Origin of the sequence: Streptomyces sp. NPDC020422 (assembly GCF_044386705.1) — a bacterium.
GTDB lineage: Bacteria > Actinomycetota > Actinomycetes > Streptomycetales > Streptomycetaceae > Streptomyces.
The window spans coordinates 1-450,739 of sequence record NZ_JBIRVJ010000007.1; the positions used below are offsets into that span (position 1 = coordinate 1).

Genomic DNA, 450,739 nt, shown 5'->3' on the forward strand with positions numbered 1-450,739 from the left:
CGAACGGCGCGATCTTCGCCTCCGCCAGCGCACGGACCGACTCACGGAGCATGTCGTGCTCCTCGGACGGGCGATACAGGTCGAAGTCCTTGGCCATGGTCTGAGGCTCCCCTAGCAATGCTTGTGGCACTTTGGCACTGAGTACCCTCAGCAAAACACACTCAGTGCCATGGGCGCCAGTGGCCGGGGAGCGCGACCGCTCAGGTGTCGGCGCGCGGGTGGGTCGTGAGGACCACCGCCGCGGCGAACAGCACCACGTTCTTCACCACGAACTCGCCCACCATCGTCAGCAGCAGCGGATTGGCGTGGTCGAACGCCAGCCCCGGGGTGACGAGCAGCACGGCGAAGGTGCCCAGCAGATGCCCGCCGAGCAGCGGCAGCAGCAGGGCCTGGGCCCGCCCGGTGACCAGCCACACCCCGAGGGCGATCTCGGCCCAGCCGAGCAGCGGGACGAACCAGCCGCCGGTGTCGAAGGGCATCACGTCCACGACGAGCCGGGCCGCCGGGCTGAGCCCGATCGCCTTCAGCACCCCGAACCAGACGAAGACCCCGCCGAGCCCGCCCCGCAGCAGCACCAGGCCGAAGCGGTGCAGGTGCGGCGCGAGCCGGTCGAAGCGGTCGAGGCGCGGGGCCGGGGGCGTCGGGCGCCCGGACTCCCTGGTGGACGGGGTCAGCTGCGAGGAAACGGTCATGCGCGGCCACTCCAGACGGATCGGTGCGGGATCGGTAGCGGTGAGGTCTTCGCGGGCGCCGGACGCGGGCGGCCTCGGGCGGGCCGGGGCCGCGCGTCCGGGTGGACCGACCGGCGGCCGGCGGCCCGCGGCGCTCACCCGCGCCGAGGGCGACGGGAGCGACCGGGGTGGCCGGGATGACCGGGGTGGACCCGGGAGCCGGGTCGGTGGTGCGGATGCCGGGAGGCAAGGAGCGGGGGATCCGGGGCCGGGGACCGGGTGCGGGGGAGCCGCACGGACCCGGTCCGACCGCGGCGCGGAAAGCGCCCCGGCACCGGCGGGAACCGGCCACTGCGCACTGCCCCGGCCGTCCGCCCCGCTCCAGGGGGCGGGACCGGGTGCCGCCCTCGGGCGGCACGGCGTACCCGCCCCGCTCGGTGGCGCGGCGGGCCGTCCCACCGACTCCGCCGGCGCCCGCCTGGCGACGGGGCGACAGCGTCCGGCGTCGACTCACGCTAGCCACTCGCCGGGGCCACGGCGACGCCCATCGACTCCTTGCATGCCTCCGATGGAAGAAGCCGATAGGCCGTTGCCCCGCCCGAACGGATCTCGCCAGCCTGAGCTCTGTTCGAACTGCGTTTGAACCGCTCGTCCGCTCCTGCCCCGCACGCGAAGGAACCCAGGGATGTCTCAGCGACCCGTCTCCACCGCCCCGACCACCCCCGCGGCCCGCGCGCCGCTGACCCGGCGCCGGGTGCTCACCGCCTCCGCCGCGGCCGCGGGCGCCTTCGCGCTCGCCTCGGGGACCAGCACGGCCTGGGCGGCGGCCCCCGCCACCCGGTTCGAGGCGGAGACCCGCACCGGCCGCCGGGCGCCCGGAGCCGTCGCCGACCCCAGCGTCGTGGTGCGCTGGAACCAGGCCGCCATGGACGCGATCCTCGGCCGCTACCAGGCCGCCGGAAACCGCTTCGGCCCCGCCACCGTCAACGCCCGCGCCCTGGCGATCATCCACAACTGCATCTACGACGCCTGGTCCTGTTACGACCGCGTCGCCACCGGCACCCGCTACGGCGGCTCCCTGCGCCGCCCCCGCGCCGAGCGCACCCTGGACAACAAGAACGAGGCCATCAGCTACGCCGCGCACCTCGCCCTGCTCGACCTCTTCCCCGAGTACAAGGTCGCGATCGACTCGATGCTGCGCAGCCTCGGCTACGACCCGGCACTCACCGACCCGGCGCCCAAGAGCCCCGCGTGGATCGGCCGCCGCACCGCCCAGGCCGTCCTCGACTACCGGCACGCCGACGGCGCCAACCAGCTCGGCACCCCCGCGTACTCCGACACCACCGGCTACGTCGCCAAGAACCCGCCGCAGACCGCCGGCGCCTTCGACCCGTCGATCGTCGTCGAGCCCGCCCACTGGAGCCCGCTGATCGTCGGCGGCAAGACCCAGCGCTACCTCACCCCGCAGTTCGCGGTCATGCAGCCCTTCGCGCTCAGCCGCCCCGACCAGTTCACGGTCGCCGCCCCGCCCGCCTACCCCTCGGTCCGGATGACCGCCGCGATCGAGGAGCTCCTCGACATCAGCGCGAACCTCACGGACGAGCAGAAGTGCATAGCCGAGTTCTGGCTCAACGACGACGTCACCCCGCCCGGCGCCCAGCAGATGTGGGGCCGCTACGTCTCCGCGCGCGACGGGTACGACGTCGACCAGGACGCGAAGCTGTTCTTCGGCCTCAACATGGCCGAGTGCGACGCCGCGATCGGCTCCTGGGCGGTCAAGGCCCAGTACGACTTCGCGCGGCCCTCCACCCTCGTCCCGTACGACCAGCGCGGCCGGCGGATCCGGGCCTGGGGCGGCCCCGGCCAGGGCACCGTCACCCTGGACGGCGTCGACTGGCAGGCGTACGTGGCCGTGCCGCCGTTCCCGGCCACCGTCTCCGGACACAGCACCTTCTCCGGCGCCGCCGCCGAGTTCCTGCGCCGCTTCACCGGCACCGACGCCTTCGGCGACTCGTACCGCTTCAAGGCCGGCGCCTCCACCGTCGAGCCCGGCCTCACCCCCCGTACCGACGTCGTCCTCACCTGGCCCACCTTCAGCGAGGCCGCCCACCAGGCCGGCATCTCCCGGGTGTACGGCGGCATGCACTGGAGCTTCGACAACGAGCCCGGCATCGAGATGGGCCACCGGATCGGCCGGGTCGTCCACCGCCAGGCCCAGTGCTACTTCACCGGCATGCACCGCTGAGGAGAAGAACGATGACCCAGACCCAGAACCCGCCCAAGACGGGGGGCAGCGGCGCACCGCCCTTCCCCGGCGCCAAGGCCGCCGTCCTCGGCACCCTCGCCACCGCCGTCTCGCTCCTCGTCCTCGTCGCGCTCGGCGAGGCCACCGGCCAGCTGCTGATGATCGCGCCGCTCGCCGCCACCGCGATGATCGTCTGCAGCACGCCCGCGCTGCCGCCCGCCCAGCCCCGGGGAGTGCTCCTCGGCCAGGTCGGCTCCGGTGTCCTCGGCCTGGCCGCCACCGCCCTGTTCGGGCACACCCTGTGGGTCGCGGCCGTCGCCGCGGGACTCAGCGTCGGCCTGATGCTGCTGCTGCGCGCCGTCCACGCCCCGGCCGCCGCCACCGCCGTCCTCGCCGTCCTGCAGCACCCGGCGCCGCTGCGCTTCCTCGTGCTCCTCGCGATCGGCAGCGCCCTGCTCGTCCTCATCGGCCTGATCGCCTCCAAGGCGGGCGTGATCGCCAAATACCCGACGTACTGGTGGTGAACCCGATGACCCGAGACGCCCTGCTCGTCAGCACCGAGGCCCTCCAGGCCCACCTCGCGGAGCCCACCGGCCTCGTCCTGGTCGAGATCACCGACGGCGGCAACGACGGCGGCGGCCGTCCCGGCCGCATCCCCGGCGCGATCCGCCTCGACTGGACCGGCGACCTCCAGGATCCGGTACGCCGGGACGTCATCGGCCCCGAGGCCTTCGCCGCCCTGCTCGGCCGGCACGGCATCACCGCCGAGGACACCGTCGTCTTCTACAGCGGCAACAACAACTGGTGGGCCGCGGCCGGCTACTGGCAGTTCCGCCTCTACGGCCACCGCGAACTGCGCCTCCTCGACGGCGGGCGCGCCCGCTGGGAGGCCATCGGCGGCGAGCTCACCCACGAGGCGCCCCAGCGGCCGCGCACCGACTACCCCGTCCCCGCGGCGGCGGACGAGTCGATCCGGGCCCGCCGCGAGGACGTGCTCGACCACATCGGCCGCCGCACCCTCCTCGACGTGCGCTCCCTCGAGGAGTACCTCGGGCAGAGCAACACCCCGCCCGGCGTCCCCGAGGACGTCGGCGTCCGCTGCGGCCACGCCCTCTCCGCCCAGCACCTCCCCTGGCACACCGCCATCCACCCCGACGGCACCTTCCGCGACGACGAGGAGCTGCGGGCGGCCTACGGCGCGCTGCCCGCCGACGGCACCACCGTCGTCTACTGCCGGGTCGGCTGGCGCTCCGCCCACAGCTGGTTCGTCCTGCACGAACTGCTCGGCCTGCCCGACGTACGCAACTACGACGGCGCCTGGCGCGAGTTCGGCTCCCTCATCGGCGCGCCCATCGTCAACGGCCCGCAGCCCTGGGGCCCCGACGGCATCCCGTCGATCGTCGCCCAGCGCACCCCCGCGGAGGTCACCACCCATGCCTGACGTCACCGTCTACCGCGATGTGCTGCGCAACGGCTTCGACCAGACCGAGCTGCCCTGGGTGCCGTGGACCGAACCCGGCCGCGAGGGCGTCGAGTTCGTCGTCCTGTGGGGCCCCGGCCACGCGGGCGAGGAGGACTCCGCATCCCTCCTGCTCCGCTTCCCGCCCGGCGCCCACGGCGACTTCCACGAGCACCTGGGCCACGAGCTGATGCTCGTCCTCGACGGCACCCTCGACCACAGCGACGGGCGCCGCTTCCACCGCGGCGACCTGGTCGTCGAGGAGCCGGGCACCCGGCACCAGATGTCCAGCGCGACCGGCTGCACGGTCCTCGCGGTCCGGGCCCGCCCGGCGTCCCCGCGCACCCCGCTCGCCGGCGAGATCACCACCGGCGTGGGCGCGGGCGCGCCCGGCTCCGCGGCCTGACACCCGGGGGCGTTGTGGGCATGCGTTCCACCCCGGTCGGAACGCATGGGCACAGCGCCCCCGCGCGCACGGCGCCCCTTCGCGCGGACCCGCACACCGGGGTCCCGACCCGCTCCACACCTTCCGCATCCGCACCGCAACGGGAGACACCCATGCCCACCTCGCTCAGTCCGGACAGCCCCCGCCGGGTCCTGCTCACCACCGGATCGTCCGACGCGCACACCTGGAACCTCGTCCACCTCCAGCTGTTCCTGGAGGAGCACGGGCACTCCGTGCTCAACCTCGGACCGTGCGTGCCCGAGCAGCTCCTCGTCGACACCGCCCGGATGACCAGCCCCGACCTCGTCGTGCTGTCCTCCGTCAACGGACACGGGCACCAGGACGGGCTGCGCGCCGCCCGGGCGCTGCGCGCCGACCGGCGGACCCGGGACATCCCCCTGGTCATCGGCGGCCTCCTCGGCATCTCGCCCGAGGGCGCCGAGCAGCGCACCGCCGAACTGCTCGACGCCGGCTACGACGAGGTGTTCCCCGACGGCACCGCACCCACCGCGCTGCTGAGGCGGCTCGGCGAGCCCGCGCGGAGCGGCGCCCGGCCCAGAGGCGCCTGTACCGGGCGGGCCGCGGCGTGACCCCTGCCGCGCAGCCCGATCTCGGCACGTTCGTCCAGGAAGCCGCCCAGGCCGGAGAGCTCGTGGTCCAGCCCCGCATGGGAATGGTCGCCCCCGAGGACATGGCCGCCGGCGTCGCCGCCGTCGCCGACCTCCCGGAGCGGACCGTGGCGACCCTCACCATCGACAGCTACACCCGCGTCGGCGACCACGCCGCCGCCACCGCGGCCCTGCGCACCGGCCGCCCGCTCAACGGCTTCCCCCTGGTCAGCCATGGTCCGAAGACCACCGCCCGGGTCGCCGCGGCCGCCGGCCGCCGCACCCCGGTCCAGGTCCGGCACGGCTCCGCCGATCCGATGGCCATCTTCCGCACGATGACCGCCGCGGGCCTCGCCGCGAGCGAGGGCGGCCCCGTCTCGTACTGCCTGCCCTACGGCCGCACCCCGCTCGCCGACTCCGTCGCCGCCTGGCGGGACTCCGTGCAGTTCCTCACCGAGGAGAGCCGCAACCGCGGCCGGCGCGCCCATCTGGAGTCCTTCGGAGGCTGTCTGCTCGGACAGCTCTGCCCGCCTTCGATGCTCGTCGCCGTCTCCGTCCTGGAGTGCCTCTTCTTCGCGCAGAACGGCGCCACCAGCGTCTCCCTCTCGTACGCCCAGCAGACCCACGCCGCCCAGGACACGGGCGCGCTCGCCGCGCTGCGGCTGCTCGCCGACGAGCTGCTGCCGCCCGCCGTGGACCGGCACCTCGTGCTCTACACGTACATGGGCGTCTACCCGCGGACCGTGCCCGGCGCCCGTCTCCTGCTCCGCCGCAGCGCCGAACTGGCCGTACGCGGCGGGGCGCAGCGGCTCATCGTCAAGACCGAGACCGAGGCGCACCGCATCCCGACCGTGGCGGAGAACCTGACCGCGCTCAGGGTCGCCGCCGACGCGGCCCGCGCGGCCCGCGCCCGACCGGGCGCCGCCGCGGCGGCGGGGGCGGAGACCGAGGAGATCCTGGCCGAGGCCCGCGCCCTGGTCGGCGCCGTCCTGGCGCTCTCCGACGACCTCGGCGTCGCGCTCCTGAAGGCCTTCGACCGGGGGCTGCTCGACGTGCCGTTCTGCCTGCACCCGGACAACCGGGGCGAGGCCCGCTCCGCGATCGCCCCGGACGGCCGGCTCCAGTGGACCGACCTGGGCGCCCTGCCGCTGCTCACCACCAGCCGGAGGACCACCCCGATGACCTCGCGTCAGCTCGCCGGGATGCTCGGCCGGGTCGCCCGCGAGCACGACCTGGCGGCCGAGACCGACCCGCCGCCCGAGCCCGCTCCGCCGCCCGTGCAGCGCTGCCTCGCCGACCCGGTCCGCCCGCCGCTGCGGGTGGCCTTCGCGGGGATGGGGCCGCGCGGCCTCTCCGTGCTGGAACGGCTCGCCGCCCAGTGCGCGGAGCGGCCGCCGGGCCGCAAGATCGAGGTGTACGCGATCGATCCGTACGAGGCGGGGGCCGGACGGATCTGGCGCACGGACCAGTCGCCCTGGTTCCTGATGAACACCCCGGCGCAGGAGGTCACGATGTTCTCCGGCCCGACGGACGCCGGTCCGCACCGGCCGGGCGCCGGGCCCAGCCTGGGCGAGTGGTGGGCGGAGGACGACCCGGCGCACGCGGAACCGGAGGGCTACGCGCCGCGCCGGGTCTACGGCCGCTACCTCGCGTACGTGATGGAGCGCATCGAGGCGACCCTGCCGCCCTGCCTGACCGTGCACCGGGTGCAGGCGCGGGTCATCTGCGCCGACCGCACCGACCGCACCGACCGCGCCGACCGCACGGACGCCACCGACGGCACCGACGGCACCCGGGACGCCGACGGGACGCACCGGCTGCGCCTGGACCGCGGCGACGTCCTCACCGTCGACCGCCTGGTGCTCACCACCGGCCACCCGGTCAACGAGCTCGACGAACAGCAGCGCTCCTGGCAGCGGTTCGCCCGCACCCACTCGACCCCCGCCCGCCCGGTCCGGTACGTGCCCGGCGGCTCCGCGAACGAGATGCCGCTGGCCGACGTCCCGGCCGGCGCCCGGGTCGGCGTCATCGGCATGGGACTCACCTTCTACGACGTGCTCGCCGAGCTCACCCTGGGCCGCGGCGGCACCTTCGCGGAGGGCGGCGACGGTCTCGTCTACCTGCCCAGCGGCAAGGAGCCGCGGATCCTCGCGGGCTCCCGCGGCGGAGTGCCGCTGCTGACCCGGGGCGTCAACCAGAAGGAGCCGGGACACCGCTACCGCCCCGTGCTCTTCACCCCCGAGCGGATGGCGCGGCTGCGCGCCGAGCACGCTCCGCTCGACTTCGAGCGCTCCGTGCTGCCCTGGCTGCTCGCCGAGGTGAACACGGTGCTGCTCGCCACCCGGATCCGGCAGGCCCACGGGCCGGACACCGCCCGGGAGTTCACCGAGCGGGCCGAGGAGGCCCTCTTCTCCGCCCCGGAGCTCACGGTGCTCCAGCGGCTCGCCGCCGGCTACCGGATCGACCCGCTGCCGCTCAGCGGTCTCGCCGCCCTGGCCCGGCCGTTCGGCGACCGTCGCTTCGGCTCGCCCGCCGAGTTCCACAAGGCGCTCACCGAGTGGCTGCGCGCGGACCTCGGCGACGCCCGCCTCGGCAACGCCGAAGGGCCGATGAAGGCGGCGGCGGACGTCCTGCGGGACGTCCGGCAGACCATCCGCGGCGTGGTGGACTTCGGCGGGCTCACCCCCGCCTCGCACCGCTGGTTCCTCGCCGAGTTCGGGCCGGTCGCCGCCCTGGTGTCGACGGGGCCGCCGCAGCTGCGCTCGGAGCAGTTCCTGGCGCTGCTCGCCGCGGGGGTGCTCGAACCGGTCGGCCCGGACGCCCGGTTCGGCACCGACGCCGTCGAGGGGCGTTTCACGGTCGAGTCGGCGCGGGTGGAGAACTCGTGGACGACCCTCGACGTCCTCGTCGACGCGCGGGTGCCCACCACCGACGTGACCACGGACCGCGATCCGCTGATCCGCGGCCTGCTGGCCGACGGGCGGGTGCGGCCCTTCGTGAACACGACCGGAGGCACGGGGGAGTTCGTCACCGGCGGCCTCGACTGCACCGACGCGCCGTTCCACCCGGTGGGCGTGGACGGCGAGCCGGAGACCACCACCCATGTGCTCGGCATCCCCAGCGAGCACACCCGCTGGTTCACCCAGGTCGGCAGCGGACGCCCCGGCCCCTGGGGGTCCTTCACCAAGGACGCCGACGCGATCGCCGGGGCGCTGATGGGAGCGGCGGAATGAGTGTCACCGTGCGGCGCGGCGCCGCGTACGCCGAGCACCGCGGGACGGCGGCGCACGAGGAGTACCGGGCGGCCCGGGACCTGCTGCTGCGGCTGCGCGGCGACCGCGAGGCGGCCTCGGCCGCCTTCCGGTGGCCGCGCGCCCGGCACTTCAACTGGGCCCTGGAGTGGTTCGACGTGGTCGCCGAGGGGAACGAGCGGACCGCCCTGGAGATCCTCGGGCGTCCGGCCCGGGACGGCGCGGTCCCGGTGGTCGACCGTGTCACCTTCGCCGAAATGGCGGCGCGGTCGGACGAGTTGGCGGTGGCGCTGGCCGAGGCCGGGGTGGTGCGGGGCGACCGGGTGCTGATCCTGCTGGGCACCCGGACGGAACTGTGGGAGACCCTGCTCGGCTGCATCAAGCTCGGCGCGGTCGTCGTCCCCGGCTATCAGGACCTCACCCGCGAGGAGGCCGCCGACCGGGTCGCGCGCGGCGCCATCCGGCATGTCGTCTGCGCCCCCGAACTCATCCACCTCGTCGGCGGCCTGCCGGTTCCCGGGCTGCGGATGGCGCCGGGGGCGGCGGGGCTGCCCGGCTGGACCGGGTACCCCGACACCCGCGACCCCGACCGGCGCCGCCCCTTCGTCCCCGACGGGCCGACCCTGGCGGCCGACCCGTCCTTCTGCTACTTCACCTCCGGCACGACCTCCCTGCCGAAGCTCGTCGAGCACTCCCACGCCGGCTACGGCGTCGGCCACCTCTCCAGCCTGTACTGGAGCGGGCTGCGCCCCGGTGACCGGCACCTCAACCTGTCCGCCCCCGGCTGGGCCAAGCACTCCTGGTCCAGCTTCTTCGTCCCCTGGACCGCCGGCGCCACCGTGGTCGCGCCGCCCGACGGCGGCCTCCCGCCGTCCGTGCTGCCGGGGGTCCTCGCCACCCAGCGGATCAGCAGCCTCTGCGCACCGCCGAGCGCCTGGCGGGCGATGCTCCCGTATGTGACGGAGGGCCGGGGCGCACCCCGGCTGCGGGAGGCGACGGCCGCGGGGGAGCCGCTCACGGCGGAGGTGACGGACCGGATCGAGTCGGCCTGGGGGGTGCGGGTCAGGGACGGCTACGGCCAGACGGAGGCCACCGCCCTCATCGGCCGCGCCCCCGACACCCCGCCCTCGATCTCCCCGCTGGGCCACCCGCTGCCCGGCTACCGCATCGTGCTGCGCGACCCGGAGACCGGGCTGACGGGGGACGCGGGTGAGGTGTGCGTGGACCTGACGGAGCGCCCGCCGGGGCTGATGCGCGGGTACGCCGAACGGGGCGCCGGGGCGGCCGCCTTCGTGGACGGGCTCTACCGTACGGGCGACCGAGGCGAGCGCTGCGCCGACGGGTCGATCCGGCTGCTCGGGCGGATGGACGAGGTGTTCAAGTCGTACGGGCACCGGGTCTCCCCGATGGAGATCGAAGCGGTCCTGCGCACCCACCCGGCGGTCGCCGACGCGGCGGTGATCCCCTGCCGCGACGAGTACGGCGGCCTGGCCCCGTACGCCGTGGTCGAGGCGCGCAACGCCTATCAGGCGGAGCTGCTGGAGGCCGAGCTGATCGCCCTCGCGGCGAAGCGCCTGGCCCCGGTCTTCGTCCCGCGCGGCGTGGACCTGGTCCCGGCCCTGCCCCGCACCCGCTCCGGCAAGGTCCGCCGGGGCGCGCTGCGGCCGGGCGGCGTGGTCGTCCCGTAGCGGGGCGCCCGCGCGAACGGCGCCGAAACCCTCGGGGCCGGACGGGCCGTCGCGGCCCGCCCGGCCCCGACGCCGTGCCCGGCCCCGACGCCGTGCCCGGCCCCGACGCCGTGCCGCGCCCGTGGTGCCGCCTACGAGGGGTCCGGCACCGGTTCGCGTTCGGCGGCGCGCAGGAGGAGGGCGGCGACGGCGCGGGCGCGGACCGCGGCCTCGGTCGTGCCCTCGCGCAGGGCGGTGACGATGGCGCCGTCGCCGAGCAGGGCCAGTTGGCGGGCAAGGGTCTCGTGCTCGCGGTAGCCGCCCTCGGCGAGCAGTCCGTCGAGGCGGGCGATGACCTTCTCCTTGTGCTCGGCGGCCACATGGTGCGCCGGGCTCTCGGGGTCGGCCGTCTCGACCATCGTGTTGATGAAGGCGCAGCCGCGGAAGTCGGCCGAGGCGAAGCGCTCGGCGAGTCCGTCGAAGAGGGCGAGCGCCAGCTCCTCCGGGTCGCGTCCGCTCGCCTCGATCCGGCCGTCGAGCCATGCGCGCCACATGCCGTCACGGCGCCGCAGCACCTCGACGACCACGTCGTCCTTGCTGGGGAAGTGGCGGTAGAAGGAGGCGCGGCCCACTCCGGACTCGGACAGGATCCGCTCGATGCCGACGGCCCGGATGCCCTCCTCGTAGAAAAGTCGCTCCGCGGCGCTGAGGAGCCGTTCTTTAGCGTTCGTGGCCATACCAGACGGTACCACTCGGTTCCGTTGTGGCGGGATCCCCGTACCGGATCGAGCGCCTCCCGTTGCGCAAGACGGAACCGATCGGTACCGTCACGATGGTACCGATCAGTTCCGTCTTTGGTTCGGCTCAAGGAGAGCTCCATGCCCCGCCTGCCCCAACTGACCGTCGACACCGCCAACGAGGAGCAGCGCGAGCTGCTCGAAAGCACCCTCAAGCAGCTCGGCAAGCTGCCCAACCTCTATGCCGCCCTCGCCAACGGCCCCGCCGCGCTGCGCGGTTACCTCGCCATGCGCGACGCCCTGGTCGGCGGCAGCTTCAGCGCCCGGCAGCGCGAGCAGCTGGCGCTCTACATCGCCCAGCGCAACGACTGCACCTACTGCGTCTCCGCGCACACCCTGCGCGGCGGCAAGGTCGGTCTGAGCGAGCAGGAGCTGCTCGCCACCCGCCGCGGCGGCGACGCCGGCGACCCGCACATGGACCAGGTGCTGCGGATCACCGGCGCGATCATGGACAGCGGCGGCCGGGTCGACGACGCCGCCCTCGCGGACGCCCGTGCCGCCGGTGTCACCGACGCCGAACTGGCCGAGATCGTCGGACATGTGGCGCTCAACGTGCTGTCCAACTTCTTCAATCACGTTGCGCAACCGGAGTTGGACTTTCCGTTGGTCCCGGCTCAGCTCGCCGAGTAGAGTCCTCCGCGGCCGACCGGGGGTGCCGGGCGCGCGAGCAGGCGTGCCGGCACCCCCGAGGTGTGACAGACCGACTGGGGCGATCGAGCGGGTGGCGTGACCCGTCACCCGAGTGCCGGCTGCCGCCGGGGGGCGGCAAGGGGGATAACCGCATGGACATCGACGCAAGAACCCTTCGTACCTTCCGCGAAGTGACCCTGACCGGGTCCTTCACCCAGGCGGCCCGCCGCCTCGGGTACTCGCAGTCCAGCGTCACGGCGCAGATGCGCGCCCTGGAACGGCAGGTGGGCGAGCCCGTCTTCGAACGGCTCCCCAGCGGCGTACGGCTCACCCGCGCCGGCACCGTCCTGACGGACTACGCGCGCCAGATCCTCACGCTCGTCGGAGAGATGGAGACCGCCCTGCGCCGCCCCGCCGCCAACCCGCCGCGGATGACCGTCGGCATCGTCCCCGCCCTCGCGTACGGACAGCAGCTCGCCCGGGTGACCCACATCGGCCGCCGGCTGCTGTCCGGCGTACAGCTCGCCCTGCGCGTCATGGGCACCGCCGAGATCCACGACGCCTTCCGCGCCGGATCGATCGACGGAGCCCTCGTCCTCACCGTCGTCGAGGCGGACGACCCCACCGCGCTGCCCGCGGGCCTGCCCGACCAGCCGCGCGCCGAGCGCCCCGACGACCTCACCGAAGTGAGGCTCCAGGAAGTCGAGTTCGTGCCCGTCACCGGTGTCTCCCGGGCCCGGGGACGCGGCCCGGCCGCCGGCCGCCAGGTGGTCATCGCGGACCCCGACTGTCCCTCGCAGCGCTGGCTGCCCGAATTCCTCCGGCTCCGCTCCGACGGGCCGCCCGAGATCCACGAGCTCGGCTCCATGGCGGGCGTCCGCGCCGCCGCCCAGTCCGGGCTCGGGTGCGCGATGCTCCCCATGGCGCTCGCCGCCTCTCCGCGCGAGTCCACCGGACTGTGTCCGCTGCCGGGCGTCCCCCGGATGCGCTGGAACGCCTCGCTCGTCTCCGCCCGCGCCGACGACCGCCCCGCGCTCGACTGGGAGAACCTGACGGAGACGCTCCGTCAGGCCACCGCCCTCGCCTGCGCGGTCTACCCCGGGCACCACGAGGAGCCCGCCGTGCTCCCCACCCTCGACCCGGGCGTCGCGGGCCGGCCCACCCCCTGAACCGGTGCCACGGCACACCGCCCCCTCCCCGGACCCACACCCCCGACCGGGCCCCAGAGGGCGGCGGTGCGCCGTGGCACCACTCTCTGCTCCGAGCGCCGGACGCTAGAGGTCGAACTCGTGCGGCGGCAGGTCGAGCGCGAAGCAGGCCTCACGGACCACGGCCTGCTCGGTCTTGTCGAAGTCGCCGTCGGCGCCGCCGATGACGATGCCGATCTGGACCACCGCGCGGGCCTCCGCCGGCTTCTTCTTCGCCTTGGCGATCTCCTGGAGCACGCTGACCTTGCCGAAGTCGAAGTCGGCCGCCAGCTTGTCGAGGTTGGCGTCGAAGCGGCGCTGCAGATCGGTCGCGTCGAAGTTCTGCAGCACCTCGTTGGTGGCGATGAGCTGGGCGACCCGGCGCCGCTCGGACGGGTCCACCGAACCGTCCGCGGCGGCGACCAGCGCGCACATCGCCATGCTCGCGTCGCGGAAGGCGCCGCTCTTGAGGTCGTTCTTCTTCGCCAGCAGCTGGGTCTGCATCGTCGATGCGGACTCCCTGATGCGGTCCCACAGGGCCATGGGCAAGCACTCCAGACGTCGGTTACTTCTACTGCTCTGTAGAACGGACCGGTGGAGCGGAAGGTTCCCGGCGTCCGTCGGCGCCCGCCCGCGGCGCCGTCCGCCGCCCGGAAACGCCGCACGGCGGCGGGGCCGAAGCCCCACCGCCGTGCGTGAACCCGTGGACCCGCCGGATCAGACCGCCGGAGCCGGGAAGGTCGGGTACTCGACGCCCGAGACGTGCTGGACGACCCGGATGACCTGGCAGGAGTAGCCGAACTCGTTGTCGTACCACAGGTACAGGATCGCGTTGTCGCCGTCGACCTTGGTCGCGCCGGCGTCGACGATGGACGCGTGGCGCGAGCCGACGAAGTCCATCGAGACGGCGTCGGGGGCCGTGGTGAAGTCGATCTGGCGCTTCAGCGGCGAGTGCAGCGAGACGTCGCGGAGGTACTCCAGGACCTCCTCGCGGGTGGTCTCGCGGCCCAGACGCAGGCTCAGGATGGCGATCGAGACGTCCGGGACGGGGACGCGGATCGAGCTGCCGGTGATCGGCGCCTTCAGGTCGGGCAGCGCCTTGGCCACGGCGGAGGCGGCACCCGTCTCCGTGATGACCATGTTGAGCGGCGCGGACCGGCCACGACGGTCGGCCTTGTGGTAGTTGTCCAGCAGGTTCTGGTCGTTCGTGAACGAGTGGACGGTCTCCACGTGGCCGCGCAGCACGCCGTACTCGTCGTCCATGGCCTTCAGCGGCGGGACGATGGCGTTGGTGGTGCAGGAGGCGCAGGACAGGATCTGCTCGTCCGGCTTGATCGTGTCGTGGTTGACGCCGTGCACGATGTTCGGGACGTCGCCCTTGCCGGGAGCCGTCAGCACGACCTTGTCGATGCCGGGGCGCAGGTGCTTGGACAGGCCCTCGCGGTCGCGCCACTTGCCGGTGTTGTCGATGAGGATGGCGTTCTCGATGCCGTACGCCGTGTAGTCGACCTCGGAGGGGTCGTTGGCGTAGATCACGCGGATCGAGTTGCCGTTGGCGACGATGGTGCTGTTCGCCTCGTCGACGGTGATGGTGCCCTGGAACTGGCCGTGGATCGAGTCCCGGCGCAGCAGCGAGGCGCGCTTCACGAGGTCCTGGTCGCCGCCGCCGCGGACGACGATGGCGCGCAGCCGCAGACCGTTGCCGGAGCCGGCCTTCTCGATGAGCAGGCGGGCGACCAGACGGCCGATCCGGCCGAAGCCGTACAGGACGACGTCACGGCCGTCGCTGCGCTCGATCTTGTTGGCGCCGATCGCACCGGCGACGGCCTCGGCGGTGAAGTCCGCGACCGAAAGGCCGCGGTCGTCGGCCTTGTACTCCGCGGCCAGCATGCCGATGTCGATCTGGGAGGGGCCCAGGTCGAGGGTGGTCAGCGCCTCCAGGAACGGCATCGTCTCGGTGACCGAGAGCTCCTCGCCGTCGATCTGGCGGGCGAATCGGTGAGTCTTGAGAATGCTCACCACCGACTTGTTCACCAGGGAGCGGCTGTGAAGGAGGACGGTGACGTCCTGCTCCCGGTGCAGCCTCCCGATGATCGGAATCATGGACTCCGCGATCTCTTCGCGGTTCTTCCAGTTTGTGAACGAGTCCTCGTTGACAGTCACAGAAAGCATCTCTCGATCGAGCTAGGCAGTGCTCATATGCTAACCCCACGGTCATCCCCTCCTACAAGGGGTCCCCGGCGAGGCGGTCGTCACGTCCCGGCCGAGTCCGCCCCGGCGCACCGCGGCGCGGATCCCGTGACGCTCCCGGGAACTCCCCGGACGCCCCGGCCGACTCCTGCACGGAACGGAATCGACCGGATACGACCGGAGGCGCCGGGCGCGCGGCCGGAAGGGGGGCACGGTTGAGCGACGAGCGCGCGGGGCGCGGGGCGGCCGCGCCGCCGGACTGGGCCGGAAAGGCCCTCGGGCTGCTCCTGGACCGGGTGGGACGCACCGCCGAACAGGTCGGCACGCGATTCCCGCTGTACGCCGAACCCGGCGACGGACGCTGGACCACGACCGTCTGCGGCACCTGGACCGGCGGCTTCTGGGCCGGACTGCTGTGGCTGCGCGCCCGGCACCGGGCCGGGGCCGGACCGGCGTCCCCCGCGGACGCCCGCGCCGCGTCCGCCTGCACCGCCCGCCTCGCCCGCTGGGTCGGCGCCGACACCGCGACCCGGGGGCTCATCCTCTGGTACGGGACGGCCCTGGCCGTCGACGACCAGGACGCCGCCGCGCTGCGGGCCCGCGCGGCCCGGACGGTGCTCGCCGCCTGGGAGCCGCGGCTCGGCCTGGTCCCCTGGGGCGCGGCCCTCGGCGGGGAGCGGCTGCGGGCCCGCGCGGACGGCGTCCCCGGCCTCGTACCGCTGCTCGCCTGCGCCGGGCCCGAGGGGCACCGGGCGGCCGAGGCCCATCTGCTCCGGCACCTGGAACTGTGCCTGCCCGGCGACCACCGGCGCCCCCGGCCCGCCTGGCGTTACGACGAGGCCGGCGCCGTCTGGACCCCCGAAGCCGAACCGGGCCCCGGCTGGACCCGCGGCGAGGCCTGGCTGCTGCTCGCCGTCGCCGACGGACTGCTGCACGGCGGCGCCGCCCGCGCCGAGCGCCTCGCCGAGGCGGCCGAACAGCTCCTGTGCACCGGGCAGTTCCTCCACGGTCCACTCGTCCCGCCCGCCCACGCCCGGCACCGCGACGGGCCCCTGGACACCTCGGCCGCCGCCATCGCCGCGGTCGCCCTGCGCAAACTGGCCCTCGTCCCCGGCGCGCCCTGGGCCGCCGCCTGCGCGGTCCGCTCGGAGGCGGTCCTGCACCGCCTCGCCCACGCCCACCTCACCCGACCGGGCAGCCGCCGCCCCGGCGGCATGCTCCTGGACGGCTGCTACGACACGGCCGACCGGACGGCCGTGTGGCACGAACTGGTCTGGGGCGACTTCTTCCTGGCCCTCGGCCTCGCCGCCCTGTGCGGCGAGGCCGACCTGAGAAGCGTCTAGGCCGTGTCCGGAAACTCCCGCCTCCCGGACCAGCCCCTACCCGAGCCACTCCCGCAGCAGCTCCTCGCGCTCCGCGCGCCGGGGCGTGCCGCCCTCCCGGCCGCGGCCCCAGTCCGACATCGCCGCCAGCGTGGTCTCCAGGGTCGCCGCGCCCTCGGTGAGCCGGGACAGCAGGGCGCGCGAGAGGTCGGCCTCGGTCGGGGAGTAGCCCCGGGCCGCCGCCACGTACGCCGTCAACTCGTCGACCCCTTCGGCGGATTCCACCCCCACCGTCAGCAACGGCGGGGCCTCGCCCCCCAGGCTGACGCCGCCGGCCAGGGCGAGTTCCATCACCGTGCCGATCGCCAGGTCCTTGACGGCGCCGACCTGCCGCATCAGCGTCTTCGTGGGGACGCCCGAGACCGTCAGGCCCCGGACGTCCTCCCACAGGTGCAGACGGGACTGTCCGTCGCCGAGCCCGACCACCGCCTCGGGGGTCAGCCGTACCCCGGGACCGTGCCCGGAGGGCTTCGCGCCCACGTACACGTCGCCCTCGACGATCCAGAACAGGCCCACCATGGCCATGGCTGCGCTCACTTCTTCCAATGATCAGGTCGCCCTCCGGAACGTGCCGAGGCCCCGGGGAGTTCCCGTCCCCTCCTACAACCCGACGTCCCGGGCCCTGAGGTCCGCGAGTGTCTCCCTCCGCACCAGCAGCCTGCTCGCCCCGTCCGACACGGCGACCACCGGCGGGCGGCCGACCATGTTGTACGAGGACGCCATCGACAGGTGGTACGCGCCGGCCACCGGCACCGCCAGCAGATCGCCCGGGCGCACGTCCGAGGGCAGCCGCACGTCCTCGGCCAGCACGTCGCCCGCCTCGCAGTGCCGCCCCACCACCGTCGCCCGCCGCGGCGCGGCCTCGGACCGACGCCCGATCAGGCGCGGTGCGTAGCGCACCCCGTACAGCGCCGGCCGCGGGTTGTCGCTCATCCCGCCGTCCACGGCGACGAAGAAGCGCTCGGGGGTCGCCTTCACCGTGAGGACCCGGTAGACGGCGACCCCGGCCGGGCCCGTCACGGCCCGCCCCGGTTCCACGATCAGCCGGGGCACGGGCAGCCCGGCGCCCGCACAGCTCTCGACCAGCTCGGCCCGCACCCGGCGGGCGAGCGCGGTCAGGTCGAGGGCCGGATCGCCCGGCCGGTACGCGATGCCGTGTCCGCCGCCGAGGTCGAGCTCCGTCAGCACCACCCCGTGCGCGTCCCGGGTGCGGGCCATCAGTCCGACGAGCCGGCGCACGGCGACCAGATAGGGCCTGATGTCGGTGATCTGCGAACCGAGGTGGCAGTGCAGACCGGTGAGCCGCAGCCGGGGCTGGTCCAGGATGCGGGCGATGGCGTGCTGTGCGTGGCCGTCGCGCAGCGAGAGCCCGAACTTCTGGTCGTCGGAACCGGTGCGGATCTTCGCGTGGCCGCCCGCCCCGATGCCGGGGGTGACCCGCAGCAGCACCCCCTGCCGCTCGCCGGGGCCGACGGCGGCGGCGATCCGGGCGATCTCGACGGGGCTGTCGATGACGATCCGGCCGACGCCCAGGCGCAGCGCGGTCCGCAGGTCCTCGGGGGACTTGGCGTTGCCGTGCAGCAGGATCCGTTCGGCGGGGAAGCCGGTGGTGACGGCGAGTTCGAGCTCCCCGGCGGAGCAGACGTCCAGGCCGAGGCCCTCCTCCTCGACCCAGTGCGCGAGGGCGCGGCACAGGAACGCCTTGGCCGCGTAGTGCACGTCGGCCTCGGGGAAGGCGTCCCGGTAGGTGCGGCAGCGCTCGCGCACCTCGGCCTCGTCGAGGACGTAGACGGGGGTGCCGTGGCTCCCGGCGACCTCGTCGAGCGGCACCCCGCCGACGGACAGGCGCCCGTGGGGGCGTTCGGCGGTGCTCGCGGGCCAGACGGACAGGTCGTCGGAGGCGGTGGCGACCGGGGGGAGCGGCGTGACGGTCATCGCGGGGCCGCCCTTCAGCGCGCGGAGACGACGGTCAGGGGACGGGCGGCGGCCGGCCGGGGCCGGTCGCGGTCCGGGGCGGCCGGGGCCGCGGGGGCCGTCAGCGCCGGGTCGACGATCAGGACGTCGACGCCCAGGGGACGGACGAGCGCCCGCAGCGCGGGCTCGGCCAGCTCCGTCCACTCCTGCCCGGCGCCGAGGACGGCCCGCAGCCGGGCCGGCGTCGTGAAGGCGACCGCCGTGCGGACCCCGACGGGGGTACGGAAGAGACGGGCTGCGGCGCAGCCGTGGGCGGCCGGCCGGACGGGGACGCAGAGCCGTCCGGCCGGCACCCGTTCGGAGGGCTCGGGATCGTCGCCGTACAGGTCTCCGCACTGGACGTGGGTCATGGGTTCCTCCCCGGGAACGGGCGTACGCCCCGGCGCCGTTCGCGCCGGAGCCGTCCCCGAAGGTACGCCCGCGCCCCGCTCGTCCGGTACCGCCCCTGACGCGCCCCTGACGGGGGTTTGACGCGATCCGCTCGCCCGCGGGATTTCTCGGATCGCCTCGATCCGCGTCCGCCGAGCTGGCACGCTTTCCGTCGTGACGTACGTCGTAACCGTGGAAACGTGCATACCCGACGGTGCTCCCGAACTGGACGAGCTGCGCAGGGTCGGGGCCGGAGCACTGCTCGACCGGGGGTTCGACTCCGTGGCCGGGGTCGAGGGGCCGGACGGGGTGGAGATCGACGTCCTCGACGTCGTCGTCGGGGTCCACCCGGGCGGGGCCGTGCTCAAGGTGTTCGTCCAGGCTCCCTCGCTCGAAGTGGCCGAGGACGCGGTCGGCTCCGTGACCCAGGAGGTGCTCGAACGCTCCGAGGTGCTGGCCGAATGGATCGTGGAGAGCAGCGAGGTCAAGCTGCACACCGATCTCGCCCGGGAGAGCCTGGAGGCCGCCGACGGCCCGGACGCCCCGCCGAGCGATCCGCAGGCTCGCCGCGCCCAGCTCGCGCAGAAGGCGGAGGAGCCGTTCGAGACGGTGGGGGAGACGCACGACCCCGAGGCCGAGATCCGGGCCATGGCCGCCCGGCTGCGGTCCTTCGAGCCGTCCGTGTTCGGCGCCGGCGACCCGGCGGACGGCTCCGGCGTCTGTGCCGGCGACGCCGAACTGGCCGCCGGAGCCCTGGTCTACGGCGCCGAGGTCCTGATCGACGAGCTGTACGACGACGTGCAGGCGCTCGCCGAGGAGGACACGAACGTCGCCGGCTGCGAGGGGCACCTCTGGCACCTGGACCAGCTCCCGCCGCGCTACGCCGCCCGCTACGACGAGCTGTTCGCCCGCCGCTTCCTCGTGACCGCCGTCGCCCTCACCACCCGCTTCACCGACGGCGGCTTCGACCGCCTGGGCTGCCTGGCCGAGGAGCTGGTGCTGAAGTTCCTGCTGGAGCAGGCGCACGTCACGCTCGACCTGTACGGCCTCCTGGACGACGGGGTCGCCACGGCGCTCGAGCGCTTCGCCTCGAAGGTGTACGGGGACGACGAGGACGTCGACCGGCTCTTCGACGACACGGCGGACGAGCTGCCGGCGGTCGGCTTCGGCACCTGGTTCACCCCCTTCGGCGAGGACCGCTATGTCCACCCCTACGCGGCCGACGAGCAGGTGCCGGAGCCCGAGGACGCGTAGCGCCCGGGGCCGGGCCCACGCCCGCCCGGCCCCGGGCCTCGGAGTAGGCTCGGCGGGCCGTCCCCGGAGCAAGGAGAAGCAGTGTTCGTCAAGGTGTGCGGGCTCGCCACGACCGCCGACATCGACGTGGCCGCCGAGGCCGGGGCGGACGCCGTCGGCCTGGTGATCAGCGGGACCAGCGTCCGCGGCCTCGACTGGGACCGGGCCGTGCGCCTGGCCGCCCACGTGCCCTCCCACGTGCGGTCCGTCCTCGTCGTCAACGACACCGCCGCCGCCGACGCCGCCCGCGCGGCGCGCGAGCTCGGGGTGGACGCCCTGCAGCTGCACGGCACCTACACCAGGGCCGACTTCGACGAGGCGGCCCGCACCTTCCCCCGGCTGTGGCGGGCCACCTCCCTCGCCGAGAGGCCCGACACCCGCGTCGGCGCCTACGGCGAGGAGGTGCTGCTGCTCGACTCGCCCCGCGCCGGGTCCGGCTCCCGCTGGGACCTCTCCCTGCTCGACACCGCCCGCCCCCAGGGCGACTGGCTGCTCGCCGGCGGCCTCGCCCCCGGCAACGTCGCCGAGGCGATCCGGCAGGCACGTCCCTGGGGCGTCGACGTCTCCAGCGGCGTCGAGTCCACCCCCGGAGTCAAGGACCACGCCCGCATCCGCGCGTTCGTCGCGGCCGCCAGGTCGGCGGCGCCGGACGCCGGCTAGCGCTCGCGCTGCGCCACCCGGCCCCAGAAGTCGACCATCATCCACTCGTAGCGGATGCCGAACTCCAGGACTGTCGGCTGTAGAGGAAGGTGGAGTCAACTCCCGCACGGGTCGATGCCCTTGGACCGCCCGGGCCACGGCTCCCCGGCTCCCTGGGCCCTGGGGTGCGCGGGCATGGGCGTGCCCCGGCGGCGGGGGACGGCGCGCCGGGGCACGGGACCCGGGGAACTCGGGGGAGTGGGACGCGTTACGCGCAGCCGGTGCCGTCGGCGCGACAGACCACCCCTTCGACCGTGACGGACTCGGCGAGCCGGGCCTGCTCGTCGAGGACGGCCTTGCGCAGCTGCGCGGCGCTGGGCACACCCTCCAGGCGGGTGTCGCCGACGAGGATGGTCGGCACGGCCTGCACCCGGTTCGCCTCGGCCTCCCGCAGGGCGTCCTGGTGGCGCGCGACGTATGTGCCGTCCTCCAGGGCCTTGCGGTACGCGGGTCCGTCGAGGCCGATCTCCTCGGCGAGCTCCACGAGGACGTCGAGCTGCCCGAGGTCCAGGTTCTCCTGGAAGAAGGCCCGGAACATGCGCTGGTTGTACGCGTCGCCCAGCCCGTGCTCGACGGCGAACTGCCAGCCCTCGAAGGCGAGTCGGGTGTAGGGCTGCGGCGAGACCGTGGGCAGGGTGATGTCCACGCCCAGCCGGCGGGCCATCGGGTAGACGGCGCGCTTCCAGATCTCGGGCAGGTACGGGTCCTCCGGGCGGAGGGTCGGCTTGGGCTCGGCGCGCAGCTCGAACGGCTTCCATTCGATTTCCACGTCGAGGCCCTCGACGGCCTCCTCCAGCGGCCCCTCGGCCAGCATGCAGAAGGGGCACACGTAGTCGGACCAGATCCGGATCTTCACCGGGGCCGCGTTGTCGGTGCTCACGAGTGGGTGCTCCCTCGGTTGACCAGGTACTCCTGGAACGGCGTCTCGTGTCCCTCGACCGGGAGGTGGGTGGTCCTGATGCCCCACTCGGTCGGGTCGGCGCGGTAGATGCCGTACGAGCCGGAGTAGTCGAAGCCGTACTGGGCGGCGGTCCTGCGGTCGGCGGCGTAGACGATGTGCTCGACGCCGAAGTACAGGGCGACCTGGTAGCACAGGGCGCAGGGCTCGCCGGAGGCGATCAGGGTCGCCCCGTGGACGGCGAACGACCCGTGCTGCCTGGTGGCGTTGCGCAGGGCGACCACCTCCGCGTGGGCGGAGGCGTCGCGATCCTCGCGGACGCGGTTGAAGCCGGTCCCCAGGACCCGGCCGTCGTGGCGGACCACGATGCCCGAGAAGGGGATGCCGCCGGCGGCGACGTGCTCGCGGCTGATCCGGACTGCTTCCTCCACCTGCTTGGTCAGGTGGTCCTTCGCGGCGGTCGTCATGGCCGCGCTCAGACGGAGGTCACGCGCAGGATGATGGCGCCGCCGATGATCGAGGCGAAGGAGAGCAGGCGGGCGAGGGTGATCTTCTCCTTGAAGATGATGGCGCCGAAGACGACGGTGCCGACGCCTCCGATGCCGGTCCAGATCGTGTAGCCGACCGAGACGTCGAGCTCCAGCAGGGCGCGGGAGAGCGTGTAGATGCCGCCGGCCGCGGCGAGCAGGGTCAGCACGCTGGGCCACAGCTTGGTGAAGCCCTGTGTGGCGTTGGTGCCGAGTGCGAAGAGGATCTCGAAGACGATGGCGATACCGAGGAACACCCAGGTCATGGGAAGCGGCTCTCTCTGTGGGAAGGGGAGGGGGCTGTACGGGGGCGGGGGAGCGGGGGATCAGACCGTGACCTCGGCGCGCTCTTCGGCGACGCGCTCCTCGGCGACCTTCTTGTCCGCGGCGATCTTGTCCGTGATGCGCAGTGTGGTGCCGCCGCCGATGATCAGGACGAAGGCGACGACCTTCCAGATGGTCATGGGCTCGTCGTAGATCAGGGTGCCGAAGATGACGGTGCCGACACCGCCGATGCCGGCCCAAACCGTGTAACCGACGCCGACGTCGACGTACTTGAGGGCCTGGGAGAGCGTGTAGATGCCACAGGAGGCGGCCGCGGCCGTGAGGAGCGACGGGCCGAGGCGGGTGAAGGCGTGGGTGGCCTCCGTGGAGAGGGCGAAGGTGATCTCGAACAACGACGAGAACAGCAGCCAGGCCCAGCCGATGTTCTGGTTCTTCTGTGTCTGCTCGGCGGACACAAGACCTCCATAGTTGTTTGTGCGTGCAAGTTCCTTAGGATCATGAAGAGCCTAGGTTCGGCACGTAGTTCGCTAGGATCTTGCATGGTCATATAACCTGTTGTCAAACCCCCTTCAGAGGAGAGGTACATGAACAACGCCACCACGACGTCTCCCGCGCCCACCTCGGACCAGGCCGTCTGGGATCGCGTGCTCACCCTGCACGCCCGGGTGGAGCGGGAGCTCGCCACCGCGCTCCAGCGCCGGCACGGCATCGGCCTCTCGGAGTACCGGGCCCTGGAGAACCTGTCCGCCTCCCCCACCAGTGAGCTGCGGATGCAGGAGCTCGCCGACAAGATCGGGCTCGGGCAGTCCTCGGTCACGCGCCTCGTCGAGCGGCTGAAAGGTGCTGGTTACGCCTTCAAGGACCTCTGTCCCTCCGACAAGCGGGGCGTCTACGCGGTGATCACGGAGGAGGGGCGCAGCCGTTATGTCGCCGCCCGCGCGACCTACGCCGAAGTGCTCTCCAGCGCGCTCAACTCCCAGAGCGCCGACCCCGCGCTCGCGGCCACCGTGGCCTCGCTCCGCAGCGCCCGCCCCGCGTAACCCGCGCCTCCCCAGACGCACCCCCGTCCCCCCGGGGCACCCCCGCCCTGCTCGGCCGTCGCCTCCCACCGTCTCCATCCAGCGGAGACGGAAGGGCGCGGCCTTTTTGCGTTCACGCGGCCGCGACACACCTTTAATGATCTTGACTTAGATTGATTGTTGTATGTGCAAGCGGTGAGCTAGGTCACAACGCGACCGCTCGGTATATGCTTGACCCTGCATGGAAACTCGGTAGTGTCTGGTCCGGCGCAGATCGGTTCGAAGGGGAATCAAGCAGGATTCGATCGAATCGATGGTGCTTGGCCCAGTCTCTGACAGACCATGCGGGGGAAACGTGCCATCGCCCAGCCTTGCCCAGAACATCGCCGCCCACGCCGAGCGGCAGCCGTCCGCGACGGCGCTCGTCCTCAACGACCAGCACACGACCTACGGCGAACTCGCCGGCCTGGTGGCCCTCTGGTCCGAGCGGCTGAGCGCCGCGGACCTCCCGGCCGACCGGCCGGTGTGCATACCGGCCCGCAAGGATCCGGCGACCGTCGCCCTGATGCTCGCCGCCTTCGCCCGGCCGCTGGTCGTCCTGGCCCCCTCGCCCGAACTCGGCGAGGACGCCCTCGACCGGATCTGCCGTCAGGCGCGGGTCTCGGCGAGGCTCTCGGCCTCGCCCGACGGCACCCTGGACGTCCTGGCCCACGCCGAGGACGCGGCCGCCGCCGCAGGCTTCGGCCGGCCCACCGCCGACACGGCCCGGCTGCTCCTGACCACCTCCGGCTCCACCGGCACCCCGAAACTCGTGCCGATCGGCACCGAGGCCTTCGACGCCTTCGCCGCCTGGGCCGCCCGGGAGTTCCGCATCACCTCGGCGGACGCCTCCCTGTCGTACGCACCGCTCAACTTCGACCTGGCCCTGCTCGACGTGTGGACCTTCCTCGGCGCCGGAGCCCGGGTGGTCCTCGTCGACCGGGAGAAGGCCACCGACGCGCCCCATCTGCGCCGCCTGGTCTCGGACGGCGCCGTCACCTTCGTCCAGGGGGTGCCGCTGCTCTACCGCCTGCTCACCGAGGGGGAGGGGGCCTTCGAGGCGGTCCGCGAGGTCGTCCTCACCGGGGACGCCGTACCGCAGGATCTCCTGGCACGTGCGGCAGAATCGTTTCCTCGCGCGCGGTTCCACAACGTCTACGGGTGCACGGAGACCAACGACAGCTTCCTGCACCCCGTCGACCCGCGCACCGCACCGGGGAAGATCCCGATCGGCCGGCCGCTGCCCGGCGTCGAGGCCACCGTCCTCGACGACGAGGGCAACGCGCTCACCGGCCCCGGCACCGGCGAACTCGTCGTCCGCACCCCCTTCCAGACCACCGGATACCTCCAGGAGTCCCTGAACCCGGACGTGTTCGTCCTGCGCGAGGGCCGGGTCTTCTACCGCACGGGCGACATCGTCACCCGTGACGCCGACGGCCTGCACCACCTCGAAGGGCGCTCCGACTGGCAGGTCAAGGTGCGCGGGGTGCGCACCAACCTCCAGGAGGTCGAGTCCGTCCTCGCCCAGCACCCCGACGTCGAGGAGGCGGCCGTCGTCGCCCTTCCCGACCCCGAAGCCGGAGTCAGGCTGCACGCCCGCCTCACCAAGCGGGCCGGAGCCGGCCTGAACTCCCTCGCCATCCGCTCCTACGCGGGGGCGAACCTGCCCCGCCACGCCATTCCGTCCAGCGTCCGCATCAGCGAGATCCCGCTGCCGCGCACCTCGACCGGCAAGCCGGACCGCAACAAGATCAAGGAGGAGATCAGCGCATGAGCGCTCCCACCCGGGACATCGCCGGAGAGATCCGCGCCCACCTGCTCACGCAGTACCTGAAGGGCGAGGACGTCACCGCCGAGGACCTGCCCGGCGACTACGAGCTGATCGAGTCGGGCGTCGTCGACTCGCTGGGCCTCGTGAAGCTCATCCAGTACATCGCCACCACCTACGGCGTCCCCGTCGACGACATCGAGATCGGGCCGGACAACTTCCGCACGATCGACGCCATCACCAGGACGATCACGGACAACACCTCCCTCTGACCGTCCCCCGCACCAGGCGGCGGGCACGACGCCGGTCGCACCACGCACCAGACAACTCCCGCACCACGCACCACGTACAAGGCATCTCGCACCAGGCATCCCGTATCAGGAATCCCGTAGAGGAGTACGCCATGTTCACGCGCACGCTCGAGGACGTCACCCCGGTCGAGTGGGGCAACGGCACCAGCCACCGGCTGCTGACCGAGGCCGACAAGATGGGCTTCACCGTCTGCAAGACCCTGGTCCGCAAGGGCACCAACTCCGCGCTCCAGTACCGCAACCACCTGGAGGCCTGCTACTGCATCGCGGGCTCCGGCGCGGTCGTGCACAAGGACGGCACCGTCTTCAAGATCACCGAGGGCACGATATACGTCCTCGACGAGCACGACCCGCACTACCTCATCGCCTCCGAGCACGAGGACCTGCACCTCATCTCGGTCTTCAACCCCCCGCTGACGGGCGAGGAGAAGCACAGACTCTCCGAGGACGGCTTCTCCCAGTACTAGGCAGCCCCCGTTCCCGGCCGGGACTTCGGCGCGACACGGCCCGGCCGGGAACGCCCGCCCCGCCCGCACCAGGAAGGAAGACCTTGACCGTCGACGCAATGCCGCTCCCGACCGACCGGGACGGCCCGCTCACCGAACTCGTCGCCCCCTACGCCGACATCCTCAACGCCGACCTCGCGGAGCTGGACGCCGGGGCCGTCTTCTCCCGCGCCAAGTGGCAGGCGATCAAGGACAGCGGCATCCTGCGCACCCCCTTCAAGGCGGAGCACGGCGGCGCCGGACGCAGCTTCACCGAGACCATGCAGGTCCTGGAAGGCCTCGGCCGGCACTGCCGGGACGCCGGCATCGCCTTCTCCGCCTCGACGCAGATCGTCTCCCTCGCCACCCCGCTGGAGAAGTTCGGCTCCGCCGAGCTCAAGGCCCGCTATCTGCCCCGCATCCTCTCGGGCGAGGCCGTCACCGCGCACGCCATCACCGAGGAGACCGGCGGCTCCGACGCCATGAACATCACCACCGTCGCCGTCCGCGAGGGCGACCACTACGTCGTCGACGGCGGCAAGATGTTCATCACCAACGCCCCCGTCGCCGACCTCTTCCTGCTGTACGTGCGCACCGGCAAGCCCGGCCCCTTCGGCCTGACCTGCCTCCTCGTCGAGCGCGACACCCCGGGCCTGGAGATCGGCGAGCCCCTCGACAAGCTGGGCCTGCGCACCTCGCCCCTCGGCCGGCTGAGCTTCAAGGGGCTGCGCGTTCCGGTCGCCAACCGGGTCGGCGCCGAGGGCGGCGGCTTCCTCGTCCTGGACTACGTGATGAAGCGCGAGATCCTCTACGCCTTCTCCATCACCCTCGGCGAGATGCGCCACCGGCTCGACACCGTCACCGCGTTCGCCACCGGGCGCACCCAGTTCGGCCAGCCCATCGCGAGCTACCAGGCCGTCGGCCACCGGATCGTCGAGATGCGGATCGCCGTCGAGACCGCCGCCAAGTGGCTCGCCGACACCGGCGCCAAGGCCGAGCGCGGCGAGGACATCTCCCTCGACCTGGCCGCCACGAAGATCGTCGTGTCCGAGGCCAACGTGAAGACCGCCCTCGACGCCGTCCAGATCCACGGCGGGCGCGGCGTCCTCACCTCGCACGGCATCGAACGCGATCTGCGCAACTCCGTCGCCGGAACCATCTACTCGGGCAGCAGCGAGATCCAGCGCAACCGCATGGCCGCCCTCCTCGGACTCTGAGCTAGGAGCTCTCCCGTCATGAGCATCGCCCTCGACGAACTGCCCGCCCTGACCCGGCCCACGGCCTTCCTCGACCACGACTCCGACGCGGTCCAGAACTTCGTGGACTCCGTCGTCACCGACCGCGCCGCCGACCGGCGCGAGAACGCGGTGAAGCTCTACTACGCCGTCCGCGACGGCCTCGACTACGAGGTCTACGACACCGACCTCAGCCCCCAGGGCCTCAAGGCCTCCAGCGTCATCGAGGCCGGCCAGGGCTTCTGCCTGCACAAGTCGGTCGTGTACGCCGCCGCCGTCCGCGCCCTCGGCATCCCCTCCAAGCTGGTCTACGGAGACGTCCGCAACCACCTGGCCAGCCCCCGGCTCATCGCCCACATCGGCGGCGACGTCTTCTTCCACGGCCTCACCCAGGTCTACCTGGACGGCCGGTGGGTCAAGGCCACCCCCGTCTTCAACAAGCTGCTCTGCCGCCTCTACGGCATGGAGGCGCTGGAGTTCGACGGCACCGCCGACTCCCTCTACCACCCGTACGCGGGCCAGGAGGGCAAGGGCGCCATGGAGTTCCTCAAGGACCACGGCTCCTACGACGACGTGCCGTACGACTTCGTGCTGTCCACCATGCGCGCCAAGCACCCCAATTTCCTGAGCAGCGAGGGCAGCGGCACGGTCAAGGGCGGTTCCCTGGCCGCCGAGGCCGACACCGCCGCCACCGCACGCCCCGGCAGATAAGGACACGTGAGCATGAGCGGCACCACCACCCCGCCGGCCGACGGCTGGGACGCCACCACCCGCATCGGCGTCGTCGTCCCCTCCGCCGACATCGGGCCCGAGGCCGAACTCCAGGCCGTCTCCCCGCAGTCGGTGACGATCCACGCCTCCCGCATCGACTTCGGCGGCATGCTCCCCGGCGGGCACATGGTCGCGGAGAAGATCCCCCAGGACCCCATCGCGGCGTTCGTCGAGCCCCCGGCCGTCGACAACGCCGTGGGACTCCTGGCCGACTCGCCGCTGCACGCACTCGTGCTCGGCTTCACCAGCTCCTCGTACGTCCTTGGCGCTGACGGCGAGAAGGCGCTCTACGCCCGCCTCGCCCCCGTCACCCGCGGCATACCGATCACCGGCACCGCCAGGGCCGCCGTCACCGGCTTCCGCGCCCTCGGCGCCGAGCGGATCGCCATCGTGAACCCGCCCTGGTTCGACGACCGGCTCTCCACCCAGGGCCGGGACTACTTCGCCTCCCAGGGCTTCGACGTGGTCCACCACGGCCCCGTCGGCCTGCCCTCCGAACAGACCGCCATCACCCCGCAGAACCTGTCGGAGTGGATCCGCACCACCGTCGCCGACGCCCGCCCCGAGGCCATCCTCGTCGCCGGAAACGGCATCCGCGCCGTCGGCACCGTCCGCGGACTGGAGGAGGAGCTCGGCTTCTCCGTCCTGACCGCCAACCAGGTCGTCCTGTGGCACGCCCTGCACCTGGCCGGCGCCGCCGCGACGGCGGCGGAGGTCACCGCCTACGGGCGCCTGTTCCGCACCGTACCGAAGGAAGCGTGACCCGATGCTGTCCGCCGACGGCTACGTCGCCGTGTTCACCACCCCCGAGGGCGACGTCTACCGCACCCCCCTGGTCTGCTGGCGCGAGGACGGCCCGAACGTCTACGGAGTGACCCTCCACAAGGGCGGCCTGCGCCGGGCCGAGGAACTCCCCGGCTTCACCCGCTACGCCGTCGCACCCGGCTGCGCGTGCGCGCCCGGCGTCCCGGAGCCCGCCGCGGGCGTCGGCGGGCGGCAGCTCGCCACCCGGTAGGACCACGAGCGGCCCCGGAACCGGTGTCCCGGTCCCGGGGCCGCTCGCTTCTTCGCGTCGTTGCCGGCGACGCCCCCTCGCCGCCGCCCCGGCCCGCCTCCGCGGGGCGGCTATCCGAATTCGCCGGCGCGCACCCCCGCGCAGAAGGCCGCCCACTCGGCGGCGGTGAAGCGCAGGTCCGCGCGGTCGGGGTTGCGTGAGTCGCGCAGGGCGACGGCGCCGGCGCCCAGCCGGGTCACCTCGACGCAGCCGTCGTCGGCGCTGTGGCTGCTCTTCCACCAGACGGCCTTGGTCAGGTTCTGCGCGTACAGCGGGTCCTTGTTCATCGTGGGTGTTCTCCTCTCCCACCCAGCGTCACGGCGGCCGTCGGCCCCCGCAAACGCTCGGCGCCCCGCGCGTACACTCCGTAAAGGGGGCAAAGAGGTCTTATCGGCTTCCCGACGCGGGCAGATCGGAGGTCGTCTTGACCGGTTCCGCAGGGCGACCGGGGGCATCCGAGACCCGCCGGGCGCAGGTCGAGCTCGCGCGGAGGCGCCTCGTGGACCTGGCGACCGGTGTGCTCGCGGCCCAGCTCGGCCTGTCGACGGCGGAGGCCGCCGAGCATCTGGCGACGCTCGCGGAGGCCACCGGCCTGCCGGCCGGGGACTTCGCGGCGGACGTCGTGAACGCGGTCGCCGCGCCCGGCGACCCGCTGCTCGCACCCGCCGACGCCCCGCAGGCCCGCCGGCTGCGCCTCACGGCAGCGATCGCCGAGGTGGCGCCGAGCGCCACCGAAGGGGCCCGCACGCTCCTGGAGGAGGGGCTCGCGCCGCTCGGCGCGGACAGCCTGTGGCTGTGGCGGCGCGCCGGTTCCGGGTGCCTGCGGCTCGTCGGATACGCCGGGGTCGGCGCCGCCGAGGCCGCCGCCTGGCGCTGGATCCCCCCGGCCGCCCCCGAACCCTTCCGCCTCGCCCTGTCCGACGGGCCCGTATGGCTGGAGGGAGGCGGGGACGACGGGACGCCGCTGCCGGGCTCCGGGACGGGCGCCTCGCGGGCGGTGCTGCCGCTGAGACGGCGCGGTGCGCCGGCCGGGGTGGCGCTGATCGGGTGGCCGGGTCCCATGGAGCTCGACGGACCGGTACGGCGAGCCGTCTCCGGACTCATGGACGTGGCCGGCGCCGTGCTCGACCTCCCGGAGGCCGAGGAGCCCGCCGCACCCGCCCTGGTCGACCTCCTCGACGCCCTCGCACACCCGGCCGCCCTGCTGCGCACCGGCGGCCCGACGGGGGAGACGCTCCTGGAGCACGCCAACGACGCCGCCACCGAGGTCCTCGGCGGGGCGCTCACCGCCGAGGACCGGTCGCTGCCCAGGACCTTCCCGCTGGTCCACGACGAACTCACGCGCCTCGACCGCCGGGCCCACCACACCCGCCACCCCCAGCGCGCCGCCCGGCTCCCCCTGCACCCGCCACCGGACGCGCCGCCGAGGGGGCCGCTCCTGGACGTGCGGGTGGTGCCGGTCGGCGACGAGCGGTCGGTGCTCCTGTGGCACACCGTCGGCGACCCCGGCCTCGCGAGCAGCCGGGCGGTCGCCCGGCTGCAGAGCGTCGCCACCTTCCAGGACAGCCTCACCGGCGGCGACACGGTCTGGTCCGAGCAGGCGTACGGCATGTTCGGGATGGCCCGCGACGAGCCGCCGCTGCCGCTGCTCGCACTGCGCGGGCGCATCCACCGCGAGGACGACGAGGCCCTGACCGGCCTGCTCACGACGCTCACCGAGCACCACTCGGGCGCCCAGACCGTGCTGCGGGTGGTGCTCCCCGACGGATCCGTGCGGCATGTGCGGGTGGCCGCCGAGCCGCTGCTCGACGGGGACACCGTCACCGGATTCGTCGGCGTCTACCAGGACGTGTCGGACACCCGCCGCACCGAGCTCGCCCTGACCGCCACCTTCGACCACCTCACCGCCGTCCGCGACCAGGCCGAACTGCGCCACCAGCTCGCCCTCCAGCTCCAGCAGGCCATCGTCCCCGAGGCGACGGCGCTGCGGGAGCTGCCGGGCGGTCTCACGGTGGCCGCCCGCTACCGGCCGGCCGCCCAGGAGTACCAGGTGGGCGGCGACTGGTACGACGTGCTGCCGCTGCCCAGCGGCAAGGTCCTGGTGACCGTCGGCGACATCGCCGGGCACGGTATCGACTCCGTCACCGGCATGGTCGCCCTGCGCAACGCCCAGCGGGCGCTCGCCTTCACCGGCCGGAGCCCCAGGGAGCTGATGGGCTGGCTCAACGAGGTCACGCTGCGCACCGGCGGCGGGTCCACCGCCACGGCCGTGTGCGCGCTGTACGACCCCGAGGACGGCGGACTCGTCTGGTCGAGCGCCGGCCATCTGCCGATGCTGCTGATCCGGGACGGCCGGGCCAGGCTGCTCGAACCGCCGCAGGACATCCTGCTCGGCGCGGTCCCCTCGTACACGTACCGGGAACGGCGCACCCGGCTGCGTCCCGGCGACACCCTGTTGCTCTACACCGACGGCCTGGTGGAGCGGCGCCACGACGGCCTGGGGCCGGGGCTCGCCCGGCTGGCGGCGGCCGCGGAGCGGATGGCGGGGCGGCTGGTCCCCGAGCGGCTGGTGGACGGACTGCTCCACATGGCGACGGGGGACACCGACGACGACACCAGCATCGTCGCGGTGCGGGTGCGGGGGCCCGACGAGGACGCCGACGAGGGCTGACCGGACGTCAGGAGGCGAGTGCGCGGCGGACCTTGGCGAGGAGTTCGGCCTCGTCGACCGGTTTGGCGAGGTAGTCGTCCGCGCCGGCCGCGAGAGCGCGGGAGCGGTCGCCCGGCATCGCCTTGGCGGTGACGACGATCACCGGCAGCCCGGCGCGGCCGGGGAGCGCCCGGATCTCCTCGATCGCCTGGTAGCCGTCCATGCCGGCCATCATGATGTCCATCAGGACCAGCCGGACCTCGTCGTGCCCGTCGAGCAGTTGGAGCGCGCGGTGGCCGCCGTCGGCGGTGAGCACCCGCAGTCCGTGCGCCTCCAGGACCTGGGTGAGCGCGAAGACGTTGCGCTTGTCGTCGTCCACCACGAGCACGGTCGCGCCGGACTCCTCGGTCCCGGCCGCGCTCGTGGGCGCCTGGTCCGCGGCGGCGGACGCGCCCGGCGCCCCCGGGGCGGCGGCCGTGCGGGGCGCGGTGCGCTCGGGCAGGTGGAAGGTGAAGCTGCTGCCGCGGCCCGGGGTGCTCTCGACCGCGAGGGTGCCGCCGAGCAGGGTGGCGACCTCGCGGCTGATGGACAGGCCGAGGCCGGTGCCCCCGTACTCGCGGGCGGTGGTGCCGTCGCCCTGCTGGAAGGCGTTGAAGATGTGCTGGAGGCGGTCGGCGGGGATGCCGACGCCGGTGTCGGCGACCCGGAAGGCGAGGACCGGCCGGCCGTCGCGCAGCGCCGCGGGGATCTCGTCGGGCGGGGTGTGCGCGATGGTGAGCGTGACCCCGCCCTCCTCGGTGAACTTCAGCGCGTTGGAGACCAGGTTGCGCAGCACCTGGCGCAGCCGCGCCTCGTCGGTCGTGAGGTGGGCCGGCACGTCCGGGGCGACGGTGACGGTGAAGTCGAGCCCCCGCTCGTCCGCGACGGGGCCGAAGGTCGCCTCCAGGTACTCCAGGAGCTGCGACAGGGCGAACGGTTCGCGCCGCACCTCCATCTTGCCCGCCTCGACCTTGGACAGGTCGAGGATGTCGTTGATCAGCTGGAGCAGGTCGGAGCCGGCCGAGTGGATGACCTCGGCGTAGTCGACCTGCTTCTCCGTCAGGTTCCCGTCGGGGTTCTGGGCGAGCAACCTGGCCAGGATCAGAAGGCTGTTGAGCGGGGTGCGCAGCTCGTGGCTCATGTTGGCGAGGAACTCGGACTTGTACATCGAGGTCCGCGAGAGCTGCTGGGCCCTGGTCTCCAGCTCCTGGCGGGCCTGTTCGATGACCCGGTTCTTCGACTCGATGTCCTCGTTGCGCTCGGCGAGCAGCTCGGCCTGCTCCTGCAGCTCGGCGTTAGAGCGCTGGAGTTCCCGCTGGCGCGCCTGCAACTCCTGGGTGCGCGAGCGCAGTTCGTCGGCGAGGCTACGGGACTGGGCGAGCAGCTCGTCGGTGCGCAGATTGGCCACCAGCGAGCTGAGGACGGCGCCGGCGCTGGTGACGAAACGGCTGAGGAAGTCGTGGTGGAGGGCGGTGAAGGGGTGCAGCGAGGCGAGCTCGACGGCCCCGAGCACCTGGCCCTCGACGACGATCGGCAGGACGACGAGCGCGGCCGGATCGCCGGATCCGACGGCGGAGGAGACCGTGGCGTACCCCGGGGGCACGGGCTCGACGAGCAGGGCGCGCCGGTCGCGGGCGGCCTGCCCCACGAGCCCCTCGCCGACCCGGAACCTGCGCGGCGGCCCGGAGGGCAGCCCGTAGGAGGCGGCGAGCACCAGACGGGCTCCGTCCGGGCCCTCCTCGGCCTCCTCGGGGTTCTCGACCACGAAGAACGCGCCGTACTGGGCGGAGACCAGCGGCGGCACCTCGACCATGATCAGTTCGGCGATCTCCGGCAGCGAACGGGTGCCCTGGAGCAGCCCGGTGATCCGGGCGAGGTTCGTCTGGAGCCAGTCCTGTTCCTCGTTGGCGCGGGTGGTGGCGCGCAGCGACTCGACCATCGCGTTGATGTTGTCGCGCAGTTCGCCGACCTCGCCGGGCGCGTCGACGGTGATGGAACGGGTGAGGTCGCCCTCGGCGACCGCGCTGGTCACCTCGGCGATGGCCCGCACCTGTCGGGTCAGGTTCCCGGCGAGCCCGTTGACGTTCTCGGTCAGCCGCATCCAGGTGCCGGAGACGCCCTCCACCTCCGCCTGGCCGCCGAGCTTGCCCTCGGTGCCGACCTCGCGGGCCACCCGGGTCACCTCGGCGGCGAACGAGGACAGCTGGTCGACCATGGTGTTGATGGTGGTCTTGAGCTCCAGGATCTCGCCCCGGGCGGCCACGTCGATCCGGCTGGTCAGATCGCCCTGGGCGACGGAGGTGGTGACCTGGGCGATGTTGCGGACCTGGTTGGTGAGGTTGTCGGCCATGGAGTTGACGTTGTCGGTGAGGTCCTTCCAGGTGCCGGAGACCCCGCCCACCGTGGCCTGGCCGCCGAGCTTGCCCTCGGTGCCGACCTCGCGGGCCACCCGGGTGACCTCCTCGGCGAAGGAGGAGAGCCGGTCGACCATCGTGTTGATGGTCTCCTTCAGCTCCAGGATCTCGCCGCGCGCGTCCACCCGGATCTTCTGCGTGAGGTCGCCGCGGGCGACGGCGGTGGCGACCTGGGCGATCGAGCGCACCTGTGAGGTGAGGTTGTCCGCCATGGTGTTCACGCCGGTGGTGAGCTCCCGCCACACGCCGCTCGCCCGCGGCTGGCGGACCCGCCCGCCGAGCAGCCCCTGGCCGCCCACCTCGCCGGCGACACGGGTGACCTCCGAGGTGAGCAGGGAGAGCCGGTCGACCATGTCGTTGTAGACCGTCGCGATCTCCCCCAGCGGACCGCCGGAGCCCGGGGAGAGCCGTACGGACAGATCCCCGTCCCGTACGGCGGTCAGCCCGGCGAGCAGCCGCATCAGGCCGCCGTCGGGCGACGTCCCCGGGTCGCGGGGTGTTGCTCCGGGTGCTGCTGCCATGGACGACCTCGTACGCGGAGGGGACGCGGCGTGAGGGGCGGAAGCGGCTGGGCGGGCGTACCCGGGACGCCCCACGCCTCCACTTTAGGCCTGCGGCGCCGTGGGGGCCCGCGGGAGCAGCTCGACCTCGAACCAGACCGTCTTGCCGAGGGGCCCCCGGGGCACCGAGCCCCAGCGGGTCGCGAGCCGCTGGAGGAGGTAGAGGCCGTGCCCCGAGGCGCGGACCGCCCGGTGCGGGCCGTGCGGGCGTGGACGCACCGGGCTGGTGTCGCTGACCTGGACCCACATCGCCGGCCCGCGGCGGTCGAGCCGCAGCTCGTAGGGGACGCCGCCGTGTGTGCAGGCGTTGGTGACCACCTCGGACACCAGCAGCAGGACGTCCTCGGCGCTCTGCGCGCCGGGCGCCCCGGCGGCACCGAACCACTCGTGCAGTGCCCTCCGGGTGAGATCGCGGCAGTGGGCTGCCACGCCGGGCCCCATCGAGAGGTCGTACCGCAGGGAGCGGTCCAGCGCCGAATGCTCCTCTCGGGTGGCCATGTCCTGCGGCTGTCCACGCCTTCTCGTGTCAAACCCACCCAAAGCGGGAATCCTTCTCTCAGGACACTCGTCCCGACGGACCCCCGTCGCAGGCCTCTCCGGCCCGGCGCAGGCCCACTGCCACCGTCGAAGGAGCCTCATGTCCGCGCCTGAGATCCGCACCCCCACAGCACGCCGTCCCTCCGCCGGGGCCGACACGCGCCGCGAGGCGTTGGAAGGACTCCCGGAGGTCGACCGCCCGACCCTGGTCTCCACGGACGACGCGAAGACGCTGTCCGCCGCGCTGCTCGACCGGCTGGCGTCGCTCGAGGAAGGGACGCCGGAGTACGCGTACGTGCGCAACACCCTGGTGGAGCTCAACCTCAGCCTGGTGAAGTTCGCGGCCCGCCGCTTCCGGCACCGGCCGGAGGAGCGCGAGGACATCGTCCAGGTCGGCACGATCGGCCTGATCAAGGCGATCGACCGCTTCGACCCCGGTCGCGGAATCGAGTTCTCGGCCTTCGCGCTGCCGACGGTGGTCGGAGAGATGAAACGTTTCTTCAGGGACACCAGCTGGGCCGTCCGGGTTCCTCGTCGCCTCCAGGAGCTCCGCATCGAGCTGGCCAGGTCGGCCGACCGGCTGGAACAGACGCTCGGCCGCCGCCCCAGCCGCGCCGAACTCGCCGCCCAGCTCCACACCACCGAGGAACAGGTCGCCGAAGGCGAGATCGCGGCCCACGGCTACACCGCCCGCTCCCTGGAGACCACCCTGGCGGACGACGGGGACGCCTCGCTCCTCGGCTCGCGGCACCTCGGCACCGCCGAGCCCTCCTACGAGCTGATCGAGGACCTCGAAGCGCTGAAGCCGCTCATCGCCCGGCTGGACGAGCGGGACCGGCGCATCCTGTCGCTGCGTTTCGGCGAGGAACTCACCCAGACGCAGATCGGCGAGCGGCTCGGCCTCTCCCAGATGCACGTCTCCCGGCTGCTCGCCCGGATCCTCGGCGAGCTCAGGCGGGGTCTGCTGGACGAGGGCGCAGCCACGGCGGCGGCGACGGACGGCTGACCTCCAGCCACACCACCTTGCCCGGCGAGCCGTCGGGCTTGGCCGCCGAGCCCCAGGCCGTCGCGAGCCGGTCGAGCACCATCAGACCGTGCCCGCCGGGCAGCGCGGGCGAGCGGGGCAGGCCCTGCCGCGGGTGCTCCGGGCTCGGGTCCGAGACCTCCACCCGCAGCAGTCCGTCCCCGTGCCGCAGCACCAGTTCCTGCGGGCCGCCCGCGTGCAGGCAGGCGTTGGTGACGACCTCCGACACGAGGAGCAGCACGTCGTCGGCCCGCTCCCGGTCCTCGTCGGTCGCACTCGGCAACCAGCCCCAGTCGGTGAGCGCGGTCGCGGTGAAGTCCCGGCAGCGGGTCACGGCGCCGGTGGCACCGTGCAGGACCAGCCGCCGGATCTGACCCGCGGCCCCGGCCCCGCCCGTGGCCCGGGTGCCTTCCTGACTCGTCATGTCGCCTCCGCCGCCGTCACTCGCCCGGCCGGCGGCCGTCGGCGAGGGCCTCCGCGGCATCCTCGTACACCCGGAAGACCGTGCGCGCGCCGGTGATCTCGAACATCCGGTCCACCGGGGGCCGCAGCCCCGCGAGGTCGAGGCGTCCACCGCCCTCCACCAGCCGCAGCCGCGCCCTGAGCAGCACGTTGAGACCGGTCGAGTCGCAGAAGCGCAGGCCCGAGCAGTCGACGACGATCCGGGAGGACGTCCCGGCGCCGTCGAGGGCCTCCCGGAGGGGGGCCGCCGTGTCGTGGTCCAGTTCCCCCGTCACGGCCAGCACGACCGTGTCGGCCTGCGACCCGGGGCGCGTCAGAACGCCGAGCCGCTGTGTCTCGTCGGCGCGTTCCTCGCGCTTCATCGAGGGCATGAGCGGGGCGCCTCCTTCCCTGCGTGACGGGTTCCTCCATGATCAGGCGAAATCCAGGCTCCGGCGATCCCGGACGATGGTGAAGAGCCGCAGCGTCCCGGTCATCGTGAACAGCTGCCGCAGCTGCCGCGGGACCGGACCCGCCAGGACCAAGGGGTGGCCGGCGAAGTGCGCGGTCACCAGTTCGTGCAGGAACGAGGAGTCGCCGAAGCCGACCTGGGAGATGTCCAGGACCGTGCGGCGCGGCCCCTCGTGGCGGGCCTCGGCGAGCGCCCGGCGCAGACAGCACACGGTGTCCACGTCGAACTCGCCGGTCGCCGAGAGCATCACGGTGTCCGGCGCGGGCGGGGGCTCGCGGACCACCCATGCGTGGCCCGCGGGCGCGCGGTAGGTGCGCGCCTCGCCCCGGACCGGCGGGGGCCCGTCGGTCCCCGGGCCCGGATCGCCCTTCCCGCTCATCACGGCGCCCCCTTCGCGGGCTGCCGAACGGTACGGCCGTACCGTGGAGGCACGAACAGGCGCCTCCACGGAGCGAATGCCCGGAATCGGGGGACGCATACCTCGCCCATATCCGGAATATCCCGCCACGGCCGCGACCACGCGCCGCGGGTGTCAGTCCCGTGCCGTGCCCTCGCGGAACGCGCCCAGGATCCGTTCCGCCGCCAGCGTCGCCGTCAGCTCGCCGTCCCGGACCGCCCGCTCCACCTCGGGGGCGAGCGCCCGGACGGCCGGATCGGCGTGCAGCCGGCCCAGCAGCTCGTCCCGGACCATCGTCCAGGCCCAGTCGACCTGCTGCTCCCGGCGCCTCGCCGCGAGACGGCCGGTGGCGTCGTGGAGCGAGCGGTGCTGTTCCAGCCGCTCCCACACCGTGTCCAGACCGGTCGACTCGCGCGCGCTGCAGCTCAGCACCGGCGGCGTCCACACGGCGTCGTGCCCGTGCATCAGGCGCAGCGCGCCCGACAGCTCGCGGGCCGCCGCGCGGGCGTCCGTGGCGTGCGGGCCGTCCGCCTTGTTCACGGCCACGACGTCCGCGAGCTCCAGGACGCCCTTCTTGATGCCCTGCAGCTGGTCGCCGGTGCGGGCCAGGGTGAGCAGCAGGAAGGAGTCGACCATGTTCGCGACGGCCGTCTCCGACTGCCCGACGCCGACCGTCTCCACCAGGATCACGTCGTACCCGGCGGCCTCCATCACCACGATCGACTCACGGGTCGCCTTGGCGACACCGCCGAGCGTGCCCGCGCTGGGGGAGGGGCGGACGAACGCCGCCGGGTCCACCGCGAGCCGCTCCATCCGCGTCTTGTCGCCGAGGATCGAGCCGCCGGTCCGCGTCGAGGACGGATCGACGGCGAGGACCGCCACCCGGTGCCCGAGGCCGGTGAGCATCGTGCCGAAGGCGTCGATGAAGGTGGACTTGCCCACCCCGGGCACCCCGCTGATCCCGATCCGCCGGGCCCGGCCGCTGTGCGGCAGCAGCCGGGTCAGCAGCTCCTGGGCCAGCGCCCGGTGGGCGGGCCGGGTGGACTCGACGAGGGTGATGGCGCGCGCCACCAGCGCGCGCCGCCCCTCCCGCACACCCTTCTCGTACGTGTCGATGTCGATCGCCATGGGGCTACGAATCGTGCCCCAGGTCGGCCGACAGGCGCCGCACCAGGTCGGCCGCCGCGTCCGGGACGACCGTGCCCGGCGGGAAGACCGCCGCGGCGCCCATCTCCAGGAGGACCGGCACGTCCTGGGGCGGGATGACCCCGCCGACCACGATCATGATGTCCTCGCGGCCCTCCGCGGCCAGCTCCTCCCGCAGGGCGGGAACGAGCGTGAGGTGACCGGCCGCGAGGGACGAGACGCCCACGATGTGGACGTCCGCCTCGACGGCCTGCCGGGCCACCTCGGCCGGGGTCTGGAACAGCGGGCCGACGTCGACGTCGAAGCCCAGGTCGGCGAAGGCGGTCGCGATCACCTTCTGGCCGCGGTCATGGCCGTCCTGGCCCATCTTGGCGACCAGGATGCGCGGCCGGCGGCCCTCGGCCTCCTCGAAGGAGTCGACGAGCGCGCGGGTGCCGTCGACGGACGGGGACTCGCCTGCTTCGTTGCGGTACACGCCGGAGATCGTACGGATCTGGCCCGCGTGCCGCCCGTACACCTTCTCCAGGGCGTCCGAGATCTCCCCGACGGTCGCCTTCGCGCGAGCCGCGCGGACGGCGAGCTCCAGGAGGTTGCCCTCGCCGCCGGCGGCCCGGGTGAGGTCGTCGAGCGCGTCCCGGCAGGTCCGCTCGTCGCGCTCCGCGCGCAGCCGGCGCAGCTTCTCGATCTGCTGGGCGCGCACCGAGGAGTTGTCGACCTTCAGGACCTCGATCTGCTCGTCGCCGTCCACCCGGTACTTGTTCACGCCGATCACCGGCTGCCGGCCCGAGTCGATCCGCGCCTGGGTGCGGGCCGCGGCCTCCTCGACGCGCAGCTTCGGGATGCCCGCGTCGATGGCCTGTGCCATGCCGCCGGCCGCCTCGACCTCCTGGATGTGCTGCCAGGCCCGGCGCGCCAGGTCGTAGGTGAGCCGCTCCACGTAGGCGCTGCCGCCCCACGGGTCGATGACCCGGGTGGTGCCCGATTCCTGCTGGAGCAGCAGCTGGGTGTTGCGGGCGATGCGCGCCGAGAAGTCGGTCGGCAGCGCGAGCGCCTCGTCCAGCGCGTTGGTGTGCAGCGACTGGGTGTGCCCCTGGGTGGCCGCCATCGCCTCCACACAGGTGCGGGTGACGTTGTTGAAGACGTCCTGGGCGGTCAGCGACCAGCCGGAGGTCTGCGAGTGGGTCCGCAGCGAAAGCGACTTGGCGTTCTTCGGGTCGAACTGCTTCACCAGCTTCGCCCACAGCAGACGGGCCGCCCGCAGCTTGGCGATCTCCATGAAGAAGTTCATGCCGATCGCCCAGAAGAACGACAGCCGCGGCGCGAAGGCGTCCACGTCCAGCCCCGCGTCCCGCCCGGCCCGCAGGTACTCGACGCCGTCGGCGAGCGTGTACGCCAGCTCCAGGTCGGCCGTCGCGCCCGCCTCCTGGATGTGGTAGCCGGAGATGGAGATGGAGTTGTAGCGGGGCATGTTCCGCGAGGTGAAGGCGAAGATGTCGGAGATGATCCGCATCGACGGCTTCGGCGGGTAGATGTAGGTGTTGCGGACCATGAACTCCTTGAGGATGTCGTTCTGGATGGTCCCCGCCAGCTTCTCGGCCGGCACGCCCTGCTCCTCGGCCGCCACGATGTACAGCGCGAGCACGGGCAGCACCGCGCCGTTCATCGTCATCGACACCGACATCCGGTCCAGCGGGATGCCGTCGAAGAGCTGCCGCATGTCGTAGATCGAGTCGATGGCCACGCCCGCCATGCCGACGTCGCCGGTGACCCGCGGGTGGTCGCTGTCGTAGCCGCGGTGCGTCGGCAGGTCGAAGGCGACCGACAGGCCCTTCTGGCCGGCGGCCAGGTTGCGCCGGTAGAAGGCGTTGGACTCCTCGGCGGTGGAGAAGCCCGCGTACTGCCGGATGGTCCAGGGCTGGTTGACGTACATCGTCGGGTACGGGCCGCGCAGATACGGCGCGACGCCGGGGTACGTGCCGAGGAAGTCCACGTCCTCCAGGTCGCGCCCGGTGTACAGCGGCTTGACCCCGATGCCCTCGGGGGTCTCCCACAGCAGGTCGTCGCCGCCGGAGGCGCGCTTGAGGGCGGCGCGCCACTCCTCGACGGTGCCCGCGGGTGCGGGGGATCCCAGGCCGATCCCGGTGAAGTCGGGGATTCCCATCAGGACACTCCCATGCGGTCGAGGGTGGCGGAGAGCACGGCGACCGCGTCGCACCCCGCGAAGACGTACGAGTCGACACCGGCGTACGAGGCGGGCCGGCCGGCCAGGGAGACGTGCCCGGCACCGGCCGCGCGCAGCTCGGCGGCGGTGGCCTCGGCCCGCTCCTCGTAGAGGGCGTCGCTGGAGCACAGGCAGGCCTCGGCGGCGCCGCTGTCCTCGAAGGAGCCCTCGGTGACGGGCTCGATGCCGCCCGCCTGGAACAGGTTGGCGGCGAAGGTGAGCCGTGCGGTGTGCGCCGCGGCGGGACCGAGCGCGGCCAGGAAGACCTTCGGCCGGGCACCGGTCGCCGCGAGGTGGGCGTCGGAGCGGGCGCGCAGCGCCTCGAAGGCCTCGTCGCGCCGCACCCGCGGCAGGCCGCCGCCCGGCGCGGCGGGGGCGGGCTCGCGGACCACGGGCTTCTCGCCGAGGTGCGGGAACTCGCTGACGCCGGTGACCGGTTCACGGCGCTTGGCCAGGGCCTCGGAGCGCTCGGCCCAGGTGGCCGCCAGGTCCCCGGCGATCCGGCCCGAGCGCAGCACCGCCGCCTGGCCGCCGTCCCGCTCGATGCCCTGGAAGAACTCCCAGGCCGCCCGGGCCAGTTCCTCGGTGAGCCGCTCCACGTACCAGGAGCCGCCGGCCGGGTCGATCACCCGGGCCAGGTGCGACTCCTCGATGAGGATCGTCGAGGTGTTGCGGGCGATCCGGCGGGCGAAGGCGTCCGGCAGGCCGAGGGCGTGGTCGAAGGGGTGGACGGTGACGGACTCGGCGCCGCCCACGCCCGCGGCCAGCGTCGCCAGCGTGGTCCGCAGCATGTTCACCCACGGATCGCGGGCCGTCATCATCACCGAGGAGGTCACGGCGTGCTGGAGCTGCGCCCCGGCCGCCGGTGCCCCGCAGGCCTCGGCGACCCGGGCCCACAGTCGGCGCGCGGCGCGCAGCTTGGCGATGGTCAGGAACTGGTCCGCGGTGGCGGCGTAGCGGAACTCGAGCTGGCCGAGGGCCTGCTCCACCGTCAGGCCGCCGGCCGTGAGCGCCCGCAGGTAGGCGACACCGGTGGCGAGCGAGGCGCCCAGTTCCTGCGCGGCGGAGCCGCCGGCCTCGTGGTACGGCAGGGCGTCCACCGTCAGGGCACGCAGCCCCGGGTACGACTCGGCGCACAGCCGGGTGAGGGCGACCGTCGCGGGGAAGCCGTCGCCGTCGTACGCGGCGCCGGTCCGGGCCTCGGTGCCGAGCGGGTCGGCGCCCAGGTTGCCGCGGACGGCCTCGGGGGCGATCCCGCGCCGGGCGTGGACGTCGAGCAGCTCGGTCGCGGCCGTCGCGGTCTCCGCGCCGGCGTCCAGGACCACGGGAGCCAGGTCGAGGTACACGTCCTTGAGGACCCGGTCGAGCTCACCGGTCGCGATGCCGTCGGGGCCCACGGCCAGCCACAGCGAAGTGACGCCGTTCTCCAGGTCGGTGAGGACCGCCTCGGGGTCGGCCGCGGTGTGGCGCTGGCGCACGTCCCAGCCGTTCACCGTGTTGCCCTCGGGGCGGCCGGAGCGGACGAAGGGTGCGAACCCGGGCAGACCGGCGTCGGGCGCGGGAGCGTCCGCCGAGCCGTCCGCCGTGTACAGGGGGCGGGCCCGCAGGCCGTCCTCGAGCACGGTGGACAGGACGTCCTCGGCCTCGGTGTCCGGAACGTCCTTGCCCGACCTGCTCAGTACGCCAGCCACGAGGCGCTGCCACTGCGCATGGGTCGCTGCGGGGAATTCGGCGGCCAGCGAAAGGCCGTCGTCAGGCAGCACAGTCATGCTCGGATGCTAGGTCAGCCCCACAAAGGAGCGCAGGGGGAACGGCTGTGACCTTGACCTCCCCTGATCGGCCTTGAACGGCGGGCCGCATCCGTGCTGGCGGCCCCCGCGCACCGGCTCAGTCGGGCGCCCGGTCCAGCTCCTCGTCGAGGGCGATGGCCGCCGTGATGAGCGCCAGGTGCGTGAACGCCTGCGGGAAGTTTCCCAGTTGCTCGCCGGTCGGGCCGATCTCCTCCGCGAAGAGCCCCACGTGGTTGGCGTAGGTGAGCATCTTGTCGAAGGAGTACCGCGCCTCGTCCAGCCGCCCGGCCCGCGCGAGGGCGTCCACGTAGAGGAAGCTGCACAGCGAGAAGGTGCCCTCGCCGCCGCGCAGCCCGTCGGGCGAGGCGGCCGGGTCGTAACGGTAGACGAGGCTGTCCGAGACCAGCTCGGTGCCCATCGCGTCGAGGGTCGACAGCCAGCGCGGGTCCGAGGGCGCGACGAACCCGACGGCCGGCATCAGCAGCAGCGAGGCGTCGAGGACCTCGCTCCCGTAGTGCTGGACGAAGGCCCGGCGGTCCGTGCTCCAGCCGCGCTCCATCACCTGGGTCAGGATCGCGTCACGGGCCGCGGTCCACCCCGCCAGGTCGGCGGGGCGCGCGAAGCGGGTGGCCAGCCGGATGCCCCGGTCGAAGGCGGTCCAGCACATCACCCGGCTGTACGTGAAGTCCTGCTGCCCGCCGCGGGTCTCCCAGATGCCCTCGTCCGGCCGGTCCCAGCGCGTCGCCAGCCAGTCGAGCACGCCCGACACCGCGAGCCAGCCCTCGTGGCCGACCCGGCGCCCGGCGGACCCGCCCTCCCGGGCGAGCCCGAACAGCGCCTCGCCGTAGATGTCGAGCTGGAGCTGCCCGGCGGCGCCGTTGCCCCGGCGCACCGGCGCGGAGCCGCGATAGCCCTCCAGGTGACCGAGGGTCTCCTCGGTGAGGTACGGGTCCCCGTCGACCCGGTACATGATCTGCAGCGGCTCGCCCGTCACCGTCCGCTGCTCCCGCAGCCGCGTCCCCAGCCAGAGCCGGAAGGCGTCCGCCTCCTCCTCGAAGCCGAGCCCCAGCAGGGCGTGGACGGACAGCGAGGCGTCGCGCACCCAGGTGTAGCGGTAGTCCCAGTTGCGCTCGCCGCCGATCTGCTCCGGCAGCCCCATGGTGGCCGCGGCGACCGGTGCGCCGCTGGGCGCGTACGTGAGGAGCTTGAGCGTGATCGCCGACCGGTTCACGGCGTCCTGCCAGCGGCCCCGGTAGCGGCTGCGGTGGATCCAGCGGTGCCAGAAGTCGCGGGTGGCGCGGAACTCCGCCGCCAGCGACTCCCGGTCGGGCGGCGGCGGCACGGCGCCGCCCGCCCCGTCGAGCGTCAGCACGACCGCGGCCGCCTGTCCCTGCCCCAGCTCCACCTCCGCCCGCACGTCCCGCCCGTCCCGCCGCAGCTCCACGGGACCGGCGCCCTGCAGCACCGCCTGCGTCCCCGCGCCCACGAACACGGCCGTGCCGGCGTCCAGGTCCAGCGTGTGCTCGGCCCGCCCGTAGTCGAACCGCGGCCGGCACTCCACGGCGAACCGCACCCGGCCCCGCGGCACCCGCAGCACCCGGACCAGCCGGTGCCGCCCCGTCACCGTCTCCGGCCGCTCCACCGGCATGAAGTCGGCGACCTCGCCGACCCCGTCGGCGGTGAGGAAGCGGGTCACGAGGATCGCGGTGTCGGCGAAGTACAACTGCCGCGTGGTGACGTCCGGAGCGTCGACGGTGACCGAGAAGTGCCCGCCGCGCTCGTGGTCGAGCAGCCCCGCGAAGACGCTCGGCGAGTCGAAGCGCGGCGCGCACATCCAGTCGACCACCCCGTCCGAGGAGACCAGGGCCGCCGTCTGGAGGTCGCCGACCAGACCGTGGTCGGCGATGGGCGGATACCGCCGCATGGGGCACATCGAGCCTCCCCGACCGGAGTACGAACGAGGAGCCGGCCGTGCCCCGAGCCTGGTGGGGCGGGAGGGGGAGGACCAGGCGGGATCGGCCGAACGGGTGAAACGCCAGGGGTGCGTCCTACCGCAGCGGCTCGCTCAGCTCGATCGCGCGCAGGGCCGCGGCCAGGGCCTGCTCGTCCCCCAGGTCGAGGGCCGTGTCCGTCAGCTTGATGACGTGCTCGTCGCCGTGCGCCAGGGCGCGCTCCATGACCTCTCCGGCGGTGAACGTGCCCGGCGGGGTGTACGCGACCGGGGCGTCCGGCGCGTACATCGCGGTCACCGCGGCCGAAGCCGTCCAGGCGGCCCGCAGGCTGGGCACCCAGAGGTCGCGGGGCAGCGCCGGCAGGGTGCGCAGCACGGCGTTGGGAGCCGTCGCCGCGTGGACCAGCATCGTCTCCTCGCCGTGGCCGTGGGTGGCGTACCGGTGGGTGGTCGCCCGGACCAGCTCGGCGAGGAGCCGCCGCGCCTCCTCCGGGTCCGTCACGTCCGCCGCCCAGACCGGCAGGCGCCCGACCCGGGCGAGCCGGTCGGGGAAGCCGCCGTCCCGCTCGGCGATCGGCTCGACCGCGTCGAGGGCGGCCGCGGCCCGCTCGGCGCCGGGCGAGGGGACGAGCCCCTCGACGGGGCGGTGCCGGGCCGCCCAGTAGCCGAGGCCGTGCGCGAGCTCGGCGATCCGCGGCCCGGTGGCCTCGCCCGCGAGGAGGGTGCGCACGGCGTGCCCCACCCGGATCACCGGGTGCGTCGACCCGCCGTACATCCCCGGCAGCAGCCGCGGCCACCACACGGCGAGCACCTCGCGCCACGGCCGCTCGGCGAGCGCGCGCCCGAAGTACCCGATCCAGTCGGCGGCGCGCCGCGGATTCCCCAGGGCGAGCCGCCAGTCGGCGTCCGTGACCGGCGCGACGCCGGCCGGGAACTCCTCCAGCTTCGGCGCGTACCGGTCGAGCCACCGGTGCACCGCCCCCGCCTGCCCCCGCGCGGCGAGCGCCTCCACGGCCATCGGCGCGTGGTTGGTGAGCCGCCCGAGCCGCTCGGGACCGGAGGAGTGCAGCCGCTGAAGCGCCTCGTCGAGCGTGCCTGTCGTATCCATGGGGGGACGCTAGGCGGGCGGGTCGCGGTGGCGTAACGGGCTGGGGGAGTAGGACCGGGCCTAGGACATTCGTCGGGGGGCTACCGGCTGGGCGCCGATGTGCTCACGTCCGCGAAGGTCTTCCAGAGGGTGACGAGTGCGAGCAGTTGTGCCAGGAAGAACGCCAGCGAGGCGAAGCGCATCTGGTAGACGTACGCGACGAGACTGGCGTTGGTCGGCCAGTAGCGCCGCTCGTTCTGGAAGGTCTGAAGGTCCATCATCAGGCCGGTGCAGGTCATCACCGAGCCGAACGCGGCGACCTCGCCAATCAGCCCGGGCAGGCTGCCGCCCAGGGCCCGGACGATGAGGAAGTCGATCGTTGTCGGGACGGCGAACGCGAGCGTGACGAAGAGTGCCTTGGTCGGTCCGTGACGGCCCGGCAGATCACGCCACAGGGCCCCGAGGAAGAATCCCCCGACGATCCAGAAGATCTGCCAGAGGAGGATCACGACCGTGAGCCAGACGAAACCCGTCGCATTCTCCGCGTTCACCGTCCAGGAATCGCCCTTTACGGCGTAAACCCAGTACAGCAGGCCGGTCGCCGGAAGCCCGATGAGGCACGCGTTGACGGCGCCCCGGCGGGCATTCCCCCACCACGTGGACATCGGGCCACAGGCAAAAGGAAGATCAGCGGGACGCACGCCTGACGGCAACGCCTGGTCCAGTCGGTCGATCTCGGCCTCGATCGACTCTCGCTCGGCAGCACGCTCCCCCGGGTTCGACGTGCCCAGTTGACCCAGGCGGGCCTGGAGCTCTCGGAACCGGCGCGCCAGGCGCAGCACGTCGGCCCTGTCGGTCAGCGAGACCGTCTTTCCCAGCGGCGCGTTGTCGGCGAAAGGCTGCTCCAACACGGAGACGGACGAGCCCAGGGCGAGGACTCCCCAGGCTGTGCAGAGGCACAGCAGCAGGGTGAGGGCGTACGCGGAGAAGCCGAAGTAGGTCGCCGGGGGTGCGAAGGTGATGGCGAAGAGGACCACGAGGAGAAACTTCTCCGCAGGCGCGGGCGTGAACGCCCCCTGTTCGTGCTGTTCGACCCTGCAGACCCGCAAGACGCCCAGCACGGGCAGGGGCGCCAACAGGCTGACGAGGGTCATCAGCATGTCCAGAACGTTAGCCGGAAAACCCGTCCACCATGAATCGAGACTCTTCACCCAGAGCCCCTGGAAGTCGGACGAGCTCGGGTCGGCGAGCCAACTGATCCGCTCCCAGTAGCGGTCGAAGGCGAGATAGGCCCACAGCACGGTCGCGATCGCTGCCGCAAGGGCAGCGGCGACCATCACGCGAGCCGGGATCCGTGTCTCGCTGATCAGCAGTATCCGCTGTCCCGCTGTGATCACCCCGATCCAGCACACCGCCGTCAGCGCAGCGCAGGCGACTGCAGCCACGGTCCAGCCCGGTGGGGAAAGCCAACGGTCGGCCGTGGGGAGCACGGTGAAGTCGAACACCTCTGCCGCCACGTACCAGCCGAGTACGGCCACGACGATTGCACTGACGCTGAAGACGAGACGCTTCGACCGACTGCCGAAGAGACATAGAGCGGGTCCGAGAAACGCCAAGACGAAGACAGCGACAGTCGGTTCGTAACCGTGGTACCAGCCCCCCAAGCGCTGAAGCCATCGGTAGAGGTTGTCGCTGAGATAGGCGGCCACACCCAGGAACATCAGGAGCAACGCCCACCACCGCAGGTAGCGCAGCGCGCTCGACTCCTCCGCCGTCATCGGACCGGCCAGACTGCGCCTCAGTCGTCGAGCCGCGATGAGCAACAACGCACCTGAGACGACGTACCAGAGTGCTGACGAGGCGCTGTAGAGGCCCCAGGTCTCCCACACCTGCCAGGGTTCCTCCGTGGTGGTGGTGATGAAATCCCAATGCTGCACCGTGGGCGGGCGGAAGGTGACGGTGGGATTCCCGCCCGGCTCCTTGTGCTGCCAGCTCAGTCTCGTTCCGCCTTCGCCGAAAGCCGGCCGAGGGGTGGCCGCCAGGGCGCCCCGTCCGCCCAGGTCGACCTGCACCCGGTCCCAGTCGGCGCCCTGCAGAGCGACAGAGGGCCGCAGCGCGATCTGCCACTCTTCCTTCCTCACCGTCACGACCCAGGGGCCGATGGCGTCGACGGAGCTGAACTGGATCCAGCTGGAGGCCTCGTAGTGGACCCGGACCCACTGACCGTCGGCCTTCACGGCCACCGGCTTGAACCGCCACTCGTCGTCACGGAAGTCGTTTCTCTCATCCGTGGGCTTGCCCACCAGACACGCCAACGCCGACCGGTAGGCCGCTGAATGGGCGTCCAGGAGCAGGTCGGAGGCGTGCGCCCACCCGGCGGGCACGCTGATGTCCATGGTGCTCGTGACCACGCTGAAGTCGTTGCCGCGGTGTTCGAACTCGGCCAGCGCCGTGACCCTGGCCGTCCTCAGCTGGTCGGCTCGGCAGTCCGTCGGGGTGTTGTCAGCGGCCGCGGCCGCCCCCGTCGCGGGCAGCACGAGGCAGAGGAGCAGTAAGAGCACCTGCAGGCAGCGCGGAGTGGATCGGCCGGGACGGATCACCGCCCCAGGATCCTGCGCCGGGGGGCCGGGGACGGCTCGACGCGCAGGCACCACCACCCCAGCGGCCGTGTCGCGTCAGTACGATGGGCGACCGGTCCCAGGGAGCGGTGAGGCGGAGGTCGGCAGGATGGCGGGTGTGCCGCGGCGGCGTGGGCAGGGCGAGCTGGAGGCCCTGGTGCTGGCCGCGATGCGGGCCGCCGACGGGCCGGTCACCGCGGGCCAGGTGCAGGAGCGCCTCGGCGGCGACCTCGCGTACACCACCGTCATCACCATCCTGACCCGCCTGCACGCGAAGGGCGCCGTCACGAGGAGGCGCGCGGGCCGGTCCTTCGAGTGGACGGCGGTCGCGGACGAGGCCGGGCTCGCCGCGTTGCGGATGCGCCGGGTCCTGGACGGCGAGTCCGACCGCGAGGCGGTCCTCGCGCGTTTCGTCACGGGGCTGTCGTCCCAGGAGGAGCAGCTGGTGCGGGAGCTGTTGGCCCAGGCCGAGGAGGAGGGGGAGGACTGACGCCATGGGGGTCTTCGTCTTCCTTCCGCTCGTCCTTCCGCTGACCGCCTGGCCGGTCGCGAGGCTCGCCGCGCACCATCTGCACCCGCGCACCGCGACCCGGATGCTGACCGCGGTGGCCGCCGTCCTGGCCCTGTGCAGCACGCTGTGCCTGGCGCTCCTCGTGGTCGTCGGCACCGCCCAGCTGCCGGGCAACCCGCTCCCCGACGCCTGGTCCGACCCCGAGGTGCGCGCGGCGCTGCCGTACGACGAGGTGGCCGGCCCACTGGCGATCCCCGCCCTGCTCGCGGTGCTGCTCTCCGGCGCCCGGACGCTCCGGCGGCACCGGCGGGTGCGCCGGCGCGCGGAGCGGGCGCTCGCCCCGCTGCCGTCGCGGTCGGTCGCGGTGACGGCCGACGAGCGGCCCTACGCGTACGCGCTGCCCGGCCGGCGCCGCGACCGGGTGGTCGTCAGCCGCGGCATGCTGGCGCACCTGTCCTCGCGGGAGCGCCGGGCGCTCTTCGCCCACGAACGGGCCCACTTGGAGCGGCGCCACCACCGCTACCTCCTGGTCGTCCGGGTGGCCGCGCGGGCCAATCCGTTCCTGCGGCCCCTGTCCACCGCCGTCGGGTACACGGCCGAGCGCTGGGCCGACGAGGAGGCCGCCGCCCGCGTGGGCAGCCGGCGCCTGGTGGCCCGCGCCATCGGCAGGGCGGCCCTGGTGTCCGCCGGCGCGCCGGCGCCGGCCCTCGCCGGCTTCGCCGCCGCGGGCCCCGTGCCGCGGCGGGTCGCCGCCCTCCTCGCCCCGGCGCCCGCCGCCCGGGCGTGGCCGCGGGCGGGCACGGCGATGGGCATGGCGACCTGGGGCGCGGCCGTGGGCACCGCCGCCTCCGCCGTCTCCTCGGCGAACTCGGCCGTCACGCTGTACGCGGTCCTCCACGCGGCCACGCCGTTGTAGGGCGCCGCCGCCGGCCCCTCACGCCCCCGCGGCGTCCAGGCGGGCGAGCTGCTCGGGGGAGAGCGCGAGGTCCAGCGCCGGGAGGGCCGCCTCGTACTGCTCCAGGGTGCGCGGGCCGATCAGCGGGATCACCCGGGGCGAGCTCTGGTGCAGCAGCCAGGCGAGCACCAGCTGATTGGGCGTCACGCCCACCTCGGCCGCCAGGGTCGCGAGCGCGTCGAGCCTGGCGTCGGCGTCGGGACCGGCGTACCGCTCCATCATCCAGTGGTCCGCGCGCTTGGCCGGGTCGTCGTAGATGCCGCGCAGGATCGGCGAGTACGCGACGAGGCTCAGGTCCTCGTGGGCGCGCAGGTAGTCGAGCTGCTCGTGGTCGACGACCGAGGCGGTGTCGAGGTCGTTGCGGGGCCGCAGATACGAGTGCTGCTGCTGGAGGGCGACCGGCGCGGTCCAGCCGTGCCGCTCGCACAGGCCGCGGATCCGCTCCATGCGCCAGGTGCGCACGTTGGACCAGCCGATGTGGCGCACCTTGCCGGACCGCACGATGCCGTCCAGCGCCTCCAGGGTCTCCTCCAGCGGGGTGGCCCGGTCGTCCACGTGGACGTAGTAGAGGTCGACGTGGTCGGTGCCGAGCCGGCGCAGGCTGTCGTCGATGGAGGCGTTCAGGGTCTTCGCCCCGGCGCCGTCGAACCGGGCCCGGCCCCAGTCCGCGCCGCCCCCTTCGAGCCGTGCCTCGTCCGCGTTGAGGACCAGCCCCGCCGCCTTCGTCGCCAGGAACACCCGGTCGCGGCGCCCGCCGCGGGCCAGCCAGCGCCCCAGCAGCTCCTCGCTCTCGCCGCCGTTGCTGCCGGGGCGGTCCCACCAGCAGTAGCAGTTGGCGGTGTCGAGGAGGGTGCCGCCCGCCTCGGTGAAGCGGTCGAGCATCGCGTACGACGTGGTCTCGTCCGTCGTCGTGCCCATCAGCATGCAGCCGAGTCCGATCCGGCTGACGCGCTCCCCGGTACGGCCCAGTTCGACGTGCTTCATGGAACTCCCCCTCGTGATCGGCCCGTTCGCCGGTGGCACACGCTAGGGCTTGGAGTGCGCGCGAAGGCAAGCCCGGCCGGACGCCGAGCCCCCGGGACGGTTCCCGGTCGCGGGGGCGCGGGCCTTGTCAGGGCCTCTGCGGCGGGTGGAGCCTAGACGCGCCGGACGTCGACGCCCTGCTCGGTGAGCGCTTCGACGACGGGGTCGGGGGCGTCGTGGTCGGTGACGAGGATGTCGATGTCGGGGATGGCGCAGACGCGTGCGAAGGCGCGCCTGCCCAGCTTGCTGGAGTCCGTGACGACGACCAGCGTGGCGGCGCGCTCCGCCATCGCGCGGTTGGCGCTCGCCTCGCCCTCGTCGTGGGTGGAGGCGCCGAAGTCCGGGTCGACGGCGTCGATGCCGAGGATCGCGTAGTCGAGCGAGAGTCCCTGGAGGGTGGCGGCCGCGAGCGGTCCGGTCAGCTCGTACGACTGGGGGCGGGCGACACCGCCGGTCACGACCGTCTTCACGTACGGGCGGACGGCGAGCTCGTTGGCGATGTTCACCGCGTTGGTGACGATGGTCAGCGCCGGGCCGCCGGTGTGCTGGGCGAGGTCGCCGCGGGTGGCCAGCTCGCGGGCCACCTCCGAGGTGGTGGTGCCGCCGTTGAGGCCGACGATCGCGCCCGGCGGGACGAGGGCGGCGGCGGCCCGGGCGATGCGCTGCTTCTCGTCGGCCTTGCGGGCGGTCTTGTAGCGCAGCGGCAGGTCGTAGGTGACCCCGCTGAGCACGGCGCCGCCGCGGGTGCGGGTGAGCAGCTGCTGGCGGCCGAGTTCCTCCAGGTCGCGGCGGATCGTGGCGGGGGAGACGCCGAGCAGTTCGGCGGCCTCGCCGACCTCGATGCTGCCCCGCTCGCCCAGCGCGTCGAGCAGCCGCGTCCAGCGCTCGTGCGTGCTCATCACCGTTCTCCTCGCCTCGTCGCCCGCCGCCCCGGACGCCCTGCGCGGTCTCGGGGAGCAGAGCGTAACGCGCTTCCCCCACCCCTGAGCGGTTTGTGCGCATGCTTGCTCAAAGTTGCGCGCAGACTCTATAAAGGAGCCAACTTTAATCATCATCGTTTCGGGGAGGCGCCATGAGTCATGTCGATACGGAGATCGCCGCACAGCCCGCCTGCTGGCGTCGCGCGATCGAGGCCAAGCCCGAGGGCCTGCCCGTCGACGGCGAGCGCGTGGCCGTCGTCGGCTGCGGCACCTCCCTCTACGTCGCCCAGGCGTACGCGGTGCTGCGCGAGACCGCCGGCCTCGGCGAGACCGACGCCTTCCCCGCCTCCGAGTACCCGGCGAACCGCCGCTACGACCGGGTGGTCGCGATCACCCGGTCCGGCACCACGACCGAGGTCCTCGACGCCCTGGCCCGGGTCCCCGAGGGCACCCCGACCGTGGCGCTCACCGGCGACCTCGCCACCCCCGTCGTCGACGCCGCCGACGCGATCGTGGACCTGTCCTTCGCCGACGAGAAGTCGGTCGTGCAGACCCGCTTCGCCACCACCGCCCTGGTCGCGCTGCGGGCCGCCCTCGGCCTCGTACCGGACGACCTGGTCGCCCAGGCCGAGCGCGCCGTCGCCGAGCCGCTGCCCGAAGCCGCCGTGGAATCCGGGCAGTTCACCTTCCTCGGCACCGGCTGGACCATCGGCCTCGCCCACGAGGCCGCGCTCAAGCTGCGCGAGGCCGCCGGGGCCTGGACCGAGTCGTACGCGGCGATGGAGTACCGCCACGGCCCGATCAGCGTCACCGGCCCGACCAGCACCGTCTGGTTCTTCGGCGCGCCGCCGGCCGGCCTCCTCGACCAGATCGCCCCGACCGGAGCCCATGTCTCCGTCTCCGCCGCCGACCCGCTCGCCGACCTCATCCGCGCCCAGCGCCTGGCCGTCGCCCTGGCCGGCCGCCGCGGCCTCGACCCCGACCGGCCGCAGGGCCTGACCCGCTCCATCGTCCTGGCCGACTCCTGACCCACCGCCACCCCGCCGAGCAAGGAGCAGAACAGCCATGCCCCTCGTAGGAACGGGCGACGTCGTCGGACCGGCCGCGGCGGCCGGCCGCGGTGTCGGCGCCTTCAACGTCATCCAGCTCGAACACGCCCAGGCCATCGTGGCCGGCGCGGAGGACGCCGGGACCCCGGTGATCCTCCAGGTCAGCGAGAACACCGCCCGCTACCACGGCGGCCTCGCCGCGATCGGCACGGCGACCCTCGCGGTCGCCCGGGCCGCGCGCGTCCCCGTCGCCGTCCACCTCGACCACGCGACCTCCGCCGAACTCGTCCTCCAGGCCGTCGGACTGGGCTTCGGCTCCGTCATGTTCGACGCCTCCACCCTCCCGTACGAGGAGAACGTCCGCGCCACGGCCGAGGTGCGGGCCCGCTGCCACGCCTCCGGGGTGTGGGTCGAGGCCGAGCTCGGCGAGGTCGGCGGCAAGGACGGCGTCCACGCCCCGGGCGCCCGCACCGACCCGGACGAGGCGGCCGCGTTCGTCGCCGCCACCGGCGTGGACGCCCTCGCGGTGGCCGTCGGCACCTCGCACGCGATGGCCACCCGCGACGCCTCCCTCGACTTCGCCCTGATCGCCGCCCTGCGCGCCCGGCTCTCCGTGCCGCTGGTGCTGCACGGCTCGTCGGGGGTCTGCGACGAGGACCTGGCCGTCGCCGTCGGACACGGCATGACCAAGGTCAACCTCGCCACCCACCTCAACCGGGTCTTCACCCGCGCCGCGCGCGAGGTCCTCGACGCGGACCGGGACCTGGCCGACACCCGCCGCTATCTGGGCGCCGGGCGGACGGCGATGGCCCACGAGGTCGCCCGCCTGATCCGCGTCCTCGACGCCCCGGCCGCGATCGCCCCGGCGGCCACCGCCTCCTGACGGGGCGTCCCTGCGAGCGGGCCCCGCGCGACCGGCGACGCGCCGGGGCCCGGCCTCGCCCCCCGGGTCCGCGCCGTGCCGATACGGTCGGAACCCCCGTATCCGGCTCAGCGAGGCGGCCCCATGACCCTCTCCCTCCGCAACCAGCTCCGCGGCACCGTCACGGCCGTCACCACCGGCGGGGCCATGGCCTCGGTCCGGGTGCGGCTGGCCGGCGGCCAGGACATCACCGCCGCGATCACCGCCGAGGCGGTCAGGGAGCTCGGCCTGGCCGAGGGCAGCGCCGTCCGGGCCCTGGTGAAGTCCACCGAGGTCGCCCTCGCGACCGGCCCCGTCGACGGCATCTCCCTCCGCAACCAGCTCCCGGGCTCCGTCACCGCGGTGTCCACCGGGGCCGCCATGGGCGCGGTGAAGGTCTCCGTCGAGGGCGGCGAGCTGACCGCCGCGATCACCAGGGAAGCGGTCGACGAACTGGGTCTCGCCGCCGGCAGCCCCGTCGTCGCGCTGATCAAGGCCACCGAGATCGCGCTCGCCTCCGCCTGAGCGCACCCCGCGGGGTCCTACAGGGCCACGACCGTCGCCTCGGTCGCCTTCACACTCGTCCACACGGACACCCCGTCGGCGAGACCGAGTTCGGCGGCGGCCTGGGGCGTGATCTCCGCGACGAGGTCGGGCGCCCGGTCGGAGGTGATCAGGACCCGCAGCCTGCTGCCGCTCGCCGTGATCTCCCGTACGGTCCCCGGCCAGACGTTACGGGGGCTGCCGAGCGGCTTCTCGCGGTGCACGGCCACCGCCTCCGGCGCGACGATCGCCAGCGCTGGCGCCCCGCTCGGCGCGGGCTCGGCCGCCACCAGCGTGCCGCCGCCGTCCAGCGCGAGACCCTCCGGCGTCGCCGTGCCCGGCCAGGCGTTGCGGCCGAGCATCCGGGCGACCCACGGGGAGCGGGGGTGCCGGGTGACGTCCGAGGGGGAGGCGTCCTGGATCGCCCGGCCCTCGTCCAGGACCAGCACACGGTCGGCGAGCGAGACGGCCTCGACGGGATCGTGGGTGACGATCAGGCAGACCCCGCCGAAGCCGGCGAGATGGCCGCGCAGGGTGTGCCGTACGTGCGCCCTCGTCGTCTGGTCGAGCGCGGCCAGCGGTTCGTCGAGGACGAGGAGCCGGGGCCGGGCGGCCAGCGCCCGCGCCAGCGCGACCCGTTGGGCCTGCCCGCCGGAGAGCTGGGCGGGCCGGCGGTGCCCGAGGTGCCCGACACCGAGCCGGTCGAGCCACTCCCCGGCCGCCCGGCGGGCCTCGGCGCGCGGGACGCCCTGGGCGCGCAGCCCGTACGCGGTGTTGGCGAGGGCGGTCAGGTGGGGGAAGAGGGCGCCGTCCTGCGGCACCCACGCCACCCGGCGGCGGTGCGGGGGCAGGGCGGTCACGTCGGTGCCACCGAGGGTGAGCTCGGCGTGGGCGCGCGGGGTGATGCCGAGCAGGGCGCGCAGGAGCGTGGTCTTACCGGCCCCGTTGGGGCCGACGACGGCGATGGTGGTGCCCGGGTCGGCGTCCAGGGTGAGCCGGGTGAAGCCGGTGACCTCGGCGTGCAGGGCCCAGCGCCCGGCCGCGGCGGGGTCCGCGGGCACGGCGCCCGGAGCGGCCGGCACCGGACCCGACCCGGCACCCGGGGCCGACCCGGCACCGGGATCCGACCCGGCACCCGGATCCGACCCGGCACCCGGGGCCGGTCCGGTCCCGTGCGGTGCGGGATCGGTGCCGTCCGGGGCGGTCTCGGTCGTGTCCGTGGGACCTGTGCCGTTCGGGGCGGTCTTCGTCCCGCGCGGTGCGGGCCCGGTGTCGTTCGGGGCGGTCTTCGTCCCGCGTGGTGCGGGCTCGGTCGCGTCCGTGGGACCGGTCCCGTCCGTCCGGCCCCTCCGGCCCGCCCGGTCGGCCGGGGTGCCCGTCCAGCGGCCGCGCAGGGCGATCAGGACGCCCATGGCGATGGCTAGCAGCAGCAGGGAGACCGAGGTGGCGGCCTCCGGCTCGTCCTGGAGCAGCAGGTAGACCTGGAGCGGAAGGGTCTGCGTGGTCCCCGGCAGGTTCCCGGCGAAGGTGATCGTCGCGCCGAACTCGCCGAGTGCCCGCGCCCAGGTGAGGGCCGCCCCCGCGATCACCCCGGGCGCCACCATCGGCAGCGTGACGGTGAAGAAGACCCGCACCGGGGAGGCGCCGAGCGAGGCCGCGGTCTCCTCGTACCGGGGCCGCAGTCCGCCCAGCGCCCCCTCCAGGCTGATGACCAGGAACGGCATGGCCACGAAGGTCGCCGCGAGCACCGCGCCCGAGGTGTGGAAGGGGAGCGTGATCCCGAAGGCGGACTCCAGCCACGGCCCGAGCAGTCCGCGCCGCCCGAAGGCGAGCAGCAGCGCCACACCGCCTACGGTCGGCGGCAGCACCATCGGCAGCAGCACCAGTGAGCGGACGATGGCCTTGCCGGGGAAGGACACCCGGGCCAGCAGCCACGCGAGCGGCACCCCCAGCAGCAGCGAGAGCCCGAGGGCCCAGAAGGAGACGAGGAGCGACAGCTTCAGCGCCTGGACGGTGCCGGGGGAGCCCAGGTGGGCGGCGAGCTCGCTCCACTCGGTCCGCGCGAGGATGCCGACCAGCGGCAGGGCCAGGAACGCCACCGCCGCCAGCGCGGGCAGCGCCAGGGCGAGGGGCGGGCGGCCGCCCGAGGTGCGTACGGCTGCGCCTGATCGTTTCATCGTCGGTCCCGGAGAAGAGCGGAGGAGGAGCTGCCCGTCCCCCCCCGGACCGGGCAGCCCCCCGTGGTCGTGGTGATCCTCGCGGCTACGGCTGCTGGAAGCCGGCGTCGCGGAGGATCTTCTGCGCTTCCGGCGTGCTCAGCCAGGCGACGAACGCGGCGGCGGCCTCGGCGTGCTTCGAGTCCTTCAGGGTGGCGGCCGGGTAGGCGGCGACGGCGTTCTGCGCGTCGGGGATGTCGACGGCGTCGACCTTGTCCTTCGCGCTCGCGGCGTCGGTCCTGTAGACGAGTCCGGCGTCGGCCTCGCCGAGTTCGACCTTGCTGAGCACGGCGCGCACGTTGGGCTCCTGGGAGACGGGCTTCACCGTGATCTTCTGGGCGCCGAGGATCTTCTCGCTGTACTTGCCGGCCGGGACCTCGGGCGCGGCCAGGACGACCTTGAGTTTGGTGTCCGCGAGGTCCTTGAGCTCGTCGACCTTGAAGGGGTTGCCCTTGCCGGTGGCGATGACGAGCCGGTTCCTCGCGATGACCGTCGGGGTGCTCGTGTCGGCCTTCACCTTGTCCATGCTCTTGGTGTCGGCGGTGACCAGGACGTCGGCGGGGGAGCCCTGCGCGACCTGGGAGACCAGCTCCTGGGAGCCGGCGAAGGAGAAGGTGATCTTCGTGCCGGGGTGGGACTTCTCGTACGCGGCGCCGGCCGTCTTGAACACGTCCGTCAGGGACGCGGCGGCGAGCACCGTCAGCTCGGCGCCGCCGGGTGCGGCGCCCGTGGAGCCGTCGGCGCCCGGCTTGCCGTCGCCGGCCCCTTCCGAGCAGGCGGCGAGCGGGACGAGCAGGGCCGCGACCAGTGCGGCGGCGGCCGCACGGCGGCGCGTGAGGGTGAGTCTCAGGGGCTGCATGTGCGTCACGTTAGGCCCGTCTGGCTCTCATCTGCAACAACTGTGGAGGACCCTCCATCGCGAATAAGAGGATGCTCGGAGGAAGTGCCAAGGTCCCGGAAAGGCCTGCTCACTCGATGGGGTGGTATCCCGCCCGGTGGCTCTTCCCGGGGCCGACGGTGATCGCCCCGTGCCTAGACTTCCCGCACATGTCGCTCTGGCTGCTCAATCACCTCAGCACCTTCACCCTGGCCGTCGTCACCGTCGGCGGGACCGTCCTCCTCGCGGTGGCCGGCAGCGTGCTGGCCCGCCGCAGGTACCCGTCGCTGGCCGAGGGCGAGCACAACGACATGGTCGGGGTGACGCTGGGCATGTTCGGCGCGATCTACGGGATCATCCTCGCCTTCGTCATCGTCACGCTCTGGACGCAGCTGGACAGCACCCAGACCATCGTCGCCACCGAGGCCACCGACGTCGCGCTGATCGCCCGGGACGCCGCCGCCTTCCCGCCGCCCGTCCGTGCCGACGTCGACGCCGCGCTCAGCGGCTACGTCCACGCGGTCGTCGAGGACCAGTGGCCCCGGATGCGCGCCGGGCAGCCGAGCCACGGGGTCACCGCGGAGAAGCTCCAGGGCGTCTTCGACGTGCTCCAGGCGTACGAGCCGCGCACCGCCCGCGAGGAGGTCTTCTACGAGGAGGCCGTCGCCCGCCTCAACGACGTCGCCGGCCAGCGGCGGGCCCGCCTGACCATGGCCGAGCAGGAACTGCCCGGGCTGCTCCAGGTCCTGGCCTTCGGCGGCGCGATCGTCCTGATCCCGCTGACCTTCCTGTACGGCATGCGCCGGCTGCGCATCCAGCTCCTGTTCGTCTCCGCGGTCGCCGGTCTGGTCGGCTTCAGCCTGCTCCTGGTCTTCGTCCTCGACCGCCCCTTCGCCGGCGACCTCAGCGTCAGCCCGGCGCCGTACCGCGAGGGCGCGCTCGCCCGGTACTGGAGCGGGGAACAGGTGTGAAGCACCCGGGGGGCCGGGCCGCCGGCCTCCCTATAGTTGGTCATGCGCCTGACAGTCGGGGCGCTGTACTCCCCTGAACGGCACCACCCACCGAAGGGAGCGATCAGCACATGACCAGCCCTGAGAGCGCGGGGGACGACTACGACGTCGTCATCAGCGGAGCCAGTCTCGCCGGATGCGCGGCGGCCGTCCTGCTCGCTCGGCGCGGTGCCCGCGTCGCCCTGCTGGAGCGGCGCTCGGACCCCGGCGCGTACAAGGTGCTCTGCACCCACTCCATCACGGCCAACGCCTATCCGGTCCTGGAGGAGCTCGGTCTCGTGGCCGCGCTGGAGAAGGCGGGCGCCGTCCGCAACGAGGCGCGCTGGTGGACCCGTTGGGGATGGATAGAACCGCACGCCGCCGGGGGCGGACCCGCTCTCCCGTACGCGTACAACGTCCGGCGCAGCACCCTCGATCCGATGATCAGGGCCCGGGCGGCCGAGACCCCCGGCGTCGACCTGCTGCTCGGGCACCGGGTGACCGGCCTCGTGCGGGAGGCGGGGCGGACCGTCGGGGTGCGCGCGTCGACGCCGGAGGGCGAGCGGGAGTTCCGGGCCCGGCTCGTGGTCGGCGCCGACGGCAAGGACTCGGCGGTGGCCGGGTTCGCCGGGGTGCCCGCGAAGGTGCACGGGAACGAACGCTTCGGCTACCTCGCGTACTTCCGCGACCTGCCGCTGCCCGGCGGCATGGGCCAGACCTGGTTCCTCGAACCCGACATGGCGTACGCGTTCCCGAACGACGACGGGGTGACCGTCCTCGCCGTCCTGCCGGACAAGAAGCGCCTGCCGGAGTTCCGGGAGGACCTGGAGGGCAGCTTCCTCGCGTTCGTCCGCGCCCTGCCCGAGGCCCCGCCCGTCGACGCGGCCCGGCGCGTCTCGAAGTTCATCGGGACGGTCGACTACCCCCTGCACACCCGCAAGCCGACGGCTCCCGGTCTCGCGCTCATCGGCGACGCCGCCCTGACCGGCGACCCCCTGTGGGGCGTGGGCTGCGGTTGGGCCCTGCAGTCCGCGAAGTGGCTCGCGGAGGCGGTCGCGCCGGCCGCGGCGGGGCGCGGCGACCTCGACAAGGCGCTCGCGTCCTATGCCCGGCGGCACGGGCGCCGGCTGCGCCCGCACCAGTCCCTGGCCGTCGACTTCGCCTCGTCCCGCCCGTTCAACCCCGCGGAGCGGCTGATCTTCTCGGCGGCGGCGCGCGACACCTCGCTGGCCCGGCACATGTACCTGTTCGCCTCCCGTCTGATCGGCCCGCTGCGCTTCCTGAACCCCGTGGTGGTGGCCAGGGCGTCCGCCGTCAACCTCCGGCACCGCAGGGCGGCCGCGGCGGCGACGGCCGGCTGAGCGAACGGGTCGGACGGCGCCGTGGGGCGGCCGCCGTCCGACCCGGGCGGCACCCTCTATCGGTAATGAAAACCATTCCCATATACTGGCGTCATGGCACGCAACGAGCTCCGTCCTGTCATCAAGCTGCGCTCCACCGCCGGCACCGGCTTCACCTACGTCACGCGCAAGAACCGGCGCAACGACCCCGACCGGCTGGTGCTGCGCAAGTACGACCCGGTGGCCGGCCGGCACGTCGACTTCCGCGAAGAGCGCTGAGCCGCAGCCCCCCGCCACCAGCACCGAAAGGTCCGCCCCATGAAGCACGGAATCCACCCTGCCTACGGTCCCGTCGTCTTCCGCGACACCGCCTCCGGCACCGCGTTCCTCACCCGCTCGACGATGACCTCCGACCGGACGGTCGAGTGGGAGGACGGGAACACCTACCCCGTCGTCGACGTGGAGATCTCCTCCGCCAGCCACCCCTTCTACACCGGCACCCAGCGCGTCCTCGACACCGCCGGCCGCGTCGAACGCTTCCAGCGCCGCTACGGAGCCCGCTGATGGCCCACGTGCACCAACTGCCCGTCGCCCTCGTCGCCGGGCTCCACGCCGAGGCCCGCAAGGAGGTCGTCGAACGGCTCCTGGACGCCGTCCCCGGCAGCGTCGCGCTCCACCACGACCTGACCGACGCACCCCACGGCACCGTGCTGCGCACCGTCCGCGACGCCTCCGGCCCCCTCTCCCACGGGGAGACGCCCCTGGTCGACGGCTGCGCGTGCTGCGCGCTGCGCGAGGACCTCGTACCCGAGCTGTCCCGCCTCGCGAACGACGGCGCGACCCGGCTCGCCGTGGTCGAGCTGTGGGACTCGGTCGAGCCCAAGACCATGGCCGAGGTCATCGCCGCCCACGGCGGTGACGCCTTCGCCCTCACCGCCGTGATCACCGCCCTCGACCCCGCCCTCGTCCTGCCGTACCTCGGCAACGGCGACGACCTGGCCGACGCCGGCCTCGCCGCCGCCCCCACCGACCGGCGCACCGTCGGCGACACCTTCGCCCGTCAGCTGGAGTACGCGCCGGTGCTCGCCCTCGTCGACAACGACGAGGCCGACGAGGAGGACCGGGCGCTGCTCCGGCAGCTCCACCCGACCGCCCGACACGTCCCGGCCGCCTCGCCCGAACTCGCCCGGGCCGCCCTCGCGGGCTTCGACGTCGAGGCCGCCGCGGCCGCCCAGCACCCCGCCTGCGCCCTGCTGCCGCAGGAGGCCGACGAGGCCGGCGTCACCACCCTCGTCTGGCACAGCCGACGCCCCTTCCACCCCGAACGCCTCTACCAGGCGCTCGAGGACCTGTGCTGCGCGGCGGCGCGCAGCCGCGGCAGGTTCTGGCTGGCCGACCGGCCCGACACCCTGCTCGCCTGGGACGCGGCCGGCGGAGCGCTGTGCGTCGAGCAGGCCGGCCCGTGGCTGGCGTCCCTGCCGGACGCCGCCTGGGAGATGGTCCCGCCGGTGCGCCGCGCGGCCGCCGCGCTCGACTGGCACCCCGAGCACGGCGACCGCTGCCAGCACCTCGTCTTCACCTCGCCCGGTCTCGACCGGAGCGGGCTCGAACGGCTCCTCGACTCCTGCCTCCTGACGGACGCGGAGTACAGCTCGGGCCGGGAGGCCTGGAAGCGGCTGCCCGCCTCCTTCGACGGCCTCCTCGACGCCGCCTGACCCGCCCCCCCCGCGACCGCGACACCCCACCAGGAGAGCCGCCATGGCCCGACGCCCCGACCCCCGCAAGCCCCTCAAGCCCCGCCCCAACCCCCTCGACGCGGCCGGCATCACGTACATCGACTACAAGGACACCGACCTGCTGCGGAGGTTCCTCTCCGACCGGGGCAAGATCCGCAGCCGGCGCGTCACCCGCGTGACCGCCCAGCAGCAGCGGGCCCTCGCCACGGCCGTCAAGAACGCCCGGGAGATGGCCCTCCTGCCGTACGCCGCCCGCTGACGGCACCCCCGGCTTCCCCGGCCCCGCCGCCGACGGCGGGGCCGGGGAAGGAGTCGTTTTGCCGTCCGCTGGGGCGCGCCTTACCCGTCCCTTGCCCAGCCGCGGAACTCTTGCCGCAGTCTTGGCGGCCCTTTACCCAGGGGTGCCCCGACCCGCACTAGCGTTCGCGGCATGCCCCCCACCTCCCCGCGCCCCGGCGCGCCCCGAGCCCTGCCCTACCGCAAACCGACGCGCGGCCGGGACTACTGGATCCTCGACGACGTCCTGCCCGACCCCGACGCGGTACGGGCCCGCATGCTCGAACGGGACGACTGGGTCGAGGGCTACCCCCACAAGCCCGAGCCGTGGCCGGGGCTGCGCACCATGCCCGGCCTCGAACCGGACGAGCTGGCCCACGTGGAGAGGCTCGTGCGCAAGACCACCGGGGCCCCGGAGATCTGGGCCGTGAACCCCACCCGCGGCGGCACCTTCAACCACAACTGCGTCCAGGTCGTCGGAGCGGGCGAGTGCGAACCGCGCCCGCACACCGACTCCCGCAGCCTGTGCCGGTACGCGGCGGTGCTCTACCTCAGCCCCGAGCTGCCCAAGGACTGCGGCACCAGCTTCTACCGCCAGCAGCTCCCGGGCGGGGTGCTCGGCGGCAACCAGGTGCTCGCCCCGCACGACAACCTGGTCGACGCGCTCGGCACCCGCTTCGTGCCGGAGGACTCCTTCACCGAGGACCTGCGCGTCCCGCCCCGCTACAACCGCCTGCTGCTGTACTCGGCCAACCTCATCCACACCGCGACGAGTTACACGGGCACCACCCTGGAGGACAAGCGGATGACGGCCGTCTTCTTCTGGATGGCCTAGGGCCTTCAGGCCCAAGGAGCCGTCCCCGGATCCGGTCCGGACGAGCGTCTCGATGATCGCAGTGGGGAAGGGCGCCGAGGAGGCGCCGGAGACCCGCGACCGGCGCAGCACGGCCCATCTGCTGTCCGGTCCCTCGACGTTGCCCGTGTGGCGCCCCGTCCGAGGGCCGGTCCGTGCGCACTCGCACACAAGCGAACCCCTACCCTGGTGCCCGCGCGTGGCGGATTTCGAACAGTGCGACGGATGGGATGTGACAGGTGACGGGGGCGAACGGCTCGGATCCGGTCGGTGCGGTTCTGGGCGGACGGTACCGCGTGACCGCGACGATCGGCCGCGGGGGCATGGGCGTCGTCGCCCGGGCCGTGGACCAGCTGCTGAACCGCGAGGTCGCCGTCAAGGTCCTGCGGGCCCACACCGACGCCTCCCCGGCCGAACTCGCCGATCTGCGGGCCCGGATGCAGCGGGAGGCGCAGGCCGCGGCCCGCATCCGGCACAGCGGCGTGGTCACCGTGCACGACGTGGTCGAGGAGCGCGGCCTGCCCGTCATCGTCATGGAGCTGGTCGACGGCCCGTCCCTCGACGACGTGCTGGCGGAGCGCGGTTCGCTGGACCCGCGCGAAGCGGCGGCGATCGGAGCCGAGTTGACCGACGCGCTCGACGCCGCCCACCGGGCCGGCGTCCTCCACCGCGACGTCAAGCCCGGCAACGTCCTGCTCGAACGCGGAAGCGGCCGGGTCGTGCTCACCGACTTCGGCATCGCCAGCATGGAGACCGCCGGCGACGAGGCCCTCGCCAAACTGACCCAGAGCGGCCAGATCGTCGGCTCCCTCGACTACCTGCCGCCGGAGCGCGCCCAGGGCCAGGTCCCCGGCGCCGCGTCGGACATCTGGGCGCTCGGCATGACGCTGTACGCGGCGGTGGAGGGCGCCGCGCCCTTCCGCCGTACGTCGGTGTGGTCCACGCTCGCGGCGATCGTCGGCGAACCGCTCCCGGAGCCCCGGCGCGCCGGACCGCTGGCCCCGGTGCTGCGGGCGCTGATGGCCAAGGACCCGCGGCAGCGCCCCGACGCCGGCCAGGCGCGCGAGATGCTGGCGGCGGTCGCCGCCGGGGGCGGGGGTGGCGCGATGGCCGGGGGTGGCGTGGGCACCGGCGGCGCGGCGCGTGGGGGCGGCGTGGCACCTGGGGGCGGCGTGGCGGAGCCCGCCCCCGTCCCGGTGCCCGGCTTCGGTCCCCCCGTCGCCACGCCGTTCGCCGCGCCCCCTCAAGTCCAGCCCGTCGCCGTCCCCTCCTCGCCGGCCGGGCCGTACGCGGCGCAGCCGGGCATGGCGCCCGGGGTGTCCGGGGTGCCCGCCGGGCAGCACAGCCGTGCCGAGACCCGTGCCACGGCGCTCCGTGCCCGGCGCGGCCGCACCCGCGCGATCGTCGCGGTGGCGGCCGCCACCGTCCTCGCCTGCGGAGGAGTCGCCTACGCGCTCATGGACATGCGGGGCGCCGAGGGCGGGGCGGGCGCGGATGCGGCGGCTCCCACGGTGAGCGGTCCCGCCGACGACGACATGTCCGGCACCGGCGGCGGCACCGACGGCCCGACCTCCCCGGGGGACCTCACGTCCCTCGGCCCCGGAGCGTCCGCCTCCGACACCCCGCCCACGAGGGACCCGTCTCCCGAGCCGGGCCCCACGTCGGCACCGCCGCCGAAGGCGACGACGCCGAGCGCGACGGTGAAGGAGCCCACCCCGGTGCCGACGGCGTGCACGGGCTGGGCCCACTCGAACCGCAGCGACGGCACCGGCCACGCCTCCCGGAACACCCACCTCTACACCGGGCCGTACGCGGAGTGCACCTATGTGACCGAGATCAGGACCGGCACGAAGGTCTCCTACGAGTGCTACGTGACCAACGCCCACGCCAACAAGTGGATCTATGCCCGGATCTCCGGCACACAGACCGAGGGGTGGATCTTCGGCGACAAGTCCACGGTGGACAGCGGTGGCCTCGCGCGCTGCTGACCGCCGGTCAGGACCCGGCCCGCGCCGCCTCCGAGGCCTCGCGGGCGATCCGGTCGAACTGCGCGCCCATCGCGGCGGACAGCGCCTGGGCGGCGGAGAGCGGGCGGACCATGACCATGAAGTCGTCGATCAGGCCCTCCTCGTCGAAGTGGAGGAAGTCGCACCCGTCGATCCGCCGCCCGTCGACGGTCGCGGTGAAGACGAGGGCGTGGTCGCGGCCGTCGGCGTCCGCGATCTCGCGGACGTAGGAGAAGTCCTCGAACACGCGCATCACCCCGCGCAGGATCGCGGCGGTGATGGCCTTGCCGGCGTACGGCTTGAAGGCGACGGGGCTGGTGAAGACGACGTCCTCGGCGAGGAGCGCCTCGATGGCGGCTCCGTCGCGGTTCTCCACGGCCTGGCGGAACGGATGCACGACGTCACCTTTACTCAAATAGTTGATTAGGTGTGTCGGAGGTTAGGGCGGCGCGGGGCGGGTTGTCCACCCCCGGCGGCGCAGAGCGCGCCGCCGGGGGCCGGTGCGGCCCACGGCCGTGTCAGGAGGCGTCGAGCTCCGCGCGTACGGTACGGGCGGCGGCGACCAGGTTCTCCAGGGAGGCACGGGTCTCCGGCCAGCCGCGGGTCTTCAGGCCGCAGTCGGGGTTGACCCACAGGCGGCCGGGCGGGATGGCCCCCAGACCCGTCCGCAGCAGAACGGCGATCTCCGCCGCGTCCGGGACCCGGGGCGAGTGGATGTCCCACACCCCGGGGCCGGCCTCACGGGGATAGCCGTGGGCGGCGAGTTCGCGGGCGACCTGCATATGGGAGCGCGCGGCCTCCAGGCTGATGACGTCGGCGTCGAGGTCGTCGATGGCCCGTACGATGTCCCCGAACTCGGCGTAGCACATATGGGTGTGGATCTGGGTGTCCGGCCGCACGCCGCTCGTGGTCAGCCGGAACGCCTCCGTCGCCCAGGTCAGATAGGCGGCGTGGTCGGCGGTGCGCAGCGGCAGCGTCTCGCGCAGGGCGGGCTCGTCGACCTGGATGACGCCCGTGCCGGCGGCCTCCAGGTCGTTCACCTCGTCCCGCAGGGCGAGGGCGAGCTGCCGGGCGGTGTCGGCGAGCGGCTGGTCGTCGCGGACGAAGGACCAGGCGAGCATGGTGACGGGCCCGGTGAGCATGCCCTTGACCGGCTTTGCGGCCAGTGACTGGGCGTACGACGTCCAGCGCACGGTCATCGGCTTCGGCCGGGAGATGTCGCCGGCGAGGATCGGCGGGCGCACGTAGCGGGTGCCGTACGACTGGACCCAGCCGTGCCGCGTGGCCAGGTAGCCGCTGAGCTGCTCGGCGAAGTACTGCACCATGTCGCTGCGTTCGGGTTCCCCGTGCACGAGGACGTCGAGCCCGGTCTTCTCCTGGAAGGCGATCACCTCCCGGATCTCCGCCCTGATCCGCTCCTCGTAGCCGTCGGCGTCGATCCGCCCGGCCCGCAGATCGGCGCGGGCGGTGCGCAGCTCGGCGGTCTGCGGGAAGGAGCCGATGGTGGTGGTCGGCAGGAGCGGCAGGCCGAGGTGGGCGCGCTGGCCGGCGGCCCGTTCGGCGTAGGACGGGGAGCGGCGGGCGTCCGCCGCGGTGACGGCGGCGGTGCGGGAGCGCACGGCCGGGTCGTGGGTGAGGGGGGAGCCGGCGCGGGAGGCGAGGGCGGCCCGGTTGGCGGCGAGCTCGCCCGCGATGGCGTCGGTGCCGTGCGACAAGCCCTTGGCCAGGATGCCGAGTTCGACCGTCTTCTGCCGGGCGAAGGCGAGCCAGCGCGCGATCCCGGGGTCGATGTCCTTCTCGGCCGTGGCGTCGAGCGGTACGTGCAGCAGCGAGCAGGAGGCCGAGACGTCCACCCGGTCGGCGAGGCCGAGCAGGGTGCCGAGCGTGGCGAGAGACTTCTCCAGGTCGTTGACCCAGATGTTGCGCCCGTCGACCACTCCGGCGACGAGCCGCTTGCCGGGCAGCCCGCCGACGGCGGCCAGTGCCTCCAGGTTGGCGGCGGCAGGCCCGGTGAAGTCGAGCGCGAGCCCGTCGACCGGGGCCTTGGCGAGAACGGGCAGCGCCTCGCCGAGGCGCTCGAAGTAGGAGGCGACGAGCAGCCTCGGCCGGTCGGCGAGACCACCGAGCGTTCCGTATGCCCGTGCCGCCGCGTCGAGTTCGGCGGGCGTGCGGCCCTGGACGAGCGCGGGCTCGTCGAGCTGCACCCACTCGGCGCCCGCCGCCCGCAGATCGGCGAGGACTTCGGCGTACACGGGCAGCAGCCCGCCGAGCAGGTCCAGCGGCTCGAAGCCGGCCGGTGCGCCCGGTGCGGCCTTGGCGAGCAGGAGGTAGGTGACGGGCCCGACGAGGACGGGCCGGGGTGTCAGCCCCAGGGCGAGGGCTTCCCTGAGCTCGGCGACCTGCTTGCGGGAGTCGGCCCCGAAGACGGTGTCGGGCCCGAGCTCGGGCACCAGGTAGTGGTAGTTGGTGTCGAACCACTTCGTCATCTCCAGCGGAGCGACGTCCTGCGTGCCGCGTGCCATCGCGAAGTAGCCGTCCAGGGCGTCCGCTTCGAACGCGGAACGGTGCCGCTCGGGGACGGCGCCGACCATGACCGTCGTGTCGAGGACATGGTCGTACAACGAGAAGTCACCGGTGGGCACTTCATGGATGCCGGCGTCGGCCAGGCACAGCCAGGTGGCCCGGCGCAGCCCTGCGGCGGTGGCCTGGAGGGCGTCGGCGCTGACGCGGCCCTTCCAGTAGCCCTCGGTCGCCTTCTTGAGCTCGCGGTTCCGTCCCTGGCGGGGGTGGCCGTACACGGTGGCCCGTGCTGCCGCGGTCGCGGACTTGGTGGTCACGGAGATCTCCTTCGCGAGATGAATCCCTGAGATCCCGGAGACGGGAGGAGAGCGCGAAGGATGACGCACCCGACGGCACGCGCCCGTGCCCGCGAAGACACGGCCGTCCGCCTGGTGTGTACGCCGACCCGCCCTCGAGGTCACCGGAATGTCCGCGCACGGAATCGTCCGCGCGCGGGCAACGGGCAGGTCTTCGGACTCGCGGGCACGTCTCGTCGTACGTGTCGTACCCGTCGAACTCGGCGTTCTTCCCGACGCTTTCGACGTTCCCGACGCTTCTCGACGTACGAGACTCCTACTGGCCGTCGCTTCCCAGGCCCGGTGCATCGGACCCAGTGCTGTGTGACGGCGGTCGTTCCCGCTCACCGCTGCGGGGCAGTCCCGGATTCCCACCGGGTTCCCTCTTACGACGCATCCCGCCTGGCGGACGGGGCGAACCAGCTGCCCGATCAGCTTACGGCAGGGAAGTCGGCGGGCGGGCGGACTCGGGTGAAGACCGAGGACGAGGTCCTTCCACCCTCCGCAACCGGGGCCGTCGGGGTCAGGTGGCGAGGGTCCGGTGCAGGGCGTCGAGGCCGTCGGTGTAGATGCCGGTGAACAGCGCGACGACCTCCTGCTCGGTGGCGCCCGTGGGGTTGAAGCGACCGGACCACTGGACCTCGGCGACGTCGTCGCGGCCGGGGACCGCGTGGACGCGGAGGGTGGAGACGTAGCCGTCGACGGGGAACGGCGCTTCGAGGATGGCGTAGCTGTAGTGGCGCTCCGCCTCGTTGAAGCCGAGCAGTCGCTCGATGATGACGTCGCCGTCGGGGTTGGTGAGGCGGCGGACCCGGCCGCCTTCGAGAGCGGTGCTCTCGGGGATGTAGGGGAGCCAGTCCGGAAGGGCGTCGAAGCCGCCGATGAGGTTCCAGACCCGCTGAGGGGGGGCGGGGACGACGCGGGAGACGGACGTGGAAGCCATGGCGGCGCTCCTGGTGCTGTGCGGGGGGCGTGGGAGGTCAGGCGTCGTTCGGGAGCGGGGCGGCCGGGCTGACCAGGCCGGCGGCGCGCAGGTCGGTCCAGAAGGCGGCCGGGATGTTCTCGTTCAGGGCCGCGGTGTCCTCGGCGATCCGGCTGGGCCGGGTGGCGCCGGGGATGACGGCGGCGGTGGCCGGGTGGGCGAGGGAGAACTGCAGGGCGGCGGCCTTGATGCCGACGCCGTGCTTCACGGCCAGCGCCTTGAGTCGCCCGACGCGCTCGACGATCTCGGCCGGGGCCTGCTGGTACTCGAAGTGGGTGCCGCCGGCGAGGATGCCGGAGCTGTAGGGGCCGCCGACGACCATGTCGACGCCCTGCTCCTGGGCCATGGGCAGCAGCCGGGTCAGGGCGTGCTCGTGGTCGAGGAGGGTGTAGCGGCCGGCGAGCAGGAAGCCGTCGGGCCGGGGCTCGTCGAGGGCGAGGGTGAGCTCGATGGGCTCGGTCTTGTTGACGCCCAGGCCCCACGCCTTGATGACGCCCTCGTCGCGCAGCCGGGACAGGACGCGGAAGGCGCCGGTGCGGGCCTCCTCGAACTTCTGCAGCCAGGCGTCGCCGTGGAAGTCCTGCGCGATGTCGTGGACCCAGACGATGTCGAGGCGGTCGGTGCCCAGGCGCTTGAGGCTGCCCTCGATGGAGCGTTCGGTGGCGTCGGCGGTCCACTCGTGGAGGATCTTGTTCGGGTTGCCGTGCTCGAAGAGGCCGCCCTTCTCGCCGAAGTCCGGCACGTCGGTCTCGTGCTCGTCGAGAACCACCCGCCCGACCTTCGTCGAGAGCACGTACGCGTCGCGCGCCTTCCCGGCGAGCACCTCGCCGAGCCGCTCCTCCGCGAGCCCCGCACCGTAGAAGGGCGCGGTGTCGAAGAACCGCACGCCGTGCTCCCAGGCGGCCTCGACGGTGGCGCGGGCCTCGTCGTCGGGGATCGCGCGGAACATGTTGCCGAGCGGTGCGGTGCCGAAGCCGAGACGGCCGGGAAGGATGGTCTTGAGCGACATGGGGAGGTGCCTTTGCGAGAGGTGGGGGGGGATCGGGCGGGAGCCCGTACTGGCCCGGCGCCCACATACAGGCGCGCCGTACGTCTGGCACATTACTTGCAGACGCTGGCTAATGCAAGAGCTGGTTATGCGCGCCAGCCTTACGAACGGGGTCCCCTCGCGGGCTCGCTCCGCTACAGCCAGTCCTTCCGCTTGAAGACCACGTACAGGCTCGTGCGCACCGCCGCCATCAGCACCACCGCGAACGGATACCCGCCCGCCCAGTGCAGCTCCGGCATGTTGTCGAAGTTCATGCCGTAGATCGTGCCGACCAGTGTGGGCGCGAAGAGGATGGCCGCCCACGAGGAGATCTTCTTGATCTCCTCGTTCTGCTCGAAGCCCGCCTCCGCCAACGCGCGCATCTCCGCGTTCTGTTGCTGGGTGACCAGGGTCGCGTTCACCGTCAGGATCTCCGTCAGGGCCTGGCGGAAGCCGTCGACGCGCTCGCTGGTGTGGGTGACGTGGTCGGCGACGTCGCGGAGGTAGCGCTGGAGTTCCTCGTCGGTGCCGTACTTGGCGAAGCCGGCCATCAGGCCGTGGAGCATGCCCACCAGGGGGCGGGTGGCGCGCTGGAACTCGACCATCTCGCGGGAGAGTTCGTAGATGCGGCGGGAGACCGCCGGGTCGCCGCCGAAGACCTCGGTCTCGATCTCGTCGATGTCGTTCTGGACGCCCGCCACCACCGGCGCGTAGCCGTCGACGACCGCGTCCAGGATCGCGTACAGGACCGCCTCCGGGCCGAGGGCGAGGAGGTCGGGGTCCTCCTCCATGCGGCGGCGGACCGCCGAGAGGTCCGGGGCGGCGCCGTGGCGGACGGTGATGACGAAGTCCGGGCCGACGAAGACGTGGAGCTCGCCGAAGTCCACCTCCTCCTGGGCGTCCAGGTAGCGGGCGGCCCGCAGGACCACGAAGAGCGTGTCGCCGTACCGTTCCAGCTTGGGGCGCTGGTGGGCCTCCATCGCGTCCTCCACGGCCAGTTCGTGCAGGTCGAACTCGGCCGCCAGTGAGTGGAGTTCCTCCTCCGTCGGGCGGTGCAGGCCGATCCAGGCCATGCCGTCGGGATGCTCGCGCAACTGGCGGAAGGTCTCCGCCAGCGAGGCGGGGGAGGAGACGTGCCGTCCGTCGCGGTAGAGGACCGCCTGGACCACGCTCCGCCGCTGCTCCGGCGACAGCGGTCCGTGGTCTGCGGTCGGCTGTTCCGGCCGGCGGCGCCAGGCCGGGCGGGCGCGGCGGTCGGACATGTGCGTTCGCCTCCTGCGGGGCCTGCGGGTCGGGGGGAGGGGTGGGCGTGGGGGCGTGGGGGCGTGGGGGCGTGGTGTGGGTGGTGCCGTGTCTGTCTTTTCTCAGCAGGATATATGGGGGAATGTCCGAAGGGGGTGGTGGCTTCCTGGCGTCATGAGGACGGGATCCGTCCTCGTTCGGCGTTAGCGTGCCCTCCATGGCTCCGAAGACGACCCCTCCCGTGCTCGGCCCCCGCGCGCTCAACCGCGCCACCCTCGACCGGCAGCTGCTGCTGCGGCCCTCCGCCCTCGGCGCCGAGGAGGCCGTGGCCCACCTCGTCGGGCTCCAGGCGCAGAACACCAAGCCGCCGTACTACGCGCTCGCGGCCCGGCTCGACGGGTTCCGGCCCGAGGAGCTGTCCGGGCTCATGGAGTCCCGCCGGGTCGCCCGGATCGTCTCCCTCCGCTCCACCGTCCACACCCACACCGCCCGCGACGCCGTCGGACTGCGCCGGCTCGTGCAGGCCGGGGCGATCGACCGGGAGCTGAAGATGTTCCGGAAGGGGCTCGACGGCGTCGACCTCGAACGGCTCACCACCCTCGCGACCGCCTACGTCGAGGAGGAGCCCCGCACCCCGAAGCAGCTCCGAGAGCACCTGCTCCGCGAGTGGCCCGACGCCGACCCCCAGGCGCTCACCATCGCCGCCCGCTGCCTGCTCCTGATGGTGCAGGTGACCCCGCGCGGGCTGTGGCGGCGCAGCGGCCAGGTCGCCCTCACCACCGCCGCCGCCTGGTTCGACGGTGTCGACGGCATCGGGGGAGTGGACGGCGTCGACGGCTACGCCGCCGACCTCGACGACACCGTCCTGCGCTACCTCGGCGCCTTCGGGCCCGCCTCCGTCAAGGACATGCAGACCTGGTGCGGACTCACCCGACTGCGTCCCGCCTTCGAGCGGCTGCGGCCCCGGCTCCTCGTCTTCCGGGACGAGCACGGCACCGAGCTCTTCGACATGCCCGACGCGCCCCGTCCCGACGAGGACACCCCCGCCCCCGCCCGCTTCCTGCCCGAGTTCGACAACCTGCTGCTCTCCCACGCCGACCGCACCCGCGTCGTGCCCGCCGAGCTCCGGGGCCGCACCTGGACCGGCAACCAGGCCCACAGCGTCTTCCTCCTCGACGGGTTCCTGGCCGGGCTCTGGCGCCTTGAGGAGGGCAAGGAGCGGACGACGATGACGATCGAGCCGTTCGGTCGGGTGACCAGGGGCCTGCGCGGCGAGCTCACCGCCGAGGCCGAGCGCACACTGCGGCTCCTCGCGCCGCCGGACGTGCCGTACGACATCGTCCTCCCTCGCTGAGTCCCACGGAGTGTCACGCGGCCCGCTGAGTCCCACCGAGTCTCACGGAGTGCCACGCGGCCCGCTGTGTTTCACCGAGTGCCGCGGAGTCCCACTGCCCCCCCGGCGGGTCCCCACCGTCCCCGCGGGTCCCCACCGAGTCCCACGGGTCCCCACCGTCCCCACGGATCCCCACCGAGTCCCGCGGGTCCCCACCGAGTCCCACGAACCCGACATCGCCGACCCCCGCCCTCCCTACGGCAACGCCCCCGCTCGCCGCGCCGCCACCACCGCCTCCATGCGCGTGTGCGCCCCCAGCTTGCGCATCGCCGAGCGCAGGTAGCCCTTCACCGTCTCCGGGCGCAGCCCGAGGCGTTGCGCCGCCGCCGCGTTCGTCGCGCCCGAGGCCACCGCCGCGAGGACGTCCGTCTCACGCGCGGTCAGGGAGACTCCCGGGGCGGCCGGGGCCGGGCCCGAGGCCGATTCGAGGCGGCCGCAGACGGCGAGGAGCCGGTCGCGCAGGGCCGGGTCGACGACCTTCGGGGCCAGTTCGCGCAGCTCCCCGTAGGCCTGCCGGACCTCCTCCCAGGACGGGCCGGGGGCCGGGGGCGCGAGCAGTTGCCGGACCTCGTCCCGGACCGCCAGGGCCTGCTCCAGGTCGCGGGCCGCCGCCATCGCCGCGTCGAAGACGCGCTCGCCGATCGGCAGGGACTCGCGCAGCGCCCCGTAGAGGACGCCGCGCACCTTGCGCCGTACGACCACGGGGACGGCGATCACCGAGCGCAGGCCCTCCGCCGAGACCGGGCCGTCGTACTCGTGGGTGATGTGCCGCGACGACGCGTAGTCCGTCACCGCGCACGGCCGCGACAGCGCCAGGCACTTCCCGCCCAGGCCCGATCCCGCCGAGATCGCCAGGCCGCGCAGCGCCGGCGTCAGGGAGCCGCTCAGCTCGGCGATCCGCAGCGCCCGGCCCTCCTGGAGCAGCCCGCCGAAGACGACGGGCAGCCCGCTGGCGCGCCTCAGCCGCAGCAGCGCCGTACGCAGCTCCACCGCTTCCACCATCTCCGGCACGGAACCTCTCCTTCACCCCCGAACGGGGGTAGTGAGACCTGGGTCACCGATTACACGATGTCCGGGACCGGTCCCGCAACGAGGAGGGCACATGACGGCAGCGAGCGCGACGGAAGCGACCGGGAGGTTCCGGGCGGCCCGGGACTTCCTGCTCCGGCACCGCGAGGACTACGAGACGGCGTACGAGGGCTTCGTCTGGCCCCGTCCCGACCGTTTCAACTGGGCGCTCGAATGGTTCGACGTCATCGCCGCGGACAACGACCGGACCGCCCTCCACATCGTCGAGGAGGACGGCACCGAGACGAGGCTGAGCTTCGCCGAGATGTCCGCCCGCTCCAACCAGGTCGCCAACTGGCTGCGCGCCCAGGGCGTCCGCCCAGGCGACCGGATCATCGTCATGCTCGGCAACCAGGCCGAGCTGTGGGAGACCATGCTCGCCGCGATGAAGCTGCGCGCCGTCGTCATCCCCGCCACCCCGCTGCTCGGCCCCGCCGACCTGCGCGACCGGGTCGACCGCGGACGCGCCCGGCACGTCCTGGTGCGGGCCGAGGACACCGCCAAGTTCGACGACGTGCCCGGCGACTACACCCGGATCGCGGTCGGCGGCGACGGCGTGAGCTGGCTCGGCTACGAGCACGCCTACCGCGAGTCGGCCGACTTCACCCCGGACGGCGTCACCCTCGCCGACGACACCCTGATGCTGTACTTCACCTCCGGCACCACCGCCCGCCCCAAGCTCGTCGAGCACACCCACACCTCGTACCCCGTCGGGCACCTGGCCACCATGTACTGGATCGGCCTGCAGCCCGGCGACGTCCACCTCAACATCTCCTCGCCCGGCTGGGCCAAGCACGCCTGGTCCAACCTCTTCGCCCCGTGGAACGCCGAGGCGACCGTCTTCATCCACAACTACAGCCGGTTCGACCCGGCCCGCCTGATGGCCGAGATGGACAAGCACGGCGTCACCAGCTTCTGCGCCCCGCCCACCGTGTGGCGCATGCTCATCCAGGCCGACCTCAGGCAGCTGGCCACCCCGCCCCGCGAGGTCGTCGCCGCCGGCGAACCGCTCAACCCCGAGGTCATCGAGACCGTCCGGCGCGCCTGGGGGGTGACCATCCGGGACGGCTTCGGCCAGACCGAGACCGCCGTGCAGGTCTCCAACAGCCCCGGCCAGCGGCTGAAGGAGGGCTCGATGGGGCGGCCGAGCCCCGGCTTCCGGGTCACCCTCGTCGACCCGGTCAGCGGGCTCCCGGACGTCGAGGAGGGCGAGATCTGCCTCGACCTGTCGGCCGAGCCGGTGGGCCTGATGACCGGCTACCACGGAGACCCGGAGCGCACGGACGAGGCGATGGCCGGCGGCTACTACCGCACCGGCGACATCGGCTCCCGCGACGCCGACGGATACATCACGTACGTCGGGCGCGCCGACGACGTCTTCAAGGCGAGCGACTACAAGATCTCCCCGTTCGAGCTGGAGAGCGCCCTGCTCGAACACGAGGCCGTCGCCGAGGCCGCCGTCGTCCCCGCCCCCGATCCGCTGCGGCTCGCCGTCCCCAAGGCGTACGTGGTCCTCGCGGCGGGCTGGGAGCCGGGCGAGGAGACCGCGAAGGCCCTGTTCGCGCACTCGCGCGCGGTCCTCGCCCCGTACAAGCGCGTGCGCCGCATCGAGTTCGCCGAGCTGCCCAAGACCGTCTCCGGGAAGATCCGCCGCGTGGAGCTGCGCCGGCTCACGGCGGAGGGCGGCGGCACGGAGTACGCGGAGGGCGACCTCGCATGAGCACGCACCTCTCCTACGCGCACGGCGCCGACCCCACCCCCCTGCTCGGCGACACCATCGGCGCCAACCTCGACCGGGCGGTCGCCACCTGGCCCGACCGGGAGGCGCTCGTCGACGTGCCGACCGGACGCCGCTGGACGTACGCCGCGTTCGGCGCGGACGTCGACCTGGCGTACGCGCTGCTCGGCAGCGGGGTCCGCAAGGGCGACCGGGTCGGCGTCTGGGCGGTCAACTGCGCCGAGTGGGTGCTCGTGCAGTACGCCACCGCCCGCATCGGCGCCGTCATGGTCAACATCAACCCGGCCTACCGCTCCCACGAGTTGGAGTACGTGCTCAACCAGGCGGGCGTCTCGCTGCTCTTCGCCTCCCGCGCCCACAAGACGAGCGACTACCGGGCGATGGTCGAGGAAGTGCGGGACCGATGCCCGGAGTTGCGGGAGGCCGTCCACTTCGGTGACGCGAGCTGGGACGAACTCCTCGCGCGCACGGCCCCGGAGGGCGTCGAGCCGGCCGCGCTGTCCCCCGACGAGCCGGTCAACATCCAGTACACCTCGGGGACCACCGGCTTCCCGAAGGGAGCCACGCTCTCCCACCACAACATCCTCAACAACGGCTACTTCGTGGGCGAGATGATCGCGTACACGGAGCAGGACCGGATCTGCATCCCCGTGCCCTTCTACCACTGCTTCGGCATGGTGATGGGCAATCTCGCCGCCACCTCGCACGGCGCCTGCATGGTGATCCCGGCCCCGTCCTTCGACCCGGCCGCCACCCTGCGGGCCGTGCAGGACGAGCGCTGTACCTCCCTGTACGGCGTGCCGACCATGTTCATCGCGGAGCTGGGCCTGCCCGACTTCGCCTCGTACGACCTGTCCAGTCTCCGCACCGGGATCATGGCGGGCTCGCCGTGTCCGGTGGAGGTGATGAAGCGGGTGGTCGCCGAGATGAACATGGCCGAGGTGTCCATCTGTTACGGCATGACGGAGACCTCGCCCGTCTCCACCCAGACCCGTCGCGACGACGACCTGGAGCGGCGCACCGGCACCGTCGGGCGGGTCATGCCGCACGTCGAGGTGAAGATCGTCGACCCGGCGACCGGCCTCACCGTCCCGCGCGGGGAGTCCGGCGAGCTGTGCACCCGCGGCTACAGCGTGATGCTCGGCTACTGGGACGAGCCGGAGAAGACCGCGGAGGCGATCGACCCGGGCCGCTGGATGCACACCGGCGACCTCGCCGTGATGCGCGAGGACGGGTACGTCCAGATCGTCGGCCGGATCAAGGACATGATCATCCGTGGCGGCGAGAACGTGTACCCGCGCGAGATCGAGGAGTTCCTCTACACCCACGAGAAGATCGCCGACGTCCAGGTCGTCGGCGTCCCCGACGCGCGCTACGGCGAGGAGATCCTGGCCTGCGTGATCCCGCGCGACCCGGCCGACCCGCCCACCCTGGACGACATCACCGCCTTCTGCCGCGACCGCCTCGCGCACTACAAGATCCCGCGCAGGGTGGAGATCCTGGGCGAGTTCCCGATGACGGTGAGCGGGAAGGTCCGGAAGGTGGAACTGCGGGAGCGGTACGGGGAGGGCTGATCGGCGGGCGCATGGGCGCGGGCGCGGGCGCGCCGGGGCGGGCGGCTTGCGGCCGGTGACCCGGCTGCCCGGTCATGGTGGTGGCGCGACGGGTGTCCGCTCGCCGAGTGGGCGCGCCGGGGCGGGCGGCTTGCGGCCCGTGGGCCGGCTGCCCGGTCATGGTGGTGGCGCGACGGTCGTCTGCTCGCCGAGTGGGCGCGCCGGGGCGGGCGGCCTGCGGCCGGTGACCCGGCTGCCCGGTCACGGTGGGGGCGACGGGCGTCTGCTCACCGAGTGGGCGCGCCGGGGCGGGCGGCTTGCGGCCCGTGGGCCGGCTGCCCCGTCACGGTGGTGGAGCGACGGGCGTCCGCTCACCGAGGGGCGCGACGGTGCGCGGTCGCAGTGGTGGCGCTCCGGCCGTCCGCCTCACCGAGTGGGCGCGCCGGTGCCCGGTCAACGGTGGGCGCGCACCCTGCGCCCGCTCGCGCGGCCGGTTCCGTCCGTCGTGTCACGGTGCGGGCGAGCCGGCCGTCCGCTCGCGCGGCCGGGCCTGGGCCGGTGGTTCCGCCCGTGCCACCTCGCGGCGCATGCAGACCCGGGGCCAGGCGGCCAGTCCGTGCGCCGCCTCCGCCCGGCTGATCGCCCGCAGGCCCTCGCCGAACTCCGGATCGCCCTCGGCCAGGCGCCGGAAGCCGAGGCGGGTGTAGTACGGGGCGTTCCACGGGACCTCGGTGAAGGTCGTCAGGGTCAGTGCCGTCAGGCCCTGCTCCCGGGCGGCCGCCGCCAGGTGCTCGATCAACGCCCGGCCGACGCCCCGGCGGGCGGCGTCCGGGTGGACCGAGACCTGCTCGATGTGGGCGGCGCCGTCGACGGTGTCGCTGAGCAGATACGCGACGGGGCGATCCGCCGCGTCCACCGCCACCCAGGCCCTGCCGGCGCGGCGATAGCCCTCCAGGACGTCCAGCGGAAGGGGCTCGTCGTCGGCGATGTCATCCATGCCCAGGGGGCGGAAGGCCTCGCCCGCGGCGCGTTCGATGTCCTGGAGCAAGGGGAGTTCGGCCGGTGCGGCCACTCGGATGCGCATACGCCAGTATGGCGCGGGCCGCGTGAAGAACGCGTCAGTCGTGCGGCCCCCGGCAGCCCGGAGAGGGGCGCGCTTGACCTTGACACGTTGGCAAGGTCTTCACTGTGCGGCCAGGAGGTGGTCCCCATGACCAGGCCGTACGAGGACACGCACACGCCCCGGATACTGCGGGCGCTGGAGGACGGCAGCTCGTCGGTGCGGCTGCGGGCGGCCCTCGCCGTCGGCACCGCGCCCGACCCGCGGGCCGTCGGCACGCTCGTCGAACGCTGCGCCGTCGAGCCCGAGTTCCAGGTGCGCGAGATGCTGACCTGGGCGCTCACCCGCCACGCGGCGGCGGCGACGGTGCCGCGGCTGCTCGACGAGCTGCGTTCGGAGCGGGCGCAGGCACGGAGCCAGGCCCTGCACACCCTGTCCAAGATCGGGGACCCGACGGCCTGGCCGGCGCTCACCCGGGCGCTGCTGACCGACGCCGACGACGAGGTGGCGCGCAGCGCGTGGCGGGCGGCGGTCGTCCTGGTGCCCGAGGGCGGGAAGCCGGCGCTGGCCGGGGTCCTCGCCAGCCAGCTCGGACGGGGCGGGCGCGAGACGCAGCTGAGCCTCAGCAGGGCGCTGATCGCGCTCGGCGAGGCGATGCTGCCGGTCCTGCACACGGCGATGTCGGACGCCGTCCCGCACGTACGGCGGCACGCGATCGCCACGGAACGGCTGCTGCGTGACCCGGATGCCGGATTCGAGTTTGCGATCGAGGAGGCGAAGCGCATCGTTGCCCTCGGCGCGGACGGCCGGGAGGACGGCCAGGAGGGGTGAGGTGCGGATGCTGATCGGCGAGGTGGCACGGCTGTCGGGGGTCAGTTCCCGGATGCTCAGGCACTACGAGTCGCTGGGCCTGGTGCGGCCGACCGGCCGCTCCGACGTGGGATACCGGGAGTACGCGGAGGCGGACATCCGTCGGATCTTCCACATCGAGAGCCTGCGGTCCCTGGGGCTCTCGCTGCGGGACGTCGGGCGGGCGCTCGACGACCCGGCCTTCACGCCCTCGGAGCTGGTCGAGGACCTGATCCGGCAGACCCGCGAACGGATCGCGGCGGAGACGGAGCTGCTCACGCGGCTGCGCCGGATCGGCGCCGCCGAGCCCGCCGCCTGGGAGGACGTCCTCCGGACCGTCGCCCTGCTCCAGGCCCTGGGGTCCAAGAGCGCCCGGACGCGTCAGCGGGCCGCCCTGTCCTCGGTCGACGAGGGCCCGGCACCGGTGGAGGCGCTGGCCGAGGCGGTGCTGGGCGAGACGGACCCGATCGTGGCCGGGGCCCTGCGGTGGGCGCTCGCGCAGGCGGGCGACGGCGCCCTGCCGTTCCTCGCGGAGGGCCTCGCCTCGCCGGACGCCGAGGTGCGCGGGCGCTCCGTGCAGTGTCTCGCCGAGCTGCCGGAGGCCGCGGCGAGCGCGCTGCTGCACGGCGCCCTCGACGACCCGGAGCTGTCGGTCCGCGGGCACGCGGCGCTCGCGCTGGGCGCCCGGGGGGCACCCGAGGCGGTCCCGACGCTCGTCGACATGGTCGTCGGGGCGGTGAACGACGTCGACGCGGCCGACGCGCTCGGTGTCCTGGCGGCCCGTCACGGACTCGCGGACCGGATCGCCGCCCTGCTGCTCGACCGGCTCGCCCACCCCACGGCCGGCCCGACCGCGCGCCGCCGGCTCACCCAGGCCCTCGCGGACATCCCGGGACCCACGACGACCCGTGCCCTCGCGCAGCTCAGCCAGGACGAGGACCGCGCGGTCGCGCTCACGGCCGGATATCTGCTGGAGCTGCGGAAGGACGGCTGAGGGCCGCCTCCCGGGGTCGGTCAGTCCGGCGTCCCGCCCGGGCAGGTGGTTCCGTGGTCCGGGTTCCAGCCGCGACCGGTCGCAAAGCCGTCCGCGCGGTCGCCGCGGCGGCCGAGGAGGCCGCCGTCGCGGGAGAAGTGGGGCAGGAACAGCGCCAGCGCCGGGTCGCCGTACAGCGCGACGTACAGCAGCACGTCCCTGCCGTCCGTCACCTCGTCCCGGTGCCTCGGCAGCGGGTGCCGTTCGCGCAGGCCCGCGAGCAGGTGGCGGGCGGTGCGGGTGGTCGGCGGTACGCAGAACAGGGCCGCGGCGGCGAGCACCAGCAGCGCGCCCAGGGTCAGGGCCGGAGCCGTGACCTCCGTGGCGAGCAGGCCGGCGCCCACCGTGACCGGCACGCACACCAGCAGGGACCGCGCCGCCAGCAGGCGCCCGGGCGGGCGCAGCAGCCCCGTCCTGCCGAGCTCCGCGCGCAGCGCGTCGAGTGCCTGCCGGGCCTTCGGCCGGGTCGCCAGCACCCGCAGCGCCAGCGCCCGCTGGAGCGAGCGGTGCACTCCGAGCTGGAGCGGGTCGAGGGTGCGCCCGGCCCCGCCGTTGGCGCGAATCGTGCCCCGGCGCCCGGCGGCGACGGCACCGCGCTGGTGCAGGGCGACCAGCGCCACGGTGACGGCTGCCCGCGGGCCGCCGCGCAACAGCGCGAGGGCCTGCGGCGGCAGTTCGGGCCTGTCCTCGCTGCGGGTACGCAACAACGCCACCGCGAAGGCCAGTTGAGCGAGCGTCACTCCGAAGAACCACCACGTCCCCGTCGTCATGGTGTTCACCCCCCGAGTGTGTTGTGCCCGGGGGAGGGATGATCGTCACCCGCGAATGGCCGGAAATGCTAGGGAGCTCCGGTGTCGATGAGGGCGTCGGCGGGGGCGTTCACGGGTTGCGGGGTGCCGGTGAGGTCGAGCACGAAGAGCGGGATGCCGAGGCCCTCGGCCCGCTCGTGCGCCTCCGGCGTGTAGCCCGCGAGGGAGAAGCAGACGCTGGTCGAACCGCTGCTGAGCCCGTTGAGCCAGAGGCACTCCACCGCCCGCAGCCCCGTCGGCCGGGTGCTCGGATCCACCTGTGCGACGAGTCCGGGCCCCCGCAGGTCCACGGCCACCGCGGACCGCTCCTCCGGCTGCACGACGTCCCGGAACCCGAGCCACCGCAGATACCCGGCGGAGGCCGCGACCGCGTCCCGTGCCGTCCGGATGGTCACCGGCCGGAAGGAGGGGCGGGCGGACGTGTGGGCGCGGGAGGAGTGGGGCGGGGCGGGGAGCCGGGGAGGGGGAGGCGAGGGGTGACGCTGGGTGAAGCTGGGGTACCCGTCGGGGTCGAGATCGCGGTCGATGCCGCGGTCGATCCGGGGGAGGCCGTCGGGGGCCGGGGCGGTGTGGAGGCCGGTGGCGAGGCCCCTCTCCAGGTCCGCGCCCCACCCCATCTCCACGCCCGTGCCCCAGCCCGCCTCCCTGTCCCTGTCCCTCTCCGCGTCCCGGTCCGGGTCCCCGCTCGCGCCCCGCTCCGCTTCGGCATCGGGCAGCACCTCCGGCGCGGCACCGGAGCCCGCACCCGCGGCCCCGCCCGCGCCGGCACGCGCGCCCGCCCCGTGCCCCGGCCCCGCCGGCGGCTCGTCGGGTCCCGGCAGTCCCTCGGTCCCGGCGCCCCTCACCGGCACCCGGAGCACCGTCCCGCACGCGCAGCCCAGCTCCGGGTGCGGCCAGTCCGAGGTGCGGGCGCAGACGGGGCAGCGGACGGTGACCCACTCGTCGGCGCCGTTGCGGTGGGTGACGGGCTCGGCGGTCGCGTCCGGGGCGAGTGGGGGCGCGATCGGGACGCCGCACAGGCAGGGGAAGGCGGGCGCCGCGTATCTCTGCGTACGGAGGCATTCCGGGCAGCGCACCTGTACCGACTCACCCACACCGAACCCCCTCTGCTCGCGCACCCATCGTCCACCAATCCGGCCGTCCTGGGGAACGACTTCGGCCACCTCGCGCGCCGGACCTTCAGGTCGTCTCTTGACGCCTCTCCTCCGCCCCACCTACATTGCTTCCGTATAGCAGAACAGTACTTCCGCATTATGGAAACAAGCCGTCGTCGGCCCCGCAAGGACCCGCGGCGCTCTTGTGTCCCCCTGGCCGAAGCAGGAGCACTCCCATGCCTCGTATGACCGCCGCCGCAGCGGCCGTTGAGATCCTCAAGCGCGAAGGCGTCACCAACGCGTTCGGTGTGCCCGGCGCGGCGATCAACCCCTTCTACCGGGAGCTCAAGAACGTGGGCGGGATCGCCCACACCCTCGCCCGGCACGTCGAGGGCGCCTCGCACATGGCGGAGGGCTACACCCGTGCCAAGGCCGGCAACATCGGCGTCTGCATCGGCACGTCCGGCCCCGCCGGCACCGACATGATCACCGGCCTGTACTCGGCCATCGCGGACTCGATCCCGATCCTCTGCATCACCGGCCAGGCCCCGGTCTCGAAGCTCCACAAGGAGGACTTCCAGGCCGTCGACATCGCCACGATCGCCAAGCCCGTCACCAAGGCCGCGACGACCGTCCTGGAGGCCGCGCAGGTCCCCGGCGTCTTCCAGCAGGCCTTCCACCTGATGCGCTCCGGCCGCCCCGGCCCGGTCCTCATCGACCTGCCGATCGACGTCCAGCTGACCGAGATCGAGTTCGACCCGGAGACCTACGAGCCGCTGCCGGTCTACAAGCCGTCCGCGACCCGCGCCCAGGCCGAGAAGGCCCTGAGCTTCCTCCTGGAGTCCGAGCGCCCGCTGATCGTCGCCGGCGGAGGCATCATCAACGCCGACGCCTCCGACCTGCTGGTCGAGTTCGCCGAGCTGACCAACATCCCGGTCATCTCCACCCTCATGGGCTGGGGCACCATCCCGGACGACCACGAGCTGGCGGCCGGCATGGTCGGCGTCCAGACCGCGCACCGCTACGGCAACGCGACCTTCCTGGAGTCGGACTTCGTCCTCGGCATCGGCAACCGCTGGGCCAACCGCCACACGGGCTACAACCTGGAGGCGTACACCAAGGGCCGCACGTTCGTCCACGTCGACATCGAGCCCACCCAGCTCGGCAAGATCTTCGCGCCGGACTACGGCATCGCCTCCGACGCCAAGGTCGCCCTGGAGCTCTTCGTCGAGATCGCCAAGGAGCTGAAGGCCGCCGGGAAGCTGCCCGACTTCTCCGCCTGGGCCGCCTCCGCGCAGGAGCGCAAGGCCACGCTGCAGCGCCGTACGCACTTCGACAACATCCCCATGAAGCCGCAGCGCGTCTACGAGGAGATGAACAAGGCGTTCGGCCCGGAGACCCGCTACGTCACCACCATCGGTCTCTCCCAGATCGCGGCCGCGCAGTTCCTGCACGTCTACAAGCCGCGCCACTGGATCAACTGCGGCCAGGCCGGCCCGCTCGGCTGGACCATCCCGGCCGCGATCGGCGCCGCCACCGCCGACCCGGAGACCCCGGTCGTCGCCCTCTCCGGCGACTACGACTTCCAGTTCATGATCGAGGAGCTGGCGGTCGCCGCCCAGCACAAGGTCCCCTACGTCCACGTCCTCGTGAACAACGCCTACCTGGGTCTCATCCGGCAGGCGCAGGGCGGCCTCGGCATCAACTTCGAGGTCAACCTCGAGTTCGAGAACATCAACACCCCGGAGATCGGCGTCTACGGCGTCGACCACGTCAAGGTCGCCGAGGGCCTCGGCGTCAAGGCGATCCGCGTCGAGGACCCGTCGAAGCTGGGCGAGGCGCTGGAGCAGGCCAAGAAGATGGCCGTGGAGTTCCAGGTCCCCGTCGTCGTCGAGGCGATCCTGGAGCGCATCACCAACATCGCGATGAGCAAGACGGTCGACATGAGCGACGTCACCGAGTTCGAGGACCTGGCCACCGAGCCCGGCCACGCGCCCACCGCGATCAAGGCCCTCAAGGTCTGACCCGCCCGACCCCTTGCGGGTCCGACCGGCCGGCTCCTCAAGGGCCGACCCGGCCGACCCCCTGAGGAGCCGACGGGTCCGACCCTCCGAGGCCCGATCAGGGAGCCCCGCCTGGGCCCCCGTCCCGACGAGCACCGGGGCGGGGGCCCTCCTGTGCCCGTACGAGGACGGCGCCCGCCTCCGTCCAGTCGTACAGCACCGATCGCCCCGCCCTTCTGCGCCGTACGAGCCCGGCCTCCAGGAGCACCTTCAGGTGCCGCCCGACCGAGCCGAGGCCCTGCCCCGTCAGCGCCACCAGCTGGCTGGTCGACTTCGGGGTGTCCAGGCGGACGAGGACGCCGGCCCTGGCCCCGCCGAGCAGGGCGCCCAGGGCCTCGGGCACGGCGGGCCCCGCCGTGTCCGCCAGGGTCCCGGAGCAGGGGTACACGATCGCGTACCGCTCCGTGCCCTCCCAGGACACCCAGCCCGTGCTCGGCGTCACCGGCACGAACAGGAGCCGGCCGCCGTCGACCCATCTCGGCGGATACGCCCGGGGGTTGACCTGGAGGCGGCCGTCGCCCAGCCAGCGCGTCGCGCCGGGGCGCAGCTCGTCGAGCGCCGCCGCCCAGCCGGCCCGGCCCAACCGCGCGGTCCTCGCCACCACATCGGCCTCCAGGACCCGGCGGCGGCGCGGCCAGTCGGGCAGCACCGACTCCCGCCACACCCACGTGAGGACCCCTGCCATCCGCCGGGGCAGATCGCGCGCCGAACGCAGCGGCTCCGGTACGGGGCCGCCCACGGCGACCTCCAACTGCGGCACGACGGCACCCGGTTCGGTGTCGCGGACCGCCGACAGCTCCTCCTCGAAGCCCTGCTCGCCCTCGCCCAACGGCGTCGGCGTCAGGAAGTCCGCGTTCCACGTCGGCCCGAAGGCCGCCCGTACGAGCAGGGCGTCCAGGGGCTCCGCCGCCAGGCGGGCCCGGTACGCCGGCAGGTGGCCGGCCAGCCAGGCCCGCTCGCCCGGGTGCGCGGCGGTCGCCGTGTGCAGGGTCTTGAGCGCGGCGACCGCCTCGGCCAGCGGGGAGATGACGAACCGGCTCCCCGCCAGGGAGTCCGTCCCGATCCGCCACCAGCCCACGCGCCCGCACCCCCGACCTTTCGCCTCCCCGCGAAACGATATCGGCGGCCGCGGGGCTCCCGCAGACTCCGGCGCATGCCCGGATACCGCGCTCTGTTCCGTACCCCCGAATTCACCCCGCTCTTCCTCGGCGGCGCCACCCAGGTCGCCGCCCAGACCGTGTCGGGCCTCGGGCTCGCCACCCTCGTCTACCGGTCGACGGGCTCCCCGCTGCTCTCCTCCCTCGCCATGTTCGGCCCGGCGCTCGCCCAGCTGGTCGGCGCCACCACCCTCCTGTCGGCCGCCGACCGGCTGCCGCCCCGCGCGGCCCTCACGGCCGTCGCCCTGGTCTTCGCGGCCGGAACGGCGGCCCAGTCGCTCCCCGGCCTCCCCCTCGGGGCCGCCTTCGCGATCCTCCTCCTCCAAGGCGTCGTGGGCAGCCTGGGCGGAGGCGTGCGCTACGGCCTGCTGCGCGAGGTCCTGCCCCGCGGGGCGTTCCTGCTCGGCCGCTCCGTCCTCAACATGTCGGTCGGCGTCTGCCAGATCGCCGGATTCGCCACGGGCGGTCTGCTGCTCGCGCTGCTCTCGCCCCGCGGCACGCTCCTCACCGGTGCCCTGCTCTACCTCGCGGCCGCCGCCACCGCCCGCCTCGGCCTGTCCCCGCGCGCCCCGCGCGCCTCCGGGCGGGGCTCGGTCGCCGAGACCCGGCGCACCAACGCCCGGCTGTGGTCCTCGCCGCCCCGCCGGCGCCTCTACCTGGCGCTCTGGGTGCCGAACGGCCTGATCGTGGGCTGTGAGTCGCTCTTCGTGCCGTACGCGCCCGAGCGCGCCGGTCTGCTCTTCGCCTGCGCCGCCGCCGGGATGCTGGCCGGGGACGCCGTGGTGGGACGCCTCCTGCCGGCGGGCCGGAGGGGCCGGGCGGCGGCTCCGCTCCAGGCCCTGCTCGCCGCCCCGTACCTCCTCTTCGCGCTCGACCCGGGCCTCCCGTACGCCGTCGCCGCGATCACGGTCTCGGCCGTCGGCTACAGCGCGAGCCTGCTCTACCAGGAGCGCCTCGTGGCGCTGGTCCCCGAGGAGCTCAGCGGACACGCGCTCGGCCTGCACGCCTCCGGCATGCTCGCCCTCCAGGGCCTCGGCGCCGCCCTCGCCGGCGCCCTCGCCCAACTCGCCTCGCCCGCCGCGGCGATGAGCCTGCTGGCCGTCGGATCGCTGGGCGTCACCCTGGCCCTCGTGCTCGTCGGGAAACCCTCCCGCGCACCCCGCCGGGCCGCGCGCGGGGCCCCTCGGCGAACGCCCTGAACCCGCCCGGCCGGCGCTCACCCCACCGGCCGTCCCCGCTTGCCCGGCCGCAGGCCGCTGTCGACGCTGGGACAAGGACCCGCTCCTCAGCGAAGGCAGGACGTGCTCATGGCGAACAGATCGCGGACGGAAGCCGGAGACCACCAGCAGGCGGAGGCGGAACGGGCCGTCACCCCGGGCGCGGAGCCCGCCGCCGCTGCCGAGGAGTCCTGGCAGACCCCCGGACACACCGTCGTCGAGACCGCGCTCGAAGTGACCGGCTACGCCCAGGCCACCCGCTGACGGCGCCCCCGCCATGCTCCTCGAGGTGCTCGGCACCGCGGCCGGCGGCGGCGTACCGCAGTGGAACTGCGCCTGCCGGAGCTGCGCCGGCGCACGCGCCCACCCCGAGCGGCGCCGCCGGCACGCCTCCCTCGCCGTCGAGGCGGTCCCGGGGCGCTGGTACGTGATCAACGCGACGCCCGACATCGCGGAGCAGATCGAGCAGTGCCCCGAGCTGCGCCCGGCCCCGGGCACCGATCCGCGGCGCACGCCGCTCGCCGGAGTGGTCCTGACCGACGCCGAACTCGACCACACCCTCGGTCTCGCCCGGCTCCGCGAGGCCGACCGGTTCGAGGTGATCGCCACCGATCCCGTACGGGACGCGGTACGCGACGGCCAAGGGCTCGGCGCGCTCCTCGCCCCCTACGCCGATGTGACGTGGCGCCGGCTCCCCGCGCCCGACGGCCCGGACGAGCCACTCGCCCCGGGCTCCACCGTGCACGTCGCCGCCGTACCCGTCTCCGGCAAACGCCCCCGCTACGCCTCCGCCGCCCCGGAACCCGCACCCGGCGGCGCTCCCTGGGTGGCGGCGCTGCGCCTCACCGACCGGGCCACCGGGCGGACCCTCGTCTACGCGCCCGCGCTGGGCGCCTGGCCGGACGCCTTCCAGGACGCCGTCGCCGACGCCGACTGCGTGATCGTCGACGGCACCTTCTGGGACGACGAGGAACCGCGCACGGCGGGCTTCTCCCGGCGTACCGCGACGGCCATGGGACACCTGCCGATCGCCGGACCGAACGGCACCGCCCACCGGCTCGCCGCGCTGCCGGGCCGCCGGCTCTACACCCATCTGAACAACACCAACCCCCTGGTCGACCCCGGTGCGCCGCAGCACAAGGAGCTCGTCCGACTGGGAGTGGAAGTGGCCGCCGACGGAACGGAGATCGCGCTGTGACACTCGTGGAGGCCCCCGGGGACACCGGAGCCGACGCGGCGCCCCCGTGGTCCAGGACCGAGTTCGAACAGCGGCTCCGCGAGGTCGCGGAACGGCGCTACCACGACCGCCATCCCTTCAACGTGCGCATGCACGAGGGCGCGTTGAGCCCCGAGGAGGTGAGGCGGTGGATCGTCAACCGCTTCCACTACCAGCGGCACATCCCCGTCAAGGACGCGCTGATCATGTCCAAGCTCGACACCCCCGAGCTGCGCCGCGGGTGGGCGCGCCGGATCGAGGAGCAGGACGGACGCGCGGCGGACGAGGGCGGCATCGAGCGCTGGCTGCGGCTCGGCGAGGCCGCCGGCCTCGACCGGGACGGCCTGCTCTCCGGTCGGGAGGTGCTGCCGGGGGTGCGGTTCGCGGTGGACGCCTACGTCAACTTCTGCCGCCTGCGCCCGGTCCTGGAGGCCGTCGCCGCCTCGCTCACCGAACTGTCCGCGCCGGACCTCATGCGGCGCCGCACGGAGGTCTTCGAGCGGTACTACCCCTGGGTCGAGAGCGACGGGCTCGCCTACTTCCGCAGCCGGATCCGGCAGGGCCGGCGGGACGGCGGCGAGGCACTGCGCCTGGTCCTGGACCGGGCGCGCGAGCGCGCCGAGCAGGAGCGGGCGGTCGCCGCGCTCACCTTCAAGTGCGAGGTCCTCTGGTCGCTGCTCGACGCCGTCGACCACGCGTCCCGGACGGAGCAGCGATGAGCTGGCGTCCCGTGCTCGCCCCGGCGGTCGTGCTCCGGCCCGACCGGGTGCGCGGTACCGATCTCCTCGTCATGCCCGAACGCGTGGCGGTGCTGCACGGCACGGCCGCCGGCGTCCTCGGGCTGTGCGACGGCCGGCGCACGGTGCCCGGGATCCTCGCCGAGCTCGCGGCCCGCTTCCCCGGCGCCCCGGTGGCCGAGGAGGTCCCGCACTTCCTGGACCGGCTGCGTGCCGAGGGCTGGCTGCGGTGACGGTGCCGGAGGGCGTCCCGCGGCCCTGGGCCCTGCTCGCCGAGCTGACCCACCTGTGCCCGCTGCGCTGCCCGTACTGCTCCAACCCGCTGGAGATGACCCGCCGTTCGGCTGAGCTCGACACGGCCCGGTGGCAGGACGTCATGCGGCAGGCCGGGGAGCTGGGCGTCGTGCAGACCCACCTGTCCGGCGGGGAGCCGCTGCTGCGCGCGGACCTGGCGGAGATCGTCGGGGCGGCCGAGTCGGCGGGCGTGCACACCCAGCTCGTCACCAGCGGCCTCGGCCTGGACGCGGACCGGCTGGCCGGCCTGGTGGCCGCGGGGCTGCGCAGCGTGCAGCTGTCGGTGCAGCACGCCGACGCGCGGGTCTCCGACCGGATCGCCGGGCGCCGCTCGTACGCGGCGAAGGAGCGGGCCGCCGCGCTGGTGCGGGAGGCGGGCCTGCCGCTGGGGCTCAACGTGGTCCTGCACCGGGACAGCATCGACGCCGTGGACGCCCTGGTGGAGCTGGGGACCGGCTGGGGCGCCCAGCGGATCGAGCTGGCCAACGCGCAGTACCACGGCTGGGCGCTGCGCAACCGTGCCGCGCTGCTGCCGAGCGCCGCCCAGCTCGAACGGGCGGCCGAGCGGGTGCGGTGGTGGCGGTCGCGCCTCGCCGGGCGCACCGAACTGGTGTGGGTGGCGGCCGATCACTTCGGGGGAGTGCCGAAGCCCTGCATGGGCGGCTGGGGGGCGGTCTCGCTCACCGTCGCCCCCGACGGCACCGTGCTGCCGTGTCCGGCGGCGGCGATGCTGCCGGGTCTGGACGCGCCCAGCGTGCTGGACCGGTCGCTCGCCTGGATCTGGGAGCACTCGGTGGCCTTCGCGCGCTACCGGGGCACCGACTGGCTCCGCGAGCCGTGCCGCACCTGCAGCCGGCGCGAGGAGGACTTCGGCGGCTGCCGCTGTCAGGCGTACGCGTTCACGGGCGACGCCGCCCGCACCGATCCGGCCTGCCGGCACTCGCCCGACCACGGTCTGGTGCGGGCGGCCGTGGCGGACGCCGAGGGTGACCGGCCCGGTTACGTCTACCGCGGGTAGGACGGAAAAGGGCCGAGGCCCGACCCCTGTGCGTGGGTCAGGCCTCGGCCTGGGAGCGCGCGGTGCGGGACCGTAAACCGCACTGCGCACGTGATGCCCGCCCGACGGTGCGAGGCTGGCGCGACAGGACGTTCGCGCCGCCGGGCGGAGTCCGTGTGTCCTTCCCCGGCCATGGAGTCACGGCCGGGGGAGGGGCGTTGGGACCGCGGCGGTGCCGACGGGCGCACCGGCTGTTCCCCTCCCTTCAGGTCAAGAAGGGGGCCGGGCGTCCTTACCACCGCACTGGCTCGGCGCCGCCGCGGTCCTCACGCTGTCCGGTTCACCGACCACCCCTCATCCGGGCCGGTGTTCCGGACCGCGTACAGTGCTGACCTCCCGTCAGGCACCGTACGCAGTATGGGGGTTCGGAGGATCAGTCCTCGCGCAGGGCGTGGACGGCCTCCTCGACGCGCTTGCCGTACTCGGGGTCGGCGGCGGCGAAGTGGGCGATGTTCTTCTCGATGATGTCCTCGCGGGAGACCTGGGAGAGGCCGCCGGCGATGTTGGCGATCAGGCGGGCCTTCTCGTCCTCGGACATCAGGCGGTAGAGCTCGCCGGCCTGGAAGAAGTCGTCGTCCTTGACGTGCTGCGGGGCCGCGTGGGTGCCGGTCCAGCCGTGGATGGCGAGCGGCGCGGAGAGCGCGGCGTCGGTCTGCGTCGGACCGGAGTACGAGTTGGGCTCGTAGTTCTTGTCGTGGCGCGAGCCGTTGCGGGTGGCCATGAAGCCGTCGCGGCCGTAGTTGTCGGCCGTGGTCGCCTTGGGGGCGTTGACCGGCAGCTGGGTGTGGTTGACGCCGAGGCGGTAGCGGTGGGCGTCCGCGTAGGCGAAGAGACGGCCCTGGAGCATCTTGTCGGGCGAGGGGCCGATGCCCGGAACGAAGTTGTTCGGGGAGAACGCGGCCTGCTCGACCTCGGCGAAGACGTTGTCGGGGTTGCGGTCGAGGACCAGACGGCCCACGCGCTGCAGCGGGTAGTCCGCGTGCGGCCACACCTTGGTGAGGTCGAAGGGGTTGAAGCGGTATTCCGCGGCCTCGGCGGCCGGCATCACCTGGACGTACAGGGTCCAGGAGGGGTTGACGCCGCGCTCGATCGACTGGAGCAGGTCCGTCTGGTGCGAGTTGGCGTCCTTGCCGACGAGCTCGGCGGCCTGCTCGGCGGAGAGGGAGCGGATGCCCTGGTTCGTCTTGAAGTGGTACTTGACGAAGAAGGCCTCGCCCGCCTCGTTGGTCCACTGGTAGGTGTGCGAGCCGTAGCCGTTCATGTGGCGGTACGAGGCGGGGATGCCGCGGTCGCCCATGAGCCAGGTCACCTGGTGGGTCGCCTCGGGGGCGTGGGCCCAGAAGTCCCAGACGTTGTCCGGCTCCTGCTTGCCCGTGAAGGGGTCGCGCTTCTGGGAGTGGATGAAGTCGGGGAACTTGATCGGGTCCTTGATGAAGAACACCGGGGTGTTGTTGCCGACGAGGTCGTAGTTGCCCTCCTCGGTGTAGAACTTCACCGCGAAGCCGCGCGGGTCGCGGACCGCGTCCGCGCCGCCGAGCGAGTCGGCCACGGTGGAGAAGCGGAGGAACAGCTCGGTCTTCTTGCCGACCTCGGAGAGGAAGGCCGCCTTGGTGTAGGCGGTGACGTCGTCGGTCACCTCGAAGTAGCCGTACGCGCCGGAACCACGGGCGTGCACCACGCGCTCCGGGATCCGCTCACGGTTGAAGCGCGCGAGCTTCTCCAGCAGGTGCTGGTCCTGCAGCAGGATGGGGCCACCGACGCCGGCGGTGGCGGAGTTCTGGTTGTCGGCGACAGGGGCGCCGGACTCGGTCGTAAGCACGCGCTTCGACATCGTGGACCTTCCGTACGGGAGCTGCACTGCTGAGATGGGGTGCTCTGGAGCGTAGGTACGCTCCTCGAACAACGTCAACAGTTTGTTGAAACTGAAGTGTGGTGTTCCGGGCGGCGGCGACGCCTGGGCGCGACAGGACAGGTGTCAGCGCCGCCGCCGCCCGGAAATCTGGGCCCCGTCGGAACGGGGGGCGGATCAGACCTGGCTGCCGGAGAGGCGCTCGACGGCGCGCAGCAGGGCCGAGTGGTCCAGGCCGCCGTCGCCCTGGGCGCGCAGGGACGCGACCAGCTGGGCGACCACGGCGCCGACCGGGAGGGCGGCACCGACGTTGCGGGCGGCGTCGGTGACGATGCCCATGTCCTTGTGGTGCAGGTCGATCCGGAAGCCGGGCTTGAAGTCCCGGTTCAGGAAGTTGTCCTTCTTGCGGGTCAGCACCGTGGAGCCGGCCAGACCGCCGTTGAGGACGTCCAGGGCCGCCTGGAGGTTCACGCCGGACTTCTCCAGGAAGACCACGGCCTCGGCGCACGCCTGGATGTTGACCGCCACGATCAGCTGGTTGGCGGCCTTCACCGTCTGGCCGGAGCCGTGCGGACCGCACAGGACGATGACCTTGCCGAGGGCCTCGAGGATCGGGAGGGCCTCGTCGAAGTCGGCCTGCTCGCCACCCACCATGATCGACAGGACGGCCTCGATGGCGCCGGCCTCGCCGCCGGAGACGGGCGCGTCGATGACGCGGATGCCCTTCTCCTTGGCGTTCTTGGCCAGGTCGACGGAGGTCTGCGGGGTGATCGACGACATGTCGATGATCAGCGCGCCCGACTTGGCGTTCTCCAGGATGCCGTCCGGCCCGTAGGAGATCGCCTCGACCTGCGGGGAGGCCGGCACCATCGTGATGACCACGTCGGCGTCCTTGACGGCCTCGGCGATCGAGCCGGCGGCGGTGCCGCCCGCCGCGGCGAGGCGGTCCAGCTTGTCCTGCTCCAGGGTGAAGCCGGTGACCGAGTAGCCGGCCTTGATCAGGTTCTCGGACATGGGGGAGCCCATGATGCCGAGGCCGATCCATGCGATCTTGGGAAGGTTGTTGCTCATGAGGGTGCCCTTCAAGACAAGGTGGTACGGGGAGGGGGCCCGCGTCAGCGGGCGGGGCGGGCCTCGGGGGCGAGCCACTCGAAGGAGGCGGCGGCGTCGGCGGCCTTGTACTCCAGGCCCACCCAGCCGTCGTAACCGGCCTTCCTCAGCTCGTCGAGGAACTGCTCCAGCGGGAGCTCTCCGGTGCCCGGGGCGCCACGGCCCGGCTTGTCGGCGATCTGGACGTGACCGGTCTTGTCCGCGTACTGCGCGATGACCTGGCTGACGTCCTCGCCGTTCATGGCCAGGTGGTAGATGTCCAGGAGGAACTTGGCGTTGCCGAGGCCGGTCGCCGCGTTCACCTTGTCGACGATCTCGATCGCGGAGGGCGCGCTCACCAGCGGGTAGAGCGGCGACTCCGGCTTGTTGAGGGTCTCGATCAGCAGGATCGCGCCGACCCGGTCGGCGGCGCGGGCGGCCACCACCAGGTTCTCCAGGGCGAGCTCGTCCTGGACGGCCGGGTCCACGCCCTCGACGCGGTTGCCGTAGAGCGCGTTGAGCGCCTTGCAGCCCACCGAGGCCGCGAAGTCCGCGGCGACGTCGATGTTGGCCCGGAAGCGGTCCGACTCCTCACCGGGCACCGAGACCGCGCCGCGGTCCGGGCCGGGGAGCTGTCCGGCGTAGAAGTTCAGGCCCACCAGCTGGGTGCCGGCGTCCTCGAGAGCCTTCTTGAGGGCGTCGAGCTCGCTCTGCTCGGGGGTGGCGGTGTCGATCCAGGGCCACCACAGCTCGACCGCCGTGAAGCCCGCCGCGGCGGCGGCCGCGGGGCGCTCCAGGAGCGGGAGTTCCGTGAAGAGGATCGACAGGTTCACATCGAAGCGCTGGTCCGTGTATCCCATGAGGGGTCGGCGCTCCTTCCGTATTGCGGAAGTAACTTTCTGTCTGACGGAATGTTGCAAGCGGACCGGGCGACTTGTCAAGAGGTCCCCGCAGGTCCGGGGCTCCCGTGCGCCGCGAGCGGGCCGTAGCGTGGGGGCATGGTGCGTTTGAGAGTGGAGTTCACGACCGAGCCGTTCGACCTGGACGAGGCGCCGGCACACGCGGTCGTGGCCCGTGAGGTCATCCAGTCGGCCGAGCTGGACGCGGTCGACGTGGGGCCCTTCGGCAATACGGCGGAAGGCGGTGCCGACGCGGTGCTCACCGCGGTGGACGCGCTGCTGCGCAAGTCCCTGGCGGCCGGGGCGACCCGGGTCTCGCTCCAGGTCAACGTGATCGGTGAGGGGGAGAAGTGACCGAGCACCCCCTGGTGGCGGCGGTGAAGCCGCTGGTCGACGCGATGGGCGCCGAGCTGCTCGTACCCGAGCAGGCCGGGGCGGACGACGTCGTGCTCGCCTGGGAGGGCGAGGAGGTGCTCGCGGTGCGGCTGCCGCAGCTGTCCGAATCGCTGGACCACATTCTGGCCGCGATGGAGCGGCGGCACGGGATGCCGCTGGCCGAGCTGGACCGCAAGAGCAAGCAGGAGGTCGTGCGGATCCTGGAGGCACGGGGTGCCTTCTCCGTCCGCCACGGAGTGGAGACGGTGGCCGGCGCGCTGGGAGTCAGCCGCTTCACCGTGTACAACTACCTGAACAGGGAGACCGCCCTGAACAGGGAAAAGGCGCCCAAGAACGGGTAGTTGATCATGAGTGACCACAAGCCGTCGTCCGGATGTCGGGACGACGGCTTTTGTGTGGCCGAGTTTTCAACAAAGTGTTGACGTGGTGTTGCGGAGGGCGTTAGCTATCCGCAGCCCGTCCGACGCACAGCGAAAAACAGCCACGGAGGCTTCCCGTGACTTCAGGTACGACACCGGGCCTCACCCGGTTCAACACCTCGGCGGACGGCGACGCCGTCGCCGCACTCCACGAGGTGTGCTCCAGTTCGGCGTGGGGGAGCAAGATCCTCGCCCAGCGCCCGTACGCCACCGCCGAAGCCCTCTTCCTCGCCAGTGACGCCGCCATGGCCGAACTGACCGCCGAGGACCTGGCCGACGCGATGGCGGGCCACCCGCCGATCGGTCGTCCGAAGGCAGGGGACCCGACCTCCTCCCGCGAGCAGAGCGGGATGGCCGGCGCCTCCGCGGAGCTCAAGGCCGAGATGCTCGAACTCAACCTGGCCTACCAGGACAAGTTCGGCCATGTCTTCCTCATCTGCGCCACCGGCAGGACCGGCGAGCAGATGCGCGACGCGATCCGCGAGCGGATCGGAAACTCGCCCGAACAGGAGCGGGAGATCGTCCGCACCGAACTGGGCAAGATCAACCGCATCCGTCTGACCCGTCTCGTCGAGACCGAGGAAGAGAACGCATGAGCACCGACACCACCGCTTCGGTGTCCACCCACATCCTGGACACCAGCGTCGGCCGGCCGGCCGAGGGCGTGGCCATCACGCTCGCGGCCCGCTCCGGCTCCGACGCCGAGTGGACCGCCCTGGGCGGCTCCGCCACCGACGCGGACGGGCGTTGCAAGGACCTCCCGGCGCTGCCGGAGGGCACGACCCACGTACGGCTCGACTTCCAGACCGAGGCGTACTTCCTGAGCAAGCAGAACAAGCAAGCCGAGGCGCAGCAGGACGCCCCCGCGAATCGGGACAGTGGTACGACCGGAGCGTTCTTCCCGGAGGTGGCGATCACGTTCGCCGTCGTGCCGGGCGAGCACTACCACGTACCGCTGCTGCTCAACCCGTTCGGCTACTCCGTTTACCGAGGGAGCTAGCAGATGCCCACGATTCTCGGCCAGAACCAGTACGGCAAAGCAGAGAACCGCGTCGTCAAGATCACGCGCGACGGCGGAACGCACCACATCAAGGACCTGAACGTCTCCGTCGCCCTCTCCGGCGACCTCGACGACGTCCACCTCACCGGCTCCAACGCCAACTGCCTCCCCACCGACACGACGAAGAACACCGTCTTCGCGTTCGCCAAGGAGTACGGCATCGAGTCCGCCGAGCAGTTCGGCATCCACCTGGCCCGTCACTTCGTGACCAGCCAGGAGCCCATCAAGCGGGCCCGGATCCGGATCGAGGAGTACGCCTGGGAGCGGATCGCCAGCTCCGACGCCAACTCCAAGTTCATCGGCTCGGACGAGGTCAACCACTCCTTCGTCCGCAAGGGCCAGGAGACCCGCGTCTCGCAGATCACCTACGACGGCGAGAAGTGGGAGGTCATCTCCGGCCTCAAGGACCTCGTCGTGATGAACTCCACCAACTCGGAGTTCTGGGGCTACATCAAGGACCAGTACACGACGCTCCAGGAGGCGTACGACCGCATCCTGGCCACGCAGGTGTCCGGCCGGTGGCGCTTCAACTGGACCGACGACGACCAGCGGATGCCCAACTGGGAGCGGTCCTACGAGCAGACCAAGAAGCACATGCTCGAAGCCTTCTCGGAGACGTACTCGTACTCCCTGCAGCAGACGCTGTACCAGATGGCCACGCGGATCATCAACCACCGTTCGGAGATCGACGAGGTCCGCTTCTCGCTCCCGAACAAGCACCACTTCCTCGTCGACCTCGAGCCCTTCGGCCTGAAGAACGACAACGAGGTCTACTACGCGGCCGACCGCATGTACGGCCTCATCGAGGCCACGGTCCTGCGGGACGGCGCCACGGCGCAGATCCCGGTCGACATGACCAACCTCTAAGCGGCACACCGTGGCCGCCCCCGCCCGTCCCGCAGCCGGGCGGGGGCGCCCGCACCGGAGGGAACCCCCATGGCACAGCCTGCAAAGGGGCCGGCAACAGCCGAAGGCCCGTGTTCCACCCCGTCCGCCTGTCACCCGGTGGACGAGAAACTCCCCGCCTCGCGGCTCGTCCCCGCGGCTCTCCAGCACATCGCCGCCATGTACGCGGGCGTGGTCACCCCTCCGCTCATCATCGGCCAGGCGGTCGGCCTGGACACCGCCGCGATGACCCGGCTCATCGCGGCCGGCCTGCTCATCGCCGGCTTCGCCACCATCCTGCAGACCCTCGGTCTCGGCCGCTTCGCCGGCAACCGGCTCCCGTTCGTCAACGCGGCCTCCTCCGCCGGCATCACCCCGATGCTCGCCATCGCCGAGAACACCGCCCCCGGACACCAGCTCCCCGCCATCTACGGCGCGGTGATGGTCGCCGGAGTCTTCTGCCTCGCCGTCGGTCCCTTCTTCGGACGGCTCCTGCGCTTCTTCCCGCCGCTCGTCACCGGCGTCGTCATCACCCTCATCGGGGTCACCCTGATGCCCGTGCCGGTCGGCTGGGCCCAGGGCGGCGACAAGAACGCCGCCGACTTCGGCGCCATGAAGTACCTCGCGCTCGCCGGCTTCACCCTCGTCGTCGTCCTGCTCTTCCAGCGCTTCGGCAAGGGCTTCGTCAAGCAGATCGCCCTGCTGCTCGGCCTGTTCATCGGCACCCTCGCGGCCATCCCCTTCGGCATGGCCGACTTCACCTCCCTGCGACAGGCCCCGGTCGCCGCGCTGCCCGCGCCCTTCGCCTTCGGCGCCCCCGAGTTCCAGCCCGCCGCGATCCTCTCCCTGTGCATCGTGATGCTCGTCCTGATGACCGAGTCCAGCGCCGGCATGCTCGCCCTCGGCGAGATCTGCGAGCGCCGCAGCGACGGCCGGACCATCACCCGGGGACTGCGCACCGACGGCATCGCCACCCTGCTCGGCCCCGTCTTCGGCGGCTTCCCCACCTCGGCCTTCGCCCAGAACGTCGGCGTGGTCTCGCTGACCCGGGTGCGCAGCCGCTATGTGGTCGCCGTCGCCGGCGGCGCCCTGCTGGTCCTCGGCGCCTTCCCCGTCCTCGGCGCGGTCGTCTCCCTCGTGCCGATGCCGGTCCTCGGCGGAGCGGGCATCGTGCTCTTCGGCTCGATCGCCGTCAGCGGCATCCGCACCCTGGCCGAGGCCGGGCTCGACGACAGCTCCAACATCATCCTGGTGGCCGTCGCGCTCGGAGCGGGCATCATCCCGCTCGCCGCCCCCACCTTCTACGCCGGATTCCCCGCCTGGGCGCAGACCGTGCTCGGCTCCGGCATCAGCGCGGGAGCGCTCGTCGCCGTCCTGCTCAATCTGTTCTTCCACCATCTCGGCACCCGGAGCCGTCACGCGGCTCCGGCACTCAAATCCTCCTAGGGTCCTGCCGTGCCCAACCATCCCCCCTGGAATGAAGGAAGCACCGCCATGGCAGCACCTTCGGCAGCCCAGCGCATCGTCATCGAGAACGCGGCGATCGCGACCGTGGACGCGAACGACACCGAGTACGCCACCGGCTACCTCGTCGTCGCCGACAACAAGATCGAGTCCATCGGTGCCGGCAAGGCCCCCGAGGGCCTGGAGAACGTGGTCCGGCGGATCGACGCCACCGGCCATCTGATCACGCCGGGACTCGTCAACACCCACCACCACTTCTACCAGTGGATCACCCGGGGTCTCGCGACCGACCACAACCTCTTCAACTGGCTGGTCGCGCTCTACCCGACCTGGGCCCGCATCGACGAGCAGATGGTGCGCGTCGCCGCCCAGGGATCGCTGGCGATGATGGCCCGCGGCGGTGTCACCACGGCGATGGACCACCACTACGTCTACCCGCAGGGCTCCGGCGACCTGTCCGGCGCCATCATCGACGCCGCCCGTGACATGGGCGTCCGCTTCACCCTCGCCCGCGGCTCCATGGACCGCAGCGAGAAGGACGGCGGTCTGCCGCCGGACTTCGCCGTCGAGACCACCGAGGGCGCGCTCGCCGCGACCGAGGAGACCGTCAAGAAGTTCCACGACGCCTCCTTCGACGCGATGACCCAGGTCGCCGTCGCCCCCTGTTCCCCCTTCTCCATCTCCACCGAACTGCTCCGGGAGGGCGCCGCGCTCGGCCGCCGCCTGGGCGTGCGGATGCACACCCACGGCTCGGAGACCGTGGAGGAGGAGAAGTTCTGCCACGAGCTGTTCGGCATGGGCCCGACGGACTACTTCGAGTCCACCGGCTTCCTCGGCGAGGACGTGTGGATGGCGCACTGCGTCCACATGAACGACTCCGACATCGCCGCCTTCGCCCGCACCAAGACCGGTGTGGCGCACTGCCCCTCCTCCAACGCGCGCCTCGCCGCCGGCATCGCCCGCGTACCGGACATGCTCAAGGCGGGCGTGCCGGTCGGCCTCGGCGTCGACGGCACCGCCTCCAACGAGTCGGGCGAGCTCCACACCGAGCTGCGCAACGCCCTGCTGATCAACCGCCTCGGCGCCCACCGCGAGGCCGCGCTCAACGCCCGCCAGGCCCTGCGCCTCGGCACCTACGGCGGTGCGCAGGTCCTCGGCCGCGCCGACAGCATCGGCTCCCTCGAGGCCGGCAAGCTCGCCGACTTCGTGCTCTGGAAGATCGACGGCCTCGGCCACTCGTCGATCGCCGACCCGGTCACCGCCATCGTCTTCGGTGCGGCCGCCCCGGTCACCGCGTCCTTCGTCAACGGCCGGCAGATCGTCGAGAACAACCGACTGCTGACCGCCGACGAGGACGAGATCGCGCGCGACGCGCGCACGGAGGCGCAGCGCCTGGCCCGCATCGCGGCCCAGGCCTGACCCTCCCCCAGGAGTCCGGTCGAGGGGGACGGCCCTCGACCGGTCGCCGCGGACCCGAGCGGGGTCCGCGGCAGCCCGACCGGGGTGCGCCGTACGCCCAGTCGTACGGCGCGCCCCGGGACGGTGAACGCGTGAACCGTGCCCGGTCCTGCCCCGGACTTCCCCACCGGACACCCCGTCACCGCGCCGCACCCCTCCACCGGCGCGACCGCAACACCCCGCACCGAGCCGCACCTCCGCACTTCGCACCGCATCGCACCACCTCCCTGACACCCGCGTCGCCGCCGACGTGTACCCGACCGGAGGAACCGCCGTGGCCGCCAAGCCCCAGGTTCGCAATGCACACGACGCAGGCTCCGCCGCCGACCCGGACAGACACCCGGTCGACGAGGTCCTGCCCCCACTGAAGATGCTCACCAGCGGTCTGCAGCACGTGGCCGCCATGTACGCCGGGGTCGTCGCCCCGCCCCTGATCGTCGGAGCGGCCGTGGGCCTCTCCGGCACCGAACTGACGTTCCTCACCGGAGCGAGTCTCTTCACCGCCGGACTCGCCACCTTCCTGCAGACCCTCGGTGTCTGGAAGATCGGTGCCCGGCTGCCGTTCGTCAACGGCGTCACCTTCGCCGGCGTCGCCCCGATGCTCGCGATCGTCGACACGACGAAGGACAAGGCCGACGCCCTTCCCGTCATCTTCGGCGCGATCATCGTCGCCGGACTGCTCGGCTTCCTCGCCGCCCCCTTCTTCTCCCGCCTCGTCCGGTTCTTCCCGCCGGTCGTCACCGGCTCCGTGATCACCCTCATCGGAGTCTCCCTCCTGCCCGTCGCCTTCGGCTGGGCCCAGGGGCCCAACCCCAAGGCCGACGACTACGGTTCGACCACCTATCTCTCGCTCGCGGGCATCACCCTCGTCGTGGTCCTGCTGCTGCGCCGCTTCACCCGCGGCTTCCTCAAGCAGGTCGCCGTCCTGGTCGGTCTCGTCATCGGCACCCTGATCGCCATACCGTTCGGCGTCACCGACTTCACGCCGGTCACCGAGGCGGACGTGGTCGGCTTCCCGACGCCGTTCCACTTCGGCGCCCCGCAGTTCGCCCTCGCCGCGATGATCTCCATGTGCGTGGTCATGCTGGTCTCCATGACCGAGTCGACCGCCGACATGCTGGCGCTCGGCGAGATCGTCGAGCGGCCCGCCGACGAGAAGACCATCGCCGCCGGACTGCGCGCCGACACCCTCGGTTCCGCACTCAGCCCGCTCTTCAACGGCTTCATGTGCAGCGCCTTCGCCCAGAACATCGGCCTGGTCGCCATGACCCGGATCCGCAGCCGCTTCGTGGTCGCCTGCGGAGGTGGCTTCCTGGTCCTGATGGGCCTGTCGCCGGTGGCCGCCTCGCTGATCTCGGTCGTGCCCCGGCCGGTCCTCGGCGGTGCCGGCGTCGTCCTCTTCGGCTCGGTCGCCGCGAGCGGCATCCAGACCCTGGCCAAGGCCGGCCTGGAGAAGGACAACAACGTGCTGATCGTCGCCGTCTCGCTGGCGGTCGGCATCATCCCGATCACCAAGCCGGAGTTCTACCACGCCTTCCCGGAGACCGCGAAGATCATCCTGGACTCGGGCATCTCCACCGGCTGTGTCGCGGCCGTCCTGCTCAACGTGGTCTTCAACCACCTCGGGCGGCGCAAGGACGACGACACGGTGACCGCGCCGATGGAGCCCGGCGACGAGATCTCCGGCACCGCCACGGCCAAGGCGGCGCACGTCCACTGAGCCACCGGCCCCCGACCCCGCCCGCCCCGGTCCCCGCGCACGCCGCGGTGACCGGGGCGGTGGTGCTCGTCAACCCCAACACGTCCCCGACGACCACCCGGATGATGACCACCCTCGCCCGCCGCGCCCTGGCGGGCACCGGTCTGCGCGTCCGCGGCGTGACCGCCGCGCGCGGCCCGGCGATGCTGACCGACCCCGAGGCGCTGCGCGCCGCCGCCCCCGAAGTCCTCGCCGCGGCGCTGGCGGCCACGGCCGCGGGGGACTGCGCGGCACTGATCGTCGGCGCCTTCGGCGACCCGGGCATCGAGGAACTGCGGGCCGCCGTCCCGCAGGCCGTCCCCGTCGTCGGTCTCGGCGAGGCCGCGCTCACCGAGGCCGCGGCCGGCGGCCGGCGCTTCGGGATCGCCACCACCACCCCGCTCCTCGCCGGCACGATCGCCGCCCACGTCGAACGGCTCGGTCTGGGCGCGGGGTACACCGGCGCCCGCTTCACGGCGGGCGACCCCGAACGGCTCGCCGCCCGCCCCGCGTCGCTGCTCGCCGCCCTGGAGGCCGCCGTCCGCGCCTGCGCCCTGCGGGACGGCGCCGAGGCCGTCGTCATCGGCGGCGGTCCGCTGGGCGACGCGGCGGACGCCCTGCGCACCCGTACGGCCCTCCCGGTGATCGCCCCGATCCCCGCCGCCTGCCGCCGGGCGGCCCGGCTCCTGGGCGCGGGCCGATCCGGCGCCTGACCCCACGTCCCCGTCACCGCTCCACCTCCATCCGCCGCCGGCACTCGTGCGCGAGCCCCGGGTAGGCCGCCGCGATCGCCTCGTACAGACGGCGGCGCAGCAGGCGTTCGGCGTCGGCGCGGCCGATGTCGCCGTACAGGCCGTCGAGCAGCGTCTCGTACCGCGCGAGCGCCTGGCGCAGATAGCCGACCTGCCACCGCGCCAGCGCGCCCGCGGTGATGCCGCCCGGCCCCCGAGCCCCCAGCAGATGCCGGTGGCGCACGGCGCGGCGCTCCAGCTCGGCGGCGGGCAGCCGGGGCACCACGATGGGCTCGGCCCGGATCGCCGCGAGCACCGCCCTGCGCCGCCGCTCGGCCCCCGCCCCGGAGGCCGCCGAGCCCCGTCCCGCGGCGGCCGCGGCGGGCAGGAACTCCGGGGTGCGCTCCACCGCCTCGACGCGGGCGAGGAGATAGAGCCGCACCGGGGCGGGCGACCAGCGCCTCGGGTCCCGGCCCTGCACATCGGCCTGGCCGAGCAGCTCGCCGATCATCGCGTCGCTCCAGCCGCGCTCGCGCAGCCCGGCGGCGGTCACATAGGTCGTACGGTCCGTCACGATTCCCCCAGACCTTGATTACGGAGAGTGATGGAACCAGTGAAGCGCACCCCACTGACAACGCCCCGGCACACTCCTCCCCGCCCGCCCCTTGCCCGCCCGCCCGCCCCTGTGTCATACAGGTCCAGACCTTTCCCGGATCTCCCGGCCGGACGGAGGCGTCCCGTGCAACGCCCGCTCGCCGCAAGCCTGTCGACCGCCGCCCTCCTCGCGCTCGCCGCCTGCTCGGCCGCCCCGGCCCAGGACACCCGCGCCCCCACGGCCCCCACCGGAGTCACCGCCGCCGCGGGCAGCGCGAGCACGGTCCACGTCATGTGGAGCGCCGCCACCGACGACCGGGCCGTCACCGGCTACACCGTCTACCGCGAGGGCCGCCCGGTGAGGGAACTCCCCGCCGACACCCTGATGACCGACGTCACCGGCCTCGCCCCCGCCACCGCGCAGACCTTCACCGTCCGCGCCCGCGACGCCGCCGGAAACCTCTCCCCGGACAGCGCCACCGTCACCGCCACCACCCTCGCCGCCACCGCCGAGGACCGCACGCCCCCCACCCGCCCCACCGCCCTGCGCGCCGTCCCCGCCGGGCCCGGCGGCGCCACCCTCAGCTGGCGCCCCGCCCGCGACGACACCCGCGTCACCGCGTACGACGTCTACCAGGCCGACGCCCGCATCCACACCGTCGCCGGCACCGAGACCGGCGCCCGGCTCACCGGACTGCGCCCCGGCACCGCCTACGCCTTCACCGTCCGGGCCCGCGACGCCGCCGAGAACTCCTCCCCGGACAGCGAACCCGCCGACCTCACCACCGCCCCCGCCCCCGGCGCCCCGCCCAACACCGCCCCCACCGGCGTGACCGCCCGCGCCACCACCGGCGCCGTCACCCTCACCTGGACCCCGCCCCGCACCAGCGCGCCGGTCAAGGAGCACCAGCTCTACCTGAACGGCCGATTCGCCACCACCATCGTCTGGGGCGCCCAGCCCCCACCCGGACCCGTGACCTACACCCTCACCGACCCCGGCGCCCCCGGCACCCGCCTCACCCTCACCCTCCGCGCCCGGCTCCCCGACGGCACCTGGGGCGACTTCTCCGCACCGCGCACCGTGGTGAGCCGTTGACGGCGCGCGACCCGCGTCGGAACTACGCTGGGAAGCGTGGCCGAGATCGTCCTCACCAACACCGGGCTCGCCGCGTTCCTCGACGAGAGCCCCGAGTTCCGGGACCCTGGATCGCGCAGGGCCGCCGACGCCGTGCTGAGTCTGCTCGCGCTGCGCGGGGCGGACCGGGAGACGGGGGTGCCGGAGCCCACGCCCGTGCTGGTCCGCCGGCTGCTCGTCGAGGACCTGCCCACGTTCGTCTGCGCCGCCCCCGAGGAGCTGGCCGCCTATCCCGCCGTGCTGCGGGCGCTGGCCGGTCGCTTCGACGGCGACCGGCTCGACCGGGTCGAGGGCGTGATCGCCGAGGCCGCCGCCGACTTCGAGCGGGCCATGGGCGACCCCGGCAACCTCACCTGGCCCCGCTGGTACGCCCAGCTCCTGCGGGCCGACGGCACCGACCCCGACGACCCCGCGGCCGTACGGGCCTGGCTCGCCCGGCTCGACGGGCCGCCGGTGCCCGACGGGGCCCGCCGGGCGGACCTGATGGCGCGCACCGCCCTCGCCGACGTGCTGCTGGCCGAGGCGCTGACCCGCGCCTATGTGCGCGACGCCGAGGCACCCCCGGCCGCCGGCCCGGTCCTGACCGACCACGACGTGGCCCAGGGCATCGGGACCGTCGCCGCCGCCCTGCTCGACCGCTGGACCGCGGCCGGCCTCGCCGAGGGCCTCGCGGGGGAGTACGCGCACCTCGCGCCGGGTCCCGACGCCTTCCCCCACCTCGTCCTCGCCGACGCCCTGCTCGACGAACACCTCGACTACTACGGCGACCCCGCCGAGCCGCTGCCCCCGCCCGAGGAGGCGGCCGCGTCGCCCGACCCGGAGGCCGACGCCGACCTGCTCGCCGCCGCCGTCGAGGCGCTCGCGGAGGAGGGGCCCTACGGCGGCGAGGCCGCCCACCTGCTCTACACCCTCTACCAGCGGGGCTGCTCCGCCGAGTCCGTCGCCCGCCGCGCCGCCGAGTTCGAGGACTGGCCGGTCGACCCGTCCCTGGAGGACGCCCCCGTCCGCGTACCCCCGCCGGCCTCGCCCGGGTACACGACCCCGACGGCAGGCGAGCTCGCCCGGCTGCTCGGCGCGCCCGGGATCAACGACACCGACCGGGCCCGGCTCGACCGGCCCGCCCACGAGCTGGCCGCCGTCGTCGACCGGCTGGCCGGCACCGGGCTCGTCTTCCGCCGGGGCGACGCCTTCGGCCTCGCCCCGCGCGGCTGCTCCGCCGTGCGCTATCTGCTCGGCGTCCGCGGTGTCGCCGTGCCCGACGCCGCCGCCACCGCCGCCTGGGACGCGCCCACGCTGGTGGCCGCGGCGGCGGGCTGGCCCCCGGCCGTCGCCGGACGGGTCATCGGGGAGTGGCTGCGCGCCCGGGAGGCGGTCCCCGGCGACGCCGACGAAGGGTCCTGGACCGAGCTGCTCGACGCCGTCGGCCGGGTGAACGCCGGGACCTCCGAGGCCGCCGCCACCCGCGGGCTGCTCGCCGTCCTCGACCTGGCCGCCGCCCCGGTCGGCGCCCTGCGCCACGCGCTCGCCGACCCGGTGAGCGGCGCTCGCGCGGAGGAGGCCCTGCGGGCCCGCGGCGAGGAGGCCGATCCGGGTCGGGTGCCGGCCTCCGCCCGGGCGCTGGCCGTGCTCGACTCGCTGCCCGGCAAGAAGGGCCCGCTGGAGTCGCGCCGTGCCGCCTTCGACGCGGCCGCCGGGAGCTGGCCCGGCGGTTCGGCCGCGCTGGTCGCCGCGATGGCGGCCGCCGACCCGCACGAGACCGCGCGGGTCCTCGGCCCCCTCGGCATCAGCCTGCCGTGAGGTACATCCCGGAGGCGCCCGCGCCGGCCGTGTTGCGGCAGCTGTAGTTGCCGGTCGTCCGGGCGTTGATCAGGGCCAGGCAGCGGCCGAGCGCCAACTGCCCGTAGTAGTTGGGGTGCATGTCCTCCTGGAGCGGCCCCTGGGTCTCGTTCTGGTCGATCCAGCGGGCCCACTCGCTGGTCGCCGCCGAGGCCGGGACGGTGGAGCTGACCTGCTTGCTGGCCTTCGCGCAGACCTCGCGGCCCTGGAGCATGTCGCGCAGATCCATGAACTGGGCGCCCTTGGCCGTCGCGACCGCCTTCAGCCGGTTGGCGATCTGCGGGACGAGGGAGTCGCGGGCCCAGTCGGAGTCGAGGTTCCAGAAGGGACAGCCGCCGGTGTTGGTGCGGGTCCAGCCGCTCTCGCCGTAACGGTTCTCCGAGGAGCGCGGGATGGGGGAGGGATACGACTGGAGGACGACGCGGTAGTCGGCGGAGGAGTAACCGGCGCCGCTCATCACGGCCCTGATCTCGTCGATCGCCTTGCCGACGTCCGCCATCACCCCGTCGATCTTCGCGTCGACGGCGGCCTGCTGGTCGTCGTGGCAGTAGGAGTACCAGACGATGTAGTCGGTCGCGCAGGTCGTGATGACGTCGGCGAAGCCGAGGTCGTTGCCGCCGATCGACAGCGCGATCAGCTTCACGTCACGGGTGGCGGCGACGGCCGCCAGCTGGTCCGCCTGCGGGGCCTCGCCCTTGTAGGCCACACCGCCGTTGGCGGCGCGGAAGACGTTGTCGGTCGTCGCCCCGGAGCAGGCGAGGTTGATCAGCTCGGTGGCGAGGGCCCCCGCGCTCCTGACCTCCGCGGAGTCCGAGCGGTGGCAGCCGTTGGCCTCCGACGTGCCGTAGACCCGGCTCGGGTCGTAGAGGCTTCCGGTCCAGGCCCGGTCGGTGCCGTTGCGGCTGCCGCCGGTGGTCAGGCTGTTGCCCTGCCAGCGGCCGGCCTCGCCGGAGATGTAGCTGTCGCCCATGGAGACCACGGCGGTCGGCCCCGAGCCGGGCGCGGCCGCGGCGGGGGAGGGGGCCAGGGAGACGAGTCCGGCGGCGACGCACAGGGTGAGCAGTCCGCGCAGTACGCGGTGGGGGGACGAAGACATGGCTGTGCTCCTGCGGTATGCGGTGCGCAGTGAGTGGGGGACAGCCGCCGGCCGGTGGCATGCGGAATCTGGCACGCGCCGACTTGTTACCGCTAGGTAGCTGCGTATTGCGGTTGCGTTACGTGACTTGTGAAACGCCATGGATCGAAAAGCCGGGCAAAGGCGCGAACGCGCGAAAAGGGCTCCGCCCCCGATGCCGGGGCATCGGGGGCGGAGCCGGGTCCTGCGAGCTGTTCGGCCGCTGTGCGGTCAGCCGACCAGCTGTTCGTACGCGGGGAGGGTGAGGAAGTCCGCGTAGTCGGCGTCCAGGGAGACGTGCAGCAGGAGGTCGTGCGCCTGCTGCCACTTCCCGGCCGCGAACGCCTCGTCGCCGATCTCCGCGCGGATCGCGGCCAGCTCCTCGGCGGCGACCTTGCGGGCCAGCTCGGGCGTGGCCTGCTCGCCGTTCTCGAAGACCACCTCGGCGTTGATCCACTGCCAGATCTGCGAGCGGGAGATCTCGGCGGTCGCCGCGTCCTCCATCAGGTTGAAGATGGCGACGGCGCCCAGGCCGCGCAGCCAGGCCTCGATGTAGCGGATGCCGACCTGGACCGCGTTGCGCAGGCCCTCGTAGGTCGGGTGGGCGTCCAGGGAGGCGATGTCGATGAGCTCGGGACCCTCGACGTGCACGTCCTCGCGCAGCCGGTCCTTCTGGTTCGGCTTGTCGCCGAGCACCGCGTCGAAGGAGGCCATGGCGATCGGGACCAGGTCGGGGTGGGCGACCCAGGAGCCGTCGAAGCCGTCGCCGGCCTCGCGGTCCTTGTCGGCCTTGACCTTCTCGAAGGCGACCTTGTTGACCTCGGCGTCCTTGCGGGAGGGGATGAACGCGGCCATGCCGCCGATCGCGTGCGCCCCGCGCTTGTGGCAGGTGCGGACGAGGAGTTCGGTGTACGCGCGCATGAACGGGGCCGTCATGGTGACCGCGTTGCGGTCCGGCAGGACGAACTTGGCGCCGCCGTCACGGAAGTTCTTGACGATGGAGAACAGGTAGTCCCAGCGGCCCGCGTTGAGCCCGGCGGCGTGGTCGCGGAGCTCGTAGAGGATCTCCTCCATCTCGTACGCGGCCGTGATGGTCTCGATGAGGACCGTGGCGCGGACGGTGCCCTGCGGGATGCCGACGTAGTCCTGCGCGAAGACGAAGATCTCGTTCCAGAGGCGGGCCTCCAGGTGCGACTCGGTCTTCGGCAGGTAGAAGTACGGGCCCTTGCCGAGGTCGATCAGGCGCTGCGCGTTGTGGAAGAAGTAGAGGCCGAAGTCGACCAGCGCGCCGGGGACCGGGCGCCCGTCGACGGTCAGGTGGCGCTCCTCCAGGTGCCAGCCGCGCGGGCGCATGACGACCGTGGCGAGCTGGTCGGCCGGCTTCAGGGCGTAGGACTTGCCCGAGCGCGGGTCCGTGAAGTCGATGTTCCGGGTGTACGCGTCGATCAGGTTGACCTGGCCGAGGACCACGTTCTCCCAGGTGGGCGCCGAGGCGTCCTCGAAGTCCGCGAGCCAGACCTTCGCGCCCGAGTTCAGCGCGTTGATCGTCATCTTGCGGTCGGTCGGGCCGGTGATCTCCACCCGCCGGTCGTTCAGGGCCGCCGGGGCGGGCGCGACCTTCCAGGAGTCGTCGGCGCGGACCGCCGCGGTCTCGGGAAGGAAGCCCAGCGTGGAGGTGCGGGCGATCTCGGCGCGGCGCTCGGCGCGGCGGGCGAGCAGTTCGTCGCGGCGCGGGGTGAACCGGCGGTGCAGTTCGGCCACGAAGGCGAGCGCCGCGTCGGTGAGCACCTCCTCCTGGCGCGGCAGGGGCTCGGCTTCGACGACGACCAGGGAGGACGGCGCTGGTGCGGACATGAACTGTCACTTCCTTCAGCGGGCTTCACGGGCGGTGCCAGGCGGCCGCCGGGCGTCGCGATACGGCACGGAGTGCCACAGGCGCCGGGATACGGCCGCGAGCGCCGTCTCGGAGATCAGGCGCTTCTGAACAGTGGATACTAGTTTCCTCATAGTGGAAGTTCAATGGTTTGTTGATGTCGAGATTCTTCGGGTCGACACAACGTGGCGCTGGGTGCCACCGCCTTCACTCCAGGTGCACCAGATCCGCCTCCGTGTCGATGTCGTAGGGCTCGGCCACATCCGAACAGTCCACGAGCGTGATCGCATCCCGGTGCGCCTTCAGGTAGTCCCGGGCCCCCTGGTCCCCGACCGCCCCCGCCGCGATCCCCGCCCAGCGGTCCGCGCCGAACAGCACCGGATGCCCCCGCTTCCCGTCGTACGAGGCCGCGGCGAGCGTCCCCGGGGTGCGGTACGCGGCCCGCACCCGGGCCACCGCGGCCGCCCCGATCCCCGGCTGGTCCACCAGCGACACCACCGCCGCGTCCACCGGCAGCGCCGCCGCCCTCAGCGAGGCGAGCCCCACCCGCAGCGAGGACCCCATGCCCTCGGCCCACTCCGGGTTGTCCACCAGCACGCAGCCCGGCAGCACCGCCTCCGCCCGCACCCGGTCCGCCGCCGCGCCGAGCACCACGTGGACCGTCTCGCAGCCGCCCTCGCGCAGCACGCGCACCGCGTTCTCGACGAGCGGGCGCCCCCGGTGGCGCAGCAGGGCCTTCGGCCGGCCGCCCAGCCGCCGGCCGCCGCCGGCGGCCAGCAGCAGGCCCGCCACGAGGGGTTCACGCGTCTCACCAGTCGGTTCCCGAGTCTCACCAGTCATGAGGACTGCATACCGCATCAGGCCCGCACCACACGGAAGCCTGAATCACGTCCGCCCGCTGGCGCGCCGGGCGCGCGAAGGAGTTAACTGACCCGCGGCCCCGGACGCCCGACCACCGCCCGACGGGTCGGCACAAGGACGTGCGCGAGGGGGAGAACCATGTTGCGAAGCGTGGGGCAGAGGCGAGTGACCGGCGAGGGCGTGGACCCCAGGGTGGACGGGCTGCGGGCCGCGGTGTCCCGGCTCAGGCGCGAACTGGCCGCTCTGCGCGCCGACTTCGCCGACCGGGGCATCGCCGAGGACGAACTCGCCGCACTCGACGCCATGGCCGCGGGCGGCGCCCCCGAGGTACGGCGGCTGCGCCGCTCCCTGCTGCTCGTCGCCGGCTCGGTCGGCTCCGTCAGCGCCCTCGCCGAGGGCCTCGCCGCCCTGCGCCGCGCCGTCGACCTCTTCGGGCCGCCCGCCGAGCCCCCGGCCCGCTGAGTCTCCGGCCCCTAGCGCCTGATCAGCCGCCGGGCCGTCGCCGCCGCCACCGCGGCAGTGCGCGAGTCGACGCCCAGCTTGGCGAAGATGTGCACGAGATGGGACTTGACCGTCGCCTGGCTCAGGAACAGCGCCTTGCTGATCTGCTGGTTCGACAGGCCCTCGCCCACCAGCTGGAGCACCTCGAGCTCCCGCTTGGTCAGCGCCTCCGCCGGCGTCCGCATCCGGTCCATCAGCCGGTGCGCCACCGCGGGGGCGAGCGCCGACTGGCCGGCCGCGGCCGTCCGCACCGCCGCCGCGAGTTCCTCCGGCGGGGCGTCCTTCAGGAGATAGCCCGAGGCCCCGGCCTCGACCGCCGCCAGGATGTCCGCGTCCGTGTCGTACGTGGTCAGCACCAGCACCCGCGGCCCGTCCGGCAGCGCCGTGATCGCCGCCGTCGCCTCCGAGCCGTGCATCCCGGCGCCGAACTGCAGGTCCATCAGGACCACGTCCACGCCCCCGGCGGCGGCCAGCTCCACCGCGCGCTCGGCCGTCGCCGCCTCCGCGACCACGGCGAAGTCGGGCTCGGTGTCCAGGACGGCCCGGAGCCCGGCCCGTACCACCGGGTGGTCGTCGGCGAGCAGCAGTCGGATGGTCATGCGTCGGCTCCAGCGGGCAGCGCGGGCAGGGGAAGGGTCACGGCGACGGCGGTGCCCTGGCCGGGCGCGGACTCCACGGTGAAGGCGCCGCCGAGCGATTCCGCCCGCGAGCGCATCGCGGGCAGCCCGAAACCGCCCTCGGAGGAGGGCCGCACGGAGCCGGGGTCGAAGCCCTTGCCGTCGTCGACGACGTCCAGCGCGACCGAGCCGCCCATGAACGACAGCGTGATCTCCGCCCGCGAGGCCGAGGCGTGCCGGACGGTGTTGGCGAGCGCCGACTGCGCGATCCGCAGCAGCGCCACCTCGTACGGGGTGGGCAGCTCGGCGGGCGTGCCGCTGAGCGAGAACCGCACCCGGGGCCCGTCGGGCCCGGCCGTCCCGCACAGGCGCTCCAGGGCCCCGGCGAGCGAGCCGTGCTCCAGGTCGGGCGGGGTGAGCGCGCGGACGAAGCGACGCGCCTCCGCCAGGTTGTCCTGCGCGGCGCGCCGGGCCTCGTCGATGTGCCCGGCAGCGGGTGAGCCCGCCGGCAGCGCCCGCTCGGCGGCCCGCAGCAGCAGCTGGATCGACGACAGCCCCTGGGCCAGCGTGTCGTGGATCTCCCGGGCGAGCCGCTCGCGCTCGGCGAGCGTCCCCGCGTGCCGCTCGGCCGCCGCGAGCTCGGCCCGGGTGGAGATCAGCTCCTCGATCAGGCGCCGTCGCCGCTCGCTCTCCCGGTACAGCGCCTGGTAGCCCAGCACCGTGGCCACGGCCACCGCCGCGCCGAGCAGCGGCCCGATGAAGACGCCCGGGTTCAGCTGGGCGCCGTGCCGCACGTACGACAGGATCGCCGCGCCCGCCGTCAGCGCCACGGCAGGCAGCGACCAGCGCACCGGCAGCAGGTGCAGCTGGAGGAAGTAGAGCGGGAAGGCGATCCACAGCCCCTCGGGCGTCACCCACAGCAGCACCAGCCAGCTCAGGCACAGCAGTCCGAGCCAGACCGCGGCGGCCCGCTGCGAGCGCCGCACGGCCGGCAGGAGCGACCCCGCCGCGTAGACGGCACCCGTGACGCCCGCGGCGGCGACTCCCGCCACCGTGTGCGAGCGCAGCGCGGCGAGCACGAGCAGCCCCGCCATCAGCAGATGAAGGCAGAGGCGCAGCGCGCGCAGGGCGGGGGTGAGCGAACGGGGATCCATGACCCGTCCAGGGTAGGCGGGCCGCGAGACCGGTCGGGACAATCCGGACTCAACCGAAAGTTTGATCGTCCGCGCCGACCGCCCGCACCGACGGTCCGCATAAGGCGGGGGTAACGGGCCGGTTCGGGGTCCGGACGGATCTCCCGTACGGTGAGAAATCATGCGAAATTGGATGTTCGGCGGAATCTACGGCACCGTGCTGGCGAGCGCGCTGCTCGCGGCGCTGCAGAGCGAGGGCGAACGCTTCACACCGGTCTACGACGCGCTGTGGATCCTGGTCACGGCGGTCGCCGCCGGCCTCGTGCACGGGTACGCGCACCACATGACCACGCACCACACCGGCAGCGCCGTCGTGCGCTGGCGACGCCTGGTCACCGCGCTGGGGGAGGAGTGGCCGTTGGTGGTCGCCGTCCTGCCCACCGTGGCGCTGCTGCTCCTGGCCGGGGCCGCGGACTGGAGCGAAGGCCCGGTCACGACGGTCGGTCTGGGCCTCAACACGCTCCTGCTGGGCGCCTGGGGGACCTTCGCCGCGCTGAAGTCCGGCTACCGACGCCGCTCGGCCGTGCTCGTGGGCCTCGCGGACGCGGCGATCGGCCTGGCGATCGCCGTGGCCAACGCGCTGATCAAGTAGCGGGTGGCGGGAAGGCGGGCGTGGCGGCCGCGCGGGTCAACCGAAAGTTTGATTGCGGAGCCATCCGTGGCGCGATGCCCGCGGGCGCCCCCGCCGAGCAGGCTTGGCCCCATGTTCGTGGCATGGAGAGACCTGAGATTCGCCAAGGGGCGATTCACCTTGATGGGCACGGTGATCGTGCTGATCACCTTGCTGGTGGGACTGCTGTCGGGCCTGACGGCCGGGCTTGCGCGGGAGAACATCTCCGCGATCACCGGTCTGCCCGCGGACCGGCTGGCCTTCGCGGCCCCGCCCTCGGGGCAGTCGGTCTCCTTCACCAACTCGACCGTCACCGAGAGCCAGTGGCGCGACTGGGCCGGCCGGCCGGGGGTGGCGAGCGCGGAGCCGCTCGGCATCCGCACCCTCAACGCCACCGCCGGCGACCGCACGGCCGCGCTCTCCGCCTTCGGTACGGAGCCCGGCACGGCCCTCGCGCCGGAGAGCGGCAAGCTCGGCCCGGGCAGGGCGGTGCTCTCGGAGTCGGCGGCCGAGGAGCTGGACGTCACGGTGGGCGACGCCGTGGACCTCGGCCCCGTGAACGCCACGGTGGCCGCGGTCTCCGGCGACGCCTCGTACAGCCACACGCCCGTCGTGTGGACCTCCCTGGACGACTGGCAGAAGCTCGGCCACAGCGGTGCGACGGCGCAGCAGCAGGCCACGGTGATCGCGCTCAGCGGCTCCGGCGTGGACTGGACGGGCGGGGACGCGGCCGCGAGGACCTCGTCGAAGACGCCCGACGAGGCGCTCACCGCCATAGGGTCCTACCAGGCCGAGAACGGCTCGCTGCAGATGATGCGCGGCTTTCTCTTCGCCATCTCCGCGCTGGTCATAGGGGCCTTCTTCACCGTCTGGACGATCCAGCGCAGCGGTGACGTGGCCGTCCTCAAGGCGCTGGGCGCCTCCACCCCGTACCTCCTGCGGGACGCGCTCGGCCAGGCCGTGGTCATGCTCGGCATCGGCACCCTGACCGGCACCGCCCTCGCCTCCGGCATCGGCGCCCTGATCAGCGGCGGGGACGTGCCCTTCGTCCTCCAGCCGATGACCGTGCTGGGCCCGGCCGCCGTGATCATCGTGCTCGGTGTGCTCGGCGCGGCGCTGTCCATCCGGCGGATCACCGCCGTCGACCCCCTGACCGCCCTCGGGAGCGCGCGGTGACCACGAACAACCTCGTCCTCGACGACGTGACCCTGACCTACCCCGACGGCGACGGGCGCCTCACCGCCCTCGACGCGGTCTCCCTGGACGTCCCCGCGGGCTCGCTGACCGCCGTCGTCGGCCCCTCGGGCTCCGGCAAGTCCAGCCTCCTCGCGGTGGCCGCGACGCTGGTGACCCCGGACAGCGGGCGGGTGGTGGTGGCGGGCGTCGACGTCGGCACGCTGACCCGGGCGGCCAAGGCGGAGCTGCGGCGGGAGAAGATCGGCATCGTCTTCCAGCAGCCCAATCTGCTGCCCTCCCTCAACGCGCTGGAGCAGCTGGAGGTGATGGCCCACCTGTCCGGCGGGACGTCCCGGGCGGTGCGGGAGCGGGCCATGGGCCTCCTCGACGCCGTCGGCCTCGCCGACCAGGCCCACAAGCGCCCGCACCAGCTCTCCGGCGGTCAGCGCCAGCGGGTGAACATCGCGCGGGCCCTGATGAACCAGCCCTCGGTCCTCCTGGTGGACGAGCCGACCAGCGCGCTGGACCACGAGCGGGGCGCGGCGGTCATGGAACTGCTCGCCGGCCTCACCCGGGAACGCGGCACGGCGACCGTCCTGGTCACCCACGACCGCACCCATCTGGGGCGGGCGGACCGGACGGTGACCGTGCGGGACGGGCGTCTGACGGAGGACGTGGCGGTCTGACGGCGGTGGGGCGGCCACGGCGAAGGGGCGTCCGGAACCCTCTGGTTCCGGACGCCCCTTCGGCGTGTACGGGGCTCAGCCCTGCCCGTTGCCCGCCGTGTTCGCGAGCGCCGCCGAGAGTTCCTCGGCGACCTGCTGGAGGATCGGGACGATCTTCTCGGTCGCCGCCTCCGTCACCCGTCCCGCCGGCCCGGAGATCGAGATGGCCGCCGCGGTGGGGGAGTCGGGGACGGAGACCGCGAGGCAGCGGACCCCTATCTCCTGCTCGTTGTCGTCGACCGCGTACCCGGTCTCCCGGACCGCCGCGAGCGCGTCGAGGAAGCCCTCGGGCGTGGTGATGGTCTTCTCGGTGGCGGCCGGCATGCCGGTACGGGCGAGCAGCGCGCGCACCTCGTCCGCCGGGGTGTAGGCGAGCAGCGCCTTGCCCACGCCCGTGGAGTGCGGCAGCACCCGGCGTCCGACCTCGGTGAACATGCGCATCGAGTGCTTCGAGGGCACCTGGGCGACGTACACGATCTCGTCGCCGTCGAGCAGCGCCATGTTCGCCGTCTCGCCGGTCTCCTCGACCAGCCGCGCCAGGTAGGGGCGGGCCCAGGTGCCGAGCAGCCGGGAGGCCGACTCGCCGAGGCGGATCAGGCGGGGGCCGAGGGCGTACCGGCGGTTGGGCTGCTGGCGGACGTAACCGCAGGCCACGAGGGTGCGCATGAGGCGGTGGATGGTGGGCAGCGGCAGTCCGCTGCTGGCGGAGAGCTCACTCAGCCCGACTTCGCCGCCGGCGTCTGCCATCCGCTCCAGGAGGTCGAAGGCACGCTCGAGGGACTGGACGCCACCGCTCGCGGCGGCGGGCTTCGCGGCGTCGGTGGTGCTGGCGCTGGACGTCGGCACGGCAACGGTCCTTTCGGGGCAGGCGGGCAAGGCAGCAGCCTACCGGGCGGGCGGCCCGGGCACACGGCCCGGTTCCGGCGTCCGCGCCGGTCAGAGGGGTGTTTGTCCGGTGTCGGGCGCCGCCCGGAGGGGTCCGGGTCCACCCCGCATGTGCGGAGCTACGTTCTACTGTACGAAATTTCCATTCCACTTCATGGAAACGTCCAAGGTGGGTTCGGGGGCGGCCCATGCTGGAAGTGTGCCCTTGACGACATGTCGTCTCGCGTGAAGACTCCTTCAACAGTTCGTTGAATTTCGTGGAAGAAGGGGTACGGGTGGACGTCAACCTGGTCCTGCGCTCGACGCGCGTCATCACTCCCGAGGGGACCCGCGCGGCGTCGATCGCCGTCGCCGGCGGGACGATCGCGGCCGTGCTGCCGTACGACGCCGAGGTACCGGCCGGCGCCCGGCTCGAGGACGTCGGCGACGACGTCGTCCTGCCCGGACTCGTCGACACCCACGTGCACGTGAACGACCCCGGCCGCACCGAGTGGGAGGGCTTCTGGACCGCCACCCGCGCCGCGGCCGCCGGCGGCATCACCACGCTGCTCGACATGCCGCTCAACTCGCTGCCGCCCACCACCACCGTCGAGCACCTGCGCGTCAAGCAGGACGTCGCCCGAAGCAAGGCTCACATCGACGTCGGCTTCTGGGGCGGCGCGCTCCCCGACAACGTCAAGGACCTGCGCCCCCTGCACGACGCGGGCGTCTTCGGCTTCAAGTGCTTCCTCTCGCCCTCCGGCGTCGACGAGTTCCCGCAGCTCGACCAGGACCAGCTGGCCGCCTCGCTCGCCGAGATCGCCGGCTTCGACGGACTGATGATCGTCCACGCCGAGGACCCGCACGAGCTGGCCGCCGCGCCCCAGAAGTCCGGTGAGAAGTACGCCGACTTCCTCGCCTCCCGGCCGCGCGTCGCGGAGAACACCGCGATCGAGAACCTGATCAACCAGGCCCGTCGCCTCGGCGCCCGCGTGCACGTCCTGCACCTGTCCTCCTCCGACGCGCTGCCGCTGATCGCCGCCGCCAAGGCCGAGGGCGTACGCGTCACCGTCGAGTCCTGCCCGCACTTCCTCACCCTCACCGCCGAGGAGGTCCCGGACGGCGCCACCGAGTTCAAGTGCTGCCCGCCGATCCGCGAGGAGGCCAACCAGGACCTGCTCTGGCAGGGCCTCGCCGACGGCACCATCGACTGCATCGTCTCGGACCACTCGCCGTCCACCGCCGACCTCAAGACCCCCGACTTCGCCTCCGCCTGGGGCGGAATCTCCTCCCTCCAGCTCGGCCTGCCGGCCATCTGGACCGAGGCGCGCCGCCGCGGCCACGACCTGACCGACGTCGCCCGCTGGATGTCCGAGGGACCGGCCCGGCTCGCCGGCCTCAGCCGGAAGGGCGCCATCGAGGCCGGCCGCGACGCCGACTTCGCCGTGGTCGACCCGGACGCCACCTTCACCGTCGACCCGGCGGAGCTCCAGCACCGCAACCGGGTCACCGCCTACGCGGGCCGCACCCTGTACGGCGTCGTCACCTCCACCTGGCTGCGCGGAGAGCGGATCGCCGACCGCGGCACCCTCGCCGAGCCCTCCGGCCGCCTCCTCGAAAGGAACAACTGACGTGTCGTCCATACCCAGCTTCACCGGTGACGCGAGCCCCTACGGCGGCGGCGACCCGTACGCCGACTACCGCACGGCGGACTTCCCCTTCACCCAGTACGCCGACCTCGCCGACCGCCGCCTCGGCGCGGGCGTGATCGCGGCCAACGACGAGTTCTTCGCCGAGCGCGAGAACCTGCTCAAGCCCGAGGCCGCCGAGTTCGACCCCGAGCACTTCGGCCACAAGGGCAAGATCATGGACGGCTGGGAGACCCGCCGCCGCCGCGGTGTCTCCGCCGAGGTCCCGCACCCCACCGAGGACGACCACGACTGGGCGCTCGTACGCCTCGGCGCCCCCGGCGTGATCCGCGGCATCGTCGTCGACACCGCCCACTTCCGCGGCAACTACCCGCAGGCCGTCTCCGTCGAGGCCACCTCCGTCGCCGGCTCGCCCTCGCCCGAGGAGCTGCTCGCCGAGGACGTGAAGTGGACGACGCTCGTCCCGCGCACCGCCATCGGCGGCCACGCCGCCAACGGCTTCGCCGTCGACGTCGAGCAGCGCTTCACCCACCTGCGGGTCAACCAGCACCCCGACGGCGGCATCGCCCGCCTGCGCGTGTACGGCGAGGTCGCCCCCGACCCGAAGTGGCTCGGCGTGCTCGGCACCTTCGACCTCGCGGCCCTGGAGAACGGCGGCCAGGTCGAGGACGCCTCCGACCGCTTCTACTCCCCGGCCACCAACACCATCCAGCCCGGCCGCTCGCGCAAGATGGACGACGGCTGGGAGACCCGCCGCCGCCGCGACAAGGGCAACGACTGGATCCGCTACAGCCTCGCCGCCGAGTCCGAGATCCGCGCCGTCGAGATCGACACCGCGTACCTCAAGGGCAACAGCGCCGGCTGGGCCGCGCTCTCCGTCGCCGCCGAGGGCTCCGAGGAGTGGACCGAGATCCTGCCCCGGACCCGCCTCCAGCCCGACACCAACCACCGCTTCGTGCTCGACACGCCGGCGGTCGGCTCCCGGGTGCGGATCGACATCTTCCCGGACGGCGGCATCTCGCGCCTCCGTCTCTTCGGCTCGCTCACCGAGGCGGGCACGGCGCGGCTGACCGCGCGCCACCAGGAACTGGGCGGCTGACGCCACCCGGACACCACGAACTGGGCGGGCACGACACCCCGCCCGGCACCCGAGGGCGCACCGACCGACAGCAACGGTGCGCCCTCGCCCCCTTCTCCCGCTCCGGGACCGTTCGAGCTCTGCGGGGTGCCGCTAGGCCGCGTGCCCCCCGTCCACCGAGAACTCGGCGCCCGTCACGTACGCCGCTTCCGGGCCGGCCAGGAAGGCGACCATCGAGGCGACCTCCTCGACGGTGCCGTAGCGGCCGAGGGCCGTCATCTCGGCCTGGCCCTGCGCGTACGGGCCGTCGGCCGGGTTCATGTCGGTGTCCGTGGGGCCGGGGTGGACGAGGTTCGCGGTGATGCCGCGGCCGCCCAGCTCCCGGGCCAGCGCCTTCGTCAGGCCGATCAGCGCCGTCTTGCTCATCGCGTACAGCGTGCCGCCGGGCCCGGGGACGCGCTGCGTCATGCACGTGCCGATGGTGACGATCCGCCCGCCGGGCGCCAACAGCGCCGCGGCCGCCTGCGAGGCCAGGAAGGCGGCACGGACGTTCACCGCGAGGACCCGGTCCACATCGGCCAGGGTCAGCGACTCCAGCGGACCGACGACCCCGACCCCGGCGTTGTTGACGAGCACGTCGAGCCGCCCGAGGGCGTCCGCCGCCCACTCCACCGCACCCGCCGCGTCCCCCGCGCTCCCGGCGTCCGCCCGCAGCGCGAGCGCCTTGCGTCCCTCGGCCTCGATCCGCGCGGCGACCTCGCGGGCCCGCTCCTCGCTCTGGACGTAGGTGAAGGCCACGTCCGCGCCCTCCCGGGCCAGCCGGACGGCCGTCGCCGCGCCCACGCCCCTGCTGCCGCCGGTGACCAGGACCGCCTTGCCGCTCATGGTGGACATCTCGAACTCCTTCGAAGTAGCCATTTTCCGTTGCGAGTTCAATAAAACGCGAGGCGCGGACCCGGTGCTGGCGGGAATCGGACGGCAAGCCGCGACAGCGGCGACACCCACGGCGGCCCACCCGCCGCCAGCGATGAGTTCCCCCCGGCGGCGGGGTCGACAGGGGAGTTCGACCTCATCGACACCCTCCACCTGGCCGTCTTCCCGGCCGTCCTCGGCAAGGGCCGGCGCCTCTTCGCCGAGGGCGCCACCCCCAGCGCCTTCCGGCTCACCGACTCCCGCACCACGGCCGCCGGGGTCGTCATCCAGACGTACGCGCAGGCGGGGCGCCCCACGTTCGGCAGCTACTGAGCGGCCGGCCGCCGCCGAAAGGTGTAGCCACCACCGGCCCGCCCGGGTACGGTGGGCGTCCCGCGTGTGAGCCGCCGAAGTCTCCACCCCGTGCATCGAGTTGGAGCAGGCTCCGTGTCCTCGTTCGCCGTACCCGTGCCCCTCGGCGCTCCGCGCCGCGCCTGGCTCACCGACCTGCCGGTCCTCCTGGTCGCCGTCGTCTGGGGCGCCAGCTACCTCGCCGCCAAGGGCATCACCACCACCCACACCGTCGTCGCGGTGCTCGTCCTGCGCTTCGCGGTGGTGCTGCCCGTGCTCGTCGCCGCCGGATGGCGCCGCCTGCGGGCCCTGAGCGCCGCCCAGTGGCGCGGGGCGGCGACCCTCGGGCTGATCCTCTCGGGGATCTTCCTCCTGGAGACCTACGGAGTCGTCCACACCTCCGCCACCAACGCGGGCCTGATCATCAGCCTCACCATGATCCTCACCCCGCTGGCCGAAGCGGGCGTCAGCGGCACCAGGCCGCCCCGCGCCTTCCTCGCCGCCGCCGCGCTCTCCGTCGCGGGCGTCGTGCTGCTCACCCAGGGCGGCGGCTTCACCGCGCCCTCCCTCGGCGACCTGCTGATGCTGCTCGCCGCGGTGGCCCGGACCGTGCACGTCCTCGCGATGGCCCGCATCAAGGCCGTGCAGAGCGCCGACTCGCTCTCCCTGACCACGGTCCAGCTCGGCTCCGCCGTCGCCGTCTTCGCCGCCCTGGCCGCGCTCCCCGGCACCGGCGCCGCGCCGTGGACCGTCGCGCTCGGCTTCGGACCCCGCGAGTGGGCCGGACTGCTCTTCCTCTCCGTCCTGTGCACCCTCTTCGCCTTCTTCGTGCAGATGTGGGCGGTGCGCCGCACCTCCCCGTCCCGCGTCAGCCTGCTGCTCGGCACCGAGCCCCTGTGGGCCGCCGCCGCGGGCATCGCCCTGGCCGGTGACCGCCCCGGCGCCCTGGGCCTCGCGGGCGCCGTCCTCGTCCTCGCGGGCACCAGCTGGGGCCGCAAGGCCGCCGACCGGGACGCCGGCTAGCGGAGCCGGCCGCGTCAGGACTTCGGCACCCGGTCCGAGACGATCAGGACCACCAGCCCCAGGGCCGCGATCACGATGTTCGCGAACACCTCACGGCCCTGGAGGAACCCCACGTGGTCCGTCAGGAAGCGGGTCACCCCCATCAGCCGGAACCAGCCCCCCGTCAGCTCGCGGATCACCCCGCAGACACCGAAGACCAGCAACAGAAAACCCGTGACCTCGAGAAATCGCTTCATGGCCCGAGCATGATCCGCGGCCGGCCGGGCCCGCGTCGGCCGCCGGTATCCCCTCCGTACGACCGAAGTATCCGGTGGTGCGACTTTGGTATCCGACCCGCCGCTCGCACCGCGGGTCCCCGCCCCGGCTGCGTACATTTCCGGTATGACACGCACGGCACGCCCGGAGCGGCTCAGCTGGCTGCTCCCGTCCCACCTCGCCGAGGCCGCCGGGACCGAGCCGGCCGGCCGGCCGGGCCGGCCGCGGCGCACCGTACGGGACTGGGTCGTCGACACCACGCTGTTCCTCCTCGCCGCGTTCGTCGGGCTGCTCGCGGCCGAGACCAGCGCCAGGTACAGCAGCGAGGCCGTCGCCCTCACCGACCAGATCGTCGGCGGCCTCGCGGTCTGCTCGGTCTGGCTGCGCCGACGCCGGCCCGTCGCCCTCGCCGTCACCCTCTCCGTGGTCAGCGTCTTCGCCCCGACCGCCGCGGGCGCCGTCCTCGCGAGCCTGTTCAGCGTCGCCGTGCGCCGGCCCTTCCGCGAGATCGCCTGGATCGGCGCGCTCGCCATGGCCGCCTCCGTCGTCCAGGTCTTCGTCCGCCCCGACCCCACCCTCAACGCCGGCCTCAACGCGGCCCTCGGCGTCGCCCTGGTGCTCCTCGTCACCGCCTGGGGCATGCTCGTCCGCTCCCGCCGCCGGCTCGTCGAGGCGCTGCGCGACCGGGCCGAGCGCGCCGAGGCCGAGGCCGAACTCCGCGCCGAACAGGCCCAGCGGCTCGCCCGGGAGGCCATCGCCCGCGAGATGCACGACGTCCTCGCGCACCGGCTCACGCTGCTGAGCGTGCACGCCGGGGCCCTGGAGTTCCGCCCCGACGCCCCGCCCGAGCAGATCGCCCGCGCGGCCGGGGTGATCCGCGACAGCGCCCACGAGGCCCTCCAGGACCTGCGCGAGATCATCGGCGTGCTGCGCGCCCCGGGGGAGGAGGCCGCCGACCGGCCCCAGCCCACCCTCGCGACCCTCGACACCCTGGTCGCCGAGGTCCGCGAGGCCGGGATGGACGTCGTCTTCGACACCACCGTCACCGACCCCGGCTCCGTCCCCGCCTCCACCGGGCGCACGGTCTACCGCATCGCCCAGGAGGCCCTGACCAACGCCCGCAAGCACGCCCCCGGCACTGAGGTCACCCTCACCCTGCGCGGCCGCCCCGGCGAGGGACTGACCGTCGAGGTCCGCAACCCCCCGCCCACCGGGCCCGTCCCGGCCGTGCCCGGCTCCGGGCAGGGCCTCATCGGCCTCACCGAGCGCGCCACCCTCGCCGGTGGCCGGCTGGAGCACGGACCCGCCCCCGACGGCGGGTTCGCCCTGCGCGCATGGCTACCGTGGCCCGCATGACCATCCGGCTGCTCATCGTCGACGACGACCCCCTGGTCCGTGCGGGCCTCGCCCTGATGCTCGGCGGGGCCGAGGACATCGAGATCGTCGGCGAGGGCGCCGACGGAGCCGAGGTGCCCGCGCTCGTCGAGCGCCACGCCCCCGACGTCGTCCTCATGGACATCAGGATGCCGCGGGTGGACGGCCTCACCGCCACCGAGCGGCTGCGCGCCGGGTCCGGTGCCCCCGAGGTCGTCGTCCTCACCACCTTCCACGCCGACGAACAGGTGCTCCGCGCGCTGCGGGCCGGCGCCGCCGGATTCGTCCTCAAGGACACCCCGCCCGCGGAGATCGTCACCGCCGTCCGCCGGGTCGCCGCCGGCGACCCCGTGCTCTCGCCGGCCGTCACCCGCCAGCTGATGAGCCATGTCGCCGGCCGGCCGCAGGAACCGCCCCGCCGCGCCACCGCCACCGAACGCCTGGCCCTGCTCGCCGACCGGGAGAGGGAGGTCGCCGTCGCCGTCGGACAGGGCCGCTCCAACGCCGAGATCGCCACCGCCCTCTATATGAGCGTCCCCACCGTCAAGACCCACGTCTCGCGCATCCTGGCCAAACTCGGCCTCAACAACCGTGTCCAGATCGCGCTGCTCGTCCACGACGCCGGACTCGTCGATCTTCACGAAGGCGGGCACGACGCATAGGCTTGGCCGATGTCCGTCATCGATCTGGGGGAGTACGGCGCGGACTTCACCGCGAACCCGTACCCGTATTACGCCAAGCTCCGCGCGCAGGGCCCCGTCCACGAGGTCCTGACACCGGACGGCATGCCGGCCTGGCTGGTCGTCGGTTACGAGGAGGCCCGCGCCGCCCTCGCCGACCAGCGCCTGTCCAAGTCCTTCTCCGCCTTCGGCATGCCGCTCCCCGAGGAAGAGGTCGTCGGGCCCAATCTGCTCATCGTCGACCCGCCGGACCACACGCGGCTGCGCAAGCTCGTCGCGGGCGAGTTCACCGGCCGCCGCGTCGAGGCGCTGCGGCCGCGCATCCAGCAGCTCACCGACGAACTCCTCGACGCGATGGAGCCGGCCGGACGGGCCGACCTCGTCGACTCCTTCGCCTTCCCGCTGCCCATCACCGTCATCTGCGAGCTCCTCGGCGTCCCGGCGGCCGACCGCGACTCGTTCCGCGCCTGGTCCAACGAACTGGTCGCCCCGACCGGGGCGATGACCGACCGGGAGGCCGTCGAGGGCTTCGGGGGCTACCTCGACGAACTCATCGAGGACAAGCGGGCCGCGGGCCCTTCCGACGACCTGCTCTCCGCCCTCATCACCACCCGCGCCGAGGACGGCGACCGGCTGTCCCTCCCCGAACTGCGGGCCCTCGCCTACCTGCTGCTGATCGCGGGGCACGAGACGACGGTCAACCTCATCTCCAACACGGTCCGCGCCCTGTTGACCCACCCGGACCAACTCGCCGCCCTCCGCGCGGACCCCACCCTGCTCGACGCCACGATCGAGGAGGGCCTGCGCTACGACGGTCCGGTGGAGAACGCCACCCTGCGCTTCGCCCCGGAGGCCGTCACGATCGGCGGCACCGAGATCCCGGCCGGCGCGATCGTCCTCATCAGCCTCGCCGCCGGCGCCCACGACCCGGCCCGCTTCCCCGAGCCGGAACGCTTCGACATCCGCCGCGACCCGCGCGGCCACCTCGCCTTCGGCCACGGCATCCACTTCTGCCTGGGCGCCCCGCTCGCCCGCCTCGAAGGCAAGACGGCGATCCGGACACTCCTCGAACGCTTCCCCCGGCTCGAACTCGACCCCGACGCGGGCTCGCTGGAGTGGCTCCCCGGCATGCTCATCCGCGGCACCCGCCGCCTCCCGGTCGTCTGGTGACGCCCGTGGTCCTCGACCTCGCCACGGCCCGACCGCCCCGCGCCTAGGAGGCCCCCGCCCCCGCCACCTCCGCCAGGCGGACCACCCGCCGTTCCCGCCGTGACAGCGCGCACGCCTCCGCGACGCGGAGGGCGGCGAGGGCCTCGTGGCCGTCGCAGGGGTTGTCGCGTTCGCCGCGGACCAGGTGGACGAAGGCGTCCAGCTCGGCCTCGTACGCCGGCGCGAAGCGCTCCAGGAAGCCGCTCCACGGCTTGGCGGGCGGGCGGGGGCCCAGGGGTTCGACGGACTCGACCGGGGTGCGGTCGTCCCAGCCGACCGCGATCTGGTCGAGTTCGCCCGCCAGTTCCATGCGGACGTCGTATCCGGCACCGTTGCAGCGCGTGGCGGTCGCCGTGACCAGGGTGCCGTCGTCCAGGGTGAGCAGGGCGGCGGCCGTGTCCACGTCACCGGCCTCGCGGAAGACGGGCGGGCCCGCGTCCGAGCCGGTCGCGTACACCTCGACGACCTCGCGGCCGGTCACCCAGCGGACGATGTCGAAGTCGTGCACCAGGCAGTCCCGGAAGAGGCCGCCCGAGAGGGGAAGGTACGCGGCCGGCGGCGGGGCCGGGTCGGAGGTGGTCGCGCGGACGGTGTGCAGACGGCCGAGGCGGCCGTCCGCCACGGCCTCGCGCGCCGCCCGGTAGCCGGCGTCGAAGCGGCGCATGAAGCCCAGTTGGAGTTCCGTGCCCGCCTCCGACACCGCGCGCAGCGCGCTCAGCGTCCCGGGCACGTCCAGCGCGATCGGCTTCTCGCAGAAGGCCGGCAGGCCCGCCGCCGCGGCGCGCCCGATGAGCTCCGCGTGCGCGGCGGTCGCCGAGGCGATCACCACCGCGTCCAGCGCGTGCCCGAACAGCGCCTCGACCGTCGGCGCCGCCTCGGCCCCGAGCGCCCCCGCCACCCGCGCCGCCCGCACCGCGTCGGCGTCCGCGAGGACCAGCGCCTCGACCTCCGGATGCCGGGCCAGCACCCCCGCGTGGAACGCCCCGATCCGACCCGTGCCGACCAGTCCGATACGCATGGCCCCAAGGTGGTGCGGAACGGACCCGCTGTCAAGGAAATGTCAGGACAACAGGACGCCACGCCTTCCCGCGGCCGTGGCCCGGGGCTACGCTCCCGGACGTGCTTCCCCAGCCGCCGCCCTCACCGTCTGCCACGCCAGCCCCGCCCTCCCCGCTCGTCCCGGAGCTCTCCGTGGACCGTTCCAGCCCGGTGCCGCTCTACTTCCAGCTCGCCCAGCGGCTCCAGGCGGCGATCGAGGGCGGCGCGCTGACCCCGGGCACCCTGCTCGGCAACGAGATCGACCTGGCCGGCAGTCTCGGGCTGTCCCGGCCCACCGTCCGCCAGGCCATCCAGTCGCTCGTCGACAAGGGCCTCCTGGTGCGCCGCAGGGGAGTGGGGACCCAGGTGGTGCACTCCACCGTCCGCCGCCCGCTGGAGCTCAGCAGCCTCTACGACGACCTGGAGGCGTCCGGGCAGCAGCCCGCCACCCGCGTCCTGACCGACCGGCTCGAAGCGGCGGGCCCCGAGGTCGCCGCGGCGCTCGGGCTGCCCGAGGGCACGCAGGTGCGCTATCTGGAGCGGCTGCGCACCGCGCACGGCGAGCCCCTCGCGTATCTGCGCAACCACCTCCCCGCGTCCCTGCTCGACCCCGGCGTCCCGCTGGAGGGCACCGGCCTCTACCGGCTGCTGCGCGCCGGCGGGCTCACCCTGCACAGCGCCCGCCAGGCCATCGGGGCGCGGGCCGCGGAGCCCGCCGAGGCGGAGCTGCTCGGCGAGCGCGCGGGCGCCCCGGTGCTCACGATGGAGCGCACCACGTTCGACGCGACGGGGCGTCCGGTGGAGTACGCGGCCCACCTCTACCGGGCCTCGCGTTACTCCTTCGAGTTCCAGTTGTTGACTCGCGGGTAGGCCCCCTGAGATCGGCGCGACCCCCATGACCGATACTGCAATGCACGCAGAAGGACACAAAGGAGGGCACGGCCTCGTGACCAGGGTTCCTAATGGAGGGGTACGCGCGGCCGTCGGCGCCGTGCTCGCGGTGGCGCTGACCGCCGCGCTCGCGGGATGCAGCAGCACCGGCGGCAAGCGCGCGGAGGACGCCCGCAAGGCGGCCGCGGCCCAGGGACGGGCAGCGGTGAACACCCCCCGCTGGACCTTCGCCATGGTCACCCACTCGGGCGACGGCGACACCTTCTGGGACATCGTCCAGAACGGCGCCAAGCAGGCCGCCGTCAAGGACAACATCAACTTCCTGTACGCCCACAGCGACGAGGCGCAGCAGCAGGCGCAGCTGATCGACTCGTACGTCGCCAAGGGCGTCGACGGCCTCATCGTCACCCTCGCCAAGCCGGACGCCATGAAGACGGCCGTGGAGAAGGCGGTGAAGGCCGGCATCCCGGTGATCACGGTGAACTCCGGCGCCGAGGCCTCCAAGGCCTTCGGCGCCCTCACCCACATCGGCCAGGACGAGACCGTCGCCGGCGAGGCCGTCGGCGACGAGCTGGACAAGCGCGGCCGCAAGAAGGCGCTGTGCGTCCTGCACGAGCAGGGCAACGTCGGCCACGAGCAGCGCTGCGCCGGCGCGAAGAAGACCTTCGGCGGCGATCTGCAGAACCTCTACGTCGACGGCACCAACATGCCCGACGTCCAGGCCTCCATCCTCGCCAAGCTCCAGTCCGACCCGTCCATCGACGCCGTCGTCACCCTCGGCGCGCCGTTCGCCGACGCCGCCGTCCAGGCGAAGCGGAGCGCGGGCAGCAAGGCCGAGGTCGACACCTTCGACCTCAACGCCAAGGTCGCCGACGCGCTCACCGCGGGCACCCTGGGCTTCGCCGTCGACCAGCAGCCCTACCTCCAGGGCTACGAGGCCGTCGACCTGCTCTGGCTCTACCGCTACAACGCCGACGTCCTCGGTGGCGGCAAGCCGGTCCTGACCGGCCCGCAGATCATCACCAAGGACCAGGCCGCGGCGCTGAAGGGCTACACCGAGCGGGGTACCCGATGAGTGCCGCCGCCCCGCCCCCGGCGCCCGCCGACGGCCTCGACCACGTCGACGAGCGACTGCTGCGCACCTCCCCTGCGAAGAAGCTGCTCGCCCGCCCCGAGCTCGGCTCGGTCGTCGGCGCGATCGCCGTCTTCGTCTTCTTCTCGATCGTCGCGGACAGCTTCCTGCGCGCCTCCAGCCTCGGCACCGTGCTGTACGCGGCCTCCACCATCGGCATCATGGCCGTGCCGGTGGCGCTGCTGATGATCGGCGGCGAGTTCGACCTCTCCGCCGGTGTGCTGGTGACCAGCTCCGCGCTGATCTCCTCGATGTTCAGCTACCAGATGACCGCGAACGTCTGGGTCGGCGTCGGCGTCTCGCTGCTCGTCACCCTCGCCATCGGCGTGTTCAACGGCTTCATGCTGACCCGCACCAAACTCCCGAGCTTCATCATCACGCTCGGCACCTTCCTCATGCTGACCGGCCTCAACCTCGGCTTCACCAAGCTGATCAGCGGCACGGTCTCCACCAAGTCGATCGCCGACATGGAGGGCTTCCCCTCCGCCAGGAAGCTCTTCGCCTCCACCTGGACCGTCGGCGGCGTCGAGCTCAAGGTCACCATCCTGTGGTGGATCGCCCTGGTCGCCGTCGCCACCTGGATCCTGCTGCGCACCCGCTTCGGCAACTGGATCTTCGCGGTCGGCGGCGGCGCCGACGCGGCCCGCGCGGTCGGCGTCCCGGTCTACAAGACCAAGATCGGCCTCTACATGGGCGTGGCCTTCTGCGCCTGGATCTCCGGCCAGCACCTGCTCTTCTCCTTCGACGTCGTCCAGTCGGGCGAAGGGGTCGGCAACGAGCTGATCTACATCATCGCGGCCGTCATCGGCGGCTGTCTGATCACCGGAGGCTACGGCTCCGCCATCGGCTCGGCGGTCGGCGCCTTCATCTTCGGCATGACCGGCAAGGGCATCGTGTACGCCGAGTGGAACCCCGACTGGTTCAAGTTCTTCCTGGGCGCCATGCTGCTGCTCGCGACCCTCCTGAACGCCTGGATCCGCAAGCGCGTGGAGGCCACCAAGTGACGACCGACTCCGCCGCCCTCGTCGAGCTCGACGACGTCAGCAAGTACTACGGCAACATCCGCGCCCTCGAAGGCGTCTCCCTGGAGGTCCGCGCGGGCGAGATCTCCTGCGTCCTCGGCGACAACGGCGCCGGCAAGTCCACCCTCATCAAGATCGTCGCCGGTCTGCACCGGCACGACGGCGGCACCTTCCGCATCGAGGGCGAGGACGTCGAGCTCGCCAACCCGCGCGACGCCCTGGACCGGGGCATCGCCACCGTCTACCAGGACCTCGCGGTCGTCCCGCTGATGCCGGTCTGGCGCAACTTCTTCCTCGGCTCCGAGCCCACGAAGGGCAAGGGCCCCTTCAAGCGCCTCGACGTCGAGCTGATGCGCGAGACGACCCGCACCGAGCTGCTGCGCATGGGCATCGACCTGCGGGACGTCGACCAGCCCATCGGCACCCTGTCCGGCGGTGAGCGGCAGTGCGTGGCCATCGCCCGCGCCGTCCACTTCGGCGCCAAGGTCCTCGTCCTCGACGAGCCGACCGCGGCGCTCGGCGTCAAGCAGTCCGGGGTGGTCCTGAAATACGTGGCCGCCGCACGTGACCAGGGCCTCGGCGTGGTCCTCATCACCCACAACCCGCACCACGCCTATCTCGTGGGTGATCGTTTCGTGCTCCTGAAGCGCGGTGTCATGGCGGGCAGCCACACCAAGGGCTCCATCACCCTCGACGAGTTGACCCGCCAGATGGCCGGCGGCAGCGAGCTGGAGGACCTGCGCCACGAGCTGGAACGCCCCTCGGGGCCGTCGGGGACGTCCTCCGCTTCGTAACGCGCCCCACACACCACAGCTGGCAGAATCGAGCCGATGAGTACCTACCGCGATCTCACCCACCGCGGCTCCGCCCGGGGCACCGTGCTGCGGACCGTCGGCACCCGGGAGCGGCGCTCGCACCTGACGGCGCCCCGGGTGCCGACCGTCGGCATCGACATCGGCGGTACGAAGGTGATGGCCGGCGTCGTCGACGCGGACGGCAACATCCTGGAGAAGGTCCGCACCGAGACCCCCGACAAGTCCAAGAGCCCCAAGGTCGTCGAGGACACCATCGTCGAGCTCGTCCTGGACCTCTCCGACCGGCACGACGTGCACGCCGTCGGCATCGGCGCGGCCGGCTGGGTCGACGCCGACCGGGCCAGGGTGCTCTTCGCCCCCCACCTCGCCTGGCGCAACGAGCCGCTGCGCGACGCCCTCCAGGACCGGCTCGCCGTCCCCGTCATGGTGGACAACGACGCCAACACCGCCGCCTGGGCCGAATGGCGCTTCGGCGCCGGCCGCGGCGAGGACCACCTCGTCATGATCACCCTCGGCACCGGCATCGGCGGCGCGATCCTGGAGGACGGCCAGGTCAAGCGCGGCAAGTACGGGGTGGCCGGCGAGTTCGGCCATATGCAGGTCGTCCCCGGCGGCCACCGCTGCCCCTGCGGCAACCGCGGCTGCTGGGAGCAGTACAGCTCGGGCAACGCCCTGGTCCGCGAGGCCCGTGAGCTGGCCGCCGCCGACTCCCCGGTCGCGTACAACATCATCGAGCGGGTCAAGGGCAACGTCCCCGACATCACCGGCCCCCTCATCACCGAGCTGGCCCGCGAGGGCGACGCCATGTGCGTCGAGCTGCTCCAGGACATCGGCCAGTGGCTCGGCGTCGGCATCGCCAACCTGGCCGCCGCCCTCGACCCCTCCTGCTTCGTCATCGGCGGAGGCGTCTCCGCCGCCGACGACCTGCTCATCGGCCCCGCCCGGGACGCCTTCCGGCGCCATCTCACCGGCCGCGGCTACCGCCCCGAGGCCCGGATCGCCCGCGCCCAGCTCGGCCCCGAGGCCGGCATGGTCGGCGCCGCCGACCTCGCCCGGCTCGTCGCCCGCCGCTTCCGCCGCGCCAACCGCCGCCGCGTCGAGCGCTACGAGCGCTACGGGCGCTACGCCCAGGCCCTGCGCAAGGTGCCCGCGACGGACCGGGACCCCCGCACCCCCCAGGACCCGCGTTCATGACCCTGCCCCACCCGCCGGCCCCCGGAGAAGGCAAGCTCCCCGAGGACCGGCGGCACATGCTGCGCCGTCGCTGGCTCACCGCCATCACCATCGTGCTGCTGGTCGGCATCCCCGCCGGCTACCTCGTCATCTCCGCCGGCCAGAGCCGCGACAGCGGCCGCGACAAGGAGCGCGAGTCCTCCGCCGTCGGCCTGCAGGACAACTGGCCCTCGCAGATGAAGCGCCGGATCTTCGAGATCCCGATCCCCACCGGCGCCTGGGACGTCAGCTACTACGAGACGAGCAACTGGAAGACCAGCCGTCTGTACGTGCAGTTCACGACCACCGCGAACGGACTCGACGGCTACCTCCGCGACAGCGGAACCAGCCGCGCCGCACTGGCCCCCGGCGTCACCGTGGGCGACCACGACGCCGGCATCGTCGGCTGGGACTTCGTCCCCGGGCAGGACTGGCACGGCACCACCGTCACCCGCGAGAAGCCGCGCCCGACCAGCGACATCACCGTCGATCTGACGGACCCGGCGTTCCCGCGCGTGTACGTGGTGTCGGCGACGTCTCCCTGACCGCGGGCGTGGCACGGCCCGCCGTCGGCGGGACGCCGCCGCCTTACGACAACACCATTGACCTGTGCCGCGGCCCGCCGCTTAGCTGCCCCCATGACCGACACCACCGAGCTCGCCTACCTTCCCGCCACCGAGGCCCTGCGCCGGTTCCGCGACCGCACGCTCTCGCCCGTCGAGCTGATGGGCGCCGTCGTCGCGCGCGCCGAGGCCGCGGAGCCGGTCGTCAACGCGCTGGCCGAGCGGACCTTCGACGAGGCGATGGCCGCCGCGCGGGAGGCCGAGGCGCGCTACGCCGGGAAGGGCGAGGCGCCGCGGCCCCTGGAGGGGCTGGCCGTCGCCACCAAGGAGGAGCAGCCGATAGCGGGACGCCTGGCCACCGACGGCTCCCTCGCCTTCAAGGACGAGGTCGCGGACGAGACCCACCCGGTCGTCGAACGGGTCCTCGCCGCCGGCGGAATCGTCCACTGCCGCACCACCACACCGGAGTTCAGCAGCGCGGCCTTCACCCGGTCGCGCCTGTGGGGCGTCACCCGCAACCCGTGGAACCCGGCCTACTCGCCGGGCGGCTCCTCGGGCGGCGCCGGAGCGGCCCTGGCGGCGGGGGAGACCACCCTCGCGACCGGCTCCGACATCGGCGGCTCGATCCGCCTTCCCGCCTCCTGTACCGGCACCGTCGGCTACAAGCCCCCGTACGGGCGGGTGCCGGCCATGGCCCCGTTCAACCTCGACACCTACTGCCACGACGGCCCGATGGCCCGCACGGTCGCCGACTGCGCGCTGCTGCAGAACGTCATCGCGGGACCGCATCCGCTCGACGCGGTCTCGCTGCGGCCCAAGCTGGTGCTGCCCGAGCGATTCGAGGGCGTCGCCGGGCTGCGGGTCGCGCTCTCGGTCGGACTCGGCGACTGGCCGGTGGACCCCGAGGTCGAGGCGAACACCCGGGCGGTCGCCGACGCGCTGCGCACGGCCGGAGCGCTCGTCGAGGAGGTGGCGGTCCCGATCACCCGGGCCCAGGTGCGCAAGGCCGCGATGATCCACTTCGGTTCGGTCTTCGGCCCCTACGTGGCCTCGGTCGCCGCCGAACACCGCGAGCTGCTCACCCCGTACGCCCTCGCCTTCGCCGAGGACACCGCGCGGTACGTCGCCGAACCGGGCAGCTTCCTGGCGGGCCTGGAGGTCGAGGCCGAGGTGCAGGCCACGCTCGGCGGCCTGCTCGACCGCCACGACGTGCTGCTCTGCCCGACCCTCGCCATCCCGGCCTTCGACGCCGACGACGACTACACCTCGACGGAGGTGGTCGTCGACGGCGTCACCCTCGACCACTACATGGACGCGTCGCTGACCACGGTCTTCAACATCGCGAGCCGCTGCCCGGTGCTCAGCGTGCCCTCCGGCTTCGCCTCCACCGGGGTGCCGACCGGGGTGCAGATCGTGGGACGCACCTACGACGACGTCACGGTGTTCCGCACCGCCGCCGCGATCGAGGCCGTCCGCCCGTGGGGCGCCGTCCCCGCGCTCTGACGGAACGGCGGCCTCCGGAAGGCCTGCGGCAGCTTCCCCGCCATGACCGCACCCGGACCCGCCGTCCGGCCCCCGGCCGCCGCCGCTCGCGCCGGTGCCGCGGGCGTCAGCCGATGAGCCAGGTGAGGAGCGCGGGGGTGGCGTCGAAGTGTCCGCCGTGGCCCGCGCCGGGCTGGCGGACCAGCGTCGCGGTGGGCATGCGGGCGGCGAGCCAGTCGCCGTGGGACGGGGGCACGAGGGTGTCGAGGCCGCCGTGCCACAGCCGGGCCGGGACCTCGACGGCGGCCGGGTCGAAGCCCCAGGGCGTACCGAAGAGCGCGACGACGTCGTCGACCCAGCCGTCGAGTCCCGGCCGGACCGCCTCGGCGAAGGCGGGTCCGAGCATCCCGCTGATCTCCGGACGGGCGAGGACGGCCTGTTCGACCTCGGGGAGGGGCGGCAGCCCGGCGGTGCCGACGTGCCCGAGGTGCTCCAGGACCGCCTCCCGGCCGGTCAGCGCGGCGGCTGCGCTGCGGCGGTTGCCCTCGTCCATCCCGGCGGTCCAGTCGAGCCCCCGGGCGTCCCGCGGGGCCAGGCTCGCCAGCGTCCCGACCCGGGTGGCGCGGTCGGGATGGCGGGCGGCGAAGGCCAGCGCGTGCGGGCCGCCGCCGGACACCCCGAACACGGGAAAGCGGTCGAGGCCGAGTGCGTCGGCGACGGCGGCCACGTCATCGGCCGCGTCGACGACCCGCCGGCCCGGCCGGGGGCTGGAACGGCCGAACCCCGGGCGGTCGTAGGTGATCAGCCGGATGCCGAGCTCGTGGAACAGCCCCTCGTCCGGGTAGCGGGCCAGCCGGCTCATGGGACTGCCGTGCAGAGAGACGACGGGCACCCCCGACGGCACGCCCCACTCCTCCACGGCCAGGGTCCGGCCGTCACCGGTGATCACTTCACGCATGCCGCCCACGCTATCGAACGCGCCTGCGAGGCATGCCTCCTGGAGCACCACGGGGACCGCGGAGGCGCTAGGTTCGACCCGGCGCGGCGCCGCTTCGTGAGAGATGAGAGGGTCAAGCGGGTGAGTGAGACACCGACGAACACCCTGCAATACCGATCCGACGGGCGAGAAGACGCCCCCGTCCTGGTCCTGGGGCCCTCCCTCGGCACCACCTGGCACATGTGGGACCGCCAGATACCCGAACTCACCCGCGAATGGCGGGTCGTCCGCTTCGACCTGCCGGGACACGGCGGCGCGCCCGCCCAGCCCGCCGACTCGGTCGCCGAGCTCGGGGACCGGCTGCTCGCCACCCTCGACGAGCTCGGCATCCAGCGCTTCGGCTACGCCGGCTGTGCGCTCGGCGGGGCCGTCGGGCTCGACCTGGCGCTGCGGGCCCCGCACCGGGTGGCCTCGCTCGCGCTGGTCGCCACCTCGCCCCGCTTCGGCACTCCCGACGAGTTCCGCCAGCGCGGGGTGATCGTGCGGACCAACGGCCTGGAGCCGATCGCCCGCACCGCCCCCGAGCAGTGGTTCACCCCCGCCTTCGCCGCCGCCCAGCCCGCCATCGTCGACTGGGCCGTGCAGATGGTCCGCACCACCGACCCCGGCTGCTACATCGCCGCCTGCGAGGCCCTCGCCGTCTTCGACACCCGCGAGGCGCTGGGCCGCATCGGCATCCCCGTGCTCGTGCTCGTCGGCGCCGAGGACCAGGTCACCGGGCCCGCCGAGGCCCGCACCCTCGTCGCCGGGATCCCCGACGCGCCGCTCGCGGTCGTTCCCGGCGCCTCCCACCTCGCGCCCGTCGAACAGCCGGCCGCCGTCACCGAACTGCTCGTCGGGCACTTCGCCGGCCTCGCCCACGACACCGGCGCCCTGACCGCACCGCCGATGCCGCCGGTGGCCGCCCCCGTCGCGCCCGCGGCGGAGAGCGCCCCCGCCGACGCCGACGAGGCCGAGGAGGCGCCCCGGCCCGACCCGTACGAGAACGGGCTGAAGCTGCGCCGGGAGATCCTCGGCGACGCCCATGTGGACGAGGCCCTGGCCGACGAGTTCGGCACCGACTTCCAGGGCCTGGTCACCCGCTTCGCCTGGGGCGAGGTGTGGGGCCGCGACGGGCTCGACCGGCGCACCCGCAGCGCCGTCACCCTCGCCGCGCTGATCACCGGCGGCCACCACGAGGCCCTCGCCGACCACACCCGGGCCGCGCTGCGCAACGGCCTCACCCCCGACGAGATCCGCGAGGTGCTGCTGCAGACCGCGGTCTACTGCGGGCTTCCGGCCGCCGAGAGCGCCCTGAAGGTCGTCGCGCGGGTCGTGCGGGAGGACACCACGCCGCGGGCCTGACCCGCCTAGGGTGGGGGCGTGAAGCTGACGAAGAACACGCACGCCTGTGTCCGCCTGGAGAAGGACGGGCGGTCGCTCGTCATCGACCCCGGCATGTTCACCGAGCAGGACGCCGCGCTCGGCGCGGACGTCCTGCTCGTCACCCACGAGCACCCCGACCACTTCGACGAGGGGCGGCTGCGGGCCGCCCTGGAGGCGAACCCGGCCGCCGAGCTGTGGACCCTGCGGAGCGTCGCCGAGCAGCTGGCGGCGGCGTTCCCCGGGCGGGTGCACACCGTCGGCGGCGGCGACACCTTCACCGCCGCCGGCTTCGACGTCCAGGTCCACGGCGAGCTGCACGCCGTCATCCACCCCGACATCCCGCGGATCACCAACGTCGGCTATCTGGTCGACGGCTCCGTCTTCCACCCCGGCGACGCGCTCACCGTCCCCGACCACCCGGTGGAGACCCTGCTGCTGCCGGTGATGGCGCCGTGGAACAAGATCTCCGAGGTCATCGACTACGTACGGGAGGTCAAGCCCGTCCGCGCCTACGACGTCCACGACGCCCTGCTCACCGACCTCGCCCGGCCCATCTACGACCGCCAGATCGGGCAGCTCGGCGGCACCGATCACGGGCGGCTCGCCCCGGGGGCCTCGGCCGAGCTGTGAGCCGGATCCCGGTGGGTGTCGGAGGGCGGGGCTAGGCTTGCGCTCATGCGCATCGCCACCTGGAACGTCAATTCGATCACGGCCCGACTGCCCCGGCTCCTGGCCTGGCTGGAGAGCACCGGCACCGACGTGCTGTGCATCCAGGAGACCAAGTGCACCGCCGAGCAGTTCCCCACCGAGGAGCTGCGCGCGCTGGGGTACGAGTCGGTGGTCAACGCCACCGGCCGCTGGAACGGGGTCGCCCTGGTCTCCCGGGTGGGCCTGGAGGACGTGGTCGTCGGCCTGCCCGGCGGCCCCGACTACGAGGGCGTCCAGGAGCCGCGGGCCGTCTCCGCCACCTGCGGCGGCGTCCGTGTCTGGTCGGTGTACGTGCCGAACGGACGCGAGGTCGCCCACGAGCACTACGCGTACAAGCTGCGCTGGCTGGAGGCGCTGAAGGCCGCCGTCGCCGACGACGCGGCGGGCGAGCGGCCCTTCGCGGTGCTCGGCGACTACAACATCGCCCCGACCGACGACGACGTCTGGGACATCACCCTCTTCGAGGGCGCCACCCACGTCACCGAGCCGGAGCGCGCCGCGCTCGCCGGCCTGCGCGAGACCGGGCTCGGCGACATCGTGCCCCGCCCGCTGAAGTACGCCCACCCGTACACGTACTGGGACTACCGCCAGCTGTGCTTCCCCAAGAACAAGGGCATGCGCATCGACCTGGTCTACGGCAACAAGCCCTTCGCCGACGCCGTCAAGGACAGCTACGTGGACCGCGAGGAGCGCAAGGGCAAGGGCGCCTCCGATCACGCTCCGGTGGTCGTCGACCTCGACGTGTGATGATCTCCGCGCGCCGGGTGGTGCCCCGGGAGGGTCCGGTGCGAGGCTGTTCGGATGAACATTCCTTTCCTGGACAACTGGCGCAAGAAGCATGATCCGGGGCGTTCCCCTCTGGTCTCGGCCTTCGACCGGGACCCGGAGGGGGCCGCCGAACTGCTCGCCGAATGCGAGCTGCTGCGCGCCCGTGCCCAGGAGGCGGGCGTGGTGCTCGACGACACCGCCCGGTCCCTCGCGGCGCTCGACCAGCTGCCGCCGCGCTGGCGGGACGACCCCGAGGAGCTGCCCTGGGTCGGCAACGACGCGGGGCTCTACCTCGGCACGGTCATCGTGCGCACCGTGCCCAGGGCGAGCTGGCGGCTGCGCCCGGACGGGCAGCCGGTGGTGCGGCTGCCGTCGGGCCGCGAGGTCAACGTGGTCGAGGCCGGACTCGACTGGGCCGCGACCGGAGCACCCGAGCTCTCCCAGGTGTACGCGGAATCGGCGGAGTACTGATTATCTCGCTTATCCCGCTTTCATGCGTGTCGGCGGGGAAGTCCCTTTTCGAGCTGGATAGTTTGCGCTGACCTCGACACCAGCCGAAAGACACAGGGGCAGGGGAGCGCATGGCCGTCGATGATCCGTTGATCGAACTGCGTGGCGTCAACAAGCACTACGGCACCCTGCACGTCCTGCAGTCCATCGACCTCACCGTCGGCCGCGGCGAGGTGGTCGTCGTCATCGGCCCGTCCGGCTCCGGCAAGTCCACGCTCTGCCGGGCGATGAACCGCCTGGAGACCATCGAGTCCGGCCAGATCCTCATCGAGGGGCAGCCGTTGCCCGAGGAGGGCAAGGCCCTCGCCCGGCTGCGCGCCGAGGTCGGCATGGTCTTCCAGTCCTTCAACCTCTTCGCCCACAAGACCGTCCTCGCCAACGTCTCCCTGGCCCAGGTCAAGGTCCGCAAGCGCAAGCGCGAGGAGGCGGACCGGCGTTCGCGCGAACTCCTCGAACGGGTCGGACTCGCCGCGCACGCGGACAAGTTCCCCGCCCAGCTCTCCGGCGGCCAGCAGCAGCGCGTCGCCATCGCCCGTGCCCTCGCCATGGACCCCAAGGCGCTGCTCTTCGACGAGCCGACCTCGGCCCTCGACCCGGAGATGATCAACGAGGTCCTGGAGGTCATGCAGCAGCTGGCCCGGGACGGCATGACCATGGTCGTGGTCACCCACGAGATGGGCTTCGCCCGCTCGGCGGCCAACCGCGTGGTCTTCATGGCCGACGGCCGGGTCGTCGAGGACCGCGCCCCGGAGGACTTCTTCACCGCCCCGCGCAGCGAGCGCGCCAAGGACTTCCTGTCCAAGATCCTCAAGCACTGACCGGACCGGGAGCCATGCAGCGTACGAAACGAACCCTCGCCGCGCTCGCCCTGCTGCTCGCCGCCGCGCTCGGCGGCACGGCCGGCTGCGGCAAGGAGGGCAGCCCGCCGGTCAAGGGCCCGAAGCCCGGCCAACTCCCCGTCTACCAGGTCCAGTCGGGCTTCAGCCTGCCCGACTCCCCGACCTGGAACCGGGCGAGGAAACGCGGCCACCTGGTGGTCGGCGCCAAGGAGGACCAGCCCTACATGGGCGAGAAGGACCCGGCGACCGGCGCCTACTCGGGCTTCGACATCGAGATCGCCCGCATGATGGCGGCCTCGCTCGGCTTCGACCCGGCCGGCATCCGCTTCCGCACGATCTCCTCCGCCAACCGCGAGACGGCCCTGCAGAACGGCCAGATCGACTACTACGTCGGCACCTACACCATCAACGCCAACCGCAAGAAGCTCGTAGGCTTCGCCGGCCCCTACTACCTGGCCGGCCAGTCCCTGCTCGTCCGCACCGACGAGAACGACATCCACGGGCCGCAGGACCTCGACGGCAAGCGGGTCTGCTCGGCCGCCGGATCCACCCCGTACCAGCGGATCCAGAAGGACTACCCGAAGGCCGAACTCGTCGCGTACGACAGCTACTCGGTCTGCGTCGACAACCTGCTCACCTACCAGGTCGACGCGGTGACCACCGACAACACGATCCTCATGGGCTACGCGGCCAAGGTCCCCGACGAACTCAAGGTCGTCGGGAAGCCGTTCTCGAAGGAGCCGTACGGCATCGGCGTCCCGCACGACGACGACGCGCTGCGCTTCGCCCTCGACGACGCCGTCGCGGCGCACGAGAAGAACGGCGACTGGAAGAAGGCCTACGACGTGACCCTCGGCCTCTCCGGGGTGCCCGCCCCGACGCCGCCCGCCATCGACCGCTACCCGGCCGGCTGAGGAAGGAGCACCGCCGTCCCATGGACGTCCTGACAGAGAACTTCTCGCTCTACGGCGAGGGCTTCCTCGGCACCGTCGAGCTCACCTTCTACGCCTCGATCCTGGCCCTCGCCCTCGGTTTCCTCATGGCCTCCTTCCGGGTCGCGCCCGTGGGATCGTTCCGGGTCTTCGGCACCGTCTGGGTCACGGTCCTGCGCAACACCCCGCTCACCCTGCTGTTCTTCGCGGTGATGCTGGGACTGCCCCGGTTCGGCATCGTGCTGCCCTTCAAGCTGTTCGCGATCCTCGCCCTCGGCTGCTACACCTCGGCCTTCGTCTGCGAGGCGCTGCGCTCCGGCATCAACACCGTGCCCCTCGGGCAGGGCGAGGCCGCCCGCAGCCTCGGCATGACCTTCGGACAGACCCTGGGCAACGTCGTCCTGCCGCAGGCCTTCCGCTCGGTCATCCCGCCGATCGGCTCCACCCTCATCGCCCTCGCCAAGAACTCGGCGATCGCCGGGGCGTTCAGCGTCACCGAACTCCTCGGCACCTACAAGACCCTGAGCGAGCTCGGCTACGACATCGTCTGGACCTTCGTCTGGATCGCCGTCGGCTACCTCATCATCACCCTCGCCATCAGCGCGCTCTTCCACTACCTGGAGAAGCGCTGGGGAGTCGCCCGATGACCACCGCCCCGACAGCCGCCTCCACCGCGCTCTACGACATCCCGGGCCCGCGCACCCGCAGGCGCCACCTGGTCTACGGTCTGCTCTCGACCGTCGTCATCCTGGGCCTCGCCGCCTGGATCCTCTATCTCCTGTTCGACACCGACCAGTTCACCGCCACCAAGTGGTCGCCCTTCGTGTACAAGGGCATCCAGGAGATGCTGCTGCGCGGACTCGGCAACACCCTCAAGGCCTTCGCGTACGCCTCGGTGCTCTCCCTCGCGCTGGGCGCCGTGCTGGCCACCGGCCGGCTCTCCGAGCACCGGGTCCTGCGCTGGACGGCCACGCTCCTGGTGGAGTTCTTCCGGGCCATGCCGGTGCTCGTGATGATCTTCTTCATCTTCGTCGCGCTCAAGGTCCAGCCGCTGCCCGCGCTGGTGGCCGGGCTCACCCTGTACAACGGCTCGGTGCTCGCCGAGGTCTTCCGCACCGGAATCCACGCGGTGGCCCGGGGGCAGGGGGAGGCGGCGTACGCGCTCGGCATGCGCAAGACCCAGGTGATGACCTACGTCCTGGTGCCGCAGGCGGTCCGTGCCATGCTGCCCGCCATCATCAGCCAGCTGGTGGTGGCGCTGAAGGACACCTCGCTCGGCTTCCTCATCACCTACGAGGAGTTCCTGCACGCCGGCAAGCTGATCGCCTCCAACCTCGACTACGACCTGCCGTTCATCCCCGTGGTGATGGTGATCTCCCCGATCTACATCGGGCTCTGCATGCTGCTCTCCTGGTTCGCCGGCTGGGTGGCCAGGCGGGAGCGCCGCAGTCCCCGGACCAAGGCCGTGGACGTCGCCCCCGCCGAGGCCCCCACGCTGCTGCCGGGCCGCGAGTAGCCCGCCCCGCACGGGCACCACCCGCCCGGCAGCAGCCGGTGATCACTCCGCCCGAAGCGGCACCGACACGTAGGACGGGTCGGCCGCGGGGGAGGAGAAGGTCAGCTGCGCGCCGGTCGGGTTGTGCTCGATGTAGAGCGGGTCGACCGTGTCGACGACCAGGGCGAGCCGGTGCCCGGCGGGCACGTCGTACGCCGTGGAGAACAGGTCCAGGTCGACGGCGAACGGCTTGCCCGGGGTCCGCTCGTGGAAGGTGTAGGGGGCGTGGGTCACCAGCTTGCCGAGACCGAGCGGGCCCACGTCGTAGAGGTACGCGACGAAGGTGCCGCTCTCGGCGGTCGGGGTGAGCGTGGTGTGCAGCCGGGCCGTGCCGCGCACCCGCTGCGGGGTGTCGTACCGCTCGGTCTGCCACACGCCGGCGAAGGCGCGGGGGAGCAGCGGGATCGAGGCGACGGGCGGGGCCTGGAAGAACTGGTCCAGCAGGTTGGAGAGCATCACGACGCCGCCGTCGGCACCGGAGTCGACGTTGGCCCACAGGTGCTCGGAGCCGCCGAGGGCGAACTTCCGCCGGTCGGCGTTGACCGACTTCCAGTCCGCGTAGCCCTCGTAGCCGGCGTCGGAGCGCGGCTTGAGCTGGACCGGCTGCTCGCGGTCGACGCCGTTGTCGGCGCCCTTGAGGTAGTGGTCGAACCAGCGGTGGGCGTTGGTCCAGGTGTCGTTGGGCAGTCCGAGCAGACCGGTGGCCTCCGCGGTGGCGTGGTCGCCGGGGCGGAACTCGAGCCGCTTGGGGCCGCTGAGCTTCTCGTAGAAGCTCGCGAACTGGTTGGGCGGGAAGATGGTGTCGCCCCAGGCGTTGCCGAGCATGATCGCCGGGTGGTTGGCGTTGATCGCGTCGAGGTAGGTGGCGGCGGAGCGCTTGCGCCCCCAGGCGATCATCTCGTCCTCCTTGTCCAGCCGGGAGGAGAGGAAGTCGCTCAGGATCCCTCGGAGTTCGGGGCCGGGGCGGCCGGTGAGGTATCCGGCCCCGCCGAGCAGGGCGGCCGCCTGGAGGTGCTGGGTGCGGCCGCTGTAGATGGAGTCGATGAGGTCGGCCCAGCCGCTGAGCGCGGCGACGGCCTTGATCCGCTTGTCGTGCGCGGCGGCCAGCAGACTGATGCCGGCGCCGTAGGAGACGCCGGCCATGCCCACCTTGGCGGGGTCGGACGGGGTGTTGGCGAGCGCCCAGTCGATGACCAGGGAGGCGTCCGCGATGTCCTCGGGGCCCGCGGTCTCGATCTCCCCGCCGGACTGCCAGAAGCCGCGGGAGTTGTAACTCACCACGACGTAGCCGGAGTCGGCGAGCTGCTGGGCCTGGGCGAGGTACTCGATCTGGGGCATGCCCCAGCTGGTGGGCAGCACGATCACCGGGTAGCGGGCCGAGGCGCCGGCGCCGGCCGGGGTGAAGACGTTCGCCTTGAGGACGGTCCCGCCGTCCCCGGCGATGTCGACGAAGCGGACGGAGCCGCCGGTCCCGGCGGCCTGGGCGGCGGGGGCGAGCCCGAGGGCCGTCCCGGCGACGAGGGCGGCCGAGACGGCGAAGGCCAGGGCTGTGCGCACGGGTCACTCCTCACTGGTTCACTGAATGGGGGGCAGTGAAAGTGACCCGACGGTAACCTCGGTGACTTACCTGAGGTAACCAGTCGGTAAGTTACGCGAGGGTAACGATTATTGCCGCGTCCGCGTCCCCGGCAGGGACGCGCGTCAGCGCAGCGCGCTCTTCGCCTGCCACTCGGCCCACGACAGATTCCACTCCCCGTAGCCGTTGTTCAGCGCCTGGGTCCCCTTGGAGCCCGAACCGGTGATCTCGAACGGGTCGCCGACCCGCACCTGGTCGTATACGGCCCCGGCGTCCGCGTCGCTCATCCCGATGCAGCCCGAACTGTGGTTGGTGTTGCCGAAGTACGCCGCGTTCCACGGCGCCGCGTGGGCGTACATCCCCGACCAGGTCAGCCGCATCGAGTAGTCGACCATCTTGTCGTAGGCGTCCCCGAGCCCCACCGTCTCGGAGCGCATGTTGATCGTGCCCTCCTTGGCCATCAGGACCGTCTTCCCGCGCCAGGAGGCCTTCTCGCCGCCCGGCGTGCCGGCCGACATCGGCACGTCCGCCACCTGCCGGCCGTCCCGCAGCAGCCGCAGCCGGTGGGAGTCCAGGTCGACCTTGACGACCTGGCTGCGGCCGATGGTGAACGTGGTGGTGTAGTCGCGCACGAACCAGCCGCCGGCGCCCGAGTCGATCCCGTTCAGCTCCGCGTCCAGGGTGACCTTCGTGCCGGACTTCCAGTACTCCTTGGGGCGCCAGTCGACCCGGTCCTTGCCCGACCAGTCCTGCATCCACCCCCAGGAGCCGAGCGTGCCGTCCGAGGTGGTGACCTTCAGCCGGCGCTCCACCTCGGCCCTGTTCTTCACCGGGTGGTCGAAGACGATCGACAGCGGCTGGGCGATGCCGACCGTGGTGTTCTTCCCGGGCGCCAGGGTCAGCTTGTTCACCTTGTCGGCCTTGGCCGTGGCGAACGAGGACGTCGCGCTGCCGCCGTCCGCGACCCGCGCCGCCACCGAGTACGTCGTCCCCGGCGCGGCCGGGCGCTCGGAGGTCCAGGTCTTCCCGTCGGCGGCCATCTTGCCGGTGAGCGTCCCGCCCCGCGAGTCGGTCACGGTCACCTGCTGCAGTCGCTGCCCCTCCGACGCCCGCACCACCACGGGCTGCCCCGGGGCCGCCTGGGTCCCGGCCGGACGGGTCGTGATCCGGACCGGCGCCGGGTCCTGCGCGCCGTCACCCGCCCCGCCCTTGCCGCCGGATCCGCCGGAACAGGCCCCGAGCGTGAGGGCCAGGGCGGCGGTGACGAGCAGGGCGGGGACGGGTATGCGGCTCACGGGAACGACCTCCGGTGGTGATCTCTTACGGAGGATGAGAGTCCCCGCGGCCGGTGCCGGTTCCGAAAATATGGACTATTCCGGGGATGTCGGATGTGAGATGGGCTATACGGGCCCGTCCGACAGCGCCCCCGCCTCCGCGAGGTCCCGATGGGCCTGCGCGTACCGCCGTGCGGCGAGGAGGAACATCGCGCGGTCGGTGAGCGCCCGCGCCACGGCGGACGGGGCGCCGGGCAGGCGGCGGGCGAGCGCGACGCCGCTGTCGAACTCCGGCAGCAGCGACTCCACGTCCCCGCTGTTGCGTCGCACCGCCCGGCGGGCGGTCAGACGCCGCTGGACCGTGAGCAGTTCCAGGAGCTCGCCGGAGGCGCGCAACGCGGCGGCCCGCTCCTCGAGGGCGGCTGCGCCGGCGAGCCAGGCACCCCTCGTGTCGGGCGACCAGTCGAGCAGGGGACAACTGCCGAAGGGCGGCTGCGGGGCCTCGGGGGTCGCGGCCGGTTCGTCCGACCGCACCGAGAGCGGGAACAGCCTGATCCAGTGCGCCCAGCGCCCGTCCCACGTCGCCGGCTCACCGTCCCGGGCGAGTCGGCCCAGCACGCCGAGCGCCTCCTGGACGGCGGCCGCCGCCGCGGCCCGGGCGCCGGCGGCCCGGAGCATCCCGGCCTGATGCACCAGGAACCCCACCAGTGCCGCCGGCCGGTCGCCGTCCCGCGCCGCCCTCCGCCGCTCGGCGTCCACCAGCCGCCCGAACACCCTCAGGGCCTGCTCCCGCCGCCCGGCGGCGTCGAGCTCGGCCGCCCACTCGACGAGGGTCCCCTCGGCCCCGTCCTTCCCGGCCTGCTCGGCGTGCCGGCCGTACAGCGCGGCCGCCTCCGCGTGCCGCCCCTCTTCCGCCAGCACCACCGCGAGCCTCACGTCCGAACCGGCCTCCGCCAGCTCCTCGCACACCGCGCGCCCCTCGCTGCGCCGCCCGGCGGCGAAGAGCGCCCGCCTCCGGGCGTCCAGGGCGCACAGCAGCGGCCCGTTCCCGTCGGGCAGGCCCGCGCCGAGACGCCGTGCGCCGTCGGCGGCCTCCTCGAACAGCGCGAGTGCCCGCTCCGGGTCCCGCGTGTGACCGGCCTGGGCGAGCAGCGCGTCGACCAGCTTCGGCAGATACGCCCGCGGACTCACCTCGGCGAGCACCCGGTACGCCCCGATCTCCTCCCACGGGCCCAACCGCCCCGACCCCAGCAGCAGCACCCTCGCCCGCAGCACCGCGTCATGATCGATGTTCCCCATGTGCCCCCTGTTCTCCGTCCGATGCGACGACGGAGATTCTGGGAGTCGCGGGACACCTCCGACAAGGCTCCCGAACTGTGCGTTCCGTCCTACGAAAAACGGCCCTGACCTGTCATGATGGTGACGTCTTCACCCCCGGGAGGGCTGTTGAGCGACGCGAGCGAAGTACCCGGTGTGCCCGACGTCTTCGACCCGCGGCTCTACGCGGCGGGCATCCCCCACGACAGGTTCCGCGTCCTGCGCGACCACCACCCCGTGGCGTGGCAGGACGAGTACGAGGTGCTCGGCTGGCCCGCCGGGCCCGGGTTCTGGGCCGTGACCCGCCATGCCGACGTCGTAGCCGTCCTCAAGGACCCCGCCACCTACTCCTCGCACCTCGGCGCCACCCAGATCCGCGACCCCGACCCCGCCGACCTGCCGTTCATCCGGCGCATGATGCTCAATCAGGACCCGCCCCACCACGCCCGGTTGCGGCGCCTGGTCAGCCGGGCCTTCACTCCCGGCAGGATCGAGCGCTTCGCCGATACCGCGCGCCTCCGGGCCCGCCGGCTGCTGCGCGACGCCCGGGAGGCGGGCGGCGAGACCGATCTCGTCCGGACCGTCACGGACGACTACGCGCTGCTCAACCTGACCGACATCCTCGGCGTGCCGGCGGACGACCGCGGCCTCCTGCACACCTGGACCGAGCGGGTGATCGCCTACCAGGACCCCGACGAGCCGCCCGTCCTGGATGCCGAGGGGCGCCCCGTCAACCCCCGCTCACCGGCCATGCTCGCCGAGATGTTCGGCTACGCCCAGGAGCTCGCCGCGCACAAGCGCGCCCACCCCGCCGACGACATCATGACCGTGCTCGCGCACGGTGAACTCCAGGACGCGGAAATGGAGATGTTCTTCTTCCTGCTGACCGTCGCCGGCAACGACACCGTCCGCAGCGCCGCCCCGGGCGGGCTGCTCGCACTCGCCGGAGCCCCCGACGAACGGCGCAAACTGTGGGACGGCAAGGCGGAGATCGAGCCGGCCGTCGACGAACTCCTGCGCGTCCACCCGCCCGTGCTGCACATCCGCCGCACCGCCGCCCGGGACACCGAGCTCGCCGGGGTGCCGATCCGCGCCGGGGACAAGGTCGTCGTCTTCCACGCCTCCGCCAACTTCGACGAGCGGGTCTTCGCCGACCCGTACCGGCTCGACCTCACCCGGACCCGGAACCCCCAGGTCGCCTTCGGCGACGGACCGCACGTGTGCCTCGGGGCCCACTTCGCCCGGCTTCAGCTCCGGCTGCTGCACGAGGAGATACGGGAAGCCTGCGCCGACCTGGAGACCGCCGGGCCGCCCCGGCGCCTGGTCTCCCACTTCATCAACGGCATCAAGTCCCTTCCGGTGCGGGTGGACTGGCGGCGCCAGGCGTCAGCGCCCGCCGGGTCACGTCCGCCACCAGCTCCACCACGTCGGGGCCGTACGCCTGCGAGTTGACCACCTTCAGGAGCAGCACGAAGGAGCCGCCACGGTGGCGGCGGGCCAGCCGCTCGTGGTGCCGGGCCAGATAGCGGGTGGCCGCCTGGTTGGTGATCGCCCGCTGGCCGCAGAAGAGGAAGACCGGACGCCCGCCCTCGCCCGCGGTGACCCGGGCGAGCAGGACGTACTCGCAGACGCCCGGCTCCATCCGGTAGCGGTCCTCGCCGATCCGTATCGCGCCCCGGTCCTCGACGGGCTCCAGGGCCACGCTCATCGACAGGCCCGGGAGGAGAGAGGCGAGGTGAGCCGCCATCCGCCGGTTCGACCCCGGCCCTCCCAGGCAGAACTCGGTGCGGTCGCCGAAGCCCAGCTGGGCCAGATCGTGCTGGACGATCTGCGCGTGCGCCCCGCAGTCCTTGATGAGCGCCGCGAGTTCGAGCAGCGCCGAGACGTCGAAGCGGTGCACGGCGCCTTCGTTGCCGGCCTCCCGGTTGACGACGAGCAGGCACTCCGAGTGGCTCGGCAGCCCGAAGAACGCCTGCTTCCTGCGGAGCCGTCGCCGCCAGAGGTGGGTGCGGGTCAGCCAGCCGAGGGAGCCGCTGACCCCGGTGGCGAGCACGCCCAGCACGATGTTGCGCAGGTCTTCGTTCATGGGCGCGCATGCTAGCGGGCGCCCGGCCGCCTGTTCGAGAGCCGGTGTCCGAGAGGTCGCATGACAGTCCTGTTGCGGCGCGGACGCGCTCCTGACGGGAGGCGCGGGCAGAAGTTACGCTGCCCGGACGGTCGTTGACTGGAGGTACGGATGCAGTCTCGGATGCGGCGTTCCACCGCACGGAGCTTGTCGGTTCTCACCGTCGCCGCGACGGTCCTCTCGGTGGGCGCCGCCGCGCCGCCGACGGAGCCGGCGCCTCCCGCGAAGGTGCCCGTCGCCACCGGCTGGGGCGGGGCGGTGGCCAGCGTCGACGCGGACGCCTCCGCCGCCGGGATCGAGGTGCTCCGCAAGGGCGGCAACGCCGTGGACGCCGCCGTCGCCGTCGCCGCGGCCCTCGGCGTCACCGAGCCGTACTCGGCCGGCATCGGCGGAGGCGGCTACTTCGTCTACTACGACGCCCGGACGCGTACCGTCCACACCGTGGACGGCCGCGAGACCGCACCCCGCTCCGCCGACGCCGGGCTCTTCGTGGAGAACGGCAAGCCCATCCCCTTCGAGGAGGGCCAGACCAGCGGGCGCGGCGTCGGCACCCCCGGCACTCCCGCCACCTGGGAGACCGCGCTCGACGCCTGGGGCAGCAAGCCGCTGGGCCGGCTCCTCGAACCGGCCGAGCGGCTCGCCCGCGACGGGTTCACCGTGGACGCGACCTTCCGCGCCCAGACCGCCGCCAACGAGGCCCGCTTCCGCGACTTCCCCGCCACCAGCGAACTCTTCCTGCCGGGCGGGCAGTTGCCGGTCGTCGGCGCGACCTTCAAGAACCCCGACCTGGCGCGTACGTACGCCAAGCTGGGCCGCGAGGGCGTCGGCGCGCTCTACCGGGGCCCGCTCGCCCGCGACATCGTGAACACCGTCCGGCGTCCCCCGGTCCGCCCGGGCGCCACCCGGGTGGTGCGCTCCGGCGACCTGACGGAGAAGGACCTCGCCGCCTACGAGACGGTCGACCGCCGGCCCACGAAGGTGTCCTACCGGGGCCTGGACGTCTACTCGATGGCGCCCTCCTCCTCCGGCGGCACCACCGTCGGCGAAGCGCTCAACATCCTGGAGGGCACGGACCTCTCCGGCGCCTCCCGGACCCGCTATCTGCACCGTTTCATCGAGGCCAGCCGGATCGCCTTCGCCGACCGGGGCCGCTGGGTCGGCGACCCGGCCTTCGAGGACGTGCCCGTGCGCGGACTGCTCTCCCAGCGGTACGCCGACTCCCGGGCCTGCCTGATCCGCGACGACGCCGCCCTGACCAGCCCGCTCGCCCCCGGCGACCCGAGCTCCCCGGCGCCCTGCGCGAGCGGCGGGACGGCGGCCCCCACCACGTACGAGGGCGAGAACACCACCCATCTGACGGTCGCCGACAAGTGGGGCAACGTCGTCGCCTACACCCTCACCATCGAGTCGACGGGCGGCAGCGGCATCACCGTCCCGGGCCGCGGCTTCCTGCTCAACAACGAGCTGACCGACTTCTCCTTCGCGCCGGCCGACCCGGCCGTGCACGACCCCAACCTGCCCGGCCCCGGCAAGCGGCCGCGCTCCTCCATCTCGCCGACGATCGTGCTCGACAAGACCGGCCGGCCGGTGCTCGCCCTCGGCTCCCCGGGCGGCGCGACCATCATCACCACCGTCCTCCAGACCCTCACCGGCGTCCTCGACCGCGGTCTGCCGCTGGTCGACGCCATCGCCGCGCCCCGGGCGAGCCAGCGCAACCAGGCCACGACCGAGCTCGAACCGGCCCTGTGGAACAGCCCGCTGCGCGCCGAACTCGAAGCGCTGGGGCACGGCTTCCGGCAGAACCCTGAGATCGGCGCCGCGACCGGCGTCCAGCGCCTGCCGGACGGACGCTGGCTGGCCGCCGCGGAGACCGTGCGCCGGGGCGGCGGCTCGGCGATGGTGGTCAGGCCGGCGCCCTGAGGGCCTACCGGTCCTGGGCCGCGTCCGGAGAGTCCCGCCTGGCCCGCGGGCGGACGGCGCTGTCTTCCGGACCCGGCCTAGAGCGCGGTGAGGACGCGGGGACCCTCGTCCGTGATCGCCACGGTGTGCTCGGTGTGGGCCGCGCGTGAGCCGTTGACGGTGCGGATGGTCCAGCCGTCCCGCGCCGTGTAGTGGTGGTCGTGGCCGCCGCCGATCAGCATCGGCTCGATCGCGATCACCATGCCGTGCCGCAGCGGCACGCCCCGGCCCGGGCGGCCCTCGTTGGGGACGCCCGGCTCCTCGTGCATCGTGCGGCCCACGCCGTGGCCGCCGAGCCCGTCCGGGATGCCGTAGCCGGCGCGGCGGCAGACCCGGCCGACGGCGTGCGCGATGTCGCCCACCCGGTTGCCGACCCTCGCCGCGGCGATCCCCGCCTCCAGCGCCTCGTACGCCGTGTCGACGAGCCGGGTGTCCTCGGGCCTGGCCCGGCCGACGGTGAAGCTGACGGCCGCGTCGCCGACCCAGCCGCCGAGGACGGCCCCGCAGTCCGCGCTCAGCAGGTCGCCGTCGGCGAGCCGGGTGCCGTCCGGGACGCCGTGCACGATCGCGTCGTTCACGGAGAGGCAGACCACCGACGGGAAGGGCACCGGAGCCCAGTCCGGGTGGTAGCCGAGGAACGGCGAACCCGCCCCCGCCTCGGCGAGCACCTCGCGTGCCACCCGGTCGAGTTCGGCCAGCTCGACGCCGGGCGCCGCCCTCTCCCGTACGGCCGCCAGCGCCCGGGCGACGACCCGGCCGGCCTCGCGCATCTCCAGCAGCGTCGCGTTCGTCTTGATCTCCATCATGCCAATTACTATACCGGTATTAGAATGGGCCTCATGGTGCGCACCCCTCTCACCCCCGAAGAGCGCGAACGCGGCGAACGCCTCGGCGCGCTGCTGCGCGAAGCCCGCGGCGGGCGCTCGATGGCCGAGATCGCCGCAGCGGCCGGCCTCTCCGCGGAGACCCTCCGCAAGATCGAGACCGGCCGTGCCCCGACCCCCGCCTTCTTCACCGTCGCCGCGCTCGCCGGTGTGCTCGGCCTGTCGATGGACGAGCTCGTGACGCGCTGCGCGCTCGCGGCCGTATAGCCGGCCCGCCGCCGAGTGGACCCGCCGCGACGGAGGGGAGACGCTGGAGACACACGCGTCCGGGTGTCGAGGACGCACCGAACGGAGCCTCCACCCGGTCGGGAAAGGCCGCCGTCATGCGCATGCTGCTCAAGATCGAGATGGACACCGCGGCCTCCAACGAGGCCATCAGGGCGGGAACGCTCCAGAAGACCATGGAGGCCACGCTCGACAGGATCCGGCCCGAGGCCGCCTACTTCACCGTCGAGGACGGCTGTCGGACGGGGTACCTCTTCTTCGACCTGGCCGAGACCTCCGATCTCCCGGTGATCTCGGAGCCCTTCTTCATGGGGCTCAACGCCAGGATCCACTACTCGCCGGTCATGAACCCCGAGGAGCTGCGGAAGGGACTCGGCGCCATCGAGGCCAGGGGCTGACCGCCCCGGCGTCCACCGCCCCCGGCTGCGCGGGCATCGCGAGCCGCACCCCGCTGTGCCGTCGGCGCTCGATCTCCTCCAGCGGGGCGAGCGCGATGTCCGCGCGCGGTGCGGCCCGGGCCGTCGGGCACCGTGCCCGCCGCGGCCCGCCAGGCGGCGGTCGCCTCCGCCCGGGGCTGCCGGGGCGCGCCGGGCCCACGGCCGGGCCAGCCCTGTGGCCTAGCAGCGGATGCGCGCCCGGACCCCCCGGGCCACCGTGGACGCGTGAACCGTCGTCAGAAGCTCCTCACCGCCAGGCGGGCCCGCCTGGCCCGCGCCGTCGCGGGCGCCGCGCTGCTGCTCGCCGCCACGGGCTGCGGCTCGGGCCCCGAGGTGCCGAAGGCCGCCGCGCCGCCCGCCGGCACCGCGCCGGAGCGGTTCAGGCACCCGGGCGTCCTCGTCGGCGGTGCCCAGCTGGCGGCCGTCCGCGCCCATGTCGCCGCCGGGCGGGAGCCGTGGAAGTCGGCGTACGAGGAGATGAGCGAGAGCAAGTACGCCTCGCTCGACTACACCCCGCACCCGGCCAAGGTCGTCGCCTGCGCCTCCAACGCGGGCACCGACGCCTGTGTCGCCGAGCGCGAGGACGCCATCGCCGCGTACACCCAGGCGCTGATGTGGTCCGTCTCGGGCGACCCGGACCACGCCGACAAGGCCGTCGAGATCATGGACGCCTGGTCGAAGACGGTCAAGCGGCACACCCGCGACGACGCCGACCTCCAGACCGCCTGGTCGGGCTCCTCCTGGGCGCGCGCCGCCGAGATCGTGCACTCCGGGTACCCCGCCTGGAAGGGCCCGGAGGTGCAGCGCTTCAAGTGGATGCTGCGCAAGGCGTACCTGCCGGACGTCACCGCCAAGGTCCCCGACTACAACGGGAACTGGGAGCTGGCGATGACCGACGCCGCCATCGGGATGGCGGTGTTCCTGGAGGACCGCACGGTCTTCGAGGACGCGGTACGGCGCTATCGCGCCCGGGTCCCCGCCTACTTCTACCTGGCCTCCGACGGCGCCCTGCCCAAGCGGCCGCCCGGCGGGACCATCGACACGGCCGACGAGCTGGCCACGTACTGGTTCGGGCAGCGCACCTACCGGGACGGCGTCGGCCAGGAGACCTGCCGCAACTTCATGCACATCGGCTACTCGCTCGCGGCCACCGCCCACATCGCCGAGACCGCCTGGCACCAGGGCCTCGACCTCTACCGGGAGCAGGCCGACCGGCTCAGCGCGGCCCTGGAGTTCCACTCCCGCTACCAGCTCGGCGAGACCGCCCCGAGCTGGCTGTGCGGCGGCAAGGTCGTCCGCACCATGGGGCCGGACGTCGAGGTCGCCCTCAACCACCTCCAGGGGCGGATGCACCTCAGGCTCCCGCAGACCGCGAAGCTCGCCCAGAGCCAGCGGCCCGGCGGCACCGACGACCTGTTCGTGGCCTGGGAGACCCTCACCCACGCCGCCAACCCGACCCCTGCGTAGGCTCGGCGGGTATGACGCCCGACACCATCCCCGACGAGCTGCGCCGCGGCCGCTACGTCAGCCTGACCACCTTCCGGAAGAACGGCACCGGAGTCGCCACCCCCGTCTGGTACGCGACGGAGGGCGACGAGCTGTACGCCTGGACCCGCACCGACTCCTGGAAGGTGAAGCGGCTGCGCCGCGACCCCCGGGTCGTGGCCGCCGTCTGCGACGTGCGCGGGAACGTGGCCGAGGGGGCCACCCGGGTGGAAGGGGTCGCCCGGCTGGTGACGGGGGAGGAGCTGCGCCGGGTGCGCCGGCTGCTCTCCCGCAAGTACACCTGGCAGTTCTGGGCGGTCGACTGGCCGGCCACCCTCGCCCGTCTCGGCAAGCGCCCCCACACGGGCATCGTCGTGAGCTTCCCGGGCTCCTGACCGAAAACTCTGTGTAGCCGTCCCGTAACACGACTGCGGTCCAATGCCGGTGGACCGAAAGGCAGTGGTATGACGGTGCATCAACTTCCGGTGGAGCTCGTCGTGTTCGCGGGCTGGCTGAGCGAGCTGGCCGGCCGGCTCGAACCGGGCGGCGGCTGGTACGGGGTCTTCGCCGCCCGTGACCCCGAGGGTCTGCGCGCCTGCTTCGACGGTACGGAGGTCCCGCCCTGGGACGTCGTCGAGTCCCTGCTCCAGGACCTCGGGGAACCGGCCGACGGCCCCCGCGCGGCCCGGGGCAGGGCCCTGCACCGGGCTGCGGCGGCCGTCCACGACCGGGCCCCTGGCGCGGCGGAGGTCCTCGCCGAGCGCCGTCGCCTGATGGAACGCGAGGCCGCCTACGCCGAGACCCGGATCCGGACCCTGGCCGAGACCCCCGGCGCCGCCGCCGAACTGGCCTGGGCGCGGGACGACCTGCAGCGGGCCAGGGCGCGGGTGGCCGAGCTGGGGGCGCGACTCGCGGGGCTCCAGGGGCCGAGGCGACCGGACGCCCCCGCCCCGGCTGTCGCTCCCGCCCCGGTCGCCGCTCCCGCCCCGGCCGTCGCTCCCGCCCCGGTCGCCGCTCCCGCGCGCGCCGCCGCCAGGCGCCGCCCGCGCGGGGCGCGCTACGCCTGGCTGGACACCGAGGCGGCCGACGCGGTCCCCGAAGAGGCGCAGGTCGTGCCCGAGCTGCCCGTGGGCGGCGGCGCGGCCCCGCGCGGCGCCCGGTTCGGCGGCGCCCCCGCCGCCCCCGCCCCCGCCCCCGCCCCCCTCCCGGCCGTCGACCCCGGGCAGGCCGCCCGCGCCGCGGGCAACGCCGTCTACGCCCTGCGGCGGCTGCGCGCCCAGGGTCGTGGCGGCGAGGCGCACGGACTGCTCTGCGAGGCCCTCGCCGGCCCGCCCGGCTGGCTGCCGGTGCTGGCGGCCGAACTCCACCGCGCCGGCCTCGCCGCGGACTGGGCCACCCTCCTGTGGGAGGCCGCCTCGCTGCCCCCGGCCCGGCTGGCCGCCGTCGCGGGCGCCCTCGCGGACGCGGGCCGCCCCCACGACTGCGAGCAGCTCCTCCGCCAGGGCGTCGCCCGCCCCGTGGAGGAACTGGCCGGCGCCTGTGCCGCCCTGCTCGCCGAGGGGCACCAGGCCGAGGCGGGGGCGCTGCTCGCCGCGTTCCTGCGCGTCCGCACCCCGGAGGACGCCGCCCGCCTCGCCGCCCTCGACCCGGCCGGGCTGACCGCCCCGCTGCTCGCGGCCGCCCGTACCGTCTCCCCGGCCCGCGAGCGGGACCTGCTGCACGCCCTGCGGGTGGCCGGTACGGCCTGACCGCACGGGCCCGGCGGACGGCCCGAGGTCTCGTACAGGGGAGCGATCGCGCCGAAAGGGACGTGTCGGTAGGTGTCCGACGTGGACCACTCGGGTATGAAACATGATCGACTCCGCCGGTTCGCGGCAGTGGTCTTGCTCCGGGCTGTGACGGGGCTTACGTTCTCCTCCTACGCATCGCGTCTACGTGCGTAGAGGCTCTCTGACGCCGTGCCGAAGGAGCAGCTCATGACCGACGTCGTACGCGCCGCGCTCGTCCAGGCGACCTGGACCGGCGACACCGAATCCATGATCGCCAAGCACGAGGAACACGCCCGCGAGGCGGCCCGGCAGGGTGCGAAGGTCATCGGGTTCCAGGAGGTGTTCAACGCTCCCTACTTCTGCCAGGTGCAGGAGCCCGAGCACTACCGCTGGGCCGAACCCGTGCCCGACGGGCCCACCGTACGCAGGATGCAGGAGCTCGCCCGGGAGACCGGGATGGTGATCGTCGTCCCCGTCTTCGAGGTCGAGGACGCCGGGTTCTACTACAACACCGCCGCCGTCATCGACGCCGACGGCAGCTACCTCGGCAAGTACCGCAAACACCACATCCCCCAGGTCAAGGGCTTCTGGGAGAAGTACTACTTCCGCCCGGGCAACGCCGGCTGGCCCGTCTTCGACACCGCCGTCGGCAAGGTCGGGGTCTACATCTGCTACGACCGTCACTTCCCCGAGGGCTGGCGCCAACTCGGTCTCAACGGAGCCCAGTTGGTATACAACCCGTCCGCCACCCACCGCGGCCTCTCCTCCTACCTGTGGCAGCTGGAGCAGCCCGCGGCCGCCGTCGCCAACGAGTACTTCGTCGCCGCCATCAACCGCGTCGGCATCGAGGAGTACGGCGACAACGACTTCTACGGCACCAGCTACTTCGTCGACCCCCTCGGCCGGTTCGTCGGCGAGGTCGCCTCCGACAAGACCGAGGAACTCGTCGTCCGCGACCTCGACTTCGGCCTCATCGAGCAGGTCCGGCAGCAGTGGGCCTTCTACCGGGACCGCCGCCCCGACGCCTACGACGGGCTGGTCCGGCCGTGAGCAGCCTCCACGACCGCCACCGCGCCGTCATCCCCGACTGGGTCTCCCTCTACTACCAGGACCCCCTCGAACTCACCCACGGCGAGGGCCGCCACGTCTGGGACGCCGAGGGCAACCGCTACCTCGACTTCTTCGGCGGCATCCTCACCACCATGACCGCCCACGCCCTCCCCGAGGTCACCAAGGCCATCGCCGAACAGGCCGGGCGGATCATCCACTCCTCCACCCTCTACCTCAACCGCCCCATGGTGGAGCTCGCCGAACGAATCGCCACCCTCTCCGGCATCCCCGACGCCCGCGTCTTCTTCACCACCTCGGGCACCGAGGCCAACGACACGGCCCTGCTCCTCGCCACCACGTACCGCCGCTCCAACCAGATCCTGGCGATGCGCAACAGCTACCACGGGCGCTCCTTCTCCACCGTCGGCGTCACCGGCAACCGCGCCTGGTCGCCGACCAGCCTCTCCCCGCTGGGGACCCTCTACGTGCACGGCGGCGTCCGCAACCGCGGCCCCTACGCCCAGTACACCGACGAGCGCTTCGTCGAGGCCTGCGTCGCCGACCTCGAGGACCTCCTCGGCCACACCCGGGACGTCGCCGCCCTCATCGCCGAACCCATCCAGGGCGTCGGCGGCTTCACCTCCCCGCCCGACGGCCTCTACGCAGCCTTCCGCCGCGTCCTCGACCGGCACGGCATCCTCTGGATCGCCGACGAGGTGCAGACCGGCTGGGGCCGCACCGGCGAGCACTTCTGGGGCTGGCAGGCCCACGGGCAGAACGGCCCGCCGGACATCCTCACCTTCGCCAAGGGCATCGGCAACGGCATGTCCATCGGCGGCGTCGTCGCCCGCGCCGAGATCATGAACTGCCTCGACGCCAACTCCATCTCCACCTTCGGCGGCTCGCCCGTCACCATGGCCGCCGGCCTCGCCAACCTCACGTACCTCCTCGAACACGACCTCCAGGGCAACGCCCGCCGCGTCGGCGGACTCCTCATCGAACGGCTCCGCGCCATCGCCGCCGGGGTCGACACCGTACGGGAGGTCCGCGGCCGCGGACTGATGATCGGCATCGAACTCGCCGAACCCGGCACCGACCGCGCCGCCCCCGAAGCGGCCGGCGCCGTCCTGGAGGCCGCCCGCGCCGGCGGCCTGCTCATCGGCAAGGGCGGCGGGCACAACACCAGCGCCCTGCGCGTCGCACCCCCGCTCTCGCTCACCGTCGCCGAGGCGGAGGAGGGCGCGGCGATCCTCGAACAGGCCCTCCAGTCGCTCTAGTTCGCAGTCGTCCGCACTCGTCCGCAGGGGAGAAGCCCGTGAGCACCCGCACCCTCATCCGCGGCGGCCTGGTGATCACCGCCGCCGACGAGCTCCACGCCGACGTGCTGATCGAGGACGGGCGGATCGCCGCCCTCGCGGCACACGGCTCCGACATCGCGGCCGGCTGGACCGCCGCCCGGACCATCGACGCCACCGACCGCTACGTCATCCCGGGCGGCGTCGACGCCCACACCCACATGGAGCTCCCCTTCGGCGGCACCTTCGCCTCCGACACCTTCGAGACCGGCACCCGCGCCGCCGCCTGGGGCGGCACCACCACCATCGTCGACTTCGCCGTCCAGACCGTCGGGCGCCCCCTGCGCGAGGGCCTCGACACCTGGTACGCCAAGGCCGACGGCAAGTGCGCCGTCGACTACGCGTTCCACATGATCCTGTCCGACGTCGACGAGCACTCCCTGAAGGAGATGGACAAGCTCGTCCAGGAGGGCATCACCTCCTTCAAGCTCTTCATGGCCTACCCCGGCGTCTTCTACAGCGACGACGGAAAGATCCTGCGGGCCATGCAGCGCGGCGCCGCCAACGGCGGCCTGATCATGATGCACGCGGAGAACGGCATCGCCATCGACGTCCTCGTCGAACAGGCCCTCGCCCGCGGCGAGACCGACCCCCGCTACCACGGCGAGGTCCGCAAGGCGCTCCTGGAGGCCGAGGCCACCCACCGGGCGATCCAGCTCTCCCGGGTCGCCGGGGCGCCGCTGTACGTCGTCCACGTCTCCGCCGAGGAGGCGGTCGCGGAGCTGGCGGCGGCCCGGGACAAGGGACTGCCGGTCTTCGGCGAGACCTGCCCGCAGTACCTCTTCCTGTCCACCGACAACCTCGCCGAGCCCGGATTCGAGGGCGCCAAGTACGTCTGCTCGACGCCGCTGCGGCCGAAGGAGCACCAGGAGGCGCTCTGGCGCGGTCTGCGCACCAACGACCTCCAAGTGGTCTCCACCGACCACTGCCCCTTCTGCTTCAAGGGCCAGAAGGACCTCGGCGTCGGCGACTTCTCGAAGATCCCGAACGGTCTTCCGGGCGTCGAGAACCGCATGGACCTGCTCCACCAGGCCGTCGTCGACGGGCGCATCTCCCGCCGCCGCTGGATCGAGATCGCCTGCGCGACCCCGGCCCGGATGTTCGGCCTCTACCCGCAGAAGGGCACCATCGCGCCCGGCGCCGACGCCGACGTCGTCATCTACGACCCGCACGCCCGCCAGACCCTCTCCGCGGCGACCCACCACATGAACGTCGACTACTCGGCGTACGAGGGGAAGACCGTCACCGGCCAGGTCGAGACCGTCCTCTCGCGCGGCGAACCCGTCGTCGAGCAGCGGAAGTTCACCGGGCGCGCCGGACACGGCAGCTTCGTCCCCCGCTCCACCTGCCAGTACCTGAACTAGGAGGCCGCCCCTTGGACTTCGGACTCGTCCTGCAGACCGACCCGCCCGCCTCGCAGGTCGTCGGCCTGATGCGCAGGGCGGAACGCAACGGGTTCCGCTACGGCTGGACCTTCGACTCCGCCGTGCTCTGGCAGGAGCCCTTCGTCATCTACAGCCAGATCCTCGCCCACACGACGAAACTGCACGTCGGGCCCATGGTGACGAACCCCGGCACCCGCACCTGGGAGGTCACGGCCTCCACCTTCGCCACCCTCAACGACATGTACGGCAACCGGACCGTCTGCGGCATCGGCCGCGGCGACTCCGCGATGCGCGTGGCCGGCCGCAAGCCCAACACCCTGGCCCGGCTGGGCGAGGCCATCGAGGTCATCCGCGACCTGGCGGAGGGCCGCGAGGCGACCGTGGACGGTAACCCGATCCGGATCCCGTGGGTGAAGAACGGCAGGCTCCCGGTCTGGATGGCCGCCTACGGCCCCAAGGCCCTCGCCCTGGCCGGGCAGAAGGCCGACGGCTTCATCCTCCAGCTCGCCGACCCCTTCCTCACCGAGTGGATGGTCAAGGCCGTACGCCAGGCCGCCACGGACGCCGGCCGCGACCCGAACGCCCTCACCATCTGCGTCGCCGCCCCCGCGTACGTCACGGCCGACGACTCGCCCGAAGCCCTGGCCCACGCCCGGGACCAGTGCCGCTGGTTCGGCGGCATGGTCGGCAACCACGTCGCCGACCTCGTCGCCAAGTACGGCGAGCACTCGGCCATGGTCCCGGACGAGCTCACCGCGTACATCAAGGACCGGCACGGCTACGACTACTCCCACCACGGCCGCGCCGGGAACCCCGACACGGAGTTCGTCCCGGACGAGATCGTCGACCGCTTCTGCCTCCTGGGCCCGGCCCAGGCCCACATCGAGAAGCTGAGGCACCTCCAGGGCCTCGGCGTCGACCAGTTCGCCGTCTACGACATGCACGACAACCGCGAGGGCACCATCGACGCCTACGGCTCGGAGGTCATCCCGGTGCTCGGCCGGCGTCCGAGTCCGCTTGGGAGCCCGGTGGCAGGGCAGTCGCCCTCGTAGGAGGTGCGTCATGACATCCGAAGAGGAGCAGACCGCACACCCGGAATCCGCACGCCGTGGCCCGGAATCCGTCGTCGTGTGGCTGAGCGGCGACCTGGACCTGGACCACTCGGACCGGGTGCGGTCGTCGCTTCTCCACGGCGTGGCCCTGGCGCCGCAGGGCGCCGACATCGTCGTCGACCTGCAGAACTCGTCGTTCTGCGACTCGACCGGTCTCAACCTGCTGCTGGCCGCCAGAGAACTGGCCCTGGAGTCGGGCAGCCGGATCACCCTGGCCGCCCCCAGCCACCAGATGGTGCGGCTCCTGGAGCTCACGGGCGCCCTCGATCTCTTCGCGCTCGGCCCGGCCGAGGCCAGGCCGCCCGGGTGACGGACGAGGCCAGGCCGCCCGGGTGAAGGAGGGGCCGAGACCGGTCAGGAAACCGTCAGGAGCTGCGCCGACAGGTTCTTGATCATGGTCTCGGTCCAGCGGAGCTGCCGTTCCGCGTGCGGTCGGCCGTGCTCGACGAGCTCGGTGAGGCGGGCGTCCCGGCTGGCCGCGGCCGCCTGGGTCAGCATCTGCCAGTACACGAGGTTGCCGGCGACGGCGAGGTGCAGCGCCCGCAGGTCCTCCAGGAGGCTCAGGCGGGCCTGGTCCGCGGGGGCGAAGCGGTCGAGGGCCTCCTCCAGGAGGCGGTCGTGCCCGGCCGACCAGTGCGCGAGGTCCGTGGCGACGTGGTGGATCTCGTGCTCCTGCCGGTGGCGCCGGGCCAGCGCGAGGAGCTCCGCGGTCAGGTGGCGCTCGCCCTCGCGCAGGGCGTCGAGGACCGCCGCGATCCCGTTCTCGGTCATCCCGCCTCCGCTTCGTGGGGTCCCCCGGTGTCCTCGTGGGGTCCCCCGGTGTCGTAGGACTCCTCGACGCGGGCCGCCCGGCCGCCCCTGGTCGCCGGGACCGAGCCCGGCCGGGCCGGGGCGGACGCGGTGGTCGTGGGGGCGGGGGAGGGCCTTCCGCCGCCGCGTTCCACGAGCGTGAGGCGTGCGGCGGCCGTCTTGAACAGCGGTTGCTTGGAGACGGGGTCCCAGTCGGTGACCGTGGTCTCGTTCGCCGCCCGTCCGGGCGCCCCGTCGGCCGGCCCCGAACCGCCGGAGGTGTCCCAGTAGCCGTAGTGGAACGGGACGAAGAGCAGACCGCGCCGGATGTCGGTGACGCGCAGGCGCCCCTGGAGCGAGCCGCGGGGGGTCCCGACCTCGACGAGGTCGCCCTCCTCCAGGCCCTGCTCGGCGGCGTCGGCGACGGAGATCTCCACCCACACCTCCGGCGCCGCGGCGTCCAGCTGGGGCGTGCGGCCCGTCTTGGTGCGGGTGTGGAAGTGGTAGAGGGTGCGGCCGGTGGTCAGCTGGAAGGGCAGGTCCGCCCCGGCGTCCTCGTGCGGCGGCAGGTACTCCGCCGCCCGGATCACCGCCTTGCCGGACGGGTTCAGCTCCCGGTACGCGGCGGCCGGCTCCGGCGCGCCCGTGACGAGGTCCTTGCCGTACGACTCGCAGAGGTCGGGGTGCGCCCAGGTGAAGCCGTCGGCGTACAGGCGCGGCGTCCCGTCCGGGGCCGCCTCGGTGCACGGCCACTGCACGCCGCTGCCGCCGCGCAGCCGGGCGTACGACAGGCCGGTGCAGTCGCACGGCCGGCCGGCGCTGCACCGTTTCCACGCCTCGAAGGCGGACTCCGGGTCGTGCCAGGCGACGAGCGGGCCGCCGTCCTTGTCGCGGAAGTCCATGCGGCGGGCGTAGTCGAGGAAGATGTCGAGGTCCGGCCGGGCCTCCCCGGGCGGCTCGACGGCCTGCTCGGAGAGGTGCACGGTGCGGTCGGCGTTGGTGAACGTGCCGGTCTTCTCCCCCCAGGTGGCGGCCGGCAGCACGACGTCGGCGAGCCCGGCGGTCTCGGTCGGGAACAGGTCCTGGACCACGACGAACAGCCCGTCGCGGGCCAGGATCTCCCGCACGCGGGAGAGTTCCGGGAGGGAGACGGCCGGATTGGTCCCGCTGATCCACAGCATCCGCAGCGATCCCTGCTCGGCGTAACGGAACATCTGCAGGGCGTGCGTGGGCGGCGCGTGGTGGGGGATGGCGGACGTCTCGACGTTCCACACCCGCGCCAGGTCGGCGACGTGCTCCTCGTTGGCCCAGTTGCGGAAGCCCGGCAGGTCGCCGTCGGCGCCGCACTCACGGGTGTTCTGCGCGGTGGGCTGCCCGTTCATCTGCAGCACCCCCGCGCCGGGGCGGCCGATCATGCCGCGGATCAGGTGCAGGTTGTCGACCTGGACGGCCGCGGCGGTGGCCTGGTGCGACTGGTAGACGCCCTGGAGCACCGTGGACATCAGCCGGTCCGCGGTGCCGAGCACCTCGGCCGCCTCCCGGATCAGCGCCGCCGGCACGTCGCAGCGGGCCGCCGCCCACTCGGGGGTGCAGGGCGCGACGGCCCGTTCCAGCTCGTCGTAACCGACGGTGTGCCGCTCGACGAAGGAGCGGTCGACGTGTCCGGCGCGGACGATCTCGTGCAGGAGGGCGTTCAGCAGGGCGAGGTTGGTGCCGATCCGCGGGGCCAGGTGCACGGCCGCCCGGCGGGCCACCGGCGTGGGCCGGGGGTCGACGCACACCAGCCGCGGCGGGTCGGTGCCCGCCAGGCGGTCGAGCAGCCGCATCCACTGCACCGGCTGCGACTCGGCCAGGTTGTGCCCGAACAGGGCCACGACGTCGGCGTGGTCGAAGTCGTCGAAGCTGCCCGGCTGGCCGTCGCTCCCGAACGACTGCTTCAGCGCCTCGGCCGCGGTCGACGTGCACAGCCGGGTGTTGCCGTCGAGGTGCGGGGTGCCGAGCCCGGCCCGGGCCAGGACGGCGAGCGTGTAGTACTCCTCCAGTAACAGCTGCCCCGAGGTGTAGAAGCCGATCGACCCCGGACCGTGGGCGTCGAGCAGGGTGCGCGAGCGGGCCACGACGAGGTCCATCGCGGTGCCCCAGTCCGTCTCGACCAGCTCCCCGCCACGGCGCACCAGCGGCCGGCGGAGCCGGTCGGGGGCGCCGTTCGCCCGCCAGGCGAAGGCGTCCTTGGGACCGAGCCGGCCGCGGTTGACGCGGTCGACGACCCTGCCCCGTACGCCGACCATGGCCCCGTCCTTGACGGCGACGTCCATCGCGTCGCCGTCGGAGTGCAGGAGCGACGCCGTCTGCACCCAGCGTTCGACGTCGGCTTCCCCGACGCCGTCGGCGAGGCACAGGTCGCGGCGGGCGGGCCAGGGACGGTCCCGCCCGTACGGGGTGCGGCTGCCCCAGGGCTGCGCGATGCGGTCGACCGAGCTCCTCACGTCACCTCCCGGCGGGCCGGAAGCGGGGCCGCGTCCTGCCACCGCCCGGTTGCGGGGAAGCGAGGCGGGCGGTGACTTCAAAGGACGCCGACCCGCGTGTGCCCCGACCGGGCGGCTTCATGCGAGGTGCCGTGGATCCCGCAGCGGGGCTCTGCCGCCCGGGACGGCGCTGCCGGTCCCGGGCGACGTCGCCGTACCGCGGCGACGCTCCCGGCCCCGGGGCCGGTGCCGGCGGTGCTCCCGGCCCCGGGCGAGGCGTTCCGGCCGCGTGGCGGCGCCGTCGTCACGAGTCCGCGCTCGGGACCTTCAGCGGGCTGCTGGGCGCGTTCTTCCGTTCCTCGGCCATGCGCTCGCCGAGCGCGACGAGACGGTTGCGGCCCATGGCCTTGCGCACGTCGGGGAACCAGTCGTTCTCCTCCTCCTCGACGTGGTGCCGGACGTTCTCCATGAGCACCGTCATCTTGGCGTCGAAGCGCTCGTCCTCCGGGTCGAGGTCCTCGAGCTCCGAGAGCATCCAGAGCACGGCGTGGTGCTCCTCGACGCTCTCCAGGACGTGGTCGACGGTGTCCGGCGCGGCCTCCCGCGCGGCCGGGTAGAACACCTGCTCCTCGATCCAGGTGTGCGCGGTCAACTCGCGGATCACCTCGTCGGCGATCTCCCGCTTGCGCGACCGGGCGTCGTCGCCCGCGCGCTCGAACTCCTTGAACAACTTCTCCACGGTCTTGTGGTCTTCCCGCAGCAGCACGATGCCGTCCATGAGGTACCTCCTCGTCGAGCGCCTTTCAGGTGGCGGCCCCGGGCAGCCGCTGCCGGCCGCCGAGGGCTTGTCCCGGCTTCTGCCCGTTTTCGCCGGATTAAGCCCTCCGTGTCGTACGACTCCGCGCGGCGGCTTCGCTCCCGGCGGTCCGGGAGCCGGGCGGGTCCGGAACCGGGCCGGCACGGGCCGGCGTCACCCCGGGAGTCCGCACGATCGACTCCGCTGGAGGACCCGCGTATGACCGGCACGGCCGCCCGCTATCTGTACCTCACCCGGCACGGCGAGGCCTCGTCCGACGAGAGCGAGCTGACGGAGGCGGGCCGCCGCCAGGCCGCGCTGCTGGGGGAGCGGCTCCGGGGGGTGCCGCTGGCGGCCGTCCACCACGGGCCGCTCGCCCGCGCCGAGCAGACCGCGCGGCTGATCGGCGAACAGCTCCGGGACGTCCCGCTGCGGCTCACCGCCGCGGCCGGCGACTACCTCCCGTACGTTCCGCGGCGCGAGGAACTGCCCTCGGAGTCGGCCGACGCCCTGCTCGGCTTCCTCGACCGGTTCCCGACCGAGGAGCGCGAGCAGGGCCCCGCCCTCGCGGCGGCGGCGCTCGCGGAGTTCACCGGTCCCGTCCCTGGCGACGAGCCGCGCCACGAACTCCTCGTCACCCACAACTTCCTCACCGGCTGGCTCGTCCGGGCCGCCCTCGACGCCCCCAAGTGGCGCTGGATGGGCATCAACCACGCCAACGCGGCCCTGACCGTCATCCGCTACGCCCCCGGCCGCGCCCCGGCGGTCCTCCTCTTCAACGACACCGGTCACCTCCCCGCCGAACTGCGCTGGACCGGCTTCCCGCCCGAGCTCCACGTCTGAGGTCCGCGCACGGCAGGCGTGCGGTGCCCACGCCTGCCGTGCGCGGGGTGGCCCCAGCCCGCCGAACCGGCGGCTAGGACACCGGCCGCTTCCCCTCCAGCAGTTCGCCGAGCCCCTGCGCCAGCCGCTCGTACTCCTCGGGCCGGTTGTAGAGCTGCCCGCTGATCCGGATGCCGCCGCCGTCCGGCCAGGACCAGACGAGGACCCGGCAGCCCAGACGGGCCGCGATCTCCTCGCGCAGGGCGGCCGCCTCGGCCTGGGTCCTGGCCAGGTGCCGGGGGAGCCGCAGCGAACGGATGGCGAGCGTCTCGTCGTACGGGAGGGGGCTGACCCCCGGGATACCGGCCAGCAATCCGGCCCCGTGGGCGACGAGTCCGCTGTTGTGGGCCCGTACGGCCGTGGCGCCGAGGCGCTCGATCAGGTCGAGGCCCTCGGGTGCCGCGAGCCAGCCGGTGTAGTCGACGGTGGCCCGGAACTCGACCGCGAGCGGAAAGCCGCTGCCGTCCTCCCAGGACGGCACGGGCGCGGGGATCCGGGCCCGGTAGGCGGGGGCGGCCGCCAGGACCGCGCTGCCGGGCGGGGCGTAGGCCCATTTGTGCAGGTTGCCGAACCACAGGTCGGGCCGCCCGGCGAGCGGGTCGGCGAGCATCCCGGGGGCATGGGCGCCGTCGACGACGGTGGTGATCCCGCGCTCGCGGAGCTCCGCGAGGAGCCGGGGCGTGGCGATGGGCCGTGCGGTGGGGGAGCTGATCTGGTCGAGGAGCGCCACCCGGGTGCGGGGGGTGAGGCCCGCGAGCACGGCCGCGCACACCGCCTGCTCGTCCGGCAGCTCGGGGTCGACGGCGACGGTGGTGACGCGGGCGCGCCGGGCGGCGGCCGCGACGACCGTGCCGTAGCCGTGGTCGGTGACGAGGACCTCGTCGTCCCGCTCCAGACGCAGCGCGTCCAGGGCGAGGTTGGCCGCCTCGGTGGCGTTGGCGACGAGGGCGAGGCCCTCCGGGTCGGCGCCCAGGTGCCCGGCGATACGGGCCCGGGCCTCGGCGAGCCGGCCGGGAACGCCGAGGAAGAAGGCGTCGGGGTCGGCCGCCGCCTCCTCGTCAAGGCGCTGCCGGACCCGTGCGACCGGGGTCGGGACGGCGCCGAAGGAGCCGTGGTTGAGGTGGGCCACCGCCGGGTCGAGCCGGAACAGGGCCGTGCCGCCGGGGAAGGCGGCGGCCCGCCGGGGCGTCGGGTCCGGGTCCGGCGCGCTCATCGGACCTCGACCGTGACCGTGCGGCCGGGGGCCACGAGGGTGCGGACCGTCGTGTACGTCACCCCGTCGACCACCTCGGTACGGGCGGGGCGCGCCACCCCGTCGACCAGGGCGCGGGCGTGGGCGCCGGGGAAGCGGGCCACCCAGGTGTAGGCGCCGGTGCCGGTGGTGTGGGTGAGGGTGGAGCGGCGGTCGGCGTCGTGGCGCAGGGTGAACGCGGAGTCGCCGACGCGCAGGTCCTCGACGCTCAGCCACTCCATGCCGGAGGGCAGCCGCGGCTGGGTGGCGAGGGTGCGGGCGGGGGCGTCGGGGGTGACGCCCATGAGGCCCTGGACGGTCTGGGCGACGAGGGTGAACGACACCTCGGGGTAGTCGCCGTTGGTGCCCTGGGCGGCGTTGACGTGCTGGACGTCCTTCTGGGCGTAGATGCGGCGCATCCACTTCCAGGCGGTGTCGGCCCGGTTGTCGGTGAGGAAGGTGTCGGGAAGGTAGGTGAGCGCCTCGATGTTGTCGGGGCGTCCGGCGCCCTCGGCCTGGGCCTCGACGTAGTCGAGGTACGCCTCGCGCCGGGCGCCCGGGTCGATGATCCGCTTCATCGGCATGAACCAGCTGTTCTCCTTGCCCCAGCCGGTCAGTGCCCGCCCGTCGGTGGTGTAGCCGCGCACCATGTCGGCGCCCGAACCGGCGCCGCTCCAGGTGGTGTTGAAGTAGGTCCTGAGCGCGCGGGCGCGGTGTTCGAAGCGGGCCGCGGTCGCGGTGTCGCCCTTGGCGCGGGCGAGGGAGGCCATGGCGCGGTAGGCCTGGTACTGGGAGCCGATGGCGTCGCCGGCCTCGGCGAGCGGTTCGCCGCTCTGCTCGTTGTAGCTGGCCGTGCCCTGGAAGATGCCGTGACCGGTGCCCTCGGCGACCCGGACCCGGCCGTTGTCCCTGAGCCCGTCGTGGAGGGCGACGAACTCCTCGGTGGTGTGCCGGTAGAAGCCCCACAGCACGGGGTCGTCGAGGTAGGCCGGGTCACCGCTCCAGCGGTAGGCCTCCTCGGCCTTCTGGACGAGTTCGAAGGGGGCGGGCACCTCGCGGACGAAGAGGTCGGGGCCCCGGTAGTCGATGGCCAGGGGGCTGCGGTTGTCGAAGTTGAGGGCCCAGACGGGGTAGTAGGCGTGCTCGGCGGTGGCGGTGGCCGCGAAGGCGCGCAGCATCTCCTTGTTCTCGGTGTGCAGGCCGAGGACGCCGGCGCCGGTGAGCTGGTGGGCCGTGTCGCGGGAGTAGTAGCCGCTGCGGTTGGCGTAGCCGGCCCAGTAGGACGGGCCGTAGACGCCGGTGCCGGTGCCGCCGGTCCGGCGTTCGTCGGCGTCGAGCGGGCCCTGGGTGCCGGGGAGGTGCACCCAGCTGTTGGCCTTGTGCTTGGCCCAGTCGAACATCTCGACGACCTCGGGGTCGCTGGAGGTGACCCGGGGGTCGGCGGGTGAGGCGGGGGAGACCATCACGTCGTCGACGTTGACCCAGCCCTGCCCCGACTCGAAGGCGATCTCCAGCCGGTCCCCCGGGGCGAGGGTGATCCTGCCGAGGGTGTGGCGGCGGTAGCCGGCGCCTGCCGGCAGGGTCCGCTCGGCGACGGGAACGCCGTCGATCCGCAGCACGTAGCGGCCGCCGGGGCCGCCGGTGGCGATCCAGGCGGAGACGAGGTAGCTGCCGTGGCCGGTCGCGGTCACGGTCTGGGAGACCTTCCGGCCGCTGCCCGCGTCGAGGTAGGCGAGCCGTTCGCCGGCGTGCGGGTAGTTGCTCGCGACCCCCGTACCGGGGCCGAACTCCCAGCCGGTGCCGCCCTTCTCGAAGCCGGGGTCGGCGACGGTGAGCCCGGCGGGCGCGGTCGGCGCGGCGGGCGCGGCGGGCCGTGCGGGTTCGGCGTGGGCGGGGGCGAGCGGGGCGAGCGTGGTGAGCAGGGCGACGGCGGAGAGCAGTGAGAGGCGGGTGCGCGTCATGCGGGTTCTCTCCCGGATCGGGGCGGGGCCAGGTCGGCGCGCGGCACGCTAGCAATCCCTCCCGGCGGCTTGCAATGGATTCCGCATCATCCGGTGGAGAATCAAACTGAAAGTTTTCATTGATGGATTGCAAGTTCGGTCGGAGCGCTTGTAGTGTCCCGCCCCATGACCGACACAGACGCGACAAGACAGCCGAGCCGGCGACAGCTTCTCCACCTGGGAGGCGGGGGCGCCCTGGCCCTCGCCCTGGCCGGCTGCGCGGGCAGCGGCGCGGCCGGCCAGGGCGGTTCGGGTGCCGCCGGAGACCCCCGCAAGGGCCGGATCACCGTCTGGTCCTGGCAGGGCCCCGCCGCCGAACTCAAGGCGCTGATACCGGAGTTCAACAAGACCTTCCCCAACGTCGAGGTGACCGTCGAGGACATCGGCAACCCCGCGATCTGGGACAAGATCACCGCCGGTCTCGCCGCCGGAGGCCAGGGCCTCGCCGACGTCCTGCACATCGGCGTCGACTACCTGCCCGGCTATGTCGAGCGCTTCCCCGGCGGCCTCGCCGACCTCGGCCCCCTGGGCGCCACCGCCCACCGGAACGCCTTCGCCGCCGGCCTGTGGGAGACCGTCTGCCCCGACGGCAAGCGGGTGAACGCCCTGCCCTGGGAGGCCAACTCGGCGGGCTTCTACTACCGGGCCGACCTCTTCGAGAAGGCCGGGATCGACGTCGGCGCACTGCAGACCTGGGACGAGACGATCGAGGCCGGCAAGCAGCTCAAGGCCCGTACCGGCGCCCATCTGCTCGGCATCGACAAGCCCGCCTCACAGCCCGACGCGGCCAACTTCTTCCAGATGCTCCTCCAGCTCCAGGGCGCCTTCTACTTCGACCTGGAGGGCCGCATCACCCTGGAGTCCCCCGAGGCCGTCCGGGCCATGACGCTCATCAAGACCATGAACGACGCCGGTCTCGTCAGCGACCTGGCCGGCGGCTGGAACGCCCTCATGAGCTCCCTGAAGCGGGGCACCGCCGCCGTCCTGCCCTGGCCCACCTGGTTCGGCGGGATCATCGAGGAACAGGTGCCGGCCGAGGCCGGCAAGTGGAGGGTCCGGCTGCCCCCGGCCGTCCGCCGCGGCGGCCCCACCGCGGCCACCGTGAACTCCACCCACCTCGCCGTCGCCGGCAGCAGCCGGCACCAGGCGGCCGCCTGGTCCTTCGTCGAGTTCGCGCTGACCCGGCCCGCGTCCCAGGTGCGGATCTACCGGGGCAAGGGCATCGCGCCCGCCCTGCTCAAGGCGTACGACGACGCCGCCTTCCACCAGCCGTCGGCGTTCTTCGGCGGACAGCGCAAGGGCGAGATCTTCCTCTCCGCCCTCCAGGCCCCCAGCCCCGCCGTCAACTACACCGCCGACTACGCCCGCGCGCTCAAACTCGTCACCGACGCCCAGTCCCAGGTCCTCCTCAAGGGAGCCGACCCGGCCGAGGTGCTCGCCGGGGCGGCCCGCGAGCTGGCCCGCCAGACGGGGCGGAAGGCAGCCCGGTGAGCCGGCTCACCGCCCCGGCGGCCGGCACCGCGCCGGCCGCCGCCGCACCCCGGGCCACCGCGCCCCGCCACCGCCGGCGCGGCCGGGCCGCCCCGTACCTCTTCGTCCTGCCCGCGCTGCTGCTCTTCGCCGGGTTCAAGCTCTACCCCATCGGCTGGTCCTTCCTGCTCAGCCTGCACCGCACGGTCGGCGGCACCGAGACCTTCGTCGGCGCCGACAACTACCTGCGCCTCGCCGAGGACCCGCTGCTGTGGACCGCGCTGAGCAACACCGCCGTGATCCTCGCCGTCCAGGTGCCGCTGATGCTCGGCCTCGCCACCGCCCTCGCCGTCGCCCTCGACTCCACGCTGCTGCGCGGCCGCCCGGTCTTCCGTCTCGGCTTCTTCCTGCCGATGGTCACCGGCCTCGTCGCGTACGGCATCGTCTTCTCCGTCCTGCTGAACCGGCAGTACGGACTCGTCAACTGGCTCCTCGGGCAGCTCGGCGCCGACCCGCTGCCCTGGCTCACCGACCCGCTGTGGGCGCGGATCTCCCTCGGCCTCGCGCTGACCTGGCACTACACCGGCTACAACGCCGTCATCCTGCTGGCCCGGCTGCAGACCGTGCCCCGCGAGCTCTACGACGCGGTCGCCGTGGACGGCGGCGGGGCCGTCACCGCCTTCCGCCACGTCACCCTGCCGGGACTGCGCCCCGCGCTGCTGCTCACGACCGTCCTGTCCACGATCGGCACGCTCCAGCTCTTCGACGAGCCGTACGTCCTCACCGGCGGCGGTCCGGACAACGCGACCCTGACCATCGGCGTGTACCTCTACCAGAACGCCTTCAAGTACTTCGACTTCGGCTACGCCTCGGCCATCGCGTACGCCCTCACCGTCCTGGTCGGGCTGCTCGGCCTGATCCAGTTCCGCCTCCTCGGGGAGAAGCCGTGACCACCCGCCGCGCCCGCCGCTCCCGTCATCCCGGGCGGAGCGTCCTGCTCACCTCCGCACTCGGCCTCGCGCTCGCCGTCGTCGCCGTCCCCTTCTACTGGCTGGCCGTCGGCGCCACCCACAGCTCGGCGGAGATCTTCGACAGCCCGCCGCCGCTGCTCCCCGGCGGACACCTCGGGGAGAACCTCGCCACCCTCCAGGAGACCGCCGACTTCGGCCGCGTGGTGCTCAACTCCCTGGGCATCGCGCTCGTCTACACCCTGCTCGCCGGCGTGGTCTGCACCCTCGCCGGATACGGCTTCGCCGCCTACCGCTTCCGCGGCCGCGAAGCCCTGTTCGGACTGCTGATGCTGGGACTCGTCGTGCCCGCGCAGATCACCCTCGTACCGCTGTTCGAGATGATGGCCGAGCTCCACTGGCTGAACACCTACCAGGCCGTCGTCGCCCCCAACCTGGCCCTGCCCTTCGGCATCTTCCTCATGCGCCAGTCCATGGCCGGCCTGCCGCGGGAACTCCTCGACTCCGGACGGATGGACGGCTGCGGCGAACTGCGGCTGCTGTGGCGGGTCGCCCTGCCCCCGATGCGCCCGGCGCTCGCCGCCCTCGCCCTGTTCCTCTTCCTGTACCAGTGGAACGACTTCGTCTGGCCGCTGATCGTGCTGCGCGACGAGAACTCCTTCACCATCCCGGTGGCGCTCGCCTCGCTCCAGGGCCTGGACGAGACCGACTACGGCGCCATCCTGGCCGGCACCTCCCTCGCCGCCATCCCCATGGCGGTGGTCTTCCTCGCCCTCCAGCGGCACTTCGTCTCCGGCCTCCTCGCGGGGGCGGTGAAGGAATGAACGGGAACCAGGAGCACCACCAGGCGGTCACCACCGCGCACCTCGCCCCGGCCCCCGCCGCGCCGCTGCTCGACGACGTGTCGATCGCCGTGCTCGCCCCCGGCCACCCCGGCACCCGCCCCCGCTGGGAGCTCGGACCGCTCACGGACGGCGTCCGGATCCTCGAGGTGAGCGCCGACGGCCTGCCCGTGGAGATCCGGCTCTCGGTGCCGCTCGGCGACGCCGCCGGCTACTGGCACCCGCAGGGCGGCTGGCGCCGCACCCTCGTGGCCGACTGGGAGGGCCGCAGCCGCGTCAGCCTCGTCAGCGGGGCCGCCGCCGGCTGCCTGTACGAGCACTCGGGCGCCACCCTGCTCGCCTTCGCCGCCGCCGACCCGGTCCCCGAGACCGACGTCCGCTTCGGAGTGTCGGAGGAGAACGACACCCACGTCGTCCACCTGAACCTGCCCGCCGCCACCGGACCGCACCGGCTGCTGCTCGTGCCGCGGTCTCCCTCGGTCGCCGCCGCCCTGCGCCCGCTGCGCGCCTGGTTCGCCGCCGACCGCCCGCCGATGCCCGTGCCGGACACGGCCCGGCTCCCCGTCTACTCCACCTGGTACGCCTTCAACCAGGACGTCTCCGCCGCCGCCGTCGAGACCCAGGCGGTGATCGCCGCCGACCTCGGCTGCCGGGTGCTGATCCTGGACGACGGCTGGCAGGCGTACGGCAACGGCCGGGGCTACGCCGGCTGCGGGGACTGGCGCCCCGACCCGGCGAAGTTCCCCGACCTGGCCGCCCACGTGGCCCGGGTGCGGGACACCGGACTGCGCTGTCTGCTGTGGGTGGCGCCGCTGCTCCTCGGCCCCGAGGCGGACTGCTTCGGACGGTGGGCCGGGGCGGCGCCCGCCGCCGCCACCGTGCCCGGCGCCCGGGTGCTCGACCCGAGACTCCCCGAGGTGCGCCGGCACGTGGTCGAGCTGTGCGTCGCCCTCGTACGCGAACACGGCCTCGACGGGCTCAAGCTGGACTTCCTCGACGAGGCCGCCGTGTACGCGGGGGACGGCGGCGAGGACGTGGGCCGGGCCATGACCGGGCTGCTCGCCGACGTGCGCGCCGCGCTGGAGGCCGCACGGCCCGACCCGCTGCTCGAACTGCGCCAGCCGTACGCCGGCCCGGGCATGGCCCCGTACGGGAACATGCTGCGCTCCTTCGACTGCCCCGCGGACGCGACCGCCAACCGGGTGCGGACCCTGGACACCGCGCTGCTCGCGGTCGGCGGGGCCGTCCACTCCGACATGCTGATGTGGTCCCGCTCCGCGCCCGTCGAGGCGGTGGCCCGCCAGCTGATCGGCGCGCTGCACGCCGTCCCGCAGATCTCCGTCCGCCTCGACCTGCTGCCGCCCGCCCACCTGGCGGCCGTACGGTTCTGGCTCGGGCGCTGGCTGCGCCACCGCGAACTGCTCCTGGACGGGCGGGTCGAGCCCGGCCGGCCGGACGAGCAGTACCCGCTGGTGAGCGTGGCCCTGGGGGAGGAGTGCCTGGTGAGCGCCCACGGCGACCGGGTCGTGCCGGTCGACCTCACCGCCTACCGCCGCTGGCACCTGGTCAACGGCTCGGACCGGGACCGGCTGATGGTGGAGGTCAGCGGCGGCGGCACCGGGGTGACCGCCCTGGTCCACGGACCGGACGGCCGTATGATGAATGATCCGCTGACGCTCCCGCCGGAGGGACCCCGCTCCCTGGACGTACCGCGCGGCGGCCTGGTTTCGCTCGCACTCACGGAAGGACCGCGATGAAGGTCGGCATCACCGACGTCGCAGCCCTGGCACAGGTCAGCGAGGCGACCGTCAGCCGCGTGATCAACCGGCGGCAGGGGGTGTCGAAGAAGACCCGCGAAGCCGTCGAGCACGCGATGGCCGAGCTCGGCTACGAGCGGCAGACGCAGGGTCAACTGGTGGCCGTGGTCACCGAGTTCGTGTCCAACCCGTTCTTCGCCGACGTCGCCGAGCGAATCGAGTCGGCGCTCGCCCCGCACGGGCTGAAGACGGTGCTCTGCCCGGTCTTCCCCGGCGGAGTGCAGGAGCTGGACTTCCTCAGCTCGCTCGTCGACAAGGGCATCGCGGCCGTCGTCTTCCTCTCCGCCTCCAACACCGTGGAGGGCGCGGACACCGACGGCTACGAGCTGCTGCGCCAGCGCCGCGTCCCGTACGTCGGGATCAACGGCGAGTTCGCCGACGGGGTGCCCGCCCCGGTCTTCTCCACCGACGACGCCCTCGCGGCGGAGCTGGCCGTCGACCACCTGTACCGCCTCGGGCACCGGCGGATCGGCATGGCCTCGGGCCCGTCCGGCAACCGGCCCGCCGACCGGCGGGTACGTGGCTTCGTGGCCGCCATGGCCCGGCGCGGCATCGACGACGCCCCGCGCTGGGTGGTGCGCCAGTCCTACAGTGTGGAGGGCGGGCAGGCGGCGGCCACGTCCCTGATCGGCCTCGGCGCCACCGGCATCGTCGCGGCGAGCGACTTCATGGCCCTCGGAGCCGTCCGGGGGATCCGCCGCCAGGGACTCACCGTGCCGGACGACATCTCCGTGGTGGGCTACGACGGGTCCACGGTCACCGAGTTCACCGACCCGGCCCTCACCACGGTCCGCCAGCCGGCCGACCGCCTCGCCCTGGAGGTGGGCCGCAGCGTCCTCGCCCTGGTGAGCAACCGCGAGGTGCCCACGGGCGAACTCCTCTTCGACCCGGAGCTGGTGATCCGCGCCTCCACCGGACCGGCGGCCTCCTGACCCGGTGCCGCGCACCCCGGCCGGCGGCGGCACGGCCGCCGCCACCCGGCCGGGGCCGGGAACCGGGCGTCCGAGACGCCGACCTCCACTACCGGACTGATAGCCTCCGTAACCCCACCTCCGACGGTGTCGTTTGCTTACACAACGCAACGAAGGCGGTCGTCATGTCCGGCACGGAGTCCTCCGACTACACCCAGCGGCTCGCACGGCTCGAGACCTCGGGGATCAAGCGACTGCTCCCCACCCAGGCGCCCTACCGATGGAACCTGAAACGGCTCGGCCTCGGCCGGGTCCTCGACGTGGGCTGCGGTCTCGGCCGCAACCTCCTGAACTGCGGCCCCGACAGCGTCGGGGTCGACCACAACGCGACCTCGGTCGCCACCTGCCGCGAGCGCGGGCTCACCGCCTACACGCCCGACGAGCTCCCCGGGGCCCCCGGCTGCGGGCCCGGCTCCTTCGACTCGCTGCTCTGCGCGCACGTCCTGGAGCACCTGGACGAGGCCCTGGCGAACTCGGTCCTGGAGCAGTACCTGCCCCTGGTGAAGCGGGGCGGCTCGGTCGTCCTCATCACCCCGCAGGAGGCCGGCTACAAGACCGACGCCACCCATGTGCGCTTCGTCGACTTCGAGGGGCTGCGCGGGCACGCGGAGAAGCTGGGCCTGACCATCGGCCGCACCTACTCCTTCCCGTTCGCCCGGTCGGTCGGACGGGTCTTCCCGTACAACGAGTTCGTCCTGGTCGCCCGGATCTGAGGGCTCTCGTCCTGCCCCGGCTCAGGGCACCCGGGCCGTCCACTCGGGGGTCGCGAACTTCGTCCCGGCCAGCTCCTTCGCCCGGGCCAGCTCCTCCTCGGTGACCGCACCCTCGGTCAGTCCGTAACGGGAGCGGAAGGAGGCGATCATGCGCTCGATGACCGTCTCCCGGGGCAGGCCCGTCTGACGCCGCAGCGGGTCCACGCGCTTCTTGGCGCTCTTGGTGCCCTTGTCGGAGAGCTTCTCCCGGCCGATGCGCAGCACCTCGGTCATCTTGTCGGCGTCGATGTCGTACGCCATGGTCACGTGGTGCAGCACCGCGCCGTCACCCGTGACCACGCGCTTCTGCGCGGCGCCCGCGATCTTGCCCGCCTCCGTGGCGATGTCGTTCAGCGGCTGGTACCACGCCTTGACGCCCATGTCGCCGAGGGCGCCCAGCACCCAGTCGTCCAGATACGCGTAGCTGTCGGCGAAGGACAGGCCCTGGACGAGCGCGTCGGGGACCGAGAGCGAGTACGTGATGGTGTTGCCGGGCTCGATGAACATGGCCCCGCCGCCGCTGATCCGGCGCACCACCTCGATGCCGTGCCGCTCCGCCGCCTCCGGGTCCACCTCGTTGCGCAGCGACTGGAAGCTGCCGATGACCACCGCGGGCGCGCCCCACTCCCACACCCGCAGGGTCGGCGGGCGGCGACCCGCCGCGACCTCGGCGGTCAGCACCTCGTCGAGCGCCATGTGCAGCGCGGGCGACTGCGGCGGCTCGTGGATCAGCTGCCAGTCGTAGTCCGTCCAGTCGGTCGCGTGGGCGAGCGCCCGCCGGACCGCGACCCCGACGCCCTCCGGGGTCAGCCCGTACATCTGCGTCCCCGGCGGCAGCGCGGCGTCGATCCGGGCGGCGAGACCGGCGGCGTCCGTGTCGGCCGGGGCGCCCTCCAGGGCCCGGTCGATCGCCAGGATCGCCTCGTCGGGCTCCAGGAAGAAGTCGCCCGCGACGCGGACCCGGCGCAGCACGCCGTCCGCCACGTCGAGGTCGACGACGACCAGCTTGCCGCCCGGAACCTTGTACTCGCCGTGCACGGGACCCTCCTTGGACGCAAGGGGTGAACTCGATCAAAGCGTACCCGCGGTCCGCAGGTCGTCCGCCGGTTGTCCACAGGTCGCCGGCGGGCCTCCGGAATGTCAGCGGAGTGTGCTTGGCTGGTCACATGACCGGAGAAACCGACTTCCTTGAGCACGTACTCGCCGGTGGCACGACCGAGGTGGAGGAGGCGGTCCGCAAGGCCGCGGCCGCCGAGATCCTGCCGCGCTTCCGCCAGCTGGGCGCGGACGAGATAGTCGAGAAGAACGGGCCGCACGACCTGGTCACCGTGGCCGACCAGGCCGCCGAGGCCCATCTGACCGCCTCCCTCACCGCCCTGCTGCCCGGCTCCGTCGTCGTCGGCGAGGAGGCCGTCCACGCGGACCCCGCGGTGTACGGGGCGCTCCAGGGCGACGCCCCGGTGTGGATCGTCGACCCCGTCGACGGAACCCGCCAGTTCGTGCGCGGCGAGGCCGGGTTCTGCACCCTGGTCGCCCTCGCCCGGGGCGGCGAGCTCCTCGCCTCCTGGACCTACGCCCCCGTCCTGGAGGAGCTGGCGGTCGCGGTGCGCGGCCGCGGCGCCACGGTGAACGGTCAGGTCATCCGGTCGGGCGCGCCGGCCCCCGGAGCGGTGCTCCAGGTCGCCACCTCGCACCCCGACTACACCACCCCGGACCAGAAGCGCGCCCTGCTGGGCCTGCGCACCGAGGGCGTCAGCCCCCGCCCCTGCGGCTCGGCCGGCCTGGAGTACCTGGCGGTGGCCCGGGGCGAGCTCGACGCCGTCGCCTTCTCCTGGGAGTACGCCTGGGACCACGCCGCCGGGCTGCTCCTGGTCGAGGAGGCCGGAGGCACCGATCTGACCCTGATCGGCGAGCGCTTCCGGATCACCGGAGGCAACACCCTGCCGTTCACCGCCGCGCGTGACGCGGCCACCGCCGAGCGGATCCGTTCCCTGCTCGGGGCCGGGTAAGTCCCTTACGGGGCCCCGCCTATGCTGGGATCCCTGGCCGTCGGCTGACGAAGGAGTCCGAAGGTGCCGTCGATGCTCGATGCCGTCGTCGTGGGGGCGGGACCCAACGGACTGACCGCCGCCGTGGAGCTCGCCCGGCGCGGATTCTCCGTCGCGGTCTTCGAAGCGAAGTCCACCATCGGCGGCGGAGCCCGGACCGAGGAGCTCACCCTCCCGGGCTTCCGCCACGACCCCTGCTCGGCGGTGCACCCGCTGGGCGCCGGCTCGCCCGTCTTCAAGACGATGCCGCTGGACCGCCACGGACTGGAGTGGCTGCAGCCGCCGCTGCCCATGGCCCACCCCTGGGACGACGGCACCGCGGCCGTCCTGTCCCGCTCGGTCGCCGAGACCGCCGCCTCCTTCGGCCCGCGCGACGCCGGCACCTACCGGCGGCTCGTCGAGCCCTTCCTCGGCAGGTGGGACACGCTCAGCGCCGACTTCATGCAGCTGCCGCTCACCGCGCTGCCCCGCGACCCGGTGCTGCTCGCCCGCTTCGGGCTCGCCGGACTCCCGCCGTCCACCTGGCTGATGCGCCGCTTCCGCGACGACAAGGCGCGCGCCCTGCTCGCCGGCCTCGTCGGCCATGTCATCGCCCCGCTCGACGGCATCGCCACCGGCGCCGTCGGCCTGGTCTTCGCGCTCGCCGCGCACGCCGGCGGCTGGCCGCTGCCGCGGGGCGGCTCCCAGTCCATCTCCGACGCCCTCGCCGCGTATCTGAAGGAGCTCGGCGGCGCCGTGCACACGGACTACGAGGTCAAGCGCCTGGACGACCTTCCGCCGGCCCGCGCCTACGTCTTCGACACCTCGCCCACCGCGCTCGCCAGGATCGCCGGCCTCGGCGGGCACTACGACGGCTACCGCTACGGCGCCAGCGCCTTCAAGATCGACTACGCGCTCTCCGGACCCGTGCCGTGGACCGCCGAGGCCGCCCGCCGGGCCGGCACCGTCCAGATCGGCCCCAGCGCCGCGGAGATCGACACCGCCCTGCGCCAGGCCGCCTCCGGCACGGCCCCCGACACCCCCTTCCTCATCGCCGCCCAGCCCAGCCTCGTCGACCCCGGCCGCGCCCCCGAGGGCAAGCACGTGTTCTGGGTCTACGGCCATGTCCCCAACGGCTGGCAGGGCGACCTCACCGACGCGATCGAGCGGCAGATCGAGCGCTTCGCCCCCGGCTTCCGCGACCTGGTCCTCGCCCGCGCCACCGCCGGACCGCCCCAACTCGCCGAGCGCAACGCCAACTACGTCGGCGGCGACATCGCCTGCGGTGCGGCCCGCGGCCTCCAGCTGCTGCTGCGCCCCAAGCTCTCCCTCTTCCCGTACTCGACCCCGCACCCTGCGGTGTTCCTCTGCTCCTCCGCCACCCCGCCGGGCCCCGGCGTCCACGGCATGTCGGGCCACAACGCGGCCAAGGCGGTCTGGAGGCGCCTGCGCGCGCCCGTCGGGTAGCCACCGCCGCCCGAGGAGCACCCTGCGCGGAAGCCGCGAGACCCGGAGAAAAAGGCCGTGCCGGGCGGGACCGACCGCGCCAGGATGGAGGTATGAGCAGCACGCCCTCGATCGTCCTCGTCCTCGGCGACATCACCCGGCAGCACGCCGACGTCATCGTGAACGCCGCCAACTCCTCGCTCCTCGGCGGCGGAGGCGTGGACGGCGCGATCCACCGCAAGGGCGGCCCGGCGATCCTCGCCGAGTGCCGTGCCCTGCGCGCCGGACACCACGGCCGCGGACTGCCCACCGGACAGGCGGTCGCCACCACTGCCGGAAACCTCGACGCCCGCTGGGTGGTCCACACCGTCGGGCCCGTCCACAGCGAGGGCGAGGACCGCTCGGAGCTGCTCGCCTCCTGCTACCGGGAGTCCCTGCGGGTGGCCGCCGAGCTCGGCGCCGAGACGGTCGCCTTCCCGGCGATCTCCACCGGGATCTACGGCTGGCCCATGGACGACGGCGCCCGCATCGCGATCCGCACCGTCCGCGAGGCCGCCGTCGCGCCCCTCCGGGAGGTCCGCTTCGTGCTCTTCGACCAGGCCGCCCACGACGTCTTCGCCGCCGCGCTCGCCGAGGACGGGCCCCCCGGACGTTGATGTCGTTTTCTCGCCAGCCCGGCCCACGCCGATCACCGATGCTGGATCCATGCACACCGACACCGAGCGCTGCGTACGGGCCGTCCAGTCGAAGGACGCCCGGTTCGACGGCGTCTTCTTCACCGCCGTCCGCACCACTCGGATCTACTGCCGGCCCAGCTGCCCCGCGGTGCCACCCAAGGTCCGGAACATGGAGTTCCACCCCAGCGCCGCGTCCTGCCAGCGCGCCGGCTTCCGTGCCTGCAAGCGCTGCCGCCCCGACACCAGCCCCGGCTCGCCCCAGTGGGACGCGCGGGCCGACGCCGTAGCCCGGGCCATGCGGCTCATCCAGGACGGGGTCGTGGACCGGGAGGGGGTGCCCGGGCTCGCCGCCCGGCTCGGCTACTCGGCCCGCCAGATCGAGCGGCAGCTGCTCGCCGAACTCGGCGCCGGGCCGCTCGCCCTGGCCCGCGCCCAGCGGGCCCAGACCGCCCGGCTGCTCGTCGAGACCACCGAGCTGCCGATGGCCGAGATCGCCTTCGCGGCGGGCTTCTCCTCCATCCGCACCTTCAACGACACCGTCCGCGAGGTCTTCGCCCTGACACCCGGCGGACTGCGCGCCCGCGCGGGCCGCGCCCGCACCGCGTCCCCCGCCACGCCCGGGACGATCACCCTCCGCCTGCCGTTCCGCGCCCCGCTCAACCCCTCCAACCTCTTCGGCCACCTTGCCGCGACCGCCGTCCCCGGCGTCGAGGAGTGGCGCGACGGCGCCTACCGCCGGACGCTCGCCCTCCCGTACGGGCACGGCATCGTCGCCCTCGGCCCCCGCCCCGACCACATCCTGTGCCGGCTGTCCCTCACCGACCCGCGCGACCTCACCCACGCCATCAGCCGCTGCCGCCGGCTCCTGGACCTCGACGCCGATCCCGTCGCCGTCGACGAGCACCTGCGCACCGATCCGCTGCTCGCGCCGCTGGTCGACGCGGCGCCCGGGCGGCGGGTGCCGCGCACCGTGGACGCCGCGGAGTTCGCCGTACGGGCCGTGCTCGGCCAACAGGTGTCCACGGCCGCCGCCCGCACCCACGCGGCCCGCCTGGTCAGGGCGCACGGCGTCCCCGTGGACGACCCGGAAGGCGGCCTGACCCACCTCTTCCCGGACCCGGAGGCCCTGGCCGGCCTCGATCCGGAGAGCCTGGCCCTCCCCGCGAGCCGCCGCACCACCCTGCTCACCCTCGTCCGGGCGCTCGCCGACGGGGCCCTGACCCTCGGCCCGGAGAGCGACTGGGACGAGGCCCGCGCCCGGCTGCTCGCCCTGCCCGGCTTCGGGCCCTGGACCACCGAGGTGATCGCGATGCGCGCACTCGGCGACCCGGACGCCTTCCTCCCCGGCGACCTCGGCATCCGCCGCGCCGCCGAGGGCCTCGGCCTCCCCGCCACCCCGGCCAAGCTCACCGCCCGCGCCGCCCACTGGCGGCCCTGGCGCGCCTACGCGGTCCAGTACCTCTGGGCCACCGACGCGCACCCGATCAACCACCTCCCCGCGTAAGGAACCCCGCGCATGCCCACCGTCCGGCACACGGTCGTGGACAGCCCCTACGACGCGCTGACCCTGGTCGCCGTCGACGGAGTCCTCAGCCGCATCCACATGACCGACCAGCGCCACCGCCCGCCCGAGGAGACCTTCGGCACCCCCGACCCCCGCCCCTTCGACGAGGCGGTCCGCCAGCTCGACGCCTACTTCGCCGGCCGACTCACCGAGTTCGACCTGCCGTTGCACCTCGTCGGCACCCCGTTCCAGCTGCGCGTCTGGGAGCAGCTGCGCCGCATCCCGTACGGGCGGACCCGGACGTACGGCGAACTCGCCGAGGCCCTCGGCAACCCGGGTGCCGCCCGCGCGGTCGGCCTCGCCAACGGCAGGAACCCGGTCAGCATCATCGTGCCCTGCCACCGCGTCATCGGCTCCGGCGGCTCGCTCACCGGCTACGGCGGCGGCCTGGACCGCAAGAAGCGCCTGCTCGCCTTCGAGTCGGGGCGCGAGGGCCACCGGGGCCGCCAGGGCGGCGAGGACACCCTCTTCTAGCGGAGGCGCTCCAGGAGCGCGGGCAGCGCGGTCCCGATCGGCTCGCGCACGATCTCGTCGGCCAGCGCGTCGTACGGGGTGGGCTCGGCGTTCACGATGATCAGCCGGGCCCCGTGCTCCGCCGCGATCCCCGCGAGCGAGGCCGCCGGCTGCACCTGGAGGCTGGTGCCGACGGCGATGAACACCTGCGCCGCCTTCGCGATGGCCATCGCGTCCCCGAGCACCACCGGGTCGAGCCGCTGCCCGAACATCACCGTCGCCGACTTGAGGATGCCGCCGCACTCCAGGCAGGCCGGGTCCTCCTCGCCGGCCTTCACCCGCTCCAGCGCCTCGCCCATCGGGGAGCGCGCGTGGCACTGCGTGCACACCACGGTCCGCGCCGAGCCGTGCAGTTCGAGCACCTTGCGCTCCGGCACGCCCGCTGCCTGGTGCAGCCCGTCCACGTTCTGCGTGATGACCCGCAGCGCGTTCCCGCTCCGTTCGTACGCGGCGATCGCGCGGTGCGCCGCGTTCGGCTCGGCCCGCAGGACCGGCCCGTCGAGGCGCATCCGCCAGGAGCGGCGGCGGATCTCCGGGTCGGCCATGTACGGCCCGTAGGTGACGAGCCGCTCGGCCTCCGGGTCCCGCCGCCAGAGTCCGTTCGGCCCCCGGTAGTCGGGGATGCCCGAGTCCGTGGAGATACCGGCTCCGCTGAGGATCGCGACCATGGTCATACCGCGAGCGTAGGCGCGGTCCCGCTGCCCGTGCGAGCCGATTTGCCGCCCGGTCAGCGCGCCGCCCGCCCGTTCTCCAGCTCCGCCGGGCCGCGGCCGCTCGCCAGGGCGTCGAGGGCGGCCAGGACGCGGGGGGCGAGGCTGCCGGGGAGGTGGGCGGAGACCTCCGCCGCTTCGACCAGCTTCCAGGAGATCAGCTCCTCCTCCTGGAGCCGGATCGCCGCCAGCTGCGCGTCCGAGAGCACCCCGCCGTCGTACAGGTACGCCACGATCGGCGGTCGGGCCGTGCCGTGCACCCAGTCGATCGCGAGCAGCGCGCCCAGCTCCACGTCCAGGCCGATCTCCTCGGCCGTCTCGCGGCGGGCGGCCTGGCGGGGCGTCTCGCCCGTGTCGGACTCGACCGTGCCGCCCGGCAGCACCCAGCCCTCGCGGTAGTTCGGCTCGACGATCAGGACCCGGCCGTCGGCGTCCCGGAAGAGGGCGGCCGCACCGGCCAGGACACGGGGCAGGCCGGCGATGTAGGTGGCGTAGTCGGCGATGTCAGGGGTCGTCATCCCGTCAGCGTAGCCAGCCGGAGGGTGCGCTCGGCGAGTTCGCTGATGCGTGCCCCGTCGAAGCCCGCGACCGCGCTGCGCACCCGGTCCTGCAGCGGCTCCGACCACTGCGGCGGGATGGCCGCGGCCCCGACCAGCACGCCCGCCACCGAGCCGGCCGTCGCCCCGTTGGAGTCGGTGTCCAGGCCGCCGCGCACGGTGAGGGTGATCGTGCGGGTGAAGTCGCCCTCGCCGTAGAGGAGTCCGGCGGTCAGGACGGCCGCGTTGGGGACCGTGTGGATCCAGTCGAGGCCGCCGGTCTCCCTGCGGATTTCGGCCAGCGTCTCGGACCACTCCAGGCCCGCCTCGTGCAGGGCCATCGTGTGCCGCACCGTCCTGGCCAGCCGGCTGCCGGCGGGGATGCGCTCCAGGGCGGTCTCCAGGGCGACGCGCGGGCCCGGCGCGGTGAACGCGGCGGCGATCAGGGCCGCCGCCCACATCGCCCCGTACACCCCGTTGCCCGTGTGCGACAGGACCGCGTCCCGGCGGGCCAGCGAGGCGGCCCGGCGCGGGTCGCCGGGGGAGGTCCAGCCGTACACGTCCGCCCGGATCAGCGCGCCGATCCACTCCTGGTGCGGATTGTCGTACGTGGCGGTGAGCGGCGGCTTCAGACCGTTGGCGAGGTTCCGGTAGGCGACCCGCTCGGCGGTGAAGGTCTGCAGGTACGGCAGCCGCAGCAGCCAGTGCTCGCCGACCTGCTCGGTGGTGAAGGCGAAGCCGCGGGTCTCCAGGAGGTGCAGGGCCAGGATCGAGTAGTCGATGTCGTCGTCCCGGCAGCTGCCGTGGATCCTGCCGCGCACGCACTGCGGCCACTCGGGCCGCAGCTCGAAGCCGTCCGCTCCGGCGGCCGGCGGCGGGGGCAGGTAGTCGGTCAGCGGCAGGGCGCCGGTCAGCCGCAGATAGGCGTCGATCCGCTCGGGCGTCCAGTGGTCTCCGCGCTCGACCGGCTTGCCGAGCATGTTCCCGGCGATCCGCCCCGTCCAGCCGCCGAGGATCCGGTCGGCGAGTTCGCTGTGCTTGAGGAGGCCCATGACACCGGTGTACCGAATGCGCCGTCGGGCCGCGCGCCGACGCACCCGCGCGGCCCAGCACGAGCGACCCGTCGGTCCTCAGTCCTCGTCTCCGCCCGACCGGGACTTGGCCGCCCGGCGCAGCCGGTGGTGCCGGGAGGAGCCCTGCTCGGAGATGGCCTCGCCGACCGCCGCCCGGACCGCGTCCCGCACCCCGTGCAGCGCGTGGTGCCGGGCGGGACCCGCGCCCGGGTCCTCCCGGAGCTCCTTCAGCAGCGCCCAGCACAGGCCCAGCATCACCAGCACGAAGGGGAGCGCCACCAGGATCGTCGCCGTCTGCAGCGAACTGAGCCCGCCCGCCACGAGCAGCACCGCGGCGACCGCCGCCATCAGCACGCCCCAGGTGACCACGAGCCAGGTCGGCGGGTGCAGCGCCCCACGGCTGGTGAGCGAGCCCATCACCAGGGAGGCCGAGTCGGCGCTGGTCACGAAGTAGGTCATCACCAGGATCATCGCGAGGTACGAGGTGACCGTGCCGATCGGCAGGGCGTCGAGCATCGCGAAGAGCGAGGCCTCCGGGCCGTCCTTGACCGCGCCCGCCAGGTCGGCCGCGCCCGTGGAGTCGAGCCGGATCGCGGTGCCGCCCATGACGCAGAACCAGATGACCGTGGCCCCCGAGGGAACGAGCAGCACCCCGAAGAGGAACTCGCGGACGGTCCTGCCGCGCGAGATGCGGGCGATGAAGGTGCCGACGAACGGGGCCCAGGACAGCCACCACGCCCAGTAGAAGATCGTCCAGGCGCCGAGCCAGGTCCGGTCCGTGAACGCCCCGGTGCGGCTCGCCATCGGCAGCAGCTGGTGGAGATAGCCGCCGACCGAGGCGGGGATGGTGTCGAGGATGTAGACGGTCGGGCCGAGCAGGAAGACGAAGAGCGCCAGACAGGCGGCGAGGACGATGTTCAGCGTGGAGAGCCACTTCACGCCCTTGTGCAGGCCGGAGAAGGCCGAGAGGACGAAGGCCGCCGACAGGGACACGATGATGATCAGCTCGGTGGCCGTGGAGTCCTTGACGCCCATCGTCAGGTTCAGCCCCTCGGCGACCTGGAGCGCGCCGAGCCCCAGACTGGTCGCGGTGCCGAAGACCGTCGCGAAGACCGCGAGCAGGTCGATCGCCTTCCCCGGCCAGGACCGTGCCCTGCGCTCGCCCATGAGCGGCACGAAGGCGGCGCTGAGGGTGTTGCCGCGGCCCTTGCGGAAGCCCGCGTACGCCAGGGCGAGCCCGGCGATGCCGTAGATCGCCCAGGGGGTGAGCGTCCAGTGGAAGAAGGAGTACTCCAGGGCGGTGCGCGCCGCCGCGCCGGACTGCGCGGGCACGCCGCTCGCCGGGGGCGGGCTCAGATAGTGCTGGAGCGGTTCCCCCACCCCGTAGAACATCAGGCCGATGCCCATTCCGGCGCTGAACATCATCGCGATCCAGGCGAGATTGGTGAACTCCGGCTCCGAGTCGTCGGCCCCGAGCCGGATCCGGCCGTAACGGCTCAGCGCGATCACCACGCACAGCACCAGGAAGATGTCGGCCGCGGTCACGAAGAGCCAGGCGAAATTCGACAGGACCCAGTTCAGGGCCGAGGAGGAGGCGTCGGCGAAGGAGTCCTTGCCGATCGCCGCCCAGCCGACCACGGCGACGACGGCCGCCAGCCCGATGGCGATGACCTTCGCATCGGGCCCGGTGGGCCCGTGGGCGTCGGCGGTGCCGGTGCCGCGGGAGCCCGGGGAGGCACCGGGGTTCTCTTTTGATGTTTGATCGATCGGTTCCGTACTCATGATGGCCCACTATGGTGCGGAATATCGCTTTATCAGGGGGTGGCACGCCGTCTTGGGCTCCGGATAGGGTCGGCCTCGGCGCGACTGCACGTTCGAAAGCAAGGGATGCAAGGTGACGGACGGAGCAGCAACTGAGGTCGCACGGGTACTCGTCGCGGCCGACAAGTTCAAGGGTTCGCTCACGGCCGTACAGGTCGCCGAGCGGGTCACGGCCGGCCTGCGACAGGTCGTCCCGGGGATCGAGGTCGAGACGCTCCCCGTCGCGGACGGCGGCGACGGCACCGTCGCGGCCGCGGTCGCGGCCGGGTTCGAGCGGCACGAGGTCACCGTGACCGGGCCGATCGGCGAGCCGGTCACGGCGGCGTTCGCGCTGCGCGGCACCACGGCGGTGGTGGAGATGGCGGAGGCCTCCGGCCTCCAGCTCCTGCCGCCCGGCGTCTTCGCACCGCTCACCGCCACCACCTACGGCTCCGGCGAGCTGCTGCGCGCGGCCCTCGACGCCGGCGCCACCACGATCGTCTTCGGCGTCGGCGGCAGCGCCACCACCGACGGCGGCGCCGGCATGCTCGCCGCGCTCGGCGCGGTCTTCCTGGACGCGGACGGCGCCCCGGTCGGCCCCGGCGGCGGCGCCCTCGCGAGCCTCGCCTCCGCGGACCTCTCGGGCGTCGACCCCCGCTTCGCCGCGGTGGACCTCGTCCTCGCCAGCGATGTCGACAACCCGCTGACCGGCCCCAAGGGCTGCGCCGCGGTGTACGGCCCGCAGAAGGGCGCCACTCCCGAGGACGTGGCCACCCTCGACGCGGCCCTCGCGCACTACGCCCAGGTCCTGGAGAAGGCCATCGGCCCCAAGGCCGCCGAGCTCGCCGCCTCCCCGGGCGCGGGCGGCGCCGGCGGCATCGGCTACGGGGCCCTGCTGCTCGACGCGAGCTTCCGCCCCGGCATCGAGCTGATGCTGGAGGTGCTCGGCTTCGCCCCGGCCCTGGAGCGCGCCACCCTCGTCATCACCGGCGAGGGCTCGCTCGACGAGCAGACCCTGCACGGCAAGGCCCCGGCGGGCGTCGCCGCCGCGGCCCGGGCGGCCGGCAAGGAGGTCGTCGCGGTCTGCGGGCGCCTGGCCCTGACCCCGGCGGCCCTCGGCACGGCCGGCATCCGGCGCGCCTACCCGCTCACCGACCTGGAGCCGGAGCCCGCGAAGTCCATCGCGAACGCGGGGCCGCTCCTGGAGCGGGTCGCGGCGAACATCGCGCGGGACTTCCTCGCGTAGCACCGCGGCAGGCGGGCCGCCCGACATCCGCGCGTAACACCGGCGTGTGAGGCTCGCGCACATGAACGTACGCAGCGACACCATCCGCCTGCTCACCGACGAGGACGTGCGCAGGCGGGCCTCCGACGGCCTCGCGGGCCTCCTCGTGGACGCGGTGGCCGGCGGGGCCTCCATCGGCTTCCTGGCCCCCCTGGACCCCGCAGAGGCGGCCGCCTGGTGGACGGGGGCGGCCGGCACCCGGGAGGTCTGGGCCGCGTACGGCCCCGAGGACGAGCTGCTCGGTGCCGTCACCCTCGTCCGGGACGGCAAGGCCAACGGGCGGCACCGCGGCGAGATCGCCAAGCTCGTCGTGCACAGCGGCGCCCGGGGCCGCGGCCTCGGCGCCCGGCTGCTCGCCACGGCCGAGGCCCACGCGGCGGCCACCGGGCTCACCCTGCTCGTCCTCGACACCGAGACCGGCAGCCCCGCCGAGCGGCTCTACCGCGCGGCGGGCTGGACCGCCGCGGGCGTCATCCCGGACTTCGCCGCCGACCCCGGCGGGACCCTGAAGCCCACGAGCCTGTTCTACAAGCGCCTCTGACCCCTCGGACGGCCTCGGCGTCCGTGACGGTCCGGACGGGACGGCCTCGGCGTCCGTGACGTCCGTGACGGTCCGGGCGCCTCCCACGGCATGCGAAAGGGCCCCGGACGTTCTCACGTCCGGGGCCCTTTCGCCGTCTGCTGTTCCCGCTACGGCAGCTGCGCCGCCTGCGCCTGCCGCGCCTCGCGGCTCTCGCGCCGGTTGTCACGGAAGGTGTTCACTCGCCGGGCCGTCGCGAAGAGGGGGATCACGGCGCCCAGCACCACCTGGAGCGCGCAGCCGGTCTGGAGCAGGAAGGCTCCGCCCGGTGCGTCGAACGCCCACGCCGCCAGCATGGCCATCGCGCCGACGATCCAGCTGAGCATCGCCACCGCGAGAACGCCGCGCGGCTTCGGGTACTCGACCCGGCTCACCATCAGCCAGGCGACCCCGATGATCGCGAGCAGCGTCGGGATGAACGGCAGCTCCAGAAGAATGATCGACACGACGGTCAGCGCGCCGAAGGGGCTCGGCATGCCCTGGAACATGCCGTCCTTCATCGTCACGCAGGAGAACCGCGCGAGTCTCAGCACCACGGCGAGCAGCACCACGATCGCGGCCACCGCCGAGACCTTCTGCTGCGCGTCGTCCGCGACCATGCCGTACACGAGCACGAAGTAGGCCGGAGCCAGACCGAAGCTGATCAGGTCCGACAGGTTGTCGAGTTCGGCGCCCATCGGCGAGCTGCGGAGCTTGCGCGCCACGATGCCGTCGAAGAGGTCGAAGATCGCCGCGGCCAGCATCAGGATCACGGCGGTGGCGGCGCTGTTGCGCGCCATGCCGGTCTCGCTGCTGCCGGTGAGGTGCGGGATGAGGATGCCCGTGGTGGTGAAGTACACCGCCATGAAGCCGCACGTGGCGTTACCGAGCGTGAGGGCGTCCGCTATGGACAGCCTCAGCGACAACGGCATCTCCTCGGCCTCGTCGGCCTCCGCCTCCGCGTCGGCGACCCAGTCGGCCGCCCGTGTGTCGGGATCAATCACGGTCAATGCGAGTCACCCCCGCGGTCGTGGCCTGTCCGACCTCGACGGCGACCTCGACACCCTCCGGAAGGTAGATGTCGACGCGCGACCCGAAGCGGATCAGACCGATGCGGTCACCCTGCTCGACCTTCGTCCCCTGCGGGATGTACGGCACGATGCGCCGGGCGACGGCACCCGCGATCTGGACCATCTCGATGTCGCCGAGCTCGGTGTCGAAGTGCCAGACAACGCGCTCGTTGTTCTCGCTCTCCTTGTTGAACGCCGGGACGAACCCGCCCGGGACGTGCTCCACGGACGTCACGGTGCCGGCCAGTGGCGCGCGGTTGACGTGGACGTTCAGCGGGCTCATGAAGATGGCGACGCGGGTGCGCCCGTCCTTCCACGGCATGATGCTCTGCACCACGCCGTCGGCGGGCGAGATGACCCGGCCCTGAGCGATCTCGCGCTCGGGGTCGCGGAAGAACCACAGCATGCCGGCCGCGAGAGCGGTGGTCGGCACGGCGATGGCCGCGGCGCGCCTCGACTTGCGGGAGCGCGCGAGGCTGAGCGCCGCGGTGGCCACGGTCGGCAGAAGCCACGGCGATGCTCCGCGAGCGATGCGGGCGCCCTTGAGGCTGTCGCGATGTGCAGAGGTTCGACTGTCGGGCATGGATGACCTTCGTAGCGGATGATGCCGCGCTGGCAACAGGGGGACGGCGGCTTTCCGGCGATGCTATCGGTTGCGGGGCGCAACTGGGCAAGCCAGGAACCGAGTCGGCGGCCGGAAGACGAACACGGGGTGTGATCTTCTTCGCGGCCGAACCGGCTCAAAAGCGACAATCAGCCCTGGAATCGGTACTCCTCCAGGAGGCGGCGGCCAATGATCATTTTCTGGATCTCGGCGGTACCTTCACCGATGAGCAGCATCGGAGCCTCGCGGTAGAGGCGCTCGATCTCGTACTCCTTCGAGAAGCCGTATCCGCCGTGAATGCGGAAGGCGTCCTCGACGACCTCCTTGCAGTATTCGGAGGCGAGGTACTTCGCCATCCCTGCTTCGAGGTCGTTTCGTTCCCCGGAGTCCTTTTTGCGTGCTGCGTTCACCATCATGGCATGAGCGGCCTCGACCTTGGTAGCCATCTCGGCCAGCTTGAACTGAATCGCCTGGTGCTGGGCGATCGGCTTACCGAAAGTGTGACGCTGCTGGGCATACTGGACGCCGAGTTCGAAAGCACGCTGAGCGACGCCGCAACCACGGGCGGCCACGTTCACGCGCCCGACCTCCACGCCGTCCATCATTTGGTAAAACCCTCGGCCGGTCTCCCCGCCGAGCACCCGATTGGCCGGAATGCGCAGTCCGTCCATGATGAGTTCCGTCGTGTCGACGCCCTTGTAACCCATCTTCTCGATCTTGCCCGGAATGGTGAGTCCGGGACGGACCTCACCGAAACCGGGCTCCTTCTCGACGAGGAAGGTCGTCATCGACTTGTGCGGCGCGGTCCCCTCGGGGTGTCCTTCGTCACTTCGGACGAGAACGGCGACCAGCGTTGACGTGCCGCCGTTCGTCAGCCACATCTTCTGGCCGTTGAGGACGTACTCGTCGCCGTCCTTCACCGCCTTCGACGTGATCGCCGACACGTCCGAGCCGAGACCCGGCTCGGACATCGAGAACGCGCCGCGCGTCTCGCCGGCCGCCATCCGCGGAAGGAAGTAGTCCTTCTGCTCCTGGGTGCCGTGCTGCTTCAGCATGTACGCCACGATGAAGTGGGTGTTGATGATGCCGGAGACCGACATCCAGCCGCGCGCGATCTCCTCCACGCACAGCGCGTAGGTGAGCAGCGACTCACCCAGGCCCCCGTACTCCTCGGGGATCATGAGACCGAAGACACCGAGCTCCTTGAGCCCGTCGACGATCTGCTGGGGGTACTCGTCACGGTGCTCGAGCTCCGTGGCGACCGGGATGATCTCCTTGTCGACGAAGTCCCGGACAGTGGAGAGGATCTCCTGCTGGACGTCCGTCAGACCGTGGGTCTGGGCGAGTCGCGCCATGACTACTTCCCCTGTTCCTTCGGCTCGGAATCAGCGCTGTCGCCCCGCGGGGGCGTCGTTTGAGGCTGGTGGTGGGAGACGGGCGGGCGGCCGGCCTGCTCGCCGCCGCGCGCCTCGATGTACTCGGCGGTCGGGACCATCACCTTGCGGCGGAAGACGCACACCAGGGTGCCGTCCTGCTTGTAGCCCTTGGTCTCGACGTAGACGACCCCGCGGTCGCTCTTCGACTTCGACGGCGTCTTGTCCAGGACGGTCGTCTCGCCGTAGATGGTGTCGCCGTGGAAGGTCGGCGCCACGTGCCGCAGCGACTCGATCTCCAGGTTGGCGATCGCCTTGCCCGAGACGTCCGGGACGGACATGCCGAGCAGCAGCGAGTAGATGTAGTTGCCGACGACGACGTTCTTATTGAAGTCCGTCGTGTTCTCCGCGTAATTCGCGTCCATGTGCAGCGGATGGTGGTTCATCGTCAGCAGACAGAAGAGATGGTCGTCGTACTCGGTGACCGTCTTTCCGGGCCAGTGCTTGTAGACGGCGCCGATCTCGAACTCTTCGTAGGTGCGGCCGAACTGCATCGGGATCAGGCCTCCGGGATCTCGAACTTCGTGGTGCGCTGCATACCGGCGGCGCGGCCCTTTCCGGAGATGACCAGGGCCATCTTGCGGGAGGCCTCGTCGATCATCTCGTCGCCGAGCATCGCGGAGCCCTTCTTCCCGCCGGCCTCGGAGGTGTAGTAGTCGTACGCGTCGAGGATCAGCTCGGCGTGGTCGAAGTCCTCCTGCGAGGGCGAGAAGATCTCGTTCGCCGCGGCGACCTGGTCCGGGTGCAGCACCCACTTGCCGTCGAAGCCGAGGGCGGCGGCGCGCTGCGCGACCGCGCGGTAGCCCTCCTGGTTGCGGATCTGCAGGTAGGGTCCGTCGATCGCCTGCAGGTTGTTGGCGCGGGCGGCCATCAGGATGCTCATCAGGATGTGGTGGTAGGCGTCCGCCGGGTAGCCGGGCGGCTGCTCGCCGACGACCAGCGACTTCATGTTGATGGAGGCCATGAAGTCGGCCGGGCCGAAGATGATCGTCTCCACGCGCTGCGAGGCCTGGGCGATCGCGTTGACGTTGTTGAGGCCCTGGGCGTTCTCGATCTGCGCCTCGATGCCGATCTTGCCGACCTCGAAGCCCATCGTCTTCTCGATCTGGGTGAGCAGCAGGTCGAGCGCGACGATCTGCTCGGCGTTCTGCACCTTCGGCAGCATGATGCAGTCCAGGTTCTGGCCGGCACCCTCGACGACGGTGACGACGTCACGGTACGTCCAGTGGGTCGTCCAGTCGTTGACGCGGACCACGCGGGTCTTGCCGGTCCAGTCGCCCTCGTTGAGGAACTTCACGATGGTGTGCCGGGCCTCCGGCTTGGCCAGCGGCGCGCAGGCGTCCTCCAGGTCCAGGAAGACCTGGTCGGCGGCGAGACCCTGGGCCTTCTCCAGGAACCGCGGGTTGGAGCCGGGCACCGCGAGGCAGGAGCGGCGCGGGCGCAGACGGTTCACGGGGCTGGTCATGCGGGGACCTCCGTACTTTCAAGGGGGCTGAGCTTGTTCGCTTTGCGGATCTCGTCGACGATACGACCGATGATCCCGGTGATGCCGAAGTCCTTCGGTGTGAAGACGGCCGCAACGCCCGCGGCCCTGAGCTCCGCGGCGTCGGCGTTCGGGATGATCCCGCCCACGACGACCGGGATGTCGGCCGCGCCCGCGTCCTTCAGACGGTCCAGCACGTCGGGCACGAGCTGGGCGTGCGAGCCGGACAGGATCGACAGGCCGACGGCGTGCACGTCCTCCTCGAGCGCCGCGTCCACGATCTGCTCCGGGGTGAGCCGGATGCCCTGGTAGACCACCTCGAACCCGGCGTCACGGGCGCGCACGGCGATCTGCTCGGCGCCGTTGGAGTGCCCGTCGAGGCCCGGCTTGCCGACCAGGAAGCGCAGCTTGCCGACGCCCATGTCCCGGGCGGTGCGGTCCACCTTGCGGCGCACCTCGGCCAGCGGGGAGCCCTCCTCGGCCGGGACGGCCACCGGGGCGGAGGAGACACCGGTCGGGGCACGGAACTCGCCGAAGACCTCGCGCAGCGCGCCGGCCCACTCGCCGGTGGTGACGCCCGCGCGGGCGCACTCCAGGGTGGCCTCCATCAGGTTGCCGGTGCCCTTCGCGGCCTCCTTGAGCTGGTCCAGGGCCTGCTGGGTGGTGGGGAAGACGAAGGGGTCGCCGCCGCCCTGCCGGTCCGTGGACTCCTGGCGCTCGGCGCGCCAGCGGGCGACGGCGGAGACCACCCGGGCCTCGACGGCCGGGTCGACCGTCTGGATCGCGGTGTCCAGGTCGGCGGTGAGCGGGTTGGGCTCGGTGGTCTCGAAGATGTTGACGCCGATGATCTTCTCCTCGCCCGACTCGATGCGGGCGCGCCGCTCGGCGTGCGAGGAGACCAGCTGCGCCTTGAGGTAGCCGGACTCGACGGCGGCCATGGCGCCGCCCATCTCCTGGATCCGCTCGATCTCGGCCGTGCACTCGGCGACCAGGGCCTCCACCTTGGCCTCGATGACGTGCGAGCCGGCGAAGATGTCCTCGTACTCCAGCAGGTCGGACTCGTGGGCGAGGACCTGCTGGATGCGCAGCGACCACTGCTGGTCCCAGGGGCGCGGCAGGCCGAGCGCCTCGTTCCAGGCCGGGAGCTGGACGGCACGCGCGCGGGCGTCCTTGGAGAGGGTGACGGCCAGCATCTCCAGGACGATCCGCTGGACGTTGTTCTCCGGCTGGGCCTCCGTCAGCCCGAGCGAGTTGACCTGAACGCCGTAGCGGAAGCGACGCTGCTTGGCGTCCTCGATGCCGTACCGCTCGCGGGTGATGGTGTCCCAGATGCGGCCGAACGCGCGCATCTTGCACATCTCCTCGATGAAGCGGACGCCCGCGTTCACGAAGAACGAGATGCGGGCGACGACCTCGCCGAACCGCTCCTCGGGGACCTGCCCCGAGTCGCGGACGGCGTCGAGGACGGCGATCGCCGTGGACATCGCGTACGAGATCTCCTGGACCGGAGTGGCCCCCGCCTCCTGCAGGTGGTAGCTGCAGATGTTGATCGGGTTCCACTTCGGCATGTGGTTCACCGTGTAGGCGATCATGTCCGTCGTGAGGCGGAGCGAGGGGCCGGGCGGGAAGACGTGCGTCCCGCGCGACAGGTACTCCTTCACGATGTCGTTCTGGGTGGTGCCCTGGAGCTTGGTGATGTCCGCGCCCTGCTCCTCGGCCACCACCTGGTAGAGCGCCAGCAGCCACATCGCGGTGGCGTTGATGGTCATCGAGGTGTTCATCTGCTCCAGGGGGATGTCCTGGAACAGCCGCCGCATGTCACCGAGGTGCGAGACGGGCACCCCGACCCGGCCGACCTCGCCGCGGGCGAGGATGTGGTCCGGGTCGTAGCCGGTCTGCGTGGGCAGGTCGAACGCGACCGAGAGACCGGTCTGGCCCTTGGCGAGGTTCCGCCGGTAGAGCTCGTTCGACGCCTCGGCGGTCGAGTGGCCGGCGTAGGTCCGCATGAGCCACGGCCGGTCCTTCTGACGCTCTGTCATCTGTGGTCCCGGGGTCAGATGTTACGGAAGCGGTTGATGGCGTCGATGTGCTTGGCGCGCATCTCCGGGTCGCGGACGCCGAGTCCCTCCTGCGGGGCGAGGGCGAGGACGCCGACCTTGCCCTGGTGCAGGTTGCGGTGGACGTCGTAGGCGGCCTGGCCGGTCTCCTCCAGGGAGTAGACCTTGGAGAGCGTGGGGTGGATCTTGCCCTTGGCGATCAGGCGGTTGGCCTCCCACGCCTCGCGGTAGTTGGCGAAGTGCGAGCCGATGATGCGCTTCAGGGACATCCACAGGTAGCGGTTGTCGTACTGGTGCATGTAGCCCGAGGTCGAGGCGCAGGTGGTGATCGTGCCGCCCTTGCGGGTGACGTACACGGAGGCGCCGAAGGTCTCGCGGCCCGGGTGCTCGAAGACGATGTCGATGTCCTCGCCGCCGGTCAGCTCGCGGATCTTTGAGCCGAAGCGCTTCCACTCCCGCGGGTCCTGGGTGTTCTCGTCCTTCCAGAACTTGTAGCCCTCGGCATTGCGGTCGATGACCGCGTCGGCGCCCATGGACCGGCAGATGTCGGCCTTCTCGGGGGAGGAGACGACACAGATCGGGTTGGCGCCGCCGGCCAGGGCGAACTGGGTGGCGTACGAGCCGAGTCCGCCGCTCGCGCCCCAGATGAGGACGTTGTCGCCCTGCTTCATGCCGGCGCCGTTGCGGGAGACCAGCTGGCGGTACGCGGTGGAGTTGACCAGACCGGGCGAGGCGGCCTCCTCCCAGCTGAGGTGGTCGGGCTTCGGCATCAGCTGGTTGGACTTGACCAGGGCGATCTCGGCGAGGCCGCCGAAGTTGGTCTCGAAGCCCCAGATGCGCTGCTCGGGGTCGAGCATCGTGTCGTTGTGGCCGTCCGAGGACTCCAGCTCGACGCTCAGGCAGTGCGCGACGACCTCGTCGCCGGGCTTCCAGGAGTTGACGCCGGGGCCGGTGCGCAGCACGACGCCCGCGAGGTCGGAGCCGATGATGTGGTACGGCAGGTCGTGGCGCTTGGTGAGCTCCGACAGGCGGCCGTAGCGCTCCAGGAAGCCGAAGGTCGAGACGGGCTCGAAGATCGAGGTCCAGACCGAGTTGTAGTTGACGGAGCTGGCCATGACGGCGACCAGGGCCTCGCCCGGGCCGAGCTCGGGCAGGGCGACGTCGTCCAGGTGGAGCGACTTGCGCGGGTCCTTGTCGCGGCTCTCGACTCCGGCGAACATCTCGGCCTCGTCCTTGTGGACGGTGATGGCCCGGTACGACTCGGGGAGCTTGATGTTGGCGAAGTCGGCCGAGGTGGAGTCGGGCGACTGGATCGCGTCCAGGATGTCCTTCACGGGATGCCTCCGGCGGTGCGGCGTCTGAGGGGAACGCGCTGAGGGTTACGTCGGGGTTGCTGCTGTGGAGGTGTGCCGTCGGTTCGGCGCGGTGGTGCGGTGGCGGCGCCGGGTGTGGCGCGAGGGGTGCCTGTGACGCAGGCGTCCGGGCGCACGAGCAGGATCGCTTGTGGGGACAGCCGGCGCGCGAGGAGATTCTCTGCGTGCCGGCCGCCCGGACAACATCAACGTATGGCACGCCGTGTCACCTGACAAGGCACTGCGTGCCAACAATTTCACTCAGATGCAATCTGCTCGTCACGGATGAGCGATGATCGATCGAAAATCACCTCTGAGCTGCGCAAACGCGACATGGGCCGCCCCCGGAAAACCGGGAACGGCCCATGTCTGGGTGCGTCGGAGCGGCCCTCAGCGGGGCGCTCAGCCCTGCTTGAGGGCCTCCTGGATGGTCCGCATGACCTCGTCGAGCGGAGCGTCCGTTCGGGCGACGGCGATGACCACGTCGCCGGTGGCCGAGGCGGTCGCCGCGGGCCCCGGCCCCTCCGCCTGGGACGCCGGGGACAGCTGTCCGGTGCCCGTGGAGGCGGTCGGCCGGCCCGCGCCTATGCCCGTGCCGAAGGTCTCCCGCACGATCGCGAAGGCGTGGTCGAGCTGCGCCTCCACATCGCCCTGACCGCCCGCCCGCAGCCACCGCCGCAGCACGTGGTTGTGGGCGGTGACCACCGCGGAGGCGGCCACCTCGGCGAGCAGCGGGTCGTCGTTGCCGTCGTGGTGGTCGCGCTCGTCGAAGTGCCCGAGCAGATAGCGGGTGAACAGGCGCTCGTAGCGGGCCACCGAGGCGATCTCGCGCTCCCGCAGGGTGGGCACCTCGCGGGTGAGCCGGTAGCGCTCCACGGAGACCGCGGGCGAGCCCGCGTACATCTTCATGACTTCCTTGATGCCCCGGCACACCGTGTCCAGCGGATGCTCGTGCGGCGGGGCGGCGTTCAGGACCGCCTCGGCGCGCACCAGGGTGTCGTCGTGGTCCGGGAAGATCGCCTCTTCCTTGGAGCGGAAGTGGCGGAAGAAGGTCCGCCGGGCCACCCCGGCCGCCGCGGCGATCTCGTCGACCGTCGTGGCCTCGTAGCCCTTGGTGGCGAAGAGCTCCATGGCCGCGGCCGCGAGCTCCCGGCGCATCTTGAGCCGCTGCGCGGCGGCGCGGGTCCCCGCCGCGCTCTCCTGAGCGTCGGGCGTGGACGTGGCACGGGGTGTCTTCGCGGCCTTGGACATGTCCCGAACGTACTGCATCGGAGCGGGAGTGTGCCCAGGTGGGGGAGGGGAGCCCGGCCCGGCGCCCGTGGCACCCGAGGGACTGAGCAACCCTCCCCACTGCCCGTACGCGTCGGTGTGGGCCTCAGCGGCGGGCATATTCGCGGAAGCCGCGCCCGGTCTTGCGGCCCAGGCAGCCCGCGGCCACCAGGTGCTCCAGGAGCGGCGCGGGGGCGAGGCCCGGGTCGCGGAACTCGCGGTGCAGCACCTGCTCGATGGCGAGCGAGACGTCCAGGCCGACCACGTCGAGCAGCTCGAACGGCCCCATCGGGTAGCCGCCGCCCAGCTTCATCGCCGCGTCGATGTCGTCCAGGGTCGCGTAGTGCTCCTGGACCATCTTGATCGCGTTGTTCAGGTACGGGAAGAGCAGCGCGTTCACGATGAAACCGGCCCGGTCGCCGCAGTCCACCGGGTGCTTCCTGATCCTCGTGGTGACCGCGCGGACGGTGGCGTGGACGTCGTCGGCCGTCAGGACCGTACGGACGATCTCCACCAGCTTCATCGCGGGCGCCGGGTTGAAGAAGTGCATCCCGATGACGTCCTGCGGGCGGCTCGTCGCCTTCGCGCAGGCGACGACCGGCAGCGAGGAGGTCGTGGTGGCGAGCACCGCGCCGGGCTTGCAGATCTTGTCCAGGCGGGCGAAGAGCTCCTGCTTGATCCCCAGGTCCTCGGCTACCGCCTCCACTGCCAGGTCGACCTCGGCGAACGCGTCCAGCGAGCCGGCCGGGACGATCCGGGCCAGCGTCTCGTCGCGCGCCTCGCCGGTCATCCGGCCCTTGTCCACGGAACGGGCCAGGGACTTGGCGATCCGGGCCTTGGCGGTGTCGGCCTTCTCCTGCGAGCGGGCCGCCAGGACGACCTCGTAGCCGGCCTTGGCGAAGACCTCGGCGATGCCGGAGGCCATGGTGCCCGAACCGGCGACGCCGACCGAGCGGACCTCGCGGCCCGTGCCGGTCTCCGCGGCCTCCAGCGGGGTCAGCGCGTCGCGGACCACCTCGGTGGAACCGGGGGCCGCGTAGGTGTAGAAGCCGCGGCCCGACTTGCGGCCGGTCAGGCCCGCCTCGCTGAGCTGCTTGAGGATCGGTGCCGGGGCGTGCAGCCGGTCCTGCGAGGAGGCGTACATGGCCTCCAGGACGGTACGGGCGGTGTCGATGCCGATCAGGTCGAGCAGGGCCAGCGGGCCCATCGGCAGACCGCAGCCGAGGCGCATCGCCGCGTCGATGTCCTCCCGGGAGGCGTAGCGAGCCTCGTACATCGCGGCCGCCTGGTTGAGGTAGCCGAAGAGCAGCCCGTCGGCGACGAAACCGGGCCGGTCGCCGACCGCGACGGTCTCCTTGCCGAGCTCCTGCGCCAGGGTGGTGACGGCGTCGACGGCCGCCGGGGCGGTGAGCACCGAGGAGACGACCTCGACCAGCTTCATCGCCTGGACCGGGGTGAAGAAGTGCAGCCCGAGCACCCGCTCCGGGTGGGCGGAGTCGGCGGCGAGCCGGGTCACGGACAGCGCGTTGGTGCCGGTGGCGAGGATCGCGTCGGGCCGGACGATGCCGTCCAGGGCCCGGAACACCTCCTGCTTCGTCTCGTACGACTCGGGCACGACCTCGATGACGAGATCGGCGTCGGCGGCCGCCTGCAGGTCGGAGAAGGTACGGAAGCGGGCCAGGACGTCCTGCCGCTCCTCCTCGGTGATCCGGCCGCGGTCGACCGCGCGGGCGGTGGAGGCCTCCAGGGCGGCGACGGCCTTGGCGGCCGCGTTCTCGCTGATGTCGATGCCGATGACCTCGCGTCCGGCCCGGGTGAGGACATCGGAGATACCGGTGCCCATGGTGCCGAGACCGACGACGGCGATGGTGGAGAGAGGGGTGTCCATCAGGGGACTCCTGGGAGGAAGAGTGACGACTGAAGGCAGTGCGCGAAGAGGGGAGCGCCGAGAAAAAGGGGCGACGGACTCTGTCCCGGAGTCACGTCGAAAACTGCCGAACCGAAAGGCCACGCACAACGGCTGCGTCACCAGGCCGTTGTGTGAAGTGCGGGGGTGACCCGCTCACCTGAGATTAACTGCCCGGTAACGAGCGCGCCAGTCCTGGGCGGTTGAGGAAAATGTGATCTGGGTCGCCGATAGGCTGCGGAATATGAATTTCGCCGAGGACCCCGAATTCTGCTCGATGATCGATCGTTTGCGGGAGGAGATCGAGAATGGCGGAGAGGACGCCTCAGCCGTATTCGAGCAACTCTCCGGTCCCCTCGGTACGGAGGAACTCCACCGGGTCCTGACCGCCCCCGGCCGGCCGCTGTGGGCCCGCGAGATCGCCGCCTTCCGGCTCGGCCTCGCCGGCGATCCACGGGCCTTCGAGGCGCTCGTCCTCCTCCTCAACCACCGCGACCCCGAGCGCTGCGTCTCCGCCGCCTACGCCCTGACGCGGCTCGGCGACCCGCGCACCGCCCGCGCCGCCGCCGCGCTCGCCACCAACGAACTCCGTGTCGCCTACGCCCTCCTGCCCGTCCGACTCCTCGCCGAGCTGCGCGCCCCGGAGAGCGTGCCCGCCCTCGTCACCGTGCTGGAGCGCCGCCTGCCGGCCGACGACCCGCACTGGCGCGTCGGACTCGCCTGCGTCGAGGGCCTCGGCTCCCTCGCCGACGCCCGGGCCCGCGGCGTCCTGGAAGCGGCGCTGCCGCACCCGAGGTTCGGGGGAGCGGCCCGGGAGGCGCTGGCGCGACTCGACGGGTAGAGGGGGCGGCGGCCCAGGGGCGGGCCGGAAAAGGCTCGGGCGGGGGAGACGGCAGGGCGGGGGAAGGGGGTCGGGCGGGGGAGACGGCAGGGCGGGGGAAGGGGGTCGGGCGGGGGAGACGGCAGGGCGGGGGAACGGCAGGGCGGAGAAAAGGGCCGGGCGGCCGACGAAGGTGTTCGTCGGCCGCCCGGTGGTGAGACGGGGGTGCGGTGCCGTGCGGTGCCGCGGCCCCCGGGAAGGTCAGGACGGCGGCAGCTGGATCCCCGCCCAGGGGAACGACGAGCCGTACCAGCCGCGGAACGGCGCGTTGAACCCGCCGTCCTGCCGGCTGCCGAAGACGTGCACCGCCATGGCCTCCGGCGACGTGTACCCGTACAGGGAGGCGATGTCGTCCCGCCCGTCGCCGTCGAAGTCTCCGGTGGTCAGCTTCATCCGGTCGCCGGAGCCCCAGTATTCGGGCTTGTTGGCCACGTACCACGAGCCGAAGGGCTTGTTGAACGCGCCGTTGGCCTGCGAGGTGAAGGTGTGCAGGCCGAGCCCGCCGTCCCCGTAGCTGTACAGGGCTCCGATGTCGTCGCGCCGGTCGCCGTCGAAGTCGCCGCTCACGATCCTGGTCTGGTTGCCCCAGCCCCAGACGTCGGTGCCCTTGTTGGTCACGTACCAGGAGCGGAAGGAGGCGTTGAGGGTGCCGTCCGCCTTGGCCGTGAACGTGTGGAGGCCGAGCCCGCCGTCGGCGTACGTGTACAGGACGGCGATGTCGTCGCGCTGATCGGAGTCGAACTTCCCGCTCACGAGCTGCATCTGGCTCGTCCGGCCCCAGCCGCCCAGGCTCTCGTAGGCGCGCCGCGGTGCGGAGAAGGTGCCGTCCGGGTTGGCGAGGAAGGTGAAGAACGCCCACGAGTCGCCCGTGCCGGCGTACGTGTAGAGGGCGGCGACGTCGTCGCGTCCGTCACCGTTGTAGTCGCCGCTGGTCAGACGCATGCTGCTGAACCAGCCCCAGTCGGAGGCGGCCGTCCAGGACCTGGTGCCGGCGGAGTAGCGGCCGTCGGGCTTGCCGAGGAACGTCTCCAGGGCCATCTTGCCCGCGGTGCTGGTGCCCTCGTCGTTCAGGACGGCGAGGTCGGGCACGCCGTCGCCGTCGAAGTCGCCCTGGACGGTCTTGCGGTGCAGCGCCGTGGCCGGGCTGACGGCCGAGTGCTTGGGGTCGCGGAACGTGCGGTACTCGGTCGTGCCGAACGTGAACGGCTTCGCCGTGCCGTCGCCGTACTCGTACAGGAACGGGAGGTCGGCCAGCGTGTTCGCGGTCAGGTCGTTCTGCGTGCGCAGCCGGTCCCAGTTGGCCTTGAAGGCGTCGTAGATCGCGGGGTCCGTGATCCGCAGGGACGTCTCGTCGGCGGAGACGAGGCCGGCGTCGTTGAAGTTGATCGAGCCGGTGTGCACCACGCGGTGGGGACCGGCGGCGTCGTCCCAGGACAGGAGGACGTACTTGGAGTGCAGTCCGCCCGACGCCCCGTTCAGCTGGTTCATCGAGACGGACCAGACCTCGACGTCCCGGTTCGGGTGCTGCGCGTCCCGCTCGAGGCCCGTGGCCTTCTCGGGGGCGCCGGCCACCACGATCCTGAACGCGCACCGCTTGCCGCCGGCGCCGGGTGCGTCGACCTTGGCCGCGATGGCCTTGTCCACCTCGGTGCGCCCGTCCCACGAGGCCATCGCGATGTGGACCTCCGGGCCGGTGGCGCAGTCCAGGGCCGAGATGCTCCGGGCCACCGGGTCGTTGACCACCTCGCCGCTCCTGGCGGCCCGCGGGTAGCGCCAGCCCGCGACCGTGCCCGCGTGGCCGCTGAAGTCGCCGGTGCCGTCTGCGTCGACCTCGGGCCAGAGGTCGTAGGCGGCGTTGGTGAGCTCCTTCGCCCGCATGGTGGTCCAGGTCTGCTCGTAGCCCTGGTAGATCTGCGCGTCGTCCGAGCTGATGACCATGTTGTCGGCGAGCGCGGCCGTGGTGGCGCCGAGGTTGTGCGAGGACTGGACCGCGACGTTCCTCCGGCCGTCGGTCAGCGCGCTGAACAGCCAGAACTTGTCGTGGTTGATGTCCTTGTTCTGCATGCACCCCTTCTGGCAGAGGATCACACGCGGCTTGCCGTCCGGGGCGTTGCCCAGCGACTGCGCCAGCCGCTCGGCCTCCGGAAGGGGGGCCTTGCAGTCGTGCGCCGGCCAAGGGCAGCCCTCGCTGAGGACCTGGACGTCGACACCCCTGTCGCGGGCGCCGATGAGGGCGTCGACGACCTGGGGGTCCTCGAGCGTGTACAGGGACACCCGGATGCTCGACGCCGGGGCCGCTTTGCCGATCAGCTCGATGAGCCGGTTCTCGATGGTCCGGTCGTAGCCGGCGGTGCCCTTGGGAAGCGGGTTGTTGAACACCGCCTCCAGGGCCGGCGTGCCGCTGGTGGTGCCGTCGGCCGCGGACGCCGGAAGCGGCATCGACACGACGGCGGCCGTCATGGCGCTCAGCGCAAGCGCGGCAAGCGTTTTCCTTCTCAAGATCCCCCCCCTGGGGTGGTGAAAGGTGCGGCCCGCCGCCCCCGGCGGGCCCGATGGTCACAGCGCGGTCCGGTCCCGCTCCTCCGGTATCAGCGCGAAGGCCTCGATCTCGACGAGGAGCTCGGGCCGGACCAGGGCGCTCACCTGCACCGCGGAGCTCGCGGGCAGCGGCGCCGCGCCGAAGGCGGCGTCCCGGGCGGCGCGGACGGCGGGCAGGTGGGCGACGTCGGTCACGAAGTACGTGAGCTTCACGACGTCCTCGAAACCGGCGCCGGCCGCGGCCAGGCAGCGGCGCAGGTTGTCGAAGACCCGGTGGGCCTGCGCCGCCGGGTCACCGGCGCCGACGACCTCGCCCGAGGCGTCGAGGGCGCACTGGCCGGACACGGCCACGAACCGGCCGGTGCCCCACACGACGTGGCTGTACTGCGGGCTCGGCGCGAGGCCCTCGGGTGCGGACACATGGGTCAGGTGCGTGGTCATGCGTCACATCCTGGACCACGCCACTGACAACGCGGCCGGGCGGCCCCGCGCGGCGCCGCCCCCCCCCGGGGCCGGCTCAGTGTTCGCGGCCGAGCAGTCCGTGCAGCGTCGTGCCGGCCGAGGGGACGCCCTCGCGGGTCGCTCCGGCCTTCGCGGGCTCGGGCTCCGGGAGCGCCTCGCAGGCGGCGTCCCACTCCGCGCCGGCCTCGGCGCGCGGGACCTTGCCGGTGGCCAGGTACGCGTCGAGGTGGGCGTCGAGGCACGCGTTGCCGGCCAGCGTCACCCCGTGGTTTCCGCCGCCCTCCTCGACGACGAGGCTGGAGCCGCTCATCATCCGGTGCAGGGCGACGCCGCCCTCGTAGGGGGTGGCCGCGTCCTCGGTGGCCTGGACGATCAGCACCGGCGGCAGCCGGTCGTTGGTGACGTCCGGCGGGGTCAGCGACGCGACCGGCCAGAAGGCGCACGGCGCGTTGTACCAGGCGTTGTTCCAGGTGGAGAACGGCGCCTTGGCGTGCGCGTCCCAGTTGTCCTTGCGCCACACGTTCCAGTCGCGCGGCCAGGCGGCGTCGCGGCACTGGACGCTCGTGTAGACCGAGTAGCCGTTGTCCGCCGCGGCGTCGGCGGCGCCGAACAGCTCGTACGCCCTCACCAGCGGGGCGGGGTCGGCGTCGTTGACGTACGCGGAGAACGCGGCCGCGAGTCGCGGCCAGTAGCCGTCGTAGTAGCCGCCCGGCAGGAAGGTGTCCTCCAGCTCGCCCGGGCCGACCTTGCCGCCGGCGGGCTGCTCGCGCAGCGCCTCGCGCATCCGGTACCAGGCGGCCTCGACCTCCTCCGGGTCGGTGCCGAGCCGGTAGGCGGTGTCGTTGCGGGCGACCCAGGCGGCGAAGTCCTTGTGCCGGGTGTCGAAGGCGTAGTCCTGCGCCAGGTTGTCCTCGTACCAGACGCCGCGCGGGTTGACGACGGAGTCCAGGACCATGCGCCGCACCCGCTGGGGGAACAGCTTGGCGTACACGGCCCCCAGGTAGGTGCCGTAGGAGTAGCCGAGGTAGTTGACCTTGGACGCGCGGAGCGCCGCGCGGATCGCGTCGAGGTCCCGCGCCGTGGAGACGGTGTCCATGTACGGCAGCACGTCGGCGTACTTGTCGCCGCAGGCCTTGGCGAAGGCCTGGGCCCGTTCCAGGCCCGCTCGTTCGCCCCCGGCGTCCCGGGGCACGGAGTCCGCGCGGACCGGGGCGAAGTGGCCGGGGCGGCAGTCGAGGGCGGGCTCGCTCTTGCCGACGCCCCGCGGGTCGAAGCCGATCACGTCGTACTGCGCCGCCACCTCGGGGGCGAGCGAGGCCGCCACGTACCCGGCCATCCCGCGGCCGCTGCCACCGGGGCCGCCCGGGTTGACGAGGAGCGGGCCCTGGTAGGCCTTCGCCGTGTGCGGGACCCGGGTCAGCGCGAGCGTGATCGACCGCCCCGTCGGGCGGTCGTGGTCCAGCGGCACCTTCAGGGTGGCGCACTGGAGCTTGGGATACGCCTTGGTGGCACAGTCGGACCAGAGCAGCGGGGCGGTGGGGCGGGCGGCCGGGGTGTCGCCTTCGGCGGTGGGCGCGGCGGTGGCGGAAGCGGGCAGGACGGTGACCGTCCCGGCGACCAGCGCCCCAGCGGCGATCAGCATTCCTGCGCGTGGGTTCATACGGCGTCCGTGCCCCGAACCCGGCGCGGAAGGACCGCTTCCGGCGAGAGTTGACCCGATCAGAGGACGCCGACGGGGCTTCCGGTACGGCGATTCAGAGCAGGGTGAGCTGTTCGGCCGCGGCGGGCGGGGCGTGGTGGTCGGGCACCGGTATGCGGCGCGGTCCCCGGCGGTGGGCGGGTCCGATGCCGAACTCGGCGGCCAGTTCGTGCACCTGACGGGTGATCCGGCGCTGGTACCAGGTCGGCGCGTAGGCCCCGGCGGCGTACATCCGCTCGTAACGCCCCACCAGTTCCGGGTGGTGGCGGCGCAGCCAGGTGAAGAACCACTCGCGGGCGCCCGGCCGCAGATGGAGCACGAGCGGGGTGACGGAGGCGGCGCCGGCCTCGGCGATGGCGCGGACCGTCGCGCGCAGCTGTTCGGGACGGTCGCCCAGGAAGGGCACGACCGGCGCCATCAGGACCCCGCAGTCGATGCCGTGCCCGGCGAAGGCCCGCACGACGTCCAGGCGGCGCTCGGGGGAGGGGGTGCCGGGCTCGATCGTGCGCCACAGCTCCCGGTCGGTGAAGCCGACGGAGACGGACACGCCCACGTCGGTCACCTCGGCGGCCTGCCGGATGAGCTCCTGGTCGCGCAGGATCAGCGTCCCCTTGGTGAGGATCGAGAACGGGTTGGCGTGGTCGCGGAGCGCCTCGATGATCCCCGGCATCAGCCGGTAGCGGCCCTCGGCCCGCTGGTAGCAGTCCACGTTGGTGCCCATCGCGATGTGCGCGCCCTGCCAGCTCCGGGAGGAGAGCCGGGTGCGCAGCAGCTCGGGGGCGTTGACCTTGACCACGATCTGGGAGTCGAAGCCGATGCCCGTGTCGAGGTCCAGATAGGCGTGGGTCTTGCGGGCGAAGCAGTACACGCACGCGTGCGTGCAGCCCCGGTACGGGTTGACCGTCCACTCGAACGGCATCCGGGAGGCGCCGGGCACCCGGTTGACGATCGACCGGGCCCTCACCTCGTGGAAGGTGATGCCGCGGAACTCGGGGGTGTCGAACGTGCGGGTGGTCACGGCGTCCCTGCCGAACAGGGCGATGTCGGCGGGCGCACCGGGTGCGCCCGCCGGGGCGGACGTGGCGGCGGTGGCCGGACTGTCGGCCAGACGGTCCCAACGCATGGCGCCTCCTCGGTGGCGGGGGTGGAACCAGAATAGAACACATGTTCCCTTGATCGTCGCAACCCGGATTTCGCGCCCCGGCGCGCAGGTGGTTGGCTTGGGTCCCACCCCCCGGGAATCCCCATGAACCAAGCTGGAGGAAGTCCAATGGCGCAGGTCGAGGCCACGACGGAGCGGATCATCGCCGCCGACGCGGAGACGGTGTTCGATGCCCTGGCCGACTACAGCGGCACGCGCGCGAAGCTGCTCCCCGAGCACTTCAGCGAGTACGAGGTGCGCGAGGGCGGCGACGGCGAGGGCACCCTCGTCCACTGGAAGCTCCAGGCCACCAGCAAGCGCGTCCGCGACTGCCTCCTGGAGGTCAGCGAGCCGACCGACGGGCAGCTCGTCGAGAAGGACCGCAACTCCTCCATGGTCACCACCTGGACCGTCACCCCGGCCGGCGAGGGCAGCTCCAAGGCCGTCGTCAGCACCGTCTGGAACGGCGCGGGCGGCATCGGCGGCTTCTTCGAGCGGACCTTCGCCCCCAAGGGCCTCGCCCGCATCTACGACGCCGTGCTCGACAAGCTGGCCGCCGAGGTCGAGAAGAAGTAACGCCCCGATCCCTCACCGATTCGAGTGGTTTCCCCGCGACCCCCACAAGAGCGCCCGGCGCATCCAGGGGTCGCGGGGAGTTCCGTAAACGCCCTGATGAGCGCCCCAAGTGCGCCGCACCGCAGGGGCGTTCGGAGGCCTTGGGTCCGCCCTCCCCCATCCCCCTTCCGTGCCGCCCGACTTGCTCCCGCTTCGCGCCCAATGCGAAGAATGGCGCGCGCAGACGCCGTGACGAGGGGAGCAGCACGTGGGTGCGATCACGCTGGCGAAGCATGCCCGGGGGGCCGAAGGCGCCCAGCCCGCCCAGGACGGTGGTGAAACGGTCCCGCTCCTCGCGGGGGAGCCGCCCACCGCCCAGGAGCCACCGCCCGGCCCTCAGCCGGGCCTCGACCCGCGCCGGGTCCGGCTCGTCTTCTGCGGGCTCATGCTCGCGCTGCTGCTCGCCGCCCTCGAGCAGATGATCGTCGCCACCGCCCTGCCGAAGATCGTCGGCGAACTCCAGGGCCTGGACCGGATGTCCTGGGCGATCACCGCGTACCTGCTCACCGCCACCATCGGACTGCCCGTCTACGGAAAGCTCGGCGACCTACTCGGCCGCAAGGGCGTCTTCCTCTTCGCCATCGTGGTCTTCGTGATCGGCTCGGGACTGGCCGGCTGGTCGCACACCATGGACCAGCTCATCGCCTTCCGCGCCCTCCAAGGCGTCGGCGCGGGCGGGCTGATGATCGGCGTCCAGGCGATCATCGCCGACATCGTCCCCGCGCGGGAACGCGGCCGCTACATGGGCCTCATCGGAGCCGCCTTCGGACTCGCCTCCGTCGCCGGCCCCCTGCTCGGCGGCTTCTTCACCGACCACGTCTCCTGGCGCTGGTGCTTCTACTTCAACGTGCCCTTCGGGCTCGTCACCCTCGCCGTCGTCGCCGCCGTCCTCAAGCTGCCCAAGCCCGCCACCCGGGCCCGCTTCGACGTCCTCGGCGCCCTGCTGCTCGCCGCCGCCTCCACCTGCCTCGTGCTGCTGACCAGTTGGGGCGGCACCCGCTACGCCTGGAACTCGCAGGTCGTCCTCGGCCTCGGCTGGGGCGCCGTCGCCGCCACCGCCCTCTTCCTCCTCGTCGAACGCTTCGCCCCCGAACCGCTCATCCCCCTGCGCCTGTTCCGCGACTCCGTCTTCACCGTCACCAGCCTCGTCGGCATGGTGGTCGGCATCGCGCTCTTCGGCGCCGCCAGCTATCTGCCGACCTTCCTGCAGATGGTCGAGGGCGCCACAGCGACCGAGTCCGGGCTGCTGATGCTGCCCCTGATGGGCGGCATCGTCGCCGCCTCCGTGGTCTCGGGGCAGCTCATCAGCCGCACCGGCCACTACAAGGTCTACCCGGTGGTCGGCGGCGCCGTCGCCACCCTCGGCATGTGGCTGCTCTCGCGGCTGGACACCGACACCCCCCGTCTCCAGTACAGCCTCTGGCAGGCCGTCCTCGGCCTCGGCATCGGCCTGGTCATGCCGGTCCTCGTGCTCGCCGTGCAGAACTCCGTGCGCCCCGGCGACCTCGGCACCGCCACCAGCGCCCACAACTACTTCCGGCAGATCGGCGGCAGCGTCGGCGCCGCGGTCTTCGGCACCCTCTTCGCCTCGCGCCTCGACGACGCCCTCGCCGAACGACTGCCCAGCGACGGCGCGGGCGCGCTGCCCGCCGCCGACTCGATCACCCCGCAGGCGGTCCACGCGCTGCCGCCGGCCCTGCGCGACGCCTTCGTCCAGGCGTACGCCGACGCGATGCCCCGGATCTTCCTCTACCTCGTGCCGGTCCTCGTGCTCGGCCTCGTCCTCGCCTTCTTCCTCAAGGAGAAACCGCTGGTGTCCCACCACACCCCCGCCACCGAGGCCCCCGCCACCGCCGTCCCGCACGCCCGGCCCGGCGTTCCCGCCGGCGCCCCCGCCCCGCTGCCCGCCGGGGTCCCCGTCTGCGGCACGGTCCAGCACCACGACGGCAGCTGCGTGCCGCGCGCGGCCCTCACGCTCATCGACGTCCAGGGCCGCCAGATCGGCCGCGGCGCCAGCGGCGACGACGGCCGGTACGCGCTGAGCGTGCCGGGCTCCGGCGCGTACGTCCTGATCGCGGCGGCCGGCGGGCACCAGCCCCAGGCCGTCTCCGTCACCGTCGGGGAGCGCCCGGTCGAGCTCGACGTCGTCCTGGGCGGCGCGGGCCGGCTCGCCGGCACCGTCGTCACCGCCGACGGCACCCCCGTACGGGACGCGGCCGTCACCCTCACCGACGTGCGCGGCGAGGTCGTCGCCTCCACCCGCAGCGGGCGCGAGGGCGGCTACGTCATCGGGGAGCTGGTCGCCGGCGAGTACACCCTGGCCGCCAGCGCCCCCGCCTTCCGGCCCGCAGCGCTGCCGGTGAGCGTGCAGGCCTCACGGGAGACCCGCCAGGACATCGAGCTGGCCGGCGGCGCGGTGCTGCGCGGCACCGTGCGGGCGGGCGGCGGAAGGCCCGTGGAGGACGCCCGGGTGACCCTGCTCGACGCGGCGGGCAACGTCGTCGACACCCTCACCACCGGCCCCGACGGGACCTTCCGCTTCGTGGACCTCTCCTCCGGCGAGTACACGGTCATCGCCGCCGGGTACCCGCCGGTGGCCACCGTCCTCCAGGTCGCCGGCGGCGGCCGCACCGAGCGCGACCTCCAGCTCGGCCACGAGGACTGAGCGCCCCGAAGGGCCTCAGGAGGCGGCGGTCGCCTTGCGCAGCGCGCTGATGCAGGCTCCGATCGCCTCCTGCAGGGCCTCCAGCCGCTGGAGCATGTCCTCCTCGACGACGTCCTCCTCCAGGACCTCGTCGAGGGTCAGCTCCTCGAAGACCTTCGTCGCCTTCTGCAGGCTGTTGTAGAACTTCGTCCGCCGCTCCTGGACCCGCAGCGCCGGGTCCGCCTCCACGGCCTGGGCGACCAGGGTCCTCACCGTGTCGTACGCCTCACCGGCCCACTCGCCCGCCTCCTCGGAGTCGTCGAGCTCGTCGATGAGCGACAGGTGCCGCTCGGCCTCCGCGCGCAGCTCGGCCGGCGCCTCGACGCTCTGGCCCGCGGGCGTCTTGATCCGGCCGCCCTCGGCGATCTGCCGGACGTACTCGATCCGGTCGGCCGCCTTCGCCTCCTGCGCCACGGCCTTCTTCAGGTCGCCGGTGCGGGCGATGGCCCGGGCCATCTCGGTCTGCAGCGCCGGGTCCTCCTTCATCCGGTCGAGCAGCGCGCCGCGCGCCGCCTCGGCCGTGCCCGGATCGGCGAGGATGGCCGCGCGCAGCGCGGTCGGGTTCTCGGCCACCTCCAGCGCCTTGGTCGCCTTGATCCCCTCGGCCTCGGCCGCCGCGGTGATCGCATGGCCGCGCACGGAGGTCGCGCTGGAGCGGGAGGAGTAGTACGACAGCCAGACGTCGGCCTCCGGCAGTTCGACGTCCTGGCCGGGGACCAGCGCCTCGAACTGCGGCACCAGACCGTCGTCGGCGGCCATGTCCCACGCCTTGTAGTAGCGCATCACGCGCTCGGGGGAGCAGCCCGCGAGCTCGGCGAAGGCCTTGGCCGACACCTTCTCGCTGCCCTCGGCGGCCTGACCGCCGGGGCGCACGCTCCGCGCCACCTTGAGCGCGAACGTCCAGCCGCCCGTCCTGGCGTAGACCCCGAAGTCGCGGGCGTCCCGCACGACGACCTCGGCGACGGCCTCCGCGGCGGGCTCGACCCAGTCGCCGGTGTCGAGGACGATCGGGGCGTCTGCCCCGGTCCCGACCGTGGCCTCGGCGGCGCTCTCCACCGCGCTCTCGACGTCGGTCTCGACGTCGGTCTCGACGGCGGCGGGGGTCTCGGACGGGGCGAGCGAGGTGGTCACCGAGGGGTCTCCTGGGGTACGCGGGACGACGAAAACTGCGCCCGTCAGCCTATACGTACGTGATGAAAGGATTCGCCCGAATCACCGCCACCGGTCCACGCCTCCGACACTTTTCCACAGGGGTGGTCGGGCCGCCGGTCGGCGCGTACGGTGCCAGGCATGAAGATCCTGATCAGCGCCGACATGGAAGGCGCCACAGGTGTGACCTGGCCCGCCGACGTGCTGCCCGGCACCCCGCAGTGGGAGCGGTGCCGGTCGATGTTCACCTCGGACGTGAACGCGGCGGTGCTCGGTTTCTTCGACGCCGGCGCCGACGAGGTGCTGATCAACGAGGCGCACTGGACCATGCGCAACCTCCTGCTCGAACAGCTCGACGAGCGGGCCGAGATGCTCACCGGCCGCCACAAGTCGCTCTCGATGGTCGAGGGCGTCCAGCACGGCGACGTCGACGGCATCGCCTTCGTCGGGTACCACACGGGAGCGGGCGCCGAAGGGGTCCTCGCGCACACCTACCTGGCCAACTCGATCACCGGCGTCTGGCTCAACGGCGTGCGCGCCAGCGAGGGCCTGCTCAACGCGCATGTGGTCGCCGAGTTCGGGGTCCCCGTCGTCCTCGTCACCGGCGACGACCTCACCTGCGAGGACGCCCTGGGCTATGCGCCGGAGGCGCACAAGGTCGCCGTCAAGGACTACGTCTCGCGGTACGCGGCGGTGTGCCGCACCCCCGCCAGGACGGCCGCCGACATCCGCGCGGCGGCGAAGGCGGCGGCCTCGCTCGCCGTGCGGCGCGAGCCGGTCGTCGGCGGCCCCTTCACCGTGGAGCTGGAGTTCGACGCCGAGCACCTGGCCGCCGCCGCGACGGTGGTCCCCGGCGCCGAGCGGAGTGGCGAGCGGCGGGCCGCCTACACCAGCGAGACGATGTACGAGGCGATTCGCACGTTCAAGGCGGTCACGACCATCGTCTCCGCCGCCGTGGAGGAGCAGTATGGCTGAGGAATCCCGCGGGACCGACGAGGTCCGCGGCCCGGACGCGACCGCGCTCGACGAGGTGGTGGCCTTCACCTCCGAGCTGATCAGGATCGACACCACCAACCGCGGCGGGGGCGACTGCCGCGAGCGCCCCGCCGCCGAGTACGTCGCGGAGCGGCTGGCCGGCGCCGGGCTCGAACCGGTCCTGCTGGAGCGGACCCCGGGCCGCGCCAACGTCGTGGCACGCATCCCGGGCACCGACCCCGGGGCCGAGGCCCTGCTGGTCCACGGGCATCTGGACGTCGTCCCGGCCGAGGCCGCCGACTGGAGCGTGCACCCCTTCTCCGGCGAGGTCCGCGACGGCGTCGTCTGGGGCCGCGGCGCCGTCGACATGAAGAACATGGACGCGATGGTCCTCGCCGTCGTCCGCTCCTGGGCCCGGGAGGGCTTCCGGCCCCGCCGGGACATCGTCCTCGCCTACACCGCCGACGAGGAGGCCAGCGCCGAGGACGGCTCCGACTTCCTCGTCGAACGACACCCCGGCCTCTTCGAGGGATGCACGGAGGGCATCAGCGAATCGGGCGCCTTCAGCTTCCACCCGGAGCCCGGGATGACGCTCTACCCGATCGCCGCCGGCGAGCGCGGCACCGCCTGGATCAAGCTCACCGCGAACGGCAAGGCCGGGCACGGCTCCAAGGTCAACACCGCCAACGCGGTCACCCGCCTGGCCACCGCCGTCGCCCGCATCGGCGAGCACACCTGGCCCGTCCGGCTCACCCCGACGGTGCGGGCCGCACTCAAGGAGCTGGCCGCGCTCTACGGCATCGAGGCCGACGTCGACTCCCCGCACTTCGACACCGACCTCCTCCTGGAGAAGCTCGGCCCCGCCGCCGCCCTCGTCGAGCCCACCGTCCGCAACAGCGCCAACCCGACGATGCTGGAGGCGGGATACAAGGTGAACGTGATCCCGGGCCAGGCCGTGGCGTACGTCGACGGGCGGATGCTGCCGGGCGCCGAGGAGGAGTTCATGGCGACCATGGACCGGCTCACCGGCCCGGACGTCGACTGGGAGTTCCACCACCGCGAGGTGCCGCTGCAGGCCCCGGTCGACTCGCCCACCTTCGCCAAGCTGCGCGCCGCGGTCGAGCACGTCGACCCGACCGGGCACGTCGTCCCCTTCTCCATGTCGGGCGGCACCGACGCCAAGCAGTTCTCCCGCCTCGGCATCACCGGCTACGGCTTCTCCCCGCTGAAGCTGCCGCCCGGGCTCGACTACGGGGCGCTCTTCCACGGCGTCGACGAACGCGTCCCCGTCGACGCGCTCCACTTCGGCGTCCGCGTACTCGACCGCTATCTGCGGTCGGCCTGACCGCTCGACCGCAGCACCGCACACACCCGACCGCTCACACGCTCCGCCCAGGGGGGATCGACATGGTTTCCACGGCCGCCTACGGCAGCTGGCCGTCACCCATCGACGCCGCACTCGCCGCCGCACGCGACGGGCGCCCCGATCACGTCGGCTTCGTCGGCGACGACATGTGGTGGACCGCCCCGCGGCCCACCGAGGGCGGCCGGCGCGCCCTGGTGCGCCGCCGCCCCGACGGCACCGAGGAATCCGTGCTGCCCGCCCCGTGGAACGTGCGCACCCGGGTCATCGAGTACGGCGGACAGCCCTGGGCCGGCGCGGTGCGGGCCGACGGCTCGCCGCTCCTCGTCTTCAGCCACTTCCCCGACCAACGGCTCTACGCCTACGAGCCGGACGCCGGGCCCGGCGCCGAGCCCCGGCCGCTCACCCCGGTCTCGGCCACCGGCGGCGGACTGCGCTGGGCCGACCCCGTCGTGCACGCCGGACGCGGCGAGGTCTGGTGCGTCCTGGAGGAGTTCACCGGCCCCGCACCCACCGACGTGCGCCGGGTCATCGCCGCCGTGCCCCTGGACGGCTCCGCCGCCGAGGACCGCGGCCGGGTGCGGGAACTCTCCGACGGGCGGCACCGCTTCGTCACCGCCCCGAGGCTGTCGCCCGACGGCCGGCAGGCCGCCTGGATCGCCTGGGACCATCCCCGGATGCCCTGGGACGGCACCGAGGTCCAGCTCGCCGAGGTCACCGCGGACGGCACCTTCCAGGGCGCCCGCACCGTCGCCGGCGGCCCCGAGGAGTCCGTGCCGCAGGTCGGCTGGACCGCCGACGGGCAGCTGCTCCACCTCAGCGACCGCACCGGCTGGTGGAACCTCTACCGCACCGGCGAGGACGGGCTGCCGGTCGGGCTCTGCCCCCGCCCCGAGGAGTTCGGCGGCCCGCTCTGGACGCTCGGCCAGCGCTGGTTCCAGCCGCTGGAGAACGGCCTGATCGCCGTCCTCCACGGCAAGGGCACCAGCGTCCTCGGAATACTCGACCCCGACAGCGGCGAGCTCGTCGACACCGCCGGCCCCTGGACCCAGTGGTCACCGACCCTCGCCGTCCACGGCACCCGGGTCGTCGGCGTCGCCGCCAGCCCCCGCAGCGGCCCCGAGGTCGTCGAGCTCGACACCTGCACCGGCCGGGCCCGGGTGGTCGGCTCCCCGCACGACGACCCGGTCGACCCGGCGTACTACCCCGAGCCCCAGATCCGCACCTTCACCGGACCCGACGACCGGGAGATCCACGCCCACGTCTACCCGCCGCACAACCCCGACCGGGCCGCCCCCGGCACGGAGCTCCCGCCCTACGTGGTGTGGGCGCACGGCGGCCCCACCGGACACGCCCCGCTCGTCCTCGACCTGGAAATCGCCTACTTCACCTCCCGCGGCATCGGCGTCGCCGAGGTCAACTACGGGGGCTCCACCGGCTACGGCAGGGAGTACCGCGAACGGCTGCGCGAGCAGTGGGGCGTGGTCGACGTCGAGGACTGCGCCGCCGTCGCCCGCGCCCTCGCCGAGGAGGGCACGGCCGACCCGGACCGCCTCGCCATCCGCGGCGGCAGCGCGGGCGGCTGGACCACCGCCGCCTCCCTCGTGCACAGCGACGTCTACGCCTGCGGCACCATCATCTATCCCATCCTCGACCTCACCGGCTGGGCCACCGACGAGACCCACGACTTCGAGTCCCAGTACCTGAACTCGCTGATCGGCCCCCTCGACGAGGTGCCCGCCCGCTACCGGGAACGCTCCCCGATCGAACACGTCGAGAAGATCACCGTGCCCTTCCTGCTGCTCCAGGGACTCGACGACGTCATCTGCCCGCCCGTCCAGGCCGAGCGCTTCCTCGCCAGGATGGCGGGCCGCGGCGTCCCGCACGCGTACCTCCCCTTCGAGGGAGAGGGGCACGGCTTCCGCAAGGCCGCCACGATGATCCGCGCCCTCGAAGCCGAACTCGCCCTCTACGCGCACACCTTCGGCATCGAGCGGACCGATGTGCCCCTCCTGGAGTTCCGGAAGTGACCACCGTGACGTCGACCGCGACCACGACCGCCCCCCTGACCGCGACCGCCCCGGTGCCGGCCCTGGTCCGGCCGCCACGGCTGCGGCCCGGCGACCGGGTGGCCGTGGTCGCGCCCAGCGGCCCCGTCCCCGAGGAGCGCCTCCTGGCCGGCCTCGACATCCTGCGCGGCTGGGAACTCGACCCGGTCGTCGCCCCGCACGTCCTCGACACCCACCCCGAGCTCGGCTACCTCGCCGGGCAGGACGCGGCGCGCGCCCGGGACCTGACCGAGGCCTGGTGCGACCCGGGCGTCTCCGCGGTGCTCTGCGCCCGCGGCGGATACGGCGCCCAGCGGATGGTCGACCTGGTCGACTGGGCGGCGATACGGGCCGCAGGCCCCAAGGTGCTGGTCGGGTACAGCGACGTCACCGCCCTCCACGAGGCCTTCGCCACCCGGGTCGGCCTCGCCACCCTGCACGGCCCGATGGTCGCGGCCGCCGCCTTCCTCCAGGACCCGGGCACCCGCGAGTCCCTGCGGGCCACCCTCTTCGAACCGGAGTCGGTGCGCACGATCGCCACGGCGACGGCCGGCGCCCTGGTGCCGGGCCGGGCCCGCGGGGTCACCCTCGGCGGCTGCGTCAGCCTGCTCGCCGCCGACCTCGGCACCCCGCACGCCCGGCCCTCCGCCGCCGGGGGGCTGCTGCTCCTGGAGGACGTGGGGGAGGACCCGTACCGGCTGGACCGGATCCTCACCCAACTGCTCCGCGCCGGCTGGCTGGACGGGGTCGCCGGGATCGGGCTCGGTTCCTGGGAGGAGTGCGGTCCCTACGAGGCGGTGCGCGCCGTGCTCGCCGACCGGCTCGGCGGGCTCGGTGTCCCGGTCGTCGAGCGGATGGGCTTCGGGCATGACGCGAGCGCGCCGACCGTGCCGTTCGGGATCCCCGGCGTGCTGGACGCCGAGGCCGGGACCCTGACCCTCGACGTGCCGGCCCTCGGGTGACGCAGGGCGGCGAGCCTTCACTGAATCTCCGTCAACAACGCGTGTCCGGCGCGTTGACGGCCCTATGACACGTGTCACACCATGGGCGCGACTCCGTGCCTACCCGTAGGCAGGCCCCTGTTGCGTCCTCGGTGTGGAGGTCCCCGTGTCCCGTGCGCTGCCCCGTTCCCGCGCCCTGCTCGCACTCGCCGCCGGGGCGGCGCTGGCCGCGCCCCTCGCGCTCGCCGCCCCGGCCCAGGGCGCCGAGACCGGCACGTACACCGTCACCCCGCTGCGCTTCACCGTGGAGGCCGGCGGCCGCCGTTGCACCGTGGACGCCGATCTCTACCGCCCGGACGGCGTGGACGCGGCGCACCCCGCCCCCGCCGTGCTCGCCACGAACGGCTTCGGCGGAAGCAAAACCGACGGCAGCACCGACGCCATCGGCAGGACGGTCGCGGCGCGCGGCTATGTCGGCCTCGTCTACTCGGGTCTCGGCTTCGGCCGGTCCGGTTGCCTGATCGCCCTCGACGACCCCGCCATCGACGGACAGGCCGCCGCGCGGCTCGTCGACTTCCTCGCCGGCACCCGCGCCGCCGACGACGGCACCCGCGCCGACTTCGTCACCCGGGACGGCGCGGACGACCCCCGGGTCGGCATGATCGGCGGCTCCTACGGCGGCGCCATCCAGCTCGCCACCGCCTCCGTGGACCCCCGGCTCGACGCGCTCGTCCCCCTCATCACCTGGAACGACCTCGCCTACTCCCTCGCCCCCAACGGCGCCGACCGCGCCACCCCGGGCGTCTTCAAATGGCAATGGGCCAACGGCTTCTACCTCATGGGCGAGGGCCAGCCGCTGCTCGTGCCCTCCCTCGACCCCAGCAGGATCAACTCGCTGGGCTGTCTGCACTTCGTCACCGACGCCTGCGACACGGTCCGTCTGCTCAACTCGGGCTCCTACCCGGCCGGCGACACCACGAAGATGCTCGACTTCGCCCGCAGCGTCTCCCCGGTCTCCTATCTGAGCCGGGTCAAGGCCCCCACCCTGATCGTCCAGGGGCAGTCCGACAGCCTGTTCAACCTCAACGAGGCCCAGGACACCTACGAGCGGCTCCAGCGCCAAGGCGTCGAGACCAAGATGATCTGGCAGTCCTGGGGGCACAGCGGAGGACGGAAGCCCGGCGAACTCGACCTCGGGCAGGGCGATCTGGAGAGCAGCTACGTCGGCCGGCGGATCCTCGCCTGGTTCGACCGGCACCTGCGCGGCGACACCACCGCCGACACCGGCCCCGAGTTCGCCTACTACCGCGACTGGCAGAGCGGCTACGGGACCGCGGCCGCCGTGCCCGCCCTCAGCCAGCGGCTCTATCTCTCCGGGGACGCCAAGCTCGTCGACAACCGCGCCAAGGTCGCCCGCGGCTCCCGCTCGTACACCAACTGGCCCCTGCCGACCAGCCACTCCGAGTCCTCGCTCGCGGGGACGATCGGACTGCCCGACCCCGCGCCGTACGACACGGCGGGCACCTACCTCGGCTGGCGCAGCGCCCCGCTCACCGGACCCGTCGACCTCGTCGGCTCACCGCGGGCGACCCTCGAGGTCGCCTCGCCGTCGACCGCGCGCGTCCAGGACTCCGGCGACGCGGCCGACAAGCTGGTCCTCTTCGCCAAGCTCTACGACGTCGCCCCCGACGGGACCCGCACCCTGGTCAACCGGCTCGTCGCCCCGGTGCGGGTCCCCGACGTCCGGCGCCCCTTCACCGTCGAGCTCCCCGGCATCGTGCACCGGTACGAGACCGGTCACCGCCTGGAGTTCGCGATCGCGGCGAGCGACACCGCGTACTTCGGCAACCGGGGCATCAAGCCCGTGACCGTCACCAGCGCCCCCGAGGACACGGGGACGCTGGAACTGCCCCTCGTCCAGGGGCGCGTGGGCTAGGCCGGCCCGAGGGACTCCCGCCGGCCCGCGGCGCCTAGCGCGCCGCGAGGGCCGCGTAGCCCGGGCGGACCAGCTCGTCGATCAGACGGCGGCGCTCGGGCAGCGGCAGGAACGCGGCCTCCAGGGCGGCGACCGTGAACTCCTCGAAGACCTCGGGGCCGTAACCGAAGGTGTCCGCCATGTGCTGGAACTCCTGGCTCATGGTGGTGCCGGACACCAGGCGGTTGTCCGTGTTCAGGGTGATCCGGAAGCCCAGGCGGCGCAGCGCGTCGATCGGGTGCGTGGCGTAGTCCTCGGCCGCGCCCGTCTGCAGGTTGGAGGTCGGGCACACCTCGAGCGCGATGCGGTTGTCGCGGACGTAGGAGGCGAGGCGGCCCAGCGTGCCGTCCTCGGCTATGTCGTCCGTGATCCGCACGCCGTGGCCGATCCGCTCGGTGCCGCAGACCTGCACGGCCTCGTGGATCGACTCCGCGCCGACGGCCTCGCCCGCGTGGATCGTGAAGTGGCAGTTCTCCCGCTTCAGGTGCTGGAAGGCGGGCAGGTGGCGGGCCGGCGGGTTGCCGATCTCCCCGCCGGCGATGTCGAAGCCGGCGACGCCCTTGTCGCGGTGGGCGACGGTGAGCCGCGCGATCTCCAGCGAACGGTCGGTGTGCCGCATGCCGGTGAGCAGGGCACGGACGGTGATCCGGTCGCCGGCGCGGCGCTCGCCCTCGCGGAAGCCCGCGTTCACGGCCTCGACCACCTCGTCGAGGGTGAGACCGCCCTCCAGGTGCTGCTCGGGCGCGTAGCGGACCTCCGCGTAGACGACCCCGTCCGCCGCCAGGTCCTCGGCGCACTCGGCCGCGATCCGCTGGAGCGCCTCGCGGGTCTGCATGACCGCGCACGTGTGGGCGAAGGTCTCCAGGTACCGCTCCAGCGAGCCGGAGTCGGCGGCGTCCCGGAACCACACCGCGAGCTCGGCCGGGTCCTCGGTGGGCAGGCCGGTGTATCCGCAGGCGCGGGCCAGCTCGACGATCGTGGCCGGGCGCAGGCCGCCGTCGAGGTGGTCGTGCAGGACGGCCTTCGGAGCCTCGCGGATCCAGTCGGCGATGGCGGGGGACGTGGGGGCGGCAGGGTTGTCAGACAAGTGCATGGCCGGGAAGTGTACGCCACCGCGGACGGGCGGTGATGTGACGGTGGCGACACCGCTCAGTTCGACTGGAGCACCGGCAGTGCGGGCGCTCCGGTCGGCAGCATGTGCTTCGCCGCCAGGACGGGCGTCTCCCCGACCCGTACGACCTGAGTGACCAGCACGGCGGGGGTGTCCGCCGAGCGGCCGAGCTGCTCGCCCCGGCGTCGGCCCAGCAGGGTCGCGGTCACGGCGCTGTGCCCGGCGAGCTGCACCCCGCGCGAGGCGCCGGCGAGCACCGCCAGCATCGAGGTGCGCTCGGGCGCGGCCGCCCCGCGCAGGGCCTCGGCGAAGGCCGGATGGACCCGGTCCAGGACCTCGTCCGCCGCCGCCCACTCGTGGCTCAGCGCCGCCGGACCCGCGTCGCCCGCGAGCACGGACTCCCAGAACCGCAGCTCCGCGCCGGCCGGGGCGAGCAGGTGCTGGGTGGTGAAGTCGGTGGGCTCCTCGACGCTCCGCAGCAGTCCCCGCACCCGCAGCGGCGCACCGCCGCCGAGCAGCTCCTCCAGGGACTGCACCTGCTCGAAGCCGCGCCGGGGCGGGTGCGCGTTGACCGTGCGGCCGACCCCGCGGCGCACGGTCAGCAGCCCGTCCTCCTGGAGCAGCAGGAGCGCCTCGCGCAGGGCGGGCCGGCTCACGCCGAGCTCGGTGGCCAGCTTCGGCTCCGAGGGGAGCGTCGAGCCCGGGGGATAGGTGCCCTCGTGGATGGCGTCCGCGATCCGCTCGTAGAGCGCGACGACCGGTCGCCGTTGCTGTCCGCCGGCTGCCACGGAGCCTCCTCGTCCTCGCCGGTGCTCGCCCGAGTGCGCGCCCCTGCGGGCGCGAGCACCTCTGCCTACGCCTACCGTAGCCCTCCGGTGTTGTCTGACAAGTCACTCGGACGGGTGTGTTCACCGCCGTCCGGGCGTGCGAATCGGCCCATCCTTGGGGGACGGACGACGAGGAAGGGGCGGCGATGAGTCCCAAGGAGACAACGAGCACGGGCAGACCGGCCCGGACCGGAGGATTGGTCACCCCGGGCCGGATCGCGATCGCCGTGGTCGTGGTCCTGCTGCTCGTCTTCATCTTCGAGAACACCCGGCAGGTGCGGATCCGGCTGCTGATCCCCGAGGTCTCCATGCCGCTCTACCTGGCCCTGCTGGGGACGACGCTCATCGGTGGCGCCTGCGGATATCTCGCGGCGGCCCGGAGGCGCAGGTGAGGCGCGCGGCCGTCGTCGGGGCGGGCGCCGTCCTGGCCCTCGCGGCCCTGGCCGCCGGTTCGGTGGAGGCGGCGGCCGACAGCGGAGCCCAGCCGATGCCCGACTTCCTGGGCAAGGGCCTGTGGCGGGTGTTCACGTCCCTGAGCCCGCGCACCCGGCTCGACGTCCACGACGTGGGAGGCGACGACCGCCGGGTGCTGTGGCCGCCGAACTGGCGCGTCTGCACCCAGCACCCCGCCCCGGGCGCCGAGCGGGGGCCGGGCGGGCGGGTGGTGGTGGGGGTGGTGAAGAAGGGCGAGGTCTGCCCGGCCCGGGTGACGGCGGCCCGGCGCTGAGACGGGGTGGCCACGGAGCGGCGCGGAGGCCGGGGGTCACGGTGCGGCGCGGAGCCGGGGGGCCACGGTGCGGGGCGGAGGCTGGCCGGGCACGGTGCGGCGCGGAGGCCGGGTGGCCACGGTGCCATGGAGGTCGGGTGGCCGCGCCGCCGCGCGGAGGCCGGGTTGCCACGGAGCGGTGCGGGGGTCTGTGACGCGGAGGCTGGGTGGTGCGGTTCGGCGCGGAGGCCGGCTGGCGACGGTGCGAGGGTCTGTGTCGCGGAGGCCGGGGGCCGCGGCCCGGCGCTGAGACGCTGAGACGGGGTGGCCACGGAGCCGCGCGGAAGCCGGACGGCCGCGGCGTGACGCGGAGGCCGAGTGGTGCCGTCGGCCCTGTGGCCCTGTGGCCCTGTGGCCCTGCGGCCCTGCGGCCCGGCGGCCCTGCGGCCCGGCGGCCCGGCGGCCCGTCGGTCCTGCGGCCCTGCGGCCCTGCGGCTGGAGCCGGGCGGCTGGGCCCGGGGGCCGTGGTTCGGGCGTCGAGGTCCTGCCTCGCGGCGGATCCGTTGTGGGGCGGTTACCGCCGTCGTAGCCTGAGGCCATGTCCGACGATCTTGGTCAGTACCTCGCCGTGGGAGACCGTGTCGGCCTGCGGCCCTTCACCCCGGGCGACGCGGAGGAGTTCACCGCCGCCGCGCGGGAGAGCCGCGCCCTGCACGCGCCCTGGCTGTTCCCGCCGGCGACGCCCGAGGCGTACCACTCCTACGCCCGGCTGCTGATCGACGACCCGGCGCGGGCCGGATTCCTCGTGTGCGAGCAGCGCGACGGGCGGATCGCCGGGTTCGTCAACATCAACAACATCGTCCACGGAGCCTTCCGCTCCGGTGCCCTCGGATACGGCGCCTTCGCGCACGCCGCCGGGCGGGGCCTGCTCGGTGAGGGCCTCGTGCTCGTGCTCGCGCACGCCTTCGGGCCGCTCGGCCTGCACCGCCTGGAGGCGAACATCCAGCCGGGCAACACCGCCTCCCGGGCGCTGGTCATGCGGGCCGGCTTCCGCCTCGAAGGGTTCTCGCCGGCGATGCTGTTCATCGACGGCGACTGGCGGGACCACGAGCGCTGGGCGATCACGGCCCCGCCCACGGCCCCGGCCCCGTCCCCGGCTGCGGCCCCGGCCGTGACTCCGACGGCGACCCCCGCGCGCGGTCAGCGCTTGTAGTTGATCTTCATCGTGTCCATGTCGGTGACCTTGGAGCGCAGGTCGCGGGAGCCGTGTCCGAGCTCCTTCAGGGCGCGCTCCACCCGGTCCTCGGCGATCGCCGCCGCCATCTCCTCGCCGTCCGCCGCGTCCGAGACGACGACCAGGCGGTACGAGAAGGGCTTCAGCGTCCGATCGTAGGCGAGCGAGCCCTCCTCGGTGAACTGCATCGCCGACATCCCGTGCTCCTCGACCTCGGCGAGCAGCCGCGCGCGGCCCTCCTCGGTCAGCCCGTCGAACGTCCCGCGCACGATCACCCGGTAGGTGTGCTGCGTGCCCATGCCCCGCCTCCTCGGTAAAACAACCACCCTACGGCGGCGGGTGTACACCGCAACGGATTTTCCGGGCCCCCGCGAGGTGTGTTGTCCACCCTCTGGCCAGCAGTGGTTCCGACGTGTTCCATGGGCGTCATGACGACCGTACGACGTGCCGTACTCACCCTGCCCGGGGCGCCGTTGGGCCCGGACAACCCCCTGCCCGCCCTCGGTCTCCTCGACGGGACCGCCGCCCCCGCGGTCGACGAGCGCGACCGCGCCGGGCTGCCGCGCGACATGGCCCGGCAGCTCGGCCACGCCCCCCTGCGCACCGTCCTGCCGACGCGGGTGCGGGACGGCTACGGGCGGGCGAGGGCACCCCTGGCCCTCGACACGATCGTGATCGAGAACGAGCGGCTGCGGGTCACCGTGCTGCCCGGTCTCGGCGGGCGCGTCCACTCGCTGTTCCACAAACCGACCGGCCGCGAACTGCTTTACCGCAACCCGGTGTTCCAGCCGGCGGCGTTCGCGCTGAACGGCGCCTGGTTCTCCGGCGGCATCGAGTGGAACATCGGCGCCCGCGGGCACACCACCCTGTCGTGCGCCCCGCTGCACGCCGCCGTCGTCCCCGCGCCCGACGGCGGCGAGCTGCTCCGCCTGTGGGAGTGGGAGCCGCTGCGCGACCTGCCCTTCCAGGTCGACCTGTGGCTGCCGGCCGACGCCGAGCACCTGCGGGTCGGGATACGCATCCGCAACCCGCACGAGCGGCCCGTCCCCACCTACTGGTGGTCCAACACGGCCGTGCCCGAGGACCGGCGGGTCCTCGCCCCCGCCGAGCAGGCCTGGCACTTCGGCTACGAGCGCTCGCTGCGCCGGGTCCCGGTGCCCGGCGGCCCGGACGGCGCCGACCGTACGTACCCCCGGCGCGCCACCCACGCCGCCGACTACTTCTACGAGGTCCCGGACGGGCGGCGGCGGTGGATCGCCGCGCTCGGCGAGGACGGCACGGGCCTCGTGCAGACCTCCACGGACGCGCTGCGCGGCCGCAAGCTCTTCCTGTGGGGTTCGGGGCGCGGCGGGCGCCGGTGGCAGGAGTGGCTGACGGAGCCCGGCACGCCCGGCTACGCCGAGATCCAGGCCGGGCTCGCCCGGACCCAGTTGGAGCACGTCACGCTGGAGGCGCGGACGCAGCTCTCCTGGATGGAGGTGTACGGTCCGCTCTCCGCCGAGGCGGAGACCGTGCACGGCACGGACTGGGCCGCGGCCACGGGAGCGGTCGAGGACGCGCTGGCGCGGGCGCTGCCCCGGGAGCGGGTCGAGGCCGACCACGAGCGGTGGCGGGAGCGGGCCGCCGACACCGAGCCGGGTGCGGTGCTCGCCACCGGTTCGGGCTGGGGGGCGCTGGAAGTGCTGCGCGGGGGTTACGAGTTGCCCGGGACGCCGTTCCCGGCGGAGCACCTCGGCGAGGAGCAGCGGCCGTGGGTGCACCTGCTGCGCACGGGCGCCCTGCCGGCCGCGGAGGCCGCCGCGGACGGGGAGCTCGGGCGCACGCCGGTGTCGGACGCCTGGCGGGACATGCTGGAGACCGCGCCGGCCGATCCCGCCACCGAGTACCACCTGGGCATCGCCCAGTGGGCCGCCGGCGATCTCGCCCAGGCGGTACGGAGCTGGGAGCGCGGCCTGAAGAACGCGTCCGTGCGCTGGCCGTTGTTGTACTGCCTGGCCGCCGCCGACCGGGAGGGCGGCCACCCGGAGCGGGCGGCCGAGCGGTACGAGGAGGCCTTCGACGCCCAGTACGGGGGCGACCCGCTGGTCACGGCGGCCCTCGGGCGCGAGGCGGTGACCGCGCTGTTGTCGGCGGGCCGCACCGGGCGGGCCAGGGCCGTCCTCGACCGGCTCCCGGAGGAGGTCCGCGCCCGTGGGGCCTTCCGGTTCCTGGAGGCGCGGCTGCTGCTCGACGAAGGACGCAGGGGTGAGGCCCGAGCCGTGTTCGACGCGGGCTTCGAGGTGGCGGACCTGCGGGAGGGGGCGGAGGTGCTGGGCGAGGTGTGGGCACGGATCACGGACGAACCACTGCCGGACGCCTACGAGTTCAGGATGCGCCCGCACTGACCCCGACGGTCAGGCGCGGCACAGGATCTCGCCGTGCGGCACCATGAACCAGGCGTCCTCCTGGGCGCCCCAGGCGCGCCACGCCTCGGCGATCCCGGCCAGCTCCTCGGGCGTCGCGTGGCCGCCATCGACGGCCAGCCGGGCGTAGTCGGACTGCGTGGTGCGGTCGGCCCACAGGCCGCTCCACCAGGCCCGCTCGTCGGGCTGGGCGAAACACCAGGTGGCGGCGGTGGCGGTGACCTCGGTGAACCCGGCCTCGCGGGCCCAGGAGAACAGCCTGCGGCCGGCGTCGGGCTCACCGCCGTTGGCCCGGGCCACCTGCCGGTACAGGTCCGACCAGCGGTCCAGGCCCGGGTGGGCGGGGAACCAGGTGAACGCCCCGTAGTCGCTGTCCCGCGCGGCGACCACTCCGCCCGGGCGGCACACCCGCCGCATCTCCCGCAGCGCCTGGACCGGGTCGCCGACGTGCTGCAGCACCTGGTGGGCGTGGACGATGTCGAAGGAGTCGTCGGGGAAGTCCAGCGCGTGGACGTCGGCGACGGCGAACTCCACGTTGTCCACGCCCCGTTCGGCCGCCGCGGCCCGCGCCTTCTCCAGCACGTCCTGCGCCGCGTCCACCGCGGTGACCCGGCCCGGCGCGACCCGCGCGGCCAGATCGGCGGTGATCGTGCCGGGCCCGCACCCCACGTCCAGGACCTCCAGACCGGCCCGCAGCTCCGGGACCAGATAGGCGGCGGAGTTCTCCACGGTGCGCCAACTGTGCGAGCGCAGCACGGACTCGTGGTGCCCATGGGTGTAGACGGCGGTCTCGTGCGGCGTGGCCTGCTCGGCGTCATGCGTCATGGCCCGGACTCCTTCGTGTGAGCTGGTGCGGCAACCGTACGCCGATCATTCGCATGATGAGACCCCGTTCTCGCCATATGGACAGGGTGGGAGAAGTCGGCCCGCCAGTAGAGGAGTTCGGTGAGCTTCCGGCCACCCGTCTCCTCCCGCGCGCTCGTCCCGTCCGGCCGCCACCCGGCCGCCTCGGTCCCGCCACACCCCCGTCCGCGCCCCGACGTCGAGGGAGTCGAGGTACGCGTCGGGCACCAGGCCCCGGTACGCGGCCTGTCAGGAACGGAGGACCGCCTCCCGGGACCCGGCCGCCACCATCGAACCGACCGTCGCGCCGAGCAACTCCCGCCCCACACCGGAAGCACGCGAGGGCCACCACGGCGTCCTCCTCGGCCACCAGCACCGTCGGCGCGTCGGGCACCGCAAGCCCCTACCCCTACCCCTACCCCTGGCCCTAGCCCTGGTCCGGCACGGCCCGCCACTCCCAGCGGCGCTCCCCGTCCTCGAACGCCTCCGTCGGGGCCAGTCCCGCCGCCGCGGCCACCGCCGCCGAGGCGTGGTGGTCCGGGTGCACATGGGCCAGGATCACCGGCGTGCCGAGCGAGCGCAGCCAGGCCGCCAGCGCGGCGGCCGCCTCCTTGGACAGCCCCCGGCCCTGCCAGGCCGTGCCGGTCACCCAGGCGATCTCGGCGCCGGCACGGGTGACGGTGGCCTGCACCGTGCCCACCGCGGCGCCCGTGTCCCGCAGCCGCAGGACCCAGTTGCACCAGGCCGTCCCCGGATCCGCGGGACCTGCCAGCATCCGCGCGTACCGGGCCCGCAGCTCCGGTTCGCCGAGCGGAGCGCCGCCGATGAAGGCGTGCAGCGCCGGGTCGGCGAGGGCCGTCGCCATCTCGGGAGCGTGGTCGAGCCGCAGCGGCTCCAGGTCCAGACGGGCGGTGCGCAGCGGGACGGCGGCGGCGAGGGCGGGGCGATCGGTCATCCGGCAAGTCTCGCCCAGGCGCACCCCGGTCCGCCCCGGCCCCTCCTTCTCGCCCGTCCCTCCGTCCCCGGTCCGCCCGTGCCCCCCTCCCTTCTCATCCGCCCTCCCTGTCCCTCCCTCCCCGTCCCTCCCCGTCCCTCCCTCCCCGTCCCCCCGATCCCCTCTCCCTCCTGCCCCTCCTCGCCAGGGCCCGGCAGATGTTCATATGACAGCTCCGTGAACGGCCCGTCCCCGCCCCCGCTCAACCCCTAGGGTGTGCCCGACCCCGCCCCCGACGCGCCGAGGAGAACCATCCGTGCCCGCCCGCCGCACCCTCCTGAAGGCGCTCGCCGGCGCCCCCTTCCTCCCCCTCCTCGGAGCCCCGGCCGCCGCGGCGGCCCCCGGCATCGTCAAGGCGCTGCCGCCCGAGTACTTCACCCTCCGCGGGACCAACGCCGAGGCGCGCTACGAGACGTTCGCCGGCACCGGTCCGCTCACGGCGATCGACCGCTTCTTCGTCCGCAACCACACCTCCACGCCCGTGCTCGACGCGGCCACCTGGAGCCTGACGGTCTGGGGCGACGGACTGCACGGCCGCAGCCCCGTCCGCTTCACCTACGGGGAGCTGCGCGACCTGCCCGCCGTCACCCGGACGGCCCTGGTGGAGTGCGCCGGAAACGGCCGCAGCCTCTACACCACCCAGCAGGGCGAGACCGTCACCGGCACCCCCTGGACGCTCGGCGCGATCGGCGCCGCCCGCTGGCGCGGCGCCCGCCTCTCCGACGTGCTGCGGCGCGCCGGGATCGCCTCCGACGCCGTCGACGTCCAGCCCCGCGGCCTCGACGACCCGTACGTCACCGGCGGGGTCGACCTCGGCCGGGTCCGCCGCCCGCTGCCCGTCGCCAAGGCCCTGGACGACGTCATCCTCGCGTACGAGATGAACGGCGCGCCCCTCCCGTACGACCACGGGCACCCGGTGCGGCTCATCGTCCCCTCCTGGGTCGGCATCGCCTCCATCAAGTGGCTCGGCGACATCCAGGTGTCCCGCACCCCGCTCGCCTCGCCCTGGTCCACCGACTACTACCGGCTCTTCGGCGCCGCCCACCCGCCCGGTGGCAGCGCCCCGATCACCCGGCAGACCCTCAAGAGCGCCTACGAACTGCCCTTCGGAGCCACCCTGGAGGCCGGCAGGACGCACCGGCTGACCGGCCGCGCCTGGTCCGCCTTCGCGCCCGTGCGCCGCGTGGACGTCTCCACCGACGGCGGCGCCCACTGGCGTCCCGCCCGGCTGCTCGACGCGCCCCGGCGGGACGGCTGGGTGCGCTGGACCACGCCCTGGCACCCGGGCTCCACCGGGCCCGCCACCCTGCTGTCCCGGGTCACCGACGCGGCGGGCAACGTCCAGCCCGAGCGGGCCGTCCACAACACCCAGGGCTATCTCTTCGACGCGATCGTCCGGCACCCCGTCACCCTCGCCTGAGCCGTTCCGCCCGCCTCCCGCCTCCCCTGAGCGGCGAACCGTCCCGAACCTCCGTATAAAGGGCACTGGGGCGCCGTCGGGTGCCGTTCGCGCGCCCCGGCAGGAGTCCAGGAGGGCCGGGAGGTTCGGATCATGCGGCAGACAGCTCCGGAGGGCCGCGGACCGGTGCGCTACGGACCGCCCGCGCCGGAGCCCGGCCTCCCCGTGCTGCCCGGACTCGCCGCCCTCCTCGCCGCGGCGGCCGACCGCGCCGCGCCCGAACCGCCCGGCGGCGGACCGGTCCTGCGCGGGGCCGCCGCCGGCTACTGGTGGCGCCGCGGCCTGCGCACCCACGCCGAGGACGTCGTCGCCGCCCCCGGCGCCCCGCCCCTCCTGCTCGCCCTCATCGCCGCCCACGGCGGCGACCTGCTGCTGCCCCGGCCCTGCCCGGCCTGGTGGACCCCGCAGGCCCGGCTGCTCGGCCGGCCCGCCTACCACGTGCCCACCCCCGCCGAGTGCGGCGGCGTGCCCGACCCGTACGCCCTCCTGGAGACCGTCCGGCGGGTCCGCGCCGAGGGCGGCAGCCCCCGCCTGCTGCTGCTGTCCGTCGCCGACGACCCCACCGCCACCGTCGCCCCGCCCGAACTCGTCCGCGAGGCCTGCGAGGCGGCCGTCGCCGAGGGGCTGCACATCATCAGCGACGAGACCTGGCGCGACACCGTGCACCACCCGCAGGAGACGGTCCTGCTCAGCCCGGCCGAGATGTGCCCCGAGGACGTGACCGTCGTGAGCGACCTGGCCGGCGCCCTCACCCCGGCCGGCTGGCCCTGCGCCGTCGCCCGCTTCCCGCCCACCGACCCCACCCGCGCGGACCGCTACGCCGACCGCAGGGCGCGCACCCTCGACATCCTCACCGCGCTCGGTGCCCTCGTGGCGGGCCCGGTCGCCCCGGCCGCCGCCCACGCCCTCGACGAGCCCGAGGACGTCACCGTACGGATGCGCAGGACGGCCACCCTGCACGGGCGGGTCGCCGCGGCCGCCCACCGCGCCGTCCTCGCCGCCGGCGCCCTCGCCCGGCCCCCGCAGGCGGGCCGCCACCTCTACGCCGACCTCGGCCCGTTGCGCGCGGGGCTCGCCGCCCGCGGGGTCACGGACTCCCTGGAGCTGGAGAACCACCTCACCGAGCGGCTCGGCACCCCCGTCCCCGGCGGGCACCGCTTCGGCGACGAACTCGGCGCGCTGCGCGTCCGGTTCGACACCGCGGCCTTCCTGGGCACCACCGAGGAGGAGCGGAACGAGGCGCTCGGCTCCGCGCGGCCCGAGGAATCACCGCACGTGGCCCGCGCGTTGAGTGCCTTCGGGGCCGCGCTCGACGAACTGGACACGTACGGCAGCAACGCCGGTTGACGGAAAGACGGAGGTCGCAGCGATGACGGAACAGACCGCCCGGCCCGCCCGGGCCCCGCACGCCGCCCGCACCCCCCACGCCCCGCACCCCGCGCCCGCCCTGCAGCCCATCGGCCGGCTGCGCCACGACTGGCCGCGCTCCTTCGCCGACCGGCTCACCACGCCGCTGCCCGGCGTCCGCGCCATGGCCCGGCTCGCCCGCGAGGGCGCCGTGCGCCCCGGGCCCGAGGGCCTGCGCGACATCCCGCTGCTGCCCTTCGCCCCCGGGCCGCTGCCCGAGGCCGGGCCCGACACCCTCGCCGTCACCTGGGCCGGGCACGCCAGCTGGGTGGTGCGGGTGGGCGGTCTGACCGTGCTCACCGACCCCGTCTGGTCCCGCCGCATCCTCGGCACCTCGCCCCGCCTCACCCCCGTCGGCGTCCGGTGGGAGGACCTGCCCCCGGTCGACGCGGTGGTCATCAGCCACAACCACTTCGACCACCTCGACGCCCCGACCCTCAAACGCCTCCCGCGCGACACCCCCGTCTTCGTGCCCGCCGGTCTCGGCCGCTGGTTCACCCGGCGCCGCTTCAGCCGGGTCACCGAGCTCGACTGGTGGGAGGCGGCCGAACTCGGCGGCGTCCGCTTCGACTTCGTCCCGGCCCACCACTGGTCCAAGCGCACCCTCCTGGACACCTGCCGCTCCCTGTGGGGCGGCTGGGTGCTCACCGACCGCGCGGGACGGCGGGTCTACTTCGCGGGGGACACCGGCTACGGACACTGGTTCACGGAGATCGGCCGCCGCCACCCCGGCATCGATCTGGCCCTGCTGCCGATCGGGGCCTACGACCCGCGCTGGTGGCTCAGCGACGTCCACACCGACCCCGAGGAGGCCGTCCGCGCCTTCCGGGACCTCGGCGCGCGCCGGATGGCCCCCATGCACTGGGCGACCTTCGTCCTCTCCTCCGAACCCGTCCTCGAACCCCTCACCCGAGTCCGCGCCGCCTGGGACCGCGCCGGGCTGCCCCGCGAGGACCTCTGGGACCTCCCGGTCGGAGCCTCCCGGACCGTCACCCCTTAGGGCCTCCCCTCAGGCCGTCACCCCGCGGGCCGTCACCCCTTGAGACCTCCCTCGGGACTTCCGTCGGGGCTTCCCCCGGGGTGCGCCGTCGTACGGTGCCCCCGCAGCCGCCGCCACAGCGCGGGCGCCGCGCTGAGCAGCACCGTCAGGCCGACGGCCGCCACCACGCCCTGCCAGGGCTCGGGGAAGAGGGAGCCGCCCAGAATGCCGATGAGCTGGTACGTGGCCGCCCAGGCGAGGCAGGCCGGCAGGTCGCCCCGGGCGAAGCGGCGCAGCGGCATGCCGGCGAGGAGGCAGGCCAGCATCACCGGGATCCGGCCGGCCGGCACCAGGCGGGACAGGACCAGCACCGGGACCTGATGGGTCTCCAGGCGCCCCTGGGCCTGGGCGAGGCGCTCCGGGGTGGCCCGGCCGCGCAGGGCCGCCAGCCAGCGCGAGCCGTTGCGCGAGCGGACCCCGCGCTGCCCCAGCCAATACAGGGCCAGGTCGCCCAGGAAGGCGGCGGCGGCCGCCACCACGAAAACGTAGAGCAGGGCCAGCGGAGCCGTCTGGTGGAAGGCCACCACGGCGGCCGAGCTCACGATCGCCCCGGTCGGCACCACCGGCACCAGCGCGCCGAGCGCCACGAGGAGGAACAGCGAGGGATAGCCGACGGCCTGCTGGGTCGACTCGGGCGGCAGCTCCCGCACCGCCGTCACGATCCGGTCGATCACCGGGCGCCCCCCGTGCGCGCCGTACGGGCCGCGGCGTGCCGTCTCACCGCGCCACCTCCGGCCGCACCCGGTCGCCGTGGCCGAGCAGGTGCACCGCCACCTTGGGGGCGAGCCGGGCCGCGTGGCGGACGAACTCGTCGCCGGGGGAGTGGAACTCGTGCGGGCGGATCGCGTCCATGCCGATCGGCCAGTACGTGCCGTAGTGGACCGGCACCGCCGCGGCGGGGGACAGCGCGGCGAGCGCCTGCGCGGCGCGGCCCGCGTCCAGGTGTCCCTGACCGAGGTACGGGCCCCAGCCGCCGACCGGGAGGAGGGCCACGTCCACCGGGCCGACCGCCTCCGCCATGGCGTCGAACAGGCCGGTGTCGCCGGCGAAGTAGGTCCGCGCCTCGCCCTCCACCACGTACCCGAGCGCCGGGGAGCGGTGCGGGCCGACCGGCAGCCGCCGCCCGTCGTGCCGCGCCGGCACGGCCCGCACGGTCACGCCCTCGACGGTCACCTCGTCGCCCGGCGCCACCTCCGTGAGCCGCAGGCCCCGCCCGTCGAGGCGCCGCAGGCCGGGGACGGAGTGCGGGGCGCCGGCCGGCACGATGACCCGGGTGCCCGGGGCGAGCCGGGCCAGCGAGGGCAGGTGCAGATGGTCGGCGTGCAGGTGCGACACGAGGACCGCCTCGGCGCGGGCCGCCTCGGGCGGTGGCAGCTCCCCGCGCCGGCGGCGCAGATGCGCGAGCCGGCGGGCGAAGAGCGGGTCCGTCAGGAAGCGGACCCCGGAGTCCTCGACCGTGCACGTGGCATGACCCCACCAGGTGACCTCCACCGGCACGCCGCCCTTCCTCGTCCGCCTCGCCGCCGTCGCCTCGGCCCTTCCGTAACGAGGGTAAATGTCCGAAGCCGTCGGTGTGGCCGGTCTTCGACGGAGCGTGCACAGTTGGTATACCGATGATCTCCTCGCGTGACCGGCGACGCAGTAGGGTCGCCCCATGGACGACGTTCGGGTGGCGGCGATCGCCAGCCTCACCCCGCTCGAAGAGCTCGACGAGGACCCCTTTCTGGTCGACACCCGCAGCCAGCACGCCATGTGCGTGCGCTGGGCCCGGGACAAGGGTTACGTGGTGGCCAGGCAGCTGCTGTGCTACGGGATCCGGCCGGACCACGAGGCGCTGTGGGCGGACGTCGACGCGGGGGCCGTGGACCTGTTCGTCGCCCCGAACGAGCGCGTCCTGGCCCGTGCGTTGACCGATGTGACGGAGTTCCGCGCCGAGTGCGAGCGGCGCGGCGTGCGGCTCGAGACCGCGGGGCTCGACGAACCCGCGTACGACGCACCGATGAAGGCCGGGGTGCACCGGCGGATGTCCATGCCCACCGCCGGGTACGACGGCTGCTGAAGCCGTCCCGGACGCGCGCGAGTTCCCCGGCTGACCTGCGCACGGCGGGCGTTGTGCCACGCTTGGAGCAGGAAACGGGTGAAAGGTGAACCAGGCGTGGGCGATCGGCGAGGGCACACCCGGGGCCGCTGGCGGAGCGCGGGCCGCGCCCTGGTGCGGGTGGTCACCGTCTGGGCGGTCTCCACGCTCACCCTGCTCGTGCTCGCCGGTCTCCTCCCCGACTTCCAGCTCCAGTCCGCCGACGGCGACAGCCCCACCACGATCGCGGTCACCGCGGCCCTGGGCGCCGGGGCCTTCGGTCTGCTCGGCGCGCTGGTGTGGCCGCTGATCGTGCGGGCCCTGCTGCTCGTACCGGCCCTGGTGCTCGGCCTGTTGGTGTTCTTCCTCAACGGCTCGCTGCTGCTGGTCGCGCTCTGGCTCATCCCCGACGGGCGCGGCACCGCGGCGCCCGAGACCGCCGTCCTGGTCGCCGCCGTGATGTCCGCGGTCGCCTCCGCCACCGCCACCGCCCTCGCCGTGCGCGACGACGACGCCTACCGCCGCCGGCTCTACCGGCTCGCCGACCGCAAGCGCCCACGGACCTCGGCCGGCCCCGAAGCCGCCCCCGGCACCCTCTTCCTGCAACTCGACGGCGTCGGACACCGGGTCCTCGGCGACGCCGTCGCCGACGGTCTGATGCCCACCCTCGCCGACTGGATCGCCACCACCCACACCCTCACCCCCTGGCGCACCGACTGGTCGAGCCAGACCGGCGCCAGCCAGCTCGGCATCCTGCACGGCTCCAACGAGGACGTGCCGGCCTTCCGCTGGTACGAGAAGGACACCGGCCGGCTCATGGTCTCCAACCGGCCCGGCTCCGCCGTCGAACTCCAGCGCCGGGCCGTCGAGCGCACCGGCGACGGAGGACTGCTCACCCTCGACGGCGCCTCCCGCGGCAACCTCTTCAGCGGCGGCGCCGACCAGCTCGCCCTGGTCCTGTCGATGGCCGCCCGGCGGGGCCGCCGCAACCGCTCGCGGTCCGGCTACTTCGCGTACTTCTCCGACCCCGCCAACGCCGTCCGCACCGCCGGCTCCTTCGCCGCCGAGGCGCTGCGCGAGATGGCGCAGTCGACCCGCGCGCGCCTGCGCCGCGAGACGCCCCGGGTCTCCCGCGGCGGCCTCTACCCCCTCGTACGGGCCTTCGCCACGGTCGTCGAACGGGACGTGGTGGTCGCGGCCGTGATGGGCGACCTGCTCGCCGGGCGGACCGCGGTCTACGCCGACCTGGTCGCCTACGACGAGGTCGCCCACCACTCGGGGCCGCACGGCCGCGACACCGCCCAGGTGCTCCGACGGCTCGACCGGTCCCTCGCCCTGATCGCCAAGGTCGCCGAGCACGCGCCCCGCCCGTACCGGATCGTGCTGCTCTCCGATCACGGGCAGAGCCCGGGGCCGACCTTCGAGGCCGCGTACGGGCTGACCCTGCGCGAGCTGGTCCGGGCCGGCTGCGGGCTGCCGGTGCCGCGTAGGGTCCGCCGTACCCGCTGGGGGCACCCCCGAACGGAGTCCGGGGGCGGTTCGGAGGCCAGGGACGCGGCGCGCGACGCGCTGCGCGGCGCGCTGCACCGGGGCGTCGACGAGAGGGACGAGCTGGGCAGGGAAGGGGCGGAGGCGGCCGCGGTCGCGGCGGCCCGCGCCCCGGAGCCGGTGGTGCTGGCCTCCGGGAACCTCGGCCTGGTCTCCTTCCCGGGCGTGCCGCACCGGATGACCCGCGAGGAGATCGAGCGCCTCCACCCGGGTCTGCTGCGCACCCTCGCCCACCACCCCGGCATCGGCTTCCTGCTCGTGGCGAGCGAGGAGCACGGCTCGGTCGTGCTCGCCCGCGACGGGGTCGAGGTGCCGGTGGCCGAGCTGACCGACGACGGGCCGCTGGCCGTCTTCGGCCCGGGCGCGGCGGACGCGGTGCGCCGCACCGACGGCTTCCCGCACGTCGCCGACATCATGGTCAACTCGATGTACGACCCGGCGACCGGCACCGTGCACGCCTTCGAGGAGCAGATCGGCTCCCACGGCGGCCTGGGCGGCGAGCAGGGGCGTCCGTTCCTGCTCTGGCCGCGCGATCTGACGCCGCCGCCCGACCCCCTGGTCGGCGCCGAGCAGGTGCACCAGGTGCTGCGCGGCTGGCTGCGGGAGACCGAGGGTCCCCAGGTGCCGCTGGAGATTTCCCCGTCGAGCGGCGATGCGGAAGCGTTTCTTCCGGTCAGCGACCCCGCAGTACGGGACAAAAACGGGTGATTTGGAGCGCCGTCTCACCTGCCGGACCATGGGGGCGTTTGTACGACGAGAGGCGCACCACCCCCCATGAGCACGGCCATCGCCGAGACCACGACCGGCACCCCCGACGCGAACCCGCGGTCCGCGAACCCGCAGTCCGAGCAGCCGCAACCCGAGCGGCACCACCCGGCCGGGGAAGCGCCGAGCAAGCACGCCCGTAGCTTCGGACTGCCCGTCGCCACCGCCCTCGTCGTCGGCAACATCATCGGCGGCGGCATCTTCCTCCTCCCCGCCTCCGTCGCCCCCTACGGCACGATCAGCCTGGTCGCCTTCGGCATCCTCACCCTCGGCGCGCTCGCCCTCGCCCTGGTCTTCGGCCGGCTCGCCCGCCGCCACCCGCAGACCGGCGGCCCCTACGTCTACGCCCGCGCCGCCTTCGGCGACTTCGCCGGCTTCCTCGCCGCCTGGTCCTACTGGATCACCACCTGGGTCTCCAACGCCGCCCTCGCCGTCGCCGCCGTCGGCTACCTCGACGTGCTCGTCCCCATCCACGAGTCCAAGGCCGCCACCATCGCCGCCGCCCTGCTGATCCAGTGGCTGCCCGCGCTCGCCAACCTGGCCGGCACCCGCTACGTCGGCGCCGTCCAGCTCGTCGCCACCGTGCTCAAGTTCGTCCCGCTGCTGCTGGTCGCCGTCGGCGGCCTCTTCTTCTTCGACAGCGCCAACCTCGGCCCCTTCCGGGCCGGCGACGCGAGCGCGGTCGGTGCGATCTCCGCCTCCGCGGCGATCCTGCTCTTCAGCTACCTCGGCGTCGAGTCCGCCGCCGTCAGCGCGGGCGAGGTCCGCGACCCGCGCCGCAACGTCGGCCGCGCCACCGTCCTCGGCACCCTCGGCGCCGCCGCGCTCTACCTGCTCGGCACCCTCGCCGTCTTCGGCACCGTCGCCCACGACAAGCTCGTCACCTCCACCGCGCCCTTCTCCGACGCCGTGGACGTCATGTTCGGCGGCTCCTGGGGCGGCGCCGCCGTCGCCTGCATGGCCCTGGTCTCCATGGTCGGCGCGCTCAACGGCTGGACCCTGCTGAGCGCCCAGGCGCCGTACGCCGCCGCCCGCGACGGCCTCTTCCCGAAGGTCTTCACGGTCAAGCGGCGAGGCGTCCCCACGGTCGGCGTCCTCGTGACCGCGGTCCTCGCCTCGCTCCTGACGGTCTACAACTACACGGCCGGCACCCAGGGCGTCTTCGAGATCCTGGTGCTCGTCACCACCTTCACCGCCACCGTCCCCTACCTCCTCTCCACGGCCGCCCAGATCTACTTCCTGCTCTCCGGCCAGGGCGAGAAGGTCTCCCGTGCCCGCCTCACCCGCGACGCCGTCCTCGCCGCCGCCGCGTTCGGCTTCTCCCTCTGGCTCGTCGCGGGCTCCGGCTACGCGGCGGTCTACCAGGGCGTGCTGTTCCTCTTCGCCGGCGTCCTGGTGTACGCGGCGATGGCGGCGCGCAAGACGCGGGCCACGAGCACGGCGCGGGCCGAAGGCTGAGCCCCCCCCCGCGCGAACGCGCCGGGGCGCGCGCCCGCCGGTGCGGTGAATTCCGCGCCCCTCGCGTAGGCCGCCCGGGCGGTTGTGGCCCTTGGGGTGGCTCCGGGCGTCCCGTACGGGGCAGGACGGATCTCCATGAGGTCCCTCCCCGCGCGCCCCGGCGACTGTGCCGTGCGGGCCCGGCGGTTCGCCGTCGCGGTGCTGCTGGTGCTCGCCGCGCTGCTCGGGGCCGGGGCCGGGGGAGCGGCGGCCCAGGCGGCCGGCGCGGAGTCCCGGACCCTCACCGCGGCGGCCGACCCGGCGGCCGAGGTCCACGACCTCACCGAGAGCGAGGCGACCGCCCCCGTACGGAGAGCCCGGCGCCCCGCCCCGCCCCGCGGCGTCCGCACGGCGGCCCCCGCCGCCACACCCGCACCCGCTCCGGCGCCCGTACCGTCCCCGCGCGACGACGCGCCGCGGTCGGCGGTGATGCGGTGCTGAGAGGCCAGGCCTCCTCAGCACCCCTCACCCCACCACCGCAAGGAGCTTCGCCATGCCCGTCGACCCCTTCGCCGTGCTCAACGCGCTGCTGCGCGCCGAGGCGGCCCGCCAGGAACGCTCCCTCCACCGCGCCGAAGCGGAACGCGCACCGGAACGGACACCCCTGCGCGCCGCCCCCGCGAACCCGGCCGAGCCGGAGCCGAAGACGGACTGAACATCCCCGGGAGGACCGGCCTGGCGGACCGGCGAAGGAGAACCGGCCTGGGGCCGCCCGGAGGCCGCCCCCTTGACGGCTCACCTCGGCGGACCGGCCTGCGCAACCCCGCCGGCCGGTCCGCCGGCCGGTCCGCCGCCCGGGGCCGTGCCCTTGGACCGTGCTCCGTGCTGCTGGGCCGTGCTGCTGGGGCGTGCTCTCGCGGTCAGGCCCGGCTCGCCGCTCGTCCCTGGGCCGCCACCAGACCCATCACCACGGCCGCGAGCAGCGCCAGCGCCACCAGTGCCGGTACCAGGGCCACCAGCGCGCCCGCCGCCAGGCAGACCAGACCACCCACGAGCAGGGCCGTCGGACGGCGCCCCGAGGAGCGCAGCACGATCGCGGCGGCGCCGAGCAGGAAGACCCCGACGCCGCCCGTCAGCGACCAGGCCACCGTGCCGTGCAATGGTTCGCCGAGGCCGTAGTGGGCGGTGTCGGCGACCTGGGTGAGCACCTTCTTCATGCCGAGCGCCGTCAGCACCACACCGGCCACCAGCGGCAGGTGCAGAAACGTGTACACGTCCCGGCCGAAGCGGGTGCGGTCATCGCCGTCGAGGGACCCGAGCCGGTGCTCCGCGGGCTCCCCGAAGCGCCGGAAGTACAGCGCCCAAAGGCCTGCCGCGAGCAGCAGCCCCGCCGCGCACGCCCCGATCACCGCCACCGTCAGCGGGAAGCCGGCCATGCCCACCCCCATGGCCACGATGGACTCGCCGAGCGCGATGATGACGATCAGACCGTGCCGCTCGGCGAAGTGCCCGGGCGAATTGATCCGCCACCCCGAGGAACCGGTGACGTAGATCCCGCCGTAGTCCACGGCGACCGCCGCCAGCCACAGCACCAGCCGGAGCGTCCCGTCGTACGCGCAGCCGACGAGCAGCAGCACGAACGGCGGCGCCACCGACAGCAGGGCCGTGCGCCGCAGGGTGGCCCGCAGGGCCGTGTCGCCCGGTGAGGAGACCCAGTACGAGACGAGGTGCAGCACCCGCACAAGGCCGTAGCAGACCACGAACACCAGCGGCGCGGGCAGCCCGCCCGGGGCGTCCGCGAACACCTCCGGCACCGCGAGCGACACCACGAACACCACGGTCATCACGGTGACGAGCACCGCGAACAGGGCGCCGGAGTCCGCCCGTACGACGTTGCCCAGCCAGGCGAAGCAGCACCAGCACCACCACAGCAGCGCGAGGACCGTCATCGCCCCGACCACCCGCACCGGGGTCGGGTGGGCCGCCATCAACGCGGTCACCTGCGTGATCGCGTAGACGAAGACCAGATCGAAGAAGAGCTCGGCGGGCGTCACCTTGTGGTCGCCCCCGGCCGCGACCATCCGCGCCCGTTCCCTGCCGGTCACCGCATCCCCCTTGCGCAGCGCACACTTTCGGCCATCCGGCCGCACCTTACAACGGCCCGGTATGACCTCTGGGGTAATCGACCCCCGTCGAGGCCCCCGGCATGCTCGTGAGCACCGGGTCCCGGGCGGCGCACTCCGCCCGGGACCCGGCCCCCAGCCCGCACGAACGCCTTCCAGGAGGGTGATCCGTCATGTCCCAGGCCCTGCTCACCGGTCTTGCCCGCACCACCCGGCCGCGGTCCATGGTGCGCCGGTTCCTCGCCCTCGACGCCGTCGTCACCGGAGGCAACGGGCTCGCCTACCTCGCCGCCTCCGGCCCGCTGGGCGAACTGCTCGGCGTGAGCCGGGGGCTGTTGATCGAACTCGGTGTCTTCCTCACCGCGTTCGCGGCCGGCGTGGCCTGGCTGGCGAGCCGGCCGCAGCCGCCGGCCCTCGGCGTCAAGGCCGTCGTCGACGCCAACCTGCTGTGGGCGGCGCTCAGCGTCGTCGCGCTCGCCGGCTGGCTGGAGCCCAGCACCGCGGGAGCGGTCTGGACCCTGCTCCAGGCGGGCACCGTCGCCGGGTTCGCCGCCCTCCAGTGGGCCGCGCTGCGGGCGACCGCTACCCCTTGAGGGACTGGAGGTACGCGACCGTCGCCGGGTCGGCCGGGAGGAAGGTCTCGATGGCCAGCTCGGCGACGGTCACGTCCAGCGGCGTGTTGAACGTCGAGATCGACGACACGAAGGACAGCACCTGCCCGTCGTGCTCGATCCGCAGCGGAAGCGCGAAGTACGGGTACGGCCGCGAGTCCTCCCGGTCCGCCGGGTCCCCGGCACCCTCCGGCAGCGGATACGCCGCCACCTCCTCGTACAGCGCCCGCAGCGACTCCGAACGGGCCAGCCCGATCTGACGCTCCATCTGGGCCAGCAGATGCCCCCGCCACTCCCGCAGATTGCGGATCCGCGGCGCGAGGCCCTCCGGGTGCAGGGTGATCCGCATGGCGTTCAGCGGCGGGGTCAGCAGATGCTCCGGCAGCCCCGCCAGCAGCATCCCGATGCCCTGGTTGGCCGCCACCACCGTGTACGAACCGTCCACCACCAGCGCCGGATACGGCTCATAGCCCTGGAGCAGCCGCTCGATGCCCTCGCGCAGCGTCTCCAGGAGCGGTGCGTCCAGGGTCGACTCGGTGAACCGCGGGGCGTAACCGGCGGCCAGCAGAAGGGCGTTGCGCTCGCGCACCGGCACCTCCAGGTGCTCGGCCAGCCTGAGGATCATCTCCTCGCTCGGCCGCGAGCGGCCCGTCTCGACGAAGGAGATGTGCCGCGCGGACGAGTCCGCCCGCAGCGCCAGCTCCAGCTGGCTCAGCCGCCGCTGCTCGCGCCAGCCGCGCAGCAGCGGACCCACACCCGTGTCGGTCGCGACAGTTGTCATGGCCAGACGGTATCCCAGAGGAGGACTCGGGTACCTTTCCCCGGGGACCGCCCGTCCAGCGCAGCACCCCGACCGGAGGGAGCACGACGTGTCGACACAGCCGCTTTCGCAGAAGGAGATCGAGGACCGCCTGCGGGAGCTCCCCGGCTGGTCCCTCGACGGCGACCGCATCACCCGCAGCTACCGCCTCGCCGACCACTTCGCCGCGACGGCGCTCGTCGTCCACGTGGCCCAGATCCAGCAGGAGCTCGACCACCACAGCGATCTGACGCTCGGTTACAACACCGTCGCCCTGTCCGTGAACACCCACACGGTCGGCGGCGTCACCGAGAAGGACTTCGGTCTCGCCGAGCGCGTCGAGGCCGTGGCACCCGGACACGGCGCCCACTGACACCCGTACGGCCTCCCCGTACGATCCCCCCGTGGGGGAGACCGTGCTCGACTACGAGACCGAGGCCGCGCGCTACGACGAGACCCGCGGCGGCGTGCCGCGGGCGGAGGCCGCCGCGGCCGCCGTGCTGCGGCTGCTGCCGCCCGACGCCCGGTCCCTCCTCGACGTCGCCTGCGGCACCGGCCTCGTCACCGAACGCCTCGCCCGGCCCGGCCTCGCCGTGTACGCGGCCGATGCCGCCCACGCCATGCTGCGCACCGCCGCCCGGCGCCTCCCGGGCCGCGCCGTACGCGCCGACGCCCGACGGCTCCCGCTCAAGGACGGCTCCGTCGACGCGGTCAGCGCGGTCTGGCTGCTGCACCTCGTGCCGTTCGCCGGCGAGATCGTCGCCGAGGCGGCCCGGGTGCTGCGACCCGGCGGTGTCCTCGTCACCACCGTCGACAAGGACGCCCGCCACGACGTCGGCAGCGACATCGACGCGCTGCTGCGCCCCCATCGCGCCCCCGGGGCGGGCTCGGACCGCGCCTCCCTGGTCACCGCGTACGCCGCCGCCCACGGCCTGACCCGCGCCCCCGGCACGACCTTCACCGGCCACGGCCAGGGCGCCACCCCCCGCGGCACCGCCGAGAAGCTGCGCCGCGGCTCCTACGCCTCCTGGTTCCACGGCACCCCCGCGACCGTGGACGCCCTCACGGCGGCCCTCGCCGCCCTACCGGACCAGGACCGCCCCCGTGCCGACCCCGTGTACCGGCTGGCCCGCTATGTGAAGCGGGGCGGCGAGGACGTGCCCGGCGGGCTCAGGTGCGGCTGAGGTCGGCAGCCGCCCCCGTCGTGCCGGTGGTCAGCGCGTCCGCGAGGTATCCCGCCAGGTCCGGGGCGTCCGGCACCAGCATGTGCCGCACCCAGGCGTCCCGTTCATGGCCGAGCGGTGCCAACTCCCAGACGCAGCCGACCCAGTTGCGGACGCCGGGGTCGCTGCGGACGAAGTGCGTCGGATCGGTGTCCGGGCAGTCCAGGGCCGGCTGGCCCGCCGCCGCGCCGGCGAAGTGCAGCACGTTGTCCCACACCCAGCTGTACACGTTCAGATACGCGCCGGTGTCGCCGCCGCGGTGCAGCACCACGAAGCTCGCCGGCGGGGTGCCGTCCGGCTCCGGCAGGAGCTCGGGAAGGATCGCGTACGCCGCCTTCTCCACCTCGGGCTCGATGCCCGCCGGGTCGGCGGTGACGTGGTAGCGCTTGACGTGCCGGCCGGCGATCTCGACCGGCTCCGGGACGAAGAGGTTCTTCTCTGCGAAAGCCATGCCTGGACTGTAGGAGCGCTTCACTGACATCTTGTGTCAGTGAAGTCCAGCCGACTCCTCTCCATCCTCATGCTGCTGCACACCCGCGGCCGGATGACCGCCGCTGAGCTCGCCGGGGAGCTGGAGGTCTCGGTGCGCACGGTCTACCGGGACGTCGAGTCGCTGCACGCCGCGGGAGTGCCGCTGTACGGGGACGCCGGGCACCGCGGCGGCTACCGGATGCTCGCCGGCCAGCGCTTCCGCCTGACCGACCTGTGCGAGCGCGAGGCCGAGGCGCTCGTCCTCGCCGGACTGCCCGTCGCCGCCGACGAGCTGGGGCTCGGCGGGGACTTCGCGGACGCCGTGCTGAAACTGCGCGCCGCCCTGCCGACGCCGCTGCGCGAGCACGTCGACCGGCTCCGGGCCCGCTTCCACATCGACGCCGCCGGCTGGTACGCGGAGGAGACCGAGGCGCCCTTCCTCTCCCAGGTCTCCGACGCCGTGCGCACCGGTCGGGTCCTCGCGGTCCGCTACCGGCGCTGGAGGGAGCCGAGCGAGGTCGACCGGCGCCTCGAACCGTACGGCCTGGTCCTCAAGGCCGGACGCTGGTACCTGGTCGCCGGGCCGGGGCCGCGCACCTACCGGGTCGACCAGATCCTCGACGCCACCGTCACCGAGGACGAGGCCCGCATCCCCGAGGGCTTCGACCTGGCCGCCCACTGGCGGGCGAGCCAGGCCGACTTCCACGCCCGGCTGCACCAGGGCGACGCCCTCGTGCGCATCTCCCCGCGCGGCGCCGCCCGACTCACCGGCCCGGCCGCCCGCGCCCTCGCCGAGAACGGCACCCCGGACACCGACGGTTGGACCCGCGCCACCCTGCCCGTGGAGTCCCCCGAGCACGCCCATGACTTCCTCCTCGCCCTCGGCACGGAGGTCGAGGTCCTCGCTCCCGAGGACCTGCGCGAGCGGATCGCGACGACGGTGCGGACCCTGGCGGGCCGCTACGCCTGAGCGCGGGCGGCGGCGGGGGCCGACGGAGCTGTTGCCGGAACGGCAAGTTCGCTCGCGATTCCGGCAGCGGGGTCGCACGCTGGTGCCATGAGCGCACACGACCTCCACGACGGACACCGCCAGGGCCACGGCCACGGCCAGGCTCACGGCCACGCCCACGGGCACCAGCACGACCACACCCACCTCGACTGGGCCGAGCTCGCCCCGCTCCTCACCCGCCAGGCGGAGACGCAGAGCCCCCTCTACACCGAGGCCGCCGACTGGCTCGCCTCCCTCGCCCCGGCCACCCGTGTGCGCCGGATCCTGGACATCGGCAGCGGGCCCGGCGTCGGCACCGCGCTGCTCGCCGAGGCCTTCCCGGAGGCCGAGGTCGTCGCGGTCGACGCGACCCCCGAACTGCTCGACCTCGCCCGCGAGCGCGCCGAGGCCCGCGGGCTCGGCGACCGGGTCGGCACCCTGCGCGCCGAACTCCCGCGGGACTTCGACGCGCTGGGCACCGCCGACCTGATCTGGGCCAGCAACTCCCTGCACCACATCGGCGACCAGCGCGCCGCGCTCACCGCCTTCGCCGGCGTGCTCGCCCCCGGCGGTCTGATCGCCCTCGCCGAAGGCGGCCTGCCGGCCCGGCACCTGCCGTGGAACGCCGGCATCGGGCGTCCCGGCCTCGAGGCCCGCATCGACGCGGCCAACGCCGACTGGTTCGGCGAGATGCGGGCCTCGCTGCCCGACTCCAAGGAGGAGATCGACGACTGGAGCGCCCTGCTCACCGGCGCCGGACTCACCCCGAGCGGCACCCGCAGCTTCCTCAACGACGTCCCGGCGCCGCTGCCGCCCGAGGTGCGCGAGCAGATCGTCGCGCACTACGAGCGGCAGCGGGGCGGCCTGGCCGAGCGCCTCGCGGACGACGACCGCGCCGCCCTCGACCGACTCCTCGACCCGGCCGACCCGCTGTCCCTGCACCGCCGCCCGGACCTGTTCCTGCTCACCGCACGTACGGTCCACACGGGACGCAAGGAGGCCTGAGCGGCAGGCCACCAGGCACCTCTCAGGACACCGGCTCCAGGCGCCACCACTGCGCCGGGGAGTCGGTGTCCTCCCACTGGCGCACATCGGCGCCGTCCTCCGACGAGCCGTCCGCCACCTCCAGGAGCAGCCCGCTGACGAAACTGACCAGCGTGACGGTGCCGGGTGACTGCAGGTCCTGCTCGATGACCCACTCCTGGGCGCCGAAGTTGTTCGGCTTCCACTGCTGGATCCCGGCGCCGTTCTCGGTCGAGGCGCCCTTCACGTCCAGGCGCTTGCCGCCGGCGACGTTCACCAGGTGGTAGAGGCCGCCGCCGTTGGGGACCGGCGCGATGTGCCAGCACTGCCCCGGGGTGCCCCGGTCCACCGCCTGCCGCACCGGCGCCCCGCTGCGCGTCGACCCCTCGTACACCTCCAGGAGGAGCCCACTGGCCACGTTCCGTATCCGGTAGACGCCCTCCGCGACCTGCACGGATCAGGCGCCGACGTGGAACTCGGCCGGGTCCGGGCCCAGACGCCGGCCCTCGTCGAGGGCGGCGAGTCCGGCCATGTCCTCGGCGTCCAGCTCGAAGTCGAACACGGCGATGTTCTCGCGGATGCGGGACGGGGTCACCGACTTGGGGATGACCACGTTGCCGAGCTGGATGTGCCAGCGCAGCACCACCTGCGCGGGGGTGCGGACGTGCTTCTGCGCGATGGCCACGATCGCCGGGACGTCGAGCAGGCCACGGCCCGAGCCGAGCGGCGACCAGGCCTCGGTCGCGATGCCGTACCGCTCGTGCGCCGCGCGCGCGGCGGACTGCTGGAGCTGCGGGTGCAGCTCGATCTGGTTGACCGCGGGGACCACCGAGGTCTCGCCGATCAGCCGCTCCAGGTGCTCCGGGTGGAAGTTCGACACGCCGATGGCCCGGGCGCGCCCGTCGGCCAGGATCTTCTCGAAGGCGCGGTACGTGTCGACGTACGCGTTCTTGTTCGGGACCGGCCAGTGGATGAGGTACAGGTCGACGTACTCCAGGCCCAGCTTGCCGAGCGAGTCGTCGAAGGCGCGCAGGGTGGAGTCGTAGCCCTGGTCGCTGTTCCAGAGCTTCGTCGTGACGAAGAGCTCCTCGCGGGGGAGGCCCGAGGCGGCGACGGCCTTGCCGGTGCCGGTCTCGTTCCCGTAGATGGCGGCGGTGTCGATGGAGCGGTAACCCACCTCCAGGGCCGTGGCGACGGCCTGCTCCGCCTCCGCGTCCGGCACCTGCCAGACACCGAAGCCGAGCTGGGGCATCCGCACGCCGTTGTTGAGGGTGAGGAAGGGGACCTTGCTGTCCGTGCTCACGAGCGGTCGATCCTTACGTCGTCGTCCATTGCTGGTGTCAGCTTCAACGATCAGCGCGCCGATCTCATTCCGCCGTGCCGGGCGGGAAGGACGGGGAATCCCATTCGGCGGGGTCGGATCCCGTCCCGCCGGACCGGGTCCCCCCGTCGCCCTCCTCCGCCGTGCCCAGGTACGCCGCCCGCACCCGCGGATCGGCCTGCACCTCCCGCGCCGGGCCCTCCGCGAGGACCCGGCCCAGGTCGAGCACCACGACCCGGGCGCACAGCTCCATCACGAAGGAGACGTGGTGCTCGACGAGCAGCACCGCGCACCCCTCCTCGGTCGCCATGTACCGCACCACGGCGGCCAGTCGGCCCCGCTCCCCGGCCGACATCCCGGACGCCGGCTCGTCCAGCAGGAGCAGCCGCGGCGGGTCGGCCAGGGCCCTGGCCAGCTCCACCATCCGGGCCTGCCCCACCGGCAGCGCGCCCGCGTACGTCCCCGCGAGCGCGTCGAGACCGCAGGTGCGGAGCACCTCCGCGGCCCGGTCCCGGCGGGCCGCGACCGGGCCGCGGCGCCACTCCTGGGCGACCACCAGGTTGTCCGCCACCGTCAACTGTCCGAAGAGCTGCTGCCGCTGGAAGGTGCGGCGCACCCCGTGCCGGGCCCGCCACACGGGCGAGCGGCGCGAGACGTCCGCACCGTCCAGCAGGACCCGGCCCCGGTCCGGCCTGCGGATGCCGGACAGCACGTCGAAGAGGGTCGTCTTCCCGGCGCCGTTGGGCCCGATGAGGCCGCAGACCTCCCCGGGCCGTACGGCGATGTCGACGTCGTCGAGGGCGCGGACGCCGCCGAAGCGGACCCCGATGCCCCGCGCGTCGAGGAGCGTCCCGCGCGTCATGTCCTGGCCCCCATTCCCAGATAGGCGTCGGCGAGCCGGCCGGCGTCGGCCTCGGCCCGCGGCCCGCACCACACGATCCGCCCCTCGGCCAGACAGGCCACGGTGTCGGCCAGCCCCAGCGCCTCCGCGGCCTTCTCCTCGACCAGCAGCAGCGCGGTGCCCCGTGCCCTGAGCTCCGCGAGCAGCCCGAACACCTCCTCGACCACCCGTGGCGCGAGCCCGAGGGACGGCTCGTCGGCGACGAGGACCTCGGGCGGGCGCTGGAGCAGCGGCGCGAGGGCCAGCAGTTGCTGCTCCCCGCCGGACAGGGAGCCGGCGGGGACCGCGCGACGGGCGGCGAGAGCGGGGAAGCGGGCGTAGACGGCCTCCCGGTCCCCGGCCTCGGGCAGCTGGAGCGCGAGGTTCTCCTCGATGGACAGGCCCGCGAAGATGCCCCGCCCCTCCGGCGCGAGCCGCACCCCGCGCCGGGCGCGGACGACCGGCGAGTCCCCGCGCGCCTCGGCCCCGTCGACCCGTACCGCCCCGCCCCGGACGTCGAGGAGCCCGCCGGCGACCCGGCACAGGGTGGACTTCCCGGCGCCGTTGGCCCCGAGGACGGCGACGATCTCCCCGGGACGCACGAGCAGGTCGACCCCGTGCAGCACGTCCGCGCCCCCCTCGTACCCGGCCCGGACGGCGGTGAGCTCCAGGGCCGCCGGCCGCGGCGGGGGGACGGCGGCGGGGGACCGGTCGGGGGCGTCCGCCCGGGCGGAGGCCCTCGCGCGCCGGGCCGCCCAGCGGGCGGGGACGGCCGCCGCATAGCCGTCCGGGTCGTTGGCGAGGGCCAGGCCCGCGAGCCCGAACAGCACGACCGGCAGGTGCGCGGAGTCGGTCGCGTACATGGCGAGCAGCTGCGGGGCGACCGCGAAGACCAGGCCCGCGAGCACCGCGTACTGCGGCCGCCGGACGCCCGCCGCGACCACCACGGCCAGCCACACCAGGCCCGTCATCGCCGGGAAGTCGGTCGCCGTGATCCGCGTGTTGTACGAGGCGTAGAGCACGCCGCCGAACCCGGCGAGCGCCGCCGACACCGTGAACACCGACAGCTTGGTGCGCACCACCGACACGCCGGAGGCCGCCGCCGCGGCGGGCGCCGAGCGGACCGCCAGCATCGCCCGGCCCCGGCGGGAGCCCCGCAGCCGGGTCAGCGCCGCCACGCCCGCCGCGCTCAGCAGCACGAGGACGACGCCCATCGCCCGGTCGTCGGACAGATCGAGCGGCCCGAGGACCGGGCGGGGGATCTCCCAGCCGGTGTCGCCGTTGCGCAGCGGGCCGAACTGGAAGAGGACCTGGTCGGCGAGGAAGGCCAGGGCGAGTGTCGCCAGGGCCAGCGAACGCCCGCCGAGCCGCAGCGCGGGCAGCGCCACCACCGCGCCGAGCAGCGCCGCCACCGCCGTACCCGCCAGCGCCGCCGCGGCGAACGGCCAGCCGTGGCTCATCAGCAGCCCGGCCACGAGCGCCGCGCTCGTCACGAACGTGGCCTGGGCCAGCGACACCATCGCACCGAGGCCCGTCACCACGGAGAAGGAGAGGAAGACGAGCCCGATGGCCAGGCCCTGGGCGAGGATGCCGCTCCAGAACGGGGTGGTGACGGTGTAGAAGGCCACGCACAGCAGCGCCCCGGCCACCGCCCACGGACCCCAGCGCCGCAGCGGCCCGAGACCGGCGAGCCGGTCGTCCGGCGGCGGGTCGGCTGCGGCCGTGCCCGCGACCCGCTCGCGGCGGGCGAGCAGCACGAGCCCGGCGAACAGGATGAGGAACGGCACCGCCGTGCGGAAGCCGGTCAGGCCCTCGGCGAAGCTCGCGTACCCGGCCACCAGGTTCTGCACCACCCCGAGCGCGAGACCGCCCGCGAAGGCCAGCGGCACGGAGGCGAAGCGCCCGAGGACGGCGGCGGTCGCCGAGACGAAGAGGAACAGGGTGTAGTCGTGCGCGGAGAGACCCAGGAGCGGGGTGGCGAGCACCCCTGCGAGACCGGCGAGCGCGGACGACAGCATCCATGCGACGGAGGAGAGCCGGTCCGCGTCCACGCCCCGCAGCTGGGCGAGGGAGCGGTTGTCCACGGCGGCCCGCAGCCGCAGCCCGAGCCGGGTGTGCCGCAGCAGCAGCCACAGGCCGGCCGCGACCGCCGCCGTCACCACCCAGGTGATCAGCTGGTCGGAGTCGACGCCGACGCCGTCGATCCCGAGGCCCTCGAAGGGCCGCCAGGACACCGCCGGGCTCGGCCCGACGCCCGGCAGGCCGAACTGGTTCTCGGCGGGCCTGACCGGGGCCCCGGCCCGCTCCAGCAGCTCCACCGCCCACAGGCCGGCCGCCGGCAGTGCGACGAGCAGCCCGATCGTCGCCGTGATCTGCGCGGTCTCACCGACCCGGGCCAGCTTCCGGAACATCAGCCGGTCCAGCGCCCAGCCGAGCCCCGGGGCCGCGACGAGGACGAGCAGCAGCGCGGTCGGCACGGCCGGCCAGCCGAAGCCGGAGTGCAGCTCGTAGTAGGCGAGCGCGCACAGGTAGGCGGTCGCGCCGTGCGCGAAGTTGAACAGGCCCGAGGCGGAACAGGAGAGCACGAGACCGGTCGCGAGCAGCGCGTACAGCGCCCCCGAGACCAGCCCGCTCAGCACGAAGCCCAGGAGGTCGCCCATGTGACCGCGCCCCTACCCGAAGGGGATCGGCGGGTAGCAGCGGAACGGCACGGCCACCTCGTACCGTCCGTTCCTCAGCCGGACCAGCGCGCCGCAGCCGAAGCTCTCCTTCTGCCCCTTGGGCTCGGCCCGGTCGCCGACGAGCGTGCCGGTGTCGGAGAAGCCGGCCGCCGCCTTCTGGAAGGACTCGACGCTGAGCTCCTTGCCGGCCTTGGCTGCGATGGAGAGGAAGAGGTCGGCGCTCATGTAGCCGGTCATCGTGTGCATGCTGAGGGGCACGTCCTTGCCGCCCGCCGCGCTCCTGACGTCCGCCTTGAACCGGCGCATCGCCGGGCTGTCCGCCTCGAAGGGCTGGAACTGCAGCAGCACGACCACCCCGTCGAGCGCCTGCCGGGTGGCGTCCTTGGCGAGCAGGCCGGGGTCGTAGTCGGTCGGATCGGTGAGCACGCCCCGGTACCCGGCCCGCTTGAGCGCGGTGAACAGGCCGATGTTGTAGGGGGTCTGCATCACCGACACCACGACGTCGGGGGCCCGCCCGCCGGGCCCGGAGCGCAGGATCTCCTTGGTGTACGCGGACCAGTCGCTCGGCAGCGAGGTGGCGGGCACCGAGGCCTTGGCGTAGGCGAGCCCGAATCCGGCGGCCTTGAAGCCCTGGGTGAAGGTGCGGATGCCGAAGCGGCCCGCGTCGCTGTCGCCCGCGATCAGCGCGACCGAGCGGCCCCGGGCGCCGCCGAGGATGTCGGCGAGGCCCTCGGGCCAGGTCTGGTTGAGGGTGCCGCCGGGGGTGGGGACGAGACAGCCGTTGAAGCCGTAGATGTGCCGGGGGCCGCAGAAGGACGGGAGGGTGCCCCAGCCGACGGTGGGGACGGCCTGGGTGTCGAGGAAGTCGGCTCCGGCGAAGGTCACGGAGCTCATCGGCGCGACCGCGAAGACCTGTTCCTGCTGGACCAGCTTGCGGGCGGCGGCGAGGTTGCGGCCGGGGTCCTGGCCGTCGTCCTCGGCGCCCAGGTACTCGATGCGGCGGCCGTTGACGCCGCCCTCGGCATTGGCCCGGGCGTAGCGGGCCCGGGCGCCGAGGTCGGTGTCCTTCTTGGAGTAGCCGCTGGCGCTGGTCATGGAGACGATGCCGCCGACCTTGATGGAGTCGGCGGTCACTCCGCGTACCGTTCCCCTGGCGTCGCCCGGCCTGGCCGGAGCGCCGCCGGTGGAGGCGGAGTTGCAGGCGGTGGCGAGGAGCAGGGCCGCCGTCGCGGTGGCGAGGGTGCGGATCGTTCGTGACACGGTCGGTCATCCCTCCGTCGGGTGACCGCATTCTGTGAGCGGGCTGATGAACCGTCAATAACTGATGCACCATCAATTGACGATGCGTCAGGTAGGGGTTCTGGCTGCTTGCCGACCGCCTCTCTGCCCCTCCCGTCAGCCGTACAGGGCGTCGACCTCCGCCGCGTACGCCTTCTCGATCGCCTTCCGCTTCAGCTTCAGGGACGGAGTGAGCAGCCCGTGCTCCTCGCTGAACGGGTGGGCCAGGATGCGGAAGGTGCGGATCGACTCCGCCTGCGAGACCGCGGTGTTCGCCGTCACCACCGCCCGGCGGATCTCCGTCTCCAGCGCCGCGTCCCGCACCAGCTCGGCGGCCGGCATGGGCGGCCGGTTCTGCATCGAGAGCCAGTGGTCGACGGCCTCCTGGTCCAGCGTCACCAGCGCCGCCACGTACGGGCGGTCGTTGCCGACGACGATGCACTGCGCCACCAGCGGATGGTTCCGCACCCGCTCCTCCAGGCCGGCCGGGGCGACGCTCTTGCCGCCCGAGGTCACCAGGATCTCCTTCTTCCGACCGGTGATCGTCAGATAGCCGTCCTCGTCGAGCACCCCCAGGTCGCCGGTGGCCAGCCAGCCGTCGTTCAGGACGGCGGCCGTCGCCTGGGGATTGTTGAGGTAACCGGAGAAGACGTGCCCGCCGTGCAGCCACACCTCGCCGTCCTCCGCGATGTGCACGGTCGTGCCCGGGACCGGCTGCCCCACCGTCCCGTACTTGGTGCGCTCCGGCGGGTTGGCCGTCGCCGCCGCGGACGACTCGGTCAGTCCGTACCCCTCGAAGACGGTGATCCCCGCACCCTCGAAGAAGAGGCCGAGGCGCCGGTCCATCCCCGAGCCGCCCGACATCGCGTGCCGCACCCGGCCGCCGAGGGCCTCGCGGACCCTCCCGTACACCGTCTTCTCGAAGAACTGGTGCTGCATCCGCATCGCCGCCGAGGGGCCGGGGCCGATCCCGAAGGCCTTGTGCTCCAGCGCCTCCGCGTAGCGGACCGCCACCTCCACGGCCTTGTCGAACGGGCCCCGCCGCCCCTCCGCCTCGGCCCGGCGCCGGGCGGCGTTGAAGACCTTCTCGAAGATGTACGGCACGGCCAGCACGAAGCTCGGGCGGAACGCCGCCAGGTCGGGCAGCAGCTCGGCGGCGGCCATCACGGGCTGGTGGCCGAGCTTCACCGCGCCGCGGATCGCCGCGACCTCCACCATGCGCCCGAAGACGTGCGCGAGCGGCAGGAAGAGCAGCGTGGAGGCACAGTCGCCCGGGCGGGAGTGGAAGACGGGCTCCCAGCGGCCGATCAGCATGTCCGTCTCGAACATGAAGTTGGCGTGGGTGATCACGCAGCCCTTGGGGCGGCCCGTCGTCCCCGAGGTGTAGATGACCGTCGCCACCGAGTCGGGGGTCACCGCCCTGCGGTGCCGGTGCACCACGTCCTCGTCGATCTCGACGCCCGCCTCGACCAGCTCGGCGACCGCGCCGCGGCCCGCGTCGAGCTGCCACAGGCGCTGCAGCCGGGGCAGCCGGTCGATCACCGAACCGATCGTCATCGCGTGGTCCTCGTGCTCCACCACACAGGCCGTGACCTCGGCGTCGTGGAGCATCCAGAAGACCTGCTCGGCGGAGGAGGTCGGGTAGACCGGGACGGGCTGCGCGCCCAGCGTCCACAGCGCGAAGTCGAAGAGCGTCCACTCGTAGCGGGTCCGCGACATGATGGCGACCCGGTCGCCGAACCGTACGCCGTGCGCGATGAGACCCTTGGCCAGGGCCAGGACCTCGTCGCGGAACCCGGCCGCGGTGACGTCGTGCCACAGCCCGTGGGCGTCCTTGCGGCCCAGCGCGATCCGCTCCGGATCCCGCTCGGCATGATCGAACACGGCGTCCGCCAGACCGCCGACCTGAGGCGCCGCCTCGACGGGCGGCACGGTGAACTCGCGCACTGACCTGCTCCTCGCCCGCTCTATGTCGCGATCCGTACGGCGCCGGTGACGGTACCCCACGTGGCTTACGGGCGGGAGGACCTTCACCAAGCCGCGACATTGGCCGAATCCACAGGTCAGGAACGGGAAAGCGGGCAAGTGGAGCGGGCGCGGGGCCCGTTGCCGACCCGCGGGTAGGCAACCGGGGCCCGAATCTCCACGGAATCTGTACGGGGTGCTCACCGGGGCACCCGTTACGGAGGGGCCGCGGGGGCGCAAGAGGGGCGTCGGCCGTTTTCGACGGCACTCGCTCTCGCTCCCGCGGCGGCGGCATCCGGAGCTCGGTCCGTGCAGTGCCCGGTCGTGCAGTGCTCCGTGGGGCAGTGCTCGGTGGGGGCGGGTGGTCAGCGGGGCCGGTGCAGACGGTCGCCGCCGGCCAGGATCGCGGTGGCCAGGGCGTCCGCCGCGTCCTGGGTCGTCCCGCCCCGCCGCCCCTTGCGCAGCACGAAGTCGACCGCGCCGAGCTCCGGCAGTCCGGCCCGGGCCGGGACCTCGACCAGGCCCGGCGGGACCAGGCCCCGGGTGTGCGCCATCACGCCCAGCCCCGCCCGGGCCGCGGCCACGTTCGCGCTCAGGCTCGTACTGGTGCAGGCGATCCGCCATGGGCGTCCCTGCTCCCGGAGGGCCTCCAGGGCGCGGGCACGGGTGATCCCCGGTGGCGGGAAGACGATCAGCGGCACCGGGCGCTCCGGATCCAGCCGCAGCCTCGGCGAGCCGATCCACACGAGCACGTCCTGCCAGACCAGCTCCCCGCCGCTGTCGTCGCCCCGCCGCTTGGCCAGGATCAGATCGAGCCGCCCCGCCTCCAGGCGGGCCTGAAGGGTGCCGGACAGCTCCACGGTGAGCTCCAGGTCGACCTCCGGGTGCTCGCGGCGGAACGCCTCCAGGATCTCGGGCAGCCGGGTCGTGACGAAGTCCTCGGAGGCCCCGAAGCGCAGCCGCCCGCGCAGCCGGGTCCCGGTGAAGAAGGATGCCGCGCGCTCGTGCGCCTCCAGGATGGTGCGGGCGAAGCCGAGCATCGCCTCGCCGTCCTCGGTCAGCTCGACGCCGTGCGTGTCCCGTACGAAGAGGGGACGGCCGGTGGCCTCCTCCAGCCGGCGCACGTGCTGGCTCACGGTCGACTGGCGCAGGCCGAGCCGCCGGGCGGCCTGGGTGAAGCTCAGGGTCTGCGCGACCGCGAGGAAGGTGCGCAGCTGCGTCGGCTCGTACACGGTCACGCTCACCCGCCGACCGTACCGCGCGCGGGACCGGTCATCACGTTTCGTGATGACAGTCAGTGTGCTGTGCGGGATTCCCGATCGGCGGGCGGTCGACCAGGATGGAGACATGAGTTCCGCCGCGCCCCGTACCTCCCGGGGTCCCCTCCTGCCGTCCTGGCTGCCGGTCGACCCCTATGTCCTGGCGCTGCTCGCCACGGTCGGCCTGGCCGCGCTGCTGCCCGCCTCCGGGACGGCCGCGACGGTGGTGGACGGGACCTCGAAGGCGGCGATCGCGCTGCTGTTCTTCCTCTACGGGGCGCGGCTCTCCACCCGCGAGGCGCTCGACGGACTGAAGCACTGGCGGCTCCACGTCACCGTCCTCGCCTGCACCTTCCTCGCCTTCCCGCTGCTCGGTCTCGCCGCGCGCGGGCTGGTTCCCACGGTGCTCACCCCTTCGCTCTACGGCGGGCTGCTCTTCCTGTGCCTGGTGCCCTCCACCATCCAGTCCTCGATCGCCTTCACCTCGATCGCCCGCGGCAACGTGCCCGCCGCGATCTGCGCGGGCTCGTTCTCCTCGCTCGCCGGCATCGTCCTCACCCCGCTCCTCGCCGCGGCCCTGCTCGGCAACGGCGCGGGCGGCTTCTCCGCGGACTCGCTGGTGAAGATCGTGCTCCAGCTCCTCGTGCCCTTCGTGGCGGGACAGCTGCTGCGCCGCTGGGTGGGCGGCTTCCTCGTCCGGCACAAGAAGGTCCTGGGTTACGTCGACCGGGGCTCGATACTGCTCGTCGTCTACACGGCCTTCAGCGCGGGCATGACCGAGGGAGTCTGGCACCGGGTCACCCCCGGCCGGCTCGCCCTCCTGGTGGCGGTGGAGGCGGTGCTGCTCGCCGTGATGCTCTCGCTGACCTGGTTCGGCGCGAAGCGGCTCGGCTTCGGGCGGGAGGACCGGATCGCGATCCAGTTCGCGGGTTCCAAGAAGAGCCTGGCGGCCGGGCTTCCGATGGCGAGCGTCCTCTTCGGCGCCCAGGCCTCGCTCGCGGTGCTGCCGCTGATGCTCTTCCACCAGATGCAGCTCATGGTCTGCGCGGTGATCGCGAAGCGCCGGTCGAGGGACCCGGAGGAGGTGCCGGGTCGGCTCCAGGATCCGGTCGCGGAGGGGGCCCAGGATCCGGTCGCGGACCGGACCTTGGATCCTGGATCCGATCCCCTCGCGCCCCCCGTCGCCCCGGGCGCCAAGGCCGCCACGGGCGTCACGGCCGCCCCGGCCGCCACAAGCGTCACGGAATCAGAACGACCTTCCCCAGGTTCTCCCGCCGCTCGATGATCGCGTGCGCCCGGCCCGCCTCGGCCAGCGGGACCCGCGCGTGGATCGCGGGCCGCAGCCGCCCCGAGGCGTGCAGCGCCCACAGCTCCTCGCGCCAGGCGGCGTAGACGTCCGGTCGGGTCCGTACGAGGTGGGCCATCTGGAAGCCGACGACCGACTTGGCTCCGGCGATCAGCTCATGCGCCGGGACGGTGCCGCCGCCCGAGCTGAACGCGACGAGCCGGCCGCCCGGCGCGAGCGCGGCGACGGCAGGGGAGAGGAGCTCGCCGCCGACGGCGTCCAGGACGACGTCCACCGGTTCGCCCCACCCCTCCTCGTCGTAGACGACGACCTCGTCGGCGCCCAGCGAGGACAGGAACGCGGCCTTCTCCCGTGTGCTCGTCGCGGCGACCACGCGGCCCGCGCCGAGCAGCCTCGCCAGCGGCACGGCGAGCTGGCCCACGCCGCTCGCCGCCGCCGTGACCAGCACGGACTCGCCGGCGCGCAGCCGCGCAGCGTCCAGGGCGCCGCGGGCCACCAGACCGCTGCGGACCAGGGCGACGGCGTCCTCGGCGCCGGCTCCGGCGGGCACGGCGGAGGCCATCGAGGTGTGCAGCAGGGCGTGTTCGGCGTAGCCGTGGCCGAAGCAGATCCCGGTGACCCGGTCGCCCACGGCGAAGCCGGCCGCTCCGGGGCCCAGGGCCTCGACGGTGCCGGCCAGCTCGCCGCCCAGCGGCTGCGGCCCGCTGCCGCCGCGGACCCGGCGGACCCCGGGCAGGGTCACCCCGATCGCCTCGACCCGTACGAGGAGCTCCCCGGGGCCGGGCACGGGGACGGGGGCGTCCTCGACGAAGAGGACCTCGGGACCGCCGTTGACCTCATGGCGCACGCGTCGCACGGGCACACCTCCAGGGAGTGGATTCGTTGGGAGCCCCAACGGTAGTCAGCTGATCGTTGGGAAGTCCAATGGTTTCCTCTGCGGGGACGTAGACTTCCGGTCATGGCCGCCCGCACCCCGCCCGCCCCCCGCGCCATCGCCGCCCTTCCGAGCTGGCTGCTCGGCCGCGCCGCCGCCCGCGGCCGCGGACTCGTCGCCGCAGCACTCGCCGACGAGGGCATGCGCATGTGGCACCACGCCGTGCTGGCCGCCGTCGCCGAGCGCGGCCCCGTCGCCCAGGCCGAGCTCGGCCGCAGCCTGGCCATCGACCCCAAGGACATGGTCGGGATCCTCAACGACCTCCAGGCCGACGGGCACGTCACCCGCGCCCCGGACCCGTCCGACCGGCGCAAGAACGCCATCACCGTCACCCCCGAGGGCAGCCGCCTCCTCGCGCGCTGCCAGGTCCTCGCCGACCGCGCCAACGAAGAGCTCCTGGCCCCGCTCCCGGCCGGCGAACGGGCGCGGTTCCTCGGCATGCTCCGCCGTATCGCCTTCGACCCCTCCGAGGCCCAGGCCGAGCGGGAAGCCGAACAGCGGGACGCCGAAGGCCGGGACGGCGAAGGCCGAGGCGCGGACGCCTGAGGCGCCGTAACGGCGGCCCCGTTGGCGGGATCACATCGCCGACCGTCCCGCGATGATCATCCGGGCCGCTACGGTGCTCCCATGCCCGCACTCGATCCCGGCCACAGCGCGCTCGTCCTCGTCGACCTGATGGAACGCATCGTCGCGCTGCCCCTCGCCCCCCACTCCGGCACCGACGTCCTCGCCGCCGCCGACCGGCTCGCCCACGCCTTCCGGGCCGCCGGCGCGCCCGTCGTCCACATCCGGGTCGAACGGCCGGGCGTCGACGTCCAGCCGCCCGGCAGCGAGCTGGTGGCCGCGCTCGTCCACGACGGCGACCCCGTCGTCGTCAAGCGCACCATCGGCGGCTTCCAGGGCACCGGCCTGCACGAGCTGCTCGCCGAACGGGACGTGGACACCCTCGTGTTCGGCGGCATCGCCACCAACCTCGGTGTGGAGTCCACCGCCCGCGCCGCCGCCGACCTCGGCTACGAACTCGTCTTCGCCGAGGACGCCATGACCGCGCTCACCGCCGACGAGCACCAGGCCTCCGTCCGGCTCGACTTCCCGCGCCTCGGCACCGTCGCCCCCGTCGACGCCATCAGCCTGGACGGTCCCGAGTGAACCGGGTGCCGATACGTTACGGGGCCCGGCCCTGCTCCCTCGTCGTCTGCCGCGGCTGCTGCTGCGGCGACGCCCGCAAGAACCCCGGGATGGACCACGAAGGCCAGCTGGCCCGCCTCCGCGAGGCCGCCGCGGCCTCCGGCGGCCGCCTGCTCGTCCGTACCAGCGACTGCCTCGGCCCCTGCGCCCAGGCCAACGTGCTCGTCGTCCAGCCCTCCACCGAGGGCCGCCGCCGCGGCGGCCGCGCCGCGTGGATCGGCTGGAGCGCCGACGAGGACTGCCTCGACGAGGTCCTCGCCTGGACGGCCGCCGGCGGCCCGGGCATCGTCCCGCCCCCGGCCGCCCTCGAACTCCAGATGATCGACCCGCCGAAGAACTAGAAGAAGCGGCGGTGTTCCGGAGCGGGAGGCCCGGGACGCGCCGCCCCCGGGCCGAGGCCCAGCCCTACGGCACCCGCTCCAGTGCGATCCGCTGCTCGCCCGCGTACACGTTCATGTCCTGCCCGCGCAGGAACCCGACCAGCGTCAGCCCCGTCTCCGCCGCCAGGTCCACCGCGAGCGAGGACGGCGCCGACACCGCCGCGAGCACCGGCACGCCCGCCATCACCGCCTTCTGGGCCAGCTCGAAGGAGGCCCGGCCGGAGACCAGCAGGACCGCCCGCTGCAGCGGCAGCAGGCCCTCGCGCAGGGCGCGGCCCACCAGCTTGTCCACGGCGTTGTGGCGGCCCACGTCCTCCCGTACGTCGAGCAGCTCGCCGTCCTCCGAGAACAGCGCGGCCGCGTGCAGACCCCCGGTGCGGTCGAAGACGCGCTGGGCCGCCCGCAGCCGGTCGGGGAGGGCGGCGAGGAGCGCCGGGGCGAGCCGCAGCGGGGGAGTGTCGGCTATCGGGAAGCGGGCCGTGGTGCGCACCGCGTCCAGGCTGGCCTTGCCGCACAGGCCGCAGGACGAGGTGGTGTAGACGTTCCGCTCCAGCGTGATGTCGGGGACCGGCACGCCCGGCGCCAGCTGCACGTCGACCACGTTGTACGTGTTGGTGCCGTCGTCCTTCGCCCCGGCGCAGTACACGATGTTCCGCACGTCCGACGCGGCGGCGAGGACGCCCTCGCTGACCAGGAACCCGGCCGCGAGCGCGAAGTCGTCGCCGGGGGTGCGCATGGTGATGGCGATCGGCCGGCCGTTCAGCCTGATCTCCAGCGGCTCCTCCGCCACCAGGGTGTCCGGCCGCTCGTTCACCGCCCCGCCCCGGATGCGCACGACACGCCGTCGCTCGGTGACCCGTCCCATTGGCTGCACCCGATCCCGTCCCTGCGGTAAGCCCCGTGGGGCCTGACCGCCCCATTCTCCTCTTGTCGCGGTCGGACAGGCACTTCGGGTGAATCTTGGTGGTTTACGTCACCTGTTACCCATCAGTCGCTCACAAGACTGGGTCTTCCTGCCGGACGAACGAACCACCGAGGGGGTCCCGGGCATGACGGGCACTCGAATCGCCGCGCTCGGGCACTACCAGCCCGCCAAGGTGCTCACCAACCACGACCTGGCCGCCCTCGTCGACACCAGCGACGAGTGGATCACGAGCCGGGTCGGCATCCGCACCCGGCACGTCGCCGGCCCCGAGGAGCCGGTCGACGAACTCGCCGCACACGCCGGCGGCAAGGCCCTCGCCGCCGCCGGACTGGCCGCCGACGACATCGACCTGGTCCTGGTCGCCACCTCCACCGCCATCGACCGCTCGCCCAACACGGCGGCCCGCGTGGCCGCCCGGCTCGGCATGGCCTCGCCCGCCACCATGGACCTCAACGTGGTCTGCGCCGGCTTCACCCACGCGCTGGCCACCGCCGACCACGCGGTCCGGGCGGGCGCCGCCCGCCGCGCCCTGGTGATCGGCGCCGACAAGATGACCGACGTGACGGACTGGACCGACCGCACCACCTGCGTCCTGGTCGGCGACGGAGCCGGTGCCGCGGTCGTCGAGGCCACCGAGACCGACACCGGTGCCATCGGCCCCGTCCTGTGGGGCTCGGTCCCCGAGATGGGCCACGCCGTCCGCATCGAGGGCACCCCGCCGCGCTTCGCGCAGGAGGGCCAGTCCGTCTACCGCTGGGCCACCCAGCAGCTGCCCGCCCTCGCCCGCAAGGCCTGCGAGCGCTCCGGCGTCACCCCCGAGGAGCTGGCCGGCGTCGTCCTCCACCAGGCCAACCTGCGGATCGTGGAGCCGCTCGCCGCGAAGATCGGCGCGGTCAACGCGGTCGTCGCCCGCGATGTCGTCGACTCCGGCAACACCTCCGCCGCCTCCGTACCGCTCGCCCTCGCCAAGCTGGTCGAGCGCGGCGAACTGCCCTCCGGGGCGCCGGTCCTGCTCTTCGGCTTCGGCGGCAACCTCTCGTACGCGGGGATGGTCGTCCGCCTCCCGTGACGCGGGCGGGGCAGGGGGCGCCGGGCGCACGGAGCGGCGCGTACCCCGTTCGGCGGAGCCCGGTGGCGGCCCCCAGGGGGCGCGCCTAGCTTCGATCGCGGCGAGGGTCTTTCACCGGCCCGCCCGACGAAGCCCTCCGCCCCCGCCCTCGCGTGATCTGGAGGATCGCCATGCGCGCGATACGCGCCGCTTCCGCAGCCCTGCTCGCCCCGCTCGCCACCGCGACCCTCGCCCTCGCCGCGCCGGCGGCCCTGGCCGAGGACGGCGGCGCTCCGAAGGACGGCACGGGGCACGACATCACGTCGTTCGGCTTCTCCGTCACGCCCCGGACCGTCGCGCCCGGCGGCACCGTCACCCTCAAGGCCGACGGCTGCGAGGTGCCGACGGTCACCGTCGAGTCCGGGGTCTTCGACACCGTCACCCTCAACGAGGGTCACCAGGGCACCGCGACCGTCGACGTCGACGCCAAGGTCGGCGCCCAGTACGAGGTCACCTTCGACTGCAAGGGCGAACGCGGCACCACCACGCTCACCGTCCACGGCGGCGGCGGTCACGAGAACGGCGGCGACACCGGCGCCCACAAGGGAGTCAAGGCCGGCTTCGGCACCGCGTCCGGCTCCGACGGCATCGGCGTCACCGAGGCGGCCACCGGCGCGGTGCTCATCGTGGGCGCGCTCGGCGCCGCCGTCGTGCTGATGCGCCGCCGCGACACCTCCGGCAGCTGAGCCGAGCCCGAGGGCGACCCGAAACGGCCCCTCCGGCCCGGTGTGACGAGGTCCGGGACGGAGGGGCGCCACATGCATCGAGAGGGCGAGGCGGGACGTGCAGGGGACGAACGGGCCGGGGCGGCGCGGCGCCTGGGGCGTGGTCGCGGTCGTCCTCCTCGTCGGCGTGCACCTCGTGCGCGGCGGTGCGGACGAGCTGCGGGCCGACGGACCCCCGCAGCCACCGGCCGTCGCCGCCCCGGACGCGGTCGGGCCCGCCGCCTCGGCCGCTCCCGACCCGCTGCCCGCCTCGCCGCCGGTCCGGGTCCGGGTGCCGTCGGTCCGGATCGACGCGCCGCTCGCCGAGGTGGGACTGGACGCCGAGGGGTGGATCGAGGCCCCGCCCCCGAACCGGCGCGAGCTCGCCGGCTGGTTCACCCGCGCCGTCACGCCCGGGGAACGCGGCACGGCCGTCGTCGTCGGGCACGTCGACACCCCGGAGGGCCGCGGGGTCTTCTACGACCTCGGTGCCCTGGCCAAGGGGCGGCTCGTCGAGATCGCCCGTGCGGACGGCCGTACCGCCGTCTTCACCGTGTACGGCATCGAGGTCGTCCCCAAGGACGGCTTTCCCGCCGAGCGGGTCTACGCCTCCACCGGGCTGCCGGAACTGCGCCTGATCACCTGCGGCGGGGCGTACGAACCGGAGGGGGGATACGCGGGCAACGTCGTCGTCTCGGCCCGGCTGACCGAGGTCCGCAGCGCGCGGCCGGCCTGACGACGACCTGACGGACTACCGCAATGGACTGGACCTGGACCGGGTGGGAGTCGGCAGTCTTTGTCCACGGAGCCGGCGTCGGGGGGCGTCGGGCTCCCACGCGACCGCCGGCGCCCACGCGACCGCCGGACGCTCCCACCCGACCGCCGGACCGCGCGGACGAGAACCGCTAGCCGATCCCCTGGCGGTCCGCCTCCAGAGCGAAGGCCCGGTCGGCCGACTCCGGTACCGAACGCTCCACCAGCCGGACCAGCAGCGTGCGGTGCCGCAGCAGCGGCTCCCGGCGCTCCGGGGGCACCAGCGCCAGCAGGTCGTCGAGGCCCGCGAGCATCCGCCGGGACACCTGCGGGCTGTCCGCCGCGCAGCCGCGGATCTCGGCGAACCCGAGGTCCACCAGGTCCGGCCACCGCGGCCCGTCCTGGACCAGCCGCACCGCCCCGCGACCCCGCCCGTCGCGGTACTCCACCGCGCCCAGCGGCCGGTCGGCGAGCGCCGCGAGGAACTGCACGATCCGGTCCAGGCACTGCACGGCCGTCGTCGGGTCGTTGACGGCGGGGGAGAGCGCCCGCAGCGCGATGTCCGAGAGCTGCCGCAGCCCGAAGCCCAGGTCCTGGTGGAAGGTCCGCTCGATCCCCACCGACACCGCCGCGGCCACCCGCTGCGGCACCGTCCCGCCGTACACCGCCAGGATCGGCGTGCCCGGCACCACGAAGTCGCCGATCCGCGGAAGCAGCCGCAGCACCACCCCGTGCCGCCGCGCGGCCGCGACCAGCAGCGCCACGTTCACGTCCCGCAGCACCCCCGCGCGCCCCCGGTGCAGCAGCCGCGCGTCCGGCTCGCCGGGCTCGCCCTCCGCGGCGGCGTGCCACGGCGTCCGGTCGACGACCCGGAACGCCTCCCAGGTGATCCGGTCGACCACGTGCCCGACGCGCATCAGCCGCAGCGTCGAGTTCACGTACGCCACGAAGAGCAGCAGGCTGAGCCCCACCATCAGCAGGGTCAGGACCGACTGCACCAGGGGCACGCTCGTCACGAGCTTCGGATCCGTCTCGCTCTCGTACGAGGTCAGCACGAGCAGCGAGAGCAGGAAGGTGGCGAGGAAGACGGAGAAGGTCGCCTTGGTGATGCGGCTCCTGATGAAGATCCGCACGATCCGCGGGCTGAACTGCCCGCTCGCCATCTGCACCGCGACCAGCGAGATCGAGAAGACGACACCGATGAAGGTCATCATCGCGGAACTGATCGTCGTCACGATCGTCTTCGCGTCCTCGGCGATCCCGACGAGGTCCGCGACCGTCTCGTACTCACCGGCGTCCTGCAGCGCCTCGACGAGCGCAGTGTCGAGCTCGGAGCACAGCCACCACAGCAGGAACACCCCGGCCATCGCCGCGACCGGCGCGAACCAGAAGGTGTCCCGCAGGTGCTCGCGCAGGGGGGAGAGCATCCGGGGCCGGCGATACGGGACAGTGGGAGAAAAGCGGTTCATTCGGAGCAATCTAGGCGCACTCATCCCCTAGGGAGCGGCGACGCCCCGTGCGCCCCGGGTCGTACGCGAAACGGTCCTCCGGGCGTACGCGAGGGGCTCCGGGACGCCTCGACGATGGAGACATGAACCGCACCCGCCTCGCCCTCGCCACCGGCGGCGCCCTCGCCGCCCTCGCCTTCACCGGCGCCGTCGCCGCCCCCGCCGTCTCCGACTGGTGGGACGGCCGCCACGACGAGTTCGACTCGTACGCGACCGGTGCCGCCGCCAAGGCCGACCGGGCCTCGGTCCCGCGCTGGCTCCCGGACGACGCCGCCTCCGTCGAGTACGCCATGAGGACCACAGGCGGCGACCGCGCGCTGAAGGCCGTCCTGCCGTCCACCGCCCCGCCCGCCGGCTGTGCGCCCCTCGCCGCGGACGCCTCCCGCCCCGCCCCGGCCCTGAGCACCGACCTGTTCCCCGCGGACGCCGCCGGCAAGGCCGCCGTCCGCTGCGGGCTCTACTACGCGTACGTGGACGGGCACACCCTGTACGCGTGGCAGGACAACCGGGACTGGATCAAGGACAATAAGGCGGGTTCACCCCACTGACCACGGAAAACGCTGGTGAAAGGCACCTCGAACCCCTGGTAGAGTTATCCATGTCGCCGCGGGGAACACCCCGGAGCGACACATCACCCGGTCCGGGTGGCGGAATGGCAGACGCGCTAGCTTGAGGTGCTAGTGCCCTTTATCGGGCGTGGGGGTTCAAGTCCCCCCTCGGACACCAGACGGAAGGACCCCAGCGGAAGCTGGGGTCCTTCCGCGTTCCGGCTACGCCCCGGCCTTCCGGGCCACCACCAGACGGCAGCGGGGGCTGCCGTCCTCCCGTACGCCCAGGGAGCGCATCGGGAGCAGCTCCACGCCGAACCCGGCCCCCTCCAGCCGGCGGCGGACGTCCGCCAGGCGGAAGGTGCGGTAGTACATGACGAACGGCGGGCGCCACAGCGCGTTGCGGACCCGCATCGCCGTGTCGAAGCCCCACAGCATCCAGTAGGGGGCGGACCCGACGCGGGGCGGGGCCGGCAGCGGGAAGGCGAGGGTGCCGCCGGGGCGCAGGGAGGCGTGGATCCCGCGGAACAGCACGTCCTGCTCGGCGGGGAGGAAATGGCCGAAGGCGCCGAAGCTGACGGCGAGGTCGAAGACCGGCGCGAAGGGCAGGGCGAGCGCGTCCGCCCGCACGAGCGTCGCGTCGGGATGGCCCGCGCGGGCCCCGGCGAGCATTCCGGCGCTGAAGTCGACGCCCGCGATCCGCCCGGCGCACACCGAGCGCAGCACCGAGAGGCCCGCGCCCGTGCCGCAGCAGACGTCGAGACCCGAGTCGAACGGGGCGAGCGGCTCCAGGGCGTCCGCGACCGCGCCGAGGAGGCTGTCCGGGGTGCGGAAGGGGGTGGCGTCGAACTTGGCCGCGAGCAGGTCGTAGCCGTGCTCGACGGACGAGAGTGCCTGCACCGTCAGCTCGCGGAGGGTCGGTCCCTCGGGGGAGAACATGCTCCGACCCTACGAGCTACCGCCCGGCGATCACAGGGTGCTGCGCACCTGCGGCGGGGCGCCCCATGCCGGAGCGGTCCCGGTCAGCTGGCAGACCAGCAGGTAGAGCGGGATGGGCGGAGTGTAAGGGGAGCCGCCGTCCGGGTGATGGATGAGCCGCGGGGCCCGGTCGGGCACCAGGGCGCCGGGGGCGTAGCAGGCGGGCAGCGGCCAGGTCAGGTCGAGGTCGGAGCCGGCCGGGACCAGCCACCACCACCAGTCGCCGTCCGCGTACACACAGCCCTTGGCGGGCAGCCGGGACAGGATGCGGAAGCCGTAGCGGGCGGGGACGCCCACCGCGTCGCAGCCGAGGGTGGCGGGGAGGTCGACCGGGACGGACAGTCTCGTGTCGCCGAGGGAGCGGGGGACGGTGGCGTTCTCCGGGCTCTTGCGGGCGCGTGGGACGAGCAGCGTCGCCATGGACCTCAGCACGGCTCCGCCATGCCGTGCGCGAGCTCGGCCCAGACGATCTGCGCGGTGCCGTGGCCGGTGCGGTCGGCGCCCCAGGCCGCGCACAGCGCGTCGACGAGTATGAGGCCGCGGCCCCGTTCGTCCTCGCCGCAGTCGCGTATGCAGGGACCGGCGGGCCCGCCCTCGTCGCGCACGGCTATCCGCAGGCGCTCCTCGCCCTCGCGCAGTTCGCAGACGACGCGGGCGCTGGCGGTGTGGACGACGGCGTTGGTGACGAGTTCGGAGACGACCAGCAGGACGGTGTCGCGGACCTCGGGGTCGCAGCCCCACAGGACGAGCCGCTCCTCGGAGAGGCGGCGGGCCCGGGCGACGGACTCGGTGCGGGCGGGCAGCTCGAAGGCGAACCGGCGGACGTCGGAGTGGGGCCGTGGGCGCAGCTGGGGCATGACGCGGGGGCTCATGAGACCTGAGGAGTGCGCGTTACCAGAAGCCACGACCGGATCCTCACAACTGTGGGCAGGATGCCGTACGCACGTCCGCGTGGCGGCGCACGGCGGCAGTACGTACTGGTTCACCGGAATACTGTGCTCCCGACTCCGACACTTGGCAAGAGGCACTCTGAAAAATGCAGAGTGCTGTGTTCTCTCTGGCGGTGTTCGTGGCACACTCATCGAAACATCGCGTCGGGGAGGTCTTGAGAGTGAGCGAGCCGCGGTCCGCCCCGACGGTGGGACAGGTGGTACTCGGCAAGCGCCTGCAGGATCTGCGCGAGCGGGCCGGCCTCAAGCGGGAAGAGGCCGCCAAGATCCTCCGGGTCGCTCCGGCCACGATCCGGCGCATGGAGACGGCCGAGGTCGCGCTGAAGATTCCGTACGTACAGCTGCTGCTCAAGGCGTACGGCATCACGGACTCCGAGGCCGAGGGCTTCATCGCCCTCGCGGAGGAGGCCAACCTCCCCGGTTGGTGGCAGCGGTTCCACGACGTGCTGCCCGGCTGGTTCTCCATGTACGTCAGCCTGGAGGGGGCCGCGAGCCTCATCCGGGCCTACGAGCCCCAGTTCGTCCCCGGTCTGCTGCAGACCGAGGACTACGCCCGTGCCATTCTGCGCAGCGGGGCGGTCGGCGGCAGCAATGACGCCGAGGAGATCGACCGCCATGTAGCCCTCCGCATGGAGCGCCAGTCCCTGCTCACCAGGGAGGACGCGCCCAAGTTCTGGGTGATCATGGATGAGACGGTCTTCCGCCGACCGGTCGGCAACGGGCCCGAAGTGATGCGCGACCAGCTCGACCGGCTGCTCGAAGCGTCCGAGCTGCCGAACGTCACCCTGCAGATCGCGGAGTTCGGCTCCGGCCACCACCCCGGTACCTATGGGCCGTTCGTCCTCTTCCGCTTCGCCATGCCCGAACTCCCGGACATGGTCTACAGCGAGTACCTGACCGGCGCCGTCTACCTCGACGCGCGCCCCGAGGTGGCCTCCCACCTCGAGGTCATGGACCGCATGGCGGCTCAGGCCGCGACTGCACAACGCACGAAGGAGGTTCTGCGGAACCTCCGCAAGGAGCTGTGAATGGATCGCATATACAACGGCATGCCCGCCGCCGAGCTCGGTGCCGAAGGCTGGCACAAGCCGTGGAGCGGCGGGAACGGGGGCAACTGCGTCGAGGCCATGAAGCTGGCCGACGGCAGAGTCGCCGTGCGACAGTCCGCAGACCCTGAAGGACCCGCGCTCATCTACACCCATGGGGAGATCGCCGCCTTCATCCAGGGGGCCAAATCCGGTCAGGCTGACTTTCTGCTCACCTGACCCCTTCCGCCCCACCCCGCACGTCGCGTAACTCTTGCTGCAAGCACCACCGTTCGCCCCGCCGAGGAGAGAGCCGATGACCCAGGACCCCGCAGCCCCCCAAGGCGGCGTACGCATCGACACCAGCAAGCCGCACCCCGCGCGCATGTACGACTGGTTCCTGGGCGGCAAGGACAACTACCCCGTCGACGAGGAGATGGCCCGCCAGCTCCTCACCGTCGACGCCCGGGGCCGGGACATGGCACGCGTCAACCGCGCCTTCATGCACCGCGCCATCCGCTGGCTCAGCGCGAACGGCGTACGCCAGTACCTGGACGTCGGCACGGGCATCCCGACCGAGCCCAACCTGCACCAGATCGCGCAGGAGGCCGCTCCGGAGTCCCGGATCGTCTACTGCGACAACGACCCGATCGTGCTCGCCCACGCGGCCGCGCTGCTGCGCTCGACCCCGCAGGGGGCCACCGAGTACATCCAGGCGGACGCCCGGGACCCCGAGACCATCCTCGAAAGGGCCGGAAAGGTCCTTGATTTCGACCAGCCCATCGCCCTGTCGATGCTGGCCCTGCTGCACTTCGTCGGAGACGAGGACGGCGCCTACGAACTGGTCGGCAAGCTGGTCGAGAAGCTCGCCCCGGGGAGCTACCTCGTCCTCTCGCACGTCACCGGGGACTTCGACCCCGAGGGCGCGGCGAAGGCCTCCGCCATGTACAAGGCGCGCGGACTGACCCTGCGGCCGCGCTCGCGCGAGGAGCTGGGCGCCTTCTTCGACGGCCTCGACCTGGTCGAGCCGGGCGTCTCGCTCACCGCCGAGTGGCACCCCGAGCTCGGGGAGCCGGTCCCGGTCCAGGGCGACGACCCCATCCCGGGCTGGGCGGCGGTCGGCCGCAAGCGCTGACCGGCCGGCGGGGGATCCCCCACGGGTTCCTCCGTACGACACGCGACGAACTCCGTACGACACGCGCGAGGCCCGCCGGACCACCGGCGGGCCTCGCGCTCTTCCGCGCCCCTAGCGCTTCACCAGCGTCACCAGGAAGCTCCGCGCCGGGCCGACGTTGCCGGCCGCGTCGACGGTGCGGTACTCCACCGTGTGCGTGCCGTAGTCCGGTGTGGCGTCGTCCCACGGCACCGCCCGGCTGCGGCCCAGCTTGCCGTAGACGAGGTCGTCGATCACCGTGCCCGAGGGCGAGAAGCGGAACGGCGCCGAGGCGTCCGTCGGCCAGCCGTAGTACGTGTACCAGCCGTCGCCGTCCACCCGGAACTGGCTCACCACCGCACCCTCCCGGTCGTCCCGCGCGCTCAGCCGCATGGTGAACTCGGCGTCGTAGACGTACTCGACGGGCCGCCCGGGGCGGTGCACCGTCCGCAGCGGCGGCGACAGCTCGTACCCGACGGAGGCGGGCAGCGCGTCCACCGTCCAGCTCAGCTCCTCGTCCGTGCCCGGCAGGCCGGCCGTCACCGTGTGCGTACCGGGGGAGAGGCGCAGCGCGCCCAGGTCCAGATCGCGGTCGTTGCCCGGGTTCGGCACCGTCCGCCCGTCGAGCGTCCAGCGCACGGCCGGGTTCCGGCGGACCGGGTGGGTGGTGTCCGCGTACACGACGGAACGCGCGCCCACCGGGGCGTCCGTCGCCGTGTGCCCGGTGAACGCCGGCCTGGTGGCGTCCCTCGGCGTGCTCAGCGCCGGGTCCACCGTCCAGCTGACCGTGCGGGTCAGGGCGGCCGAAGCGCGCACCGCGGGGTCCCGGACGAACGGGGTGGGATCCGTGACCGTGGCCGTCAGCGCGTACGTACTCCCCGGGGCGAGGTCCAGACCGCGCAGGTCGACGGTCCTGGCGCCGCCGGTCCGCAGCGGGCGCCCGTCGAGGCGCCACTCTACGGCCAGTTCCCCGCCCAGCGGGTGGAGGGTGTCCACCCACACCGTGCGGTCGGCACCGACCGGAGCGGCGTTCGGGGTGTGCTCCTGGACCAGGTTCACCTTCGCGGCGATCGCCCGCACCATCACCTCGCGCTCCACCTGGTCGAAGGAGTAGCCGAGGGTCTTCATGATCGAGTGCCGGCTGGGCCGCCACACGCCCTTCGTGCTGTAGAGCCCGCCCTCGTGCCGGCCGATGACCCCGCCCGACTCGCTCGCCTCGCCCAGCCAGCGCCACCACTTGGCCCGCTGGTCCCGCATCTGCTGCTCCGTCAGCAGCGTGTGGTGCGCCGAGGAGGGCTCGGCGTCCGTGTAGGTCCCGCCCGGGACCCCGCGCCCGTAGTAGTCGTACTCGTCCTGGAGCCCGCCCAGCGAGTGGCCTATCTCGTGCGGGGTGATGAGCGCCGACAGCGCGTTGCCACCGGAGGCGGTGGCGTAGCTCCCGCCCGCGCCGCCGTACGTGGAGCTGTTGGCGAGCGCCACTATCTGCCGGTTGGAACGGCTCGTCCCCGGGACCAGATCGGCGAGGGCGGCCGCCTTCGCGCTGTCGACGGTGAGCAGCCGCTGCACGCTGCCGGGGTTGCAGCCGCCCCAGAAGCCCATGTCGAGCGCCGTGTCACGGGCCGGCGCGTCGAGCCCCGGGTCGCAGTCCACGCCGGAGTCCTTCGACGGTGCCTCCACCGCCCACACGTTGATGTACGAGCGGTACGAGGCGAACGGCTCGATGCTCCACAGCGTGCTCAGGTGCCGCTCCACGTCCGCCCGGAACTTGGGCAGTTCGGCGGCCGTGTAGCCGTCTCCCATGACCACCAGGTTGAACCTCTTGCCGGCCGGTCCGGTCGTCTGGACGGGTACGACCGTCGCCTCGCCCGCCTCCGCGGCGGCCGGGCTGCCGCCGCCGGCCACGGAGCCCGTGCCCACCAGCCCCGCGGCCAGCAGACAGCCCGCGGCGAGCCGGGCCACTCCTCGTCGAACACCCCTGCGTCGCTGTGAAGTCATGGGGCGCGAGCCTAGGCCGCGCCCCTGACCGCGTAAAGATGTTCGCCGGCCGTCCGACTCAATGACGCAGATACGCAAGGCCGGCGTGCTCGGCCGTGTAGCCCTCGACGAGCCGGCGGGCGACCGTCACCGAGTCGACCAGCGGGTGCAGCGCGAAGGCCTTCACCGCGGTGGCCCGCGAACCGCTCTCGGCCGCCGCGAGCACCTCGCGCTCGACCGCCTTCACCGCCGTCACCAGGCCCACCGCGTGGTAGGGCAGCGGGTCCACGGACACCGGGTGGGCGCCGGCCGCGTCGACGAAGCAGGGCACCTCGATGACCGCGTCCGCGTCGAGCACCGACAGGGTGTGCCGGTTGCGGACGTTGAGGATCAGGGTGGCCCGCTCGTTGCGGGCGATGGCCCGCATCAACGTCAGCGCCACCTTCTCGTAGCCGCCCGACTCCAGGTCCTCCTCGTCGCGCTCGCCGACCCCGGCCGCCTCCCGGTTGTGCGCCATGTAGGTCGCCTCGCGCTCCGCGAGCGTGCGGTGCCAGGCGGCCAGGGCGGACGCGTCCGGGCGGTCCGTCTCGCGGTAGAAACCGGCCTGCTGGTCGAGGAGGTAGGCGCCCCGGGTCCGCTCGGCCTCCCGGTAGGCCCGCACCGCCTCCCGGTTGAAGTAGTAGTAGTGCAGGTACTCGTTGGGCACCGCCCCGAGCGAGCGCAGCCACTCCGTGCCGAAGAGCTTGCCCTCCTCGAACGAGCCGAGCAGCTGGTCGTCCTCGAACAGTCGGGGCAGCAGGTCCTGCCCGCCGACGCGCAGACCCCGCAGCCAGCCCAGGTGGTTGAGGCCCACGTAGTCGATCCACGCCTCGCCCGGCTGCGCGCCGAGCACCCGTGCCACCCGGCGGCCCAGGCCCACCGGCGAGTCGCAGATGCCGATCACCCGGTCACCCAGGATCCGGGACATCGCCTCGGTGACCATGCCCGCCGGGTTGGTGAAGTTGATGACCCAGGCGTCCGGGGCGAGTTCGGCGACCCGGCGCGCGATGTGCGTCACCACCGGCAGGGTCCGCAGGCCGTACGCGATGCCTCCGGCGCCCACCGTCTCCTGCCCGAGCACGCCCTCGGCCAGCGCGATCCGCTCGTCGGCGGCACGCCCCGCGAGGCCGCCCACGCGGATCGCCGAGAAGACGAAGTCCGCTCCGCGCAGCGCCTCGTCGAGATCCGTCGTCGCGCTCACCACCGGCGCGTCCGGCACCCCCTCGCCCTGCTCGGCGAGGACCCGCGCGATCGCCGACAGACGCCCGGCGTCCAGGTCGTACAGGGTGACATGGGTGACCCGGCCCTCGGCATGGTCGCCGAGGAGGGCGCCGTACACGAGCGGCACCCGGAATCCGCCGCCTCCGAGAATCGTCAGTTTCATGGCCGTACGCTACTCGGACGCGTGTCGGGGCAGCCGGATTGCCGGTCGCCTGTCCGTTTCCGTGACCACTCCTCGGACGCCCGGCAGAGCGGCCGGCGGCTCAGCCCACGTCGAGCGCGTTGCGCAGGCCCAGGCGGTAGCGCAGCCGGTCGTGGCGCTTGAGGTCCTCCAGCTCCGGGGGACGGAAGAGCGGCCGGACCGTGCAGCGGGGCGCGGTCGAGCCCGTGCGGTCGAGCAGCGCGTTCACGGCCTGGCGGGCGGAGGCGTTGGCGCCCTCCATGGTCGCCAGGTCGATGTCGACGGCCACGTAGTCGCCGGCGAGATAGAGGTTCGGGATCCGGGTGGCCGCCTGGGGCCGGTTGTGGAAGGTGCCGACCGGGTGGACGAGGAGCTGGTCCTCGTTGGTCGGGTTCGGGGTGCCGAGGCCGTCCACCCCGGGGTCGAGGAACCAGGAGTGCAGCGCGCTGTCCTTCAGCACCGTGCGGCCCGAGTCGTTGAACGCCGCCTTCAGCTGGGCCCACACCTCCCGGGCGACCTCCGCGCGGGTGCACTGTTTGGCGGTCTTCCCGTAGAGGATGCCGGGCCGGTCCCACTCGGAGACGTCCACGGACAGGCAGTCGACGACCGTCCCGTCGCCGTAGTCGGCGGCGAAGTCCCGGGACGGCCAGTGCCGGGCCTGCTGGATGGCGGTCAGCGACCAGGGCGAGTCGATGCAGTTGGCGTGACCGGCGAGCAGCGGGGCGCTCTCGGTCAGATAGAACTGGATGCCGGTCATCCAGTCCGTCTCCAGGGCGTCGCAGCGGGCCAGCTGGGGGTCGGCCGCCCGCAGCGCCGCACCCCAGGTCCGCCGGGCGTGCTCGACCGGCATCGCGGAGACGTAGTGGTCCGCGGTCACCCGCCGGCGGACGCCCTGCGGGTCCTCGGTGACCACCCCGGCGATCCGCCCGGCCCCGGCGTCGTAGTCCAGCTCCCGCACGGTCCAGCCGACCCGGAACTCCACCCCGAGGCCGGTCAGGTGGGTCACCCACGGGTCGATCCAGGCCTCGTTGGTGGGCAGCGAGAGGATCCGGTCCAGGGGCCCGTCGGCGCCGCGTCCCAGGGCGTTGAAGGCGAAGGCCTCCAGCAGGGTGGCGACCGTGCGCGTGCTGGCCTCCTCGGCCTTGGTGGCCACGATGTTCCGGGTGAGGCCCACGGCGAGGATGCGCTGGTAGTCGTAGCTCATCCGCGCGGCGCGCAGGAACTCCCACCAGGGGGTGCGCTCCCAGGTGTCGTTCCGCCGCTCGTCGCAGCTGGTGAGGAAGACGAGGAAGCGGTCCACGAAGTACGCGGCCTCGGCGAACGGGATGGAGCGGGCGGTGTCCAGGAGCGCGAGGAGCGCGCGGCGGATCTCGTCGAGGGTGAGCTCGGCCGGGCGGTGCCCCGGCCAGGGCAGCGGGATGCGCAGGTCCTCGCGTCCGGTCCGGGCGAAGGACATCTCGGCCGGGGCCGCGAGGTTGCCCCACACGCCGTCGGCGTTGCCGGGGAAGGGGATGCGCCGCAGGGTGTCGGGGAGGTTGTGGTAGATGCCGGGGATGAACCGGAAGCCGTGCTCGGCGGGGAGCGGTCGGCGCCCGCCGCGGGCACTCTCGGGCACGTCCATGGAGCGCGCCTTTCCGCCCAGCGCCCGGCGCTCGTAGACGGTGACGCGGTGGCCGCGCTCGGCCAGCTCGTGGGCCGCGGTGAGCCCCGCGACCCCGCCGCCCAGGACGGCCACCCGGAGCGGTGTCGCGCTCCCCGCCGCGGCCGCCGGCCGGGCGTCGACGGCGACCGCCCCGGTGACCGCGGCTCCCGTGACGGCGGCCGCGCCCGCCACGAATCCGCGCCGTGAGGTGCCCGTACGCTCCATGCCCCACCCCTTTACCGCCGGTAACAGTCGGGTCCGGCGCAGGAGCATAGGGGCGGAGCCCCAAGACGGGAAGCACCGTGCGGGACGCCCGCTCCCCATGGCGCGATCCCGCCCCCGCCGGTGCGCGAGACAATGACCGCATGTCCCGACGCAACGCCCGTACCAAGCCCGCCCGTGCCGCCCTCACCGCGGACTCGCCGTGCCCCTGCGGCCTCGACGCCGACTACGGCGCCTGCTGCGGCCGCTTCCACACGGGACCGGCCACCGCACCCACCGCCGAGCTGCTCATGCGCTCCCGCTACAGCGCCTTCGTCGCCCGCGACGAGCCGTATCTGCTCCGCACCTGGGCACCGCAGACCCGGCCCGCGGACGTGGACTTCGACCCGTCACTGCGCTGGACCGGCCTGGAGATCGAGGACACCGCCGACGGCACGGCCTTCCACCAGCACGGCACCGTGACCTTCCGCGCCCGCTACAGCCAGGGCGGCACGGCCGGAGAGCTCCACGAACGCAGCAGGTTCGCCCGGCACGAGGGGGCGTGGGTGTACGTGGACGGGGAGTTCCTGGACTGAGCCGGGCCCCACGTCACCGCGGACTGAGCCGGGTCCCACGTCACCGTGGACTGAGCCGGGCCCCACGTCACCGTGGACTGAGCCGGGTCCCACGTCACCGCGCCCCCACGCCCGCCGTCTCCCGGCCCCCCCGCGGCAGCCCCTGTGCCAGGTCCTCCGCGATGAGCTTCTTCGCGATCGAGTCGGTCGCGGCCCGCAGCTCCGGGCCGCTGGGGCGGCCGCGCTCCTGCTCGACCTGGCCGCTGAGCCAGTCGCCCCAGGCCTTGGTGATGACGTCGGCCTCCCGCTTCCCGGCCCGGGTGTGGGAGAGCAGATTGCCGTCCCGGGTGAGGAAGCCCTCGTCGACCATGCGGTCGAAGACCGGCAGCAGGACCTCGGGCGGCACTCGGCGGCCGGCCGAGATGAGTCCGAGGCTCGCGTGTCCGACGAGCCGGGTGAAGAGTTCGACCTGCATGACCGCCCATGCGCCGGCCATGTCGAGCCGGGTGTCCGAGGCGTTGACGATCCGCCGGGCGGTGTCGAGGTCGGTCTTGCGGATGATCCGGCCCACGGACAGCTCCAGGAGCTTGGCCGAGTCGCCGGTGGCGGTGGGGGAGGCGAAGCCCTCGCCCATGTCGGGGGCCGCGGCGCGGGCGGTGTCCCGCAGGGCCACCTGCTTGAGGAAGAGCGCCACGACGAAGCCGACGCCCGCCACCGGCACGGTCCACAGGAAGACGGTGTGCAGCGTGTCCGCGTACGCCTGGACGATCGGTTCGGCGACCCGCGGCGGCAGCCCGTGGACGCCCGCCGGGCTCTGCGCCGCCCTGGCGACGGCGGCCGGGTTCAGCCCGAGGCGCGCGGCGGTGGCCGCGGCCTCGGCGGTGCCCTCGGTGAGGTTCGGCTTGAGGGAGTTGGCGTAGATGGTGCCGAAGACGGCCGTGCCGAAGGAGCTGCCCAGCGTGCGGAAGAAGGTGACGCCGGAGGTCGCGGTGCCGAGGTCGGCGTAGTCGACGGTGTTCTGCACGGCGATGGTGAGCACCTGCATGCACAGACCGATGCCGACGCCGAGCACGAACATGTACAGCGACTCCAGCCAGGTGCTGGTGTCGGGACCCATCAGGGACAGCAGGTACAGGCCGAGGCCCATCACGAGGCAGCCGACGATGGGGAAGGTCCGGTAGTGGCCGGTCTTGCTGACGACGTTGCCGCTGAAGATGGAGGCGATGAGCAGACCGACGACCATCGGCAGGGTGCGGATGCCGGAGATCGTCGCCGAGTCGCCGTCCACGTACTGCAGATAGGTCGGCAGGAAGGTCATCGCGCCGAGCATCGCGAAGCCGACGACGAAGCTGAGCACCGAGCAGACGGTGAAGACCGGATTGCGGAAGAGCCGCATGGGCAGCATCGGTTCGACGGCGCGGGTCTCCACCCAGCAGAACAGGCCGAGCGCGAGCAGTCCTCCGGCGAAGAGCCCGATGATGACGCCCGAACCCCAGGCGTACTCGTTCCCGCCCCAGCTGGTGGCCAGGATCAGGGCGCTGGATCCGGCCGCGACGAGCGCGATGCCCGCGTAGTCGATGACCGGGCGGCTCGCGGAGCGCACGGAGGGGATGGTGCGGGCGGCGGCGATGACGACCAGGATCGCGATCGGGACGTTGACGTAGAACGCCCAGCGCCAGCTGAGATGGTCGGTGAACAGACCGCCGAGGAGCGGCCCGATGACGGTCGAGACGCCGAACACCGCGCCGATCGCGCCTTGGTACTTGCCGCGTTCGCGCAGCGGGATCACGTCGGCGATCAGCGCCATCGAGGTGACCATGAGGCCGCCGGCGCCGATGCCCTGCAGACCGCGCCAGACGATCAGCAGCGTCATGTTGGTGGCGAGGCCGCACAGGAACGAGCCGGTGATGAAGACGACCGCGGAGATCTGGAAGATCACCTTGCGGCCGAAGAGATCGCCGAACTTGCCGACGAGCACGGTCGCGACCGTCTCGGCCAGCAGGTACGAGGTGACCACCCACGACATGTGGGCGGCTCCGCCGAGGTCCGAGACGATCGTCGGCAGGGCGGTGCCCACGATCGTCTGGTCCAGGGCGGCGAGGAGGACGCCGAGCATGATCGTGCCGAAGACGATGTTGCGGCGACGGCGGTCGAGCACGGGCGGCTCGACGCCCGGGGGCGCGGGGGCGGCTTCGCTGGTGGTCGTCACCCTCGCAGCGTCACATCGGCGGCCGCGTCCCGCATGTGGAGTACGCCCGAACCGGTGCGGCGGCGGGACCGGGCCCCGAACGGCCCAGCGGCGCCCGGGGTCAGAAGCCCGGACGCACCGGCAGCTGCGGGTGGTGCTTGGCCAGCACCTTGTTGGCCCGTGCGAGCGCGGCCAGCGCGTGCTCGCGGTCGGCCCGGTCCTCCGCGCACAGCGGCCCCCGGAAGCGGTACACCTCGCGCGCCGCGCTGTCGGCGTCGACCTCCGCCTGGAGCACGTGGAGCGGCAGGCAGGACCCGATCATCGCGGCGACGCGGTCGGGGATCGGGACGGGGACGAGGGGGGAGGGCGAGGCGATCACGGTCGGTCCTTGTGGGTCTGTCGGGCGAGAGGGGTTTCTCCCCTCCATACGTACCGGATCGCGGTGCCGGTTCGACGACGGGTCCGTCACCGCGCGGCAACACCCCCGTGTCGCCTTGGGCGAGGCCCCCCGACCGCGCGGGCGCGGCGGCCGGAGTTCCCGCAGGTGCGGGCCGGTGCGGCCGTCGAGTCGGCCGTCAGTCCATCGAACGCGCATCCGTGAAACGGGAGTTGCGGCACCCCCGGGTGTGGGGCATCTCACCCCAGGATCTCGCCCAGGTCGTACGAGACCGGCTCCTCCAACTGGTCGTAGCCGCAGGACTCCGGGGCCCGGTCCGGGCGCCAGCGCTTGAACTGCGCGGTGTGCCGGAAGCGGTCGCCCTCCATGTGGTCGTACCCCACCTCGCACACCCGCTCCGGGCGCAAGGCCACCCACGACAGGTCCTTCTTCCCCGACCAGCGGCTCGGGGCGCCCGGGAGCCGGGCCTCCTCGTGCGCCGACTCGTCGGTCCAGGCCGCCCACGGGTGTCCGTCGGGCGGGTCCATGCGGAGCGGCTCGAGCTCCTGCACCAGCTCGGCCCGCCGCTTCGCGGTGAACGCCGCGCACACGCCCACGTGCTGGAGGGAGCCCCCGGCGTCGTACAGGCCGAGCAGCAGCGAACCGACCACCGGGCCGCTCTTGTGGAAGCGGTACCCGGCCACGACCACATCGGCCGTGCGCTCGTGCTTGATCTTGTACATCAGCCGGGCGTCGGGCCGGTAGAGCAGGTCGAGGGGTTTGGCGATGACACCGTCCAGACCGGCGCCCTCGTACTGCTCGAACCAGCGCGCGGCGAGGTCCACGTCCGTGGTAGCGGGGGCCAGATGGACGGGCGCGTCGACCCCGGCGAGCGCGTTCTCGAGTGCGGCGCGGCGCTCGGCCAGCGGGGTGTCGAGGTAGGAGTCGTCGCCCAGGGCGAGCAGGTCGAAGGCGATGAAGCGGGCCGGGGTGGTCTCGGCGAGCATCCGGACCCGGGACGCCGCCGGGTGGATCCGCTCGGTGAGCCGGTCGAAGTCGAGCCGGCCGTCGTGCTCGATGACGATCTCCCCGTCCACCACGCAGCGTTCGGGAAGCCGGGCGAGCAGCGCCTCGGCGAGCTCGGGAAAGTAGCGGCCCAGGGGCTTGCCCGTCCGGCTGCCGATGAAGAGCTCAGGCCCGTCCCGGTGCACCAGGGCGCGGAAGCCGTCCCACTTGGCCTCGTACTGCATCCCCGGCGGGATCTTCTTCACCGCCTTCGCCAGCATCGGTTTCACGGGCGGCATCACCGGCAGGTCCATGGCGCGATTCTAGGGAGGGTACGAGCGGAATGCCCGGGAAAGGGTGGTACGGGTCGATGTGCGGCTTACGGGGCTCCGGCCTAGGCTGGCGGCCATGGCAGGCAAGGCGGCAGCGGTGGAGCTCGAGGTCGGCGACCGGACCGTACGGGTCTCCAACCCGGACAAGATCTACTTTCCGGAGCCGGGCTACACCAAGCTCGACATGGTCCGCTACTACCTCGCGGTCGGCGACGGCATCACCCGCGCACTGCGGAACCGCCCCACCACGCTGGAGCGCTACCCCGACGGCGTGACGGGGGAGTCCTTCTTCCAGAAGCGGGCGCCGAAGTACCTCCCCGAGTGGATCCCGACGGCCCACATCACCTTCCCCAGCGGCCGCTCCGCCGACGAGATGTGCCCGACGGAGCCCGCCGCCGTGCTGTGGGCGGCCAATCTGGGCGCGGTCACCTTCCATCCCTGGCCGGTGCGCAGGGAGGACACCGACCACCCCGACGAGCTCCGCATCGACCTCGACCCCCAGCCCGGCACCGACTACGCCGACGCCGTGCGGGCCGCCCACGAGCTGCGGGACGTCCTCGACCGGTACGGGCTGCGCGGCTGGCCCAAGACCTCCGGCGGGCGCGGGCTCCACGTCTTCGTGCCGATCCTGCCGAACTGGACGTTCACGCAGGTCAGGCGGGCGGCGATCGCCTGCGGCCGGGAGCTGGAGCGGCGGATGCCGGACCAGGTCACGATCAGGTGGTGGAAGGAGGAGCGCGGGGAGCGGATCTTCGTGGACTACAACCAGACCGCCCGCGACCGCACCATCGCCTCCGCCTACTCCGTCCGCCCCCGCCCGCACGCCCCGGTCTCCGCCCCGCTGCGGTGGGACGAGATCGACGACGCCGTGCCGCAGGACTTCGACATCCGCACCATGCCCGAGCGGTACGCCGAACTCGGCGACGTCCACGCGGACATGGACGACGAGCGCTTCGACCTGGAGCCGCTCCTGGAGCTGGCCCGCCGCGACGAGGCGGACCACGGCCTGGGCGACCTGCCGTATCCGCCGGAGTACCCGAAGATGCCGGGCGAACCGAAGCGGGTCCAGCCGAGCCGGGCGAAGAAGGAGTGAAGGCCCGAGGGGCCCGGCAGCTGCCCCGGGTGGCCGGGCCCGGCCGCGCTCGGCCGACGTGGTCACCCGGGGCCGCGGCCATCGCCGGATCCTGACCGACCCTCAGGTGGTCGCGCGGACGGTCGAGTTCGTCACGGCGGACTCGACGGCCCCCGCCGCTCCCGCCGGGGGCCGGCGCCACGTCCCGGGCGCGCTGACCTCGTCCCGTGCCGCCTCCGTCGCCTCGGCGCGCAGACGGCGGGCGATGCCGCGGGCGGCGCGTTCGTACGCGGCGGGGTCGGCGAGCAGGACCGAGTGGGCGTTGGCCGACTCCATCAGGGCGATGATCTCGAAGGCGAGCTGCCCGGCGTCGGCGTCCTCGACGAGGCCGCCGGCCTCCCGGGCCTCCTCGATCGTCCGCTCCACGTAGGCGATCCACTCCCGGCGGGCCGTCGCGACCGCGTCGTGGACCGGACCCGTGCGGGCGTCGAACTCCGCCGAGACCGCGGAGAAGAAGCAGCCGCCGGCGAAGACCCGCTCGGCCGAGTAGTCCAGCCAGTTGCGGCACAGCGCCCACACCTTGCCCGGGCCGGGCGGGAGCTCGGCCGGCGGGGTGACGACCCGGCGGGCGAAGACGGCGGCGGCCGCCCGCACCGTCGCCAGCTGGAGCTCCTCCTTGGAGCCGAACAGGGCGAAGACCCCGCTCTTGCTCAGCTTCAGCTCGGTGGCGATCCGTCCGAGCGACAGGCCCTCCAGGCCCTCGACCGAGGCGATGTCCATCGTGCGGCCCAGGACGAGCCGCCGGGTCTGGTTGCCGCGCTCGACGCGCCCGTCCGTCCTGGTGCTGCCGCTCATGGCCCCACCGTGCTGAACGCACGATCGTGCGGACAGTAGGGGCCGCGGGCGCCGGCGGGCGCTACGCCTCCGGGGCGCGGCGCTCGCCCGGTGCGAGCAGCAGCACCTCCAGGGCGCGGGCGCAGGCCCGGGTCCGGGTGAGGAACCAGTCGAGTCGCTCGTCGGTGAGCGAGGACGGCGTCGCCCGCACCGACAGCGCGAAGCGCGCATGGCCGGAGCGCTCCAGTACCGGCACCGCCAGCGTGCGCAGCCCGGGCGTCGACTCGCCGTCGTCGAGCGCGTAGCCCCGCTCCCGCACCGCGGCCGGCTCGCCGGCCGGCACGCCGCTCTCGCCCGCGCGCGGCCAGGCCAGCAGCACCTTGCCGAGGGCCGTCGAGTGCAGCGGGCGCCGCAGGCCGACCTTCGGCGTGACCGCGCCGCCCGCCACGATGACCGCGTACGGCCCGCTGCGCAGCGCCAGGTCGGCGGTGGCGCCGGTCCGGGCGGCCAGGTCGCTCAGCTCGGGCCCGGCCAGGTGCAGACCCCGCTGGTGGTACGAGAGGCGGCCCAGCTCCGTGACGGCGGGGCCGAGCCGGTAGCGGGCCGTGCGCGCGTCCTGCTCCAGGAAACCGGCGCCGAGCAGCGTCCTGGCCAGCCGGTGCGCCGTCGACGTCGACAGGCCTAGCCGGCGCGCCAGATCGGAGGCGCTGAGGTCGGGCCCGTTGTCGTGGAAGCAGTGCAGGACGTCCAGGGCCCGGCGCACCGCCTGGGCCCCGGCCGGTGCGCGGACCGGCTCGGCCTCCGTGGTCATCAGTGATTCGCTCCCCGTCGACGCGTGCTCTGAACGGCCTCCCACGCTCCCATATGGCGGGAGCCGAAGCAGCATCGTGACGAGGTCGGAAACATGCCGTTCACGCACAATCCCGCACCATGGGAGGAGAGTTGGGCGCAACGGTCGCGGCCGGGCGGAAACGGGTGCCGGTTTCGGGGGTTGCCAGGGGCCGGGACTGGACATGATCGTCCTGTCGATGCCCGGCGCGCCGCGTTGATCGGACGTTGATGGGGCGTTTACGGCGCCGCGTGAGTCTCTTCCCATGCAGACCGACACGATGCCCTTCGCCCCGCAGACCCTCCCGGCCCCGGACCTCTCCTGGCAGGAGGACGCGCTGTGCGCGCAGGCGGGGCCGGAGTTCTTCTTCCCGGCGCCGGGCTCCTCGACCCGCGAGGCCAAGCAGCTGTGCGGGGCGTGCGAGGGCCGCGCCGCGTGCCTGGAGTACGCGCTGACGCACGACGAGCGCTTCGGGGTGTGGGGCGGGCTCTCGGAGAAGGAGCGGATCAACCTCAAGCGGCGCCGGGGCTGACGGCGCCCGGCCCCCGGCCCCCGGCGTCCGTGCGGGAGCGGGCTCAGCCGGCCGCCCGCGCCGCCATCCGCGCCTTGCGCGCCGCGAGCCGCTCGTCGAACTTCGACGCCTCGCTGTCCAGGCCGTTCATGTACAGACCCAGCTCCTCCTGGGCCTTCAGCCCCTCCGGGCCGAGGCCGTCGATCTGGAGGACCTTGAGGAAGCGCAGCACCGGCTCCAGGACGTCGTCGTGGTGGATGCGCAGGTTGTAGATCTCGCCGATCGCCATCTGGGCCGCCGCGCGCTCGAAGCCGGGCATGCCGTGTCCGGGCATCCGGAAGTTGACGACCACGTCCCGCACGGCCTGCATCGTGAGGTCGGGGGCGAGCTCGAAGGCCGAGCCCAGCAGGTTGCGGTAGAAGATCATGTGCAGGTTCTCGTCGAGCGCGATGCGCGCCAGCATCCGGTCGCACACGGGGTCGCCGGACTGGTGGCCGGTGTTGCGGTGCGAGATGCGGGTGGCGAGCTCCTGGAAGGCCACGTACGCGATCGAGTGCAGCATCGAGTGCCGGTTGTCGGACTCGAAGCCCTCGCTCATGTGCGCCATGCGGAAGCGCTCCAGCTCGTCCGGGTCGACCGCCCGGGAGGCGAGCAGGTAGTCGCGCATGACGATGCCGTGCCGGCCCTCCTCCGCGGTCCAGCGGTGCACCCAGGTGCCCCAGGCGCCGTCGCGGCCGAAGAGGCTGGCGATCTCGTGGTGGTAGCTCGGGAGGTTGTCCTCGGTGAGCAGGTTCACCACGAGGGCGATGCGGCCGATGTCGGTGACCTTGGACTGCGAGCGGTCCCAGGCCTCCCCGTCCTCGAAGAAGCCGGGGAAGTTGCGGGCGTCGGACCACGGCACGTACTCGTGCGGCATCCAGTCCTTGGTGACCTTCAGGTGCCGGTTGAGCTCCCTCTCCACGACCTCTTCGAGGGCGTAGAGGAGCCGTGCGTCGGTCCACCCTGCGGAGCTGCCGAGGTGGGGAGAAGTGAGCGTCACGGGGACTCCTGGGGGCGGAGAGGGCATACGGAACTACCTACGGATTCGTAGGTTACGAGACCGTAGGTTAAAGCCCTCGTAAGGGGGTGGCCAAGCCCGCCCCGGAGATGCCCGGTCACATTCCGTCATGCGCCCAGCTCCCGCGGCCGGGGGGAGACCCAGGTCACGGCGGTCACGGCCGGTTCCGGACCCCGGGGCGGCTACGCAGAGCAGATGCCCGGGTGCTCAGAGCAGATGGTCGGCGGCGCCGGCCTTCACGGCCGAGATCAGGGCCCGCAGCGCCTCCACCGAGTCGCTGACGTACGCGTCGGGGGCGAGGGTGGAGCCGATGTAGGCGCGGCCCGAGTCGTCGAGGCCGAAGCGGAAGCAGTTGGCGCCCTCGCTGCAGAACGCCTCGTTCCAGGCGATCTCACGGGAGGCGGCGGTGCGGCCGGTGGGGTTCATGGTGGGGGTCCTTCAGAGGTCCTGAGCGATGGTGCGGATGAAGTCGCGCGACGCGGGCAGCGGCAGGCAGAGCCCCCGCAGCCGCTCCAACAGGCCGCGGTACCGCCGCAGTTGCATGTCGGTGTCGAGAAGCAGGGAACCGTGGGACGAGTCGAGTTGCACGGTGTCGAGCTGGGGCACCGGCGCGGACACATAGGTGAACGACTGTCCCGCCCCGGGGAAACCCCCCGCGGTGAAGGGGATGACGCGCACGCTGATGGTCTCCCGCTCCGAGCGCTCCAGGACGTACTCCAGCTGCGCCCGGGCGACCTTCGGACCGCCGAACTGCATGCGCAGCGCGGCCTCGTGGATCACCGCCTCGTACGACGTCGGGCGGTCCCGGTCGAGCACCTCCTGGCGGCGCAGCCGCAGCGCCACCCGTGCCTCCAGGTCGGGGCCGGGGAGCGGGGGGTCGGCCGTGTCGAAGACGGCCCGCGCATGCTCCTCGGTCTGCAGCAGGCCCGGGATGTGGGTGGTGACGGCGGTGTGCAACCCCGAGGCGTGGAACTCGAGTTCGGCGATGTCGATGAGCGCGGGCGGCAGCAGTCCGCGGTGCTGCTCCCACCAGCCGCGGTCGCGCTCCTGCGCCATGGCGGCGAGCAGGTCGACGAGTCCGGTGTCGGGGCAGCCGTAGTTGAAGGCGAGGGTGCGCACCCGCTCCGGGCTGATGCCGAAGCGCCCCGACTCGATGTGGGGGATCCGGGTGCGGTCGACGCCCAGGAGCGCGGCGGCCTGCTGGGCCGACATGCCGGACTGTTCGCGGAGTTTGCGCAGCTCGTGTCCGAGTCGTTGCTGGCGCGCGGTCGGGGTGCTCCTAGGCGGCACGGTGTCCTCCCCCTTCGGCTCCGGGCTGAGGTCCGGAGAAATGGCCCGGAATGACACAAGTGCGAGCGTCTACTGCCAAGTAGTAGCACTGTGCTCCGGTCGTACGCTACGGTCGGTAGCGCAAGTCTCACACGGGGCAATCGTGTTCGACGTGTGAGCACCCCCACACGCAAGGAAATGTGAGCAAAAACCGATGAAGGGCGCACTGCGTTGCCTCCCGTCCGCCGTAGCGGCCGGCCCCATACCTCCCGCAACGGAGAACCTCAGCTACTCGATGCTCCTCCCCGGGGGCGCCTACTGTGCCGGACTGGCCCGTGACTCCATCCGCGCCCTGCTGACCCGCCACGGACTCGGCGCACTCGCCGAGACCGCCGTCCTCGCCGCCTCGGAGCTCGTCTCCACCGCCTATCGCTTCACCCCGGACCGCGAGATGGTCCTGCGGGTGCGCTGGCAGTTCGACGCCCTGCGGATCGTGCTCTACGACCAGCACCCAGCCCATCCCACACCGGCCGCGGCCGACGAATGCCGCGACCGCCGCAGCCGCAGCATGTGGCTGCTGGCCGCGGCGGTCGAGGCGCAGGGCGGCGACTGGGGACTCGCCCCCGTGCTCACACCCGGCGGCGGCACCAAGTCCTGGGCGTTACTGCACCGCTAGCGTCCGCGCGGCCGGGACCGTTCCCGGCTCCCGCGCCCGCCACCCCTCCCGTACGGCCTCGGCCGTCGTCGGCCGCAGCTCACCGTCGAGCAGCAGCCAGCGGGTGATCCCCAGCGACTCGAGGAACGGCACGTCGTGGCTCGCCACGACCAGCGCACCCTCGTACGCGTCGAGCGCGGCCGTCAGGCTCCTGACCGACGCCAGGTCCAGATTGTTGGTCGGCTCGTCCAGCATCAGCAGCTGCGGCGCCGGCTCGGCGAGCAGCAGCGCCGCCAGCGTCGCACGGAACCGCTCGCCGCCGGACAGCGTGCCCACCGGCCGATCGGCCCGCGCGCCCCGGAACAGGAACCGGGCGAGCCGCGCCCTGATCGCGTTGACCGTCGCACCCGGTGCCATCCGGGCCACGTTCTCCACCACGCTCAGCTCGTCGTCCAGCACATCGAGCCGCTGCGGGAGGAACCGCAGCGGGACCCGCGCCACCGCCTCTCCCGCGACCGGTTCGAGCTCGCCCGCGAGCGTCCGCAGCAGCGTCGTCTTCCCGGCCCCGTTCCGGCCGACCAACGCCACCCGCTCCGGGCCCCGCAGCTCGAACTCCCCGGCGACCCGGGCCCCGTACCGCAGCCGGAGGTCGCGCAGCAGCAGCACCTCCCGGCCCGGCGGCACCGTCGTGTACGGCAGCTCGACCCGGATCCCCTCGTCGTCCCGCACCGCCTCCACCGCCACGTCGAGCCGGGCCCGCGCCTCGGCGAGCCGCTCCGCGTGCAGATGCCGGTGCTTGCCCGCCGACACCTCGGCCTGGGACCGCCGGTTGTTCGCGACGACCTTGGGCACCACCTTGTTCTCCGCGCTCTTCTGCGCGTAGCGCCTGCGCCGCGCCAACTTCATCTGAGCGTCCGACAGTTCGCGCCTCTGACGCTGGACGTCGGCCTCCGCGACCCGCACCATGCGTTCGGCCGCCTCCTGTTCGGCGGCCAGCGCCGCCCGGTAGTCGGACCAGGCGCCGCCGTACCAGGCGACCTCGCCGTCGCGCAGATCGGCGATCTGGTCGACCCGCTCCAGGAGCTCCCGGTCGTGGCTGACCACGACGAGCACCCCGGACCAGGCGTCCACCGCCTCGTACAGCCGGCGCCGGGCGAACAGGTCCAGGTTGTTGGTCGGCTCGTCGAGCAGCAGCACGTCCGGCCGGGCGAGCAGCAGCGCGGCCAGCCGCAGCAGCACCGTCTCACCGCCGGAGACCTCGCCGACGGTCCGGTCGAGCCCGATGTGCCCGAGGCCGAGCTGGTCGAGCACGACCCGGCCCCGCTCCTCGACGTCCCAGTCGTCGCCGACGGCCGCGAAGTGCTCCGCGGCCGTGTCGCCCGCCTCGATGGCGTGCAGGGCGGCGCGGGTCCGGTCGATCCCGAGGACCCGGTCGACCCGCAGCCCGGTGCGCAGCACGAGGTTCTGCGGGAGGTGGCCGACCTCGCCGGCGACACGGACCGTGCCCGCGGTCGGGACGAGCTCGCCGGCGATCAGCCTGAGCAGGGTGGACTTCCCGGAGCCGTTCGGACCGACGAGGCCGGTCCTGCCGGGGCCCACGGTGAGCCGGAAGTCGTCGAGGACTCCGGTCCCGTCGGGCCAGGAGAAGGAGAGGGACGTGCAGGTGACGAAGGTGGGGCGGGGCGCCATGAGAGCCTCCCGGTGTGGCGTGCGTGGACTGGGGCAACGCGGGAGACACCGGGGCGCGGCTGGGATCGCGAGGAGCGGGGCAGCACTCGTACGCCGAGGTCGAGAAAGGCACACGCGGCGGCCGGGGGCGGCGCGCGCGGCACGGTGTCTCGGGGCCTCAGACGTACAACGGCCTTCTCCGATCAGGGCGACTACAGGGCCAGGTCGGACGTTACGGACGGGCCGGGGGAGTCCGCAAACGATTTACGCCGGGCGTGGGGCGGACGGGCGTGCGTGCGGGCACTCCCGCGCGCAGGTGTGCCTAGGGGCGCTCCTCCAGGAGCCGGCCGAGGTTCCCCTCCCAGTCGAGGTAGTGGTGCTCGCGCCCCCGCGGCACCAGATGCTGGGAGGCCTCCAGGAAGCTGCGCAGCTCGGAGGTGCGCACATGGACCATCGCGACGCCCTCGGGCGCGTGGAACTCCACCACGGTCCGGTCGTAGCCGTACGGACGCAGCCGTACGTCGCCGAGGCCCGCGGGCCCCTCGACGCCCTGCGCGAGCAGCTCGCGCGCGAAGGCCCAGGACACCTCCACGCCCTCCAGGGTCGCGGGCGGCGGGAAGGCCATGCTCACCGCGAACGGATCCTCGCGGTCGTAGCGGAGTGTGGCGGCGACGCTCTCCATGCGGGGCTCGGACGCGACCAGACGGGCCTGGACGGCCTGCTCGATGACGGTGGACAAGGGCCAGCCTCCTGTTGCGCGGCTACGTTCTCCTGGTCTCCCTGACACCAGAAGAGACGAACCGCGGGGCCGGATCGTGCACTGCGGGGGTACGTGAGCTGTGTCACCGCCCCCGCCGGCCCGTCCCCCGTCACCGGTTGCCGGTCTCGTCGAAGACCTCGAAGTCGCCGCCCGCGCAGGGGCCGGAGTGGTCGCAGTACGGCTGGTTCCCCGAGGAGCCGCAGCCGCACAGCACCGCGCGCGTCTCGCGCCGCACCTCCGCCTCGCCGCGGACGAGGACGTCGCCGCGGAGCAGGATCCGGCCGTCGGGGGCGCGCCGCACCGTGGTGGGCACGTCGCCGGGCTCGGCGGAACCGTCCGCCGGGCGGTACTGGAGCGCCCCGGAGGGGCAGCGGCGGACGATCTCGGCGACCAGGTCGGGGGCGGCCTGGTCGGGCTGCACCCAGGGGCGTTTCGCCAGGTCGAAGACGCCCGGCAGGCCCTGGAGACACTCGGCCGCGTGGAGACAGCGGCGCGGTTCGTAGGTGACGGTGATGCCCTCGCCGTCGTACTCCTTGATCCGCGGCTGTTCCTCGGCCGTGGGTTCGGTCATACGACCAGCCTAGGAAGGGGCGGCGGGGCACGCACCCTGGACGGGATCTTCGCGGGTGGGCTAGCTTCCGGCGCCATGACGTCCATGGGGAGCAAGAGACGAAAGACGGCGGTGGGACTGGCCGCGGCGGCGCTGGCCCTGACCCTGGGGGCCCCGGCGCAGGCGGCGCCCGGCCACGGGACCGGCCATGAGCCCGCCGGGTGGCGGCTCACCCGGACCGACACCGACGCGCGCTTCCGCGGTCTCGCCGCGGTCAGCCGGTCGGTCGCCTGGGCGGCCGGCTCCAAGGGCACCGTGCTGCGCACCACCGACGGGGGGAAGAGCTGGCGAAACGTCTCCCCGGCCGGGGCGGCGGAGCTGGAGTTCCGCGACGTGGAAGCCTTCGACGCCCGGCGCGCCGTGGTCCTCGCGATCGGCGAGGGGGAGGCCTCCCGGGTCCTGCGCACCGAGGACGGCGGGGCGACCTGGACCGAGTCCTTCCGCAACACCGATCCGCGGGCCTTCTACGACTGCATGACCTTCTTCGACCACCGGCACGGACTGGCCGTGAGCGACCCCGTGGACGGGAAGTACCGCATCCTGTCGACCCGCGACGGCGGCCGGTCCTGGGAGGTCCTGCCCGACGCGGGCATGCCGGCCGCGCTGCCCGGCGAGGCCGCGTTCGCGGCGAGCGGCCAGTGCCTGGTCTCCGCGGGCCCGAAGGACGTGTGGCTCGCGACCGGCGGCGGGGCCGCCGGGAGGGTCCTGCACTCCTCGGACCGCGGCCTGAACTGGACCGTCACGGACACCACCGTCCCCGCAGGGGAGGGCGCCAAGGGCGTCTTCGGGCTCGCCTTCCGCGACCGGTCCCACGGCATCGCGGTCGGCGGCGACTACCGCAAGGACCAGCCCTCGCCGCGGGCCGCCGCCGTCACCGGCGACGCGGGCCGCACCTGGACGGCCTCCGCGACCCCGCCGCCCGCCTACCGCTCGGGCGTCGCCTGGCTGCCGCACCGCCGGTCCGCGGCCCTCGCGGTCGGCCCCACCGGCACGGACCTCACCACGGACGGCGGCCGCACCTGGCGCACGGTCGACACCGGCTCGTACGACACCGTCGACTGCGCCGCCGACGGCGCCTGCTGGGCCTCCGGCGAGAAGGGCCGGATCGCCCGGCTCGACCGCCGGGCCGGCGCCGGGCAGGGCGCCTAGGCGGGCAACTCCTCGCGGAAGGGCTCCAGTTCACCGGCCGTCTTGGTCGCGTAGAACTCGGTGATCCGGTACGCGCAGACGCCCCCGACGCTGAACGGGTCGGTCGCCGCGATCTCCTCGATCTCCGCGCGGCCGACCCCGGCGGCCAGGATCACCCCGCCGTCCCGCGGGTTCTTGCGCCCGGAGGCGAGGAACACGCCGGCCGCGTACTGCGCGTCCAGCCACTCGACGTGGGCGTCGAGCAGCGCGTCGACCCGCTCGACGGGGGCGGTGTAGGTGAGCTCCAGTACGAACATGACCGGCAGGCTACCGGCGGCCCGGCGTCCGGCCGCCGGTGGGGTGCCGGCGGTCGCGGGACGCCGGCGGCCGTAGGGTGCCGACCCATGACGATCATCGAGATTCCCCAGGGGTGGCCCGCCGACGAGGACGCGGCCCGGGCGGTGCAGGAGGAGCTGCGCCGGCGGCTCGTGACGGACGAGGAGGGGCCCGAGGCCGGGACGGGGAACGTCACCGGCCTCGACGTCGCCTACGACGACGAGCGGGACCTGGTCGCCGCCGCGGCCGTCGTGCTCGACGGACGGACCCTGGAGGTGGTGGAGGAGGCCACCGCCGTCGGGCGGGTGTCGTTCCCCTATGTGCCGGGACTGCTCGCCTTCCGCGAGATCCCGACCGTGCTCGCCGCGCTCGGCGGGCTCACCGCCGACCCCGGACTGCTCGTCTGCGACGGCTACGGGATCGCGCACCCCCGCCGCTTCGGACTCGCCAGCCATCTCGGCGTGCTCACCGGACGGCCCTCGATCGGCGTCGCGAAGAACCCGTTCACCTTCACCTACGAAGAACCCGGCGCCGCCCGGGGCGAGTTCGCCGCGCTGGTCGCCGAGGGCGAGACCGTCGGCCGCGCGGTGCGCACCCGCGCGGGGGTCAAGCCGGTCTTCGTCTCCGTCGGCCACCGGGTCTCGCTGGACCGTGCCTGTGCCCACACCCTGCGTCTCACCCCCCGCTTCCGCCTGCCCGAGACCACCCGGCACGCGGACGCCCTGTGCCGCCGGGCCCTCGCGCGGGCCCTGGCGGGGGAGTGAGCACGGGGCATGAGCACGAGGACCCTGGGGCGCGTGGGGCGCCTGAGTACGAGTACGGATACCGGGACGGCCCCGGGGGCGGCACAGTGTGGGACATGACAAGCCCCGGTGCGATCGGCACCCTGCAGTGCGTCGTCCTCGACTGCCCCGACGTCATGGAACTCGCCGCGTTCTACCAGGCGTTGCTCGGCGGCGAGATCAACCGCCCCGACCCCCAGTGGGCCGTGGGCGACGCCTGGGCCACGCTCCACGGCGCCTCCGGTGCGCCCGTGCTCGCCTTCCAGGGCGTGGCCGACCACCGGCCGCCGGTCTGGGGTGCGCCCGAGCAGCAGATCCACATCGACGTACGGGTCCAGGACCTGGACGCCGCCCACGAGGCGGTGCTCGCCCTCGGAGCCTGGCCGCTGGACGCGGGCGAGGGCGAGCGGTCCTGGCGGATCTACGCCGACCCGGCCGGTCACCCCTTCTGCCTCGTGCGGCACTGACCCGAGGCGTGCCCCCCGGGGGAGGGGGCGGTGCCCGGCCGGTGGCCAGGGGCTCGCCCGCGGCGGTCGGCGCCAGGGCGGCGGCGGTCGGCCGGGGGTCCGCGGCCGTCGGCGGCCGTCGGCCCGAGGGGTCCTCGGCCGTCAGCCGGCGTACGCCACCCGGAAGCGCAGCCCCGCCGCCCGCAGCCGTCCGAGCAGCGCGTCGCCCATCGCGACCGCCGTCGTGACCTGCCCGGCGGTCTTCGGCAGCTCGTCATGGGCGAGGCAGAGCGCCGATTCGGCCAGCATCTTCGCCGTCTCGTCGTAGCCCGGGTCGCCGCCCGACACCTCCGTGAAGACGCGCCGGCCACCGCCCTCTCCGACGAAGCGGACCGAGAACCAGCTCCGCGCCCGCCGTTCGGGGCTCGGACCCCGGCCCGGCTCGTAACGGTCCATCAGCCAGGCGCGCACCAAAGGGAGTTGGGCCGCGAGCACGCCCGTGCCCACCGCCGCCGCGCCGCCGAGCGCCATCGGCAGGGTCTTCACCGAGGCGTAGTGGCGGTAGCGGAAGTCCGGCCCGTACCGTTCGAGCGCCGCCGCCGAGCGCGCCACCACCTGGGGGTCGAGCGTGGGCAGCGGCAGCGCCCAGGTGCCGGTCTCGCGGCTGAACCGCGGCCCGCCCAGCGGCGCGTGGGCCCGCCGGGTCACCAGCCGCGGCTCGTGGAGCCGCCGCTCGTGCGCGGCGCGCAGGATCTGCCGGCCGCGGCCGAAGGCGGTCAGGGCGGAGGCGAAGGTGCCGCCGGAGAAGACCGCGCCGGCCCGGACGAAGCCGTCGACGCGCAGCGGCACCCCTTCCGGCAGCTGCCGCACGGTGAAGTAGACGCCCAGGTCGTGCGGGACGGAGTCGAAGCCGCAGGCATGCACCAGGCGGGCGCCGGTCTCCCGGGCGCGGGCGTCGTACCGCACGTACATCCGGTCGACGAACTCCGCCTCGCCGGTCAGGTCCACATAGTCGGTCCCGGCCTCCGCGCAGGCCGCCACCAGGCCCTCGCCGTACCAGACGTAGGGGCCGACGGTGCTCGCCACCACCCGGGCCGAACCGGCCAGTTCGCGCAGCGCGTCCGCGTCCGCGGAGTCGGCGAGGACCAGCGGCAGGCCGGCGCAGTGCGCCCACCGTCCGGCGAGCCGGTCCCGCAGGGCGGTGAGCTTCTCCCGGCTGCGGCCGGCGAGCGCCCAGCGGCACCCGGCCGGCGCGTGCTCGGCCAGATACTCCGCGGTGAGCTCGCCCACGAACCCGGTCGCCCCGAAGAGAACCACGTCGTACGGCCGTCCGGCCGCCCCTGTCTCCATCCCACCCAGCCCCTCGGTCTGCGCCCGCGCCGTCCCCCGGCGCGGATGTCGTCGGCGGACTCTAGCGGATCCACGCTCGGCGCAATTTCCAAGCGCTTGCTCGGCTCGGGGGCTTGTGCCGAGTGGAACGCGTTCCTAGCATCTCCGGTGTTACATCATCACTGTCACACACCTCTGGGGGCCCGATGACCACACCGCGCCACGCCCGCCCCGGCCCGCTCCGTGGAGTCCGGGTGGTGGAGCTCGCGGGCATCGGTCCCGGCCCCTTCGCGGCCATGCTCCTCGCCGACCTCGGTGCCGACGTCGTCCGCGTCGACCGGCCCGGCGGAGCCGCCCTCGGCATCGACCCGGCGCGCGACCTCACCAACCGCAACAAGCGCTCCGTCCTCGTCGACCTCAAGGCGGACGGCGGCCCGGAGACCGTGCTGGACCTGGTGGCCCGCGCGGACGTCCTCATCGAGGGCTACCGCCCCGGCGTCGCCGAACGCCTCGGCATCGGCCCCGAGCCCTGCCTGGCCCGCAACCCGCGGCTCGTCTACGGCCGGATGACCGGCTGGGGCCAGAGCGGGCCGCTCGCCCCCACCGCCGGACACGACATCGCGTACCTCGCCGTCACCGGCACCCTCGGCATGATCGGGCCCGACCCGGACGGCCCGCCCACCGTCCCCGCCAACCTGCTCGGCGACTACGCGGGCGGCTCCCTCTACCTCGTCATCGGCGTCCTCGCCGCCCTCCGGCACGCGCGCGAGCACGGCGAGGGCCAGGTCGTCGACGCCGCCATCGTCGACGGCGCCGCCCACCTCGCCACGATGATCCACGGGATGCTCGGCGCCGGCGCCTGGCAGGACCGGCGCGGCGTCAACCTGCTCGACGGCGGCTGCCCCTTCTACGGCACCTATGGGACCGCCGACGGCGGACACATGGCGGTCGGCGCCCTGGAGCCGGGCTTCTACGCGGAGTTCGCCCGCCTGCTCGGCCTCGAGGAGGCCTTCCCGGCCCGCAACGACCTCGCCCGCTGGCCCGAGCTGCGCGCCGCGATCGCCGCGCGCTTCCGCACCCGGACCAGGGCGGAGTGGACGGCCGTCTTCGAGGGCACCGACGCCTGCGTGGCCCCCGTGCTCTCGCTGCGCGAGGCGCCCGGCCACCCGCACCTCGCCGCCCGCGGCACCTTCGTCGAGCACGAGGGGCTGGTCCAGCCCGCCCCCGCGCCCCGCTTCTCCGCCACCCCCGGCGCGGTCCGCGGCGCACCCGCGAGACCCGGGGCCGACTCCGACGAGGTCGCCCGCGACTGGGCCGTGCCCGCCCTCCTGTCCGACCCTCCGGACCCGTCCGACGCCAGCGCCGCCAAGGAGCCCTCCGCATGAAGCGCCAGCTCTACACCGCCGACCACGAGGCCTTCCGCGAGACCGTCCGCGCCTTCCTCGCCAAGGAGGTCCTGCCCCACTACGACCGGTGGGAGAAGGACGGCATCGTCTCCCGCGAGGTCTGGCGCGCCGCCGGCCGGCAGGGCCTGCTCGGCCTCGCCGTCGACGAGGAGTACGGAGGCGGCGGCACCCGGGACTTCCGCTACAGCGTCGTCCTCGCCGAGGAGTTCACCCGCGCCGGCACCCCCGGACTCGCCATCGGGCTGCACAACGACATCATCGGCCCCTACCTCACCTCGCTCGCCACCGAGGAGCAGAAGCGGCGCTGGCTGCCCGGCTTCTGCAGCGGCGAGCTCGTCACCGCCATCGCCATGACCGAACCCGGCGCCGGCTCCGACCTCCAGGCCATCCGCACCACCGCCGAGGACCACGGGGACCACTGGATCCTCAACGGCTCCAAGACCTTCATCTCCAACGGCATCCTCGCCGACCTGGTGATCGTCGTCGCCAAGACCACCCCCGAGGGCGGCGCCCACGGCCTCTCCCTGCTCGTCGTCGAACGCGGCGCGGAGGGCTTCGAACGCGGCCGCAACCTCGACAAGATCGGCCAGAAGGCCCAGGACACCGCCGAGCTCTTCTTCACCGACGTACGCGTCCCCAAGGAGAACCTGCTCGGCGATCTCGACGGCGCCTTCCTCCACCTGATGACCAACCTCGCCCAGGAGCGGCTCGCCATCGCCGTGGCCGCGATAGCCGGCGCCGAGCACCTCCTGGAGCTCACCACCACCTACGTCAAGGAGCGCGAGGCGTTCGGGCGGCCGCTCGCGAAGCTCCAGCACGTCCGCTTCGAGATCGCGGAGATGGCCACCGAGTGCGCCGTCACCCGCACCTTCGTCGACCGCTGCGTCGAGGAGCACACCCAGCCGGGCGGGCCCGGACTCGACGCCGTACACGCCTCCATGGCCAAGTGGTGGGCGACCGAACTCCAGAAGCGGGTCGCCGACCGGTGTCTGCAACTGCACGGCGGATACGGCTACATGAGCGAATTCCCGGTGGCCAGGGCCTTCACGGACGGCCGCATCCAGACCATCTACGGCGGGACGACCGAGATCATGAAGGAGATCATCGGCCGTTCCCTGCTCGCCTGACCCTCATGCGAAAGGCAACATCGTGACCACCGAAGCGTACGTCTACGACGCTATCCGCACCCCGCGCGGCCGCGGCAAGGCCAACGGGAGCCTGCACGGCACCAAGCCGATCGACCTGGTCGTCGGCCTCATCCACGAGATCCGCGCCCGTTTCCCCGGACTCGACCCGGCCGCCATCGACGACATCGTCCTCGGCGTCGTCGGCCCGGTCGGCGACCAGGGCTCCGACATCGCCCGCATCGCCGCCATCGCCGCCGGACTGCCCGACACCGTGGCCGGAGTCCAGGAGAACCGCTTCTGCGCCTCCGGCCTGGAAGCCGTCAACATGGCCGCGATGAAGGTCCGCTCCGGCTGGGAGGACCTCGTCCTGGCCGGCGGCGTCGAGTCCATGTCCCGGGTGCCGATGGCCTCCGACGGCGGCGCCTGGTTCGCCGACCCGATGACCAACATCGCCACCAACTTCGTCCCCCAGGGCATCGGCGCCGACCTCATCGCCACCATCGAGGGCTTCACCCGCCGCGACGTCGACGAGTACGCCGCCCTCTCCCAGGAGCGCGCCGCCGCGGCCTGGAAGGACGGGCGCTTCGACCGCTCCGTCGTGCCCGTCAAGGACCGCGCGGGCCTGACCGTCCTCGACCACGACGAGCACCTGCGCCCCGGCACCACCGCCGACTCCCTGGCGCGGCTCAAGCCCTCCTTCGCCGACATCGGCGAGCTCGGCGGCTTCGACGCCGTCGCGCTGCAGAAGTACCACTGGATCGAGGAGATCGACCACGTCCACCACGCCGGCAACTCCTCCGGCATCGTCGACGGCGCCTCGCTGGTCGCCATCGGCTCCAAGGCGGTCGGCGAGCGCTACGGGCTCACCCCGCGCGCCCGGATCGTCGCGGCGGCCGTCTCGGGCTCCGAGCCCACCATCATGCTCACCGGCCCGGCCCCGGCCGCCCGCAAGGCGCTCGCCAAGGCCGGTCTCACCATCGACGACATGGACCTGATCGAGATCAACGAGGCCTTCGCCGCCGTCGTCCTGCGCTTCGCCAAGGACATGGGCGTCTCCCTCGACAGGATCAACGTCAACGGCGGCGCCATCGCCCTCGGCCACCCGCTCGGCGCCACCGGCGCGATGATCCTCGGCACGCTCGTCGACGAGCTGGAGCGCCAGGACAAGCGCTACGGCCTCGCCACGCTCTGCGTCGGCGGCGGCATGGGCATCGCCACCATCGTCGAGCGCGTCTGACCGCCCGGTCCGAACCCCCTTACGGAGAAGCATCAGCATGAGCGAGAGCACCACGATCCGCTGGGAGCAGGACGAGACCGGTGTCGTCACCCTCGTCCTCGACGACCCCAACCAGTCCGCGAACACCATGAACCAGGCCTTCCGGGCCTCCATCAAGGCGATCGCCGAGCGCGCGGTGGCCGAGAAGGACTCGATCCGCGGCATCATCTACACCTCCGCGAAGAAGACCTTCTTCGCCGGTGGCGACCTGAAGGACATGATCAAGGCCGGTCCCGAGGACGCCCGGGTCATCTTCGACTCGGCCATCGAGATCAAGGACGCGCTGCGCCGCATCGAGACCCTCGGCAAGCCCGTCGTCGCCGCGATCAACGGCGCCGCGCTCGGCGGCGGCTACGAGATCGCGCTCGCCTCCCACCACCGGATCGCCCTCGACGCCCCCGGCTCCAAGATCGGCCTGCCCGAGGTCACCCTGGGCCTGCTGCCCGGCGGCGGCGGGGTCGCCCGCACCGTACGCCTCATGGGCATCACCGACGCGCTGTTGAAGGTGCTGCTCCAGGGCACCCAGTACAACCCGCAGCGCGCCCTCGACAACGGCCTAGTCCACGAGCTGGCCGCGAGCCCCGAGGAGATGCTCGCCAAGGCCCGCGCCTTCATCGACGCGCATCCCGAGTCCCAGCAGCCCTGGGACGTGCCCGGCTACAAGATCCCCGGCGGCACCCCGTCGAACCCGCGGTTCGCCGCCAATCTTCCGGCCTTCCCCGCCAACCTGCGCAAGCAGCTGGGCGGCGCCCCTTACCCCGCGCCGCGCAACATCATGGCGGCGGCCGTCGAGGGCTCCCAGGTCGACTTCGAGACGGCGCTCACCATCGAGAGCCGGTACTTCACCGAGCTGGTCACCGGGCAGACCGCGAAGAACATGATCCAGGCGTTCTTCTTCGACCTGCAGGCCGTCAACTCCGGAGCCAACCGGCCCCAGGGCGTCGAGGCGCGCAAGGTCCGCAAGGTCGCCGTGCTCGGCGCGGGCATGATGGGCGCCGGCATCGCGTACTCGTGCGCCCGCGCGGGCATCGAGGTCGTCCTCAAGGACGTCTCCGCCGAATCCGCCGCCAAGGGCAAGGCGTACTCCGAGAAGCTCTGCGCCAAGGCGGTCGCCAAGGGCCGCACCACCCAGGAGAAGGCCGACGCCCTGCTCGCCCTGATCACCCCGACCGGGGACGTCGCCGACCTGGCGGGCTGCGACGCCGTCATCGAGGCGGTCTTCGAGGACACGGCGCTCAAGCACAAGGTGTTCCAGGAGATCCAGCACGTCGTCGAGCCCGACGCGCTGCTGTGCTCCAACACCTCCACGCTGCCCATCACGGTCCTCGCGGAGGGCGTGGAGCGGCAGGCGGACTTCATCGGCCTGCACTTCTTCTCGCCCGTCGACAAGATGCCGCTCGTCGAGATCATCAAGGGCGAGCGGACCGGCGACGAGGCGCTGGCCCGCGCCTTCGACCTGGTCCGCCAGATCAACAAGACCCCGATCGTGGTGAACGACTCGCGCGGCTTCTTCACCTCCCGCGTCATCGGCCACTTCATCAACGAGGGCGTCGCCATGGTCGGCGAGGGCGCCGAGCCCGCCTCCGTGGAGCAGGCCGCTGCCCAGGCCGGCTACCCGGCGAAGGTCCTCTCCCTGATGGACGAGCTGACCCTCACCCTGCCGCGCAAGATCCGCAACGAGACGCGCAAGGCGATCGAGGAGGCGGGCGGCACCTGGACCTCCCACCCGGGCGAGCTGGTGATCGACCGCATGGTCGACGAGTTCGGCCGCACCGGCCGCAGCGGCGGCGCGGGCTTCTACGACTACACGGAGGACGGCAAGCGCGCGAAGCTCTGGCCGGGGCTGCGCGAGCACTTCACCAAGCCCGAGACCGACATCCCCTTCCGGGACATGCAGGAGCGCATGCTCTTCGCGGAGGCGCTGGACACCGTCCGGCTCCTGGAGGAGGGCGTGCTGACCTCGGTCGCGGACGCCAACATCGGCTCCATCCTGGGCATCGGCTTCCCGGCGTGGACCGGCGGAGTGCTCCAGTACATCAACGGGTACGAGGGCGGGGTCGCCGGCTTCGTCGCACGCGCCCGCGAGCTGGCGGCGACCTACGGCGAGCGCTTCACCCCGCCGGCCCTGCTCCTGGAGAAGGCCGAGCGGGGGGAGACCTTCACGGACGCGGCGGCGTCCTGAACGCGGCCCTCAGCTCCTCGCTGAGGGACCGCTGAAAGGCCGTGACGAGGGCCTGGATCACCATCGGCTGCATGTGCGCCGAGAGCGACTTCATCGCCGTCAGGTGATCCGGGTCCTCCCCGCTCTCCCGGTACGGGCTCCACACCTGCTCCCGGAAGAGCCGGGCCAGCTCCTGCGCGGCGGCGCGGGCGTGCTCCAGGAGCACGGTCCGGGAGGCCAGGATCGTCTCGTGCTCGATGGGCACGTCGAGCAGCTCGACCCCGAGCCGCAACAGCGACCCGTCCAGCCGGAACACGTCCGGGTCGGCCCCCCTGTCGAGCACCCCCATGGCGGCCAGCCGGTCCACGTCCCGGTCCGCGAGGGACCGCCCGGCCCGGCGCTCCAGCTCCTGCCGTGTGATCTCCTCGGCCGACTCGGGCGCCCACGCGGCGACGAGCGCCCGGTGCACGGCCAGGTCCTGCGCGCTGAGGTCGGCCGGCAGCTGCTCCAGATACCGCTCGATCGCGGCCAGCGTCATCCCCTGCCGCCGCAGCTCCTCGATCAACGCGAGCCGCGACAGATGCCCGGCCCCGTACCACCCGACCCGCCGCGCCCCGATGACCGGAGGCGGCAGGAGCCCCCGCGTCCCGTAGAACCGCACGGTCCGCACGGTCACCCCGGCCCGCGCGGCCAACCCGTCGACGGTGTAGACGGGCCCCTCAGCCTGCCCCTCGCCCTGCTGATCGCCGCTCGCCTGCTCCATGGTTGAACAGTATTGCTGTCTCACCGGGCTTGTAAAAGAGTGGGCGCAGCAGGGGCGCCGGCGCGGGTTCCGATCAGTGGCGCCGCTCTCGCGGGCGTCGGGCGCGGACGCGGCGCACGTGCCTCGCCGTCACCGCCGCCGGGAGACCGGCCAGAAGGAGGGACAGCCCCACGGGGAGCACCCCCGCCCAGACGGACGGGGAGACGTACGCGGTGCCGGACGCACCGTCCACCAGCCACGCGCGGACCGGTGGCGAGCCGAGGTCGCCCTCGACGGGGACCTCGAACGACGAGCCGCCGCCGTCCGGGGTGAAGGCGCCCGAGCAGGACGTCGACGTTCCCGCGTTGGCCACGGTGTTGTCGTACGTCCGGCAGTCGGCTTCGGTCACGGTGCCGGGTTCGCCCCACAGCGCCGCCCGCGGCTCGGCGGTGAAGTTCGTCAGCACGACGCACGCGAGAATCAGTCCGACCAGACAGGCCAGCGCCGGCCAGGGGGCCGGTCCGACCTCCGCCGCGCCGCTCCGCTGCCCGTCCGGAACGTGCCCACCCTCGCTCATCCCCACCCCCGGATCGCCGACGAACCTCCATGGTGACCGACACAGGCACCCGGTCACAGCGCTGAGCCGAACGAGTCTTTCCCGCTGCGTTCCGGGTCCCGTCCGAGCGGGCGGAGGCTCGGCCGGCTGCTCGACGCCGCCGGCCACAAGGCCGCGATCGGCGCGTAGGCGACCGCCCGGAGGGCTGCCCCCGCGGGAGCCCTTCCCGGACGGCGTGCTCTGTCAGTGGTGGCTCGTACGGTGGGTCCATGAGTGCGATCGAGTACGTACGGGGGGACGCCACCGCGCCGCGGGGCAAGGGCGTCAAGATCGTCGCGCACGTCTGCAACGACCTGGGCGGCTGGGGGAAGGGCTTCGTCCTCGCGGTCTCGGCCCGGTGGCCGGAGCCGGAGGCGGCGTACCGGCGGTGGCACCGGGGGCGGGCGGGGAACGACTTCGGGCTCGGCGCGGCCCAGTTCGTGCGGGTGGAGCCGTACGTCTGGGTGGCCAACCTGGTCGGGCAGCGGGGGATGCGTACCGGCCGGAGCAGCGGGGTTCCGGTGCGGTACGAGGCGATCGACGCGGCGCTCGGGCTGCTCGCGGAGCGGGCGGTGGAGCTGGGGGCCTCCGTGCACATGCCGCGGATCGGCTGCGGGCTCGCCGGGGGCACGTGGTCGAGGGTCGAGCCGCTGATCGTGGAGCGGCTGGTCGCTCGGGGGATATCGGTCACCGTGTACGACTTCGGGGCGTGACCGGTCGGTCGGCGGGGGACCCCGGCGGGGGACGGGGTGGGCGGGGCGCTAGAGTCATGCGCCTGTTCGAATACGGGCGTATGGCAGGGGGAGCGGTATGCAGGCGCAACTCAGGGAGAAGGCAGCCGAGTTGGCCGCAGTGCTCTGGAAGGAGCACACCATCTACCGGGAGCGCGGTGGCGGCGTGGTGATCCGGGGCGAGCACGTCCGGCGGTGGATCAGTCTGGCGCCCACCGGAGGCAGGGACCAGGCCTTGGTGCGGGCCGGGCGGATCCTCGACGGGGGGACGACGGCGCCGGCGCGGCTCGAGGCCGTGGTGGACCTGACGGCGGGGACGGCGGAGCTGGCCACCGTCTGCCGGCGGCTGCTCGCCGAGACGGCCGCCGACGCGGGGCCCGCCCCCTCGCCCCGTCCCGCGCGGGCGCCCCGGGCGCCCCGGCCGCCGCGGAAGGGGCGGCACACGGGGTTCGGGTCGTGGGTGGCCCTGATCTGCGTCGCCGGGGTCGTCGGCCTCTGGGCCTACAGCGTCTTCGGGCACGTCTATTAGAGGGGAGCGGGGGCGCCGCCCCCGCCGCCCCGCCCCCTGTGCGGTCAGTTCGTCGCGTAGGCCGTGACCGGGTAGTGGTCGGACAGGTTCGTGTACGTGTAGCTCTTGCCCCAGCTGGTCACGGTCCAGGGCGCGCTCTGCTCAAGGACCACGTTGTTCGTCCAGCCCGCCGGGCGCGCGTTCCCGGCCCGGTAGAGGACGTAGTCCAGGTCCTCGCGCGGGTCGGTCGGGTAGCGGTAGTTCGCGATCGAGTTCAGCTGGGTGTCGAAGGAGTACGCGTGCCCGGTGCGGGCGTCCGCGCCGACCAGGTCCGCGTCGGCGAGCATCGTCGCGTACTCGGGCGTGTGCGAGTCCACGTTCATGTCGCCCGCGACGATCACCTCCTCGTTCGCCGGGATGTTCTTGCCGTCGAGGAAGGCGTCGATCGTCCGGAACTGGCGGCTGCGCATCTGCGCCGCCTCGCCCGCCGAGCAGCCCGGGTCGGTGGACTGCGCGTGTGTGCCGACGACGTGCACCTTGGTGCCGTTGACGTCGAGGACCGCGTAGACGAACCCCTTGTTCGAGTACCAGTCGGCGCCGCACGCGTCCTTGTAGACGTACTGCTCCTCGCGGACGACCGGCCACTTGCTGAGCAGCGTCACGCCGCCGTCCTCCGGCGTGGTGGCCGAGTAGGCACCGCCGGTGGCGTCCCAGCCCGTCTTGGAGCGGCCCACGACCGGGGTCTGGTACGGGTACTGCGCGGCGGCGTTCGCCTTGAGCGCGTCCGAGGCGGAGTTGTCGAAGGCCTCCTGGAGCACCACGACGTCGTTGCCCTGGAAGAAGGACGCGGCGGGGATCGCGGCCGCGCGGTGGTCCTGGCCCCAGTTCGGGTAGAGCGTCTTGGAGAACAGGAAGGTGTTGTACGTCAGCACCTTCAGGCGCGGGGTCGCGGCCACGGCGTCGGCGGCGGAGGCGGCCGAGGCGGTCGGCGCGACCGCCGTGAGGGTGGCGGCGGCGAGCGCGACGGACAGGGCTGCGCCGGGAAGACGGCGGAGCGTGGCGAACGGCACTGATAACTCCCGTGGAAGTATGGGGGGTTGGAGGACCGGCGCCGCACATCAAATCAGCCGTGGTTACCTTCCGGTAGCCATTGGGTGCCGCGAATCTTGCGCGACTCGCACGAGCGCGCCAACTCTCGCCCATCAGTCCGAATTGCCGCTTTTGCGACCAGGTAGGATGCGCCCATGACCCTCGCGCAGAACTCGCAGATCTTCGACATGGACCTCGGTCCGCTCAACCCGGTGTGGGCCGAGCTCATCATCGGCTTCGTGATCTTCGGCATCACCTTCCTGATCCTCGCCAAGGGGATCCTCCCGAAGATCAACCGCACCCTCACCGAGCGTGAGGACGCCATCGAAGGCGGCACCGAGCGCGCCGACGACCTGCGCAGCGAGGCCACCGCGATCCGCGAGCAGTACGAGGCCGAGCTCGCCGAGGCCCGCCACGACGCCGCCCGCATCCGCTCCCAGGCCACCGAGGAGGGCGCGGCCGCCATCGCCGCCGCCCGCGCCGAGGGCCTGCGTGAGCGCGAGGCCATCCTGGCCGCCGGTGCCGAGCGCATCGCCGTCGAGCGCGAGGCCGCCGAGCGCGAGCTCTCCGCCGACGTCGACGCCTGGGCCCGTGCCCTGGCCGGCCGGATCGTCGGCGAGCCGGTCGGCGCCGACCGCGCCTGACGCACCGCGCGCACGTCCGTACGGGGCCGCGCCCCGGGCCCACCGGCCCGGGACGCGGCCCCGCGTCATGTCCGCCCTTGCCCGTCCGGGCGCGGCCGGGCAGCCTGAGAAGCGAGAGGGAGAGGAAGACGGCGTGACGGAGCGCATCGAGCGCGAGACGGAGCCCCGGGCCGGACGCGGGGAGCTGAGCGGCGCGCGGACCCGTTCCTCCGTGGGGCCGCACCGCCCCGACCCCGCCCCGCCGCCCGTCGGCGGTGTCCTGTGGAGCATCGCCGGCGACGTCCGCGCCCTGCTGATGCTTCCCGCCGCCCTCACCATGCAGGTCGCCCACCCCGCCATCGGTGCCGGCGTCGACGCGCACTCCGTCTTCCGCACCGACCCCTGGGGCCGCGGCGAGCGCTCCCTGCGCTCACTCCAGCTGTGGATCTACGGAGGAGCGGACGCCGTCGAGGAGGGGCGCCGGCTGCGCACCCTCCACAAGGACATCCAGGGCACCGACGCCCACGGGCGCCGCTACCACGCACTGACCCCCGCCTACTACGCCTGGGTGCACGCCACCGGCTATCCCGTCTACCGGCACGGCCTGGGCTATCTGGCCCGCCCGCTCACCGAGGCCCAGGAGCGCGCCCTCTACGCCGAGTGGCTCCAGGTCGGCCGGGTGCTCGGCATCCACGACCGGGACATGCCGGGGACCATCGAGGAGTTCTGGCCGTACTACCGCCGCGTCCTCGCCGAGGAGCTGGAGGCCACGGCGGTCGTCCGCGAGCTGCTCGCCACCGACGCGCCCGTACCGGCCCCCGACCGCGGCCCCCTGCCCGTACGACTCGCCCTGCGGGCGCTGTGGCCGCTGCTGCGGGGGCCGTTCCTGCGGGCGCGGGCCTTCCTCACCGTCGGACTGATGCCGCCGGACGCCCGCGAGGCGATCGGCCTGGAGTGGACGGACGCCCAGGAGCGCCGGCTGCGCCGCTTCGCCCGGGTCGTGCGGGCCGTGGTGCCCGCCCTCCCCGAGCGGCTGCGCTATCTCCCGCTCGCCCGCCGGGCCCGGCGCGCGGCCCGGCGGGAGAACCGGGTCACCGGGACGGCAGCCCGTTCCGGGCGATGACCTCCCCGTACCAGCGGAAGCTGTCCTTCGGCGTGCGGCGGCCGGTCGGGAAGTCCACGTGGACGATCCCGAACCGCCTGCCGTAGCCGTGGGCCCACTCGAAGTTGTCGAGCAGCGACCACAGGAAGTACCCGCGCAGGTCCACCCCGTCGGCCAGCGCCCGCCGCGCCGCCGCGAGGTGCGCCGCCAGGTACGCCACCCGCTCGGGGTCGTGGACGCCGCCCTCAGGGTCGGCGTAGTCGTCGTACGCGGCGCCGTTCTCCGTGATCAGCAGCGGTACGTGCGGCAGCCCGTCCCGCAGCCTGACCAGCAGCTCGTACAGACCGTCCGCGTCCACCGGCCAGTCCATCGCGGTGCGCGGCCCCGGCAGCGGCACGAACCCGACGTGCCCGGCGGCGCCCGGCCACGGGGACGGAGTCGCCGAGCTGCCCGCCGCGACCACGGTGGGGGAGTAGTAGTTGACCCCCAGCGCGTCGATCGGCGTGGCGATCACGTCGAGGTCGCCGTCGTGGACGAAGGACCAGTCCGTGATCCCCGCCGTGTCGGCCACCAGGTCGGCGGGCAGGCGCCCGTGGAACACCGGGTCCAGGAAGATCCGGTTGCCGACGGCGTCGATCCGCCGGACCGCGTCCCGGTCCTCGGGGGAGTCCGTGTGCGGCCGCAGCGCGTGCAGGTTGAGCGTCAACGACACCTCGGCGGAGGCCGGAAGCGCCGCCCGCAGCGCCCGGGCGCCGAGCCCGTGCGCCAGGTTCAGGTGGTGGGCGGCGCGCAACGCGGCCCGCTCGTCGGTGTGCCCCGGGGCGTGCTCCCCGGAGCCGTATCCGAGGAAGGCCGCGCACCACGGCTCGTTCAACGTGGTCCAGGTGCCGATGCGGTCGCCGAGGGCCTCGGCCGCGCGCCCCGCGTACTCGGCGAACCGCTCCGCCGTCTCGCGCTGCGGCCAGCCGCCCGCGTCCTCCAGCTCCTGCGGCAGGTCCCAGTGGTAGAGCGTGGCCACCGGCCTGATCCCCGCGTCGAGGAGCTCGTCGGCCAGCTGCCGGTAGAAGTCGAGTCCCTTCTGGGAGACGGGCCCGCGGCCGCCCGGCAGGATGCGCGACCAGGAGAGCGAGAAGCGGTAGTCGGTGAGCCCGAGCTCCTTCATCAGGGCGATGTCCTCGCGCGACCGGTGGTAGTGGTCGGTGGCGATGTCACCGGTGTCGCCGTTGCGGACCTTGCCCGGGGTACGGCTGAAGGTGTCCCAGATCGACGGTGTGCGGCCGTCCTCGGCCGCGGCCCCCTCGATCTGGTAGGCGGCGGTGGCCGAGCCCCAGCGGAAGCCGGCAGGGAAATGAGCGTTCATGAGAGGGGAACTCCCGGTATCGGAGAAAAGGCACGGAAGACGGTCCGCACGGCCCAGCCCGGGCCGTGCGGACCCGCACGGCTCAGCCCTTGACGGCGCCCTGCATGATCCCGCCGACGATCTGCCGGCCGAGCAGTCCGAAGACCAGCAGGACGGGAAGGGTGCCGAGCAGGGTGCCCGCCATGACGACGGACTGGTCGTGGACGTATCCACCGCCGAGCTGGCGCAGCGCGACCTGCACGGTCGGCTCCTGCGAGGAGAGCGCGACGATCGGCCAGAAGAAGTCGTTCCAGGCGCTCATGAAGGTGAGCAACCCCAGCACCGCCATCCCCGGGCGGGCCACCGGCACCACGATCGACCAGAAGACCCGGGCGGTGGACGCCCCGTCGACCCTGGCCGCCTCGATCAGCTCGTCCGGCAGCGCCTGCACCAGGAACTGGCGCATGAAGAAGACCCCGAAGGCGGAGACGAGGCCCGGCAGGATCACCGACTGCAGCTGGTTCACCCAGCCGAGCTCGGCGATCAGCATGAACAGCGGGATCACCCCGAGCTGCGGCGGGATCATCATCGTGCCCACCGTGAGGGCGAGCAGCGCGCCCCGGCCGCGGAAGCGCAGCTTGGCGAAGGCGAACCCGGCGAGCGTGCAGCACAGCACCGTGCCGACGGTGATCGAACCCGACACCAGCAGGGAGTTGAGCAGCGCCTTGCCGATGTCGGCCTCGTCGAGGACCGCCTCGAAGTTGCGGATCAGGTTCGGCCCGGGCAGCAGGCTCGGCGGCACCTTCGCCAGATCGGCGTTGGAGCGGCTCGCGGCGACGACGGTCCAGTAGAAGGGGAAGCCGGAGACGAGGACGCCGAGGGCGAGGACGGCGTACGTGAGAACCCCGCCGCGACCGGTGCGGGCGCTCACGCCGGTGCCCCCGTCATCTCCTCGCGCCGTGGACGGCGTCGCGCGATCAGGGCGTTGGCCCCGACGAGCAGCAGGATCAGCAGGAACATCAGCCACGCCACGGCCGCCGCGCGCCCCAGGTGGAAGAAGCCCCAGCCCTGCTCGTACAGGTAGAGCCCCAGCGTCTGGTACTGGTGCGAGATGCCGCCGGAGACCGAGCCCTCGAAGAGCAGCGGCTCGCCGAAGAGCTGGGTCGCGCCGATCGTCGACACGATCACCGTGAAGACGATCGTCGGGCGCAGCCCCGGCAGGGTGACGTGCACGAACTGGCGCCACCGCGAGGCTCCGTCCATCTCGGCGGCCTCGTACAGCTCGGCCGGGATCGACTGCATCCCCGCCAGATAGATCAGCGCGTTGTACCCGGTCCAGCGCCAGACGACGATCGAGGAGACCGCGACCTGCGAGGCGAAGGTGCCGTCCTGCCAGTCGACCGGGCCCAGGCCCGCCGTCGACAGCAGGTAGTTGACGAGCCCGAAGTCCCGCCCGAAGAGCTGGGCGAAGACGAGGGTGGCCGCGGCGACGGAGGTCGCGTACGGCAGCAGCATCGCCGTCCGGAAGAACGTCCGCCCGCGGAGACGGTAGTTCAGCAGATGGGCGAGCCCGAGCGCCATCGCGAGCTGCGGGACCGTGGACAGCGCGCCGATGACGGCGGTGTTGCGCAGCGCCTGCCAGAAGAACGCGTCGGAGAGCAGGGCCGTGTAGTTCCCGAGCCCGCGCCACTCCATCGCGCCGGGATCCTGGAGCTCGACGCGGTGGAGGGAGACGAACGCGGTGTAGAGGAGCGGGAAGAGGCCGAAGGCGGCGAAGAGGGTGAAGAACGGCGCGAGAAAGGTGTACGGGGACACGCTGCGCCACAGCCGGGTGAGGGTCACGGTGCGGGGCCCTTCGAGGGGGTGGGTGGTGGTGGACGCGGCCCGACCGGGTGCGTCACGGCCCGGTCGGCGGCGGCCGGCCGGGGCGCGGTGCTCAGCCGATGGCGTTCTCGACCCCCTTGCGCGCGTGCTCCCAGGCCTCGTCCGGGGCCGTGCCCTTCCGCTCCACCTCGCTGAGCGCGTTGGTGATCTGGTCGGCCACGTTCTTGTCGTGGACCCCGAGCACCTGCACGGGCGCCGCCTTCGCCGCGTCACCGAAGAGACGCCCGATCGGGGCGCCGGAGAAGTACGGGTCGGTGGCGTCGGCGACCTGGGCGATGGCCCCCGTGGAGGAGGGGAAGTTGCCCTGCTTGCGGAAGAGCTTGGCCTGCTGGGCGGGGGCGGTGAGCCAGCGGATCAGCTCGTACGCCTCCTTCTTGTGCTTCGCCGTGCGCGGTACGGCGAGGAAGGAGCCGCCCCAGTTCCCGGCGCCGCCCGGGAGCTTGGCGATGTCCCACTTGCCCTTGCCCGCTTCGCCGGCCTGCCCCTTGATGTAGCCGAGCATCCAGGCGGGGCAGGGCAGGGTGGCGAAGGAACCGGCGGAGAAGGCCTGGTTCCACTGCGGGGACCACTGGTCGAGCTTGGCGCTCAGCCCGTCGCCGGCGGCCTTCACGGACGCGTCCCAGGCCCCGCGCACGGCCGGGCTGTCGGCGTAGACGAGCTTCCCGGAGGCGTCGTAGTAGCGCTCCTTCTGCTGCCCCACCATGACGGTGTAGAGGCTGCCCACGCTGTCGAGCCAGGCGCTCTTGCCGGGCGCCTTCGCCTTGTACTGGCGCCCGAGCTCCAGATAGCCGTCCCAGGTGGACCACTTCGCGGCGAGTTCGGTGCGGTCGGTGGGGAGTCCGGCCTGCTTCAGCAGGTCCGTGCGGTAGCACATCGCCTCGGGCCCGACGTCCGTCCCGAGCCCGAGCACGGCCCCGTTCGGTGCGGTGGCCGCGGCCCAGGTGGCGCTCGCGAACTCGCCCTTCAGGGCCTCGGCGCCGTACGTCCGCAGGTCCTCGAACCGGTCGCCCTGCTGCTGGGTGACGGACGCGATCCGCCCGACCTCGACCGCCTGCACGTCGGCGAGGCCGGCGCCGCCGGCGAGCCGGGTCTGGAGCGACTTCCAGTAGTCCTGCTCGTCCTCGGTGTCGGTCTGCTTGATGACGATCCCGGGGTGCGCCTTCTCGTACTCGGCGTAGAGACCGGCCTCCTTGTAGCCGAACGAACCGAAGAGGTCGATGCTGATCTCCACCTTCCCCCCGGCGGAGTCCGAGCCGGCGGCGCCTGAGCCGGACGAACACCCGGCGACCAGCGCCCCGACGAGAACGGCCGCGGCGGCGGCTTGGCGAACGCGGACCGAGCGGGCTGTGCGCATGGGGGGCCTCCTTGGCTCCTGACTCTTGAGAGCGCTCTCAAGACGCGTCAGGAGAGTGCCCGCCCCGCCAGGTTCCCGTCAAGAGTCGAAGAGGTAACGGCAGGAATCGAGGACGGAGTTGGCGGGGGCGGGAAGGAGGGGCGAGGGAGCGGGAAGGAGTGGGAGGGGGCGGGCCGGGAGAGGGGAGGGACGGAAGCGCGGTTACGCCCGGACTCCCGCCAGCCGGCGCCAGCGCGGCTGCTCCGTGACGAGCGTGGCCGCGGCCAGCAGGGTGGCGGGCACCGCTGCCCAGGCGCTCCAGGCGAGCCACGAGGAGACGACGGCGGCGACGAGCTGGAGCAGCACCAGCAGGATCGTGACCCGGCCGGACACCGCGACGATCACGTTGCTCTTGTCGCCGGGAGTGGAGAGGAGCGTCGGCAGGCCGATCAGCACCACCACGGACAGGGCCGCGAGCAGCCAGGAGCGTCCGGCCAGCGCCCAGGGGGTGGCGATCCAGGCGACGAGCTCGGTCGCGAAGCGCAGCACGGGGGCGGCGCGGTCGTCGGGGCGCCCCGGGGGCGTCTGCCGGTCGGCGGGATTCGTCATCCGCGGACGATGCCACAGCGCGGCGTGCCGTTCAACGGGCGACGGACGAGGGGCGACGGACGAGGGGCGACCGGCGACCGGCGGGTGGCCGCCGAGCGGCCGGCCGGCAGCCTCGCCGGATCCGTCTACGTCGTGGCGCGCCGGACCAGTTCGGTCGGCGTGATCAGGGGCTCCACCCGCTCGCCGTCGAGCATCCGCATCAGCTGGCGCACCATCAGGCGCCCCATGCCCTCGATCTCCTGACGGACCGTCGTGAGCGGCGGCGAGGTCGACTCGGCCACCGCCGGCATGTCGTCGAAGCCGACGACGGCCACGTCCTGCGGCACGCGCACCCCGCGCTCCCGCAGCACCCCCAGCGCGCCCGCCGCCATCAGGTCGTTGGCCGCGAAGAGCGCGTCGAGGTCGGGACGGCGCTCCAGGAGGGCGCCCATCGCCCGCGCCCCGCTCTCCCGGGTGAAGTCGCCATCGGCGATCAGGTCCGCTTCCCCGTCGGGGAGCTCGTCGCGGTAGCCGTGGAGCCGGTCCAGGGCCGAGGTCTGGTCGCGGGGGCCCGCGATGTGGGCGATGCGGTGCCGGCCGAGGGAGCGCAGATGGCGTACGGCCGCGCGGGCGCCGCCCCGGTTGTCGCAGTCGACGAACGGCACCTCAAAACCGCCGTCCGGGCCGGTCCAGCCGGGCCGGCCGCCGAAGACGGTGGGGACCCGGGCGTCGCGCACGATCGCGGGCAGCTCGTCGTCGTCGTGGAGGGAGAAGGCGAGCGCGCCGTCCACGTGCCCCCCGCCCAGATAGCGGGCGATGCGCTCGTGGTCGCCGGAGTCCTCCACCCAGAGCAGCACCAACTGGGCGTCGTGCGCCGTCAGTTCCCGGCTGATGCCGCGTATCTGGCGCTCGAAGAAGGGGTCCGAGAAGATCCGGAACTCGGGCTCGGCGATGATCACCGCCACCGCCCCGTTGCGCCGGGTCACCAGTGTGCGGGCGGCGTGGTTCGGGACGTAGCCGAGCTCGTCGACGGCCTTGCGGACCTTCTCCACCAGGGCCTCGCGCACGCCCGCGCCGCCGTTCACCACCCGGGAGACCGTCGCCCTGGACACCCCGGCCCGTGCGGCGACCTCTTCCAGGGTGGGGCGCCCGGCGGGCACGGTTTCGCTCAAGGCCGGCTCCTCGGGGCGTCGCGGCGGGTCCGTACTGACGCCAAGAGGGTAACCGCTCGGCCGCCCGCGGGTGACTCCCCGGGAAAGCGCTCTCACCGCGCCCCGCCCCGCCGGTCGGCAGGGCGGGGCGCGGTGGGCGCCGAGCGGCGGCCTCAGCGCGCGTCGTGGAGCGTGTTCGTCTCCGCGATCTTCTTCCACGACTTGGGCTGCACCGGCTTGGCCGCCTGCTTCTTCACCGTGCCCCGGACCGGACGCGACGCGGGACCCGTCGCGGGCGTCCGGCCGGCCCCGGCCGTCGTCGGCGCGGCCGGCTTCACCGGCTGGTAGAGCCAGGTGTCGAAGAGGCCCGCCAGCGGCTTGCCCGAGACCCGCTCGGCGTACCGCACGAAGTCGGACACGTGCGCGTTGCCGTAGGCGTGCTCCTGCGGCCAGCCCTTGAGGATCCTGAAGAAGGCCTCGTCGCCCACCTCGTTGCGCAGCGCCTGCAGCGCCAGCGCGCCCCGGTCGTACACGGCGGCGTGGAACTGGTCGTCCGCGCCCGGGTCGCCCGGCTTCACCTTCCAGAACGGGTCGTCGGCCGCCCGCGTCTGGTACACGTAGTCGGCGAGCTCCTGGGCCGTGCCCTCGCCCTCCTTCTCCGACCACAGCCACTGGCTGTAGCGGGCGAAGCCCTCGTTGACCCAGATGTCCTTCCAGTCGGCGACCGACACGCTGTCGCCGTACCACTGGTGGGCCAGCTCGTGCACGACCACCGAGACGTTGGCGCCGTTGGCGAACTGGCGCGGGCTGTAGAACGGCCGGGTCTGCGTCTCCAGGGCGAAGCCACTCGTCACGTTCGGCACATAGCCGCCGAGGGCGTTGAACGGGTACGGGCCGAAGACCGACTCCAGCCACTCCGCGACCTCGGTGGTGCGCTCGACGGAGGCGCGGGCCGCGCCGGCGTTGTCGCCCAGGTCCTTGCTGTAGGCGTTGAGGACCGGCAGGCCGTTCGCGGTCTTGTCCGTCGTGATGTCGAACCTGCCCACCGCGAGCGTGGCCAGATACGTCGCCTGCGGCTTGTTGGAGCGCCAGTTGTAGCGGGTCCAGCCCAGCTTCGAGGACTGGGACTGCAGCACGCCGTTGCTGATCGCCTGGAGCCCGTCCGGCACCAGGACGGACACGTCGAAGGTCGCCTTGTCGAGCGGGTGGTCGTTGGAGGGGAACCACCAGACGGCCGAGTCGGGCTCCTGCGCGGCGACGGCACCGTCCGGGGTGCGGGCCCAGGCGCTCCAGCCGCCTATCTTCAGCTCGGACGGCTTGCCCGCGTAACGGACCACGACGGAGATCGACTTGCCCTTCTCCAGCGGGGTCGCCGGGGTGACCTCCAGCTCGTGGTCGCCGGAGGTGGCGAACTTCGCGACGCGCCCGTTCACGCGCACCTCGCTGACCTTCAGACCGAGGTCGAGGTTGAAGCGCGACAGGTTCTGTTTCGTGGTGGCGAGCAGCGTCGCCGTGCCCTCGAGCACGTCGGTCGCGGGCTGGTACTTCAGCCGCAGGTCGTAGTGCGAGACGTCGTAACCGCCGTTGCCACTGGCGGGGTAGTAGGAGTCGCCGATGCCCGGCGCGCCCACCTGGAAGTCGGCGGCCGATGCCGGGATCGCCAGCAGCAGGCCGGCCGCGAGGGCGCTCGGAACGATGATTCTGCGGTGCACGGGTGCTCCCAAGTCGTGAGAATCGAAAGACGCGCGGGTGGTCGTCGGTCCTTGGCGAGACTATTCAGGCCCCCGACGCGCCGTCACGTCCAGGGCACCGCCTGTCACATGATCGCCATTCGGCCGACATGAACCCCGCGCACCTGATGTCCCCGTCGGCACTCTTTTGCTCCTGAGACGACCGGGGTACGTTCCGCCCCATGCCGATACGTGTGCGGAGAACCCGTAGAGCTCGTCTGTCGTGCAGAACCCTGGCCGTCGCCGCCACGGCCGCCCTGCTGGCCGCCCTGGCCCCGGTGGCCGCGGCCCAGGAGACCCGGGACGCCCTGGGCGTACGGGAGTCCGCGCCGGTCTACTCGTACACCGGCGCCGTCCGCGAGTCCGTCTGGGTCGACACCGGCCTCGACGCCGACGCCGACGGGCGCACCGACCGGGTCGCCGTCGACATCGTGCGGCCCCGTGAACCCGCCGCGGCCGGCCGGAAGATCCCGGTCATCATGGACGCCAGCCCCTACTACGCCTGCTGCGGCCGCGGCAACGAGGGCCAGCGCAAGACCTATGACGCCGACGGCAATCCCGTCCAGTTCCCGCTGTTCTACGACAACTTCTTCGTGCCGCGCGGCTACGCCTTCGTCGCCGTCGACCTCGCCGGCACCAGCCGCTCCGACGGCTGCGACGACGTGGGCGGACGCTCCGACGTGCAGTCCGCCAAGGCCGTCGTCGACTGGCTGAACGGCCGGGCCCGCGGCTACACCACCCGGACCGGCGCCGAACGCGCCCGCGCCACCGGCTGGTCCACCGGTGACGTCGGCATGATCGGCAAGAGCTGGGACGGCACCATCGCCAACGGCGTGGCCGCCACCGGCGTCGAGGGGCTGCGCACGATCGTCCCGATCGGCTCGATCTCGTCGTGGTACGACTACTTCCACTCCCAGGGCGCCCCGCTCTACGACGCCAACCCCACCTGGCTCTCCGACTACGTGGACAGCCCCGACGCCCGGGCCCGCTGCGGCGCCGTCCAGCAGCGGATCGCGAACGCCACCCCGTACAGCGGCGACTGGACCGCCGCCTGGAGCGAGCGCGACTACGTCAGGAACGCGGACAAGGTGAAGGCAAGCGTCTTCGTCGTGCACGGCCGGCAGGACCTCAACGTGCGCGCCAACCACTTCGGCCAGTGGTGGAACGCCCTCGCCGCCCACGGCGTGGAGCGCAAGATCTGGCTCTCCGAGACCGGCCACGTCGACCCCTTCGACTTCCGCCGCGCCGACTGGGTCCGCACCCTGCACCGCTGGTTCGACCACTACCTCCTCGGCTACGACAACGGCATCGACCGCGAGCCGGTGGCCGACATCGAGCGCGCACCCGGCCGGTGGACCACCGACCGCAACTGGCCGGCCGCCGGCACCGCGCCCACCGTGCTGCGCCCCACGACGGGCAGCGCCCCGGGCGTCGGCGGCCTCGGCCGCGCCCCGGCCGCACGCGGCGCCACCGAGCGCTTCACGGACGACCCGAGCCTGAGCGAGATCCAGTGGGCCGCCGACATCGACCGCACGACCCCCGCCAAGGCCGGCTTCAGCACCGCCCCCCTCAGCCGGGACCTGCGCATCTCCGGCTCCTCCACGGTCACCGTCACGGCCACCCCGACCACGAGCAGCGCGCACCTCAGCGCCGTCCTCGTCGACCTCGGCCCGGACACCATCCGCGCCTACGCCGAACCCGGCGAAGGCATCACCACCCTGACCGAACGCAGCTGCTGGGGCGCGAGCACCACCGGCGACAGCGCCTGCTTCAAGGAGACGCAGCCGCGCACCGCGGACGTCGACTACACGGTCGTCAGCCGGGGCTGGGCCGACCTCGGCACCTGGGCCGACCCGCGCGAGGGCCGGGCGCTGACCCCGGGACGCGCGTACACGATGACGCTGAAGCTGGCGCCCACCGACCACGTCGTCCCGGCCGGACACCGGCTCGCCCTCATCGTCGCCGGGACCGACAAGGACCTGCTCGACCCCCCGTCGACGACCCCGACCGTCACCCTCGACCTGGCCCGCAGCTGGGCCGTGGTGCCGCTGCTCGGCGGCGCGCGGGCCTTCGACCGGGCGACCGCCGGTGACCCCGCGCCGGCCGCCGGCGTTCAGCCCGGTGACGCCCCGGCCGGTGCCGCCGCACCCGCGCGGACCGGCGCCCCGATCCCCGGTGAGGCCCGATGAGAAGTCCCTTCCGCGCCCGACGGCGCGCGCTCACCCTCGCGGTGGGCGCCGCCGCCCTGGGCCTGCCGCTGCTCGCCACCCCGACCGAGGCGGCGGGCAGCGCGCCCCCGCCGCCGCCCCCGAGGACCGGATTCGAGTCCAGTGACGGCGCCGCCTGGACCACCGAGGCACAGGAGGACGCCTTCCTCGCCGCCGTCGACCGGGGCAGCCCGCGCCTGTCGCTCCGTACGATCGGCACCACGAAGCAGCAGCGCCCGGTGCGCCTGGCCACCGTCGGCACCGGCGCCACGACCGTGCTGCTCATCTGCTCCCAGCACGGGGACGAGCCGGCCGGCCGCGAGGCCTGTCTCAGCACCCTGCGGGACCTGGCGTACGGCCGGGACGCCGCGACCCGCGCCTTCCTGGCCCGTACGACGCTGCTCGTCGTGCCGACCGCCAACCCCGACGGCCGCCAGGCCGACACCCGGGGCAACGCCGACGGCGTCGACATCAACCGGGACCACCTCGCCCTGCGGACCGCCGAGGCGCGGGCGCTCGCCGCGGTCGTCCGGGACCGGCGCCCCGAGCTGGTCTACGACCTGCACGAGTACGGGGCGACGCCGCCGTACTACGACAGGGACCTGCTCGCCCTCTGGCCGCGCAACCTCAACACCGACCCGCGGGTGCACGACGAGTCCCGTGCGCTGTCGGAGTCGTACGTACGCCCCGCCGCCGGGCTCGCCGGGTTCAGCAGCGGCATCTACGGCATCTGGACCGACCCGCTGACCGGGAAGCCGGTCAAGCAGGTGGCGGGCGACGGGCAGGAGCGCATCCTGCGCAACACGGCGGGCGTCAAGCACTCCGTGGGTCTCCTGGTCGAGACGCGGGTGGACGCCCTCGACCAGGCCGAGCGCGACGACCCGGCGCTGAACCACCGCCGCCGGGTGACCACCCAGCACGCGGCGCTGCGCGGCCTGTTCGGCTACCTCGACGCCCGCCAGGGGCGGCTCGCCGCCGCCACCGCGGTGGCCCGGCACACCGGCTTCGCCGACCGGGGCCCGGTCCTGCTCGGCGGCGCGGACAACGACCCGGCCGAACCCGCCGAGATCCTCCGGGACCCGCCCTGTGCCTACCGTCTGACGGGGGCTCAGTACGCCGAGTTCCGGGACGAGCTCGAGCTCCACGGCGTGGTCGTGCGGCGCGAGCCGGACGGCGGCGCGCTCGTTCCGCTGCGCCAGTCGCAGCGCGCCCTGGTGGCCCTGCTGCTCGATCCGCGGGCGGCGTACGGCCTGACTCGGGGAGAGCCGGTGGAGAGCTGCTGACGATGCGGTGAGGGAGCGGTGACGAGCGACGTCGCGGCCCGGTTTCTTGATCATTTCCGACTATGGTTACCGACCGGTATCGACCGTACCGATTTGGGAGTGATCACATGAAGATCGCGACGCCGCCGCGCCGCACCCTCACGGCTCTCGCCGCCACGACGCTGCTGGCCGGGGGCCTGCTGCTCGGACAGACGGTGACGGCCCCGACGGCCCAGGCCGCCGGGAAGACCGTCGTGTGCAACGTGCCGAAGATGCGCCAGCAGGCGCACGACCTGCGGGTCAAGGCGGCCAAGCTGCAGAACCTCGGCGCCCGGGCCGAGGCCCGCAAGGCGCGCGCCCAGGCCGACGCCCTCGACCGGAAGATCAAGGGCTGCCTCGACGCCGACGACCACGCCCAGAAGCCCTTCCCGCGCTGACGGGGGGAACGGCACGGACGCCCGCCCGGCCCACCGCCGGGCGGGCGTCGCCGCATCCGGGGACTCGGGGGGACTCGAAGGGGACTCGGGGGGGGGGCTTCCTCCGTCAGGCCCCGCAGACCAGCTCCGCCGCCCGGTCCGCGCACCCCCACGCGACCGTGACCCCCGCGCCGCCGTGCCCGTAGTGGTGCACCAGCAGCCCGCCGCCCGCCAGGGGCTCCGCCTCGATGCGCACCCCGCCCGCGCGCGCCGGGCGCAGCCCCACCCGGTGCCCCAGGATCCGGGCCCCGGCGATCTCGGGGCGGATCCGGGCACACCGCGCCACGATCGCCGCCGCGGTCGCCGGGTCGGGCTCCAGGTCCTCGGCCCCGTCCTGCGCGGTGCCGCCGAGGACCAGCCGCCCCGGCTGCGGGAAGAAGTACGTGGTCTCGTCGGCCGCCGCGTCCGCGGCCGTGAACCAGCTGTCCACGCCCGGGTTCTCGACCAGCACCAACTGCCCGCGCACCGGCCGCAGCCCGGAGTCGGAAGCCAGCTCCCGGGCCCCGAGCCCCGTGCAGTCCACGACCACCCGGGCCTCGGCCGCGGCCTCGGCGAAGCCCGGCCCCGTCACCGTGCGCCGCTCGAAGGAGCCGCCGAGCTCCTCGAACCGTGCCCGCAGCCAGGCCAGATGGACCGGCATGTCGATCAGCGGCAGCCGGGCGGCCAGCCCCACCTCGTACGGGCCGGGCACCTCGTCCGGCGCCAGCTGCCGCAGCCCCCCGAGCTCCTTCGCCCACGCGCCGAGCCCGTCGAGGACGGTGTCGGCGTGGACGCCCGGCACCAGGCGCACCCCCGTCGCCGCCGGCTCGGCTGCCAGCTCCTCGTAGACCCGGAGCGAGGCGAGCGACCAGCCGCCGACCTCCGCCGCCGGCTCGATCCGGTACGGCCACCACAGCGCGCCCGCCACCGCCGAGGTCGTCTCCGTCACCGCGTCCCGGGACCAGAGCCGGACCCGCAGCCCCCGCTCCACGAGCCGGATCGCCGTCGTCAGACCGACGACCCCGCCGCCCACCACGACCACACCGCCGTCACCGGCCCCGCCGTTGCCGTCGCCCTTGCTCCTGTCGCTGTCCATGGCGGGACCGTACCGACCCGCGGGCTCCGGCACGGGCGGAATTCGCTGGACGCGCGCACCGCCCGCGGGCGATCCTTCCCGGTGGCCGCTCCACCGGGAGCGCGCCGACCCGAGAGGCCCGGGCGAGCCGTGAATCGTCCCCACCGACATGGCCGACATGACCGCCGTCGCTTCGACGCAGAACCGGAGGTCCGTCCTCCCGCGCCGATGACCGGCCGGAAGGGCGCACCGCCCGCCATCCGCACCCGCACGCCCAAGGAGCTGCGCCGCGCCCGGCGCCCCCGGGCGCACGCCTGCTGGGACCACCTCTACGCGGCCCCGCTCTGGCCGCTGCACGGAGCGAACCTCGGCACCCTCGCCCGTACCTGCGACGCGGTCGGCGCCTGCCTGACCGTGCCCCGCTTCCCCTGGGTGCCGGAGGCCCTCGCCCGCGGCAACACCTTGCGCAGACCGCTGTGCACGCACTGGACCGGCGACCCCCTGGGCTGGCTCGCCCGACAGCGCGAGCGCGGCCTGCGGATCGTCGGGGTCGAGCTCGCCGACGAGGCCGTCCGCCTCGCCGACCTGCCCGCCGCCCGGCAGCCGACCGTCATGGTCCTCGGCCACGAGCAGACGGGCATCCCGCCCGAGGCCCTGGACCTGCTGGACGAGTGCGTCGAGATCCCCATGACCGGCACGGGAGCCTCCCTCAACGTCGCGGTCGCCGGTTCCCTGGCCCTCTACAAGCTGGCCGGACTGCTCTGACCGGCCCCGACCGGGGGCGGCCCGGCGCGGCCCCGGCCCCTCACCACGCCACCCCCGCCCTCGCCTAGGATTCATCTCCTGATGACTGCCACCCTCGTCGCCAAGAACCTCGCCGCCGGCCACGGCGACCGCTCCCTCTTCTCCGGGCTCGACCTCGTCGTCGCCCCCGGGGACGTCATCGGCCTCGTCGGGGTCAACGGCGCCGGGAAGTCCACCCTGCTGCGGCTGCTCGCGGGCCTCGACACCCCCGAGGACGGAGAGCTGCGCCTCTCGCCGCCGACCGCCACCGTCGGGCACCTCCCGCAGGAGCCGGAGCGGCGCGAGGGCGAGACCGTGCGCGCGTTCCTGGCCCGCCGGACCGGGGTCGCCGCCGCGCAGGCCGCGATGGACGAGGCCACCCAGGGCCTGGTCGACGGGACGCCCGGCGCCGACGACGCGTACGCCGTCAGCCTGGAGCGCTGGCTCGACCTCGGCGGCGCCGACCTCGACGAGCGGGCCGAGGAGGTGGCCGCCGCCCTCGGCCTCACCGTCGGTCTCGACCAGCCGATGACCGGGCTCTCCGGCGGCCAGGCCGCCCGCGCCGGCCTGGCCTCGCTGCTCCTGTCCCGCTACGACGTCTTCCTCCTCGACGAGCCCACCAACGATCTCGACCTCGAAGGCCTGGAACGGCTGGAGGCCTTCGTGCAGGGGCTGCGCGCCGGCACCGTCGTCATCAGCCACGACCGCGAGTTCCTCACCCGCACCGTCACCAAGGTCCTCGAACTCGACCTCGCCCAGCAGCAGATCACCCTCTACGGCGGTGGCTACGAGGCCTACCTGGAGGAGCGGGAGACGGCCCGCCGGCACGCCCGCGAGGACTACGAGGAGTACGCCGACAAGAAGGCCGCCCTGGAGGGGCGCGCCCTCATGCAGCGCAACTGGATGGACAAGGGCGTCCGCAACGCCCGCCGCAAGGCCACCGACAACGACAAGATCGGGCGCAAGCTGCGCGGCGAGGCCAGTGAGAAGCAGGCCGCGAAGGCCCGCCAGACCCAGCGCATGATCGAACGCCTCGACGTCGTCGACGAGCCCCGCAAGGAGTGGGAGCTGCGCATGGAGATCGCGACCGCCCCGCGCTCCGGCGCCGTCGTGGCCACGATGCGCGAGGCCGAGGTGCGCCGCGGCGACTTCTCCTTCGGGCCGGTCTCCCTCCAGATCGACTGGGCCGACCGCGTCGCGATCACCGGCGCCAACGGGGCCGGCAAGTCGACCCTGCTCGCCGCCCTCCTCGGCCGGCTGCCGCTGGACGCGGGCGACTCGGTCCTCGGCCCGGGCGTCGTGGTCGGCGAGGTCGACCAGGCCCGCAAGCTGTTCCACGGCACCGAGACCCTGCTCGAGGCCTTCTGCGCGGCCGTCCCCGACACCGAGCCCGCCGACGTCCGCACCCTGCTCGCCAAGTTCGGCCTCAAGGCCGAGCACGTGCTGCGGCCCGCCACCACCCTCTCGCCCGGCGAGCGCACCCGCGCCGCCCTCGCCCTGCTCCAGGGCCGCGGGGTCAACCTGCTCGTCCTGGACGAGCCGACCAACCACCTGGACCTGCCGGCGATCGAGCAGCTGGAGTCCGCCCTCGACTCGTACACCGGCACGCTGCTCCTCGTCACCCACGACCGGCGGATGCTGGACGCGGTCCGCACGACCCGCCGGATCGAGGTCGCGGACGGCAAGGTGACCGAGCTCTGATGCCGGCCGGCCAGGGCGTCTCCTTCGGCTGGGGCCCCGTCGAGGCCCGGGTCCTGGCCCCGGCCGCCGCCTGTGTGGTCGTCGTGGACGTGCTGTCCTTCACCACGACCGTCGGCGTCGCGGTCGAGGGCGGCAGCGCCGTGTACCCGTACCGGTGGCGGGACGGGACCGCCGTCGCCTACGCGCGCGAGCGGGACGCCGCCCTCGCCGTCGGGCGGCGCGAGACGACCGGGACGCACCCGTGGTCGCTCTCCCCGGCCGCGCTGCGCTCCGCCCCCGCGCCCGCCCGACTGGTGCTGCCCTCCCCGAACGGCTCCACGATCGCGGTGGAGGCCGCGGCCGGGCAGGCCGTCGTGGTCGCCGCCTCGCTGCGCAACCGCACCGCCGTCGCCCACTGGCTCGCCGCCCGCGGCTACGGCACCGCCGAGCGCCCGCTCGCCGTCGTCGCCTCGGGGGAGCGGTGGCCCGACGGCTCGCTCCGGCCCGCCCTGGAGGACCAGCTGGGCGCGGGCGCGGTGCTCGCCGCGCTGCGCGCGGCCGGGCCGCACACCCTGACGCCCGAGGCGACCGCGGCGGCCACGCTGTGGGACGCCGCGGAGGACCCGGTCGCCGCCTTGCGGGGCTGCGACTCGGGCCGTGAACTGTACGAGTACGGCTATCCGCAGGACGTGGAGGTGGCCGCGGAGATCGACGCGTCGGCCACGGTCCCCGTGCTCGTGGACGGCGCATTCCAGGAGGCACCATGACCGACGACGACCGCGTGACCCGGCTGATCGCGATGCTCGACGACCTCGAGGCCGACGTCGACGAGACCATCGACCTGGCCGACGCCATCGCGGCGAGCGGCGACCTCGGGCTGCTCCCGCGTCTGGAGTCCGAGCTCGACCGCGCGGTCGCGGACCGCAACTCCTACGCGCGCGAACTCCTCGGCGGCGTCGTCGCGGCCCTCGGCGGTCCCGAGCGCCTCCCGCTCCTGGTCCGCGCCTCCGCCGTCGACCTGGGCGACGACCAGGACGGACTGGCCGCCGAGATCGTCGACCTCGTCCAGGCCGACCCGAAGACGGCCCAGCGCCTGCTCCAGCCGCTGACGGAGGACGACGACCTGTCGGTCGCGAACCGGGCGGACTGGGCCCTGCGCTTCCTGCCGTAGCGCCGCAGCGGTAGCGCCGCAGTGCTATGTGCGGCAGCGCCCGGTTCCGCGGCGTTCGGTTCCGCGGCGCCGGGGCGCCGTGGCGTCCCCACCAGGCGGTAACGCCGCAGGACGGGGTCGCCCCGACGGCCCCTGGACCCCGCGCGCGGCACGCGCGGAGCCCGGCGCCGAGGAGCGCCGGGCCCCGCGCGCCGGCGGTGCGTCAGCGCCGGCCGCGCCGGCCGTCGCCGCCCTCGTTGAGCAGGCCCGCCTTGCGCAGGGCGTCCGCCATCGCGCTGTTGGAGGGGGCCGGAGCCGAGCCCTGGGACTGGCCGCGGCGCTGCTGCGGCGGTCGCCCTCCGCGCTCGCCCCGGTCGCGGCGCTCGCCGCGGTCCCGCTTGGGGCCGGACGACGCGGCGGGTTCCGGCGTCGCCTCGTCGTCGAGGCGCAGCGTCAGCGAGATGCGCTTGCGCGGGATGTCGACGTCCAGGACCTTCACCCGCACCACGTCGCCCGGCTTCACCACGTCCCGCGGGTCCTTGACGAAGTTCTTCGACATGGCGGAGACATGGACCAGGCCGTCCTGGTGGACGCCGATGTCGACGAAGGCGCCGAAGGCGGCGACGTTGGTGACCACGCCCTCAAGGACCATCCCGGAGGCGAGGTCGCCGATCTTCTCGACGCCCTCCTTGAAGGTGGCGGTCTTGAAGGCGGGTCGCGGGTCGCGGCCCGGCTTCTCCAGCTCCTTCAGGATGTCGTTGACGGTGGGCAGACCGAAGGTCTCGTCCACGAACGACTCGGCCCGCAGCGAGCGCAGCACGCTCGTGTTGCCGATCAGCGCGGCGACCTCGCCGCCCGCCGTCTTCACCATCCGCCGCACCACCGGGTACGCCTCGGGGTGCACGGCCGACGCGTCCAGCGGGTCGTCGCCGTCCCGGATGCGCAGGAAGCCCGCGCACTGCTCGTACGCCTTGGGGCCGAGCCGCGGCACGTCCTTCAGGGCGCGCCGGGAGCGGAAGGGGCCGTTGGCGTCGCGGTGGGCCACGATGTTCTCGGCGAGGCCCGCGCCGATCCCGGAGACCCGCGAAAGCAGCGGCGCGGAGGCCGTGTTGACGTCGACGCCGACGCCGTTCACACAGTCCTCGACGACCGCGTCCAGCGAGCGGGAGAGCTTCACCTCGGACAGGTCGTGCTGGTACTGGCCGACGCCGATCGACTTCGGGTCGATCTTCACCAGCTCGGCCAGCGGGTCCTGGAGCCGGCGCGCGATGGACACGGCGCCGCGCAACGACACGTCCAGGCCCGGGAGTTCCTGCGAGGCGAAGGCGGACGCGGAGTACACCGACGCGCCGGCCTCCGACACCATCACCTTGGTGAGTCCCAACTCCGGGTGCTTGGCGATGAGTTCACCCGCCAGCTTGTCCGTCTCGCGGGACGCCGTGCCGTTGCCGATGGCGACCAGCTCGACCGCGTGCTCCTTGGCCAGCCGGGCCAGCTTGGCGAGGGACTCGTCCCACCTGTTGGCCGGGACGTGCGGGTAGATCGTGTCGGTGGCGACGACCTTGCCGGTCCCGTCGACCACGGCCACCTTCACCCCGGTGCGGAAACCGGGGTCGAGACCCAGCGTCGCCCGGGTCCCGGCGGGCGCCGCGAGCAGCAGGTCCCGCAGGTTCGCCGCGAAGACCCGGACCGCCTCGTCCTCGGCGGCCGTGCGCAGCCGCAGCCGCAGGTCGATGCCGAGGTGCACCAGGATGCGGGTGCGCCAGGCCCAGCGGACCGTGTCCAGGAGCCACTTGTCGCCGGGGCGGCCCCGGTCGGCCACGCCGAAGCGGGCGGCGACGATGGGCTCGTACGAGGAGGACGCGGTGCCCGTCGGGCCCTCGACGGGCTCCTCGGGCTCCAGCTCCAGGCTGAGCACGTCCTCCTTCTCGCCGCGCAGCATCGCGAGGATCCGGTGCGAGGGCAGCGCCGTGAACGGCTCGGCGAAGTCGAAGTAGTCGGCGAACTTGGCGCCCGCCTCCTCGTTGCCCTCCCGCACCTTGGCGACGAGCCGGCCGCGGCTCCACATCCGCTCGCGCAGTTCGCCGATCAGGTCGGCGTCCTCCGAGAAGCGCTCGGCGAGGATCGCGCGTGCGCCCTCCAGGGCCGCCGCCGGGTCGGCGACGCCCTTGTCCGCGTCCACGAACGCGGCGGCCGCGGCGAGCGGCTCCACGGACGGGTCGCCGAGCAGCCCCTCCGCGAGCGGTTCGAGACCGGCCTCGCGGGCGATCTGCGCCTTCGTCCGCCGCTTCGGCTTGAACGGCAGATAGATGTCCTCCAGCCGTGCCTTGGTGTCGGCGGCGAGGATCTGCGCCTCGAGCTCGGGGGTGAGCTTGCCCTGCTCCCGTACGGAGTCGAGGACGGCGCCGCGCCGGTCCTCCAGCTCGCGCAGGTACCGCAGCCGCTCCTCCAGCGTGCGCAGCTGCGCGTCGTCGAGCATATCGGTCGCTTCCTTGCGGTAGCGCGCGATGAACGGCACGGTCGAACCGCCGTCCAGCAGTTCGACGGCCGCCTTCACCTGTCGCTCGCGTACGCCGAGCTCCTCGGCGATCCTTGCCTCGATGGACGTCGTCACGATGTCCGACCCGCCTTCTCGTGCCTCTGGGTTGCGGATGCATTCTGCCGGGTCGCCCACCCGCACGCGGCAACCGACCCGCCCCTGGGCCGCGTGCGGGAAAGCGGCGCGCCGCCCTCCGGGCGGCCGGCGCCGCCTTCCGGAGCGTCCTACGCCTTGCCCATCAGGTCGTCCGGGAACGCGCCGGCGCCCACCACCGCCACCAGGAAGCCCTTCGTCAGCTCGGTGAGCCGGGCCACCCCGTCCGCGCCCAGGAGCTCGTAGGGGGCGGCGTCCAGGCGGTCCGTCTCCTCCTCCAGGCCCTCGCGCAGGGCCGTGCCCGCGCTCGTCAGCTCGCCCTCGGCGTCGAGCAGCCCGCGCCCGCGCAGGCGTTCCACGGCCGCGTCCCAGTCCGCGCGCTGCCAGCCGCGGGTCCTGAGCAGCCAGCGCGGGGCCATGCCCCTGCCGGTCGCGGTGTGGCTGACGAGCGCCTCCACGGGGTCGAGCCCGGCGGCCAGCAGGGCCGTCAGGTGTCCGTCGCCGCGGTGCTCGCGCAGCAGCGTCGTCGCGTGCCACAGGCGCAGGTGCGGGGCGTCGGGGACGGGCAGGTCGGCGTTGCCGGAGTACAGCGGGCGGGCGTGCCGGGTGCAGCCCTCGGTGGCGCGCAGGGCGAGTTCGGCCGCCTCCGCCATCTCGGGCGAGTCGAGGGCCTCCGCGCCGAGCAGCCGGCGCAGGGTGGTGTCCATGACCCGCAGCCGGGCGTCGAGCACGGCGGCGGGGGAGGCGGACTCCCAGACGGCCGGGAGGTGCCGGGCGAGCAGGTCGTGGTGGTAGTTGTAGAAGGTCGCGGCGACGGTTCCGGCGCCCACGGCGCCGAGCGGGGCGCTGCGCGCGGCCAGACGCCTGGCGTTGGGGTCCTCGATGCCGAGCTCCTTGAACTCGACGTCCAGATCGGGTGAGAAGAACAGCGGCGCGTGCAGCAGGTTGAGCTGGTGGGCGCAGCGGCGGCCCGCGAGGGGCGGCAGGTTCGTCATGCCGCGCACGTTACCTACCGGCCGGTACGGAGGGAACCGCGGGGCCCCCGGTCCCGTCCGCGCCGACCGGCGATGGCAGAAAAGGTGGGATCTTCGTCATTGCGGCCGTCCCGGGCCCGCCCAAGGATGGGATCATGCCCCAGCGACCCCGCCGCGTTGTCCTCTTCGTCCTCTTCGACGGCGTGCAGAGCCTCGACGTCACCGGGCCGATGGAGGTCTTCGCGGGCGCCGCGCGGGCGGCCGGCGGCCCGGAGGCCTACACCGTCCGCACCGCCTCCCTCGACGGGCGCCCGGTCCGCACCCACAGCGGACTGCGCCTGGTGCCCGACACCACCCTCGCCGAGGCCGTCGCCGGCGGCCCCCCGCACACCCTCCTCGTGCCCGGTGGCGAGGGCACCCGCCTCATGGACCCGGCCCTGGTCGACTGGCTGCGCACGCACGGCCCGCGGCCCGAGCGCCTGGTCTCCGTGTGCACGGGGGCGCTGCTGCTCGCCGAGGCGGGCCTGCTCGACGGGCGCCGGGCCACCACCCACTGGATCGCCTGCGAGCACCTCGCCCGCCGCCACCCCGCCGTGCTCGTGGACCCCGACCCGATCTTCGTACGGGACGGCCGGATCGCCACCTCGGCCGGGGTCACCGCGGGCATCGACCTCGCGCTCGCCCTCGTCGAGGAGGACCTGGGCCGGGACGTCGCCCTGACCGTCGCCCGCCACCTGGTCGTCTTTCTGCGCAGGCCCGGCAACCAGGCCCAGTTCAGCGCCCAGCTGGCCGCCCAGACCGCCCGGCGCGAGCCGCTGCGCGAACTCCAGCACTGGATCACCACGCACCCCGACCAGGACCTGTCGGTCGAGGCGCTCGCCGCCCGGGCCCGGCTGTCGCCCCGTCACTTCGCCCGCGCCTTCCAGGCCGAGACCGGCACGACCCCGGGCCGCTACGTGGACCGGGTCCGCCTGGAACACGCCCGACGGCTCCTGGAGGACACCACCCAGGGGGTCGAGGAGGTATCCCGCGCGGCCGGCTACGGCACGCCCGAGGCCATGCGCCGGGCCTTCCTCAAGGCCCTGGCCACCGCACCGGCGGAGTACCGCCGCCGCTTCCGCGCACCCGTCGACTGACCCGTACCGCACCGCAGTCCGCCCCGCGAAAGGGAACACCATGCAGATCGCCGTCGTCCTCTACGACCGCTTCACCTCCCTCGACGCCGTCGGCCCCTACGAGCTGCTCGCCCGACTGCCCGGAGCCGAGACCGTCTTCGTCGCCAAGGAGGCGGGCCCGGTCAGGAACGACCAGGACAGCCTCGCGCTCGTCGCCGACCGGACGCTCGCCGAGGTGCCGCGCCCCGACATCGTCCTGGTCCCCGGCGGCCCCGGCTCCCAGGCGGCCATGGAGGACCCGGAGCTCCTCGCCTGGCTGCGCACCGCCGACGCCACCAGCACCTGGACCACCTCGGTCTGCACCGGCTCGCTGGTCCTGGCCGCGGCGGGACTCCTGGAGGGCCGCCGCGCCACCAGCCACTGGCTCGCCCTGGAGGAGCTGAGGCCGTTCGGCGCCGAGCCCACCGGCGAGCGGGTGGTCTTCGACGGCAAGTACGTCACGGCCGCCGGCGTCTCCTCCGGCATCGACATGGCGCTGCACCTGCTCGGCCGGATCGCCGGCGACGCGGCCGCGCAGACGGTCCAGCTGCTCACCGAGTACGACCCGCAGCCGCCGTACGACGCGGGCTCCCCGGACAAGGCCCCGGCCTCGATCGTCGCCCACTGGCGCGGCCGGTCCGAGAGGGTCCTGGTCCAGGAGGGCTAGCACCTGGGCGTCAGAGCCCGTAGGTGAAGCGCGGCGCGCGGCGTTCCAGGAAGGCGGCGACTCCCTCGGCGGTCTCGTCGCTGCCGCGCGCCTGCTCGGCCCAGTGGGCGTCCCGGTCGGTCCGCCCGTTCGCGAACTCCTTCGCCGCGGCCTGGGTGAGCAGCGAGCGGGAGACGAGGGTGCGGGTGAACTCGGCGACCCGCTTGTCCAGTTCGCCCGCCGGGTGCACCTCGTCGACGAGCCCGGTGCGCAGCGCGCGCCCGGCGTCGACCAGTTCGCCGGAGAACAGCAGGTGCTTGGCGGCCGAGGGGCCCACCAGGGCGGCGAGCCGCCGGGTGGAGGAGGACGGGTAGACGATGCCCAGCTTCGCCGGGGTGACCCCGAACCGGGCGCCCTCCTCGGCGAAGCGCAGGTCGCAGGCGGCGGCGAGCTGGCTGCCGCCGCCCACGCAGAAGCCGCGGACGGCCGCCAGGGTCGGCTTGGGGAAGGCGGCGAGCGCCTCCTCGGCCCGCACCGCCAGCGCCTGCTGCTCGTCGCCCGGCTCGCGCAGGGTGGAGATGTCGGCCCCGGCGCAGAAGGTCTCGCCGGCGCCGGTCAGGACGAGCGCGCGGACGGCCGGGTCGGTGGCGAGCGGGGCGAGCAGCTCCGGCAGCGCCCGCCACATCCCGGCGGTCATGGCGTTGCGCTTGGCCGGGTTGGCGATGACGACGGTGGCGACCTCGTCGGCGACGGTGACGGTCAGCTGGGGCTCCATGCGCCGGATGCTATCCGGGCGGGAGTATCGTCACATCGGCGCACCCTGGGCGCCGGCGCGGAAGGCGTCAGCGAAGGGACAAGACCGGTCGAACAACTGACGTTGGCATACTCACCCGATCAGAACCTGGTCGATAGGTGTCGACTTCTGGTCAGTAGCCCGGTGGGTGCCGATGGATTACCAAGACTCGACCTCGTGGCGACAATCGAGCACGAGGGCGGGAGCCGGATGATGGAGAGCCGCGGGAGCGTCCCCGCCCGGCCACCGTCCTACGAAGGGGTCTGGCGCTTCACCGCTCCCGCGGTCGACGTCTCCGTGCCGCAGGCACGGCACGCGGTACGCGATCTGCTGGCCCGGCAGGCCGTACCGGTCCACGAGGACACCCTCCAGGGGTTGCTCCTCATCGTTTCCGAGCTGGTCACCAACGCGGTCAAGCACGCCGCGCTGCTCTCCCCGGAGATAGCGGTGGAGGTGGCGATCGGGGCGGAGTGGATCCGGGTGTCCGTCGAGGACAACCATCCCTACCGCCCCAAGGCGCTGGAGGCCGACTGGGGCCAGACCGGCGGCCGCGGCCTGCTCCTGGTGCGCGAGGTCGCGCGGGAGTCGGGCGGCGCCTGCGACGTGGAGCACACCGCGGGCGGCGGCAAGATCATCTGGGCGGCGCTGCCGCTGAACCCGTTCGTGCCGGGCCAGGCGCCGACGGGGCCGGTGGCCCACGGCATGACGGCGCCGGGCGCGCTGCCCGACGCCGTGCAAGCCGTACCGGGTCCCCCCGGGATCACCAGCCCCCGGCCTGACCCGTCAGCTCCCTGATCGCCGGACGCGCCGCGTCGAGCACCGTCATGAACCAGGCGGAGAACGGCGCGGACGCGTGGCGCTCGGCCAGCTCGGCCGCGGTCACGAAGGCGGTCTCACCGACCTCCTCCGGATCCGGCCGCAGTCCGGCCTGCACCAGACCGACGAAGAGGTGGTTGAACTCCTGCTCCACCAGTCCCGATGCCGGGTCCGGGTGGTTGTAGCGGACCGTGCCCGCCTCGGCGAGCAGCGAGGGGGAGACGCCCAGCTCCTCGTACGTGCGCCGGGCGGCCGCCGCGAACGGCGCCTCGCCCGGGTACGGGTGGCCGCAGCAGGTGTTCGACCAGACGCCGGGGGAGTGGTACTTGCCGAGCGCGCGCTGCTGGAGCAGCAGCCGGCCCGACTCGTCGAAGAGGAAGACCGAGAAGGCGCGGTGCAGCTGCCCCGGCGCCTGGTGCGCGGCGAGCTTCTCCGCCGTGCCGATCGTGACGCCGTCCTCGTCGACCAGTTCGAGCATGATCGACGCGTCGGCCGCGGTCGGCTGCGCGCCGTTCGACGAGCTGTGGTCCACGGTGGCTGATGTGGTCGGCATACCCATCCTTCGCTTCGGTCCTCGCCCTCGCGGGGCCACCTCAGTCTGCCGTACAAAAGCGGCTTGTCCGTACTTCGGCGGCCTGACATGACCGCTCCCACCACACCGGAGTACACCGGCGCGGCGGGAGCGGCCGGGGCGTCAGACCCCGAAAGCCGCCGGATACGAGATCGTGCCCCTGGTCACGGGGCCGGAACCGTCCAGGTCGAGGGCCATCATCGCCTCGTCCGGAACCTCGAAGGTCGGCCGGATTCCATATGCGGACGCACGTACGAACCCGAACCGCGGGTAGTACTCCGGATGGCCGAGCACCAGCACGAGCCGCTCCCCGCGCAGCCGTGCCGCGTCGAGCACCGCCCGGACGACGGCCTGCCCGGCGCCGGTGCGCTGGTACCCGGGCGCCACCGCGACCGGCGCCAGGGCGGCGGCCGGGACCCCGTCCACGTGGCAGCGGGTGATCAGCGCGTACGCGGCGACCGTGCCGTCCGGTGCCTCGGCGACGTAGCCCAGCCCCGGCAGCCACGCGTCCGGGTCCGCGCGCAGGGCGTCCACGAGCCCCGCCTCCGCCGGGGTGGGGAAGGCCGCCGCGTTGATCTCCCGTACCCGGGGGACGTCGGCCGCGGTCTCCGGCCGGGTCCGCCACCTCGGGTCGGCGGCGCGCAGCGCGAAGCCGGCGTATCCGTACTCGCCGCCGTGCTCGCGGCGCAGCGCGATCTCGGCGCGGGCCCCGGCCACCGCCTCGGCCATGCCCGGCACCGACAGGTCGGCCGCGTCGGCGTGGGCGGCCAGCGGACCGTAGTACTCCTCCCAGTCGCCCTCGGGCTGCAGGACGGTGCCCAGGAGGTGGAAGCCGGCCCCGACGGCCGCCGCCGCGTTCCCGGCGACGGTACGGAGCCGGTAGTGCTCCTCCCAGAAGGCGCGGGCCACCGGGCCCGGCCGCTCGGTGGTCCACACGCACTCGGTGAGGACGAGGGTGCCGCCCGGGGCGAGCAGCCGGCGCCACTCGGCGAGCGCCCGGTCGAAGCCGATCACCCAGGCCGAGCTCTCGGCCCAGACCAGGTCGAAGGAGGCGTCGGGGAAGGCGTCGAGCGCGCCCATGTCGGCGCGCAGGGTGTGAACGCGCTCGTCGAGACCGCGCTCGGCGGCCGCCCGGCGCAGTTCGGCCAAGAACGGCTCGTGCAGGTCGACCGCGGTCACCTCGGCGCCCGCCTCCGCGGCGAGCACCAGCGCGGAGCGGCCCGGGCCGCAGCCCAGGTCGAGCACGCGCGGGCGCTCGGGAAGCGGGCCGGCCAGGCCGAGGAGCCGGCGGGTGGTGTCGTCGGAGCCGGGGCCCTGCCGCGGCAGGCCGTGGTGCAGGGCGAAGAAGGCGTCGTAGGACGCGGAGGTGTCGTGGAGCTTGCTGGTGTTGTCGGACAACGTGGGAAACCCTTGGATGAAGAGGGTCCCGGCCGACGGTGAGGTCAGGTCAGCCGGAGACCCGGAGGCTGAGGGACGACCGGGCGCTGCCGCTGCGGGCAGCCTCCATCGCGACGGTCATCAACCTCAGCTCCTCTCCCTGCTCACGTTCGACGGCACCAGGCTAACAGTCACAGGCAGAGCTTCGCCTCGTGTTCGGCGTGGCCGGCCGGCTCCAGCTGGAAGGTGCAGTGCTCCACGTCGAAGTGCGAGCCCAGGCAGCCCTGCAGGTCGTGCAGCATCTTCTCGTGGCCGATCGCGTCCAGGGTGTCCTGGCCCACGACCACGTGCGCCGAGAGCACCGGCATGCCCGAGGTGATGGTCCAGGCGTGCAGGTCGTGCACGTCCTCGACGCCCGGCAGGGCCAGGATGTGCGCCCGCACCTCCGCCATGTCCACCCCCTTGGGGGCCGCCTCCAGGAGCACGTCGAGGGTCTCCCGCAGCAGCTTCACCGTGCGCGGCACGATCATCAGGCCGATCACGATCGAGGCGATCGGGTCCGCGTACTGCCAGCCGGTGGCCAGGATGATGCCCGCCGCGACCAGCACCGTCACCGAGCCGAGGGCGTCGGCGAGGACCTCCAGGTAGGCGCCGCGGACGTTGAGGCTCTCCTTCTGGCCGCGCATCAGCAGCGACAGCGAGATGATGTTGGCCACCAGACCGATCACCGCGAAGACGATGGTCAGGCCGCCCTTGGTGTCGGCCGGCTCCATGAACCGCTGGATCGCCTCGTACAGCACGTAGCCGCCGACGCCCAGCAGCAGCAGACAGTTGGCGAGCGCGGCCAGGATCTCGGCCCTGGCGTAGCCGTAGGTGCGGTTGACCGACGGCGGCCGGTTGGCGAAGTGGATCGCGAGCAGCGCCATCCCGAGGCCGAGGGCGTCGGTCGCCATGTGGGCCGCGTCGGCGATCAGGGCGAGCGAGTCGGAGACGATCCCGCCCACGATCTCGACGACCATCACGGAGAGCGTGATGCCGAGTGCGATCCGCAGCCGGGCCCGATAGGCGGCGGCCGCGGTGCCGGTGGGCGGCGGCCCTCCGTGACTGTGCCCGTGGTCGTGTCCAGCCCCCATGCGATGGCCTCCAGGTCGGTCGTTCTCGGTGCCCCGATTCGCAAGTGAACTACGGGTGGGGGGTATGTGCAACACGGTACTGAACACCGTTGTCATATGCTCTGACCTGCGGTTATTCAGATCGCCTCCGATCCGGGCCGCGGTCGGACCCCGGGCGGTTTGTGGGGCAGGCCGCCGATCACCCATGATGATCTCCGCAGGACGCGGCGCACGCGCGGGGACGCGAGTGGGCCCGGGGGAGTCCGCACCGCGAAACCTCGGTGAACTCGCGCTTCCGTTCATCCGATAGCCTCAGCCGACGTGCCGCGCCCGGTGCCGGGCCGCACCGCCGCGCCCGGGGCCGTGCCGTGGGCCCCGCCGGCCCGTCCGTCAGCGCCAAGGAGTGAGTTCGTCCTGTCGACCGCCATCCTCACCGGTCCGCCGGTACCCGGATCGTCGCTCGACGCCGATCTGCGGTCCCTCGGCTTCCACGTCGAGGTCGCCTCCGGTCCCCACGAGACGAGCGAGCTGCTCGCCGCCGTGCCCGCCGGACAGCGCGTCGCCGTCGTGGACCCCCGTTTCGTCGGTCACCTCCACGCCCTGCGGCTGGCCCTCACGGACCCCCGCTTCCCCGCCGCCGCCGCGCCCGGCGCCCTCACCGCCCAGCCCGAGGCCCGCCCGGCCCTGGCCCGCGCGCTGGAGGCCGCCGCGACCGGCACCGCCGCCGGCGGCGCCCCGGGCACCGTCGTCGAGGGCCTCGCGGACACCCTCGCCGAGGCGCTCGACGCCGACGGCGTCGCCGTCCACCGGCCGGGGCTCGGCACCCTCGTGGCCGCCGTGCCGGCCGACCCCGAGGCCCGCCACCAGGCGCGTGCCGCCGTCGAGGCCGTCGACGAGGAAGCCGTACGGCTGCGCTCCGCGGTGAAGGCCCACGACGGGTTCTTCACCACCTTCTTCATCAGCCCGTACTCGCGCTACATCGCCCGCTGGTGCGCGCGCCGCGGACTGACCCCCAACCAGGTCACCACCGCCTCCCTGCTCACCGCGCTGATCGCGGCCGGCTGCGCCGCCACCGGCGAGCGCGGCGGGTACGTCGCGGCGGGCGTCCTGCTCCTGGTCTCCTTCGTGCTCGACTGCACCGACGGGCAGCTCGCCCGCTACTCCCTGCAGTACTCGACGATGGGCGCCTGGCTCGACGCCACCTTCGACCGGGCCAAGGAGTACGCCTTCTACGCCGGGCTCGCGCTCGGCGCCGCCCGCAACGGCGACGAGGTCTGGGCGCTCGCGCTCGGCGCGATGGTCCTGATGACCTGCCGGCACGTCGTGGACTTCTCCTTCAACGAGGCCAACGCCGGCGGCACGGCCACCGCCACCGCCCTCTCCAACAAGCTCGACGGGGTCGGCTGGACCGTCTGGGCCCGCCGCATGATCATCCTGCCGATCGGCGAGCGCTGGGCGATGATCGCCGTCCTCACGGCCGTCACCAGCCCCCGGACCGTCTTCTGGGCGCTGATCGTCGGCTGCGCCTTCGGCGCCTGCTACACCACCGCGGGCCGGCTGCTGCGCTCGCTGCGCCGCCGGGCGCCCCGCACCGAGGCGGCCGCCCGGGCGCTGGCCGCCCTCGCGGACTCCGGCCCGCTGGCCGAGCTCCAGGCGCGGCTGCTGCGCGGCCGGGCCGGCGCGGTCGGCCCCGTCCCCGCGGCCGCCCTCGGCGCCGCCCTGATGATCGCGGGCGCGCTGTACCTGCCGTTCGGCGACGTCCGGCTGATCGCCGTCGCGGTGCTCTACGTGATGGCGGCCGGCCTGGCCGTCTCCCGCCCCCTCACGGGGCCCCTGGACTGGCTGGTCCCGCCGCTCTTCCGGGCCGCGGAGTACGTCACGGTGCTGGTGCTGGCCGCCAAGGCCGACGCCGCCCAGGCGCTCCCCGCCGCATTCGGGCTGGTCGCGGCGGTCGCCTACCATCACTACGACACGGTGTACCGCATTCGCGGCGGCACCGGCGCGCCGCCGGCCTGGCTGGTGCGCACCGTCGGCGGCCACGAGGGACGCACGCTCGTGGTGGCCGTCATCGCCGCTCTGTCGGCGAACCGCGGCAACGACTTCACCTCGGCGCTCACCGCTCTCGCGGTCGCCGTCGCCCTCGTGGTCCTCGTGGAGTCCGTCCGCTTCTGGGTCTCCTCCGGAGCACCCGCCGTACACGACGAAGGAGAGACAGCATGATCGGCCTCGTACTGGCAGCCGGTGCCGGACGGCGACTGCGCCCCTACACCGAGACGCTTCCGAAGGCCCTCGTGCCCGTGTCCGGCGAGGGCACCGAGAACGAGCTGACCATCCTCGACGGGACGCTGAAGAACTTCGCCGAGATCGGCCTCACCGAGGTCGCGATCGTCGTCGGCTACCGCAAGGAGGCCGTGTACGCGCGCAAGGAGGCCCTGGAGGCCAAGTACGGCCTGCAGATCACCCTCGTCGACAACGACAAGGCCGAGGAGTGGAACAACGCCTACTCCCTGTGGTGCGCCCGTGAGGTCCTCAAGCGCGGTGTGATCCTCGCCAACGGCGACACCGTCCACCCGGTCTCGGTCGAGAAGACCCTCCTGGAGGCCCGCGGCAAGGGCCAGAAGATCATCCTCGCCCTCGACACGGTGAAGAAGCTCGCCGACGAGGAGATGAAGGTCATCGTCGAGGAGGGCAAGGGCGTCCAGCGCATCACCAAGCTGATGGACCCGCAGACCGCGACCGGCGAGTACATCGGCGTCACCCTCATCGAGGCCGAGGCCGCCGAGGAGCTGGCCGACGCCCTGAAGGCCACCTTCGAGCGCGACCCCGACCTGTACTACGAGGACGGCTACCAGGAGCTCGTCCACCGCGGCTTCACCGTCGACGTGGCGCCGATCGGCGACGTCAAGTGGGTCGAGATCGACAACCACGACGACCTGGCGAAGGGCCGTGACATCGCGTGCCAGTACTGACCCGGCTCATTCCCTCGCCGGTCGTCGTCGACATCCGCGGAGGAGCGCTGGACGACCTGTCCGCGCTCCTCGCGGACCAGCGGATCTCCAGCAACGGCCGGATCGCCGTCGCCATCAGCGGCGGCTCCGGCCTGAAGCTGCGTGACCGCTTCGCCCCCGAGCTCCCGGACGCCGACTGGTACCCGGTCGCGGGCGGCACCATCGACGAGGCCGTCAAGCTCGCCGACGCCATGCGCGGCAAGCGGTACGACGCGGTGGTGGCCCTCGGTGGCGGCAAGATCATCGACGTGACGAAGTACGCGGCGGCCCGGGTCGGCCTGCCGCTCGTCGCGATCGCCACCAACCTGTCGCACGACGGGATCTGCTCGCCGATCTCCACCCTGGACAACGACAACGGCCGGGGCTCCTACGGCGTGCCGACCCCGATCGCGCTCGTCATCGACCTCGACGTGATCCGCGACGCCCCGGCGCGCTTCGTGCGCTCCGGCATCGGCGACGCGATCTCCAACCTCTCCGCCATCGCCGACTGGGAGCTCTCCCACCGCGAGACCGGCGAGAAGGTCGACGGACTGGCCGCCGCCATGGCCCGCAGCGCGGGCGAGGCGGTGCTCCGGCACCCCGGCGGCGTCGGCGACGACGACTTCCTGGTCACCCTCTCCGAGGGCCTGGTGATGTCCGGCATCGCCATGTCCATCAGCGGGGACAGCCGCCCCTCCTCGGGCGCCTGCCACGAGATCAGCCACGCCTTCGACCTGCTCTACCCGACCCGCGCGGCCAGCCACGGCGAGCAGTGCGGCCTCGGCGCCGCCTTCGCCATGCACCTGCGCGGCGCCGTCGAGGAGTCCGCGCAGATGGTCGGCACCCTGCGGCGGCACGGCCTGCCCGTGTGCCCGCAGGAGATGGGCTTCACCGTGGACGAGTTCGTCCGGGCGGTGGAGTTCGCCCCGCAGACCCGGCCGGGACGCTTCACCATCCTCGAACACCTCGACCTGTCCACAGACCAGATCAGGGACGCGTACGCCGACTATGCAAAAGCCATCGGTAGCTGAGCTCCGCCCGGTCGTCCACCCCGCCGGGGTGAAGGACCGACGGAGCGGTGAACACTGGGGCGGCCGCCTCTACATGCGGGAGATCTCCCTGCGGATCACCCGGCACCTGGCGAACACCCGGGTGACGCCGAACCAGCTCACGTACCTGATGACCCTGGCCGGCGTGCTCGCCGCCCCCGCCCTGCTGATCCCCGGGATCACCGGGGCGGTGCTCGGCGTGGTCGCCGTCCAGCTCTATCTGCTGCTCGACTGCGTCGACGGCGAGCTGGCCCGCTGGAAGAAGCAGTACTCGCTGGCCGGTGTCTACCTCGACCGGGTGGGCGCGTACCTGTGCGACGCGGCCGTGCTCGTCGGCTTCGGCCTGCGCGCCGCCGATCTCTGGGGCAGCGGCCGGATCGACTGGCTGTGGGCCTTCCTCGGCACCCTCGCCGCGCTCGGCGCCATCCTGATCAAGGCCGAAACCGACCTCGTCGGGGTCGCCCGCCACCAGGGCGGGCTCCCGCCGGTCAAGGAGGCGGCCTCCGAGCCGCGCTCCTCCGGCATGGCGCTGGCCCGCCGGGCCGCCGGCGCGCTCAAGTTCCACCGCCTGATCCTCGGGATCGAGGCCTCCCTGCTGATCCTGGTCCTCGCGATCGCGGACCAGATCCGGGGCGACCTCTTCTTCTCGCGGCTCGGCGTCGCCGTGCTCGCCGGCATCGCGCTGCTGCAGACCGTGCTGCACCTGGTGTCGATCCTGGCCTCCAGCAGGCTGAAGTGAGGGCCGCCGCCATGACCGAGCCGATGAAGCTGGGCGCCGTCGTCATCACGATGGGCAACCGGCCCGACGACCTGCGGGCCCTGCTCGACTCGGTCGCCAAGCAGGAGGGCGAGCCGATCGAGGTCGTGGTCGTCGGCCAGGGCGTCGAGATCACCGACGTACCCGAGGGCGTCCGCACGGTCTGCCTGCCGGAGAACGTCGGCATCCCGGCCGGCCGCAACGTCGGCATCGAGGCCTTCGGCCCCGGCGGCACCGACGTCGACGCGCTGCTCTTCCTCGACGACGACGGTCTGCTCGCCAACACCGACACCGCGGAGCTGGTCCGCCAGGCCTTCACGGCCGATCCGAAGCTCGGCATCATCAGCTTCCGGATCGCCGACCCCGAGACCGGCCTCACCCAGCGGCGGCACGTGCCGCGGCTGCGGGCCTCGGACCCGATGCGCTCCTCGCGGGTGACCACCTTCCTCGGCGGTGCCAACGCGGTGCGCACCAAGGTCTTCGCCGAGGTGGGGGGTCTTCCCGACGCGTTCTTCTACGCGCACGAGGAGACCGATCTGGCCTGGCGGGCGCTCGACGCCGACTGGATGATCGACTACCGTTCCGACATGGTGCTGCTGCACCCCACCACCCCGCCGTCCCGGCACGCGACGTACCACTTCAACGTGGCCCGCAACCGTGTGTGGCTGGCGCGTCGCAACCTGCCCGCACCCCTGGTGCCGGTCTACCTCGGCGTCTGGCTGCTCCTCACCCTGGCACGGCGCCCCTCCGTACCCGCTCTCAAGGCCTGGTTCGGCGGTTTCCGGGAGGGCTGGACGGCCCCCTGCGGACCTCGGCACCCCATGAGGTGGCGTACGGTGTGGCGGCTGACCCGACTGGGTCGCCCGCCCGTGGTCTGACATCGTGGTACCCCCCTCTTGCCGCGCATCTTGAACACGAAAGTTTCCGACTTGTGAGTGACACATCCCAGGACGGTGGGGTCGTGACGAGCACCCGGCCCTCCGCAGACGACGGCCTGAGCCCGGCCGAGCTGGCCGCCAAGCACGGTCTCTCGGTCAGCGGCGCCCGGCCGGGGCTCGCGGAGTACGTCCGACAGCTGTGGGGCCGCCGCCACTTCATCCTGGCCTTCTCCCAGGCGAAGCTCACCGCGCAGTACAGCCAGGCGAAGCTCGGCCAGGTGTGGCAGGTGGTCACCCCCCTGCTCAACGCCCTCGTCTACTTCCTGATCTTCGGTCTGATCCTGGACGCCGACCGCGGCATGTCGCGGTCCGTGTACATCCCGTTCCTGGTGACGGGCGTCTTCGTGTTCACCTTCACCCAGAGCTCGGTGATGGCCGGCGTCCGGGCGATCTCCGGCAACCTCGGCCTGGTGCGGGCGCTGCACTTCCCGCGGGCCTCGCTGCCGATCTCCTTCGCGCTCCAGCAGCTCCAGCAGCTGCTGTTCTCGATGATCGTGCTGGTCCTCATCGCGGTCGCCTTCGGCAGCTACCCCTCGCTCAGCTGGCTGCTGCTCGTCCCGGCGCTCGTGCTCCAGTTCGTCTTCAACGCCGGCCTCGCCATGATCGTGGCGCGGATGGGCGCCAAGACCCCGGACCTGGCGCAGCTGATGCCGTTCATCATGCGCACCTGGATGTACGCCTCCGGCGTGATGTTCTCCATCCCGGTGATGCTGGAGGAACAGCCGGCCTGGATCGCCGACCTGCTCCAGTACAACCCGGCCGCGCTCCACATGGACCTGGTCCGGTTCGCCCTGATCGACGGCTACGGTGGAGCCAACCTTCCGCCGCACGTCTGGCTCGTGACCCTCGCCTGGTCCCTGGTGATCGGCGCGGGCGGCTTCGTCTACTTCTGGAAGGCCGAGGAGAGGTACGGCCGTGGCTGACCACGACACCGAGGGCCGGGTGCCCACCGTCATCGCGGACAACGTCCACATCGTCTACCGGGTCAACGGCGGGGGCGGCGGCAAGGGCAGCGCCACCGCGGCCCTGAGCCGCATCATCCGCCGCAAGAAGGGCGACGCCGAGCGCGGCGTGCGCAAGGTGCACGCGGTGCGGGGCGTCTCCTTCACCGCCTACCGCGGCGAGGCCATCGGCCTCATCGGCACCAACGGCTCCGGCAAGTCCACCCTGCTGCGCGCGATCGCGGGCCTGCTGCCCACCGAGAGCGGCAAGGTCTACACCGACGGCCAGCCCTCGCTGCTCGGCGTCAACGCGGCGCTGATGAGCGACCTGACCGGCGAGCGGAACGTGATCCTCGGTGGCCTCGCCATGGGCATGAGCCGCGACGAGGTGAAGAGCCGGTATCAGGACATCGTCGACTTCTCCGGGATCAACGAGAAGGGCGACTTCATCTCGCTCCCCATGCGGACCTACTCGTCCGGCATGGGCGCCCGGCTCCGCTTCGCCATCGCGGCCGCCAAGCAGCATGACGTCCTCATGATCGACGAGGCGCTCGCGACCGGCGACCGCAAGTTCCAGATCCGCTCCGAGGAGCGGATCCGCGAGCTGCGCAAGGAGGCCGGCACGGTCTTCCTGGTCAGCCACAGCAACAAGTCGATCAGGGACACCTGCGACCGGGTGCTCTGGCTGGAGAAGGGCGAGCTGCTCATGGACGGCCCGACCGACGAGGTCATCGCCGCCTACGAGCGCGAGACCGGCAAGTAGCCGCCCGCCCCGAAGGCACCCCTCGGCCGCCCCTCCGGTATGACCGGCGCGGGCGGCCGAGGCTTTTCCGGTGCCGCGGGCTGACGCTTTTTGCGCGTGGCGGGACCGCCCGGAATGTTCATGCGGTCAACATCGGGCAGGATGAGCACATGCCAGGGATCTCGGGAGGCAAGACCTACCACCACGGCGATCTGCGCAACGCCCTCATCTGCGCGGCCGTCGACCTCGCCACCGAAGGAGGCCCGGAACGGGTCGTGCTGCGCGAGGCCGCCCGACGGGTCGGCGTCTCGCCCACCGCCGCCTACCGGCACTTCGACGGCCGTGGCGAGCTCCTCGCCGCGGTCCGGGAGCATGCCCGCCGGGCTCTCGCCGACTCCATGGAGCGGGCCGCCCTCCGCGTCCCCGGCGCCGACGACCCGGCACTCGCCGCCGAGGCCCGGCTCGCCGCCCTCTGCCACGGCTACGTGGCCTTCGCCGTCGACCAGCCCGGCCTCTACCGGTCGGCCTTCAGCGCGCCCCGTACCGCCTCGGACGCCACCGTCGGCCACGGCGCCGCCCCGGGCCCCTCCGCCGGCGCCGACCCGGACGCCGAGGACGGCTGCTCCGACGTGCGCGCCTTCAGCCTGCTCACCGACGCCCTGGCCGCCCTCGCGGCCACCGCCCGCCCGCCGCGACCACCCCGCCCCGCGGCCGAGGCCGCCGCGTGGTCGGCCGTGCACGGACTGTCACTCCTGCTGCTCGAAGGGCCGCTGCGCCGGCTGCCGGCCCAGCGCCGGGCCGATGTCGTCGAGTCCACGCTCGCCATGGTGGTCTCCGGGACCCGCGCCGACTGACGGATCGGAACACGCCAACTGAGGCCGCGCGCGGGAAGGTTGACGACGCGCCGGTTGTCGTCCCGGGGCGCCCCGGCCCCGGGCGCGTCCCGGAGTCCCTTACGACGTAAGCTGTACCGGTCTGTTTCGCGGCAAGTGGGGCGATACCCCTCGGCGCCCCGACCGTCGGGCGGTGAGCCACGGGCAGGGGTCGGCGGCGTGTCCGAAATAGGATGGATTGGATCCGCAGTGTAGAACGGGAGATGTGACGGCCATGACGCAGAATCTCCAGCTCCACGAGGGTGTCGCCGTCCCCGCGTCGGGCAGCGGCCGGTGACGGGAACCCGGCAGGTGCACCCCGACACCACCTCGCGCAGCACTCTCGGCAAGGCCGCGGACGAGAACTTCCCCGTGGCCCCCTTCTTCCTGCCGCGTGCCTGGCGGGACGACCTCATGGCCGTCTACGGCTTCGCCCGCCTCGTCGACGACATCGGGGACGGCGACCTCGCCCCCGGCGGCGCGGACGCCCGCCACCTCGGCGTCGACCCCGCGCGGGCCGATGACCGGCTCGCGATGCTCGACGCCTTCGAGACGGACCTCGTGCGGGCCTTCGACCCCGCCGACGGGCCGCCCCGGCATCCGCTGCTGCGCGCCCTCGTCCCCACCGTCCGGCGGTGCGGGCTCACCCCCGAGCCGTTCCTCGGCCTGGTCGCCGCCAACCGGCAGGACCAGCTGGTGCGGCGGTACGAGACCTACGACGACCTCCTCGCCTACTGCGAGCTCTCCGCCAACCCCGTCGGGCGGCTCGTGCTCGCCCTCACGGGCACCGCCACCCCCGAGCGGCTGCGCCGGTCCGACGAGATCTGCACCGCGCTGCAGATCGTCGAGCACCTCCAGGACGTCGCCGAGGACCTGGGGCGCGACCGGATCTACCTGCCCGCCGAGGACATGAAGCGCTTCCACGTCACCGAGGACGACCTGGCCAGGCCCACCGCCGGCGCCTCCGTACGGGCCCTCGTCGCCTTCGAGGCCGACCGCGCCCGCGCCCTGCTCGACGCGGGCGCCCCGCTGGTCGGCAGCGTGCGGGGCCGGCTGCGGCTGCTCCTCGCCGGGTTCACCGCCGGCGGGTACGCGGCGCTGGACGCCGTGGCCGACGCCGGGTTCGACGTCCTGTCCGGGCCGCCCAAGGCCACCAAACCGAGTCTGGTGCGCCGGGCGGGCGGCGTCCTGCTCGCGGCACGGAGAGAGGGGTGAGCCGGACCGTGGAGGGACAGCCCATGACGTCGGCAGCGGTACAGGCCGCGTACAGCTACTGCGAGGCGGTGACCGGGCAGCAGGCCCGCAACTTCGCCTACGGGATCCGGCTCCTGCCGGTCGAGAAGCGGCAGGCCATGTCGGCCCTGTACGCCTTCTCGCGCCGCGTCGACGACATCGGCGACGGGCCGCTCGCGCCCGCCGACAAGGACCGGCGCCTGGAAGCGACCCGCGCGCTGCTCGCCCGGATCCGCGAAGGAGGGGTCGAGGAGGACGACACCGACCCGGTGGCCGTGGCCCTCGCCGACGCCGCCCGCCGCTTCCCGATCCCGCTCGGCGGGCTCGACGAGCTCATCGACGGCGTCCTCATGGACGTCCGCGGCGAGACCTACGAGACCTGGGACGACCTCAAGGTCTACTGCCGCTGCGTGGCCGGCGCCATCGGGCGCCTCTCGCTCGGCGTCTTCGGGACCCAGCCCGGCGCCCCGGGCGCCGAGCGCGCGGGGGAGTACGCCGACACCCTGGGACTCGCCCTCCAGCTCACCAACATCCTCCGGGACGTACGGGAGGACGCCGGCAACGGGCGGACCTATCTGCCCGCCGACGATCTGGCCAAGTTCGGCTGCTCCGAGGGCTTCGGCAGCGCCACCCCGCCCGCCGGCGGCGACTTCGCCGGGCTCGTCCACTTCGAAGTGCGGCGCGCCCGCGCGCTGTTCGCCGAGGGATACCGGCTGCTGCCCATGCTGGACCGGCGCAGCGGCGCCTGTGTCGCGGCCATGGCCGGCATCTACCGGCGGCTCCTCGACCGGATCGAGCGCGACCCCGAGGCCGTGCTGCGCGGGCGGGTCTCCCTGCCGGGGCACGAGAAGGCGTACGTGGCGGTGCGGGGGCTCTCCGGGCTCGACGCCCGGCACGTCTCCCGGCGCTCGGTACGGAGGTCCGCGTGACGTCCCGGACAACCCGAGCCGCTCGTTTCGCGTCCCTGACCACGGACTTCGCAGGGGAGGCTGACGCATGACCGCCGATGAGGGCTACGCCACGCGCGGGAACGCCGGGGCCCGGACCGGCGGCTCCGGCCGCACCCGTGCCGTGGTCGTCGGCGGCGGGCTCGCCGGGGTGACCAGCGCCCTGCAGCTCGCCGACGCCGGGGTGCGGGTGACCCTGCTCGAAGGACGGCCCCGCCTCGGCGGACTCGCCTTCTCCTTCCGGCGCGGCGAGCTGAGCGTCGACAACGGCCAGCACGTCTACCTGCGCTGCTGCACGGCGTACCGCTGGTTCCTCGACCGGATCGAGGGCGCTCACCTCGCCCCCGTACAGGACCGGCTCGACGTGCCCGTGCTCGACGTCGGACACCCCCGCGGGCCCCGGCTCGGACGGCTGCGGCGCACCGGCCTGCCCGTGCCCCTGCACCTGGCCCGCAGCCTCGCCACCTATCCGCACCTCTCCCTCGCCGAGCGCGCGAGCGTCGGGCGGGCCGCGCTCGCCCTGAAGAAGCTCGACCCGGCCGACCCCGCCCTCGACGGCATCGACTTCGCCACCTGGCTCGGCCGCCACGGGCAGTCCGCGCGCACCGTCGAGGCGCTGTGGGACCTCGTCGGCGTCGCCACCCTCAACGCCGCCGCGCCGGACGCCTCCATGGGGCTCGCCGCGATGGTGTTCAAGACCGGACTGCTCTCCGAGCCCGGCGCCGCCGACATCGGCTGGGCGCACGTCCCCCTCGGCGACCTGCACGACACCCTCGCCCGCAAGGCCCTCGACGCGGCCGGGGTGCGGGTCGAGGTGCGCACCAAGGCCGAGCGGATCGTGCGCGCGCAGGAGGGGGGCTGGACCGTGCAGGTGCCGGGGGAGACCCTGGAGGCCGACGCCGTCGTCCTCGCCGTGCCGCAGCGCGAGGCCCGTGAGCTGCTGCCCGACGGCGCCCTCGACGACCCCGACCGGCTCCTCGACATCGGCACCGCGCCCATCCTCAACCTGCACGTCGTCTACGACCGCAAGGTGCTGCGCCGCCCCTTCTTCACCGCCCTGGGCTCCCCGGTCCAGTGGGTCTTCGACCGCACCGAGTCCTCCGGTCTCACCGGCGGCGGACAGTACCTCGCGATCTCCCAGTCCGCCGCCCAGGCCGAGATCGACGAGCCGGTGGCCGTCCTGCGCGAGCGCTACCTGCCGGAGCTCGAGCGGCTGCTGCCCGCGGCCCGCGGCGCCGGGGTCCGCGACTTCTTCGTCACCCGGGAGCGCACCGCGACGTTCGCCCCGACCCCCGGCGTCGGGCGGCTCCGTCCCGGCGCCCGCACCCACGCCCCCGGCCTGTACCTGGCCGGCGCGTGGACCGCCACCGGCTGGCCCGCGACCATGGAGGGCGCGGTCCGCAGCGGATTCAGCGCGGCGGGCGCCGCGCTCTCCGCCCTCGGCCGCCGCTATGAGAATCCGCTGCAGGAGGCGGCATGAGTGTGAGTACCGGAACTAGAGGAGAGACCGTGCCGACTGTGCGCCCGGGGAATCCGGCCGTCGACACCGCGGACGTCGCCGCACTGCTGGAACGGGGCCGCGCCCTGTCCACGCCCGTCATGCGGGCGGCCGTCGACCGCCTGGCCGCGCCCATGGACACCGTGGCCGCCTACCACTTCGGCTGGATCGACGCCCAGGGCAACCCGACCGAGGGCGACAGCGGCAAGGCCGTCCGTCCCGCACTGGCCCTGATCTCCGCCGAGGCCGCGGGCGCCGCCCCCGAGGTCGGCATCCCCGGCGCCGTCGCCGTGGAGCTCGTGCACAACTTCTCGCTGCTGCACGACGACCTGATGGACGGCGACGAGCAGCGCCGGCACCGCGACACGGTGTGGAAGGTGCACGGCCCCGCCCAGGCCATCCTGGTCGGCGACGCCCTGTTCGCCCTCGCCAACGAGCTGCTCCTGGAGCTGGGCACCGTCGAGGCCGGCCGGGCCACCCGCCGGCTGACCACGGCGACCCGCAAGCTCATCGACGGCCAGGCCCAGGACATCTCCTACGAGCACCGCGAGCGGGTCACCGTCGAGGAGTGCCTGGAGATGGAGGGCAACAAGACCGGCGCCCTGCTGGCCTGCGCCGTCTCCATCGGCGCGGTGCTCGGCGGCGCCGACGACCGCACCGCGGACAAGCTGGAGGAGTACGGCTACCACCTCGGCCTCGCCTTCCAGGCCGTCGACGACCTGCTCGGCATCTGGGGCGACCCGGAGTCCACCGGCAAGCAGACCTGGTCCGACCTGCGCCAGCGCAAGAAGTCCCTGCCGGTCGTCGCCGCCCTCGCGGCCGGCGGCCCCGCCTCCGAGCGGCTCGGCGAACTGCTCGCCGCCGACGCCAAGAGCAGTGACTTCGACAGCTTCTCCGAGGAGGAGTTCGCCACCCGCGCCGCGCTCATCGAGGAGGCCGGCGGGCGCGAGTGGACCTCCCAGGAGGCCCGCCGCCAGCACACCATCGCCATCCAGGCCCTGCACGAGGTGGAGCTGCCGGCCCACGTCCGCGCCCAGCTCACGGCGCTGGCCGATTTCGTCGTCGTACGGAAGAGATGATCACCATCACTCTGATATGAGTGCGCAGTCGCCGGCCGGTGCCTTCCGGCACCGGCCGACGGCAGACCCGAAGAAGCAGATGAACGCGGAAGTACGCCGAAGTACACCGACTGCACGAAGGGGAAGCCATGACAGCGACGACCGACGGAAGCGCCGAGGCCGTGGGCCCCCGCGCGGCCGCGGCCAGCACCACGCACATCGCGGGGGAGCTCGAAGCCTCCGCCGCCGCGGCGGCGGAGCGCTCCGTGCGGCACCTCCTCGGCCGCCAGGACGCCGAGGGGTGGTGGAAGGGCGACCTGGAGACCAACGTCACCATGGACGCCGAGGACCTCATGCTGCGCCAGTTCCTCGGCATCCTCGACCCGGAGACCGCCCGGGCCGCCGCCCTCCACATCCGGGGCGGACAGCTCGAGGACGGCACCTGGGCCACCTTCTACGGCGGCCCCGGCGAGCTGTCCACCACCATCGAGGCCTATGTGGCCCTGCGGCTCGCCGGAGACCTCCCCGACGCCCCGCACATGGCGCGCGCCGCCGCCTGGATCCGCGACCGGGGCGGCATCGCCGGGGCCCGGGTCTTCACCCGGATCTGGCTCGCCCTGTTCGGCTGGTGGCGCTGGGAGGACCTGCCGCAGCTGCCGCCCGAGCTGATCTTCCTGCCCTCGTGGTTCCCGCTGAACATCTACGACTTCGGCTGCTGGGCCCGGCAGACGATCGTGCCGCTGACCGTGGTCTCCGCCAAGCGCCCGGTCCGTCCCGCGCCCTTCACGCTGGAGGAGCTGCACACCGACCCGGCCCGCCCCAACCCGCCCAAGCCCCTTGCGGCAGCCGCCAGTTGGGACGGCTTCTTCCAGCGCGTCGACAAGGCCCTGCACCTGTACCACAAGGTGGCCCCGCGACGGCTGCGGAAGAGCGCGATGAACGTCGCCGCCCGCTGGATCATCGAACGCCAGGAGAACGACGGCTGCTGGGGCGGCATCCAACCGCCCGCCGTCTACTCGGTGATCGCCCTGCACCTGCTCGGCTACGACCTCGAACACCCCGTCATGCGGGCCGGGCTCGCCTCTCTCGACCGGTTCGCGGTGTGGCGCGAGGACGGCGCCCGCATGATCGAGGCGTGCCAGTCCCCGGTCTGGGACACCTGTCTCGCCACCATCGCCCTCGCCGACGCGGGCGTGCGCCCCGACCACCCCGCGCTGGTCAAGGCCGTCGACTGGATGCTCGGCGAGGAGATCGTCCGCACCGGCGACTGGGCGGTGCGACGGCCCGGACTCCAGCCCGGCGGCTGGGCGTTCGAGTTCCACAACGACAACTACCCGGACATCGACGACACCGCCGAGGTGATCCTCGCGCTGCGCCGGGTCAAGCACCCCGACCCGGCGCGGGTCGACGCGGCCGTCGCCCGCGCCGGCCGCTGGACGGTCGGCATGCAGTCGAAGAACGGCGCCTGGGGAGCCTTCGACGCCGACAACACCAGCGCCTTCCCCAACCGGCTGCCGTTCTGCGACTTCGGCGAGGTGATCGACCCGCCCTCCGCCGACGTCACCGCCCACGTGGTGGAGATGCTGGGGTACGAGGGGTTCGCCGACCACCCGCGCGCCCGCCGGGGCATCGAGTGGCTGCTCGGCGAACAGGAGCCGTTCGGCGCCTGGTTCGGCCGCTGGGGCGTCAACTACATCTACGGCACGGGCTCGGTGGTGCCCGCCCTCACCGCCGCCGGGCTGCCGCACGCGCACCCGGCGATCCGGCGGGCGGTCGCCTGGCTGGAGTCCGTGCAGAACGAGGACGGCGGCTGGGGCGAGGACCTGCGCTCCTACCGCGAGCGCCAGTGGGTCGGCCACGGCACCTCCACCGCCTCGCAGACCGCCTGGGCGCTGATCGCCCTGCTCGCGGCCGGCGAGCGGGAGTCCGAGGCGGTCCGGCGCGGGGTGTCCTGGCTGGTCGGGACGCAGCGCGAGGACGGCTCCTGGGACGAGCCGTACTTCACCGGCACCGGCTTCCCCTGGGACTTCTCGATCAACTACCACCTCTACCGCCAGGTCTTCCCGCTCACGGCCCTCGGCCGCTACGTCAACGGGGAACCCGTGCTCTACGGCCCCCGGGGCGCGTGATGTCCGCCCCGGCGGTGCCGCCGCTGCTGATCGCCTGCGCGCTCGGCATCGAGCAGCTGGCGCTGCGCAGCGGCGACCGGGGCGGCGCGCCCGCGCCGGTGACCGTGGTGCGGACCGGGATGGGCCCGGCACACGCCCGGCGGGCGGTCTCCCGGGCCCTGCGGGACCCGGCCTGGCAGGACGCGGCCGTCATCGCCTCCGGCTTCTGCGCCGGTCTCGAGCCCGGCATGCACCCGGGCGACCTGATCGTCGCCGAGGAGACCCGGGGCCCCGTCGGGACCACCCCCTGCGTGGGCACCGACCTGCTGGTCAAGGCGCTGGCCCGGGCGGTGCCCGGGCGCACCGTGCACACCGGCCCGCTGACCGGCTCCGACCACGTGGTGCGCGGCCCCGAGCGGGCCGAGCTGAGGGCCGGCGGGGCGGTCGCCGTCGACATGGAGTCCGCCGCCACCCTGCGCACCGCCGTGGCGGCCGGACCCCGCCCGGTTGCGGCCGTACGGGTGGTCGTGGACGCTCCAGAACATGAACTGGTCCGGATCGGCACGGTGCGCGGTGGAATATCGGCTTTCCGCGTCCTTCGTGCCGTCCTTCCCGCATTCTTCGAATGGCACCGTTCTTTGCTGCTCCCCAGGAGGTGAGCGAGTTATGGCCATGCCGCTCCGTCAGTCCATCCGGGTCGGGACCTACCTCTTCGAACAGAAGCTCCGCAAGCGGGAGAAGTTCCCGTTGATCGTCGAGCTGGAGCCGCTGTTCGCCTGCAACCTCAAGTGCGAGGGCTGCGGCAAGATCCAGCACCCGGCCGGCGTGCTCAAGCAGCGCATGCCGGTCGCCCAGGCGGTCGGCGCCGTCCTGGAGTCCGGGGCGCCGATGGTCTCCATCGCCGGCGGCGAACCGCTGATGCACCCTCAGATCGACGAGATCGTGCGCCAGTTGGTGGCCAAGCGGAAATACGTCTTCCTCTGCACCAACGCGATGCTGCTGCGCAAGAAGCTGGAGAACTTCACCCCCTCCCCGTACTTCGCCTTCGCCGTGCACATCGACGGACTGAGGGAGCGGCACGACGAGTCCGTCGCCAAGGAGGGTGTGTTCGACGAGGCGGTGGCGGCGATCAAGGAGGCCAAGCGGCGCGGCTTCCGGGTCACCACCAATTCGACCTTCTTCAACACCGACACGCCCCAGACGATCATCGAGGTGCTCAACTTCCTCAACGACGACCTCCAGGTCGACGAAATGATGATCTCTCCCGCGTACGCCTACGAAAAGGCCCCCGACCAGGAGCACTTCCTGGGCGTCGAGCAGACGAGAGAACTCTTCAAGAAGGCCTTCGCAGGCGGAAACCGGCGCCGCTGGCGGCTCAACCACTCGCCGCTCTTCCTCGATTTCCTGGAAGGCAAGGCCGATTTCCCCTGCACCGCGTGGGCGATCCCGAACTACTCGCTCTTCGGGTGGCAGCGCCCCTGCTATCTGATGAGCGACGGCTACGTCCCCACGTACCGCGAGCTCATCGAGGAGACGGACTGGGACAAGTACGGCCGCGGCAAGGATCCCCGCTGCGCCAACTGCATGGCGCACTGCGGCTACGAGCCCACCGCCGTCCTCGCCACCATGGGCTCGCTCAAGGAGTCCCTGCGCGCGGTCCGGGAGACCGTCAACGGGAACAACGGGTGAGCCGGTCATGACGGGAGAGACGGGCGGCGCGGGCGCGACGGGCGGGACGGCCGGGTTCGACCTCGGGGCACTGCTCGCCGAGCGCGGCGGCGAGCGCTACGAGCTGCACGCCCGCCATCTCAACCACCAGCTCCCGCGCATGCTCCACACCATCGGCTTCGACAAGGTGTACGTGCGGGCCGAGGGCGCCCACTTCTGGGACGAGGACGGTGCCGACTACCTCGACATGCTCGCCGGCTTCGGCGTCATGGGGCTCGGCCGGCACCACCCCGTGGTCCGCAAGGCGCTGCACGACGTCCTCGACGCCCAGCTCGCCGACCTCACCCGCTTCGACTGCCAGCCGCTGCCCGGACTGCTCGCCGAGCGTCTGCTCGCCCACAGCCCCCACCTCGACCGGGTCTTCTTCGGCAACAGCGGCACCGAGGCCGTGGAGACCGCCCTCAAGTTCGCCCGCTACGCCACGGGGCGGACGAGGATCGTCTACTGCTCCCACGCCTTCCACGGCCTGACCACGGGCTCGCTCTCGGTCAACGGGGAGAGCGGCTTCCGGGACGGCTTCGCCCCGCTGCTGCCGGACACCGCGATCGAGCTCGGCGACCTCGACGCCCTGGAGCGGGAGCTGCGCGGGGGCGACGTGGCCGCCTTCGTCGTGGAGCCCATCCAGGGCAAGGGCGTGCACGCGGCCCCGCCGGGCTTCCTGCGCGCCGCCCAGGAGCTGCTGCACCGGCACGGCGCCCTGCTGATCGCCGACGAGGTGCAGACCGGCCTCGGCCGGACCGGCGACTTCTACGCGTACCAGCACGAGGAGGGCGTCGAACCGGACCTGGTCTGCGTCGCCAAGGCGCTCTCCGGCGGCTATGTGCCGGTCGGCGCCACGCTCGGCAAGGACTGGATCTTCAAGAAGGTCTACTCGTCGATGGACCGGGTCCTGGTCCACTCGGCGAGCTTCGGCTCGAACGCGCAGGCCATGGCCGCCGGGCTCGCGGTCCTCTCGGTGATGGAGACCGAGGGCACGGTCGCCCACGCCCGCCGGATCGGGGACCTGCTCGCCTCCCGGCTGCGCGAGCTGGTCCCGCGCTACGAACTGCTCAAGGAGATCCGGGGCCGCGGGCTGATGATCGGCATCGAGTTCGGCCGCCCGTCCTCGCTGGGGCTGCGCAGCCGCTGGACGATGCTCCAGGCGGCCCGCAAGGGCCTCTTCGCCCAGATGGTGGTGGTGCCGCTGCTCCAGCGGCACCGGATCCTCACCCAGGTCTCGGGGGACCATCTGGAGGTGATCAAACTGATCCCGCCGCTGGTCGTCGACGAGGCGGACGTGGACCGCTTCGTGAGGGCCTTCACGGCGGTGATGGACGACGCCCACGGGGGCGGCGGGCTGATGTGGGACTTCGGGAAGACGCTGGTGAAGCAGGCGGTCGCCCAGCGCTGACGGATTCCCGGTCGGTCTTTTGCCTCTGAGGCAAGAAACTTGCCTCAGAGGCATGATCCTGGCGGAATGGACGCATGGACCACGTCCCCGGGGACCCCTCCCCGGACCCCGCCGCCCCGGGTGCCCACGGCGCCCCCGACGTCCTGCCGGACGTCGCCCCGCAGCTGCGGGCCCTGCGCCGCCGCCGGGGACTCACCCTGGAGGCCGCCGCCCAGCGGGCCGGGCTCTCCCCGGCGCACCTGTCGCGTCTCGAGACGGGGAACCGGCAGCCCTCGCTGCCGATGCTGCTCGCCCTGTCCCGCATCTACGGTACGACGGTCTCCGAGCTCCTGGGCGAGACGCCCCCCGAGCGCGACCCCGTGGTCAGGGCCGGACGCTCCGAGCCGGTCGAGGCCGACGGCTGGATCTACCGCCAGGCCGGCGGTGCCGGCCGAGCCCTGCAGTGCCTGCGGGTGCACGTGCCCCACGCCACCCGCGCCGACATCGTGCGGGTGCACCCCGGCGAGGAGTGGATCCACGTCCTGGAGGGACGCGTACGGCTCGCCCTCGGCGAGGCGGTGCACGTCCTCGATCCCGGGGACAGCGCCCACTTCGACTCGCTCACCCCGCACCGGATCGGCGCCGCCACCCGCTCCGGGGCCGAGCTGCTCTTCGTCCACACCCTGATGCAGAGTCCCGCCGCCGAGCTGTGCCTCGGCGACGGAACCCCGCACCGGCGCTGAACCCTCGAGTGCCTTCTCCCATGGAAAGGACCGATATGTCCGAGACTCCCGCCCACTCCGTACCGGACACCGGCGAAGAGCGCGGTGGCGGCAAGTTCCCCAAGGGGCTCGTGCTCCGCCTCTTCGCCTATCTGATCGCCGGCCACCTCTTCGCGGGCTTCCTCTATCTGCTGTTCGCCATGGGCGGCAACCAGTAGCCGTAGCCGCCGGGGCCCCGGATCCGGGGCCCCGTGGGCGTCCTAGGCCTCGGCGAGCAGCCGCTCGCGCAGCCGCTCCCGGGTCTCCGGGGCGAGCTGCAGGCCCTTCGCCAGGTAGGCGTCCACCGAACCCCAGGTCCCCTCGATGGTCTCGAAGGCGGCCCGCAGATACTCCACCCGCGCGTCGAAGAGCGGGCTCAGCAGCTCCATCACCTCGGGCGACATCGCGTCCTGGGCGGTGGAGCTGCGCTGCACCTTGTAGCGGCGGTGCGGCTCGTTCGACTTCACGTAGTCCGTCTCGATCGCCTCGCGCTCCACGCCGACGGCGAGCAGCGTGACCGCGATGGACAGACCGGCGCGGTCCTTGCCGGCCGCGCAGTGCATCAGGGCCGGGACGCTGTCCTCGGCCATGGCGTGCAGGATCCGGCTGTGCTCGACCGTCCGCTGCACGATCATGGTCTGGTACGACTCGGACATCCGGGCCGCGGCCTTGCCGTCGCCCAGGATCTCCCGCAGCTGGGCCAGGTCGCCGGAGCGCACCAGCTTCCAGAACTCCTTGCCGTCGGCCGGGTCGTTGAGCGGTATGTTCACGTTCCGCACGCCGGGCAGCTCGACGTCCGCGCCCTCGATGCGCCGGTCGGCCTCGTTGCGGAAGTCGAAGACGGTGTGCAGACCGAGCGTGGCGAGAAACGCCGCGTCCTCCGGCGTGGCGTGCGCCAGATGGCCGCTGCGGAAGAGGCGTCCGGCGCGCACGCTCCGGCCGTCCACCGTCGGCAGCCCGCCGAGGTCGCGGAAGTTGCGTACGCCGGTCAGCTCGGGCTCGGTCGTCGCTTGCGTCACGGATGCTCCTGGTCTCGAGATCGGTTCCTGGGGCAATCATCCAGATGAGAGGCCCCGACCGCACCCCCTCGGGCAGGAATGAGCGATCTGTCCGAATTGAGGGCTTAGGGGTAACGCGCCCTGGTACGGGGAGAGATGGGAAACGGCGCGTGAGCAGCGTCATAAACGTGACGGACCGTGGCTGATCGTCTTTTCCAAATTCCCTTCCGGAAAGGGGAATCGAGGGACCGTCATCCACGGAGGGTGACCGTAATTCCGGCCGGAAATCATGTGGACGCCGGTGCGGTGAAAACAGTGGCTTGTTCGCGCCTGCCCGCCTCGTCTAGCGTCGCGCTCACTCCGGACGGACCGCCTAATCCTGCCGCCGACCGGAATCCGCACTCACCCGTACGAGGCAGGAGCGGGGGACCCAGGTAGTACGCCGATCCCTCCGAGAAGGACGGCTAGGGGTGAAGTCGCGCGACCGCGCGGCCGGACATCTCCAGTCCGAACCCGACAGCTCACCTCGCAGGCGACGGAGAGGAATGCGCCATGCCCGCGAAGGGTAAGCACCGCCGTCCCAAGGTCAACCCGATCACCCGCGGGTTCGTCGCCGCCGGCACCGGTGGCGCCGTCGTCGCCCTGCCGCTCATCGGCGCGACCGGCGCGCAGGCCGCCGAGCAGGCCGCCCCCGCCGTGACGGCCCCGCAGGCCGTCGCCGCCGCGACCCCGGCGAAGGCCCCGGCCGCCGCCGCCACCCCGAAGGCGTACACCGTCGTCCGCGGCGACTACCTGTCGAAGATCGCCGCCGAGCACCACCTGGCCGGCGGCTGGCAGAAGCTCTACAAGGACAACCGCCAGGTCGTCGGCGAGGACCCCTCGCTGATCCTCCCCGGCATGAAGCTCACCCTGGGCGCCAAGAACACCGCCAAGGCCCACGCGCCGAAGGCCACCGCCCCCGAGCGCCACTCCCAGAGCGGCAGCGGCGACGGGGCGCGCGCCTCCCGCAGCAGCGAGCGCTCCTCGGCCGCCGCCCCGGCCTCCTCCTCCGCGGCGTCCTCCTCTTCCTCCTCGTCGTCCTCTTCCTCGGCGTCCGGCACCACCTCCTCCTCCGGCTGGGTCGCCCCCGTCGCCGGCGGCGGCATCTCCACCCCGTACCGCGCCTCCGGCTCGATGTGGTCCTCCGGCTACCACACCGGCGTCGACTTCATCGCCTCCTCCGGCACCACCGTCCGCGCGGTCGGACCCGGCACCGTCTACTCGGCCGGCTGGGGCGGCGCCTACGGCAACCAGATCGTCATCCAGCACGCCGACGGCACCTTCTCGCAGTACGGCCACCTGTCCTCGATCTCCGTCTCCGCCGGCCAGACCGTGACCGGTGGCGAGCAGATCGGCCTGTCCGGCTCGACCGGCAACTCCACCGGCCCGCACCTGCACTTCGAGATGCGCACCGGGCCGGAGTACGGCTCCGACATCGACCCGCTGGCCGTCCTGCGCCAGCACGGCGTCGGCATCTGACACACCCCGCGTCGCTCCCGGAGGCCCGGCACCCAGGTGCCGGGCCTCCGGGCGTATTCCGGCTTGGGGGAATCTTTATCGGTGGCATATATCACCCGCCGTCAACCCCTCCTTACGGTCGCGTAGGTCACATACGTAAGGGAAAGATGTGCTCCCGTGGCAGACGATTCGAGATCAACAGACAAGAACGCATTCGGGTCGTACGCGGCGATCGGTGACAGCTTCACCGAGGGCGTGGGAGATCCCGGGCCCGACGGGACGTACGTCGGATGGGCGGACCGGTTCGCGGTCCTCCTGGCCGACCAGCTGCCGGAGAACGACGCCTTCCGCTACGCCAACCTGGCGGTGCGGGGGCGCCTTCTGGACCAAATCGTCGCGGAGCAGGTCCCGCGGGCGAAGGAACTCGCCCCCGACCTGGTGACCTTCTGCGCGGGGGGCAACGACATCATCCGCCCCGGAACCGACCCCGACGACGTGGCCGAGCGCTTCGAGCGCGCCGTCGCCGACCTGACCTCCGCCGTGGGCACCGTGATGGTGACGACCGGCTTCGACACGCGTGACGTGCCCGTCCTGAAGCACCTGCGCGGGAAGATCGCGACCTACACGGCGCACGTGCGGGCCATCGCCGACCGCTACGACTGCCCGGTGCTCGACCTGTGGTCGCTGAAGTCCGTCCAGGACCGGCGCGCCTGGGACGACGACCGGCTCCACCTGTCGCCCGAGGGGCACACCCGGGTCGCGCTGCGCGCCGCCCAGGTCCTCGGTCTGCCGGTGCCGGCCGACCCTGACCAGGCCTGGCCGCCGCTGCCGCCCCGCGGCACCCTGGAGGTCCGCAAGGACGACATCCACTGGGCGAAGGAGTACCTGGTCCCCTGGATCGGGCGCCGGCTGCGCGGCGAGAGCTCCGGCGACCACGTCGAGGCCAAGCGCCCCGACCTCATGCCGCTGTAGGCGGTCGCAGGCGCGCACGCCTCCGCGGGCGTGCGGGAAGAGGGGGTCGAGGACCGTCCGGTCCTCGGCCCCCTCTTCCCGTGCCGGCGCCCCCGTCCGCGTCCGGTGAGGTGAAGGCGGCCGGGCCGTCAGGAGTGGCGCTGCGCCGGTGCGGGCGGGGGCTGGTGGGATGTGCGCCGACAACCATCCCCGAAGGGACCGCCCATGACGCCCCGTCACCCCCTCCGCACCCCCACCCGCACCCCCGCCCGTACCGTGCGCGCCCTCGCCGTCGGCGCCGCGCTCGGCGGGCTGCTGCTCGGCGCCGCGGCCCCGGCCGTCGCCGCCGCGCCCACCTCGGGCCGTCCGGCGGTGGAGACCGCCGCGCCCACCACCGTCACGGTCAGCGGGACCGGCCGGGCGTCCGCCGCGCCCGACGTGGCCGTGCTCTCGATCGGCGTCGAGGCGACCCGCAAGACCGCCAAGGAGGCGATGGCCGCCCAGAGCACCGCGGCCAAGGCGCTGCTCGAAGCCCTCCGCCGGGAGGGCGTCGCCGACCGGGACATCCGCACCGAGAGCCTGTCGCTCTCGCCGGTCTACACCCAGTCCCGCGAGGGCGAGAGCAAGGTGACGGGATATCAGGCCGGGCAGAGCTTCTCGGTGAAGGTGCGCGACGTCGACAAGGCCGGGCAGGTCGTCGGTGCCGCGGGCGACGCCACCGGGAACGCGGGCCGCGTCAACGGCGTCACCTTCGACGTCTCCGACCCGACGGCGCTGCGCGCCCAGGCCCGGGAGGCCGCCTTCCGCGACGCCCGCGACAAGGCCGCCCAGCACGCCGAGCTGAGCGGCCGCCGGCTCGGCCGGCTGGTGTCGCTGACCGAGGGCGAGAGCGTCCGCCCGAGCCCCGGCGTCGTCCCGAGCGCCGCCGCCGACGGCGGCGAGAGCGTCCCCCTCGCCCCCGGCGAGATCGAGGAGCACGTGACGGTCACCGCGGTCTACGAGCTGATCTGAGCCCCGGCGGACCCGTCGTCCGGCGTCGGGTCCGGCTCGTCGAGGGACGGCAGCCCGAGCTCGCGGGCGAGGGCTCCGTCCGCCCATTCCAGCATCGTGGTGCGGGGCAGGGGGCCGGCGTACGCGGTCGTCTGGACCGCGAGTCCGTCCAGGAACGCGGTGAGCCGCCAGGCCGCCCCGGCCGGGTCCTCGCAGGAGAACTCGCCGGCCGCCGCCCCCTCGGAGATCACCGCCGCGAGGGCCTGTTTCCACTCCCGGTCGAGCGAGCCGGCGACCTCGCGCAGGGCCGGCTCGCGCAGCGCGGCCGCCCATCCCTCGATCCACAGCCGCCAGCCCTTGGCCTGGCCGGTCGGCGCGTACCAGCGGACCGCCGCCCGCAGCCGGCGCACCGCCGTGGTCCGCCGGCCGAGGATGTCGCGCAGCCGCGCCAGGTCCTCCTCGGCCGCGTACGCGAAGGCCGCCGCGACCAGCTGTTCCTTGGACGCGAAGTGGTAGAGGACCAGGGCGTTGCTCACGCCGAGCTCCGCCGCCACGTCGGCGATCCGGACCGCGGCGACCCCCTTGGCCTCGATCCGGCCGACGGCCGCCCGGAGCAGCGCCTCGCGCCGCTCCGGCACGCTCAACCGCACGCGCGCCATCTCCGCACCCCGTCCCGTCAGTACCAGCCGTACCGTTCGGCGATCACCGGCAGCCGCTCCTCCACCAGCGCGTGCGCCGCCGCGCGCGGTGTGGTGCCGTCCGCCTCGGCGCGGTCGAGCATCCCGCCGACGAGCTCCCGCATGGCCCGCCGCACCCGGGCGAAGGCGGCCTCCGCGTCCGCCTCGATGTCACCGAACAGCGTCCACCACCACCACGCGTTCGTCCCCGAATTGACGACCACGTCCGGCAGCACGGTGACCCCGCGCTCCGCGAGCAGCCGCTCCGCCTCCGGGAGGACCGGCATGTTCGCCGCCTCGACGACCAGCCGGGCCCGGATCCGGTCCTGGTTGTGGGTGTCCACGGCGTACGAGACGGCCGCCGGGACCAGCACCTCGGCGTCCACGGCCAGCCAGGCGTCCCCGGCCTCCTCCCGGTCGCCGGGCCGCAGCACCGTCCGGTCCACCGCGCCGTGCGCGTCGCGGGCCGCGAGCAGCGCCTCCACGTCGAGGCCGTCCGGGTTCACGATCGTGCCCTTCACGTCGGCGACGGCGACCACCCGCAGCCCCGCCCGGGCCAGGAAGCGCGCGGTGGCCCCGCCCATGGTCCCGAAGCCCTGGACGGAGACCCGCGCCCCGGCGTACGGCGTGCCCGCGCGGTCGAGCGCCGCCAGCGCCGCCTCGGCCACCCCGCAGCCGCCGACCAGCTCGTCCAGACCGATGCCGTCCACCTGGAGGGCGAACGCGTCGGCGAGCCGCGCGCGGGCCGCCGCCTCGTCGTCGAGCAGCGGGTACACCGCCTGGATCGAGGAGACGAGCCCCGCCTCGGCCGCCGCCCGGTCCACCAGGTCCTGGGTGAGGCCCAGGTCCTCGCCGGTGGTCCAGAAGCGCTCGATGTACGGACGCATCGCGCGCAGATAGCGGACGAGCACCCCGTACGCCTCGGGCGAGCGCGGATCGCAGTCGATGCCGCCCTTGGCGCCGCCGAGCGGGACGTAGCGGGCCGCCGGGTCGTAGTGCAGGGCCTCCTTCATGGTCATCCCGCGGGCCAGGCCGGCGACCTCCTCGGCCGTGCACCCCTCCCGCATCCGCAGGCCGCCGCTGGCCACCCCGCGCACCAGCCGGTCCACGACCAGGTGGCCGCGGCGGCCCGTCACGTGGTCGGTCCATCCGACGCTCAACAGCGGGGTCGTGCCCATCGGCGTGCTCCTCGGTGCTCCCGGTCCTACTGAATGACGGTTCAGTATGGGGGATCGTCCGGGCGCCGCGGGCCCCGGGCCGCCCATAATGAAGAGATCCTCGACTTCAGGAGGTCCTGTGACCGGCACTGGCCCCGACCCATCGCTGCGGGCGCGGCTGCGCGCGCTCCGCCCCGCGGCCTTCGGCGCCGACCCGACGGGGGAGCGGCTGGAGCGCATCCGCCGCTCGCCGAACTTCGCGGACGGCGTGTTCCGGAACCCGGAGCAGGCCCGGCACCGCCCGTCCGGCTCGACCGTCGAGTTCGCGAAGATCTACTTCGAGAAGGAGGCGCGGGCGCGCCGGGCCCCCAACGGCACGATCCCCGTCCACCCGACCACCGTCGCCGACCTGGCCCGCCCGCCGGCCACCGGTCTCCGGCTCACCTGGATGGGGCACTCCAGCGTCCTCGCCGAGATCGACGGCAGCCGGGTGCTCTTCGACCCGGTCTGGGGCGACCGCTGCTCGCCCTTCGCCTTCGCCGGGCCCAAGCGGCTGCACCCGGTGCCCGTGCCGCAGGCCGCGCACGGACCGGTCGACGTCGTGGTGATCTCCCACGACCACTACGACCACCTGGACCTGCCCACGATCAAGGCGCTGGCCGGCACCGACACCCTGTTCGCGGTGCCGCTGGGCGTCGGCGCCCACCTGGAGCGCTGGGGCGTGTCCGCCTCCCGGCTGCGCGAGCTCGACTGGAACGAGTCCACCGAGATCGGCGACATCCGGCTCACGGCCACCCCCGCCCGCCACTTCTGCGGGCGCGGCCTGCGCAACCAGCAGCACACCCTGTGGGCCTCCTGGGCCGTCGAGGGCCCGGAGCACCGGATCTACCACAGCGGTGACACCGGCTACTTCTCCGGCTTCAAGGAGATCGGCGCGGCCCACGGCCCGTTCGACGCGACCATGATCCAGATCGGCGCCTACTCCGAGTACTGGCCGGACATCCACATGACCCCCGCCGAAGGCGTGCGGGCCCACCTCGACCTCCAGGGCGGCACCCCGCACGGCGTCCTGCTGCCGATCCACTGGGGCACCTTCAACCTCGCGCCGCACCCGTGGGCGGAGCCGGGGGAGTGGACGAAGGACGCGGCGGAGGAGGCCGGCCAGGCGGCTGCGTTCCCCCGCCCCGGCGAGCCGTTCGAGCCCGCGGGGCGGCTGCCGGTGGAGCCGTGGTGGCGGGCGGTGTCGCACCCGATCGCGCGGCCGTGGCGTCGCCCACGGCCCGCCGAGGTGGCCGCCGAGCCGCGCAGCGAGGATCTCGACCTCGCGGGCGAGCGCTGACACAGCCGCAGGGCGGCCGCGTGCTGCGGGGCAGGGGACGGGGGACCCCGCAGGGAGCACGCGGCCGTCGCGCGCCGAGCCGCGGTGTGGTGCGGCTCTCCCGGATTCCCGACGGCTCGGGCGTGCCGGGACCGGGATGCGCCCCGGGTCCGACCGGGCCGGCCACCGACCGCGTACCGGTCCGAGAAGTCCGGCGGGACGGCTTCGTCTGATTCTCCGAGGCGGTGACAATTCCCGCCCTTTCGGCAGCAGTTCCTCTCGTGGGGCTCGAATGGCCGATATATCGAACGTGAGTTGAATTCCCGGACAGGGCAGGCGCCGAACGTAAAGGGCGCCCCGCATGCACGTCAACGTGTGTGACGGTCCGGGTTCTTTCGTCATCCGAGTGGCGCGACGTGCGCCCGGGACGGGATTCGTCGGAAGCGTTGACGGGGCCTCAGCCCAAATCTATCTTCTGCTCGAAGTATCGCACGGTGTTCGTGATTTCGAACAAGTCCGTCCCCAGCACCTCGACGAACGAGAGGTCCCTCATGCGCAGACTCCCTTTCCGCCGCCGCGGACATCCCGCCGCGGCGCTCGCCGCCGTGGTCGCGGTCCTGGTCTCGCTGGCGGCGATGCTCGCCGCCGGCCCGGCCCAGGCGGCGACCAGCGGCGCCTTACGCGGCGTCGGTTCCGGCCGGTGTCTCGACGTCCCGGGCGGCACCCGGACCGAGGGTACGAATCCGCAGGTCTGGGACTGTCACGGCGGGACCAACCAGCGCTGGACGCTGACGGACGACAAGCAGCTGACCGTGTACGGCGACAGGTGCCTGGACGTTCCCGGCCACGCCACCACGGCCGGGACCCGGCCGGTGATCTGGAGCTGCAACGGCGGTACGAACCAGCAGTGGCGCATCGACGCCGACGGCACGGTCGTCGCCGTGGAGTCCGGTCTGTGCCTGGACGTGTCGGGCGCCGGTACGGCCAACGGCACGGCGGTGCAGCTGTGGAACTGCGCGGGCAGCAGCAACCAGAAGTGGACCGGCCTCGGCTCGTCCGACGCGTGTGCCCTCCCGTCGACGTACCGGTGGAGCTCGACCGGCCCGCTGGCGCAGCCGGCCAACGGCTGGGCCTCGCTGAAGGACTTCACCACCACGACGTACAACGGCAAGCGCCTGGTCTACGCGACGTACTCCGACGGCAACTGGCACTCGATGGGCTTCGCCCCCTTCACCGACTGGTCGGACATGGCCACCGCCACCCAGACCGGCATGAGCCAGGGCGCGGTGGCTCCCAAGCTGTTCTACTTCGCGCCCAAGAACATCTGGGTGCTGACCTCCAACGGCTGGGGCACCGCATGGCCCTTCGTCTACCGCACCTCCGGCGACCCCACCAACCCCAACGGCTGGTCGGCTCCGCAGCCGCTGTTCACCGGCAGCCTCTCCGACGGCAGCGCGATCGACCCGACCGTGATCGCCGACAGCCGGAACATGTACCTGTTCTTCGCCGGTGACAACGGCAAGATCTACAAGTCGACCATGCCGATCGGGAACTTCCCCGCCAGCTTCGGCTCGTCGTACACGACCGTCATGACCGACACGGTGAAGAACCTCTTCGAGGCGCCGGAGGTCTACAAGGTCCAGGGCCAGAACCAGTACCTCATGATCGTCGAGGCCCGGGGGGCCAGCGAGCAGCGCTTCTTCCGTTCGTTCACGGCCTCCGGTCTGGACGGTCCGTGGACGCCGCAGGCGGCCACCGAGTCGAACCCCTTCGCCGGCAGGGCGAACAGCGGTGCCACCTGGACCAACGACATCAGCCACGGCGACCTGGTCCGCGACAACCCCGACCAGACCATGACCATCGACCCCTGCAACCTCCGGTTCCTCTACCAGGGCCTGGACCCCCACACGCCGTCGGGCACCCCCTACGTCCAACTGCCGTACCGGCCCGGCCTGCTCACCCTGCAGCGCTGATCCGCGCGCGGCCGCTCACCCGCACCCCGACCCCCGCACGGAAGGAACCCCCCATGGTCGCCCCGCACAGACGATTACTGCGTCTCCTCGCGGCCGCAGCGCTGACGCTCACCGCCTGCGCCGCCGCCTTCGCCCCCACGCCCGCCGAGGCCGCGCCGGGAAGCCCCGCGCTCACCCCGCCGATGGGCTGGAACAGCTGGAACAGCTTCGGATGCGGGATCACCGAGGCGCAGGTCCGCGAGGCCGCCGACGCGATGGTGTCCTCGGGCATGAAGGACGCCGGCTACCGGTACGTCGTCGTCGACGACTGCTGGTTCGACCCCCAGCGCGACGCGTCGGGCGGGCTGCGGGCGGACCCGGTCAAGTTCCCGAGCGGCATGAAGGCGCTCGGGGACTACATCCACGGCAAGGGCCTGAAGTTCGGCATCTACCAGGCGCCGGGCGAGCGCACGTGCGCCCAGGGCGTGGGCACCTACCCCGGCTCCACCGGCAGCAAGGGCCACGAGGCCCAGGACGCCGCCGCCTTCGCCTCCTGGGGCGTGGACTACCTCAAGTACGACTGGTGCTCCGGCAGCGGCACCCTCGGTGAACAGGTCGAACGGTTCTCGATCATGCGCGACGCCCTGCGCGCCACCGGCCGCCCGATCGTCTACAGCATCAACCCGAACAGCTTCCACGCCCCCACCGGAGCCACCTACGACTGGGGCCGGGTCGCCGACCTGTGGCGGACGACCGAGGACCTGCTCGACATCTGGCAGAACGACAACACCAACAGCTACCCCATGGGCGTCGGCAACGTCCTGGACATCACCGCGCCCCTGGCCGCGCAGTCCGGCCCGGGACACTGGAACGACCCCGACATGCTGGTCGTCGGCCGCCCCGGCCTGTCCCTGACCGAGTCCCGCACCCACTTCGCCCTCTGGGCGCTGCTCGGCGCCCCGCTCATGGCCGGCAACGACATCCGCACCATGTCCGCCGACGTGAGCGGCATCCTGCGCAACCCGCGGCTGGTGGCGGTGAACCAGGATCCGCTGGGCGCGGGCGGACGCAGGGTGCGCGACGACGGCGGCACCGAGGTGTTCGCCAAGCCCCTGGCCGACGGCTCCGTCGCCGTGGGCCTGATCAACAGGGGAGGGAGCACCGCGACCATCACCACCACGGCCGCGCAAGTCGGCCTCGCCGGCCAGTCGTTCGGGCTGACCGACCTGTGGACCGGCGGCACGTCGAGCACCTCCGGCCAGATCTCGGCGAGCGTCCCCGCGCACGGTGCCGCCGTGTTCAGGGTGACCGGGGGAAGCCCGCTGGCCGCCACCACGGCCCGCCTGCGCGGTACCGGATCGGGCCGCTGCCTCGACGTGGACCGCGCCTCCACCGCGGCCGGGACGCAGACGCTGATCTGGGACTGCCACACCGCCGCCAACCAGCTCTGGACCACGTGGGCCGGAGGCGAGATCCGCGTCTACGGCGACAAGTGCCTCGACGCCTCGGGACGGGGCACCACCAACGGCACACCGGTCGTCGTCTGGCCCTGCAACGGCCAGGACAACCAGAAGTGGACCCCCGGGGCGGACGGGTCGCTGCGCAACGTCCACGCCGGTCTGTGCCTCGACGCGAACGGGGCCGGCACCGCCAACGGGACCCCCGTCGTGCTGTGGACCTGCAACGGCCAGAGCAACCAGAAGTGGACCACGCTCCCGTGACGCGCCACCTTGAGAAAGGGAACCCGATGAGAAGGTCCTGGATCCGCCCCGTGGTCGCGCTCGTCGCGACCGCGCTCGCGGTGACCGCGGCAGGAGCGGCCCCCGCCGCTGCCGCCCCCGCCGCCTCCACCACGCCCCTGCGGGTCATGCCGCTGGGCGACTCGATCACCTGGGGCGTGGGCAGCAGCACGGGCAACGGCTACCGGGCGCCGCTGTGGGACGGCCTCGCGGCGGACGGCCACCCGCTGGACTTCGTGGGCACGGGGCGGGCCGGTTCGATGACCGACCCCGACAACGAGGGCCACTCCGGATACCGCATCGACCAGATCGCCGCACTCGCCGACGCCGCGCTGACCCGCTACCGGCCCAACGTCGTGACGCTGCACATCGGGACCAACGACCTGCAAGGGGCCTTTGAGGCCGACACCGCCATCGCCCGACTGAGGTCGCTGGTCGACCAGGTCACCGCCGACGTCCCCGACGCCACGGTCCTCGTCGCCTCCCTGGTCGTGTCCACCAGCAGCTCCGAGGAGCAGCACCGGGGCGCGTACAACCAGGCCATCCCCCGGATGGTGAGCGAGGCGCAGGCCGCGGGCAAACACGTCGGGTACGTCGACATGAGCGCTCTGACCACCGCCGACCTGGCCGACCCCCTGCATCCCAACGACGCGGGCTACCGGAAGATGGCCGACGCCTTCCGCCGCGGCGTCCAGGCCGCGGACAGCGCCGGGTGGCTGCGGAACCCCGCCCCCGCACCCGCACGCGTACAGTCCGGCATCGCCGGCAAGTGCCTGGACGTCAACGGCGCCGGCACGGCCGACGGGACCGCCGTCCAGACATGGAGCTGCGGCGGCGGCGCCAACCAGCTCTGGTCCGCCTACACCGACGGCACCCTGCGCTCCCTGGGCAAGTGCCTCGACGCCGCCGGCCGGGGCACCGCCAACGGGACCAAGGCGCAGCTCTGGGCCTGCCACGGCGGCGCCAACCAGGTGTGGCAGCCCTACGACGGCGGATACCGCAACCCCGCCTCCGGCCGCTGCCTCGACGTGCCGGGCTCCTCCACCGCCGACGGCACGCAGCTCCAGCTGTGGGACTGCCACGGCGGCTCCAACCAGAAGTGGACCGCGCTGACCGCCGGATGACGGCCGCTCCCGGGATCCGAACCCTCCCGGGTCCGGATCCCGGGAGGACTCCGGCGGGCACCGGGCGCTTCAGAGTCCGCGGCCGTGCCGGAACCGTGCCGGGGTGGTACCGCAGGCGTCGGTGAAGACCCGGTAGAAGCGGCTGACCGAGCCGAAGCCGGCCGCCGCGGCCACCTGGCCGGCCGGAAGGTCGGTGGTCACCAGCAGCCGGCGCGCTTCGGCGAGCCGGTACAGCTTCACGTACTCCCCGATCGTGGTGCGCACGACCTCGCGGAACCGGGTCATGGCGTAGGTCGGGTGGACGTTCGCCGCCGCGGCGACGTCCGCGACCGTGATCGGCTCGCGGAAGTGCCGCGCGATGTACCGGGCCATGGCCACCGCCTGGCGCAGGGCGGGATCGTCACCGGCGTACCGGTGGACCGGATCGCCGGCCGTGGCCAGCGCCAGGCGCCGGACGCGCGCCTGTATCTCCAGCATCGCGATGCGGTGCAGTTCGGCGTCGCCGGCGGCCAGATCCGCGGCCCACTGGGTGAACTTCAACGGGTCGCTGCCGTCGGCACGGTCCGCCGGAGTGACCATCGGCGCGCCCGAGAGCACCCGGGCGACGAGCGACTGCGGCAGTCCCCAGGCCAGGAAACGGTCGAAGGGCACATGCAGCCAGTGGACGCGCGTCGCCCCGCTCGCCACCAACTGGTGCGGGATCGCGGCCCAGAACACGGCCAGTCCGCCTGCCGCGACCTCCAGGAGCTCGCCCCCGTAGAGGTAGAGCATCGACCCGCCGCCCGCCACGAAGTTGATCTCCAGGTCGTCGTGCCGGTGCGCCGTCGACATCAGCGTCGGGCGGCCCGACCAGCCTCGCAGGGACGACGGTTCGTCGACCAGGGCACCCTGAGGATCCAAGAAGTTCTCGCTTCGAAACGGTGCAGACATCGCGGGAGCTCGGATCCTATCGTCGTGGAGCGGCGCCGCTGCGCACGGCGCCCGGCGACCGGCGGACCTCGGCCCCGCTTCCGCCTTCCCCCCTTCCGCCTTCCCGCCTTCCTGACTTCCGCCTTCCTGATGGAGACCTCGCGTGTTCTCACTCGGCATCGTCGGCGCCGGCCAGTTCGCCGGTTCGTTCGCCAAACTCTGGCGTCTGCACCCGCAGGTCGGTGACATCAAGGCCACCGACCTCCTCCCGGAGCGCGCCGAGCAGCTGGTCAGCGCGTACGACCTGGCCGGCACGCTCCCCTCGTTCGAGGACATGCTCGCCTCCGAACTCGACGCGATCGCCCTCTTCACCCAGCGCTGGACGCACGGCCCGCTCGCCGTGCGGGCACTGCGCGCGGGCAAGGACGTCTACAGCGCGGTCCCGATGGCCGTGACCGAGGCCGAGGTCGCGGACATCATCACGGCGGTCGAGGAGACCGGCCGGATCTACATGATGGGCGAGACGAGCCACTACCACCCGGCGACCGTCTACGCGCGCGAGCGGATCGCCTCGGGAGCGTTCGGCCGGATCTTCTACGCGGAGGGCGACTACGTCCACGACATGGACTGGGGCTTCTACGACGCGTACAAGTACAGCGGCGGCGAGAACTGGAAGTCCACCGCCAGCTACCCGCCGCTGCTCTACCCCACCCACTCGATCGGCGGAGTCCTCGGCGCCTGGCAGACCCACGCCGTGAGCGTCTCGGCGATCGGCGTCCCCGACGAGCGCGGCGACGGCGTGTTCGACCGGGAGATCAGCCGGTTCGACAACGACTTCTCCAACGCGACCGCCCTGTTCGAAGTCGCCGGCGGCGGCAGCTTCCGCACGAACGAGTTCCGCAGGGTCGGATACATCGGCAAGGAGTCGCGCTTCCGCTACTTCGGTACGGAGGGGGTCTTCGAGCAACTCGGCTCGGTCAGCCTGTGGCAGGACAAGAAGGGCGAGCACGACGTCACCGCGCAGTTGCGTCCCGCGCCCACCCTCGCACCGGACGACCCGGCGCTCTCCCACGTCGCGCCGGAACTGCGCGGCGCCTTCGCCTCGGGCACCGCCCCCGTCCACGACCGCTCCCGGCTCCCGCGCGAGTTCGCGCACGCGCCGAACGGGCACGAGGGCAGCCACCACTTCCTCGCCGACGACTTCGCCGTCGCGGTCACGACCCGGACGCCTCCGCCGCTGCACGCGTGGACGGCCGCCCGCTACACCCTGCCCGGCATCATCGCCCACCAGTCCGCTCTCCAGGGCGGAGCGCGTCTGCCGGTCCCCGACCACGGGGACGGACCGCGCACCGCGTGAGACCACCCGGCCGCGGGGCGCGCCGGGGGACCGGGGGCGAGGCGACGCGCCTCACGCGTCCGGCAGCTCCTTCGCCGCGTCCTTCGACAGGCCGACCCGCACGAGCGCGGCCGCGAACCTGGCGTGGTCCTCCGGAGGCACCCGCCGCCCCAGCCCGCGCGGCGTGTGCGGCAGGCCGAGCCGCTTCGCCGCCTCGCACGCCCGCTCGTCGAAGAAGGGGCGCAGCCACGGCCAGACCTCCTGGACCTCCCGGCAGAAGATGCCCGCGCCGACCGGCCCGATCCGCGGGACCTCCCGCAGCAGCCCGCGCAGGGCGTCCGGATCGTCGCCGGCCTCCTCCCGCATCCGGCGCAGGTCGCCGTGCCAGCGTTCGAGGACCAGCCGCGCCCCGTCGCCGAGGGCCGTGGCGGTGCTCTCGTCGTACCGCACGTAGTGGGCCCGGCCCAGGGCGTCCACCCGGTCCTGCCAGGTGGAGTCGGCCATCGCCCGGGGCGTGCGGAGCCCGGCACGGAACAGCTCCCGGGCGGCGTCCGTCGCGATGCGGGCGCTGATCCGGACCGAGCAGAGCACCGTGAGCACCAGGAGCTGGTAGAGCGCCCCGGGCTTGTCGCGCAGCGTGATGCCGGCCTCCTGTGCGTACGTCCGGCCGTGCTCGGACAGCAGCCGGGCCGTGACCGCCTCGACGCCCATCGCGGGCCACCTCGCCTTCCTCGGCCTGTGCCCCGGCGGCTGCCCCGTATCCCCGGGGGCACACGGGACGTGTCGGCTCCGAACCGCGGGGTACGCGCGGATGCGGGAGAGGGGGTACGACCGTGGCCGCACCGGACACCCTGGCCGAGTACCGGCGCAGACGGGACTTCGGCAGGACCCGCGAGCCCCGCGGCGGGGACGGCGCGGGCCCGGCCGGCGAGCCCGTGTTCGTCGTCCAGATCCACGACGCGAGCACCCTGCACTTCGACTTCCGCCTGGAGGTCGACGGGGTGCTCAGGTCCTGGTCGGTCCCCAAGGGCCCGTCCGGCGATCCCCACGACAAGCGCCTGGCGATGCCCACCGAGGACCACCCGCTGGAGTACCGCGACTTCGAGGGGACCATCGCCCGGGGCGCGTACGGGGCCGGCACCGTGATCATCTGGGACGAGGGCAGCCACCACAACCTCAGCACCGACGAGCGGGGCCACGAGATCCCGTTCGCCGAGGCGCTCCGCGCCGGCCACGCCTCGTTCCGGCTGGCCGGCCGCAAGCTGCGCGGCGACTGGGCGCTCACCCGCTTCCGCGACGGATCGGGCGGCGACCGGGAGGCGTGGCTGCTGGTCCGCCGCGGGCACCGCGCCCACGGCGGCACGCCCGACCCGAGGCGCGCGCGCTCGGCGCGCAGCGGACGGACGCTCGGGCAGGTCGCGGGGGAGGGGGAGGGGGCATGAACCAGGACGTCATCCGTGAGCGAGGCACGCCATGACCACCACCGACATCCACGTGAGCGGCCGGACCGTCGCGATCAAACGCGCGGGCAAGGAGCTCTTCCCCGACGACGGCATCACCAAGGCCGACCTCGCCGCGTACTACCGCCGGGTCGGCCCGCGGATCCTCCCGCACCTGCGCGGACGTCCGCTGATGCTGGAGCGGCATCCGGAAGGCGTCGGCGGGGGCCGTTTCATGCAGAAGGACACCCCCGGCCACTTCCCGGACTGGATCCACCGCCGGGAGCTGCCCAAGGAGGGCGGCACCGTCACCTACCCGGTCTGCGACGACCTGGCCACCCTGCTCTACCTGGTCGACCAGGCGTGCATCACCCCGCACCGCTGGCTGTCCAAGGCCGACCGGCCCGACCACCCCGACCGGCTGGTCTTCGACCTCGATCCGCCCGGCGAGGACTTCGAGCCGGTCCGGCGGGCCGCCGGGCTGGTGCGCGAGGTGCTCGACGCGCTCGGACTGCCCGCGACCCTGATGACCACCGGCTCCCGCGGGCTGCACGTCCTGGTGCCGCTCGACCGGCAGGCCCCGTTCGACGAGGTCCGTGCCTTCGCCCGCGACGTGGCCGAGCTGCTCGCCGCGCGCCACCCGGACCTGCTCACCACCGCGGCGCGCAAGGAGGCCCGCGAGGGGCGGCTCTACCTCGACGTCCAGCGCAACGGCTACGGCCAGACCTCCGTCACCCCCTACGCGGTCCGCGCCCGGCCCGGCGCCCCGGTCGCCATGCCGCTGAGCTGGAGCGAACTGGACGACGCCGACCTGACGCCGCGGCGCTGGACGCTCGCCGACGTCGACGAGCGCCTGGAGCGGGAGGACCCCTGGCGGGGGGAACCGCGCCGCGGGCGCTCGCTGAAGGCGGCGCGGGGACGGCTGGCGAAGCTCTGATGCGGAACGGACGCGAACGCGAACACGGGACCGGGGGAGAGCGGCGGAGGCGGCGCCCGGGCGGCGGACGGAGTGCGCCCGAGGACGTGTCCGCCCCTCGCCCGCGCCCCCACGTCGGATTCCGGACGGATTCCGGTCACGGCCGAATCCCGTGGAGGGCGGCGGCGTGCAGCCGCCTCCGGCTTCTTCCGCTCCCGCCTCCGCTCCGCGGCCGTCGATTTTCGGCCGACTGTTATCGGCCCGTCGGCCGAGGGGTCTAGCAGAGTCGGGTGTCCGACGGGGTAAGTTTGCCAACTGCGCACCGCACATGAACGGTTGACCACTACAGTGGCTGCTTGGTGATCATCGGTAGGCTCATCACACCCACGTAGTAATCCTCCCCGTAGCGCACCCCCGTAGTACGCCGATTCCTGGGCACGTACCAAGGACACTCATGTCTCAACTTCGCGCACCCGCCGGGCGGTCCGACCGCCGCGAGGGCGGGCGCCACGGCCGGTCCGGCGCCCGCACCGCCGCCGGTCCGGCCGGCACCGGTTCCGCACAGTCCCCCGCGCCGCTTCCGACCGAAGCGCGCATACGCCCCCAACTCCTGCGTACCTCCGTGCTTCCGGCCGTCGCGGTCGCGCTCGGCGGCGCCGCCGCCGTGCTCTTCACCATCCGCTCCACCGGGGCCGAGCTCACGCCCGGGCTGTGGGCCGCGCTCACCGGCGCGGCCGCGCTCACGGTCGCCTCGGTGACCGCGGCCGCGCTCGGCGCCGACCGGGCCGCCAAGTCGGTCCTCGACCGCGCCAACGCCCTGCGCCGCACCAGTGCCCGCGGCCAGAGCGAACTGCGTACGGTCGTCGAACAGTTGCGCAGGGGCGAGACCCCCGAAGCCCGCCCGGCCCTCCCGGCCGGCACCGGAGCGCAGGACGAGTTCGACCTGCTCGCCCACGAGCTGACGCGCTCTCACGAGGCCGCCGTCAGCGCCGTGGTGCAGGCCTCCCGGCTCTCCAGCAGCGTCGGCAACGAACAGAAGGTCGAGGTCTTCGTCAACCTCGCCCGCCGGCTCCAGTCCCTCGTCCACCGCGAGATCCAGCTCCTCGACGAGCTGGAGAACGAGGTCGAGGACCCGGAGCTGCTCAAGGGCCTGTTCCACGTCGACCACCTCGCCACCCGCATCCGCCGGCACGCGGAGAACCTCGCCGTCCTCGGCGGCGCCATCTCCCGCCGCCAGTGGTCCAATCCGGTCACCATGACCGAGGTGCTGCGCTCCTCCATCGCCGAGGTCGAGCAGTACCCGCGGGTGAAGCTGGTCCCGCCGATCGACGGTACGCTGCGGGGCCATGCCGTGGCCGACGTCATCCACCTGCTCGCCGAACTGGTCGAGAACGCGACCCTGTTCTCCGCCCCGCACACCACGGTGCTGCTGCGCGCCCAGTACGTCACGGCCGGCCTCGCCATCGAGGTCGAGGACCGCGGCCTGGGCATGCCCGTCACCGAGCAGAACAAGATGAACGCCCTGCTCGCCGACCCCGATCAGGTCAACGTCGCCCACCTGCTCCAGGACGGCCGCATCGGCCTGTTCGTCGTCTCGGCCCTCGCCCGGCGCCACGGCATCGCCGTCCGGCTCCAGTCGAACATCTACGGCGGTGTCCAGGCCGTCCTGGTGCTGCCGCAGGGGCTCCTCGGCGCCGACCCCGAGGGCCTGGCCCGCAACGAGAACCGCGCCGCCGCCCAGGCCGCCGCCGCCCCGCAGGGCCAGGCCGCGCCCCCCGCGCAGCCCCTCCCCGCGGCGGCCCCGGCCCCCGCGGCCGCTCCGGCCGCCGCCCCCGCGCCGATCCAGGCCCCGACCGCCCCGGTCCAGGCCCCGGCGGCCCCCGCCGTCACCGCGCCCGTGCCGCCGCACATGCCCGCACCGGCCCCCGCACCGGTCCGGTCGCAGGCGCCGGACCGGATGGCGGCACCCGGCCCCGCGCAGACGCAGAACCCGGTCCCGGTCTACGCCGACGCGGCCCCCGCCGCGACCGGCCACCTCGCCGGTGTCCCGCACCAGCCCAGCCACGCCGAGTCCCCCCGGCCCGGCGCTGCCTTCCCCGCCCCGACGCCCGAGGTCCCCCCGGCCCCGAGCGGCGGAGCACCGGGCAGGCCCGTCCTCCCCAAGCGGCGCGCCCAGGAGCACCTCGTCCCGCAGCTGCGCGACGAGCCCTCCGTCCGCAAGCCCGAGGAGCACGCCCTGCACGACCCGGGCCTGATGGCCGCCTTCCAGCGCGGCATCGGACTCGCCGAATCCCAGCCCGCCCCCCGTGAACCGCTGCGTCCAGGCGACGCGCACAAGGAGTAGATGCACCATGGCGAGCAATGTGCCGAGCGGCCATTCCTCGGATCTCGACTGGCTGCTCAGCGGCCTGGTCCAGCGGGTCCCCTACACCCGTAACGCCGTACTGCTCTCCTCCGACGGCCTGGTGAAGTCCGTCCACGGCCTGGACCCCGACGCGGCCGACCACATGGCGGCGCTGGCCTCCGGGCTCTACTCGCTCGGCCGCAGCGCCGGCGCGCGGTTCGGCGACGGCGGCGAGGTGCGCCAGGTGGTGGTCGAGCTGGACTCCACCCTGCTCTTCGTCTCCACCGCCGGCTCCGGCACGTGTCTCGCCGTCCTGGCGGGCCGCGAGGCGGACGCCGCCGTCCTTGGCTACGAGATGGCGATGCTCGTCAAGAGCGTGCGGCCGTATCTGGTCACCCCGGCCAGACAGGCCGCCGGCGCGGCGGGCAGTGCGGGACAGTGATCATGGGGTCCCACCAGGAAGGACCCTGGCTCGACGACGCGGCAGGCAGGCTGATCCGTCCGTACACCGTCAGCGGTGGCCGGACCAAGCCGACCGCCGCGCTCGACCTGCTCTCGATGGTGATGGCGACCGGCACCAGTCCCCAGCCGCACATGGGTCCCGAACACAGCCTGGCCCTCGGGCTGTGTGACGGACCCACATCGGTAGCGGAGATCGCGGCGCACTTACGGCTCCCGGCCGTCGTCACCAAGGTCCTGCTCTCCGACCTCGTGGACTGCGGGGCGCTCACCGCCCGAGCGCCCCGTTTCCACGCCAACCCAACCGACCGTTCCTTGCTGGAGGCAGTGCTCGATGGCCTACGACAACGGCTCTGAGCGCCACGACAGTCTTGCCGCCGACCCCTTCCCCACCGCGCTGAAGATCCTGGTGGCGGGCGGATTCGGCGTGGGCAAGACCACCTTCGTGGGCGCGGTCAGCGAGATCGAACCGCTCAGCACCGAGGAGCTGCTGACCTCGGTCAGCGCGGCCACCGACAGCCTGGAGGGCGTGGAGTCCAAGACCACGACCACCGTGGCCATGGACTTCGGGCGGATCACCCTCGACGACCGCAATGTGCTCTACCTCTTCGGCACCCCCGGCCAGGAGCGCTTCTGGTTCATGTGGGACGAGCTCTCCGAGGGCGCCCTCGGCGCGGTCGTCCTCGCCGACACCCGGCGCCTCCAGGACTGCTTCTCCGCCGTCGACTTCTTCGAACGGCGGGGCATCGGATTCGTGGTGGCCGTCAACGAGTTCGACGGGGCCTACCGCTACGACCCCGACGAGGTGCGGGCGGCTCTCGACCTCAAGCCCACCGTGCCGGTCCTGCTCTGCGACGCCCGGATCTCCAGCTCCGGCATCCGCACCCTGCTGACCCTCGTCCAGCATCTGCTCACCACCATCCCGGCCGGCGTGCCGAGCTACGGAGCCACGACATGACCTACGACCCGACCGGTCATCTGCTGCTCACCCCCATCGACAACGAGGCGCCCACCCGGGTCCGCCGACTGCGCGAACTGGGACTCGGCGAGCAGCCCGACCCGGCCTTCGACGCGTTCGCCGGCCGGCTCGCGGAGGTGACCGGCGCGCCCTTCTCGATGGTCAACTTCATCGACGAGAACCGGCAGTTCTTCGCCGGACTGCACACCCCGGCCGGCACCCACTCGGGCAGCGACCTCGGCGCGGCCGCGGCCGGCTCCGGTGGTGTCGGGCGCTTCATGGCCCGTGACCACGGCTACTGCCCGCACGTGGTGGTGCGCCGCAAGGCCCTGGTCCTGGAGGACGTCTGCGACTACCCGCGGTTCGCGGGCAACCCGGTCGTGGACGAGATCGGCATCCGCTCCTACATGGGCGCGCCGCTGATCGACCGGACCGGGGTCGCGCTGGGCACCATCTGCGTGGTCGACACGGACGTGCACGCCTGGGGGCGGGCCGGTCTGGAGACGATCAAGGCGATGGCGGCCGAGCTGGTCGACCAGATCCACCGCCGTGAGGACGGGCGCATCTGACGGCCCCGGCCGTCACCCCGTACGGGTGCCCCGGTGTTCGGCTTCGTTGCCGGACTCCGGGGCACGGTTCTTCCTTGTGGGCTCGGGTCAGCAGCCCGCGGGCTCCAGACGGACCAGCTCCGACAGGCGCTCGGACCAGCTGCCCTTGTCCTGTCCGAGGGCGACCTCGGCCAGTCGGAGGAGCTGGACGTCGGAGGTGCCGGCCGGGGCGAAGATGTGGTGCGCGTCGCGGAGGTACCGCTCGATCGGGCGGTCCGTGAAGAGGCCCGCGGCGGCGTGGATCTCCATGGCGTTGCGGCCGGAGTCGAGGGCGGACTCGACGTTCACCAGCTTGGCGTTCATGAGCTCGGTGTCGCAGGACATGCCCTGGTCGAGCAGGTGGACGGCGTGGTAGGCCGCCAGCCGGGCCGTCATCAGACGCGACTGCATCTGGCCCAGCTTCAGCTTGACGGTGGGGAGTTCGGCGAGCGGCTTGCCGTAGCGGATGCGTTCGGTGGCGAACCGGGTGGTCTCCTCCAGGATGGCCTGGTGGATGCCGAGCGACACGGCCGTGAGGTTGGCCCTCCCGTACAGGACGCTGGAGGAGTACGCGACGGCGAGGCCGTCCCCCTCGTCGCCGAGCCGGTTGGACGCCGGGACCCGGCAGTTCTCGAAGATCAGCTCGCCGAAGCTGAAGCCGTGCAGCCCCATGGCGGGCTGCTGCGGACCGGTCCTGAACCCCGGGCGATCGGATTCGACCAGAAAAGCGGTGAGTCCCTTCGAGCCGGGACCGGTCCTGACCACGACGCCGTGGAGGTCGCCGACATGGCTGTTGCCGACGTACACCTTGCTGCCGTTGAGGATGTAGTCGTCGCCGTCACGTTCCGCGGTCGCGGACATGCCGAGCACATGACCGCCGGACTCCGGCTCGGTGACCGCGATGGTCGGCAGGCACTCACCGGCGGCGATGGCCGGAAGCCAGGTCTTCCGCTGCTCGTCGCTGCCGAAGTGCACGATCTTGGCCGTGCCCAGCTGCGAGGCCTGGACCATGGCACCCATCGCGCCGCTGACTCGCGAGAGCTCCTCGATGATGATGGTTTTGGCCAGATGGCCGGCGCCCATCCCGCCGTACTCGTGGCTGATAGTCGCTCCCAGCCAGCCCTGTTCGGCGATCAGCCGGGACAGTTCGTGGTGGACCGAGCGTGACGCCTCCATCTCCGGTATCCGTGGCCGAACCTCACTCTCCGCGAAGTGCCGGACCTCCTCCCGGAGCTGATGGTGCAGTCGGCTGCTGAAGTAGCCGTCCATAGGAGTCCTCCCCTGCGAAACGCCTGCTCGTCTAGTGGTCCGAACAGGTGGTGCATCGGCAGTGGTCCCGTCCCGAACAGGCCGACCACTTCATGGTGTTGATCTTTCTCGGGCGGATCAATATCGCCACCAACTTTGTCCGAAAACGGAATGGTTGACGTTTGTTTCCGACTGTGTTTCGCGAGATGTTGGCCTGCTCAGTCCGATCCGAAGGACATTCCCCGGGGGCATCTTTCTGCCACATGCCAACGGCAAAGGTTTGGTGGTCATATGGCGGCGAGACCGGTCGGGTCGCCTCATACGCCCCTTCTTCACCGAAGGGGCGGCATTCCGGAACCGTCCCGGGAGCGGCGCGAGGCCCGGAACCACGGGGCTGGCGGGCCCTCGGGGGTGCTCCGGCAGGGCGGGCGCCCTGCGTGCGGGGCGTGTGGGGGCATCACGAGGCGCAGGGGCGCGTCACGGAGCGTGAAGGCAACGGGTGACGGAGCGTGCGCGGGCGCGTACGCCGTTCAGCGCTCCTCGCCCGCCGGGAGGTCGTACCGTCGGAGCATGGTCACTTCCGAGGATGTGCGCAGGATCGCCCTCTCCCTGCCGGAGGCGGTCGAGAAGCCCGCCTGGGGCATGCCGACCTTCCGGGCGGGCCCGGGTGGCCGGATGTTCGCCTCGCTGGCCGACGACGACCAGGTGATCGGGGTCAGGTGCCCGAAGGAGGAGCGGGCGGAGCTGATCGCCGCCGAACCCGCGAAGTTCTTCCTGCGCGCGGGGCACGACGACGGGTACGCATGGATCCGCGTCCGGCTCGGCGCGCTCGACGACGAGGACGAACTCCGCGCGATCCTGACCGACTCCTGGCGCCAGGCCGCTCCCCGGAGCCTCCTCGACCGGCACCCCGAGCTGAGCGGGACGCCGGGGGAGGGCTGAGCGCGTGGCGGCCCGGGCGTGCCGGGGGCTTGGCCGCCGCCGGCATCCGGGCGCCCTCCCGGCAGCGGGCCGCCCTCCCCGGCAACGGGCCGCCCTCCCCGGCAGCGGGCCGCCGCGACGTCGCCCCTCCCCGGCGGCCAGGCGGACACCTCCGGATCCCCGTCACCCCAGAAACGCGTCGATCCGCGCCCGCAGGGCCGTCGGGTCGAGCCCCTGGCCGGCCAGGTGCTCCTCGATCGTCCCGTAACGGCGCAGCTCGCGGCGTCCGATGCCGAGCCCGAGCACCCGGTGGGGCACCTGGGCCAGTGCGTCGTTGGCCGCGGCGGTCGAGGTCCCGGCGAGGTACGGCTCCACCAGGACGACGTCCGGCCGGGCCGTGGCCACCGCCCGGCGCAGGGTCCCGCCGTCGAAGGGGCGCACGGTCGTGGCGTACACGACGCTCACGTCCAGCCCCTCCGTCGCGGCCAGCACGTTGTCGAGCATCGGTCCGACCGCGACGACGACACCCCGGGAGCCCTCGCGCAGCACGGAGAAGCCGCTCCGGGGGCGCGGCCGCGCGGAGGCGTTGGCGTGCGCCGACAGCCGGACGTACACCGACCCGTCGCCCGCCGCGGCCTCCCGCAGCACGGCCTCCGCCTCGTCGGGGTGCCCCGGCACATGGACGGTCCAGCCGTCCAGGGTGTCCATCAGCGCCACATCGCCGGGCGACATATGGGTGAAGCCCCCGGCCGGCCAGTCGTACGAGCCGCCCGCGCTGACCAGGACGCCTTGTGCGCCCTGGTGTCCGAAGTCCAGCTTCAGCTGCTCGAAGGGCCGCTCCACGAGGAAGCTGGCGAAGGTGTGCATGACGGGCCGCATCCCCGTCAGCGCCATCCCGCCGCCCGTCCCGATCAGCAGCTGCTCACGGATCCCGACGTTGATCACCCGGTCGGGGTGGCGCTCCTGCGCCCGCCGGAATCCGTCCTTGCTGATCTCGGCGAGCACGAGCGCGAGCCGGGGGTCCTCGTCGAGCAGCCGGCTGGTGGTGGCGATGAAACGATCACGCATGGTGTCCATGGAAAGGGGTCTCCTCGGGGTCCTGGGGGGCCGTTCTCGGGGGCCAGGGGTGGGTGCGTCAGGCGTTCTTGGGCTCGACACGGGCGACGACGGCCCGCGGCCGGCCGGGGTGCGGGGCGGTGAAGGCCGCGTACAGCGCCTCGTGATCACGCCCGTCCACCGTCTCGGCGGACCACCCGGCGGCCTCGAAGCGCGAGGCGATCCCGCCGGGCCACCCGTAGGTGGCGGAACCGTTGTCGATCACCAGCGTGTGCAGCTGCTCGAGCCCGGCCGGCCCCGCGTAGCCGATGGCCTCGTGGTTGCTGCCCTCGTCCAGCTCGGCGTCGCCGATCAGCACCCACACCCGCGGCTCGGTGAGCCCCTGCGCCCGCAGCCCCAGCACGCTGCCCACCGCGAGCGGCAGCCCGTGCCCGAGCGAGCCGCTGCCGATCTCCGCCCCGGGCACGAGCGTCCGGTCCGGGTGGTGCCCGAGCGGCGACGCGTACGCGCCGAACCCGCCGAGCAGCTCCTCGCCGAAGAACCCCTTCGCGGCCAGCACGGCGTAGTACGCCATCGGCCCGTGCCCCTTCGACAGCAGGAACCGGTCCCGCTCCTGGTCGGCCGCGGTCTCGGGGGAGACCCGCAGCACCCGGTCGTAGAGGACCCAGAGCGCGTCGAGGGTGGAGGTCGCGGCGGTGGAGTGCTTCTCGTCCCCGGTCATGAGCGCCATCAGCCGGTGCAGCTCGTGGACGGCGTCTTCCTTGGTGTACGTCGCGTTCGTCATGGCGTACACGCTGCTACCTCAAGCGCGCTTGAGGTCAAGCGTCGAACTGGTTCGTGACCACCGGGGGAAGTGCGGTATGGTTCTCATGCGCGTTCGGCCGGGGAAACCCCAGGTCAGACGGGCACCGGGACGTGGCGCAGCTTGGTAGCGCACTTGACTGGGGGTCAAGGGGTCGCAGGTTCAAATCCTGTCGTCCCGACTGTGCGGAAACGCAGTCGGAGGCCGTTCTCTCATCTTGGGAGGACGGCCTTTCGTGCGTCCGGGGGCGAGGAGGGCGCGCCCCGCCGGTCAGCAGTAGGCCGACTCCAGCTCCAGCAGGGGAGTGAGGTTCTGCGCGGTTCCCGTCGGCAGGCCGGTGCGGTGCAGCTGCTTGCAGATGTCCTCCAGGGCCGCGATCTGGGGCTTGTCGCGGTCCACCGTGGGCCACACCACGCCCAGGGTGCAGTCCGGCAGGTCGTGCACCGGCAGATAGCGCAGGTCGGGGCGGGGGTAGAGCCGGGCGGCGGCCGCCGGGACGAAGGCGATCGCGCCGCCGAAGGAGGCCATCGACAGGAGCGACTCGAACCGCGTGACGTGATGGGTGGTGTAGCTGACGGGGGCGCCGTCCGGGCGGGGGTCCGCCGCCCAGAAGTCGCGGCCCTCCTGGAACATCTCCGGGGCCAGGCTGACCACGGGGTAGCCGGCCAGGTCCGCCAGGCTCACCGAGGAGCGCGAGGCCAGCGGATCGGAGCTGGCGACGCACACCACGCGCGGCTCCGTGGTCAACGGCAGGCTGTCCATCCCCTCGGGAGCAGGGAGATAGGCGAAGGCCGCGTCGATCTTGCCGTGCTCCAGGGCGGTCATCTGCTCGACGAAGTCGAGTACGTGGATCTCGGGGCCCATACAGGGGTACAGGGCGGACCAGGCGCCGAGCACGCTGCGGGTGGCCTCCAGCGCGGCGACGTTCTCGCACACCCCCAGTCGCAGCCGGGTGTCGCCGAGCGCGGAGCGGGACGCCGCGTTGCGCAGGTGCTCCGTCGCGTTGACGACCTTCCTGACTAACGGCAGCAACGACTGCCCCGTCGGGGTGAGTTCGACCCGTCTGCTGGTGCGGGTGAAGAACTGCACCCCGAGGCGCTGTTCCAGGGAACGGATCTGCTGGCTGAGCGCGGGCTGGCTGAGGTAGAGCTTGCTGGCCGCGCGCTTGAAGTGGAGCTCCTCGGCCAACGTGAGCAGCAGCCTCAGCTGGTGAATGGTCGGATCCTCCATGATCGGCTCCCCCAAGATTCATAACGCTTAATCAAACGCCCCTTGCATATGCGCAATTGATTAGGCGTTGACCGAGTCGCTGCGCAAATGGCAGCATGGGCCCCCACTGTAGCGGGGCACTCTAGCGTGGGCCAGGGCGGGTGGTCACCCGATCGGTTCATTCTGCTTGTAATTCGGGGGCCCGGTCTGCCCGTCGAGGCGGGGCCGGGATAGTGCGCTGCTTGTTCGGCCCGTCGTGCAACGGGCCCGGCCGGGCAGGGTCGGGCGGTCGGCCTGACACTCCGGAGGCGGCCGTACCGCCCGTCGACACAACCTCCAGCTGCTCACTCTTGCGCGTCGTGAAAAGACTCTGTGCGCGCTTCGCGCACAAAGGGAACCGTCCGCTCAGTGCCGTGCAAAACGTGTCGCCACGCCGAATGAATGGCAATGGAGGGTCGGTATGTCGAGGGAATCAATTGTGAGCACCGGCATCGCGCGCATTCCGGGCGTCGTGGGCGCGGATCTGAAGGTGCCCCTGGTCGACGGACGGTGGACGACCCCGGCCGGCCTCGACCACGCGGCGAGCGCCCCCTGTCTCACCGCCGTGCAGGAAGGGGTGAACCGCTTGCTGCCCTGGTACAGCAGTGTGCACCGCGGCTCCGGATTCACCTCCCAGGTCTCCACCCGGGTCTACGAGCAGGCCAGGGCCTCCGTGCGCGACTTCGTGGGCGCCGGCCCCGAGACCTCCGTGCTCTTCACCCGCAACACCACCGACGCGCTGAACCTCCTGGCGCGTGCGCTGCCACCGCGGACGACGGTGTTCCGGTTCTCGGCCGACCACCATGCCGCGCTGCTGCCGTGGCGCGACGCCGAGGTCCGGCGGCTCGCGGTGCCGGCCGGTCCGGACGAGGCCGCGCGGCTGCTCGACGCGGCGCTGGCCGACGCGCCCGAGGGGCCGCGGCTCGTGGTGATCACCAGCGTCTCCAACGTCACCGGAGAGGTGTGGCCGGTGGCCGAGCTCGTCGAGGTCGCCCGCCGGCACGGCGCGCGGACGGTGCTCGACGCCGCCCAGCTCGTACCGCACCGGCCCCTCGACGCGACCGCGCTGGGCGTGGACTGGGTGGTGCTGTCCGGGCACAAGCTCTACGCCCCCTTCGGCGCGGGGGCCCTGGTGGGCGCGTCCGACTGGCTGGCCGACGCCGAGCCCTATCTGGCCGGCGGCGGGGCGAGCGCACGCGTGGCCGAGGAGGCCGGCCGGGAGACCGTGACCTGGTCGAAGCTGCCGCACCGGCACGAGGCGGGCTCGCCGAACGTGGTGGGCGCCCATGCGATGGCCCTGGCCTGCGACACCCTCACGGCGGCGGGCTGGGACGCGATCGTCGCCCATGAGCAGGCGCTCGCCGGCCGGCTGCGCGAGGGCCTGGCCGCGCTGCCCGGGGTGCGGCTGCTCGGGATGTGGGGTCCCGACCACCCGAGGATCGGCGTCGTCTCGTTCACCCTCGCGGACCGCGCCGGTGGCGTCGTCGACCAGGAGCTGATCGCGACCGCGCTCGCCGCGGAGCACGGGATCGGCATCCGCCACGGCGCCTTCTGCGCGCACCAGGCCGTGCGCCACCTGGCCGGCGGCGCCGACGGGGCCGCCCGCGCGCTGCGGGCCAGCGTCGGCCTGGGCACCACCGCCGAGCACGTCGAGCGGTTCCTGGCGGCGCTCGAAGGCCTGCTGAACGACGGTCCGCGGTGGGCGTACAAGCGTTCCGACGACGGCTGGGTGCCGGTGCCCGACCCCCGGCCCGAGCCGGACTTCCTGCGCTGACCCAAGGTTAATCCTTCCCTTATCGGTCGGCGTTCGAATCTAATCGCTCGGCTATTGCAGCCCCATCCTGGCTGTGGAAACGTAAGCGGCGCCTCGAAGGGGTCGACCGAAGTCGATTCACCCTTCCGCAAAAGAGTCGTGCACAAAGTCGTGCGCAAAGTCGTGCACCAGGGTCGTGCACGGAAGTCGTGTACCGGAGTCATCCGCCAATTCCATATCCGTGTTTTCTCGACGGGGGAGTCGAATGAGTACGCATCCGATAGGGGATAGATCTCGCACGGAGTCGGCCGAAAAGATCGTGAAACTGCTGTACTACTTCCGCCGCACCGAGAAGGAATCCGGTGGGATGGTCGACGAAGAGGAGTGTCTCACCTCGCCCTGTACGTCCTGTCTCGAGGAACACCGCGCCAAAGTCGAGTACTTCATCCGCAGGTCGGAGCCGATTCACCTGGTCCTGCCCGCCTTCCCCGCCAAGTCGCCCAACCTCACCAAGGTGTTGGGGCAGCTCCCGGACATGGGCGAGTACGTGGGTCTGAGCTCGCTGCAGTCGCTGTGCGACTACATCGGTCACTTCCACCGCGCCGGCGCACGGCTCACCATCTGCTCGGACGGGCACGTCTTCGGTGACGTGGTCGGCGTGACCGACGAGGCCGTCACCGAATACCGCGTGTGCCTCGCGGAGATGATCGAGTCGGCCAACCTGTCGGCGCTCGGCCTCTACGGCCTGGACGACGCCTTCGGCGGGGTCGACTACCCGAAGCTGCGTCAGATGCTCGAAGCCAACTACGCCCCGTCGGTGGAAGAACTCAAGGAAGACGTGCGCACCGACAGCGGAACCCGCGCCCTGTTCAACGGAATCCACCGCTTCATGTTCGAGGACGCCGTGGGAGTCAGAGGCGGCACGGCCTCGCGTACGGCACTGCGCAACGAGTCCAAGGAACTGGCCTACCAGACCATCAGCCGGAGCAATGCCTGGAGCCGTGTGGTCGCCGAGCGGTTCCCCGAGGCCGTCCGGCTCTCCATTCACCCGCAGTCGCCGCATTCGAAGAAGCTCGGCGTGCGGCTGCTGCGCACCCGGGACGCCTGGCTGACGCCGTGGCACGGCGTCGTGCTCGACGACGGCGCCAAGCTCTCGCTGGTCAAGAGATGGGACGCGGAGAAGCTCGAAGCCTCCGTCGTCTGGCGCAACGGCCGCCCGAGCCACTTCGTCGCCCCCCAGCCGGACCTCACCTCCTAGAAAGGCAACACCGTGACGAATTCGGCGCCTTCGCCGGCCGACAAGAGCTATCCCTGCGGCTCCACCGAGACCACCAAGCTGACCCACACCCCGCTCCGCCCCTTCGGCCGCGTCGTGCGGGCCGCGGGCGGCGGCGCCCGGATCGACGACATCCCCGTCGAGACGCTGCGGCGCTGGACCGAGGAGTCGCGGGTCCTGGTGCTGCGCGGCTTCCAGCTGCTGCCGAAGCAGGACTTCGCCGACTACTGCCGGCTCTGGGGCGAGGTCCTCGCGTGGGAGCCCGGCGAGGTGGTCGACCTCGTCGTCGAGGAGAACCCCAAGAACTACCTGTTCGCCAGCGGCGACGTGCCGTTACACTGGGACGGCGCCTTCGTCGAGGCGGACCCGCGCTACTTCTTCTTCCAGTGCCTGGACGTGACCCCGGGCGTCGGCGGCGAGACGGTCTTCTCCGACACCTCGCGGGTCTACCGGGACGCGGACGACGAGCTGCGCGAGCGCTGGAGCCGCATCAGCATGACGTACTCGACGGACAAGGTCGTGCACTACGGCGGCGAGATCACCGAGCGGCTGGTCTCCCAGCACCCCGCCACCGGCATCCCCGTGCTGCGGTTCGCCGAGCCGCTGTCGCCCCAGGCGTACAAGAACCCGGTGCACGTGAAGGTCCACGGCATCGACGAGTCCGAGGCGGAGGAGTTCCTCGGGGCGCTCGCCGAGCGGGTGCACCGCCCGGAGTACTGCTACGCCCACGACTGGCAGGCCGGCGACATCGTGATCGCGGACAACTTCTCCCTCATCCACGGGCGCAACGCCTTCACCGGCCCGACCAAGCGCCACCTCCAGCGCGTCGAGGTCATCTGATGAGGGTGGGACTGGCGTGGGACGCCGTCGGGCCGGTCGAGGGCGGGCGAGGACTGCTCGACCTCGCGCGCTCCGCCGGGCTCGACACCTTCCTCGTCTTCGACCACCTCATCAACGTCTTCCCGCGGCAGGCCTGGGACACCGACTTCAGCTACGTGGCCGGGGCCCTGCCGACCCCCGACCTGTCGCTCGAATTCGCCACCGTCCTCGGCAACTTCGCCTCGGTCGCCGGTCCCGTACGGCTGGCCGTGGGGGTCACCGACCCGCACCGCAGGCACCCGGCGGTGCTGGCCCAGACCGCGCTGACGCTGGCCCAGTTCACCGAACGCCCGCCCGTCATCGGCATCGGGGCGGGCGCGCGGGAGAACCTCCAGCCCTACGGCATCCGCCCGGACCGCCAGGTGGGCCGGGTCGAGGAGGCGCTGCAGATCCTGCGCATGTTCTTCGACACCGAGGGGCCGCACGACTTCAAGGGCGAGTTCTTCACCCTGGACCAGGCCGTCATGGACCTCCGCGCGCCCGGCGGCGGCGTCCCGGAGATCTGGGTGGGCGGCAGCGGCCCGCGGATGACCGCGCTCGCCGGCCGGTACGGCGACGGCTGGATCCCGTCCGACCTGATGTCGCCCGCGGAGTACGCCCGCCGGCTCTCCGTCGTCCACGCGGCCGCCGTCGCCGCCGGCCGCGACCCCGGCCGGATCGTCGCCGCGGGCGGCATACCGGTCATCGTGGCCGAGACCGACGAGGCGGCCAGGGAACTGTGCCGGGCCACGGCCATCCGCTTCCTCGCCCTGCACGCGGGCGCCGCCCAGTGGCGCGCGTACGGCGTCCCCCACCCCTTCGGCGACGCCTACCAGGGGCTTTCCCATCTGCTGCCGCACCGCCTCACGCGGGAACAGGTCGAGCGGGCCCTCGCCGTCGTGCCGGACGAGCTCGTCGCCGACCTGGCGATCGTCGGCAGCCGAGAGACCGTCCTCGACCGGATCGGCTCGCTCGTCGACGCCGGCCTGCGCCTGCCCGTGCTGATCCCGGTCTCGGCCCTGGCCTCGCCCGAGGCGGCCGGGTACGCCGTGGAGAGCGTGGCCTGGCTGGCCGAGCGGCTGCGGTCGGAGACCCTCGCCGGGGAGGTGACGGCATGACCGGCGCCCGTACGCACGACAGCGCCGGCATCGGCATCATCGGCTCCGGCATCTCCGGGCTCCAACTCGCCCTGCGCCTGCAGCAGCTGGGCGTGGCCGCCACGCTGTACTCCGCGCAGACCGCCGAGGAGCTCGGCTCGACACGACCGAGGAACTTCCCCGCCCGCTTCGCCCCGACGCAGGCCCGCGAGGAGACGCTCGGCGTGCACGCCTGGCAGCACGACGACGCCCGGGTGCACAGCTGGGCGATCACGATCCACGGCGAGGACGCCGACCTGCAGTTCACGGCGGCCCTCAGACCGCCGTCCAGCGTCGTGGACTTCCGCCTCTATCTGCCGCACCTGCTCGACGAGTTCACCCGCCGCGGCGGGGACGTACGGACCGGACCGGTCGCCGTGGACGAGGTCGGCCGACGGCACGGCCTGGTGGTGGTCGCCAACGGCGACCGGTCCATGCGGGACCTGTTCCCGGTGGACGCCGCTCGCTCGCCCTACCCGACACCCCAGCGCATCCTGTGCAGCGGCTTCTACCACGGCATCCGGGAGGACGTCCCGCACCGCCTGGACATCCACTTCCTGCCCGGGATCGGCGAGATCCTGCGGATACCGTTCCTGTCCCGCCTCGGCCCCGCGCACGTGCTCGCGTTCGAGGCGGTGCCGGGCGGCCCGCTGGAGCCGCCCGCCCACCTGGACGCCGCCGCCGACCCCGACGGCTTCCACCGGGAGGTGCTGCGGCTGCTCGCCGCGTACGCGCCGGGTCTGCGCGAACGCGTCGACACCGCGGGCTTCGGCCTCGTCGCCCCCGACGAACTGGCGCAGGGCGGCGTCACCCCGGCGGTCCGCAAGGGCTGGGCCCGTCTCGCCGACGGCACCTGCGCCCTGGCCATCGGGGACGCCTGGATCACCAACGACCCGCTCACGGCCCAGGGCGCCAACCTCGGCTCCCACACCGCGTTCGCCCTGGCCGACCTCATCGCCTCGGCCGACGGACCGTTCGACGCCGCCTTCTGCCGCGACGCCTCGGCCCGGCTGTGGGAGCACGCCCGCCACGTCGTCGAGTGGAGCAACGCCTTCCTGGCACCGCCCCCGCCGCACGTCCTCGGCCTGTTCGGCCGGGCTGCGGGCGACCGGCAGGTCGCCGACGCCTTCGTCAGCCGCTTCCACGACCCGGTGGCGATGTGGGGCGTCCTGGCCAGCCCCGAAGGGGTCGACTCCTTCGTCAAGAGCTGCACCTGAGGCGGTCGGCACGCCACGGCCGACCGACAAACGCACCACCGATTCAGATGTGAGAGTGAACATGCCTATCCGTGTCCTGTCCCTCATGCTGTGCGTATTCGGCATCACCACGGGTGAGTTCGTGATCGCCGGCATCCTGCCGGACGTCGCGAACGGCCTCGAGGTGTCGATTCCGGCCGCCGGTCTCCTCGTCACGGCGTACGCCATCGGGATGATCTTCGGTGGCCCGGTGGTGACCGCCCTCACCGCCCGGTACCCGCGGAAGCAGCTGATCCTGGTCCTGCTGGTGGTCGCGATCCTCGGCAACCTGGCCTCCGCGCTCGCGCCCGTCTACGGCGTGGCGCTCGTGGCGAGGGTCATCACGGCCCTGGTGACCTCGACGTTCTTCGCCAACGCGATCGTCATCGCCACCTCGACCGTGCCGCCGGAGAAGGCCGCCTCCACCGTCTCGAAGCTGATCCTCGGCATGAACCTCGCGATGATCCTCGGCGCCCCGCTGGGCACCTTCGTCGGCAACAGCCTCGGCTGGCGCGCCACGTTCGTCGCCATCGCCCTCACCTGCGCCCTCGGCCTGCTGATGGTGGCGCGCTTCGTGCCCGCCCTGCCCAACTCCACCTCCACCTCGGCCTTCGGCGAACTGCGGGTGCTCAAGAACGCCCCCGTGCAGCTGGCCATCCTGGTCACCGTCGTCGGCAACGCCGGCCTGCTCATCGTCTTCACCTACTTCGCCCCGCTGCTGACCGACATCTCCGGATTCACCACCGCCGCCGTGCCGGTCCTGCTGCTCGTGTACGGCGTCGGCGCGACCGTCGGCAACCTCGCCGGCGGCTGGCTCGCCGACCGCGCGCTGATGCCCTCGCTGGTCGGCCTGCTCGCCGCGCTGGCCGCGGCCCTGCTGGGCATGTGGGCGGTCGGCGCCAGCCTCGTGGGCAGCGCGGTCATGGTCTTCCTCCTCGGCGCGCTGGGCTTCTCGATCGTCCCCGGCACCCAGGCGCGGGTGCTCGGCACCGCCCAGCAGGCACCCACCCTGGCGCTCGCCGTGAACTCCTCCGCCTACCAGCTCGCCGCGGCGTTCGCCTCCTGGCTCGGCGGCCGGATCATCGACGGCGAACTGGGGCTGCGCGGCATCTACCCGGTCGCCGCCGCCATCACCGCCCTCGGCATCCTGACCTGCCTGTTCGCCTGGTTCCGTGACCGCCGGGCGGCCGGCGCCAAGGGCGCGGAGACGAACCCCGAGGTCTCGGTGGCGTGAGACGCCCCCCGAGCCCCCGAAGCCCCCGGTCGGCGTGGCCGCCCAACCGCAAAGGAGCGCACCATGGCGCGTGAATCCGTTCTGGTCACCGGAGAGTGGGCCACCGCCCACCTCGGTGAGCCGGGCCTGGTCTTCGTCGAAACCGGGAACAGCGACGCCGACTACCGCAAGGGCCATGTGCCCGGCGCCGTCTGGATCGGCTGGGACGAGTTCCAGGACCGGGTACGCCTGGGCGTCGTCGACCGGGGCGCCTTCGAGGAACTGCTCGGCGCGAAGGGCATCGGCGACGACGACACCGTCGTGCTCTACTCGCCGAACTCCAACATGCTCGCCGCGCTGGCGTTCTGGTACTTCAGGCTCTACGGGCACCGCTCGCTGAAGCTGATCGACGGCGGCCGGGAGAAGTGGCAGCGCGACGGGCACCCGCTCACCGCCGAGGAGACCGTCCGCGCGGCCACGCGCTATCACGCCGAGGAGCCCGACGGCTCCGTCCGGGCCACCCGGGACGACGTGCTCGCCGCGATCGGCGCCAAGAACCTGATCGACGTGCGCACGCCGGACGAGTACGCGGGCCGCGTCTTCGCCCCGGGCTTCGCCGGCGAGGCGTTCACCCCCGGCAACAGCCCGCACGACGTGGCCCAGCGCGCCGGCCACGTGCCAGGCGCGGTCAACCTCGGGTGGGAGCAGGCCCTCGCCGAGGACGGCTCCTTCAGGACCGGCGAGGAGCTGGCGCGTGTGTACCGGGACCTGGACCCGGCGCGCGGCTCCCTCACCTACTGCTGGGTGGGCGCGCGCTCGGCGCACTCCTGGTTCGTCCTGAGCCAGCTGCTCGACTGGCCGGACGTCAAGAACTACGACGGGTCGTGGGGCGAGTACGGCTCCCTGATGGGCGTGCCCGTCGTACGCGGCGACGCTCCGACGGACGCCACGCACACGGCACACACGCCCCAGGAGACGCACGAGACGCACGAGACGCACGAGGTGCACGAGGTGCACGAGACGCACGCGACCGATGAGACCGACGAGATAACCGGAAGGGATCCGCGATGAGCTCCGACGTCCTCACCGCTCTCACCGCCCTGGCGCCGCAGCTGCGCGGCGCCGCCGCCCAGGCCGACGCCGACCGCCGGCTCTCCGACGCCTCGGTGGCCGCCCTGCGGGAGGCGGGGGTGTTCCGCACCGCCACGCCCAAGCGGTACGGCGGCGGCGAGGCGTCGCTGCGCACGCACCTGGAGCTGGCTTCCGCCGTGGCCGCGATCGACGGCGGCGCCGGCTGGCTGACCTCGCTGTGGAACGGCAACAGCTGGTGCGTGGCGCTCTTCCCCGAGCAGGCGCAGGACGACGTGTGGGGCGCGGACCCCGACGCCCTGGTCAGCGGCACCCTCAAGCCCAGCGGCCCGGTGCGCAAGGTGTCCGGCGGTTACCGGCTCAGCGGCGGCTGGAGCTACGCCTCCGGGATATGGCACGCGTCGTGGGTCATCGCCTCCGTGGTGCTGGAGGACGGCCCCGCGGCCCTCCTGGTGCCGCGGGAGGACTACGAGATCGTCGACGAGTGGCACATGGCCGGCATGCGCTCGACCGGCAGCAACCGCTACGTCGTCGACGACGCCTTCGTACCCGACCACCGCGTGCTGCGGCTCGGCCCGCTCGTCGGCGGCGCCAACGTCAGCCCCGGCGTCCCCGCCGCGTACCGCAACGCCATCGTGCCCTCGCTCGTCCTCATGGTGGCCGGCCCTCAACTCGGGCTCGGCCGGGCCGCGCTCGCCCACGTCGTCGAGGCCGCCGACCACAAGGGCATCGCCTTCACCACCTTCGCCCGCCAGAGCGACTCCGTGGCCTTCCAGCTCCAGATCGCCGAGGCCGCGACCGCCCTGGACACCGCCGAACTGCACGCGTACCGCGCGGCCGACGCCCTCGACCGGCACGCCGCCGAGGCCGTCTACCCGGCGGAGCTGCTCCGCGCCCGCTACCGCGCCGACGCCGCCGTGGCCGCCCGCCAGGTGGGCCGTGCCCTGGACACCCTGCTGACCGCCCACGGTTCGAGCGGCCTCGCCGACGCGAGCCCGCTCCAGCGGATCTGGCGGGACGCCAGCGTGGCCGCCCGCCACGGGATGCTCATCCCGCAGGTCAACCTGGAGGTCTACGGCGCGGCCCTGCTGGGCGCCGAGAACACCGTGAGCCCGTTCGTCTGACGGGATCCGCCCCGGAACGACCCCGGTCGGTGACCCTGGTCAGGGACCGGGCCTGGTGGTCGGCCGCGCGGGCAGCAGCCCGCGCGGCCGACCGCACTTTCCACGGAGTAAGGAGAAAGACATCGTGACGAAGACCCTCGGTCTCATCGGCAGCGGAATGATCGGCGGCATGCTCGCCCGCCTCGCCGTGGCGGCCGGCCTGGACGTCGTACTGAGCAACTCCCGCGGCCCACAGACGCTCGCCGACCTCGTCGGCGAACTCGGCCCGCAGGCCCGGGCGGCCACCCCCGCCGAAGCCGCCCGGGCCGGCGACCTCGTGGTGGCCACGATCCCGCTGGGCGCCTACGACCGGCTGCCCGCCGACGCCCTCGCGGGCAGGACGGTCATCGACACGATGAACTACTACCCGGAGCGCGACGGCGCCATCGCCGGCCTCGACACGCGCGAGGCGACCTCCAGCGCCCTGGTGCAGCGCCACCTGGTCGACTCCCGCGTCGTGAAGGCGTGCAACAACATCTTCTTCTTCAGCCTGCTCACCGCCGCCCGGCCGGCCGGCTCACCCGATCGCAGCGCCCTGCCCATCGCCGGTGACGACCCCGCCGCCAAGGCCGAGGTGGCGGAGCTGCTCGACGCCCTCGGCTACGACACGGTGGACATCGGCACCCTCGCCGACAGCTGGCGCAGCGAGCCCGGCACCCCGGTCTACGTCCGGCCGTACTTCCCGGGCCGGCCGCCCTTCGGCGCGAGTCAGGAGGTCTTCCAGCGCTGGTTCCGCGAATCCCCGGCGCCCGCGGTCTCCGCCGCCCGGGTGAAGGAGCTGACGGCCCTCGCCCTGCGCGACCACGCGGGGGAGCGGCTGCCGGGGACGCTCACGTCCGACTGACCTTTCTTTCTCGCAGAGGGGGATTGCGGTGTCCGCGTCCGACGGGGGACCCACGCCGGCTTCGTTCCGGCAGACCATGTCCAGGCTCGCCTCCGGTGTCGTCGTGCTGTCCGTCGGCGAGCCCCATGTCCACGCGATGACCGCGAACGCGTTCGGATCGGTGTCGCTCGATCCGCCGCTCGTCCAGTGCTGCGTCGCCCACACCGCCGTCATGCACGACAAGATCGCCCGGTCCCGCAGCTTCGGCGTCTCGATCCTGGGCGCCCGGCAGGAGGCCCTGGCCCGCCACTTCGCCGACAAGGCCAGGCCGCTCGGCCTGGCCCAGTTCGACGGCGTCGCCTGGAACCCCGGCCCGCTGACGGGCGCCCCGCTGCTGCCGGGCGCGCTGGCGTGGATGGAGTGCAAGCTCGTCGAGTCGTACGTCGCCGGTGACCACTCGCTGTTCGTCGGAGAGGTGCTCTCCTCGGCCACCGGCGACGGCGACGACGCCCTGCTGTTCTACGCGGGCCGCTTCAGCGGCACCTGAAGGCGCCCGAAGGCTTCCGCACGCGCCCGAACGCGCCCGGAGCGGGGCCGCGGCGCGCCCGGAGGACTACTACTTCTGCCAGCCCACCGTCTCCGGCAGCGGCGTGCCGAAGATGGTCGCGCCGACGTTGGCCAGTCCGTTCCTCACGCCGTAGATGGACGGGCCGCTGAACAGCGGCAGATAGCCGTACTGCGCCAGGGCCTTGCGCTCGACGGCGTTGGCCTCGGCGGTCTGCCGGACGGGGTCGGCGATCGCGGAGACGGCGCGGATCTCCTTGTCGAGCGCGGGGTTGCCGATGCTCACGATGTTGGAGCCGCTGTCGGTGCAGTAGAACTCGCACAGGTAGCGGGCGCCGAACGGGTCGGAGGAGCGGTTGCCGACGAGGAAGATGTCGAAGCTGCGGTCGGTGAGGATCCTGGCGAAGTCCGCGTCCGTGGAGTTCTTCAGCTCGACCTGGATGCCCACCGGCTTGAGCATCTGCACGAGGGCGCCCGCGGTGGCCTTCTCCAGCGGGTCGTCGCCGCGCAGGGTGTAGGTGACGGTGAGCTTCTTGCCGTCCTTCTCGCGGATGCCGTCGCCGCCGGGCTTCCAGCCCGCGGCGTCCAGGGTCCTCTTCGCGTCCTCCGGGTCGTGCTTGATCACGGCGCCGACGTTGTCGGAGTAGCCCTTCTGGAAGCTGAAGAGCAGCAGGGAGCCGGGCAGGGGCTCGCTGTAGTCGCCCAGGCCCTGGAACTGGATCTTGGCGATCTGGGCCCGGTCGACGCTCTCCAGGAGCGCCTTGCGCACCTGGACGTCCTGCAGGTTGGGCGACTTGGCGTTGACGTAGAAGGAGTACGCGAACGGGCTGCCGCCCTGCCGGATCTCGGTGCCCTGGACGCCGGAGAGGCGCTTCAGGCCCTCGGCGTCGCCGGCGGACGAGTAGTCGATCTGGCCGTTCCTGAAGGCGTTGGCCGCCGCGGCCGACTCCAGGTTGACGTAGACGCGCCGGTCCAACCGGCCCTTCTTCCCCCACCACTTGGGGTTGCGCACGAAGGTGAGGTCGCCGGCCTTGGCGTCGAACGTGCCCACGGTGTACGGGCCGGCGCCCCACTCCGGGTGGACCTTCTTGACGTAGGCGTCGTTGTATCCGGCGACGGTCGCCGCCTTGGGGTGCAGAAACGTCGTGAACAGGCTCGACCACCAGGGGGCGACGCCCTTGAAGTCGATGACGGCCTGCTTGTCGTCCTTGCCCCGGGTGACGGAGGCGATCTGGGCGTAGCCCTCGGTCTCGGCGGCGTTGTACTTCTTGTCCGTGCCGTTGTTGGCCTGCCAGGTGGCCTTGACGGCCGTCCAGTCGATCGGGGTGCCGTCGTTGTAGGTGGCCTTGGGGTTGAGGGTGAGGACCACCCGCTGGTTCTTCCCCCCGGCGACGCTGACCTTCACGTCGCTGAGGTAGTCCGGGTTGTACTGCACCTCGCCGGTGGGGGAGTACGTGATGACGTCCGGGTTGTACCAGAACCAGACGCGCTTGGCGGTGAGCGTCGCGTTGGCGTTGAACGGGTTGCCCTGGTCGTCGATGGTCCCCGCCGTGGTGTACGTCCCGCCCTCCTTGACGTTCTCGTAGGGCTGGGGGTTGTAGTCGACCTTCGCCGAGGCGGCGGCGGGGGTCGCGCCCTTGCCGGCGCCCTTCCCGGCGCCCGCGCCGGACTCGGGGGTGCTGCAGGCCGAGAGGGCGAGCGCGAGGGCCGCGGTGAGGGCGGCGGTGGGGACGGCGATTCTCGATCGCATGGCGGGGTGGATCCTCATTCCTTCATCGGGTGCGGCGGCCCCAGGGGTGCGGAGCCGGCCGGATGGGGCCCGGACTCAGCGGGCGTGGCAGGCGTGGCGGTGGCCGGCGCCGGGAGTGGCCGGGTCCAGGGAGGGCCGCCGGGTACGGCAGCGTTCCCGGGTTCCCTCGTCGAGCAGCCGGTACAGGGGGCAGCGGTCGACGAAGACACAGCCCTGGGGGAGGTCCGCGGCGCTGGGCTGCTCGCCCGCGAGCACGATCCGCTCGCGGGAGCGCTCGCGCGCCGGGTCGGGCACCGGGATCGCCGAGAGAAGGGCCTCGGTGTACGGGTGCCGCGGGTTCGCGAAGAGCTCCTCGGTGCTGCCCGTCTCGACGATGTGCCCGAGGTACATGACCGCGATCCGGTCGGCGAAGTGCCGCATCACGGCCAGGTCGTGCGCCACGACCAGGTACGCCAGGCCGAGCTCGCGCTTGAGCCGGGCGAGCAGGTTGACGACGCCCGCCTGCACGGACACGTCCAGGGCCGAGACCGGCTCGTCCAGCACCACGATCCGCGGCCGGGTCGCCAGGGCGCGGGCGATGCCGACGCGCTGGCGCTGCCCGCCGGAGAGGGCCGCGGGGAAGCGGTCGGCCACCGAGGCGTCGAGGCCGACCATGGCCAGGAGTTCGGCCACCCGGGCCCGGATCGCCGCCCGGTCGGCACCGATCGCCTGCAGCGGTTCGGCGAGCAGCCGGGAGACCGGAAGCCGGGGGTCGAGGGAGCCCATGGGGTCCTGCATGACGATCTGCACCGCCCCGCGCAGCTCCCGCAGGCGTGCGGCGGAGCCCGGGTCCGCGACGTCCGTGCCGGCCACCTCGATCCGGCCGCCCTCCGGCGCTCTGAGCCGCAGGATCTCCAGGAGCGTGGTGGTCTTGCCGCTGCCGGACTCGCCCACCAGCCCCAGGGTCTCGCCGGCCCGCAGCTCGAACCCGACGTCGCTGACCGCGTGCAGCGTGCCGATGCGGCGCTTGAGGAAGGCGCCCTTGGTGACGGGGAAGGTCTTCGTGAGACCGGACACCCGCAACACGACCTCGCCCGGGACGGCGGCACCTTCGGCGCGAGCGCCACCGCCCGCGCCTTCCGCACCGCCCGCGCCTTCCGCGTCTGCCGTGCTTTCCGCGCCTTCCGCGCCGGCGGCACTTTCGGCACGGGCGGCACTGCCCGCGCCTTCCGCACCGCCCGCGCCCTCCACTGCGCTCGTGCCCTCCGGAGCCGGGAAGAGCGTCTCCGGCCGCAACCGGCCGTCGGCGATCTCGTCGGCGCGCAGGCACGCCACCTGCCCGTGCCCGGCGACGGACACCGGCTCCGGCTCCTCCGTACGGCAGCGGTCGAGCGCGGCGGGGCAGCGGTCCGCGAAGGGGCAGCCCTTCCCGAGCCCCACCAGCGACGGCGGCTCGCCCGCGATCGGGACCAGCGGGCGGTCCCTCGGGGAGTCGGGGTGCGGCACCGCGCCCAGCAGACCGATCGTGTACGGCATGGTGGGACGCCGGAACAGTTCCTCGGCGCCGGTCCGTTCCACGATCCGCCCCGCGTACATCACGGCGACGTCGTCCGCGTACCCCGCGACCACCCCGAGGTCGTGGGTGATCAGCACGACCCCCGCGCCGGTCTCGGTCTGCGCCGTCCGCAGCACGTCCAGGATCTGCGCCTGGACGGTCACGTCGAGGGCGGTGGTGGGCTCGTCGGCCACGATGACCGAGGGCGCGTTCGCCATGGCCAGGGCGATGACCACGCGCTGGCGCATCCCGCCGGAGAACTCGTGGGGGAAGGACCGCGCGCTGCGCCGGGGATCGGGGATGCCGACCAGGTCGAGCAGCTCGACCGCGCGGTTCCACGCGGCCTGCTTCGTCAGGTCCTGGTGCACGCGCAGCGCGTCGGAGAGCAGCCGGCCGACCGAGAAGATCGGGGTCAGCGCCGACAGCGGATCCTGGAAGACCATGCCGATGTCGTTGCCGCGCACCCGGGAGAGCCGGGCGTCGTCCATGCCGACCAGGTCACGGCCGCCGAGCAGCACCTGGCCCGACACCCGCGCGGTCGGCGGCAGCAGCCCCATGACGCCCATCGCGGTCGCCGACTTGCCCGAGCCGGACTCGCCGACGATGCCCAGCGTCCGGCCGGGCAGCACGTCGAAGTCGACCCCGCGCACCGCCTCGACCGGGCCCGCCTCGGACGGGAAGGAGATCCGCAGGTCCCGGACCGACAGGACCGGGGCGAGACCGGTGCCGGACGAGGGCGCCCCCGGCGCCGGCAGCAGGACGGACGTCATCGTGAGCCTCCCGAGGCCGCCGATACCGAAGTGGGGTCGAGGGCGTCGCGCAGCCCGTCGCCGACGAGCGTCATCGACACCGTGAGCAGCACGAGGAGGCCGGCGGGGAACGCGAACAGCCAGGGCGCGCTGGTGATGGTGCCGGAGCCGTCGGCGAGCATGGTGCCCAGCGACACGTCCGGCGTCTGGACCCCGAAGCCGAGGAACGACAGGGCCGTCTCGCTGAGGACGGTGGCCACGACTCCGAGGGTCAGGTTGACCACCAGCAGCGATCCCAGGTTGGGGATGATGTGCCGCACCACGATCCGCCACGGCCGCACCCCCATGAACTCCGCGGCCAGCACGTAGTCGCGTTCGCGCAGCGACGTGGACAGGGCCCAGACGACGCGGGCGGTCGTCATCCAGCCGAAGACGGTGAGCACCAGGATCAGCACCCGCCAGTCGCCGGCGAGCCGGTGCGAGACGAGGGCGAGGATCAGGAAAGACGGGACCACCAGCAGGAAGTGGATGACCGCCAGGGTCAGCTTCTCCACCCGGCCGCCGAGGTACGCGGCTCCCGCGCCGATCAGCGCGGCCAGCGCGATCGTCAGCGCGGAGACGCTGACCGCGATGACCAGCGAGCGCTGCAGTCCGTGCACGGCCTCGGCGTACACGTCGTTGCCGCCCTGGTTGGTGCCGAAGTAGTGGTCGCCGCCCGGCGGCTGGGTGAGGGCGGTGAAGTCCGCGTCGGTGTACGCGTACGGCGTGAGGAGACCGCCGGACAGGCTGAACAGCACGAGGAGCACGAAGAGCGCCACGCCGAGCAGGGCCCCGCGGTTGCGGGCGAACCGGCGCAGATGGAGGAGGCGGGTGTGCGTCATGGTCAGCTCACCCGCACCCGGGGGTCGAGGAGGACGACGGCGATGTCGGCGAGGATCGCGCCGATCGCGGTCATGGCCGCGCCGAACGCCGCCACCGCGACGGTGCCGTGCACGTCGTTCTTGGCGATGGTCTGGATGAAGTACTGGCCCATGCCGTTCCAGCCGAAGACGGTCTCGGTGATGACCGCGCCCGTGAAGATCGCCGGGATGCCGAAGGCCACGGAGGTGGCGGTCGGGATCAGCGAGGCGCGCAGCGCGTGGCGGCGGATCGCCTGGGCGCGGGTCAGCCCGGTGGCCCGCGCGGTCCGCACGTAGTCCGAGTCGATCGCGTCGAGCAGCAGCGTGCGCTGGGTGAGGTGGTAGCCCACGTACCCCAGCAGGGTCAGGCTCAGCGTCGGCAGGATGAGGTGCTGCACCCGGTCGGCCAGCGTGGGCAGCAGGCCCTCGACGGTCGGCGACTTCTCGCCCGCCACGTACAGGAAGCGCAGCCCCAGGCTCTGGTTGAGCCAGATCCCGACGAGGACCACGCCCAGCGCGGCCACGGCGGTGGGCACGTTGAACAGGAACACCGACACCAGCTGGGTGATCCTGTCCCACCAGCCGTACTGCCGGGACGCCGTCGACACGCTCAGCGCGACCCCGGCGAGCACCGAGAGCAGCGTGGCCGCCGTGACGAGCTGACCGCTGACGAGGACCCGGAAGCCGATCTCGCCGTTGACCGAGGCCCCGACCGGCGACCTGCCCCAGTCGAAGCGCAGCACCACGTCACCGAGCCAGTGCCACCACCGCTCCACCAGCGGCACCCGCGGGTCCAGGTTGTACGGCGCGAGCGCCTGGTCGATCTCCGCCTCGGTGCGGACCGGGCGGGTGCCCCGGTAGTTGGACCTCGGGTCGAGGAACCAGGCGGCGAGGAGATAGGTGACGTTGGTGGCGACCACGATCATGGCCAGCCAGCCGGCCGTCTTGCGGATCACATGGCGGAGCATGAAGCGGCTTTCTGAGGGGTCCCTCCGAATCGGAGGAGAAGGGGGCCTGACGTCGAGTCATTCTGCGGTCGTGATCCAGAGCGCAGGAAGAGTTCGCAGGTCCGTGACATGCGATTGCAAGGTGCACGTCACAAAGGCCCGGCCGCCGGCGGACAGCCGGCGGCCCTCAGTTCCGGGTCGGGGCGGGGCCGGCCAGGAAGGCCGGGGCGAGGCCCGCCGTCAGCAGGCGCTTCGGAGCGCCCGTGCCGTCGGCGGGCACGGTGTAGAGGTCGGCGCCGTAGTCGCCCGGCAGGGAGTAGGCGACCGTGTGCGCGTCCCGCCACACGGCCTGGTCGTCGACGCTGCGCGGCTCGGCGAGCGGGGTCTCGCGCAGGGTGGCCAGATCCAGGGCGTAGAGGCGCCAGGGGGCGTCGGCGGGTGCGCCGGGGACCCGCTTCTTGTAGACGACCCGGGTCTCGTCGGGGGAGAGCGAGGGGCACTCGACGTTCTCGTGGAGGGTGGTGACGGTACGCGTGCCGAGGTCGCCCCGCACCAGGTACGTCCTGCCGCCGGTCGCCATGGTCGCGTAGAAGTGCCGGTCGTCGCGGGAGAAGGTGACGCCCCAGAAGTTGGTGTCGGCGGCGTGGTGCTCGCGACCGTCCTTCACCGCCCTGTACTCCTCCAGGGACGCGGTCAGCCGCTGGGTGCGGGTGTCGAGGACGGCGGTGCGGGTGGAGAAGTCGGTGCCCGCGTAGGAGTCGCCGCCGACGAACACCGTCCACGCCACGTAGCGCCCGGAGGGCGAGACCCTGGCCCGGGTGGGGACGCCGGGCAGCGGGTAGTGCGCCCGCTCCCCGAGGTCCGCGTCCAGGACCACGGCCCGGTAGGTGTCCTCGACCGCGCCGCGCTCGGCCTGCAGGCAGATCCCGGTGCCGGCCGCCGCGAAGAAGCGCAGGCACTTCACGCCGGACGCCGTGCGCGGGCCCGCGGGCGCCGCGGCCGGCACGGTGGCCAGCTCGTCGCGGTGCGGGCCCCAGGCCATGTTGCGGAAGACGATCCGGTCGGCGCTGCCGGGGGAGAGGGAGACCTGCCCGGACGCGACCGGCGGGCCGCCGGCCTGGGCGCGGTCCTTCTCGTCGGCCCGGTCCGAGGCGTGCAGCAGCGAGGCGGTGGCGATGCCGCCGAGCACGGCCAGCGCCGTCAGCAGGACGAGCAGTTTGGTGCGCAGGGTCATGCGGGCCTTTCCTTCGGGGCGGTGTCCCGGGCGGTCGGGGGGAGGAGCGCGAAGGCCGCCGCCGCGCACACGGCGAGCGCGGCCGTCGCGCTGCCCAGGGCGCTGCGGTCGCCCCACGCGGTCCACGCCGCGCCGAACCCGAGCGAGCAGCAGAAGCGGGCGAGTGCCTGGCCCGACTGGATCAACGCGAGTCCCGAGGAGCGCAGTTCGGGCGGTACGGAGCCGGAGGCGGCCGCCATCAGGACGCCGTCGGTCGCCGCGTAGAAGGCGCCGTGCAGCGCGAGGACCAGATAGGGGAGCGCGGTGCCCCGCCAGCCGCTGAGCAGGGCGACGTACACCAGGAGCAGGGCGGCGTGGCCGCCGAGGAACACCCGGCGGCTGCCGACCCGGTCGGCGAGCCGTCCCAGCGGCACGGCGAGCAGCAGGAAGGCGGCGGCGGTGCCGAGCGGCAGCAGCGCGAACCAGCGGTCCGAGACGCCGAGACGCCGCTGGATCAGGAGGTAGACGAAGGAGTCGCTGACCGTGGCGAGCCCCAACAGCAGCGCGCAGAGGGCGAGTCGGCGCACCTCGGAGACGCGGAGCAGGGCGATGGCCGCCTTCAGGGAGGCGCGCGGGGCCCCGGTGGGCTTGTCGGTGCCCGGCCGCCGGCTCGACGGGACGAACAGGAGCAGCACCAGGACGCCGACGGCGGCGACGCAGAAGCTGACGGTGAACACGGCGTCGTAGCCGTCCACCGCCTGACGGAGAATCAGGAAGGCGAGCAGCGGCCCGATCAGGGCTCCCGCGGTGTCCATCGCCCGGTGTACGCCGAAGGCCCGCCCGCGGGACTCCGCCGGCGAGGCCAGCGAGATCAGCGCGTCGCGCGGTGCGGTCCGCAGGCCCTTGCCGGTGCGGTCGGCGGCCAGCACGGCGCCGATCAGCGGAAGCGAACCGGCCACCAGGAGCAGGGGTTTGCACAGCGCCGACAGGCCGTAGCCGAGCACGGCCACCGTCTTGTGCCGGCCGCCGCGGTCGGCGAGGTGCCCGCCGACGAGCCGGACGAGCGCGCTGAAGCCGTTGTAGACGCCGTCCAGGAGGCCGAAGCCGAGCGGCGAGAGGCCGAGTCCGGCGACCAGGTAGAGCGGCAGCACGGCCGTGACCATCTCCGAGGACACGTCCGTGATCAGGCTGACCGTGCCGAGCGCGAACACGGTCGGGGCGACGGCGGGCCGCCGCCCGGAGCGGGTGCTCCGGGCGGCGGGCGCGGGTGTCGCGGGGGTGCTTCGGCTGTCCGCTACGTACACGTCACGGAGTCCAGATGCCCGTGATCGGGGTCGCGCCGGCGGCCTGTCCGGCGTGCGAGGTGCCGTACATGTCCTCGATGGTGCGGAGCAGGTTGTAGTGGTTGTACGTCGTCGAGGACGTCGAACCCGGGGTGACCTGCTGCCCGTAGAACACGGTCGGGATCTTGTTCCCGGCGAGGCGGTTGTCCTCGTCGAAGGTCACGACGAGCAGGCTGTTGTGGGTCTTGGCCCAGGTCGCGTAGGCGCCGAGGTTGTTCTTCAGCCAGGTGTCGCCGGTGCCGACCGAGCAGTCGTGCATGTCGCTGCACAGGTTCGGGACCACGAACGACACCTGCGGCAGCTGGGTGTAGTCGGTCGGGAACTGCGCGAACGTGTAGGCCGACGAGGTCGGCACGTTGCTGAAGCCGAACCAGGGGTTGTGCTTGCGGGCGTACTTCCCGCTGCTGCACGTGGTCGAACCCTGGCTGGGCAGCGTCTCGTTGTAGCTGGCCCAGCTCTTGCCCGCGGCGATCAGCTCGGAGGCCAGGTTGGGCGCGGAGGAGAAGCCGGGGGTGTAGCAGCTGTCGTCCGTGATGCCCTGGGTGGAGCCCGAGAAGAGCGCGAAGTAGTTCGGCTGGCTCGGGTGGGTCTCCGCGTACGACTGGGTCAGGTTGGCGCCGCCGGCCTTCAGCGAGTTGATGTACGGGGCGCTGGAGCTGCCGATCACCTGGCTGTAGGCGTGGTTCTCGAAGACCACGACCACCACGTGGTCCGGGGTGGGCACGGTCGCCGCGGCCTGGGCCGCGGAGCCGCCGAACCCGGCCCACAGGCCGATCGAGGCGGCCGCGAGGCCGAGGGCGGAAAGAAGGGCGGTGCGGCGTTTTCTGGGCGCGCCGGACACGGCTACCTCCGGTTGAGGGGAAGGACTTGGGGCGGTGCAACCGCAGGTTAGGTGTGTCCATGCCAACGCGGAAGGCATCCCATGTGAAGAGCCGGGAAACGTCTCGTGCCCTGTGCACGTTCACCCGGCCGACGCGGGCGAACGATCCCTGTTGGCCGGATCCGGCTCACCCCTGCGCGCAAGCGTCCAGGCAGCTCGGCACGCCCGTCGGGGAGTGCTGGTCACGCCCTCGGCCGGATGGCCTGAACCTCGCCGTCGGCCCGGATAAACACCGGCCGCCACAAGATCACCGCTTTGAGGTAATGCCCGCCGTACGGCGCCACGAGCCGGTCCGAACGGCGGCTACTGTTCCCCCGGATCTGGGGCGAATCCCAGAGTTTCGACCGCTATATACACCTTACGACGATCCAGGCACCCTTGTGCTGTTCGCCGTCTTCGCTAAGGAGAACCCGCTCGATGACCGTTGAGACCGGCCCGGAAGCAGGACTCGAACCCTCCCGGCCGCAGGCCAGCCTGAGCACCGCGGCTGCCCGAAACCTCGCCACCACGACCAAGTCCGCCCCGCAGATGCAGGAGATCACCTCCCGCTGGCTGCTGCGGATGCTCCCCTGGGTGGAGACCAAGGGTGGCGCCTACCGGGTGAACCGCAGGCTGAGCTACACCGTCGGCGACGGCCGCATCGAGTTCGTCCAGGACGGCGCCGACGTCCGGGTGATCCCGCAGGAGCTCGGCGAACTCGCCCTGCTGCGGGGCTTCGAGGACGTCGAGGTGCTCACCGCGCTCGCCGACCGCTGCGTCCAGCGCGAGTTCCGCTCCGGCGAGGTGCTGGTCGAGCGCGGCACGCCCGCCGAGCAGATCCATCTGATCGCCCACGGCCGCATCGGCCAGACCTCCGCCGGCAAGTACGGCGACGAGATCGCGGTCGCCGTCCTCGCCGACGGCGAGCAGTTCGGCGAGAACGCCCTCCTGGACGCCGACGCCAGGTGGGACTACACCGCCACCGCCGAGACCGCGGGCACCCTGCTCACCCTCTCCCGCGCCGACTTCGCCTCCGTGCTCGCCTCGGCGCCGTCCCTCCAGGCCCACATCCGGGACTTCAGCTCCCTGCCGCTGCAGCGCCAGAACAAGCACGGCGAGGCCGAGATCGCGATGTCGGCCGGCCACGTCGGCGAGTACGAGCTGCCCGGTGCCTTCGTCGACTACGAGCTCAACCCGCGCGAGTACGAACTCTCCGTCGCCCAGACGGTGCTGAAGGTCCACACGAGGGTCGCCGACCTCTACAACGGCCCGATGAACCAGACCGAGGAACAGCTCAGGCTCACCATCGAGGCGCTGCGCGAGCGCCAGGAGTACGAGCTGGTCAACAACCGCGAGTTCGGCCTGCTGCACAACGCCGCCTTCAAGCAGCGCATCCAGACCCACTCCGGCCCGCCGACCCCCGACGACATGGACGAGCTGCTCAGCCGCCGCCGCGGCACCAAGCTCTTCCTCGCCCACCCGCGCACCATCGCGGCGATCGGGCGCGAGCTGAACGCCCGCGGGCTCTACCCGGACCACGTCGACCTCGGCGGACAGTCGGTCCCGGCCTGGCGCGGGGTGCCGATCCTGCCCTGCAACAAGATCCCGATCAGCAAGGAGAACACCAGCTCGATCCTCGCCATGCGCACCGGCGAGGACAACCAGGGCGTCATCGGCCTGCGCCAGACCGGCCTGCCCGAGGAGTACGAGCCGGGCCTGTCGGTGCGGTTCATGGGCATCAACGAGCAGGCGATCATGTCGTACCTCGTGACGACCTACTACTCCGCCGCCGTCCTGGTGCCCGACGCGCTCGGCGTGCTGGAGAACGTGCAGATCGCCCGCCGCCGCGACTGAACCGCGCGACGGGACCGCGCGACCGCGGGGCGCGCCCCGCGGAACCGCCCGAAGTCCGCGACACGGCCCGGACCTTCCCGGGCCGGGCGAGCACGCCCGGGAGCCGGGGAACGACCACTCACCCCTCAAGGAGTCACGGATGCCCGACCCCGGGCCTTCCCCCCTCACCCCCGTCTCGCCACCCGCTCCGCCCTCGGCCATCGAGCGGATCCTGCGCGGGCCCAGCGGCCTCGGCACGAGCACCCTGTCCCTGGCGCGACGCCCGGAGCCGCCGGCACCGCCCGCGGCACCGGCCACGCCCGAGCCGGCACCGCCCGCGGACGCGCTGCACATCCCGGGCCTCTACTACCACCCGGTGGCGGAGCCCGACCCCGCCCGGGTGGCGGAGCTCAGCCGCAGGATCAAGGACTGGGCGGTCGACGAGGTCCATCTGTTCCCCGACGACTGGGAAGGCGAGTTCGACGGCTTCTCCGTCGGGCGCTACATGGTCGCCTGCCACCCGGACGCCCCCACCATCGACCACCTGATGATCGCCACGCGGCTCATGGTCGCCGAGAACGCCGTCGACGACATGTACTGCGAGGACCACGGGGGTTCGCCGATCGGCCTCGGCGGGCGGCTGCTGCTCGCGCACACCGCGCTCGATCCCCTGCACACCACCCCGGAGTACCAGCCGCAGTGGGCCGAGTCGCTCGCCGCGGACGCCCCGCGGCGGGCGTACCGCTCCGCCATGGAGTACTTCGTCCAGCAGTCCACCCCCTCCCAGGCCGACCGGTTCCGGCACGACATGGCCCGGCTGCACCTGGGATACCTCGCGGAGGGCGCCTGGTCCGAGACGGACCACACGCCCGAGGTGTGGGAGTACCTGGTGATGCGGCAGTTCAACAACTTCCGGCCCTGCCCCACCATCACCGACACCGTCGGCGGCTACGAACTGCCGGCGGACCTGCACGCCCAGCCGGCCATGCAGAGGGTGCTCGCGCTCGCCGGGAACGCCAGCACCATCGTCAACGACCTCTACTCCTACACCAAGGAGCTGGCCAGTCCCGGCAAGCACCTCAACCTGCCCGTGGTGATCGCCGAGCGCGAGGGCCTCTCGGAGAAGGACGCCTACCTCAAGGCGATCGGGGTCCACAACGACCTGATGCACGCCTTCGAGGCCCAGAGCGCCGAACTGGCCGCCGCCTGCCCCGTACCGAGCCTGCTGCGCTTCCTGCGCGGGGTGGCCGTGTGGGTCGACGGCAACCACTACTGGCACCAGACCAATACCTATCGCTACAGCCTGCCCGACTTCTGGTAAGAGAATGGATTCATCCGTGACCAGCACCGAGTTCACCACCCTCGAAGGCACCTCCACCGCCGCGTTCGTGCCGGCACCGGCGTCGCCGTACCAGGGTGACATCGCCCGATACTGGGACCAGGAAGCCCGCCCCGTGAACCTCAAGCTGGGCGACGTCGACGGGCTCTACCACCACCACTACGGCATCGGCGAGATCGACCACGCGGCCCTCGGGGACGTCGAGGACGCCGGATACGAGACGCGGCTGATCGCCGAGCTGCACCGGCTGGAGTCCGCGCAGGCCGAGGTCCTGCTCGACCACCTGGGCCCCATCGCCCGCGAGGACACCCTCGTCGACGCCGGCTGCGGCCGCGGTGGTTCCAGCGTCATGGCGCACCAGCGCTTCGGCTGCCGGGTCGAGGGCGTCACCCTCTCCTCCGCGCAGGCCGAGTTCGGCAACCGCCGCGCCAAGGAACTGGGCATCGAGAGCCACGTCCACGCCCAGGTGTGCAACATGCTCGACACCCCCTTCGAGAAGGGCAGCATCGCCGCCTCCTGGAACAACGAGTCGAGCATGTACGTCGACCTGGACGACCTCTTCGCCGAGCACTCCCGCTTCCTCAAGGTCGGCGGCCGGTACGTCACCATCACCGGCTGCTGGAACCCGCGGTACGGGCAGCCCTCGAAGTGGGTCTCCCAGATCAACGCCCACTTCGAGTGCAACATCCACTCCCGCCGCGAGTACCTGAAGGCCATGGCCGACAACCGCCTGGTCCCCCAGGCGGTCATCGACCTGACCCCGGACACCCTGCCCTACTGGGAGCTGCGCGCCACGTCGTCCCTCGTCACCGGCATCGAGGAGGCCTTCATCAACTCGTACAAGGACGGCTCCTTCCAGTACGTGCTGATCGCGGCCGACCGCGTCTGACGCACGGGACGGCCCCGGGGCCCGCCGTCACCCGACGGGCCCCGATCGGTTCCGCGTGTCCGGAACCGATCGCCCGCTCCGGCACTCATCATCCCTGGTAGCCGCGGTCGCCCCGCGCCCGCGGCACCGTGCCGACCGAGCCGAGCGAGAACCCGAGGAACCACCGTGCCCCTGCCGCCCCACCGCCGCCTGACGCTGACCGCCACCCTGATCGCCGCCGCCCTGGCGGGAGCCGTCGCCCCGGCCGCCCACGCCGCACCCGCGGCGGCGACCACGTCGGCACCCGCGCCCGACATGGACGGCGTGACCGCCGCCCTGAAGTCCGCGATGGCCAACGGCGCACCCGGCGCGATGGCCCGCTACACCGGCCCCGAGGGCGTCCGCGCCCGGACCGAGGGCGTCCGCGACCGGGTCTCGGGCGCGCCCATGGACATCCACGCGCGCTTCCGCATCGGCAGCGTCAGCAAGACCTTCTCGACGGTGGTCCTCCTGCAGCTGGCGGAGGAGGGCCGCCTCGACCTGGACACCCCGGTCGACGCCTACCTGCCCGGGCTGCTCCCCGACACCCGCATCACGGTCCGCCACCTGCTCACCCACCGCAGCGGACTCGCCGACTACACCGACGCGATGTTCAACCAGACCGTGCCGGGCTTCGAGGCCGTGCGCAACCGGGTCTTCAGCTACCAGGAGCTGGTCGACCTCTCCCTCGCCGAACCCCGCACCACCGAGCCCGGCGCCGCGTACGCGTACTCGAACACCAACTTCGTGGTGGTCGGCATGCTCATCGAGAAGCTCACCGGCCGGCCGGTGGCGGACGCGTACGAGCGCCGGATCTTCAAGCCGCTGGGCCTGCGCGGGACCTCCTACGTCCACCCGGCCACCGCCATCAAGGGCCTGCACGTCAACGGCTACCTGCACCCCGACGAAGAGGGCGGGCCGCTCGTCGACTCGACCGAGCAGACGGTCTCCTGGGCCCAGTCCGCCGGGGCGATCATCTCCACCCCGGCCGACCTGAACACCTTCACCAGCGCCCTCCTGCGGGGTCGCCTGCTCTCCGCGCCGATGCTGGACGCGATGACGACGGTGACCCCGACGGACACCACGAACACCCGCTTCTACGGGCTGGGCCTGCGCCGCTACGACCTGAGCTGCGGCACCCGGGTGTACGGGCACACCGGCACGGTGCAGGGCTTCTACACGTACGCCTTCTCCACCCGCGACGGCCGCCGCAGCCTCTCGGCCATGGCCAACACCTCCAACCACGGGGCGGCGAACACGGCCCTCATGGGCACCCTGGAGGCGGCGTTCTGCGGGAAGAAGCCGACCACGGCCAAGTCCGCCGCGCCGTCGGCCCGGACGGCGTCCGGCGCCGGGGGCGTCGTGTCGGGGGCCACGGCGTACGCGGCCGAGCGGGATCTCGCCGAGCGGTTCTGAGGCACGCGGAGGACCGCCCCGGATCGTTCCGGGGCGGTCCTTGGCGTCGTTCCCGCCGGGCCGGCGCGGTCTAGGCGCCCGACTCCTCCGGCTGGATCCCCGCCAGCAGGTTGAACGCGCCCGTCAGCAGGTTGAGCGTGACCACCCCGACGACCTCGGCGATGATCCGGTCGCTCCATCCGTGCGCCCTCAGCTCCGCCACGTCCGCGTCGGCGAGGGCGCTCGGCTCGGCGAGGACGCGGAGGGCGACCGTGATCAGCGCCGCCTCGCGGGCGTCCGTGGAGGTGCCCTGGCGGGCCAGCTCGATATCGCTCTCGCTCAGCCCCGCGGCGCGGGCGGCCGCGGCGTGGGCTTCCTTGCAGGTGCCGCAGCCGATCCACTCCTGGATCGCGAGGGAGAGCTTCTCGCTCAGCGCACGGGGGATCCTCACCCGCTTCATGGCCCGGGACAGGCTCAGATAGCCCTCGATCAGGGCGGGCGAGTGCGCCATCGTCGACACCATCTCGCCGGCCGAGCCGTGCCGCTCGACGATGTCGGTCAGCAGCTCGCGCGCCCTTCCCGTGGCCTGCTCGGGTCCGAGCGCCGTCAGCCGTCGCGTCTTGCCTTCCGCGCGCACCTTGCCTCCTTCTCGGTACACCCCCTCGGCATACCCGTGGGGGGTATAACGTCGCGAGGGTTCCGGTGGTTCCCCGGCGGGCGTCTACGATCGGGGGGTGATCAAAGGCGTCATGTTCGACTTCTCCGGCACCCTGCTGCGTGTCGAGTCCATCGCGCACTGGCTGGACGCCGTCCTCTCCGAGGCGCAGGTGTCCCTCACCGGCGACGAGTTCGCCCACACCGTGGAGCGGCTCACCCGCTACGGGGCGCTGCCCGGCGGGCCGTCCCCGCAGGAGGTGCCGCGGCGGCTGCGCGAGCTGTACGGCGAGCGCGACCTGGACGCCGAGCGGCACCGCGCGGCGTACTCCGGGTTGATCCGGGCGGCCGGGGTCACCGAACCCGAGCTGGTCCGCGCCCTCTACGACCGGCACATGAACCCCGCGGCCTGGCAGCCGTATCCGGACGCCGCGCGCACCCTCGGCGAGCTGAGCCGGGGCGGGGTGCTGGTCGCCGTCGTCAGCAACATCGGCTGGGACCTGCGACCGGTGTTCCGGGCGCACGGCCTCGACGAGTGGGTCGACCTCTACGCGCTCTCCTTCGAGGTCGGCGCCCAGAAGCCGGACCCGGCCATCTTCCGCTTCGCCTGCGAGGGGCTCGGGCTCGCCCCCGCCGAGACGCTCATGGTCGGCGACGACCGCGCCGCGGACGGCGGCGCGCTCGCGCTCGGCGCCCGGGTGCACTTCGTCGACCACGTGCCCGTCGATCAGCGCCCCGACGGCCTGCGCCCGGTCTTCGGGCTGCTGGGTGACATCGGGCGCGGGTGAGGGGATGGGGACGGCGGTTGACGCCGTTCCGATCTGACTGATCGTCAATCATGCCTGTGTAAGCGCGAGTCGACGGATCGGTGATCTTGAGTGCGCCCCCGGCGCGCGATTCCGGCGGGGCGCGTGCGCTCGCCCGAAGGGGCGGGGGAGGGCGCCGGAAACACCGAGCGAAGATCAATCGTCCGATCGGTGGCTCTTCTCCTCCGCACGGAGTAGAAGCCCTTGTCCGGCGGCCCGTCGGCATGCGTCCCTATGTCCTGCCGCACGCCGGAGCCGCACGTCCGCTCCGCGGTCCGCCGCGGCGCGAAAGGACGCGTGCATGGGTGTCATCCAGGACCGGGCCATGGCCCGGCTCGCCGATCCGGTCTTACTCGGCGCACTGCTCGAACCCCGGGCCCGGTCCCTCGTCGAGCGCACCCACGAGCTGGAGTACGAGCGGATCGACTCGGTGTCCGCGCTGCGGGTCCGCAAGGTCGCTCCCCAGTGGCCGCTCTTCCCGCTCGACTCCCGCCGCGGCAACTGGAGCCAGGTCGTCCCCGGCATCACCCGGTCCGACTTCTGCTGGGAGGGCGAGAGCACCGAGCCGGTGTGGATCGACGTCCTCGCCGAGCTGGAGGTCGACCTCGTCGTCGAGAGCGACCCCGGCGGCCTGGACTCCCTCGTCGTCAAGGCCGTCGACGAGTACGCCACCCTGGACGAGTTCCGCGCCCAGTTCCGCTTTCTGGACCTGGACGCCTTCATGCGCAGCCACGGCCTCGTCACCGTGGAGGACCTGCGCGACTCGGGCGAGTACCTGCGCACCGAGGTGAGGTTGCGCAGGCCGCCCGTCTTCGACCCGTCCCATCCCGCCAACCGGCGGACCGTCGCCGTGGACGCCGCCGTGGTCGTCGGCACCTTCGACGACGTCGCCGGGGCGGTACGGGCGGCCCGCCTGGTGGCCGCCGCGGCGAGCGCCCGTCCACCGGCGCCCGGGCCCTTCGGGGTGCGGGTCGCGCCGTACGCGCTCGCCGCCGCCTTCCCCGTTCCCGTGCCGCCGCAGCCGCCGGCAGCCGGGGCGGGGCTCGGCCGGGCGCAGATCGAGAGCCTCCTGGAAGGCGCCGGCATCACGGCGCTCTTCCTCGACTGAACCGATCTGCCCCGGCCGGGTCCAGGACCGGCCGTCGAGGCCGCCCAAGCCAGTCCCCACGCCGGAAGGAAGCACGTCCCATGCCCGACAGCCCCGTCCGCTACGTCCGCGTCAAGACCGAGGGCGTTCCCTTCTCGCCCGCCACCCGCGCCTACGGCAACGTCGCCATCATCGGCATCGCGAACCCGCCGGCCACCAACCCGCCGCAGGACTTCCTCCAGCCCAACGTCCCCCGGCTGTTCACCGACGTCAACGAGGCCCGCAGGCTCGCCGCCGGCCCGCTCGGCGAGGCCGTGGCGACCGCCCTCGTGCAGGAGCCGGGCCCCAGCGAGGTGTGGGCCGTACGACAGGCCCAGCCCAACGCCTGGGACGACGCGCTCGGCAAGGTGGCCACCCTCAACGTCCAGCTGGTCGTCGTCGCCGACACCGAACTGGCCCTCACCACGCCGACGGGCGGCCAGCCCACCCCCAGCCCCGCCATCGTGAAGCTCGCCGAACACGTCTCCGCCCCCGCGGCCGACGGCATGGAACGCATGGGCGTCGCCATGCTGGCCAAGGGCGCGGCCGACCCCGCCGTGGTGACCGGCACCCTCGTCACGGATCGCATGGTCTACGTGGCGCACAAGAGCGACGAGGACGTCGCCGCGGCCGTCGCCGGCACCATCGCGGGCTACGAACCGCACGTCTCCCTGCTCCTGAAGAAGGTCAAGGTCACCTCCGAGGCGTTCTCCGCCTCGGACCTCGTCAAACTGAACGGCACCGAGCCCGGGCCCGGACCCGAGGGCAAGGGCGTCAACTGGCTGGTCGACCCGCCGCTCATCCCGGGCAGCGGCGTCTATCTCGGCGAGGGGTACACCGGCGACCGAGCCGGCAAGAGGTACATCGACGTCGTCCGCACCATCGACGACATCACCTTCCGGCTCAAGGCCCGGCTCATCGGCACCATCGGCAACCTCCGGATCAGCCGCTCCGGACTGCGCGGGCTCGTCGCCGAGCTGGAGACCGTCCTCGAACCCCTGCGCAGGTCCGAGGTCATCGAGGAGTACGAGATCGTCGTCCCCATCCTCGCCCTCCTCGACAAGCCGCAGCGCACCCCCACCGAGGACCGCCTCGTCCAGGACGCCCAGACGGACCGCGCCGCCGAGGCCATGGTGCGGGTCGACTACGCGGGGGCGATCCACCGCATCAACATCACGCTCAAGTTCGACTAAGGAGCCGTCCCCATGTCCGACTGGAACACCCGGCTCGAAGTGCAACTCGCCGGCCGGACGATCTCGCCGATCACCAACTTCTCCCCCTCGTTCAACGTCCCGCACACGGTGATCCACAGTCTGGAGGCGGACGGCGTCGGCTATGTGCGCCAGCCCTTCACCTTCACCTTCACGCTCACCATCCCGGCCATCGCGTCGGCGGTCGCCGACCTCACCGAACTCGCCGTCAAGGGAGGCGAGTTCGCCATCGCCGTCGCGGAGAAGAAGGGGAACGACTGGGCCTTCTCCTCGCTGAAGTTCAGCCGCTGCGTGGTCAGTGCCGCCCAGCCCAGCAACATCACCGTCGACGGCGTCCCGCAGGCCACCTTCACCTGCATGGCCCTCAACATCGGCGTGGAGGACTGACCATGGCCCCCGACGAGCCCGCGGCGACCGGCGGCGACCGGGTCGAGCGCACCGGCATCGCCCTCGTCCACGAGGGCGAGTACATCCTGCCCGCCCCCGGCAGCGAGGCCGTGGTGTCCCACCGCGGCGACGCCGGCCAGGTCGTCCACTACCACTTCCCCGTGGAGGTGGAGGTGGTCGGCACCCTCCAGGAGCACCACGTCCGCCGGATCGCCGCGCACGTCTTCGACGAGCTCGACCGCGAACTCGGCAGCCGGGGCTAGCCGGTGGCGGAGAAGGTGCTCGTCGGCACGGTCCCCCTGCTGTACGTCCAGAGCATCACGATGACCGAGGGGTACCGGGTCGAGCGGATCCTGGGCAGCAGGTTCTCCCAGGCCACCCAGCCGTCCACGAAGACCCTCGCCATCGAGGCGGTGCTGCTCGGCCCGGAGCGGTTCGCGACGAAGAAGGCCCTGGAAGTGCTCGCGCTCACCTCGCGGGCGCTGCTCTCCGCCGCGGGCCCGACCCTCGCCGCCACCGGCATCCCCGTCGTGTGCGGGCTCACGCTCAGCCTCGACATGCAGATCACCGACCTGCGCTTCGCTCAGAGCGTGCAGAAACGGGAGGCGTTCGACCTGTCGATGACCCTCCAGCACGTGCCCCGCTCCAGCCTGAGCGCCCTGGTCGGGGAGGCCGCCGACCTGGCGCTCGCGGCCGGGAGCGCCGCCGTCCCCTCCGTACCCGTCCCCGGAGCCGTACCGCGCTCGCCCGGCCCGCCGCTGTTCTGACCCCGGCCCCCTACGCGCCGGACGCGGTTCCCGCGAGGCCCGCCACCGACCCGCACGCCGGACACCGATCCGTACGCCGGACACCGGCCCGTACGCCCGCCACCGACCCGCACGCCCGACCCGTTCCGCTCACCCGCCCCCGTTCCGCTCACCCCACACCGGACACCGGTTCCGCCCGTCCCGAGAGGAGGCCCGATGCAGGCGAGTCTGCCCGTCGACGCCGACGAAGGCTTTCCGCAGTCCTTCCGGCTGCGCTTCGGCGAGCGCGTCTACCGCATCGAGCTGTACGTCAACGCCACCGAGGACGCGGTGGCCGAAGGCGGCGTCCTCGACCTGCTCGGCGGCGGCCCGTTCCTCGTGGTCGCCGTGGCCCGCGAGGAGCCCGGCGGGCTCGTCCCGCTGCTGCGCCGCAAGGCCGTCCGCGACCTGCCCTGCCCGGCGGGCGAGCTCCGGCTCGTCTTCCGGGAGGCCCTCGTGGACGTACGCAACCTCAACGGCACCGGCAGCTACGGCTCCAGGGTCCTCGCGGGGGTGTCCGCCCGATGAGCTTCGCCATCCGCTACGGCCTCACCCTCGCCGAGGAGGAATCCGCCGACGGGCCCGCGGGCCCCCTCGACGCCCCCGGCACCGGCGTCGCCCTCGCCGGTCTCACGGATCTCACCTCACTGCCCCTGAACGTCTCCAACGACGTCTTCGGCGGCTCGCTCGTCCTCGACGCCGACATCACCGTCACCATGGTCGAGGGCGCCGTCGCGAGCACCTTCGAGGTGGTCCTGGTCAACCTGCCCGCCCAGACCGTCACCACGCTCCGCGACGCCCTCGCCCGCCGGCCGCTCGCCGCCACGCTGCGACTCGGCTACTTCGACGAGCCCGACGTCGGCCGACGCCCCGTCATGGCGGGGCGCGTCGTCAAGCTCGCCTCCTGGGTCGCCGAGGACGGCCTCAGCCGGGTCCGGCTCACCGGCCAGGACTCCGGCGGCCACGCCCTGCGCACGACCCCCGCCGGCGTCCACCGCGCCGAGTCCACCGAGGCGCTCCAGTTCGCCCGGAAGGTCGTCGAAGCGGCCGGGCTCGTCCTCGCCGAGGACTCCAGCCTCACGACGGAGCTCAAGGACCACACCGTACGCAACCCCAACGCGCTCGCCGCCCTGGCCGAGCTCGCCCGAACCGCCCGCGCCCCCGTCGTCATCCGCGACCGGCGCGTGCTCGTCGGTGCCGCCGTCGGCGCCGACGACCCCGCCCCCGTCGCCTTCGACCCGGAGGTCAACCTCGTCTCGTACGGCGACGCACAGGGCGAGGAGACCCTCGTCACCGCACCCGGCGAGGAGCGCCCGCCGGTCCGGACCTCGGTCAACCTGGTCGTCCTCGGCCACCCCGACCTGCGGGTCGGCCAGGTCGCCGCCTTCCGCCGCTTCCCCGACGCCCCCGCCGGGCCGCTCCGCGTCAACCGGCTGGTCCACCGCTTCGGCGTCCGCACCGGCTATGTGTGCGAGATGCAGCTCGTCGCGGCCGCCGCCGGGGAGTTCGTCGAGGCCGTCGACGGGGTCCGCGCCGTCGGCGACCGCATGGAAGCCGGCGCCGAGCGCGCCCTGCTCGCCCGCCCCTCCGTCGACGTCGGCGAGGTCAGCTCCTACCGGGGCGAGGGACACCAGGTGTCCCTCCGCTACGGGCAGTCCCCGCCACCCTCCATGAGCATGCCCAGCGTCAACGGCGCGGTCGGCGACGACGTCCTGCTCGACAAGCCCGTCGCCGCGCCCTTCGCGTTCGGCCCGTGCGGCCTGATGACCCCCGTCTACCCCGGCATGCGGGCCCTGCTCGCCCACAACCGCAACCTCGTCAACGACGCCGCCGTCGTCGGCTACCTCTGGCCGCGCACCCCCGGCGCCCAGGCCCCCGCGCCCGAACCCGGCGACTACTGGCTCGCCCTGCCCACCGGCACCGGCTCCGACGGGCAGCCCACGGGACCCGGCGTCAACGACCTCACCGACGCCAAGGGCGGCCGGGTCATCCAGGCCCGCGGGCTGCACGTCCTCGTCGGGGGGCCGAAGCTGCCGCGGGTCGGCACCCGGCCCACCCCGCCCGACGACGACTCGATCACCATCGAGCACCACACCGGCACCACCATCGAGATCGACCCCGCCGGCGCCGTCACCGTCCGCACGAAGGGAAGCGGGATCACCCTGACCAACGGGACCGTGAGCCTGTCCCTCGACGGCGCCTCCGTGCAGGTGACGTGATGCCCGAAGTCCTCACCACCGCCTCCGTCCTCCGCTGCGCCCACGGAGCCACCCTCCTCGTCACGGCCTCGCAGAACGCGCTCACCGTCGACGGCGCTCCCGCCCTGCTCGTCACCGACCTGGCCGCCGCGACCGTCCCCGGCTGCCCCAACCTCGACGCGAGCAAGGGCCAGGCGCCCTGCGCACGGGTCACCGCCGTCACCGCCGGAGCCAGCCGCCTGCTCACGGTGCACGGCACGCCCGTCGCCCTCGCCACCGCCCGGGGCACCACCCAGGCCATCCCCGTCCCACCCGTCGCCTGGCAGGTCGCGGACGCGGGCCAGACCCTGCTCCGTACGGACTGAGGAGCCGCCCACCATGGCAACCGACGCACCCCCGGACCCCCTCGGCCACAGCCTGCTCCTCGACGACGGCGACCTCGTCGTCCGGGGCGCGGGCCTCGCCGAGGTGCACGGACCCGCCAACCTCGTCCAGGCCCTGACGCTGCGCCTGCTCACCCCCTACGGCACCGACCGATGCGACCACCGGTACGGACTCAGCCTCGGACAGGCCTTCACCCACCCCGGCGGCACCCGGGTCCTCAAGGACCTGCTGCGCCTGGAGATCGTCCGCACCCTGGCCGCCGACCCGCGGGTCCACGAGGTCCTCGACGTCACGTTCACCGAGGATCCCGCCGCCCGGCTGCTGACCGCCCGGGTCCACGTCGAGGCCCTCGACGGCCGGACCACCGCCCTGACCGCCGAAGTGGAGGTGTGAACCATGACGTACGGCGTGACCCGCGACGGCTTCGTCCTCAAGGGCCTCGACGTGATCCTCGCCGAGAGCAAGGCCCGCACCAGGGCCGCCCTCGGCGCCGATGTCGACCTCTCGCCGACCAGCCCCCTCGGCAAGATCCTCGAAGTGGTCGCCCAGGAGGACGCCGAACTGTGGAAGCGGATGGAGGGCCTCTACTACGGGCAGTTCACCGCCACCGCCTCCGGCGCCGCGCTCGAACTGCTCGGCGCCGACGCCGGACTCGACCGCCACGCCGGCCGCCGCGCCGGGACCGTCGTGCTCACCCTCACCGGCGGGATCCCCGGTCGCACCTACGTGGTGCCCGAGGCGACCGTCCTGCTCGGCGACGGGGACCCCGCGCGGGCCTTCGCCACCACCGCGCCCGTCGAACTGACCGGCGCCGCCCCCGCCCGTACCGTACGCGTCCTCGCCGTCGACCCCGGGGACGCTCCCGTCGCCGCCGGCACCGTCGACGAGGTGCACCCGGACCACCGCGCCCGGTACCTCGCCGACTGGCCGCCCGCCGCCCTCGTCGTCACCAACCCGGCCCCCTTCGACGAGCTGATCCCCGAGGACGACGACGCCTACCGCGCCCGGATCATCGCCCTCCCGCACGCGCTGTGGACCGAGGACAGCGTCAAACAGGCGGCCCTGGGCGTGCCCGACGTCATCGACGCCCGGGTCTCCGACCCGCTCGGCGGGATCGACGTCTCCCAGGCCTACTTCGGCGGCTTCGACTTCGGCGGGCGCACCTTCAGCGACGAACGCCGCGTCGGCGAGCCCTACTTCGCCGAGGTCGCCGTCGCCCACCGGGGCCTGCGGCCCTGGCGCACCCTGCCCGCCCCCGGCTCCGTCACCGGGGTGTACGAGCTGGTCCTGAAGGCCGTGGACCGGGTCCGGCCCGTCGGGGTGCACCTGAACGTCGTCGAGGCCGACCACATCGACGTCGCCGTCCGCGCCGAGATCGTCCTCGCCGCCGGCTTCGAAGGACCCACCGTCGTCACCCGCATCCGGGAGCGCCTCGCCGCCGACATCGGCCGGCTCCGGCTCGGCGACGACGTGCTCTACGCCCGGGTGATGTGCGCCGTCGCCGAACAGCCCGGCGTCGACGACGTGCGCCGGCTCCATCTGCGGCGCTGCCCGCCCGCCTTCGGCCGCTTCGGCTTCGGCGGCGTGCCCTACCAGCTCGGCACCGTCGAGGCCGCGATCGGCGAATCCCTCGCGATGGGCCCCACCGAGATGGCGATCTTCGCCACCGACGCGGCGCTCAGCAGCATCGAGGTGGTCACCGCATGACCGCCCCGACGCGGACGCCCGCCGCGACGGAGCCGACCCGGCTCGCCGCCGCCGACATGGCCGCGCGCCTCACCGTGCCCTTCGCGCGCGGTGCGGACCGGCTGCGGCTCGTGGTGCGGGGCACGGCCGTCGAACCGTACGACTTCCAGCTGCACACCGCCCGGTTCGGCGTCACGCCCCAGCCGCTCTACATCCTCCAGGCCCGCCGGGACACCCCCGCCACCACCGTCACCCTCGGCGTACGGGGCGGCGCCACGCTCACCGTGCCGCTGCCCGACGGGCTGCCCGCCGGCACCTCCGTCCCGCTGCCCGCGGGCACCGGCATCCTCACGGGCATCCAGTCCCCACTCGCCGGCGGCCAGGAGGACTGGTGGCAGCTGACCGCCCTGCTCGGCACCATGGGGCGGCTGCTGTGGGCCGTCGGCTGGGAACGCGACCACCTGCGCAGGCAGCTCGCCCGGACCGTCGCCCAGCGCTCCGTCGCCCAGGCCCACGGCGCCCACCTCGACCGGCACGGCGCGGGCCTCGGCGTGGTCCGCGCCCCCGCCGAGAGCGACGACGCCTACCGCCGCCGCCTCACCGTCGCGCGCCGCTGGACGCTGCCCACACCGGCCGGGCTCGCCGCCGCGCTCAACGACGCCGTCGGACCGATCGACGGCGTCGCCGACCCGCTGGTCGTCGACGACGGCGGCGCCGAACTGCGCCGCGGGGTGCTGCCGTTGCGGGTCGCCCCCCTCGACCTGCCGCCCGGACAGAGCGTCGACCTGCTCGGCACCATCGGAACCGACCCGCGCAGGCCCCCCGCCGAGGAAGTCTTCCACCCCGGCTTCCTGGTCGCCCTGTCCCCCTTCGCCGCCGATTCCCGCCCCCTCCCGGGCACCCCCGAACCCCTCCTCGTCCAGCCCGTCGTCGCCGCCGCCATCGCCCGGCTCAACCTGTTCGCCTCGAAGTCCGTCGTGCACGCCGGGTACGACCCCGGCGCCCCGGACGCCCGCGCCACCGGCCGTGCCATCCTCCTCAGCCACGACACCATTCCCCCCGCACGGATCGCCGCCCTCGCCCACTGGTCCGGATTCGACCTGGTCACCCACCGTACGGACGGACTCGTCTACGCGGAGTGCGCCCCCGGTGAACTCCTCGGCATGGAAACCGGGGACGGCGCCGTCCCCGTCGACGGGACGATCACCCTCTCCGTCCGGCCCCTCTCGCCGCCCCCCGGCTCCCTCGTCCGCTGGTACCTGCTGCACTGCGGCGCGGGCCGCGGCGAACTCGTCGGACCCGCCGAAGGCACCTCCGTCGTCTTCCGCGGCGAAGCCGCCGGCCGGATCGTCGTCGTCGCCGAACTCCGCCTCGCCGGCCTCACGGCCTCCGCCACCCGCGAGATCGTCGTCCGTCCCGTCACCGTCGCCGACAACACGGCGATCGGTGCCGACGGCACCCTCGACCCTGACCCGCCACCGCCCATGCTCCCCGGCGAAGGCGTCCACCCCGCCTTCCTCGTGCGCCACGACGACCCCGCCCACGCCGACTACGGAAGCGAGGCGGAGACCCACCGGATGCGCCGTGAACTCGCCGAGCACCTCGACGGGCTGATCGCCCTGGTGCCGCCGGCGACCACCGGCAAGCTGGTCGTCCGCAGGGACCTGAGCCCGACGGCGAGTCCACTCGCCAAGGAGGCACGGGAACTGCGCCTCAGCCACCCGGGCCTGCCCCTGGGCACGCTCGGCGCGCTCGCCCACAGGGCCGGCTTCAGCTACGTCCGCGTGGCCCAGGGAGTGGTGACGGCCGCCCAGGAGCACCAGGACCCGGTCAGGGTCACCGCACCCGGCCTCTTCCGCGACGTCCTGCCGATCGGCACCACCGTGCCCCTGACGGTGACCCCTTCGCCCGCCGAGGTCGGCGCGGCCGGAGTGCTCGGCTGGTCCACCGGGGACGGCGCCGCCGCCCTGTTGACCACCGCCCCCGGTGCGATGTCCGTACGCGGCGAACACGGCGGCCCCGCCTGGGTGCAGGCCTCCTACCGGATGGGCGACGGAACCGGCGCCTACCAGTTCACCGTACGGCTCCGTCCCGAACTCACGGGCCACACCCTGCCGCCCGCCACCCGCTCCCTGATCGTCAACCTCCTCGACGGCCTGCGCCCGCTGGGCGTCGAGGTCGTCACCCGTCTCCTGCCCGGAGGGAATCCGTGACCGACATCGTCTTCAGCCCCACCTTCAAACACGTGGCGTGGGTGGACAACCGCGACCGCGTGGCGGCGAGCGGGCAGAACGGCTTCAACGTGCGCTTCGACGCGATCCAGAGGGACCTGGAGAACCTGTCGAAGGTGGTGGGGCAGATCGACACGGGGCTGAAGGCGGTGGGGCAACGGCCGGTGGTGAAGCGGCTGCTGTCGCTGCTGCCGGCGTTCACGCCCATGCGGAACAGGACGCCGTGGTCGCTCGACTCGAGCGGCGTGGCGCTCCGGGAGAGCGCCACCGAGACGAACCTCGGCGGGTTCCTGCCCGTCGCACCACCCGACGGCGTCCAGCTGCTCACCCTTCGGGCCATCGGCACCAACGCCGGCAACGGGAGCCTGAACGTCAACCTGTTCCGCAGCTCGCTCACCGTCGCCGGGGCGCCCGAGCAGATCGCCCAAGTGCAGTGCTCCGGAGGCCCCTTCGGCGATCCCCAGCCGGTCCAGCCCGACAAGTCCCGGGTCGACATGGCGCGCTTCCACTACTTCGTCCAAGCGGTCCTCGAGGGAGCCACCCCCGGCGGCAGCGTCTTCATCACCAGCGTCCAGCTGTCCTACAACGTCGACTGATCGGAGTACCCATGCCCGGCAACCTCTACATCCCCGTGGAAGACGCGGACGACGGGAGCCAGCGCCCCTATCCCACCAACACGCCCACGCCGCCGTGGGCCGGGGCGAACGTGCGGATCCTCTGCAACGGCAAGGAGGGCACCGAGGCATACGCCCGACACGACAACACCATCGTGGTCCGAGTGAAGAACAAGGGCTCCCAGCCCATGCAGAACGTCACGGCCCAGGCGTGGGTGTTCGATCCCGGCATCGGAATGGGCCGCCCGGGGCAGGCGATCCACCGGTGCGACACCGAGCAGCCGATCCAGGAGATCGCGGCGGGCGGCGTGGCCACCTACTTCATGACGAAGCCCTGGCACCCCGAGACCGGGGACCTCGGCGGGGCGGACCGGAAGCACTTCTGCCTCATGGCCAACGTCTACCAGAAGAACGGCGAGGGCCAGGAGCTGCTGTACACGGACCCGAACGCCGTGCTCGACGTCGACCACAACCAGCATCACGGCCAGTGCAACATCATGCTGCTGCCCGCCGACCAGGCACCACCCGGCGGAGGGGGCACCAACTCCAAGGTGCCCACGACGACGTATCCGCCCCGGGGCGGGAACGCCGAATTCATGATCCGCGCCGAGCACGTCACGACGAAGCCCGGGGAGAGCCAGCTCGCACTCCTCAGGGGCCATCCCGGCGTCGTGCCGGGCGGGGGAACGGTTCCCGGGGGCCTGAGCCTGATGACCTCCAAGGGGCCCGTCCCCATCACCCTCGGCACCGAGACCCCCGGCTTCGACCTCCGGTCCGAACTCATCCCGGGCCTCGACACGCCCTTCCGGTTCGCCGAGGACCGGCCCGACAAGATCCCCACCGACATCGAGGTCCGGCTCCCCGAGGGCGCCCCCCTCGGCAGCCTGCACGTCTTCGACCTCGGTCTGTGGACCGAACGGGGCGACCTGGTCGGCGCGGGGCTGCGCGTCATGATCCTGGTCACCGGGTAGGGCCGCATCCCCTTGGAGATCCACGTCCACGTCCCGGTGCGGATCGCCCTCACCGGCGAACCCGGCCCCGACGAGCTCGCCGCGCTCGTCGGGCGGCTGACCGCGCTCGTCGCCGGGCGGGTCGCGCAGGCCGAGCGGGAGGTGCGGCGCCGGTGCGGGGCGTGGGGTGTGGCGGGAGGCGACGGCGGGCGGGAGGTCCACGACCCGGGCAGGGACGTGGACGGCGGCTACGCGCTGCCCTCGTACGCCGGCGCCGGCCGCCCCACCAGGGTCCGGGTCCTCGGCAAGGAGCCCTGGACCGTCGTCGGCACCGCGCGGGCGCGGATCGGGGTCGGGCGGTTCCTCGGGTACGTGGAGGAGGTGCTGCGACAGCCGCTGCCGGAGTCCGTTCTGTACGCCTCCCTGGCCCGCACCGTCCGCCCGGTCGACGTCTGGCTCGTACGGCAGAACAGGATGCTCGTGCCGCACGAGCTGGGGGAGGAGCTGGTCGTCAGGAGCACGCGCCCCGGGGACAGGGGGACCGAGGCGGCGTGGGCGCTCGCCGGCGGGGACGCCGCGCTGTTCCGGCTCGCCGACGCCGACGAGAGCGGGAGCGTCGCCGCCGGGATTCCACGGATCCCCCCGCACCACGTCCTCTTCGCCTCCATGCGCCTGCCCCGCCTCGACATCGCCGACTTCGCCGCGCTCGGCCCCGGCCGCAGCGTCTTCATGACCGTGCGCGAGGCCGGGTTCTGCGTCGACGAGGAGGTCTTCGAGCGGGCCACCGGCGTCGCGTGGAGCCGGTACGCCGAGGAGTACCCGAGCCAGATCTGCCAGGTCCGGGTCCAGCCGGCCGTCCTGCACCCCGCCTCGAACCCGCTGCGCACCCCGGCCGGCCTCGCGCGCGACGCCCTCTTCCTGCTCCTCGACCGGCACGCGGGCGCCCACCCCGGGCACGCGGAACCCGCCGCCCGGCTCTTCGTCGCCGAGGCGGACGCCTTCCCAGGGCTGCCCGAAGCCGTCCTGCCGCACGCCGAATGGCCCGGCGACGTGGGCGACCGGGTGCTCTACTGCCGGGCCTCCCTCGACCTCGCCCCCGAGACCCTCGGCCGGGCGTTCTTCGGCCCGCGCGCCCGGAGACTGGCCGGTGACCTCGTCCCGCTGATCGGGGCGGACGGCTTCGCCGCCGCCCTCGACGCGGTGCTCGCCGAGACCCTCTCGCAGGCGCACGGAGGGTTCGGCGGGCTCTTGGGGCACGTGCTGGCGAGCATCGAACGCCACGGGCGACTGGGGGAGTTCTTCGACGCCGCGGACGCCACGCGGCGCTTCGCCCTGCGGCTGCGCCTGCTCCAGCAGTGCGAGGCCACCCCGTACGCCGGTCACGAACGGGTCCGGGCGCTGCGTGCCGCCCTCGGCCGCGAGCGGGCGGCGACCACCGCCCACGCCTACACGGTCGGCGGCCCGGGGCGGGGATCCGTCCGGCTCCACCGGGAGGCGGACGGGACCGTACCCGTCGGCGGGGTCCTCGGGGAGGTCGAGCCCCTCTACGGAAAGACCGCCACCGTCATGCGCCCGAAGCCCGGCCGGGCCGAGGCGCTGCGCGCCGCGCTCCTCGACCAGCGGCAGCTGATGGTCGAGGAGATCCTCGCCGGGCGCGACCAAGGTTCCTACACGGAGGACGAGTTCACCGCGATGGCCGTGGAGAGGGCCGCGCGGGCGGTGAGGATCACCGCCGACGACTTCGAGAGCGTCGAGATCGAGACCGGCATCCGGCTCCTGGAGGTGTACGACGCCGAGGAGCAGGGACTGCCCTCCCACGAGGTGCGGTTCGAGGTCGTCTCGCGCGTCGCCGGCCGCGGGGAGCAGTGGGGGACCGCCGTGGGGCCGCTGCGGGAAGCCGTCGGCGCGTTCGAGGCGCGGCTCGTGGAGTGGCGGCTCGGCCGTGCCGGGCAGGGCTACCGCATCGCGGGATTCGCCGTGATCGCCGTCACCGGACTGGCCCTCGCCTGGGAGGCGGGCGCGGTGGCCGCCCTCGTCCGGCTGGGCGGCGGGATCAAGGCGGTGCGCTTCGGCATCGGCTTCTCGGAGGCCGTCTACCTGGGGAAGGTCCTCTTCGGACATGAGGAGTTCACCGCCGGTGGCTTCCTCATGGCGGCCGTCGACGGTTATCTCGGCGTCCTCGGCTACCGGATCGGCGGCGGCCTCGGCAGCTGGGCGGGGGAGCGGATCGGCACCGCCGCCCTGCGCGCCCGGATGGCTTCCTGGCTCGCGGCCAGGTTCGTCACCGGGGCGGTGGGCGGCGCCTTTGCCGCCGTCCTGGAGACCTTCGCCCACGACGTCGTCGCCGGACGGTGGTCGGGCATCGACGCGTACGTGGCCAAGATGGAGTACTACGCGGTGATCGGCGTCGTCGCCGCCTACACCGTCGACCCCTTCCTGCAGGCCCTGCTCAAACGCGCCGGGCCGACCCTGGTCAAGGCCGCCCTGCTGACCCGCCTCCTGAGCACCGAGGGGGTCACCGCCGAACGCTGGGCCGCGTCCATGGCACTCACCCGGCGGCGCATGGAGCAGGCCATGGGCCAGGGCCTGTCGGCGGCGGAGGCCCGGGCCTGGAGCCGGGCGATCGGCTCGCGCCTCGACGAGGCCGCGGAGGGGCTCGCCCACACCCGGGCGCGCCCGACGGGCCCCGCGTCGCGCGTCCCCGCGCGCATCGAGCCGGCGCACGAGACCCCCGCGTCCGCCCCGGCGCACGAGCCGCACGACACTCCCGCCTCCGCGGCACCGCACGAGAGCCCCCCGTCCGGGGCGCCGCACGAGGCTCCCGCCTCCGCCTCCGTGTCGCCCGCCCAGGCCAGGCCGCCCGCCCCCGTGACCCGGTGGCAGAGCTGGAAGCAGCTCAAGCGCGCCTCGCTCACCGACCGGGAGGCGGCCCACGACAGGCGCTGGTACGAGTCGGCACGCCCTGAGGAGCTGCTGGCCCGCGAGGCATCCGACCCGGTCGTCAAGGGGTACCTGAGCGAGGCGTGGGGCGGGGCCCGACACCCCTACCGGCCCGAGCGGCCCAGCGACCCCGCCGTGCAGGACCGGCTGCGCGAGGACCTGCGCGCGGCGCGTGCCGCCGTCGAGGCCGAGCGCCGCCGCCTGGAGGCGGCGGGGCTGCGCGAGCGGTCCTCCGGCGAGCCCGCCGGCTACGAGAGGCTCGACACCCTCGCCGGAGTGCAGTGGGTCGAGCCGACCGCGAAGGCCGCCGCCGGGTACGAGGGCACGGTCGCCGTCGCCCGCTCGGACATCCCCGCGCTCGCCGGTGAGCGGTTCTCCGGCGGATCGCCGCGCGCCCTCGGCTCCTACGACCCCGCCCATGACATCCGGCCGCCGGACACCGTCACCGTGCGGCAGGCCCACGGCCATGCCGAGCAGGACCTCGGCCAGCAGCTCGACGCGCGTCTGTCCCGACTGACCGAGGAGGAGCGTGCCGCCGCGCGCGGCCGGACCGTGTACATCCGGGTCGACCAGGAGGTCTGCTCCGTCTGCGCCGCCGCTCTCGGCGGCGGGCCGCGCGGCGGGGTGCTCGCCAGGCTCAGCGCCCGCCACCCCGACATCGTCTTCGAGGTCACCGCCGACGACATCAGCACGGTCTACCGGATCGTCGCCGGAAGGAGGGTGAAGTGAACGCCGGACGCCCGGTGCGCCGTTTCCACCTGCCCGAGGTCGTCCCCCGGCCCGAAGGGCTCGCACCGGAGACCTCCCGGCTCCTGGAGGTCGCCGTCCGTCAGGCCCTCGCGGACGCGGTCCGGGCGGCCGGCGGCGGGAGCGCCGGGACGGAGCCGCCACCGGTGTCCGGCGGGACTCGCGACGCCGAACGGGAGGCGGCCGTCGGCGACGGCTACGAGGTCCCCAGCTACGCCGGTTCCGGCCGCCCGGTCACCCTGCCGCTCCTGCGGCCCGCGGCCGGCCAGGCGACCGGGCCCGCGGGCGGCATCGGACCCCGGTCCGGCGCCGGTACCGGCGGGCGCAACCTGGGCGGCGGCGCCCGCACCGCCCCCGGGCCCCGCGGCGCTCCCGCGGCCCCGGCCGCCCGCGAGCGGCCCTGGACGCCCGACCGGCTCGTGGCGCTGCGCACCCGCATGGGCCACGCGTACCGGAGCGCGCTGCTCGGCCGGATCTCCGCCGACAGCCTCGTGGTCGGCTCCAGCGGCGTCCGGCTGGTGCCCGCGCTCGGCGGCACCGACCCGGAGCGGACGGTCGCCGCGCGGCTCGGCGCCGGCGCGTTCTACCTCGAGCCGGTCGCGCGCGAACGCGTCGGGCTGGTCGCCGCGGCGGTGCCCGGCGCCGGATTCGCCGTGCACCAGGTCACCGACGACGGCCGCCGGCACGACACCGGGCTTCGCGTCATCGCCCGGGACGCCGCCACCGTGCCGGCCGGCGTCCTCGCGTACACGAGCGACCTCACCACCGTCCGGGAGGTCACGATCGTCGGTCGCGGGACCGGCGACTTCCGTGCGGCCGCCGCCCTGATCGCCGCCGATCTCGACCGCGGTCTGGGCGGGGCGCCCGGCTCCGTCGTGGCGGCCACGATGAAGGACCACCTGGGGGGCCTCGACCACGACGCGCTCATGGCCTGCTTCGAGGAACTGCGCAGGAGGGGCAAGCTGGGCGAGGCCCTGGCCCTCGTGCGCGCACGGGCGTTCCGGGCCTTCCTCCACGAGCGGCAGGTGCCCTGGACGTACGTCCTCGCCAACTGGGAGCCCAACGTCGCCGACGGGGCACAGGTGTTCAGCGGCGTCCTGTGGGGCGCGGGCGAGAACCTCTACCAGGTCGTCGAGGTCATCGGCATCCTCGCCGGCTCGGTCTTCTCCGAACGGCTCGCTCAGGAGCGGCACCGGTTCTGGACCGCGATCGTCACCTGCGTCGAGCATCCCCTGGTCACCGGCCGGCAGGGCCTGCGCCGACTGCGCGACGAAGTCCTGGAGAAGCTGGAGCAGTTGGAGTTCTTCGACGCGGGGCGCGTCCTCGGCCAGCTCGTGATGACCCTGCTCACGCTGCCCGAGGCCCTCGCGTCCCTGCCCGCGCTCGGCAGGGGCGCCGTCCGGGCGGTCGTCGCGGTCGACCGGATCGGGGTGGCGGCCCTCGACTCCCTCGGCCTGCGGCTGATGGACGTGGTGCGCTTCCTGCTCACCGAGCAGCCCATGGCGGTCACCGGGGACGGCGTCCTGCTCACCCTGGGCGGCGGCGACGACCTCCTCGTCGCCGGGGCGAAGGCCAAAGGGACGGCGGCGCTCTCCAAGACCGAGGTGGTCAAGGCCCTGGAGAAGGGAGAGCGCCTCTTCACCCCGGCGGAGGTCGAGGAACTGGTCACCTCCCTCGGCGCGAGGGAACCGAAGGCGCCGGCGGGCGCGGAGGCAGCCGGCGGCGCCGGCGCGGTGGTGCTCGGCGTCGAGGCCCTGGAAGACCTCGTGGCCGAGGCGATCGCCGAACTCGGCACCGTCCCCGGCAGCGCCGAACTCTCGTACGCCGTGCGCGGCACCAGGCTCCACTCCGCGTTCGCACGGCTGGTCCGGGCGCGCTTCCCCGGCAGTGGCCTGACCGTCGTCAGCGAGTCCGCGCTGCGGTCCTTCTCCCGGCTGCCCGCCGAGATCCTGGACCTGCCGATCGAGACCTATGTGCGGCGCACCCCGGGCCTGGCCGAGCTGGAGCGGCAGCTCAGGCCGCTGTTCACCCAGGACGGCGTCCCCCGTCTGATCGGCGACCTGCGGCCCGACCTCGTCGTCCGCGCCCCCGGCCGGCTCGTCGTCTTCGACCTGGCGAGCGTGGAACGCGCCCAGCACATGGCGAAGAACATGCTGTACACGATCGTGCTCCACGACGCCGGCGAGCTGGTCCACGTCGGCGAGACGTACTGGCGTCACTTCGGCAGGACCACCGCGGAGATCGAGGCCCTGTACCCCAGGGAGTTCCGGGCGGCCAGGGTCCAGCGCGAGGCGGCGCACCGGATCGCCCGGCTGCACGGGGCCGGGAAGGCGCCCTGACCGCCCGTCGGTGAGCTGTCGCCCGTCCGTCGGCGATCCGTCGGCGGCGCGCGCCATCGTGAGGGCGGATCGAACGACCGAGGAGGCGCATCGTGGAACAGCAGCTCGTCGCCCGCATGCGGGAATACCTGGACGCCGGTACGGCGATGGACGTCGACCGGCTCGACGCCCTCTACGACCCCGGTTTCGAGAACGTGCGCGTCGACCTGGAAGGGCGCACGGTCACGCTGACGAAGCGCCTGTTCATGGACCGCTTCCGGGCCCTGAAGGCGCAGGGGCGGGGCGTGGGCGAGTCGGTGGACGACGTGAGCTTCCCGGCCGCGGGGCGCCACGGCGACCGGGGTTCGGTGGTGATGCGACGGGTCGAGGACGGCCTGCCGGTGCTCTACCACTTCGTCTGGCGCATCGAGGACGGCCGGCCCACCACCCTCCTGCGCGAGTTCACCTTCGAACGGGACCTGAGCGCGCTGCTCGCGCTGGTCAGACCCAGTTGACCTTCGCCTGCGCGAGCAGCGGGTCGTCCACCAGCTCCCACAGCGGCACGGCCACGTTGCCGACGCGGTAGCGGCCGCCGTAGTGGAGGCCGAGGACACGGTGGTCGGTCAGGTCGAAGACGGGGGAGCCGCTGTTGCCGCCCAGGGTCGAGCAGTCGTGCTTCATCACCCGGCCGCCGGGTGTGAACTCGGTCGTCATGCCGGGCTGGAGCCGCTTCACGTTGTAGATGTCCATGAAGATCCTGCGCATGGACTCCGGCTCGTTGCGGCGCCCGTCCCACGCCGGGTAGCCGATGACGTACACGGGCCGTCCCGGCACGTTCGCCGGCGCGTCCGCGGCGACCGCCAGCGGGGTGGGCAGCTGTGCCCCGTCGGCGGGCGCGATCCGCAGCAGCGCCATGTCCAGCTCGGGGTGGATGCCGATGACCTCGGTGATCTCGTACGCCGGGGATTCAGGGGTCGCCACCGGGCCCGGTGCCGCGGGGAGGGGCAGTTCCTCGCCGGGGTCGACCCGGGCGGACATGCCCTCCTGGAAGGTCCAGCCGGCGCCCTCCGCGCGGCTGAACTCGGCGGCCACGTGCCGGTTGGTCATCACCGCCTCCGGGCCCACCAGGAACGCCGTGCCGATCCAGTCCAGGCTCGGGTGCCCGGTCACCTCGACCCGGCCGACCCGGGTGATCGACTCGTGGATCGCCGCCCGGCCCGCGTCGAGCACCGCCCAGTCGCCCGGCTGGGAGGCGAAGTCCTGGCCCTGGACGAGGATCGCCGGGCGGCCCTCCAGGAGGACGATCGCCTCCACGCCGAAGTACTCGTCGTCGTCGATCTCGTCCGCCCGGTCGTCGGCCAGCTTCTCCAGGCCGCTGGCGCCCGCCTCCAGGACCCGCGCCCGCTCCTCCTGGGCGAACTTGGCGATCTGCGCCCCGGAGGCCACGCCGGGCGGCAGCTCCTCGGCCGACTCCTCGTACTCGATCTCCGCCGCGAGGCCCGCCCGGACCCGGGCGGCCACCTCGCGCAGATCGCCGAAGACCTGCCCGGGTCCGGTCGCGACCGGCGACCCGCCGTGCGAGCCGCTCCGTGATCCGTACCGCATCTCCCGTCACCTCCGCCTGTGTCACGGTTGCCCGAAGAGCGCGGCCTGGGCGGCCATGATCTCCTCGTACACCTCGGGCCGGTTCTCCCGCAGGTGGGCGAGGACCCGGCTCATCTGGGTGCCGACGTTCACGAACGCCGTCGCCCGGCCCTGGAAGTCGACCTCCTCGATCTTCTTGGTCCCCCGGTGCAGGGCGACGACCGTCCAGCCGTCGTCCAGGACGGGCGAGCCGGACGAGCCGCCGCGGGTGTCGGTGAAGTAGACGACGTCCTTCTCGTCGGCCTGGTAGACCAGGTTGTTGCGCAGCGCCACCCGCTTCGGCCGGCCGCCCGGGTGCTGGATGATGTTGACCGCGACCGGCTCGCCCGCCCCGGTCGCCAGCGGGGCCGTCGACACCCGCAGGACGGGCCGCTCCGGCTGCGCCGCGGTCAGCCGCATGATCGCGTAGTCCAGGGCCTCGTCCCAGGCCACCAGCGCACCCGCGGTCGCCTCCTCGGTCTCCGTCTCGTCCGCGCCGTAGTCGAAGCGCGACCGGGAGTTGCGCACCTGGAGCTGGAGGTCGTCGTCGGTGACCCGCGCCCTCGGGGTGCCCGGGGTGCGGGTACGGGCGTTCACCACGTGGTGGTTGGTGACGAGCAGGCCGGGCGCGATGAGCCAGCCCGTGCCCGCGTGCGGATACGCCGGCTGGAGGGGTGCGCCCGCCTGGTACGGCGGGACGCTGACGCGGGCGACGGCGGCGCCGGCCTGGAATCCGCCCTGGAGGAACTCGAAGGGGACGGTGTCGTCGCGGAAGACGATCTCCTCCTTGACCTCGCCGGGCAGGAACTCCGCCGACAGTTCCGGCTCGCCCGCGGCGTCCCGGGACACGTCGTCGAGGGCGCGCTGGAAGACCGCGACCGGCTCCGGCCGGGTGGTCAGGGCGAGGGCGTTGCGCAGCCACACCTCCAGCGGGACCGTGCCGTCGATCAGCCGCTCCACGCGGTTGACGATCCCCAGGTCGGAGCGGATCTGCTCGAACGGGGTCTTCTGGAGCGGCAGTCCGGCCCGGAAGTGCCGGGTGGTGCCGGCGAAGAGCTTCGGCCGCAGCTCGGTGTCGGCGAGCCCGGCCTCGACGGCGGCGCTCTGCACCCGCAGCAGTTCCTCGTCGGTCAGGTACGGCACCGTCCGCCAGGCCGCCTGCGCGGAGTCGGGCGGCGGGGTGACGCCGACCGTGCCCGGGACACCCGGCCCCGTGCCGAAGGGGTGCGGGTAGCCGGGCGTGGGTGCCGGGGTTCCGGCCTCCATCGCGGCGGCCACGCCGACCAGCAGGTCGCCGCTGCGGTCGCTGAGCATCAGGACCCGCCACGCGAGAGCGTCCAGCGTGCCGCGCCGCTGCGCCTCCCGGAGCGCTGCCATGATCTGTTCGAGCGACAGGGGCGGGGCCGCCGCCCCGGCGCCCACGGCGGGGCGCTGGAGGACCATCGGGGGCCGGTCCACAGCGGTCATCGCAGGTCACCCCCGCCGCTCGTGGCCGGCGCCGCTCCCGTGGCGGCCGACTCCAGGAGCCGGGTCAGGGGCTCCCGCAGCTCCGGCTCGTCGGTCATGGCCGTGTGGATCCAGCGTCCGAGGGCTTCGATCACCGCGTCCTCGTCGCCGGGCAGCCCCACGAGCCGCAGCGTGTGCTCCAGGACGTGCGGGTCGACGCGCCCGGCGGCGGAAGCGGCGGCCCGGGCCAGGGCGGGCTGCAGGGCGAGCGCCTCGTCCGGCAGCCCGCGCAGCGTCCGGGCGAGCCGCCGGTCGGTCTCGGCCGAGCCCTCCTCGGTGGCCGCCGCGAGCCGGGAGCGGGCGACGAGGACCCCCATCGACTCGTACGGCAGGCCCAGGGCGACCGCGAGGGACTCGGCCTCCTGCAGGGACCGGTCCGCGTCCGTGAAGTCCCCGGCGTCCTGGGCGAGCCGCGCGGCCAGCTGCAGCAGCTCCAGGCGGCTCTCCGCGCAGCCCGCCTCCTCCGCCCGGTCCACCGCCCGCTCCGCGGTCTCCCGTGCCTCCGCCGAGCGGTCCGACCGGGCCAGGGTCTCGACGAGCAGGGCGTGCAGCCTGCTGCACGGCGTCCACGGCCGGCGCTCGGCGAGCCGGTCGGCGGCCGCCTCCACGTACCCCTGGGTGAGCAGGTCCTCGACCTCGCGTGCGGCGATCCGCTCCCAGTCCTCCTGGTCGGCCGCCGCCATGATCTGGTCGGGCACGTGCCCGCCGATCCGGCCGAGCAGGAAGGCGGCCGAGCGGGCCGGCATGTCGGCGTCCGCGCCGACCAGGAAGGCCTCCACCCCGGGCTCCCAACGCCGCTCCACGACGCGGGGGTTCTCGCCGAGCCGCAGCCGGTGGTAGATCTCCTCGGCGCGCGCCTCGGGCCCCTCGCGCGCCGCGTAGTAGGCCACCGCCCGGGTGTCCACCGCGCGCATCACATCAGTGCGCGCGCTGTCGGAGAGCCGCAGCATGATCGAGCGCAGATCGGCCCGGTGCCGGATCGCCTGGGGTCCCGCGGACTCCATCAGGTCGAGCCGGGAGACGAGCTTGCCGAAGAGCATCCCCGCCTCGGTGGCCGATTCGACGGTGAGCCCGGCCGGTTCGGCGAGGACCCTGCGCACCAGGTCGGGGGTGATGACGCGCAGGGCGAGGCCCGCCTGCACCAGGGAGCGTACGGAGTCGTCGGCGATGTGCTTGAGGATCCGGTCGTACAGCGTGCCCTGGATCAGCATCTGGTCGACCTGGTGGTGGAAGTAGCGCCGGCGCGAGGGCAGGCTCGTGAGCAGCTCGCCCAGGGAGGCCGACTCCTCGCCGAGGCACACGACGGTGCGGGCGGCGAGCTTCAGGCTGAGCGGGTGGCCGCCGACCCGGTCGTAGAGGCTCCTGGCGACGTCCTCGTCGTCGACGCCCGAGGACATGAGCAGCTCGACGGAGGCCGGTTCGTCGAGTTCGCCGAGCTCCATCGTGCGCGGGCTCATGACCTTGGCGGGGTGGTCGATGGGGGCCCGCCCGGCGACCACGTACCGCAGCCGGGGATAGGCGGCGCGCAGCGCGGTCCACACCGCCCACATCCGGGACATCCCCGGGGAGCCGCGGTACTGGGCCTGCTCGAAGGAGTCGAGCGCGATCAGCAGCGGCGGGTCCATCTCCCCGGGCGGGGTGCCGACGGCCCGGGCGACGAGCGTGGCGAGCTCGCGGGCCAGCTCCTGCTCGTGGGCGGTGGCCCGGGCGTGGAAGCCCGCCGAGTAGTCGCGGCCGAGGGTGGCCCGGGTGGCGGAGAGCTGGTAGAGCTCGTCGAGCTGGTTGCGTTCGCCTCGGTGGGCGGCGGCGGTCTCGCCGCAGCGGTCGGCCAGTTCGTCGAACGCGCCCCGGTGCGCGGGGTACTGGATGGCCAGCTGCCGGGCGGCCTCGCCGATCATCGTGGCGGGTTCGTGGATGGAGAGCGTCGGGCGCTCGAAGTCGACGTAGGCGAAGGGGAATCCGGCGGGTGCGTACGCCCGCAGGCTGTCGAGGAGGAACTTGGCGAGCAGGGTGCTCTTGCCGATGCCGCCGATGCCGTGGATGAGGACGGGGGGCTCGGCGGGCTCGGCGGGCAGCGCCAGGTAGGAGCGCAGCGCGTCGAGTTCGCGGATCCGGCCGTGGAAGGTGCCCGCGACCAGCAGCCGCATCGGCTGGAGGAGCCGGGCCCGTTCGAGCCGGCGCTGGACGTCCTCGGGGTCGGGCAGCAGCGCCTCGGTGCCGGGCACCTGGCGCAGCCACAGCACGGCCTGGAGGGTGTCGGAGAGCTCCTCGACGTCCGGCTCGGCGGACGTCGGCGGGGCGCCCGAGAGCAGGGCGGCGGCGGCGCGCTCGACGCGCGGGCCCTCGGGGAGCGCGGCGAGGTCGGTGGCGTCGAGGGCGGCCTTCGCCGCCGCGGGCCCCGCGAGACCCCTCAGGGCCGCCTCCCGCACCTCGGGGGTGAGCACCCAGCGCAGCGCGTGCTGCGAGGCGGCGAGGGCCGTGCAGTCGTCGACGAGTTCGGCCAGGGCCCGGCCGGTGGCCCGCTCCTCGCCGGGAAGCCGCAGCAGCGCGGGGTCGAAGTCGTCGAGCAGACAGGCCGCTTCGCGGTAGGCGCGGCGCAGCTCGGACGGGGCCGGGACGCCGGGTGCGGCGGGGGTGCGCAGTGCCCGGCGCACCGGGTCCGTGACGTCGTGGCCGGGCGCGAGGGCGAGGGTGGTGCGGACGGCCTCCTCGACCGCCGTGCAGACCCTGCGCATATAGCTGTCGGCGTGGTCGGGGGTGTCCGCCGCCTCGACGGCCCGCAGCACCTCGGTGACGGTCGTCTCCACGAGGCCGGGCCGCAGCTCCTCGGCGAGGCCCGAGGACTCGCGGAAGAACTGCTCGAAGAAGGCCCGCAGGTCGTCGGCGTCGACCACCCGCGCGGTGTCGCGGACCTCGTTCTTGCGGATGTCGTACGGGAGCTGGCGCATCGCGGTGGAGTAGCCGAGCAGCACGAGGCGGGGCACGGTCTGCGTCCGTACCGGGGTGTGTTCGTAGATCGCGAGGGCGAGTTTGCCGATGCAGTCCCAGACGTCGGAGTTCGGGTCGAGGGTGTCGCACTCGTCGAGGACGATCCAGAAGCGCTCCTCGGCGGCGGTGGCGCGGCTGACGATCCGGTGCACGGCGTCGTCGATCGAGGGCAGTGGATCGTTCAACTGTGTCGGATTCAACGGAAGTCCGTCGGCCCCGGGCTCCGGCACGAACTCGGCGAGCCGCCCGACCAGCCGGGCCGCCGTCGTCGTCCGCGACAGCGTCACCCGCACCGGACGGAACCCGCAGTGCTGACCGAGATGGCGGATCAGGTGGTACGTGTACGAGCGGCCGCTGTCCGGCTCGCCGTCCACCACCAGGACCGTCTGCTCCGGGTCGGCCACGAAGCGGCGCAGCTTCTCCCGCAGCTCGGACCGGTCGATGAAGACCGCGGTGCCGCCCCGGAGCACCACCGTCGTGAACGGGTCGCGCGTGGAGTGCGCCACCTCCTCGTCCTCCCGCAGCCGCCCCAGCAGCGAGCGCAGTTCCGTGCCCCGCCCCGCCGCGTCCTTGGCGTCGAGGCGGTCGATCGCGTCGAGCCGGGACAGCGCGGCGAGCAGGCGTCGCTGGTGCCCGATGTCCTTGCGGGCGGCCCCCACGATCCTGCGCGCGTTCTCGTCCCGGTCGGGGGTGAGCGGGAGGTCCGCGACGAAGATCCTGCTCAGGGCGGTGCGCAGCAGCCCTCTGTGGGGATCGGGGTTGTCGAGAAGGTGGTCCCGCACCCAGCTGGTGACGAGGCCCCACTCCGTTTCGGTGAGAGGCATGGCACACCTGCCCGCCGTCCTTGCGCCGAATGAGGACGGACTTTCTGCCATCCTCTCCCCGGGTCCGGGGCGCCGCAATAGCTGCCGGGCCCCGGGGGGGGAGTCCCCCGGCGGGCGCGGCCGCGCTCAGCTCTGCATCGCGATGTCCTCGAAGGACTCCAGCCGGCGCCAGCGCTCCTCCGGGGCGCGCGGGGTCGGCATCAGATCCACGTCCGGCAGCGGCCCGAACTCCAGCTCGGTGATCTCCGCGACGTCCGAGACCGGGACCTGGTACGTCCGGTACGGCCCCAGTGGCGGCGGCGCGCCCGCCGTCGCCCCCGCCAGCGCCCGCTCCGCGTCCCGGGTCAGGTCGGGGCTCTGGTCGAGCACGTACGCCGTCGCGGCCAGCGCCCCGTCCTGCATGAAGGCGACCACCTTCCAGAAGCGCAGCGGCACCTGGATGCCCCGGTAGGGCGGGTCGGAGTCCTGCAGCACGGGCCCGGTGAGCACCGCCAGCTTCCGGTCGAACTCGGCCGCGTGCTCCAGCAGGTAGTTCTCCAGGCCCTGCCACAGCTGCTTGCCCTGGTTGAACGTGTCCTGCTGCGGGGCCGCGTTGGTGAAGTGGAACGTGTCGGTGTTCGCCGCGTTCGCCACGCCGGGCCGGCCCCACACCGGATCGAGCCGGCGGACCAGGTGCCCGCGGTCCAGGCTGTTGTTGCGGTAGATGTCGTCGCCGGCCTGCTGCTCCTTCGGCAGCCTCGGGTCGAACAGCCAGACGTCGTCGCGCGGCACGTCCTCCAGGAGTTGCGCCCCCTCGATGCAGACGCCGGTCGCCGCGGCGAGCCGCCGGTCGGGCCGGAAGACGACGCTGAAGTGCGTGTACGGCAGGATGACCGTCTCGATCGACTCGCGTACCGGGAGCGGGAGGGGCACCACGGGGCCGAGGAAGGCCTCGTCGTAGCCGGCGCGGTCGCCGAACTGGTCCTGCCGGGATGGGCTTGTGTTCATACGATGTAAGTACCGCGCGGGGGAGGGCGCCCACGGCACCGGACCCGCAGGCCACTCGAACAGACGCCCCCCGGTGCCCCCTCACCCCCCGGTTCCAAGGAGGCACCACCATGGCCACCGGACTCTCCCTGCACGTCGGACTGAACAGCGTCGATCCCGACCGTTACGACGGCTGGGACGGCACCCTCGTGGCCTGCGAGAACGACGCCCGCGACATGGCGCGGATCGCCGCCGCCGCCGGCTTCGCCCCCACCGTCCTGCTCACCCGCGAAGGCACCGTCGACAACATCACCGCGGCGCTGCGCGAAGCGGCCGGAAAGCTCTCGGGCGGCGACATCCTGCTCTTCAGCTACTCGGGTCACGGCGGACAGGTCCCGGACGTCACCGGCGGGGACCACGAACCCGACAAGCGCGACGAGACCCTCGTCTTCTACGACCGCCAGTTCCTCGACGACGAGGTCCACCAGGAATTCCTGCGCTTCGACTCCGGCGTACGCATCGTCACCTTCTTCGACTGCTGCCACAGCGGCACCAGCATCGAGCTCCCCGGCGCCGCCGAGGTCGTGGGGCGCTACGTCCCCGAGCCCAAGCAGATCGAGCTCTACGAGCGCGACCGGGACTTCTACGACGACCTCCAGCGCTCGCTCGCCAAGGAGGCGGCCGCCTCCGGCAACGGAGCGGGACCCCCCGTGATCCTCGTCTCCGCCTGCCAGGACAACCAGGTCGCCGCCGACGGAGCCGTCAACGGCGCCTTCACCGAGGCGCTCCTCGACGTCTGGCGGGACGGAGCCTTCCGCGGCGACTACCGCTCCTTCCACCGGGCCATCCAGGGCAAACTGCCACCCTCGCAGAGCCCGAACCTGCACACCACGGGAGCACCCCCGGAGGACTTCCTGGGACAGCGGCCCTTCACCGTCTGAGCCCGGGTCCGGGTACGGATCCGGGCGTCCGAGCAACCCCACCGACCCGGACCGCCGCCCGAGGGGGCGCGGCCCGGGTCACGGCCGCAGCGCGGTCGCCAGCTGGGCCCGGGAGCGCACGTCCAGCTTCTGGTAGATCCGGGTCAGCCGCGCCTCGACCGTCTTCACGCTCAGATACAGCTTCGCCGCCGCCTCCTGGTTGCTGGCCCCCTGCCCGACCAGGCGTGCCAGACGCAGCTCCGCCTCGGTCAGCGTCGACAGCGCGGCGGACGCCTCCTCGCCCACCGGGGCCTCCCCGGCCGGACCGGCCGGCGTCTCGCTCGTCAGTGCCAGCCAGGGCGCGGCCCCGGCCCGCTCGAACACCCCGGCCGCCGTCTGGAGCGCGCCCTGCGCCGCCGACCTGCGGCGTCGCTTGCGCTCCACCCGCGCCAGCGCGACCAGGGCCCGGCCCCGCTCCAGCGGCAGCCCCGCCCGGGCGAAGCGCTCCGCCGTCCGGGTGAGCAGCTCCGCCGCCTCGTCCGTCCGGCCCTCCGCCGCCAGGCACAGCCCGTACGCCCGGTCGCAGCCGAGCAGCACCGAGGTCCGCCCGAGCCGTTCCGCCACCGGCCGGACCTCCGCCAGGACCGCCGTGGCCTCGTCGACGGCGTCGTGCCCGAGCAGCGCCTCCGCCAGCTCCTCGTGCCAGCGCAGCATCGACGGGTCGACCGTGGACTGGGCGCGCTCGTTCGCCTCGACCCGGCGCAGGGTCTCCAGGGCGGCGGCGACGTCGCCGTTGACCAGCTGGACCCGGCCGAGCGCGTACAGGCTGCGGGAGAGGAAGACCCGGTCGCCCTCCTCCTCCGAGGCCTGCACGCTGCGCCGGGCGTAGCTCGCCGCCCGCCCGAAGCTGCCGCCGGCGGTCTCCGCGAGCGCGAGGGCGTACCAGGCGGGGCCGGGGGAGAGCCCGGCCTCCAGGGTGAGGGCGAGCGACTGGCCGGCGTGCGCCAGGGCCGCCGAGCAGGGGCCGAGCCGGGACTCGATCTCCGCGAGGGTGCTGAGCAGTTCGATGGCGTCCTCGACCGAGCCGCGCCGCTGCACCAGCGGGAGCAGCGCGTTCAGCTGGTCGCGGGCGTCCACGAGCCGTCCATCGAACAGGGCGTGGCGGATGGTCAGGATCTGGGCCGCGTTCCGGATCCCGGCCGGCCGCTCGGCCGTCTCCAGGGCCCGGGCCTGGGCGAGCACCGCCTCCGCGTCCGAGGAGCCCAGGGCCCGCTCCATCCGGGCCTGGACGGTCAGCGCCTGCGCCGCCGTGCGGGGGTCGCCCATCGAGGCGGCGAGTGCGGCCGACTCCATCGCCGCCGCCCGGGAGCGCAGCGGGTCGCCGTCCGCCAGGACGTATTTGACGGCAAGGCGCAGCTGCACCGCCGCCCGCAGGGCCGTGTCGCCCTCGGAGTCCTCCATGGCGTGCACGTACATCTCGTCGAGCCCGGTCAGGCCCTGCCCCGCCGTGTCCAGGACGGCGAGCCGGGCCCGGACCCGGTCGGCGGGCGCCGCGTCGCGGGCCAGCAGGTCGGTCGCGGCCCGCATCGCGAGGTCGGCGCGGGCCGCGCGGGCGGCCTCCTCGGCGGCGTCCACGAGCCGGGCGATCCGTCGCGGGCCCAGGCTGCCGGGCGTCGACTCGGCGGCGAGCAGGGCGAGTTCGGCGGCCAGTGCGCGGTTGCCGCGGCCCCGGGCCAGGTCCGCCGCCGCGGCGACCTCCGCCGCGAGCTCCTCGTCCGGTGCGTCGGTGGCGAGCGCCCGGTGCCGTACCGCCTCGACCTGGTCGTCGACGACCTTCGCCAAGGCCGCGTGCCCCGCGCTGCGTTCGGCCCAGCAGGCGTCGTGCACCAGCGTGGACGGCAGCAGCCCCGCGGTGAACGCGACCGTGCCGTCCTCGGCGAGCGACACCAGACCGGCCCGCTCCGCCGCCGCGAGGTCCGCCTCCGCGTTGGGGCGCCCGGCCCGGCGCACCAGCGCCGCCGAGGGGCGCAGCGCGAGCGCCGCCAGGAGCAGCGTCTCGCGCACGTCCGGCGGTGCGGCGCCGAGGAGTTGCCTGGCCAGGTCCCTCGCCCGGCCCGACAGGGTCAGCGCCTCGGCGTGGTGCACGGGGGTGCGGGCGTCGGCGAGCGAGCGGCCCACGGCGAGCGCGAGCCGCGGGTTGCCGCCGCTCGCCTTGTGGATGCGCCCGGCCATCCGCGACGGCAGCCGGTGCTGGATGAGGAGCGCGGCGATCTCGTCCGCGTGCAGCGGCGGCACCAGCAGCACGTCCGCCTCGGAGGGCACCCACAGATGCGTGTCGTGCGGGTCCTGGGTGCCGTACGCCTCGTACGCCTCCGGTGTCTCCACGGAGACCACCCGCAGCGTCGGCGGGGCCAGGTGCAGGGCGAAGCGGAGCAGGTCGGCGCTGTCGGGGTCGATGTGCTGGACGCCGTCGACGACGAGGAGCGCGGGGCCGCGGGCGGTGAGCGCCCGCAGGATCCGGGCGAGTCCCAGGCGCAGCGCGATCGGGTCCCAGCCGGCGTCGTGCAGCGGGGCCTCGCGGCAGAGCATGGCGACCGCGGTGCGCTGCGGGTCCGGGAGCGCCTCGAAGACGCCGGCCGCGGAGATGCCGAGCGGGACGGAGGCGGCGGCCGCCCGGGGGCAGGGCACGGTGGCGGCGGGGGCGGCGCCGGGGCCGGTGGGCGTCTGGGGGGCGGTGCGGTACGGGCCGGAGGCCTGCGGGGAGGCGGTCCCGCGGCCGGGGGCGCCCGGGGCGGCGGGGTCGAGTGCGCACCCGGCGGCGGTGTCCGCGGCGCCCGGGGGCGGCTCCGTGGTGGGGCCGTCCTCGTCGGCGGCGGGCCGGGTCACGGTGGCGGCGACCGAGGCCACCAGGGCGGCCGCGGTCGCGCCGGGTATGTCGCGGTCGGCAGGGAGCGTGGCCAGCCAGAGCACGGTCTCGCCGCGCGCCTCGGCGCGGGCGGCCTCGGCCAGCGCGACCTCGGTCTTGCCGACTCCGGCCGGGCCGGTGAGCAGTGCCCGGCCCCTCGACTGCAGGACGCGTTCCAGGCGGGCGAGGAGTTCCTCCCGGCCCACGGGCGCTGGCGGCGCTGTCGTCATGCTTCCACCACCCTCCGGCCCTCGGGACCCGGCCCATGAGCCCCGTTGCGCAGAGAATACGGAGCCTGTCGCCCCCGTCCAGGCCTCTTGTCCGGCATACGGACAGCATGTGCCGCTCGACGGTCCGTCACCGGCACCGCAAAGCGCCCGTGGTGTAGACCACGGGCGCTTCGCTGACCAGCAGTGATGCTGGTGTGGGGGGTGGTTCTGACGGGAGCTCAGAGCTGTTTAGAAGGTCAGGCTCCACGAGTCGATGTAGCCGGTGTCACCCGAGGCCACATCGCGGACCTGGAGCTTCCAGGTGCCGTTGGCGACCTCGCTGGACGCGTCGACCGTGTAGGTCGCGAGGACGTTGTCCGCGCTGTCCGACGAGGAGGAGGCCTTCAGGTTGCGCACCGTGCCGTCGGGGGCGATCAGGTCGATGACCAGGTCACCGCGCCAGGTGTGCTTGATGTCCACGCCGACCTTGAGGGCGGCCGGCGCGTTGCCGGTGACGCCGGTGACGGAGATCGGGGAGGTCGAGGTGGAGTTGTCCGCGATCGCGACGTCCGTCCCGTTGGTGAAGACCGTGCCGGACGGCGGCGTGGTGCCGAGGACCGCGTTCACGGTCGCGGCGGCGTCCGCGATGCCGGTGCCGCAGCCGCCGGTGCAGGTGCCGGGCAGCGGACGGGCGTTGGCCTTGATGGCGGATTTGATGTCGGCCGGGGTCAGGGACGACTTGGCCGACTTCAGCAGCGCGGCGAGACCGGCGATGTGCGGGGCCGCCATCGACGTGCCCTGGTAGGGCTTGTAGGTCTCGGTCGACTGGACCGTGGTGCCGGAGTTCAGCGTGGAGTAGATGCCGTTCTCGGGCGTGGTGATGGTGCCGGGCGTGTCGTTGGCGTTGCGGGTCTCGCCGCCGGGGGCCGAGACGTCCACGCGGGTGCCGTAGTTGGAGTAGAAGGAGCGGCTGCCGGCGCGGTTGGTGGACGCGACGGTGATGACGCCGGTGCAGTTCGCCGGGGTGAAGCCGGAGGTGTCGGCGTTGCTGTTGCCCGCGGCGACGACGACCGTGGTGCCGCGCGAGACGGCGCCGTTGATCGCGTTCTGGTACACGCTCGGGCAGGTGGCGCTGGCGCCGCCCAGGCTCATGTTGATGACCTTGGCCGGGGTCGGGTTGGCGGGCACGCCCGCCACGGTGCCGCCGGAGGCCCAGGTGATCGCGTCCGCGATGTCGGAGGAGGAGCCGCCGCACTTGCCGAGCACGCGCACGGGCTGGATCTTCGCGTTGTACGCGATGCCCGCGATGCCCTTGGTGTTGTTGGTGACCGCACCGATGGTGCCGGCCACGTGGGTTCCGTGCCAGGAGGAGTTGGAGGCCTTGGAGCCGGTGCCGCACTCGCCGTCCGTGGCGTTCCAGTCGCCCTCGTCCTTGGAGTCCGCGTCGCGGCCGTTGCCGTCGCGGGCGGCGGAGGAGTCGGAGATGAAGTCGTAACCGGAGACGACGTTGGCCGCGACGTCGGTGTGGGCGGCGTAGCCGGTGTCGATCACGGCGACGGTGACGCCCGAGCCGGTCGCCTTGTCCCAGGCGGTGGGGACGTTCATGCCGCCGGTGGGCTCGAAGAGGTCCCACTGCTTGGCGTAGTCGGTGTCGTTCGGGGTGACCGCCATCGCGTAGGCGCGGATGTCCGGCTCCACGTTCGCGACCTGCGGGTCGGCGCGGAAGGCGGCCATGACCTCGGCCACGTCCTGCTTGGTGGCGGAGCCGCCCAGGTCGACCAGCGCGGCGCCGCCGGTCAGACGGCGCTCGAAGGAGAGCTTCTCGCCGGTCACGGCGGCCTTGGCGGCCGCGTCGCTCTTGGCGGCGGCGTTCGAGCCGGCCTCGGCGGACGAGGACTTGTAGGTCACGATGACCTTGTCGACGGGGGCGCTGGGCAGCGCGGTCATCGACTGGGAAGCCGGGGCGGGCTTCGGGGAGGCTGCGGCCGGGACGGCGGCGAACGCCCCGGTGGTGGTGGCAGCGGCACCGAGGATCGCGGCGCTCGCGACCACCACGGATATGACTCTCCGCCTGGAACCGTTCAAGGTGTGGCCCTTTCGAGTACGACGTGAGGGAGCAGTGGCGGCGGCGCGGGATCCGCGGTGCGAAGTGGGGTCGCGGTCCGTCGTCTCCCTGGGCGTGGGGGCCCGTGCGCCGCCACCGGCGCGACGGCCCGGGTCAAGGCCGTCACCGGCGGACATCACCCACCCCTTCTCATGCACCTGACAGGTGGAGGCGTGAGGGGATCTGCCGGTGCGGCAGACAGTAGGGAACGCCGAGGTGAACGCGATACGGGGAAAACCCTTGTCACCCCTAGGGGGTGGCCGGGGGGAGCGTGGGGGAGTGGAGGGGTTTGCGGGGGATCGGCCCCCTGAGGGCGGGGCGGGAGGCGGTGGCGGACCGCCACCTCCCACCCCGCCCCCAGGTCAGCCGAGTTCGAGCGTGGTGACCCCGAACACGCGATCCTGTGCGATCGGACGAACGGGCCCCGTGTACATCCGGGCCGTCTCGAACGTCGGCTCCAGGCCCCGCTCCTCGGCGAGGCGCGCGGCAGCCGGATTGGCCTCCGGCATGTCGACGGCGATCCGCTCCGAGCCGAACGCGCGGGCCTCGGCCGCCAGGGCGTCGAGGAGGGCCGCCGCGTCGGCGGGGGTGTCGGCGAAGAGGGGACCGATCCGCGCCTCCTGCTCGGCGGGACGGACCACGCCGTACCCGGTGGGGCGGCCGTCGGCGACCCGGACCAGGGCGCGGTGGCCCGGCGTCGTCAGCCAGGACCTCAGAAAGCGCGGCCGGGCGGCCGGGTGGCAGGCGTCGTCGTACGCGGCGAGCACGGCCTGATCCACCTCCTCCGCCGGCACCACTCCGGCCACGGCGCCGTCGGAAACCGGGACTTCCCCCACATAGCGGGCGGTGCGGTAAGCGGGGACGAAACCGGAACGGCGGTAGTTGTCCTGCTGGTCCGGCACCCCGTCGAGCCCCACCGTCCGGGCGCCCGCGTGCGCCAGCGCGGACCGCCAGGTCGCGAGACCGTGACCGTGGCCGCGCAGATCGGGCCGGACGAGATAGAACCCCAGGAAGGAATAGGTGTCGCTGTAGTTGACGACCGAGATCGCGGACACCGGCTCCCCGTCGATCCGCCCCAGGAAGAACCCCTCGGGATCCTGCGCGAAGAACGCGGGAGCGTCGGCCACCCCCGGGTTCCACCCCTCGTCGGCCGCCCACGCGCGCACCAGCGCCCAGTCCTGGAGGGAGGCCCGGGAGATCTGCAGGGTCATGGAGGTCCCTTCGGCGGGTGAGCACGACTCGGGAGGGAGGGGCCGTCGAGCATAGCGGCGCCGGCCCGCCCCCCTGGCACACCACCGATGCTTTCCGGCCGAGTCGCCCGCGCCGGCTCGGGCGGCCTCGCCGAGGAGGAGCGGAAGGGGTTGAGGACGAGCGGAGGGGCGGCATCCCGAGGTCCCGTACCGCAGGACCCGCCGAGCCCGTCCCACGCGCACGGCCGGCCCCGTCCGACCCCGGCCGGTCTCGGTGGCAGGCGCCGGCCTGAGGTGGCAGCGCGGCGGTGGCAGTGCGCTCGGACCCGGGCGGCAGCGCGGCGGTCCGGGACAGCAGCGCGCCCGGACCGGGGTGGCAGCGCGGCGGTCTGAGGTGGCAGCGCGCCCGGACCGGGGTGGCAGCGCCGCGGCCCGAGGCGGCAGGGCCGTGGCCCGAGGTGCAGCGCCCGGCCCGAGGCGGCAGCGCGCCGGTCCGAGGCGCCAGGTCACCCCACGAGGCGCAGCGCCGTCCCCGCGACCCCCAGCCGCACGGACTGGCCCCACGTCAACTCCAGGGCGTCCGACTCCATCCCGTCCCCGAACGCCACCAGCCGGTCCGACTCCACCGAGAGCCGCAGCGCCTCCCCGGCGTCGAGCAGGCCCTCCACGCGCCCGGTGCCGGAGCTCGGCGACGGCCAGGCCTCGCGTACGGACCAGGCGAGGCGTCCGTCGGTCGGCGCGGGCAGCGGGAGCGGGCTCTCGCGCTGGTGCCAGAGCGAGCGCAGCCAGCCCGTGGCGCCCGTGCCGGTGCCGACCAGGACCCCCGAGGAGGCCTGCCGCTCGGGCGGTCCGGTCGGCGCCTGGAGGCTGTAGCGCGCGGTCTGGTGGCCCGGCGCGCCGACGTAGACCTCGTTGAGCGCGAGCAGCCGCTGCGCGTCGTCGGTGACGGCCTCGACCATGGTCAGCAGGTCCACCGCCGTCCGCACCCCCGTGGCGGACGGCAGCAGCTTGTGGGCGTCCGCCGGCCGGTGGCGGACCAGGACCCCGGGGTTGCGCCCGGGATCGACGTCGATCCCGACGACCGGCTGGCCGGTCAGGTACTTGGCCGCGTTGGCCACCAGCCCGTCCTGACCGACCACCACGACCACGTCCTCGGGGCCGAAGAGGAAGCGGTCCAGGTCGGCCCGCTCGACCAGGGCCCGCCGCCATCGCAGCGGCACCGCGGCCGTCACCTCGGCGAGCGCCCGCGCGGTCCGCTCGTGCCGCTCCCGGACCTCCTCCACGGAGCGGCCGCGGTGGGAGAGGAAGAACGCGGCCTGCCCGTGCGTCCCGTGCCGCGCCAGCAGCTCCTGGTACTCCGTGGTGCGGTGGACGAGCACCGCGCGCGGGGCGAGGCTCACGCGTCCGCACCGCCGCCGAGCCGGGCGAGCAGTCCGGTCAGCACGTCCGGGGAGAGGGTGAGGTGCTCGATCCGCGGCAGCTGCTCGGCCGCCCGGGTCGCCGCGAGGGCGTGCAGCGTCGCCGCGGGGACCTCCGCGTGCGCCCGCAGCCAGGCGGTCTGCGCCGCGGCGCGCGCCGCGCCCACCTCGCGTGCCGCCTCCGCCTCCGCGCGGGCCAGCCGGACCGTGCGGGCGGCCTCGGCCTCGGCCCGTACGGCGTCGGCCGCGGCGTTCTCCTCGGCCTCGCGCCGGGCGTTGGTGCCGCGCTGGTCGACGAGCCGCTCCTCCTGCCGGGCCAGCTCGATCTTGCTGGCCAGCTCGTTCTCGGCGATGGCGCGCTCCCGTTCGACCGCGACCGCCCGGCGTTCGTAGGTGGCCCGGTCGGCCTCCTGCTGGATCTGCTCGCGGGCCGGGGTGCGCAGGGCCCGCTCGACCTCGGGTTCGGGGCGCAGCGCCACCACCCGTACGGCGACCACCTCGATGCCGGTGTCCGGCAGGCGGGGCTCGGCGGCGAGACCGGCGGCCATCCGGTCCCGGACCGCCGCCACCCCGTCGACGAGCGCCTCGGCGAGCGGGATGCGGGCGAGCACGTCGAGGGCGTGCTGCTGGGCGCTCTCGGTGAGCAGTCCGGCGATCTGCTCCAGCGGGGTGCCGCGCCAGACGCCGGTGTCCGGGTCGAGCGAGAAGTCGAGCCGCGTGGCGGCCGCTGCGGGGTCGGCGATCCGGTACGTCACGGTGGACTGGACGCTCACGTCCTGGAAGTCGGCGGTGCGGGCGTGGAAGGCCATCGCCAGCTCGCGGTCGTCGACGGGCACCTCGGAGAGGGCCGCGGACAGGGCGCGGAACCAGAAGCTGAGGCCCGGGCCGTCGTGGACGATCCGGCCGCCCCGCTGGTAGCGGATGTGTGCGGTGGGCGCGGAGCGCAGATGGCGCCAGCCGGCCCGCCGGGTGATGTCGGCCATGGGGCCCTCCCCCTGTCGTCGGCGAGACGAAGGGGGAACTCCCCTTGTCGTCACTATGACGATAGGAGGCCCCCTCGCTTGTCGTCAAGGTGACGAAAGGGAAAGGTCCGCCCCGCGCCCGGTCTCGGGCTGGGGCGGACCTTCGATGGCGTGGCCGGCGACGGTTCCGCGACGGTTCCGCGCCTGTTCCGCGATGCGTCCACGGAACAGGCGGGCTCTCAGCGCGCGGGCTGCGGTACCGGCAGGGGGTCGGCCAGGGGCATCGGCTCGCGGGGGCCCGACTCGGCGCGGGCGGAGGGCACGGGCCCCGGCGCGGCGCTCGGGCCGGCGACCGGGGCGGTGCCGGCGGCCGGGGCGGTGGCGGTGGGCGAGGACGCCACCACGACGGACTCGGTCCTGCCGCCCTCCTCTCCGATCCCCGTCGTCAGGAGGACCACCCCGCGGGCGGCCACCAGGGAGGCGACGGCGGCGACGGCCCAGCCCCAGGCGCCCGCGCGGAAGGTCTCGCCGAGCAGGGCCACGCCGATGACGGCGGCGGCGGCCGGGTTCGAGAGGTTCACCACCGCGAGCGGCGCGGCGAGCCCGCCCCGGTACGCGGCCTGGGAGAGCAGCAGCCCGCCCACCGCGAAGGCGGCGATCAGGACCGCGAGCAGCGTCGTCTGCCACCATCCGGCCGGCCCGCCGGGCAGATCCCGGGCGAGGGCGGCGGTCAGGGTCTGGGTGAGGGCGGAGCCGACCCCGGAGGCCACCCCGGACGCGGTGGCGTGGCCGAGCCCCCGCCCCCGCGAGGCGCCTCCCGCGCGGGCGCCCGAGCGGGAGGCGAGGAGCCCGATGAGGAGGAACGTCGCCGCCGTGACGATCAGGGCCTCGCGCAGGCTCATCGCCTCGCCGGGCGCGGCGGGCCCGGTCACGGCCACCAGGCCCACGAGCCCGACCAGGGTCCACAGGGCCCCGCGCCACTCCGCGCGGGTGACCCGCCGGTGGGCGCCGTACGCGCCGATCGGCAGGGCCGCCACGAGCGTCAGGGCGCCGAGCGGCTGGACGAGGGTGAGCGGCCCGTAGTGCAGCGCGGCCACGTGGGCGAGCGCTCCGGCCGCGTTCAGGCCGACGGCCCACCACCACTGGGGCCGGGCGAGCAGTCGGCGCAGCGCCCCGGGCCCGCCGGCGGAGGCGGAGGCGAGCCGCGACTGGGCGACGGCGGCCAGGGCGTACCCGGCGGCGGAGACGAGCGAGAGGAGGACCGCGATCACGGTTCCGGCGACGGCGCTCATCGCAGCGCTCCGGCGGTGGCGGGGCTGAGCGGCGCCGGCCTCCTCGCCCCGGGCCCGCGGTCGGGTGAGGGTACGGCGAGCAGGGCGAGCGCGAGCAGGACGGCGGCGGCGAGGGCGTCGAACCAGTAGTGGTTGGCGGTGCCGACGATGACCAGCAGGGTGAGCAGCGGGTGCAGCAGCCAGAGCGGGCGCCAGCGCGAGGAGGTGGCGACGATCAGCCCGACGGCGACCATCAGGGCCCAGCCGAAGTGCAGCGAGGGCATCGCGGCGAACTGGTTCGCCATCGAGTCGGCCTCGGGCGTCGCGCCGTACACGGAGGGTCCGTAGACCTGCGCGGTGTCGATGAGGCCGGTCGCGGCGAGCATCCGCGGCGGCGCGAGCGGCAGGAGCAGGTGCAGGGCGAGCGCGGCGCCGGTCACCAGGGCGAGCACCCGGCGGGACCAGACGTAGTGGGCGGGCCGGCGCCAGTAGAGCCAGGCGAGGAAGGCGAGGGTGGCGGGGAAGTGCACGGCCGCGTAGTACGTGTTGGCCGCGTGGACGAGGCCCTCGCCGTGCAGCAGCAGCTGCTGGATCGTCCCCTCGTCCGGCAGGTGCACAGCGCGCTCGGCGTCCCAGACGCGGTCGGCGTTGTGGAAGGCGCGGGTCTCGTGCCCGTTCGCGAAGAGCCGGCCGAACTTGTAGACGAGGAAGAGCGCCGTGACGAGCAGCAGCTCGCGCAGGAGGGGCGGTCTGGGGGTAGCCGTCGCCCCCGGTCCTGCAGGACGTGATCTTCGTATCCCGCGTATCCCGGTAGCCATGGCTCGGCCCCTTTTTTCCGTCAAATCGGACAGCAAACGGAGGAACTCTAGATCCGAATTCATCGAGACGCAAGCGTCTCGATACGTTTGCGTCTCGATTGTGCGCCCCCTACTCTCGTATGTGCAGGGAAAGCTGTCGCTGGGTACGGGGTGTCCGGGAGGAAATCGATGTCCACGCAGGCCGCGACCGCCGCCGCCAGGCGCGGCAAGCTCACCCCCGAGCGCGAGGCGGAGCTCTACGAGGCCGTCATCTGCCTGCTGCGCGAAGGCGGCTACGACTCCGTCACCATGGAGGGCGTCGCGGCCCGCACCAAGTGCGGCAAGGCCACGCTCTACCGCCAGTGGGGCACCAAGCCCCGCCTCGTCACCGCCGCCCTCGACAAGCGCCGCTGCGCCGTCTTCACCGGCATCGACACCGGCTCCCTCGTCGGCGACCTGCGCGAGGCCGCCCGCCTCGCCGCCAGCCGCCGCGAGCGCGACGCCGAGCTGATGGAAGCCGTCAGCCAGGCGTACATCCAGCACCCCGACCTGCGCGAGGCGCTGCGCGAGACCGTCATCGAGCCCGAGGTCGCCGCCCTCGACGCGATGCTGCAGCGCGCCGTCGACCGCGGCGAGCTCGCCGCCGGCAACCCTGCCATCGGCTTCGTCGCCCCCGCCTTCCTCGGCATGCTCCGCATCGAGCGCCTCTTCGAGGACCGCTTCGCCGACCCCGACACCATGCTCGTCTTCGTGGACGCGGTGCTGCTGCCCGCGCTGCGCGTCGGCGCGCCCGAGGTGTGAGGCCCGCCGGGCTCCGGCACCCTGAAGCCATGCCCGACACCTCACCGCCCCGGGTCCGCGTCCGGCGGATCTACGAGCCGCCCGAGCCCGGCGACGGCCTGCGCGTCCTCGTCGACCGGCTCTGGCCGCGCGGCCTCGCCAAGGCGGACGCCCGGGTCGACGAGTGGCCCAAGGCCCTGACCCCCTCCACCGAGCTGCGCCGCTGGTACCACGGGCCCGAGGGCGAGTACGCGGAGTTCCGCCGCCGCTACGCGCGCGAACTCGCCGAACCCGCCGCCGCCGAGGCCCTCGCCGCGCTGCGCACCCGCGCGGCCGAAGGCCCCGTCACCCTGCTGACGGCCGCCAAGGAGCCGGAGACCAGCCACACTTCGGTCCTGGTGGACGCGCTGGACCCGCCCCGGTCCTGACCAGGAGCGGCGGGACGCCGCCAGGGGCCGCCCCTTTCGGGCCACCCGGCCGCCGCCCCCTGTTCACCGGCCGGGGCCCCGGGCACCATGGGCGCACGGCCCCGCACGGGGCGGCGCCCAGGCCGGCACCCGGCCCCGCTCCACCCCCGGCCCCACACCCGCTTTCCCCCGCACTCCACGGCAGCACCGCGACCGCGAGGAGGCACCGCGTGGACCAGGCTCAGCGGAAGAGGCACGCCCTGCTCGACGCGCTCCAGCGCGACCCCTACCCCCTCTACGCCCGTGCGCGCCGCTCCCCGGGGCTGACCTTCGTGCCCGCCCTCGACGCCTGGCTGGTCGCCCGGGACGCCGACATCCGGGAAGTGCTGCTCAGGCCGCAGGACTTCTCCTCCGCGCAGGCCCTGCGCCCGGACGTACTGCCCTCGCCGGCCGCGCTCGCCGTGCTCGCCAAGGGCTTCGCGGGCCGGCCGACCGTCGTCTCCACCGACGGACCCGCCCACCGCCGCCACCGCGCCCCCCTCAACAGCGGCCTGTCGGCCGCCCGCACCGCCGCGCTCACGCCGTACATCCGCCGGCAGGCCGACATCCTCGCCGAGGCCTTCGCCGACGCCGTCGCCGAGCGCGGCCAGGCCGACCTGATGGCCGAGTACGCCCGCGTCCTGCCCGGCACCGTCATCGGCCGCCTCCTCGGCCTCGACCCGGCCGACGTACCCGCAGCCGTCCACGGCTCGTACAGCGCCGAGCGGCTGCTCTTCCGCCCGCTCCCGGAAGAGGAGCAGATCGCCGCCGCCGAGGACGTCCTCGCGCTCCAGCGGCTCCTCGACCGCTACGCCCGCGACCGGCGGGCCCGGCCCCGGGACGACCTGATCAGCACCATGGTCGGCGCCCTCGCCCCCGACGCCGGGCTCGGACCGGGACCGCGCGACCTCACCGAGGACCAGCGCTGCGAACTCGTCGCCAACCTCCAGAACCTGCTCATCGCGGGACACCTCACCACCACCGCCCTCATCGGCGGCACCATGCTCCACCTCCTGCGCCACCCCGACCAATGGCGCCTGCTGCACACCCGGCCGGAGCTCATCCCCGCCGCCGTCGAGGAGGCCGCCCGCTACGACACCGCCGTCCAGGGCTTCCGGCGCACCACCACCCGCCCGCTGACCCTCGCCGGCACCGAACTGCCCGCCGGGGCGACCCTCTTCGTCGCGTACGGCTCCGCCAACCGCGATCCCGCCCGCCACCAGGACCCCGACACCTTCGACATCACCCGGCCCCACCCGCGGCCCCGCCACCTCGCGTTCGGCCACGGCCCCCACGGCTGCCCCGGCTCCCAGCTGGCCCGCGTCCAACTCCGCGGCACGCTGGAGGCGTTCGTCCGCCGCCTGCCCGGACTGCGGCCGGCCGAAGGGCACGAGCCCGCGATGCGCCCCACCCTCATCCACCGCTCGCCCGAGCGGCTGCTCCTCACCTGCTGAGCCGCGGCGCCTCCGCGGCGGCGTCGGGCACCGTGGCACCGGCCGCCTCCACCCGGTCCGCCAGCTCCCGCGCCCACACCACGAGCCCGGCGACGTCGATCCCGTACGTCGCCGCCCCGGCCCCGGCCGCCGCGTACCCGGCGACCCGCCCGGCCCCGCGCCGCAGCAACCGCGCCCCGCCCGTCGCGTTCCCGCGCGCCGCGTGCGTCAGGCCCACCGCGAGCTGCGCCAGCCCCTGCCACAGGTCGCGCTCCCGCTCGGGCCCCGACTTCCACGCGTCTTCGAACACCTCGTGCGCATGGAACGGCATCCCGGCGTCCAGCAGCCGCTGCGCCTCCCGCACGGTCTCGCCCGGCGTCCGCACCAGCCCCTCCGGCTGCCGCGGCACCCCCTCGGCCCCGTACGGCAACGGCCGCCCGAGCCCGTCCCGCGGCCGCCCGCTCCGCGCCCGCCCGTCCCGGTCCCGGTCCCGATCCCTGTCCATCCGTCCATTCTCCGCCGCCGACGCCCGGTGACACCCCGTGTGGTGATCCACCCCGTGAAGTGAGGTAATGTTCTCTTGCACGCCGCCGCCGGGGAAACACCCGGGGCAGACGGGCAACGGGACGTGGCGCAGCTTGGTAGCGCACTTGACTGGGGGTCAAGGGGTCGCAGGTTCAAATCCTGTCGTCCCGACTTGAAAAAGTCGCAGATCAGAGGACGTTTCGGAGTAATCCGAAACGGCCTCTGACGTGTGGGCGCGGCGGTCAGGACACGGTGACCCGGACCGGGCCGGTGGCCGCCGTGAGGGTGGCGGTGGTGAGGAGCAGGCGGTCGTCGCCGGAGACCTTGGCGAGGGTGGCGCCGAGGGTGCTCCGCTGGGCGGAGAAGTACGGCGACTTGGCATGGGGAGCTGCTCCTCGGGTGCGGGTGCGGGTGCGGGTGCGGGTGCGGGTGCGGGCCCGGCGGCGAGCCCGGGTTTCGGGCCAACTGTGCGGTTTCGTAGCCGTGTTGCGCCCGTTCGTCCTATCTTCTAGGGGCCCCGCGGTCCATGCTCGCCCAGGAGGTCCGATTGCAGCCCCGCCGCGTCCGCGCCATGGCCCGAGCGTTCCGCCGCTCCCCCCTGCTCATCGCCTTCGCCCTCGGCTCGCTGCTCGTCGCCCTCACGCCCTGGCTGGGAATGGCGAGCACCGGGCCCGGCGGCCGCGGACCGACCCCGCCGCCGGGGCCCGTGCCCTTCGACCAGCAGACCGCGCAGCAGTCGCCCCACCACGGCGTCGCCCCGGCGAACGCCATGGAACCGATGGCTCCGGTGCTCGACCGGACCGGCTGGACCGCCACCGCGAGCGACGAGGAGACCGCCAAGGAGAACGGGCGGGCGGCCAACGTCCTCGACGGCGACGCCGCCACCCTCTGGCACAGCAGGTGGTCGGGGACCCCCGCCCCGCTGCCGCACAGCATCACCATCGACATGCACCGCACGACCGTGGTCTCGGCGCTCGTCTACCAGCCCCGCAAGGACAGCCCCCACGGGCGCGTCGGCCAGTACAGCATCAGCGTCAGCACCGACGGACGGAACTGGGGGAGCCCGGTCGGCACCGGCACCCTCGCGGACGACACCGCCGCGAAGACCCTCGCCTTCGCCCCGCAGGGCGCGCGGTTCGTCAAGCTCACCGCCGTCACCGAGGCCGGCAACCGCGGCCCGTGGAGCTCCGCCGCGGAGCTGAACCTGCTCGGCGACCCGGGAACCCCGGCGGCCACCGTCGACCTGCCGCGGACCGGCTGGACGGCCACCGCGAGCGACGAGGAGACCGCCAAGGAGAACGGGCGGGCGGCCAACGTCCTCGACGGCGACGCCGCCACCCTCTGGCACAGCAGGTGGTCGGGGACCCCGGCACCGCTGCCGCACAGCATCACCATCGACATGCACCGCACGGCGGCCGTCTCCGCCCTGGTCTACCAGCCGCGCAAGGACAGCCCCAACGGGCGGGCGGGCGCGTACACCGTCACCACCAGCACCGACGGCACCACCTTCGGCGCCCCGGTCGCCTCGGGCACCTGGCGCGACGACGACACCGTCAAGACCGCCACCTTCACCCGCGCCGCCAACGCCCGCTACATACGCCTGACCGTGACCCGCGAGGCCGGCAACCGCGGGCCCTGGACCTCCGCCGCCGAGATCCGGCTGAGCGGACCCGCCAACCCCGCCGCCCACGGCTCCTGGAGCCGGATCACCGGCTTCCCCCTGGTGCCGGTGGCCACCGCCGTCCTGCCCGGCGACAAGCTGCTGGCCTGGTCGGCGTACGCGGTCGACCGCTTCGGCGGCAGCAACGGCTACACCCAGACCGCGATCCTGGACCTCAAGACCGGCAAGGTCACCCAGCGCCGCATCGACAACACCGGCCACGACATGTTCTGCCCGGGCATAGCGATGCTCGCCGACGGGCGGGTGCTCGTCACCGGCGGCAGCAACGCGGAGAAGGCGAGCATCTACGACCCGGCCACCGACGCCTGGTCCGCGACCGCCGACATGAACATCGCCCGCGGCTACCAGGCCATGACCCTGCTCTCCACCGGCGAGGCCTTCGTCCTCGGCGGCTCCTGGAGCGGAGCCACCGGAGACAAGTCCGGCGAGGTGTGGAACCCGGCCACCCGCACCTGGCGCAAGCTCGCCGGCGTCCCCGCCACCCCGGCGATGACGGCCGACCCCCGCGGCGCCTACCGCGCCGACAACCACATGTGGCTGTACGCCACCTCGGGCGGCAAGGTGCTCCAGCTCGGCCCCAGCAAGCAGATGCACTGGATCACGACCGGCGGAAACGGCAGCCTCACCTCCGCCGGCAACCGGGCCGACAGCCAGGACGCCATGACCGGCAACGCCGTCGCGTACGACGTCGGCAAGCTGCTCACGCTGGGCGGCTCGCCCGCGTACGAGAACACGCCCGCCACCCGGCGCGCGTACACCGTCAGCATCACCGGCGGCCAGGTCCAGGCGGCGCGCACCGGCGACATGGGCCACGCCCGCGCCTTCGGCAACAGCGTCGTCCTGCCGGACGGCAAGGTCGCCGTGTTCGGCGGACAGGCCCACCCCGTGCCGTTCAGCGACGCCACGTCCGTGCTGACCCCCGAGCTGTGGGACCCGGCCACCGGGCGCTTCACCCCGCTCGCCTCCATGGCCGTGCCGCGCAACTACCACAGCGTGGCGAACCTGCTGCCCGACGGGCGGATCTTCTCCGGCGGCGGCGGCCTGTGCGGCGACTGCGCCACCAACCACTCCGACGGGGCCGTGTTCACCCCGCCGTACCTGCTCAAGGCGGACGGCTCGCCCAAGCCGCGCCCCGTCATCACCGGCGACGTACCGCCCCGGGCCGCCGCCGGCACCTCGCTCACCGTCGGCACCGAAGGGGCGGTGGCCTCCTTCGTCCTGATGCGGGCCTCGGCCGCGACCCACTCCACGGACAACGACCAGCGGCGGATCCCGCTGACGTCCAAGGCCACCGGGACCGGCACGTACGAGGTGGCGCTCCCGGCCGACAAGGGCGTGGTCCTGCCCGGCACCTACATGCTCTTCGCCCTCGACGCCCAGGGGGTGCCGAGCATCGCCCGGTTCGTCACCGTCACCTGACGTCCGGCCCGGCGGGGGACCCGGGCAGGCCGGCCGCTCAGCCGTCCTGCCCGCGGGCCACCACCCGGAAGGTCTCCAGGGAGGGGTCGGCGGCGTCGGGGATCAGCAGGCCGTGCGCCACGCCGCTGCGCAGGTACTCCACCACCTCGGCGTTGATCACCTCCCCGGGCGTGACGGCCGGCACCCCCGGCGGGTACGGGCTGATCGTCTCCGCCGAGACGCGGCCCACCACGTCCCGCGCCGCCACGTGTTCCACCTGCGCGAAGAACGCCTCGCGGGGCAGCATGGCCTGCTCCAGTTCGAGGCCGGAGGGCTCCGGGAGCCGCACCGGCGGCCGGGGCTCCAGCTCACCGGCGCGTTCGACGAGCGCCCGCAACGCGTCCACCAGGATCTTCTCGGTCGTGTCGTCGTCCGCGTGGGTGAGGGAGGCGGTGATCCGGCAGGAGTCGGAACCTCCCACGTCGACGTGGCACTCCTTCCGCAGCCACTCGGCCGCCTGCATCCCGCTGACGCCGAGGCCCCGCACATCGATCACGATCTTGAGCGGATCGAGCTCGGCCACGAGCCCCTGCTCCACCACCTCCGCGCCCATCGGCTCCAGCCCCGGCAGCCCCGCCGCTGCCTCGCGCACCCGGGCCGCCCGGCGCAGCGCGCCGTCGAGCAACTCCCGCCCGTGCTCGACCATCTGGCGCCGCCAGCCGTCGAGCGTCGCGTACACGAGCGAGGAGGCGCTCGTGGTGCCGAGCAGGTCCTCCCGCTGCTTCAGGACCTCCGGCGACACCCGGTCGTACTGGAGGTGGAAGACCGAGCTCTGCTCGATCGCGCCACCCATCTTGTGCACGCTGGTCACCACCAGGTCGGCGCCCGCGTCGATGCCCCAGACCGGCAGTTCGGGATGGAACGGCAGGTGCGCGCCCCACGCCTCGTCGACGATCAGCGGCACCCCGGCCTCGTGGCAGGCCTCGGCCACGCCCCGCACATCGGCGCAACCGCCCCAGTCCGTGGGCGTGATCAGCAGCATGCCCTTGGCGTCCGGATGCTCCCGCAGCCGCGCGCGGACGTCGTCGGGCTCGGGGGGATGGGCCAGGTGCCGGTCGGCGTCGAACTTCGGGTGCACCCAGACCGGCTCCACCCCGTTCACGATCACGGCCGCGATCACGGACTTGTGCGCGTTCCTCGACAGCAGCAGCTTCTCGCCGGGCCCGGCGACGGCCAGCATCGCCGTCTTCACCGACAACGAGCTTCCGCACGTCGAGAAGAACGCCCGCTCCGCGCCGACCGCGTCGGCCATCAGTTCCTGGGCCTGTTCCAGCACGCCCTGCGACTCCCGCCGGTCGTCCAGGCCGTTGAGCAGCAGGACGTCCGAACGGAAGACGTCGTACCCCACGATGTCGCTCACCCGTGGATCGGCCCCGCGTCCCTGCTTGTGTCCCGGCGGGCCGAAGACGACGTCCCCACGCCGTCGGAAGTCCTCCAGCGCTTCGAGCACCGGTGCGCGCGAGTGGTCCATGGCTCCTCCGTCTCCTCGGGCCGTGCGAAGGGGCGCCGGGCAGGCGTATCGGGCGTGTGCCCCGGGCACCCGCGGTGAAACGACCGCTCGGAGAGCCGCCTACGCGAGGCCGGCCCCGGTGCCCGGGCGGTGGCCCTGGAGGCGGAGGGCGGCCGGGGTGTGGCCCGTCCAGCGCAGCACCGCGCGGCGCACGGCACGGGCGTCGGCGTAGCCGCTGCGCTCGGCTATGGAGTCGAGGGGCAGGTCCGTGGTGCGGAGCAGCCGGGTGACGTCCGCCCGGCGCAGGGCGTCGACCTCGCTCGTCCAGGTGGTGCCGTGCTCGTCGAGGCGCCGCTGGAGCGTGCGGGGGCTGACGGCCATGCGGGCCGCCGTCGCGCGCAGGCCGGCGCCGTCGTGACGGGAGGTCTCCTTGAGGGCGATGCGGAACAGGTCGAGCCAGCCGTGCAGGGGGATCGACTCGGCGAGGGTCTGCTCGGCGTGTCTGCGCAGCACGGTGGAGAGGCCCGGCTGGGCGTACGGAGTGGCCTGCCGCAGGTCGGCGGCGAGGAACGTGATCGAGCTGACCGGGCACTCGAACGCGATGTCCCGCGTCCCGTACAGGTCGAGCAGGGCGCCGTGGTGACGGGGCGCCTGCGCGGCCAGTTCGACGCGGACGGGAACGAGCGGTCTGCGCAGGGCGGTGCCGAGCCGCTGCCGGATCAGGCCGAGCACATAGGCCCGGATGGCGGAGGCGACGTCGTAGGTCAGGTCGGCCGCGTTCACATGGCTGACGGTGATGTGCTGCTCGTCCTCGGCGATCAGCAGGGTCTCGGTGCGGATGTCCGCGACGGCGGCGAAGTACGCGGCGGCGTCCCGGAGTCCGTCGAGCGGGGTCGCCGCCGAGGTGAGGAGGTAGTCCCACACGCCGAGCAGGCCCAGCGTCGTCTGCTCGGCCATGAGCTGCGCGCATTCGGTCCAGTGCACCCGCGACGCCATGAGTTCCCAGAGACGCACGTTGGTGGTGGCCGGGGTCCGGTAGCGGTCGTCGTGGAGGTGCTCGGGCTCCATGCCGGTCAACGAGGCGTAGCTCGCCGGTGAGATGCCCAGGAGGCCCGCGCTGGTGGCGTTGATGCGGGTGAAGGCCGAGGGCGTCGTACCCGGATGCGTAAGCAAGGACACGAGCGCGGAGCCTAGCCAGCGGGCAGCCGAAGATCATCCCTGGATCCGGCAGTTCGTCACTCCGCCTGGCACGAGCCTCGTGCCCCCCTGCCCGGGAACCCTTCCCGGCCGCCGGAAAACGCCTGGACGCCGTACCCCGATGCGCGGAACACTGCCGACCCTGTCCACTTCGGTCCGACTAAGCAGGGTTGGGATGGGAACGTCTGAATCACCCCCGGGGCCACCAGCAGGCTCCCCCCGGGTTTCGTCCGAAGGCTCACCGGCCAGGGGCCCCGTGCTCCTCGCCCTCCGTTACTACGGGCGGGAGCTCGCCCGGCTCAAACGGCTCACCGTGCCCGCGCTGCTGCTCCCGGCGCTCGGCAACATCGGGATCTACTACCTCGCGCCGCTCCTCGTCGCCAAGCTCGTCGGGGCCATCGCCGGGGACGGCGGCGGCAGCGGCCGGGGCGGGGTCGGGGGCGTGCTGCCCTACGTGTGCGGGTTCGCCGGGGTGCTGTTGCTCGCCGAGGCGCTGTGGCGGGTCGGGCTGCACTGTCTGAACCGGCTCGACGCCTTCGGGATCGAACACCTCTACGTCGTCGGGATGGACGAGCTCTTCGCCAAGGACTCCGCCTTCTTCCACGACAACTTCGCCGGGTCGCTGACCAAACGGGTCCTCAGCTTCGCCTCCCGGTTCGAGGAGTTCGTCGACACGCTGACCTTCTCGGTCATGGGCAGCTTCGTGCCGCTGGTGTTCGCCTCGGTGGTGCTCTGGACGTACGAGCCGCTGCTCGTCGTCGGGCTCCTCGTGATGATCGGCCTGACGGGCGTCTGCGTGCGGCCGCTCATCCGGCGGCGGCAGGTCCTGGTGGGGCACCGCGAGGAGGCCATCGCCCGGGTGTCCGGGCATGTCGCCGACAGCCTGATGAACATGGACACCGTCAGGGCCTTCGCCGCCGAGGAGCGCGAGGCCGCCGAGCACCGGTCCCGGGTCGCCGAGTCGCGCCGGCTCACGCTCAGGTCCTGGGACTACGGGAACCTGCGCATCGACACGTTGGTCGCGCCGCTCTCCGTGCTGACCAACGTCCTCGGACTCGTCCTCGCCCTCGCGCTCGGCGCGGGCGACCACGGCGTGGAGGCGGTCGTCGTCGCCTTCACCTACTACTCCAACGCCACCCGGATCATGTTCGAGTTCAACCAGATCTACCGGCGGCTGGAGAGCTCCATGACGGAGGCCGCCCAGTTCACCGAACTGCTCCTCGTCCCGCCGGTCGTCCGCGACCCCGAGGAGCCGGAGCCGCTGCGCGTCGAAGGCGCCGGGGTCCGCTTCGAGAAGGTGACCTTCGCCCACTCGGGCGGTGACCCGCTCTTCGACGGGCTCGACCTCGACGTGCCCGGCGGCGCGAGGATCGGGCTCGTCGGCCGGTCGGGCGGCGGCAAGACCACGCTCACCCGCCTGCTGCTCCGGATGAACGACGTCGACGGCGGCCGGATCCTTATCGGCGGCCAGGACATCAGCCGGATGCGCCAGGCCGACCTGCGCGGACTCATCGCCTACGTGCCGCAGGATCCCGCCATGTTCCACCGCACCCTGCGCGAGAACATCGCCTTCGCCCGGCCGGACGCCACCGAGGCCGAGATCCGCCGCGCCGCCGAGGCCGCGCACGTCACCGAGTTCGCCGACGCGCTCCCCGAGGGCTTCGACACCATGGTGGGCGAGCGCGGGGTCAAGCTCTCCGGCGGGCAGCGCCAGCGGGTCGCCCTCGCCCGGGCCATCCTGCGCGACGCGCCCATCCTGCTGCTCGACGAGGCCACCAGCGCCCTCGACTCCGAGAGCGAGGTCCTCGTCCAGGACGCCCTGTGGCACCTCATGGAGGGGCGCACCGCCTTCGTCGTGGCGCACCGGCTCAGCACCGTCGCCGGCATGGACCAGCTGCTCGTGCTGGACCGCGGGCGGATCATCGAGCAGGGCTCCCACCAGGAGCTGCTGTCCGCCGACGGCGCCTACGCCAAGCTGTGGCAGCACCAGTCCGGCGGCTTCCTCGACGAGACCGCGCCGGTGGGGGAGGCGGTGACCCGGTGACGGCCGTGGCCGGCGTCCCGGACTGCGGTCCGGGGCCCGCGCGGATACCCTGAGTTCTGGCCTTTTCGGCCGGTTTGCACCTGTCCTGTGTCCTCTCCGTCCGGGAGTCCCGTGGTCACCCCGCAGCCCGTCCTCGCCCCTCCCTCGAAGGCCGCCGTCTTCATGGTGGCCACCGTGAACGCCGGCGGCGAGCCCGCCGTGCGGGAGTTGCTCGACGGGCTCACGGGGCTCGTCCGCTCCGTGGCGTTCCGCGAGCCCGAGGCGAGGCTCAGCTGCGTCGTCGGCATCGGGGCGGAGGTCTGGGGCCGGCTCTTCGACGGGCCCGCGCCGCGCGAGCTGCACCCCTTCGTCCCCCTGGAGGGGGTGCGGCACCGGGCCCCGGCGACACCGGGGGACCTGCTGTTCCACGTACGCGCCCTGCGCATGGACCTCTGCTTCGAGCTGGCCCGGCTGATCGTGCTGGAGCTCGGCGGCGCCGTGACCGTCGTCGACGAGGTGCACGGCTTCCGGTACTTCGACAACCGGGACCTGCTCGGCTTCGTCGACGGCAACGAGAACCCGGAGGGCGGGGCGGCGGCCGAGGCCGTCTTCGTCGGTGAGGAGGACCCGGCCTTCCTGGGCGGCAGCTATGTGATCGTGCAGAAGTACCTGCACCGGATGGCGGCCTGGCAGGAGCTGAGCGTCGAGGAGCAGGAGCGGGTCATCGGGCGCGGCAAGGCCGACAACCTGGAGATGCCCGACGACGTCAAGCCGGCGAACTCGCACGTCGCGCTCAACACGATCACCGACGAGGACGACAACGAGCGGCAGATCGTCCGCGCGAACCTGCCGTTCGGCAGCATCGGCGACGGCGAGTTCGGCACGTACTTCATCGGCTACGCCCGTACGCCCGCCGTGACCGAGCTGATGCTGTCCCGGATGTTCATCGGCGACCCGCCCGGCAACACCGACCGCATCCTCGACTTCTCCACCGCCGTGACCGGGTGCCTCTTCTACGTGCCGAGCGCCGACTTCCTCGACGACCTGCCCGGCCCGCCGGCCGCCGCGACCGCGACCGAACCCGCGACCGAACCCGCGGCCGGGCCCGAACCAGCGCACGAACCGGCCCCCGCGCCGGTGACCGTCCGTGCCGGCAGGGGCGGCTCCCTCGGCATCGGCAGCATGAAAGGAGCGTGACCCGCCATGACGCCTACCGGTGACCCGGCCGGCACCACCAACCTGCACCGCGAACTCGCCCCCGTCACCGAGGCGGCCTGGGAGCAGATCGAGGAGGAGGCCCGGCGCACCTTCCGGCGACTCGTCGCCGGTCGCCGGGTCGTCGACGTGCCCGACCCGGCCGGCCCGGGCCTCGCCGCCGTCGGCACCGGTCACCTCACGGAGATCGCCCCGCCCGCCCCGGGGGTGACGGCCCGGCTGCGCGAGGCGCGCCCGCTCGTCGAGCTGCGCGTGCCGTTCACCGTGAGCAGGGCCGCCGTGGACGACGTCGAGCGCGGCTCCAACGACTCCGACTGGCAGCCCGTGAAGGACGCGGCGAAGGCCATGGCCTTCGCCGAGGACCGGGCGATCTTCGAGGGCTATCCGGCGGCGGGCGTCGAAGGACTGCGGGACAGGTCGTCCAACCCGGTGCTGGCCCTGCCCGCCGAGCCGCGCGACTACCCGGACGCGATCAGCCGCGCCCTGACGGCGCTGCGGCTGGCCGGGGTCGACGGACCGTACGCGCTGCTGCTCGGTGCCGACGAGTACAGCGCGGTCAGCGAGACCTCCGACCACGGCTACCCGATCGCGGCGCACCTGGCGCGGATGCTGGACGGTCCGCCCCTGTGGGCGCCCGCGCTCAGCGGCGGGTTCGTGCTGTCGACCCGGGGCGGCGACTTCGAGCTGAGGCTCGGTCAGGACCTGGCCATCGGCTACTCCTCGCACGACGCGAACGGAATCGAGCTGTACTTCCAGGAGACCCTGACCTTCCTCCCGTACACCGACGAGGCCGTCGTCGTGCTCGCGCACTGAGCCGGCGATGAGCCGCCGGCTGCCGCTGTCGGCGGTGCCCCGGCTGGTGGGCTCGACGGGCGCCGGGGCGGCCGTCGGCCTCGCCGTCGGCGTCCTGACCCGGGCGTCGCTCGGCACCCTGGTGGGGATCGCGACGGCCGAGACGGCCTTCGTGGTCACCGGCTGGGCCGTGCTCTGGCCGATGGACGCCGCCACCACCCGCCGCAACGTGCGCCGTGAGGACTTCCGGCCGCTCGTGGAGGAAGCCGTCGTCGTCTCGGCCGCGCTGTGCAGCCTGGTCGGCATCGTCCTGCTGATCCTCGGCGGCGACACCGGCACCGGGCACGCCGCGGCGGGGGCCGCCCTCGCAGGGGTCTTCATGGCCTGGGCGGCGCTCCACCTGATGTACGCCACCCGCTACGCCGACCTGTACTACGGCGAGCCCGGCGGCGGCATCGACTTCCACTCCGAAGAGCCGCCCCGCTACGTCGACTTCCTCTACTTCAGCTACAACCTCGGCATGACGTACCAGGTGTCCGACACCGACGTCACCGGATCGGGGATCCGCGCCGTGGTGCTGCGGCACTGCCTGCTGTCGTACGTGTTCGGCGCGAGCATCCTCGCGACGACCATCGGGCTCGTGGCCGATCTCGTGAAGGGGTGACGCCGGGCCGCGGACCGGGCCAGGGTCTAGGCGAGCGACACCACGGTCGCCGACGTGTCGCCCTCCGGTGCGCGGTAGGTGACGGTGTCACCGGCCCGGTGCCCGAGCAGCGCGCGCCCCAGCGGGCTGTCGGCCGTCACCAGCTCCGGGTCCGGGGCCTCGGCGAGCTCGCCCACCGTGACCGTCGCCTCCGTGCCGTCCTCGAAGCGCACGGTGACGGTGCTGCCCACACCCACCACGTCGCTCGGCGGCGGCCCCGCCACGGACGCCTCGCGCAGCCGCCCCTCGATCTCCTCGATCCGCTGGTCGAGGCGGGCGACGTCCGAGGCGCGCTGCAACTCGTCCGCCTCGTCGGCGCGGTCGCCCACCGGGTCCTCGTTCCGCAGCGTCGCCGCCACCCTGCCCCGTTCGGCGCGCAGTTCGGCCAGCTCCTCGCGCAGGCCGTGCAGGGCTTCGGTGCTGATGGGCTCGGGACCGTCGGTCATGGATGCTCCCGTGTCGCTGCTGGGGATGGATAGGGGGCGTTTCCATTACCGCACCGGCCGGCGACCACCGCTCGTCGAGAACCTCCACATTGTGTGTGTACCGGGTCCCGGCCTTCGCACCGTGCCCCGATCGGCCCCGCGCGAGGTGTCCGGATGCGGTGGCTTCGACCCTTTGGTTTCACGCGTGGCCGGGGGTGGCCGAAAGTGTTACCCGGTCCTGCGGAGAAGGTGTCACCATTCCGTGAAACAAGTCGCACGCCGGTGAATCGGGGGACACAAAGACCAGGTGGGGGAGGGTCGGATGAATTGGCGACGCCGTCCGTTCCCGTGCTTTGATCCTGCTCGCCGCGGCACGGAAATGGATTCCCCCCACCAAAGAACGAAGGGTGCGCATCATGCGTAACGACCTTGAGACCCGTGAGATCGACGACGCCGAGCTCGACGCCGTCTCCGGCGGCATCGTGAGCGTCTCCGGCGGTCTGGTCGGCGCCGTGACCAGCGACGTCTCCGGTGTCCTCGGCACCGTCGGCTCGCTCCAGACGGTCCAGGGCGCCACCGGCCTCGTCGGCGGCGTCCCCGGCCTGGCCACCGGCATCACCGGTGTCTCGGTCAACGCCACCGCCGTCACCGGTATCGCCGGTCTCTGAGCGGAACAGGCCGAGGACCCCGGGACGCTTTCCGTCCCGGGGTCCACGGCCGGCCGTCCCGTTTCCTTTCTCGTTAATGCCGCCGAGCCGCCGCGAATAGGCCGCCCGGGCGGCCGAAGGAATAGCCCGTGCAGTTCCGTGAGAAGGCGCTTTCCAAGCTGCAGTCGCCCGAGGAACTCGACCTCCCGCTGCGTTTCGCCCGCCCCCAGGGGCGTCTCGCCCTCGCGGTGACGGGCGTGGTCCTCGCCGCCGCGACCTTCTGGGCCTTCGCCGGCACCGTCTCCGCCAAGCTCTCCGCGCCCGGTGTCCTCACCCACGCGGGCGGCAGCTACCTCCTGCAGAGCCCCGTCGCCGGACAGGTGACCCGCGTCCTCGCCCGGCAGGGCGCCACCGTGGGCGCCGGCGCGCCCCTCCTGACCGTCCGGACGGACCAGGGCGACCGGCCCGTGCGCGCGGTCGAGGGAGGCAGGGTGACCACGCTGTTCGCCACCCTGGGCTCGGTCGTCACGACCGGCGCCGACGTGGCCACGGTCGAGCGCGTCACCCGCCCCGACGAGCCGCTGGTCGCCATGGTGTACGTGCCGGGCGCGAGCGCCGCGACCCTCCGGGTGGGCGCCCCGGTCGAACTGCGCGTCCAGAGCGCCCCGCAGGAACGCTTCGGCGTGCTGCGCGGCCGGGTCGACGCGGTGGGCCGCACCCCGCAGTCACGGGCCCAGATCGGCGCCTTCCTCGGCGACGGCGGGCTCGCCGCACAGCTCTCCCCGCCCGGCGGAGCCGTCCCCGTGCGCGTCCGCCTCCAGCGCTCCACCGCCACCGCCTCCGGCTACTCCTGGTCCACGGCCGACGGCCCGCCGTACCCCGTCGACTCCGGTACCCCGGTCACCGGCGCCGTCCAACTCGCCCCGCAACGCCCCGTCGACTGGCTCCTCCCGTGACCCCCTCCGCATCCAGGTCCGCCCGCCGCGGCCGCCGCCCCGCCCCCCGGGGCCTTTGGGGCGGCCTCCCCAAGGGCAGGCGCCCGCGCGTCGTCCGCACCCCCACCGTGCTGCAGATGGAGGCCGTGGAGTGCGGCGCCGCCGCCCTCGCCATGGTGCTCGGCCACCACGGGCGCTTCGTGCCCCTCGAAGAGCTGCGCATCGCCTGCGGCGTCTCCCGCGACGGCTCGCGGGCCAGCAACCTCCTCAAGGCCGCGCGGAGTTACGGACTGCAGGCCAAGGGCATGCAGATGGACCTGGCCGCGCTCGCCGGGGTCCGCGGGCCCGCCGTCCTGTTCTGGGAGTTCAACCACTACGTCGTGTACGACGGCATGGGCCGGCGCTTCGGCCGGGCCGGCGTCTACGTCAACGACCCCGGCAAGGGACGCCGGTTCGTCCCCATGGATGAGTTCGACACGAGCTTCACCGGGATCGTGCTCACCTTCGGCCCCGGCCCCGGCTTCCGCCCCGGCGGCCGCAGGCCCGGTGTCCTCGGCGCCCTCTCGGGCCGGCTGCGCGGCACCTCGGGAACCCTGGCCGCGGCCCTGGTCGCCAGCCTCCTCCTGGTGGCCGTCGGCGCCGCCGTACCCGCGCTGAGCCGCACGTACATCGACACCTTCCTGATGGGCGGCCAGTCCTCGCTGCTGGGGACGGTGTTCACGGCCATGGGCGCCGCGCTGGTGCTCACCGCGCTCCTCACCGCCGTCCAGCAGGCCAATCTGCTGCGCGGCCGGATCATCTCCTCCACCCTCGGCAGCGCCCGCTTCCTGCGCCACCTGCTCCGGCTCCCCGTCGCCTTCTACGCCCAGCGCGACCCCGCCGACCTGGTCCAGCGGCTGCGCTCCAACGACGCGGTCGCCGAGACCCTCGCCCGCGACCTGTCCGCGGCCGGCGTGGACGCGGTCGTCGTCGTGCTGTACGCCGTGCTGCTGTGGAGCTACGACCCCCAGCTCACCCTCCTCGGCGTGCTGGTCGCGCTCCTGAACGTGGCCGCCATGCGTGTGGTCATCGGCGTCCGGGCGACCGGCACGCACAAACTGCGCGCCGAGAGCGCACGGCTGACGAACACCTCGTACAGCGGTCTCCAGCTCATCGAGACCATGAAGGCCACCGGCGGCGAGAACGGCTTCTTCCGGCGCTGGGCCGGGCAGCACGCGGTCACCCTCGACGTCCAGCAGCGGCTCGGCGTCCCCAGCGCCTGGCTGGCGATCGTCGCGCCCACCCTCGCCGCGCTCAACAGCGCGCTGATCCTGATGATCGGCGGCCTCCGGGCCGTCGAGGGCCATCTCACGGTCGGTCTGCTCGTCGCCTTCCAGTCCCTGGTGACCGGCTTCACCGCACCCGTCACCCGCCTCGGCGGCGCGGCCGGACGCATCCAGGACTTCGCCGCCGACGTCGCCCGGTTGCGGGACGTCGAGAACTTCCCCGCCGACCCCGCCGCCCTCCCCGCGTCGCGCGAGCCGGCCGGCGCCGCCCGCCGGCTCACCGGCCGGGTGGAGCTCGACCGCGTCACCTTCGGCTACAGCCCGCTCGACGCCCCGCTGCTCCGGGAGTTCTCGCTGACCGTCGGACCCGGGCAGCAGGTCGCCCTCGTCGGCGGCTCCGGCAGCGGCAAGTCGACCGTCTCCCGGCTGATCGCGGGCCTCTACACGCCCTGGGAGGGCACCATCCGCATCGACGAGCGGCGCCTCGACGACATCCCGCGCGGGGCCCTCGCCGCGTCGGTCTCCTTCGTCGACCAGGACGTGTTCCTCTTCGAGGGCACCGTCCGCGACAACGTGGCCCTGTGGGACCCGTCCGTCACGGACGAGGCCGTCACCGCCGCGCTGCGCGACGCCGCCGTGCTCGACGTGGTCGCGCGCCGCCCCGGCGGCATCCACAGCCGGGTCGAGCAGGACGGCCGCAACTTCTCCGGAGGCCAGCGCCAGCGCCTGGAGATCGCCCGCGCGCTCGTCCGCGAGCCGAGCGTCCTGGTGCTCGACGAGGTGACCAGCGCCCTGGACGCGGTCACCGAACGGCTCGTCATCGACAACCTGCGGCGCCGCGGCTGCGCCTGCGTGGTCATCGCCCACCGCCTGAGCACCGTGCGCGACAGCGACGAGATCCTCGTCCTCGACCGCGGCACGGTCGTGGAACGCGGCCGGCACGAGCAGCTGCTCGCCGCGGGCGGACCGTACGCCCGTCTGGTCCAGGAGCGCTGAGGTGACCCTGTCTCCCCATGCCGCGGGCACCGCGGACCCGGTCCTCGCCGC

General features: G+C 73.3%; 413 protein-coding genes, 3 tRNA genes, 3 pseudogenes and 2 riboswitches (1 of these 421 cut by a window edge). Of the genes and pseudogenes, 251 read left to right on the forward strand and 168 right to left on the reverse strand.

The annotated features are described in order from the left end of the window. Positions 1-200 precede the first annotated feature (200 nt). Positions 201-692, reverse strand: a complete 492-nt coding sequence (locus tag ACH414_RS19545) for a hypothetical protein (protein ID WP_398942640.1) — start codon at positions 690-692, stop codon at positions 201-203. A gap of 664 nt (positions 693-1,356) precedes the next feature. Here ACH414_RS19545 and ACH414_RS19550 point away from each other — a divergent pair. The 7 genes from ACH414_RS19550 (at position 1,357) to ACH414_RS19580 (ending at position 10,367) form a co-directional block, all read left to right on the forward strand. Further along, positions 1,357-2,916, forward strand: coding sequence for a vanadium-dependent haloperoxidase (locus ACH414_RS19550; protein ID WP_382549166.1), 1,560 nt, complete (start codon positions 1,357-1,359; stop codon positions 2,914-2,916). A gap of 11 nt (positions 2,917-2,927) precedes the next feature. Beyond that, positions 2,928-3,440, forward strand: a complete 513-nt coding sequence (locus ACH414_RS19555; protein WP_382549164.1) for an HPP family protein — start codon at positions 2,928-2,930, stop codon at positions 3,438-3,440. Between the two features lie 5 nt (positions 3,441-3,445). Then, the gene (locus tag ACH414_RS19560; protein ID WP_382549162.1) at positions 3,446-4,357 is read left to right on the forward strand and encodes a sulfurtransferase; all 912 of its coding nucleotides are present in this window, start codon (positions 3,446-3,448) and stop codon (positions 4,355-4,357) included. Further along, positions 4,350-4,781: a cupin domain-containing protein gene (locus tag ACH414_RS19565; protein WP_382549160.1), complete on the forward strand. Its 432-nt coding sequence runs from the start codon at positions 4,350-4,352 to the stop codon at positions 4,779-4,781. The genes ACH414_RS19560 and ACH414_RS19565 overlap by 8 nt, the downstream gene beginning before the upstream one ends. Positions 4,782-4,933: 152 nt before the next feature. Further along, a complete protein-coding gene (locus tag ACH414_RS19570; protein ID WP_382549158.1) occupies positions 4,934-5,410 on the forward strand; it encodes a cobalamin B12-binding domain-containing protein in 477 nt (158 codons plus the stop codon). Next, positions 5,407-8,661, forward strand: coding sequence for an FAD/NAD(P)-binding protein (locus ACH414_RS19575; protein WP_398942644.1), 3,255 nt, complete (start codon positions 5,407-5,409; stop codon positions 8,659-8,661). Before ACH414_RS19570 ends, ACH414_RS19575 begins: the two co-directional genes overlap by 4 nt. Further along, positions 8,658-10,367, forward strand: coding sequence for an acyl-CoA synthetase (locus tag ACH414_RS19580; RefSeq protein WP_382549154.1), 1,710 nt, complete (start codon positions 8,658-8,660; stop codon positions 10,365-10,367). The genes ACH414_RS19575 and ACH414_RS19580 overlap by 4 nt, the downstream gene beginning before the upstream one ends. A gap of 131 nt (positions 10,368-10,498) precedes the next feature. Here the strand turns inward: ACH414_RS19580 and ACH414_RS19585 are convergent, their stop codons facing one another. Next, a complete protein-coding gene (locus tag ACH414_RS19585) occupies positions 10,499-11,083 on the reverse strand; it encodes a TetR/AcrR family transcriptional regulator (protein WP_382549152.1) in 585 nt (194 codons plus the stop codon). Positions 11,084-11,224: 141 nt separating this feature from the next. Here ACH414_RS19585 and ACH414_RS19590 point away from each other — a divergent pair, with 141 nt between their 5' ends. After that, positions 11,225-11,773: a carboxymuconolactone decarboxylase family protein gene (locus tag ACH414_RS19590; protein WP_382549150.1), complete on the forward strand. Its 549-nt coding sequence runs from the start codon at positions 11,225-11,227 to the stop codon at positions 11,771-11,773. A gap of 152 nt (positions 11,774-11,925) precedes the next feature. Beyond that, positions 11,926-12,942 carry a LysR family transcriptional regulator gene (locus ACH414_RS19595; protein WP_382549148.1) on the forward strand — a complete coding sequence of 339 codons (1,017 nt, stop codon included), beginning with the start codon at positions 11,926-11,928 and terminating at the stop codon, positions 12,940-12,942. A gap of 105 nt (positions 12,943-13,047) precedes the next feature. Here ACH414_RS19595 and ACH414_RS19600 read toward each other — a convergent pair whose 3' ends face one another. Both ACH414_RS19600 and ACH414_RS19605 read right to left on the reverse strand, forming a co-directional pair. Beyond that, the gene (locus tag ACH414_RS19600) at positions 13,048-13,503 is read right to left on the reverse strand and encodes a tellurite resistance TerB family protein (protein WP_382549146.1); all 456 of its coding nucleotides are present in this window, start codon (positions 13,501-13,503) and stop codon (positions 13,048-13,050) included. Positions 13,504-13,677: 174 nt separating this feature from the next. After that, on the reverse strand, positions 13,678-15,123 hold the full coding sequence (locus ACH414_RS19605) for a glyceraldehyde-3-phosphate dehydrogenase (protein WP_386570074.1): 1,446 nt from the start codon (positions 15,121-15,123) through the stop codon (positions 13,678-13,680). A gap of 242 nt (positions 15,124-15,365) precedes the next feature. Here ACH414_RS19605 and ACH414_RS19610 point away from each other — a divergent pair, with 242 nt between their 5' ends. Next, the gene (locus tag ACH414_RS19610; RefSeq protein ID WP_391767823.1) at positions 15,366-16,493 is read left to right on the forward strand and encodes a sugar ABC transporter permease; all 1,128 of its coding nucleotides are present in this window, start codon (positions 15,366-15,368) and stop codon (positions 16,491-16,493) included. A gap of 36 nt (positions 16,494-16,529) precedes the next feature. On the opposite strand, the gene ACH414_RS19615 is transcribed toward ACH414_RS19610, so the two are convergent. The 3 genes from ACH414_RS19615 to ACH414_RS19625 all read right to left on the reverse strand — a co-directional run bounded on the left by ACH414_RS19615 (position 16,530) and on the right by ACH414_RS19625 (position 18,856). Further along, the gene (locus tag ACH414_RS19615; protein WP_382549142.1) at positions 16,530-17,069 is read right to left on the reverse strand and encodes a hypothetical protein; all 540 of its coding nucleotides are present in this window, start codon (positions 17,067-17,069) and stop codon (positions 16,530-16,532) included. A gap of 63 nt (positions 17,070-17,132) precedes the next feature. After that, positions 17,133-18,467, reverse strand: coding sequence for a diaminopimelate decarboxylase (gene lysA / locus ACH414_RS19620; protein WP_398942646.1), 1,335 nt, complete (start codon positions 18,465-18,467; stop codon positions 17,133-17,135). A 14-nt stretch (positions 18,468-18,481) separates the two neighbouring features. Continuing rightward, positions 18,482-18,856: an SAV_915 family protein gene (locus ACH414_RS19625; protein WP_382549138.1), complete on the reverse strand. Its 375-nt coding sequence runs from the start codon at positions 18,854-18,856 to the stop codon at positions 18,482-18,484. A gap of 193 nt (positions 18,857-19,049) precedes the next feature. Here ACH414_RS19625 and ACH414_RS19630 point away from each other — a divergent pair, with 193 nt between their 5' ends. Together ACH414_RS19630 and ACH414_RS19635 are read left to right on the forward strand one after the other, a co-directional pair. Further along, a complete protein-coding gene (locus tag ACH414_RS19630) occupies positions 19,050-20,129 on the forward strand; it encodes a hypothetical protein (RefSeq protein WP_382549136.1) in 1,080 nt (359 codons plus the stop codon). An 81-nt stretch (positions 20,130-20,210) separates the two neighbouring features. Next, positions 20,211-20,828, forward strand: a complete 618-nt coding sequence (locus tag ACH414_RS19635; protein ID WP_382549134.1) for a phosphoribosylanthranilate isomerase — start codon at positions 20,211-20,213, stop codon at positions 20,826-20,828. Between the two features lie 247 nt (positions 20,829-21,075). On the opposite strand, the gene ACH414_RS19640 is transcribed toward ACH414_RS19635, so the two are convergent. From ACH414_RS19640 to ACH414_RS19655, 4 genes are read right to left on the reverse strand one after another with little or no spacing between them, the layout of a single operon-like run. Next, the gene (locus ACH414_RS19640; protein ID WP_382549130.1) at positions 21,076-21,747 is read right to left on the reverse strand and encodes a DsbA family protein; all 672 of its coding nucleotides are present in this window, start codon (positions 21,745-21,747) and stop codon (positions 21,076-21,078) included. Then, positions 21,744-22,232 (reverse strand): nucleoside deaminase, encoded by a 489-nt coding sequence (locus tag ACH414_RS19645; RefSeq protein ID WP_382549128.1) that lies wholly within the window; start codon positions 22,230-22,232, stop codon positions 21,744-21,746. The genes ACH414_RS19640 and ACH414_RS19645 overlap by 4 nt, the downstream gene beginning before the upstream one ends. Before the next feature lie 8 nt (positions 22,233-22,240). Further along, positions 22,241-22,558 (reverse strand): DMT family transporter, encoded by a 318-nt coding sequence (locus ACH414_RS19650; protein ID WP_382549126.1) that lies wholly within the window; start codon positions 22,556-22,558, stop codon positions 22,241-22,243. 60 nt (positions 22,559-22,618) lie between these two features. After that, complete coding sequence (locus ACH414_RS19655; protein WP_398942650.1) at positions 22,619-23,032, reverse strand: DMT family transporter; 414 nt, start codon at positions 23,030-23,032, stop codon at positions 22,619-22,621. Positions 23,033-23,161: 129 nt separating this feature from the next. Here ACH414_RS19655 and ACH414_RS19660 point away from each other — a divergent pair, with 129 nt between their 5' ends. The 8 genes from ACH414_RS19660 to ACH414_RS19695 all read left to right on the forward strand — a co-directional run bounded on the left by ACH414_RS19660 (position 23,162) and on the right by ACH414_RS19695 (position 29,220). Next, positions 23,162-23,617, forward strand: coding sequence for a MarR family winged helix-turn-helix transcriptional regulator (locus ACH414_RS19660; RefSeq protein WP_382549122.1), 456 nt, complete (start codon positions 23,162-23,164; stop codon positions 23,615-23,617). A gap of 334 nt (positions 23,618-23,951) precedes the next feature. After that, positions 23,952-25,409, forward strand: a complete 1,458-nt coding sequence (locus tag ACH414_RS19665; protein WP_386570022.1) for a class I adenylate-forming enzyme family protein — start codon at positions 23,952-23,954, stop codon at positions 25,407-25,409. Continuing rightward, positions 25,406-25,675, forward strand: coding sequence for an acyl carrier protein (locus tag ACH414_RS19670; protein ID WP_382549119.1), 270 nt, complete (start codon positions 25,406-25,408; stop codon positions 25,673-25,675). Before ACH414_RS19665 ends, ACH414_RS19670 begins: the two co-directional genes overlap by 4 nt. 131 nt (positions 25,676-25,806) lie before the next feature. Beyond that, entirely contained in the window at positions 25,807-26,181 is a 375-nt protein-coding gene (locus ACH414_RS19675) for an ectoine synthase (protein WP_382549117.1), read from the forward strand. 98 nt (positions 26,182-26,279) lie between these two features. After that, complete coding sequence (locus ACH414_RS19680) at positions 26,280-27,416, forward strand: acyl-CoA dehydrogenase family protein (RefSeq protein ID WP_382549170.1); 1,137 nt, start codon at positions 26,280-26,282, stop codon at positions 27,414-27,416. A gap of 18 nt (positions 27,417-27,434) precedes the next feature. Beyond that, complete coding sequence (locus ACH414_RS19685; RefSeq protein WP_382549115.1) at positions 27,435-28,145, forward strand: transglutaminase family protein; 711 nt, start codon at positions 27,435-27,437, stop codon at positions 28,143-28,145. A 12-nt stretch (positions 28,146-28,157) separates the two neighbouring features. Further along, a complete protein-coding gene (locus ACH414_RS19690; protein ID WP_382549113.1) occupies positions 28,158-28,967 on the forward strand; it encodes a maleate cis-trans isomerase in 810 nt (269 codons plus the stop codon). Between the two features lie 4 nt (positions 28,968-28,971). After that, a complete protein-coding gene (locus ACH414_RS19695) occupies positions 28,972-29,220 on the forward strand; it encodes a DUF6253 family protein (RefSeq protein WP_382549111.1) in 249 nt (82 codons plus the stop codon). A gap of 110 nt (positions 29,221-29,330) precedes the next feature. On the opposite strand, the gene ACH414_RS19700 is transcribed toward ACH414_RS19695, so the two are convergent. Beyond that, a complete protein-coding gene (locus tag ACH414_RS19700; protein WP_382549110.1) occupies positions 29,331-29,546 on the reverse strand; it encodes a DUF397 domain-containing protein in 216 nt (71 codons plus the stop codon). Between the two features lie 137 nt (positions 29,547-29,683). Here ACH414_RS19700 and ACH414_RS19705 point away from each other — a divergent pair, with 137 nt between their 5' ends. Next, positions 29,684-31,930, forward strand: coding sequence for a SpoIIE family protein phosphatase (locus ACH414_RS19705; protein WP_382549108.1), 2,247 nt, complete (start codon positions 29,684-29,686; stop codon positions 31,928-31,930). A 7-nt stretch (positions 31,931-31,937) separates the two neighbouring features. On the opposite strand, the gene ACH414_RS19710 is transcribed toward ACH414_RS19705, so the two are convergent. Together ACH414_RS19710 and ACH414_RS19715 are read right to left on the reverse strand one after the other, a co-directional pair. Beyond that, positions 31,938-34,883, reverse strand: coding sequence for a HAMP domain-containing protein (locus tag ACH414_RS19710; RefSeq protein WP_398942655.1), 2,946 nt, complete (start codon positions 34,881-34,883; stop codon positions 31,938-31,940). Positions 34,884-34,967: 84 nt separating this feature from the next. Beyond that, on the reverse strand, positions 34,968-35,420 hold the full coding sequence (locus ACH414_RS19715) for an ATP-binding protein (protein WP_382537358.1): 453 nt from the start codon (positions 35,418-35,420) through the stop codon (positions 34,968-34,970). Between the two features lie 139 nt (positions 35,421-35,559). Between ACH414_RS19715 and ACH414_RS19720 the strand changes: the two genes are divergently transcribed. After that, positions 35,560-36,465: a SigB/SigF/SigG family RNA polymerase sigma factor gene (locus tag ACH414_RS19720; protein WP_391767831.1), complete on the forward strand. Its 906-nt coding sequence runs from the start codon at positions 35,560-35,562 to the stop codon at positions 36,463-36,465. On the opposite strand, the gene ACH414_RS19725 is transcribed toward ACH414_RS19720, so the two are convergent. The 9 genes from ACH414_RS19725 to ACH414_RS19765 all read right to left on the reverse strand — a co-directional run bounded on the left by ACH414_RS19725 (position 36,410) and on the right by ACH414_RS19765 (position 48,588). Then, entirely contained in the window at positions 36,410-36,907 is a 498-nt protein-coding gene (locus ACH414_RS19725; protein ID WP_398942658.1) for an ATP-binding protein, read from the reverse strand. The two genes, ACH414_RS19720 and ACH414_RS19725, sit on opposite strands and share 56 nt — an antisense overlap. A 16-nt stretch (positions 36,908-36,923) precedes the next feature. Continuing rightward, complete coding sequence (locus ACH414_RS19730) at positions 36,924-37,316, reverse strand: STAS domain-containing protein (RefSeq protein ID WP_382537349.1); 393 nt, start codon at positions 37,314-37,316, stop codon at positions 36,924-36,926. A 42-nt stretch (positions 37,317-37,358) separates the two neighbouring features. Further along, positions 37,359-37,775 carry an STAS domain-containing protein gene (locus ACH414_RS19735; protein ID WP_386570029.1) on the reverse strand — a complete coding sequence of 139 codons (417 nt, stop codon included), beginning with the start codon at positions 37,773-37,775 and terminating at the stop codon, positions 37,359-37,361. A gap of 153 nt (positions 37,776-37,928) precedes the next feature. Continuing rightward, positions 37,929-38,921 carry a methylmalonyl Co-A mutase-associated GTPase MeaB gene (meaB, locus tag ACH414_RS19740; RefSeq protein WP_391767833.1) on the reverse strand — a complete coding sequence of 331 codons (993 nt, stop codon included), beginning with the start codon at positions 38,919-38,921 and terminating at the stop codon, positions 37,929-37,931. A gap of 4 nt (positions 38,922-38,925) precedes the next feature. Beyond that, on the reverse strand, positions 38,926-41,100 hold the full coding sequence (gene scpA / locus ACH414_RS19745) for a methylmalonyl-CoA mutase (protein ID WP_398942661.1): 2,175 nt from the start codon (positions 41,098-41,100) through the stop codon (positions 38,926-38,928). Beyond that, on the reverse strand, positions 41,100-42,929 hold the full coding sequence (locus ACH414_RS19750; protein WP_386570033.1) for a methylmalonyl-CoA mutase family protein: 1,830 nt from the start codon (positions 42,927-42,929) through the stop codon (positions 41,100-41,102). The genes scpA and ACH414_RS19750 overlap by 1 nt, the downstream gene beginning before the upstream one ends. 118 nt (positions 42,930-43,047) lie before the next feature. Then, positions 43,048-44,874 carry a glycoside hydrolase family 15 protein gene (locus ACH414_RS19755; RefSeq protein ID WP_391767834.1) on the reverse strand — a complete coding sequence of 609 codons (1,827 nt, stop codon included), beginning with the start codon at positions 44,872-44,874 and terminating at the stop codon, positions 43,048-43,050. A 124-nt stretch (positions 44,875-44,998) separates the two neighbouring features. Next, positions 44,999-46,009: a questin oxidase family protein gene (locus ACH414_RS19760; protein ID WP_398942663.1), complete on the reverse strand. Its 1,011-nt coding sequence runs from the start codon at positions 46,007-46,009 to the stop codon at positions 44,999-45,001. 80 nt (positions 46,010-46,089) lie between these two features. Beyond that, positions 46,090-48,588: a DUF6185 family protein gene (locus ACH414_RS19765; protein WP_398942665.1), complete on the reverse strand. Its 2,499-nt coding sequence runs from the start codon at positions 48,586-48,588 to the stop codon at positions 46,090-46,092. 127 nt (positions 48,589-48,715) lie between these two features. On the opposite strand from ACH414_RS19765, the gene ACH414_RS19770 reads away from it, so the two are divergent. Continuing rightward, on the forward strand, positions 48,716-49,096 hold the full coding sequence (locus ACH414_RS19770) for a BlaI/MecI/CopY family transcriptional regulator (RefSeq protein WP_391767836.1): 381 nt from the start codon (positions 48,716-48,718) through the stop codon (positions 49,094-49,096). A 4-nt stretch (positions 49,097-49,100) separates the two neighbouring features. Next, positions 49,101-50,033, forward strand: coding sequence for a M48 family metalloprotease (locus ACH414_RS19775; protein WP_398942667.1), 933 nt, complete (start codon positions 49,101-49,103; stop codon positions 50,031-50,033). Between the two features lie 18 nt (positions 50,034-50,051). Here ACH414_RS19775 and ACH414_RS19780 read toward each other — a convergent pair whose 3' ends face one another. After that, a complete protein-coding gene (locus ACH414_RS19780) occupies positions 50,052-51,056 on the reverse strand; it encodes an aldo/keto reductase (RefSeq protein WP_391767837.1) in 1,005 nt (334 codons plus the stop codon). Positions 51,057-51,208: 152 nt separating this feature from the next. Next, a complete protein-coding gene (locus ACH414_RS19785) occupies positions 51,209-51,994 on the reverse strand; it encodes a DeoR/GlpR family DNA-binding transcription regulator (RefSeq protein WP_398942669.1) in 786 nt (261 codons plus the stop codon). 173 nt (positions 51,995-52,167) lie between these two features. Between ACH414_RS19785 and ACH414_RS19790 the strand changes: the two genes are divergently transcribed. The 3 genes from ACH414_RS19790 to ACH414_RS19800 all read left to right on the forward strand — a co-directional run bounded on the left by ACH414_RS19790 (position 52,168) and on the right by ACH414_RS19800 (position 54,490). Next, the gene (locus tag ACH414_RS19790) at positions 52,168-53,043 is read left to right on the forward strand and encodes an SIS domain-containing protein (RefSeq protein ID WP_391767838.1); all 876 of its coding nucleotides are present in this window, start codon (positions 52,168-52,170) and stop codon (positions 53,041-53,043) included. 37 nt (positions 53,044-53,080) lie between these two features. After that, positions 53,081-53,947 carry a ketose-bisphosphate aldolase gene (locus tag ACH414_RS19795; protein WP_398942671.1) on the forward strand — a complete coding sequence of 289 codons (867 nt, stop codon included), beginning with the start codon at positions 53,081-53,083 and terminating at the stop codon, positions 53,945-53,947. Positions 53,948-54,070: 123 nt separating this feature from the next. After that, positions 54,071-54,490: a molybdopterin-binding protein gene (locus tag ACH414_RS19800; RefSeq protein WP_386570049.1), complete on the forward strand. Its 420-nt coding sequence runs from the start codon at positions 54,071-54,073 to the stop codon at positions 54,488-54,490. Between the two features lie 17 nt (positions 54,491-54,507). On the opposite strand, the gene ACH414_RS19805 is transcribed toward ACH414_RS19800, so the two are convergent. Further along, a complete protein-coding gene (locus tag ACH414_RS19805; RefSeq protein WP_398942673.1) occupies positions 54,508-56,685 on the reverse strand; it encodes an ABC transporter permease in 2,178 nt (725 codons plus the stop codon). A gap of 85 nt (positions 56,686-56,770) precedes the next feature. Continuing rightward, a complete protein-coding gene (gene modA / locus ACH414_RS19810; RefSeq protein ID WP_398942988.1) occupies positions 56,771-57,574 on the reverse strand; it encodes a molybdate ABC transporter substrate-binding protein in 804 nt (267 codons plus the stop codon). Positions 57,575-57,771: 197 nt separating this feature from the next. Here modA and ACH414_RS19815 point away from each other — a divergent pair, with 197 nt between their 5' ends. The 8 genes from ACH414_RS19815 (at position 57,772) to ACH414_RS19850 (ending at position 64,783) form a co-directional block, all read left to right on the forward strand. Next, on the forward strand, positions 57,772-58,572 hold the full coding sequence (locus ACH414_RS19815; protein WP_382537302.1) for a DUF4239 domain-containing protein: 801 nt from the start codon (positions 57,772-57,774) through the stop codon (positions 58,570-58,572). Between the two features lie 110 nt (positions 58,573-58,682). After that, on the forward strand, positions 58,683-59,951 hold the full coding sequence (locus ACH414_RS19820; RefSeq protein WP_391767840.1) for an NAD(P)/FAD-dependent oxidoreductase: 1,269 nt from the start codon (positions 58,683-58,685) through the stop codon (positions 59,949-59,951). A 93-nt stretch (positions 59,952-60,044) separates the two neighbouring features. Then, entirely contained in the window at positions 60,045-60,209 is a 165-nt protein-coding gene (rpmG, locus tag ACH414_RS19825) for a 50S ribosomal protein L33 (RefSeq protein ID WP_019329852.1), read from the forward strand. Between the two features lie 39 nt (positions 60,210-60,248). Next, a complete protein-coding gene (locus ACH414_RS19830) occupies positions 60,249-60,494 on the forward strand; it encodes a type B 50S ribosomal protein L31 (protein WP_382537296.1) in 246 nt (81 codons plus the stop codon). After that, entirely contained in the window at positions 60,494-61,645 is a 1,152-nt protein-coding gene (locus tag ACH414_RS19835; RefSeq protein ID WP_382537293.1) for a CobW family GTP-binding protein, read from the forward strand. The genes ACH414_RS19830 and ACH414_RS19835 overlap by 1 nt, the downstream gene beginning before the upstream one ends. Positions 61,646-61,688: 43 nt before the next feature. Beyond that, positions 61,689-61,925 carry a 30S ribosomal protein S18 gene (gene rpsR / locus ACH414_RS19840; protein WP_382537290.1) on the forward strand — a complete coding sequence of 79 codons (237 nt, stop codon included), beginning with the start codon at positions 61,689-61,691 and terminating at the stop codon, positions 61,923-61,925. 171 nt (positions 61,926-62,096) lie between these two features. After that, positions 62,097-62,777 carry a DUF6445 family protein gene (locus tag ACH414_RS19845; protein ID WP_382537287.1) on the forward strand — a complete coding sequence of 227 codons (681 nt, stop codon included), beginning with the start codon at positions 62,097-62,099 and terminating at the stop codon, positions 62,775-62,777. 314 nt (positions 62,778-63,091) lie between these two features. Then, positions 63,092-64,783 (forward strand): protein kinase, encoded by a 1,692-nt coding sequence (locus tag ACH414_RS19850; RefSeq protein WP_398942678.1) that lies wholly within the window; start codon positions 63,092-63,094, stop codon positions 64,781-64,783. A gap of 7 nt (positions 64,784-64,790) precedes the next feature. Here ACH414_RS19850 and ACH414_RS19855 read toward each other — a convergent pair whose 3' ends face one another. The 5 genes from ACH414_RS19855 to ACH414_RS19875 form a co-directional block, all read right to left on the reverse strand. Continuing rightward, on the reverse strand, positions 64,791-65,198 hold the full coding sequence (locus ACH414_RS19855; RefSeq protein WP_382537281.1) for a nuclear transport factor 2 family protein: 408 nt from the start codon (positions 65,196-65,198) through the stop codon (positions 64,791-64,793). Between the two features lie 121 nt (positions 65,199-65,319). Next, positions 65,320-67,638, reverse strand: coding sequence for a 5-methyltetrahydropteroyltriglutamate--homocysteine S-methyltransferase (gene metE / locus ACH414_RS19860; RefSeq protein WP_398942680.1), 2,319 nt, complete (start codon positions 67,636-67,638; stop codon positions 65,320-65,322). 166 nt (positions 67,639-67,804) lie between these two features. Beyond that, a riboswitch (cobalamin riboswitch) is annotated at positions 67,805-68,095 on the reverse strand. Positions 68,096-68,179: 84 nt separating this feature from the next. Beyond that, positions 68,180-68,599 carry an SRPBCC family protein gene (locus ACH414_RS19865; protein WP_398942683.1) on the reverse strand — a complete coding sequence of 140 codons (420 nt, stop codon included), beginning with the start codon at positions 68,597-68,599 and terminating at the stop codon, positions 68,180-68,182. Positions 68,600-68,636: 37 nt separating this feature from the next. After that, positions 68,637-69,647 (reverse strand): aldo/keto reductase, encoded by a 1,011-nt coding sequence (locus ACH414_RS19870; RefSeq protein ID WP_386570066.1) that lies wholly within the window; start codon positions 69,645-69,647, stop codon positions 68,637-68,639. A gap of 173 nt (positions 69,648-69,820) precedes the next feature. After that, positions 69,821-70,927 (reverse strand): magnesium and cobalt transport protein CorA, encoded by a 1,107-nt coding sequence (locus ACH414_RS19875; protein WP_398942686.1) that lies wholly within the window; start codon positions 70,925-70,927, stop codon positions 69,821-69,823. 197 nt (positions 70,928-71,124) lie between these two features. Here ACH414_RS19875 and ACH414_RS19880 point away from each other — a divergent pair, with 197 nt between their 5' ends. Then, on the forward strand, positions 71,125-72,261 hold the full coding sequence (locus tag ACH414_RS19880; protein ID WP_398942688.1) for a winged helix DNA-binding domain-containing protein: 1,137 nt from the start codon (positions 71,125-71,127) through the stop codon (positions 72,259-72,261). A 234-nt stretch (positions 72,262-72,495) separates the two neighbouring features. On the opposite strand, the gene ACH414_RS19885 is transcribed toward ACH414_RS19880, so the two are convergent. Then, complete coding sequence (locus ACH414_RS19885) at positions 72,496-73,311, reverse strand: LuxR C-terminal-related transcriptional regulator (protein ID WP_382537257.1); 816 nt, start codon at positions 73,309-73,311, stop codon at positions 72,496-72,498. 91 nt (positions 73,312-73,402) lie between these two features. On the opposite strand from ACH414_RS19885, the gene ACH414_RS19890 reads away from it, so the two are divergent. Together ACH414_RS19890 and ACH414_RS19895 are read left to right on the forward strand one after the other, a co-directional pair. After that, positions 73,403-75,088, forward strand: a complete 1,686-nt coding sequence (locus tag ACH414_RS19890; protein WP_398942690.1) for an AMP-binding protein — start codon at positions 73,403-73,405, stop codon at positions 75,086-75,088. Next, positions 75,085-76,680, forward strand: coding sequence for an AMP-binding protein (locus tag ACH414_RS19895; protein ID WP_398942692.1), 1,596 nt, complete (start codon positions 75,085-75,087; stop codon positions 76,678-76,680). Before ACH414_RS19890 ends, ACH414_RS19895 begins: the two co-directional genes overlap by 4 nt. 487 nt (positions 76,681-77,167) lie before the next feature. Here the strand turns inward: ACH414_RS19895 and ACH414_RS19900 are convergent, their stop codons facing one another. Beyond that, positions 77,168-77,743 carry a GNAT family N-acetyltransferase gene (locus ACH414_RS19900; protein WP_382537248.1) on the reverse strand — a complete coding sequence of 192 codons (576 nt, stop codon included), beginning with the start codon at positions 77,741-77,743 and terminating at the stop codon, positions 77,168-77,170. Positions 77,744-77,869: 126 nt separating this feature from the next. Between ACH414_RS19900 and ACH414_RS19905 the strand changes: the two genes are divergently transcribed. Next, positions 77,870-78,550 carry a HEAT repeat domain-containing protein gene (locus ACH414_RS19905; RefSeq protein WP_398942694.1) on the forward strand — a complete coding sequence of 227 codons (681 nt, stop codon included), beginning with the start codon at positions 77,870-77,872 and terminating at the stop codon, positions 78,548-78,550. 7 nt (positions 78,551-78,557) lie between these two features. Beyond that, positions 78,558-79,562, forward strand: a complete 1,005-nt coding sequence (locus tag ACH414_RS19910; RefSeq protein WP_398942989.1) for a HEAT repeat domain-containing protein — start codon at positions 78,558-78,560, stop codon at positions 79,560-79,562. Positions 79,563-79,582: 20 nt separating this feature from the next. On the opposite strand, the gene ACH414_RS19915 is transcribed toward ACH414_RS19910, so the two are convergent. Beyond that, positions 79,583-80,371 (reverse strand): TIGR04222 domain-containing membrane protein, encoded by a 789-nt coding sequence (locus ACH414_RS19915; RefSeq protein WP_382537412.1) that lies wholly within the window; start codon positions 80,369-80,371, stop codon positions 79,583-79,585. A gap of 68 nt (positions 80,372-80,439) precedes the next feature. Next, on the reverse strand, positions 80,440-81,291 hold the full coding sequence (locus ACH414_RS19920) for a hypothetical protein (protein WP_398942990.1): 852 nt from the start codon (positions 81,289-81,291) through the stop codon (positions 80,440-80,442). 449 nt (positions 81,292-81,740) lie between these two features. Between ACH414_RS19920 and gcl the strand changes: the two genes are divergently transcribed. After that, positions 81,741-83,528 (forward strand): glyoxylate carboligase, encoded by a 1,788-nt coding sequence (gene gcl, locus ACH414_RS19925; RefSeq protein ID WP_382537240.1) that lies wholly within the window; start codon positions 81,741-81,743, stop codon positions 83,526-83,528. Positions 83,529-83,625: 97 nt separating this feature from the next. Here the strand turns inward: gcl and ACH414_RS19930 are convergent, their stop codons facing one another. Further along, entirely contained in the window at positions 83,626-84,645 is a 1,020-nt protein-coding gene (locus ACH414_RS19930; protein ID WP_391767847.1) for an ArsR family transcriptional regulator, read from the reverse strand. 75 nt (positions 84,646-84,720) lie between these two features. Between ACH414_RS19930 and ACH414_RS19935 the strand changes: the two genes are divergently transcribed. The 6 genes from ACH414_RS19935 (at position 84,721) to pqqE (ending at position 89,206) form a co-directional block, all read left to right on the forward strand. Next, a complete protein-coding gene (locus ACH414_RS19935) occupies positions 84,721-85,923 on the forward strand; it encodes an MFS transporter (RefSeq protein WP_398942697.1) in 1,203 nt (400 codons plus the stop codon). Positions 85,924-86,031: 108 nt separating this feature from the next. Next, positions 86,032-86,205 carry a hypothetical protein gene (locus ACH414_RS19940; protein WP_398942698.1) on the forward strand — a complete coding sequence of 58 codons (174 nt, stop codon included), beginning with the start codon at positions 86,032-86,034 and terminating at the stop codon, positions 86,203-86,205. A gap of 13 nt (positions 86,206-86,218) precedes the next feature. After that, positions 86,219-87,139, forward strand: a complete 921-nt coding sequence (gene pqqB / locus ACH414_RS19945; protein ID WP_398942700.1) for a pyrroloquinoline quinone biosynthesis protein PqqB — start codon at positions 86,219-86,221, stop codon at positions 87,137-87,139. 5 nt (positions 87,140-87,144) lie between these two features. Further along, positions 87,145-87,876 (forward strand): pyrroloquinoline-quinone synthase PqqC, encoded by a 732-nt coding sequence (gene pqqC, locus ACH414_RS19950; protein ID WP_398942991.1) that lies wholly within the window; start codon positions 87,145-87,147, stop codon positions 87,874-87,876. Further along, positions 87,873-88,127 carry a pyrroloquinoline quinone biosynthesis peptide chaperone PqqD gene (pqqD, locus tag ACH414_RS19955; protein ID WP_382537225.1) on the forward strand — a complete coding sequence of 85 codons (255 nt, stop codon included), beginning with the start codon at positions 87,873-87,875 and terminating at the stop codon, positions 88,125-88,127. The genes pqqC and pqqD overlap by 4 nt, the downstream gene beginning before the upstream one ends. After that, positions 88,124-89,206 carry a pyrroloquinoline quinone biosynthesis protein PqqE gene (gene pqqE / locus ACH414_RS19960; RefSeq protein WP_382537222.1) on the forward strand — a complete coding sequence of 361 codons (1,083 nt, stop codon included), beginning with the start codon at positions 88,124-88,126 and terminating at the stop codon, positions 89,204-89,206. The genes pqqD and pqqE overlap by 4 nt, the downstream gene beginning before the upstream one ends. 412 nt (positions 89,207-89,618) lie before the next feature. Here the strand turns inward: pqqE and ACH414_RS19965 are convergent, their stop codons facing one another. The 3 genes from ACH414_RS19965 to ACH414_RS19975 all read right to left on the reverse strand — a co-directional run bounded on the left by ACH414_RS19965 (position 89,619) and on the right by ACH414_RS19975 (position 93,043). Continuing rightward, positions 89,619-91,076 carry a catalase gene (locus ACH414_RS19965; protein WP_398942703.1) on the reverse strand — a complete coding sequence of 486 codons (1,458 nt, stop codon included), beginning with the start codon at positions 91,074-91,076 and terminating at the stop codon, positions 89,619-89,621. Positions 91,077-91,271: 195 nt separating this feature from the next. After that, on the reverse strand, positions 91,272-92,165 hold the full coding sequence (locus ACH414_RS19970) for a 2-hydroxy-3-oxopropionate reductase (protein ID WP_382537217.1): 894 nt from the start codon (positions 92,163-92,165) through the stop codon (positions 91,272-91,274). 44 nt (positions 92,166-92,209) lie between these two features. Beyond that, entirely contained in the window at positions 92,210-93,043 is an 834-nt protein-coding gene (locus tag ACH414_RS19975) for a TIM barrel protein (RefSeq protein WP_398942705.1), read from the reverse strand. A 141-nt stretch (positions 93,044-93,184) separates the two neighbouring features. Between ACH414_RS19975 and ACH414_RS19980 the strand changes: the two genes are divergently transcribed. From ACH414_RS19980 to ACH414_RS20020, 9 genes are all read left to right on the forward strand, one after another. Next, complete coding sequence (locus ACH414_RS19980; RefSeq protein ID WP_351860476.1) at positions 93,185-93,436, forward strand: hypothetical protein; 252 nt, start codon at positions 93,185-93,187, stop codon at positions 93,434-93,436. A 44-nt stretch (positions 93,437-93,480) separates the two neighbouring features. Further along, positions 93,481-93,819, forward strand: coding sequence for a helix-turn-helix domain-containing protein (locus ACH414_RS19985; RefSeq protein ID WP_382537406.1), 339 nt, complete (start codon positions 93,481-93,483; stop codon positions 93,817-93,819). A gap of 155 nt (positions 93,820-93,974) precedes the next feature. Continuing rightward, a complete protein-coding gene (gene uraD, locus ACH414_RS19990) occupies positions 93,975-94,493 on the forward strand; it encodes a 2-oxo-4-hydroxy-4-carboxy-5-ureidoimidazoline decarboxylase (protein ID WP_382537211.1) in 519 nt (172 codons plus the stop codon). Next, positions 94,490-94,897: a hydroxyisourate hydrolase gene (uraH, locus tag ACH414_RS19995; protein WP_382537208.1), complete on the forward strand. Its 408-nt coding sequence runs from the start codon at positions 94,490-94,492 to the stop codon at positions 94,895-94,897. Before uraD ends, uraH begins: the two co-directional genes overlap by 4 nt. Before the next feature lie 3 nt (positions 94,898-94,900). Continuing rightward, on the forward strand, positions 94,901-95,824 hold the full coding sequence (gene pucL / locus ACH414_RS20000) for a factor-independent urate hydroxylase (protein WP_382537205.1): 924 nt from the start codon (positions 94,901-94,903) through the stop codon (positions 95,822-95,824). A 69-nt stretch (positions 95,825-95,893) separates the two neighbouring features. Continuing rightward, positions 95,894-97,288 (forward strand): nucleobase:cation symporter-2 family protein, encoded by a 1,395-nt coding sequence (locus tag ACH414_RS20005; RefSeq protein ID WP_398942708.1) that lies wholly within the window; start codon positions 95,894-95,896, stop codon positions 97,286-97,288. A gap of 48 nt (positions 97,289-97,336) precedes the next feature. Continuing rightward, on the forward strand, positions 97,337-98,725 hold the full coding sequence (locus ACH414_RS20010; protein WP_398942710.1) for an 8-oxoguanine deaminase: 1,389 nt from the start codon (positions 97,337-97,339) through the stop codon (positions 98,723-98,725). Between the two features lie 409 nt (positions 98,726-99,134). Further along, entirely contained in the window at positions 99,135-100,484 is a 1,350-nt protein-coding gene (locus ACH414_RS20015) for a nucleobase:cation symporter-2 family protein (protein ID WP_398942994.1), read from the forward strand. A 47-nt stretch (positions 100,485-100,531) separates the two neighbouring features. Then, on the forward strand, positions 100,532-101,215 hold the full coding sequence (locus tag ACH414_RS20020; RefSeq protein ID WP_398942711.1) for an aspartate/glutamate racemase family protein: 684 nt from the start codon (positions 100,532-100,534) through the stop codon (positions 101,213-101,215). A gap of 13 nt (positions 101,216-101,228) precedes the next feature. On the opposite strand, the gene ACH414_RS20025 is transcribed toward ACH414_RS20020, so the two are convergent. Beyond that, positions 101,229-101,807, reverse strand: coding sequence for a hypothetical protein (locus tag ACH414_RS20025; RefSeq protein ID WP_398942712.1), 579 nt, complete (start codon positions 101,805-101,807; stop codon positions 101,229-101,231). A gap of 165 nt (positions 101,808-101,972) precedes the next feature. Here ACH414_RS20025 and ACH414_RS20030 point away from each other — a divergent pair, with 165 nt between their 5' ends. Together ACH414_RS20030 and ACH414_RS20035 are read left to right on the forward strand one after the other, a co-directional pair. Continuing rightward, positions 101,973-102,923 carry a fibronectin type III domain-containing protein gene (locus ACH414_RS20030; RefSeq protein ID WP_382537190.1) on the forward strand — a complete coding sequence of 317 codons (951 nt, stop codon included), beginning with the start codon at positions 101,973-101,975 and terminating at the stop codon, positions 102,921-102,923. Positions 102,924-102,959: 36 nt separating this feature from the next. Then, a complete protein-coding gene (locus tag ACH414_RS20035; protein WP_398942714.1) occupies positions 102,960-104,759 on the forward strand; it encodes a hypothetical protein in 1,800 nt (599 codons plus the stop codon). Here the strand turns inward: ACH414_RS20035 and ACH414_RS20040 are convergent. The 3 genes from ACH414_RS20040 to ACH414_RS20050 all read right to left on the reverse strand — a co-directional run bounded on the left by ACH414_RS20040 (position 104,746) and on the right by ACH414_RS20050 (position 108,625). Continuing rightward, positions 104,746-105,894: a GDSL-type esterase/lipase family protein gene (locus ACH414_RS20040; protein ID WP_398942716.1), complete on the reverse strand. Its 1,149-nt coding sequence runs from the start codon at positions 105,892-105,894 to the stop codon at positions 104,746-104,748. The two genes, ACH414_RS20035 and ACH414_RS20040, sit on opposite strands and share 14 nt — an antisense overlap. Positions 105,895-106,143: 249 nt before the next feature. Further along, positions 106,144-107,766 carry a malate synthase A gene (gene aceB / locus ACH414_RS20045; protein WP_382537181.1) on the reverse strand — a complete coding sequence of 541 codons (1,623 nt, stop codon included), beginning with the start codon at positions 107,764-107,766 and terminating at the stop codon, positions 106,144-106,146. 226 nt (positions 107,767-107,992) lie between these two features. Next, positions 107,993-108,625 carry an NTP transferase domain-containing protein gene (locus ACH414_RS20050; RefSeq protein ID WP_398942718.1) on the reverse strand — a complete coding sequence of 211 codons (633 nt, stop codon included), beginning with the start codon at positions 108,623-108,625 and terminating at the stop codon, positions 107,993-107,995. Between the two features lie 159 nt (positions 108,626-108,784). Here ACH414_RS20050 and ACH414_RS20055 point away from each other — a divergent pair, with 159 nt between their 5' ends. After that, positions 108,785-109,108 carry a DUF5955 family protein gene (locus tag ACH414_RS20055; protein ID WP_382537175.1) on the forward strand — a complete coding sequence of 108 codons (324 nt, stop codon included), beginning with the start codon at positions 108,785-108,787 and terminating at the stop codon, positions 109,106-109,108. An 11-nt stretch (positions 109,109-109,119) separates the two neighbouring features. On the opposite strand, the gene ACH414_RS20060 is transcribed toward ACH414_RS20055, so the two are convergent. After that, a complete protein-coding gene (locus ACH414_RS20060) occupies positions 109,120-109,746 on the reverse strand; it encodes a response regulator (RefSeq protein WP_382537172.1) in 627 nt (208 codons plus the stop codon). Next, complete coding sequence (locus ACH414_RS20065; RefSeq protein ID WP_382537169.1) at positions 109,743-110,918, reverse strand: sensor histidine kinase; 1,176 nt, start codon at positions 110,916-110,918, stop codon at positions 109,743-109,745. The genes ACH414_RS20060 and ACH414_RS20065 overlap by 4 nt, the downstream gene beginning before the upstream one ends. A gap of 160 nt (positions 110,919-111,078) precedes the next feature. On the opposite strand from ACH414_RS20065, the gene ACH414_RS20070 reads away from it, so the two are divergent. From ACH414_RS20070 to ACH414_RS20080, 3 genes are all read left to right on the forward strand, one after another. Further along, a complete protein-coding gene (locus ACH414_RS20070; protein ID WP_382537166.1) occupies positions 111,079-111,549 on the forward strand; it encodes a hypothetical protein in 471 nt (156 codons plus the stop codon). Between the two features lie 111 nt (positions 111,550-111,660). Then, on the forward strand, positions 111,661-112,743 hold the full coding sequence (locus ACH414_RS20075; protein WP_382537163.1) for an ABC transporter permease: 1,083 nt from the start codon (positions 111,661-111,663) through the stop codon (positions 112,741-112,743). Beyond that, the gene (locus tag ACH414_RS20080; protein WP_391767854.1) at positions 112,740-113,429 is read left to right on the forward strand and encodes an ABC transporter ATP-binding protein; all 690 of its coding nucleotides are present in this window, start codon (positions 112,740-112,742) and stop codon (positions 113,427-113,429) included. Before ACH414_RS20075 ends, ACH414_RS20080 begins: the two co-directional genes overlap by 4 nt. Positions 113,430-113,504: 75 nt before the next feature. Here ACH414_RS20080 and ACH414_RS20085 read toward each other — a convergent pair whose 3' ends face one another. Further along, on the reverse strand, positions 113,505-114,314 hold the full coding sequence (locus ACH414_RS20085; RefSeq protein WP_382537157.1) for an IclR family transcriptional regulator: 810 nt from the start codon (positions 114,312-114,314) through the stop codon (positions 113,505-113,507). 314 nt (positions 114,315-114,628) lie between these two features. Between ACH414_RS20085 and allB the strand changes: the two genes are divergently transcribed. Then, a complete protein-coding gene (allB, locus tag ACH414_RS20090; protein ID WP_382537154.1) occupies positions 114,629-115,963 on the forward strand; it encodes an allantoinase AllB in 1,335 nt (444 codons plus the stop codon). A 1-nt stretch (position 115,964) separates the two neighbouring features. Next, positions 115,965-117,080 carry an allantoicase gene (alc, locus tag ACH414_RS20095; protein ID WP_398942722.1) on the forward strand — a complete coding sequence of 372 codons (1,116 nt, stop codon included), beginning with the start codon at positions 115,965-115,967 and terminating at the stop codon, positions 117,078-117,080. A 132-nt stretch (positions 117,081-117,212) separates the two neighbouring features. Here the strand turns inward: alc and ACH414_RS20100 are convergent, their stop codons facing one another. Further along, positions 117,213-117,953, reverse strand: a complete 741-nt coding sequence (locus tag ACH414_RS20100; RefSeq protein ID WP_386567699.1) for an SDR family NAD(P)-dependent oxidoreductase — start codon at positions 117,951-117,953, stop codon at positions 117,213-117,215. A 465-nt stretch (positions 117,954-118,418) separates the two neighbouring features. Here ACH414_RS20100 and ACH414_RS20105 point away from each other — a divergent pair, with 465 nt between their 5' ends. Continuing rightward, positions 118,419-119,345, forward strand: a complete 927-nt coding sequence (locus tag ACH414_RS20105; RefSeq protein ID WP_382537143.1) for a DMT family transporter — start codon at positions 118,419-118,421, stop codon at positions 119,343-119,345. Positions 119,346-119,359: 14 nt separating this feature from the next. On the opposite strand, the gene ACH414_RS20110 is transcribed toward ACH414_RS20105, so the two are convergent. Then, a complete protein-coding gene (locus tag ACH414_RS20110; RefSeq protein ID WP_382537140.1) occupies positions 119,360-119,581 on the reverse strand; it encodes a hypothetical protein in 222 nt (73 codons plus the stop codon). A 145-nt stretch (positions 119,582-119,726) separates the two neighbouring features. Here ACH414_RS20110 and ACH414_RS20115 point away from each other — a divergent pair, with 145 nt between their 5' ends. The 3 genes from ACH414_RS20115 to ACH414_RS20125 are packed head-to-tail and all read left to right on the forward strand — an operon-like array spanning position 119,727 to position 122,824. Continuing rightward, positions 119,727-120,956: a sensor histidine kinase gene (locus ACH414_RS20115; protein ID WP_391767855.1), complete on the forward strand. Its 1,230-nt coding sequence runs from the start codon at positions 119,727-119,729 to the stop codon at positions 120,954-120,956. Then, entirely contained in the window at positions 120,953-121,636 is a 684-nt protein-coding gene (locus tag ACH414_RS20120; protein ID WP_382537134.1) for a response regulator, read from the forward strand. Before ACH414_RS20115 ends, ACH414_RS20120 begins: the two co-directional genes overlap by 4 nt. A 9-nt stretch (positions 121,637-121,645) precedes the next feature. Then, complete coding sequence (locus ACH414_RS20125; protein ID WP_382537131.1) at positions 121,646-122,824, forward strand: cytochrome P450; 1,179 nt, start codon at positions 121,646-121,648, stop codon at positions 122,822-122,824. Positions 122,825-122,867: 43 nt separating this feature from the next. Here ACH414_RS20125 and ACH414_RS20130 read toward each other — a convergent pair whose 3' ends face one another. Then, the gene (locus ACH414_RS20130) at positions 122,868-123,881 is read right to left on the reverse strand and encodes a Gfo/Idh/MocA family oxidoreductase (protein ID WP_398942726.1); all 1,014 of its coding nucleotides are present in this window, start codon (positions 123,879-123,881) and stop codon (positions 122,868-122,870) included. Positions 123,882-124,054: 173 nt separating this feature from the next. On the opposite strand from ACH414_RS20130, the gene ACH414_RS20135 reads away from it, so the two are divergent. The 7 genes from ACH414_RS20135 (at position 124,055) to ACH414_RS20165 (ending at position 131,039) form a co-directional block, all read left to right on the forward strand. Beyond that, positions 124,055-124,771, forward strand: a complete 717-nt coding sequence (locus tag ACH414_RS20135; RefSeq protein ID WP_382537126.1) for a GntR family transcriptional regulator — start codon at positions 124,055-124,057, stop codon at positions 124,769-124,771. A 76-nt stretch (positions 124,772-124,847) separates the two neighbouring features. Beyond that, positions 124,848-125,867, forward strand: coding sequence for a sugar ABC transporter substrate-binding protein (locus tag ACH414_RS20140; protein ID WP_382537123.1), 1,020 nt, complete (start codon positions 124,848-124,850; stop codon positions 125,865-125,867). Beyond that, positions 125,864-126,928: an ABC transporter permease gene (locus ACH414_RS20145; RefSeq protein ID WP_382537121.1), complete on the forward strand. Its 1,065-nt coding sequence runs from the start codon at positions 125,864-125,866 to the stop codon at positions 126,926-126,928. Before ACH414_RS20140 ends, ACH414_RS20145 begins: the two co-directional genes overlap by 4 nt. Beyond that, positions 126,925-127,740, forward strand: coding sequence for an ATP-binding cassette domain-containing protein (locus tag ACH414_RS20150; RefSeq protein WP_398942728.1), 816 nt, complete (start codon positions 126,925-126,927; stop codon positions 127,738-127,740). The genes ACH414_RS20145 and ACH414_RS20150 overlap by 4 nt, the downstream gene beginning before the upstream one ends. Positions 127,741-127,776: 36 nt before the next feature. Continuing rightward, positions 127,777-128,955: an ROK family glucokinase gene (locus ACH414_RS20155; protein ID WP_382537115.1), complete on the forward strand. Its 1,179-nt coding sequence runs from the start codon at positions 127,777-127,779 to the stop codon at positions 128,953-128,955. Continuing rightward, a complete protein-coding gene (locus ACH414_RS20160) occupies positions 128,952-129,518 on the forward strand; it encodes a hypothetical protein (RefSeq protein WP_382537112.1) in 567 nt (188 codons plus the stop codon). Before ACH414_RS20155 ends, ACH414_RS20160 begins: the two co-directional genes overlap by 4 nt. A gap of 93 nt (positions 129,519-129,611) precedes the next feature. After that, positions 129,612-131,039 carry an amidase gene (locus ACH414_RS20165; RefSeq protein ID WP_398942729.1) on the forward strand — a complete coding sequence of 476 codons (1,428 nt, stop codon included), beginning with the start codon at positions 129,612-129,614 and terminating at the stop codon, positions 131,037-131,039. A gap of 106 nt (positions 131,040-131,145) precedes the next feature. Here ACH414_RS20165 and ACH414_RS20170 read toward each other — a convergent pair whose 3' ends face one another. Beyond that, positions 131,146-131,976 carry an alpha/beta fold hydrolase gene (locus ACH414_RS20170; protein WP_382537106.1) on the reverse strand — a complete coding sequence of 277 codons (831 nt, stop codon included), beginning with the start codon at positions 131,974-131,976 and terminating at the stop codon, positions 131,146-131,148. A gap of 120 nt (positions 131,977-132,096) precedes the next feature. Between ACH414_RS20170 and ACH414_RS20175 the strand changes: the two genes are divergently transcribed. The 8 genes from ACH414_RS20175 to ACH414_RS20210 all read left to right on the forward strand — a co-directional run bounded on the left by ACH414_RS20175 (position 132,097) and on the right by ACH414_RS20210 (position 138,653). Next, entirely contained in the window at positions 132,097-133,359 is a 1,263-nt protein-coding gene (locus ACH414_RS20175; protein ID WP_391767860.1) for an alpha/beta fold hydrolase, read from the forward strand. A gap of 18 nt (positions 133,360-133,377) precedes the next feature. Next, positions 133,378-134,010 carry an MBL fold metallo-hydrolase gene (locus tag ACH414_RS20180; RefSeq protein WP_382537101.1) on the forward strand — a complete coding sequence of 211 codons (633 nt, stop codon included), beginning with the start codon at positions 133,378-133,380 and terminating at the stop codon, positions 134,008-134,010. Positions 134,011-134,055: 45 nt separating this feature from the next. Next, positions 134,056-134,835, forward strand: coding sequence for an exodeoxyribonuclease III (locus ACH414_RS20185; protein ID WP_382537098.1), 780 nt, complete (start codon positions 134,056-134,058; stop codon positions 134,833-134,835). Between the two features lie 54 nt (positions 134,836-134,889). Then, positions 134,890-135,327: a DUF6278 family protein gene (locus ACH414_RS20190; protein ID WP_382537095.1), complete on the forward strand. Its 438-nt coding sequence runs from the start codon at positions 134,890-134,892 to the stop codon at positions 135,325-135,327. Positions 135,328-135,437: 110 nt separating this feature from the next. Then, entirely contained in the window at positions 135,438-136,184 is a 747-nt protein-coding gene (locus tag ACH414_RS20195; RefSeq protein ID WP_398942731.1) for an amino acid ABC transporter ATP-binding protein, read from the forward strand. A 14-nt stretch (positions 136,185-136,198) separates the two neighbouring features. Further along, positions 136,199-137,119: a glutamate ABC transporter substrate-binding protein gene (locus ACH414_RS20200; protein ID WP_398942733.1), complete on the forward strand. Its 921-nt coding sequence runs from the start codon at positions 136,199-136,201 to the stop codon at positions 137,117-137,119. A 20-nt stretch (positions 137,120-137,139) separates the two neighbouring features. After that, entirely contained in the window at positions 137,140-137,784 is a 645-nt protein-coding gene (locus ACH414_RS20205; protein WP_386567682.1) for an amino acid ABC transporter permease, read from the forward strand. After that, positions 137,781-138,653 carry an amino acid ABC transporter permease gene (locus tag ACH414_RS20210; RefSeq protein ID WP_382537084.1) on the forward strand — a complete coding sequence of 291 codons (873 nt, stop codon included), beginning with the start codon at positions 137,781-137,783 and terminating at the stop codon, positions 138,651-138,653. Before ACH414_RS20205 ends, ACH414_RS20210 begins: the two co-directional genes overlap by 4 nt. A 42-nt stretch (positions 138,654-138,695) precedes the next feature. Here ACH414_RS20210 and ACH414_RS20215 read toward each other — a convergent pair whose 3' ends face one another. From ACH414_RS20215 to ACH414_RS20225, 3 genes are all read right to left on the reverse strand, one after another. Then, positions 138,696-140,249 (reverse strand): CocE/NonD family hydrolase, encoded by a 1,554-nt coding sequence (locus ACH414_RS20215; protein ID WP_386567680.1) that lies wholly within the window; start codon positions 140,247-140,249, stop codon positions 138,696-138,698. A 144-nt stretch (positions 140,250-140,393) separates the two neighbouring features. Then, complete coding sequence (locus tag ACH414_RS20220; RefSeq protein WP_398942736.1) at positions 140,394-141,563, reverse strand: Ig-like domain-containing protein; 1,170 nt, start codon at positions 141,561-141,563, stop codon at positions 140,394-140,396. Between the two features lie 105 nt (positions 141,564-141,668). Next, positions 141,669-142,841 carry a hypothetical protein gene (locus ACH414_RS20225; RefSeq protein WP_398942738.1) on the reverse strand — a complete coding sequence of 391 codons (1,173 nt, stop codon included), beginning with the start codon at positions 142,839-142,841 and terminating at the stop codon, positions 141,669-141,671. A gap of 147 nt (positions 142,842-142,988) precedes the next feature. On the opposite strand from ACH414_RS20225, the gene ACH414_RS20230 reads away from it, so the two are divergent. Then, positions 142,989-144,311 carry a cytochrome P450 gene (locus ACH414_RS20230; protein WP_398942740.1) on the forward strand — a complete coding sequence of 441 codons (1,323 nt, stop codon included), beginning with the start codon at positions 142,989-142,991 and terminating at the stop codon, positions 144,309-144,311. On the opposite strand, the gene ACH414_RS20235 is transcribed toward ACH414_RS20230, so the two are convergent. Next, the gene (locus ACH414_RS20235; protein WP_382537070.1) at positions 144,205-144,945 is read right to left on the reverse strand and encodes a hypothetical protein; all 741 of its coding nucleotides are present in this window, start codon (positions 144,943-144,945) and stop codon (positions 144,205-144,207) included. The two genes, ACH414_RS20230 and ACH414_RS20235, sit on opposite strands and share 107 nt — an antisense overlap. Positions 144,946-145,107: 162 nt before the next feature. On the opposite strand from ACH414_RS20235, the gene ggt reads away from it, so the two are divergent. Then, entirely contained in the window at positions 145,108-146,904 is a 1,797-nt protein-coding gene (gene ggt / locus ACH414_RS20240; protein ID WP_382537400.1) for a gamma-glutamyltransferase, read from the forward strand. Positions 146,905-146,981: 77 nt separating this feature from the next. Here ggt and map read toward each other — a convergent pair whose 3' ends face one another. After that, entirely contained in the window at positions 146,982-147,749 is a 768-nt protein-coding gene (gene map, locus ACH414_RS20245; RefSeq protein WP_398942743.1) for a type I methionyl aminopeptidase, read from the reverse strand. A gap of 33 nt (positions 147,750-147,782) precedes the next feature. Between map and ACH414_RS20250 the strand changes: the two genes are divergently transcribed. From ACH414_RS20250 to ACH414_RS20295, 10 genes are all read left to right on the forward strand, one after another. Further along, complete coding sequence (locus tag ACH414_RS20250; RefSeq protein WP_382537065.1) at positions 147,783-148,034, forward strand: helix-turn-helix domain-containing protein; 252 nt, start codon at positions 147,783-147,785, stop codon at positions 148,032-148,034. Between the two features lie 116 nt (positions 148,035-148,150). Next, positions 148,151-148,450 carry a hypothetical protein gene (locus ACH414_RS20255; RefSeq protein ID WP_382537062.1) on the forward strand — a complete coding sequence of 100 codons (300 nt, stop codon included), beginning with the start codon at positions 148,151-148,153 and terminating at the stop codon, positions 148,448-148,450. A gap of 264 nt (positions 148,451-148,714) precedes the next feature. Continuing rightward, complete coding sequence (locus ACH414_RS20260) at positions 148,715-149,956, forward strand: alginate lyase family protein (RefSeq protein WP_382537059.1); 1,242 nt, start codon at positions 148,715-148,717, stop codon at positions 149,954-149,956. An 11-nt stretch (positions 149,957-149,967) separates the two neighbouring features. Further along, positions 149,968-150,369, forward strand: coding sequence for a PPOX class F420-dependent oxidoreductase (locus ACH414_RS20265; RefSeq protein ID WP_382537056.1), 402 nt, complete (start codon positions 149,968-149,970; stop codon positions 150,367-150,369). A 69-nt stretch (positions 150,370-150,438) separates the two neighbouring features. Continuing rightward, positions 150,439-151,722 (forward strand): UL36 very large tegument protein, encoded by a 1,284-nt coding sequence (locus tag ACH414_RS20270; RefSeq protein WP_398942746.1) that lies wholly within the window; start codon positions 150,439-150,441, stop codon positions 151,720-151,722. A 228-nt stretch (positions 151,723-151,950) separates the two neighbouring features. Continuing rightward, positions 151,951-152,793 carry a nitrilase-related carbon-nitrogen hydrolase gene (locus ACH414_RS20275; protein WP_386567667.1) on the forward strand — a complete coding sequence of 281 codons (843 nt, stop codon included), beginning with the start codon at positions 151,951-151,953 and terminating at the stop codon, positions 152,791-152,793. Beyond that, complete coding sequence (locus ACH414_RS20280; protein ID WP_382537044.1) at positions 152,790-154,070, forward strand: aspartate aminotransferase family protein; 1,281 nt, start codon at positions 152,790-152,792, stop codon at positions 154,068-154,070. Before ACH414_RS20275 ends, ACH414_RS20280 begins: the two co-directional genes overlap by 4 nt. A gap of 38 nt (positions 154,071-154,108) precedes the next feature. Further along, positions 154,109-155,512, forward strand: coding sequence for a dihydropyrimidinase (hydA, locus tag ACH414_RS20285; RefSeq protein WP_382537041.1), 1,404 nt, complete (start codon positions 154,109-154,111; stop codon positions 155,510-155,512). An 11-nt stretch (positions 155,513-155,523) separates the two neighbouring features. After that, positions 155,524-156,585 carry a TIGR03842 family LLM class F420-dependent oxidoreductase gene (locus ACH414_RS20290; protein ID WP_382537038.1) on the forward strand — a complete coding sequence of 354 codons (1,062 nt, stop codon included), beginning with the start codon at positions 155,524-155,526 and terminating at the stop codon, positions 156,583-156,585. A gap of 10 nt (positions 156,586-156,595) precedes the next feature. Further along, on the forward strand, positions 156,596-156,955 hold the full coding sequence (locus ACH414_RS20295; RefSeq protein ID WP_382537035.1) for an STAS domain-containing protein: 360 nt from the start codon (positions 156,596-156,598) through the stop codon (positions 156,953-156,955). Positions 156,956-156,999: 44 nt separating this feature from the next. Here the strand turns inward: ACH414_RS20295 and ACH414_RS20300 are convergent, their stop codons facing one another. From ACH414_RS20300 to ACH414_RS20310, 3 genes are all read right to left on the reverse strand, one after another. Next, positions 157,000-157,416 carry a hypothetical protein gene (locus tag ACH414_RS20300; RefSeq protein WP_398942750.1) on the reverse strand — a complete coding sequence of 139 codons (417 nt, stop codon included), beginning with the start codon at positions 157,414-157,416 and terminating at the stop codon, positions 157,000-157,002. Continuing rightward, on the reverse strand, positions 157,413-159,920 hold the full coding sequence (locus tag ACH414_RS20305; RefSeq protein ID WP_398942752.1) for a molybdopterin oxidoreductase family protein: 2,508 nt from the start codon (positions 159,918-159,920) through the stop codon (positions 157,413-157,415). The genes ACH414_RS20300 and ACH414_RS20305 overlap by 4 nt, the downstream gene beginning before the upstream one ends. 283 nt (positions 159,921-160,203) lie before the next feature. Beyond that, complete coding sequence (locus ACH414_RS20310; RefSeq protein ID WP_382537029.1) at positions 160,204-160,677, reverse strand: hemerythrin domain-containing protein; 474 nt, start codon at positions 160,675-160,677, stop codon at positions 160,204-160,206. Between the two features lie 237 nt (positions 160,678-160,914). On the opposite strand from ACH414_RS20310, the gene ACH414_RS20315 reads away from it, so the two are divergent. After that, entirely contained in the window at positions 160,915-161,538 is a 624-nt protein-coding gene (locus ACH414_RS20315; protein WP_398942754.1) for a histidine phosphatase family protein, read from the forward strand. 73 nt (positions 161,539-161,611) lie between these two features. Here the strand turns inward: ACH414_RS20315 and ACH414_RS20320 are convergent, their stop codons facing one another. Then, positions 161,612-162,790, reverse strand: coding sequence for an aminotransferase class V-fold PLP-dependent enzyme (locus ACH414_RS20320; protein WP_391767871.1), 1,179 nt, complete (start codon positions 162,788-162,790; stop codon positions 161,612-161,614). Beyond that, entirely contained in the window at positions 162,787-164,769 is a 1,983-nt protein-coding gene (locus ACH414_RS20325) for a hypothetical protein (RefSeq protein ID WP_398942756.1), read from the reverse strand. The genes ACH414_RS20320 and ACH414_RS20325 overlap by 4 nt, the downstream gene beginning before the upstream one ends. A 165-nt stretch (positions 164,770-164,934) precedes the next feature. Here ACH414_RS20325 and ACH414_RS20330 point away from each other — a divergent pair, with 165 nt between their 5' ends. The 6 genes from ACH414_RS20330 to ACH414_RS20355 all read left to right on the forward strand — a co-directional run bounded on the left by ACH414_RS20330 (position 164,935) and on the right by ACH414_RS20355 (position 171,589). Next, complete coding sequence (locus ACH414_RS20330) at positions 164,935-166,299, forward strand: ABC transporter substrate-binding protein (RefSeq protein ID WP_398942758.1); 1,365 nt, start codon at positions 164,935-164,937, stop codon at positions 166,297-166,299. After that, a complete protein-coding gene (locus ACH414_RS20335; protein ID WP_398942761.1) occupies positions 166,296-167,228 on the forward strand; it encodes a carbohydrate ABC transporter permease in 933 nt (310 codons plus the stop codon). Before ACH414_RS20330 ends, ACH414_RS20335 begins: the two co-directional genes overlap by 4 nt. Continuing rightward, entirely contained in the window at positions 167,225-168,070 is an 846-nt protein-coding gene (locus ACH414_RS20340; RefSeq protein WP_398942762.1) for a carbohydrate ABC transporter permease, read from the forward strand. Before ACH414_RS20335 ends, ACH414_RS20340 begins: the two co-directional genes overlap by 4 nt. Next, positions 168,067-169,845 carry a glycoside hydrolase family 36 protein gene (locus ACH414_RS20345; RefSeq protein WP_382537011.1) on the forward strand — a complete coding sequence of 593 codons (1,779 nt, stop codon included), beginning with the start codon at positions 168,067-168,069 and terminating at the stop codon, positions 169,843-169,845. Before ACH414_RS20340 ends, ACH414_RS20345 begins: the two co-directional genes overlap by 4 nt. Then, complete coding sequence (locus tag ACH414_RS20350) at positions 169,842-170,837, forward strand: LacI family DNA-binding transcriptional regulator (protein WP_382537008.1); 996 nt, start codon at positions 169,842-169,844, stop codon at positions 170,835-170,837. Before ACH414_RS20345 ends, ACH414_RS20350 begins: the two co-directional genes overlap by 4 nt. A gap of 164 nt (positions 170,838-171,001) precedes the next feature. After that, positions 171,002-171,589 carry a class I SAM-dependent methyltransferase gene (locus ACH414_RS20355; protein ID WP_382537005.1) on the forward strand — a complete coding sequence of 196 codons (588 nt, stop codon included), beginning with the start codon at positions 171,002-171,004 and terminating at the stop codon, positions 171,587-171,589. 21 nt (positions 171,590-171,610) lie between these two features. Here ACH414_RS20355 and ACH414_RS20360 read toward each other — a convergent pair whose 3' ends face one another. Further along, positions 171,611-172,666, reverse strand: a complete 1,056-nt coding sequence (locus tag ACH414_RS20360) for a biotin/lipoate A/B protein ligase family protein (protein WP_398942764.1) — start codon at positions 172,664-172,666, stop codon at positions 171,611-171,613. Between the two features lie 128 nt (positions 172,667-172,794). Here ACH414_RS20360 and ACH414_RS20365 point away from each other — a divergent pair, with 128 nt between their 5' ends. The 5 genes from ACH414_RS20365 (at position 172,795) to ACH414_RS20385 (ending at position 177,816) form a co-directional block, all read left to right on the forward strand. Continuing rightward, complete coding sequence (locus ACH414_RS20365; protein WP_382536999.1) at positions 172,795-173,637, forward strand: inositol monophosphatase family protein; 843 nt, start codon at positions 172,795-172,797, stop codon at positions 173,635-173,637. Between the two features lie 63 nt (positions 173,638-173,700). Beyond that, positions 173,701-175,122, forward strand: a complete 1,422-nt coding sequence (locus ACH414_RS20370; RefSeq protein ID WP_382536996.1) for a phytoene desaturase family protein — start codon at positions 173,701-173,703, stop codon at positions 175,120-175,122. A gap of 92 nt (positions 175,123-175,214) precedes the next feature. Further along, positions 175,215-175,757, forward strand: a complete 543-nt coding sequence (locus tag ACH414_RS20375) for an O-acetyl-ADP-ribose deacetylase (protein WP_382536993.1) — start codon at positions 175,215-175,217, stop codon at positions 175,755-175,757. Positions 175,758-175,806: 49 nt separating this feature from the next. Beyond that, positions 175,807-177,282 carry an AlkA N-terminal domain-containing protein gene (locus ACH414_RS20380; protein WP_398942766.1) on the forward strand — a complete coding sequence of 492 codons (1,476 nt, stop codon included), beginning with the start codon at positions 175,807-175,809 and terminating at the stop codon, positions 177,280-177,282. A 12-nt stretch (positions 177,283-177,294) separates the two neighbouring features. Continuing rightward, a complete protein-coding gene (locus tag ACH414_RS20385; protein ID WP_382536987.1) occupies positions 177,295-177,816 on the forward strand; it encodes a methylated-DNA--[protein]-cysteine S-methyltransferase in 522 nt (173 codons plus the stop codon). Here ACH414_RS20385 and ACH414_RS20390 read toward each other — a convergent pair. The 4 genes from ACH414_RS20390 to ACH414_RS20405 all read right to left on the reverse strand — a co-directional run bounded on the left by ACH414_RS20390 (position 177,813) and on the right by ACH414_RS20405 (position 181,956). Then, positions 177,813-178,529, reverse strand: coding sequence for an NAD-dependent deacetylase (locus ACH414_RS20390; RefSeq protein ID WP_382536984.1), 717 nt, complete (start codon positions 178,527-178,529; stop codon positions 177,813-177,815). The two genes, ACH414_RS20385 and ACH414_RS20390, sit on opposite strands and share 4 nt — an antisense overlap. 53 nt (positions 178,530-178,582) lie before the next feature. Next, entirely contained in the window at positions 178,583-179,083 is a 501-nt protein-coding gene (locus ACH414_RS20395; RefSeq protein ID WP_398942767.1) for an NUDIX domain-containing protein, read from the reverse strand. Next, the gene (locus ACH414_RS20400) at positions 179,080-180,153 is read right to left on the reverse strand and encodes an ADP-ribosylglycohydrolase family protein (protein ID WP_398942769.1); all 1,074 of its coding nucleotides are present in this window, start codon (positions 180,151-180,153) and stop codon (positions 179,080-179,082) included. The genes ACH414_RS20395 and ACH414_RS20400 overlap by 4 nt, the downstream gene beginning before the upstream one ends. A gap of 78 nt (positions 180,154-180,231) precedes the next feature. Next, the gene (locus ACH414_RS20405; protein ID WP_391767876.1) at positions 180,232-181,956 is read right to left on the reverse strand and encodes a BCCT family transporter; all 1,725 of its coding nucleotides are present in this window, start codon (positions 181,954-181,956) and stop codon (positions 180,232-180,234) included. Positions 181,957-182,068: 112 nt separating this feature from the next. Here ACH414_RS20405 and ACH414_RS20410 point away from each other — a divergent pair, with 112 nt between their 5' ends. Both ACH414_RS20410 and ACH414_RS20415 read left to right on the forward strand, forming a co-directional pair. Further along, positions 182,069-183,220 carry a glycerate kinase gene (locus ACH414_RS20410; protein ID WP_386567638.1) on the forward strand — a complete coding sequence of 384 codons (1,152 nt, stop codon included), beginning with the start codon at positions 182,069-182,071 and terminating at the stop codon, positions 183,218-183,220. 61 nt (positions 183,221-183,281) lie between these two features. Further along, positions 183,282-183,800: a GNAT family N-acetyltransferase gene (locus ACH414_RS20415; protein ID WP_386567636.1), complete on the forward strand. Its 519-nt coding sequence runs from the start codon at positions 183,282-183,284 to the stop codon at positions 183,798-183,800. Between the two features lie 149 nt (positions 183,801-183,949). Here ACH414_RS20415 and pssA read toward each other — a convergent pair whose 3' ends face one another. The 9 genes from pssA to ACH414_RS20460 form a co-directional block, all read right to left on the reverse strand. Next, complete coding sequence (pssA, locus tag ACH414_RS20420) at positions 183,950-184,822, reverse strand: CDP-diacylglycerol--serine O-phosphatidyltransferase (protein WP_382537395.1); 873 nt, start codon at positions 184,820-184,822, stop codon at positions 183,950-183,952. Further along, positions 184,815-185,471, reverse strand: coding sequence for a phosphatidylserine decarboxylase (locus ACH414_RS20425; protein ID WP_123456200.1), 657 nt, complete (start codon positions 185,469-185,471; stop codon positions 184,815-184,817). Before ACH414_RS20425 ends, pssA begins: the two co-directional genes overlap by 8 nt. A 170-nt stretch (positions 185,472-185,641) precedes the next feature. Beyond that, a complete protein-coding gene (locus ACH414_RS20430; protein ID WP_382536968.1) occupies positions 185,642-186,847 on the reverse strand; it encodes an acyl-CoA dehydrogenase family protein in 1,206 nt (401 codons plus the stop codon). Between the two features lie 2 nt (positions 186,848-186,849). Then, complete coding sequence (locus tag ACH414_RS20435) at positions 186,850-187,419, reverse strand: MaoC family dehydratase (protein ID WP_398942773.1); 570 nt, start codon at positions 187,417-187,419, stop codon at positions 186,850-186,852. 5 nt (positions 187,420-187,424) lie between these two features. Continuing rightward, positions 187,425-188,390, reverse strand: coding sequence for an HpcH/HpaI aldolase/citrate lyase family protein (locus ACH414_RS20440; RefSeq protein WP_382536962.1), 966 nt, complete (start codon positions 188,388-188,390; stop codon positions 187,425-187,427). After that, positions 188,387-190,447 carry a protein meaA gene (locus ACH414_RS20445; RefSeq protein WP_382536960.1) on the reverse strand — a complete coding sequence of 687 codons (2,061 nt, stop codon included), beginning with the start codon at positions 190,445-190,447 and terminating at the stop codon, positions 188,387-188,389. Before ACH414_RS20445 ends, ACH414_RS20440 begins: the two co-directional genes overlap by 4 nt. Positions 190,448-190,461: 14 nt before the next feature. Continuing rightward, on the reverse strand, positions 190,462-191,799 hold the full coding sequence (ccrA, locus tag ACH414_RS20450; RefSeq protein ID WP_382536957.1) for a crotonyl-CoA carboxylase/reductase: 1,338 nt from the start codon (positions 191,797-191,799) through the stop codon (positions 190,462-190,464). Between the two features lie 420 nt (positions 191,800-192,219). Then, positions 192,220-193,068 (reverse strand): TetR family transcriptional regulator, encoded by an 849-nt coding sequence (locus ACH414_RS20455; RefSeq protein WP_382536953.1) that lies wholly within the window; start codon positions 193,066-193,068, stop codon positions 192,220-192,222. A gap of 124 nt (positions 193,069-193,192) precedes the next feature. After that, positions 193,193-194,974: a 3-hydroxyacyl-CoA dehydrogenase family protein gene (locus tag ACH414_RS20460; protein WP_391767877.1), complete on the reverse strand. Its 1,782-nt coding sequence runs from the start codon at positions 194,972-194,974 to the stop codon at positions 193,193-193,195. A 262-nt stretch (positions 194,975-195,236) separates the two neighbouring features. On the opposite strand from ACH414_RS20460, the gene ACH414_RS20465 reads away from it, so the two are divergent. Further along, positions 195,237-195,833, forward strand: a complete 597-nt coding sequence (locus ACH414_RS20465; protein WP_382536947.1) for a HEAT repeat domain-containing protein — start codon at positions 195,237-195,239, stop codon at positions 195,831-195,833. 240 nt (positions 195,834-196,073) lie between these two features. On the opposite strand, the gene ACH414_RS20470 is transcribed toward ACH414_RS20465, so the two are convergent. The 4 genes from ACH414_RS20470 to ACH414_RS20485 all read right to left on the reverse strand — a co-directional run bounded on the left by ACH414_RS20470 (position 196,074) and on the right by ACH414_RS20485 (position 201,694). Further along, positions 196,074-198,332, reverse strand: coding sequence for a phospholipase D-like domain-containing protein (locus ACH414_RS20470; protein WP_398942776.1), 2,259 nt, complete (start codon positions 198,330-198,332; stop codon positions 196,074-196,076). A gap of 96 nt (positions 198,333-198,428) precedes the next feature. Beyond that, a complete protein-coding gene (locus tag ACH414_RS20475; protein ID WP_382536941.1) occupies positions 198,429-198,851 on the reverse strand; it encodes a RidA family protein in 423 nt (140 codons plus the stop codon). 76 nt (positions 198,852-198,927) lie between these two features. Next, positions 198,928-200,532: an alpha/beta hydrolase gene (locus ACH414_RS20480; RefSeq protein ID WP_398942778.1), complete on the reverse strand. Its 1,605-nt coding sequence runs from the start codon at positions 200,530-200,532 to the stop codon at positions 198,928-198,930. A 94-nt stretch (positions 200,533-200,626) separates the two neighbouring features. Next, positions 200,627-201,694, reverse strand: coding sequence for an Rv2578c family radical SAM protein (locus tag ACH414_RS20485; protein ID WP_382536935.1), 1,068 nt, complete (start codon positions 201,692-201,694; stop codon positions 200,627-200,629). A 147-nt stretch (positions 201,695-201,841) separates the two neighbouring features. Here ACH414_RS20485 and ACH414_RS20490 point away from each other — a divergent pair, with 147 nt between their 5' ends. Together ACH414_RS20490 and ACH414_RS20495 are read left to right on the forward strand one after the other, a co-directional pair. Beyond that, positions 201,842-202,288: an SRPBCC family protein gene (locus tag ACH414_RS20490; protein ID WP_382536932.1), complete on the forward strand. Its 447-nt coding sequence runs from the start codon at positions 201,842-201,844 to the stop codon at positions 202,286-202,288. A gap of 247 nt (positions 202,289-202,535) precedes the next feature. Further along, on the forward strand, positions 202,536-204,992 hold the full coding sequence (locus ACH414_RS20495; RefSeq protein ID WP_382536931.1) for an MFS transporter: 2,457 nt from the start codon (positions 202,536-202,538) through the stop codon (positions 204,990-204,992). A 15-nt stretch (positions 204,993-205,007) separates the two neighbouring features. On the opposite strand, the gene ACH414_RS20500 is transcribed toward ACH414_RS20495, so the two are convergent. After that, entirely contained in the window at positions 205,008-206,039 is a 1,032-nt protein-coding gene (locus ACH414_RS20500) for a hypothetical protein (RefSeq protein WP_382537392.1), read from the reverse strand. A gap of 282 nt (positions 206,040-206,321) precedes the next feature. Here ACH414_RS20500 and ACH414_RS20505 point away from each other — a divergent pair, with 282 nt between their 5' ends. The 5 genes from ACH414_RS20505 to ACH414_RS20525 all read left to right on the forward strand — a co-directional run bounded on the left by ACH414_RS20505 (position 206,322) and on the right by ACH414_RS20525 (position 213,443). Next, positions 206,322-207,155, forward strand: coding sequence for a M55 family metallopeptidase (locus tag ACH414_RS20505; RefSeq protein ID WP_398942780.1), 834 nt, complete (start codon positions 206,322-206,324; stop codon positions 207,153-207,155). Beyond that, positions 207,148-208,500 carry a M20/M25/M40 family metallo-hydrolase gene (locus ACH414_RS20510; protein WP_382536925.1) on the forward strand — a complete coding sequence of 451 codons (1,353 nt, stop codon included), beginning with the start codon at positions 207,148-207,150 and terminating at the stop codon, positions 208,498-208,500. The genes ACH414_RS20505 and ACH414_RS20510 overlap by 8 nt, the downstream gene beginning before the upstream one ends. A gap of 62 nt (positions 208,501-208,562) precedes the next feature. Continuing rightward, entirely contained in the window at positions 208,563-210,548 is a 1,986-nt protein-coding gene (locus ACH414_RS20515; protein WP_398942782.1) for a prolyl oligopeptidase family serine peptidase, read from the forward strand. Positions 210,549-210,553: 5 nt separating this feature from the next. Continuing rightward, the gene (locus ACH414_RS20520) at positions 210,554-211,528 is read left to right on the forward strand and encodes an LD-carboxypeptidase (RefSeq protein ID WP_398942996.1); all 975 of its coding nucleotides are present in this window, start codon (positions 210,554-210,556) and stop codon (positions 211,526-211,528) included. A 145-nt stretch (positions 211,529-211,673) separates the two neighbouring features. After that, positions 211,674-213,443 (forward strand): CocE/NonD family hydrolase, encoded by a 1,770-nt coding sequence (locus ACH414_RS20525; protein WP_382536919.1) that lies wholly within the window; start codon positions 211,674-211,676, stop codon positions 213,441-213,443. A gap of 34 nt (positions 213,444-213,477) precedes the next feature. On the opposite strand, the gene ACH414_RS20530 is transcribed toward ACH414_RS20525, so the two are convergent. Together ACH414_RS20530 and ACH414_RS20535 are read right to left on the reverse strand one after the other, a co-directional pair. Beyond that, complete coding sequence (locus tag ACH414_RS20530; protein ID WP_398942784.1) at positions 213,478-214,575, reverse strand: adenosine deaminase; 1,098 nt, start codon at positions 214,573-214,575, stop codon at positions 213,478-213,480. A 56-nt stretch (positions 214,576-214,631) separates the two neighbouring features. Then, a complete protein-coding gene (locus ACH414_RS20535) occupies positions 214,632-215,381 on the reverse strand; it encodes a GntR family transcriptional regulator (RefSeq protein ID WP_386567618.1) in 750 nt (249 codons plus the stop codon). Between the two features lie 185 nt (positions 215,382-215,566). On the opposite strand from ACH414_RS20535, the gene ACH414_RS20540 reads away from it, so the two are divergent. The 3 genes from ACH414_RS20540 (at position 215,567) to ACH414_RS20550 (ending at position 217,339) form a co-directional block, all read left to right on the forward strand. Further along, entirely contained in the window at positions 215,567-215,812 is a 246-nt protein-coding gene (locus ACH414_RS20540) for a LapA family protein (protein ID WP_382536910.1), read from the forward strand. Beyond that, positions 215,809-216,147 (forward strand): hypothetical protein, encoded by a 339-nt coding sequence (locus ACH414_RS20545; RefSeq protein WP_382536907.1) that lies wholly within the window; start codon positions 215,809-215,811, stop codon positions 216,145-216,147. The genes ACH414_RS20540 and ACH414_RS20545 overlap by 4 nt, the downstream gene beginning before the upstream one ends. Positions 216,148-216,724: 577 nt before the next feature. After that, complete coding sequence (locus ACH414_RS20550; RefSeq protein ID WP_398942787.1) at positions 216,725-217,339, forward strand: GNAT family N-acetyltransferase; 615 nt, start codon at positions 216,725-216,727, stop codon at positions 217,337-217,339. Here the strand turns inward: ACH414_RS20550 and ACH414_RS20555 are convergent. Continuing rightward, complete coding sequence (locus ACH414_RS20555) at positions 217,327-217,659, reverse strand: DUF6204 family protein (RefSeq protein ID WP_398942789.1); 333 nt, start codon at positions 217,657-217,659, stop codon at positions 217,327-217,329. The two genes, ACH414_RS20550 and ACH414_RS20555, sit on opposite strands and share 13 nt — an antisense overlap. 120 nt (positions 217,660-217,779) lie before the next feature. Between ACH414_RS20555 and ACH414_RS20560 the strand changes: the two genes are divergently transcribed. Next, positions 217,780-219,744: a DUF5107 domain-containing protein gene (locus ACH414_RS20560; RefSeq protein WP_382536899.1), complete on the forward strand. Its 1,965-nt coding sequence runs from the start codon at positions 217,780-217,782 to the stop codon at positions 219,742-219,744. A 9-nt stretch (positions 219,745-219,753) separates the two neighbouring features. On the opposite strand, the gene ACH414_RS20565 is transcribed toward ACH414_RS20560, so the two are convergent. After that, positions 219,754-220,587 carry a methyltransferase domain-containing protein gene (locus tag ACH414_RS20565; protein WP_382536896.1) on the reverse strand — a complete coding sequence of 278 codons (834 nt, stop codon included), beginning with the start codon at positions 220,585-220,587 and terminating at the stop codon, positions 219,754-219,756. A 445-nt stretch (positions 220,588-221,032) separates the two neighbouring features. Continuing rightward, the gene (locus ACH414_RS20570; protein ID WP_382536891.1) at positions 221,033-221,560 is read right to left on the reverse strand and encodes a GNAT family N-acetyltransferase; all 528 of its coding nucleotides are present in this window, start codon (positions 221,558-221,560) and stop codon (positions 221,033-221,035) included. Positions 221,561-221,855: 295 nt separating this feature from the next. On the opposite strand from ACH414_RS20570, the gene ACH414_RS20575 reads away from it, so the two are divergent. The 3 genes from ACH414_RS20575 to ACH414_RS20585 all read left to right on the forward strand — a co-directional run bounded on the left by ACH414_RS20575 (position 221,856) and on the right by ACH414_RS20585 (position 225,465). Then, positions 221,856-223,019, forward strand: coding sequence for a sulfite oxidase (locus ACH414_RS20575; RefSeq protein WP_398942792.1), 1,164 nt, complete (start codon positions 221,856-221,858; stop codon positions 223,017-223,019). Positions 223,020-223,151: 132 nt separating this feature from the next. Beyond that, entirely contained in the window at positions 223,152-224,405 is a 1,254-nt protein-coding gene (locus ACH414_RS20580; protein ID WP_382536885.1) for an aminotransferase class I/II-fold pyridoxal phosphate-dependent enzyme, read from the forward strand. Positions 224,406-224,427: 22 nt separating this feature from the next. Next, positions 224,428-225,465 (forward strand): MBL fold metallo-hydrolase, encoded by a 1,038-nt coding sequence (locus ACH414_RS20585; RefSeq protein ID WP_382536882.1) that lies wholly within the window; start codon positions 224,428-224,430, stop codon positions 225,463-225,465. Between the two features lie 32 nt (positions 225,466-225,497). Here ACH414_RS20585 and ACH414_RS20590 read toward each other — a convergent pair whose 3' ends face one another. Continuing rightward, a complete protein-coding gene (locus tag ACH414_RS20590; protein ID WP_398942794.1) occupies positions 225,498-226,178 on the reverse strand; it encodes a DedA family protein in 681 nt (226 codons plus the stop codon). Positions 226,179-226,221: 43 nt separating this feature from the next. Continuing rightward, positions 226,222-227,001 (reverse strand): MBL fold metallo-hydrolase, encoded by a 780-nt coding sequence (locus tag ACH414_RS20595; protein WP_386567603.1) that lies wholly within the window; start codon positions 226,999-227,001, stop codon positions 226,222-226,224. A gap of 157 nt (positions 227,002-227,158) precedes the next feature. On the opposite strand from ACH414_RS20595, the gene ACH414_RS20600 reads away from it, so the two are divergent. The 5 genes from ACH414_RS20600 (at position 227,159) to ACH414_RS20620 (ending at position 232,046) form a co-directional block, all read left to right on the forward strand. Next, positions 227,159-227,563, forward strand: coding sequence for a recombinase family protein (locus tag ACH414_RS20600; protein WP_382536873.1), 405 nt, complete (start codon positions 227,159-227,161; stop codon positions 227,561-227,563). Between the two features lie 96 nt (positions 227,564-227,659). After that, positions 227,660-229,837, forward strand: a complete 2,178-nt coding sequence (locus ACH414_RS20605) for a phage holin family protein (RefSeq protein WP_382536870.1) — start codon at positions 227,660-227,662, stop codon at positions 229,835-229,837. A gap of 66 nt (positions 229,838-229,903) precedes the next feature. After that, positions 229,904-231,352 (forward strand): amino acid permease, encoded by a 1,449-nt coding sequence (locus ACH414_RS20610; RefSeq protein WP_398942797.1) that lies wholly within the window; start codon positions 229,904-229,906, stop codon positions 231,350-231,352. Positions 231,353-231,487: 135 nt separating this feature from the next. Further along, entirely contained in the window at positions 231,488-231,832 is a 345-nt protein-coding gene (locus ACH414_RS20615) for a hypothetical protein (RefSeq protein WP_398942799.1), read from the forward strand. Between the two features lie 52 nt (positions 231,833-231,884). Next, positions 231,885-232,046, forward strand: coding sequence for a hypothetical protein (locus ACH414_RS20620; protein WP_386567596.1), 162 nt, complete (start codon positions 231,885-231,887; stop codon positions 232,044-232,046). 205 nt (positions 232,047-232,251) lie between these two features. Here the strand turns inward: ACH414_RS20620 and ACH414_RS20625 are convergent, their stop codons facing one another. Then, positions 232,252-233,436, reverse strand: a complete 1,185-nt coding sequence (locus tag ACH414_RS20625; RefSeq protein WP_386567594.1) for a low temperature requirement protein A — start codon at positions 233,434-233,436, stop codon at positions 232,252-232,254. 191 nt (positions 233,437-233,627) lie between these two features. Here ACH414_RS20625 and ACH414_RS20630 point away from each other — a divergent pair, with 191 nt between their 5' ends. Continuing rightward, positions 233,628-234,047, forward strand: a complete 420-nt coding sequence (locus tag ACH414_RS20630; protein ID WP_382536855.1) for a hypothetical protein — start codon at positions 233,628-233,630, stop codon at positions 234,045-234,047. On the opposite strand, the gene ACH414_RS20635 is transcribed toward ACH414_RS20630, so the two are convergent. Continuing rightward, positions 234,037-234,846, reverse strand: a complete 810-nt coding sequence (locus ACH414_RS20635) for a helix-turn-helix domain-containing protein (protein WP_398942802.1) — start codon at positions 234,844-234,846, stop codon at positions 234,037-234,039. The two genes, ACH414_RS20630 and ACH414_RS20635, sit on opposite strands and share 11 nt — an antisense overlap. Positions 234,847-234,934: 88 nt before the next feature. On the opposite strand from ACH414_RS20635, the gene ACH414_RS20640 reads away from it, so the two are divergent. Together ACH414_RS20640 and ACH414_RS20645 are read left to right on the forward strand one after the other, a co-directional pair. Continuing rightward, positions 234,935-235,237 carry a 4a-hydroxytetrahydrobiopterin dehydratase gene (locus tag ACH414_RS20640; protein ID WP_382536850.1) on the forward strand — a complete coding sequence of 101 codons (303 nt, stop codon included), beginning with the start codon at positions 234,935-234,937 and terminating at the stop codon, positions 235,235-235,237. Positions 235,238-235,280: 43 nt separating this feature from the next. Next, on the forward strand, positions 235,281-236,048 hold the full coding sequence (locus ACH414_RS20645) for a class I SAM-dependent methyltransferase (protein ID WP_386567746.1): 768 nt from the start codon (positions 235,281-235,283) through the stop codon (positions 236,046-236,048). Here ACH414_RS20645 and ACH414_RS20650 read toward each other — a convergent pair. Next, on the reverse strand, positions 236,035-236,538 hold the full coding sequence (locus ACH414_RS20650; protein WP_386567587.1) for a hypothetical protein: 504 nt from the start codon (positions 236,536-236,538) through the stop codon (positions 236,035-236,037). The two genes, ACH414_RS20645 and ACH414_RS20650, sit on opposite strands and share 14 nt — an antisense overlap. 39 nt (positions 236,539-236,577) lie before the next feature. Here ACH414_RS20650 and ACH414_RS20655 point away from each other — a divergent pair, with 39 nt between their 5' ends. Continuing rightward, positions 236,578-237,528, forward strand: coding sequence for a helix-turn-helix transcriptional regulator (locus tag ACH414_RS20655; RefSeq protein WP_382536847.1), 951 nt, complete (start codon positions 236,578-236,580; stop codon positions 237,526-237,528). 87 nt (positions 237,529-237,615) lie between these two features. Continuing rightward, entirely contained in the window at positions 237,616-238,551 is a 936-nt protein-coding gene (locus tag ACH414_RS20660; RefSeq protein WP_391767891.1) for a class I SAM-dependent methyltransferase, read from the forward strand. Positions 238,552-238,573: 22 nt separating this feature from the next. Here the strand turns inward: ACH414_RS20660 and ACH414_RS20665 are convergent, their stop codons facing one another. The 7 genes from ACH414_RS20665 to ACH414_RS20695 form a co-directional block, all read right to left on the reverse strand. Further along, on the reverse strand, positions 238,574-239,023 hold the full coding sequence (locus tag ACH414_RS20665) for an RICIN domain-containing protein (protein WP_386567583.1): 450 nt from the start codon (positions 239,021-239,023) through the stop codon (positions 238,574-238,576). A gap of 3 nt (positions 239,024-239,026) precedes the next feature. Continuing rightward, the gene (locus ACH414_RS20670; RefSeq protein WP_398942998.1) at positions 239,027-239,821 is read right to left on the reverse strand and encodes an aldo/keto reductase; all 795 of its coding nucleotides are present in this window, start codon (positions 239,819-239,821) and stop codon (positions 239,027-239,029) included. A gap of 115 nt (positions 239,822-239,936) precedes the next feature. Beyond that, on the reverse strand, positions 239,937-240,752 hold the full coding sequence (locus ACH414_RS20675; protein WP_382536839.1) for an ABC transporter ATP-binding protein: 816 nt from the start codon (positions 240,750-240,752) through the stop codon (positions 239,937-239,939). Next, complete coding sequence (locus tag ACH414_RS20680) at positions 240,749-243,430, reverse strand: ATP-binding cassette domain-containing protein (protein ID WP_398942804.1); 2,682 nt, start codon at positions 243,428-243,430, stop codon at positions 240,749-240,751. The genes ACH414_RS20675 and ACH414_RS20680 overlap by 4 nt, the downstream gene beginning before the upstream one ends. Before the next feature lie 12 nt (positions 243,431-243,442). Next, on the reverse strand, positions 243,443-244,711 hold the full coding sequence (locus tag ACH414_RS20685; RefSeq protein WP_398942806.1) for an ABC transporter substrate-binding protein: 1,269 nt from the start codon (positions 244,709-244,711) through the stop codon (positions 243,443-243,445). A 135-nt stretch (positions 244,712-244,846) separates the two neighbouring features. Beyond that, positions 244,847-246,676, reverse strand: a complete 1,830-nt coding sequence (locus tag ACH414_RS20690; RefSeq protein ID WP_398942808.1) for an AMP-dependent synthetase/ligase — start codon at positions 246,674-246,676, stop codon at positions 244,847-244,849. A gap of 383 nt (positions 246,677-247,059) precedes the next feature. Further along, positions 247,060-247,926 (reverse strand): LysR substrate-binding domain-containing protein, encoded by an 867-nt coding sequence (locus ACH414_RS20695; protein WP_386567742.1) that lies wholly within the window; start codon positions 247,924-247,926, stop codon positions 247,060-247,062. A gap of 115 nt (positions 247,927-248,041) precedes the next feature. On the opposite strand from ACH414_RS20695, the gene ACH414_RS20700 reads away from it, so the two are divergent. Further along, positions 248,042-249,238, forward strand: a complete 1,197-nt coding sequence (locus tag ACH414_RS20700) for a bile acid:sodium symporter family protein (RefSeq protein ID WP_386567573.1) — start codon at positions 248,042-248,044, stop codon at positions 249,236-249,238. Here ACH414_RS20700 and ACH414_RS20705 read toward each other — a convergent pair. After that, positions 249,192-250,115, reverse strand: a complete 924-nt coding sequence (locus tag ACH414_RS20705) for a zinc-binding alcohol dehydrogenase family protein (RefSeq protein WP_382536824.1) — start codon at positions 250,113-250,115, stop codon at positions 249,192-249,194. The genes ACH414_RS20700 and ACH414_RS20705 overlap by 47 nt on opposite strands. 102 nt (positions 250,116-250,217) lie before the next feature. Here ACH414_RS20705 and ACH414_RS20710 point away from each other — a divergent pair. The 3 genes and pseudogenes from ACH414_RS20710 to ACH414_RS20720 all read left to right on the forward strand — a co-directional run. Beyond that, positions 250,218-250,649: pseudogene (locus tag ACH414_RS20710) on the forward strand (MarR family winged helix-turn-helix transcriptional regulator); the annotation flags it as partial. A 171-nt stretch (positions 250,650-250,820) separates the two neighbouring features. After that, the gene (locus ACH414_RS20715; RefSeq protein ID WP_398942810.1) at positions 250,821-251,342 is read left to right on the forward strand and encodes an isochorismatase family protein; all 522 of its coding nucleotides are present in this window, start codon (positions 250,821-250,823) and stop codon (positions 251,340-251,342) included. Further along, on the forward strand, positions 251,339-251,722 hold the full coding sequence (locus ACH414_RS20720) for a (2Fe-2S) ferredoxin domain-containing protein (protein WP_382536819.1): 384 nt from the start codon (positions 251,339-251,341) through the stop codon (positions 251,720-251,722). Before ACH414_RS20715 ends, ACH414_RS20720 begins: the two co-directional genes overlap by 4 nt. A 64-nt stretch (positions 251,723-251,786) precedes the next feature. On the opposite strand, the gene fdhD is transcribed toward ACH414_RS20720, so the two are convergent. Then, positions 251,787-252,626: a formate dehydrogenase accessory sulfurtransferase FdhD gene (gene fdhD / locus ACH414_RS20725; protein ID WP_382536817.1), complete on the reverse strand. Its 840-nt coding sequence runs from the start codon at positions 252,624-252,626 to the stop codon at positions 251,787-251,789. 184 nt (positions 252,627-252,810) lie between these two features. On the opposite strand from fdhD, the gene ACH414_RS20730 reads away from it, so the two are divergent. From ACH414_RS20730 to ACH414_RS20740, 3 genes are all read left to right on the forward strand, one after another. Next, positions 252,811-253,755 (forward strand): beta-ketoacyl-ACP synthase III, encoded by a 945-nt coding sequence (locus ACH414_RS20730; RefSeq protein ID WP_382536814.1) that lies wholly within the window; start codon positions 252,811-252,813, stop codon positions 253,753-253,755. Between the two features lie 170 nt (positions 253,756-253,925). Continuing rightward, positions 253,926-254,480 carry a hypothetical protein gene (locus ACH414_RS20735; RefSeq protein WP_398942813.1) on the forward strand — a complete coding sequence of 185 codons (555 nt, stop codon included), beginning with the start codon at positions 253,926-253,928 and terminating at the stop codon, positions 254,478-254,480. Positions 254,481-254,577: 97 nt separating this feature from the next. Next, on the forward strand, positions 254,578-255,234 hold the full coding sequence (locus ACH414_RS20740) for a class F sortase (RefSeq protein WP_398942815.1): 657 nt from the start codon (positions 254,578-254,580) through the stop codon (positions 255,232-255,234). Between the two features lie 169 nt (positions 255,235-255,403). On the opposite strand, the gene ACH414_RS20745 is transcribed toward ACH414_RS20740, so the two are convergent. Then, a complete protein-coding gene (locus ACH414_RS20745) occupies positions 255,404-256,678 on the reverse strand; it encodes a DUF2254 domain-containing protein (RefSeq protein ID WP_386567561.1) in 1,275 nt (424 codons plus the stop codon). A gap of 164 nt (positions 256,679-256,842) precedes the next feature. On the opposite strand from ACH414_RS20745, the gene ACH414_RS20750 reads away from it, so the two are divergent. Both ACH414_RS20750 and ACH414_RS20755 read left to right on the forward strand, forming a co-directional pair. Beyond that, positions 256,843-257,307 (forward strand): hypothetical protein, encoded by a 465-nt coding sequence (locus ACH414_RS20750; protein WP_398942817.1) that lies wholly within the window; start codon positions 256,843-256,845, stop codon positions 257,305-257,307. A gap of 90 nt (positions 257,308-257,397) precedes the next feature. Continuing rightward, a tRNA-Leu gene (locus tag ACH414_RS20755) sits at positions 257,398-257,485 on the forward strand. Positions 257,486-257,529: 44 nt separating this feature from the next. Here ACH414_RS20755 and ACH414_RS20760 read toward each other — a convergent pair. The 3 genes from ACH414_RS20760 to ACH414_RS20770 are packed head-to-tail and all read right to left on the reverse strand — an operon-like array spanning position 257,530 to position 259,157. Further along, positions 257,530-258,246 carry a class I SAM-dependent DNA methyltransferase gene (locus ACH414_RS20760; protein ID WP_398942820.1) on the reverse strand — a complete coding sequence of 239 codons (717 nt, stop codon included), beginning with the start codon at positions 258,244-258,246 and terminating at the stop codon, positions 257,530-257,532. Between the two features lie 30 nt (positions 258,247-258,276). Then, positions 258,277-258,705: a hypothetical protein gene (locus ACH414_RS20765; protein ID WP_382536797.1), complete on the reverse strand. Its 429-nt coding sequence runs from the start codon at positions 258,703-258,705 to the stop codon at positions 258,277-258,279. Positions 258,706-258,710: 5 nt separating this feature from the next. Then, entirely contained in the window at positions 258,711-259,157 is a 447-nt protein-coding gene (locus ACH414_RS20770) for an ATP-binding protein (protein WP_382537380.1), read from the reverse strand. Positions 259,158-259,396: 239 nt separating this feature from the next. Between ACH414_RS20770 and ACH414_RS20775 the strand changes: the two genes are divergently transcribed. The 3 genes from ACH414_RS20775 to ACH414_RS20785 all read left to right on the forward strand — a co-directional run bounded on the left by ACH414_RS20775 (position 259,397) and on the right by ACH414_RS20785 (position 261,395). Further along, on the forward strand, positions 259,397-260,263 hold the full coding sequence (locus tag ACH414_RS20775) for a helix-turn-helix domain-containing protein (protein ID WP_382536796.1): 867 nt from the start codon (positions 259,397-259,399) through the stop codon (positions 260,261-260,263). Beyond that, positions 260,264-260,500: a DUF397 domain-containing protein gene (locus ACH414_RS20780; RefSeq protein WP_015037566.1), complete on the forward strand. Its 237-nt coding sequence runs from the start codon at positions 260,264-260,266 to the stop codon at positions 260,498-260,500. Positions 260,501-260,576: 76 nt separating this feature from the next. Beyond that, complete coding sequence (locus ACH414_RS20785; protein WP_382536793.1) at positions 260,577-261,395, forward strand: SAM-dependent methyltransferase; 819 nt, start codon at positions 260,577-260,579, stop codon at positions 261,393-261,395. 111 nt (positions 261,396-261,506) lie between these two features. On the opposite strand, the gene ACH414_RS20790 is transcribed toward ACH414_RS20785, so the two are convergent. From ACH414_RS20790 to ACH414_RS20800, 3 genes are all read right to left on the reverse strand, one after another. Further along, positions 261,507-263,408 carry a M64 family metallopeptidase gene (locus tag ACH414_RS20790; protein WP_398942823.1) on the reverse strand — a complete coding sequence of 634 codons (1,902 nt, stop codon included), beginning with the start codon at positions 263,406-263,408 and terminating at the stop codon, positions 261,507-261,509. Between the two features lie 58 nt (positions 263,409-263,466). Further along, positions 263,467-264,810, reverse strand: a complete 1,344-nt coding sequence (locus tag ACH414_RS20795) for a 6-phospho-beta-glucosidase (RefSeq protein ID WP_398942825.1) — start codon at positions 264,808-264,810, stop codon at positions 263,467-263,469. Between the two features lie 100 nt (positions 264,811-264,910). Continuing rightward, complete coding sequence (locus ACH414_RS20800) at positions 264,911-266,695, reverse strand: FAD-dependent oxidoreductase (RefSeq protein WP_382536785.1); 1,785 nt, start codon at positions 266,693-266,695, stop codon at positions 264,911-264,913. 140 nt (positions 266,696-266,835) lie between these two features. On the opposite strand from ACH414_RS20800, the gene ACH414_RS20805 reads away from it, so the two are divergent. Continuing rightward, positions 266,836-267,267: a YchJ family protein gene (locus tag ACH414_RS20805; protein WP_382536782.1), complete on the forward strand. Its 432-nt coding sequence runs from the start codon at positions 266,836-266,838 to the stop codon at positions 267,265-267,267. Positions 267,268-267,361: 94 nt separating this feature from the next. Here the strand turns inward: ACH414_RS20805 and ACH414_RS20810 are convergent, their stop codons facing one another. From ACH414_RS20810 to ACH414_RS20820, 3 genes are all read right to left on the reverse strand, one after another. Continuing rightward, positions 267,362-269,455, reverse strand: a complete 2,094-nt coding sequence (locus tag ACH414_RS20810; RefSeq protein WP_398942828.1) for an MDR family MFS transporter — start codon at positions 269,453-269,455, stop codon at positions 267,362-267,364. A 100-nt stretch (positions 269,456-269,555) separates the two neighbouring features. Next, positions 269,556-269,756: a hypothetical protein gene (locus ACH414_RS20815; RefSeq protein ID WP_382537377.1), complete on the reverse strand. Its 201-nt coding sequence runs from the start codon at positions 269,754-269,756 to the stop codon at positions 269,556-269,558. Between the two features lie 314 nt (positions 269,757-270,070). Beyond that, positions 270,071-271,129: an ATP-dependent DNA ligase gene (locus tag ACH414_RS20820; protein ID WP_386567548.1), complete on the reverse strand. Its 1,059-nt coding sequence runs from the start codon at positions 271,127-271,129 to the stop codon at positions 270,071-270,073. A 94-nt stretch (positions 271,130-271,223) separates the two neighbouring features. Here ACH414_RS20820 and ligD (ACH414_RS20825) point away from each other — a divergent pair, with 94 nt between their 5' ends. Continuing rightward, positions 271,224-272,240, forward strand: coding sequence for a non-homologous end-joining DNA ligase (gene ligD, locus ACH414_RS20825; RefSeq protein ID WP_386567547.1), 1,017 nt, complete (start codon positions 271,224-271,226; stop codon positions 272,238-272,240). Between the two features lie 102 nt (positions 272,241-272,342). Here ligD (ACH414_RS20825) and ACH414_RS20830 read toward each other — a convergent pair whose 3' ends face one another. Next, positions 272,343-273,074 (reverse strand): TetR/AcrR family transcriptional regulator, encoded by a 732-nt coding sequence (locus ACH414_RS20830; protein WP_398942831.1) that lies wholly within the window; start codon positions 273,072-273,074, stop codon positions 272,343-272,345. A 61-nt stretch (positions 273,075-273,135) separates the two neighbouring features. Continuing rightward, positions 273,136-273,864: an IclR family transcriptional regulator gene (locus ACH414_RS20835; RefSeq protein WP_386567543.1), complete on the reverse strand. Its 729-nt coding sequence runs from the start codon at positions 273,862-273,864 to the stop codon at positions 273,136-273,138. Between the two features lie 283 nt (positions 273,865-274,147). Between ACH414_RS20835 and ACH414_RS20840 the strand changes: the two genes are divergently transcribed. Next, positions 274,148-274,414, forward strand: coding sequence for a WhiB family transcriptional regulator (locus ACH414_RS20840; RefSeq protein ID WP_382536764.1), 267 nt, complete (start codon positions 274,148-274,150; stop codon positions 274,412-274,414). A gap of 43 nt (positions 274,415-274,457) precedes the next feature. Here the strand turns inward: ACH414_RS20840 and ACH414_RS20845 are convergent, their stop codons facing one another. From ACH414_RS20845 to ACH414_RS20855, 3 genes are all read right to left on the reverse strand, one after another. Beyond that, positions 274,458-275,432, reverse strand: a complete 975-nt coding sequence (locus ACH414_RS20845; RefSeq protein ID WP_382536761.1) for an acyl-ACP desaturase — start codon at positions 275,430-275,432, stop codon at positions 274,458-274,460. Between the two features lie 225 nt (positions 275,433-275,657). Next, positions 275,658-275,876, reverse strand: coding sequence for a hypothetical protein (locus tag ACH414_RS20850; protein ID WP_386567540.1), 219 nt, complete (start codon positions 275,874-275,876; stop codon positions 275,658-275,660). A 12-nt stretch (positions 275,877-275,888) separates the two neighbouring features. Then, positions 275,889-276,740, reverse strand: coding sequence for a helix-turn-helix domain-containing protein (locus ACH414_RS20855; RefSeq protein WP_398942834.1), 852 nt, complete (start codon positions 276,738-276,740; stop codon positions 275,889-275,891). Positions 276,741-277,014: 274 nt separating this feature from the next. Between ACH414_RS20855 and ACH414_RS20860 the strand changes: the two genes are divergently transcribed. Continuing rightward, positions 277,015-277,395 carry an ATP-binding protein gene (locus tag ACH414_RS20860; RefSeq protein ID WP_391767897.1) on the forward strand — a complete coding sequence of 127 codons (381 nt, stop codon included), beginning with the start codon at positions 277,015-277,017 and terminating at the stop codon, positions 277,393-277,395. Here the strand turns inward: ACH414_RS20860 and ACH414_RS20865 are convergent. The 3 genes from ACH414_RS20865 to ACH414_RS20875 form a co-directional block, all read right to left on the reverse strand. Continuing rightward, positions 277,381-279,063, reverse strand: coding sequence for an ABC-F family ATP-binding cassette domain-containing protein (locus tag ACH414_RS20865; protein WP_398942836.1), 1,683 nt, complete (start codon positions 279,061-279,063; stop codon positions 277,381-277,383). The two genes, ACH414_RS20860 and ACH414_RS20865, sit on opposite strands and share 15 nt — an antisense overlap. Positions 279,064-279,364: 301 nt before the next feature. Next, entirely contained in the window at positions 279,365-279,781 is a 417-nt protein-coding gene (locus tag ACH414_RS20870) for an SsgA family sporulation/cell division regulator (RefSeq protein WP_382536748.1), read from the reverse strand. A gap of 130 nt (positions 279,782-279,911) precedes the next feature. After that, positions 279,912-280,373, reverse strand: a complete 462-nt coding sequence (locus ACH414_RS20875) for a (4Fe-4S)-binding protein (RefSeq protein WP_398942838.1) — start codon at positions 280,371-280,373, stop codon at positions 279,912-279,914. A gap of 75 nt (positions 280,374-280,448) precedes the next feature. On the opposite strand from ACH414_RS20875, the gene ACH414_RS20880 reads away from it, so the two are divergent. Beyond that, positions 280,449-281,561, forward strand: a complete 1,113-nt coding sequence (locus ACH414_RS20880; protein ID WP_382536743.1) for a WD40/YVTN/BNR-like repeat-containing protein — start codon at positions 280,449-280,451, stop codon at positions 281,559-281,561. Here the strand turns inward: ACH414_RS20880 and ACH414_RS20885 are convergent. After that, complete coding sequence (locus ACH414_RS20885) at positions 281,558-281,857, reverse strand: YciI family protein (protein WP_382536740.1); 300 nt, start codon at positions 281,855-281,857, stop codon at positions 281,558-281,560. The genes ACH414_RS20880 and ACH414_RS20885 overlap by 4 nt on opposite strands. An 87-nt stretch (positions 281,858-281,944) precedes the next feature. Between ACH414_RS20885 and ACH414_RS20890 the strand changes: the two genes are divergently transcribed. Continuing rightward, a complete protein-coding gene (locus ACH414_RS20890; protein WP_398942841.1) occupies positions 281,945-282,640 on the forward strand; it encodes an endonuclease V in 696 nt (231 codons plus the stop codon). 95 nt (positions 282,641-282,735) lie between these two features. After that, complete coding sequence (locus ACH414_RS20895; RefSeq protein ID WP_382536735.1) at positions 282,736-283,125, forward strand: VOC family protein; 390 nt, start codon at positions 282,736-282,738, stop codon at positions 283,123-283,125. A gap of 141 nt (positions 283,126-283,266) precedes the next feature. Here the strand turns inward: ACH414_RS20895 and ACH414_RS20900 are convergent, their stop codons facing one another. Beyond that, entirely contained in the window at positions 283,267-284,454 is a 1,188-nt protein-coding gene (locus tag ACH414_RS20900; RefSeq protein WP_398942843.1) for a saccharopine dehydrogenase family protein, read from the reverse strand. Between the two features lie 185 nt (positions 284,455-284,639). Between ACH414_RS20900 and ACH414_RS20905 the strand changes: the two genes are divergently transcribed. The 4 genes from ACH414_RS20905 to ACH414_RS20920 are packed head-to-tail and all read left to right on the forward strand — an operon-like array spanning position 284,640 to position 290,424. Beyond that, entirely contained in the window at positions 284,640-285,818 is a 1,179-nt protein-coding gene (locus tag ACH414_RS20905; RefSeq protein WP_382536729.1) for a CaiB/BaiF CoA transferase family protein, read from the forward strand. Further along, positions 285,815-286,966 (forward strand): acyl-CoA dehydrogenase family protein, encoded by a 1,152-nt coding sequence (locus tag ACH414_RS20910; protein WP_382536726.1) that lies wholly within the window; start codon positions 285,815-285,817, stop codon positions 286,964-286,966. The genes ACH414_RS20905 and ACH414_RS20910 overlap by 4 nt, the downstream gene beginning before the upstream one ends. Positions 286,967-286,988: 22 nt before the next feature. Next, a complete protein-coding gene (locus ACH414_RS20915) occupies positions 286,989-288,203 on the forward strand; it encodes an acetyl-CoA C-acetyltransferase (RefSeq protein ID WP_382536723.1) in 1,215 nt (404 codons plus the stop codon). 37 nt (positions 288,204-288,240) lie between these two features. Beyond that, on the forward strand, positions 288,241-290,424 hold the full coding sequence (locus ACH414_RS20920) for a 3-hydroxyacyl-CoA dehydrogenase NAD-binding domain-containing protein (RefSeq protein ID WP_398942846.1): 2,184 nt from the start codon (positions 288,241-288,243) through the stop codon (positions 290,422-290,424). Here ACH414_RS20920 and ACH414_RS20925 read toward each other — a convergent pair. Then, the gene (locus ACH414_RS20925; RefSeq protein ID WP_398942848.1) at positions 290,402-291,166 is read right to left on the reverse strand and encodes a MerR family transcriptional regulator; all 765 of its coding nucleotides are present in this window, start codon (positions 291,164-291,166) and stop codon (positions 290,402-290,404) included. The genes ACH414_RS20920 and ACH414_RS20925 overlap by 23 nt on opposite strands. A gap of 73 nt (positions 291,167-291,239) precedes the next feature. Beyond that, positions 291,240-291,722 carry a hypothetical protein gene (locus ACH414_RS20930; RefSeq protein WP_386567529.1) on the reverse strand — a complete coding sequence of 161 codons (483 nt, stop codon included), beginning with the start codon at positions 291,720-291,722 and terminating at the stop codon, positions 291,240-291,242. Between the two features lie 248 nt (positions 291,723-291,970). Between ACH414_RS20930 and ACH414_RS20935 the strand changes: the two genes are divergently transcribed. Beyond that, entirely contained in the window at positions 291,971-292,453 is a 483-nt protein-coding gene (locus ACH414_RS20935) for a macro domain-containing protein (protein WP_386567527.1), read from the forward strand. Between the two features lie 97 nt (positions 292,454-292,550). Beyond that, positions 292,551-293,000, forward strand: a complete 450-nt coding sequence (locus ACH414_RS20940) for a hypothetical protein (RefSeq protein ID WP_382536711.1) — start codon at positions 292,551-292,553, stop codon at positions 292,998-293,000. Between the two features lie 44 nt (positions 293,001-293,044). Here the strand turns inward: ACH414_RS20940 and sph are convergent, their stop codons facing one another. Continuing rightward, positions 293,045-294,049, reverse strand: coding sequence for a sphingomyelin phosphodiesterase (sph, locus tag ACH414_RS20945; protein WP_398942850.1), 1,005 nt, complete (start codon positions 294,047-294,049; stop codon positions 293,045-293,047). A gap of 174 nt (positions 294,050-294,223) precedes the next feature. Between sph and ACH414_RS20950 the strand changes: the two genes are divergently transcribed. Together ACH414_RS20950 and ACH414_RS20955 are read left to right on the forward strand one after the other, a co-directional pair. Further along, positions 294,224-294,712: a hypothetical protein gene (locus tag ACH414_RS20950; protein ID WP_382536706.1), complete on the forward strand. Its 489-nt coding sequence runs from the start codon at positions 294,224-294,226 to the stop codon at positions 294,710-294,712. A gap of 295 nt (positions 294,713-295,007) precedes the next feature. Continuing rightward, positions 295,008-295,814 (forward strand): oxygenase MpaB family protein, encoded by an 807-nt coding sequence (locus ACH414_RS20955; RefSeq protein WP_398943000.1) that lies wholly within the window; start codon positions 295,008-295,010, stop codon positions 295,812-295,814. Here ACH414_RS20955 and ACH414_RS20960 read toward each other — a convergent pair. The 7 genes from ACH414_RS20960 to ACH414_RS20990 form a co-directional block, all read right to left on the reverse strand. Next, on the reverse strand, positions 295,783-297,153 hold the full coding sequence (locus ACH414_RS20960) for a GH1 family beta-glucosidase (RefSeq protein ID WP_398942852.1): 1,371 nt from the start codon (positions 297,151-297,153) through the stop codon (positions 295,783-295,785). The genes ACH414_RS20955 and ACH414_RS20960 overlap by 32 nt on opposite strands. Before the next feature lie 82 nt (positions 297,154-297,235). Beyond that, positions 297,236-298,063, reverse strand: a complete 828-nt coding sequence (locus ACH414_RS20965; protein WP_382536699.1) for a carbohydrate ABC transporter permease — start codon at positions 298,061-298,063, stop codon at positions 297,236-297,238. Then, positions 298,060-298,974: a carbohydrate ABC transporter permease gene (locus ACH414_RS20970; RefSeq protein WP_398942854.1), complete on the reverse strand. Its 915-nt coding sequence runs from the start codon at positions 298,972-298,974 to the stop codon at positions 298,060-298,062. The genes ACH414_RS20965 and ACH414_RS20970 overlap by 4 nt, the downstream gene beginning before the upstream one ends. A gap of 94 nt (positions 298,975-299,068) precedes the next feature. Further along, positions 299,069-300,370, reverse strand: a complete 1,302-nt coding sequence (locus ACH414_RS20975) for an extracellular solute-binding protein (protein WP_398942856.1) — start codon at positions 300,368-300,370, stop codon at positions 299,069-299,071. 201 nt (positions 300,371-300,571) lie between these two features. Beyond that, positions 300,572-300,958, reverse strand: a complete 387-nt coding sequence (locus ACH414_RS20980) for a hypothetical protein (RefSeq protein ID WP_398942858.1) — start codon at positions 300,956-300,958, stop codon at positions 300,572-300,574. A 125-nt stretch (positions 300,959-301,083) separates the two neighbouring features. Continuing rightward, positions 301,084-302,109 (reverse strand): LacI family DNA-binding transcriptional regulator, encoded by a 1,026-nt coding sequence (locus ACH414_RS20985; protein WP_382536687.1) that lies wholly within the window; start codon positions 302,107-302,109, stop codon positions 301,084-301,086. 152 nt (positions 302,110-302,261) lie between these two features. Further along, on the reverse strand, positions 302,262-303,800 hold the full coding sequence (locus ACH414_RS20990; protein ID WP_398942859.1) for a M1 family metallopeptidase: 1,539 nt from the start codon (positions 303,798-303,800) through the stop codon (positions 302,262-302,264). Positions 303,801-304,000: 200 nt separating this feature from the next. Between ACH414_RS20990 and ACH414_RS20995 the strand changes: the two genes are divergently transcribed. From ACH414_RS20995 to ACH414_RS21005, 3 genes are all read left to right on the forward strand, one after another. Then, positions 304,001-306,007, forward strand: coding sequence for a Xaa-Pro dipeptidyl-peptidase (locus tag ACH414_RS20995; protein WP_391767906.1), 2,007 nt, complete (start codon positions 304,001-304,003; stop codon positions 306,005-306,007). After that, positions 306,004-307,308 carry a M14 family metallocarboxypeptidase gene (locus tag ACH414_RS21000; protein ID WP_398942861.1) on the forward strand — a complete coding sequence of 435 codons (1,305 nt, stop codon included), beginning with the start codon at positions 306,004-306,006 and terminating at the stop codon, positions 307,306-307,308. The genes ACH414_RS20995 and ACH414_RS21000 overlap by 4 nt, the downstream gene beginning before the upstream one ends. A 107-nt stretch (positions 307,309-307,415) precedes the next feature. Beyond that, positions 307,416-307,724, forward strand: coding sequence for a hypothetical protein (locus tag ACH414_RS21005; protein WP_382536676.1), 309 nt, complete (start codon positions 307,416-307,418; stop codon positions 307,722-307,724). A gap of 106 nt (positions 307,725-307,830) precedes the next feature. On the opposite strand, the gene ACH414_RS21010 is transcribed toward ACH414_RS21005, so the two are convergent. Further along, complete coding sequence (locus tag ACH414_RS21010; RefSeq protein WP_386567514.1) at positions 307,831-308,838, reverse strand: FAD-dependent oxidoreductase; 1,008 nt, start codon at positions 308,836-308,838, stop codon at positions 307,831-307,833. 207 nt (positions 308,839-309,045) lie between these two features. Between ACH414_RS21010 and ACH414_RS21015 the strand changes: the two genes are divergently transcribed. The 4 genes from ACH414_RS21015 to ACH414_RS21030 all read left to right on the forward strand — a co-directional run bounded on the left by ACH414_RS21015 (position 309,046) and on the right by ACH414_RS21030 (position 312,451). Further along, positions 309,046-309,582, forward strand: coding sequence for a TrmH family RNA methyltransferase (locus tag ACH414_RS21015; RefSeq protein ID WP_382536670.1), 537 nt, complete (start codon positions 309,046-309,048; stop codon positions 309,580-309,582). Between the two features lie 81 nt (positions 309,583-309,663). After that, positions 309,664-311,301 carry an ABC-F family ATP-binding cassette domain-containing protein gene (locus tag ACH414_RS21020; RefSeq protein WP_382536667.1) on the forward strand — a complete coding sequence of 546 codons (1,638 nt, stop codon included), beginning with the start codon at positions 309,664-309,666 and terminating at the stop codon, positions 311,299-311,301. Continuing rightward, on the forward strand, positions 311,301-312,047 hold the full coding sequence (locus tag ACH414_RS21025) for a 2-phosphosulfolactate phosphatase (protein WP_382536664.1): 747 nt from the start codon (positions 311,301-311,303) through the stop codon (positions 312,045-312,047). Before ACH414_RS21020 ends, ACH414_RS21025 begins: the two co-directional genes overlap by 1 nt. Then, the gene (locus ACH414_RS21030; RefSeq protein WP_382536662.1) at positions 312,044-312,451 is read left to right on the forward strand and encodes a hypothetical protein; all 408 of its coding nucleotides are present in this window, start codon (positions 312,044-312,046) and stop codon (positions 312,449-312,451) included. Before ACH414_RS21025 ends, ACH414_RS21030 begins: the two co-directional genes overlap by 4 nt. 202 nt (positions 312,452-312,653) lie before the next feature. Here ACH414_RS21030 and ACH414_RS21035 read toward each other — a convergent pair whose 3' ends face one another. Both ACH414_RS21035 and ACH414_RS21040 read right to left on the reverse strand, forming a co-directional pair. Next, positions 312,654-315,044, reverse strand: coding sequence for a Tex family protein (locus ACH414_RS21035; protein ID WP_398942864.1), 2,391 nt, complete (start codon positions 315,042-315,044; stop codon positions 312,654-312,656). A 149-nt stretch (positions 315,045-315,193) separates the two neighbouring features. Then, positions 315,194-316,057, reverse strand: a complete 864-nt coding sequence (locus ACH414_RS21040) for a hypothetical protein (protein ID WP_382536656.1) — start codon at positions 316,055-316,057, stop codon at positions 315,194-315,196. 134 nt (positions 316,058-316,191) lie between these two features. On the opposite strand from ACH414_RS21040, the gene ACH414_RS21045 reads away from it, so the two are divergent. Further along, positions 316,192-317,172, forward strand: a complete 981-nt coding sequence (locus ACH414_RS21045) for a GlxA family transcriptional regulator (protein ID WP_382536653.1) — start codon at positions 316,192-316,194, stop codon at positions 317,170-317,172. A gap of 40 nt (positions 317,173-317,212) precedes the next feature. Then, complete coding sequence (locus ACH414_RS21050) at positions 317,213-317,857, forward strand: DJ-1/PfpI family protein (protein WP_398942867.1); 645 nt, start codon at positions 317,213-317,215, stop codon at positions 317,855-317,857. A gap of 10 nt (positions 317,858-317,867) precedes the next feature. On the opposite strand, the gene ACH414_RS21055 is transcribed toward ACH414_RS21050, so the two are convergent. After that, the gene (locus tag ACH414_RS21055; protein WP_382536647.1) at positions 317,868-318,611 is read right to left on the reverse strand and encodes an enoyl-CoA hydratase/isomerase family protein; all 744 of its coding nucleotides are present in this window, start codon (positions 318,609-318,611) and stop codon (positions 317,868-317,870) included. Positions 318,612-318,842: 231 nt separating this feature from the next. Between ACH414_RS21055 and ACH414_RS21060 the strand changes: the two are divergent. Further along, a pseudogene (locus ACH414_RS21060) lies at positions 318,843-319,289 on the forward strand (ATP-binding protein); the annotation flags it as partial. 100 nt (positions 319,290-319,389) lie between these two features. Here the strand turns inward: ACH414_RS21060 and idi are convergent. The 3 genes from idi to ACH414_RS21075 all read right to left on the reverse strand — a co-directional run bounded on the left by idi (position 319,390) and on the right by ACH414_RS21075 (position 322,526). Then, the gene (gene idi / locus ACH414_RS21065) at positions 319,390-319,998 is read right to left on the reverse strand and encodes an isopentenyl-diphosphate Delta-isomerase (protein ID WP_382536644.1); all 609 of its coding nucleotides are present in this window, start codon (positions 319,996-319,998) and stop codon (positions 319,390-319,392) included. Between the two features lie 141 nt (positions 319,999-320,139). Continuing rightward, positions 320,140-321,414 carry a GNAT family N-acetyltransferase gene (locus tag ACH414_RS21070; protein ID WP_386567499.1) on the reverse strand — a complete coding sequence of 425 codons (1,275 nt, stop codon included), beginning with the start codon at positions 321,412-321,414 and terminating at the stop codon, positions 320,140-320,142. Positions 321,415-321,584: 170 nt separating this feature from the next. Continuing rightward, positions 321,585-322,526 (reverse strand): cation diffusion facilitator family transporter, encoded by a 942-nt coding sequence (locus tag ACH414_RS21075; protein WP_382536638.1) that lies wholly within the window; start codon positions 322,524-322,526, stop codon positions 321,585-321,587. A gap of 393 nt (positions 322,527-322,919) precedes the next feature. On the opposite strand from ACH414_RS21075, the gene ACH414_RS21080 reads away from it, so the two are divergent. The 18 genes from ACH414_RS21080 to ACH414_RS21165 all read left to right on the forward strand — a co-directional run bounded on the left by ACH414_RS21080 (position 322,920) and on the right by ACH414_RS21165 (position 341,672). Then, positions 322,920-324,725 (forward strand): DUF5941 domain-containing protein, encoded by a 1,806-nt coding sequence (locus tag ACH414_RS21080; protein WP_382537371.1) that lies wholly within the window; start codon positions 322,920-322,922, stop codon positions 324,723-324,725. Continuing rightward, positions 324,722-325,474 carry a sugar phosphate nucleotidyltransferase gene (locus ACH414_RS21085; protein WP_382536635.1) on the forward strand — a complete coding sequence of 251 codons (753 nt, stop codon included), beginning with the start codon at positions 324,722-324,724 and terminating at the stop codon, positions 325,472-325,474. The genes ACH414_RS21080 and ACH414_RS21085 overlap by 4 nt, the downstream gene beginning before the upstream one ends. After that, a complete protein-coding gene (locus ACH414_RS21090) occupies positions 325,462-326,523 on the forward strand; it encodes an iron-containing alcohol dehydrogenase family protein (protein ID WP_382536632.1) in 1,062 nt (353 codons plus the stop codon). The genes ACH414_RS21085 and ACH414_RS21090 overlap by 13 nt, the downstream gene beginning before the upstream one ends. Then, positions 326,501-327,280 (forward strand): CDP-alcohol phosphatidyltransferase family protein, encoded by a 780-nt coding sequence (locus ACH414_RS21095; RefSeq protein ID WP_382536629.1) that lies wholly within the window; start codon positions 326,501-326,503, stop codon positions 327,278-327,280. The genes ACH414_RS21090 and ACH414_RS21095 overlap by 23 nt, the downstream gene beginning before the upstream one ends. Before the next feature lie 11 nt (positions 327,281-327,291). Continuing rightward, the gene (locus ACH414_RS21100) at positions 327,292-328,176 is read left to right on the forward strand and encodes a glycosyltransferase family 2 protein (protein ID WP_382536626.1); all 885 of its coding nucleotides are present in this window, start codon (positions 327,292-327,294) and stop codon (positions 328,174-328,176) included. Between the two features lie 53 nt (positions 328,177-328,229). After that, positions 328,230-329,159, forward strand: coding sequence for an ABC transporter permease (locus ACH414_RS21105; protein ID WP_382536623.1), 930 nt, complete (start codon positions 328,230-328,232; stop codon positions 329,157-329,159). Next, complete coding sequence (locus tag ACH414_RS21110; protein WP_382536620.1) at positions 329,152-329,940, forward strand: ABC transporter ATP-binding protein; 789 nt, start codon at positions 329,152-329,154, stop codon at positions 329,938-329,940. The genes ACH414_RS21105 and ACH414_RS21110 overlap by 8 nt, the downstream gene beginning before the upstream one ends. 149 nt (positions 329,941-330,089) lie before the next feature. After that, positions 330,090-330,773 carry a TetR/AcrR family transcriptional regulator gene (locus ACH414_RS21115; protein WP_391767915.1) on the forward strand — a complete coding sequence of 228 codons (684 nt, stop codon included), beginning with the start codon at positions 330,090-330,092 and terminating at the stop codon, positions 330,771-330,773. A 312-nt stretch (positions 330,774-331,085) separates the two neighbouring features. Next, positions 331,086-332,006 carry a squalene synthase HpnC gene (hpnC, locus tag ACH414_RS21120; RefSeq protein WP_386567489.1) on the forward strand — a complete coding sequence of 307 codons (921 nt, stop codon included), beginning with the start codon at positions 331,086-331,088 and terminating at the stop codon, positions 332,004-332,006. After that, positions 332,003-332,953 carry a presqualene diphosphate synthase HpnD gene (gene hpnD, locus ACH414_RS21125; RefSeq protein ID WP_382536611.1) on the forward strand — a complete coding sequence of 317 codons (951 nt, stop codon included), beginning with the start codon at positions 332,003-332,005 and terminating at the stop codon, positions 332,951-332,953. Before hpnC ends, hpnD begins: the two co-directional genes overlap by 4 nt. A 67-nt stretch (positions 332,954-333,020) precedes the next feature. Further along, complete coding sequence (hpnE, locus tag ACH414_RS21130) at positions 333,021-334,451, forward strand: hydroxysqualene dehydroxylase HpnE (protein WP_382536609.1); 1,431 nt, start codon at positions 333,021-333,023, stop codon at positions 334,449-334,451. Then, on the forward strand, positions 334,448-335,548 hold the full coding sequence (locus ACH414_RS21135) for a polyprenyl synthetase family protein (protein WP_386567485.1): 1,101 nt from the start codon (positions 334,448-334,450) through the stop codon (positions 335,546-335,548). The genes hpnE and ACH414_RS21135 overlap by 4 nt, the downstream gene beginning before the upstream one ends. A 128-nt stretch (positions 335,549-335,676) precedes the next feature. Next, entirely contained in the window at positions 335,677-337,656 is a 1,980-nt protein-coding gene (gene shc / locus ACH414_RS21140) for a squalene--hopene cyclase (protein ID WP_398942875.1), read from the forward strand. Next, positions 337,656-338,294: a 1-hydroxy-2-methyl-2-butenyl 4-diphosphate reductase gene (locus ACH414_RS21145; RefSeq protein ID WP_398942877.1), complete on the forward strand. Its 639-nt coding sequence runs from the start codon at positions 337,656-337,658 to the stop codon at positions 338,292-338,294. Before shc ends, ACH414_RS21145 begins: the two co-directional genes overlap by 1 nt. A gap of 7 nt (positions 338,295-338,301) precedes the next feature. Continuing rightward, positions 338,302-339,324, forward strand: a complete 1,023-nt coding sequence (gene hpnH / locus ACH414_RS21150) for an adenosyl-hopene transferase HpnH (RefSeq protein WP_382536597.1) — start codon at positions 338,302-338,304, stop codon at positions 339,322-339,324. Positions 339,325-339,331: 7 nt separating this feature from the next. After that, positions 339,332-340,753, forward strand: a complete 1,422-nt coding sequence (locus ACH414_RS21155; RefSeq protein WP_386561294.1) for an aspartate aminotransferase family protein — start codon at positions 339,332-339,334, stop codon at positions 340,751-340,753. A 74-nt stretch (positions 340,754-340,827) separates the two neighbouring features. After that, positions 340,828-341,475 (forward strand): helix-turn-helix domain-containing protein, encoded by a 648-nt coding sequence (locus ACH414_RS21160; protein WP_386561296.1) that lies wholly within the window; start codon positions 340,828-340,830, stop codon positions 341,473-341,475. A gap of 35 nt (positions 341,476-341,510) precedes the next feature. Next, positions 341,511-341,672: a DUF6126 family protein gene (locus ACH414_RS21165; RefSeq protein ID WP_382536588.1), complete on the forward strand. Its 162-nt coding sequence runs from the start codon at positions 341,511-341,513 to the stop codon at positions 341,670-341,672. 42 nt (positions 341,673-341,714) lie between these two features. On the opposite strand, the gene ACH414_RS21170 is transcribed toward ACH414_RS21165, so the two are convergent. Beyond that, positions 341,715-342,512, reverse strand: a complete 798-nt coding sequence (locus ACH414_RS21170; protein ID WP_382536586.1) for a tyrosine-protein phosphatase — start codon at positions 342,510-342,512, stop codon at positions 341,715-341,717. 372 nt (positions 342,513-342,884) lie between these two features. Beyond that, positions 342,885-343,039: riboswitch (cyclic di-AMP (ydaO/yuaA leader) on the forward strand. Between the two features lie 4 nt (positions 343,040-343,043). Between ACH414_RS21170 and ACH414_RS21175 the strand changes: the two genes are divergently transcribed. The 3 genes from ACH414_RS21175 to ACH414_RS21185 all read left to right on the forward strand — a co-directional run bounded on the left by ACH414_RS21175 (position 343,044) and on the right by ACH414_RS21185 (position 345,950). Then, positions 343,044-344,009: a peptidoglycan DD-metalloendopeptidase family protein gene (locus tag ACH414_RS21175; RefSeq protein ID WP_398942879.1), complete on the forward strand. Its 966-nt coding sequence runs from the start codon at positions 343,044-343,046 to the stop codon at positions 344,007-344,009. 156 nt (positions 344,010-344,165) lie between these two features. After that, the gene (locus ACH414_RS21180) at positions 344,166-344,960 is read left to right on the forward strand and encodes an SGNH/GDSL hydrolase family protein (protein ID WP_382536580.1); all 795 of its coding nucleotides are present in this window, start codon (positions 344,166-344,168) and stop codon (positions 344,958-344,960) included. Between the two features lie 204 nt (positions 344,961-345,164). Then, positions 345,165-345,950, forward strand: coding sequence for an SIMPL domain-containing protein (locus ACH414_RS21185; protein WP_386561301.1), 786 nt, complete (start codon positions 345,165-345,167; stop codon positions 345,948-345,950). Here the strand turns inward: ACH414_RS21185 and ACH414_RS21190 are convergent. Both ACH414_RS21190 and ACH414_RS21195 read right to left on the reverse strand, forming a co-directional pair. Continuing rightward, positions 345,935-346,588, reverse strand: a complete 654-nt coding sequence (locus ACH414_RS21190) for a TetR/AcrR family transcriptional regulator (RefSeq protein WP_386561302.1) — start codon at positions 346,586-346,588, stop codon at positions 345,935-345,937. The genes ACH414_RS21185 and ACH414_RS21190 overlap by 16 nt on opposite strands. A 17-nt stretch (positions 346,589-346,605) precedes the next feature. After that, positions 346,606-347,784 (reverse strand): Glu/Leu/Phe/Val dehydrogenase dimerization domain-containing protein, encoded by a 1,179-nt coding sequence (locus ACH414_RS21195; RefSeq protein WP_386561304.1) that lies wholly within the window; start codon positions 347,782-347,784, stop codon positions 346,606-346,608. 88 nt (positions 347,785-347,872) lie between these two features. Between ACH414_RS21195 and ACH414_RS21200 the strand changes: the two genes are divergently transcribed. The 4 genes from ACH414_RS21200 (at position 347,873) to ACH414_RS21215 (ending at position 353,896) form a co-directional block, all read left to right on the forward strand. Beyond that, positions 347,873-349,102, forward strand: coding sequence for an MBL fold metallo-hydrolase (locus ACH414_RS21200; RefSeq protein WP_383162190.1), 1,230 nt, complete (start codon positions 347,873-347,875; stop codon positions 349,100-349,102). A 530-nt stretch (positions 349,103-349,632) separates the two neighbouring features. Further along, positions 349,633-351,054, forward strand: a complete 1,422-nt coding sequence (locus tag ACH414_RS21205; RefSeq protein ID WP_398942882.1) for a non-reducing end alpha-L-arabinofuranosidase family hydrolase — start codon at positions 349,633-349,635, stop codon at positions 351,052-351,054. 53 nt (positions 351,055-351,107) lie between these two features. Further along, positions 351,108-352,754, forward strand: a complete 1,647-nt coding sequence (locus ACH414_RS21210; protein ID WP_398942883.1) for a glycoside hydrolase family 27 protein — start codon at positions 351,108-351,110, stop codon at positions 352,752-352,754. Between the two features lie 26 nt (positions 352,755-352,780). Next, positions 352,781-353,896, forward strand: coding sequence for a ricin-type beta-trefoil lectin domain protein (locus ACH414_RS21215; RefSeq protein WP_398942884.1), 1,116 nt, complete (start codon positions 352,781-352,783; stop codon positions 353,894-353,896). A gap of 69 nt (positions 353,897-353,965) precedes the next feature. Here the strand turns inward: ACH414_RS21215 and ACH414_RS21220 are convergent, their stop codons facing one another. Next, positions 353,966-354,796, reverse strand: coding sequence for a helix-turn-helix domain-containing protein (locus tag ACH414_RS21220; RefSeq protein ID WP_391767923.1), 831 nt, complete (start codon positions 354,794-354,796; stop codon positions 353,966-353,968). Positions 354,797-354,968: 172 nt separating this feature from the next. On the opposite strand from ACH414_RS21220, the gene ACH414_RS21225 reads away from it, so the two are divergent. Then, the gene (locus tag ACH414_RS21225) at positions 354,969-356,162 is read left to right on the forward strand and encodes a Gfo/Idh/MocA family protein (protein WP_382536554.1); all 1,194 of its coding nucleotides are present in this window, start codon (positions 354,969-354,971) and stop codon (positions 356,160-356,162) included. Between the two features lie 51 nt (positions 356,163-356,213). On the opposite strand, the gene ACH414_RS21230 is transcribed toward ACH414_RS21225, so the two are convergent. Continuing rightward, positions 356,214-356,852 (reverse strand): endonuclease, encoded by a 639-nt coding sequence (locus ACH414_RS21230; protein WP_386561313.1) that lies wholly within the window; start codon positions 356,850-356,852, stop codon positions 356,214-356,216. A 122-nt stretch (positions 356,853-356,974) separates the two neighbouring features. Here ACH414_RS21230 and ACH414_RS21235 point away from each other — a divergent pair, with 122 nt between their 5' ends. The 7 genes from ACH414_RS21235 to ACH414_RS21265 all read left to right on the forward strand — a co-directional run bounded on the left by ACH414_RS21235 (position 356,975) and on the right by ACH414_RS21265 (position 362,826). After that, the gene (locus ACH414_RS21235) at positions 356,975-357,583 is read left to right on the forward strand and encodes a DNA polymerase ligase N-terminal domain-containing protein (RefSeq protein ID WP_398942888.1); all 609 of its coding nucleotides are present in this window, start codon (positions 356,975-356,977) and stop codon (positions 357,581-357,583) included. Positions 357,584-357,614: 31 nt separating this feature from the next. Then, entirely contained in the window at positions 357,615-358,517 is a 903-nt protein-coding gene (gene ligD, locus ACH414_RS21240) for a non-homologous end-joining DNA ligase (protein ID WP_386561317.1), read from the forward strand. Between the two features lie 433 nt (positions 358,518-358,950). Then, on the forward strand, positions 358,951-360,840 hold the full coding sequence (locus ACH414_RS21245) for an ATP-binding protein (protein WP_386561319.1): 1,890 nt from the start codon (positions 358,951-358,953) through the stop codon (positions 360,838-360,840). A gap of 7 nt (positions 360,841-360,847) precedes the next feature. Then, positions 360,848-361,282 (forward strand): roadblock/LC7 domain-containing protein, encoded by a 435-nt coding sequence (locus ACH414_RS21250; protein WP_382536540.1) that lies wholly within the window; start codon positions 360,848-360,850, stop codon positions 361,280-361,282. 2 nt (positions 361,283-361,284) lie between these two features. Continuing rightward, positions 361,285-361,656 carry a DUF742 domain-containing protein gene (locus ACH414_RS21255; protein WP_382536537.1) on the forward strand — a complete coding sequence of 124 codons (372 nt, stop codon included), beginning with the start codon at positions 361,285-361,287 and terminating at the stop codon, positions 361,654-361,656. Beyond that, on the forward strand, positions 361,634-362,257 hold the full coding sequence (locus tag ACH414_RS21260) for an ATP/GTP-binding protein (RefSeq protein WP_382536535.1): 624 nt from the start codon (positions 361,634-361,636) through the stop codon (positions 362,255-362,257). Before ACH414_RS21255 ends, ACH414_RS21260 begins: the two co-directional genes overlap by 23 nt. After that, positions 362,254-362,826: a GAF domain-containing protein gene (locus ACH414_RS21265; RefSeq protein ID WP_382536532.1), complete on the forward strand. Its 573-nt coding sequence runs from the start codon at positions 362,254-362,256 to the stop codon at positions 362,824-362,826. The genes ACH414_RS21260 and ACH414_RS21265 overlap by 4 nt, the downstream gene beginning before the upstream one ends. Before the next feature lie 87 nt (positions 362,827-362,913). Here ACH414_RS21265 and ACH414_RS21270 read toward each other — a convergent pair whose 3' ends face one another. Then, on the reverse strand, positions 362,914-364,113 hold the full coding sequence (locus ACH414_RS21270) for an acyl-CoA dehydrogenase family protein (RefSeq protein WP_386561322.1): 1,200 nt from the start codon (positions 364,111-364,113) through the stop codon (positions 362,914-362,916). 549 nt (positions 364,114-364,662) lie between these two features. Between ACH414_RS21270 and ACH414_RS21275 the strand changes: the two genes are divergently transcribed. Continuing rightward, the gene (locus ACH414_RS21275) at positions 364,663-365,034 is read left to right on the forward strand and encodes an MmcQ/YjbR family DNA-binding protein (protein WP_382536528.1); all 372 of its coding nucleotides are present in this window, start codon (positions 364,663-364,665) and stop codon (positions 365,032-365,034) included. 162 nt (positions 365,035-365,196) lie between these two features. Here ACH414_RS21275 and ACH414_RS21280 read toward each other — a convergent pair whose 3' ends face one another. After that, a complete protein-coding gene (locus ACH414_RS21280) occupies positions 365,197-366,090 on the reverse strand; it encodes a transketolase family protein (RefSeq protein ID WP_398942893.1) in 894 nt (297 codons plus the stop codon). A 58-nt stretch (positions 366,091-366,148) separates the two neighbouring features. Then, positions 366,149-366,853, reverse strand: coding sequence for a transketolase (locus ACH414_RS21285; protein ID WP_386561325.1), 705 nt, complete (start codon positions 366,851-366,853; stop codon positions 366,149-366,151). Positions 366,854-366,978: 125 nt separating this feature from the next. On the opposite strand from ACH414_RS21285, the gene ACH414_RS21290 reads away from it, so the two are divergent. After that, a tRNA-Pro gene (locus ACH414_RS21290) sits at positions 366,979-367,052 on the forward strand. A gap of 89 nt (positions 367,053-367,141) precedes the next feature. Here ACH414_RS21290 and ACH414_RS21295 read toward each other — a convergent pair. Beyond that, a complete protein-coding gene (locus ACH414_RS21295; protein ID WP_382536519.1) occupies positions 367,142-368,101 on the reverse strand; it encodes a LysR family transcriptional regulator in 960 nt (319 codons plus the stop codon). A gap of 439 nt (positions 368,102-368,540) precedes the next feature. Here ACH414_RS21295 and ACH414_RS21300 point away from each other — a divergent pair, with 439 nt between their 5' ends. From ACH414_RS21300 to ACH414_RS21345, 10 genes are all read left to right on the forward strand, one after another. Beyond that, complete coding sequence (locus tag ACH414_RS21300; RefSeq protein ID WP_398942895.1) at positions 368,541-369,893, forward strand: aminotransferase class V-fold PLP-dependent enzyme; 1,353 nt, start codon at positions 368,541-368,543, stop codon at positions 369,891-369,893. A 298-nt stretch (positions 369,894-370,191) separates the two neighbouring features. Next, positions 370,192-371,130 carry an L-tyrosine/L-tryptophan isonitrile synthase family protein gene (locus tag ACH414_RS21305; protein WP_398942896.1) on the forward strand — a complete coding sequence of 313 codons (939 nt, stop codon included), beginning with the start codon at positions 370,192-370,194 and terminating at the stop codon, positions 371,128-371,130. Positions 371,131-371,142: 12 nt separating this feature from the next. After that, a complete protein-coding gene (locus ACH414_RS21310) occupies positions 371,143-371,988 on the forward strand; it encodes a TauD/TfdA dioxygenase family protein (protein WP_398942897.1) in 846 nt (281 codons plus the stop codon). Continuing rightward, the gene (locus ACH414_RS21315) at positions 371,988-373,124 is read left to right on the forward strand and encodes an LLM class flavin-dependent oxidoreductase (protein ID WP_398942898.1); all 1,137 of its coding nucleotides are present in this window, start codon (positions 371,988-371,990) and stop codon (positions 373,122-373,124) included. Before ACH414_RS21310 ends, ACH414_RS21315 begins: the two co-directional genes overlap by 1 nt. Next, the gene (locus tag ACH414_RS21320; RefSeq protein WP_398942900.1) at positions 373,121-374,359 is read left to right on the forward strand and encodes a styrene monooxygenase/indole monooxygenase family protein; all 1,239 of its coding nucleotides are present in this window, start codon (positions 373,121-373,123) and stop codon (positions 374,357-374,359) included. The genes ACH414_RS21315 and ACH414_RS21320 overlap by 4 nt, the downstream gene beginning before the upstream one ends. 61 nt (positions 374,360-374,420) lie before the next feature. Next, positions 374,421-375,611 carry an MFS transporter gene (locus ACH414_RS21325; protein ID WP_382536501.1) on the forward strand — a complete coding sequence of 397 codons (1,191 nt, stop codon included), beginning with the start codon at positions 374,421-374,423 and terminating at the stop codon, positions 375,609-375,611. Between the two features lie 63 nt (positions 375,612-375,674). Continuing rightward, positions 375,675-376,661, forward strand: coding sequence for a sulfurtransferase (locus ACH414_RS21330; protein WP_398942902.1), 987 nt, complete (start codon positions 375,675-375,677; stop codon positions 376,659-376,661). Further along, positions 376,658-377,803, forward strand: coding sequence for an acyl-CoA dehydrogenase family protein (locus ACH414_RS21335; RefSeq protein WP_386561343.1), 1,146 nt, complete (start codon positions 376,658-376,660; stop codon positions 377,801-377,803). The genes ACH414_RS21330 and ACH414_RS21335 overlap by 4 nt, the downstream gene beginning before the upstream one ends. A 124-nt stretch (positions 377,804-377,927) precedes the next feature. Beyond that, positions 377,928-378,686 (forward strand): NADPH-dependent F420 reductase, encoded by a 759-nt coding sequence (locus tag ACH414_RS21340; protein WP_398942904.1) that lies wholly within the window; start codon positions 377,928-377,930, stop codon positions 378,684-378,686. A 76-nt stretch (positions 378,687-378,762) separates the two neighbouring features. Next, complete coding sequence (locus ACH414_RS21345) at positions 378,763-379,212, forward strand: flavin reductase family protein (RefSeq protein ID WP_382536490.1); 450 nt, start codon at positions 378,763-378,765, stop codon at positions 379,210-379,212. Between the two features lie 69 nt (positions 379,213-379,281). On the opposite strand, the gene ACH414_RS21350 is transcribed toward ACH414_RS21345, so the two are convergent. From ACH414_RS21350 to ACH414_RS21380, 7 genes are all read right to left on the reverse strand, one after another. Beyond that, the gene (locus ACH414_RS21350) at positions 379,282-380,979 is read right to left on the reverse strand and encodes an ABC transporter family substrate-binding protein (RefSeq protein WP_398942907.1); all 1,698 of its coding nucleotides are present in this window, start codon (positions 380,977-380,979) and stop codon (positions 379,282-379,284) included. A 75-nt stretch (positions 380,980-381,054) separates the two neighbouring features. Continuing rightward, positions 381,055-383,283: a dipeptide ABC transporter ATP-binding protein gene (locus ACH414_RS21355; RefSeq protein ID WP_398942909.1), complete on the reverse strand. Its 2,229-nt coding sequence runs from the start codon at positions 383,281-383,283 to the stop codon at positions 381,055-381,057. Next, positions 383,280-384,143, reverse strand: a complete 864-nt coding sequence (locus tag ACH414_RS21360; protein WP_382536481.1) for an ABC transporter permease — start codon at positions 384,141-384,143, stop codon at positions 383,280-383,282. The genes ACH414_RS21355 and ACH414_RS21360 overlap by 4 nt, the downstream gene beginning before the upstream one ends. 2 nt (positions 384,144-384,145) lie before the next feature. Then, positions 384,146-385,129: an ABC transporter permease gene (locus tag ACH414_RS21365; protein WP_382536478.1), complete on the reverse strand. Its 984-nt coding sequence runs from the start codon at positions 385,127-385,129 to the stop codon at positions 384,146-384,148. A 166-nt stretch (positions 385,130-385,295) separates the two neighbouring features. Then, a complete protein-coding gene (locus tag ACH414_RS21370; RefSeq protein WP_382536475.1) occupies positions 385,296-386,342 on the reverse strand; it encodes a TolB family protein in 1,047 nt (348 codons plus the stop codon). After that, a complete protein-coding gene (locus tag ACH414_RS21375) occupies positions 386,339-387,625 on the reverse strand; it encodes an MFS transporter (RefSeq protein WP_398942912.1) in 1,287 nt (428 codons plus the stop codon). Before ACH414_RS21375 ends, ACH414_RS21370 begins: the two co-directional genes overlap by 4 nt. Before the next feature lies 1 nt (position 387,626). Continuing rightward, positions 387,627-388,505, reverse strand: coding sequence for an alkaline phosphatase family protein (locus tag ACH414_RS21380; RefSeq protein ID WP_382536470.1), 879 nt, complete (start codon positions 388,503-388,505; stop codon positions 387,627-387,629). Positions 388,506-388,961: 456 nt separating this feature from the next. Here ACH414_RS21380 and ACH414_RS21385 point away from each other — a divergent pair, with 456 nt between their 5' ends. The 4 genes and pseudogenes from ACH414_RS21385 to ACH414_RS21400 all read left to right on the forward strand — a co-directional run bounded on the left by ACH414_RS21385 (position 388,962) and on the right by ACH414_RS21400 (position 394,018). Continuing rightward, a complete protein-coding gene (locus ACH414_RS21385; RefSeq protein ID WP_382536467.1) occupies positions 388,962-390,377 on the forward strand; it encodes a family 2B encapsulin nanocompartment shell protein in 1,416 nt (471 codons plus the stop codon). 52 nt (positions 390,378-390,429) lie between these two features. Next, positions 390,430-391,677: pseudogene (locus ACH414_RS21390) on the forward strand (family 2 encapsulin nanocompartment cargo protein terpene cyclase); the annotation flags it as partial. Between the two features lie 4 nt (positions 391,678-391,681). After that, positions 391,682-392,584 carry a geranyl diphosphate 2-C-methyltransferase gene (locus tag ACH414_RS21395; RefSeq protein ID WP_382536464.1) on the forward strand — a complete coding sequence of 301 codons (903 nt, stop codon included), beginning with the start codon at positions 391,682-391,684 and terminating at the stop codon, positions 392,582-392,584. A 165-nt stretch (positions 392,585-392,749) separates the two neighbouring features. Continuing rightward, complete coding sequence (locus ACH414_RS21400) at positions 392,750-394,018, forward strand: serine hydrolase domain-containing protein (RefSeq protein ID WP_386561355.1); 1,269 nt, start codon at positions 392,750-392,752, stop codon at positions 394,016-394,018. 70 nt (positions 394,019-394,088) lie between these two features. Here ACH414_RS21400 and ACH414_RS21405 read toward each other — a convergent pair whose 3' ends face one another. After that, entirely contained in the window at positions 394,089-394,634 is a 546-nt protein-coding gene (locus ACH414_RS21405; protein WP_398942915.1) for a carboxymuconolactone decarboxylase family protein, read from the reverse strand. Positions 394,635-394,746: 112 nt separating this feature from the next. On the opposite strand from ACH414_RS21405, the gene ACH414_RS21410 reads away from it, so the two are divergent. From ACH414_RS21410 to ACH414_RS21490, 17 genes are all read left to right on the forward strand, one after another. Continuing rightward, a complete protein-coding gene (locus tag ACH414_RS21410; RefSeq protein WP_382537368.1) occupies positions 394,747-395,439 on the forward strand; it encodes an HAD family hydrolase in 693 nt (230 codons plus the stop codon). Positions 395,440-395,758: 319 nt separating this feature from the next. Then, on the forward strand, positions 395,759-396,565 hold the full coding sequence (locus tag ACH414_RS21415; RefSeq protein WP_398942917.1) for a hypothetical protein: 807 nt from the start codon (positions 395,759-395,761) through the stop codon (positions 396,563-396,565). Between the two features lie 80 nt (positions 396,566-396,645). Continuing rightward, complete coding sequence (locus ACH414_RS21420; RefSeq protein ID WP_382536453.1) at positions 396,646-397,776, forward strand: hypothetical protein; 1,131 nt, start codon at positions 396,646-396,648, stop codon at positions 397,774-397,776. A gap of 12 nt (positions 397,777-397,788) precedes the next feature. Then, a complete protein-coding gene (locus ACH414_RS21425; RefSeq protein WP_382536450.1) occupies positions 397,789-398,181 on the forward strand; it encodes a hypothetical protein in 393 nt (130 codons plus the stop codon). Positions 398,182-398,183: 2 nt separating this feature from the next. Next, positions 398,184-398,444 carry a hypothetical protein gene (locus ACH414_RS21430; RefSeq protein ID WP_382536447.1) on the forward strand — a complete coding sequence of 87 codons (261 nt, stop codon included), beginning with the start codon at positions 398,184-398,186 and terminating at the stop codon, positions 398,442-398,444. A gap of 3 nt (positions 398,445-398,447) precedes the next feature. Next, on the forward strand, positions 398,448-398,948 hold the full coding sequence (locus ACH414_RS21435; RefSeq protein WP_382536444.1) for a hypothetical protein: 501 nt from the start codon (positions 398,448-398,450) through the stop codon (positions 398,946-398,948). A gap of 195 nt (positions 398,949-399,143) precedes the next feature. Continuing rightward, entirely contained in the window at positions 399,144-399,494 is a 351-nt protein-coding gene (locus ACH414_RS21440) for a hypothetical protein (protein ID WP_382536441.1), read from the forward strand. After that, positions 399,491-401,185 (forward strand): hypothetical protein, encoded by a 1,695-nt coding sequence (locus ACH414_RS21445; protein ID WP_382536439.1) that lies wholly within the window; start codon positions 399,491-399,493, stop codon positions 401,183-401,185. Before ACH414_RS21440 ends, ACH414_RS21445 begins: the two co-directional genes overlap by 4 nt. Beyond that, positions 401,185-401,529 (forward strand): hypothetical protein, encoded by a 345-nt coding sequence (locus ACH414_RS21450; RefSeq protein WP_382536436.1) that lies wholly within the window; start codon positions 401,185-401,187, stop codon positions 401,527-401,529. Before ACH414_RS21445 ends, ACH414_RS21450 begins: the two co-directional genes overlap by 1 nt. 13 nt (positions 401,530-401,542) lie before the next feature. Beyond that, positions 401,543-401,941, forward strand: a complete 399-nt coding sequence (locus ACH414_RS21455; protein ID WP_382536433.1) for a hypothetical protein — start codon at positions 401,543-401,545, stop codon at positions 401,939-401,941. A 3-nt stretch (positions 401,942-401,944) separates the two neighbouring features. Next, complete coding sequence (locus ACH414_RS21460; RefSeq protein ID WP_382536430.1) at positions 401,945-403,255, forward strand: baseplate J/gp47 family protein; 1,311 nt, start codon at positions 401,945-401,947, stop codon at positions 403,253-403,255. Then, the gene (locus ACH414_RS21465; RefSeq protein WP_391767943.1) at positions 403,252-405,447 is read left to right on the forward strand and encodes a hypothetical protein; all 2,196 of its coding nucleotides are present in this window, start codon (positions 403,252-403,254) and stop codon (positions 405,445-405,447) included. The genes ACH414_RS21460 and ACH414_RS21465 overlap by 4 nt, the downstream gene beginning before the upstream one ends. Then, the gene (locus tag ACH414_RS21470; RefSeq protein ID WP_398942921.1) at positions 405,444-406,061 is read left to right on the forward strand and encodes a hypothetical protein; all 618 of its coding nucleotides are present in this window, start codon (positions 405,444-405,446) and stop codon (positions 406,059-406,061) included. Before ACH414_RS21465 ends, ACH414_RS21470 begins: the two co-directional genes overlap by 4 nt. 11 nt (positions 406,062-406,072) lie before the next feature. Further along, the gene (locus ACH414_RS21475; protein WP_398942923.1) at positions 406,073-407,050 is read left to right on the forward strand and encodes a hypothetical protein; all 978 of its coding nucleotides are present in this window, start codon (positions 406,073-406,075) and stop codon (positions 407,048-407,050) included. A 12-nt stretch (positions 407,051-407,062) separates the two neighbouring features. Next, a complete protein-coding gene (locus tag ACH414_RS21480) occupies positions 407,063-410,698 on the forward strand; it encodes a hypothetical protein (RefSeq protein ID WP_398942924.1) in 3,636 nt (1,211 codons plus the stop codon). Beyond that, positions 410,695-413,055, forward strand: a complete 2,361-nt coding sequence (locus tag ACH414_RS21485) for a hypothetical protein (protein ID WP_398942926.1) — start codon at positions 410,695-410,697, stop codon at positions 413,053-413,055. Before ACH414_RS21480 ends, ACH414_RS21485 begins: the two co-directional genes overlap by 4 nt. A gap of 92 nt (positions 413,056-413,147) precedes the next feature. Further along, positions 413,148-413,549 carry a hypothetical protein gene (locus ACH414_RS21490; protein WP_391767946.1) on the forward strand — a complete coding sequence of 134 codons (402 nt, stop codon included), beginning with the start codon at positions 413,148-413,150 and terminating at the stop codon, positions 413,547-413,549. Here ACH414_RS21490 and ACH414_RS21495 read toward each other — a convergent pair. The 4 genes from ACH414_RS21495 to ACH414_RS21510 form a co-directional block, all read right to left on the reverse strand. After that, positions 413,536-414,639 carry a trypsin-like serine peptidase gene (locus ACH414_RS21495; protein ID WP_386561376.1) on the reverse strand — a complete coding sequence of 368 codons (1,104 nt, stop codon included), beginning with the start codon at positions 414,637-414,639 and terminating at the stop codon, positions 413,536-413,538. The genes ACH414_RS21490 and ACH414_RS21495 overlap by 14 nt on opposite strands. Before the next feature lie 21 nt (positions 414,640-414,660). Continuing rightward, positions 414,661-416,124, reverse strand: coding sequence for a trypsin-like peptidase domain-containing protein (locus tag ACH414_RS21500; protein WP_382536412.1), 1,464 nt, complete (start codon positions 416,122-416,124; stop codon positions 414,661-414,663). After that, positions 416,121-419,975, reverse strand: a complete 3,855-nt coding sequence (locus ACH414_RS21505) for an AAA family ATPase (protein ID WP_398942928.1) — start codon at positions 419,973-419,975, stop codon at positions 416,121-416,123. The genes ACH414_RS21500 and ACH414_RS21505 overlap by 4 nt, the downstream gene beginning before the upstream one ends. A 126-nt stretch (positions 419,976-420,101) precedes the next feature. Beyond that, positions 420,102-420,962 (reverse strand): DNA/RNA non-specific endonuclease, encoded by an 861-nt coding sequence (locus ACH414_RS21510; protein WP_382536406.1) that lies wholly within the window; start codon positions 420,960-420,962, stop codon positions 420,102-420,104. Positions 420,963-421,072: 110 nt separating this feature from the next. On the opposite strand from ACH414_RS21510, the gene ACH414_RS21515 reads away from it, so the two are divergent. Then, the gene (locus tag ACH414_RS21515) at positions 421,073-421,882 is read left to right on the forward strand and encodes a caspase family protein (RefSeq protein WP_382536404.1); all 810 of its coding nucleotides are present in this window, start codon (positions 421,073-421,075) and stop codon (positions 421,880-421,882) included. Between the two features lie 78 nt (positions 421,883-421,960). Here ACH414_RS21515 and ACH414_RS21520 read toward each other — a convergent pair whose 3' ends face one another. The 7 genes from ACH414_RS21520 to ACH414_RS21550 form a co-directional block, all read right to left on the reverse strand. Then, the gene (locus tag ACH414_RS21520; RefSeq protein WP_398942930.1) at positions 421,961-424,996 is read right to left on the reverse strand and encodes an AAA family ATPase; all 3,036 of its coding nucleotides are present in this window, start codon (positions 424,994-424,996) and stop codon (positions 421,961-421,963) included. Between the two features lie 228 nt (positions 424,997-425,224). Next, positions 425,225-426,922 carry a S8 family serine peptidase gene (locus tag ACH414_RS21525; RefSeq protein WP_382537365.1) on the reverse strand — a complete coding sequence of 566 codons (1,698 nt, stop codon included), beginning with the start codon at positions 426,920-426,922 and terminating at the stop codon, positions 425,225-425,227. A 519-nt stretch (positions 426,923-427,441) separates the two neighbouring features. Next, positions 427,442-428,290, reverse strand: a complete 849-nt coding sequence (locus ACH414_RS21530; protein WP_382536398.1) for a GNAT family N-acetyltransferase — start codon at positions 428,288-428,290, stop codon at positions 427,442-427,444. 485 nt (positions 428,291-428,775) lie between these two features. Further along, the gene (locus ACH414_RS21535) at positions 428,776-429,669 is read right to left on the reverse strand and encodes a hypothetical protein (RefSeq protein ID WP_386561386.1); all 894 of its coding nucleotides are present in this window, start codon (positions 429,667-429,669) and stop codon (positions 428,776-428,778) included. Continuing rightward, positions 429,666-430,670: an SPFH domain-containing protein gene (locus ACH414_RS21540; protein WP_398942933.1), complete on the reverse strand. Its 1,005-nt coding sequence runs from the start codon at positions 430,668-430,670 to the stop codon at positions 429,666-429,668. Before ACH414_RS21540 ends, ACH414_RS21535 begins: the two co-directional genes overlap by 4 nt. Before the next feature lie 218 nt (positions 430,671-430,888). Beyond that, positions 430,889-431,941: a DMT family transporter gene (locus ACH414_RS21545; protein ID WP_386561389.1), complete on the reverse strand. Its 1,053-nt coding sequence runs from the start codon at positions 431,939-431,941 to the stop codon at positions 430,889-430,891. Continuing rightward, entirely contained in the window at positions 431,938-432,738 is an 801-nt protein-coding gene (locus tag ACH414_RS21550; RefSeq protein WP_382536386.1) for a phosphatase PAP2 family protein, read from the reverse strand. The genes ACH414_RS21545 and ACH414_RS21550 overlap by 4 nt, the downstream gene beginning before the upstream one ends. Positions 432,739-432,906: 168 nt before the next feature. Here ACH414_RS21550 and ACH414_RS21555 point away from each other — a divergent pair, with 168 nt between their 5' ends. The 3 genes from ACH414_RS21555 (at position 432,907) to ACH414_RS21565 (ending at position 435,397) form a co-directional block, all read left to right on the forward strand. Then, positions 432,907-433,518, forward strand: a complete 612-nt coding sequence (locus tag ACH414_RS21555; protein ID WP_398942935.1) for a TetR/AcrR family transcriptional regulator C-terminal ligand-binding domain-containing protein — start codon at positions 432,907-432,909, stop codon at positions 433,516-433,518. A 29-nt stretch (positions 433,519-433,547) separates the two neighbouring features. Beyond that, entirely contained in the window at positions 433,548-433,925 is a 378-nt protein-coding gene (locus ACH414_RS21560) for a DUF488 domain-containing protein (RefSeq protein WP_398942937.1), read from the forward strand. Between the two features lie 209 nt (positions 433,926-434,134). Next, positions 434,135-435,397, forward strand: a complete 1,263-nt coding sequence (locus ACH414_RS21565; protein ID WP_398942938.1) for a cytochrome P450 — start codon at positions 434,135-434,137, stop codon at positions 435,395-435,397. Here ACH414_RS21565 and ACH414_RS21570 read toward each other — a convergent pair. After that, the gene (locus ACH414_RS21570) at positions 435,387-435,881 is read right to left on the reverse strand and encodes a DUF309 domain-containing protein (RefSeq protein ID WP_398942939.1); all 495 of its coding nucleotides are present in this window, start codon (positions 435,879-435,881) and stop codon (positions 435,387-435,389) included. The genes ACH414_RS21565 and ACH414_RS21570 overlap by 11 nt on opposite strands. Before the next feature lie 117 nt (positions 435,882-435,998). On the opposite strand from ACH414_RS21570, the gene ACH414_RS21575 reads away from it, so the two are divergent. Both ACH414_RS21575 and ACH414_RS21580 read left to right on the forward strand, forming a co-directional pair. Next, a tRNA-Pro gene (locus tag ACH414_RS21575) sits at positions 435,999-436,072 on the forward strand. Positions 436,073-436,448: 376 nt separating this feature from the next. After that, on the forward strand, positions 436,449-439,001 hold the full coding sequence (locus ACH414_RS21580; protein ID WP_398942940.1) for a discoidin domain-containing protein: 2,553 nt from the start codon (positions 436,449-436,451) through the stop codon (positions 438,999-439,001). A gap of 37 nt (positions 439,002-439,038) precedes the next feature. Here the strand turns inward: ACH414_RS21580 and ACH414_RS21585 are convergent, their stop codons facing one another. Together ACH414_RS21585 and ACH414_RS21590 are read right to left on the reverse strand one after the other, a co-directional pair. Continuing rightward, on the reverse strand, positions 439,039-440,511 hold the full coding sequence (locus tag ACH414_RS21585) for an aminotransferase class I/II-fold pyridoxal phosphate-dependent enzyme (protein ID WP_398942941.1): 1,473 nt from the start codon (positions 440,509-440,511) through the stop codon (positions 439,039-439,041). A gap of 99 nt (positions 440,512-440,610) precedes the next feature. Then, on the reverse strand, positions 440,611-441,669 hold the full coding sequence (locus tag ACH414_RS21590) for a helix-turn-helix domain-containing protein (protein WP_382536364.1): 1,059 nt from the start codon (positions 441,667-441,669) through the stop codon (positions 440,611-440,613). 274 nt (positions 441,670-441,943) lie between these two features. Here ACH414_RS21590 and ACH414_RS21595 point away from each other — a divergent pair, with 274 nt between their 5' ends. From ACH414_RS21595 to ACH414_RS21610, 4 genes are all read left to right on the forward strand, one after another. Next, positions 441,944-443,731, forward strand: a complete 1,788-nt coding sequence (locus ACH414_RS21595; protein WP_382536361.1) for an ABC transporter ATP-binding protein — start codon at positions 441,944-441,946, stop codon at positions 443,729-443,731. A 111-nt stretch (positions 443,732-443,842) separates the two neighbouring features. Next, positions 443,843-444,907, forward strand: coding sequence for a Dyp-type peroxidase (locus ACH414_RS21600; protein WP_398942942.1), 1,065 nt, complete (start codon positions 443,843-443,845; stop codon positions 444,905-444,907). Between the two features lie 6 nt (positions 444,908-444,913). Then, complete coding sequence (locus ACH414_RS21605; protein ID WP_382536355.1) at positions 444,914-445,738, forward strand: family 1 encapsulin nanocompartment shell protein; 825 nt, start codon at positions 444,914-444,916, stop codon at positions 445,736-445,738. Positions 445,739-445,745: 7 nt separating this feature from the next. Beyond that, positions 445,746-446,381 (forward strand): DUF1345 domain-containing protein, encoded by a 636-nt coding sequence (locus ACH414_RS21610; RefSeq protein WP_398942943.1) that lies wholly within the window; start codon positions 445,746-445,748, stop codon positions 446,379-446,381. Between the two features lie 26 nt (positions 446,382-446,407). Here ACH414_RS21610 and ACH414_RS21615 read toward each other — a convergent pair whose 3' ends face one another. Then, positions 446,408-446,866 (reverse strand): GreA/GreB family elongation factor, encoded by a 459-nt coding sequence (locus ACH414_RS21615; protein ID WP_382536349.1) that lies wholly within the window; start codon positions 446,864-446,866, stop codon positions 446,408-446,410. A 395-nt stretch (positions 446,867-447,261) separates the two neighbouring features. Between ACH414_RS21615 and ACH414_RS21620 the strand changes: the two genes are divergently transcribed. The 4 genes from ACH414_RS21620 to ACH414_RS21635 form a co-directional block, all read left to right on the forward strand. Further along, complete coding sequence (locus tag ACH414_RS21620; protein ID WP_382536346.1) at positions 447,262-447,513, forward strand: hypothetical protein; 252 nt, start codon at positions 447,262-447,264, stop codon at positions 447,511-447,513. 128 nt (positions 447,514-447,641) lie between these two features. Beyond that, entirely contained in the window at positions 447,642-448,448 is an 807-nt protein-coding gene (locus tag ACH414_RS21625) for an HlyD family efflux transporter periplasmic adaptor subunit (RefSeq protein ID WP_382536343.1), read from the forward strand. Between the two features lie 116 nt (positions 448,449-448,564). Further along, positions 448,565-450,688 carry an NHLP family bacteriocin export ABC transporter peptidase/permease/ATPase subunit gene (locus tag ACH414_RS21630; protein ID WP_398943002.1) on the forward strand — a complete coding sequence of 708 codons (2,124 nt, stop codon included), beginning with the start codon at positions 448,565-448,567 and terminating at the stop codon, positions 450,686-450,688. A gap of 1 nt (position 450,689) precedes the next feature. Beyond that, positions 450,690-450,739 carry the beginning of an NHLP bacteriocin export ABC transporter permease/ATPase subunit gene (locus ACH414_RS21635; RefSeq protein WP_398942945.1) on the forward strand. The gene runs 2,872 nt beyond the window's last position, so 50 of the gene's 2,922 nt are visible here — the first part of the coding sequence; its start codon is at positions 450,690-450,692; its stop codon lies beyond the right edge, outside the window.

What these genes read in the sequence shown, in the direction of transcription:
- ACH414_RS19545 (WP_398942640.1), bottom strand. Translation starts at nt 692, where the DNA reads ATGACCGTTTCCTCGCAGCTGACCCCGTCCACCAGGGAGTCCGGGCGC.
- ACH414_RS19550 (WP_382549166.1), top strand. Translation starts at nt 1,357, where the DNA reads ATGTCTCAGCGACCCGTCTCCACCGCCCCGACCACCCCCGCGGCCCGC.
- ACH414_RS19555 (WP_382549164.1), top strand. Translation starts at nt 2,928, where the DNA reads ATGACCCAGACCCAGAACCCGCCCAAGACGGGGGGCAGCGGCGCACCG.
- ACH414_RS19560 (WP_382549162.1), top strand. Translation starts at nt 3,446, where the DNA reads ATGACCCGAGACGCCCTGCTCGTCAGCACCGAGGCCCTCCAGGCCCAC.
- ACH414_RS19565 (WP_382549160.1), top strand. Translation starts at nt 4,350, where the DNA reads ATGCCTGACGTCACCGTCTACCGCGATGTGCTGCGCAACGGCTTCGAC.
- ACH414_RS19570 (WP_382549158.1), top strand. Translation starts at nt 4,934, where the DNA reads ATGCCCACCTCGCTCAGTCCGGACAGCCCCCGCCGGGTCCTGCTCACC.
- ACH414_RS19580 (WP_382549154.1), top strand. Translation starts at nt 8,658, where the DNA reads ATGAGTGTCACCGTGCGGCGCGGCGCCGCGTACGCCGAGCACCGCGGG.
- ACH414_RS19585 (WP_382549152.1), bottom strand. Translation starts at nt 11,083, where the DNA reads ATGGCCACGAACGCTAAAGAACGGCTCCTCAGCGCCGCGGAGCGACTT.
- ACH414_RS19590 (WP_382549150.1), top strand. Translation starts at nt 11,225, where the DNA reads ATGCCCCGCCTGCCCCAACTGACCGTCGACACCGCCAACGAGGAGCAG.
- ACH414_RS19595 (WP_382549148.1), top strand. Translation starts at nt 11,926, where the DNA reads ATGGACATCGACGCAAGAACCCTTCGTACCTTCCGCGAAGTGACCCTG.
- ACH414_RS19600 (WP_382549146.1), bottom strand. Translation starts at nt 13,503, where the DNA reads ATGGCCCTGTGGGACCGCATCAGGGAGTCCGCATCGACGATGCAGACC.
- lysA (WP_398942646.1), bottom strand. Translation starts at nt 18,467, where the DNA reads ATGACCGTCACGCCGCTCCCCCCGGTCGCCACCGCCTCCGACGACCTG.
- ACH414_RS19625 (WP_382549138.1), bottom strand. Translation starts at nt 18,856, where the DNA reads ATGACCCACGTCCAGTGCGGAGACCTGTACGGCGACGATCCCGAGCCC.
- ACH414_RS19645 (WP_382549128.1), bottom strand. Translation starts at nt 22,232, where the DNA reads ATGACGACCGCCGCGAAGGACCACCTGACCAAGCAGGTGGAGGAAGCA.
- ACH414_RS19650 (WP_382549126.1), bottom strand. Translation starts at nt 22,558, where the DNA reads ATGACCTGGGTGTTCCTCGGTATCGCCATCGTCTTCGAGATCCTCTTC.
- ACH414_RS19660 (WP_382549122.1), top strand. Translation starts at nt 23,162, where the DNA reads ATGAACAACGCCACCACGACGTCTCCCGCGCCCACCTCGGACCAGGCC.
- ACH414_RS19670 (WP_382549119.1), top strand. Translation starts at nt 25,406, where the DNA reads ATGAGCGCTCCCACCCGGGACATCGCCGGAGAGATCCGCGCCCACCTG.
- ACH414_RS19675 (WP_382549117.1), top strand. Translation starts at nt 25,807, where the DNA reads ATGTTCACGCGCACGCTCGAGGACGTCACCCCGGTCGAGTGGGGCAAC.
- ACH414_RS19680 (WP_382549170.1), top strand. Translation starts at nt 26,280, where the DNA reads ATGCCGCTCCCGACCGACCGGGACGGCCCGCTCACCGAACTCGTCGCC.
- ACH414_RS19685 (WP_382549115.1), top strand. Translation starts at nt 27,435, where the DNA reads ATGAGCATCGCCCTCGACGAACTGCCCGCCCTGACCCGGCCCACGGCC.
- ACH414_RS19690 (WP_382549113.1), top strand. Translation starts at nt 28,158, where the DNA reads ATGAGCGGCACCACCACCCCGCCGGCCGACGGCTGGGACGCCACCACC.
- ACH414_RS19695 (WP_382549111.1), top strand. Translation starts at nt 28,972, where the DNA reads ATGCTGTCCGCCGACGGCTACGTCGCCGTGTTCACCACCCCCGAGGGC.
- ACH414_RS19700 (WP_382549110.1), bottom strand. Translation starts at nt 29,546, where the DNA reads ATGAACAAGGACCCGCTGTACGCGCAGAACCTGACCAAGGCCGTCTGG.
- ACH414_RS19710 (WP_398942655.1), bottom strand. Translation starts at nt 34,883, where the DNA reads ATGGCAGCAGCACCCGGAGCAACACCCCGCGACCCGGGGACGTCGCCC.
- ACH414_RS19715 (WP_382537358.1), bottom strand. Translation starts at nt 35,420, where the DNA reads ATGGCCACCCGAGAGGAGCATTCGGCGCTGGACCGCTCCCTGCGGTAC.
- ACH414_RS19720 (WP_391767831.1), top strand. Translation starts at nt 35,560, where the DNA reads ATGTCCGCGCCTGAGATCCGCACCCCCACAGCACGCCGTCCCTCCGCC.
- ACH414_RS19725 (WP_398942658.1), bottom strand. Translation starts at nt 36,907, where the DNA reads ATGACGAGTCAGGAAGGCACCCGGGCCACGGGCGGGGCCGGGGCCGCG.
- ACH414_RS19730 (WP_382537349.1), bottom strand. Translation starts at nt 37,316, where the DNA reads ATGCCCTCGATGAAGCGCGAGGAACGCGCCGACGAGACACAGCGGCTC.
- ACH414_RS19735 (WP_386570029.1), bottom strand. Translation starts at nt 37,775, where the DNA reads ATGAGCGGGAAGGGCGATCCGGGCCCGGGGACCGACGGGCCCCCGCCG.
- meaB (WP_391767833.1), bottom strand. Translation starts at nt 38,921, where the DNA reads ATGGCGATCGACATCGACACGTACGAGAAGGGTGTGCGGGAGGGGCGG.
- scpA (WP_398942661.1), bottom strand. Translation starts at nt 41,100, where the DNA reads ATGGGAATCCCCGACTTCACCGGGATCGGCCTGGGATCCCCCGCACCC.
- ACH414_RS19750 (WP_386570033.1), bottom strand. Translation starts at nt 42,929, where the DNA reads ATGACTGTGCTGCCTGACGACGGCCTTTCGCTGGCCGCCGAATTCCCC.
- ACH414_RS19755 (WP_391767834.1), bottom strand. Translation starts at nt 44,874, where the DNA reads ATGCGGCGGTATCCGCCCATCGCCGACCACGGTCTGGTCGGCGACCTC.
- ACH414_RS19760 (WP_398942663.1), bottom strand. Translation starts at nt 46,009, where the DNA reads ATGGATACGACAGGCACGCTCGACGAGGCGCTTCAGCGGCTGCACTCC.
- ACH414_RS19770 (WP_391767836.1), top strand. Translation starts at nt 48,716, where the DNA reads ATGGCGGGTGTGCCGCGGCGGCGTGGGCAGGGCGAGCTGGAGGCCCTG.
- ACH414_RS19775 (WP_398942667.1), top strand. Translation starts at nt 49,101, where the DNA reads ATGGGGGTCTTCGTCTTCCTTCCGCTCGTCCTTCCGCTGACCGCCTGG.
- ACH414_RS19780 (WP_391767837.1), bottom strand. Translation starts at nt 51,056, where the DNA reads ATGAAGCACGTCGAACTGGGCCGTACCGGGGAGCGCGTCAGCCGGATC.
- ACH414_RS19785 (WP_398942669.1), bottom strand. Translation starts at nt 51,994, where the DNA reads ATGAGCACGCACGAGCGCTGGACGCGGCTGCTCGACGCGCTGGGCGAG.
- ACH414_RS19790 (WP_391767838.1), top strand. Translation starts at nt 52,168, where the DNA reads ATGAGTCATGTCGATACGGAGATCGCCGCACAGCCCGCCTGCTGGCGT.
- ACH414_RS19795 (WP_398942671.1), top strand. Translation starts at nt 53,081, where the DNA reads ATGCCCCTCGTAGGAACGGGCGACGTCGTCGGACCGGCCGCGGCGGCC.
- ACH414_RS19800 (WP_386570049.1), top strand. Translation starts at nt 54,071, where the DNA reads ATGACCCTCTCCCTCCGCAACCAGCTCCGCGGCACCGTCACGGCCGTC.
- ACH414_RS19805 (WP_398942673.1), bottom strand. Translation starts at nt 56,685, where the DNA reads ATGAAACGATCAGGCGCAGCCGTACGCACCTCGGGCGGCCGCCCGCCC.
- ACH414_RS19815 (WP_382537302.1), top strand. Translation starts at nt 57,772, where the DNA reads ATGTCGCTCTGGCTGCTCAATCACCTCAGCACCTTCACCCTGGCCGTC.
- ACH414_RS19820 (WP_391767840.1), top strand. Translation starts at nt 58,683, where the DNA reads ATGACCAGCCCTGAGAGCGCGGGGGACGACTACGACGTCGTCATCAGC.
- rpmG (WP_019329852.1), top strand. Translation starts at nt 60,045, where the DNA reads ATGGCACGCAACGAGCTCCGTCCTGTCATCAAGCTGCGCTCCACCGCC.
- ACH414_RS19830 (WP_382537296.1), top strand. Translation starts at nt 60,249, where the DNA reads ATGAAGCACGGAATCCACCCTGCCTACGGTCCCGTCGTCTTCCGCGAC.
- ACH414_RS19835 (WP_382537293.1), top strand. Translation starts at nt 60,494, where the DNA reads ATGGCCCACGTGCACCAACTGCCCGTCGCCCTCGTCGCCGGGCTCCAC.
- rpsR (WP_382537290.1), top strand. Translation starts at nt 61,689, where the DNA reads ATGGCCCGACGCCCCGACCCCCGCAAGCCCCTCAAGCCCCGCCCCAAC.
- ACH414_RS19845 (WP_382537287.1), top strand. Translation starts at nt 62,097, where the DNA reads ATGCCCCCCACCTCCCCGCGCCCCGGCGCGCCCCGAGCCCTGCCCTAC.
- ACH414_RS19865 (WP_398942683.1), bottom strand. Translation starts at nt 68,599, where the DNA reads ATGGCTTCCACGTCCGTCTCCCGCGTCGTCCCCGCCCCCCCTCAGCGG.
- ACH414_RS19870 (WP_386570066.1), bottom strand. Translation starts at nt 69,647, where the DNA reads ATGTCGCTCAAGACCATCCTTCCCGGCCGTCTCGGCTTCGGCACCGCA.
- ACH414_RS19875 (WP_398942686.1), bottom strand. Translation starts at nt 70,927, where the DNA reads ATGTCCGACCGCCGCGCCCGCCCGGCCTGGCGCCGCCGGCCGGAACAG.
- ACH414_RS19880 (WP_398942688.1), top strand. Translation starts at nt 71,125, where the DNA reads ATGGCTCCGAAGACGACCCCTCCCGTGCTCGGCCCCCGCGCGCTCAAC.
- ACH414_RS19890 (WP_398942690.1), top strand. Translation starts at nt 73,403, where the DNA reads ATGACGGCAGCGAGCGCGACGGAAGCGACCGGGAGGTTCCGGGCGGCC.
- ACH414_RS19895 (WP_398942692.1), top strand. Translation starts at nt 75,085, where the DNA reads ATGAGCACGCACCTCTCCTACGCGCACGGCGCCGACCCCACCCCCCTG.
- ACH414_RS19900 (WP_382537248.1), bottom strand. Translation starts at nt 77,743, where the DNA reads ATGCGCATCCGAGTGGCCGCACCGGCCGAACTCCCCTTGCTCCAGGAC.
- ACH414_RS19905 (WP_398942694.1), top strand. Translation starts at nt 77,870, where the DNA reads ATGACCAGGCCGTACGAGGACACGCACACGCCCCGGATACTGCGGGCG.
- ACH414_RS19910 (WP_398942989.1), top strand. Translation starts at nt 78,558, where the DNA reads ATGCTGATCGGCGAGGTGGCACGGCTGTCGGGGGTCAGTTCCCGGATG.
- ACH414_RS19915 (WP_382537412.1), bottom strand. Translation starts at nt 80,371, where the DNA reads ATGACGACGGGGACGTGGTGGTTCTTCGGAGTGACGCTCGCTCAACTG.
- gcl (WP_382537240.1), top strand. Translation starts at nt 81,741, where the DNA reads ATGCCTCGTATGACCGCCGCCGCAGCGGCCGTTGAGATCCTCAAGCGC.
- ACH414_RS19935 (WP_398942697.1), top strand. Translation starts at nt 84,721, where the DNA reads ATGCCCGGATACCGCGCTCTGTTCCGTACCCCCGAATTCACCCCGCTC.
- ACH414_RS19940 (WP_398942698.1), top strand. Translation starts at nt 86,032, where the DNA reads ATGGCGAACAGATCGCGGACGGAAGCCGGAGACCACCAGCAGGCGGAG.
- pqqB (WP_398942700.1), top strand. Translation starts at nt 86,219, where the DNA reads ATGCTCCTCGAGGTGCTCGGCACCGCGGCCGGCGGCGGCGTACCGCAG.
- pqqD (WP_382537225.1), top strand. Translation starts at nt 87,873, where the DNA reads ATGAGCTGGCGTCCCGTGCTCGCCCCGGCGGTCGTGCTCCGGCCCGAC.
- ACH414_RS19965 (WP_398942703.1), bottom strand. Translation starts at nt 91,076, where the DNA reads ATGTCGAAGCGCGTGCTTACGACCGAGTCCGGCGCCCCTGTCGCCGAC.
- ACH414_RS19970 (WP_382537217.1), bottom strand. Translation starts at nt 92,165, where the DNA reads ATGAGCAACAACCTTCCCAAGATCGCATGGATCGGCCTCGGCATCATG.
- ACH414_RS19975 (WP_398942705.1), bottom strand. Translation starts at nt 93,043, where the DNA reads ATGGGATACACGGACCAGCGCTTCGATGTGAACCTGTCGATCCTCTTC.
- ACH414_RS19985 (WP_382537406.1), top strand. Translation starts at nt 93,481, where the DNA reads ATGGGCGCCGAGCTGCTCGTACCCGAGCAGGCCGGGGCGGACGACGTC.
- uraH (WP_382537208.1), top strand. Translation starts at nt 94,490, where the DNA reads ATGAGCACCGACACCACCGCTTCGGTGTCCACCCACATCCTGGACACC.
- pucL (WP_382537205.1), top strand. Translation starts at nt 94,901, where the DNA reads ATGCCCACGATTCTCGGCCAGAACCAGTACGGCAAAGCAGAGAACCGC.
- ACH414_RS20005 (WP_398942708.1), top strand. Translation starts at nt 95,894, where the DNA reads ATGGCACAGCCTGCAAAGGGGCCGGCAACAGCCGAAGGCCCGTGTTCC.
- ACH414_RS20010 (WP_398942710.1), top strand. Translation starts at nt 97,337, where the DNA reads ATGGCAGCACCTTCGGCAGCCCAGCGCATCGTCATCGAGAACGCGGCG.
- ACH414_RS20015 (WP_398942994.1), top strand. Translation starts at nt 99,135, where the DNA reads ATGCTCACCAGCGGTCTGCAGCACGTGGCCGCCATGTACGCCGGGGTC.
- ACH414_RS20040 (WP_398942716.1), bottom strand. Translation starts at nt 105,894, where the DNA reads ATGTCTTCGTCCCCCCACCGCGTACTGCGCGGACTGCTCACCCTGTGC.
- aceB (WP_382537181.1), bottom strand. Translation starts at nt 107,766, where the DNA reads ATGTCCGCACCAGCGCCGTCCTCCCTGGTCGTCGTCGAAGCCGAGCCC.
- ACH414_RS20050 (WP_398942718.1), bottom strand. Translation starts at nt 108,625, where the DNA reads ATGACTGGTGAGACTCGGGAACCGACTGGTGAGACGCGTGAACCCCTC.
- ACH414_RS20055 (WP_382537175.1), top strand. Translation starts at nt 108,785, where the DNA reads ATGTTGCGAAGCGTGGGGCAGAGGCGAGTGACCGGCGAGGGCGTGGAC.
- ACH414_RS20060 (WP_382537172.1), bottom strand. Translation starts at nt 109,746, where the DNA reads ATGACCATCCGACTGCTGCTCGCCGACGACCACCCGGTGGTACGGGCC.
- ACH414_RS20065 (WP_382537169.1), bottom strand. Translation starts at nt 110,918, where the DNA reads ATGGATCCCCGTTCGCTCACCCCCGCCCTGCGCGCGCTGCGCCTCTGC.
- ACH414_RS20070 (WP_382537166.1), top strand. Translation starts at nt 111,079, where the DNA reads ATGCGAAATTGGATGTTCGGCGGAATCTACGGCACCGTGCTGGCGAGC.
- ACH414_RS20075 (WP_382537163.1), top strand. Translation starts at nt 111,661, where the DNA reads ATGTTCGTGGCATGGAGAGACCTGAGATTCGCCAAGGGGCGATTCACC.
- ACH414_RS20100 (WP_386567699.1), bottom strand. Translation starts at nt 117,953, where the DNA reads ATGTCCACCATGAGCGGCAAGGCGGTCCTGGTCACCGGCGGCAGCAGG.
- ACH414_RS20110 (WP_382537140.1), bottom strand. Translation starts at nt 119,581, where the DNA reads ATGAAGCGATTTCTCGAGGTCACGGGTTTTCTGTTGCTGGTCTTCGGT.
- ACH414_RS20115 (WP_391767855.1), top strand. Translation starts at nt 119,727, where the DNA reads ATGACACGCACGGCACGCCCGGAGCGGCTCAGCTGGCTGCTCCCGTCC.
- ACH414_RS20120 (WP_382537134.1), top strand. Translation starts at nt 120,953, where the DNA reads ATGACCATCCGGCTGCTCATCGTCGACGACGACCCCCTGGTCCGTGCG.
- ACH414_RS20125 (WP_382537131.1), top strand. Translation starts at nt 121,646, where the DNA reads ATGTCCGTCATCGATCTGGGGGAGTACGGCGCGGACTTCACCGCGAAC.
- ACH414_RS20130 (WP_398942726.1), bottom strand. Translation starts at nt 123,881, where the DNA reads ATGCGTATCGGACTGGTCGGCACGGGTCGGATCGGGGCGTTCCACGCG.
- ACH414_RS20145 (WP_382537121.1), top strand. Translation starts at nt 125,864, where the DNA reads ATGAGTGCCGCCGCCCCGCCCCCGGCGCCCGCCGACGGCCTCGACCAC.
- ACH414_RS20155 (WP_382537115.1), top strand. Translation starts at nt 127,777, where the DNA reads ATGAGTACCTACCGCGATCTCACCCACCGCGGCTCCGCCCGGGGCACC.
- ACH414_RS20160 (WP_382537112.1), top strand. Translation starts at nt 128,952, where the DNA reads ATGACCCTGCCCCACCCGCCGGCCCCCGGAGAAGGCAAGCTCCCCGAG.
- ACH414_RS20165 (WP_398942729.1), top strand. Translation starts at nt 129,612, where the DNA reads ATGACCGACACCACCGAGCTCGCCTACCTTCCCGCCACCGAGGCCCTG.
- ACH414_RS20170 (WP_382537106.1), bottom strand. Translation starts at nt 131,976, where the DNA reads ATGCGTGAAGTGATCACCGGTGACGGCCGGACCCTGGCCGTGGAGGAG.
- ACH414_RS20185 (WP_382537098.1), top strand. Translation starts at nt 134,056, where the DNA reads ATGCGCATCGCCACCTGGAACGTCAATTCGATCACGGCCCGACTGCCC.
- ACH414_RS20190 (WP_382537095.1), top strand. Translation starts at nt 134,890, where the DNA reads ATGAACATTCCTTTCCTGGACAACTGGCGCAAGAAGCATGATCCGGGG.
- ACH414_RS20195 (WP_398942731.1), top strand. Translation starts at nt 135,438, where the DNA reads ATGGCCGTCGATGATCCGTTGATCGAACTGCGTGGCGTCAACAAGCAC.
- ACH414_RS20200 (WP_398942733.1), top strand. Translation starts at nt 136,199, where the DNA reads ATGCAGCGTACGAAACGAACCCTCGCCGCGCTCGCCCTGCTGCTCGCC.
- ACH414_RS20205 (WP_386567682.1), top strand. Translation starts at nt 137,140, where the DNA reads ATGGACGTCCTGACAGAGAACTTCTCGCTCTACGGCGAGGGCTTCCTC.
- ACH414_RS20210 (WP_382537084.1), top strand. Translation starts at nt 137,781, where the DNA reads ATGACCACCGCCCCGACAGCCGCCTCCACCGCGCTCTACGACATCCCG.
- ACH414_RS20225 (WP_398942738.1), bottom strand. Translation starts at nt 142,841, where the DNA reads ATGGGGAACATCGATCATGACGCGGTGCTGCGGGCGAGGGTGCTGCTG.
- ACH414_RS20235 (WP_382537070.1), bottom strand. Translation starts at nt 144,945, where the DNA reads ATGAACGAAGACCTGCGCAACATCGTGCTGGGCGTGCTCGCCACCGGG.
- ggt (WP_382537400.1), top strand. Translation starts at nt 145,108, where the DNA reads ATGCGGCGTTCCACCGCACGGAGCTTGTCGGTTCTCACCGTCGCCGCG.
- map (WP_398942743.1), bottom strand. Translation starts at nt 147,749, where the DNA reads ATGATGGAGATCAAGACGAACGCGACGCTGCTGGAGATGCGCGAGGCC.
- ACH414_RS20250 (WP_382537065.1), top strand. Translation starts at nt 147,783, where the DNA reads ATGGTGCGCACCCCTCTCACCCCCGAAGAGCGCGAACGCGGCGAACGC.
- ACH414_RS20255 (WP_382537062.1), top strand. Translation starts at nt 148,151, where the DNA reads ATGCGCATGCTGCTCAAGATCGAGATGGACACCGCGGCCTCCAACGAG.
- ACH414_RS20265 (WP_382537056.1), top strand. Translation starts at nt 149,968, where the DNA reads ATGACGCCCGACACCATCCCCGACGAGCTGCGCCGCGGCCGCTACGTC.
- ACH414_RS20270 (WP_398942746.1), top strand. Translation starts at nt 150,439, where the DNA reads ATGACGGTGCATCAACTTCCGGTGGAGCTCGTCGTGTTCGCGGGCTGG.
- ACH414_RS20275 (WP_386567667.1), top strand. Translation starts at nt 151,951, where the DNA reads ATGACCGACGTCGTACGCGCCGCGCTCGTCCAGGCGACCTGGACCGGC.
- ACH414_RS20295 (WP_382537035.1), top strand. Translation starts at nt 156,596, where the DNA reads ATGACATCCGAAGAGGAGCAGACCGCACACCCGGAATCCGCACGCCGT.
- ACH414_RS20300 (WP_398942750.1), bottom strand. Translation starts at nt 157,416, where the DNA reads ATGACCGAGAACGGGATCGCGGCGGTCCTCGACGCCCTGCGCGAGGGC.
- ACH414_RS20310 (WP_382537029.1), bottom strand. Translation starts at nt 160,677, where the DNA reads ATGGACGGCATCGTGCTGCTGCGGGAAGACCACAAGACCGTGGAGAAG.
- ACH414_RS20315 (WP_398942754.1), top strand. Translation starts at nt 160,915, where the DNA reads ATGACCGGCACGGCCGCCCGCTATCTGTACCTCACCCGGCACGGCGAG.
- ACH414_RS20320 (WP_391767871.1), bottom strand. Translation starts at nt 162,790, where the DNA reads ATGAGCGCGCCGGACCCGGACCCGACGCCCCGGCGGGCCGCCGCCTTC.
- ACH414_RS20325 (WP_398942756.1), bottom strand. Translation starts at nt 164,769, where the DNA reads ATGACGCGCACCCGCCTCTCACTGCTCTCCGCCGTCGCCCTGCTCACC.
- ACH414_RS20330 (WP_398942758.1), top strand. Translation starts at nt 164,935, where the DNA reads ATGACCGACACAGACGCGACAAGACAGCCGAGCCGGCGACAGCTTCTC.
- ACH414_RS20345 (WP_382537011.1), top strand. Translation starts at nt 168,067, where the DNA reads ATGAACGGGAACCAGGAGCACCACCAGGCGGTCACCACCGCGCACCTC.
- ACH414_RS20350 (WP_382537008.1), top strand. Translation starts at nt 169,842, where the DNA reads ATGAAGGTCGGCATCACCGACGTCGCAGCCCTGGCACAGGTCAGCGAG.
- ACH414_RS20355 (WP_382537005.1), top strand. Translation starts at nt 171,002, where the DNA reads ATGTCCGGCACGGAGTCCTCCGACTACACCCAGCGGCTCGCACGGCTC.
- ACH414_RS20365 (WP_382536999.1), top strand. Translation starts at nt 172,795, where the DNA reads ATGACCGGAGAAACCGACTTCCTTGAGCACGTACTCGCCGGTGGCACG.
- ACH414_RS20375 (WP_382536993.1), top strand. Translation starts at nt 175,215, where the DNA reads ATGAGCAGCACGCCCTCGATCGTCCTCGTCCTCGGCGACATCACCCGG.
- ACH414_RS20380 (WP_398942766.1), top strand. Translation starts at nt 175,807, where the DNA reads ATGCACACCGACACCGAGCGCTGCGTACGGGCCGTCCAGTCGAAGGAC.
- ACH414_RS20385 (WP_382536987.1), top strand. Translation starts at nt 177,295, where the DNA reads ATGCCCACCGTCCGGCACACGGTCGTGGACAGCCCCTACGACGCGCTG.
- ACH414_RS20390 (WP_382536984.1), bottom strand. Translation starts at nt 178,529, where the DNA reads ATGACCATGGTCGCGATCCTCAGCGGAGCCGGTATCTCCACGGACTCG.
- ACH414_RS20395 (WP_398942767.1), bottom strand. Translation starts at nt 179,083, where the DNA reads ATGACGACCCCTGACATCGCCGACTACGCCACCTACATCGCCGGCCTG.
- ACH414_RS20400 (WP_398942769.1), bottom strand. Translation starts at nt 180,153, where the DNA reads ATGGGCCTCCTCAAGCACAGCGAACTCGCCGACCGGATCCTCGGCGGC.
- ACH414_RS20405 (WP_391767876.1), bottom strand. Translation starts at nt 181,956, where the DNA reads ATGAGTACGGAACCGATCGATCAAACATCAAAAGAGAACCCCGGTGCC.
- ACH414_RS20415 (WP_386567636.1), top strand. Translation starts at nt 183,282, where the DNA reads ATGAACGTACGCAGCGACACCATCCGCCTGCTCACCGACGAGGACGTG.
- ACH414_RS20425 (WP_123456200.1), bottom strand. Translation starts at nt 185,471, where the DNA reads ATGCCCGACAGTCGAACCTCTGCACATCGCGACAGCCTCAAGGGCGCC.
- ACH414_RS20430 (WP_382536968.1), bottom strand. Translation starts at nt 186,847, where the DNA reads ATGGCGCGACTCGCCCAGACCCACGGTCTGACGGACGTCCAGCAGGAG.
- ACH414_RS20435 (WP_398942773.1), bottom strand. Translation starts at nt 187,419, where the DNA reads ATGCAGTTCGGCCGCACCTACGAAGAGTTCGAGATCGGCGCCGTCTAC.
- ACH414_RS20440 (WP_382536962.1), bottom strand. Translation starts at nt 188,390, where the DNA reads ATGACCAGCCCCGTGAACCGTCTGCGCCCGCGCCGCTCCTGCCTCGCG.
- ACH414_RS20445 (WP_382536960.1), bottom strand. Translation starts at nt 190,447, where the DNA reads ATGACAGAGCGTCAGAAGGACCGGCCGTGGCTCATGCGGACCTACGCC.
- ACH414_RS20455 (WP_382536953.1), bottom strand. Translation starts at nt 193,068, where the DNA reads ATGTCCAAGGCCGCGAAGACACCCCGTGCCACGTCCACGCCCGACGCT.
- ACH414_RS20460 (WP_391767877.1), bottom strand. Translation starts at nt 194,974, where the DNA reads ATGGACACCCCTCTCTCCACCATCGCCGTCGTCGGTCTCGGCACCATG.
- ACH414_RS20465 (WP_382536947.1), top strand. Translation starts at nt 195,237, where the DNA reads ATGAATTTCGCCGAGGACCCCGAATTCTGCTCGATGATCGATCGTTTG.
- ACH414_RS20470 (WP_398942776.1), bottom strand. Translation starts at nt 198,332, where the DNA reads ATGACGGCCGCCGTCGTGTCGATGCCGCTTCCGGCGTCCGCGGCCGAC.
- ACH414_RS20475 (WP_382536941.1), bottom strand. Translation starts at nt 198,851, where the DNA reads ATGACCACGCACCTGACCCATGTGTCCGCACCCGAGGGCCTCGCGCCG.
- ACH414_RS20480 (WP_398942778.1), bottom strand. Translation starts at nt 200,532, where the DNA reads ATGAACCCACGCGCAGGAATGCTGATCGCCGCTGGGGCGCTGGTCGCC.
- ACH414_RS20485 (WP_382536935.1), bottom strand. Translation starts at nt 201,694, where the DNA reads ATGCGTTGGGACCGTCTGGCCGACAGTCCGGCCACCGCCGCCACGTCC.
- ACH414_RS20490 (WP_382536932.1), top strand. Translation starts at nt 201,842, where the DNA reads ATGGCGCAGGTCGAGGCCACGACGGAGCGGATCATCGCCGCCGACGCG.
- ACH414_RS20505 (WP_398942780.1), top strand. Translation starts at nt 206,322, where the DNA reads ATGAAGATCCTGATCAGCGCCGACATGGAAGGCGCCACAGGTGTGACC.
- ACH414_RS20510 (WP_382536925.1), top strand. Translation starts at nt 207,148, where the DNA reads ATGGCTGAGGAATCCCGCGGGACCGACGAGGTCCGCGGCCCGGACGCG.
- ACH414_RS20515 (WP_398942782.1), top strand. Translation starts at nt 208,563, where the DNA reads ATGGTTTCCACGGCCGCCTACGGCAGCTGGCCGTCACCCATCGACGCC.
- ACH414_RS20530 (WP_398942784.1), bottom strand. Translation starts at nt 214,575, where the DNA reads ATGCACTTGTCTGACAACCCTGCCGCCCCCACGTCCCCCGCCATCGCC.
- ACH414_RS20540 (WP_382536910.1), top strand. Translation starts at nt 215,567, where the DNA reads ATGAGTCCCAAGGAGACAACGAGCACGGGCAGACCGGCCCGGACCGGA.
- ACH414_RS20550 (WP_398942787.1), top strand. Translation starts at nt 216,725, where the DNA reads ATGTCCGACGATCTTGGTCAGTACCTCGCCGTGGGAGACCGTGTCGGC.
- ACH414_RS20555 (WP_398942789.1), bottom strand. Translation starts at nt 217,659, where the DNA reads ATGGGCACGCAGCACACCTACCGGGTGATCGTGCGCGGGACGTTCGAC.
- ACH414_RS20560 (WP_382536899.1), top strand. Translation starts at nt 217,780, where the DNA reads ATGGGCGTCATGACGACCGTACGACGTGCCGTACTCACCCTGCCCGGG.
- ACH414_RS20565 (WP_382536896.1), bottom strand. Translation starts at nt 220,587, where the DNA reads ATGACGCATGACGCCGAGCAGGCCACGCCGCACGAGACCGCCGTCTAC.
- ACH414_RS20570 (WP_382536891.1), bottom strand. Translation starts at nt 221,560, where the DNA reads ATGACCGATCGCCCCGCCCTCGCCGCCGCCGTCCCGCTGCGCACCGCC.
- ACH414_RS20580 (WP_382536885.1), top strand. Translation starts at nt 223,152, where the DNA reads ATGCGGCAGACAGCTCCGGAGGGCCGCGGACCGGTGCGCTACGGACCG.
- ACH414_RS20585 (WP_382536882.1), top strand. Translation starts at nt 224,428, where the DNA reads ATGACGGAACAGACCGCCCGGCCCGCCCGGGCCCCGCACGCCGCCCGC.
- ACH414_RS20600 (WP_382536873.1), top strand. Translation starts at nt 227,159, where the DNA reads ATGGACGACGTTCGGGTGGCGGCGATCGCCAGCCTCACCCCGCTCGAA.
- ACH414_RS20610 (WP_398942797.1), top strand. Translation starts at nt 229,904, where the DNA reads ATGAGCACGGCCATCGCCGAGACCACGACCGGCACCCCCGACGCGAAC.
- ACH414_RS20615 (WP_398942799.1), top strand. Translation starts at nt 231,488, where the DNA reads ATGAGGTCCCTCCCCGCGCGCCCCGGCGACTGTGCCGTGCGGGCCCGG.
- ACH414_RS20620 (WP_386567596.1), top strand. Translation starts at nt 231,885, where the DNA reads ATGCCCGTCGACCCCTTCGCCGTGCTCAACGCGCTGCTGCGCGCCGAG.
- ACH414_RS20630 (WP_382536855.1), top strand. Translation starts at nt 233,628, where the DNA reads ATGTCCCAGGCCCTGCTCACCGGTCTTGCCCGCACCACCCGGCCGCGG.
- ACH414_RS20635 (WP_398942802.1), bottom strand. Translation starts at nt 234,846, where the DNA reads ATGACAACTGTCGCGACCGACACGGGTGTGGGTCCGCTGCTGCGCGGC.
- ACH414_RS20650 (WP_386567587.1), bottom strand. Translation starts at nt 236,538, where the DNA reads ATGGCTTTCGCAGAGAAGAACCTCTTCGTCCCGGAGCCGGTCGAGATC.
- ACH414_RS20660 (WP_391767891.1), top strand. Translation starts at nt 237,616, where the DNA reads ATGAGCGCACACGACCTCCACGACGGACACCGCCAGGGCCACGGCCAC.
- ACH414_RS20670 (WP_398942998.1), bottom strand. Translation starts at nt 239,821, where the DNA reads ATGCCCCAGCTCGGCTTCGGTGTCTGGCAGGTGCCGGACGCGGAGGCG.
- ACH414_RS20675 (WP_382536839.1), bottom strand. Translation starts at nt 240,752, where the DNA reads ATGACGCGCGGGACGCTCCTCGACGCGCGGGGCATCGGGGTCCGCTTC.
- ACH414_RS20680 (WP_398942804.1), bottom strand. Translation starts at nt 243,430, where the DNA reads ATGGGCGACCTCCTGGGCTTCGTGCTGAGCGGGCTGGTCTCGGGGGCG.
- ACH414_RS20700 (WP_386567573.1), top strand. Translation starts at nt 248,042, where the DNA reads ATGAGTTCCGCCGCGCCCCGTACCTCCCGGGGTCCCCTCCTGCCGTCC.
- ACH414_RS20715 (WP_398942810.1), top strand. Translation starts at nt 250,821, where the DNA reads ATGCCCGCACTCGATCCCGGCCACAGCGCGCTCGTCCTCGTCGACCTG.
- fdhD (WP_382536817.1), bottom strand. Translation starts at nt 252,626, where the DNA reads ATGGGACGGGTCACCGAGCGACGGCGTGTCGTGCGCATCCGGGGCGGG.
- ACH414_RS20730 (WP_382536814.1), top strand. Translation starts at nt 252,811, where the DNA reads ATGACGGGCACTCGAATCGCCGCGCTCGGGCACTACCAGCCCGCCAAG.
- ACH414_RS20735 (WP_398942813.1), top strand. Translation starts at nt 253,926, where the DNA reads ATGCGCGCGATACGCGCCGCTTCCGCAGCCCTGCTCGCCCCGCTCGCC.
- ACH414_RS20745 (WP_386567561.1), bottom strand. Translation starts at nt 256,678, where the DNA reads ATGCTCTCCCCCCTGCGCGAGCACCTGCGGGACACCTTCTGGTTCGCG.
- ACH414_RS20750 (WP_398942817.1), top strand. Translation starts at nt 256,843, where the DNA reads ATGAACCGCACCCGCCTCGCCCTCGCCACCGGCGGCGCCCTCGCCGCC.
- ACH414_RS20760 (WP_398942820.1), bottom strand. Translation starts at nt 258,246, where the DNA reads ATGTTCTCCCCCGAGGGACCGACCCTCCGCGAGCTGACGGTGCAGGCA.
- ACH414_RS20765 (WP_382536797.1), bottom strand. Translation starts at nt 258,705, where the DNA reads ATGGCGACGCTGCTCGTCCCACGCGCCCGCAAGAGCCCGGAGAACGCC.
- ACH414_RS20770 (WP_382537380.1), bottom strand. Translation starts at nt 259,157, where the DNA reads ATGAGCCCCCGCGTCATGCCCCAGCTGCGCCCACGGCCCCACTCCGAC.
- ACH414_RS20780 (WP_015037566.1), top strand. Translation starts at nt 260,264, where the DNA reads ATGGATCGCATATACAACGGCATGCCCGCCGCCGAGCTCGGTGCCGAA.
- ACH414_RS20785 (WP_382536793.1), top strand. Translation starts at nt 260,577, where the DNA reads ATGACCCAGGACCCCGCAGCCCCCCAAGGCGGCGTACGCATCGACACC.
- ACH414_RS20790 (WP_398942823.1), bottom strand. Translation starts at nt 263,408, where the DNA reads ATGACTTCACAGCGACGCAGGGGTGTTCGACGAGGAGTGGCCCGGCTC.
- ACH414_RS20795 (WP_398942825.1), bottom strand. Translation starts at nt 264,810, where the DNA reads ATGAAACTGACGATTCTCGGAGGCGGCGGATTCCGGGTGCCGCTCGTG.
- ACH414_RS20800 (WP_382536785.1), bottom strand. Translation starts at nt 266,695, where the DNA reads ATGGAGCGTACGGGCACCTCACGGCGCGGATTCGTGGCGGGCGCGGCC.
- ACH414_RS20805 (WP_382536782.1), top strand. Translation starts at nt 266,836, where the DNA reads ATGTCCCGACGCAACGCCCGTACCAAGCCCGCCCGTGCCGCCCTCACC.
- ACH414_RS20815 (WP_382537377.1), bottom strand. Translation starts at nt 269,756, where the DNA reads ATGATCGGGTCCTGCCTGCCGCTCCACGTGCTCCAGGCGGAGGTCGAC.
- ACH414_RS20820 (WP_386567548.1), bottom strand. Translation starts at nt 271,129, where the DNA reads ATGGACCTGCCGGTGATGCCGCCCGTGAAACCGATGCTGGCGAAGGCG.
- ligD (WP_386567547.1), top strand. Translation starts at nt 271,224, where the DNA reads ATGGCAGGCAAGGCGGCAGCGGTGGAGCTCGAGGTCGGCGACCGGACC.
- ACH414_RS20830 (WP_398942831.1), bottom strand. Translation starts at nt 273,074, where the DNA reads ATGAGCGGCAGCACCAGGACGGACGGGCGCGTCGAGCGCGGCAACCAG.
- ACH414_RS20835 (WP_386567543.1), bottom strand. Translation starts at nt 273,864, where the DNA reads ATGACCACGGAGGCCGAGCCGGTCCGCGCACCGGCCGGGGCCCAGGCG.
- ACH414_RS20840 (WP_382536764.1), top strand. Translation starts at nt 274,148, where the DNA reads ATGCAGACCGACACGATGCCCTTCGCCCCGCAGACCCTCCCGGCCCCG.
- ACH414_RS20850 (WP_386567540.1), bottom strand. Translation starts at nt 275,876, where the DNA reads ATGAACCCCACCGGCCGCACCGCCGCCTCCCGTGAGATCGCCTGGAAC.
- ACH414_RS20860 (WP_391767897.1), top strand. Translation starts at nt 277,015, where the DNA reads ATGCTCCTCCCCGGGGGCGCCTACTGTGCCGGACTGGCCCGTGACTCC.
- ACH414_RS20865 (WP_398942836.1), bottom strand. Translation starts at nt 279,063, where the DNA reads ATGGCGCCCCGCCCCACCTTCGTCACCTGCACGTCCCTCTCCTTCTCC.
- ACH414_RS20875 (WP_398942838.1), bottom strand. Translation starts at nt 280,373, where the DNA reads ATGACCGAACCCACGGCCGAGGAACAGCCGCGGATCAAGGAGTACGAC.
- ACH414_RS20880 (WP_382536743.1), top strand. Translation starts at nt 280,449, where the DNA reads ATGACGTCCATGGGGAGCAAGAGACGAAAGACGGCGGTGGGACTGGCC.
- ACH414_RS20885 (WP_382536740.1), bottom strand. Translation starts at nt 281,857, where the DNA reads ATGTTCGTACTGGAGCTCACCTACACCGCCCCCGTCGAGCGGGTCGAC.
- ACH414_RS20890 (WP_398942841.1), top strand. Translation starts at nt 281,945, where the DNA reads ATGACGATCATCGAGATTCCCCAGGGGTGGCCCGCCGACGAGGACGCG.
- ACH414_RS20895 (WP_382536735.1), top strand. Translation starts at nt 282,736, where the DNA reads ATGACAAGCCCCGGTGCGATCGGCACCCTGCAGTGCGTCGTCCTCGAC.
- ACH414_RS20900 (WP_398942843.1), bottom strand. Translation starts at nt 284,454, where the DNA reads ATGGAGACAGGGGCGGCCGGACGGCCGTACGACGTGGTTCTCTTCGGG.
- ACH414_RS20905 (WP_382536729.1), top strand. Translation starts at nt 284,640, where the DNA reads ATGACCACACCGCGCCACGCCCGCCCCGGCCCGCTCCGTGGAGTCCGG.
- ACH414_RS20910 (WP_382536726.1), top strand. Translation starts at nt 285,815, where the DNA reads ATGAAGCGCCAGCTCTACACCGCCGACCACGAGGCCTTCCGCGAGACC.
- ACH414_RS20920 (WP_398942846.1), top strand. Translation starts at nt 288,241, where the DNA reads ATGAGCGAGAGCACCACGATCCGCTGGGAGCAGGACGAGACCGGTGTC.
- ACH414_RS20925 (WP_398942848.1), bottom strand. Translation starts at nt 291,166, where the DNA reads ATGGAGCAGGCGAGCGGCGATCAGCAGGGCGAGGGGCAGGCTGAGGGG.
- ACH414_RS20930 (WP_386567529.1), bottom strand. Translation starts at nt 291,722, where the DNA reads ATGAGCGAGGGTGGGCACGTTCCGGACGGGCAGCGGAGCGGCGCGGCG.
- ACH414_RS20935 (WP_386567527.1), top strand. Translation starts at nt 291,971, where the DNA reads ATGAGTGCGATCGAGTACGTACGGGGGGACGCCACCGCGCCGCGGGGC.
- ACH414_RS20940 (WP_382536711.1), top strand. Translation starts at nt 292,551, where the DNA reads ATGCAGGCGCAACTCAGGGAGAAGGCAGCCGAGTTGGCCGCAGTGCTC.
- ACH414_RS20950 (WP_382536706.1), top strand. Translation starts at nt 294,224, where the DNA reads ATGACCCTCGCGCAGAACTCGCAGATCTTCGACATGGACCTCGGTCCG.
- ACH414_RS20955 (WP_398943000.1), top strand. Translation starts at nt 295,008, where the DNA reads ATGCTTCCCGCCGCCCTCACCATGCAGGTCGCCCACCCCGCCATCGGT.
- ACH414_RS20960 (WP_398942852.1), bottom strand. Translation starts at nt 297,153, where the DNA reads ATGAACGCTCATTTCCCTGCCGGCTTCCGCTGGGGCTCGGCCACCGCC.
- ACH414_RS20975 (WP_398942856.1), bottom strand. Translation starts at nt 300,370, where the DNA reads ATGCGCACAGCCCGCTCGGTCCGCGTTCGCCAAGCCGCCGCCGCGGCC.
- ACH414_RS20980 (WP_398942858.1), bottom strand. Translation starts at nt 300,958, where the DNA reads ATGACGAATCCCGCCGACCGGCAGACGCCCCCGGGGCGCCCCGACGAC.
- ACH414_RS20995 (WP_391767906.1), top strand. Translation starts at nt 304,001, where the DNA reads ATGCCGATACGTGTGCGGAGAACCCGTAGAGCTCGTCTGTCGTGCAGA.
- ACH414_RS21000 (WP_398942861.1), top strand. Translation starts at nt 306,004, where the DNA reads ATGAGAAGTCCCTTCCGCGCCCGACGGCGCGCGCTCACCCTCGCGGTG.
- ACH414_RS21005 (WP_382536676.1), top strand. Translation starts at nt 307,416, where the DNA reads ATGAAGATCGCGACGCCGCCGCGCCGCACCCTCACGGCTCTCGCCGCC.
- ACH414_RS21010 (WP_386567514.1), bottom strand. Translation starts at nt 308,838, where the DNA reads ATGGACAGCGACAGGAGCAAGGGCGACGGCAACGGCGGGGCCGGTGAC.
- ACH414_RS21015 (WP_382536670.1), top strand. Translation starts at nt 309,046, where the DNA reads ATGACCGGCCGGAAGGGCGCACCGCCCGCCATCCGCACCCGCACGCCC.
- ACH414_RS21020 (WP_382536667.1), top strand. Translation starts at nt 309,664, where the DNA reads ATGACTGCCACCCTCGTCGCCAAGAACCTCGCCGCCGGCCACGGCGAC.
- ACH414_RS21025 (WP_382536664.1), top strand. Translation starts at nt 311,301, where the DNA reads ATGCCGGCCGGCCAGGGCGTCTCCTTCGGCTGGGGCCCCGTCGAGGCC.
- ACH414_RS21030 (WP_382536662.1), top strand. Translation starts at nt 312,044, where the DNA reads ATGACCGACGACGACCGCGTGACCCGGCTGATCGCGATGCTCGACGAC.
- ACH414_RS21040 (WP_382536656.1), bottom strand. Translation starts at nt 316,057, where the DNA reads ATGACGAACCTGCCGCCCCTCGCGGGCCGCCGCTGCGCCCACCAGCTC.
- ACH414_RS21045 (WP_382536653.1), top strand. Translation starts at nt 316,192, where the DNA reads ATGCCCCAGCGACCCCGCCGCGTTGTCCTCTTCGTCCTCTTCGACGGC.
- ACH414_RS21050 (WP_398942867.1), top strand. Translation starts at nt 317,213, where the DNA reads ATGCAGATCGCCGTCGTCCTCTACGACCGCTTCACCTCCCTCGACGCC.
- ACH414_RS21055 (WP_382536647.1), bottom strand. Translation starts at nt 318,611, where the DNA reads ATGGAGCCCCAGCTGACCGTCACCGTCGCCGACGAGGTCGCCACCGTC.
- idi (WP_382536644.1), bottom strand. Translation starts at nt 319,998, where the DNA reads ATGCCGACCACATCAGCCACCGTGGACCACAGCTCGTCGAACGGCGCG.
- ACH414_RS21075 (WP_382536638.1), bottom strand. Translation starts at nt 322,526, where the DNA reads ATGGGGGCTGGACACGACCACGGGCACAGTCACGGAGGGCCGCCGCCC.
- ACH414_RS21085 (WP_382536635.1), top strand. Translation starts at nt 324,722, where the DNA reads ATGATCGGCCTCGTACTGGCAGCCGGTGCCGGACGGCGACTGCGCCCC.
- ACH414_RS21095 (WP_382536629.1), top strand. Translation starts at nt 326,501, where the DNA reads ATGCAAAAGCCATCGGTAGCTGAGCTCCGCCCGGTCGTCCACCCCGCC.
- ACH414_RS21100 (WP_382536626.1), top strand. Translation starts at nt 327,292, where the DNA reads ATGACCGAGCCGATGAAGCTGGGCGCCGTCGTCATCACGATGGGCAAC.
- ACH414_RS21115 (WP_391767915.1), top strand. Translation starts at nt 330,090, where the DNA reads ATGCCAGGGATCTCGGGAGGCAAGACCTACCACCACGGCGATCTGCGC.
- hpnE (WP_382536609.1), top strand. Translation starts at nt 333,021, where the DNA reads ATGACCGCCGATGAGGGCTACGCCACGCGCGGGAACGCCGGGGCCCGG.
- ACH414_RS21135 (WP_386567485.1), top strand. Translation starts at nt 334,448, where the DNA reads ATGAGTGTGAGTACCGGAACTAGAGGAGAGACCGTGCCGACTGTGCGC.
- shc (WP_398942875.1), top strand. Translation starts at nt 335,677, where the DNA reads ATGACAGCGACGACCGACGGAAGCGCCGAGGCCGTGGGCCCCCGCGCG.
- ACH414_RS21145 (WP_398942877.1), top strand. Translation starts at nt 337,656, where the DNA reads ATGTCCGCCCCGGCGGTGCCGCCGCTGCTGATCGCCTGCGCGCTCGGC.
- hpnH (WP_382536597.1), top strand. Translation starts at nt 338,302, where the DNA reads ATGGCCATGCCGCTCCGTCAGTCCATCCGGGTCGGGACCTACCTCTTC.
- ACH414_RS21155 (WP_386561294.1), top strand. Translation starts at nt 339,332, where the DNA reads ATGACGGGAGAGACGGGCGGCGCGGGCGCGACGGGCGGGACGGCCGGG.
- ACH414_RS21160 (WP_386561296.1), top strand. Translation starts at nt 340,828, where the DNA reads ATGGACCACGTCCCCGGGGACCCCTCCCCGGACCCCGCCGCCCCGGGT.
- ACH414_RS21165 (WP_382536588.1), top strand. Translation starts at nt 341,511, where the DNA reads ATGTCCGAGACTCCCGCCCACTCCGTACCGGACACCGGCGAAGAGCGC.
- ACH414_RS21175 (WP_398942879.1), top strand. Translation starts at nt 343,044, where the DNA reads ATGCCCGCGAAGGGTAAGCACCGCCGTCCCAAGGTCAACCCGATCACC.
- ACH414_RS21185 (WP_386561301.1), top strand. Translation starts at nt 345,165, where the DNA reads ATGACGCCCCGTCACCCCCTCCGCACCCCCACCCGCACCCCCGCCCGT.
- ACH414_RS21190 (WP_386561302.1), bottom strand. Translation starts at nt 346,588, where the DNA reads ATGGCGCGCGTGCGGTTGAGCGTGCCGGAGCGGCGCGAGGCGCTGCTC.
- ACH414_RS21195 (WP_386561304.1), bottom strand. Translation starts at nt 347,784, where the DNA reads ATGGGCACGACCCCGCTGTTGAGCGTCGGATGGACCGACCACGTGACG.
- ACH414_RS21200 (WP_383162190.1), top strand. Translation starts at nt 347,873, where the DNA reads ATGAAGAGATCCTCGACTTCAGGAGGTCCTGTGACCGGCACTGGCCCC.
- ACH414_RS21205 (WP_398942882.1), top strand. Translation starts at nt 349,633, where the DNA reads ATGCGCAGACTCCCTTTCCGCCGCCGCGGACATCCCGCCGCGGCGCTC.
- ACH414_RS21210 (WP_398942883.1), top strand. Translation starts at nt 351,108, where the DNA reads ATGGTCGCCCCGCACAGACGATTACTGCGTCTCCTCGCGGCCGCAGCG.
- ACH414_RS21215 (WP_398942884.1), top strand. Translation starts at nt 352,781, where the DNA reads ATGAGAAGGTCCTGGATCCGCCCCGTGGTCGCGCTCGTCGCGACCGCG.
- ACH414_RS21230 (WP_386561313.1), bottom strand. Translation starts at nt 356,852, where the DNA reads ATGGGCGTCGAGGCGGTCACGGCCCGGCTGCTGTCCGAGCACGGCCGG.
- ligD (WP_386561317.1), top strand. Translation starts at nt 357,615, where the DNA reads ATGACCACCACCGACATCCACGTGAGCGGCCGGACCGTCGCGATCAAA.
- ACH414_RS21245 (WP_386561319.1), top strand. Translation starts at nt 358,951, where the DNA reads ATGTCTCAACTTCGCGCACCCGCCGGGCGGTCCGACCGCCGCGAGGGC.
- ACH414_RS21250 (WP_382536540.1), top strand. Translation starts at nt 360,848, where the DNA reads ATGGCGAGCAATGTGCCGAGCGGCCATTCCTCGGATCTCGACTGGCTG.
- ACH414_RS21255 (WP_382536537.1), top strand. Translation starts at nt 361,285, where the DNA reads ATGGGGTCCCACCAGGAAGGACCCTGGCTCGACGACGCGGCAGGCAGG.
- ACH414_RS21260 (WP_382536535.1), top strand. Translation starts at nt 361,634, where the DNA reads ATGGCCTACGACAACGGCTCTGAGCGCCACGACAGTCTTGCCGCCGAC.
- ACH414_RS21265 (WP_382536532.1), top strand. Translation starts at nt 362,254, where the DNA reads ATGACCTACGACCCGACCGGTCATCTGCTGCTCACCCCCATCGACAAC.
- ACH414_RS21270 (WP_386561322.1), bottom strand. Translation starts at nt 364,113, where the DNA reads ATGGACGGCTACTTCAGCAGCCGACTGCACCATCAGCTCCGGGAGGAG.
- ACH414_RS21275 (WP_382536528.1), top strand. Translation starts at nt 364,663, where the DNA reads ATGGTCACTTCCGAGGATGTGCGCAGGATCGCCCTCTCCCTGCCGGAG.
- ACH414_RS21280 (WP_398942893.1), bottom strand. Translation starts at nt 366,090, where the DNA reads ATGGACACCATGCGTGATCGTTTCATCGCCACCACCAGCCGGCTGCTC.
- ACH414_RS21285 (WP_386561325.1), bottom strand. Translation starts at nt 366,853, where the DNA reads ATGACGAACGCGACGTACACCAAGGAAGACGCCGTCCACGAGCTGCAC.
- ACH414_RS21295 (WP_382536519.1), bottom strand. Translation starts at nt 368,101, where the DNA reads ATGGAGGATCCGACCATTCACCAGCTGAGGCTGCTGCTCACGTTGGCC.
- ACH414_RS21300 (WP_398942895.1), top strand. Translation starts at nt 368,541, where the DNA reads ATGTCGAGGGAATCAATTGTGAGCACCGGCATCGCGCGCATTCCGGGC.
- ACH414_RS21315 (WP_398942898.1), top strand. Translation starts at nt 371,988, where the DNA reads ATGAGGGTGGGACTGGCGTGGGACGCCGTCGGGCCGGTCGAGGGCGGG.
- ACH414_RS21320 (WP_398942900.1), top strand. Translation starts at nt 373,121, where the DNA reads ATGACCGGCGCCCGTACGCACGACAGCGCCGGCATCGGCATCATCGGC.
- ACH414_RS21325 (WP_382536501.1), top strand. Translation starts at nt 374,421, where the DNA reads ATGCCTATCCGTGTCCTGTCCCTCATGCTGTGCGTATTCGGCATCACC.
- ACH414_RS21330 (WP_398942902.1), top strand. Translation starts at nt 375,675, where the DNA reads ATGGCGCGTGAATCCGTTCTGGTCACCGGAGAGTGGGCCACCGCCCAC.
- ACH414_RS21335 (WP_386561343.1), top strand. Translation starts at nt 376,658, where the DNA reads ATGAGCTCCGACGTCCTCACCGCTCTCACCGCCCTGGCGCCGCAGCTG.
- ACH414_RS21345 (WP_382536490.1), top strand. Translation starts at nt 378,763, where the DNA reads ATGTCCAGGCTCGCCTCCGGTGTCGTCGTGCTGTCCGTCGGCGAGCCC.
- ACH414_RS21350 (WP_398942907.1), bottom strand. Translation starts at nt 380,979, where the DNA reads ATGCGATCGAGAATCGCCGTCCCCACCGCCGCCCTCACCGCGGCCCTC.
- ACH414_RS21355 (WP_398942909.1), bottom strand. Translation starts at nt 383,283, where the DNA reads ATGACGTCCGTCCTGCTGCCGGCGCCGGGGGCGCCCTCGTCCGGCACC.
- ACH414_RS21360 (WP_382536481.1), bottom strand. Translation starts at nt 384,143, where the DNA reads ATGACGCACACCCGCCTCCTCCATCTGCGCCGGTTCGCCCGCAACCGC.
- ACH414_RS21365 (WP_382536478.1), bottom strand. Translation starts at nt 385,129, where the DNA reads ATGCTCCGCCATGTGATCCGCAAGACGGCCGGCTGGCTGGCCATGATC.
- ACH414_RS21370 (WP_382536475.1), bottom strand. Translation starts at nt 386,342, where the DNA reads ATGACCCTGCGCACCAAACTGCTCGTCCTGCTGACGGCGCTGGCCGTG.
- ACH414_RS21385 (WP_382536467.1), top strand. Translation starts at nt 388,962, where the DNA reads ATGACCGTTGAGACCGGCCCGGAAGCAGGACTCGAACCCTCCCGGCCG.
- ACH414_RS21395 (WP_382536464.1), top strand. Translation starts at nt 391,682, where the DNA reads ATGGATTCATCCGTGACCAGCACCGAGTTCACCACCCTCGAAGGCACC.
- ACH414_RS21410 (WP_382537368.1), top strand. Translation starts at nt 394,747, where the DNA reads ATGTTCGACTTCTCCGGCACCCTGCTGCGTGTCGAGTCCATCGCGCAC.
- ACH414_RS21415 (WP_398942917.1), top strand. Translation starts at nt 395,759, where the DNA reads ATGGGTGTCATCCAGGACCGGGCCATGGCCCGGCTCGCCGATCCGGTC.
- ACH414_RS21420 (WP_382536453.1), top strand. Translation starts at nt 396,646, where the DNA reads ATGCCCGACAGCCCCGTCCGCTACGTCCGCGTCAAGACCGAGGGCGTT.
- ACH414_RS21425 (WP_382536450.1), top strand. Translation starts at nt 397,789, where the DNA reads ATGTCCGACTGGAACACCCGGCTCGAAGTGCAACTCGCCGGCCGGACG.
- ACH414_RS21430 (WP_382536447.1), top strand. Translation starts at nt 398,184, where the DNA reads ATGGCCCCCGACGAGCCCGCGGCGACCGGCGGCGACCGGGTCGAGCGC.
- ACH414_RS21440 (WP_382536441.1), top strand. Translation starts at nt 399,144, where the DNA reads ATGCAGGCGAGTCTGCCCGTCGACGCCGACGAAGGCTTTCCGCAGTCC.
- ACH414_RS21445 (WP_382536439.1), top strand. Translation starts at nt 399,491, where the DNA reads ATGAGCTTCGCCATCCGCTACGGCCTCACCCTCGCCGAGGAGGAATCC.
- ACH414_RS21450 (WP_382536436.1), top strand. Translation starts at nt 401,185, where the DNA reads ATGCCCGAAGTCCTCACCACCGCCTCCGTCCTCCGCTGCGCCCACGGA.
- ACH414_RS21455 (WP_382536433.1), top strand. Translation starts at nt 401,543, where the DNA reads ATGGCAACCGACGCACCCCCGGACCCCCTCGGCCACAGCCTGCTCCTC.
- ACH414_RS21460 (WP_382536430.1), top strand. Translation starts at nt 401,945, where the DNA reads ATGACGTACGGCGTGACCCGCGACGGCTTCGTCCTCAAGGGCCTCGAC.
- ACH414_RS21465 (WP_391767943.1), top strand. Translation starts at nt 403,252, where the DNA reads ATGACCGCCCCGACGCGGACGCCCGCCGCGACGGAGCCGACCCGGCTC.
- ACH414_RS21475 (WP_398942923.1), top strand. Translation starts at nt 406,073, where the DNA reads ATGCCCGGCAACCTCTACATCCCCGTGGAAGACGCGGACGACGGGAGC.
- ACH414_RS21495 (WP_386561376.1), bottom strand. Translation starts at nt 414,639, where the DNA reads ATGCGGTACGGATCACGGAGCGGCTCGCACGGCGGGTCGCCGGTCGCG.
- ACH414_RS21500 (WP_382536412.1), bottom strand. Translation starts at nt 416,124, where the DNA reads ATGACCGCTGTGGACCGGCCCCCGATGGTCCTCCAGCGCCCCGCCGTG.
- ACH414_RS21505 (WP_398942928.1), bottom strand. Translation starts at nt 419,975, where the DNA reads ATGCCTCTCACCGAAACGGAGTGGGGCCTCGTCACCAGCTGGGTGCGG.
- ACH414_RS21510 (WP_382536406.1), bottom strand. Translation starts at nt 420,962, where the DNA reads ATGAACACAAGCCCATCCCGGCAGGACCAGTTCGGCGACCGCGCCGGC.
- ACH414_RS21515 (WP_382536404.1), top strand. Translation starts at nt 421,073, where the DNA reads ATGGCCACCGGACTCTCCCTGCACGTCGGACTGAACAGCGTCGATCCC.
- ACH414_RS21520 (WP_398942930.1), bottom strand. Translation starts at nt 424,996, where the DNA reads ATGACGACAGCGCCGCCAGCGCCCGTGGGCCGGGAGGAACTCCTCGCC.
- ACH414_RS21525 (WP_382537365.1), bottom strand. Translation starts at nt 426,922, where the DNA reads ATGACCGCGCTGCCCAGCGCCCCCGTCGACAAGGTCATCGTGACCTAC.
- ACH414_RS21530 (WP_382536398.1), bottom strand. Translation starts at nt 428,290, where the DNA reads ATGACCCTGCAGATCTCCCGGGCCTCCCTCCAGGACTGGGCGCTGGTG.
- ACH414_RS21540 (WP_398942933.1), bottom strand. Translation starts at nt 430,670, where the DNA reads ATGGCCGACATCACCCGGCGGGCCGGCTGGCGCCATCTGCGCTCCGCG.
- ACH414_RS21545 (WP_386561389.1), bottom strand. Translation starts at nt 431,941, where the DNA reads ATGAGCGCCGTCGCCGGAACCGTGATCGCGGTCCTCCTCTCGCTCGTC.
- ACH414_RS21550 (WP_382536386.1), bottom strand. Translation starts at nt 432,738, where the DNA reads ATGGCTACCGGGATACGCGGGATACGAAGATCACGTCCTGCAGGACCG.
- ACH414_RS21555 (WP_398942935.1), top strand. Translation starts at nt 432,907, where the DNA reads ATGTCCACGCAGGCCGCGACCGCCGCCGCCAGGCGCGGCAAGCTCACC.
- ACH414_RS21560 (WP_398942937.1), top strand. Translation starts at nt 433,548, where the DNA reads ATGCCCGACACCTCACCGCCCCGGGTCCGCGTCCGGCGGATCTACGAG.
- ACH414_RS21570 (WP_398942939.1), bottom strand. Translation starts at nt 435,881, where the DNA reads ATGGACAGGGATCGGGACCGGGACCGGGACGGGCGGGCGCGGAGCGGG.
- ACH414_RS21585 (WP_398942941.1), bottom strand. Translation starts at nt 440,511, where the DNA reads ATGGACCACTCGCGCGCACCGGTGCTCGAAGCGCTGGAGGACTTCCGA.
- ACH414_RS21605 (WP_382536355.1), top strand. Translation starts at nt 444,914, where the DNA reads ATGACGCCTACCGGTGACCCGGCCGGCACCACCAACCTGCACCGCGAA.
- ACH414_RS21610 (WP_398942943.1), top strand. Translation starts at nt 445,746, where the DNA reads ATGAGCCGCCGGCTGCCGCTGTCGGCGGTGCCCCGGCTGGTGGGCTCG.
- ACH414_RS21615 (WP_382536349.1), bottom strand. Translation starts at nt 446,866, where the DNA reads ATGACCGACGGTCCCGAGCCCATCAGCACCGAAGCCCTGCACGGCCTG.
- ACH414_RS21620 (WP_382536346.1), top strand. Translation starts at nt 447,262, where the DNA reads ATGCGTAACGACCTTGAGACCCGTGAGATCGACGACGCCGAGCTCGAC.
- ACH414_RS21630 (WP_398943002.1), top strand. Translation starts at nt 448,565, where the DNA reads ATGGAGGCCGTGGAGTGCGGCGCCGCCGCCCTCGCCATGGTGCTCGGC.